This window comes from Kitasatospora sp. NPDC098652 (genome assembly GCF_044760155.1).
GTDB lineage: Bacteria > Actinomycetota > Actinomycetes > Streptomycetales > Streptomycetaceae > Kitasatospora.
Genome location: NZ_JBIWAQ010000005.1, coordinates 114,879 through 510,406 on the forward strand (window position 1 = coordinate 114,879; position 395,528 = coordinate 510,406).

Consider the following 395,528-nt stretch of genomic DNA (forward strand, 5'->3'; position numbering starts at 1 on the left):
ATCCCAGTCATCGGGACGGAAAAGTTTAGGCCACTGCAGCCGGAAGATGTCTCTCGTATTGATGGAATCTAATGTCCTCCTCCTTTTCGTTCGCAGTGCGCTGCAATGTCACCTCATCGATATTCATGCCGCGCCTTGGGCGACCGTCGAGGGCGTAGGGTCGGCGGCATGCGACTGAGTACGGTGATCCTCCCCATCCACCGGTGGAGCGAAGGACAGAAGATCTGGCGGCGGGCCGAGGAGTTGGGCTTCCACGCCGCGTACACCTACGACCACCTCTCCTGGCGGTCCTTCCGCGACGAGCCGTGGTTCGGGTCGGTGCCGACCCTGACGGCGGCGGCGTGCGCGACCGAGCGGATCCGGCTGGGGACGCTGGTCACCTCGGTCACGCCTCGTTCACCTGTCGCAGTCCGACCTGCGCAGTAGTCGTATTTTACGAGGAACATCTGCATTACGCGCATGCTATTGTGCGCTTGATGAAGATGTCGGCGCCCTCGCTACTACCGCTCTTCCGATCCCAGCTGCAGGGAGACCTGCTGGCACTCGTGCTGTTGCACCCGGATCGCAGTTGGACGCTCACCGACCTTGCCAGGGAGCTGAAGGCCTCGCACACTGCCGTCCTCCGAGAGGCGGACCGGCTGGTCGGCGCGGAGATCCTCTCAGAGGAACGGGTCGGGCGGACCCGAGTCATCACAGCCATGACCGGCACCGTCCTGTACAAGCCGCTGTGTGACCTGCTGCTTGTGACGTACGGGCCGATGCCTCGGCTGAGTGCGCTCCTGTCCGACCTGGACGGCATCGATGAGGCGTACATCTACGGCTCCTGGGCGGCCCGTTACAGCGGCGCACCGGGCCCGAGCCCGGCGGACATCGCCGTCTTGGTCATCGGGCGGCCCGCCCCGGACGATCTCTTCGACATCGCGGAGCGGGCCTCAAGGGAGCTGTACCGGGATGTCAACGTCCACCGTGTCACTCCGGAGGCATGGGCCTCGCCGAGCAATGAACCCTTCCTGACCTCGGTTCGCGGGAGGCCACGGGTTCGTCTGGCACTACGTGAGGAGAGCGGCGAATGAGTCGCTGGGAACAGGGCCGCACGGTCGTGGATGACCTGATCCAACGCCGGGAGGTCGAGAGGGTGCCGGCTTCGGCGGAGCATGCCGAAGCGGAACTGGCCCAGGCTCGGCAACACGTGGAATCCGCGAAGCTGGTTCTCGATGTCGACCCGGTCGGCGCCTACAGCCTTGCGTACGACGCTGCTCGCAAGGCACTTGCGGCGGTCTTGATGAACCAGGGGCTTCGCGCCACGAGTCGGGGCGGCCACGTCGCGGTCTACGAGGCGGTCAAGGCACAGCTGGACCCGCCACTCGGAGGCATCCTGCGACCGTTCAGCCGCATGCGTGTCCGCCGGAACGAGAGCGAATACCGGTCTGCCGAAGCACCGCCGGTCACCCCCGAGGAAGTCAGGGGAGATCTGCCGAAAGCACAGGCGATCATCGATCTGGCGGAGAAGGCGATGCCACACATGGGCCGTTACTGAAGGCCGATATCCGCTCCCGCCGTGTGGTCGGGCTGGCTCGGTACGCGCCGCGTCCTGGTGAACTTCTGCCGCTGGGCGCCGCGAGCGAGTTTGCTGAGGCGCTTGCCCATCACCGAGACGCCCGGACGGGGCTCCTGCTCGTAGTACCGGGGCTTGCGACGGCGCAGCAAGGCTTCTCCGTGCTCGCTCCAGGTGAATCCGGGTTTGCGCAGCAGCTTTCGGAACACCGTGTCGACGGTCTGCGGGTGGGCGGCGGCCAGTCGGCGGATCGGCAAGGGCGCGATCGACTCCTCGCGCAGGTACCTGGTGCTCCCTCCAGCCCGGGAAAGCCTGGGCGGTTAAGAGATTCCCTCCGCATCCCGTGGGGCGCGTAGCAAAGGCTATCTCGTCGACCTCGTCGTAGATGACGCCGACGGCGGCTGGCCGAAGGCCCTGCAGGGCCGGGGTCATGGTTGCTGGCACGGTTCGCGCCGCCGTCCATGCGGTCGGTTCTCGTAGCGTACAGAGTCAGATCTAGAGGCAGATCGATCAGAAATCAAATAAGTGCCGTCTTATTTTATCCCTATCAAGCAGTTGGTGGCCCTACTCGGAGGGCGAGGCTAGAATTTCCGACGGAAATTTCTCGCACCCTTTGCAGTGGAGTGATTTTTTGTCGACAGTAAAGCTCCCGCCGCTCCCCGATGGCCCGTCCTACATGATCATCACCCCTCACATGGCGGATCTCTGGCTCACTCACTGCAATCCGGAGCATAATCGCGTTCTATCCGACACGGTTTACGAACGCTACGCTCGAGCTATGGCAAGGGGTGAGTGGAGGACAACTCATCAAGGAATCGCGTTCGATACCACGGGCAAGCTGCTTGACGGGCAGCATCGACTGAAGGCGATCAAGCTCTCAAATGTCTCGGTTGAGATGCTTGTTATTCCAAACTGTCTCGTCGAGACGTTTGACGTTCTCGATGCAGGACATAGGCGCCAAGCGGCTCAGCTCCTGAAGATCCCGCACCGTGTGATCGTGGCGGCCGCAGCCCGAATTATCGGCCAGCTCTATAAGATGTGGGATCCGGTGACGCTGTTTGACGGCTTCTATGACACCAAGGCGACAACTTCCGACATTCTGAGGGCAGTGGCTGCCTGGCCGGAGCTGGTCAACCTGGCCCCTCTAGCCGCCGCTTCCTATAGGGCGGCAGGAATTAACCAGCCCACTCATCTGGTGGTTCTGGCCCAGGCGGCTCGCACGGAGTACGCCGATAGAATTGAAGACTGGGCCAACGGATTGATTTCTGGCGCCAACATGGATCAGAAGGATCCACGCCTTGTTCTGCGGAATCGATTTTTTCGCGACCGAGTACTCCTTGGGACCAGCGCCGGGCGCAAGAGCTCCTATAACCTGATTGCCAAATCATGGAACAGCTGGGCCCAGGGCAAACTCCTGGGGACACTCAAATCCCTGGATGGCGAAGGAGTGATCCCAGTCATCGGGACGGAAAAGTTTAGGCCACTGCAGCCGGAAGATGTCTCTCGTATTGATGGAATCTAATGTCCTCCTCCTTTTCGTTCGCAGTGCGCTGCAATGTCACCTCATCGATATTCATGCCGCGCCTTGGGCGACCGTCGAGGGCGTAGGGTCGGCGGCATGCGACTGAGTACGGTGATCCTCCCCATCCACCGGTGGAGCGAAGGACAGAAGATCTGGCGGCGGGCCGAGGACCTCGGATTCCACGCCGCGTACACCTACGACCACCTCTCCTGGCGGTCCTTCCGGGACGAGCCGTGGTTCGGGTCGGTGCCGACCCTGACAGCCGCCGCGACCGCCACCGAGCGCCTGCGGCTCGGCACGCTCGTAACCTCGCCGAACTTTCGCCACCCTGTGACGCTGGCGAAGGAGTTGATCACGCTGGACGACGTGTCCGGCGGACGGATCACGCTGGGGATCGGGGCCGGCGGGGTCGGGTTCGACGCGACGGCGATGGGGCAGGAGGCGTGGTCGCCGAAGGAGCGGGCGGACCGGTTCGGCGAGTTCCTGCCGCTGCTGGACGAGCTGCTGCGCGAGGACGCCACCACCCGCGAGGGCACGTACTACTCGGCGGTCGAGGCGCGGAACATCCCCGGCTGCGTGCAGACCCCGCGGGTCCCGTTCTACGTGGCCGCCGCCGGCCCGCGCGGGATGCGGCTGGCGGCCGAGTACGGACAGGGCTGGGTGACCTACGGGGACCCGAAGGGCCCGGCGGACGTGCCGGTCGAGCAGGCCCCCGCCGTGATCGCGCAGCAGATCGGAAAGCTGACGGCGGCCTGCGAGGCGACCGGCCGCGACGTCGCCACGCTGGAGAAGGTGCTGCTCCAGGGCTCAACCGCGGAGAAGCCGCTCCAGTCGCTGGACGCCTTCGTGGACTTCGCCGGCACCTACCAGGAGCTGGGCATCACCGAGCTGGTGATCCACTGGCCCGTCCCGGACTCGATCTTCGCCAACGACCTCGCCGTCTTCGAGAAGATCGCCACCGAGGGCCTCGCCCAGCTCCGCTGAGTAGGACCGCCCTCCCCGTGGTTCGCGCCGCCGACCCACGCGGAGCAATCCGTCCGCCAGTGGCCGACAGGTCACTGGCGGACCGGCATCGAGACCGCGCGCCGGTGGGAGGCGGTCAGGGGTGGGGGCGGGTGCGTTGGGCCGGGAAGGCCGGGGCCTGGTCCGGGGTGCGGCGGGCGAGTTCGGCGAGGGTGTGGAACAGCACCTCGCCGAGCAGCACCGGCTCGCGGGAGGCGGCGGGGGGATCCGGGGAAGGGAGGGTCGGGGGCGGCTCGTCACGGAGCTGGCGAGTGGGCATGGCTCTTCCTGCCGACGGGGTGACCAGGGGGTTCCTGCCCGTCGGCCCGCCGCGACACCCCGGGCGGGGGCGGATCGGCCGGAAAGCGGCGCAGGAAGGGCCGGAACCCGTCCTTACGGTCAGGGGCCACCGGGGCCGGCGACGGCGGCGCCGGGGCGGTGACCGGGCGGCGGCGATGGGCGAAGATGGACCGGTGACCTCACCCCGCACCGCTCCCCGCCTCATCGCCACCGACCTGGACGGCACCCTGCTGTGCTCCGGCGGTACCGTCAGCGATCGCACCGCCGCGGCCCTGGCGGCGGCCGAGGCGGCCGGGGTGCAGGTGGTGTTCGTGACCGGCCGGCCGCCGCGCTGGATGCAGCAGGTGAGCCCGCACATCGGCGGTCACGGGGTGGCGATCTGCTCCAACGGCGGCGCGATCGTGGACGTGCGGCGCGGCGGCGAGCTGATCGAGTACTTCCCGATGTCGGCGCCGACCTCGCTGGCCGTGGTCGAGGCGCTGCGGGCCAAGCTGCCCGGCACCGCCTTCGCCTTCGAGTACGCGGACGGCTGGGCCCGGGAGCCCGGGTACGAGGTGCTGATGTGGGGCGACGACGAGGTGCGGGCGGTCGGCCCGGCCGAGGAGCTGCTGGCGGACGGCGGCCCGGTGCGGGGCCTGTTCAAGCTGCTGGCCAAGCATCCGGACCTCGACCCGGACACCTTCCTCGCCGAGGCCCGGACGGCCGCCGGGCACCTGGCGGAGATCACCCGCTCCGCGCCGATCTCCCTGCTGGAGATCAGCGCGCCCGGCATCACCAAGGCCAGCACGCTGGCCCGTTGGTGCGCCGAGCACGGCATCGACCGGGCCGAGGTGGTGGCCTTCGGCGACATGCCGAACGACCTGGAGATGCTGGCCTGGGCCGGCACCGCGTACGCCGTCGCCAACGCGCACCCGCAGGTGCTGGCGGCGGTGCCGCTGCACACGGTGAGCAACGAGGAGGACGGCGTCGCGGCGGTGCTGGAGCGGCTGATCGCCGACTCCGGCCGGTAACACCGTTACCCGAAGCGGCCGTTGACGTAGTCGGAGGTCCGTTGGTCGCGCGGGCTGCCGAAGAGCTGCTCGGTCGGCCCCGCCTCGACGATCCGGCCCGGGGTGTCGTGGGTGGCGAGGAAGAACGCGCAGCGCTGGGAGACCCGCTGGGCCTGCTGCATGTTGTGGGTGACGATCACGATGGTGAGCCGCCCGCGCAGTTCGGCGATGGTCTCCTCGACCCGGCGGGTGGAGGTCGGGTCGAGCGCGGAGCACGGCTCGTCCATCAGCAGGATGTCCGGCGAGACGGCCAACGACCGTGCGATGCACAGGCGTTGCTGCTGGCCGCCGGAGAGGGAGCCGCCGGGGGCGTGCAGCCGGGTGGCCACCTCGTCCCACAGTCCGGCGCGGCGCAGGCTGGTCTCCACCAGGTCCCGGCGCTCCTCCTTGGAGACCTTGATCCCGGCCAGCTTGAGCCCGCTGGAGACGTTGTCCTGGATGGACATCGCCGGGAACGGGTTGGGCCGCTGGAACACCATGCCGATCCGGCGCCGCACCTCGGCGGGGCGCCGGCCGGGCCGGTAGACGTCGTCCCCGTCCAGCAGCACCTCGCCGGCCAGGGCGGCGCCGCGCACCATCTCGTGCATCCGGTTGAGGATCCGCAGATAGGTGGACTTGCCGCAGCCGGACGGGCCGATTAGCGCGGTGACCTCGCCGGCCGGCATCGCCAGGGAGACCCGCTCCAGCACCTTGCGGCTACCGAACCAGGCGGAGACGTCCCGGGTCTCCAGCCCGGCGAGCACCCCGCCGGGGCCCTCGGCCAGGGTGCCCTGAGGGGCCGGGGCCGGCGGGACCGGCGGAACCGGCGGGAGGGTGAGGGTGTCGGCGGCCGGGTCGACCGCCGCGTCGTGCGGCTGGTGCGTGCTGTCGGCGATGTCAGCGGTGTCGGCCGTGTCGGCGGTGTCGGTCATCGGTACGTCCTCCGGGCGCGCGTCAGTAGAGGTTGGGCAGCAGGGCGGCGGCGTTCTCGTAGACCGCCCAGAGCAGGGCGCCGACCACCGGCGCGGCGCTCAGGTAGGCGGTCGAGCGGCGCCAGTACCGGGCCAGCAGCAGCGCCCCGGTCACCGCGCAGAGCAGTGCGAGCGACCAGAGCTGGAGCGTGGCCAGCGCGCCCTTGTCCGCGGCCAGCGCCTTGTCGTAGGCGACGGTGGCGGGGCGGCCGCCGGGGTTCTGCTGCGGATCGCCCTCCAGCCGGGCGCCGACCATCACGGTGGAGCCGGGGATCCAGTCGGAGTCACCGGTGACCAGGACCAGCCGGTTGCGGGCCGGGTCGGTGATCGGGTGGTCGCCGTCGCCGTACACGTTGACCACGTAGGTGAACTTGCCCTGCCCGGTGGTGGTTTCGATCCGGTCGCCGACCCGCAGCCCGGTCAGCCGGGCGAACGGCGCGCCGAAGGTCGCGCCGCGCCCGAACAGCACCGCCACCCCGCTCTGGCCGGGCAGTGCGGTGTCCCGGCGGTGGCCGGGGCCGCGCATCAGGTCCCGGCCGGTGGTGCCCTCGACCACCACGGCCTGGTGCAGGCCGATCGCCGGGATGTCCACCAGCGCCACCGGGTCGCCGTCGGCGGCCGCGCCGGTCGGGGCGACCGCCCGGGCCAGCTGGTCCTGGAAGGTCTTGTACGCCGTCGACTGGTAGTGCCGCTCCTGGACGTGCGAGAGCGTGAACAGGAAGCCGACGAAGCCCAGCACCAGCGCGGCCGCCAGACTGGCCGCCCAGGCGCCCTGGAGGAAGCGGCGCCGGGCGGGGGTGACGGCGGCGGGCCGGGCCGGGGGCGCCCCGACCGCGGGCGGCGGCAGGACGAGCGGCTTCTCCAGGACCGGTGCCGTCACGAGGCACCGCCCGAGCCCTTGCGCCGACGCAGCAGCCGGCGGCCGAGCAGCGGCGGGACGAGGACGACGGCGAGCAGCTCGACGGCGGTCAGCGAGGACAGCGTCCAGTCCTCGGGCCGGCCGCTCACCTCGACCACGTTGGCCGCGACCTCGGTGGCGCCGCCCCGGCCGCGCGCGACCACCTGGCCGGTCTGCGGGTCGACCACGTCGGCGGAGCCGTCGCCCGCGGCGGGGTCGCCGGCCGCGGCGGCGTTCGGGTCGCCGCCCGCGGCCGCGGCGCCGCCGGTGCCGGCCGCGTCACCGCTGCCACCGGTGCCGCCGTTCCCGCCGGTGCCGTGGCCGGTGCCGCCCGTTCCACCGGAGCCGCCGGCCGCGCCGCCGGTGCCACCGGAACCGCCGGAACCACCGGAGCCGCCCGAACCGGCCTTGACCGCCTGGCCGTTCTGGACGGTGCAGTCCAGCGGGGCGCCCTGCTTGTCGCAGGGGCTCGGCTGCGGGGCGTTCTTGAGGACGGTCAGCTCACCGGCCGAGTTGAAGGTCGGGTTGGCGCAGTTGGCCAGGGTGTCCGGGTTGACCGGGCTGGCGTTGCCGGGGATCGACTTGGTCTGCAGCAGCCCGCCCTTGACCAGGCCGCGCGGGATCGGCGAGTAGCCGAGGCCGTCGGCCTCGCCCTGGCCCTCGCAGAGCACGTAGGCGAGGAAGCGGCTGAGCGCGGCGCCCTTGTCGTTGTTGAACCGGCCCGGCGGGGGCAGCGCGGCGCCGGCCCGCGGCACGATCACGTAGCTGTAGCTGGAGATCGGGTACGAGCGCGGGTCGTCCATGGTGTAGACGCCGTCGAGGTTCTGCTGGAGGTAGTTCGGGTCGGACGCCGGGGTGTCGTCGTCCACGCCGCGGATCTTGGCGGCGGTGAGCGCGATGGCCACGTTGGAGGCGGTCGGCAGCGAGTAGTAGCCGGCCTGGTTGAGCACCTTCACGACCGGCCAGTTGCTGCGCTTGGCGAAGGCGTACTCGTCGTAGCCGATGGTGCCCAGGCCGGCCGCGGCCTTGATGTAGCCGGCGACGACGTCGGAGCCGTTCTGGGCGACCATCCGGCCGGACGGCGGGAAGAACTCGGTGTAGTCACCGCAGGTGGTGCCGTTGACCGAGGAGCAGTAGGCGTCCCACTGGTCCTTGTGGGTGTGCTCCATCCAGCGGGTGAACTGCGCGGTGGCGCCGGAGCCGTCCGAGCGGACCACCGGGGTGATCGGCAGGTTGGGCAGCGGCTTGCCGTAGTCGGCGGTGATCTTCTGGTCGTTCCAGTTGGTGATCTTGTTGGTGAAGATGTCCACGATGGTCTGCGGGGACAGCCGGAGGTCGCGGACCTGCTTGCCACCGACCACCAGGTTGTACATGAAGGTCGTGCCGCCCGCGGTGATCGGTACGTAGGAGAAGCCGTAGACCGGGTTCTCCCTGGTGCCCTGACCGCTGGTGCGGGCACCGGAGTTGAGGCCGGTGTCCTCGGTGCTGCGGAACGGCACGTCCGAGGCGGTGAAGTCGTCCTGCCCGTTGCTCCAGGCGGTCCGGCCGGCCGCCGACCCCACCGGGTTGAAGCTGATCTGGATGCCCTGCGGCCCGACGTCCTGGCGCCACTGGTCGATGGCCGGGCCGGCCCAGCTGGAGCCGTCGGCGCTCAGCGCGACCGAGGCGGCGAAGGCCGGTGCGGCCTGCCCGAACAGCAGGGTGCCCGCGGCGAGCAGCAGCGCGGACAGGCACGCCAGGACACGGGCCACGGAGCGCCTTGCGGCCTCCCATGACATGAGAACTCCTCTGGTACGGAGGGTGGTCGGACGGTTCATCAGCTGTTCCCGGGCAGTGCGACGGGCGGGTGGGCAACGGGCGGTTGGACGGCAGGCGGTTGGGCGACGGGCGGTCGGGCCCCGGCCCGGGCGGCCCGGGCGGCGCTCTCGGCCCGCCGCGCCTCCCGGTCGATCCGGCGCCGCTGACCACGGGTCAGCTCACCGGGGCGACGGCCGCCGAGCACCCGCGCCGTGACGAAGAGGACCAGCACCAGCGCCATCAGGGTCAGCCCCGCCGCGAAGGCCCGGGCGACCATCTCGGGGTAGGGCTGCTTGACGTAGTTCCAGACGTACAGGGGCAGCGACACCTGGTGCTCGTGGAACGGGTCGGCGTTGAACTGCGGGGTGAAGCCCGAGGTCAGCAGCACCGGCGAGGTCTCCCCGATGCCGCGCGCCACCCCGAGCACGACCGCCGTGACCAGGCCGGGCCGGGCGGTCGGCAGGACGACGTTCCACACCGTCCGCCACTGGCTGCCGCCCAGCGCGTACGAGGCCTCGCGCAGGGTGCCGGGCACCAGCCGGATGACCACCTCGGCGGCCCGGGTGACGATCGGCATCATCATCACCGTGAGGGCGAGCGAGGCCGCGAAGCCGCTCTTGTCGAAGCCGAGCGTCAGGATCACGATGCCGAGCACGAACAGGCCGGCGACGATCGACGGCAGTGCCGTCATCGCCTCCACCAGGGTCCGCACCGGCTTGGCCATCCGGCCGCCGACCTCGGACATGAAGATCGCCGCGGCGATGCCCAGCGGTACGGCGAACAGGGTGGCCAGGCCGACCTGTTCGAGCGAGCCGACGATCGCGTTCAGCGCGCCGCCGGAGGTGATCGGGGAGAGCGCGGCGGTGCGCTCCATCGACTCGGTGAAGAAGTTGAGGTGCTGGGCGGCCTCGAAGCCGCGCACCGCCAGGTAGCCGACCTGGTCGACGATGAGCGCCAGCACCAGCAGGCCGGCGCTCCACGCCACCACGGAGACCAGGCGCTCGCGCACCAGCAGCGGGCCCCACTGGAGCCGGCCGAGCGTGAAGTAGGCGGCCAGGAAGAGCAGGTACCAGCAGACCAGGAAGCCGAAGGCGCCGCTGAACGGCAGCACCCGCTCGTACAGCGTCCAGTTCAGGGCCAGCGAGCCGATCGTCGAGCCGGCCACGGTGAACACGTCCTCGCGGGTGACGCCGCCGAGCTTCACCCGCTTCTCCGGACGCGGCTCCGCCGGACCGGCCGCGGGCGCGGCGGGCCCCGGGACGGCAGGCCCCGACGCGGCGGGCCCCGGCGCGGCGGCGGCCGGAGGCAGGTCGAGCGTGGTCATCGGGTCGTTCCCTTCGACAGGGTCTCGGCCGGGGGCCCGGCGGGGGTCGCGGCCCGGGGTGCGGCAGGCGTCGCCGCCTGGAGTGCGGCAGGGGTCTCAGCGGGACCGGTCATGTCCGTGCGCCGCCTCAGTCCGCGGTCGAGGCCCCGGAGCGGGACCGGTTGATCACGAAGCCGGCCGCCACGTTGACCAGCAGGGTCAGCGCGAACAGCACCAGGCCGGCCGCCATCAGCGCGGAGAGCGAGAGCGCGTCCGACTCGCCGAAGCGCAGCGCGATGAGCGCCGAGATCGAGTTGGCGCCGTTCTCCAGGATGTGGCTGATGGCCTTGAAGTTCGGGGAGATGATCAGCGCGACCGCGATCGTCTCGCCCATCGCCCGGCCGAAGCCCAGCATGACCGCGCCGATCACGCCGCCGCGGCCGAACGGCAGCACCACCGTGCGCACCATCCCCCACCGGGTCGAGCCGAGCGCGTAGGCGCCCTCCCGCTCGCCCTGCGGGGCCTGGGAGAAGACCTCCCGGCTGAGCGAGGTGACGATCGGGATGATCATCAGCGAGACGACGACGCCCGCGATGAACGTGGAGGAGGTGTAGGAGGTCCCGATGTCGCCGGTGCGCACCTTGAGGAAGGGGATCGCGTCCCCGAGGTGGTTGGAGAGCCAGCGGCTGAAACCGATGATCCGCGGCTGGAGGAAGAACAGCCCCCACAGGCCGTAGATGATGCTCGGGATCGCCGCCATCAGGTCGATCAGCGAGACCAGCGAGGCCCGCAGCCGGACCGGCGCGTACTCGGAGATGAAGATCGCCGTGGAGAGCGCCACCGGGACGGCGATGACCAGCGCGATCACGGCGATCAGCAGACCGTTCGGCAGCACGGCGGCGATGCCGAAGGTGTGCGCGGCGGTCTGCCACTTCTGCTCGGTCAGGAAGGACCAGCCCACGGCGCGCAGCGCGTCCGAGCCACGCAGCAGCAGGAAGAACGCGATCAGGCCCATGATCGCGAACACCGAGAGCCCGGCCACCCGCAGCACCCCGCGGAACACCCGGTCGCCGGGGGTCGCGGGGGCGGTGATGGTGCGCGGGACGTCGGTGTCGGCTCCGCGGTCGGCTCCGCGGTCAGGTCTGCCCGGGGCCCCGGCGGACGAGGCCGCGGGCTCGGCGGCGGCTGTCATGCTCTGCTCTCCGTGCTCGGATGCGGATGGCCGGGCGGCGCCCGGACTGGACGGTGGCGCGACGTGGCTGGGGTGGCCGTGGCGGCCGTGGCAGCGCTCGGCGGCGCGGTGTGTCGCGAAGTCGTTACGGGAACGGCGAGTTGGCGTCGGACCACGGTTCCGGTGCGTACCCATTCGGCCATCCGGAGGTGTCCACCCCGGGTCGGACGCGTGTACGAGACCCCAACGAGCCAGTTCAGTGCCGGAGTTGACCCCCCAGGGTGGCCGGATCCGTTCCGGCCACCCTGGGCGGCAACGATCAACGCGGGGCGCGACGGCAGCCGGCGCGACGGCAGCCGGCGCGACGGCAGCCGGTGGGACGGCGGCTGGAGCGCGCCCCGGCCGTCAGGGGCGACGGCGCAGCCGCGACCAGCCGCTCCGCAGCCCCGCCAGCGTCCGCTCCCCGGCCGGTGTCCCGCCCAGGATCAGCGCCGCCGGCCCGCCGACCAGCAGCACCAGGCCGCCGATCAGCGCGATCGGAAGCAGCAGGCGGGCGGTGCCGGAGCGGTCCGCGGCCGGCGTCCCGGCCGCGACGGGCGCGGCGCTCAACGACTTGCCGGGCGTGCTCGGCGAGGCGCCCGGGGTCTTGCCCCCGGCGGCGGCCGCGGCCGCGGCGGCGCCCCCGGTGGTCGCGGCACCCTCCCCGAGGCCACCGGTCGAGGCCCCACCGAGGCCGCCACCGCTCGTGCCGTTGTCGGTTCCGGCGCTGACCGGGGTGGTGCCGCCCGCCGAGCCCGAGCCCGGGCCCTCCGCCGGGGTTCCCCCACCGGTGCCCCCGTCGCCGGGGGTGACGGCCGGCGGGTTCGGCGGCGCGGCCTGGTTGCCGGGCAGCTTGGCGTCCTGCGCCTCCACGTGGGTGGCGGCGTCGGCCGCCTGGGCCCGCTGGGCGCTGGTGAGCGCCAGGAAGCCCGGCGCCAGGTGGCCCGGCTCGGTGCCGTAGACCTGGCCGCTGGTCGTGGTGGTCCGCAGGAAGGTGGTGATCGCGGCGGCCTTGGCGGCCGGGACGCCCTGGGTCGGCACCATCGCGTACTGCACGGTGGTCAGCGGGTAGGCCCGCTGGTCGCGGGAGTACGCCGTGTCGGCGGTCCCGTACGGCAGCGACTGCACGCCCGTCGAGGCGTCGACGGTCATGTCGGCGACGGCGGCCTGGAAGCCGGTGGTCCCCGGGGAGACGAAGGCGCCGGCCGGGTTGAGCAGCTGGGCCTCGGGGAGGGAGTAGGCCTTGGCCTGGCCGGTGTCCATGATCGCGATCAGCATCCGCTGCCCGACGTCCACCGGCGCGCACTGGTCGTGCCCGCCGGTGCCGTTGAGGCCCGGGTTGACGCAGGTCGCCTTGTTCTGGAGGAACCCTCGCGCGACCTGGCCGAGTCCGCTGGTGACCGGGTTCCACTCGTACTGCATCAGGTGCTGGTAGGCGTCGACCTTGCTGCCGACGATCCCGGAGGAGTCCTGCCGCGAGAAGGAGTCGACCGGGTAGCCGGAGAAGGCCGGCCGGAGGTAGTAGGTGTTCACGTGCATGCCCCACGGGTCGGACTCGCCGTCCAGGAAGCGGGCGGCGTCCGGGTCCGAGGCGATCCACGAGGTCAGCTGGTACGTCAGGTCGGTCGTCCCGCCCACCACGGTCGGACTGAAGTCGAACATGTCGCAGAACCTGGGCCACTTGAGCCCCGAGGTCGCCGGCAGCTGGTTCAGCTGGAGGAACTCGGGATCCGCGAACAGGCAGGTCGGATTGCCCTTCACCGAGGTGACCACGCCGCCGCGGGGCGCGTAGGACTGGGTGAGCAGCTTGGCCATCAGCCGCGCGTCGAGCTTCATGTCGCGGATCTGCCGTCCCGTGTCCTGGTCGTCCACCGAGAACACCACCGAGATGCCCGAGGTCGCCAGCGGCGCGTACACATAGGGCCGGGCCGGTGGTGAACCGTCCGCCCGGGCGGTCAGCGCCACGTCCGTCGACCCGCCGAGGAAGCGCGAACGGGCCTGCGGCTCACCGCCGGCCGACACGTACCGGACCGCCAGCGGCGAATCGCTCAGGCACAGGCCCGCGCGCCACTGCTGCATGGCCCGGTTGAACATCTCCAGGCCCTCCGCGTCGAACGAACCGTTCTGCGACGCACAGGCCTGGGCCACCGGCGCGAAGGACAGCGGGATCACGATGCCGTTCTCCCACGCGCACTGCTCACCGCTCGACATGCCGTTGGCCGCGTAGCTGAACAGCGCCGCGTCGCTCGCGAGCGAACTCGAGCTGTCCAGCGAGTGGTTCAGGCAGTCGACGGAGGCCGTCGGGGTGGTCCGGCCGAGGCTGTCGCCGCCGTAGTTCGCCTCCACCACGAGGGAGCACGGGTGGGTGTCGTCGCAGCCGAGCGTCGGGGCCTGGGCCTGGGTGTAGAGCTCGATGTTCGCGGCACCGGTGCCGTCCGCACCGGTCGGTGCGATCGCCATGTTGCTCGGGAAGTCGGGCGCGGTGCTCGACCCGGGCGGCAGGGTCTGTTGGAAGCCCGCCTTCGCGTCACCGCCGTACAGCGAGCTGTTGTAGCAGTCGGTCACCTTCGGAGTGGTGCCGCGGCACTCGTAGATCCGCACGGGGTAGAGGTACTTGGCCTCGCCGACCCGCGCCAGGGTGACCTGTTGGCCGCTGGTGGTCTTGGTCGGGGTGAAGCCGCTCCAGGAGACCTGCACCACCTGGTTGACCAGGTTCTTCGTCTGCGAGACCGTGATCTTCCCGGCCCTGCCGCGCGTCCCGGTCACCGGGTCGAGCACCTTGGGCCCCGGGACGGTCACGGTGGAGGACTCCGCCACCGCCTGCGGTCCGGCGCCCAGGCCGATCGGCACCACGCCCAGCGCCACCACCACCGACCACACCAGCGCGATCGCCGGAAGTCGGCGGCGCCATCTCCCCGGATCCCTCCGGTCGGGCAATCGGATTCTCATGGCGGGCACCTCCGTGCGGATCCGCGCCGCCCAGCACGCGGCGCAAGGTGGGATCGGGCATGCCGACGGCCGGGCACCCCCAGTACCCACCCATTCGGCCAGCCGGACGTGTCCGGATCCGGTCGACAGGATGTACGAGAACACAACGCGGCGCCCCTGGTACGGAGTTGGGCGCTCCCCTTGCACAGGAGCGGGCCCGCGCCGAGGAGCGGGCCCGCTGGGCACCCGGGATCACCGTGGACGTCCGAGATCACTGGCATCACCGAGATCGTCCGGCATCACCGGGGGCGTCCGGGAAGGAGCCGGATCAGCTGCCGGGGGTGTAGGTCAGCGCGAAGGAGCCGAGCGACTGGCCGCCCGTGAAGTACGTGGTGCCCAGCGCGCCGTCGAGGTACTGCGCGCCGGCCGCGTCCAGCTGCAGGTCGGACGCCGAGAGCGTCTGGGTGGTGCCGGTGCGGCCGACCTGGGTGTCGCCCAGCGGGTCCAGCAGGGCCACCGGCGCGGTGGCGCCGTTCGGGACCGCCGAGACGTTCCAGTCACGGACCTTGAAGCCGAGCTGCTTGAAGGTGACGGTCTTGCCGTTGGTCAGGTTGACGAAGAGCAGTCCGCCGCCGAGCTGCACCTGGCCGGAGAACGACGGGATGTTGGCGACGCCACCCGTCACCGGGAAGGTGCTGGTCACCACGTTGTTCGTGACGTCCGCCGTGGCCGGCGTCAACGGGACGACGGCGATGCCGCCGAGCAGGCTCTTGGCCAGGAACTGCTGGTCGACCGTGACCACGGCGCTGCCGGTGGGCGCGGTGGTGGTGGCCGTGGTGTCGGCCGCGGCCACACCGCAGAATCCGGTGATTGCGAGGACCACGGCGGTCCCGGTGGCGGCGAGACGGACGCCGGTTCTTGCCATGTCGAACTCCCTGGGAGAGGTGGGACGGTGCGGTGGTGACCGGTGGTCAAGGGGCGGCCACGCCGCCGGCTCCTGACGACCGACGGCCGACGGCCACGGGCGGCGGGCCCGTGGCCGTCGGATCGTGCGGGGAGTGATCAGGAGTGGATCAGGAGTGGATGGTGCTGCCGCAGGCACCGGCGTTGAGCGGCAGGAAGCCGAAGCTCTTGAGGTCCGCCTTCGCGGTGGCGTTGGTGCAGACCCAGCCGGTGGTGCCGAAGATGTTGCGCAGCGCGGCGCCGTGGGCGTCGGTCGCCTTCCACTCCGCGTCACGGACCACGTTGTAGACGGTGCGGGCGTAGGAGGTGGCGGCGAAGTCGCTGCTGATCACCTTGTTGGTGGTGTCGACCGGCGCGGTGTTGTCGATGCTGCGGATGGTCAGCGGGCCCTGGACGTCGGAGCCGCTGCCCCGGCCGTAGTACACCTGGCCGATGTAGTGGGCGACGGAGTAGGGGACCAGCGCGTCGGGGTCGGACAGGGCGGTGTCGCTGCCCTGGTTCTCCTGGACGCCCTCGGTGACGCACGGCTTGATGGTGGTGATGCCGAGCGCGGAGAGGAAGAACGACCGGGTGCCGGAGTTGGCCTGCGGCAGGTAGGGCTTGATGGTGTTGCTGGGCAGGCTGGGGTCGATCTGGTCCCAGGTGGTGATGTTGCAGTTGAAGATGTCCTTGAGGTTCTGCGTCGTCAGGTCGGCCGGCGCGTCACCGTTGTTCGGCGCGGCCCAGGACACCGCGTCCGTCGCGTAGGCGACGAAGTCGAAGGTGTTCGGGTCGGTCGACTGCGGGCCGCGCGAGGAACGGGCGAAGTCCACGGTCGCGCTGGTGTTGTTCTTGAGGGCCGAGATGCCGGCGCCGGAGCCGTTCGGGCGGGCGATCGAGGTCGCGCCGGTCTTGGTGGTGATCGGCGAGGAACCGGTCGCGTCCCAGCTGTACAGGTGCGGCTGGGTGGAGCCGGCGCCCAGGTAGGCGTTGTAGTCGGTGGAGAACTGGTTCAGCACGGCCTGGGTGGTGTCCGAGCCGACGCCGACGATGTCCTGGGCGGCCGGGGTGACGGTCGGGTCGGCCAGGGCCGAGCCGCTGACGACGGTGACCAGGGAGGTCGCCAGGGCGGCGACGGTGAGCAGCTTGGCAGCGGTCTTACGCATGTTCCTCTTCCTCCGAGGGAGAGACGTCCATCGCGTGAACCCGTGCTCCGGGGGGAGTCCGGGGCCGGGGGCCGTGTCTGCTGCGGCCGCTCCGGCAGTGCCGATCCTGTCCGTCCGGGAGGTTCCGTCGGAAGGGCCGTCGGGGCCGGGCGGGGAATGTCGACTCATCGGTTCGACGAGGTTTAGACACTGGTCAACCCGGATGTGACAGGGGCGGAACAGGGGCTGCGAAACCGGTCGACGTTCTTCTCCAGGAGGCGGCTCGGGGTGTTGCCGGAAACCTGCGCTTCACCGGGACAGCACGAAGCGGAACGGCCTAAAACGGAGCGGCCTGGAACGGACCGGCCTGGAACGGAGCGGACCGAGAGCTACAGCGGCCAGCGGCCGTCACGGCCGGACCGTCGCCACTCCTGCCCGACCCACTGGAGTCCGGCCAGGAAGCCCTCGACGCCCGCCTGGCACTGGTCGCGCCGCAGGTAGCCGCGGGCGCTCCGGGCGACCGGGACGGCGGGGGCCGCGCCCGGCCGGGTGGTGCGCACCGGCAGGTGGGCGGACCAGACCCACTGGCGGCCTTCCGCCTGGACGGTGGAGCAGCGCAGGGCGGCCCGTTCGATGATCAGTTCGCGCACCGCGTCGGCGAGTTCCTCCTCGCTGCGGTACGTCCGCACGCCGACGCCGAGCGGCCGCCCGTTGGCGGCGCGCAGCGCCCAGCCCACGCAGCGGTCGGCCGCGGGCACGATCAGCAGCCGCGGTCCGCGCCGCTCAGCTGCCATCGGGGCGTCTCAACGACACTGCTCTCCCGGGGAGTTCACGCGCGGACCCGTCACGGACAGGCGCGTCACGGACGGTTCCCTCGCGGCCGGACCCGTCACGGCCGGGCGCCTGGCGGACCGGCGGCTCGTGGACCGCCGGCTCGCGCGGCGGCTGCTTGGCGAGCAGCACCACGAAGCGACGGAAGGCGTTCTGGCACGTCGCATACCGTTCGTACGCGCGGCTGGAGCGCACCTCGGGCAGGCTGCGCGTGCCGGGGACGACCCAGATCCAGCCGAGTCCGTCGCGGACATGGGTGATCCGCGCGGTCAGTCCGTCGGCGCCGGCCCGCAGTCCGTCGAAGCCCCGCTCGGCCTCGCCGGGCGTCTCGAAGAGCGCGGCGGTGATCGCCACCACCCGGCCGTTGGGTGCCTTCAGCTGCCAGCGGTAGCGCCCGTCCGGTGCACGCTCGGTCCGGAACCCCCCTCGGCTCGCCCCTGCTGCGGTGTGACCGCGGCCGGAACCGTCCACTGCCCCCTCCGTCCAGTGGTTCTGATCGGCACCGTCCCCTCCGGGACGGTGCCAAGCTATGTGTGCACACGGAACCGCCGAAAGCCCAGAACGTTCACAACTTGCCCCGTTGGTCGGGAAGTTCTCCCTCGTTCAGCTTTCACCGGTCGGTGCCGGAACGGTCAGAGCCGGGCCGTCCAGCGGACCACGGCGCCTTTCCGGTAGGGGCCGCGCTCGTGCCAGGCGGCGCCGCCGAGGGCCTCGGCGCGCCGGGTGAGGTTGAGCAGTCCGCTGCGCCGGCCGCCCTGGGGGATGCCGACGCCGTCGTCGGTGACGGTCAGCAGCACGCCGGGCCGCCCGCCCCGGTCCAGCGACTCGGGGTCACCGCCGACGGGCCGTCCGGCGTCGTCCAGGTGGACGGTCGCGTCGACCTCGACGCCGACCCGGGAGGCACGGGCGTGCCGGGCCGTGTTGGAGAGCATCTCGCGCAGGGCCGCCAGGAGTTGACGGCCGGTGTTCTCCCCGACCAGGCTCTCGACCGGGCCGACGAAACTCACCGAGGGCTTGAAGCCGAGGGCGGCGGCGGCCTGGCTGGCCTCACGCAGGACCCGGGTGCGCAGGGTGTCGGGGGCGTCGCCGTGGTTGTCGTGCTGGAGCGCGTAGATGGTGGTGCGGACCTCCTGGATGGTGGCGTCCAGTTCGTCGACCGCCCTGCCGATGCCCACCTTGACCTCGGGGACGACGGACCGGCGGGCGGCGCTCTCCAGCATCATCCCGGTGGCGAACAGCCGTTGGATGACGAGGTCGTGGAGGTCGCGGGCGATCCGGTCGCGGTCCTGGAAGACGGCCAGCCGCTGCTGGTCGCGCTGGCCCTCGGCGAGCCGCAGGGCGAGCGCGGCCTGGGAGGCGAAGGTCTCGGCGAGCTGCTTCTCGGAGTCGGTGAAGGGCAGGGCGCCGCGCGAGCGCCAGACGCAGAGTCCGCCGAGCACCCGCCCGGCGGCGACCATGGGCACGGCCAGGGACGGGCCGAAGCTGCGGGCGAGCCGCATCACCACGGTGGGGTCGCTGGACATGTCGTCGAGGTGGACGCTGTCGCCCTCCAGCAGCTGGGCGGCGAAGCTGTCCTTGGGCAGCAGTTCGCCGCGGACGAACTCGGCGGCCTCGCCGGAGGCGTGGGCGACCCGCATCTGCCCGTCCCCGTCCGCCGAGGAGCCGGGCGGGCCGGCCGGACCGGTGGGCAGCAGGATCATGCCGAGCGCGGCGCCCGCCAACTCCCGTACCTGTTCGGCGGCAACGGTGAGCGCGCCCTCGGCCTGCTCGGTGGAGAGCAGCGCGGTGGTGACGGCCGCGGCACCGGCGATCCAGCGTTCCCGGCGGCGGCCCTCCTCGTACAGCCGGGAGTTCTCGATGGCGACCCCGGCGGCCGCGGCGAGCGCGTGCACGACCTGTTCGTCCTCGGGGGTGAAGGCGCCGCCGCCCTTCTTCTCGGTGAGGTAGAGGTTGCCGAAGACCTCCTCGCGGACCCGGATCGGCACGCCCAGGAAGGTCTTCATCTGCGGGTGGTGCGGCGGGAAGCCGGAGGAGCGCGGGTCGGCGCCGAGGTCGGCGAGCCGCAGCGGTTCGGGGCGGTCGATGAGCGCGCCGAGGATGCCTCGACCGGTGGGCAGTTCGCCGATCTCGGCGGCGGTGCCGTCGTCGATGCCGACGTGGATGAAGTCGGCCAGACCGTGCCCGCCGGGGGCGATCACGCCGAGGGCCGCGTACCGGGCGTCGACGAGTTCGGCGGCGCCGGTGGCGATCCGGTGCAGGGTGGCGTGCAGGTCGAGTCCGGCCCCGATGGAGACCACCGCCTCCAGCAGGCGCTGCATCCGGTCGGTGACGGCGGCGGCGGACTGCAGCCGTTCCGCGACCTCGGTGACCAGGGTGTCCAGCCCGAGCGAGGCGATCTCGGGCACCCGGTGGGGGGTGGGCTCGGGGGCGGCCTCGGGGAGATCCGGCGTGGGGTCCATGGAGAAAGCCTACTTTTGTACGGTTTTCAGCCGAGGGACGATGCGGCCATCAGTGCCCCACGGCCTCCAGCGGCGCCACCGTCTCCAGCGGCCCCACCACCTCCGACGGCGCCACGGCGTCCAGCGGCCCCACCGGCTCCAGCAGTCCGTCCGCCTCCCGCTCCCGACGCCGCAGCGCGTGCAGCCGCCCGTCCGGATCGGCGAGCAGCTCGGACCAGCGGCCGCGCTCGGCCACCCGGCCGGCCTCCAGCACCAGCACCTCGTCCACGGTGGTGTCGTCCAGTCCGGCCAGCCGGTGGGTGATCAGCACGGTGGTGCGGCCCGCGGTGGCGGCCAGCAGGTCGGCGGTGAGGGCGTCGGCGGTGGGCAGGTCGAGGTGCTCGGCGGGCTCGTCCAGAACCAGCACGGGGAAGTCGGCGAGCAGCGCCCGGGCGAGCGCGAGGCGCTGGCGCTGGCCGCCGGAGAGGCGGGCGCCGTGCTCGCCGACCATGGTGTCCAGGCCCTCCGGGAGGCCCTCGGTCCAGTCCAGCAGGCGGGCGGCGGCGAGGGCGGCGCGCAGCTCCGCCTCCTCCGCGTCGGGGCGGGCGAGCCGCAGGTTCTCGCGCAGCGAGCTGTCGAAGACGTGGGCGTCCTGGGCGCAGAGGCCGATCACCCGGCGGACGTCCTCGCCCGCGAGCGCGCGGCTGTCCACAGCCTGTGGACGACCGGCGGCGAAGGTGACGGACCCGGCACCGGGCTCCAGGAAGCGCAGCAGCGCCTGGGCGAGGGTGGTCTTGCCGGAGCCGGAGGGGCCGACCACGGCGATCCGGCGGCCGGGCGTGAGGTCGAGGTCGACGCCGGTGAGCGCGTCCACGGCCTGTCCGGGGTGGCGTACGGTCAGCCCGCGCACCGCGACGGGCAGCGGCTGCGCCGGCAGCGCGGCCGGTTCGGCGGGTTCCGTCACCACCGGCGGCGCGGTCAGCACCTCGTCCAGCCGGGCCCGGGCGGCGCGGCTGCGCTGGCGGGCCTGGACGGCGAGCGGCATCCCGGTGACGGCCTCGAAGGCGGCCAGCGGGGTGAGCACCACGACGGCCAGGCAGACCGGGGCCAGCGCGCCGTCGCGCACCCCCTGGATGCCGACGGCGGCCGCGGCGGCCACGGTCAGCCCGGTGAGCAGGGCGATCAGCCCGGTGCCGAGCGCGGTGGTGGCGGCGGAGCGGGCGGCGAGGCCGGTCAGGGCCGCGTCGGCGCTGCGGACGGCGGCCAGCCGGGCGGGCAGCGCGCCGGCCACGGTGAGTTCGGCGGTGCCGGTGAGGCCGTCCACCACGGCGGTGGCCAGGCGGCCGCGGGCAGGGGCCTGGCGCCGCTCGGCGCCGGCCGACCAGCGGGCGGTCAGCGCGGGCACCAGCACCCCGGCGAGCAGCAGTCCGAGGCCGAGCACCAGCCCGGCGGCGGGCAGGAAGGCGCCCATCGCGACGGCCGAGGCGAGCGCGACCACGGCCGCGACGGCGGCGGGCAGCCGCCAGCGCAGGTGGTGGTCCTGGATCGCGTCGACGTCGGCGACCAGCCGGGAGAGCAGGTCGCCGCGCCGGAAGGCGGGCAGCCCGGCGGGGGCGAGCACGGTCAGCCGGCGGTAGACGGCGGCCCGCAGGGTGCCGAGGGTGCGCAGCACCGCGTCGTGGGAGACCAGCCGTTCGGCGTAGCGGAAGACGCTGCGGCCGATGCCGAAGGCCCGGACGGAGGTGACGGCCATCATCAGGTGGAGCACCGGGGGCAGTTGGGAGGCCCGGGAGATGAGGTAGCCGGAGGTGGCCATCAGGGCGACGGCGCTGCCCAGGGCGAGCGCGCCGAGCAGCACGGACAGCGCCAGCCGGGGGGCGGCGGGCTCGGCCTCGGGCTCCTCGGGCACGGCGGGGGCGGGGGTGGGCCGGCCGGTGTGGGTGAGCGGCTCGACCGGGCCCGGGAGCTCGGCCTCGACGGCGGCGGGGCCGGCCAGCCGGATCCGCTGCTCGGCGACGGCCAGCAGCGCCGGCCGGTGGGCGACCACCAGCACGGTGCGCGCCGGGTCCTCGGCGAGGGTCCGGACGGCGGCCACGACGGCCGCCTCGGAGTCGCCGTCCAGGTGGGCGGTGGGCTCGTCGAGGAGCACCAGCGGCCGGTCGTCGGCGAGCAGCACCCGGGCGAGGGCGAGGCGCTGGCGCTGGCCGGCCGAGAGCCCGGCGCCGTCCTCCCCCAGTTCGGCGTCCAGGTCGGTGACGAAGTCGAGCGCGTGGGCGGCCCGCAGCGCCGTCCACAGCTGCTCGTCGGGGGCCTCGGGCCGGTGCAGCCGCAGGTTGTCGGCGATCGTCCCGGCGAACAGGTGGGGGCGTTGGGGCACCCAGGCGATCTGCCGCCGCCAGCTGTCCGGCTCCAGTTCGGCGAGGTCGTGGGTGCTGCCGTCGGCGGCGGTGATCAGGACGCGGCCGGCCTCGGGGGCGGTGAGGCCGAGCAGGACGGCCAGCAGGGTGGACTTGCCGGCTCCGCTGGGCCCGGTGAGGGCGGTGCTGGAGCCGGGGCGCAGGGTGAGTGCGGCGCCGTCCAGGGCGGGCCGGGCGCGGCCGGGGTGGCGTACGGTCAGGCCCTCGGCGGTGATCACGGCGCCGGTGAGGTCGGGGGCGGGGCGGGTGCCGGCGGCGGGCAGCGGGGTCTCCAGCACCCGGAAGATCTCGTCGGCGGCGGTGAGCCCCTCCACGCTGGAGTGGTAGAGCGCGCCGACCTGGCGGATCGGGAAGTACACCTCGGGGGCGAGGACCAGGATCAGCAGCCCGGTCTCCAGGTCCAGGGTGCCGTCGACCAGCCGGAAGCCGACGGTGACCGCGACCAGGGCGACGGACAGGGTGGAGAGCAGTTCCAGGGCGAAGGAGGAGATGAAGGCGATCCGCAGGGTGCGCAGGGTGGCCCTGCGGTAGTCGGCGGTGATCCGGGCGATGGTGGCGGCCTGGGTGCGGGCCCGGTTGAACACCTTGAGGGTGGGCAGGCCGGCGACCACGTCCAGGAAGTGGTGGGAGAGCCGGGCCAGGGTGTTCCACTGCCGGTCCATCCGGGACTGGGTGGCCATCCCGATCAGCACCATGAACAGCGGGATGAGCGGCAGTGTCCCGGCGATGATCGCGGCGGAGGTGAGGTCGGCGCCGACGATCCGCAGCAGCACGATCACCGGCACGACCACGGCGAGCGCGAGCTGCGGCAGGTAGCGGGCGAAGTAGTCGTCGAGGGCGTCGATGCCTCGGGTGGCGAGGGTGGTGAGTTCGCCGGTGCGCCGGCCCGCCAGGTAGGACGGGCCGAGCGCGGTGGCATGGTCGAGCAGCCGGCGCCGCAGGGTGGACTTCACCCGGGCGACGGTGCGGTGCGCGGTGAGTTCGGTGAGCCAGCCGACCAGCCCCCGGCCGACGGCGGTCAGGGCGAGCAGGACCAGCGGGGTGGTCAGTTCGCCCAGGCCGGCCCCGCGCTGGAAGGCACGGACCACGATCTCGGCGATCAGGCCCGCCTGGGCGACCACCAGGGCCGCGCCCGCCCCGCCGAGGAGCACGGATCCGGCGAGGAAGGCCCGGGTGGTACGGGCGTGCGCGAGCAGGCGCGGGTCGACCGGCTGCACGGCGTCAGGCCTGGTCGAGCGGGGCGGCGGGCTGCTGGCCGGCCTGGTGGCCGGGGATGTGCTGGACCCCGATCCGCTTGCGGAACACCCAGTAGGTCCAGCCCTGGTAGAGCAGCACCAGCGGGGTGAACACGGCGGCCACGACGGTCATCAGCTTGAGCGTGTACGGCGAGGAGGCCGCGTTGGTCACGGTCAGGCTCCAGTCCGGGTTGAGCGTGGACGGCATGACGTTCGGGAACAGCGCCAGGAAGAGCATCGCCACGGCGGCCACGACGGTCGCCCCGGAGAGGACGAACGCCCAGCCCTCACGGCCGAGTTGGTTGGCCGCCAGGGCGCCGACCAGGGCCAGCACGGCGACCACCAGGGCGGCGAGGCTGCGTCCGTTGCCGCTGTCCGCCTGGGTCCAGACCAGGAAGGCGAGGGCGAGGACGGCGGCGGCCAGGCCCGCGTACCGGGCGGCCCGGCGGGCCCGCTCGCGGATCTCGCCGACGGTCTTGAGCGCCGCGAACACCGCGCCGTGGAAGGTGAACAGGGTGAGCGTCACCAGCCCGCCGAGCAGCGCGTACGGGCTGAGCAGGTCGGCGAGGCCGCCGACGTAGTTCTTCTGCGCGTCGATGTCCACGCCGCGGACGATGTTGGCGAAGACCACGCCCCACAGGAAGGCGGGGAGGAGGGAGGTCCAGAAGATGGCCTCCTCCCAGTTGCGCTGCCACCGGGCGCCGTCGCGCTTGGCCCGGTACTCGAAGGCCACGCCGCGGACGATCAGGCAGACCAGGATGGCCAGCAGCGGGATGTAGAAGCCGCTGAACAGGGTCGCGTACCAGTCCGGGAAGGCGGCGAAGGTGGCGCCGCCGGCGGTCAGCAGCCAGACCTCGTTGCCGTCCCAGACCGGGCCGATGGTGTTGATCAGCACCCGCCGCTCGGCGGTGTCGCGGGCGAGCGGCTTGGTGAGGACGCCGATCCCGAAGTCGAAGCCCTCCAGGAAGAAGTAGCCGATCCACAGGACCGCGATCAGCACGAACCAGACGTCGTGGAGTTGCATGTCAGATCCTCAAATCCCCTGGGGTGCACGTCAGTACGCGAAGGCGAGCGGCTTGTCGGCGTCCTCGTCCGCGGACGGGCCGCGCAGCGTCGGGTCCTTGGCCGGGGGCTGCTCGGTCACCACCGGGCCGGCCTTGGCGTACTTGACCAGCAGCCGGACCTCGACGACGGCGAGGATCGCGTACAGCGTGGTGAAGGTGGCCAGCGCGCCGATCTGGGTGCCGACACTCACGTTCGGGGAGACGGCGCTCGCGGTGGTCATCAGGCCGAAGACGGCCCAGGGCTGGCGGCCCATCTCGGTGAAGATCCAGCCGAAGCTGTTGGCGATCAGCGGGAAGCCCATGGTCAGGATGCCGATCCGCCAGCTCCACCTGGTGAGCAGCGGGCCCATCTCCCGGGACGGCGTGAGCATCAGCCGGGGCACCTCGGTGTCGCCGGTGCGGAACTCGGGGCGCAGCAGGAACTTCCGGCGGGTGGTCCAGAGGCCGATCAGGGCGGCGACGAAGGAGGTCATCCCGAAGCCGATCATGAACCGGAAGCCCCAGTACGTCACGAAGACGCTCGGGATGTAGCTCTTGGGGTCGCCGCCGTGCGCGGCGGCCTCGGCGGCCGCGGTGTCGTTGATGCCGGGCACGGAGGAGCTGAAGTCGTTGTGGGCGAGGAAGGAGAGTATCCCGGGGACCTCCAGCTCGACCGAGTTGTGGCCCTTGCTGACGTCGCCGACCGCGAAGATCGAGAACGGCGCGGGCGACTGGGTGTCCCAGAGCGCCTCGGCGGCGGCCATCTTCATCGGCTGCTGCTCGAACATGACCTTGCCGAGGGTGTCGCCGCTGAGCGCGGTGCCGGCGCCGAAGACCACGGCGAGGACCAGGCCGAGCCGCAGCGAGGTGCGCATCACGGCGGTCTTCTTGGGGTCGACGCCCTCTGGCTTGCGCTTGGCCTTCCAGAGGTGGAAGGAGGAGATGCCGACCATGAAGGCGGCGCCGGTGAGGAAGGCGGCGGTCAGGGTGTGGAAGACGACGGTGAGGGTGGTGTTCTGGAACAGCACCTTGGCGATGTCGGTGAGCTGCGCCTTGCCGGTGACCGGGTCGATCGCGTAGCCGACCGGGTGCTGCATCCAGGAGTTGGCGGCCAGGATGAAGTAGGCGGAGAGCACGGTGCCCAGGGCGACCATCCACATGCAGGCGCAGTGGATCTTCTTCGGCAGCTTGTCCCAGCCGAAGATCCACAGGCCGATGAAGGTGGACTCGAAGAAGAAGGCGATCAGCGCCTCCATCGCGAGCGGGGCGCCGAAGACGTCACCGACGAAGCGGGAGTAGTCGGACCAGTTCATGCCGAACTGGAATTCCTGGACGATTCCGGTGACGACGCCCATCGCGATGTTGATGAGGAAGAGCTTTCCCCAGAACTTCGTCGCGTGGAAGTACTTCTCCTTGTTCGTACGCACCCAGGCGGTCTCCAGCCCGGCCACGATCGCGGCCAGGCTGATGGTGAGCGGTACGAAGAGGAAGTGGTAGACGGTGGTGACTCCGAATTGCCATCGCGCGATCGTCTCGTGAGCGATTGCCAGTTCCACGTCGCCCTCTCTCCCAACCGGCCCTTTTCCAGGGCGTGTTCCGGACAAACTTCATCTATAGCCGTAGACCGTCGCACACCCGTGCAAGCTTGTCCGCTTGTGAACGTGAACACGTTCACAAGCACAGTATCCACCATCCTTACGAGCGAACGGCAGGTGGGGTGGGGTTGACACTCCTGTGCGGTGCGTCACGGTGTGCGAAGGCGGTGCGCACAGTCTGCGGACCGGCCGGGGCCGGGGCAACGAACGAGTGGGCGGACGGCGCGTCGCTCTTGGCCGAACCGGCGCTTGACAGCGGTACGCCCCGCTCGCGGTCGCGAGCGGGGCGTGCTAGGGGCCGCCCTCTCGGCTACGGGCGGCCGAGGAGCTGGGCACCCGAGGTGGAGTCGGCCCGGGCGGTGAAGAACTCGGTGAAGCCCCCCACGAACTCCTCCACCGTGATCCGCCCGTCCCCGTCCGTGTCCAACTGGCGGAACCCGTGCGACAGCTCGGCCGGGTGCACCCGCGGGCCGCCGAACACCGCGCGGTACTCGTCGAACTCCAGGAAGCCACTGCCGTCGGTGTCGGCCGCGGTGAACACCGCCCGCAGGGCGGGCAGCAGTCCCCGCTCCAGGTAGGCCCCGTCCCGGTCGCAGCCCGCCAGGGTCGCCGCCACGAACTCCTCCCGGCTCACCTCGCCGTCCCCGTCGGCGTCCATCGCCGCCCGCAGCTGCTCCCACCACCCGTCGAAGGCCGCGTACACCCGGGCCTCCGCGGCCTCGTCCAACTCCAGCTGCCAGCACACGTTGTGGGCCATCGCCCGCAGGTCGTGCACGGTGATCACGCCGTCCCCGGTCTGATCGAGCACCTCGCGGAAGAACCGGTCCACCCGGGAGCCGCGCGCGTCCCGGCGCTGCGGCCGCAGTCGGCGCGGCGGGGCCACCCGCTCCTCCGGGGAGCGGTAGCGCATCCGCTCCGGGAGGCGCGGCACGACGATCCCGGCGCCACGGTGCAGCAGCACCGACAGCAGGGCACCCTGCCGGGTCCGGACCAGGCCGAGCCGCTCCCGCACGGTCGGCGGCAGGTCGGCCACCGTGAGCTCCCGGATCGCCGCGGCGACGACGACCCGCAGCACCCGCCACCCGGCGTCCCCGAGGAACCACAGCCGGCGCGGGCGGGGCGCCTCGCGCAGGACGTCCTCCAGGAGGTAGCGGGCGGCCTCGGTGAACTCCAGCTTCTCGGCGGTGTACCGGGCGAAGTAGCCGGGCAGGTCGGCGGCGGTCTTCGGGAGTTCCTCCTCCGGCAGCTCGAAGGCCGCGATCGCCTCCCCGAACTCCCGGTAGGCCAGCTCCAGTTGGTCGGCGTCGTACGGGTCGCCGCCGAGCCGCCGCATGGCGGCCACGCACTCGAACAGCGTCAGCAGCACCCACACCCTGGTCGCCGGGTCCCGGGCGTCGTACGCCCGGCCGTCCGGCATCTCGCCGCGGATCCGCTTGTGCGCCCGGTTCAGCCGGGCGACCTCGCGGCGCAGGGTGTCCGCGTCCTGGTAGAACAGCCGCCGCCCGCTCCCCAGGGTGTGCTCGATCCGCCGCCACGGGTGCGCCCGGTAGGTGGAGTGCTCGTGCATCCCCGCCCCCACCGCCGGATCCGCTGCCTGGAGGATCAGCAACCGCCAGGCGACGAGGGCGATCCGCCACTCGGAGAGGTCCCGCTTGAAGGAGACGGACGTCTGGTCAACCACGGGGCTCTCCGGTGATGTCGGGGCCGATCACGAAGCCCTTGGCGGGGCCCTCGGGGATCACGGCCTCCTTGCCGTACGGGACACGGACCGACGAGGCGTACTCCCGGCGGCCGGGGTCAGGGCTGGTCAGGACGGTCACGACGCCGCCCTCGTCGTAGTCGTCGATGATCACGTACACCGGAATACCGGCACGGGCGTACGCGCGACGTTTGAGGACGTGGTCGCGCTTGCGTGCCTCGGCGCCCGGCGAAACGGTCTCGACCACCATCGGCACACCCGAAGCCAGCACCCCCAAGCCCTCCGGATGCTCGATCTCGTCGACGTCCTCGGGCGCCACGAAGACGTCCGGGATGAACACCTTCAGATCGGCAATCACGTTGCCGTCCTGCGCCGGCCCGTAGCCGGTGCCGCTCAGAAAGTCGTGGAGAGCCCTGCCCAGCCGCCTGTTGACAGTGAAATGACGAGCTCCGCCAGTGGGTGACAAGGTGATCGTCCCCTCGATGATCTCCGCGCGGAAGCCCTCGGGCACATCCATGGACTTCCACGCTTGCCACAGCACCTGGTCCAGGTTCACGACGGCCACCTCGGTAACTAACGCGCTCACGAGACACCTCTTTTCCCGTCCAGTGTGATCAGCCCGTGCGAGCCCGCACAAGCGACGGCTGCACGGTCGCACACGACCGGAGGGCCGAGCGGGTGAACGCCTTCCGGTTCACCCGAACGGGGCGTTTGGGGTGCGGAAACGCGAAACCGCAGGGCGGGCCGGGAGGGGGCCTGCCCTGCGGTTCGGGGTGCGGCGGGTTCGCGGCCTCCTCCCGAGCGGGCGCGAACCGGGTGGGTCAGGAGGTGGGGCGGGTGCCCTTGCGGCGCGAGACGTAGAGGGCGGCGGCGCCGAGGCTGATGGCGGTGGCCGCGCCGAGGGCGAGGTACGGGGTGGCCGGGTTGGAGCCGGTCTCGGCGAGCTCGGTGGCCGAGCCGGTGATGGCGGCGGGCGTCGTACCGGTGTTGGCGGTCGTCGTCTGCGTGGCCGAAGTGGTCGAAGTGGTCGAAGTGGTCGAAGTGGTGGACGCCGCGGCCGACTTGTCGGTGGTCGAGGTGGTGTCGGTGACCGGGGTGACGGTACCGGGCTGCTGGGCGCCCTGGTCGGCGGGCTTCCCGGCGGGCTTCCCGGCGGGCTTGTCGGTCGGCTTCTCAGCCGGCTTGTCCGTCGGCTTGTCGGTCGGCTTGTCGGTCGGCTTCTCGGCCGCGGCCCTGGCGTCGGCGAGGGCCTTGTCGGCGTCGTTCTTCGCGGCGAGGGCGGCGTCGACCGCCTTGTTGGCCTCGTTGATCCTGCGGAAGAGGTCGACCCTGGCGTCGTCCGCGGCCGTGCCGGCGGCCGCGGCGGCAGTCTGGGCCTGCTGCTCGGCGGCGATGGCGGCGTTGGCCTTGTCCATCGCCTTCAGCAGGTCCTGCCGGGCCTTCTCGCGCTCGGCGTCCGAGGCCTTGTCGTAGACGGACATGGCCTTGTGGAGGTCGTCCTCGGCGGCGGTCCGGGCCTCGGTGGCCTTCTTGGCGGCGGCCTGCGCCTCGCGGTGCTTGGCGAGGTAGGGCGCCGGGTCGAAGGACTCGAGCTTGGCGGCGATGTCGGCCTGGGTCGCCTTGGCCTTCTGGTAGGCCTTGGCCGCGTCGGCGGCGGCCTTCTCCAGGGCCGCGATCGAACCGGTGTCGTTCTGGGCCTGCGCCGCCGGAGCCGACTCCGCGAACGCGGGTGCCGCGGAGAGCATGGCTGCGGGCGAGATCACGGCTGCTACGAGGGCGGCCGAAACCAGCGAACGGCGGAAATGCACAATGACCCCTTTCGGGTCGGAAAGGACGGCAAATGCCCTTGTCCGAGCGCCCTCTGACGCTCGGACAGCGCCGATCATAGGCATACGGATTCTTTACTCTCCATGCCGGTTTCCGGCAGTGAAGGGAACGCCGGAATTGCTGGGTTCGCAGCGGAATCGACGAGGCGACGACTCGACGACTCGACGAGGCGACGAGGCGACGGTGACTCAGGAAGCGCGGTCGCCGTCGGCGGGCAGTTCGACCCGGAAGGTGGCGCCCGCGCCCGGGGCGGTGTCCAGGGTGAGGGTGCCGCCGTGGGCGCGGGTGAGGGCGGTGGCGATGGCGAGGCCGAGTCCGCCGCCGCCGCCGTTGTCACGGCTTCGGGAGGCGTCGACCCGGTAGAAGCGGTCGAAGACCCGCTGGGCCTGCTCCTCGGTGAGGCCCGGCCCGGCGTCGGCGACCTCCAGCAGGCAGACCCCGTCGGCGCCGCCGCCGACCCCGATCCGCACCGGGGTGCCGGGCGGGGTGTGCTTGACGGCGTTGCCGACCAGGTTGGTGACCACCTGCCGCAGCCGCGCCTCGTCGCCGAGGACGGGCGCCGCGCCGGGCGCGCCGCTGCCGGCCGGGCCGGTGAGGGCGACCGGGCGGCTGGGGTCGAGCGCGGTGAGGTCGTGCAGGGCGTCGGCGGCGAGGGTGCGCAGGTCCATCGGGGCGAGGTCGAGCGGGCGTTCCTCGTCGAGCCGGGCGAGCACCAGCAGGTCCTCGACCAGGGTGCCCATCCGGACGGCCTCGCTCTCGATCCGGCTCATGGTCCGGGTGACGTCCGCCCCGGTGGGCAGCGCGCCCATCCGGTACAGCTCGGCGAAGCCACGGATGCCGGCCAGCGGGGTGCGCAGTTCGTGCGAGGCGTCGGCGACGAAGCGCCGCATCCGGGCCTCGGACTCGGCGCGGGCCGCGAAGGCCGCCTCGATCTGGGTGAGCATGCCGTTGAGCGCGACGGACAGCCGTCCGACCTCGGTGCCGGGGGAGAGTTCCGGCATCCGGTGCGACAGTTCGCCGGCCGCGATCCGGGCGGCGCCCTCCTCGATCCGCCGCAGCGGCCGCAGTCCGGCCCGGACGGCGAAGAAGCCGAGCGCGGCGATGAGCAGCAGGACGCCGCCGCCGATGGCCAGGAAGGAGGTGCCGAGGCGGGCGGTGGTGGCGTCGACGTCCTCGCGGGAGACGGCGACCATGACGTAGGTCGGGGTGCCGACCGGGGAGGCGAACACGCCGGGCCCGGGGGTCGGCGTGCGCGGGGCCTGGATCGGCAGCACCAGGACCCGCCAGCTGTGGTGGCCGCGCTGGTCGGGCAGGTCGAAGGGGGAGTCCGGAGCGGTCCGGGTCGGGTCCAGGCCGCCGAGTTGGGGAGCCGGGTCGCTGTCCGAGACGGGCTGGCGGAGCGAGTTCTGGACCTTGCCGTCCGCGGACAGCCACTGCACCAGGTACTGGCTGGGCAGGCTGATCCGGCGCCCCGAGAGGACCGGCTTGCTGCTGCCCGGGGTGCTCACCTGCATCGGCGCCTTGCGGGACAACGGCACGCCGTAGCGCTGGAGTTGCTCGTCCAGCTGCTCCACCAGCTGGGCCCGGACGGCGCCCAGCACGAAGGTGTCGCTGACCACGAGCCCGGTGGTCACCAGCACGAGGGCGAGGACCAGGAGCCGGGCGCGCAGGGACAACCGGGAGGTGAAGCGGGTGAACACGGCCGGGACCGGTCAGCCCTGCGGGGGGCGACGCAGCGCGTAGCCGATGCCGCGCACGGTGTGGATCAGCTTGGGGCCGTGCGCCGGGCCGGAGTCGAGCTTGCGGCGCAGGTAGGAGATGTACGACTCGACGATGGAGAGGTCGCCGCCGAAGTCGTAGGCCCAGACGTGGTCGAGGATCTGCGCCTTGGACACCACCCGGCCGACGTTGGCCATCAGGTAGTGCAGCAGCTTGAACTCGGTCGGGGAGAGCGCGACCGGGGTGCCGGCCCTGGTCACCTCGTGGGCGACCGGGTCGAGGCTGAGGTCGGCCACCAGCAGGCGCCCGTCCTCGGCGGGGCCGCCGGCCCGGCGCAGGATCGCCCGGATCCGGGCGATCAGCTCCTCCAGGCTGAACGGCTTGGTGACGTAGTCGTCGGCGCCCGCGGCCAGGCCCTGCACCTTGTCGCCGACGCCGTCCTTGGCGGTGAGGAACAGCACCGGCAGGTGGTCGCCCGGGTGTCCGTGCGCGGGCCCGGCTATCTGGCCCCGGTTGGTGCGCTCGCGCAGCTTCTCGACGACGGTGAAGCCGTCGAGGTCGGGCAGCATCACGTCGAGGACCACCAGGTCCGGACGTTCGACGGCGATCAGCTCCAGCGCTTCCGTCCCGCTCGCGGCGGAGGCGACCCGGAATCCGGAGAACCGCAGCGAGGCTGCGAGCAGTTCGCGGATGTTCGGCTCGTCGTCCACGACGAGGAGGAAGGCCTCGCCCTGGCCCCCGGCCACGGCGGGGCCGCCCGGTGTGGTGACAGTGCCTTGCACGGGGGTTTCGCCTCCCGGTCGGACGATGACGTTCAGCATGAGGCTAGCCCCCGGAGGCTACGCGGCATGGATGAATGTTGGATTAACACCTTAACGGTCGGTTTTGCGGCGACAAGCCCCCAGGGGCGGGGCTCGGTGGTGTGCGTACGGGCCGGTCACGCCCCCGCCCGCCCTCGCCCGCCCCCAGCGGCCCCGGCGACCCCAGAGGACGGCGGGCGGCCGGACGGAGTGCCGTCCGACCGCCCGCGCGGGCCCCGCTCAGTGCTGGCCGAACTGCCCCGGCCGGTAGTCGCCGGCGGGCTGGCGGATCATGACGTTGCCCCGGTTGAAGGCGTTGATCAGCGCGATGACGCAGACCAGCGCCGCGAGCTGCTCCTCGTCGTAGTGCTTCGCCGCGTTCTCCCACGCCTCGTCCGTCACCCCGCCCCCGTCGGCCAGCCGGCTGCCCTGCTCCGCCAGCTCCAGGGCGGCCCGCTCGGCGTCGGTGAAGACGGTGGCCTCGCGCCAGGCCGCCACCAGGTTCAGCCTGGTCGCCTCCTCCCCCGCGTGCACGGCGTCCTTGAAGTGCATGTCGACGCAGAACCCGCAGCCGTTGATCTGGCTGGCGCGCAGCCGCACCAACTCCTGGGTCGCGTACGGCAGCGACGAGTCGGCGAGCTGCTTGTTCGCGGCGATCAGGTGCTTGGAGAACTTGGTCATCACCGGGTTGGCGAAGGGGTTCAGTCGGGCTTCCACGGTGTGCTCCTCGGTTTCGGTGCTTCCTTGCTGTTGTCGTTCTCTAGGACCAGGTAGCCGGGCGCCGTGTGACACCCCCGGACGTGACCCGCGTCACCCCTGCCACGGGCGGAGCTTCTCCGGGTTGCGCACCACCCAGATGTGGGAGATCCGGTGCCCGGTGGTCCGGAAGGCGATCACCGTGTCGGTGACGCCGTCCTGCTCGGCGACCAGGCCCGGCAGGCCGTTGACGGTGCGCTCCCGCAGCGTCCGGCCGCCGACGAGCCCGGCGGAGCCGGCGTAGGCGCGGGCGATCCGCTCGCTGCCGACGAGCGGCTCCAACAGGGCGCCGGCCAGGCCCCCGCCGTCGGCGATCACGGTGGCCTCCGGGTCGAGCAGGTCCATCAGCGACCTGACGTCCTTCGCCTCCCAGGCCCGCTTGAACTCCCGGACGAGACCCGCCTGCACGCCCGTCGGCGCCACCGGCGCCTGCGCCGCGCGGATCCGGCGGCGGGCCGAGGCGGCCAGCTGTCGGCAGGCCGCCGCCGAGCGGCCGACGACGGCGGCCACCTCGGCGAACGGGTACTGGAAGACGTCGTGGAGGATGAACGCCACCCGCTCGGCGGGCGTCATGGTCTCCAGGACGACGAGGAAGGCCATGTTCACCGACTCGTCGAGGGTGATCCGGTCCGCCGGGTCCGCCGGGTTCGCCGGGTCCGCCGCCGCGCCGTCGGCCCCCTCCCGGTGTCCGGGCAGCGGCTCGGGCAGCCACTCGCCCACGTAGCGCTCCCGCCGGGCGCGGGCGGAGCCGAGCTGGGCGAGGCAGATCCGGCTGGCGACGGTGGTCAGCCAGCCGGCGGGCGAGGCGACGGCCTGCCGCCGCTCCGCCGGCATCGCGTACCAGCGGGCGCAGGTCTCCTGCACGACGTCCTCGGCGTCGGCGAGGGAGCCGAGCATCCGGTACGCCAGGTTGGTCAGCCGTCGCCGCTCGCTCATGATCACGCTCAGGTCGTCGTCGCCCATCTCCCCGCCCGCGTCCACGTTCACGTCCATCTCCCCGCCCGCGTCCCCGTCCACGTCCACGTCCCCGTTCACGTTCACGTCCATGGCCCCACCCGCCTCCGGTCCGTTCCGTCACTCCTACGACTGCACAGCGCAGCGGAATGTGACAGCCGCCCCGGCACCTCACGTTCCGGCGTGCCGTTCGGTCGTACCCGGCAGACGCAACCGAACGGTACGAAGGAGAACCACCGTGAACGACTTCCGGAGCACCACCGACCTGGTCGAGATCCAGGCCCCGCAAGCCGAGTTCACCGATGCGGTGACGATGCGCGACGGCCACCGACCGGGCGGGGGCGCGGCGGCGGGTGCGGGCTTCGACGCCCCCGCGGACGCGGAACGCCTGGAGCGGGCGGCCGCCGCCCTCGCGGCGCGGGGCTTCACCGTCGAGCTCCTGGACGACGCCGCCGCGGCCCGGGCCCGGGTCCGGGAACTGGTCCGGCCGGACGCCGCCGTCCTCACCGCGGCCAGCGAGACGCTCCGGCTGTCCGGCATCGACGAGGACCTCAACGACGGCAGTCGCTGCCGGTCCGTCAGGTCCCGGGTGACGGCGATGGACCGGAGCACCGAGGCGGACGGCATCCGGCACCTGCTCGCCGCCCCCGACGTCGCCGTCGGCAGCGTCGCCGCGCTCACCGAGACCGGCTCCCTGGTGATCGCCTCGGCCAGCGGCAGCCAGCTGCCCGGCAACGCCGGCGGCGCGGGGGAGGCGATCTGGGTCGTCGGCGCCCAGAAAGTGGTCCCCGACCTGCCGACCGCCCTGCGGCGGTTGGAGGAGCACGTGCTCCCACTGGAGGACACCCGCTCGCGGGCCGCCTACGGCCAACCGAGCGCCGTCAACCAGCTGCTGGTCCTCAACGCGCCGACCCTCTTCTCCCGGGGCACCGTGCTGTTGCTGCGCGAGGCCATCGGGTACTGAGGCCCGGGCCGGGGCCGCCGCTCACTCGGCGTTCTCCGCCGCCTCCCCGCCCAACGGCTTCGCGTGCAGCACCTCGCGACCCTGCTCGGCGGCACGGGCGATCGACTCGGAGACGAAGTCCAGGAAGCGGGCGATGTTCTCCAGCCGGTTGCCCGCCGGGGTCCCGCTGCCGAGGATGCCGACGCCCTCCCGGGCGGTGTCGACGAGTTGGGCGGTGGCCTGGGCGCTGACCATCATCGAGCGGTACCAGATGTCGTCGTCCACGAAGTAGCGCTCGCGGCGCCGCTCGTCGCGCACCCGGGTCACCATGCCCTGGCTCTCCAGGAAGGCGATCGACTTGGAGATGGTCGCCGGGCTGACCTGGAGGCGCTCGACCAGCTCGGCGGCGGTGAGGCTGCCCGCGTCGGTGATGTAGAGGCAGGCCAGCACCCGGGACGTCATCCGGGGCATGCCGGACTGCATCAGGACGGAGGTGAACACCTCCTCATAGGCGTGCACCGCCTCGGCGTCCCGGCCGTGCGGCTGCGGGGTGGTGCTCGGCCCCTGGGGCGCGGCCTGCCGCCGGCGCTGGGCGCGGTGCCCGGTGGCGCGGTGGGCGAGGTCGGCGCGGTAGGTGGCGGGGCCGCCGTTGCGCATCACCTCGCGGGTGACGGTCGAGGTCGGCCGGTCGAGCCGCCTGGCGATCTCCGCGTACGCGAGGCCGTCGGCCAGGCCCAGCGCGATCTGCTGGCGTTCCTGCTGGGTGAGCCTGCCGCCCGGCATCGCGGCCTCCTTCGGGGATCGGTGGTCTGCGCCCTCCGCCCAAGATAGCGCCCACAGTCAATCCATTGCAACGAAAGGCGGCCCAGCTCGTTGCATCCCCGGCGGGTCTATGGCGATGACCCTCGGCAATCTAGCTGCGAAAATAGGATTCTCCTGCCACGAGTCCGCGAGCAGAGGGATGAACGCAACGTAGCTTTTCCTATGTCAGAAACCAAGGGGCCAAGACTGGTCCTATGGCGCAGGCACCCGGCCGGCGGACCCAGCCGACGTGGCCCCATGAGTGATCACCAGCTGCGCGTGCCCCCTCAGCCCCGGCGACGGCCGAGGGTGGCGAGGCCGAACAGCAGCCCGCCGACCAGGAAGAAGGGCTCGTAGAGCAGCGTCGCGAACCGCCCCATCGCGTCGAAGTCGGCCGTCGTCCGGGAGCCGGTGGCGAGCGCCAGCCAGTCCGGCACGGACGGCAGCGAGTGCACCAGCAGGACGGCCGTGATGCCCCACAGCACGGCCCCGAGCAGCCGGGCCGACAGCCGCCCACCCCACGGCCGGACGATCGCCAACGCGACCACCGCCGCAACGGCACACCCCGGGATCGCGAGGATGTCGATGATCAGCAGCGGGGTGTTCCCCGTGACCGACAACCCGGAAGGCAGGCCGATCCGACCGCCGAACAGCCAGTAGAGGTGGACGAGGGAGAACGCGGCGGCCCAGACGGCGGCAGCGTAGGCGGCGGGGCGGAGGACGGTCGTCTTCATGCCTCCACGGTCCCGGCACGGGCGCGGCCGACACATCGTCCCCACGGCCCGGCCCCCTCCCCCTACCAGGGGAGGCGGCCGCACCCCGGCCGTCCGTCATGCCCGCCCGTCCTCGTGACGGACGATGCCGGTCACGCCGACCATGAACTCGAGTGCCAGAACCAGAACCTCCGCCACTGCATCGTCCCCTGATCACCCGCCAGAGCCTCGATGCGATCTCCTACATGAACTCACACTTCGTCCAGCGGGCCGGCCGCAGCGCGCGCGGCCGGCCCGTGAACCCCCTCATCCGCGAGCAGTCGGCCCGCCCGATCGGGGTCAGTGGAGGACGTTGCCCGGCTCGTCCAACCACGGGTGGTGTTCGCCGGACACGGTCACGGTCATACCCAGCCGGGTGAGGTCAGGCTTGCCGTGACCGACCCACCAGCCGTGCGCCGCCGTGACCTCGTCCCACAGGCTCCGTGGGCCGGACTGCGACACGGCGTGCGGGCCGGCCCAGTCGGCGAAGCGGCAGTGGGCATAGGAGGTGCCGTCCCAGACCTCTGCCCGGCCGGTGCCGAACCGGTCGTAGCCGGCCCATACGTCCTGGCGGAACAGGTCCGGCATCCGCAGCCCGATGGCGAACGCGGCATGGGTCTGCTCGGCCACGGCAGCCGGGTCGATCCCGGATGCGCCGCGCCGGATGTCCCCGATGTCGAACTCGCCGCTGTCGGGGCGCTGGTCACGTACCCACATGAACGAGACGTCCTCGACGAACGGGCCGCTCGCCGACTGCCCGTCCTCGGCCACGGTGAGGCGCAGCAGCGCGCCGTTGCAGAACGGCGTGCCGTACGGCACCAGGATGACCCCACCGGGGGCCGTCTGGTCGATGATCGCCGACGGAAGCCGCTGGACGGCCGCAGTGAAGTGCACCCGGTCGAACGGGGCGCCCTCGGGATGGCCGAGTGTGCCGTCACCGGCGATCACCGTGGACCGCAGGCCAGCGGCATGCAGCCGGTGCCGGGCCCGGCGTGCGAGGTCCGGATCCAGCTCGACGCTGGTCACGTTCTCCGCGCCGACCTGGCGGGACAGCAGGCCCGCTGTCCAGCCGGTACCGGTGTGGCTTCGACGGCTTGGGCAGATTCTTGGGCGGGGCGTCCCGCTGTCCGTCGTGCGGCGCGGTGTCCGGCTTGCCGGAGTGCCCGCCGCCGCTGCCCCCACCGGCCTTACCCGGGCCGTCCCCGCCCGATCCTCCGCCGTGCTTTCCCATCTGCATTCCCTCCAGCGAATGAATTCTCCGACCAGCAAGGAGCACGTTACGAGAATTCCGGGCAGCCGTTCACCAATATTCCCGATACTGACTAAAGATCTCTGGATTCCTCCCGATAACGCCCCGCCCATTCGCACAGCTGGACCCGGGCGGGGTCACCGAATAGCGCACAGGCCTCGAACGCCGCGAAGATCTCACGATAGTGCAGTAGGTCTCGCGAATCCCGGAACACCATCCGCCCAGTGAACGACTCCATGGTGACGAGGCGGTCGTCGTACATCGTGAAGGTGTTCATCGGACCACGGGCGAGAGGTGTTCCGTACGGGATCACGCCGATCCGAACCGCCCGAAGACGGGAAAGTGACACCAGGCGGTCTATTTGAACAGCCATTTCCAGGGGAGGAACCAGAGCCCAGTTCACCGCCTGTTCCGTCAGCAGGAAAGTGAACGACTTCGATTCGTCATGGAGCACCATTTGGCGCTCCAGCTTCCGGCTCGTGACGACCGCCCTGTCGCCCGGAGAATGACTCAGGCTCGCCCGGATGTACTCGGGCGTCGCCAGCAGGCCGGTGATCATCGCCGGCAGGAAGTACCGCAACTCTGTCGCGTCTCTCTCCAGCGACAGCAGTTCGGCCTGACGCTTCTCGACGCCTCGCCGCCAGGAAGCGCGCTTGCCCTGCCACTCGGTGTTCGCGGTTCGCGCCAGCGCGGAAACCTCCTGGAGGACGGCGACAGGCACGTCGAGCGCCCTGAGGATGAGCTCCACGTCGACCAGGCTCGGAGTCACCCTTCCGGTCTCGATCTTGCTGATCTTGCTCTGGGACATGCCACAACGCACCGAAAGCCGGTCTCCTGTGAGACCGGCCTCCAGGCGGAGCCTTCTCAGCGTTTCGGCCAGATCCGACTTCGATCTGCCGAGCTGGTCGGGATCGAGGATCACCCATGCTCTTTCAGGTACTCGGCGAAGGGCACGGAATGATCGAGGGCGATTCCCTTCCACTCCTGGTACTGTCGCATGTCGCCGGTGACCAGCTCCCGATTGATCTGGGTCCCGTCCGGGCGAAAATTGAGGTGGACCGCCGAGGACTCGTCGAACAGCCACCAGTCCCGGTCCGGCAGCCCGAAATCCCGGTCCGTCGCATCCAGGATTCGAATGTCCTCACCTGCCTCGATGTTCCCGGGGATCCCCCAAGCGAACTGGTACCGCTGGTAATCCGTCAGGGGCCGACGGACCACCCGGACCCGCCCGATCGCACGCCCCGAAGCGACGAAGCCACGCACGCGTTGGTGCCACGCGGTGTTGTGATCGACCGGCTTCGGCTCCCCGCGAAGGAAGCGGGAAAGGCTCTCGGCCTCCTTGGGCATCGTGTAGGTGGGCTGTACTTCGAGGCGGAACGCTTCACGCCGGTACCGGTCGAAGTGCGCCCTCCACTGCTCACCATCCAAGAGCACGGACGGCCTCCTCCAGGACCTGCCGCGGGATCTCGACGGCAGACTCCCCGGCCGGCACCTTCAGGCCCGCGAAGTGGTCACCCTGGACCACGAAGGTCTCACGGTCGGTGGCATACACATTGGGGCAGTCGTCGTCATCACAGGTCGGACCGTCGAACTTGCCGGTGAGCCTTGTCAGTTGCGGCTGCTCGGCCATGCTGACCCCTTCTCAGGTCGGGCACTTCCCCATCTGCTGCCGACGACGCTAGGGCGGCCCCCCGACCCCTGTCCACGCCGCACCGCAGATATTCCCGACCTGGAATTGAGGATCTTTCCCAGCGGTCGAAGCGTTCGAGCATCGAGCGAAGAGTCGACACAGGAATTCGGCCGGGCCGACTTCCAGTGCAAGGCGGCGGGTGGCGTCGCGAGACCACCGGAGCCCCTGCACGGCTGACCTGGTGACGCCCTCGATCCGACCGCCGGCCAGGGCGGGGGCGAGGACAACAACGGGGGCGCCTGGACGGACGAGGAGACCGCGGCCGTGCGCGAACTGCTCCGGGCCGGGCTGGACCTCTGGGAGCGGGCCGTTCGTGAGTCCGGCACCGGCGAGTCCTGATCGGAGCTCTGACACCCCGGGTTCGGATCAGCCGACGGGGCGTTGCATCAGGACGGTGTCGATCCAACGGCCGTGCTTGTGGCCTGCGTCGGTGAAACCGAAGCGGCGCTGGAAGGGCAGCCCCTGGGTGGTGAGCTCGTCCACCGAGGGGCAGCGGGGTCCCCGCGCGGGGCTCGGGGGTCACGGCTTGGGGAAGGCGGTGGCCATGGCCTTGGTGCGGGTGAGGAAGGCGATGGGCAGGACCGCCAGGGCGGAGAGGCCCTGGAGGACGGCGTACCAGGCCGGGCAGATCCCGGGGATGAGGTCGACGCCGAGGACGGCGAGCGGCATCACGGTGGAGATGGTCCGGATCCGGTCGAAGGCCTTGTAGTCGCCGCCGGCCGCGCGGGCGGTGATCCGCAGGAGCACCGGGGCGAGGGCGGGGAAGATGATCCCGCGGATCCACATGAACGGGGTGGTCGCGTGCCCGGTGGCCGCCATCACGGCAACGGTCGCGAGGGTGATCACACCGATCGCGCCGAAGAGCGTGAGGCACTTCTTCGCGGTCGAAAAGGCCTCGTCGGTACCGGAGTTGCCGAGGTTCGCGGTCGCCGTGGTCGCCATTGTTCTGTCCTCCGTGTCGTGGTGAGAACGAATCTACGGAGGCGGCGGAAGACGCGACACGGGTCTGGCCCCACACCTGGGGTGGGGCTGGACCCACCCCAGGCCCCAGGGCGAGGGCCTCGTGGGTGCTGCCTGCGGTTCAGGCCCGCGGCAGGGCTTCGCCCCGCTGGATGGGTCCAGCGGGGCGAAGCGGTCGTCCGACGGTTCCGGGTCAGCCGCCGGACGGGCTCTTGGGCGCGCCTCCACCGAAGCCGCCGCCACCGCCACCTCCACCACCACCGCCGCCGAAGCCGCCGGTAGCGGCGCCCTCGACGAGCTGGGTGGCGTTGTACCCGCCGCTGGAGTCGGGCGTCCCGACCACGGTCACGCTCTGGCCGGGCTGGAGGTCGGCGACCTTGCCCTGCTTGTTGAGCTGGACCTTGGTCGAGTCCCCCGTCGTCACCTTGATCGTGTTGCCGTTGGCGTCGGTCAGGTACACCGTCGAGCCGTCGACGGCCTTGACGGTGCCGCGCGCGAATCCGCCCTGACCACCGCCCTGACCGCCCTGACCCTGCCCCTGCCCGCCCCGGCGCCCGCCGCCCTGCCCGTAGCCGCCCTGCCCGTAACCGCCCGCCGCCGAGCCCGCCGCCGGCCCGGCCGCCGAAGCGGCCCGCGCCGAGGGCTTGGCACCGCTGGAACCGCCCTGCCCCTGCTGGTACCAGACCCCGCCCGCGAACGCCCCCGTGGCGATCACACCGCCCGCGAGGACGAGCGACAGCCACGGCAGCTTCCGCCTCGGCGGCGCCGCCAGCTCCGCGGAGACGTCCCGCGCGTCCGGCGGGGTGGCCAGCAGGGCGACCTGTTCGTCGTGCTCCATCGAAGAAGTGCTCCTACTCGTGCCGGAGGGCGTCGATCGGCCGCAGCGAGGCGGCCCGGTTGGCGGGGTAGCTGCCGAAGAACAGTCCGATGGCGACGGCGATGCCGAAGGCGCCCAGGACGGACTCGGGGATGACCACCGGCTTGATGCCGACGATGCTGAAGTGCGAGCCGACGATCCCCGCCGCCACGCCCAACCCGGCCCCGATCACCGACAGCAGCGTCGATTCGGTCAGGAACTGCCCGAGGATGACGGCCCGAGGGGCGCCGAGCGCCTTGCGGATGCCGATCTCCCTGGTCCGCTCGGTCACCGTCACCAGCATGATGTTGGTGATGCCGATCCCGCCGACCAGCAGCGAGATCGCCGCCACCGCGCCGAGCAGCACGGTGAAGGTCTTGGTCGTGCTCTCCCGCGCCGTCAGGAGCGACGCCTGGTTGGTGATCCGGAAGTCGGCCTTGGTCGGGTCGGTGATCGCGTGCGTCCCGAGCAGCACCCGGGTGATCTCCGACTGCGCCGCCGTCGTGGTGTCGGCGGACGCGGCCTGCACCAGGATCTGGTTGACCGCCCCGAATCCGGTGAACGCGTTCTGCACGGTCGGCAGCGGAGCGATCACCACGTCGTCCGGGTCGGTGAACCCGCTGCCGCCCTTGGCGGCCAGCACGCCCACCACCGTGAACGGCGTCCCGCCGAGCACGATCTTCTTCCCGACCGGGTCCTCGGTGTCGAAGAGCTGCTTGGCCGTCGTGGCGCCGAGCACCGCGACCTTGCGCGAGCCGAGCACGTCGTCGGCGGTGAAGTAGTCGCCGTGCGCGACCTTCTGGTTGGAGGTCTCGAAGTACGCGGGGTACGTGCCCACGACCGAGCCCGGGCTGTACGAGATGTTCCCGTACAGCGCCGTCGCGCTCGTCGTGACCACCGGAGCGACGGACTTGATCGCCGACGAGTCCGTGGCGCTCGCCAGCGCCTTGGCGTCGGCGACCGTCAGCTTCTTCACCGAGGAGGTGGCCCGCGACCCGCCGGCCGCCGAACCGGCGCTGACCGTCAGGGAGTTGGCGCCGAGCGAGGTGATCGAGTCCTTCACCGCCTGGGAGGAACCGTTGCCGACCGCGAGCAGCAGGATCACCGAGGCGACGCCGATCAGCACCCCGAGCATGGTGAGCGCGGAGCGCACCTTGTTGGCGGCCAGGCCGCCGACCGCGAAGCGGAGCGTTTGCCAGAGGATCACGCCGGCACTCCCGTCCGGCGCAGCGCGGGCGGGGGCCCGTCGACCGGCGCCTGCCGGACGTCGCTGACGATCTGCCCGTCGACCAGGCGCAGCACCCGCTTGGCGTGCTGGGCGACCTCGTCCTCGTGGGTGATCAGCACGACCGTACGGCCGGTGGCGTTGAGCCCGTCGATCAGGCCCAGCACCTCCTCCGTGGAGCGGCTGTCCAGGTTGCCGGTGGGTTCGTCGGCGAGCAGCATCGCGGGCGCCGTGACCAGCGCCCGGGCCACCGCGACGCGCTGCTGCTGGCCGCCGGAGAGCTGGTTGGGCTTGTGCCCGGCCCGCTCGCCGAGGCCGACCAGGGACAGCGCGGCCATCGCCCGTCGGCGGCGCTCCGCCGCCCGGACGCCCGCGTAGGCGAGCGGCAGCTCGACCTGGGCGAGGGCGGTGGTGCGCGGCACCAGGTTGAAGGACTGGAAGACGAAGCCGATCTTGCGGTTGCGGACCAGAGCGAGCTGCTGCTCGTCGAGGTGGCCGACGTCGGTGCCGTCCAGCAGGTAGCGGCCTGAGGTGGGGATGTCGAGGCAGCCGAGGATGTTCATCAGGGTGGACTTGCCGGAGCCCGAACTGCCCATCACGGCGACGTAGTCGCCCTGTTCGATGTCCAGGTCGACGCCGGCCGGTTCGTCCGTCCCGGGCCGGGACGGGCCGCGCAGGGCGTGCACGGTGGCGTCGCCGTGCCCGTACGACTTGGTGAGCCGGCTGATCCGGATCACCGGCACGGGTTTCGCGGGGACGCGCCTGTCGATGACGTGCTGCATGCTCAGCCCTTACCGCCGCGGCCGGCGCCGCCACCCGCACCGCCGGCACCGCCGCCGGTCCCGCCCGGGATGCCGACCGCGCCGCCGTTGCCGCCCCGGCCACCGCCGCCACCGCCGCCGCCCAGGCCCGGGAAGGAGCCGTTCGGGAAGCCGTTGTTGCCACTGGTGGTGGGGAGTTGGACCTTGTCGCCCTCCTTGAGCCCGGAGACCACCTGCACGGTGCTGTCCCCCTCGACGCCCACACCGACGTCGACCCGCTCGGTGGCCCCGCCCTCGTGCACCACCGTGGCGGTCCGCGAGCTGCCGGTGCCGGACAGCGCCGAGGTCGGCAGCGAGAGCGCGTTGTCCGCCTCGCCGGTGATCACCTGGACGGTCGCACTGAGACCGGTGCGCAGCGCGCTGGTGTCCCCGCTGAGCTGCAGGGTGGCCGCGTACTGGACGGCCGAGCCACCGGCCGCGCCCCCGGAGGAGGAGCTCGACGGCAGCGAACTGACCGACAGGACGGTCGCGTTGAGCTTGGTGTCGGACTGGGCGTTCAGCGTGACGGTGGCGGCCTCGCCCTTCTTCAACTTGAGCGAGTCCAGCTCGGAGAAGTTGGCGGTGACCTGCATCCCGGTCGGGTTGGTCAGCACGATGAAGCCGCTGGGCGATCCCGAACTCGCGCTGCTGCCGGTGGACTTGGCGGTGGAGGAGGAGGACGAGCCGGAGGCCGTGGCGCCCACCGTGTCCCCAACCTTCGCCGAGATCGAGGCGACCGTGCCGTCCACCGAGGCGGTGAGCGTCGTCCCGGCCAGCGCCGCCTGGGCGTTGGTGAGGGTGGTCTGCGCGGTGGCGACCTGCTGCTGGGCCTGGGCGACGGCCGCGTCGTCGACCTTGGTGGTGGTGATGGTGGTGGTCTGCGGGGCGGGCGTACTGCTCCCGCCCGCCCCGCGGCCCCCACCGGAACCGCTGCCGCCGCTCGCCGGGGGTGTGGCCCCGGGCAGCGGCTCGGTGGTCGTCGTGGTGACGCCTGCCTGGGCCTTGGTGAGGTTGGCGTTCGCCGTGGTGAGCGCGGCCCGGGCGGCGTCCACCTGCTGCTGGGCCGCCGTGGTGTCGACCGTCGCCAGCACCTGGCCCTTCTTGACGGCGTCGCCGACCGCGACCTTGACGGCGGTGAGCCGTCCGCCGGTGGCGAAGTCCTGGGCGGCGTCGGTCGGGGAGGCCAGGGTGCCGGTTCCGGACACCGTGGCCAGGACCGTTCCCTTGGTGACGGTCGCGGTACGGGCGACCGGCTTGGCGGCGGCCGTGCCGCCGCTGCCGTCGAGCGTGGCGTACACCAGGGCCACACCGCCCAGCAGAGCCACGCCGAGCGCGGAGTTGACGAGGACGGCACCGCGCCGCCGTGGGAGCACCTTCATGGCGGACAGCTTCGCCGGGCGCTCTTGCGCTGCCCTGGGCGGTGGCTGGGAGGAGACTGACCGGCCGGATCCGGACATATCTGCCATATCCCCCGGCCCGCGCGGACGGCTTGGCCGGGGCGTGGGCGATCGTTGGCCGAACTCCCAGCGCCCTCCCAGCAATCCCCGGCCATCCGGGAGGGCTTCCTCAGACAGCCCTCAGGCCGGCACCGCACCCGCCTCGCCCCGGGGACTCCCCCCCACAGACGCCGCGTGGGCGCACCCCGACCGGAGCGCGCCCCCGCGGACCGGAAGCGGGCCGGAAGCGGACCGGCAGAGGACCGGCAGAGGACCGGACGAGGACCGGAAGCGGACCGGAAGAACCGCAGCCCGACCTCGGCCGGGCCCCGACCCGCCCCGACCCGACCCGACCTCAGCCGTCGATCTCCTTGCGGAAGGCCTCCGCCACCGCCAGGAAGATCGAGTTGCCCTCGGTCTCGCCGATCGAGATCCGCACGCCCTCCGGGAACGGCCGGACGATCACCCCGGCCGCGGCGCAGGCCGCCGCGAAGTCCTGCGAGCGCTCACCGAGCCCGAGCCAGACGAAGTTGGCCTGCGAGTCCGGGACGTCCCAGCCCTGGGCGCGCAGCCCGGCGACGACCCGGGTGCGCTCGGCGACCAGCGCCTCGACCCGCTCCAACAGCGCCTCCTCGGCGCGCAGCGAGGCGACCGCGGCGTCCTGGGCGAGCTGGCTGACGCCGAACGGGACGGCGGTCTTGCGCAGCGCGTTGGCGACCGGCTCGTGGGCGATCGCGAAGCCGACCCGCAGGCCCGCCAGGCCGTACGCCTTGGAGAAGGTGCGCAGCACGCAGACGTTGGGGCGGTCGCGGTAGAGGTCGATGCCGTTGGGCACCTCGGCGTCGCGGATGAACTCGATGTACGCCTCGTCGACGACGACCAGGACGTCACCGGGGACGGCGTCCAGGAAGCGCTCCAGCTCGGCGCGGTGGATCACGTTGCCGGTGGGGTTGTTGGGGTTGCAGACGAAGACCAGCCGGGTGGCCGGGGTGACGGCGGCGAGCATCGCGTCCAGGTCGTGGTCGCCGTTGTCCTTGAGCGGGACCGGGACGGGCGTGGCGCCGGCGATCTGGGTGATGATCGGGTAGGCCTCGAAGGAGCGCCAGGCGAAGATCACCTCGTCGCCCGGGCCGGCCGTGGCGAGCACCAGCGACTGGGCGACGCCGACCGAGCCGGTGCCGAGGGCGAGGTGCTCGGCGGGCACGCCGAAGCGCTCGGCGAGGACGGCGGTCAGCTCGCTGACGCCCATGTCCGGGTAGCGGTTGAAGGAGCCGGCCGCCGCGACCGCCGCCTCCAGGACGCCGGGCAGCGGGTTGTTCGGGTTCTCGTTCGAGGACAGCTTGTAGGCGTCGGCGCCGGCCGGCTTGCCGGGCTTGTAGGTGGGGATGCCGTCCAGGCTCGGGCGCAGGCGCGGGCCCGGCGCTGAGGTACCACTGCTCACGGTCGTACTCCTTCGTCTTCTCTGCCGGTCCGCCCGCCCTCGCACGGTCGGGATCGCCGCCGTACCGCGGAACCTGGCCGCGCCCCCGGGAATCCCGGAGCGCGCCCGGACCAACCCCGGTCGGGTGCCTTGCACGATACCGACCGCCCTCACCCGTAGGAGTGAGATGCCCGGACGGGTTACAGGCGCAGATCAGCCATTCTGCCCGGTTCCTTTGGCACATGTCAGAGGTAAGACGGCTGGATTCGGGAGGGGATCGAAGGGGCGCACCCCGGCTCACTCATGGAGAAACGTATCTCCAAAGGCTCCCGATGCGCCGGTCACAGACCCTTGTCAGGAGCCATACGATCGGTCCGCCATGACAGCAGCAGCCAACCAGAGCGGTCGGCGTCCCACCACCTCACGGCGTCTGGAGCGGGCCGGCATCCGGGATGTGGCAGCAGCCGCCGGAGTGTCGATCACCACCGTCTCCGATGCGCTGAACGGAAAGGGCCGCCTGCCCGACGAGACCCGCAGCCGGGTGCGCGAGGTCGCCGAGCGCCTCGGCTACCGCCCCTCGGCCGCAGCCCGCACCCTGCGCACCGGACGGTCCGGCCTGATCGGGCTGACCGTCACGACGTACGGCGAAGAACCCTTCACCTTCACCGAGTTCGCCTACTTCGCCGAGATGGCCCGGGCCGCCACCAGCGCCGCCCTCGGCCGCGGCTACGCGCTGGTCGTGCTGCCCGCCTCCTCCCGCCACGACGTCTGGGGCAACATCGCCCTGGACGGCACCGTGGTGATCGACCCGCCCGACCAGGACCCGCTGGTCAGCGAGCTGTACCGGTCCGGCGTGCCGGTGGTCAGCGACGGCAAGCCGGGCAACTGCCCGGTCACCGCCTGGGTCGACAACGACCACGAGGCCGCCGTGCTCGGCATCCTCGACCACCTCTCCGAGGCCGGCGCCCGCCGGATCGGCCTGCTCACCGGCACCAGCACGGACACCTACACCCGGCTCTCCACCGAGGCCTACCTCGGCTGGTGCGCCAAGGTCGGCCAGGAGCCGGTGTACGAGGCCTACCCCGCGCACGACCCGGCCGCCGGCGCCGTCGCCGCCGACCGGCTGCTCGCCCGCCCGGACCGCCCGGACGCGGTGTACGGCCTGTTCGACCCCAACGGCACCGACCTGCTGGCCGCCGCCCGCCGGTACGGCCTGCGGGTGCCGGACGACCTGCTGCTGGTCACCTGCAGCGAGAGCGACGTCTACGCGGCCACCGAACCGCCGATCACCACCCTCTCGCTCAAGCCGCGCAAGATCGGCACCACCGTGGTCAACCTCCTCATCGACGCCATCGAAGGGGTCGACTCCGGGACGGGCGTGGACATCGCCCGGCTCTTCCCGCCGCGCTTCCGCACCGCCGGAAACGGCCCGCCCCCCGGCACCCTGATGCCGACCGAGCTGATCGTCCGCGCCTCCTCCCAGCGCCGGAGTCCGCGCACCACCGTCAGCCCGCCGCGCCCCCCGGGCGAGGTGTAGCGCAGTGGGCGGGAGGGCGACGAACAACCGCCGGTACGCCCACGAAAAGCCCACGAGACCCTACCGAGCCGGGGCAAAACGGACCCTGCGGGACCGCCCGGCTGACGCTCCGGAGGATTGGATACCCACCAGGTGACGACGGCGGGAGAGTGGTCTTCCTATGATGGGCGAATGACACCCGAGGACCGCTTCCCCGGACCTGAGCACCCCCACTCAGGCCCCCGCCACCAGCCGGACCTCGACGTGCTGCCGTACGGCACCTACTACGAACCCGAACCCGCCCCGGGCTACCAGGGCACCCCGTACGAAGCGGAGACCTACAGCGGCTACGGCGGGGCCCGCTACCTGGAACAGCACTGGCACGACGGCCAGGGGCACGGTCACACCGTGCACGCCCAGGGGCCCGGCCAGGAGCAGCACCACGACCAGGGCCGGCACCACGGCCAGGTCGGCTACGAAGGCGGCTACGACCAGCAGGACCGGACCGGCTACGAGCCCCAGGACCACGGCGGTTACGAGCCGCAGGACCACGGCGGCTACGAGCCCACCCTGCCCGACCAGCCCTCCCCGGCCCTCCAGCTCACGGACCAGCTCGGCGACCAACTCGGCGACCAACTCGGCGACCAACTCGGCGACCAGTTCGGCGACCAGCTCACCGACCGCGACGACCCGCCGACCATCGAGCTCGGCCCGCCGCTGCCCGACCCCGCCGCGCCGACCTACCCGTACCCGGCCCCCGGCCCCGGCGAGCCCCCCGGCCCGGTCTACGTCGTCGGCGACGTGCACGGCTACCTCGAGGAGCTGCGCGCCGAACTCCACCACCAGGGCCTGATCGACGACGGCGGCCACTGGTCCGCCGGCCGCGCCCGGATCTGGTTCCTCGGCGACTTCACCGACCGCGGCCCGGACGGCATCGGCGTCATCGACCTGGTCATGCAGCTCGCCGCGGAGGCCGCCGCGGCCGGCGGCTACTGCCGCGCCCTGATGGGCAATCACGAACTGCTCTTCCTCGGCGCCGCCAAGTACGGCGACGAGCCCGTCCAGTCCACCGCCGGCACCGCCTCCTTCCTCGCCGCCTGGCGGCTCAACGGCGGCCAGCAGAGCGACCTGGACCGGCTGGAGGCCCACCACATCAGCTGGCTCTCCCGGCTGCCCGCCATGGGCCTGGAGGACGGCCACCTGCTGCTGCACTCCGACACCACGGCGTACCTGGAGTACGGCGAGTCCATCCCGGACGTCAACGACGCGGTGCACAGCCTGCTCGCCGACGGCGGCGTGGACGAGTGGTGGGACTGCTTCCGCCGCTTCACCAAGCGGTTCGCCTTCCGCGGCGACGCCGGGCCGACGGCCGTCCACGAGCTGCTGGACACCTTCGGCGGCACCCGGGTCGTGCACGGGCACAGCCCGATCCCGTACCTCACCGGCGCGGTGCACGCGGACGACGGGCAGCCGCCGCACATCCCGGGGCCGTACGTGTACGCGGACGACCTGGCGGTGGCGATGGACGGCGGGGTCACCATGGAGGGCCGGCTGCTGGTCGCACGGCTGCCGATCTGACGACTCTGACGACTCTGACGACGTGACGCTCTGATGGCCCGAGGACCTGACGACCTGACGACCTGACAATCGTCGGCCCCACTGGAACAGTTGTTCCCGGCGCTCGCGCCCCCACGCGCGCGCGGGCCGGGGCGCGAAATTCCGGAAACCGACTGTCAGCACGGGCACACCCGCCCCTACCATGAGGCACACCACACCCGGCCGCCCGTCCGGCGGCCCGCCTCCGCGCCCGCCCCGGCGCCCTGAGGGTGTCCCGCGTCCTCGATGCGGTCCCGCGTCCTCGCCACCGGGCCGGGGGTCCGCATGAACGGGGTCCCCATGTCCAACCCCCCGCCGCTGCTAGCCGAGGACCGCCCGGAGTACGAGCGCCTCCTCGCCGAAGCCCTGCGCGACCGCACCGTCCTCACCGCCCTGCGCGCCCCCGGCGCACTCGGCACCGACCAGCTCCGCGTCCTCGCCCTGCGCGACGCCGACGCCATCAACACCGCCGCCGCCACCGAATACGCCCACTACACCGCGCTGCGCGAGACCCTGCGCGCCACGCCCCCGCCGCCGGCCGACGTCGAACCGTACGCACCCGGCCTGCTCAGCCAGCTGCGCTCCGGCGACGGCGGCGCCGGGCTGTTCCCCGTGCTCACCGTGCTCACCCCGATCCTCGCCTGGGCCGCCGCACTCGTCCTGCTGCTCGTCGGCTACCTGATGCGCGCCGCCGACTCCGGCCTCGCGCTCGCCCGCGCGATGGTCACCGCCGGCTGGGTCGCGCTCGCCGCCGGGGTCGCCGCCATGGCCGTCGGCATCATAGGCCTGCTGCTCACCGCCTTGCGGGACGGCGCCGCCGCCGTCCCGGCCGGCACCGACCCCGAGCTGGCCGCCGAACTCGGCGCCGCCCGCGCGGAGTGGCGCACCGCCCTGCGCGAACGCGGCCTGCTGCCCTACCTCCGCGACCACCTGCCCGCCGTCGCGGGCCGCCCGGCCCCCGGCTACACCAGCCCGGACTTCACCAGCCCCGATTTCACCGGCCCGGACTCCACCGGCCCCGACTCGACCGGCCGGGAACCCACCCGCCCCGACTTCACCAGCCCCGGCTACAGCCCGCCGGCCTTCACCAGCCCCGGCCCCGACGGCATCACCGACCCCCAGGGCCGGAGCCCCCGCCCGGCCGCCTTCACCCCGCCCGACTTCACCGGCCCGGGCTACACCCCGCCGGACTTCACCGGGCCGGACGAGGTCGGCTGACCACGCTCAGAAGCCGGTCGGCAGTCGCGGCGTGTACGAGCCCTCCAGCGCCGCGCGTTCGGCCGCGTCGAGCCGCACATCCAGCGCGGCCACCGCGTCGTCCAGGTGCCCCGGCCGGGTCGCGCCCACGACCGGGGCGGTGACCAGCGGATTGCCCAGCACCCAGGCCAGCGCGACCCGCGCCATCGGCACCCCGCGCGCGGCGGCCACCGACTCCACCGCGTCCACGATCGGCCGGTCCACGTCCCCGAAGAACCGCCCGGCCACCGCGTCCCCCGCCGAACGGGCCGTCGCCAGCCCGTACGGTCGGGCCAGCCGCCCCGAGGCCAGCGGGCACCACACCAGGCTGCCCACCCCCTGGTCGGCGAGCAGCGGGAACATCTCCCGCTCCTCCTCCCGCTGCACCAGGCTGTACTGGTGCTGCATCGACACGAAGGCCGGGCCGCCCGCCCGGGCCGCCGCGTGCTGGAGCTTCGCGAACCGCCACGCCCACATCGAGGAGGCGCCCACGTACCGGACCTTCCCCGCCGCCACCACCTCGGCCAGCGCCGCCACCGTCTCCTCCACCGGGGTCGCCGGATCGAAGCGGTGCAGCTGGAACAGGTCCAGGTGGTCGGTGCCCAGCCGGGCGAGCGAACCGTCGACCTGCTCCAGGATCGCCCGCCGGGACAGCCCCGAACCGCCCGGTCCGTCGTGCATCGGCAGCCCCGCCTTGGTCGCCAGGACGACGTCCTCGCGCCGGGTGTAGCGCCGCACCGCGCGGCCGACCAGCTCCTCCGAGGCGCCGCCGCCGTACACGTTGGCGGTGTCCCAGAGGGTGATGCCGAGCTCCACGGCCCGCCGGAAGACCGGCGCCGCCGCGTCCTCGTCCAGCGCCCAGGGGTTGTGGCCGCGGCCGCGGCCGCCGAAGCCCATGCAGCCGAGCGCGATCCGGCTGACCACCAGCTCGGTGCCGCCGAGCCTCCGGTACTCCATGCTGTCGTTCTCCATGCCCACCACCATCCGCCCGCCCGGCGGACCCAGCCAGGCCGTGCCCAGGCTGGCCCCCGCAGGGCCACCCTCCGCACCTCGCATGTCCGTAGGCTCGTCATATGGGCACACCACTGGGGGACTTCATCCGCGCCAAGCGCGACAGCATCCAACCGGAGACCTTCGGCCTGCCCGACCACGGCCGCCGCCGCTCACCCGGACTGCGCCGCTCCGACCTCGCCCTCCGCGCGGGCATCAGCGTCGAGTACCTGACCCGACTCGAACAGGGCCGGGACCGCAACCCCTCCACCGCCGTCGTCAACACCCTCGCCGACGCCCTCAGCCTCGACCCGGCCGAACGCACCCACCTGCGCTACCTCGCCAAGATCACCGGCGGAGCCTGCCGCGGCCACGTCCGCCCCGCGCCGCCCAGCCGCGAGGTCCGCCCCACCGTCCGCGAGACCCTCCGCCTCCTCGAACCGGGCATCGCCGCCGTCACCAACCGCCTCGGCGACATCCTCGCCCACACCCCCGGCTACGCCGCCGTCCTCGGCGCCGCCGGCCTCCTCGACCACCCCGCCCCCAACCTCACCCGCTACGTCTTCACCGACCCCCGCGCCCGCACCCTCTTCCCCGACTGGGACGACGTCGCCGACGAGCAGGCCTTCGACCTCTGGCTCGGCCCCACCGTCGAGAACTCCGAGTGGCTCAGCACCGAACTCGCCCCCGTCGCCGGCCCCGAGTTCACCCGCCGCCTCGGCAACCAGCTCGTCCCCCGTCGCGGCCCGCTCCGCCTCCAGCACCCGGCCGGCCCCGAACTCCGCCTCCACCGCGAGACCCTGGAGCTCCCCGCCGACGCCCAGCAGCTCCTCGTCCTCCACCCCGCCGACCCCGGGACCGCCGCCCACCTCCAGCAACTGACCCAGCCGGCCCCGGCCCGGCTCCGCGCGATCTCCTGACGCCGAGCGCCCTGCCTCCTGACACCGGGCGCCCGGCCTCCTGACGCCTGGCGCCCTAACTCCCGGCCGCGGCGGCCACCTCGGCCGTCGCCCGGATGAACTCACGGACGCGTTCGGTGGTGTTGGCCGGCAGCCAGACCGGTCCGCGCTCGATCGGCGGGGCGTCGTGGATCGGGACGTAGGCGAGGTCGGGGCGCGGGTAGTACTGGCGGCAGTACTGGCCGACCGGCAGGACGCCGCGGCCCATCGCGACCAGGCTGAGCATCTCGGAGAAGGTGCTGCCGGACGGGCCCTTGGGGACGGGGCGACCGGACGGGGTGCGGTCGGGGGTGCGGTCGCGCTTGAAGCCGACCGAGGTGACCGCCGGGTACTGCACCACCGGGTGGTCCCCGAGGACCTCCAGCGACACCGAGGCCTCGGTGGCCAGCGGGTGCCCGGCCGACACCGCCAGGACGCGCTGCTCCCTGAGCAGGACGGGCCCGAGCGACATGCCGTCGAAGGGGTAGGAGGCGACCAGGATGTCGATCGAGCCGTCGTCCAGGCTGGAACGGGAGTTGGAGAGCTGCACCTCCCGGACGTCGACCCAGCAGTCCGGGTGCCGCTCGCCGAACAGCGCGACCGCCCTGAGCAGCACCGGCGCCGTCGACTCCCCGAGGAACGCCACCCGCAGCTCGCCCGTCACCCCGCGCCCGGCGTCCACCGCCCGGCGCACCGCCTCCTCCATCGCGGCCACCACCGGCCCGAGGTCCGCGGCCAGTTGCCGCCCGACCGGGGTGAGCCGGACGGACCGGCTGGTCCGCTCGAACAGCGGCGCGCCGATCCGGCGTTCCAGCTTCCGCACCACCTGGCTGACCCGCCCGGTGGTCAGGCCCAGCAGCTCGCCGGTCCGGCCGAAGTGCAGTTCCTCCGCGAGGGCGAGGAAGACCTCGGTCTCCAGCCGCTCCAGCATGCCGCCCCGCCCCTCCGCACCCAGCATCGTTTAGTCCGACTCAACGATCGTACGGTGATCCGCCATTGATGATCACCCCCGGCCGGAGGATCGTTGGACCCGTCACCGAACGAGAACCCACACCACCGGAGCCGATCACCATGCGCGTCGTCGCCCTCGACCACCTGGTCCTCAACGTCGCCGACATCGAGCGGTCGCTCGCCTTCTACACCGGCCTGCTCGGCCTGGAGCCCGTCCGGGTCGACGAATGGCGGGCCGGCAAGGTCTCCTTCCCCTCCGTCCGGGTCAACAGCGCGACGATCATCGACCTCTTCCACCGCCCCCGCCACGAGTCCAACGTCGACCACATCTGCCTCACCGTCGAGCCCCTCGACTGGCAGGAGGTCGTCGACTCCGGCGTCTTCACCGTCCTCGACGGCCCCGGCCCCCGCTACGGCGCCCGCGGCACCGCCACCTCCCTCTACGTCCAGGACCCGGACGGCAACACCGTCGAACTCCGCTGGTACCCGCAGGACGCCACCAGCTGAAAGAGCTGGGTGCCGCCCCGGCCCCTCGGGGGAGGACCGGGTCGGCACCCGTGGGACCTTCTGCGACTACTGCCGACAACGAAGCGCCGCCCCGAGAAGCGGAAGCTCTCGGGACGGCGCTCAGGTGCCAGGCTCCCGCGTCCCGTCGCCGTGCTCGTCGCGGATCTTCTGGGCGATCTTCATCGAGCAGAACTCGGAAACAAGCACCACACGTCGAGCGATGCCTAGCGCGGAGCGTCGCGGACGTTGCGTTGAAGAACGTCGGTCAGCACCCCGGCAGCGGTGGCGAAGTCATTGTCGTCGTGCAGGACGATCAGCCCGTGGTGGGCCGCGGTGGCGCAGATCATCAGATCGACGGTGGACAGCGCCCGGACAGCTCCACCGCTCTGGGCGAGCCGGAACTGGGCGGACTCGATCCAGCCCCACATGTTCTTCGGCAGGGGCACGTCGGGGTACAGATCGGCGAACATCTCGCCCATCTGCTCGTAATGGACGAGGTTGCGGGCGGACCGCCGGAACTCGGTGCGCTGGGGAGCACACGACCCGATCACGCGCAGGTCGATGTCCTCTCCCCAGGCGTCGTTCAGGTCCTGCTCGCGAAGCAGGCGCCATACGGCAGTGGAGTCCGCGAGGTACCGGATCACTCCACTCCCCGCTTCTCGGCGTCATGGAGCTGCTGCCAGCCCTCGTAGTCCCACTCCTGGGCGGCCTGCGTGTGCCGAGCGCGCCGGGCAGCACGCTCGTGTCTCTCCGCGTACTCGCGGAGCGCAGCGTTCACCACGTCCTTCTTGGTCGCGCCTCCGGAGAACCGCAGAGCCTTCGCCAGGGCGTCATCGTCCAGGTCGATGGTTGTCACACTCATACATGCCTCCCATATATAAGACCAACAACGCCTTTGAATATATCAGTGCCCGACCAGGCCCGGGCAGGAAAAAGGCCGGACGCGGCTCCCGACGGTCAGCCTCCGGGAGCGGAGTCCGTCATGGCCGCGACGGACTTCTCGGCCATGCCGGCCAGCGCCTCGGCGTCGAAGTCGCTCTGCACCGCGCTGGAACCGTCGCCGTGCTCGTCGCGGATCTTCTGGGAGGTCTTCATCGAGCAGAGCTTCAACCCGGAACCAGCACATTCACGCCGGCCAACCACGCCGGCGGGGCCACCGGACCAGGCTGGACCGTCAGTACGGGAGCAGAACCGTGGTGTCGAGGGTGAAGCCGAACGGCTCGGGGATGTGGATGGCCTCCCCGAAATCGGCATCCTCCCTCATGCGATAGCGACCGGCCTCGGGCTCACTGAAGAGCGTGACGGTCTTCTGCGCGGCGTCCACCAACAGGTAGAGCGGAATCTGCATCAGCGGATAGTCACGGAGCTTGCCGACCCAATCGTTCTCCGGGTTCGACGGCGAGACGATCTCAACCGCGATCAGGGCCAGCTCGGCCGGAACCTTGTTCTCCGTGCTCGTCATGGCATCTTCGGGGAGATACGTGAGGTCGGGGTTTCGCAGCTTCGAGACCTGAGGCGAGGCCAGATCCATGTTCCCCGTGGAGATGTATCCGGCCGGAGCGTGCGCCTCGAACTGTCGGCGCACAACGGAGAGGTTCCGCTCGTGGATCGCCGAGGGCGACGCCTGCATGATGACGATGTCACCAGAGAACTCGATCTTGAAGTTCGCCGGAGCTGACCTGCGGAACTCCTCGATCAAGGCGAGGTGCTCGGGGTTCATCTGTCCTCCTGAGGTATGGCCCAGCACCACGCTACCGGCAGCTGACGAGACGCTGCCCCGCGACGGCCTCCTCGGCGTTGCGGGACAGCGTCGTCGTCAGTCCCGCGTCAGTCGGCCAGCGGGAGGTAGACCCGGTTGCCCTGGGCGGCGAACTCGGCGGACTTCTCGGCCATGCCGGCCAGCGCCTCGGCGTCGAAGTCGCTCTGCACCGCGCTGGAACCGTCGCCGTGCTCGTCGCGGATCTTCTGGGAGATCTTCATCGAGCAGAACTTCGGGCCGCACATGGAGCAGAAGTGCGCGGTCTTGGCCGGCTCGGCGGGGAGGGTCTCGTCGTGGAAGTCGCGGGCGGTCTCCGGGTCGAGGGCCAGGTTGAACTGGTCCTCCCAGCGGAACTCGAAGCGGGCGTCGGAGAGGGCGTCGTCCCAGGCCTGGGCGCCGGGGTGGCCCTTGGCGAGGTCGGCGGCGTGGGCGGCGATCTTGTAGGTGATCACGCCGGTCTTGACGTCGTCCCGGTTGGGCAGGCCCAGGTGCTCCTTGGGCGTGACGTAGCAGAGCATCGCGGTGCCCCACCAGGCGATCATGGCGGCGCCGATGCCCGAGGTGATGTGGTCGTAGCCGGGGGCGACGTCGGTGGTGAGGGGGCCGAGGGTGTAGAACGGCGCCTCGTCGCAGATCTCCTTCTGGAGATCCATGTTCTCCTTGATCTTGTTCATCGGGACGTGCCCCGGGCCCTCGATCATCACCTGGACGTCGCGCTCGCGGGCGATCCGGCCGAGCTCGCCGAGGGTCTGCAGTTCGGCGAACTGCGCCTCGTCGTTGGCGTCCGCGATGGAGCCGGGCCGCAGGCCGTCACCGAGCGAGAAGGTGACGTCGTAGGAGGCCAGGATGGAGCAGAGCTCCTCGAAGTTGGTGTAGAGGAAGTTCTCCTGGTGGTGCGCCAGGCACCAGGCCGCCATGATCGAGCCGCCGCGCGAGACGATGCCGGTCTTGCGGCGCGCGGTGAGCGGGACGTACCGCAGCAGCACGCCCGCGTGGACGGTCATGTAGTCGACGCCCTGCTCGCACTGCTCGATGACGGTGTCGCGGTAGACCTCCCAACTCAGCTCCTCGGCCCGGCCGTCGACCTTCTCCAGCGCCTGGTAGAGCGGCACGGTGCCGATCGGCACGGGGGAGTTGCGCAGGATCCACTCGCGGGTGGTGTGGATGTTGCGGCCGGTGGAGAGGTCCATGACGGTGTCGGCGCCCCAGCGGGTGGCCCAGGTCATCTTCTCCACCTCCTCCTCGATCGAGGAGGTGACGGCGGAGTTGCCGATGTTGGCGTTGATCTTCACCAGGAAGTTGGTGCCGATGATGGCCGGCTCCACCTCGGGGTGGTTCACGTTCACCGGGATGACGGCGCGGCCACGGGCCACCTCGTCCCGCACGAACTCCGGCTCCAGGCCCTCGCGCAGCGCCACGAACTCCATCTCCGGCGTCACCACGCCCCGCTTGGCGTAAGCGAGTTGGGTGACGGCGACACCGCCGCGGCCACGCAGCGGGCGGCGCGGGCGGCCGGGGAAGACCGCGTCCAGGTTGCGCAGGTCCCCGCCGCGCGGGGAGGTGTGCTTGATCCCGTCGTCCTCGGGGCGCGCCTCGCGGCCGTCGTACTCCTCGACGTCGCCGCGCTGGCGGATCCAGGCGTCGCGCAGGGCCGGCAGCCCGCGCCGCACGTCCGGCTCGTACGCCGGGTCGGTGTACGGGCCGGAGGTGTCGTACAGCGGCACGGTCCGGCCGTTGGTGAGCTGCACCTCGCGGTACGGGACCCGCAGGTCGGGGCGGGATCCGTCGCGGTAGGCCTTGCGCCAGGCCGGGGTGGGGTATCCGGTGCGCTCGCTGCTGGGGGTGCTGCGGGCAGGCTGCGGCTGTGCTTCGAACGTGGTCATCTGACCTCTACTCCCTACGCCGGCATTATCCGGTCCAGGTTCCTGCGGTCGACGCAGCCGTCGGTCCGTCCGTCGACGGTCCGGTCAGCGTCCTCTCAGCCCGGTGCTCCGAGCTCCCGCGTCGCAGGCGGTGTTGCCTGCACATGACGCCCAACACGGTAGCGAGCAGATCGCCGCAGGTCCAGACGGTCCCCGAAACGGATCGGCGCGGGAAAAGGCCGAGGCCCGGCCCCCGCGAACGGGGTACCGGGCCTCCGGAGGCGCTCCGCGCGGCGCGCGGAGCGAGGTCAGCTCTTCGCGGCCTTCTTGACCAGGATCACCACGGCGGCGGCGATGCCGACGACCACCAGCAGCTTGATGACGATGCTCAGCAGGGCACCGACCACGCCGAACACGAAGGCGATGATGTTCCAGGCCAGCACCAGGACCAGCACCGGGATGACGATGTTGCGCACCCAGGAGGGCAGCGACTTCCAGAGCTCAGCCATGTCGGTTCCTCTTCTCCCCTCGGGTCGGCCGCCGTCCGGTAACCGCATCCCGCTTGCTTTCGATGCTTCGATCGTACGGTGGTGGAAGCAGCGGAACGAGGGCCTGCGGCCCGGAGAGAACCCCTAGATCACCCCGATCCGACCCCCCGGGAGGACCCCCGAGAAACGGCGGGGGAGCCGGGTCAGACCGGCCAGCGCTCGCCGCGCCAGGCGGCGTCCCAGAACATCCACTCGTAGCGCGAGGTGGTCGTGAAGTGCTCGACCACCCGGCGGCGTTCGGCCGCCGAGAGCTCCTCGCCGAGCCGGTCGGTGAGCGCCAGCACCCGGCGGACCACCGACTGGAACGCCTCGTCGCCGTAGGTGGCGATCCACTTGGCGTACAGCGGGTCGGGGGAGCCCTGGGCGAGCAGCGCCTCGCCGACCCGGGCGTAGATCCAGTAGCAGGGCAGCACCGCGCCGAGCGCCTCGGCGAAGGACCCGCCGTACACGGTGGCCAGCAGGTAGCTGGTGTAGGCGCGGGTGGTCGGCAGCACCGGTTCGGCGGCGGCCTCCTCGGCGGTGCCGCCGAAGGCGGTCAGGAACTCGGCGTGCATGCCCTGCTCGGCGGCGAGCGCGCCGACCGCGTCGTCGGCGAAGGCCCGTACGTCGGCCTCGCCGGGGGCCTTGGCGGCGCAGACGGCGAGGGCGCGGGCGTAGTCGCGCAGGTAGTGCGAGTCCTGGACGACGAAGTGGCGGAAGGCCTCGCGCGGCAGGGTGCCGTCGGTGAGGCCGCCGATGAAGGGGTGGGCGAGGATCTCGGCGTAGATCGGCTCGATCGACGCCCAGAGCTCCTCGGTGAGGCTACGGGTCATGCGAACGACCCTACGACGGCGCCGCCCGGCCCCGCCCCCGGCCGTCGGCCCCGCCGCCGACCCCGTCCTTCGGCTTCGCCCCGTCCACCTCCGGGACCAGGGGCGTTCGGCACCAACTCGTCCGGCGGGAGCTTCCCCCGGAGCGGGCCGCCTGTCAGGCTTGGGCGGCATGAAGGGTTTCGTCATCAAGACACTGATCAACGCGGCGGCCATCTGGGTCGCCGCCTGGATCGTCAGCGGCATCCAACTCGCCGAGGGCAAGGCCGACTGGCAGCACAAGACGCTGACGGTGCTCGGCGTCGCCGTCGTCTTCGGGCTCATCAACTGGCTGATCAAGCCGGTGGTGAAGCTGTTCTCGTTCCCGTTGTTCATCCTCACACTGGGACTGATCACCTTCGTGATCAACGCCCTGATGCTGCTGCTCACCTCGTGGGCGTCCACCAAGCTGGAGTTGGACTTCCACGTGTCCACCTTCGGTTCCGCACTGGTCGGTTCACTGATCATCAGCCTGGTCTCCTGGGGCCTGCACCTGGCCCTGGACGACGACTGATCCGTCGTGCGCGGTGTCGCACCCGGCCTCGAGCAGGGGCCCGCGCCCGGGTGGGTGGTCCACCGGGGTACGGGCCCCTTCGTCGTTCCCAGGGGTAGTCGCCGGCCGTCGTCCCCGGGACCCCAGGGACCCCGGGGACCCCCGACGCGACCCGCTCGGTTCGCTCACCCCGCGTCGCACCCCCGCAGGATGTCCGCGAGCTCGGCGTCGAGCTCCTTCCCGATGGACTCCCGCCCCACCGGCACCAGCCGGTCGGCCCGCGCCAGGAAGGCGGCCAGCGCCGCCGCCCGGGCGTGCAGCACGGCGTGCCCGTTGGGGGAGCACAGGGCGATGCTGACCTCGGCGGGCTCGCCGCCGAGCGGCCCGATGCGCACGTCGCCCTCACCGGACGGGCCGCCGAGGCCGTCCAGCAGCAGCTCGCGCGCGAACACCCAGGTGACCGGGGCGTCCCCGGGCAGGTGGAAGGTGAACCGGACCGCGTACGGATCACCCGCCTCGTACCCCAGGTCCACCACGATCGGGAAGGACAGCTCGGGCGAGACCACGAGGTTCATCGCCAGGTGCCCCTGGACAGTGCTGTGCTGCATGGCGCCGGTACCTCTCTTCTGCTCTTCTGCCGGTGTTTCGACCCTTTCCCGGGGTTTCGACCGTTTCCCTCCGCGGGGAGACTCACGCACAACGCTCCAGCCCCGGAGGTCACCATGGGCCCCGACAACCGAACCCCGCCGCCGCGCCCGGTGGTCAAGCGGACCGCGCGGGCGATCCTGCTGGAGCTGGACCCGGACGACCCGCACGGCCCGGCCTCGATCGTGCTGATCCGGCGGGTCCGGCCCGGGGCGCCGCACCCGTACTGGATCACCCCGGGCGGCGGCGTCGAACGCGAGGACCGCACCGTGGTCGAGGCGCTGCACCGGGAGGTGGACGAGGAACTGGGCGGCAAGGTCGTGGACGTAGTGCCCGCCTTCGTCGACACCATCAGCCACACCCACCACGACGACGGCACCCTGCTGCACCCGCACGGGGTCAAGGTGCAGCACTTCTTCGTCTGCCGGCTGGCCTCGATGGACCTCAGCCGGCGGCACGGTCCCGAGGTGACGGACCCGAACGGCGAGTACGAGGTGGTCCGGCTGCCGTTCACCCGCGAGGGCGTGACCTCGGTGAACGTCGTCCCGCCCCGGCTCCGGGCGTACCTCGCGGCCAACATCGAGGGCATCCGCGCGCTCCTCGCACCCGACCTCGGCTGATCCCCTTGGACAATCCCCGCGGCTGATCACCGAGCCGGGCCACCTGGCCCGGCGCTAGCCGGCCGCCAGCTCGCCGACCAGGTCGTGCCGGATCCGCTCGGCCGGCAGCCCCGCGCGCAGCAGCACCCCGACCCCGCGCCGGACCATCGCGGGCGGACCGCTGAGCACCGCCTCCCGACCGTCCCACGGGCCGAACCGGCCCACCACCTCGGGCAGTTCACCGGTCAGCGCACCCTCGGCCGGGCCGGTGCCGGACAGCACCGGCCGGACGGTCAGCCAGGGCAGCCGCCCGGCCAGCTCGCGCAGCCCGTCCAGGTCGTACAACTCGGCGGCGGTGCGGGCCCCGTAGAACACCTCGACGCTGCGGCCGGAGGCGCCGTGCTCGGCCGCCTCCTCGACCAGCGCGCGGATCGGCGCGATGCCGGTGCCGCCGCCGAGGCAGAGCAGATCGGCACCGGAGGAGTGGTCGACGGTCATCCCGCCGGCCGCCGGGCCCAGCCGCAGCACGTCCCCGGGGGCGGCCCGGCGCACCAGCGCGTTGCTCACCCAGCCCGCCTGGACGGCCTTGACGTGGAAGACCAGCAGCCCGTCCGGGCGGGGGGCGGAGGCGAAGGAGTAGTGCCGCCAGACCCGCGGCCACCAGGGCGTCTCCAGGCTGCAGTACTGGCCGGCCCGGAACGGGTACGCCTGGTCGGGGCGGACGGTGAGCACCGCGACGTCCCGGGTGCGCTGCTCGTGCCGGACCACCTCGCCCTGCCACCACGGCGGCGAGGTGCGGGCGGCCTCCTCGGCGGCCTCGATCATGATCGTGGAGATCAGCCGGTAGGCGCGGCGCCAGGCCAGTTCCGTCGCCGCGTCCCAACGGCTGCCCGCGTACCGGGCCAGCGCCTGCACCAGGCACTCCCCCACCGGGGCGTAGTGGCCGGTCAGGGTGCCGTAGCGGCGGTGGCCGCGGCCCAGCTCGCTCAGCCGGGTGCGCAGCGCGGCCGGGTCCTCGGCGCCGCGGGCGGCGGCCAGCAGGGCGCGGAACAGCCGGTCGCGCTGGACGTCCATGGCGGCGGGGAAGAGTGGGCGGACCTCGGGGTGCTGCAGGAAGAGCAGGGCGTAGAAGTGCGCGGTGGCCCGGTCGGCGACCGGTTCGACGAGCGCGAGGCTGTCCCGGATCAGGCCGATGTCCTGGGCGGTGAGCGGGAGTTCGGTCGGGTCGACACCGGGCGCGGCGGCGGTCGGGGCCGGGACCGACGGCAGGGCGTGGGGTCGGGGCTGCGTCTGAGTGGCCCAGGCCTCGCTCCAACTGTCGCCAGGACCGGCCCAGTTGAGCCCGGGAGCGTCGACGAACAGGGGTTGGAAGGCGGGGGCGGTGCCGGTGGTCGACGGCGTCTCCGGGTAGCTCGGCGCGGGGACGACCGGCGGTGCGGGGACGATCGGCGGTGCGGGGACGATCGGCGGCTCGGCGGGCGGCGGCGGCACGACCGGCCCGGTCCGCACCGGGGCCGCCACCGACGCGGACTCCGCCGCCGACGCGGTCTCCGCCACGGCCACGGGCTCCGCCACCGGTACGGGCTCCGCCACCGGCGCGGGCGGCAGGTCGGGCGGGTCCAGCGGCATCGGCGGCCGCGCGGGCTCCGCCTCCGGCAGGCCCGGGACGGACGCGGCCCCGGCCGAGCCGAGCCCGGTGCGGATCAGAAGTGTTCTGCGGGACTTCACCGCTACGTTTCGAGTAACCAAGAGAATCGTTTCGCCTCCGGCCGGCCTGCGCCACCACCTGGCTTGTCTCTGCTGACGCCTAGGCAGCGTGGCACGCCCGAAGTGCTCATCCGACAAATCGCGGGAAGCCCGGACACCCGGCCGGAGAACGCGCTACTCTCACTCGATCGGTGGTCGCCCTGAGTGCCGAGCAGCACACCCAGGGCGACCCCGCCCTGCTCACAGCTGGCGCAGCAGCATCCCGGGCTGCTCGACGCAGTCCGCCACGAACCGCAGGAACCCGCCCGCCGTCCCGCCGTCGCAGACCCGGTGGTCGAAGGTGAAGGACAGCTGCGTCACCTCGCGCACCGCCAACTCCCCACCGTGGACCCAGGGTTTGGCCACGATCCGGCCGACCCCGAGCATCGCCGCCTCCGGGTGGTTGAGGATCGGGGTGGAACCGTCCACGCCGAACACCCCGTAGTTGTTCAACGTGAAGGTGCCGCCGGTCAGTTCGGCCGGAGTCAGCGATCCGGCGCGCGCCGCCTCGGTCAACCGGCCCAGTTCCTCGCCGAGTTGCTCGGTGCTACGGGCTTGTGCGTCCCGGACCACCGGGACGACCAGCCCGCGTTCACCCTGGGCGGCGAAGCCCAGGTGCACCGCCGAGTGCCGCACGATGCCCGAACCGTCCTCCGTCACACTGGAGTTGAGCTGGGGGAAACGCGCCAGCGCGACCGTGCAGATCCGGGCCAGCAGCGCCAGCACGCTCACCTTCGGGCCCGGAGTGGCGTTCAACTGCCGCCGCAGTGCCATCAGTTCGGTGGCGTCAACGTCCACCCAGCAGGTCGCGGCCGGGATCTCCCGGTGGCTGCGGCTGAGCTTCTCGGCCACCGCCTTGCGCAGCCCGCGCAGCGGGACGACCGGGTCCTGACCGGCCGGTACGGGCGCGGCGACCGCCGCAGCGGCCACCGGGCCGGCCACCTTGGCCGCGACCGCGCGTTCGACGTCCACCCGCATGATCAGCCCGTCCGGCCCGCTCCCGGCGAGCGCGGTCAGGTCGACCCCCTGCTCCCGGGCCAGCCGCCGCACCAACGGCGAGATCACCGGCACCACGACCGGAGCCGCCGGAGCCACCGGCGCCGCCGGAGCCGCCGGAGCCGGAGCGACAGCAACGGCACCCGGAACCGGAGCAGCAGGACCAGCAGCAGCCACCCCCACCCGACGCCGCCGCCCGCCCTTGCTCTCGACGACCCCGTACCCGACCAACGGCCGCTCGACCTCCGCCGACAGCGCGGCCGGAGCACCGGAAGCCCCCGAAGGGCCCTCCGGAGCGCCCCCCGACGCCACCGCGACCGTCACCAGCGGCGCGCCCACGGCGATCTCCTCGCCCTCCGCGCCGTACCGCGCGGTGACCACCCCGCCGTACGGGCAGGGCACCTCCACCACGGCCTTGGCCGTCTCCACCTCCACCACCGGCTGGTCAACGGCGATCACCTCGCCGACCTCGACCAGCCAGCGCACCACCTCCGCCCCGGTGAGTCCCTCACCGAGGTCGGGCAGCCGGAACTCCCGTACGACGGGCATCATCCTCGGTCCTCCCACTGCAGCCGGGCGACCGCGTCCAGGATCCGGTCCACCCCGGGCAGGTGGTGGTGCTCCAGCATCGGCGGCGGGTACGGGATGTCGAAGCCGGTGACCCGCAGCACGGGCGCGGCCAGGTGGTGGAAGCAGCGCTCGGTGACCCGGGCGGCGATCTCCGCGCCGGTGCCGCCGAAGCCGCTGGCCTCGTGCACCACCACGGCCCGGCCGATCGAGCGCACCACCCGGGTGACCGTCTCGTCGTCGAAGGGCACCAGGGTCCGCAGGTCGAGGACCGCGAGGTCCCAGCCCTCCGCCTGCGCGGCCTCGGCCGCCTCCAGACAGACCGGCAGCGACGGCCCGTAGGTGATCAGCACGGCGGAGGTGCCGGTGCGGCGCAGCGCGGCCCGGCCGATCGGCTCGACCGGCGCGGCCGGGTCGAACTCGGCCTTGCCCCAGTAGAGCCGCTTGGGCTCCAGGAAGACCACCGGGTCGTCGGAGGCGATCGAGGCGCGCAGCAGCCCGTACGCGTCGGCGACCGTCCCGGGGGTGACCACGTGCAGGCCGGGGGTGCTGGTGTAGTACGCCTCGGAGGCGTCGCTGTGGTGCTCGACGCCGCCGATGCCGCCGCCGTACGGGATGCGCACGGTGATCGGCAGCGGGAGCTTGCCGCCGGTGCGGTTGCGCATCTTGGCGACGTGCGAGAACAGCTGCTCCAGCGCCGGGTAGGCGAAGGCGTCGAACTGCATCTCGACCACCGGGCGCAGCCCGTACATCGCCATGCCGATCGCGGTGCCGAGGATGCCGGCCTCGGCGAGCGGGGTGTCCAGGCAGCGGTCGGGGCCGAACTCGGCGGTGAGCCCGTCGGTGATCCGGAAGACCCCGCCGAGCGCGCCGACGTCCTCGCCGAGCACATGGACGGTGGGGTCCTCGCGCAGGGCGTCCCGCAGCGCGGAGTTGAGCGCCTGTGCCATCGAGGCGGTGCGGGCGGTACCGGCGGTGCCGCCCGTTCGGGCGGAAACAGCGGTGGACATCAGTGCTGCACCTCGGCTTCGGCGGCCAGCTCGGCGGCCAACTGGGCTGCCTGCTCCCGCAGTTGCGGGGTCGGCTCGGCGTAGACGTGGGTGAACAGGGCCATCGGGTCGAGCTCCGGGTCGGCGTGGAACTCGGCCCGCATCCGGGCCGCCAGCGCCTCCGCCTCGTCGGCCGCGTCCTGCACCAGCTCGTCGTCCAGTACGCCGAGTCCGCGCAGGGCGCGGTCCATCAGCAGGATCGGGTCGTGCTCCCGCCAGGCCTCCACCTCGGGTTCGGTGCGGTAGCGGGTGGCGTCGTCGGCGTTGGTGTGGGCCTCGATCCGGTAGGTGAGGGCCTCGATCAGGGTCGGGCCCTCGCCGGCCCGGGCGCGCTCGACGGCCTCGGTGAGCACCGAGTGCACGGCGGGCGCGTCGTTGCCGTCGACCAGCCGGCCGGGCATGCCGTAGCCGACCGCCTTGTGGGCGAGGCTGGGTGCGGCGGACTGCGCGCTGAGCGGGACGGAGATCGCGTAGCCGTTGTTCTGCACCAGGAAGACCACCGGCGCCCGCAGCACGGCGGCGAAGTTCAGCGCCTCGTGGAAGTCGCCCTCGCTGGTGCCGCCGTCGCCGAGCATGGCCAGCGCGACCACCGGTTCGCCGCGCAGCCGGGCGGCGTGCGCCAGTCCGACGGCGTGCGGGGCCTGGGTGCCGAGCGGGGTGCAGAGCGGGGCGGTCCGGCTGGCGCGGGGGTCGTAGCCGGTGTGGGCGTTGCCGCGCAGCAGGGTCAGCGCCTCCAGCGGGTCGACCCCGCGGGAGACCACGGCGAGGGTGTCGCGGTAGCTGGGGAACAGCCAGTCGCGTTCGCCGAGCACCAGGGCGGCGGCGATCTGGCAGGCCTCCTGCCCGGTGGAGGCCGGGTAGACGGCGAGGCGGCCCTGTTTGGTCAGGGTGGTGGCCTGCTGGTTGTAGCGCCGGCCGACGACGAGTCGCCGGTAGAGCTCGCGCAGCAGCGCCGGGTCCTGCTTCTCCAACGCGGGGGTGCCGAGCACCCGGACGGGGGAGACGTCCGGGAGGAGGGGGGCCGGATCGGTGCGCGGAGCGGTGGCCCCGGGCATCCAGCCGGGCACGCCGGTGTGGTGTCTGTGGTCGAGAACGGTCATCTCGGGCACCTCCATGGGTGGCGGGGGCTCCCTACCGATTGTTCGGTCGTCTGTTCATCTTGACCAGAAGCGTGACAAGGTGGTGGACATTCGGCCCGAGCGGCGGTCGACTGGTGGCAGTGTGTCCAATCGGCGAGGGTGGGGGGTCATGTCGGCTGAACAGATGTCCAGACTCGACCGGGTCGACCGGGCGATCCTGCGGCTGCTGCAGCAGGACGGTCGAGCCTCGATCCGCTCGGTGGCCGAGCGGGTGCACGTGTCCCGGGCGAACGCGTACGCCCGGATCTCCAGGATGGTCGAGGACGGCATCATCCGCGGCTTCACCGCCCGGGTGGACCACGAACGGGCAGGTCAGGGCGCGTCCGCGTACATCACCCTGAAAATCGTCCAGAACTCCTGGCGCACCGTGCGCGAGCAGCTGCTGGCGCTGCCCGGGGTCGCCCACATCGCCCTGGTCGGCGGGGACTTCGACGTCCTGCTGCTGGTGCACACCGCCGACAACCACGCCCTGCGGGACCTGGTCCTCAACCGGATCCAGTCCATCCCGCAGGTGCTCGGTACACAAACCATGTTGGTGTTCGAGGAGACCGACCAGGTGCCCCCCGACTAGGCAACGCCCACCGGGCCCCCGCGGCTAGCCCCCCAGCCACCGGGCCCGCCCGCTACCGGCCCCCGCAGCTACCGGGCCCGCAGCCCGTCGAAGGCCAGGTGCACCACGGCGTCCGCGACCCCGTCGGCCGCCTTCAACCCCGGCCGGTACCACTCCACGATCGAGTTGATCATCCCGAACAGCAGCCGGGTGGCCAGCCGCGGCTCCACGTCCCCGCGCAGCGCACCGTCCGCGACGGCCGCCCGCACCAGCTCCGCCACCTGGTGGTCGAAGTCCCGCCGCCGCTCCAGCGCCCACAGCTCGGTGGCCGTGTTGCCGCGCACCCGCAGCAGCAGCGTCACGTACGGCAGCTCCGCCAGCAGCACCTCCGCCGTGCGCCGCACCACGTGCTCCAGCCGCTCCACCGCCGGGCCCGCCACCGCCTGCGGCTCGGCCAGGATCGCGAACAGCCCGTCCAGCGCCCGCCCGACGGCCAGCCGCAGCAGCTCCTCCTTGCCGCGGACGTGGTGGTAGATCGAGGACTTGGAGATCCCGGCGGCCCGGGAGAGGTCCTCCATCGACGTGCCGTCGTATCCGCGCTCGTTGAACACGTCGACGGTCACCGCGAGCAGTGACTCGACGGTGTAGGCGGTGCGCGTGGTGTGATCGGCCATCCTCCGAGTATCCCCGGCCGCCGAGCGGGGTACGCGATCGGGTCCGTCCGGTCCGCACCAACCGAAGCCGGTCCACACCAACCGGAACCGGGCGGGCACCAACCGGAGCCGGTCCACACCAGCCGAAGCTGGTCCACACCAACCGGAGGAGGGACCGCCTAGAATCTGCGGACGATCGTCCACGTCCAGCAGGCTGGGGTCCGCAGCTGATGAACGCAATACCGGCAGTCTCCTCCGACCTGCCCGATGGCGTGCCCGACCAGCGCGGCGAGGACCCGGCGGGCGCCGGCCACACCTGGCAGGACCGCGCCCGGGCGCTGGTGGTGCGGTTCGGACCGGCCGTGTGGTGCTACGCGGTGCTCAAGCTGGTCGGCTTCACCGTCTTCATGAAGCTGCTCTCCTTCTCCGGCGACTACGCGAAGAAGCCGGCCCGGTTCGGCGGCGGCACCAACCCCTGGGACGTGCTGGCCAGCTGGGACGGCTGGTGGTACCAGCAGGTCGCCCAGTTCGGCTACCACCCGGCGCTGATCCCGATCCCGGGCGGCCAGCCGGGCTTCACCATCGAGCAGAACTCGGCCGCCTTCTTCCCGCTCTACCCCGGCCTGATGCGGCTCACCTCGGACGTCACCGGCCTCGGCCTGTACGGCGCCGGGATGCTGGTCTCGGTGCTGGCCTCGCTGTTCGCGGCGGCCGGGATCTACGCCGTGGTGGAGAAGCTGTCCGGTCCCCGGGCGGGCGTGATCGCGGCCGGGATCTGGGCGATCGCCCCCGGCTCGGGTGCCGAGTGGGCCGTCTACTCGGACTCGCTGTTCGTCGCGCTGGCCGCCTGGGCCTGCTACTTCACGATGACCAAGCAGTGGGTCGCGGCCGGGGCGGTCACCCTGGTCGCCGGGCTCAACCGGCCGACCTCGGCGGCGCTGATCGGCGCCGTCGGCCTGGCCGCGCTGGTCGAGCTGTACCGCCGGGAGAGCGGGGTGCTGCGCCCGCTGGCGGCGATGCTGCTGGCCCCGCTGGGCCTGCTCGGCTACGTGGCCTGGGTGGGCTGGCGGACCGGTGAGTGGGGCGGCTACTTCCGGATCCAGCACGACGCCTGGCTGCACTACTTCGACGGCGGCCAGGGCACCTGGCAGGCGATCCGCGGGGTGCTGCTGGGCCGCAACGACTACCCCTTCGCGTTCCCGGTGCCGGACCTCCTGGCCACCCTGATCGTGTTCAGCCTGCCGGTGCTGATCGTGCTGCTGGTCCGGCTGCGCCCGCCGCTGGTGCTGACCGCGTACACCCTGGCCACGATCGTCTCGGTGCTCGGCAGCCTGGGCATCTTCGGCAACGTCTCGCGCTACCTGCTGCCGGCGTTCCCGCTGTTCATCGCGCTGGCGGTGGGGATGCGCAAACTCAGCTGGCCGGTGCTGGCGACGGTCCTGGGGACGGGTGCGATCGCCTCGGGCTGGTACGCCGGGTTCGTGATCTTCGAGCTGGGCGTGCCGTAGACCGGCCGACCCGAACCGACAGCATCGCCGAAGGGGCGCGTCCGACCGGGACGCGCCCCTTCGCGTTCCCGCCGGAATCCGTCCCCCACGCCCTCTTGAGCCGACCGATCGTTCGGTTACTCTGTGACGTGTCCCGTCCTCCCCTCTGAGGAGCGCACAGATGCCCGCAGCGGTCACCCACCCCCTCGTCGCCGAGCTGGTCGAGCGCCACCAGGCCACCCTGGACGCCGCGCTCGCCGCCGCCGCGAAGCGCGACTACTGGTCCGCCTACCCCGAGTTCCCGAAGGCCTACGGCGAGAGCGGCCCGGCCGACGGCAAGGCCGCCTTCGACGCCCTCCTCGGCCGGCCCTTCGTCCTCGACGGCCACCCCGGCGACGGCGACCAGGTCGGCGGCGAGGTCTCCCCGTACGGCATCGAGCTGGGCATCACCTACCCACACGCCGGCCCGGACGCCCTGATCGCCGCGCTGGAGACCGCCCGGCCCGGGTGGGCCGCCGCCTCCCCGCTGGAGCGCGCCGCCGTCTGCCTGGAGATCCTGCGACGGATCAACGCCCGCTCCCACGAGTTCGCCCAGGCCGTCATGCACACCACCGGCCAGGCCTACGGGATGGCCTTCCAGGCCGGCGGCCCGCACGCCCAGGACCGCGGCCTGGAGGCCGTCGCCTACGCGTACGCCGAGCAGACCCGGCTGCCCCAGCAGGCCGGCTGGACCAAGCCCCAGGGCAAGCGCGAGCCGCTGGTGATGACCAAGGAGTTCACCGTCGTCCCGCGCGGCCTGGCGCTGCTGATCGGCTGCAACACCTTCCCCACCTGGAACGGCTACCCCGGCCTGTTCGCCTCGCTGGCCACCGGCAACCCGGTGCTGGTCAAGCCGCACCCGCGGGCCGTGCTGCCGCTCGCGCTGACCGTCGCGATCGCCCGCGAGGTGCTCGCCGAGGCCGGCTTCGACGCCAACCTGGTCTGCCTGGCCGCCGAGCACGAGGGCGGCACCGTCGCCGCGACCCTCGCGGTCCGCCCCGAGATCAAGATGATCGACTACACCGGCTCCACCTCCTTCGGCGACTGGCTGGAGGAGCACGCCAAGCAGGCCCAGGTCTACACCGAGAAGGCCGGCGTCAACGCGGTCGTCATCGACTCCACCGACGACTACAAGGGCATGCTGGGCAACCTGGCCTTCGCGCTCTCGCTGTACAGCGGCCAGATGTGCACCACCCCGCAGAACGTGCTGATCCCGCGCGGCGGCATCGGCACCGACCAGGGCCACAAGTCCTACGACCAGGTCGTCACCGACCTCGCCGCCGCCATCGAGGGCCTGCTCTCCGACGACGCCCGCGCCGCCGCCATCCTCGGCGCCGTGGTCAACCCGGGCGTGCTCCAGCGCTCGGCCGCCGCGGCCGGCGGCGAGTACGGCGAACTCGCCCTCGCCCCGCGCGCGGTGGTCTCGCCCGACTTCCCCGGCGCGACCGTCCGCACCCCGGCGCTGGTCAAGCTGGACGCCGACAAGCCGGACGACCGCTCGGTCTTCCGCACCGAGTGCTTCGGCCCGGTCTCCTTCGCCGTCGCCGTCGAATCCACCCCCGCCGCCGTGGAGTTGCTGCGCACCACGGTCCGCGAGAAGGGCGCCATGACGGCCTCCGGCTACACCACCTCGCCCGAGGTGGAGGCCCTGCTGGTCGAGGCCGCGCTGGACTCCGGCGTCTCGCTCTCGCTCAACCTCACCGGCGGCGTCTACCCCAACCAGACCGCCGCCTTCTCCGACCTCCACGGCACCGGCGCCAACCCGGCCGCCAACTCCGCGTACTGCGACGGCGCCTTCGTGGCCAACCGGTTCCGCACCGTGGAGATCCGCCGCCACAGCTGAGCCGGCGGGGCCTTCCGCCCCCGCCCGAACCCCCGGTCCCCCGGTCGGCCACCCGCCACCGGGGGACCGGCGGTTCACAGCTCCACCGGCGCCCGCGATGATGGAGGCTGGGAGAGCGCCGGAAACGGCGTCCAACCGCCCTCCGAACAACGGGAGCTGATACATGACCGTGAAGCCGACCGAAACCGACGTCGTCATCGTCGGTGCCGGACCGACCGGACTGCTGCTGGCCGGCGACCTCGCCGCCGCCGGGGTCGGCGTCACCGTCCTGGAGAAGCGCGGCACGGAGTCCAACCTCACCCGGGCCTTCGCCGTGCACGCCCGCAGCCTGGAGCTGCTGGACGCCCGGGGCCTGGCCGACGAACTGATCGCCACCGGCCGCCCGCTCAGCGGGCTCCGGATGCTGAACAGGCTCGGCATCGACCTCAGCACGCTGCCCAGCCGCTTCCCGTTCGTCCTGATCACCCCGCAGTACAACGTCGAGCGGGTGCTCCAGGAGCGCGCCGAACGGGCCGGCGCCGTGATCCTGCGCGACGCCGAGGTCACCGGGCTGCGCCAGGACGCCGAGGGCGTCACCCTGGAGACCCGCGACGGGCGCAGCCACCGGGCCCGCTACGCGGTCGGCACCGACGGCGTCCGCTCCGCCGTCCGCGAGCTGCTCGGCATCGAGTTCCCCGGCGAGTCCGTGGTCGACTCCGTGATGCTCGCCGACGTCCGGCTGGAGCGCGAGCCCGCCGACGCGATCGCCGTCGGCGCCAACAAGGCCGGCTTCTCCTTCGTCGCCCCGTTCGGCGACGGCTGGTACCGGGTCATCGCCTGGGACCGCAACGAGCCGCAGGCCGACGGCGCCACCCCCACCCCCGAGCAGCTCACCGCGATCGTCCAGGCCACCCAGGGCGAGGACTACGGCCTGCACGACGTGCGCTGGAGCTCCACCTTCCACAGCGACGAGCGCCAGGCCCCCAACTACCGCTCCGGCCGGGTCTTCCTGGCCGGCGACGCCGCCCACTGCCACTCCCCGGCCGGCGGCCAGGGCATGAACACCGGCCTCCAGGACGCCGCCAACCTCTCCTGGAAGCTCGCCGCGGCCATCCGCGGCCACGCCACCGACGCACTGCTGGACACCTACCAGGCCGAGCGGCACCCGGTCGGCAGGACGGTGCTGCGCACCTCCGGCGCGCTGATCCGGATCGCCCTCGCCGAGTCCGCCCCCACCCGCGCCCTGCGCGGGGCGCTCACCGCGATCGGCGGCCACCTCGACCTGCTCACCGAGCGCGGCGCCCGGATGGTCTCCGGCATCGAGATCGCCTACCCCGCCCCCAAGGGCGCCCACCCCCAGGTCGGCAAGCGCGTCCCCGACCTCAGGCTGACCGCCCTCAGCAAGCCCGCCGAGGGTGAGCCGGCCGGGCCCGAGCGGCTCTACGAGGCGCTGCGCGCCGGGAAGTTCGTCCTGGTCAGCAATGACGAGCTGGCCGCCACCGCGCCCTGGGCGGACCGCCTGGTCTGCGCCGCCCCGGCCGACCCGCACGGCAAGCTGGCCGACACCGTGCTGCTGATCCGCCCGGACGGCTACGTCGCCTGGGGCGCCGTGGACCCGGGCCAGGGCGAGCTGCGCGAGGCCCTCACCGGCTGGCTGGGCGCCCCCGCCGAGGACTGACCCGGGCACCGCGACGAAGGGTCGGCGGGTGCGGCACGGACGCCGCACCCGCCGACCCTTCGTTCGGTCGTCGGTTAACCCCGCGCCCTCACGTAGTGCCGCGCCGCCTTCGCCCGGTTCCCGCAGACCGCCATCCGGCACCACCGCCGGCGCCCGTTCTGCGAGGCGTCGAAGAAATGCAGAATGCACGCCTCGTGTGCGCACTGCTTCACCCGGTGGGCGCCCTGCCCGAGCAGCGTGAGGAAGTCGTCGGCCGCCAGCCAGGGGGCCAGCCACTCCGGCCGGTCGGCCTCGACCCGCTCCTCGGCCCCGCCCGGCCCGGCCGTCCGCCGGATCCGTCCGTGCGCCAGCACCGCGTCCAGCCCGTCCCGCGCCCCCAGGCCCAACTCGCCCTGCTCGCGGGCGTCCTGGGCGGCGAGCAGGATCGCCTCGCGGGTCTGCCGGATCGCCGCCAGCCCGGCCGCGTCGGCCGTGCAGCGCTCGGCCAGCCCGTTGGAGGAGAGCCAGATCCCGTACTGCTCGACATCGGTGAGCGCGTCGTTGACGGGCGTTCCGGACCAGCGGGTGTTGAGCAGGTCGAGCGCGAGCGGCTCGCCGATCAGCGGTCGGTGGTCCCTCGGATCCGGCATCAGGTCAGTCATCGCTCTCCCTCGGCTCGCCCCGATTCTACGTCCGTTCCCCCAGCGGGAATTGGTATGGACCGTCGCCGGAATTCCGGCCATTCACTGTATGGAACGCCCGGCTTTCCGGCCCTCCACAGTTGACTGTTTTTTAGCAACCAATTGCCGGACCATGATCCACCGCACCGATCCGCTCTGACATGTTCTAGCCAGTGTTCCTGAACCCCTCGGGACACCTTGCCCCTTGCCGGCTCCCCACAGCCGGCCGGAGGAGGATCCGTTGCGCCACCGTTCCCTCGCCATCGCCGCGGCGATAGCCGTCCTGCCGCTGACCGCCGTCTCGCTCGGCGTCGCCACCGCACAGGCCGCCACCCCGCACGCCGCCCCGCGCGTCGCCCTGCCGAACACCGTGAACCCCGCGGTGGCCCACTCGGAGAAGAAGGGTGACGTCCCGGCCGAGCAGCAGCTCTCGGTGGCCGTCAGCCTCAAGCTGCGCGACTCCGCCGGGCTCGACCGCTTCCTCGCCGCGGTCGCCACCCCCGGCACCCCGGAGTACGGCAAGTACCTGACGCCGGAGCAGTTCAGCGCGCAGTACGCGCCCACCCAGCAGGCCGTCGACCAGGTCAAGGCCTACCTGACCGCCCAGGGCCTGACCGTCGGCGACGTCAGCGCCAACCGCCAGGTGGTCAACGCCCACGGCACCGCCGCGCAGGTCTCGCAGGCCTTCGGCACCCACGAGAGCTCCTACCTCGACCCGCAGCAGCAGCGCACCTTCTTCGCCAACGACGGCGCCGCCTCGATCCCCGCCGAACTGGCCTCCGTGGTCCAGGGCCTGAGCGGCCTGGACAACCACGCGGTGCGCAAGGGCCGGATCGCCCAGCCGCACTCGGTGACCCCGAACGCCGCCACCGCCACCCCGCGGGGCATGGCCCCGGCCCAGTACCGGGGCGCGTACAACCTGGACAGGACCGGCGCCGACGGCACCGGCACCACGGTCGCCCTCTGGGAGTTCGACGGCTACAAGTCCTCGGACCTGACCACCTACGACTCGCAGTACGGCCTGACCGGCCCGGCCGTCACCACCATCCCGGTGGACGGCGCGAACTACGACTCCTCGCCCGGCCAGGGCGAGGGCGAGGTCGAGCTGGACAGCGAGATCGTCCGCGGTGCGGCCCCCAAGGCCACCCAGCTGCTCTACGAGGCCCCGAACAGCGACCAGGGCGAGATCGACATGGCCAACAAGATCGTGGCCGACAACAAGGCCTCGGTCATCTCGATCTCCTGGGGCACCTGCGAGCCGGACACCACCGCCTCCTCGATGACCGCCGTCGACAACGCCTTCAAGCAGGCCGCCGCCCAGGGCATCTCGGTCTTCTCCGCCTCCGGCGACGACGGCTCCAAGGACTGCACCCGCTCGGCCAGCGGCGCTAGCGTCACCTCGGTCGACTTCCCGGCCTCCAGCCCGCACCAGACCGGCGTCGGCGGCACCAACCTCCAGGTCACCAGCGGCAACGGCTACTCCTCGGAGAGCGCCTGGAGCACCGCCGGCGGCGGCGTCTCCACCGTGTTCGGCAAGCCGAGCTGGCAGACCGGCACCGGCGTCGCCGGCACCATGCGCACCGTCCCGGACGTCGCCTCCAACGCCGACCCGCAGAGCGGCTTCGCGATCTACACCGGCGGCGGCTGGAACGTCTACGGCGGCACCAGCGCGGCCGCGCCGCTGTGGGCCGGCTACGCCGCCCAGGTCAACCAGAAGGCCAAGGCCGCCGGTCAGCCCGCCCTCGGCGAGGCCAACCCCAAGCTGTACGCGGTCGCCAACAGCGCCAACTACGGCACCACCTTCCACGACGTGACCACCGGCGCCAACCAGGACTTCGCCGCCAAGACCGGCTACGACCAGGTCACCGGCTGGGGCAGCCCGGTCGCCGACGCCCTGACCACCGCCCTGCTCGGCGGCGGCAGCACCACCCCGCCGACCGGCGGGGGCTGCACCGCCGCCCAGCTGATCGGCAACGGCGGTTTCGAGACCGGCACCGCCGCCCCGTGGACCACCTCCTCGGGCGTCGTCGACAACGGCACCTCCCAGCCCGCCCACTCCGGCAGCTGGAAGGCCTGGCTGGACGGCTACGGCAGCGCCCACACCGACACCCTGTCGCAGACCGTCACCGTCCCGACCGGCTGCACCTCGGCGACCCTCACCTTCGCGCTGCACATCGACACCGCGGAGACCGGCTCCACCCCGTACGACACCCTGACCCTCCAGGCGAACGGCACCACCGTGAAGACCTGGTCCAACGTGGACGCGGCCGCCGGCTACGTGCAGCAGACCGTGGACCTGACCTCCTTCGCCGGCCGGACCGTGACCCTCAAGTTCACCGGCACCGAGGACGGCTCCAACCAGACCAGCTTCGTGATCGACGACGTCGCCCTGAACGTCAAGTGATCACCGTCCGTTAGCAGCACGCAGACCCCCGCCGGGGCGGCGCCGTCAGGGCCCGCTCCGGCGGTGTCCGTTTGCGCCCGGTTCCCCACCGTTCCCGGCACAGCGTTCCAACCGTGTTTCCGGACTGTTTCAAGATCGCTAACCATCCGGTCCACCGGCTGTGACCACTGTCATCCGCACGACTGATGACGTAGCCTCTCGACCGTGCGTAGGGTTCCCCAAAGCTCGGTGAAGCCGCTCACAGCGCGCCCCGGCGCCGCCCCGGTGCCACCGAAGTCACCTGGTGGGGAGGTTCACCGCATGGCCGCACAGCAGCCTCAGGACGCCGCGCGGCTGCGGCTGGTCGGATCGCGTACGGAGCGCCCCGACCCGCCCCCCGTCCCGGCTCCCACCCCCAGCCCGGGCCCCCCGGCGCCGTCCGCCGGCCGCCCGGCCCCGGCCGGCGGCTTCGCGGACGCCCTGCACCTGGCCATCGAGGCCAGCGGCCTCAGCCTGGACCGGATCCGCGCCGCGCTCGCCCAACGCGGCGTCAGGGTCAGCGTCACGACGCTCAGTTACTGGCGCCGCGGCCGCAGCCAGCCCGAGCGGGCCAGCTCGCTGCGCGCCGTCCACCTGCTGGAGGAACTGCTCGGCCTGCCGCACAGCGCGCTCTCCTCCCTGCTCGGCCCGCCCCGCCCGCGCGGCCGCTGGGCCGCCGCAGCCAACACCCTCCACCTCGGGCTGGAGGACGTCTGGCCGGGGGAGCAGGAGATCTCCGAGATCTTCGCCGAACTGGACGCCCCGCCGGCCGGCGAGCTGGAGCGGCTCAGCATCCACGACTCGTACTACGTGGACGCCGAGCGCCGCGCCAACCTGCTGCGGATGCGCCAGGTGGTGCGCGCCACGGTCGGCGGCGTCGGCCGCTGCCTGGTCGTGCACAAGGCCGACGAGGAGGCCACCGGCTGCCCGGAGATCACCTCGGTGCGGCACGGCCGACTCGGCCGGGTCCGCCGCCGCCCGGAGGTCGGCCTGACCGTCGCCGAGCTGATGCTGGACCGCCCGCTCGGGCTCGGCGACAGCACGGTCTTCGAGTACGAGGTGGAGATCCCGCCCGGCGGCCCGACCATGGAGTACAGCCGCCGCTTCGCCACCACGGTGCGCGAGTACGTGCTCCAGGTGCACTTCGACCCGGCGGCCGTCCCGGTGCACTGCGAGCGCTACGACCGCGAGCCGGGCGCGGACATCGACCACCGCCGCGAGCAACTGTGGATCGGCGCCTCGGCGAGCGCCCACGTCCTGGCCCCGGACCAGCAGCCCGGCCACATCGGCATCCGCTGGGAATGGCCCTAACCGCATCGCCCCCCGAACGCCCCGTCGGACCGGATCCGACGGGGCTTTCGCATGCCACCCCCAAAACCTAACCCCTTCAAGCCAGCACACCGGTTGACGCCCCATCACCTAACCCATAACCTAACCAGTACCGGTTAGGCAGTCGCCCGCCGGAACCCACCCGGGAGGGACCAGGCATGTCCGGCACCACCGCACTCCGCACCCTGCAGACCGGCCACGTGGGCCTCAACGTCACCGACCTCGACCGCTCGGTCGCCTTCTACCGCGCCGTCCTCGGCCTCGACCTCACCCACCAGGGCACCGACCCCGAGCGCCGCTACGCCCTGCTCGGCCGCGACGGCCGCCTGGTGATCACCCTCTGGCAGCAGAGCACCGGCACCTTCCCCACCAGCGCCCCCGGCCTGCACCACCTCTCCTTCGAGGTGGCGGACCTCGACGAGGTCCGCGCCACCGAGGAACTGCTGCGCACCCTGGGCGCCGAGTTCGCCTACGACGGCGTCGTCCCGCACAACGAGGGCTCCGCCTCCGGCGGCATCTTCTTCACCGACCCGGACGGCATCCGGCTGGAGGTCTACACCCGCACCGGGCTGGCCGACACCGCCGCCGCGGCCCCCCACGACTCCGCCCCCACCTGCGGCTTCTTCTAAGCGATGACCGCCACCCCGTACCACCCCGGCGAGCGGCAGGCCCAGGCCCGCGCCGGAGTGACCGAGCGGGCCGACCACGCGGGCCGGTCGATCCGCGACACTGTCCCGGCCGTGGCCGCCCGCTTCCTCACCGAACGCCGGACGCTGGTGGTCGGCGCCGCCGACCCGGACGGCCGGGTCTGGGCCACCCAGCTGTCCGGCCCGGCCGGCTTCCTCCACGCCCCGGACGAGCGCACCGTGACGATCGCCGCCCACCCGTCCGAGGCCGACCCGCTGGCCGAGGCCCTGGCCCGCCCCACCCAGCTCGGCACCATCGCCCTGGACCCGGCCGGCCGCCGCCGGATGCGGCTCAACGGCCGTTCGGTGCCGGACGGCCGGGGCGGGCTGGTGGTCCGCGCCGAGGAGGTGGTGTCCAACTGCCCGAAGTACATCCAGCGCCGCAGCCCGCTGGACCGCCCGGGCGCGGGCACGCCCCGCACGGTCGCCGAGGGGCCGGTCCTGACCACGGCCCAGCGGCTGACCGCGGCCACCGCCGACACCTTCTTCATCGCCACCACCGGGCCCGACGGCCGGGTGGACGCCTCGCACCGCGGCGGCCTCCCCGGCTTCCTGGAGGCCGTGGCGCCGGACACCGTGCGCTGGCCCGAGTACCGCGGCAACAGCATGTTCCTGACCCTCGGGAACCTGGAGCTGGACCCGCGGGCCGGACTGCTGCTGCCCGACTGGGAGACCGGCGGGGCCCTGCTGATCACCGGCGAGGCCCGCACCGACTGGTCCTCGGAGGCCCGGCAGGCCGCCCCCGGCGCCGAGCGGATGGTCGAACTGACCGTCACCGGAGTCCGGGAGATCGCCGACGCCACCCCGCTGACCTGGACCGACCCCGAGTACTCGCCCGCCAACCCGCACTGACCACGGATCAGGTTCGTACGACGACCCTGGGGCACCTCCCGGCCGAAGGCCGGGAGAGGGTCCTCACCCGTCCGGCGGAACCCGCCGCGCCGCGCCCCGCCCGCTTTGGGACTTTGATCCCGACGGCACACGTTCGGAAAGAGGCGGAGCATGACCCGCACCGGCAGCCCCTCACCACTGATCGAGTTCACCGAGGTCGACCCCGAGGAGGACTGCATATGCGGGGGCTGCAGCGCCCGCCGCCGCGCCCGGCTGCACGCCGCCCCGGTCCACGAGGGCGGGCACGCCGCGGCCCGCAGCATCCGCCGCCGGGCCGCCGTCCTGGTGGCCGCCGTCGGCACCGCGATAGGCGGCGGCACCGCCGCCGCAGCCCCCGCACCCGGCCCCACCCCGGGCGGCAGCAGCACCGCCCAGCCCCCGCGGACCCCGCAGGGCGAGGTCAGCGGCCTCCACGGCCAGGACCCCGGCGCCCGCTCCGCCGCCCAGCCCGTCACCCGGGCCCAGATCGTCCAGCGCGCCCAGGCCTGGGTCGACCAGGCCGTGCCGTACAGCATGGGCAGCTACTGGTCCGACGGCTACCGCCAGGACTGCTCCGGCTTCGTCTCGATGGCCTGGGGCCTCGGCAGCAGCCAGACCACCTGGACCCTGCCGGACTTCGCCGAACGGATCGACCGGAACGACCTCCAGCCCGGCGACGTGCTGATCTACAACAACCCGGCCAACCCCCAGGCCGGCTCGCACGTGACGATCTTCGGCGGCTGGACGGACTCCTCCCGCACCCGCTACCTCGCCTACGAGCAGACCTCCCCGGGCACCAGGAAGCGCTCCACCCCGTACGCCTACTGGAACAACTCCGGCTCCTACCTCCCGTACCGCTACACCGGCCTGTCCAGCGGCAGCAACGACAGCACCACCGGTTTCCCCGGCGCGGACAAGTTCGGCCCCGGCGCGAACAACGACTACGTCACCAGGCTCGGCCGGATGCTGGTGCAGCGCGGCGGCTCCCGCTTCTACACCCAGGGCCCCGGCCCCCGCTGGACGGAGAGCGACCGCAGGGCCACCCAGGCCTTCCAACTCGCCCAGGGCTGGCGCGGCAGCGAGGCCGACGGCATCCCGGGCAAGGACACCTGGAACCTCCTGGTCAACCACAAGGGCCGCGACATCGACGCCGGCACCCCGCCGCCGTCCCCCTGACGCGCCTCAGCGCCTGCCCGACATCCAGTGGAACAGGCCCATCGCCACACTCGTCGCCAGGTTGAAGCTGGACACCCCCGCCTGCATCGGCACCGCCACCAGCCGGTCGGCCCGCTCCTTGAGCTCCGCCGACACCCCGTGCCGCTCGGTGCCGAAGGCGAGCAGCGCGTCGTCCGGGAACGGCAGGTCCCGGATGTCCGTGCCCTCCGGGTCCAGCACGTACAACGGCCCGGCCGGCAGCTCCGGCAGGTCCACCCGCTCCACCGCCGTGGCGAAGTGCAGCCCGGCGCTGCCCCGCAACACCGTCGGGTGCCATGGATCCAACTCTCCCGTGGTCACCACCCCGGTCGCCCCGAACCCGGCCGCCAGCCGGATCACCGCCCCGACGTTCCCCAGGTTCCGCGGATTCTCCAACACCACCACCGGAGCCCGCCGCGGCAACCGCCCCAACACCGCCCGGTTCACCGCCACCGACGGCCGCGCCGCCAACGCAACCACCCCGGTCGGATGCAACCGCGGCGCCAACCCCCGCAACCGCTCCTCCGCCACCTCCACCGCCAACCCGTCCAACGCCGCCACCACATCCGGCGCCAACTCCCCGGCCAACGCCAGCAAGGCCCCCCGGTCCACCGTCAACACCCGCCGGACATCCCCCCCGAACCGCAGCGCATGCTTCAACGGATGAAACCCGTCCAACAACACCGCCCCCGCCGCCACCGCCCGCCAATCCCGCACCACCTCGTCCACCATGCCCCCACTCTCCCACCCACCCCCACCCCCCGCACCAACCCACCCACCCCCACCACCCCCCTCCCCTCACCCGACCCAGGCGAGAGGGACGCGCTGCGGGAGGGGGCGGTGGAGGGGGTGGGTGCGGAAGGGGGCGTGACGGGTGATTTTCAGACCGCCAACGGCGCCCAACCCCCCACCCACAGAGTCGGCGGTCGGAAAATCATCCAGCCCCCGGAGCGCCCACCCCCGGAACCGCCCCCGGACCAACCCACCCTCCCGAAAGCCCACCCCCACACCCCAGCCCCGCGCAGCGGCCTTCACCGCGCTAGCCCCCAGTTAGCACCCTGCTTGCAATTGCAAGCACAATCCCGCACCCTGTCCCCATGGCCTCACTCAACGTCGCCTCCCTCGGCGAGTACATCCGCGAGCAGCGCCGCAACGCGCAGTTCTCGCTGCGCCAGCTGGCGGAGGCCGCCGGCGTGTCCAACCCGTACCTCAGCCAGATCGAGCGAGGGTTGCGCAAGCCGAGCGCGGAGATCCTGCAGCAGATCGCGAAGGCGCTGCGGATCTCGGCGGAGACGCTGTACGTCCAGGCCGGGATCCTGGAGGAGCGGCGGGGCGAGGGCCTGGAACTGCGGGCCTCGATCCTGGCCGATCCGCTGATCAACGAGCAGCAGAAGCAGGCGCTGCTCGCGGTCTACGACGCCTTCCTCAAGGAGAACGCCGCCTCGGCCTCCGTCCCGGCGACCGACGGCGCGGCCACCCAGCACACCCCCCGGGAGGACCGGTAAGCATGCCGATCACCGACGAGATCAAGAAGACCCTCACCGACCCGACCCCGCTGTACGCCCTCGCCGGCGCCGGGGACCTCGCGTACGAGAAGCTGCGCGAGGTGCCGGGCCGGGTCGAGGCCCTGGCGGCGGACCGTCAGGGTGCCCAGGAGAAGGCGACCGCCAGGCTCCACGAGGCGCAGGAGCTGCTGGCCGCCGCCCCGGCCAAGGTCACCGAGGCCGTCACGGCCTTCCCCGCCGACCTCAAGGTCCTCCAGGAGCGGGCCCAGGGCTTCGCCCTGCAGCAGGTGGCCCGCGCCCTCGAACTGGCGGTCCGGGCCAAGGAGACCTACGACGAGCTGGCCGAGCGCGGCAAGGTCGTCGTGGACAAGGCCCGCCCCCACACCGACCCCGACCCCGTCCTCGCCCCCACCGCTGAGACCGACCCCGCCCCCGTCGAAGCGGAGCAGCTGGACGCCCCCGCCGCCCCCGCCGCCCCCGCCCCCAAGAAGCCCGCCAAGCCCCGGAAGAACACCCCCACCGCCACGGAGTGACCGCCGCCCGCCGCCCGGGGCACCTCCGCGGACGGCGGGACGTTCACACCCTGCGGGCAGCCGCCGTGCCAGGATGGGCGGCGGCCGGGGCGCAGCAAGCCGAGAGACGTAGGAGACCGCGATGACCGGAGTGTTCCAGATCCTGGCCTTTTCCTACCTGAACCCGTTCTGGTGGATGGCCGTCGCGATCCTGGGCTACAAGTTCTTCGCGCTGATCGACGCGGCCACCCGCCGCGAGGACGCCTACCGGGCGGCCGACAAGAAGACCAAGGGCTTCTGGCTGGCGGTCCTCGGGATCAGCTTCGGGTGGGACCTGCTGTTCGGGGCGAACTTCCTCGGCAGCATCGGCACCCTGGCCGGCCTGGTCGCCTCGATCGTCTACGTGGTGGACGTCCGCCCCGCGATCCGGGCGCTGACCGGCGGCACCGGCCGGAGCAACACCGGCCCGTACGGCCCCTGGTAGGCCGGCCCCCCGCACAACGCCACGGCCCGGGAAGGCAGTTCACCTTCCCGGGCCGCAGCGCGTCCGCAACCATCCAGCAACCTCAGCAACCTCAGCAACCTCAGCAACCTCAGCAACCTCAGCCGAGGATCAGCTGCACCGGATTCCGCTCCAGCAGCAGCACCGCGACGTCATCCGTCAGCGCCCCGCCGTTCAGCTCCTCGACCTCGGCGATCGCACTGTCGACGAGCCGCCCCCGGGTGAGCCCGGCGGACTGGTGGTCGGCGATCAGGTCGGCCAGTCCGTCCTGGCCGAGGCGCCGCGACCCGGCCCCGACCCGGCCCTCGATCAGCCCGTCGGTGTAGAGCAACAGCCGCCAGCCGGGCTGGAGTTCGACCTCGTGGGCGGGCCAGGCGGCCCCGCCGTCGTGGCACGGCAGCAGGCCGAGGGCCGGCCCGGCGTGGTCGGAGGGCAGGGTGATCGGGGGGTGGTCGCGGCCCAGCAGCAGCGGCGCCGGGTGCCCGGCGAGGTAGAGCCGGGCGCGTTCGCCGGTGCCGAGCGAGTCGAGGTCGGTGGTGCCGCCGGGCTCGATCACGAGCATGCAGAGCGTCGCGAAGATCTCGTCGCTGCGCCGTTCGTGCTCCAGTACGTGCTGGAGGGTGGTGAGCAGGGCCTCGCCGGTGAGGCCGGCGAAGACCAGGGTGCGCCACGCTATCCGGAGGGCGACGCCGAGCGCGGCCTCGTCGGGGCCGTGGCCGCAGACGTCGCCGATCACGACGTGGACGGTGCCGTCGTCGGTGCGCACGGCGTCGTAGAAGTCGCCGCCGAGCAGGGCGCGGCGGCGGCCGGGGCGGTAGCGCCGGGTGAAGGAGAGCCCGGCGCCGTCGAGCAGCGGGGTGGGCAGCAGGTGGCGCTGCAGCCGGGCGTTCTCCTGGCCGCGCAACTCGGCCTCGACCAGGCGGCGCTGGGACTCGTCGGCGCGCTTGCGTTCGACCGCGTAGCGCAGTGCGCGGGCCAGCAGCGGACCGTCGGTCTCGTGCTTGATCAGGAAGTCCTGGGCGCCCGCGGCGACGGCGGCGGCGCCGAGTTCGGCCCCGGCGGCGTCGGTGAGCACCACGACGGGGATGTGCGGGGCGCGGCGCAGCAGTTCGTGCAGGCCTTCGAGGCCGTCCGAGGGGTCGGACGGGTGCGACAGGTCGGCGGGGGAGGCCAGGTCGAGGAGGACGCAGCCGAACCCGCCGCCGCGGGAGCGTCCGCGCCGGCTCGCGGGGGAGGACTGGGCGAGCAACTGGGTGGCCTGTTCGAGGCCGCGGGCCCAGTGGATCTCGATGGAGGTGCCGCTGTCGGCGACCGCCGCCTTGATCAACTGGGCGTCCGAGGCGTCGTCCTCGATGACCAGGAGCCGCAGGGGCGCGGCGGCGCCGTCGGCGGGTCCGTCCCCGGGCGCGGGGGCGTGGCCGGCCCCGGCGGGGTGGGCGGGGCGGCGGGTGCCGTGCGCGGTCCGGGCCGGCTGCGAGCGGGGGTGGGGTATCGGGGGAGCGGCCGTGGTCGGACCGGTGGTGGCCGGGCGGGTACGGGCATGGCCGACGGGGGCGCCGTCGTGGGCGCCCGGCAGGTCCGCGGCACCAGGTGCCCGCCCGTCTCCCGTTGCGGGCATCGGTGGTTCCTCCCTTTCCCCGACTGCGTAACGGCCGGCGTCCGTCCGCAGTGCCCGCCTGGCACCGTGCGTCGGGGAACTTCTCGCGACCATAACGTGATCTCCGGGGATTTCTCTGGCCGACCGGCGCCGTTGTGGTTATTGCCACGCCGGTGGCGGTGTGGTGATCGGATTCGGACGACGGCTCGGATCCCGGCCCGACGGCTGCCGGGCCGGTCCGGGGAAGGGGGTAGGTGGTGGTGACGCGGATCACCCTGGTCGAGGGTGACATCACGGCACAGGAGGTGGACGCGGTGGTGAACGCCGCCAACTCCTCGCTGCTGGGCGGCGGCGGGGTGGACGGCGCGATCCACCGCAGGGGCGGGCCGCAGATCCTGGAGGAGTGCCGCCGGCTGCGGGCCTCGCACTGGGGCAAGGGGCTGCCCACCGGGCAGGCGGTGGCGACCACGGCCGGGCGGCTGCCGGCCCGCTGGGTGGTGCACACCGTCGGGCCGGTGTACCTGGCGGAGGAGTACGAGGAGCGGGCTGGGCTGCTGGCCTCCTGCTATCGCGAGTCGCTGCGCACGGCGGCCGGGTTGGGCGCGCGCACGGTGGCCTTCCCGGCCGTGTCGGCGGGGATCTTCGGCTGGCCGCCGGCGGACGCGGCCCGGATCGCGCTCGGCACCGTCGCCGAGGTGCTGGGCGGCGGTGACGCGCTCGCGGGCGCGGAGCTGGCGGAGGTGCGGTTCGTGCTGTTCGGGGCGGAGATGTACGAGGTGTTCGAACGAGCCCGGGAGGAGCTGCTCGGGCCGGGTGGCTGACGGGCGCGGTGCGCGCCGGTGCACGCCGGGCGGCGTGTGGTGTCGCCGCCCGGCGGTCTCCATCGTGGCGTGACGAGGCGTCAACACGCCAGAGATATTCGATAACTCGTTCGAGTGAAAGCCGCAGCGGAGGCGCGCGCCGCCCGTCCGACCGGACGGTGCGCGGTCCTACGGGGCCGCGACCCAGCCCGGGAGGTTCGGGAGCACGGCCTCGGCGACCCGCTGCACGACCGCGTCCTCGACCGCCCCGCCGTCCGGGCGGAAGATGGCGATCTCGAAGGCCCGGCCGTCGCCGTCCTTGGGGTCCTTCGCGACGACGAGGTTCCGCGACCTGGGGCTCGTGCCGTTCTTCGGGCCGAAGAACGTCACCGTCATGCCCTCGGTGGTCGCCGCGGGGTGGCCGAGGACGGTGACCCGGGTGTTGCCGGGGTGCTCCGAGGAGCCCACCGACCAGGCCGATCGGGAGCTCTCCGAGAGGCTGACGACGGTGTCCCGGAGGCGCACCTCCGCCCTCGCGTCCTTCCGGTCGTCGTCCAGGACGACTCCCCGACCGGCCTCGGCCGCCTGGTCGCCGGGCGTGCCGAGCAGCTCCGGCAGGTCGCGGCGGTTGAGCGCGGCGCAGAACGCCGGGTCGCCCGCCGGATCGCCTGCTGCCGTCTGCGGGCACCTCGCCGGCGCCGGGTGGGGCTTGAGCGCGTCCACCTGGGTCAGGGCCACCACCAGGCCGATGGCCAGCGCCGTCATGGCCGCCGCGGCGGTGACCGCCTTGTTGTTCCGCCCGTCCGTCTCCACCGTGGACCGTCCCCCCGTACCGCCGGTCCTCGACCGTTCGAGCACCCCCAAGCGGAGATGATCTTACGGCGCCCGGTCGCTCCGGCCCGGGCCCGGTCGCCCGCTACGGGGCGAGCGCCGTCCAGGGCAGCGTGACCTCGCCCTGCCGCCACCGCCCGCGCGCGTCCACCAGCGGCCAGCTGCCCGCGAGCGCCGTGCAGGCCGCCACCCAGCGCTGCCGCGCCCCGAACGCCCCGTACGGCGCGGCCGCCGACCAGGCCCGGTCGAAGTCGGTCAGGAAGGCGTGCACCGGCCGCCCCGGCACGTTGTGGTGGATCAGCGCCTTCGGCAGCCGCTCGGCCAGGTCGGAGGGCCGGCCCAGGCCGCCCAGCCGGGCCGCGAAGGTCACCGTCCGGGGCCCCTCCGGCCCCAGCGCGACCCAGACGTGCCGCCGCCCGATCTCGTCGCAGGTGCCCTCGACCAGCAGCCCGCCCGGGGCCAGCCGGGCGCACAGCCGCTCCCACACCCCGGCCACCGCCGACTCGTCGTACTGCCGCAGCACGTTGGCCGCCCGGATCAGCTGGGCCGGCCGGCCGCCGTCCAGCGGCACCTCGAAGCCGCCGCGCCGGAAGGTGAGCAGCGGCGGCTCGGCGTACGGCAGCGCGGCCGCGACCCGTTCCGGCTCGATCTCGATCCCGACCACCCGGACGTCGGCCCGCACCGTGCGCAGCCGTCCGGCCAGCTCCACGGCCGTCCACGGCGCCGCGCCGTAGCCGAGGTCCACCGCCACCGGGGGCCGCTCGGCGGCGCGCAGCGCCCGGCCCAGGGTGTGGGCGATCCAGCGGTCCATCCGGCGCAGCCGGTTGGTGTTGGTGGTGCCCCGGGTGACCGTCCCGACCGGCCGTCCGGTCCGGCCGCGGGCGGGCGCGGCGGTCGCGGGGTCGAAGGAGGCAGCCATGCCCAGAAGGGTAGTCGGCGGTCGCGGGGCCGGGCGTCCCCGGCCTGAGCTGGGCGGATGCCGCTCCGGCGGACCGGTCGCCGGGACCGGGAATGCCGGGCGGCCGCCGAGTGGTTGGCACACTGGTGGTGATGTGTGCCCGGACGGGGCAGCGCACACCGGACATGCGGCGGGCCCGTTCACGCGGACCGCCGAGACGGGCCGCACACGAGGAGGCAGTAGCCAGGTGATCCAGCACCCCGTCCGTTCGGTACGCCGTGCCCAGTCCCCGACGCCCGCGCGCGGCCGGCTCCAGTCGCTCGTCCCGGGCCGTCGCCGCCCGCGCCGGATAGCCATGCTCAGCGTGCACACCTCGCCGCTGCACCAGCCCGGCACCGGCGACGCCGGCGGGATGAACGTCTACATCGTCGAGCTGGCCAAGCGCCTGGCCGAGCTGAACATCGAGGTCGAGGTGTTCACCCGGGCGATCTGCTCGGACGACGCGCCGACGGTCGAGCTGGCCCCCGGCGTGCTGGTCCGCCACGTCACCGCCGGTCCGTACGAGGGCCTGGTCAAGGAGGACCTGCCGGCCCAGCTGTGCGCCTTCACCCACGGCGTGCTGCGCACCGAGGCGGGCCACCGCCCCGGCCACTACGACCTGGTGCACTCGCACTACTGGCTCTCCGGGCAGGTCGGCTGGCTGGCCGCCCAGCGCTGGGGGGTGCCGCTGGTGCACACCATGCACACCATGGCGAAGGTCAAGAACGCCGCGCTGGCCGAGGGCGACACGCCCGAGCCCCCGGCCCGGGTGATCGGCGAGACCCAGGTGGTCGAGGCGGCCGACCGGCTGATCGCCAACACCACCGAGGAGGCCGCCGAGCTGGCGCTGCACTACGCCGCCCGGCCGGACCAGCTGGCCGTCGTCCACCCCGGGGTCAACCTGGACGTCTTCCGCCCCGGCGGCCCGCGCGCCGGGGCCGAGGCCCGGGCGAGGCTGGGCCTGCCGCAGGACGCGGCGGTGCTGCTGTTCGCCGGGCGGATCCAGCCGTTGAAGGCGCCGGACGTGCTGCTACGGGCGGTCGCCGCGCTGTTGGAGGCCCGTCCGGGGCTGCGCGAGCGCCTGGTGGTGCCGGTGGTCGGCGGGCCGTCCGGCACCGGGCTGGCCCGGCCGGAGAGCCTGCACAAGCTCGCCGCCCAGCTCGGCATCGGCGACGTGGTGCGGTTCCACCCGCCGGTCGGCCAGGACCGGCTGGCGGACTGGTACCGCGCCGCGACGGCCCTGGTGATGCCCTCGTACAGCGAGTCCTTCGGCCTGGTCGCGCTGGAGGCCCAGGCCTGCGGCACCCCCGTGGTGGCGGCCGCGGTCGGCGGCCTGCCGGTCGCGGTGCGGGACGGCGAGTCCGGCAGCCTGGTGCAGGGCCACGACCCGCTGGCTTGGGCACATGCGCTGGAGCCGTACGTCACCGACCCGGCGCTGGTCGCCCGGCGCGGGGCGGCGGCCGCCCGGCACGCGGCCGCCTTCGGCTGGGACACCGCCGCGGCCACCACCGCCGAGGTCTACGCCGGCAGTCTGGCCCGCCCGGCCGGCCGGCTGGCGGTGGCCCGGCGCCGGCTCGGGTAGGGCTGCGCCCCACCGGTACCGCCGAGTAACGTCACCCCCATGGCAATCCGCACCAAGGACGAGGCCCTCACCCTCCTGCGCACCGCCCTGGACGACGCCGGGGTGGCCTGGGAGCCGGCCGCCGCCGATCCGTACACCCTGGTGGCGACCCTCCCGGGCACCCGCAAGCTGAACACCGCCTGCGCGCTGCGGGTCGGCGACCACACCCTGTCGGTGAACGCCTTCGTGATCCGCCGCCCGGACGAGAACCACGAGGCCGTCTACCGCTGGCTGCTGGAGCGCAACACCCGCCTCTACGGCGTCGCGTACGCGGTGGACGCGCTCGGCGACGTCTACCTGGCCGGCCGGCTCCCGCTGGAGGCGCTCACCCCGGACACCGTCGACCGGCTGCTCGGGACGGTGCTGGAGAACGCGGACGAGCCCTTCAACACCCTGCTGGAGCTGGGCTTCGCCTCGGCGATCCGGCGCGAGTGGGAGTGGCGCACCAAGCGCGGGGAGTCCACCCGCAACCTGGCCGCCTTCGCCCACCTGGCCGCGCCGGCCGCCGACTGAACCGATTCACCCGACCGGCCCGGCGGGCGCTCAGGCGTCGGCCGGGGCCTTCGCCGGCTCCGCGGCAGGCGCCGCCACCTCCTCGATCGCGGCCTCGGTGCGTCGGCGCCCCGCCGCACCGGTCCGGCGGGCCAGCGCCACGTACCCGAGCGCGGCGACCGTCCCGATCGCCCCGCAGACCGTCCACAGCACCGCCGGCCCGGCGTACTGCAGCAGCAGCCCGCCGCCCGCGGGGCCGAGGAGCGAGGCGAACGACCAGGACAGCCCGTAGACGCCCTGGTAGCGGCCGCGCCCGTGGGTCGGCGCCAGCTCGGCGACCAGGCCCATCATCACCGGGGTGTGCAGGATCTCGCCGACCGTCCAGACCACCACCGAGAGCGCGAACAGCCAGGCCGAGGAGCCGGCCAGCGCGGCCAGCCCGAAGCCCCAGCCGGTGAGCAGGCAGCTGGCGATCAGCATCCCGGTCCGTGAGCGGCCCTCCATCCACCGGGTCAGCGGGATCTGCAGGACCACGATCAGCAGCCCGTTCAGGCCGACGACCAGCCCGTACTGGGTGGACGAGATGCCGGAGGCGCCCATGTCCACGGCCAGCGTGGTGCTGCCCTGCTGGAAGACCAGGGCGACCAGCAGGGTCAGCCCGACCAGCGCCATGAAGGGGGCGTCCCGGAGCACGGTGAGCAGGCTGACCCCCGGCTCGGCGGGGTCCCCGGCCTTGCCGGGTACGGCCTGCGGCCTGGTCTCCGGGATCCGTATGAAGATCACCACGGCGCAGACCAGCGTGGTCAGGGCGTCCAGCAGGAAGAGCGTGAGGTAGCCGTGGGTGGCGATCAGCCCGGCCGCGGCGGAGGACAGGCCGAAGCCGATGTTGATCGCCCAGTAGTTCAGCGAGTACGCCCGGACCCGGTCCTCGGCCGGGACGAGGTCGGCGATGATCGCCGAGGTGGGCGGCCGGGTGGCGTTGTTGCACAGGCCGACCACGAAGGCCACCACGGCGATCGCCACCTGGCCGTCCATGAAGCCGAGCACGGCGGTGGAGGCCGCGGTGCCGAGCTGGGCGGCGACCAGGGTGGGGCGGCGCCCGATCCGGTCGGTGAGCACGCCCGCGCCGATCGCCGAGATCGCCGAACCGGCGCCGAACAAGGAGGCCACCAGGCCCGCGTAGGAGGCCGAGTACCCCCGTTCGACGGTCAGGTAGAGGGCCAGGAACGTCACCACGAACGCACCGAGCCGGTTCACCAGCGTGCTCACCCAGAGCCACCAGAACTGCCGCGGCAACCCGCCCACCGTCTCGCGAACCAGTCTTCGGATCCGGGGATTGGCGGCCAGGGCGACGAGCATGTGGGGGCTCCCGAGGGCGGGCGTCCGCTGAGCGGCGCGGGCAGGCCCGGCCGGCCGACGCAGGTAAGCGGCAGATAGCAGCGGCACACATTACCCACGCGCCCAAGGTCCCCACCAGGGGTTTTTCGGGCTCCACTAAGCTGGGGGCCATGGCTGACACGACGTACCGACTCATCCTGCTCCGTCACGGCGAGAGCCAGTGGAACCAGAAGAACCTCTTCACCGGTTGGGTCGACGTCGACCTCAACGAGAAGGGCGAGAAGGAGGCCGCTCGCGGTGGCGAGCTCCTGGCCGCCGAGGGCCTGTTCCCCGACGTGGTGCACACCTCGCTGCTGCGCCGCGCCATCCGCACCTCGCAGATCGCCCTGGACAAGGCCGACCGCCACTGGATCCCGGTCAACCGCAGCTGGCGCCTGAACGAGCGCCACTACGGTGCGCTCCAGGGCAAGGACAAGGCCCAGACCCTGGCCGAGTTCGGCGAGGAGCAGTTCCAGCTGTGGCGCCGCTCCTACGACACCCCGCCGCCGGTGCTCGCCGACGACGCCGAGTACTCGCAGGCCGGCGACGCCCGTTACGCCGACATCCCCAGCGAGCTGCGCCCGCGCACCGAGTGCCTCAAGGACGTCGTCGAGCGGATGCTCCCGTACTGGTACGACGCCATCGTCCCGGACCTGGCCGCCGGCAGGACCGTCCTGGTCACCGCCCACGGCAACAGCCTGCGCGCGCTGGTCAAGCACCTCGACGGCATCTCCGACGCCGACATCGCCGGCCTCAACATCCCGACCGGCATCCCGCTGGTCTACGAGCTGGACGCCGACTTCAAGCCGGTCGCCAAGGGCGGCCGCTACCTCGACGCCGACGCCGCCGCGGCCGCCATCGAGGCGGTCAAGAACCAGGGCAAGAAGTAACCCGCCTGCCGACGAGGCCCCGCTCCCGGTTCGCCGGGAGCGGGGCCCGTTTCGTTCAACAGGCCGATGTGGGGCGGGAGTTGGGGTAGGTTCGAAAATGGTTCAGACCATTGACGGGCGGTGGCGCGGACTCCTACCGTGAGGGCACCGGGCTGGCGCAGGCATGCCAGGGATTCCCCCAGGTCCCGGCCGCCGCACTCCCAACGCGCGCGTCTGCGCCCCGGCGCACTCTCCATCCACCCCCACGGAGGAGCACCATGCGCACACGTCATCTGGTCGGGGCGGCCGTCGCCGCGCTCGCGATCCCGCTCACCCTGGCCCTCCCGGCCCAGTCGCACGGCTTCATCACCACGCCGCCCAGCCGCGCCGCGCTCTGCGACGAGAGCGCGAACGCCGTCCCGTGGGACTGCGGCGACATCCAGTGGGAGCCGCAGAGCGTCGAGGGGCCGAAGGGCTTCCCGGCCGGCGGACCCTCCGACGGCACCATCTGCGCCGGCGGCAACTCCCGCTTCGCCGAACTGGACGACCCGCACGGCGGCGCCTGGCCGACCACGCCGGTGTCCGCGGGCCAGCAGCTCACCTTCACCTGGAAGTTCACCGCCCGGCACGCCACCACCGACTTCCGGTACTACCTGACCAAGCCGGGCTACGACGCGAGCCGGCCGGTCACCCGGGCCGACCTCGAGCTGACGCCCTTCCTGACCGTCCCCTACGGCGGGCGGCAGGTGCCGGGCACGCTCAGCCACACCGCGACCGTTCCGAGCGGGCGCACCGGGCACCAGGTGGTCGTCGCGGTCTGGACGATCGCGGACACCGGGAACGCCTTCTACTCCTGCACCGACGTCCAGTTCTGACGTCCGGCTCCGACGGTTCCGGCCCGGCCGAGCAGGCGTCCCGGGGTGCACGACCGCGCACCCCGGGACGCCTCGGCAGCCGTTTCAGCAGTCGTGCCTCAGTGGCCGCCGCAGCAGCCGCCGTCGGCGCCGCCGCACTGGCAGGGCGCGCCGGACTGGCAGCCGCAGCCGCAGCCGGGGCCGCAGCCGCAACCGGCCGCGAGGACGGGCAGCAGCTTCGGGGCGGGTGGCTCGACGGTGTGGTGGGCGGGTGCCGGTCGGGTCGGGTTGGCCTTCATCGAGCTCGTCCCTCCTAGTGACGGGAACACTCCGGTGCCCCCACCGTCGAGTGAAGCGGCCGTTCGGAGGGAGCGTCAACAGGCGCGCAGTGGTGGGGCGTCCGGAAATCCGTGCGCCCGCACCACCCTCGCGGCAGGTTTACTCACCCCTGGAGCTGAGCGGCTGTCACTCCGCCCCGGCAGCCCCGGCCGCCTCGGTGGCGGCCACGAACTCGGCCACGTGCTCGCCGGTCACCAGGTACACGACGCGCTTGGCGACGGACACCGCGTGGTCCGCGAAGCGCTCGTAGTAGCGGCCGACCAGGGTGATGTCGACGGCGGTCTCGATGCCGTGGTGCCAGCGCTCGTCGATCAGATGCGACAGCAGCTCGCGGTGCAGGGCGTCGATCCGGTCGTCGTCCTGCTCCATCTCCAGGGCCTTGTCGACGTCCTTGGTGGCGATCACCAGGCCCGCCTTGGCGACCAGGCGCTGGGCGAGCTGGCCCATCTCCAGGACGGTGGAGTGCAGGTCGGCGGGCACCGCCGAGTCCGGGTAGCGCATCCGCGCGACCTTGGCGACGTGCCGGGCGAGGTCCCCGCAGCGCTCCAGGTCGGCGCTCATCCGCAGCGAGGTGACCACGATCCGCAGGTCGGTGGCGACCGGCTGCTGCCGGGCGAGCAGGTCGATGGCGCGGTTCTCGAGCTCGTGGTGGAGCTCGTTGATCTTCTCGTCGGCGGCGATCACGTTCTCCGCCAGCGCCAGGTCCGCGTCCAGGAGAGCGGTGGTGGCCCGGCCCAGGGCCGACCCGACCAGCCGGGCCATCTCGACCAGGCTGTCGCCGATCGCATCGAGTTCCTCGTGGTACGCGTCGCGCATGTTCTCTCCTCAGTAGCTGTGTCGGTGGCGGTGCCGACCGGTCAGCCCGTCCGACCATCGTTCCGGTGTCCGGGTGACCGCTGCTGGTGGCGCGAATGGTACGCGCACACCCGAGACCGTGGCCGATGTTCGGCACACCGATCTCTCCCACACGGGCTGCGTGGCCAACTCTGTGCCGTTCGGGCGACGGCGCACGGCCGGTGCGGTGAATCGGCAGCTACGTGGAGGTGAATTCTCGGCAACGCGTGGTCGATGCCTTGATCCAGCCCTTGGGGAGTGGCCAGGTCGTGCGCTTACGCTGGCCACATGGACGTGAACGTGGCCGCTGCCGCTGCCTGCGCCATAGCCGGGCTCGGTGTCGGCCTCACCGCCTCCATCGCCTTCCGCTGGAGCGAGCGCGAGCAGGCCAAGGGTAAATACACCAGCGGCAAGCAGTACGGCCGGTACCAGACGCTGGGCACCGGCACCCCGGAACCCCCGCTGCCGCCGGGGGTCGACACCGTGCTCTCGGTGCTCCGCTCCTGCGCGATCGTGCTGGGCGAGGGCGACGAGGTGGTCAAGGCCAGCTCGGCCGCGTACGCGATGGGTCTGGTGCGCGGCGGCGCGGTCGCCGTGGACCAGATGCTCGCGCTGGCCCGCGCCACCCGCCGGGACGGCGAGATCCGGCAGGTGGAGCTGGAGGTGCCCCGCCCCGGCGCGGCCCGCGCGGCCGAGCCGCTCGCGGTCTCCGTCCGGGTCGCCCCGCTGGGCTCCCGGCTGGTGCTGGTGCTGGTCGAGGACCAGACCGAGCGCCGCCGGGTGGAGGCCGTCCGCCGGGACTTCGTGGCCAACGTCAGCCATGAGCTCAAGACCCCGGTCGGCGCGCTGTCGCTGCTCTCCGAGGCGGTCGCCGACGCGTCCGACGACCCGGAGGCGGTGCAGCGCTTCGCCGGCCGGATGCAGGTCGAGGCGACCCGCCTGGCCAGCCTGGTGCAGGAGATCATCGATCTCTCCCGGGTCCAGGACGACCGGCTGATGGTCGATCCGGAGCCGGTCGCGGTGGACGAGCTGATCGCCGAGGCGATCGACCGCTGCCGCCAGCAGGCCGCAGCCAAGCAGATCCTGATCGCGGCCGGCGGGATCGCCGGGCTCTACCTGCACGGCAACCGCGGCCAGCTCGCCGCGGCGCTCGGCAACCTGGTGGAGAACGCCGTCAACTACAGTCCGCCCCGCACCCGGGTGGCCATCGCCACCCGCCGGATCTCCAGCGCCGCCGCGCTCGGCGAGGCGGACGGCGAGCTGATCGAGATCTCGGTCACCGACCAGGGCATCGGCATCTCCGAGAAGGACCGCGAGCGGGTCTTCGAACGCTTCTACCGGGTCGACCCGGCCCGCTCCCGGCAGACCGGCGGCACCGGCCTCGGCCTGTCCATCGTCAAGCACGTCGCCGCCTCGCACGGCGGCACCGTCTCGGTGTGGAGCGTCGAGGGCCAGGGTTCGACTTTCACCATCCGCCTGCCCGCCGGCCAGGCCCCCGAGGACGCCTCCGACGAGGACTTCGACGAGGACTTCGACGACGACCTGGACGAGGACCTCGGCGACGACCTCGGCGACGACCTCGACGCCGCCGACGCCGGGCCGGACCACGACGCACCCCGCAGCGCCCGCCGCGACGAGCCCGGTGCCGACACCGCCGGGCCCGCCACGGCACCCCGGACCCGCACCGCGGACCGCACCCACCGTGCGGCCCGTTCGCTCCCCGCCGGGGAGCGGGAACAACCCCTGTCAAAGACAACCCAGCTTGCCCCGGAGGCCTGATCGTGACCCGAGTACTGGTGGTCGAGGACGAGGAGTCGTTCAGCGACGCCCTCTCGTACATGCTCCGCAAGGAGGGCTTCGAGGTGGCCGTCGCCGCGACCGGCCCCGACGCCCTGGAGCAGTTCGAACGCAACGGTGCCGACCTCGTCCTGCTCGACCTGATGCTCCCGGGCCTGCCGGGCACCGAGGTCTGCCGCCAGCTCCGGGTGCGCTCCAACGTGCCGGTGATCATGGTGACCGCCAAGGACAGCGAGATCGACAAGGTCGTCGGGCTGGAGATAGGCGCTGACGACTACGTGACCAAGCCGTACTCCACCCGGGAGCTGGTCGCCCGGATCCGCGCGGTGCTGCGGCGCCGCGGCGAGGACGGCGGCGCGGGCGACAACGGCGGCGGCCCGGGCGCCCTGGAGGCGGGCCCGGTCCGGATGGACGTCGACCGGCACGTGGTGACGGTGGACGGCGCCAAGGTCGACCTGCCGCTCAAGGAGTTCGACCTGCTGGAGATGCTGCTGCGCAACGCGGGCCGGGTGCTCACCCGCATGCAGCTGATCGACCGGGTGTGGGGCGCGGACTACGTCGGCGACACCAAGACCCTGGACGTCCACGTGAAGCGCCTGCGGGCGAAGATCGAGCCCGACCCGGGCGCGCCGCGCTACCTGGTCACGGTCCGCGGCCTGGGCTACAAGTTCGAGCCGTAAACCGCGGGCCCGCGAGGACGCTGACGCGGAAGGCCCTCACCGGCGGTCGCCGGCGGGGGCCTTCCGCGTTCCCGCGCTGCCACCGGGACGTACGAAAGCCTCCCGCGGGCCCCGGTAGGGCCGACGGGAGGCTCTCGCGCACTGCGTCAGGGGTGCGCCCGGTCAGGAGCGCGCCGCGTCAGTGGGCGGCCGGCGCGGTGCTGCCGGCGACCGGGGCACCCGGGGTGGCCGGCGTGGTGGCGCCGGTGGCCGGGGTGGCCGGGGCGGTGGCGCCGGTGGCCGGCGTGGTGGCACCCGCGGCGGGGGTGGCCGGGGCGGTCGCGGCGGGGGAGCCGGTCTTGGCGGGCACGGCCGCCGGGGTCGGACCGAAGCCCTTGTAGAGGCCCTTGTCCGAGTCCGGGCTGACGCCGGCCTGGGCGTCGACCTTCTGGCCGTCCTTGAAGGCGAAGGTGGTGTTGGCGAAGCCGCCGATGTGGACGGCCGCCGCGCTCAGCGAGGCGGACGGGTTGCCCTGGCCGCCGATCGCCACCGAGCTGCCGGCCGGGATGACGATGCTGGACTGCGGGGCACCCGCGGCGTCCGCGAGGGTGGCGGAAGCGTTGCCGACGGTGATCGACTGCAGCTCGGCCGGGGTGGTCGCCGTGTTGGAGATGTTCACGACCACGTTGGCGGGGCCGGTGTAGTCACCCGAGGTGCCGACCCCGGTGACGATCACGATGTTGTTCAGTCGAAGGTTCGTCCCAAGGGTCGCCGCCGCGTTGTCCGGCTTGATCTGCAGGGTGTCCGGCGTGTTGCTGGCTGCGCAGGAGGACAGCGAGGCGATGGCGAGGGCGGCGATGGCGGCGATGCTGCCGCGTCGAAGGCTGCGGCTCATGCGGCGGCTACTCCTAGGTCACGTGTCGACAGGTCAGGTCTCAGATTATCGACCTCACTTATGCGCTCCTCACGGGGTGGTCCCCGTGTCGCACTCCCGGGGCCCCACGGGGGCCGTCCGGCCGTACTCGTGGCATGGACCGGTCACCAGTAGGACAAGCTTCGACCAAGATCGAATAACGATCGGGTCACGGCCCACGATGGGGCGAAAGCTCAAGATCCAATCATGCTTGCGGGGGTGTTGCGCAAGGGTTTCGCCGGACCTCGGAACCGCCTCCGACCTGCGGGAAGCCCCTCTCGAACATCGGTCGCAGCACGTCACGGGGGTCCTTGTCAAGCCCCGGTACCGGCCCTGACCTGCGAAAACGCCCTTCGGGTGGGCCGCAAGGCGTGTTATTCTGGAAAGCCACGGAAGGGGTCCTGTCACATGACGTTCAAGGTTGGCGACACGGTGGTCTACCCCCATCACGGGGCCGCGCTGATCGAGGCCATCGAAATTCGCCAGATCAAAGGTGTGGACAAGACCTACCTGGTGCTCAAGGTGCAGCAGGGAGACCTGACGCTCCGCGTGCCCGCCGAGAACGCGGAGTTCGTCGGCGTGCGCGATGTGGTCGGCCAGGAGGGTCTGGACCGGGTCTTCGAGGTGCTCCGCGCACCGTACACCGAAGAGCCGACCAACTGGTCCCGTCGCTACAAGGCGAACCTGGAGAAGCTCGCCTCGGGCGACGTTATCAAGGTCGCCGAGGTCGTGCGCGACCTCTGGCGTCGCGAGCGCGAGCGCGGCCTCTCGGCCGGCGAGAAGCGGATGCTCGCGAAGGCGCGCCAGATCCTCGTCAGCGAGCTCGCGCTGGCGGAGAACACCAACGAGGACAAGGCGGAGACGCTGCTCGACGAGGTTCTCGCCTCGTAGTGCGGTCGGGCTTCCGCCCATCGCCCACAGCGCCCGGTGCCGGCGTGCCGCTCCCAGGACGAACCGTCCGGGGGTGGTGCAGTGGCACTCCGGGCGCTGAGGCGTGTCCGGACGACGCCCCCACCCGAGCCGGTCCAGGCCTGCAAGACCGTTTCTGCGCAGTTGTGCGGCGGGCAGTGGACCAGTCGTTCTTCGGAAGGGGCCCCCGCGCCCGCCGGGCACGCCAAGGCCATACCCACTTCGCCGAAGGAGTGAAACCTGAACGCGTCAGCAGCAGTCGCAGCAGCAGTGGTGCCCGCCGCCGGACGCGGTGAACGGCTGGGGCCCGGGGCCCCGAAGGCCCTGCGGGAACTGGGCGGAGTGCCGCTCCTGGTGCACGCCGTACGGGCCCTCGCCCGCAGCCGGGCGGTCGGCCTGGTCGTGGTCGCCGCGCCCGCCGACGGGGTGGCCGAGGTGGTCGCCCTGCTGGACGGCCACGGGCTGGACGGCAAGAAGGACGTCCGGGTGGTGGCCGGCGGCGCGACCCGCCAGGAGTCGGTCCGGCTCGGCCTGGCGGCGATCCCCGAGGACGTCGAGATCGTGCTGGTGCACGACGCGGCCCGTCCGCTCGTCCCGGTCGAGGTGGTGGACGCCGTCGCGGCCGCCGTCCGGGCCGGGGCTCCGGCGGTGGTGCCCGCGGTGCCGCTGGCCGACACCGTGAAGCGGGTGGAGCCGAACCCGGGCCGCCCCGAGCCGGTGCTCGACACGCCCGAGCGGGCCACCCTGCGCGCGGTGCAGACCCCGCAGGGCTTCGACCGGGCCACCCTGGTCGAGGTGCACGCCAAGGCGCTGGCCGAGGAGGCCGCCGGCGGCGCCGACGCCGTGCCCGTCACCGACGACGCCGGACTGGTGGAGCGCTACGGCGGCACGGTCGTCGTGGTGCCCGGCCACGAAGAGGCGTTCAAGGTCACCCGCCCGTTGGACCTCGTGCTCGCCGAGGCCGTACTCGCCCGCCGGAGGGCCGCCGATGACTACTGAGCCCCTGATGACTACTGAGCCCCTGATCCCCCGGGTGGGGATCGGCACCGACGTGCACGCCTTCGAGGCCGGCCGCCCGCTGTGGGTCGCCGGACTGGAGTGGCCGGACGCCGGGGAGGGGCTGGCCGGGCACTCGGACGCCGACGTGGCCGCGCACGCCTCCTGCGACGCGCTGTTCTCGGCCGCCGGGATCGGCGACCTGGGCGCCCACTTCGGCACCGACCGCCCGGAGTGGTCCGGCGCCTCCGGGGTGAAGCTGCTCGGCGAGGCGGCCCGGCTGGTGCGCGAGGCCGGCTTCGAGATCGGCAACATCGCGGTCCAGGTGATCGGGGTCCGGCCGAAGATCGGCAAGCGGCGGGCCGAGGCGCAGGCCGCGCTGTCCGAGGCGGCCGGTGCGCCGGTCTCGGTCTCCGGCACCACCACCGACGGCCTGGGCCTGACCGGCCGGGCCGAGGGGCTGGCCGCGATCGCCACCGCCCTGGTGTACGAACGGCGTTGAGTCGTTCGCCGGTTGCCGGCCGGCCGCCCGGTCGGAAATAGCCGGCGGTTGACGGGTGTTCACCGGATGTCGCAGGGGCCCGGATCGGTAGGGTTCGGTCCGGGCCCGTGCGGAGCTCGCCCTCGGGCCGTACCGTCGCCGACGAGAAGAGGTTCCCGATGACTTCCCAACTCTCCGACCGTGCCAAGGCGTTGATCGACGGCAAGAGCTTCGCCGTGGTCTCCACGATCCAGCCGGACGGCAGCCCCCAGTCCTCGGTGGTCTGGGTCAAGCGGGACGGCGACGACATCCTGTTCTCCACGGTGGAGGGCCGCCGCAAGCACCTCAACCTGGTGAAGGACCCGCGGGCCTCGATCCTGATCAACCCGCCGGAGAGCCCGTACGAGTACCTGGAGGCCCGCGGTTCGGTGACGCTGACCACCGAGGGCGGCCGGGAGCTGATCAACGAGCTGGGCTTCAAGTACCGCGGTGAGCAGGAGTACGGGTTCGACGGTCCGGACGACGTCCGGGTGGTCGTCCGGCTCACCCCGCGCAAGGTGGTCGGCAACATCTGACCGGCCGGACGGGCCGCGATTCCCCGGGGCGGCCCCGCCGTTCCCCGGGGAATGCCCGGTCCGTTCCCGGTTAATGTCGCGGGGCACCCCCCGCCGCCCACTACGCTTGACGCTGTGAGCATTCGTCTGTACGACACCAGCACCCGCCAGGTACGCGACTTCGTCCCGCTTGTACCGGGTTGTGTCTCGATCTACCTGTGCGGCGCTACCGTCCAGTCGGCGCCACACATCGGGCACATCCGGTCCGGCCTCAACTTCGACATCATGCAGCGGTGGTTCGCCTACCGCGGCTACCAGGTGACCTTCGTCCGCAACGTCACCGACATCGACGACAAGATCATCGCCAAGGAGCGCGAGCTCGGCACGCCGTGGTGGCAGATCGGCTACGAGAACGAGCGCGCCTTCAACGACGGTTACAGCGCGCTCGGCTGCCTGCCGCCGACCGTCGAGCCGCGGGCCACCGGGCACGTGCCCGAGATGATCGAGATGATGCAGGGGCTCATCGAGAAGGGCCACGCCTACGCGGTCGACGGCAACGTCTACTTCGACGTGAAGTCGTACCCCGACTACCTCGCGCTCTCCAACCAGAAGCTCGCCGACCTGCGCCAGCCCGAGGGCGAGGGCGAGACCGGCAAGCGCGACCAGCGCGACTTCGCGATGTGGAAGGCCGCCAAGCCGGGCGAGCCGAGCTGGGAGACCCCGTGGGGCCGCGGCCGGCCCGGCTGGCACCTGGAGTGCTCGGCGATGGCGCACAAGTACCTGGGCCCGGCCTTCGACATCCACGGCGGCGGGCTGGACCTGATCTTCCCGCACCACGAGAACGAGATCGCCCAGTCCAAGGCCTACGGCGACGACTTCGCGGCCTTCTGGGTGCACAACGCCTGGGTCACCATGGCCGGCGAGAAGATGAGCAAGTCGCTCGGCAACTCGGTGCTGGTCTCCGAGATGGTCCGGGCGTGGCGGCCGATCGTGCTCCGCTACTACCTGGGCGCCGCGCACTACCGCTCGATGATCGAGTACAGCGAGGACGCGCTGCGCGAGGCCGAGGCCGGCTTCGGCCGGATCGAGGGCTTCATCCAGCGGGCCGTCGAGCGCTGCGGCAAGGTCGACGCGGCGCCCGAGGTGCCCTCGGCCTTCGCCGAGGCGATGGACGACGACTTCGGCGTCCCGCAGGCGCTGGCCGTCGTGCACACCGCCGTCCGCCAGGGCAACAGCGCCCTGAACGCGGACGACAAGGAGAGCGTGGTGGCGCGACTGGCCGAGGTCCGTGCGATGCTCGGTGTACTGGGTCTCGATCCGCTCGACCCGCAGTGGGCCGGGGCGGAGCGCGGCGAGGACCTCCACGGCGTGGTCGACTCGCTGGTCCGGCTGGTCCTGGACCAGCGGCAGGCGGCGCGCCAGCGCAAGGACTTCGCCACCGCGGACGCCATCCGCGACCAGCTCGGCCTGGCCGGGCTGGTGATCGAGGACACCCCGTCCGGCCCGCGCTGGACGATCAACAACCAGTAACCCCATCTGACGATCGGGGTGATGGGTGGGCCGTACCGGACCGGTGCGGCCCTCCCGCATGACGTAGCGCATGCCGTCGGCCGCCGCCGCACCGAGCGGAGCGGCCGGGCATGCCGGACAGACAGGAAGTACAGCCATGGCCGGCAACAGCCAGCGCAGGAACCGCCGCAACCCCGGATCGAAGAAGGGTGCGTCTGTCGGTACCGGCGGGCACAGCCGGAGGGCGCTGGAGGGCAAGGGCCCGACCCCGCCCGCTGAGGCGCGCAAGGGCCACCCCAAGCAGCGGGCCGCCAACGCCGCGATCAAGCGCGAGCGGGACGCCAAGGCCCGGGCCGGCATGCGCCGGGCCGGTGCCGGCGGCCGGGGCGGCCGCGGCGGCGCGGGCAGCGCCGAGCTGGTCTTCGGCCGCAACTCGGTGGTCGAGGCGCTCCAGGGCGACGTGCCGGCCAACGCGCTGTACGTCCAGCAGTTCATCGACACCGACGACCGGGTGCGCGACGCCTTCCAGGCCGCCAACGAGCGCGGCATCCCGCTGATGGAGGCCCCGCGCGCCCAGCTGGACCAGATGACCGGGGGGATGAACCACCAGGGCCTGGTGCTGCAGGTCCCGCCGTACGAGTACGCCCACCCCGAGGACCTGCTCGGCGAGGCCGCCGACGCCGGCCAGGACGCGCTGATCATCGCGCTGGACGGGGTCACCGACTCGCGCAACCTCGGCGCCGTGGTCCGCTCCGCCGCCGCCTTCGGCGCGCACGGCGTGGTCATCCCCGAGCGCCGCGCGGCCGGGATGACCGCCGGTGCCTGGAAGACCTCCTCCGGTGCCGCCGCCCGGCTGCCCGTCGCCCGGGCCACCAACATGACCCGCACCCTGGAGGCCTACCAGAAGGCCGGTCTGATGGTCGTCGGCCTGGCCGCCGACGGCGAGGCCGAGCTGGGCGACCTGGAGCTGCTGACCGGCCCCGTGGTGATCGTCGCGGGCAGCGAGGGCAAGGGGCTGTCCCGCCTGGTCTCCGAGACCTGCGACATGCGGGTCCGGATCCCGATGAGCGGCCTGACCGAGTCGCTGAACGCCGGTGTCGCGGCGGGCATCGTGCTGTACGAGGCCGCCCGTCTGCGCGCCAAGCGCTGATTCCGGCAAGCACGGACGGACCCCCGTCCGCAGGAGATCTTCTGAATTCTCCGCGATCCGAGTGAAAAGCGATCGGGCCCGACCGGGTCCGATCGCTTTTCTCATGATCACTTCAAGTATGCGCCGGACATCCACCCGGGAGAGTGTCCTAAGCGGCCGTCACCCGGTTAGACGGGCGTGGACGTGGACACCAGAACACCGCGGCGCCCCCTGTTCGGCGGGGGCAGCACCGGGATAGAGGCGGGCCCCGGGATCGACACCGTCAAGGTGCCGTCGGACCCCGCGCGCCTCAGCAGCACCCAGGCGAGCTTCCGACTCCGGCTCGGCACCCCGGTGGCGCCGCTGATCGACGCCCCGGCGGGACTGCTGTCCACCGGCGCCGCGTTCGGCGACCCGTACGCCAACCAGGGCCTGATCCGCCGTCCGCTGGTCACCCCGCAGGTCGTGGTACCGGCCTCCGCCGTCCCGGCGCTGGCCGGCGCCGGGGGCGGGGGCGGGGGCGCCGGCAGCGCGCAGCGCCGCAAGGGCCGGGTCACCGCCGTCACCTGGACCGGCCAGGCGGCCCCCGGCGACCTCGCGGCCACCCGGCTCCTGGAAGCGGTGCGGACGAACGGCACGCCCGGCGGCGCCGGCCCCGACGACGCGGACACCCAGGTGCTGCCCGCCTACGCGGGCGCCCGGACCGTCCCCCGCCAGCCGCGCGAGGGCAGCGGCACCGCCACCGACGCCGGCGTCGGCCCGGTCGGCGAGCCGCACGGCTGGACCCCCAGCGGCGAACTGCCGGAGGTCTCCGCCGCCGCGGCGGCCGACGGCAAGCAGCCCTGGTACCCCGGCCGCCGGGTCGACCTCGGCCTGGTGCTGCTGCCGCTGCGCGCGGTGCTCGGCTCGCTCTCCGTCTACGCCGGGTTCAGCAAGCTCTGCGACCCGGTGTACTTCGACGGCGGCGAGCGCGGCTCCATGATGCGCTGGCTCTCCTCGCTGCACCCGTGGAAGGTCGCCGAGCCGCTGCTCGCCTTCGCGATGGCGCACCCCGTCGGCGCCGGCCTGGTGGTGTCGTTCACCGAGATCGTGGTCGGCGTGCTGACCGTCCTCGGCCTGTGGCAGCGGCTCGCCGCCGGGGCGGCCATGCTGCTCTCCGCCGCGCTGCTGTTCACCGTCAGCTGGCGGGCCGTCCCGGTCTACGACACCCCCGACCTGATCTTCCTCGCGGCCTGGAGCCCGCTGCTGATCGCCGGGGCGCCGTTCGCCTCGCTCGACGGACGGCTCAACCTGGAGGCCTGGCGCCGGATCGGCACCGGCTCCCCCGGTGCGCTGCGCCGCCGGGTGCTGCGCCGCGGCGCGGTCGTCACCACCGTCGTGGTCGGCCTCACCCTGCTGCTCGGCTCGATGCTCGGCGCGGCCGTCCGCACCGGCGGGCGCCCGCACCAGGAGCCCGGCCGCCCGTCCGGCGACTACGGCACCCCGGTCTGGCCGTCCGGCAGCCCGTCCGGTGCGCCCGGCGGCCAGGGCACGTCCACTCAGCCCGCCGCTCCTCGCCCGGCCACCCCCACGCCGAGCGCCGGCACGCCGTCCACCGCCCCCACCCCCGCCAAGTCGGCCGGGGCGACGCCCAGCGGCAAGCACTCCGGCAAGCCCGAGACCGGCGGCTCCTCCCCGGCGCCCGCCGCCCCGTCCGCCGGGTCCGGCTCCGCGCCCGCCCAGCGGACCCCGACCCCCGGCGGCTCGGGCAACGCGCCCAAGCCCAGCCCGAGCAACGGCTCCGGGCTGCTCGGCGGGGTGCTGGGCAGCGGTCCGGTGCTGGGCAGCGGGCCGCTGGCCGGCCTGTCCGGCGGCGAGGGTGGTGGACAGGCCGGTGGGCAGTCCGGCGGGCAGTCCGGTGGACAGTCCTCCCGTCCGGGGACGCCGACCGCCACCTGAGGCCGCCGGACGCGCTACGGCCGGGTGCTCCGTGGGGGAGCACCCGGCCGTTGTGCTGCTGCTCGGCGGTTCCTCGGGCCTCGGGGCTCAGGACGGGGGACGGGGGACGGCCCGGTCGGTCGTCAGCGGGAGCTGTCGCGGTAGGCGGCGAGCTCCTTGGCCGCCTCGGTGAGGTCCTTCGCGGTGTCGATCGCCCGCCAGTACACGCCCTGCGGCAGCTGGTACCCGGCGAGCCGCTTGCTGCGGGCGAGTTGGGGGAAGGTGGTGCGCTCGTGGTCGCCCACGTCCGGCAGCAGCTCGGCGAACTCCGGGCTGAACACGTACAGGCCGGCGTTGATCAGGAAGGGCGAGGGCGGGGCCTCGATGAAGTCCAGCACGTTGCCGAACTGGTCGGTCTCCACGGCGCCCCACGGGATCCGCGGCCGGGCCAGCGCGAGGGTCGCGACGGCGTCCCGCTCGTGGTGGAAGGCGGCCATGTCGCGCAGGCTGAACCGGGTCCAGATGTCGCCGTTGGTGGCGTACCAGGGCTCGTCCGGGCGCGGCAGCGCCTTCGCCGCGTACTTGAGCCCGCCGCCGCGCCCCAGCGGCTCGGCCTCGACCACCGTGCGCACCCGCAGCGGCAGGTCGGCCTTGTCGAGCCACTCCTCCAGCACGTCGGCCAGGTGCCCGCAGGACACCACGACGTCGGTGACGCCCTCGGCGGCCAGCCAGGCCAGCTGGTGGCCGAGGATCGGCGTGCCCGTCCCCGGGATCTCGACCAGCGGCTTGGGGCGGTCGTCCGTGTAGGGGCGCAGCCGGGAACCCTGGCCGCCGGCCAGGATCACGGCCTGGGTGACGGGCGTCGTGGTCGGCCGGGGCTGCTGGGGCTGCGGGGACGTGAGGTCGGCGGTGGTGCCGGAGTCAGCGGTCATGGCTGAACAATAGGGCGCCCGAAGGGGGTTGGCGCCTCGGGCGGACCGCTCGCCCGACGACGCCCGCGGCCGACGACGCTGTCGGCCGACCTGGGAACCGTCAGCCGTCCAGGAAACCGTCAGCGCTCCGGGAACAGTCAGCCGACGACGCCGGCCGCGAAGGAGCCGTCGCAGACCGGGCGGGCGAAGGACCGGGCCCGCTGCACGTCGCCCTGGTACTTGCGGACCGCCGCCTTGCCCAACTCGGTGGCCAGCGAGGTGCAGTAGGGCGTCAGCGACGGCTGCTCGCGCATCGAGCGCTCCAGCAGGTCCAGCGCGGCGGACGGGTTCTTGGCGCGCAGCTCGTCCAGCAGCGCCACCCGCAGCGACTCCTGCGGGGCGAGCCCGTCCGTCTTGGTGGCGGCCGTGGACGACCGCCCGATGCCTGCGCCGTCGCCGCTGGAGGCCGCCACGACCTGCTGGTCGAGCGCGGTCGGCGGTGCCCACGGGACGCGGGTCACGGCGAGGGTGCCGGTGGTCACCAGGACGACCGGCAGGGTCAGGGCGACGGTCTGGCCGATACGGCGCACAAGCTGCTTCACCCTCAGGAGAGTAGCGGTGGGTAGGCCCAGGATCGCCCTCCGTCACGCCATCGAGTGACAGGGTGTCCGGGTTCGTCCCTGCACCGTGTTGACGTGGGGGTGTACGGACGGAGCCCGCCGGACCGCGATCGGTCCCGACGGGCTCCGCAGCTGCCCCGTGCGGGGGCCGGCCCTCAGGGCGTCAGCGGCCCAGGCGGGCGCCGGTGCTGGTGGAGAAGACGTGGGTCTCCTCGGCGGTCGGCACGACGTGGACGGTCTCGCCGCGGGCCGGGATCTGGCGGCCGGGCACGCGGACGACCAGGTCCTTGTCCACGCCGCCGATCTGGGTGGTGCCGTAGACGAAGCCGTCCGAGCCGAGCTCCTCGACCACGTTCACGGTCACGGCGACACCCTCGATGCCGCCCGCCGGGACGATCTGGAAGTGCTCGGGGCGGATGCCGACGGTCACCGTCTTGTCGGTCGCGGCGCCGGCCAGGTCCTCGCGGGAGATGTTGACCACCGAGCCGCCGAACTTCACGCCGCCGTCCACCAGCGGCACCTCGACCAGGTTCATGGCGGGCGAGCCGATGAAGCCGGCCACGAACAGGTTCGCGGGCTTGTCGTACATGTTGCGCGGGGTGTCGACCTGCTGGAGCAGACCGTCCTTGAGCACCGCGACCCGGTCGCCCATGGTGAGCGCCTCGGTCTGGTCGTGGGTGACGTACACCGTGGTGATGCCCAGGCGGCGCTGCAGGCCGGCGATCTGGGTGCGGGTCGAGACGCGGAGCTTGGCGTCCAGGTTCGACAGCGGCTCGTCCATCAGGAAGACCTGCGGCTGGCGGACGATCGCCCGGCCCATCGCGACGCGCTGGCGCTGACCGCCGGACAGCGCCTTCGGCTTGCGGTCCAGGTAGTCGGTCAGGTCGAGGATCTTCGCCGCCTCCTCGACCTTGGTGCGGATGTCCGCCTTGTTCACGCCGGCGATCTTGAGCGCGAAGCCCATGTTCTCGGCGACGGTCATGTGCGGGTAGAGCGCGTAGTTCTGGAACACCATCGCGATGTCCCGGTCCTTCGGCGGCAGGTGGGTGACGTCCCGGTCGCCGATCCGGATCGCGCCGCTGTTGACGTCCTCCAGACCGGCCAGCATGCGCAGGCTGGTCGACTTGCCGCAGCCCGAGGGGCCGACCAGCACGAGGAATTCGCCGTCCGCGATCTCCAGGTCCAGCGCGTCCACCGACGGCTTGGTCGCCCCGGGGTAGACGCGGGTCGCCTGGTCGTACGTGACAGAAGCCATGGTCGTTCTCTCCTTCACCGGCAGGAACGTGCCGGACGATCCGAGTAAAGGGGGGGGTTGGTTCGTCTCCGTCGGCCCGTCAGTGGTCTGAACCACCATCGCGCCGACTCCCGGCGACGCTACCTGCGCTTCCACCGCTTGTCAGCCCCCGCAGCCCGCTTTTCCGCATCGGTTCCATCACGCCCACCCACCCCGCCAACCCCGGGATATCCCCCCACCCCACCACCCCGGCCCGGTAGACTGCCCCCGGTGCCGCCGTGATCCATCGCGGACGGCCACCGTGCCTCCTTAGCTCAGCTGGCCAGAGCACCGCTCTTGTAAAGCGGGGGTCGTCGGTTCGAACCCGACAGGGGGCTCAGTAGCGGGAGCGTGGGAAGGGCCGGTCCGGGTGGGCCGGCCCTTCGGCGTTGGTGGGGGTGGGTCAGTCGGTGGGGAGGGTGAGGGTGGCGACGGCGCCGCCGGTGGGGTGGTTGGTGAAGGTGAGGGTCGCGCCGATGACGCGGGTGTGGCCGGTGGCGATGGTGAGGCCGAGGCCGTGGCCGCGGCCGCGTTCCGGGGCGTTGGTGCGGAAGCGCTGGGGGCCGTGGTGGAGGAGGTCGTCGGGGTAGCCGGGGCCGTGGTCGCGGACGGTGATGCGGCGGCCGTCGACGTGGAGTTCGACCGGGCCGGCGCCGTGGCGGTGGGCGTTGAGCAGCAGGTTGCCGAGGATGCGGTCGAGGCGGCGCAGGTCGGTGCGGACCTGCTGGTCGGCGGTGCCGGCGGTGATCCCGACGGTGACGTCGAGGCCGGTGAGGGTGACGGTGCGGCGGACGGCGCGTTCCAGCGGGACGGCGGAGAGGTCGGGGGATTCGACGTCGGCGTCCAGGCGGGAGACCTCCAGGAGGTCCTCGACCAGGGCGCGCAGGGCCTGGACCCGGTTCTGCACCAGTTGGGTGGGGCGGCCGGGCGGCAGCAGTTCGGCGGCGGTGACCAGACCGGTGAGCGGGGTGCGCAGTTCGTGGGCGACGTCGGCGGTGAAGCGCTGCTCGTCGGCGAGGCGGCGGTGCAGGGTGCGGGACATCAGGTCGACGGCGGCGGCGAGGTCGGCGACCTCGTCCTTGCCGTCGACGAGTTCGCCGATCCGGGTGTCGGTGCCGCCGGCCGCGATGCCGCGGGCGGCGGTGGCGGCGGTGCGCAGGCGGCGGCTGATCCGGTCGGCGACGAGCACACCGGCCAGCACGGTGGTGAACACCGCGGCGACCACGGTGATCAGGATGATCCGGTCCAGGTCGGCGATCGCGCGGCGGTCCTGGGTGAAGTCCACCCGGACGGAGAGCACCCCGCCCTGGACCGGGCCCGCCGCCCACATCGACTCGCCCTGCCGGTCGGCGGCCAGGAGCGAGCCCTGTCGGCCGGCGGCGGCGAGCTCGCGCAGCCGGGCGGGCAGGGCCGGGTCGTCGACGGCGGCGCCGGGGCCGGGGGTGCCGCGGCCGTAGTCGGCCAGCGCGGAGCCGAGGGCGGTGACGGCCGCGGTGCGGGCCTGGTCGACGTGCTGACGGATCATCGCCTGGTGGACCAGCAGGCCGACGGTGACCGCGACCAGGACGGAGATGGTGGCGACGGCGGTGGCGATCTGCCGGCGCAGGGTCATCCGCCGCAGGGCCATCCGGCGAAGGGTCAGACGGCGAAGGGTCGGACGGCGCAGGGTCGGACGGCGAAGGGCCAGGTCGCGCAAGGTCATGCCGGGCGCCGCAGCTTGTAGCCGAAGCCGCGGACGGTCTCGATCCGGCCGGAGCCGATCTTGGCGCGCAGGCGCTGCACGTGGACGTCCACCACCCGGGTGTCGGCGCCCCACTCGTAGTCCCAGACGCGCTCCAGCAGCGCGGAGCGTTCCAGCACGATGCCGGGCGCCGCGGTGAACTCCAGCAGCAGCCGCAGCTCGGTGGGGGTGAGCGGGACGAGGCGGCCGTCGACCCGTACCTCCATGCTGTCGGTGTCCACCTGCAGTCCGTCGACGGTGCGGAGGGAGGCGGCGGAGGGCGCGACGGGGTCGTCGGGGACCTCGGGGACCTCGGGGGCAGGGGCGACGGCGCCGGCCGGGCCGGGTTCGACGGCCGGGGCGACCCGGACGCGCCGCAGCACCGTACGGATCCGGGCCACCAGGACGGCGCTCTCGAACGGTTTCACCACGTAGTCGTCCGCGCCCGCCTCCAGGCCGGACACCACGTCGACCGGGTCGGTGCGGGCCGACATCATCAGGATCGGCAGCTGGCTCTCCTCCCGGATCCGCCGGCAGAGGCCGACCCCGTCGAGTAGCGGCAGCATGACGTCCAGCAGCAGCAGGTCGGGGCGGACGGCGTGGAAGGCCTCCAGCCCCTCCAGCCCGTCGGCGGCGGTGGTGACCGGGAAGCCGTAGCGCTCCAGGGCCATCCTGGTGGCCTCCCGGATCACCTCGTCGTCCTCGACGAGCAGGATGTGCGGCTGGACGGGGGCGGCTGCGGTGGTCATCGCTTCGCTTCCGGGACGACGGCGGGGCCGGACGGTTGGGAGGAGGGTCGGGGGGCGTACGGGGACGCGATCCCGGCGGCCGGGGGCTGCTTCGGTGCCGTGGACGGGCGCACCGGGCCGGGGACGGGCACGGGCACGCGGTCCGGGCCGGGGGTGGAGGTCGGCTCGGCGCCCGGGTCGGCGGGCGGGAGCAGGCCGACGCCGTCCACCCGCCGCTCGACCAGGGCGAGCCGGTGCCCGTCCCAGCGGTAGTGGCTGCTGGTGCGGGTGGTGTAGGTGGTCGGCTCGTACAGCCAGAGGTCGGAGTCGACGGTCGCCGCGCTGGACATCTGCTGGACCTGGGCCCGCAGGATCGGTACGACCCGGTCGTCGGCGAGCGTGTAGACGTGCAGCACGAGGGCCCCGGGGGTGGCGACGGCGGTGATCAGCTCGGGCCGGCCGTCCCCGGTGAGGTCGCGGAACTCGGGGGCCCGCACCTCGCACCCGGCGCAGGAGTCGAGCGCGCGGCGCTCCTCGGCGCTCACCGCCGGGTCCTTGGCGAGCAGGGCGCGGACGTCGACGGCGGTGAGGTCGTGCCCGGGCACGGTCAGCTCGGGTACGGGCTGCGGCGGGGCCTGGGGGGTGGAGTCGGTCGGGGACGTGGGCGGCGGCGGTGCGGTGGCCAGGTCGGGCCAGAGCGGCTTGGCCACCGCGGACGGGGTGGGCGGGGCGACGGCCGGGCGCGGACCGTCGTCCCGCAGGCCGCCGGGGGCGGCGCGGCCGAAGGCCAGGACCCCGAGGGCGGTCAGGGCGGCGAGGACGGCGAGGGCGGCCGCGGGGACGGCGCCGGGGCGGCGGCGGAGCGGGGTCGGTGCTGCCACGGTCGGTGCTCGTCCTCCTCGGTCGCGGTCGGGTGTCGGGCGTCGGGGTCACGGTCGGGTGTCCGGCGTGAGGGCGCCGGGCATCGGCCGTAGGGCGCCGGGCGGTCCCGGAGTGGGACGCGGTGGGCCGCGGGGTCGGTTCGTCGCTCCCCGTGGTCGTCCCGGTAGTTCTACCGGCCCCGGTTCCGGCCCGGTCAGGCCGGGTCGGCCAGCACGATGATGTTGTCCGTCCAGTGCCCGTCCGGGCCGATCCGTCCGCCGCAGGTGATCAGCCGGAGCGCGGGCCCGGGGGTGTCGCCGTAGACGGTGTCGGTGGGGAAGCGGTCCTTGGCGGCCTGGAGCAGGCTGCGGACGGTGAAGTCCACGGTGCGGCCGTCCGCCCGCCGGATCCCGATCCGGTCGCCCACGTGGAGCTCCGGCAGGCGCTTGAAGACCGCCGGGCCGTTCCTGGTGTCCAGGTGGCCGATCAGGACGGCGGGGCCGGCCTCGCCCGGGGTGGGGCCGTTGCGGTACCAGCCGACCTGGTCGGCGTGGTCGGCCGAGGGCACATGGACGGTGCCGTCGGGGTTCAGGCCGAGGTCGGTCACCGGGGCGTCCACGCCGATCGAGGGGATCAGCAGGCGGTTCGGCGGCGAGGGGGCGAGCGGCTGGTCACCGGCGGTCGGCGCACCCACCGGGGCGGGTGCGCCGGGGGTGGGGGCGGTGGCGGCCGGGGTGTGGCCGGAGGTCTCGATCCGCACCACCGGGGTGTCGCGGCCGGACAGGGCGAGGGTGCTGCCGAGGGCGATGCAGAGCAGGCCGGCCGTACCGAACACGCTCCGCCGCAGCAGGCTCGGGCCGGGCGGGGCGGCCCGCCGCCGCCCACGACCACGGCCGCCCCGCCGGTCGGTCCCCGCCGCCGGGGGCACCCCGGCGCCGCTTCCCCGCCCGGCCGGGTGCGGGGGAAGGGCGCCGGGGTGCCCGGCGGACCCGGGACGGGTGTCAGCCACGCGCACCGGAACGGCGGCGCAGGACGGCGAAGCCCAGCGCACCGGCGCCGACGGCGGCGACGGCGCCGCCACCGACCAGCATCAGCCCGTTGCCGTCGGTCGCGCCCGAGCCGTCACCGGCCTGGGCGGCGCCCTTCGGCACCTCGCGGACCTGCGGCTGGGAGCCGGCCGGGCCGTGCGACGGGGTCGCGGTGGCGACCGACGGGGCGACGCCCGCGGGCGCCGCCGGCTGGCCGGGCTTGGCGGGGGCGGCGCTCGGGCGGGGTCCGCCGACGACCGCGGCGCCCGGCGCGGCGTCGGAGGGGCTGGCGGTCGGCTTGGCGGGGGCCGGCTGCGGGGTGCCGTCGGCCCAGGCCTGGCCGCCGGTGACGACGGTCATCAGTGCGGCGCCGGTCAGTGCGCAGACGGCCAGCAGACGGCGGGCGGGCGAACGGTCGGTACGGCTCCTGGTCATGGCGGGGGTCTCCTTCGTGGCTCTGGTGGACGCGTCAGTGGCGAGACCGCGGTTCTCGCCGACGGCGCACCGGGCGGCGCGCTTCGTGGTGCTCGTACGGCTCGTACGGCCGGTGCGTCGTCAGTGACGGTAGGAGGGCCGTGTCGCGGTCCCCGCCCGGCCGCGTCACGGTCGCCCATCGGCTGCGTAACGGTCCCCGGGCCGGTCGGAACGGCGCCGTGACGTACGCCGGAACGACCCCGTGACGTACGCCGAACCGGGGGCCCGTGACGTACGCCGGAACGACCCCGTGACGTACGCCGAACCGGGGGCCCGTGACGTACGCCGGACCGGGCCCGCCGTGAACACCGCTGAGCATCCCCGCCCGCGCCTGCGTACCTCCCGGTGTGGGGGCGCAACCGAGAGAAAGGTGGCAGTGATGAGCATCCTCGCCAACCTCCTGCCGGCGATGCGGGAGTCCCGCAAGGACCGCGAGCACGACAAGGAGGACCGGAACACCAACCACACGACCAGTCGCGGTCGTCGTCACGGCCGCAAGAACAAGCACGGCCACTGACGACCGACGGACCGCTTACGGTCCCCTGGTCAGGACGAGCGAGTGTGGTCACTGCGGCGGTTGACGGCCGTCGACACCGGTGACGGCGACGGCCGGACCGATCCGGTCGTCGCCCCGGCGCCGGCCGTGTCGCTGCGGCGGGCCTTCCGACGGTTCTGGCCCTACACCCGAGGGGGACGGCGCTGGCTGACCCTGCTGGTGGTGGTCGTCCTGCTCGGCCCGGTGGTCGACGCGGCCATGGTCTGGTTGTTCAAGATCCTGGTCGACGACGTGCTGGTGCCACGCAGGTTCGGGCTGTTCCTGCCGGTCGCGCTCGGTTACGCCGGGCTGACCGTGCTGGCGGGGGCCCTGGGCTTCGCGGACCAGACGCTCTCCACCTGGGTCAGCGAGCGCTTCCTCCTGGCCCTGCGGGCGGACGTGTTCCGGCACCTGCAGGGCCTCTCGCTGGGCTTCTTCGAGCGGCGGCGGCTCGGTGACGTGCTGTCGCGGCTGACCTCGGACGTCGAGGCGGTCGAGACCTTCCTGCTCTCGGGCGTCCTGGACGCGGTCGCGTACGTCGCCGAGCTGGCCGTCTTCCTGGGGGTGCTGTTCTACCTGCGCTGGGAGCTCGCGCTGACCGCGCTGGTGGTCGCGCCGCTGTTCTGGCTCACCGCCCGGCGGTTCTCGACGAGGGTGAAGGACGCGTCCCGGGAGCGGCGCCGCCGCAGCGGTTCGGTCAGCGCCCTGGCGGAGGAGACGCTGGGCAACATCGCGCTGGTGCAGGCGTACAACCGGCAGGACTGGGAGCAGGAACGTTTCCTGCGGGAGAATCTGGCGCGGTTCCGGGCGACCATGGCGGCGACCCGGCTGCGCGCCCTGTTCGCGCCGATCGTGGAGCTGCTGGAGCTGGTCGGCGCGCTGATCGTGCTCGGCCTGGGCGCATGGGAGTTGGTCCACGGCCGACTCACCCTCGGTGAACTCCTCGTCTTCGTCGCTCTGTTGAGCCGGCTCTACAGCCCGATCCAGGGCATCGGGCGGCTCAGCAACGGCTTCTTCTCGGCCTCGGCCGCGGCCGAGCGGATCATCGAACTCCTCGACCAGCGACCGCAGGTGGCCGATCCGCCGCGCCCGCTGCGCGCCGCCCGGGTGCGCGGGGCGGTGGCCTTCGACGGGGTGTGGTTCCGCTACCCGGGCACGGCCCGCGCGGCGCTGTGCGACCTCTCGCTCCGCGCCGAGCCGGGCGAGACGGTGGCCCTGGTCGGGGCGAGCGGTGCGGGCAAGTCGACGGTCGCCAAACTGCTGCTGCGCTTCTACGACCCGGAGCACGGCGCCGTCCGGCTGGACGGCATCGACCTGCGCGACCTGGCGCTGAGCGACCTGCGCGAGCAGGTCGCGGTGCTGTGGCAGGAGACCCTGGTCATCCACGGCACCGTCCGGGAGAACATCGCCTACGGCCGGCCGGGCGCCACCGACGCCCAGATCACGGCCGCCGCCCGGGCCGCCGACGCCCACGAGTTCGTCAGCCGGCTGCCGGACGGCTACGACACGGTGGTGGGCCAGCACGGGCGGCTGCTGTCCGGCGGCCAGCGCCAGCGGATCGCGATCGCCCGGGCGATGGTCCGGGACGCGCCCGTCCTGCTGCTCGACGAACCGACCACCGGTCTCGACCCCGAGTCGGGGCGGCGGATCCTGGCACCGCTGGGGCGGCTGATGAACGGCCGGACGACGATCGTCATCTCGCACAACCTGCTGACCGTACGGAACGCCGACCGGATCGTCCTGCTGCGCGAAGGCCGCGTGGTGGCCTCCGGCAGCCACGCCCAGCTGCTCGCCCACGACGACGACTACGCCCGGCTCGCCCGGGCCGCGACCCCGACGGAGGCCGCGCGGTGAGCCCCCGGGAGCCGCTGCCCGCCGGGGCACCGATCGCCCCCGGCTACCGGGTGCTCGCCCACCTCTGCCGCACCGGCTGGCTGGACGTCTACGACGCCTGGAGCGAGGAGCGCGACTGCCGCTGCGTCGTCAAGGTGCTCCGGCCCGACCGCCGCCGCGACCGCGAACTGCGCGGGCGCCTGCTCCAGGAGGGCCGCTGGCTGACCGAGTTCACCCACCCGCACCTGGTGCGCGGCTACGGCACCGGCGAACGCCCGCAGCCGTACGCGGTGCTGGAGACGCTCAGCGGCGAGACCCTCGCCCACCTGCTGGAGCGCGGCGCACGCCGCCCGGCCGCCACCGACCTCACGCTGCTCGGCCTGCACCTCTGCTCGGCGGTGCGCTACCTGCACGGCCGGAACCTGCTGCACCTCGACCTCAAGCCCGCCAACGTGGTGATCGACTGCCGCCGCGCCAAGGTGCTCGACCTCAGCATCGCCCGCCCGCCGGGCCCGGGCCGTCCGGGGGCCGGTACGAACGGCTACCTCGCCCCCGAACAGCTCCTGGGCGGCGACCTCACGGCGGCCACCGACGTCTGGGGCATCGGCATCACCCTGTACGAGGCCGCCACCGGCGAACTCCCCTTCGACGGCGAGCCGTTGGACCCGCCACCGCCGGTCTCCCGGCGCCGCCGGCTGCCCGGCCCGCTCGCCGGGGCGGTCGACGCCTGTCTGCGCCTCGACCCGGCTGACCGGCCGTCCCCGGCCCAACTGTCGGCGGTGCTGGACGACTTGCTCCCGCAGGGCCGCCGCGCCGTCCTGCCACCGGAGACGTAGCCGAAGGCGCAGGAGCGCGGTCAGCGGCCCCCGGACCGGCCCGCGGGCCGCAGCTGCCGCAACGTCCAGCCGGCGCCCGGCGGTTCGGACAGCGGCCGGGTGTGGGCGGTGAAGAGCTCGGCCGCGCGACGGTAGGAGAGCCGGGCACGGCCGGTGTGCGGGCAGCGGTCGGCGGCGGGGGTGCCGGCCGGGGCGCGGCGGTCGGTGAGGAACAGCGGGCCGCCGGCGCGGCCGGCGACCAGCAGCGGGAGCAGCCGGGCGGTGCCGGTGCCCCAGCGGAGCCCGGGGCGGTCGGAGCGGGGGTGGGTGCGGCGGCCGGGGAGGTCCAACTGGTCGGTGTCCAGGGCCAGGACGGTCTCGATGGCGGCGCCGGACTCGTGCAGCAGGTGCCAGAGCGTCTGCTCGCGCAGCGGCGCCCGGCGGGCGAACAGGGCGCGCAGCTGGTCCTCGCCCAAGGGGGCACCCCCGGCCTGGGCCCCGCCGGCTCCACCTCCGGCCTCCACGGGTTCGGCGGGCAGCGGGCTGGGGCGCAGGGCGGTGCTCGGGTCGCCGTCGATCCAGCCCTGGGCGCGCCACCAGGCCACGGCCGCGCGCAGGGTGGAGAGTTCGCGGTTGAGCGTGCGCGGGTCGGTGGAGTCGGCGCGGTGGGCGACGGCGGCGTGCAGCCGCTCGGGGGCGTCCGGGTGGTCGAGCAGGGCGAGCGGCAGGACGGGCGGGCGGGCCCGCCGCCGTTCGGGGCCGGTGGGGGCGGGTCGGTCGGCGAGCGCCCAGGCCCAGGTGTTCAGGGCGATCCGGTAGATCCGCCGGGAGCCCTCGGCGAGCCCGGAGGCGGCCAGGTAGCGCTCGACGGCCAGGCCGTACTCGACTGGGGGGAGCTCCGTCACATCCGCCTTCTTCCGCAGTAAACAGCCGGGTTCCATCGCCTCCGAGGATATCGGCAATCCGCAGTAAACCGCAGTTCAATGCCCATGAGAAGGCCGATTTACTGCGGCAGTATCGGCCCTTCCAGAGATTGATGCGAAAAGGCTCAACTTTTCCCCCGGAAACCCTTGTACCCGGCTCTCCGGCGCACGCAGACTGACTGCCCATGGCAGTGGAAACCGAACGGATCCCGGCCCGCCCCCGGCGGCCGGGAGACCGGCTCGCCGTGTTGCGCGAGCGCGAATTCACCCGCTTCTTCATCGGGTACACGACCTCCCTCCTCGGCTCCTCGATGGCACCGGTCGCGGTCGCCTTCGCGGTCCTCGACGGCGACGGCGACGGCATCGGTGGTGGCACCGGTGGTGGCAGCGGCACCGACCTCGGCTGGGTGATGGCCGCCCGGATCCTCCCGGTGGTGCTGGTCCTGCTGGCCGGCGGGGTGATCGCCGACCGGCTGGGCAGCCGCCGGCTGATGCTGGGCACGGACGTCCTGCGCGGCCTCGTCCAGGCGCTGTTCGCCGCGCTGCTGGCGGCCGGACACGCGCCGGTCTGGGTGATGGTCGTGCTGGTGGCGGTGTGGGGGATCGGCGAGGGGCTGTTCATGCCCGCGTTCGGCGCGATCGTGCCCGACCTGGTGCGCCGCGAGGAGCTGCTGGCGGACGGCAACACCCTGCTGGGGCTGTCGCGTTCGGTGTCCACGGTGGCCGGGCCCGCCCTGGCCGGGCTGGTCACGGCGACCTGGGGCCCGGCCGCGGTGCTGCTGATCGACGCGCTGACGTACGGCGTCGGGGCCCTGGCGCTGGCCGGCCTCCGGCTGCCCGGGCGGGCACCGGCGGACGGCGGGGAGTCGATGCTGCGGGAACTGCGCTCCGGCTGGTCGGAGTTCACCGCCCGCCCGTGGCTGTGGATCACCACCGCGCAGATGGGCCTGTTCAACCTGCTGGTCTGGGCCCCGTTCCTGGTGCTCGGCCCGCTCACCGCGCAGCGGGAGCTGGGCGGCGCCCGGGCCTGGGGCCTGGTGATGGGCGTGTACGGGGCCGGTGCGGTGCTGGGCGGGCTGCTGCTGCTCGGCCGCCGCCCGGGGCGTCCGCTCGCGGTGGCGACCGTGGCCGGCCTGGCCTGGGCACTGCCGTCCGCGGCGCTGGCGGCGGGGGCGGCGCTGCCCTGGGTGGTCGCGGGGGCGCTGGTGGCGGGGGTCGGCTCGGCGGTCTGCGGAACGCTGTTCAGCACCACCACCCAGCGCTGGGTGCCGGTCGAACTGCTGGGCCGGCTGAGCTCCTTCGGGGCGCTGGGCGCCTTCGTCCTCGGCCCGCTGGGGCTGGCGGCGGCCGGTCCGCTGGCGGCCCGGTTCGGCACCGGTGACGTGTTGTTGCTCGGAGCGGTCTGGCAAGTGGCCGCCGGGGCCGTAGTGTTGGCCGTACCGGCCGTACGGAATCGACGTTGGGAGGAGGGCCCGGGCAGCTGACCCACCCCTCGGACGGCTCCGGGGTGCACCCTCGGCCACCACCGGTGCGGCCCACCGCGCACCGTGACCGGCCGGCCCCGGAGTGCCGCCGGTCGCTCCGCCCACGCGTGCGTGCCTCCGCGGCGGGCGGGGTGGCCGGGTCGGTCGTACGGTGGAGGGGCGGGGGTCACGGAGGAGGTTGACCATGCCCGGCTCGCTCACCATCGGCCACCACCAGGCCGCGGCCGTCCTGGACCACACGGACGCCGAGCGGCTGGCCACCGTGCTGGCCGAACTGGCCTACCTGCTGGAGATCCCGGGGCCGAACCGGATCAACGAGGCGCAGCTCGCCGTGCTGTGCGAGGGCCGGGCGCCGGACCGCGCCGAACTGTCGCACTGGGTGCGGGCGCTGTCCGCGGAGCTCAAGGGGCAGCACTGACCCAAGGGGCAGCACTGACCCAAGGGGCAGCACTGACCCAAGGGGCAGCACTGACCCAAGGCGCAGCACCGACCGGGGCCGCCCCCTTCCGGTACCCCGCCTTCCAGCACCCCGCCGGCCGCCCCGCGGCCCCGCCGTACGATGGCGAAGGGGGCGGATCAGCCCCTCGGACGCCGGTACGCCCGCCGTCCGACCCGGTGGAGGGCGGGGGCCCGAGCGTGCCGCAGTCGTCGTTGTCCTGGCTGACCGTGCCCACCCCGCTGCCTAGCGGCCCGATGCACATCGCGGTGACGCCGCTGGGCGTGGCGGCGGCCGGTTACGGCGGGCGGGACGGCGAGGTGCCGCCGTGCACCGACCCCTCGAAGATCGCCGCCGTGACCGAGCGGATCGGCGCCTACCTGGCGGGCCGCACCCGCGAGTTGGGCCTGCCGATCGACTGGAGCCTCAGCTCCGGGCCGCACCGCGCCGTGCTGCGCACGCTCTGGGAGCAGGTGCCGTACGGGCAGACCATCACCTACGGCGAACTGGCCGCCCGCAGCGGGGTGTTCGAGGACGTCACCGAGCCCGGCTTGGCCGCCCGGACGGTCGGGCAGATGATGGCCGCCAACCCGGTCCCGCTGCTGGTGCCCTGCCACCGGGTGGTGGCTGCGGACGGGATCGGCGGCTTCGGCGGCGGCCGGGTCGGGATCGACGTGAAGCGCTGGCTGCTCACCCTGGAGGGGGTGCTGGAGCCGACGCTGGACTGGAACGGCCCGCTCTAGCCGCGCCGAGCACGGCTTCGAACAGCAGGGTGGGCGCGTACCGGATCTGTCAAGGGGTGGCGCGGACGGGGCGGTCGATGGGGGAAGATGGCGGGTCGGGGGTTCCGGCGGTTTCGAATAAATAGTCGAACAAATATCGATCAGGTGATCTAGTCGTACTATTTGTTCGGTTATTTGGAACCACTCGAAAGAGTGATTGCGGGACGCCCCTGAACGGGCCCACCATGAAGCTGCAACATGAATGCGCAAGGCGACACTTCATCGGGCATGCGAAGGGCCTCCCTTATGTCGACCGAAACCAATGCCGGTATTCCTGCGCCGGGTGCGCAGCCGGAGATCCGGCAGCAGCAGTCCCTGAGCACGGCGGGCGCGCGGAACCTCGCCACCACGACCAAGTCCGCGCCCCAGATGCAGGGCATCAGCCCGCGCTGGCTGCTCAGGATGCTGCCCTGGGTGGAGGTCTCCGGCGGTACGTACCGGGTCAACCGCCGCCTGCGCCACAAGGTCGGCCGCGGCCGGGTGAGTTTCGTCAAGACCGGTTCCGAGGTGCGGATCGTCCCGCAGACGCTGGCCGAGGTGCCGGTGCTGCGCGGATACCAGGACGACGCGGTGCTGGAGGAGTTGGCCGGCCGTTTCGTGCAGCGGCAGTTCGCCCCGGGCGACGTCCTGGTCACGGCCGGCACGCCGATCACCGAGGTCTTCCTGATCGCGCACGGCAAGCTGGACCGCATCGGCGTCGGCAAGTACGGCGAGGAGACGGTGGTCGGCACCCTCGCCGACGGCGACCACCTCGGTGACGAGGCGCTCCAGGAGGAGGGCGGCGCCTGGCCGTACACCGTCCGCGCCGCCACCTCCGGCACGGTGATGGCGCTCGCCTGGCCCTCCTTCCAGGAGCTGCACGACCGCTCCGATTCGCTGCAGCTGCAGATCATGGAGTACCTGAACGGCTTCCAGCAGGCGCAGAACAAGCACGGCGAGGCGGCGATCGACCTCTCCGCCGGCCACCAGGGCGAGTACGACCTGCCCGGCGCCTTCGTGGACTACGAGCTCAAGCCGCGCGAGTACGAGCTGAGCGTCGCCCAGACCATCCTCAAGATCCACACCCGCGTCGCCGACCTCTACAACCAGCCGATGAACCAGACCGAGCACCAGCTCCGGCTGACCATCGAGGCCCTGCGCGAGCGCCAGGAGCACGAGATGATCAACAACCCGGAGTTCGGGCTGCTGGAGAACGCCGAGTACGACCAGCGGATCCAGACCCACTCCGGCCCGCCCACGCCGGACGACATGGACGAGCTGCTCAGCCGCCGCCGCAGCACCAAGATGTTCCTGGCCCACCCCAAGGCCATCGCCGCCTTCGGCCGGGAGTGCAACAAGCGCGGCCTCAACCCGGGCACCGTCGAGGTCGAGGGCAAGCACGTCAACGCCTGGCGCGGGGTGCCGATCTTCCCGTGCAACAAGATCCCGATCATCGGCGGGCACACCAGCTCGATCATCGCGATGCGCGTCGGCGAGCACAACCAAGGCGTCGTCGGCCTGCACCAGACCGGAATTCCGGACGAATACCAGCCCGGCCTTTCGGTGCGGTTCATGGGAATCGACGAGAAGGCCATCATCTCCTACCTGGTGAGCGCCTACTATTCGGCCGCGATCCTGGTCCCGGACGCCGTCGGCGTACTGGAGAACGTGGACGTCGCCCAGCGCTGACGACGGGCTCCCGGCTCGGCAACCGAGCCCGATCCGCGCCGCCCGGCCGGGGCACCACTCCCCGGCCGGGCGGCGCGCCGCGGTGTGCACGGCCACCGGCCCGCCGCCCCGGCGCAACCCGGCCGCCCGACGGGCCGGCCGTCCCACGACAGGCGCCCTACAGGGGGAGGAACCCATGACGAGCTCCACGCTGGAGCGGGACCACAAAGAGGGTCACGAGGCGGCGGACATCCTCGCCCGCACCCGCGGCCTGGTCGACCCGGTGCTGCGGGCCGCCGTCGACTCGCTGCCCGGCACGATGCGCAAGGTCGCCGGGTACCACTTCGGCTGGTGGGAGGCGGACGGCACACCCTCCGAGTCCTCCTCCGGCAAGGCGATCCGCCCGGCCCTGGTCCTCGCCGCCGCCCAGGCCCTCGGCGGCACCCCCGGGACGGCCGTCGCCGCGGCCGCCGCCGTGGAGCTGGTCCACAACTTCACCCTGCTCCACGACGACGTCATCGACCGGGACGACACCCGCCGCCACCGGCCCACCGCCTGGCGGGTGTTCGGCACCACCGAGGCCATCCTGGCCGGCGACGCGATGCACTCCCTGGCGCTGCGCCTGGTCGCCGAGGACGCCCACCCGGCCGCCCGCGGCTCGATCCGCCGGCTCGCCGACTGCGTGGTCGAGCTCTGCGAGGGCCAGCAGATCGACTGCGCCTTCGAGCAGCGCAACGACGTCTCGCTCACCGAGTGCCTGGCGATGGCCGAGGCCAAGACCGGCGCCCTGCTCGGCGCCGCCTGCGCCATGGGCGCGCTGTACGGCGGCGGCTCCGAGGACGCGGCCCGGGCGATGGACGGCTTCGGCCGCGAGATCGGCCTGGCCTTCCAGCTGATCGACGACCTGATCGGCATCTGGGGGGACCCTACGGTCACCGGCAAGCCGGTCGGCGCGGACCTGGTCGCCCGGAAGAAGTCGCTGCCGGTGGTCAAGGCGCTCCGCTCCGGCACCCCCGAGGGGGCCCGGCTCGCCGAGCTCTACGCACTCGAACGTCCGCTCAGTGCGGACGAGTTGGCGCAGTGCGCGGCCGCCGTCGACGAGGCCGGCGGGCGCGGCTGGGCGCAGGGCGAGTCCTGTGAGCGGATGGCCGCGGCGATGGCGCAGCTGGCCGTGGCCGTACCGGAGCCGTCCGCGGCGGACGAACTGCTGGTGCTGGCCGAGCTGGTGACCCGCCGCAGCCACTGAGCACGCCCCCGCCGGGGCGGGGGCCGCGCTCCCGCTCCCGGGCCTCCCGCCCCGGCCCGGCCCCTCCCTGGCTCCCGGCCGCGCCCCCCGGTGCCTCACCCGTGTGTCCCGCCCGGGCGCTTCACCCGTGCGCGGCCAACAGCCGCTGCTCCTTGGCCGGTTCGATGCCCTGGGTGAACGGCGCCCCCGGCACCAGCTTCCGCCCCTCGGCGTCGGTGTCCTCGGCCGGCCCCCGGCTGCGCAGCCACTCCCAGGTGTCCCGGGCGGTCTCCGCGAACGGGCGGCAGCGCAGCCCGGCCGCCTCGGCCCGGCTGCTGTCGACCTGCCAGATGTACTTCCACTCCGGCAGGTCCGGCGCCCAGAAGGGCAGTTCGAGCCAGGGGTCGACCTGGTCCGGCCCCTCGGCCAGCAGGGCGGCGTCCCCGACCGGGACCAGCTCGGTGCCGGCCGCGCCCGCGATCTCCCGGCAGGTCTCCAGCCACTGCCCGAAGGTGAGCCGCCCGGGCGGCGCCGTGGTGAGGAAGCGGCCGACCGTCCCGGCCGTCAGCAGGTCGAGCCCGAAGGCGGCGAAGTCCCGGACGTCGATCACCTGGATGGTCCGCTCCGGATCGCCGGGCGCGAGCACCCGCCCGCCGCGGGCCATCCGCTCCAGCCACCAGGGCAGCCGGCCGCCCAGCTCGTACGGGCCGACCAGTAGTCCGCTGCTGAGCACCAGGGTGCGTTCGACGCCGAAGCCCGCCAGCACCGCGCGCTCGCCGCCCGCCTTCAACTCGCGCCCGAAGGGCTGGTCGGGTGGGGTGTCGGCGGGGCAGGGGAGGAGCGGGGAGTCCTCGGTGATCACCTGGGTGGCCCAGTCGGCATAGGCGTGCACCGAGGAGACGAAGGTGTAGTGGTCCGCCCGTCCGCGCAGCAGCCGGGCGGAGAGCGCGGCCTGGGCGGGCTGCCGGGCGGAGGAGTCGACGACGGCGTCCCAGCGGCGGCCCTCGACCAGCCGGGCGAGGTCCTCGGCACTGTCGCGGTCGCCCCGGACGGCCTCGACCCCGGGCAGGTCGGGGGCACTGCGGCCGCGGTTGAAGGTGGTGACCTGGTGGCCGCGGGCGAGCGCCTCGGCGGCGTAGGCACGTCCCAGGAAGGACGAGCCCCCGAGCAGGAGGATCTTCATGCCGCTCAGCCTGTCCCCGCCGGCCCGCCGCCACGCCCGGATTAGCGCTGAGCAGAGCGCCGGACCGGATCCGCCCGCCGCGGGCGCCGTCCGACATGCCACCCCCACCCACCCGCCTTAGCATCCCAGGTGTACCGATCCGCCCTTGTTCACCCTTATATGCCCCGATCTGCCCTGATCTGCCTGACCCGGCCTGGGAGAGCGACAGCATGGTCAACCCGGCACTCGTCGATCCGGCCACCATCCGCGCGACCGCGGCCGAGGCCTGGATCCGCGCCCATCCCGTCCTGCGGAACTACCGGGCCCTGTACGCCCAGGCCCTGGACGAGGCCGACCCGGGCTACCTCGGCGGCTTCGGCGTCCTCCGCCACACCGCCCGCCCGGCCGGGCCCGCCGACACCGACGCCGTCACCCCCGACAACGACACCCTCCCCTCCCGCGCCTGGCTCGACCTGCGCGCCGAACCCTGGGTGCTCTCCGTCCCCGCCACGGATGACTACCGCGTCCTCGCGGTGCACGAACTCGACACCCTGCCCGCCGGTCTGATCGGCTCCCGGACCACCGGCCAGGGCGCCGGGGACTTCCTGGTGGCCGGCCCCGACTGGCGGGGCCAACCCCCGCCGGGCATCACCGGCGTGATCCGCACCGCCACCCGGCTGGTCGGCGTCGTCGGCCGCACCCGCCTGCCCGGGAACACTCCCGCCGACCTCGCCGCACTGCGGGCCGTCCAGGAGCAGTACCGGCTGCGCCCGCTGCACGAGTACGCGGGCACCCCGGCGCCCGCCCCGGCCCCCGAGCCGGTCTGGCCGGTCTGGCGCGACGAGGTCCCGGAGGGCGTCGAGTTCCTCACCTTCCTCGACTTCCTGCTCGGCTTCTTCCCGCCGACCGACGCACTCCCGCCCGCCGAGACCGCGTTGCGCGGCCGCCTCACCGACCTCGGCGTCGACGGCCGCGGCGAGTTCGAGCCCGCCGCCCTGCCGCTGGAGGTGCGGGCCGAACTCGGTCGCGGGATCGCCGACGGCCGGGCCCGGCTGACCCGGGCGGTCGCCGAACTCCGCGACTCCGCAGGCCTGTTCGGCACCCGCGAGGAAGTCGGCGGGGACTTCCTCCGGCTGGCCGTCGCCGCCGAGCTCGACCCGTACGGACTGCCCACCGAGGAGGTCTGGTACGGCCGTTGGGCGGCGGACAGCGAGGGCCACCGTCCGCCGAACGCCGCCGACCGCGACCACCTGATCCGCTTCGCCCCGGACGCCCTGCCGCCGGCCCGCTTCTTCTGGTCCGCGACGATGTACGCCCTCCCCGGGCACCGGCTGGTCGACAACACCCTGGACCGCTACTCGGTCGGCGGCGACACCCCCGGCCTGGTCCGCGACCCCGACGGCGGCCTGACCCTCTACGTCCAGCACAAGCGCCCCGCCAACGCCGAGCACTCCGCCAACTGGCTGCCCGCCCCGGACGGCCCGTTCGCCGTGGTGCTCCGGATCCACGGCCCGGAGGCCGCCGTACTGGACGGCCGCTGGCAGCCCCCGCCGCTCACCCCGCGCTGACCCCCGCCCCCAGCCCCACCGCCCGCCCGTCCCCTGCCCCACCGCCGCCGACCCGACGAAGGACCCCCGATGAACCTGCCCGAGCTGGAGGCCCTGGCCGCCGACGCCTACGTCTACGGCTACCCGCTCGTCGCCGGCCTCACCATGGTCGAGCGCTTCGCCAAGGGCGGCCTGGGCACCCTCCCGGCGGCGCCGTTCAACCACTTCAGCCACGCCACCCGGCTGGCCGGCCCGGGCGACCACTTCGTCTCGGTCAACAACGACACCATCTACTCCATCGCCCAACTGGACCTCTCCGAGGGCCCGCAGGTACTGCACGTCCCGGACACCGCCGGCGCCTACTACGTGCTGCAGTTCATCGGGGCCTGGACGGACAACGTCGCCTACCTCGGCAGCCGCGCCACCGGCACCGCGGCGCAGACCTGGCTGGTCGTCCCGCCGGACTGGCACGGCACCGCGCCGGACCCGGACCGGGTGATCGAACTGCCCACCACCGTCGGCACGATCGTCGGCCGGTTCGTCTGCGACGGCCCGGACGACCTGCCCCGGGTCAAGGCCCTCCAGGCCGCGCTCGCCCTGGAGCCGCTGGAGCCCGGCGGCCTGCCCGCCGGAGTCCCCGAGCCCGACCCGGACGTCCCCGAGCGGCTGGCCTTCTTCGAACGCCTGCGGGTGTGGATGCAGGCCTTCCCGCCGGCCACCCCCGACATCGAGTACCAGCGCCGCTTCGCCCCGCTCGGCCTGCTGGACGACGGCGCCTCGCCGTACCGCGCCGCCGCCGCCGAGTGGACCCTGGCGCTCGCCAAGGGCCTGGCCGCCGGGCGGGAGCGGGTCGAGGACGCGACCCGCCCGCCCGAGGACCACCCGCTCGGCGAGTGGCGCTCGGCGCTCCACCTCTTCGACTACAACCTCGACCACCTGGGCCCCGGCACCCTGGACGACCCCGAGTGGCGCATCCCCGACCGCCGCGCCGCCTACCTCAGCCGGGCCGCCGCCGCCCGGGCCGGCCTGTGGGGCAACCACGCCTACGAGGCCTCGTACGCGATGACCTACGACGACTCCGACGGCCGCCCGCTCACCGGCGCCAACAGCTACACCCTCCGCTTCGAGCAGCCCCCGCCGGCCGAGGCCTTCTGGTCCGTCACGATGTACTCGGTGCCGGACTACTACCTGGTGGAGAACCCGGTGGACCGCTACTCGATCGGCGACCGCACCCCCGGCCTGGTCTACGGCCCGGACGGCTCGCTGACCGTGACCCTCCAGCACGAGCAGCCCGAGGACCCGACGGCCGCCGCCAACTGGCTCCCCACCCCGCTCGGCGAGTTCCGCCCGATCATCCGGCTCTACCGGCCGAAGCCGTCGGTCCTGGACGGCACCTACCAGATCCCCCCGATCCACCGCCGCTGACATCCACCCCACCCCGACGCCCGGCTCGCCTGCTCCACGCGGCCCGGCGGCCCGCCTCCCTAGTGCCCCGCCGCAGCCCCCGTCGGGTGCGCTGAGGCACCGGCCGTCGGGGACGCCGTGGTCGCGGGCGGGCTGCTCGGCGGTCCGGAGGGGGACGGCGGGACCGTCCGGCTCGGCGTCGAAGTGGGCTGGGCCGTGGCCGTCGTCGAAGGGGACGCCGGCGAGGAGGCCGACGAAGGCCCCGAGGGCGAAGGCCCGGAGGAAGGCCCGGACGAGGGCTGCGCGGAGCTCCCCGACGAGGGCTGCGACGAGGGCTCCGCCGAGGAGGACGCGGAGCCGCCCCGGTTCTGCGGCCCGCCCTCCAGGGTGACCACCGCCTGGGAGGGCGGCAGCGCGATCCGGGCGGTCCAGTGGGTGGTCGGCGCGAGGTCCTCGTCCACGGTGACGATCACGGTGATCCGTTGCCCCGGCGCCAGCGTCCCCGAGTCGCGGCTGAGCCGGAGCCAGCCTGCGTCCGTCACCGCGTGCCAGCGGATCTCCGTGGTGCCGGAGTTGGTGAGGGTGAGCACCGTCCGGCTGCCGTACTCCCCGGCCTCGACGGTGAGCAGCCCGGCGGGCGCCGGGTCGACCGCGCCCGGCGCGGAGGCCCGTTCGACCGCGGGGGCCGGGGCGGCGACCAGGGTGGGGCTGCCGAGCGGGGTCGCGCCGTGGGCCGGCACCGGGACCAGCGGGCCCTGGAGGGTGAGCCGCGGAAAGCCGGGCAGCAACGTTTCTGCGCCCCTTCCGCCACCGGCGTCACCCGCCCCAGCACCGCCCGTACCCGCCAGCTCCAGCCCGGGCATCCCCGCGACCGCGCCCACCCCGGCCGACCACGGCGGCCGCTGCCCGGCGTCCGACCCGGCCCCGTCCACCCGCACCGCCGACACCGAGGCCGCCGCCCCCGCCCCGGCGCCGCCCCGGTGCCCGGCCCAGAGCGCCACCACCGGCGCCGCCAGGACGGCCGCGAGCACGCCGGTGGTCACCACCCGCCGACGGACCGCCAGGCTCCGGCCCGCGTCCGGCGCCCGGTGCCGGGGGAAGCCTCCGTGGTCGAAGCGCAGCCCCGGCTCGGCCGCCGCGGCACCCCGCCGCCCGGCCGCCCCGGCCGTCGGGGGCTGCGCCGCGCCGCCCGCCGGGGACAGGCCCGCCCCGCCCATCGGGGCCGGTGCCGTCAGCAGCGGCAGCCCCGACAGCCCGGAGGCGCCCTCCGCCGCTCCACCGGCGGCCACCCGCTCCGCCGTCCCCCGGCAGGTCGGGCAGTCCACCACGTGCTGCACCAGCTCCCGCCGCAGCGCCGGGCCGAGCACCCAGTCCCGCCAGGACTCGGCCCCGGCCCCGCCCAGCCGGTCCAGCTCGGGGCAGCTGCCCACCCCGAGCACCAGCAGCGCCGCCCTGGTCCGGGCCACCTCGGCCTCGGCGGCGGCGAGCAGGGCCCGGGTCCGCTCGAACGGCAGGCCCAGGACGGCCGCCACCTCCAGCGGGGTCAGCCGGTGCCGGACGGAGAGTTCCAGCGCCTCGCGCTGCTCCGGGTCCGTACCGGCCGCCTCCGGCCAGGCGAGCGAGGCCAGCTCGCGCCGCCGCCGGACCGCCTCGGCCCCGGTCGGCTCCGCCCCGGGCTCACTACCCGGGCCCGGGCAGGTCCCGTCCACCGGCCCGGTACCGTCCATCGGCCCGGTCGCGTCCTCCGGGCAGGCCCCGTCCGCCAGCCGCCGCAGGCAGCAGTACCGGGCCAGCGAGAAGAGCCAGGCCCGGACCAGTCCGGGCTCGGCCAGCCGGTTGCCGTGCCGCCGGGCCAGTTCGCGGACCTCGCGCAGGGCGCCGGCGGCCGCGTCGTGCTCGCACAGCACCGAGAGGCAGTAGGTGAACAGGCCGTCCACCTGCCGGTCGTACGCCGCGAGCACGGCGTCCGCAGCCCCGACGGGCCCAACAGTTCGCGTTGTCACCCGACCGACGGTAGGAGCAGCGGGCGGCCCGCCCCCGCCGTTCACCGCGTATGTACTTCTTTCGGGTAACAACATCGCCCATCTGTGTGGGTGCGCGCCCGGTCCGGCGGTGGTCCGCCGCTGTCACACCCAGCCGCTACCGTGGGCCGCATGCCTCCGCGTTCCAAGACCACCGCCAAGCCGCGCCCGGCCTACCGCTGCACCGAGTGCGGCAACCAGCTGCCCAAGTGGGTCGGCCGCTGCCCGGAGTGCAACGCCTGGGGCACGGTCGAGGAGTACGGCGCGGTGCCGATCCGCACCACCGCCGCGGGCCCGGTCAGCGCGCCCGCCCGGCCGATCGCCCAGGTGGACGGCCAGGTCGCGACGGCCCGCTCCACGGGCGTGCCGGAGCTCGACCGGGTGCTCGGCGGCGGCCTGGTGCCCGGCGCGGTGGTGCTGCTGGCCGGCGAGCCCGGCGTCGGCAAGTCCACCCTGCTGCTGGACGTCGCCGCCAAGGCGGCCACCGACCGGCACCGCACCCTCTACGTCACCGGCGAGGAGTCGGCCGGGCAGGTCCGACTGCGCGCCGACCGGATCAACGCCCTCTCCGAGCACCTCTACCTCGCCGCCGAGCAGGACCTCGGCGCGGTGCTGGGGCACATCGAGGCGGTCAACCCCGGCCTGCTGATCCTGGACTCCGTGCAGACCATCGCCTCCGCCGAGCTGGACGGCGCCCCCGGCGGCCCGGCCCAGGTCCGCGAGGTGGCGGGCGCGCTGATCCGGGCCTCCAAGGATCGGGGCATGGCCACCCTGCTGGTCGGCCACGTCACCAAGGACGGCCAGATCGCCGGCCCCCGCCTGCTGGAGCACCTGGTGGACGTGGTGCTGAGCTTCGAGGGCGACCGGCACGCCCGGCTGCGGCTCATCCGCGGGGTCAAGAACCGCTACGGCGCCACCGACGAGGTGGGCTGCTTCGAGCTGCACGACGAGGGCATCGTCGGCCTGGCCGACCCGTCCGGCCTCTTCCTGACCAGGCGTGACAAGCCCGTCCCGGGCACCTGCCTCACCGTCACCCTGGAGGGGAAGCGCCCGCTGGTCGCCGAGGTGCAGGCGCTGATGGTGGATTCGCAGATCCCCTCCCCGCGGCGCACCACCTCGGGCCTGGAGTCGCCCCGGATCGCGATGATCCTGGCCGTGGTCGAGCGGCACGGCGGGGTGAAGCTCGGCAAGCAGGACATCTACACCGCGACGGTCGGCGGGGTGAAGCTGACCGAGCCCTCCGCCGACCTCGCGGTCGCGCTCGCGGTGGCCAGCTCCTCCACCGACACCCCGCTGCCCAGCAACCTGGTGGCGATCGGTGAGGTCGGCCTGGCGGGCGAGGTGCGGCGGGTGACGGGTGTGCAGCGCCGGCTGGCCGAGGCGCACCGGCTGGGCTTCACCCACGCCCTGGTCCCGCCGGACCCGGGCAAGGTGCCGCCGGGCATGAAGGTGGTCGAGGTGGCCGACATCGGTGAGGCGCTGCGGGCCATCCCGGGCCGCCGCCGGGCGGCCGCCAAGCCGCGCTCCGAGGCCCGCGGGGAGGCCCGTACCGAGGCCCGTACCGAGGCGCGTGGTGAGGCTCCGTCGGCCCCGCCGGCGCCCCGCGCACCCCGGGTTCCGGCGTACCCGGAGGAGCTGATGGACGGCTGGGAGCCGCTCGACTCCGACGAACTGCGCTGACCCAAGCCCTGCCGAAGCCGCACGCAGTTAGACTTTCCCCAGTCTCATTGGCCAGTAGGCAGTACCGGAGCGGTACTGAGCGACAGAGCAACAGACCGCGGACCGGCGCACGGCGCGAGGCGCGCGGCACGGGGTCGACCGGAGGAGTCACGTGGCAGCCAGCGACCGGGGGGCGGACAAGGCCTCCCGTGAGGAGGCCCTGCTGCGGGCCTCCCTCACCGCCATCGCGCCCGGTACCGCGCTTCGTGACGGACTGGAACGGGTCCTGCGGGCCAACACCGGCGGCCTGATCGTGCTGGGCTTCGACCGTACCGTCGAGTCCCTGTGCACCGGCGGCTTCGTCCTGGACGTCGAGTTCAGCGCGACCCGCCTGCGCGAGCTGTGCAAGCTCGACGGCGCGGTGGTGCTGGACAAGGACATCACCAAGATCGTCCGGGCCGGCGTCCACCTGATGCCGGACTCCACCATCCCCACCGACGAGACCGGCACCCGCCACCGCACCGCCGAGCGGGTCAACCGGCAGACCGGCTACCCGGTGGTCGCGGTCTCGCACTCGATGCGGCTGATCGCCATGTACGTCAACGGCACCCGCCGGGTGCTGGAGGACTCCACCACCGTCCTCTCCCGCGCCAACCAGGCGCTGGCCACCCTGGAGCGCTACAAGCTGCGCCTGGACGAGGTGGCCGGCACGCTCTCCGCCCTGGAGATCGAGGACCTGGTGACGGTCCGGGACGTCACCGCCGTGGCCCAGCGCCTGGAGATGGTCCGGCTGATCGCCACCGAGATCGCCGGCTACGTGCTGGAGCTCGGCATCGACGGCCGCCTGCTCTCGCTCCAGCTGGACGAGCTGATCGCCGGTGTGGAGCCGGAGCGCGAACTGGTCGCCCGGGACTACTTCCCGGAGCGCGCCGCCAAGAAGGGCCGCACGGTCACCGAGGTGCTGGCCGACCTGGAGGCGCTCACCCACGCCGAGCTGCTGGACCTGCAGACGGTCGCCAAGGCGCTCGGCTACTCCGGCACGCCGGAGTCCCTGGACTCCGCCGTCTCCCCGCGCGGCTACCGCCTGCTGGCGAAGATCCCGCGCCTGCCCAACACGGTGATAGAGCGCCTGGTCGAGCACTTCGGCGGCCTGCAGAAGCTGCTCGCGGCCAGCATCGACGATCTGCAGACGGTCGAGGGCGTCGGCGAGACCCGGGCCCGCTCGGTCCGCGAGGGCCTGTCCCGCCTTGCCGAATCGTCCATCCTGGAGCGCTACGTCTGACCGGACGCGCAGCGGACCGCGAACGGCCCCCGGAGAAACGCTTCCCCGGGGGCCGTTCCGCGTCCCGGGCCCCCGGAACGCGGGCCCGGACGGGCGGACGGGCCGACGGGTCGACGGGTCGACGGGCCGACACGCGGAGCCCCCGACCGCTCGGCGGCCGGGGGCTCCGTAGGGACGTGACGGACGCTCAGTTGTCCAGTCGGATCGAGGTCCGGGCCGACACCTTGTCGCCGGAGAGCCCGGTGAGCTCCGCCAGCACCACGTACGTCCCGTTCGCCGGGGCGGTCTGGTCGGCGGTCGCGCACTGCGGCTTGCTGCGGCTGCGGTCCCAGGTGAAGGTCTCGGTCTGGCTGCCGTTCGCCGGGATCTGCACCCAGATGTTGCCCTTGTCGGGCGGGCAGTCGCCGGAGGACCAGACCCGGTCGTTGTTGCTGCCGCTGCTGACGGTGATCACGGAGGCGGTGCGGCCCAGGTCCACCCGGCAGTTGGCGCCGGAGGAGTTCTTGACCGTGAGCGCCAGCTTGGGCTTGTCCTTGGGCTGGTACGAGTTCTGGGTGCCGGCCAGCTCCAGGGCGACCTGCGAGGAGGAGCAGACCGGGAGCGCCATCACCTCGGCGGTGTTCACCGCCGGGGCGCCACCGCCCGAGCCGCCGGTCCCGCCGGGCGCCGGGCTGCCGCCGCCGGCACCGCCCGAGCCGCCGGTACCGCCGCCCCCGCCGGGCGCACCGGAACCGCCCGAGCCGGCACCGCCCGAGCCCGAGCCGCCCGAGCCGCCGGAGCCGCCACCCGTGGCGCCGCCGCTGAGGCCGACCTCGCTGCCGCCGCCGCTGGCCACCGGCCCGCCGCCGGAGCCGCCGCCGGCCGGGTGCGCCGCAGGGCCGCTCGGCGAGGCGCCGGGCGTGATCGCCTGAGCGGGTGTCTGGCTCTGGGACGGCACGGCCTGCGCGGCCTTGCTCGATGAGCCGCCGTCACCACCCCCGCCCTGATCGGTCATCAGCCAGGCGATCAGGGCGACGACCGCCGCGACGGCGACGAGCACGACGACACGCCGACGCCAGTAGATCGAGGCCGGCAGCGGTCCCACGGGTTGACGCAAAGAGGGCACGATCAAACTCTATGGGACTGCGTGTGGCGATTGACTCACCAACACCGCACAGTCGCCCCTTCTTTCACATGATCCGCCATTTGATCCGTTCGAGGGAGACCTTTCACCCGGATGCCCGGGCGGGAACCGAGGAGAGAGCGACGGAGAACGGCCCGTCCGGAGCCCCCGCATCCGCTTCGGCCCGGCTCCGCGGCCGTGGGAGGATCGAAGGGCCATGACTGCCATCACCGCCACCGAAGCCGCCCCCGCGCCGCCCCTGCCGCTGCCACTGCTGCACTCGACCGTCATCGACTGGTACGAGGCCAGCAAGCGCGACCTGCCCTGGCGGACCCCCGACGCGACGCCCTGGGCCGTCATGGTGAGCGAGTTCATGCTCCAGCAGACCCCGGTGAAGCGGGTGCTGCCCGCCTGGCAGGCCTGGATGACCCGCTGGCCCACCCCCGCCGACCTCGCCGCCGAGGCGCCCGGCGAGGCGGTCCGGATGTGGGGCCGGCTGGGCTACCCGCGCCGCGCGCTGCGCCTGCACGGGGCCGCCGTGGCGATCACCGAGGAGCACGGCGGCGAGGTCCCGGACGACCACGCCACGCTGCTCTCGCTGCCCGGGGTGGGGGAGTACACCGCCGCCGCCGTCGCCTCCTTCGCCTTCCGCCAGCGGCACGTGGTGCTGGACACCAACGTCCGCCGGGTCTTCGCCCGCGCGGTGACCGGCGTCGAGTACCCGGCCACCGCCACCACCGCCGCCGAGCGCCGCACCGCGACCGCGCTGCTGCCGGACGACGCCGCGACGGCCGCCACCTGGGCGGTCGGCGTGATGGAGCTGGGCGCCCTGGTCTGCACCGCCCGCGGCCCGGAGTGCGGGCAGTGCCCGCTGTTCACCGTCTGCGCCTGGCAGCGGGCCGGCCGCCCGCCGTACGAGGGCCCGGCCCGGCGCGGCCAGACCTACGAGGGCACCGACCGCCAGGTGCGCGGCAAGCTGCTCGCGGTGCTGCGCGAGGCGCACGGCACCGTCCCGCAGGCCCGGCTGGACGCGGTCTGGCCGGACGCGGTGCAGCGCGCCCGGGCCCTGGACGGCCTGGTCGCCGACGGCCTGGTCGAGCCGGTCGAGCAGGGCGTCTACCGACTGCCCCGGTAGGAACGGAACGGCGCCCCCGGGAGGTCCTCTCCCGGGGGCGCCGTCGTCCGTGCGGAGCGGGTCAGACCGCCGCGGCCTCCAGCGAGGCCTCGGCCGGCTTCTCGCCCTTGCCGGCGCCGCGCAGCGGCACCTCGCGCAGGAACACCGCCGCGGCGATGGAGATCACGGCCGCCCCGGCGCCCCACAGGAAGACGGTGTCGATGCCGTTGGACACCGCGTGGTGGAAGGCGTCCTGGACGGGCGGCGCCAGCTTGCGCAGCTCGGCCGGGCTCATCTCGCCCGGGTCCTTCGCCCCGCCGCCGCCCGCCTGGGTGCCCAGCCGCTCGGTCATGGTGTCCGTCACCCGGTTGTTGAACAGGGCGCCGAACAGCGCGACACCGAAGGAGCCGCCGATGGTGCGGAACAGGGTGGCGGTGGAGCTGGCCACGCCCATGTCCTTGAGCTCGACGCTGTTCTGGGCGACCAGCATGGTGATCTGCATCAGGAAGCCCATGCCGGCACCGAGCACGACCATCCAGCAGGCCGAGGTGAAGCTGCTGGTCCCGACGCCCATGGTGGAGAGCAGAAGCATGCCGCCGGTCATCACGATGGTGCCGATGATCGGGTAGATCCGGTACTTGCCGGTCTTGGTGACGGCCTGGCCGACCACCAGCGAGACGACCAGCATGCCGAACATCAGCGGCATCAGCAGCAGACCGGAGTTGGTCGCCGAGGCGCCCTGGACGATCTGCTGGTAGAAGGGCAGGAAGAAGGTCGAGCCGAACATCACGAAGCCGACGATGAAGCCGATGATCGAGACCAGGGTGAAGTTCAGGTTCTTGAACAGGCTCAGCGGCAGCATCGGCTCCTCGACCCGCTGCTCCACGTAGCAGAAGGCGATCAGCGAGGCGACGGCGAGCGCGCCCAGGCCCAGGATCTCCTTGGAGCCCCACGCGTACTGCTGGCCGCCCCAGGTGGTCAGCAGCACCAGCGAGGTGATGCCGGTGGTGAGCAGGATCGCGCCGGCGTAGTCGATCCGGGCGGTGCTGCGGACCTTCGGCAGCTTCAAGGTGACGATGACGACGGCGAGCGCGACCACGCCGAGCGGCAGGTTGATGTAGAAGGTCCAGTGCCAGCTCAGGTGGTCGGTGATGAAGCCGCCGACCAGCGGGCCGCCGACGGTGGCGAGCGCCATCACCGCGGCGAACATGCCCTGGTACTTGCCGCGGTCTCGCGGCGGGACGAGCGCGCCCATGATCGACATGACGCCGACCATCAGACCGCCGGCGCCCAGGCCCTGGACGGCGCGGAAGGCGATCAGCTCGGTCATGTTCTGGGACAGGCCGGACAGCGCCGAGCCCACCAGGAAGATCACGATCGAGGTGAGGAAGCTGCCCTTGCGGCCGTAGAGGTCGCCCAGCTTGCCCCAGATCGGGGTGGAGGCGGCGGTGGTCAGGGTGTACGCGGTGACCACCCAGGACCGGTGCTCGGCACCGCCGAGGTCACCGACGATGGTCGGCATCGCGGTGCCGACGATCAGGTTGTCGAGCATGGCGAGCAGCATCGTGACGACCAGGCCGACCATCACGAGGCGGATCTCGCGGGGCGACCGCGGCTGTTCCTCCTCGGTCGCCTTGTCCTCCGGTACCGGGCCGGCGGTCTTGGACTGTGACATGGGGTGGGGTCTCCCGAGGGTGTTTCGGACGGGCCTCGCGCCGCCTGTGCGGATCACTTACTTGACGCCCGGCTAGTTTATCGATCGTCGGCACGGTAGGCTTTTTGCTAGCCGGTCGTCAAGCCAGTTTTAAGACCGGGCGCCTGGGCAGGGACAATGGGCCCGGGGCGGACGCCACCCTGGGTCCGCAGCAGTCACCCCAGCAGTCACCCCAGTAGTCACCGACGCAGTCAACGAGGCAGGCCATGGGCACTCCGCACAGCCCCCGCAGCGACACCCGGGCTCGCATCATCGAGGTGTCGTTGGAGCTCTTCTCGGAGCAGGGCTACGAGCAGACCTCGCTGCGTGAGATCGCCGACCGACTGGGCGTCACCAAGGCCGCGCTGTACTACCACTTCAAGACCAAGGACGACATCGTCCTGGGCATCGTCGAGCGGATGGCCGCGCCGATCGACGAGATCATCGCCTGGGGCCGGGAGCAGCAGTCCTGGAGCCCGGAGATGCGCGACGAGATGATCCGGCGCTACGCGGACGGCATGAGCGAGCGGGCCCCGCTGCTGCGGTTCTTCCACGAGAACCAGCCCGCGCTGCGCGACTCCCCGGCCGGGCTGGCCTTCCGGGAGCGCGTGATCACCATGATGCAGCTGGTGCACGGGCCCGACGCCGGGTTCCGGGACCGCCTGCGGGCGGCGATGGCGCTGTTCACCGCCCACTCGGCGTTCTTCCTGCTCAAGCAGGACTCCTCCGACGGCGGCGACACCGAGAACGTGTGGGGCGAGAAGCTGCCGGCCGCGGACCTGGAGGAGGCGCTCGAAGCGGCCCGCGAGGTCTCGCTGGAGATCAGCGGCCGGATCGGGCAGCCCGCCCGGGGCTGAGCGGCGGTCCTCAGAACGCCGTGACGCCGTGCCCGGCGAGGTAGGCGATCGGGTCGACCACCGCGCCGTAGCGGTTGCTGGTGCGGATCTCGAAGTGAAGGTGCGGCCCGGTGGAGTTGCCGGTGTTCCCGGACAGCCCGACCCGCCGGCCCGCCGACACCCGGTCACCGGCCGACACCGAGACCGCGGACAGGTGCGCGTACTGCGCGAAGTGCCCGTCGGCCAGCCGCAGGACGACCTCCTTGCCGTAGGCGCCGTCCCAGCCGGCCGAGACCACGGTCGCGTCGCCGACGGCCAGCACCGGCGTGCCGGGGGAGACCGCGAAGTCCACCCCGGTGTGGTACCCGGCGGCGTAGCCGGAGTTGGCCACCCCGTACGGATTGCTGGTCGGCGCGTCCGGCACCGGAGCCGACCAGTCCGGCGCGGGCGCGGGGGCCGGTGCGGCCTCCGGCTGCGCACCGGGTTGCGCACCGGGCTGCTCGGCGGGCGCGGGCTCCGCGCCCGGCGGGTCGAGCGGCAGCAGGTTGGGCGCCACCGCCACGAAGGCCTGCGCCGAGGCGGCGTCCTCCGGCAGCTGGTACGGGCTCGGTCCGGCCACCTGCACCAGGCCCGGGTCGGGCACCTCCGCCCGCGGGGCGGTGAAGGCCGAGCTGCCCGGCGTGGTCGGCCGTACGGTCTGCGCCGAGGCGCTGCCGGGGGCGGCGACCAGCAGCACGCCCGCCAGCAGCGCGGCGGCCGCCCCGGCCGAGGCCACCGCGTGGTCGCGCTCGGTCCGCTGCCGGCTGCCCGGCAGGGTGGCATGCCGGGGGGTGGTGAGCAGGCGCAGCGGCGGTACGGCGCGGCTGCGGAGGGCCTGGGTGATCCGCGGCTGCCGGACGGCCGCCTGGGCCGTCGCGCGGACGGCGAGCCGGCGCAGGGCCGGTCCCACGGGCGGGACGTTGGACATCGCGGGTCGTACCTCACGGTCGTACGGGGGCAGCACGGAACGCCCGGTCGGGCGGTCGGCTGCGCGGGGGAGCACTCAGCTTTAACCGTCACCGAGCGCAGCCCCAAACCCGGCGATGTACTACCCCGCGTAGTCGGCGTGGCGCCGGGGATTCAAGCCGACGGAGTAATGATCATGAGATCGGATCGCCAAGGCCCGACCGGGTCCGCGCCGCGGTCCCGTCCCGCCGACTACTAGGCCCGGTCGTACCGCGCCGAACCGCTGTGACCAGCGCCACCCGGCGTCCTGGGCCCGGGCCGGGGCCGACCGCCGAAAAGCGTCCGGCCCGCCCCCGCGCGGTGGCGGGGGCGGGCCGGACGTGGAGAACTCAGTGCCGCGCGATCACGGCCTGGCCGTCAGGGACGATCAGTTGTCGACCGGGCGGACCCGGATCCAGGTCTCCAGGTAGTTCGCGGACTCGTTCTCGACCTCGATGCTGGTGCCGGTCTTCGGCACGTCCACACCGGCGTACGGGTTGTCCTTCGACCACCAGGACTTCAGGTCGGAGAACTCGTCGACGCCCTTGGACTTCGGGATGACGGTCTCGGCGTCGGCCTTGTGCAGGGTCAGCGCCGGGACGCGGCGCGAACCGAAGGTCGAGTCGAAGCCCTGCATGCGCGGACGCATCAGGGTGCCGTCGGACCACTTGAGCGGGGTCGGGTGCGAGTCGACCGGCAGGACCAGGCCGTGGCCCGGGTGGGCGCTGACGTTGTTGTCGGTCTGCGACTCGTCCCAGTACCAGATCAGCAGGCCGGGCTGGTACGAGTAGTGCTCGACCCAGTTGGGCTTGGCGGCCGAACCGAAGTTGTACGGGCCGGTCTTGAGGGTCTGGTCGAACGACACGTACTGCTTGTTCTCCGCGATGTAGTACTGCGCGTAGTCCTTGGTGTACGAGCCGCCGAAGCGGGTGAAGCCGGCGGCGGTCCAGCCGTTGTCGCCGTTCTCCACGTCGTCGCTGAACACGGTGGCGCCGTCGGCGACCACGGCGATGTTGTCCACCGCGAAGCCGCGGTAGTGCAGACCGCCGTCAGTGGTGTTGTGGTAGCGGAACTGGATCTTCTTGCCGGCGTAGGCGTCCAGGTTGAACGACAGGTCGCCCCAGGCGGCGGTGAGGCCGCTGAGGGCCGGGCGGCCGTTCTCCTTCGGGAGGGCGGCGCCGTTCCAGGTGCCGTCCACCACGGTCCAGGTCTTGCCACCGTCGGTGGAGACCTCGCCGAAGGCGTAGTCGAAGTCCGGCTCCAGCTCGTACCAGGCCTTGGCGTTGATGCTGGCCTTGGACTTACCGGTCAGGTCGATCTCGCGGGTCAGCGTGACGTTCAGGTTGTCGGCGCTGCCGCTCCACCACTCGCTGTTGCCGGCGAAGGGCTTGTTGATGTCGGTGGTGATGCTCTTCTTCGGCAGGTCGACGATGAGCGCCTGCGGAAGGTCGGTGTTGTACTCGACCGGGCCGATGTGGTGGGTCGACTCGGTGCCCGCCTTGGCGCGGTCGGCCTTGAGCCAGCCGAGCTGGTACTTGCTCCAGGCGTCGAGGTCGTTCGGCATGTCGCCGATGCTGTCCTTGCCCTCGCCGAGCCAGGAGCCGGAGGACATCAGGGACCAGAAGCCGACCGAGTTGTCGATGCCCTTGCCGGCGGTGTCGTAGAGGTCCGGCAGACCGAGGTCGTGGCCGTACTCGTGCGCGAAGACGCCGAGGCCGCCGTTCTCCGGCTGCATCGTGTAGTCGCCGATCCAGAGGCCGGTGTTGCCGACCTGGACGCCGCCGAGCTTGTTGTTGTCCGGGCCGGCCTGGCCGGTCAGGTTGCCGTAGACGTACGAGCGGTGCGCCCACAGGGCCTTGCTGCCCTGCTTGCCGCCACCGGCCGACTTGTCCTCACCGGCGTGCACGATCTGGAAGTGGTCGATGTACCCGTCGGGCTGGTTGAAGTTCCCGTCGTGGTGCGAACCGTAGCGGTCCCACTGGTCGTACTGGGCCAGCGTCGCCTTGATCTGGGCCTCGGTCTGACCCTTCGCCAGCTGGTCCTTGTACCAGATGTCGACGGCGTCGCGGATCAGGTCCTGGGCGCTCGCGCAGACGTTGGAGCCGCAGTAGTCGGAGCCGTACCGGGCCTCGTTCCACGGCACCCGGACCCAGTCCGAGACCACGCCGTCGACCGAGTAGCGGCCCGAGGACTGCTTCTCGTAGAAGGTCTTCAGCGAGGGCTTGTCCTTGGCGAAGTACAGGTCCTGGTAGTGCTGCTGGTTGTAGTCGGCCTGCCAGGCGGTCGAGTTGTTCGTGGCGCGGTCGGGCGCTGCGATCTCGTTGTGCTTGGGGCCCGGGTCGCCGCCGTACTTGACCTTGCCGTCGGCGGTCTTGGTGGTGTTGTCGACCTGGTCGCCGAAGTCGACCAGGATCGTGAAGATCTTGTCCGTGCGCTCACGGGCGAGCTCGACGTACTTGTCCTTGCCGAGCTTCACGCTGGTGCTGCCGTTGTGCTGCTCGACCTGGGCGGTGCCGTTGAGCAGCTGCTCGGTGGCGGCCTTCTTCTCCGCGTCGACCTTGGCGGTCAGCGGGCCCGGGATGTTGTGCTCGGTGTTCTGGACGGCCTCGGCCGGGTCCTTCGGAACCGGTGCCGAGCCGGCTGCGACGGCGCTGCTCGGGAACAGACCCGCGCCGAGCGTGACTATGACCGCCGCCGCGGTGGTGACCGCTGCGGCTCTCCTGGTGGTCTTCAACGTTGTGACGCCCTCCCCGACCGAGCTGACTCTTGGCCAAGGCCCGGTAAACCAATATGAAAGACAGGTGGACGTCATTTGACCGAAGTGGGGCTGGAAAAGATAGACCTTGACCCTGACATGGCCACGGCGCTATGCTCGCCGATTTCCTGTCAGCTGACGGCTGCTCAGAGAAGGCCTGGTCAGGGCCCCGCACGGGACCCCGGAACGCCACGAGCCCCCGGCGCGAACGCCGGGGGCTCGTGGCTGTGAAGTTGTCTGTTAAATGTTGGTCTACTTCGTCAGGTCCGGACCGGACGAGGCGACCGCGGCCGGGGTGTCCGCGACGGCCGACTTCTCCTCGCCGCGGAAGGTGAACTTGGCGTCCTTGCCCTCGCCGTCCACGTCCACGACCACGATGTGGCCGGCCCGCAGCTCGCCGAAGAGGATCTTCTCGGAGAGGTGGTCCTCGATCTCGCGCTGGATGGTGCGGCGCAGCGGACGGGCACCCAGGATGGGGTCGTAGCCGCGCTTGGCCAGCAGCTTCTTGGCCTCGACGCTGAGCTCCAGGCCCATGTCCTTGTCCTTGAGCCGCTCGTCCACCTTGTCGATCATCAGGTCGACGATCTGGATGATGTCGTCCTCGGACAGCTGGTGGAACACCACGATGTCGTCGACGCGGTTCAGGAACTCGGGGCGGAAGTGCTGCTTGAGCTCCTCGCCGACCTTCGCCTTCATCCGCTCGTACCCGGTCTGGGTGTCACCCGTGGCCGCGAAGCCCAGGTTGAAGCCCTTGGAGATGTCCCGGGTGCCGAGGTTGGTCGTCATGATGATGACGGTGTTCTTGAAGTCGACCACGCGGCCCTGGGAGTCGGTCAGACGACCGTCCTCCAGGATCTGCAGCAGCGAGTTGAAGATGTCCGGGTGGGCCTTCTCGACCTCGTCGAAGAGGACGACCGAGAACGGCTTGCGGCGGACCTTCTCGGTCAGCTGGCCGCCCTCCTCGTAGCCCACGTACCCGGGCGGGGAGCCGAACAGCCGGGAGACGGTGTGCTTCTCGGAGAACTCGGACATGTCGAGCGCGATCAGCGCGTCCTCGTCGCCGAAGAGGAACTCGGCGAGCGTCTTGGACAGCTCGGTCTTACCGACGCCGGACGGGCCGGCGAAGATGAACGAACCGCCGGGGCGCTTCGGGTCCTTGAGGCCCGCACGGGTGCGCCGGATGGCCTGGGAGAGCGCCTTGATGGCGTCCTTCTGGCCGATGACGCGCTTGTGCAGCTCGTCCTCCATGCGCAGCAGCCGGGAGGTCTCCTCCTCGGTCAGCTTGAAGACCGGGATGCCGGTGGCGGTGGCCAGGACCTCGGCGATGAGCTCCTCGTTGACCTCCGCGACGACGTCCATGTCGCCGGCCTTCCACTCCTTCTCGCGCTTGGCCTTGGCCTGCAGGAGCTGCTTCTCGTCGTCGCGCAGGGACGCGGCCTTCTCGAAGTCCTGCGCGTCGATCGCGCTCTCCTTCTCGCGGCGCACGTCGGCGATCTTCTCGTCGAACTCGCGCAGGTCCGGCGGCGCGGTCATCCGGCGGATGCGCATCCGGGAGCCGGCCTCGTCGATCAGGTCGATCGCCTTGTCCGGCAGGAAGCGGTCCGAGATGTACCGGTCGGCCAGGGTGGCGGCGGCGACCAGGGCGGCGTCCGTGATGGAGACCCGGTGGTGGGCCTCGTAGCGGTCGCGCAGACCCTTGAGGATCTCGATGGTGTGCGGCAGCGAGGGCTCGGCGACCTGGATCGGCTGGAAGCGGCGCTCCAGCGCGGCGTCCTTCTCCAGGTGCTTGCGGTACTCGTCCAGGGTGGTGGCACCGATGGTCTGCAGCTCGCCGCGGGCCAGCATCGGCTTGAGGATGCTGGCGGCGTCGATGGCGCCCTCGGCGGCGCCCGCGCCGACCAGGGTGTGCAGCTCGTCGATGAACAGGATGATGTCGCCGCGGGTGCGGATCTCCTTGAGCACCTTCTTGAGGCGCTCCTCGAAGTCACCGCGGTAGCGCGAGCCGGCCACCAGGGCGCCCAGGTCCAGCGTGTAGAGCTGCTTGTCCTTGAGCGTCTCCGGGACCTCGCCCTTGACGATCGCCTGCGCCAGGCCCTCGACCACGGCGGTCTTGCCGACGCCGGGCTCACCGATCAGGACCGGGTTGTTCTTGGTGCGGCGGGACAGCACCTGCATGACCCGCTCGATCTCCTTCTCGCGCCCGATGACCGGGTCGAGCTTGGCCTCGCGGGCGGCCTGGGTGAGGTTGCGCCCGAACTGGTCCAGGACCAGCGAGGTCGACGGGGTGCCCTCGGCGGGCCCGCCGGCCGTGGCCGACTCCTTGCCGCCGCTGGTCTGGTAACCGGAGAGCAGCTGGATGACCTGCTGGCGCACCCGGTTGAGGTCGGCACCCAGCTTCACCAGGACCTGGGCGGCGACGCCCTCGCCCTCGCGGATCAGGCCGAGCAGGATGTGCTCGGTGCCGATGTAGTTGTGGCCGAGCTGCAGGGCCTCCCGGAGCGACAGCTCCAGGACCTTCTTCGCCCGGGGGGTGAAGGGAATGTGACCGGACGGGGCCTGCTGGCCCTGGCCGATGATCTCCTCGACCTGCTGGCGCACGGCCTCAAGGGAAATCCCGAGGCTCTCCAGGGCCTTGGCGGCGACGCCCTCGCCCTCGTGGATCAGACCCAGGAGGATGTGCTCGGTGCCGATGTAGTTGTGGTTGAGCATCCGGGCTTCTTCCTGAGCCAGGACGACAACCCGCCGCGCGCGGTCGGTGAACCTCTCGAACATCGTTTATCGCTCCTCAGAGCGGTCGGGCAGTTCGGGGTCCGTCCCCGCCCTGTCCTTCCGCATGCTAGTCCCGCTCAGCGGCGCGGCCCACGGATTCACTCCCCGGTAGAGGAGCGAGATGCTGCGCGACCAGCCGACACCAATCCCAACCTGATGCTGGGAATCGGTGTTCCCACAGGTGGGCCGGATGCACCGGAAACCGCTACGCCATCGGCGAACAAGCGTCGCCGGGGCGGAGCCGGACCCTCTTCGGCCGGTCGCACATGCTGCCCCTGGACGGGTCGAAGAACCCGTCCACCTGCATTCATACCCGGTATCGGGGCGGTTCTCGCGCAGTTTCCGCGGTGGCGGTGTTCGCCTGGCGAGAAGTCCGGCCGCGGTGACGGTGGTTCGACGGCGGCCGGGGACGGTCGTACGCCGTCCCGGGGTGTCCGCGTTACCGCTTCGCCCCTACAGCGTTGCACAGCTCGTGATTGTTCCGCCGCCCGAGCCCGCGCTCCCGGCCGGCCGGGCCGGCCAGGACCCCGGGGCCGCCGGTGCGGCGGCCGGCCCGGTGCGCACCGCGGGGCGCGGAGGTGTCACCTCCGCGCCCCGCGCGTGTGCTGTCGGTGCCGTACGCGGCCGCCGGGGCCCCGCATCCGCTCCGGCGGGCCGGTGGTGGCGCCGGGGTCAGGCCGCGTTGGCCTTGTCGTAGGCCTCGCGGACCGTGCTCGGCACCCGGCCGCGGTCGTTGACCTCCATGCCCTGCTCCTTGGCCCACGCGCGGACCTTCGCGGTGTCGGGAGCGCTGCCGGACGGGCGCGCAGCGGCGGCGCGGCCCGGGCGACGGGCGCCGGCCAACCGGCCGCTCTGCTTGCGGCCCTTCTCCACGTACGGCGCCAGCAGACCGCGCAGCTTGTCCGCGTTGGCGCTCTTCAGGTCGATCTCGTAGGCAACGCCGTCGAGCGCGAACGTCACCGTCTCGTCCGCCGAACCGCCATCGAGATCGTCTTCAAGAATGACCTGCACCCTCTGTGCCACGGGCTTCCCTTTCCGCTAAACGACCCATTGCCTAAGGAAAGGAAAGCGCCTTTCTGCGGAAAACACAAACCCTTGACCGGCGCGGAGCCGCTCAGAGGTGCAGCAGCATGCGCGAGTTGCCCAGTGTGTTGGGCTTCACCCGCTCCAGGTCGAGGAACTCCGCGACACCTTCATCGTACGAGCGGAGGAGTTCTTCATAGACATCCGTAGCGATCGCCGCTGGGTCTGTCGTACCATCATCGGTTTCCTGGAGCTCCCCGATCTCGACGAAACCGTGTTTCGCGAAGAACGGAACCTCGAACGTCAAGCAGAAAATCCGACGGACGCCCAGCCAGCGGGCGGTCTGCACCAGCTTCTCCAACAGCAGGTGCCCGATCCCGAAGCCCCGGCAGGACGGATCGACCGCCAGCGTACGGACCTCGGCGAGGTCCTCCCACATCACGTGCAGGGCGCCGCAGGCCACCACCGCGCCGTTGTCGTCGCGTTCCGCGACCCAGAACTCCTGGACGGATTCGAACAGTGTGACTGTGGGCTTGTCGAGCAGAATGCCGTCGCGCGAGTAGGCGTCGATGAGCCCGCGTACGGCCCGTACGTCCGTGGTCCGCGCGCGGCGGATGGTGACCTCCATGGCGGGACGTTATCGTGTCGCGTCCGGCGGGGTCTCCCCGGTATCCGCTCCGCCGGTATCCGGGCCGTCCGCGGGGGAATCCGGGGCGGGCTGATCCGTCGCTGGATCGGGCGGGAACAAGGCCGCGACCCGCAAGGCGTCCCGGAGGGCCTCGCGCTGCTCCGGCGACATCAGGCCGAAGAAGTGGACCAGGGCCGCCGCGGGATTGTCGCCGGTGGCCCACGCGTCGTTCATCAGAGCCGCCGTGTACGCCTCACGCGAGGAGACCGGTTCATATCGATAGGCCCGGCCCACCCGCTCGCGGCGCAACCAGCCCTTTCTGTGCAGCTTGTCCAGGACGGTCATCACCGTGGTGTACGCGATTTCGCGTTCCGACCGCAGATCCAGGAGAACCTCGCGAACCGTCACCGGTCGGTTCCACCGCCACACCCGGGTCATGATGGCGTTCTCAAGTTCGCCGAGTTGCCGGACCATAGTGCGGCCAGGATAGGGAGTGAATGGGGCAAATCTTGTGAAGTGCGCCAAACCGGCGCGCCGCCACCCCCGGGAATCGGGAATGGCGGCGCGGGTGGTTCGCAGCGGCTGACGGCGTCAGTCGATCAGTCGATGTCTTCCTTGGCCTTCTGGGCCCCGCCCTGGCTGCGGAAGATGGCCCGCACCAGGAATCCGAAGCCGATCGCCATGACCAGCGGTGGCACGATCGCGCTGACGTAGTCCATCAGGTCACTCCTCCTCGGTCTTCTCCGCCGCGACGGCGGAAGCCTTCGGCTCCGGCTTCACCAGCGGGAAGAGCACGGTCTCCCGGATGTTCTTGCCGGTCAGCAGCATGATCAGGCGGTCCACGCCAAGGCCCAGGCCACCGGTCGGGGGCATCGCGTACTCCAGGGCGCGCAGGAAGTCCTCGTCCACCTGCATCGCCTCGACGTCGCCGCCGGCGGCGAGCAGGGACTGCGCGGTCAGGCGGGCGCGCTGCTCGACCGGGTCGACCAGCTCGGAGTAGGCGGTGCCGATCTCGGTGCCGAAGATCACCAGGTCCCACTTCTCGGCCACGCCCGCGATCGAGCGGTGCTGGCGGGTCAGCGGGGAGACCTCGGTCGGGTAGTCCTTGATGAAGGTCGGCCGGACGGCGTTCTCCTCCAGCAGGCGCTCCACCATCTCCAGCACGATCTGGCCGTGGCCCCAGTTCTTCTCGAACGGGATGCCGTGCTCGGTGGCCAGCGCGCGCAGCTCCTCGACGGAGGTCTCCGGGGTGACCTCGACGCCCAGGCGGGCGGAGATGCCCGGGTAGACGCTGACCTCCTCCCACGGCTCGGCCAGGTCGATCTCGTGCTCCACGCCGTGCGGGTCGACACCCTTGATCACCGTGGTGCCCAGGGCGTCCCGGGCGGCGTTGACGATCGTCGCGCGGATCAGCTCGGCCTGGGTGTCGTAGTCGCCGTAGGCCTCGTACGACTCCAGCGAGGTGAACTCCGGGTTGTGGGTGGAGTCCGCGCCCTCGTTGCGGAAGTTGCGGTTGATCTCGAAGACCTTCTCGGCGCCGCCGACCACCAGCCGCTTGAGGTACAGCTCGGGGGCGATGCGCATGTAGAGGTCGATGTCGTACGCGTTGATGTGCGTCTTGAACGGGCGGGCGTTGGCGCCGCCGTGCACCGGCTGCAGCATCGGGGTCTCGACCTCGATGTAGCCGCGGTCCTCGTAGGTGCGGCGGATCGAGCGGACGACCTTGCTGCGCAGGTGCAGGATCTCGCGCGCCTCGGGGTTCACGATCAGGTCGACGTAGCGCTGGCGGACCCGGGCCTCCGGGTCGGTCAGGCCCTTGTGCTTGTCCGGCAGCGGGCGCAGGCACTTGGCGGTGAGCTCCCAGCGGTCCACCATCACCGACAGCTCGCCGCGCTTGGAGGTGATCACCTCGCCCTCGACGCCGACCTGGTCGCCGAGGTCGATGTCGGACTTCCAGGCCGCCAGCCGCTCGGCGCCGAGCTTGTCCAGGGAGAGCATCACCTGGAGGTCGCCGGAGCCGTCGCGCAGGGTGGCGAAGCACAGCTTGCCGCCGGTGCGGGACAGGATCACCCGGCCGGTGATGCCGACGCGCTCGCCGGTCGCGGTGTCGGCTTCGAGGTCCGGGTGCTTGGCACGCAGGTCCGCGATGGTGCTGGTGCGGGGGAATCCGACCGGGTACGGGTCGACCCCGGCCGCCCGGAGCCGGTCCAGCTTCTCGCGCCGGACGCGCATCTGCTCGGGAAGGTCGTCGGTCGCGGGGACAAGGCTCTGATCGCTCACCCCACAAGGGTAGCCAGCCGTACGCCGTGCTCCGCGACCGGATGACGCCGGAGGGGAGGCCGTCGGATCGACGGCCTCCCCTCCGGGGCGGGTGCGGGCGGGCTCAGCCGGTGCCGGTGGCGAGTTCGACCTCCTCCTCGTCCCGCCCGGCCTCCGGGGCGGGCCGGGCCGGAGGCTTGGGGCGGCGGCCGAACAGTTCGGCCGGGGTGGGCATCCGGTGCGGGCGGGGCGGGGTCTGCGCGGCGGCGGGCTGCTCCGGGCGCGAGTCCCGGGAGTCGGTGCTGCTCATCGTGATCCGTCCTCCTACAGGGGTGGGGTGACTGCTGGGTGGTGCGGCGGGGTTCGGTACGGCCACCAGGTGGCGCGGGTGCCCGGTGGAGAGCGCCAGGCGCTCGCGGACGGCGGCCTCGGCCAGCGCGTGGCAGCGGCCGGCGAGCCGGGAGCGGCGGGCCCGCTCGCCGTGGCCGCAGGGCTGGCGGGTCAGCCCGCGCAGGGCGGTGAGGTCCTCGGGCCCGGGCAGGTAGCCGTCGGCCACCGCCTCCTCCAGGCGCTCCAGGTAGCCGGCGGCGCTGCCGGGCAGGGCGGCGCGGTAGCGGCCGAGGTCGGCCAGCAGGAAGGCGCGCAGCCGGCCGCCCTCCTGGACGGCCTCGTCGATCGCCTCGGTCAGGCGCAGGGCGTCCTGGACGTCCTCCGCCCACAGTTCGGCGCCCGGCCCGGCGAGCGCCGTCCGGTCGGGCCCCTGGAGGTGGACGGGAACGGCGGGGTGCAGGGCTTGGGCGAGGGCTCGGCGCAGCACGCGGACTTCGTCGGCGCTGAAGGCCATGCCGCCGCGCGATCCGTGTGGCGTAGGCATGGGTTGACACTACGTGAGGAATATCCGATTTGTCGGTAACGTCGCGCGGAATTCCGCTCGGTCGGCCCGCTGGAGAAACCTTTCGCCGCGCCTACGACGCTGCCCCGCGCCCACCGGGTCGGCCGAGTGGCCGGGGGGTGCGGGGCAGCGGGGCAGCGGGGAGACGGGCCGGGTCAGCTCGGCCGGTTGCGCTCGTACACCAGGCGCAGGCCGATCAGGGTCAGCCAGGGCTCGTGCTCGTCGATGGTGGTGGCCTCGCCGAGGACCAGGGGGGCGAGCCCGCCGGTGGCGATCACCTGGACGTCGTCCGGGTCCTTGGCCAGCTCCCGGGCCATCCGCTCGACCAGGCCGTCCACCTGCCCGGCGAAGCCGTAGAGGATGCCGGACTGCATGCCCTCGACGGTGTTCTTCCCGATCACGTTGCGCGGCCGGGCCAGCTCGATCTTGCGCAGCTGGGCGCCGCGGACGCCGAGCGCCTCGACCGAGATCTCGATGCCGGGGGCGATCGCGCCGCCGACGTAGTCGCCGCGCGCGTTGACGGCGTCGAAGGTGGTCGCGGTGCCGAAGTCGACCACGATGCACGGGCCGCCGTACAGGTGGTTGGCGGCCAGTGCGTTGACGATCCGGTCCGCGCCGACCTCCTTGGGGTTGTCCATCAGGACGTGCACCCCGGTCTTCACGCCGGGCTCCACGATCACCGCGGGGACGTCGCCGTAGTAGCGGCGGGTCACCTCACGGAGCTCGTGGAGCACGGCGGGGACGGAGGAGCAGATCGCCAGACCCTCCACCGCGGCCTCCCGGACCGCGGTGCGGTTGCCCGTCAACCCGTGCAGCAGTACCGCGAGTTCATCCGCCGTGCGGCGCGGATCGGTGGAGATCCGCCAGTGTTCCACCACTTCCTCGCCGTCGAACAGGCCGAGCGTGGTCTGGGTGTTGCCGACGTCGATGGTGAGGAGCACGGGAACGCTTTCTGCGAGTTGGGACGGGATCGGGGCAGGAACCGCTCTCGGTCTGACGGTCTGACGGTCAGGCGCGCAGGTCCAGGCCGATGTCCAGGATCGGCGAGGAGTGGGTCAGCGCGCCCACCGCCAGGTAGTCGACACCAGTCTGGGCGACCTCGCGCGCGTCGGCCAGGGTCAGCCCGCCGGAGGCCTCCAGCTTCGCCCGGCCGGCCACCAGCGCGACGGCCTCCTTCAACTGCTCGACGGTGAAGTTGTCCAGCAGGATCAGCTCCGCGCCGGCCTCCAGCACCGGGGGGATCTGCGCCAGCTCGTCCACCTCGACCTCGACCGGCAGCTCCGGGTACGCGGCCCGGACGGCCCGGAAGGCCTCGGCCACGCCGCCCGCGGCGACCACGTGGTTGTCCTTCACCAGGGCGGCGTCCGAGAGCGCCATCCGGTGGTTGGCGCCGCCGCCGCAGCGGACCGCGAACTTCTCCAGGGCGCGCAGGCCCGGGGTGGTCTTGCGGGTGTCCCGGACGACCGCGCCGGTGCCCTCCAGGGCGTCCGCCCAGGCCCGGGTCGCGGTGGCGATGCCGGACAGGTGGCAGAGCAGGTTGAGCGCGCTGCGCTCGGCGGTCAGCAGGTCGCGGGTGCGCGAACGGACCGACAGCAGCACCTGGCCGGCCTCCACCCGGTCGCCGTCCTGGACGTGCCGCTCGACCTCGAACTCCTCCTCGCAGACCAGCGAGACGACCGCCTCGGCGACCCGCAGGCCGGCGACCACACCGGCCTCACGGGCGGTGAAGTCGGCGGTGGCGACCGCGTCGGCGGGCACGGTGGCCACCGAGGTGACGTCCTCGCCGCCGGCCAGGTCCTCGGCCAGCGCCAGGGTGGCGATGTCCTCGACCTCGATCGGGTCCAGCCCGGCCTCCTCCAGCAGCTCGGCCAGCTGCGGGTCCAGGCCGGTCTCGTAGCCCTCGCCGTCCCCGCAGGCGCAGCCGTCGCCGCAGCCGCCCTGGTCGGCCAGGGGGAGTTCCTCGTGCGCGTGGGTCATGGTTCTACTGCTCCTCGGGGGTGCTGACGGGGTCGCCGGAGGCGGCGAGCGTGGTGATCAGGTGGCGCCGCCAGTGGGCGTCGTCGCGCTCGGGGAAGTCCTCGCGCCAGTGGCCGCCGCGGGTCTCCTCGCGCTGCGCGGCCGCCGCGACCAGGGCGGTGGCGACCAGCAGCAGGTTGGCGGCCTCCCAGGTCTCCACCCGGGGGTCGGCCGGCTTCTCCTCGGCCACGTGGGACCGCGCCTGCTCGGATAGCAGGGCCAGCCCGGCCGCGGCGTCGGCCAGCGAGGCGGCCGAGCGCAGCACACCCGCGCCGCGCGACATCAGCCGCTGGATCTCGGCGCGCGACTCCGAGGCCGGCAGCGGCACGGCCTTGGCGGCCTGCGCGGCGGCGACGTCCACGGTGCGCTCGGGCAGTTCGCCGGCCGCGTGCCGCTCGGCCAGGTCGGCGGCGATCCGTTCGGCGAAGACCAGGCCCTCCAGCAGGGAGTTGGAGGCCAGCCGGTTGGCGCCGTGCACGCCGGTGCAGGCGACCTCGCCGCAGGCGTACAGGCCGGGGACGGAGGTGCGGCCGTGCCGGTCGGTGCGGACGCCGCCGGCGGCGTGGTGCGAGGCCGGGGCGATCGGGATCGGTTCGGTGACCGGGTCGATGCCGTGGGAGCGGCAGGAGGCCAGGATGGTGGGGAAGCGGTGCTCCCACATCTCGGCGCCGAAGTGCCGCCCGTCCAGGTACATGTGGTCGGCGCCCTTCTCCTGCATGCGCCGGGTGATCGCCTTGGCGACGATGTCGCGCGGGGCGAGTTCGGCCAGCTCGTGCTGCCCGACCATGAAGCGCACGCCGTCGGCGTCCACCAGGTGGGCGCCCTCGCCGCGCACGGCCTCGGAGACCAGCGGCTGCTGGCCCGCGGCGTCCGCGCCGAGCCAGAGCACGGTCGGGTGGAACTGGACGAACTCCAGGTCGGCGGCGGCGGCGCCGGCCCGCAGGGCCAGGGCCACGCCGTCGCCGGTGGAGACGGCCGGGTTGGTGGTGGCGGAGAAGACCTGGCCCAGGCCTCCGGTGGCGAGCACCACCGCGCGGGCCCGGACGGCGCCGACGCCGTCGCGCTGGCCCTCGCCCATCACGTGCAGGGTCAGCCCCGCGGTGTGGCCCGCGGCGTCGGTCAGCAGGTCGAGGACGAGGGCGTGCTCGATCAGTTCGAGGTCCGGGTCGCTGCGGACGGCGGCGACCAGGGCGCGGGAGACCTCCGCGCCGGTGGCGTCCCCGCCCGCGTGCACGATCCGGTGGCGGTGATGGCCGCCCTCACGGGTGAGCAGGATCTCGCCGTCCTCGCCGCGGTCGAAGGCCGCGCCGACCGCGATCAGCCGGCGGACGGCGTCCGGACCCTCGGTGACCAGGGTGCGGACGGCCTCCTCGTCGCAGACGCCGGCGCCGGCCACCAGGGTGTCGTCCAGGTGCTGCTCGGGGGTGTCCCCCTCGCCCAGGGCCGCGGCTATGCCGCCCTGCGCCCAGCGGGTCGAGCCCTCGTCCAGGACGGCCTTGGTGACCACCAGGACCCGCAGGCCGGCCTTGCGGACGTTGAGGGCGACGGTGAGACCGGCCACCCCGGAGCCGACCACGACCACGTCGGTGGTGGCGGTCCACCCGGGGCTCGGGGCGGTGAGGCGATGCGTAACGGACATGGCTCAGTGGCTCCTTCAGCGCGTGGCCGCGGTGGCCGCGCCGTCCTCGTCACGGTACGCCGTGTCCCCGCGCAGCAGTCCACTGCCCTCCGGTGCCTCGGCGGGGTCGCCACCGAAGCCGGTGATCCGGTTGTGCTCGTCCACGAAGACGACCTTCGGCTCGTAGCCCTTGGCCTCGGCCGTGTCCATCTGCCCGTAGGCGATGAGTATGACGAGGTCGCCCGGGTGGACCAGGCGGGCGGCGGCGCCGTTGATGCCGATCACGCCGGTGCCGCGCGGGCCGGCGATGGTGTAGGTCTCCAGCCGGGCGCCGTTGTTGATGTCGACGATGTGGACCAGCTCGCCGGGGAGCAGGTCGGCGGCGTCGAGCAGGTCCTCGTCCACCGTGACCGAGCCGACGTAGTGCAGGTCGGCCTGGGTCACGGTGGCCCGGTGGATCTTGGACTTGAGCATGGTGCGGAGCATTGCGGGTCACGCCTCCTGTGAGTGCATGCCTGAGGGGTTCTGACTGCGGTACTACCGGACGATCCTGTGCTTGTCGGTCAGCTGCCTAGCGGCAGATCCTGTGCTTGTCGGTCAGCTGCCTAGCGGCAGATGACGTGGACGTTGTCGATCAGGCGGGTCGAGCCCACCTTCGCGGCGACGGCCAGCACCGCCTCGCCCTGGAAGTCGTCCGCCGCCTCCGAGAAGTCGTGCGGGTCGATCAGGGCGAGGTAGTCGGGGGTGACGCCCTCGGCGCCGTCCAGGACGGCCGAGGCGGCCTCGCGCACGGCCTTCGGGCCCTGCGCGGCGACGTCCCGGCCGGCGAACAGGGCCTTGGACAGGACGAGGGCGCGGGTGCGCTCCTCCTCGGAGAGGTAGCGGTTGCGCGAGGACAGCGCCAGGCCGTCCTCCTCGCGGACGGTCGGCACGCCGACGACCTCGACGTCGAAGTCCAGGTCGGCGACCATCCGCTGGATGAGCGCCAGCTGCTGGGCGTCCTTCTCGCCGAAGAACGCGAAGTCCGGGTCGGTGATGTGCAGCAGCTTGGCGACGACGGTCAGCACCCCGTCGAAGTGGCCGGGCCGGGTGGCGCCCTCGAAGCGCTCGCCCATCGGGCCGGCCGCCAGGCGCACCTGCGGCTCGCCGTTCGGGTAGACCTCCTCGACGGACGGCGCGAACACCACGTCGGCGCCGTTCTCCTCGGCCAGCCTCACGTCGGCGTCCAGGGTGCGCGGGTAGCGCTCCAGGTCCTCGGTCGGGCCGAACTGCAGCGGGTTGACGAAGACCGTGACCGCGACCCGGCCTTCCCGGCCGACCTGCTTGCGGGCGGCCCGGATCAGCGCGGCGTGGCCCTCGTGCAGGGCGCCCATGGTCATCACCACGGCGTTGTCCACCGGGCTCTCGTCCGGCCAGAACGCGGCCTCGAAGTCGTCCACGGTGTGGGTGACGACGGCCCGGTGGACCTTCGGCGCCCGCTGGGCCTTGCTCGGCTGCTTCCCGCGTGCCATCAGTGCTTCTCCTCGTTCAGTACGTCCAGCAGTGCCGCCGCCGACGCGTCGTCGATCGTCCCGTTGGCGAGCGCCCGCTGCGCGGTGGCGCGGGCCATCGCCCGGTAGGCCGCCGGGATGTCCGGGGACACCGTACTGAGCTGCGCCAGGTGGCGCCGTACGGTGCCCGCGTCGCCCCGGGCGACCGGGCCGGTGAGGGCCGCGTCGCCGGAGCGCAGGCTGTTGTCCAGGGCGGCGCCGAGCAGCGGGCCGAGCATCCGGCCGGGCTCGGCGACGCCGGCCGTACGCAGCAGGTCCATCGCCTGGGCGACCAGGGTGACCAGGTGGTTCGCGCCGTGGGCGAGGGCGGTGTGGTAGAGCGGGCGGACCTCCTCGGGCACCCACTCGGGCTCGCCGCCCATCTCCACCACCAGCGCCTCGGCGACCGGCCGGAGCTCCTCGGGGGCGGTCACCCCGAAGGGGCAGCCGGCCAGCCGGGCGAGGTCCACCGAGGTGCCGGTGAAGGTCATCGCGGGGTGCAGGGCCAGCGGCAGCGCTCCGGCCCGGGTGGCGGGCTCCAGGATGCCGACGCCGTGGGCGCCGGAGGTGTGCACCAGCAGCTGGCCGGGGCGGACCGCCCCGGTGGCGGCCAGTCCGGCGACCAGGTCGGCGAGCGCGTCGTCCGGGACGGTCAGCAGCACCAGGTCGGCGGCGGCCATCACCTGCGGCGGGGTGACGATCCGCACGCCCGGCAGCAGGGACTCGGCGCGGCGGCGGGAGGCGCTGGACACCCCGGAGGCGGCGACCACGGTGTGCCCGGCGAGCTGCAGGGCGGCGCCCAGCGCGGGGCCGACCCGGCCGGTGCCGACCACGCCGACGGCGAGCCGGGCCGGTCGGCTGCTGGGGTCGCCGAGGCCGTCGGCGAGCGGGGCGAACTCTCCGAAGTCGGCGAAGTCGGACGAATCCATGTCCACCCTTGTCCTGAATGACCGTTCCGGTCCGCGTCGGGTACCGGACGTACCGCCCCAGTGTACGGGCGGCCCCGGCGGGCGGACCTAGTCGGACGCCCCGGCCCGGATCAGCCCGGCCTCGTACGCCAGCACCACCGCCTGGACCCGGTCGCGCAGCCCCAGCTTGGCCAGGATCCGGCCGACGTGGGTCTTCACGGTGGCCTCGGAGAGCACCAGCCGGGCCGCGATCTCGCCGTTCGACAGGCCCTGGGCGACCAGCAGGAACACCTCCCGCTCGCGCTCGGTGAGCGGGTCCAGGACGTCCGAGCCGGGCGCGCTGTGCGGGGTCGGCAGCACCTCGGCGAAGCGGTCGATCATTCGCCGGGTGGTGGTCGGGGCGACCACGGCGTCCCCGCCGTGCACCGCGCGGATCGCGGCCACCAGCTCGGTCGGCGGGACGTCCTTGAGCAGGAAGCCGCTGGCCCCGGCCTTGAGCGCGGCGAAGGCGTACTCGTCCAGGTCGAAGGTGGTGAGGATGAGCACGTGCGGGGCGTTCGGCAGCGGACTGCCGTCCTCGGCCAGGCAGATCCGGCGGGTCGCCTGCACCCCGTCCAGGCGCGGCATCCGGACGTCCATCAGGATCACGTCCACCTGCGTGTGCCGCAGCAGGTCCAGGGCCTGGGCGCCGTCGCCCGCCTCGGCGGCGATCTCGATGTCGCCCTGCGACTGGAGGATCATCCGGAAGCCGGTGCGCAGCAGCTCCTGGTCGTCGACGAGCATCACGCGGATGGTCAAGATGGCTCCTAAGGGGGGCGGGGGGTTAGTGCGCCGCCTTGAGCGGGAGGACGGCGCGGATCCGGAAGCCGCCGCCGGGGCGGGGGCCCACGTCGAGGCTGCCGCTGACCATGCCGACCCGCTCGCGCATGCCGATCAGGCCGTGGCCCAGACCGTCCGTGCCGCCGGCGGCCAGTTGTTCGTCGGTGCTGCCGCGGCCGTCGTCCTCCACCAGGACGGCCAGCTCCCGTTCGCCGAAGTCGACCGCGACCCGGGCGTGCACGTCGGGGCCGCCGTGCTTGCGGACGTTGGTGAGCGCCTCCTGGACGATCCGGTAGACCGTCAGCTCGACCCCGCGGGGGAGTTCGCGCGGGTGCCCGGAGGTCGCGTAGTCGACCTCCAGCCCGGCCGTGCGGACCTGCTCCAGGAGGTCGGGCAGCTCCTCGACGCCCGGTTGCGGGACGTACTCCTCGGCGGTGTCGGCGGTGCGCAGCACGCCCAGCAGGCGGCGCATCTCGACCAGCGCCTGCCGTCCGGTGGAGGCGATCGTGCCGAGCGCCTCCTTCGCCTGCTGCGGGGAGTTGTCCAGCACGTAGGCGGCGCCGTCGGCCTGGACGATCATCACCGACACGTTGTGCGCGACCACGTCGTGCAGCTCGCGGGCGATCCGGGCCCGCTCGGCCGCGACCGCGACCTTGGCCTGGGCGTCCCGTTCGCGCTCCAGCCGGGCCGCGCGGTCCTCCAGCTCGGTCAGGTAGGCCCGCCGCACCCTGGTCAGCCGGCCCCAGGCCCAGCAGAGGATGAACGGGGTGCTCATCAGCACGGTGACCAGCGCCGCCTCGGCGAAGCCGTACGGGCGGGAGACGTACACCCCGGTGTGGTCGGTGGTGGACGTCTTCACCAGGTGCATCCGCCAGAAGGCCAGCGGACCGGCGGAGAGCCCGGCGAGCAGGGCGAGCCGGGAGGTCCACTTCTGGCCGAAGGCGGCGCCGGTGTAGGCGAACACCAGGTAGGCGATGGAGGAGCCGCCCGGGTCGATGTCGGCCGCGACCTGGCCGAGGCCGACGCCGGTGGCGGCGGCGACGGTGACGTCGGGGAAGCGCCGGCGGAAGACCATCAGCAGCGGCAGCAGCACCGCGATCAGGATCTGCGTGTTGAGGAGCCAGCCGCTGCCGGAGGAGCTGTCGGACACCAGGGCGAAGAAGAGCACGAACGACGCCCAGACGGCGTCGACCACCATGGGGTGACGGCGGAGCCAGGCGTTGAGTCGATGCACGTGTCCAGCCTAGGCAGTCGTACGAGGTGCCCAGGTCCGCCGGTAGGGCGATCCGTCCTACTCCGTAGGTCGGAGACGGCCCCGCTCCGGTTGGAAGGGGCCGCGCGCCGCCGGGTAGCGTCCCGGCCCATGACGTGGATGCGGTGGGCGCCCGCCATGGAACGGGCCCTGTACGACCGGGACGGCGGCTTCTACCGCAGGCCGGAGGGCCCGGCCGGGCACTTCCGGACCTCGGTGCACGCCTCGCCGAGGTTCGCCCGTGCGGTGGCCCGGCTGCTGCTGGAGGTTGACGAGGCCCTCGGCCGTCCGGAGGAGCTGGCCCTGGTCGACGTCGGGGCCGGGCGCGGCGAACTGCTGGCCGGGGTGCTGGCCGAACTGCCCGGGCCGGTGCTCGCGCGGCTGCGCCCGTACGGCGTGGAGCTCGCCGAGCGGCCCGCCGGGCTTCCGTCCACAGCCCTGTGGACGACGGAGCCGCCGCGCGGGGTGACCGGGCTGCTGTTCGCCAACGAGTGGCTGGACAACGTGCCGCTGGACGCCGGGGAGGTCGACGGGGACGGCGTGCTGCGCTACCGCGAGGTGGACACCGCGACCGGTGAGGAGCGCCTCGGCGAACCCGTCTCGGCGGCCGACGCGGCCTGGGCCGAGCGCTGGTGGCCGGCCGTCGAGCCCGGGGAGGTGGTGGAGTTCGGGGCGCCCCGGGACGCCGCCTGGGCCCGGGCGGTGGCCGGGCTGGAGCGCGGACTGGCCGTCGCCGTCGACTACGGGCACACGGCCGGGCGGCGGCCGCCGTTCGGGACCTTCGCCGGTTTCCGGGACGGCCGGGAGGTGGCCCCGGTGCCGGACGGCTCCTGCGACGTGACCGCGCACGTCGCGCTGGACGCCGTCGCCGTCCCCGGTCTCCACAGCCTGTGGACGACGCAGCGCGAGGCCCTGCGCGCGCTCGGGGTCAGCGGCGGACGCCCGCCGCTGGCGCTCGCCTCCACCGACCCGGCCGGCTACCTGCGAGCCCTGAGCGGCGCCGGGGAGGGGGCCGAACTCACCGACCCGGCCGGACTGGGCGGCTTCGGATGGGTCCTGCAAGCCGTCCGCATGCCGGTACCGGACAGCCTGGCGGCCCTGCCGGGATGGCAGACTCTGGGGTCATGAGGGAGACCACGGTCGGCATCGGGGCGGGAGCCGAGAACTTCACCGGCGAGGCGGGCACCACCGACATGGTGCTCAACATCGGCCCGCAGCACCCGGCCACCCACGGCGTGCTGCGGCTACGGCTGCTGCTCGACGGCGAGCGGATCGTCACCGCCGAGCCGGTGATCGGCTACATGCACCGCGGCGCGGAGAAGCTGTTCGAGGCCCGTGACTACCGGCAGATCATCATGCTGGCCAACCGGCACGACTGGCTCTCCGCCTTCTCCAACGAGCTCGGCGTGGTGCTCGGCGTCGAGCGGATGCTCGGCATGGAGGTCCCCGAGCGGGCGGTGTGGATCCGCACCCTGCTCGCCGAGCTCAACCGGGTGCTCAACCACCTGATGTTCCTCGGCTCCTACCCGCTGGAACTCGGCGGGATCACCCCGATCTTCCACGCCTTCACCGGCCGCGAGGACCTCCAGCACGTGCTGGAGGAGGCCTCCGGCGGCCGGATGCACTACATGTTCAACCGGGTCGGCGGCCTCAAGGAGGACCTCCCGGCCGGCTGGCTCGGCCGGGTCCGCGCCGCCGTCGCGACCGTCCGCTCCCAGCTGCCGGTCTTCGAGGACCTCGTCCTCGGCAACGAGATCTTCCGCGCCCGCACCGCCGGCGTCGGCGTGCTCACCGCGGCCCAGGCGCAGGCGTACGGGGTCAGCGGCCCGATCGCCCGGGCCAGCGGCCTCGACTTCGACCTGCGCCGCGACGAGCCCTACCTCGCGTACGGCTCCGAGGAACTGCGGCAGGTGCTCACCGTCGTCACCCGCGAGGAGGGCGACTGCCTCGCCCGCTTCGAATGCCTGCTGGAGCAGACCGGCAACTCGCTGGACCTCGCCGACGCCTGCCTCGACAAGCTCGCCACCCTCCCGCCCGGCCCGGTCAACCAGCGGCTGCCCAAGGTGCTCAAGGCGCCCGAGGGCAGCACCTACGCGTGGACCGAGAACCCGCTCGGGATCAACGGCTACTACCTGGTCTCGCGCGGTGACAAGACGCCGTGGCGGCTCAAGCTGCGCTCGGCGTCCTTCAACAACATCCAGGCGCTCACCGAGCTGCTGCCCGGGACGCTGGTCGCCGACATGGTGGCGATCCTCGGGTCGATGTTCTTCGTGGTCGGCGACATCGACAAGTAGGCCGGTACCCAGGGGGTGCGCCGGTACCGGGGGTGTGCCGGTACCGGCGGGCGGGGTCAGTCCTTCTTCGGCTTCCTGACCGGGTCCGCCGGGTGCGGGGCCACCCTGCGGTCGCCCTTGGTGGCGATCCGCTCCTCGCACAGCCGGGCCAGCACCTCGTACGCCTCGCGGCCCATCAGCTCGGTGAGCTCGGGGCGGTAGCTGACGTACACCGGCACCGCGCCCTGGTGCGCGGCCGGCGCCCCGGTGCACCACCAGTGCAGGTCGTGGCCGCCCGGGCCCCAGCCGCGGCGGTCGTACTCGCCGATCGTCACCTGGAGGTAGCGGGTGTCGTCGGGGCGGTCGATCCAGTCGTAGGTGCGGCGGACCGGCAGTTGCCAGCAGACGTCCGGCTTGGTCTCCAGCGGCTCGCGGCCCTCCTTGAGGGCCAGCGCGTGCAGGGCGCAGCCGGCGCCGCCCGCGAAGTCCGGGCTGTTCACGAAGATGCAGGCGCCGTTGACCCGGCGGGTCTGGCGGTCGCCGTCCTCGTCCAGCATGGTCACGCCGCCGTCGGAGCGGATCCGGCCCTTGGCGTCGGTGCCCTCGGCGAAGTTCTCCCACAGCTCGGGCGTCAGCCGGGCCGCGTGGCCGAGGACGCGCTTCTCGTCGTCCTCGTCCGAGTAGTGGGCGCCCAGCGTGCAGCAGCCGTCCGACTCGCCGCGGCCCTCGCGGATGCCGTGGCAGCCCTGGCCGAAGACGCAGGACCAGCGGGAGGTCAGCCAGGTCAGGTCGCAGCGGAAGACCTGCTCCTCGTCGGCGGGGTCGGCGAACTCGACCCAGGCGCGCGGGAAGTCGAGCGGGACCTCGTCGCGCGGGATCTCGCGGCGCAGGGTCGGCATCGCGAGGTCGACGGGAGCGGGGGCGGCCGGGGGCTTCGCCTTGGTCTTCTTCTTGGACGTTTCTGCTGGTGCCACCCGGCAAGGGTAGAGCTTCGCGGAGGCGTACGGGCCGGTGGACGACGCCCGGCGCGCGCCCGGGGCGCGGTGAAGGCGGGGTGAAGAGGTCCGGCCGTGGGCGCCTGCGGGGCCGGGCGCGTGCCTAGGGCGTGTCTTGTGGATCAGGCCAGGCCCGCGACGTCAGGGCACGCACCTCGCCGCGTTGTCGTCGGTCGCCGATGCTCCGCATGGACTCCCTCCTCCGCCTTGCGATGCACGCACCCTGACGCCGCGGTCTGGTCCGACCTGATCCACAAGACACGCCCTAGGATGGCGGCCGCGGTCCGCTACGGGGAGGTACGGGATGGCAGGCGGCAGCACCGGCAGGTCCGACGGTGACGGCACCGGGTTCGCCCTCAAGCCGTGGGAACTCCACGGTGAGGGGCGGGAGTTCGAGAAGCTCGGGCGCGAACTCGGCAAGGCCGTGGGCACCTTGGAGAAGGACCTGGCCGCACTCGGCACGCCCTGGGGCGCCGACCAGCCGGGCAGCGCCTTCGCCGCCGTCTACGGCCCGGCACACGGTGAACTCCTCGGCGGGCTCAAGGCCCTGGCCGGCCAACTGGGCAAGGTCGGGGCCGGACTGCACAGCATGGCCGAGCGGACCACCGACACCGACACCTCGACGGCGGACGGCTTCGGCGCGACCACCGGACCGGCCGGAGCCGCCCCGGGGGCGGTCGCCCGGCCCGCCGTGTACCAGGGCCCGCCGACGACTTCGGGCACCGGAGCAACCCCGGGGGCGGCACCGGCCGTCCCCCAGGACATGTCGGTCTGAACACGTCGGTCTGAACACGTCGGTCTGAACACGTCGGTCTGAACGGCCCGGCTCGAAGGGGGAAGAAGCGCGTGTCCCGGAAACTGCCCGAGGAACTGGTCCCGCTCCTGGCCAGGACCGGCCACCCGTGGCCGCAGGCTGACGAGGAGGCCCTGCGCTCGGCGGCCGCGCACTGGCGGGAGTTCGCCGCCGAGGCCGAACGGATCACCCGCCGGGGCGGCGAGTCCGTCCAGCGGGTGGCCGCCGACAACTCCGGCCACGCCGTCGACTCCTTCACCGCGTACTGGCGCACCTACAGCGACGGCGGCAAGGGCCGGCTGCCGGACGCCCACACCGCCGTCGGGCTGGTCGCCGCCGCCTTCGACACCGCCGCGAAGGACGTCGACGGCTGCAAGGCCGAGATCATCGCCACCCTGCGGAACCTGGCCGCCGAGCTCCAGCAGGCCCGGGAGCAGGCCGCCAAGGTCCAGCAGACCGCGGCCGAGGTCGCCCGCACCGCCGACCAGGCGGGCCAGGCGGGCCAGGCGGGGCAGACCGGGCGGACCGGGGTGTTCGGCGGGCTGGCGAAGTCCGTCGCCGGCTTCGCGGACGGCGTCAGGAACGCCGCCACCGGCCAGGTCGCGGCGGGCATCGAGGCCGTGGCGGTGGAGACCGCGGCCCTCAAGATCGCCGGACTGCTCGCCGAACTCGGCCGCAGCATGAAGGACGCCCTGGCCACCGCGCTCAAGGACCCCTCCGCCGTCGCCCTGCTGCGCCTCGGCACCACCGCCACGCCCGGCGTCACCACCGCCTCCTACCGCACCGCGGGCGGCTTCGACCCGCTCGCCGCCGGACTGCCCGCGGCCCTCCGCGAACCGGGCGTGCTCGGCAAGGACGGCACCGGACTGGTCGTGCTCTCCGGGAAGGACGGCAGGCCGCTGGTCGGCGTGCCCGGCCTCAGCGTCGCGCTCGACGCCCACGGGCAGCCCGTCCTCGGCGCGGACGGCAAGCCGGTCATCCTGCGCTCCGACGGCACACCGGTGGCCGACGCCGCCGGGCTGCTGGTGGTGACCGGAGCGGACGGCAAGCCGGTGGTCGGGGTGGCCGACCTGGCCGTCCGGCTCGACGAGCACGGGCAGCCGGTGCTCACCGACCAGGCGGGGAAGGACCTGCACGGGCTGCCGCTCGCCGACCTGACCGACCCGCGGGACCGGAAGGCCCCCGGCGGCGACCCGAAGGGGGCGGGGGTGCTGCCGACGGTGGACCAGGCCGTCGCGCCGGTGGTCCCGTCCGTGCTCGCCGTGGCGTCGCCCTCCGCGGACCCCACGGCCGTCCCGTCCTCGGCACCGACGGCCGACCCGGCCGCCGCGGCCACCGGCCCTTCGTACGGCGGCTCGCACCGGGCCGTGGCCGCGGCCGCCGACTGGTCGCCGCCCGCCCGGGACGACGGGCCGTCGGTCCGGGTGGCGGCCCCCGCCCACCAGGGCGGCTCGGCGGTGGCGGCGGGCTGGTCGGACGGGGACTACCCGCTCCAGGCGCCCACGCACACCGGGGGAGGCGGCGGTGGCGGCAGCGTGCCGGTGACCGTACGGACCGACTCCGTGGCCGCGCCGCCCGCGCCCGTCGCCGCGCCCTCCACCGGCGGACCCGGCTACAGCCCGGCGCCGGACGCGCCCCCGGTCGTCCGGCCGGTCGGTGTGGTCGGCGTGGTCAGTGCGCCCGGGCCGTTCGGGACACCGGCCTACCCGGGCGGCTACCCGGTGGCGGGCCCGATCGGCACCGTCGGGCCCGGCCCGCTCGCCGTGGGCGGCGGATACCCGGCGCACCCGGCCGCGCCCTTCGGCAGCGGCGTCGGGGCGGGTGCGCCCGGCGGCGTCGCGGCCGGCGCGCCGGTGGCCGGTACGCCCGTAGCCGGCGCGCCCGTGGCCGGGACGCCTGTCGTCGGCGCGCCCGTCGTCGGTGCCCCGGTGGCCGCCGGACCGCAGCCCGGCGCGCCCCGCACCCCGGCCGGAACCCACGGCCCGGCCACCGCACCCCCGCCGCCGGCCGAGCCGCCGATCGTCGGCACCACCCCGGTCATCGGCCGGCCCGAGCCCCACCACCCCGACGGCCGCCGCCGGGACACCGCCGCGGGCCTCGCCGACCCGACCCTCGCCTGGGGCGCCGTCCCGGTCGCCACCGCCCACGCGATGGCCCTCCAACTCGCCCTGCGCGCCCGCCGCGGCCCGCTCGCCGACGGCCCCGAGGAACCCCGACCGCGCACCATCGCCGACAGCCGCCCGTACGGACGGCCCGGCGGGCTCGGCCCGGTCGACCCCCAGCACCAGGCCGAACTCGAACGCCGGGTGCCCCGCGACCAGGACGACCTGCCCGCCCGCCACCCCGACCCGGCGGTCGGCGGCTGGGCCGAGGCCGTCAACGCGGGCGGCCACCGCGAACCCGGCCGGGCCAACAACAGCCTGGAGATCGCCCTCTCCGCCGTCGACACCTACACCGGCCGCCCCACCTGCGCGGCCCCGCGCATCCCCACCGAGGGCGACGCCGGCGAACGCGGCGGCCGCGACCGCGCCGAACGCGAACTCGGCGCCCCCTTCCGCGACCTCGGCGACGGCGGCCAGGCCTTCACCCGCCTCGCCGCCGAACTCCGCCGGGCCGGGCACGGCGCCCAGGCCGTGCTGCTCACCCTGGACGCCTACGGCCGCCCGCACGCCTGGAACGCCGTCAACCACCGGGACACCGTCACCTACCTCGACCACCAGCTCGCCCGTCGCGGCCCCGCCCCCCTCCACCCCGCCACCCAGGGCCTCTGGGCCATCGCCCTGAACCCGGAGGGCCGTCCCCTGGACCTGGTGGCGGCCTGAACTCCTTGCGGCACCCGTCCCTGGCACGCCATCGGGTTCGCGCGGGAAGTCGGTTCGGCCGACTTCCCGCGCCGACGGAGCGGCCGTGCCCGGGGATCCCGGTCGGGCGGTCCTCGTCAGGGGTGCTGCGCGCACCGTCCCTCCGAAGGCTCCGGTCGGGCGGGCGCGGTACCGGCGTCCTCCTTCGGCGGATTCCCCCGGTGGCCGATCGGGGCTGGATGATCGGGGCTGGACGATGATGGGGTCCGATTCGACGACGGGGGTGTACGGGTGATCGCACGGGCGCAGGCGGTGGAGGCGGGGCACCGGTGGATCAACGGGGATCTGCCGCAGGGGGCCGGGGTGGCGCGGCGGGTGTGCGCGCACGAGTTCGAGCTGGGGTGGGTGGTCTGGGCGGAGCCGCCGCGGGTGGAGGTGGACCCGCGGACGGGGGAGCGGCGGGCGCCCGAGGAGGTCGGGGCCGCGTGCGCCGTGGTGGACCGGGAGAGCGGGCGGTTCACGGTCTGGCCGTCGGTTCCGGTGGAGGAAGTGGTGGGGCTCTACCGGGACTTCGTCGGCGCGGGCGGCCACGACCCGACCCGGCCGCCGGCCACCGGCCGGGGCGCCCGGGCCGAGCTGACCTACCGGGACGGCACCGGCGCCACCCGCGCGCTGGCGCTGCGCTCGGCGGCCGGGCTGCCGCATCCGGCGCTGCGCGGCTGGTGGTGGCTGCGGGAGCGGGGCGTCGCGGCGGAGGACGTGCTGGCGGTGCGGACCGACCTGCGGATGTCGGCCCTGCCCGGCGGCTACTGGTCGTACGCGCTGGCGGCCGAACTGCCGCACGTCCGGCTGGACTTCGACCTGCCGTACGGCCCGCGCTTCGACCACCGGGCCGCCGCCGTACGGGAGTTGGCCGCCGGGCACGCCGGGCACGCCAGGCACGCCGGGCCGGACGCGCCGGACGCGCCGGACGGGCCCGGGCGCAACCGGGTGCCGTTCCCGCGGGCGGTGCCGCCGCTGCCGGCGGAGCCGGACGCCGCCCTGGCGCAGCGGCTGGCCGAGCGGTTCGGTCCGGCGGGCGTCCAGCGCTTCGATCCGGCGGACGTGGTGCGCGCCGAGCTGCCCGGGGAGGCGGCGGCGCTGCTGCTGGCGGTCGGGCTGCCGAAGGCGGTGGACGGCTTCTTCGCGCTGCACCACCCGGGCGCGGAGGCGATCGCGGACGGCTCCCGCCCGGGCACCGTGCTGCCCCCGCTCGCGCCGTACCTCGCCGCGCTCGGCCGCGGCACCCGGGCGGCCGAGCGGGAGCGGACGGCGGCGGCCGGGCAGCTGGTGCTGGGGACGGACGGCTGGGCGCTGATCACCCTCGACCCGGCGGACGGCGCCGTCCGGGCGGTGGACCCGGACTACGCGACGGCCCGTCACTGCAACGCCGACCTGCGGGCCTTCGTCCGCTGCCTGGAGCTGTTCGCCGGCTGGTGGCCGACCCTGCGCGGGCTGGACCCGGCCGCGGCGGGCACGGCGGTGGACGCCCTGCAGCGGGGGCTGGCGGAGCTGGACGGTACGGTCTACGGCGATCCGGAGAACTGGTGGGCCGTCATCGTGGAACAGTTGTGGGACGGCCTGCTCTGATCCGGCCGCGGGCCGTGGCGAACCGGCCGATCCCGGCGATCCCGGCGGACCGGGGAACCGGACGTCGGTGCGGGGCTGTCAGAAGGATCAAAGGATCAGATGACCGCGTATGACCCGTACCAGCCGACCCCGAGCGACCGAAACCGGAGCACCGAGCCGTGACCGCCCCGCCCCGCGCCGCCCAGACGGCCGTCCTCGCCGCGCTCGCGGTCCTGGCCGCCGGGTGCGCCTCCGCCGGTCCCGCGTTGCAGGCCCGCTCGCCCGCCGCGCCGCCGGTGTGCGCGTCCCCGGTGGTGATCGGGCACCGGGGTGCGCCGTTCAACGCGCCCGAGAACACCATGGCCTCCTTCGAGACCGCCCTCAAGCAGGGCGCGGACTGGCTGGAGACCGACGTGCAGACCACCCGGGACGGCGTCCCGGTGCTGATGCACGACCCGACCGTGGACCGCACCACCAACGGCAAGGGCGCCGTCGCGGACCTGACCGCCGCCCAGGTCGCCGCCCTGCGGGTGACCGTCGGCCCGGGCGGCGCCCAGCCCGTCCCGACCCTGGAGGAACTGCTCGCGCGGCTCTCCACCAGCAGCGCCACGCTGCTGATGGAGCTCAAGTGGCAGCGCCCCGAGGACGTCACCCGGATCGCCCGGATGGCGGCCGGCAGCCGGGCGCACATCGTGCTCTACTCCTTCTCGGTCGCCAACCTGCGCCAGGCCCACGCGGTGGCCCCCGCCCTGCCGGTGGTGCTGATCCAGAGCGGCGGGATCGCCGAGGACCCGGGGGACCTCAAACTGGACGGCATCGCCCTGGACGCGGGCCTGGCCACTGCCGCCCGGATCGCGGCCGAGCGCAAGGCCGGGCGCGAGGTCTACGTCTGGACGCTGGACGGTGACGAGGCCTGGCAACTGATGACCGCCCGGGACGCCGACGGGCTGATCACCGACACCCCGGGCCCGGCCCGCCGCTGGGTGGACGCCAACTGCCGCACCGAGCGCCGGGCCGGCCCGCGCGGCCACTGAGCGCACGGCGGTCGGGGAGCACCCACCGATCGCACCCGGAACGGTCGGGAACGACCTGGACCAGCGCGAATACGGTCACAACCGATCTCCTCCAGGGCCGGATCGCGTAGCGTGGAGAGTTATGCGACTCGGTGTGCTCGACGTAGGTTCCAACACGGTCCACTTCCTCGTGGTGGACGCCCATCCGGGTGCCGCCCCGCTGGCCGCGTACTCGCACAAGGCCGAACTGCGCCTGGCCGAACTGCTCGACGGTTCCGGCGCGATAAGCGAGGCCGGCGTCGACCGGCTGATCGGCCACATCGCCTCCTCGCTGCGGGTCGCCGAGGACAAGGGCGTGGTCGACATCCTGCCGTTCGCCACCTCGGCCGTCCGCGAGGCCGCCAACGGCGAGCAGGTGCTGCGCCGGGTCGCCGCCGAGACCGGGATCGAACTGCGGGTGCTCTCCGGGCAGGACGAGGCCCGGCTCACCTTCCTGGCCGTCCGGCGCTGGTTCGGCTGGTCCTCGGGCCGGCTGCTCAACCTGGACATCGGCGGCGGCTCGCTGGAGATCGCCTGCGGCCTGGACGAGCAGCCGGACGTCGCCTGCTCGCTGCCGCTCGGCGCCGGGCGGCTGACCGCCCGCTGGCTGCCCGGGGACGTCGCCGAACCGGACGCGCTGCGCGAGTTGAGACGGCACGTCCGCGCCGAGATCGCCAACGTGGTCGGCGAGATCTCCCGGCTCGGGGCGCCGCAGCACGCCGTCGCCACCTCCAAGACCTTCAAGCAGCTGGCCCGGATGACCGGCGCCGCCCCCGCCGACGCCGGCCCGTACGCCGAGCGCCGGCTCACCCGCAGCGGGCTCGCCGCCTGGCTGCCGCGGCTGTCCACGATGACCGTCGCCGAGCGCGCGCAGATCCCCGGGGTCTCCGAGGGCCGGGCCAAGCAACTGCTGGCCGGGGCCCTGGTCGCGGACGCCGCGATGGACCTGTTCGGCCTGGACGAGCTGGACGTCTGTCCGTGGGCCCTGCGCGAGGGCATCATCCTGCGCGAGCTGGACGCCATGGACAGCCCCGCCGACCGGCGCCGCCCCGCGCTCACCCAGTAGCGGGGGAGCGTGCCGGCGGTCACTCCGCCGGGCGTCCGCCCCCGTTCGGGGCGCGCTCCGCTTACGCTGTCTCCCGTGGTGCAACCAGCGGGCGAGGACGGAACGCAGGAGGGCCGCGCTCCCGGAGCGGACGGGCAGCCGCGGTCGGCCGGCCCGCGCGGCCGGCTCGGCAAGTCCGGTCTCGGCAAGGCGGTCAAGGGCGCCACCGCGGCACAGGCCGGCAAGGTGGCCAAGGTCGCCAAGGTCAAGGTTGCCAAGGCTGCCAAGAGCGCCAAGGCGGCCAAGGGGGCCGAGGCCGTCGAGGCGGGCCGACGCACCGCGAAGAAGGCCACGGCCGCCGCCACGGAGCAGAAGCAGAGCGAGCAGCCGACCGCCGCGAAGGCCGGGAAGACCGGGAAGACCGCGAAGACCCCGACCAAGCGGAGCACGGCCCGTAAGGCCGCCACCGGGACCGCCGGGCAGCCGCCCAAGGAGACCCGCACCGCCCGGGCCGCCGGCGCCGCCAAGGCCGCCGTCCAGTCCGTCCGCTCGGTGAAGGCCGCCAAGCGCGACGCCGCCCGCCCGCCGCTGCTGCGCACCACCGACCGGCTGGTGCTGCCCCAGCACCCGACCCTGCACATCCCGGACACCAAGGTCGCGCTGTCCACCGCCTCGGTGTACCCGGCGAGCACCGCCGTCGCCTTCGAGCTGGCCGCCAAGCTCGGCTACGACGGGGTCGAGGTGATGGTCTGGAACGACCCGGTCAGCCAGGACCTGGAGGCGCTGCGCCGCCTCTCCGACGCCCACCAGCTGCCGATCCTGGCCGTGCACGCCCCCTGCCTGCTGATCACCCAGCGGGTCTGGACCACCGACCCGTGGACCAAGCTGGTCCGGGCCCGGGCGGCGGCCGAGAAGCTCGGCGCCGGCGCCGTCGTGGTGCACCCGCCGTTCCGCTGGCAGCGGCAGTACGCCCGCGAGTTCGTCGAGGGCATCAACCGGATGGCGGGCGAGACCGACGTCCGCTTCGCCGTCGAGAACATGTACCCGTGGCGCTACCGCGACCGCGAGGTGCTGGCCTACGCCCCCGGCTGGGACGTCACCGAGGAGGAGTACCGGCACTTCACCATCGACCTCTCGCACGTCGCCACCTCCCGGATCGACGCCTTCGAGATGGTCGAGCGGATGGGCGACCGGCTCGCCCACGTCCACCTGGCCGACGGCAGCGGCTCCGGCAAGGACGAGCACCTGATCCCCGGCCGGGGCAAGCAGCCCTGCGCCGAACTGCTGGAGCACCTCGCCCGCACCGGCTTCGACGGCCATGTGGTGCTGGAGGTCAACACCCGCCGCTCCGCGTCCCCCGCCGAACGCGAGGCCGACCTGGCCGAGGCCCTCGCCTTCACCCGCTTGCACCTCGCCACCCCCTCGCGCGTACGCTGAGCACCGGGCCCGGCCGGGCCCTAACTTCCGCTCGGAGGGGGATACATGACGGAGGATCGGGAATACCGGGAACTCGCCATGAGCTTCGGCGCGGTCGCCGCCGAGTACGACCAGGGCCGCCCCGGCTACCCCGACGAGCTGTTCGACGCGGTGGAGCGGCTCTGGGGCCGCGGCCTCAAGGGCGCCCGGGTCCTGGACGTCGGCGCCGGGACGGGCATCGCCACCCGGCTGCTGGCCGCCCGGGGCGCCGAGGTCGTCGCGGTCGAGCCCAGCGACGGCATGGCCGCCCAGTTCCTGGCCTCCTCACCGGCCCTGCCGCTGGTCCGCGGGACGGGCGACGACCTGCCCTTCCACGACGCCTCCGCCGACCTGATCGGCTATGCCCAGGCCTTCCACTGGACCAGGCCCGAGCGGTCCATCCCGGAGGCGCTCCGGGTGCTGCGGCCGGGCGGCGCCCTGGCCACCTGGTGGAACCTGCACGACGAGACCGTGCCGTGGGTCCGGGCCCGGGCCGAGCGGCTGGCCGCCGCGCTGCCCGGCCGCTACCGCGGCTACGGCGGGATCAGCGGCCACACCCGGCACTTCGCCCCGGCCGGCCTGGTGGTCGAGCGGACGGTGCTGCACTGGGAGCGGCAGGTCACCGTCGAGCACGTGCTCACCGACCTGACCTCCCGCTCCTACCTGGCCTCGCTCAGCCCCGAGGAGCGCGCCCCGGTGCTGGCCGCCGAGCGGGAGGCGATGGCCGTCGAGTTCCCGGACGGCGTGGTCGCAGAACCGTTCAGCCTGGACCTCACCGTGGCCGTCAAGCCGGCCTGACCGCGAGCCGCCGGTCCGCCGGTCCGCCGCCCGGGGGCCCGTACGTCCGCCGTCCTGCCGCCGAGCCGGGGCCCCGCCCCGACTGCCCGCATCGCGGACGCGCCGTCCGCCGGCCGGACGGCGGGCGTAGGCTCGTAAGCCACAACGGCCCCCGCGCCCCCTCACCGGCGGGGCGCCGGCGAGAGCCCCGAAGGAGTGGAGCACAGTGCCCGAGCTGAGGTCCCGTACGGTCACCCACGGTCGCAACATGGCAGGCGCCCGGGCGCTTCTCCGGGCCGCCGGCGTAGCCCGCGAGGACTTCGGCAAGCCGATCATCGCGGTCGCCAACTCCTTCACCGAGTTCGTCCCCGGCCACACCCACCTCCAGCCGGTCGGCCGGATCGTCTCCGAGGCGATCAAGGAGGCCGGGGGCATCCCGCGCGAGTTCAACACCATCGCCGTCGACGACGGCATCGCGATGGGCCACGGCGGCATGCTCTACTCGCTGCCCTCGCGCGACCTGATCGCCGACTCGGTCGAGTACATGGTCAACGCGCACTGCGCCGACGCGCTGATTTGCATCTCCAACTGCGACAAGATCACCCCCGGCATGCTGATGGCCGCGCTGCGCCTCAACATCCCGACCGTGTTCGTCTCCGGCGGTCCGATGGAGGCCGGCAAGGCCACCCTGGTCGACGGCACCGTGCGCAAGCTGGACCTGGTCGACGCGATCTCCCAGGCGGTGAACGAGAACGTCTCCGACGAGGACATCGCGATCATCGAGGAGAACGCCTGCCCGACCTGCGGTTCCTGCTCGGGCATGTTCACCGCCAACTCGATGAACTGCCTCACCGAGGCGATCGGCCTCTCGCTGCCCGGCAACGGCTCGGTGCTCGCCACCCACACCGCCCGCCGGGCCCTCTACGAGAAGGCCGGGCGCACGGTCGTCGAGATCACCAACCGCCACTACGGCCAGGACGACGCCTCCGTCCTGCCGCGCGCGATCGCCACCCGCGCCGCCTTCGAGAACGCCATGGCCCTGGACATCGCCATGGGCGGCTCGACCAACACCATCCTGCACCTGCTCGCCGCCGCCCAGGAGGCCGAGCTGGACTTCGACCAGCGGGCCATCGACGCGATCTCCCGCAAGGTGCCCTGTCTGTCCAAGGTCGCGCCCAACGGCTCGTACTACATGGAGGACGTCCACCGGGCCGGTGGGATCCCCGCCATCCTCGGTGAGCTGTACCGGGGCGGGCTGCTCAACGAGGACGTCCACACCGTGCACTCGGACTCGCTCGCCGAGTGGCTCAAGACCTGGGACGTGCGCGGCGGTTCGCCCTCCGCCGAGGCCGTCGAGCTGTGGCACGCCGCCCCCGGCTGCAAGCGCTCCGCCGAGGCCTTCTCGCAGTCCGAGCGCTGGGAGTCGCTGGACACCGACGCCGCCGGCGGCTGCATCCGCAGCGTCGAGCACGCCTACTCGGTCGAGGGCGGCCTCGCCGTGCTGTACGGCAACCTCGCCGAGGACGGCTGCATCGTGAAGACGGCCGGCGTCGACGAGTCGATCTGGACGTTCAGCGGCCCGGCCGTCGTCGTCGAGTCCCAGGAGGACGCGGTCGAGGCGATCCTCGCCAAGCGGGTCAAGGAGGGCGACGTCGTCGTCATCCGCTACGAGGGCCCCAAGGGCGGCCCCGGCATGCAGGAGATGCTCTACCCGACCTCCTTCCTCAAGGGCCGCGGCCTCGGCAAGGCCTGCGCGCTCGTCACCGACGGCCGCTTCTCCGGCGGCACCTCGGGCCTGTCCATCGGCCACGCCTCCCCGGAGGCGGCCTCCGGCGGCACCATCGCGCTGGTCGAGGACGGCGACACCATCGCCATCGACATCCCGGCCCGGACGATCTCCCTGGAGGTCCCGGACGAGGTCCTCGCCGAGCGCCGCCGCGCGCTGGAGGCCGGGCACGGCTACCGGCCGCGGAACCGCGACCGCCAGGTCAGCCAGGCGCTGCGGGCCTACGCGGCGATGGCCACCTCGGCCGACAAGGGCGCGGTCCGGGACGTCAGCAAGCTCGGCTGAGCCCAGCCGGCCACGGCGGAGCCGTCCCGCGGTCCGGGACGGCTCCGCCGCCGTCGGCCACCGGGCGCGGTGCCACGGCCGGCACCCGGGTGATAATCGAGGACGTGAGCGAGCAGCCCCCCACCCCCGCCCCCAAGCCCGCCGGCGCCCCCGAGCCGGAGCCGATCCGCTTCTTCGGCACCTCCTGGCTCAACCGGGACAACGGCTACTGGCTGCGCCGGGTCGGCGTCTCGGTCGGCGCCCTGGCCGCCACCGCCGCCGCCGTGCTGGTGCTGCGCCTCGGCGTCGAGGGCGTCGCGCTCTCCGACAGCGGCGGCGGCTTCCTGAACGGGCTGCTGACCGCCGCCATCGCGGTCTGCTCGATGATGGCCGTCCGGCGCACCTGGAAGGTCCTCACCGTGGGCAGGGACCAGCTGACCGGCTGGATGGCCGAGGAGAAGTCGCTCGGCGCCGTCTGGCTGATCGGCGGGGCCGGCAGCCTGGCCGCCTACTTCGTCCGCAGCCTGGTCGAGGCCCCCGGCGAGGCGGTCCGGCGGGCCGCCCACCGCACGGCCGTCGAGCAGTACGAGAAGCGCCGGGCCGGCCGCGGCGGCCGACCCGGCGGCAAGCGCAGGCGCTGAACGTCAGGTGCGGCTGACCGTGCCGCACCCCTCGGTCTGCGGGATGTCCGGCTGCAGCAGCGCGAGCGCGGCGTCCGGCCGGCCGCCCGCGACCACCTTCGGGTCCAGGTTGCCGGCGGGGTGTGACGATCCGTTGATCGGGGGCACGGCCTGTGGTGGACCCGTGTGCCCGGCGGGAAGGTTCACCGCTCTTTGTCCGGAAACATGCCCCGAATCGGGGGGCGGCCGGGGGACGGCCGGGGGGACGGGCTCAGCCCTTGCGGCGGGCCTGCTTCACCGAGCCCACCACTCCGGCGATCACCAGCAGCAGGCCGGCCGGCAGCAGCGAGATGAAGAAGGAGCCGAACAGCCCGCTGTCGCCCAGGAAGTACTGCGCCAGGGTGTTCAGCACCAGCAGCCCGCCGGCCGCCGGGAGCGCCGACTGCCACGGGTGCGCGTCGGCCCAGCGGCGCAGCCGCCGGTCGGTGGTGTCGCGGCGCAGCTGACCGCCGACGGTGCCGACCAGGAAGAGGAAGAACAGGGCCCAGCCGGCCGGTCCGGCCAGCATGGCCAGTGACCAGTCCCCGGAGATCGCCTCGACCCCCAGGGCGGTCGCGCCCACCACCGCACCGACCCCCGCGGCCGTCCGCCACGGGCCCATCGTCGCCGAAGCGGCGGCGAGTTGCCGGTTCTCACGTCGGGACATCTCGTCGTGTGCCATGGCTCCACGGTGCGCCCGCCCGGGCCCGGAGGCCATAGGGGAAACCCCCGAGTTTTCTCCCTAGGGGCAGAGCACCCAGGCCCTTCCGGCCCCCTCCCGTCCACTGCCGGGCCCGCCGCCCACGGACCGGACGGTCCGGACGGGCGCCGCCGCACGGTGCGAGGATGGCCGCAGTACCGAGGTAAGGAGCGGACCATGGGCAGCAGCGCAGCACACGGACAGAAGATCGCCTTCCTGGGCACCGGCAAGATCGGCGAGGCCCTGCTCTCCGGTCTGCTGCGGGCCGGCACCGACCCGGCGGACGTCCTGGTGACCGCCCGCCGCCCCGAGCGCGCGGCCGAACTCGCCGACCGCTACGGCGTGGTGGCCGTCTCCAACGCCGAGGCCGCCAAGCTCGCCGACACCCTGATCCTCGCGGTCAAGCCGCAGGACATGGGCACCCTGCTGGAGGAGCTGGCCCCGCACATCAGCCCGGACCGGCTGGTGATCTCGGCGGCGGCCGGCGTCCCCACCGCCTGGTTCGAGGAGCGGCTCGCGGCCGGCACGCCGGTGGTCCGGGTGATGCCCAACACGCCGGTGCTGGTGGACGAGGGGATGAGCGTCATCTCCGGCGGCTCGCACGCCCGGGAGGAGCACCTGGCGCGCGCCGAGCAGATCTTCAGCTCGGTCGGCAAGGCGCTGCGGCTGCCGGAGGCCCAGCAGGACGCGGCCACCGCGCTGTCCGGCTCGGGCCCGGCCTACTTCTACTTCCTGGTCGAGGCGATGACTGACGCGGGCATCCTGCTCGGCCTGCCCCGGCAGGTGGCGCACGACCTGATCGTGCAGTCCGCGATCGGCGCCTCGGTGATGCTGCGCGACTCCGGCGAGCACCCGGTGAAGCTGCGCGAGGCGGTCACCTCCCCGGCCGGCACCACCATCGCGGCGATCCGCGAACTGGAGAACCACGGGGTGCGGGCCGCGCTGCTCGGCGCCCTGGAGGCGGCCCGGGACCGCTCCCGGGAGCTGGCCTCCGGCGGGAAGTGACCGCTGCACGACCCCTCCCGCAAAGGCGGCGCACCCCCTACGCTCTCGGCCAACATCGTTCTACCGGCCAGTAGCGAGGTCCCGCATGAGCGTCGTGTCCCCGACCGTCCCGCCCGGCCTGAGAGTCGGGCGGGCCGCGCTCGCCGTCAGCTTCCTGCTCCAGGGCACCACCTTCGCGCTGCTGGTCACCTGCATCCCGGAGATCCAGCACCGGTACGGGCTGAGCGACGGGCTGCTGCCGGTCTTCCTGGCCGCGGTGCCGATCCTGGCCGGGGCGGGCTCGATCCTCTCCGAGCAGCTGGTGAAGCGCACCGGCGCCCGGGCCGTGCTGCGGGTCGTCCAGCCGGCTGTCTGCCTCAGTCTGGCCGGTGCCGGGCTGGGCGACTCGCTGTGGCAACTCGCCCTCGCGCTGGGCGCGTTCGGGCTGCTGGTGGGGGCGTTGGACGCCAGTATGAACATGCTCGGGGTGGGCCTCCAGCACCGCTACGGCCGCTCGATCATGATCGGCTTCCATGCCGCGTTCAGCCTCGGCGGCATCCTCGGCGCCGCGATCGCCGGCCTCGGCTCGCACTACGACCTGGGGCTGCCGCTGCTGTTCGGCACGGCCGCGGCGGTGGTCGCCCCGCTCGCGGTGCTGACCGGCACGCGCTTCGCCGGGCCGGCCGAACTCGGCGACGCCGTCCGGGAGGCCGCCGAGGCCGCCGCCCGGACCATCCCCTGGCGCCCGCTGCTGCCGCTCTGCCTGGCGATGGCCTTCGCGTACATCGCGGACGCCTCGGTCTCCAACTACAGCGTCAAGTACCTCACCGACGGCCTGGGCAGCCGGGAGGACCTCGCCAAGCTCTCCTACCTCGGCTACATGGTCGCGATGCTGCTCGGCCGGGCCCTGGGCGACCGCGCGGTGCAGCGCTTCGGCGCCGTGCCGGTGGTGCGCGGCGGCGCCGCGCTGGCCGCGCTGGGCTTCGGGCTGGCCGCGCTGGCGCCCGCCGCCTGGGCGGGCATCGCCGCGTTCACCGTGCTCGGCTTCGGCATCTGCGCGATCATCCCGCAGGTGTTCGCCGCCGGCGGCCGGCTCTTCCCGGCCGACTCGGACGCCGCCGTGGCCCGGCTCAACCTCTTCAACTACGTGGGCTTCCTGATCGGTTCACCGCTGGTCGGGGCGGTCGCGGACGCGAGCTCCTACCGCTGGGCGCTGCTCGCCCCGATGCTGCTGGTGCTCGCCGTGCTGCCGCTGGCCGAGCGCTTCGCCCCCGCCCCGGTGGTAGAGCTGGCCTGACGGTGGGGGCGGGCGGGGCCCGCCGCCGCCACCCACTACGGTGGAGGCCATGCCCGAAGCCGAGCGTGACACCTCCTGCGGCCTGCACCTCTACTGGGACGAGGCCGTCACCGCCTACGACTTCGGCCCCGGCCACCCGATGGACCCGACCCGGCTCGCGCTGACCATGCGCCTGGTCGAGGCCCTCGGACTCGCCACCGGGCCCGGGGTGACCGTGCGGTCCGCGCCGGCCGCGGGGGAGTCCACCCTGCAGCTGGTGCACACCAAGGAGTACGTCGAGGCGGTCAAGCACGCCGCCGCCCACCCCGAGCAGTCGGACCCCCGGCACGGGCTCGGCACCGACGACAACTGGTCGTTCCCGGCCGTCCACTCGGCCGCCGCGCTGATCGCCGGCCAGTCGGTCGCCGCCGCCGAGGCGGTCTGGCACGGCGAGGCCCCGCACGCCGTCAACTTCGCCGGCGGGCTGCACCACGCGATGCCCGGCAAGGCCTCCGGCTTCTGCGTCTACAACGACCCGGCCCTCGCGATCGCCCGGCTGCTCGAACTCGGCGCCGAGCGGGTCGCCTACGTCGACGTGGACGTCCACCACGGCGACGGCGTCCAGGAGGCCTTCTGGAACGACCCCCGGGTGCTGACCGTCTCGCTGCACGAACACCCGGCCACGCTCTTCCCGCAGACCGGCTGGCCCACCGAGACCGGCGGCCCGGACGCCCCCGGCTCCGCCGCCAACCTGCCGCTGCCGGCCGGCACCGGGGACGCCGGCTGGCTGCGCGCCTTCCACGCCCTGGTGCCCGAACTGCTCACCGCCTTCCGGCCGCAGGTCCTGGTCACCCAGCACGGCGCGGACACCCACCTGGAGGACCCGCTCGCCCACCTCGCCGTCACGGTGGACGCCCAGCGGCTGATCGCCGAGGAACTGCACGGGCTGGCCCACCGGCTCACCGGTGGCCGCTGGGTGGCCACCGGCGGGGGCGGCTACGCCGTGGTGGACGTCGTCCCGCGCAGCTGGACCCACCTGGTCGCCACCGCCGCCGGCCGGCCCGTCGACCCGGCCACCGAGACCCCCGAGTCCTGGCGCGCCGAGGTCTACCGCCGCACCCACCGCCCGGCCCCGCTGCGGATGACCGACGGCGCCCGCCCGTCCTGGCGCGACTTCGACTCGGGTTACGATCCGGCCGACCGGCTCGATCAGGCCATCCTCGCGGCCCGCCGCGCGGTGTTCCCCCACCACGGTCTGCTGGCCTGAATCCGCCGCCCCGGCCCGTACCCCGGCCGCGCGCCGGAAGGGCCGTGCGTACGCCCCCTGGGGCGAACCGCCGAGTGACTACGTACTGCAACAGTCCTATCTCTCACCGTACGAGGACTGCACCTCCCCTCTTCCCACTGGTACCACCCATAACTACTCTGGGGATACACGTGTGCCGGTGGAGTCACCGGAGGGGAAGCCGGTGCCTTGCACACGGGTAAGGGTCGGGTGATGGTCATGAGTTCCGTCGAGCGTCCCCTGCAGGAAGTCGTCTTCCTGACCGTGGCCGAGGTGGCCGCGGTCATGCGGGTGTCCAAGATGACCGTGTACCGGTTGGTGCACAGCGGAGAGCTGCCGGCCATCCGGGTCGGACGGTCCTTCCGGGTGCCCCAGCAGGCGGTGCACGAGTACCTCAAGGAGTCGTACGTGCGGCTCGAGAGCGCGTAGCACCGGGGTCGGCCGGGGCGGGTCCACAGCCCGTGGATCCGTCCCCGTTCGCCCCGGATTTCCCGCGAGTTTCCTGCTTCGGGGGAGCGCGATTACGGCCCGGCCCACGCGGACGGTAGGCTAGGCCCTCACGTCAGTCGTATGGACTCCGTCTCTCACGGACGAGAGTCTCAGTGAGCGAGGGTTGTTCCGTGGGCTCTGTCATCAAGAAGCGTCGCAAGCGTATGGCCAAGAAGAAGCACCGCAAGCTTCTGAAGAGGACCCGCGTTCAGCGTCGCAACAAGAAGTAAGCGCCCCCGGCCGCGCCCAGCGCGCCCAGCGCTTCCACCGCCCGTCCAGGCCCTCGCGGCCTGGGCGGGCGGTGTCGTTTCACGGCCCGGTGGGGCGGCGCGGTACGGTGCACGCAGCCGCTCGGGCCGAGGGAATGGGGTGCAGCACCGTGGGCGTGGTCGTGCTCGTCACCGGCGTGGCACGCCATCTGGGTGCCCGCTTCGCCGCCGAGGTCCGTCGCCGTCCGGGGGTGGACCGGGTCGTCGGCGTGGACGTGCAGCCGCCGCGGCTGCCGGTCGAGGAGCCGGACGGACCGGCCGCCCCGTACACCTTCCACCAGCTCGACCTGCGCCGCCCCGCGGTCTCCCGGGTGATCGCCGAGCACCGGGTGGACACCGTGGTGCACCTGAGCGTCAGCGCCACCGGTCTGGGCTCCACCAACCGCTCCGCGGTGAAGGAGTCCAACGTCATCGGCACCATGCAGCTGCTCGGCGCCTGCCAGAAGGCGCCCGGGGTGCGCCGGCTGGTGGTGAAGTCCACCACCGGCGTCTACGGCTCCGCGCCCCGCGACCCGGCGGTGTTCAGCGAGCGGATCCAGCCGAAGGACCCGCCCGGCGGCGGCTTCGCCAAGGACGCGGCCGAGGTGGAGGGCTACGTCCGCGGCTTCGCCCGGCGCCGCCCGGACGTCGCGGTGACGGTGCTGCGCTTCGCCAACATCGTCGGCCCGGGCGCCGACACCCCGCTCAGCGAGTACTTCGCGCTGCCGGTGCTGCCGACCGTGCTCGGCTACGACCCCAGGCTGCAGTTCGTGCACGAGGACGACGCCGTCGCGGTGCTCTGCCGGGCCGTCGGCGAGCCCGAGCCCGGCACCGTCAACACCGGCACCTTCAACGTGGCGGGGGAGGGCGTGCTGCTGCTCTCCCAGTGCGCCCGCCGGCTCGGCCGCCCGACCCTGCCGCTGCTGCTGCCCGCGGTCAGCTGGATGGCCGTACTGGCCCGGCAGACCCGGCTGGTGGACGTCTCGCCGGAACAGCTGCGGCTGCTCACCCACGGCCGGGTGGTGGACACCACGCGGCTGCGGGAGACCTTCGGCTACCGTCCGGCGTTCAGCACGCCGGAGGCCTTCGCCGACTTCGCCGCCGCCCTGGGCCCCGGCCTGCTGCCGCCGGAGCGGCTGGCCGCCGTCACCGACCGGCTGACCGCCCTGCTCGGCCCCGAAGGGGCCACCGACGCCGTACCGACCCGCCGCCCGAGGAGCTGAACCCGCGATGAGTGCCGCAGCCGAGAACGCGCCGGGCGAGGCCAAGGTCATCCCGATCGAGTCCGCCCCCAGCTGGAGCTCGCCGGAGGGCCCCGGCCTGGCCGACCGGCTCGCCGGGGCCGTCGGCGGGGCGCTGTCCGGGCAGCTCGGCCCGGCGGCCACCCGGCTGTTCGGCAAGGGCTGGGAGGGCCGGGCCACCGAGCGACTGGCCTTCCTGCGCCGTCGGATCACCGGCGACTACGAGGTCGACGAGTTCGGCTTCGACCGGGAGCTCACCGAGGAGGTGCTGCTCTCGCTGCTGCGCCCGCTGGCCGAGAAGTACTTCCGGATCGACGTCCAGGGGATCGAGCACGTCCCGGCCGAGGGCGGCGCCCTGATCGTCGCCAACCACTCCGGCACCATCCCGCTGGACGCCCTGATGACCCAGGTGGCCATCCACGACCACCACCCGCACCGCCGGCACCTGCGGATGCTCGCGGCCGACCTGGTCTTCGTGCTGCCGGGCGTCAACGAGCTGGCCCGCAAGGCCGGCCACACCCTGGCCTGCAACGAGGACGCCCAGGCGCTGTTGGAGCGGGGCGAGTTGGTCGGGGTCTGGCCGGAGGGCTTCAAGGGCATCGGCAAGCCGTTCTCCGAGCGCTACAAGCTCCAGCGCTTCGGCCGCGGCGGCTTCGTCTCCTCGGCGCTGCGCGCGGGGGTACCGATCGTGCCCTGCTCGATCGTCGGGGCGGAGGAGACCTACCCGATGATCGGCAACGTGAAGACGCTGGCCCGGCTGCTCGGCCTGCCGTACGTGCCGGTCACGCCGACCTTCCCGTGGCTGGGGCCGCTCGGGATGCTGCCGCTGCCGACCAAGTGGACGATCCGCTTCGGCGAGCCGATCGCCACCGACGGCCACCCGCCGGAGGCGGCGGACGACCCGATGCTGGTCTTCGACCTGGCCGACGAGGTGCGGGAGACCATCCAGCACACCCTGTACCAGCTGCTGGTGCAGCGGCGATCGGTGTTCTTCTAGGCGCCGGCGTCTTCCGAGGCCGGTGTTCCTCTGAGGCCGGCGTTCTTCTGATCGTCTTTTCGCGGACCTGACGCGGTGAGGGCCCGGCGGAACGCGTTCCGCCGGGCCCTCACCGCCTCGCTCAGCTCCCGCCGAGGATCCGCAGCCCGGGCAGCAGGCCGGGGATCAGCGGAGGCACGTCCACGCCCTGCTGGGCGCCGCTCGGCGTGCTGGGCGCGCCGGACGGCGGCTGGGGCGCCTTCGGCGGGGCCGCGTCGGCGCTCGGCGAGGGCCGGTTGCCGGTGAGCCCGCTGGTGAGGTCGCCGACCAGACCGTTGACGGCGTCCGGGGCGCTGCTGGGCAGGGTGCTCGGCAGTCCGCCGCCCTTGGCCCCGCCGCCGGCCGTGCTGCCGTTGCCGGTGGTGTCCGGGGCGCGGTCGGTGCCGGGGCGGCTGCCCGTGCCGCCCTGGGGCTGCGCGGAGCCGGGTGCGGCGCCGGAGCCGTCGGGACCGGCACCGGCCGGGGAGCCGGTCGAGGAGGAGTCGCCGCCCGCTCCGGTGCCGCCCGGTCCACCGCTCTTGGCGGGGGGCTGGGCCAGGCGCAGGGGCGCGACGTCCTCGGTTATGTCGTCGAAGAGCTGGTTCACCAGGTGGGCCTGCTCGGTGAGTTGGACCGGCAGCCGGCCCTGCAGCTCGCTCCAGCGGCCGTCCTCGTCGTGGGCGAAGCCGGCCAGCGCGCGCATCGGGCCCAGCGAGCCGTTGCTGCGGTAGACCGAACGCAGCAGTTCGCGGCCCTTGAGGGCGTCGGCGTGCATGTCGTCCAGCGCGCGGCGGACCCGGTCGACCGTGCCGGGGCTGAGCCCGGTGGTCGATCCGGCCTGCCCGACCAGGGCGTTGGCCTCGCCGAGCCGGGTGGCGGCGTTGCCGAGCAGCAGTTCGCCGCGCTCCGAGTCGGAGTCCGCGAGGTCGAGCCGGAGCCCTTCGAGACCGCGCTTCATGCCGTACAGCGTGTCCCCGGGGAGGGCGTTGGTGCTTGCGGCGGCCGCGCCGGCCAGGCTGCCGACGGCGAGCCCGGCGACCAGTCCGCCGATCGCGAAGCGGCGGCTCCACCGGCCGCGCGGCGCCGTCCGGATCGCCCGGTGGCGGCGCTGGCGGGGCACCGCGGCGCCCGGCCCGCCCGCGAAGGCCTGCTCGAACGCGGCCATCAGCTGAGCGCGTTGGACCGTCCGGACCTCCCGGTCCAGGGCTGGTCCGGGCAGTGCCCCCAGCGCGTCGGCCAGACCCACCAGTTCGGCCATCGCCACCGAACCGGACTCGGCGGCAGTGGTGTTGGCCGATTCGGCGGTGGCCGCGCGGCGTTGCTCCGCCTGGTGGGCCTCCAGCGCCTCGGCGAAGGCCTTCGCCCGTCGGTGCTCCAGCACGTTTGCCGTCACGGGCCACACCTCCCTTCGTCGTTGTCGACACCCCGGCCTGCCGGACGGTTGCCCCGGCGGGCCAAAGCCACTCCATCGGGTGATAGGTCACAATTCGGCTTGACCGTATGCCTGGTGGGGGCTTGCACGCTGGCCAACGAGCGGTACGGGCGGTCGGTTACGCACGGCTGATCATCGGACCGACCGTTCACCCGGACGTGTCGGCCGGGTGGCAGTGGTGACGGGCCCTCGGGCCGGTGCCGGGTCGGGCCCCGCCGGGGCCCTATCGCTCCCTCGGTCACCGCCGCCTCACCGCGCGTCGGGCGGCAGGAGCCGGGCGAGGGTGCGCACGGCGCGGTACTGGAGGGTCTTGATCGCGCCCTCGTTCTTGCCCATGATCCGCGCCGTCTCGGCCACCGACAGCCCCTGGAGGAAGCGCAGCGTCACGCACTCCTGCTGCTGGGGGTTGAGCCGGCGCACCGCGTCCAGCAGGGCGGCGTTGGAGAGCGACTCCAGCACCGACTCCTCCGGGCTGCGCTCGCACTCGTTGGAGTCGAGCATCTCGCCGGTGGTGACCTCCAGCCGGAACCGGCTGGACTTGAAGTGGTCGGCGACCAGGTTGCGCGCGATGGTGACCAGCCAGGCGCCGAAGTCGCGGCCCTGCCAGGTGAAGGTGCCGATCCGGCGCAGCGCGCGCAGGAAGGTCTCGCTGGTGAGGTCCTCGGCGGTGGCCCGGCTGCCGACCCGGTAGTAGATGTAGCGGTAGACGGTGTCCGCGTAGTGGTCGTAGAGCCGGCCGAAGGCCTCGCTCTCGCCGGCCTGGGCCCGCTCGACCAGCTCCATGATCGGGTTGTGCTCGGTCTCGTAGCCGGGGCTCGGCGCGGTGCGGGTACGGCTGCGGCCGACGCCGGTGCTGCCGGTGCGGCCGCGCGAGCCGGTGCCGGTGGAGCCGGCGGCGGTGGTGCGCAGCGCGATGCCGGGGCCGTGCTGGTGGCCGAACGGCGCGCCGGCGGGCACGAGTTGGGGCGAGGCGGCGAGCTGGCTGCGGAGCAGGGTGCGCAGCAGGTCCAGGCCGGTGGAGATCTGCCGCTCGGCCGGGCGGCCGCGGAGGCCGGTGCGGGGGCGCAGGGGCGCGGACGACGGGCGGGAGGGTGCAGGCGCGTCGTTCCGGACGGGTGGGTACACGGGACTCCCAGAGGCAGAACTGTGGACGGATCACCTCCGCCTGCGCGGAGAGCACTCCCCATGGCATCCGTTCGAGCGGGACGCATGGGTGACGTGCATCCAGGAGAGAATAACGCTTTGTGCAATGACAGCTACACCGTGTGGTCGAAGTGGTCGTTTGGGATCCATTTGTTGCGCATATTCGGCTGACACTGACCGGAGGTGTCGGCGTTCATCCGGCTCAACGTGACCGTTCGGGCGCCCAGGGTGACCAATTCGGCGGTACTGCGGGCGGTTTCCCAGCCTTGGGGCTCCGCAACCCCTGACTTTCCCGGCCTGGCGAACGATCAGAACCGGTCACCGGGTGACAAGTTCGCACGACCGGCCCGGACGGCCGTGTCGGAGCCGGGAGTTCGCCCGTACGAGGGGCCAGGTCAGGCCGCTGATTGACGCCCTCTCACCCGCACGGGGGAGGGGCAGAAACGGTTCCGTGGGCGGCCGTCCGAGGCCGAACGGCGGGACGTTCAGCCGGAGTTCGGTCCGGGGCGGGAGAGGGGATGGGCGGAGTTCAGCCGCGCCGACGGCGGCGCCGCAGCGCCACCCCGGCCGCCGCCGCGCCGGCCAGCACCCCGAGCGCGGCCGCCGCCGGCAGGCCCACCCGGGCCGCCTTGCGCCCGGTCCGGAAGTCGCGCACCCGCCACCCCTGCGCCCGGGCGTGCCGCCGCAGCGCGCCGTCCGGGTTCACCACGTAGGGGTGGCCGACCAGCGAGAGCATCGGGATGTCGTTGGCCGAGTCGCTGTAGGCCGCGCAGCGGTCCAGGTCCAGCCGCTCGCGCCGGGCCAGCGCGTTCACCGCGGCGGCCTTGGCCGGGCCGTGCAGCAGGTCGCCGACCAGCCGGCCGGTGTAGTGGCCGTCCCGGGCCTCCGCGACGGTCCCCAGCGCGCCGGTCATGCCGAGCCGCCGGGCGATGATCCGGGCCACCTCCAGCGGGGCGGCGGTCACCAGCCAGACCCGCTGGCCGGCGTCCAGGTGCATCTGGACCAGGGCGCGGGTGCCCGGCCAGATCTTGTCGGCGACGACCTGCTCGAAGACCTCCTCGCAGATCACCTCCAGGTCGGCGGTGCGCTTGCCGGCCACGAGGCCCAGGGCGGTGTTGCGGGCGTCCGAGATGTGGTCCGGGTCCTCGGTGCCGTGCAGCCGGAAGAGCGCCTGCTGCCAGGCGAAGCGGGCGATGTCGCGGCGGGTGAGGAAGCCGTGGCGGTAGAGGCCGACGCCGAGGTAGAAGATCGCGGCGCCGCGCAGGATGGTGTTGTCGCAGTCGAAGAAGGCGGCGGCGCGCGGGTCGTCCCGGTCCGGGGTGTGGTTCCCGGCCGGGGCCTTGGGGGTCTTCCCCGGCCGGCCGGGTGCCGGGCTCCCCGCGGGGGCGGGGGCCGCCCCGGTCTCCTCCGCCCCGGGTTCCTGCGCCACCGGGGCGTCGGCCGCCGGGGCGTCCGTCGCGGGGGCGAGCAGCGGTTCGGCGAGCAGCGGTTCGGCGCGCAGCGCGGCCTCGGCCGCCGCTGCCGCGGCCTCGCCCGCCAGGGCGCTCCGCTCGGTGGTGGAGCGTCTCGCCTTGGTGAGCCTTCGGAGCACGGCCATGCCACCGAGCATAGCCAGCCGGGCGGGGAGCGGCCGTGACGGAGCCGTGCCCGTGCGGTGAACAGCTGCCGGGCGGCCACCGCCCCGGAGGCGGGCGGGCGGGTGGACGACAATGAGCAGGTGAGCCCACTGCTGCGACGCAAGAGCCCCGAGCCGGCGGCCCGTACCGTGACCCTGGTCGGCAAGCCCGGCTGCCACCTGTGCGACGAGGCCCGGGAGGTGATCGTCCGGGTGGCGGCGGAGCTGGGCGCGGCCTTCGAGGAGCAGGACATCACCCGGGACGAGGAGCTGTACCGCCGCTACTGGGAGCAGATCCCGGTCACCCTGGTCGACGGCCGCCAGCACGACTTCTGGCGGGTCGACGAGAAGCGCCTGCGCAAGGCCCTGGGCGGCTGAGGAAGGGTCCGTGCGTGCACCACCTCCCCCGCCGACCGGCGGGGGAGCTTCGCCGAATCGTTGCCGAAGACACTCCGTTCCGGCGTGGGGCCGGGCGCCTGGGTCGGCTTACGATCGAACGCGTTTGCGCCCGTGGGGGGCTGAGCACACGAGGAGTGCCGCCATGCTTCCCCGTCCGACCCCCGCGCTGCCCGCAGCCCCGGGCTTCGCCGTGGTGGACGTGGAGGCGACCGGCCGCAGTCCGTGGCGGCACCGGGTGGTCGAGGTCGCGGTGGTGCTGCTGGACGAGCGGCTCCGCCCCGAGGGCGAGTTCGCCACCCTGCTGGACCCGCTGGGCCCGGTCGGCCCGACCCATGTGCACCGGATACGCCAGGCCGACATCGAGGGTGCGCCCCGCTTCCGGGAGATCGCCCCCCGGCTGCTGGAGCTGCTGGCCGGCCGGGTGCTGGTCGGTCACCACGTCAGCTGCGACCACGCCTTCCTGGAGCGCGAGTTCGCCCGGATCGGGGTGCCGCTGCCGCCCGTCCCCCTGCTGTGCACGATGCGGCTGGCCGGCGCCCACCTGCCGGAGGCCCGCGGCCAGGGCCTGGCGGCCTGCGCGGAGGCGGCCGGTCTGGGCTGGTTCCCGGCGCACACCGCGCTGGGCGACGCCCGGGTGACGGCGGAGCTGCTGAGGCACTGCGCGGGCGTCCCGTCCTGTCCGCCGGACGACTGGACCGGGCCGCTGCGCGAGGCCGCCCGGGTGCCCTGGCCGCGGTTGGGCCGGGCCCGTTCCCGGCCGTCCGGCGGTACCGTGCCACTACTGCGCCGGGAGGCGCCGTACGGCCCCTGGCTGCCCGGCGCCCAGGCCCCGGAAGTGGTCCTGACGCAGGCCGGTGCTATGAGCTCATCGGCGTGATGCGTGTCACTGTGCCGGGACAAATCGGACACCATCTTTGTGCACACGTTCACAAACGCTTAGCCTGGCTGCCAAAGCCCAGCTTCACCCACAGGAGCACCGTGGCAATCGGCCGATCACCACAGAGCAGTTCGCAGACGCCCGACCAGGGCGCCGCGCGCCGACCCGCGCGTGCCCGGGGCATCCCGGAGGCGACCGTCGCCCGCCTCCCCCTCTACCTGCGGGCCCTCACCGCGCTCTCCGAGCGCTCGGTGCCGACCGTCTCCTCCGAGGAGCTGGCCGCCGCGGCCGGCGTGAACTCGGCCAAGCTGCGCAAGGACTTCTCCTACCTCGGCTCCTACGGCACCCGGGGCGTCGGCTACGACGTCGAGTACCTCGTCTACCAGATCTCCCGCGAGCTGGGCCTGACCCAGGACTGGCCGGTCGTCATCGTCGGCATCGGGAACCTCGGCCACGCCCTCGCCAACTACGGCGGGTTCGCCTCCCGCGGCTTCCGGGTCGCCGCCCTGTTGGACGCTGACCCGAACGTGGTCGGTTCCACCGCGGCCGGACTGCCGGTGCGCCACATGGACGAGCTGGAGTCGATCGTCGAGAGCCAGCACGTCTCGATCGGTGTGATCACCACCCCGCCCGGCGCCGCCCAGCAGGTCTGCGACCGACTGGTCGAGGCGGGCGTCACCAGCATCCTGAACTTCGCCCCGACCGTGCTGACCGTCCCGGACGGCGTGGACGTGCGCAAGGTGGACCTCTCCATCGAGCTGCAGATCCTCGCCTTCCACGAGCAGCGCAAGGCCGGCGAGGAGCCCGACCGCACCGAGTCGGTGCTGGACCGCGCCCCCGGCCCGGTCCGCGCGGCCGCGGCCAAGCTGCGCCGGGCGGCCGGCGGCAGCGGCAAGGGCCGCACCGGCACCGAGCCGGCGGCCAAGGAGCCGGCCGAGCCGTCGGCCAAGGGCAAGCCCGCCAAGGGCGGCGAGGGCGAGCTGTCCGCGGTGATGCCGGCGTGAACACCGAGAGCTGTGGGGGGCGGGCATGAGTCTTCTCGTCGTCGGACTGAGCCACCGGACGGCACCGGTCGGCGTGCTGGAGCGCGCCGCGCTGACCGGCGAGGTCCCGACCCGGCTGCTGCACGACGCGGCCGCGTCCTCGACCGTCGCCGAGGCCGCCCTGCTCAACACCTGCAACCGGATCGAGCTGTACGCGGACGTGGACAAGTTCCACGGCGGCGTCGCCGAGCTGTCGCTGCTGCTGGCCCACCACAGCGGGGTGGACCTGGAGGAGCTGACCTCCCACCTGTACGTCCACTACGAGGACCGTGCCGTCCACCACCTGTTCTCGGTGGCCTGCGGCCTGGACTCGATGGTGGTCGGCGAGGGCCAGATCCTCGGCCAGCTGCGCGACGCGCTGGCCAAGGCCCAGGAGGAGCACACCGCCGGGCGCGGCCTGAACGAGCTGTTCCAGCAGGCCCTGCGGGTCGGCAAGCGGGCGCACAGCGAGACCGGGATCGACAAGGCCGGCCAGTCGCTGGTCACCTTCGGCCTGGAGCAGGTCGCCGCGGGCGCGGGCGAGATCGCGGGCAAGCGCGCGCTGGTGGTCGGGGCCGGCTCGATGAGCTCGCTGGCCGCCGCCACCCTGGTCCGCTCCGGGGTCACCGACCTGCTGATCGCCAACCGCACGCCGGCCCGTGCCGAGCGCCTGGTGGAGATCCTCGGCCCGGACGTGGCCCGCACCCTGGACCTCGACAAGGTGCCGCAGGCGCTGGCCGACGTCGACCTGGTGATCTCCTGCACCGGCGCGGCCGGCGTGGTGGTCCGGGCCGAGGACGTCGCCGCCGCGGTCGCCGTGCGCACCGCTCCCGAGCCGCTGGCGCTGCTCGACCTCGCCATGCCGCGCGACGTCGACCACGCCGTGCACGAGCTGGACGGCGCCCTGCTGGTCGACCTGGAGAGCCTCTCCCACGCGCACGCCGCCAGCCCCGGCGCCGGCGACGTCGACGAGGTCACCCGGATCGTCTCCGACGAGGTGACGGCCTTCGGCGCCGCCCAGCGGGCCGCCCGGATCGCGCCGACCGTGGTCGCGCTGCGGGCGATGGCCTCCGAGGTGGTCGCCGCCGAGCTGGGCCGGCTGGACTCCCGGCTGCCCGACCTGGACGAGCGCTCCCGCGCCGAGATCACCCAGACCGTCCGCCGCGTCGTCGACAAGCTGCTGCACGCCCCGACCGTCCGGGTGAAGCAGCTGGCCGCCGAGCCCGGCGGCGCGTCCTACGCGGACGCCCTGCGCGAGCTGTTCGACCTCGACCCGGCGGCCGTGCACGCCGTTTCGGGTACGCCCGTCGGCGGCCGTTCCCAGCCTTCGGCCGGGGGCACCAGATGAACCGTCAGCCATCCCACGAGTACCACCGGGACGATCACCTCATGAATGGTCAACCGCTCACCGAGCAGGCTCCGGACGCCGCCCTGCGGCTCGGCACCCGGCGCAGCCCGCTCGCCATGGCCCAGTCGGGCATGGTCGCCCGCGAGGTGACCAGGCTCACCGGCCGCCCCGTCGAGCTGGTCGAGATCACCACCTACGGCGACACCTCGCGGGAGGCGCTCGCCCAGATCGGCGGCACCGGCGTGTTCGTCTCCGCACTGCGGGACGCCCTGCTGGAGGGCCGGATCGACTTCGCCGTGCACTCGCTCAAGGACCTGCCCACCGCCGCGCCCGAGGGCCTGGCGCTGGCCGCCGTCCCCGCCCGCGAGGACGTCCGGGACGCCCTGGTCGCGGCCGAGGGCCTGGCCCTGGACGAACTGGTGGAGAAGCTGGCCGGAGCCGGCCGCCCGGCCCGGATCGGCACCGGCTCGCCGCGCCGGATGGCCCAGCTGAACGCCTGGGCCCGGGCCCGCGGCGCCCAGCTGGAGACCGTCCCGATCCGCGGCAACGTGGACACCCGGATCGGTTACGTGACCGCCGGCGAGCTGGACGCCGTGGTGCTGGCCACGGCCGGCCTCAACCGGCTCGGCCGCAGCGCCGAGATCTCCCAGCACCTCGACCCCGAGCTGATGATCCCGGCCCCCGGCCAGGGCGCGCTCGCGATCGAGTGCGCCGCCGCCGACACGGAGCTGACCGCCGCGCTCGCCGCGCTGGACCACGCCCCCACCAGGGTCGCCGTGGCCGCCGAGCGCGCCCTGCTGGCCACCCTGGAGGCCGGCTGCTCGGCTCCGGTGGCCGCACTGGCCACCTGGGGCCGGGAGTACGAACTGCGGCTGGACGGTGTGGTCGGCGATCCCGACGGCACCGCCCTGCTGAAGATGTCCGCCAACGGTCCGATCGTCCTCGACGAGACCGCCGAGCAGCAGGCGCGGGCCCTCGGCCACGCCCTGGCCGCCCGGCTGCTCGACGCGGGCGCGGCCACCCTGATGGGGGAGCGAGCCCGATGAGTGAGCGAAGCGAGCGAATCATGACGAGGTGCGCGTTTCGCGAAGAGACCGCCGAGCGCAGCGAGGTGGGCGCATGAGCACCACCGCCGCCACCGACGCCCTCTTCCCGGCCGGCCGGCCCACCGGACGGTGCACCTTCCTGGGAGCCGGTCCCGGGGACCCGGGGCTGCTGACCCTGCGCGCGGTCGAGGTGCTGTCCTCGGCCGACGTCCTGGTCGCCGACCCGCTGACCGCGGCCGCCGTGCGCACCCACTGTCCGGCCGGCGTGCAGGTGCACGCCCCGGCCGCCGAGGGCGCCGACTTCGACCTGGCCAAGCTGGTCGCCGAGGCCGTCCGGGCCGGCAAGCACGTGGTCCGCACCGTCGACGGCGACCCGGGCCTGGACGGCTGCGCCGCCGAGGAGATGCTCAGCTGCGCGGGCGACGGGATCCCCTTCGAGGTGATCCCGGGCGTCGCCCAGTCGGTCGGCGTCCCGGCCTACGCGGGCGTCCCGCTGCGCGGCGCGGCCGGCACCGACGTCCGGTTCGTGGACGGCGGCCAGCTGCTGTCCGGCGCCCCGGTCGACCTGGGCGCGCCGGAGACCACCCTGGTGGTCCGCACCACCCTGGGCCAGCTGCCGGCCACCGCGAGCGCGCTGGTCTCCAACGGTCGCAAGCCGGACTCGGCGCTGAGCGCCACGCTGTCCGGCACCACCACCCGCCAGCGGACCTTCACCTCCACGCTGGCCACCATCGCGGCCGACCTCAAGGTCGCCCGGGTGCTGCCCTCGCCGGTCTCCGCCCCGGTGGACCCGGCGACCTCGGTGATAGCCGTGGTGGGCGAGCAGGTCGCCCACCGGGCCTCGCACTCCTGGTTCGAGACCAAGCCGCTGTTCGGCTGGAACGTCCTCGTGCCGCGCACCAAGGAGCAGGCCCACGGCCTGTCCGAGCAGCTGCGCTCGTACGGCGCGGTGCCGCAGGAGGTGCCGACCATCGCGGTCGAGCCGCCGCGCACCCCGCAGCAGATGGAGCGGGCCATCAAGGGCCTGGTCACCGGACGCTACGAGTGGATCGCCTTCACCTCGGTGAACGCCGTCCGCGCGGTCCGGGAGAAGTTCGAGGAGTACGGCCTGGACGCCCGGGCGTTCGCCGGGATCAAGGTCGCGGCGGTCGGCGAGACCACCGCGCAGGCCCTGGTGGACTTCGGCGTGAAGCCGGACCTGGTGCCCTCCGGGGAGCAGTCCGCGGCCGGGCTGCTGGAGGACTGGCCGCCGTACGACCCGGTCTTCGACCCGATCGACCGGGTGCTGCTGCCGCGCGCCGACATCGCCACCGAGACCCTGGTCGCCGGCCTGGTCGAGCTCGGCTGGGAGGTCGACGACGTGACGGCGTACCGGACGGTGCGCGCCTCGCCGCCGCCGGCCGAGACCCGCGAGGCGATCAAGGGCGGCGGCTTCGACGCGGTGCTGTTCACCTCGTCCTCGACCGTGCGGAACCTGGTCGGCATCGCCGGCAAGCCGCACAACGTCACGGTCATCGCCTGCATCGGCCCGGCCACCGCCAAGACCGCCGAGGAGCACGGCCTGCGGGTCGACGTGATGGCCCCGGCGCCGTCGGCGGCCGCGCTGGCCCAGGCGCTGGCAGACTTCGGGGCCAAGCGCCGGGACACCGCGACGGCCGCGGGCGAGCCGGTCTACCGGCCCAGCGAGCGCCGTCCGGGATCCCGCCGCAAGGCCCGCTGAGCCCTCAACCATGCTGCTGGGGGCGGCGGTTCGTCGCCCCCAGCGCTGCACAACCGTTCGGAGAGAGAAGCCGTGTCCGCTGAATTCCCGTACGTTCGCCCCCGTCGACTGCGGCAGAGCCCGGCGATGCGCCGGCTGGTCGCCGAGACCCGGCTGCACCCGGCGGAGCTGATCCTGCCGCTGTTCGTCCGCGAGGGCGTCAGCGAGCCCGTCCCGGTCACCTCGATGCCGGGCGTGGTCCAGCACACCCGCGACACCCTGCGCAAGGCCGTCGTCGAGGCGGCCGAGGCCGGGCTGGGCGGCGTCATGCTGTTCGGCGTCCCGCTCGTGCAGGACGCGACCGGCAGCGAGGGCACCAACCCGGACGGCATCCTCCAGCAGGCGATCCGGGACGTGGTCGCCGAGGTCGGCGACTCCCTGGTGGTCATGTCCGACCTCTGCCTGGACGAGTACACCGACCACGGCCACTGCGGCGTGCTGGCCGCCGACGGCAGCGTGGACAACGACGCCACCCTGGAGCGCTACGCCGAGATGGCCCGGGTGCAGGCCGACGCGGGCGTCCACCTGGTCGGCCCGTCCGGCATGATGGACGGTCAGATCGCCGTGGTCCGGCGGGCGTTGGACGAGGCCGGGCACCAGGACACCGGCATCCTCGCCTACACCGCCAAGTACGCCTCGGCCTTCTACGGCCCGTTCCGCGAGGCGGTCGGCTCCTCGCTCAAGGGCGACCGCAAGGCCTACCAGCAGGACCCGGCCAACGCCCGCGAGGCGCTGCGCGAGCTGGAGTTGGACCTCGCCGAGGGCGCGGACATGGTGATGGTCAAGCCGGCCATGGCCTACCTGGACATCCTGCGCCAGGTCGCCGACGCCTCCCCGGTGCCGGTCTCCGCGTACCAGGTGTCCGGCGAGTACGCGATGGTCGAGGCGGCCGCCGCGAACGGGTGGATCGACCGGGAGCGGATGATCATGGAGACGCTGACCTCGCTGCGCCGGGCCGGTGCCGAGCAGATCCTCACCTACTGGGCGGTCGAGGCCGCCGCGATGCTCGAGCAGGGCTGAGCCCGTACGGCGGAAGGCCGGGCCGTTCCCCCCGCGGGGAGCGGCCCGGCCTTCCTCGTCACTACTTCCAGCCGTTGATGTGCGCGAAGCCCTCGCCGCCGCCGACCAGGTCGGTCGCGGTGGCGGCGCCGCCGACGAAGCCGCCGGCGACGACGTTGGTGGTGTGGCCGACGCCGAAGCCCCCACCGGCCACGAACGGCTGCTCACCGGAGGCGACGATGCCGCCGCCGCCCACCAGGCCGACGTGGGCGAACGCCGGGGTGGCGGCACCGGCGAGCGCGAGCGCGGCGGTGGCGGTCAGGGCGGCCTTGGCCAGCGTGCTCTTCATGGATCTGCCCTCTCTGTGGGGGCGCCCCCGCGGGCGCCCGTCCTCTGACTGGTGCTGCGACTCTTGTCGATGAAGCCCGGAGGGCCCGGGGAGCTTCTCCTCCCCGGGCCCTCCGTCCGTGCCGTGCCCCTTGATCAGCCGATCAGGTGCGAGACACCCGCGTCGCCCGAGGACTGGGTGTTCTGGCCGACGTTGCAGATCTGCTTCGGGGTGCTGTTCAGGACGGGCACCTCGACCGGAACCGCGACGCCGATGACGGCGACGGCGATGTTGTGGACCTCCGGCAGGCAGACGTTCGCGTTGTCCAGGGTGTGGAAGTTCGGGCTGCCGTTGCCGTGGGTGCCGGTCTGGTTGGTGCCGCCGTTGCCCTGGACGGAGGTGGCGGCGCCGTCCGAGTCGACGATGGCGGAAGCCGAGCCGGCGGACATCGCGATGGCGGCGGCGGCCAGGCCGGCGGCGGCGAGGGACTTCTTGATCATTTCCGGTTTTCCTCTCAAGGGTGAATCGGGGAGCGATTCGAGGGTGGTTCAGGGGGGTGGTGCGGAGGTGGGCTGGGGGAGCGTCAGCCGACCAGGTGGGACACGCCCGCGTCGCCGTGGCTCTGGGTGCCCTGGCCCTGGGTGCAGTACTGCTTGCCACCGCTGTTGGCGATCGGGACCTCGACCGGGACGGCCACACCGAGAACACCGACGGCGATGTTGTGGACCTCGGGGAGGCAGATGTTCGCGTTGTCCAGGAAGTGGAAGTTCGGGCTGTTGTTCCCGACCGTCCCGGTGAAGTTGGTGCCGCCGTTGCCCTCGATGGAGGCGGCCGCGCCGTCCGCGTCACCGATGGCCGAAGCGGGAGCGGCGGCACCGGCGAGCGCGGCGACGGCCAGGCCGGCGGCGGCGAAGGACTTCTGGATCATGGGGAGATCCCTCTCTGAAATGCTTTCGGTTTCCGTGCGTAGCAACGCGTCGAACGCTCAGACCCGGTCTGCAGTCACTGACGTCCAGATCAAAGAATGACGGCACGGAAGGTTACGGGGATTTTTGAAAAGAGTCCGGGAGGCGCGTCCGGGGGTGGTTTCCGGTCGGATTATTAGGCCGAATCGGCTAACGCCCGCAATCCGAACTCCTGGTCACTCGTTGCGCAGATTGCTTTCCGGCTGCGGCCCCGCAGCCCTCCTCGAAGGAACGGTGAAAAGCATGAAGTTCTCCAAGCGGGCCGGCGCGATGCTGCTGGCGGTCGGTGCGGGCGTGCTCGCCTCCCAGGGAGCGGCCTCCGCCGCCCCGGTTGGCCCCGACCAGGTCGGAGCCCTGGAGGACAAGCTGGCCACCCAGCAGGTCCCGGCGGACGTGCCGCTCACCCCGCTGGGCAGCCACGTCACGGCCGGCATCCCCACCTCGCTGGTCATGCCGCCGGTGGCCGGCCGGACCACCGACAACGGGCTGCTCCCGGACCACCTGGTGCCCCAGCTGGCCACCGGCAAGGTCGGCCCGAGCGCCAAGGCCCAGCTGCCGTTGCCGCTGGTCGACCAGGGCGCCGACCTCGGCCAGGTGCTGCTGGAGGCCCCGGCCGCGCCGCTCCAGGCCAGGACCCCCGGCCTGGACGTGGGCAAGCCGCTCTCCCTGGTGCACGACGGCACCGGCCAGCTGGCCGACGGCCGGATCCGGGTGGACGAGGTGGACCCGCGGCTGGTGCCCGGCGCCGTGCAGACCGTCCCCGGGGCCACCGCGAGCCTGGGCAGCGACGAGCGCCGGCTCTCCGTCACCGACGAGGTGAACGACCTGGCCAACACCACCACGGCCACCGCCACCGGCGTCCTGCGGCAGACCGACGCGACCGGCACGGCGACCTCGACCGCCACCGGCCTCGTCCAGCAGAGCGGCCTGGCCGACCTCACCCAGCTCTGAGCAGGGCCCCGAGCCCAAGCGCTGAGGCCGGCTCCGAGCCCAGCACTGAGGCCGGCTCCGAGCCCAGCGCCGAGCAGGGCGGCGAGCTACCGCCCGACGCGCCGGAGCCCGGCACCCCTCCTGGTGGCCAGGGGTGCCGGGCTCCGGCGCGTCCGCGGTCAGCCCGGCAGCACGCCGGAGAGCCCGCCGACCAGCGGGAGGTCCTTGACCCCGCCGCCCGCGCTCAGCGGTCCGGTCAGCGTGCCGGTGCCCACCGGGGCCAGGCCCTGGTCCGGCTGGACGGTCGCACCGTTGTTGAGCACGTCGGCCGAGGAGTTGGCCCACGGGTCCAGGCGCAGGCTCTTGATCGGCGCGACGCCGTAGCCGAGGCCGGCCGTCGTCCCGTTCAGTGCCTGCCCGACGTCGGTCTTCGCCAGCGTGGCCGGGCCGGCGGCGGGCTGCTGCCCCGCGGCGGGAGCGGCCTGCGCAGAACCGGCGCCGAGCAGCACCGCGGCGCCCACGGCGGCGGCCAGCCCGGCCCCGCCCTTCTTCGAAACCATGCGGTTCACCCTTCGGTGGAGTGGGGCCCGGCCCGGCGAAACCCGAGGGACGGGCCCTGAGCTTCCGGACGTCCCGTCCGGAGAAAGCGAACTGCCCCCCGGCCGGCTGGTCGGGGGGCAGTACGGCCGAAACGCGTGCCGATCGGGGATCAGCAGTCGTCCGCGGGCTTCGGGTGCATGTCCACGTTGGCGCAGCTGTTGCCGAAGGCCGGGTTCAGCAGGCCGATCACGTTGATGGTGTTGCCGCACAGGTTGATCGGCACGTGCACCGGGACCTGGATCTGGTTGCCGGAGACGACACCGGGGGAACCGGCGGCCACGCCCTCGGCGCCCGAGCTGGCGGCGGCGGAGCCGGCCGCGCCGAGCACCAGGCCGGCAGCGGCGGCGGAGAGGACGGCGACCTTCTTCACGTTCTGCATGGGGGTTGATCTCCTCGATCACACACGGGTGGAGCGTGCCGTGCCCCGGCGCTGCGGGGCGCGGCACGGGCTCGGGTGAATCAGCTGTCGCCGGGTCGGCGACCGCGGGTTCAGCCGACGTTGGCGCAGGAGTTGCCGAACGCCGGGTTCAGCAGGCCGATCACGTTGATGCTGTTGCCGCAGACGTTGATCGGAACGTGCACCGGGATCTGGATCTGGTTGCCGGAGAGCACGCCGGGGGAGCCGGCGGCCACGCCCTCGGCGCCCGAGCTGGCGAACGCGCCGCCCGCGGCACCGAGCACCAGGCCGGTGGCGGCCAGCGACAGGGCGGCGGCCTTCTTGAGGTTACGCATGTCTGTTCCTCCGATTTCTGCCCCGACGGAAGGGAAATGTCGGGAAACGGGCGAGCACGAATACTCACCCGAAGGGTTCAGGGATTGCCGTGAATGTCACTCCGGCGGCGCACACCGGCGTGTTGCGCCCGTGGCTCGGGCGTCGACGCAGCCGCCGCGTTCTTCCGGCACCTCGCGAACATTTCCCGCACGGCCGGGAACTGTCCGGACAGAGGTGCGACCAGGAATTCCCGGTCAGGCGTTCAGGCGGTGTCGCCGAACGCCGGGCTCTGGGGGGCCCACCACGTCGACCGGCCCGCCGTGGGCCGCGGTGCCGACGTGGCCGTGGGCGAGCTGTGCATGGGCGGTACTCGATTCGTTGAGCAGGGCCTGATGGATCGTCTTCGTGAGGGAGAACGAGGCAACGCGCGCGGGGAAACGGTCCGGTCCGGTGATCACCCGAATGCCGCTCGGTGACCGGATTGGGCCAGACGGGTGACAGTGCGGGCACCCTCGCAACCGGTCCGGACGGGTCTCGTTCTAGATGTCGCACTCCCCGTGCATCTCTGTATGAACAGTCAGGAGGCTCACATGAGCATCAAGAAGACCGCCGCCGTCGGCGCGGCCGTGGTGGGCATCGTGGCCGCCGGCGCCGGCACCGCCATGGCCAGCTCCGGCGCCGAGGGTGTTGCCGCCGGTTCCCCCGGTGTCATCTCGGGCAACCAGATCCAGGTTCCGGTTCACATCCCGGTCAACCTGTGCGGCAACAGCGTCGACGTGATCGGCCTGCTGAACCCGGCGTTCGGCAACCACTGCGCCAACCTGGGCTGAACCCACCCCCGGTTCGGCCGGTGAGAGCCGCCGTTCCGCGCTTCCCTCCTGGGGCGCGGAACGGCGGCTCTTTTCGCGCGTCCGCTCGTGTTCTCCCGCGTCCGCGCGGGCCCGCCCGTGGGGCCACCGTTCCGGGGTCGGGTTCCCGGTGCTGTCACGAGCCTTGTTGCACTACTTGTCAGTACCTAGAATGTGAGACCTGCTCACCTTTTCGGCACCTCTCTTGCCCCGCACCGCCCGGCACCCCAGGCCGGGCGGCCCCCACCCCCGCAAGGAGTCGCGTGTGATCAGGTTCCGTACGTCCGCTGCGCGGCGAGCGCGAACGGGCTCGTCCCGGTCCGCCGCGCTGCTCGCCACCGGCGTCCTCGTCGCCGCCCTCGGCCTGGCCGGCGCCCCCGCCGCGCTCGCCGACAGCGCCCCGGCCCCCGCCCCGGCCCCCACCCGCCCGGCCGCCATCGTCGCCCTCGGCGACAGCGCCATCTCCGGGGAGGGCGCCGGCACCGACACCGGCGACGGCTACTTCCCGGAGACCGACACCCCCACCAACTACTGCCACCGGCACCCCAAGTCGGAGATCTTCGTCACCGACATCCCCGGGGTCACCCCGATCGACCTGGCCTGCTCCGGTGCCCAGACCGGCGACCTGGTCAGCGACCCAGAACTGGCCAAGATCACCGGTGGCGGCAGCGGCGACTACGGCGAGCCCAAACAGGACGTCAAACTCGCCGACACGGCGGCCAAGTACGACGTCAAGATGGTCGTCGTCACCATCGGCGCCAACGACGACTTCGACTTCAGCGGCATCATGATGCACTGCCTCGCGCAGTACTTCCCGATCCCCAAGGACCAGGGCTGCCGGGACACCATCGGCAGCGACGAGATCCGCCGCCGGGCCAAGGCGGTCCAGCCCAAGGTGGTCGCGGCGCTGCAGAACATCCGCCAGACCATGCGCCGGGCCGGCTACGCCGACTCCGCGTACCAGCTGGTCTACCAGTCGTACTTCAACCCGATCACCCCGGACATCCGGCGCAACGACTACCTCGGCAAGATCGCCGACGGCTGCCCGGCCTTCCCCGAGGACCTCGCCTGGGGCCACGACTGGGTGGTCCCCACGTTCAGCGACGCGCTTCGCGGCGCGGCCGAACAGGTTTCCGGCGTACGGTACTTGGACCAGCGGAGGGTCGCCTTCGGGCACGAGGTGTGCGCGGAGTGGACGAGTTCGCCGTACGAGTACAGCAACGGGGACGTCATCAACCTCTCCGAGTGGACCCGCAACGGCTGCGACTCGCAGATCGGCATCCCCGGGCTGTGCATGAACATGGTCCGCCAGTCGTACCACCTGCGGGTGGCCGGCTACCGCGGTGAGGGCGTCTGCCTCGGTCAGTTCTTCGCCCGGCCCGACCAGGCGGAGGCGTACTGCACGCTCAACCAGCAGAACACCACCTCGATCCAGCCGCTCACCCCCGGCAAGCCCTTCGGCGACACCCCCGAGGACGGCTCCTGGTACCAGCTCACCAACGCGGCCACCGGCAACGCCCTCGACCTCAGCGGCGGCGGCACCTACGGCGACTCCACCAACGGCCGGGCCGCCATCAGCTACCCGGCGACCGGCGGGCTGAACCAGTCCTTCGTCCTGGAGGCGAAGGCCGGCGGCAGCTACGAGGCGGACTTCAGCGGCAACCGCGGCATGTGCCTGGACGCCAACGCGGCCTCCACCGCGCCCGGTACCCGGATCCAGCAGTGGGGCTGCAACGGCGGCGCCAACCAGCACTGGGTGTTCACGCCGGCCGGCAACGGCAGCTACAAGATCGCCGACTCGGCGGACCCGACCAAGGTCCTGGCGGCCGGCGCCACCCTCGACGCCAAGGGCAACCCCTACGTCGAACTCGCCACCGACACCGGCGCCCCCGCCCAGCTCTGGCAGCTCACCAAGCTCGGCATCGTCTACCTCCACAGCTGAGCCCTGGCCGTCGCCCACCCCTGACCTCAGGCCGTCGCCGCCCCCAACCGGGCGGCGACGGCCGCACCCATCGGGTACGCCGTTTCCACCGGCAACAGCGCGGCATCGCGCTCCCGCCGCACCCGGTCCGCCAGTGCCGTGACGTCCGTGATCCCCCGGATCCACTCGTCCGCGTAGCGCCGCACCGCGTCGCCGCGCAGCCCGACCTGGATCGTCCGCCACTCCAGCGCCCGCAGGTCCGGCCCGCGCTCCGGATCCCACTGCACCCGCACCGGGCTCTGCCGCAGCTCCCGCTTCCATGCCGCCTGCGAGGCGTGCACCCGCCCGGTGTAGCCGCTCAGCACGGCGCGCTCCAGCGCCCAGTCGAAGCCCTCGCGGCTGATCTCCAGCGCCAGCACCCGCTCCTGTCCGGGGCTCCGGCCCCAGTCGCTGCGGTGCATCATCCAGAGGAACGAGGGCTTGATCCAGGTCATCCGGTCCCGCTGGAACGCCTCCGGGAACCGCCCTTCGGCCGCCGCCGGTTCGGCGATCGCGGGCGGGAAGGCCTGGTAGACGGTGAGGGTGTCGGCGGTGTGGAGCGCCCGGATCTCGTGCTTCGGCGGCTGGAGCGGCATGCGGGCATCGTCGGGGGCGGCGACGGTCGGGCGCCACGGGTTTTCCGGGCCGGGCGGGGGCGGGGCGGGGCGTGGGGGCGTGCCGTAGGCTCTCCGGAACGTCGTTGCGCCGGAGCCGCGCACACCATGAGCGGGGCGGGGAGTACCCACAGCAGATGAGCACGGCATCGAGCACCGAGTCGTCCAGCACCGAACCGTCCAGCGCCGAGCCGGTGGCCGGGCCGCGGGAGCCGGTCGAGGAGCGGGCGGGCCGTACGCCCGGCCGGTTCATGGCGCTGGTGGACCGCTTCGCGCCCGCGCTGGGCGCGTACGCGGTGGTCAAGGCGATCGGCCTGACCGTCTTCCTGATGCTGCTGGAGCACACCGGCGACTACCTGAAGAAGCAGCCCGGCCGGGGTGGCGGCGCCCACGCCTGGGACGTGCTGGGCACCTGGGACGGCATCTGGTACCAGCGGATCGCCGAGAACGGCTACGACCCGCAGCTGATCGAGCTGCACGGGTTCCCGCTGGCCACCTACTACGAGAACTCCGCCGCCTTCTTCCCGCTCTACCCGTGGCTGATGCGGCTGGTCGGCGCGGTCACCGGCCTCGGTCCGTACGGCTCCGGGATAGCGGTCTCGGTGCTCGCCTCGCTGGTCGCCGCGGCCGGGATCTTCGCGATCGCGGAGCGGCTCGGGGGCTTCCGGGCGGGTGTGATCGCCGCGGTGATCTGGGGTCTGTTCCCGGGCTCGGGCGTGGAGTGGGCGGTCTACTCGGACTCGCTGTTCGTCGCGCTGTCCGCCTGGGCCTGCTACTGCGTGATGACCCGCCGCTGGATCGCGGCCGGGCTGCTGGCCCTGGTCGCGGGCCTGAACCGGCCGACCGCGGCCGCGCTGATCGCCGCGGTGTCGATCGCCGCGCTGGTCGCCCTGGTGCGCCGCACCGACGGGGTGGCCCGCCCGCTGACCGCGATGCTGATCACCCCGTGGGGCCTGTTCGGCTTCGTCGCCTGGGTGGGCTGGCGGATGGGCGACTGGGGCGGCTACTTCAAGCTCCAGCGCGGCGCCTGGAACCGCTACTTCGACTTCGGCGCCTCCACGGTGCGCACGGTGATGGACGTGATCACCGGCCACTGGGACTTCTGGCAGTCCAATCCGGTGCCGGACCTGATCGCGATCGCCCTGCTGATCGCCCTGCCCGGCCTGCTGGTGCTGCTGGCGCGGGCCCGGCCGCCGCTGGTGCTGTGGGTCTTCACCGCACTGACCGTCTTCACCGCGTTGAGCAGCAACCAGATCTTCGGCAACATCTCCCGCTACCTGCTGCCGGCCTTCCCGCTGTTCATCGGTCTGGCGGTGGCGCTGCGCAAGGTGCGGACCTCCTCGCTGATCGGGCTGTTCGCGATGCCGGCCATCGCGGCGGGCTGGTACGCGGGCTATGCGCTGTTCGAGTTGGGTATCCCGTAACCCCGGTGTTGGTTGGCTACGGGATCATCCGGCAGCAGACGGGCCGTTGCTAATCTCGGACGTATGACGACGACCCCGCCCGTGCGCCGGATCCGCGACATCTCGGGCCTGCTGGACCACGCGAGCCACGTGCTGGCCACCCGGATGGCGGCCGCCTTCACCGAGCTCGGGATCACCCCGCGCGCGTACTGCGTGCTGTTCCACGCGCAGCAGGCCGAGCGCACCCAGATCCAGCTGGCCGAGCTCGCGGACCTGGACAAGACCACCATGGTGGTCACCGTCGACGAGCTGGAGAAGGCGGGCCTGGCCGAGCGCCGTCCGTCCGCCACCGACCGGCGGGCCCGGATCATCTCGGTCACCGAGGCGGGCGAGCGCGCCGTCGAGCGGGGCACCGCGATCGCCGACCGGGTCCACCGGGAGCTGCTGGAGGCGCTGCCGCAGCCCGAGCAGGAGGTCTTCGTCGCGGCCCTGGCCCGGCTGGTGGACGGGCACCTGGCGGAGCCGGTCGAGAGCGAACGCACCGTCCGCCGGGCCCGCCGCTCCCGCGGCTGACCCGCCCCGGGAGCCGGTCCCGGGGCGGACCGGATTGACGGACCGTCAACCGCCGTTGCCCCGAACGGCGTTCAGCGGCCAGTGGTCAGCGACCGGCGGTCAGCGGCACACTCACGGCCAGACCAGGCAGTACAGCTGGTGCCCGGCGTCGTGGAGGCGGTTGGCGAAGTCCTGCCACTCGTGCAGCATGCTGTAGATCACGAAGGCGTCCCGCGGCCCGCGGCGGTCCGGGACGGTGGACCAGATGAAGGCGGCCGCGCCGAGTTCGGTCTCGTCCGCCTTGCGCAGCGGTTCGACCACGTTGTGGGGGAGTTGGACGACGGCGTAGTCGGGGTGCAGGACGACGAGCTCCAGCGGCGGCACCTGGTGCAGCGGCACGCCCTGGATGCCGGTGAGGACCATCGCGCTCATGGTCTCCGGCTTGATCTTGGTGGAGAGGTGGCCGGTGGGGGAGCCGCTGGTCTCCATCAGGTCGCCGAGCCGCCCCAGCGCGCCGAGTTCGCCGGCGTCCAGGCCCAGTCCGCCCGGGCCGAGGGCGGTGGGGACTCTGGCGGCGGTGGCGCGGTCCGGTGCGCCGAAGTACTTGTACGTCACCCCCACGCGTCCCTCACCCCGCCTCTCGCCACCGCGACGACCACGACCCGTACCCGCTCCCGTACCCCCGCGTGCGGTCTCGGCGGGCCTGCGGGGGCCACCCGCTGCCTCGTCGAACCCGTCCTGCGCCTCGGACACTCGGACCATCCTCACCGGAATTCGCCGGAATCGACAGACCCCCGCACGACCGGCGTCCCGCCGGCCGTGCTCCTTACCGTCATTCGCCGCCGTGCCTACTCGCGGGCCGTACCCACCAGCGGCACACAGCAGTCCTCTCCACACCCCTGTACACAACCGGAGCGCTCGCGCACTCTGTGCACACAGTCTGACTGGTCCGTGTGACGGAACAACCAGCGGCCCCGCCCGTACACCACCGCCACGGGCGACCGTCAGGGACAACCGTACAGACAACGGTGCCCGGATCATCGTTCCAGATGATCGGGCCGGACATGCAGAGCTCAAGGACACGATTTGAGACCATGTCTCCCGTGAGCTACCCCTACGAAGCCCCCCAGTCCCAGTCGCTGTTCGATCGCGCCTCCGTGGTCACGCCCGGCGGCGTCAACTCCCCGGTGCGCGCCTTCCGCGCGGTCGGCGGCACGCCGCGCTTCATGGTGTCCGGCACCGGCCCCTACCTCACCGACGCCGACGGCCGCGAGTACGTCGACCTGGTGTGCTCGTGGGGTCCGATGATCCTCGGCCACGCGAACCCGGCCGTGGTCGACGCCGTCCAGCGGGCGGTCTCCCGCGGCACCTCCTTCGGTACGCCCGGTGAGGGCGAGGTCGAGCTGGCCGAGGAGATCGTCTCCCGGGTCGCCCCGGTCGAGCAGGTCCGCCTGGTCTCCTCCGGCACCGAGGCCACCATGTCCGCGATCCGGCTCGCCCGCGGCTTCACCGGCCGGGCGAAGGTGGTCAAGTTCGCCGGCTGCTACCACGGTCACGTGGACGCGCTGCTGGCCGCCGCCGGTTCCGGCGTGGCCACCTTCGGCCTGCCGGACACCCCGGGCGTCACCGGCGCCCAGGCCGGCGACACCATCGTGCTGCCCTACAACGACCTGGCCGCCGTCGAGCAGGCCTTCGCCGCCCACCCGGGCGAGATCGCCTGTGTGATCACCGAGGCCTCGCCCGGCAACATGGGCGTCGTCCCGCCGCTGCCCGGCTTCAACGCCGGCCTGGCCCGGCTCTGCCGGGACAACGGCGCGCTGTTCGTCTCCGACGAGGTGATGACCGGTTTCCGCGTCTCCAAGGCGGGCTGGTACGGCCTGGAGGCGGCGCACGAGGGCTGGGCGCCGGACCTGCTGACCTTCGGCAAGGTCATGGGCGGCGGCTTCCCGGCCGCGGCCTTCGGCGGCCGGGCCGACGTGATGGCCCACCTGGCCCCGGCCGGCCCGGTCTACCAGGCGGGCACCCTGTCCGGGAACCCGGTCGCCACCGCGGCCGGCCTGGCCCAGCTGCGCGGCTGCACCGACGAGGTGTACGCGACGGTGGACAAGGTCTCCGCCGAGATCTCCGGCCTGGTCTCCGAGGCGCTCACCAAGGAGGGTGTGGCGCACCGGCTGCAGACCGCCGGGAACATGTTCTCGGTGTTCTTCACCGAGGCCGCCGTCACCAACTACGACGAGGCGAAGACCCAGGAGGCGTTCCGCTTCACCGCCTTCTTCCACGCGATGCTGGCCGAGGGCGTCTACCTGCCGCCGTCCGCCTTCGAGTCCTGGTTCGTCTCGTCGACCCACGACGCCCGGGCGATCGAGCGGATCGCCGCCGCGCTGCCGGCCGCGGCCCGCGCCGCTGCCGCCGCCACGGCCTGAGCCCCCTCCCGACCACAGGAGCAGTTGAGAAGTGAGCGCCAAAGAGATCACCGTCGTCCACGTGATGCGCCACGGTGAGGTGCACAACCCGGAGGGCGTGCTGTACGGCCGCCTGCCGGGCTACCACCTGTCCGAGCTGGGCCGTCAGATGGCCGACCGGGTCGCCGAGGACCTCGCCGGGCGGGACGTCACCCACGTGGTGGCCTCCCCGCTGGAGCGGGCCCAGGAGACCGCCGAGCCGATCGCCAAGGCGCACGGTCTGGAGGTCGCGGCGGACCCGCGGCTGATCGAGGCGGAGAACGTCTTCGAGGGCAAGACCTTCGGCGTCGGCGACGGTTCGCTGCGCAACCCGGGCTACTGGAAGTACCTGACCAACCCGTTCAAGCCCTCCTGGGGTGAGCCGTACCTCGACCAGGTGGTGCGGATGATGGGTGCGCTCGGCGCCGCCCGGGACGCGGCCCGCGGGCACGAGGCGGTCTGCGTCAGCCACCAGCTGCCGATCTGGATCCTCCGCTCCTTCGTGGAGCGCCGCCGGCTCTGGCACGACCCGCGCAACCGGCAGTGCTCGCTGGCCTCGCTGACCAGCTTCACCTTCGAGGGCGACAGCATCGTCTCGGTCGGGTACCGCGAGCCGGCCCGTGACCTGCTGCCCGCGCACCTGGTCGGCAAGGGCCGCAAGGGCGACAAGCCGGTGGGCAAGAGCTTCGGCGCCTGAGGCCCGTAAGCGGTGCGTAAGTATGACTTCGGGTCACCCGGCGAGCGTCGGGTGGCCCGAAGTCTTCGCAGGTCAGAGGGTGTGCGACGCGCAAGGTAGGACCCCGGCGAACCCGCCCGGAACTCCATGCGAAACTTTTCACATGTCTGCCATGACGCGCCCCCGTCCCCGTGTCGCCGCAGCCGCCGCCACAGTCGCCGCCGCTGCGCTCGTCCTCACCGGCTGTTCCTCCTCGGGCTCGTCGAGCAGCAGCGAGGGGCAGGTCGGGTTCGTGACCGTCAAGGGGACCAACCTGTCGAAGGCGGACACCGGCAAGCGCGGGGACGCGCCCGACGTCTCCGGGGAGACCCTGGAGGGCAACCAGGTCAAGCTCTCCGACTACCGCGGCAAGGTCGTGGTGCTGAACGTTTGGGGCTCCTGGTGCGGGCCGTGCCGGGCCGAGGCGAAGAACCTCCAGGCCGTCGCGGACGAGTACAAGGACAAGGGCGTCCAGTTCCTGGGCATCAACACCCGGGACACCGACAGGACCAACGCCGTCCGCTTCGAGCAGGAGCAGGGCGTCTCCTTCCCGAGCATCTTCGACCCGGCCGGCACCCAGCTGCTCAAGTTCCCCAAGGGCAGCCTCAACCCGCAGTCCATCCCGACCACCCTGGTCGTCGACCGCGACGGCAAGCTGGCCGCCCGCGCCGTCGGCGGGACGACCCAGGAGGCGCTGGAGTCGATCGTCCAGCCGGTGGTCGCGGAGCAGCAGCAGTGAGTGCGCCGCCGAACGCCGCCGCACTCCCGCTGGCCGACACCTTCACCACGGTCCAGAGCGGGGCGCTGCTCGCCGCCGCGCCGGTCGCGCTCGCGGCCGGGCTGGTCTCGTTCTTCTCGCCCTGCGTGCTGCCGCTGGTGCCCGGCTACCTGTCGTACGTGACGGGCTTCTCCGCCGCCGACCTCGCGGACGCCCGCGGCGCCAGGCGCGGCCGGATGCTGCTCGGGGCGACCCTGTTCATCCTCGGCTTCACCGTGGTCTTCGTCTCCGGCGGGGCGCTGTTCGGCCAGTTCGGCAACACCCTGCTGGAGCACAAGCGGGCCATCTCGATCGTGCTCGGCTCGCTGACCGTGGTGATGGGCCTGGCCTTCATGGGCCTGGTGCCCGGTCTGAGCATGCGCGAGGTGCGCTCGCACCGCCGCCCGGCCGTCGGCCTGCTCGGCGCGCCGCTGCTGGGCATGGTGTTCGGCGTCGGCTGGACGCCCTGCATCGGCCCGACCCTGGCGGCCGTCCAGACGCTGTCGCTGAACCAGGCGGACGCGGCGCGCGGGGCCCTGCTGATGACCTTCTACTGCCTGGGCCTCGGCGTACCGTTCATCGTGGCCGCGCTGGCCTTCCGCCGGGCGCTGGGCGCCTTCGGGTGGGTCAAGCGGCACTACCCGCTCGTGATGCGGATCGGTGGCGGCATGCTCGTCGCGGTCGGTCTGCTGCTCGTCACCGGGATCTGGGATTCCTGGATGAGCGAACTGCAGTCCTGGACCGCCGACTCCCAGATCGGAATCTGACCGTGAGCAAGACCACGACCGATACCGAGCTGCCCCCGGCGCCGGACGACGACGCCGCAGCCGAACGGCTCAGCAGCGCGCCGGTCGAGTCCGAGGGGCCGACCGGCATAGGGGTGCTCGGCTGGGCGCGCTGGATGTGGCGCCAGCTGACCTCGATGCGGGTCGCCCTGATCCTGCTGTTCCTGCTGTCGCTGGCGGCCATCCCGGGCTCGCTGATCCCGCAGAACGGCCAGAACCAGTTCAAGGTGCAGACCTGGAAGGCGCAGCACACCACGGTCGCGCCGATCTACGAGAAGCTCCAGCTGTTCGACGTCTACAGCTCGGTCTGGTTCTCCGCGATCTACATCCTGCTGTTCGTCTCGCTGGCCGGCTGCATCATCCCGCGCACCTGGCAGTTCGTCGGCGTGCTGCGCTCCCAGCCCCCGGCCGCCCCGCGCAACCTGACCAGGATGCCGGTGCACGCGGTCTGGCGCACCGGGGCGGCGCCGGAGCAGGTGAACGCGGCCGCCCACCGGCTGCTGCGCAAGCGCGGCTTCCGGGCGAACGTGTCCGGCGACTCGGTGGCCGCCGAGAAGGGCTACCTGCGCGAGGTCGGCAACCTGCTGTTCCACCTGTCGCTGTTCGCGCTGCTCGGCGGCTTCGCCTGGGCCAGCCTGGCCTCCGGCACCGGCGGCAAGCTGATGGTCGAGGGCCAGGGCTACTCCAACACGATCACCCAGCTCGACGACTTCACCGGCACCCGGTTCTACGGCAACCAGGACCTCGACCCCTTCTACCTCAAGCTCGACGACTTCACCTCGAAGTTCCAGAACACCGGTGACCAGATGGGCGCCGCCCGTCAGTTCACCGCGAACGTGGAGTACTACGAGGGCAGCGACGAGTCGAAGATGAAGAAGGGCACGATCGAGGTCAACCACCCGCTGGAGATCGGCGGCAGCAAGGTCTACCTGATCGGCCACGGCTACGCCCCGGTGATCACCGTGAAGAACGGCAAGGGCGACGTGGTCTACCACGACGTCGTGCCGTTCCTGCCGCAGGACGCCAACCTGACCTCGACCGGCGTGGTGAAGGTCTCCGACTACGGCGCCGGCCCGGACGGCAACCGGACCCAGCTGGGCTTCTCCGGGTTCTTCCTGCCGACCGCCCCGCTGAGCTTCGCGGGCACCGGCCCGATCTCGCTGTTCCCCGGCGACGCCGCCCCCGAGCTGGTGCTGAACGCCTTCTCCGGCGACCTCGGCACCGACTCCGGCCTGCCGCAGAACATCTACCAGCTGAACACCTCCAAGCTCACCCAGCTGCAGCAGGACGGCCAGCCGGCCAAGGCGCTGCTCAAGCCCGGACAGGGCTGGACCCTGCCGGACGGCTACGGCACCGTCACCTTCGAGGGCTACAAGCAGTGGGCGAGCTTCAACGTCTCGCACCGCCCCGGCAACGAGATCGCGCTGACCGGCGCGGTGCTGGCGATCCTCGGCCTGATCGGCTCGCTGTTCATCCAGCGCCGCCGGATCTGGGTGCGGGCGGTGGCCCTGCCGGGCGGCGGCACCCAGGTGGAGCTGGCCGGCCTGGCGCGCAGCGAGTCGGCGAAGATCGCCGAGGAGCTGGCCGAACTCGCGGTGGACCTCCAGGACGACGCCCCGGCGTCGGAGGAGGACGACACCGTGGTACCGGAAGACCCCGCAGCAGAAGACCCCACAGCCCCTGCCGACCAGAACTCCAAGGAGTAGACGGTGCACCTCGCCTCGGGAGTCGACCCACAGCTGGCCGACCTCTCCAACAAGCTGATCTATTCGGCGATGGCGGTCTACACGCTCGCCATGTTCGCCCACATGATCGAGTGGACCTTCGGCAGCAAGGGTGCCGTCGCCGTCCGCTCGAAGGAGCAGGCGGGCAGTCTGGCCGAGACCGTCGCCGCGGCCGAGCAGACGGCCGCGAGCAAGGCGGTGAAGAAGGTCACCGTCACCGTGGCGGGCGCCGCCGGCGGTACCACCACGCTCACCCGCACCGCGGTGGCGGGCGAGGGCGCGACGGTCGTCACCAGCGGGCGCAGCGCGGACGAGGAGGACGGCCCGGGCGCGGCCGGCACCAGCGAGAAGGCCGACCTGGCGGGCCGGATCGCCGTCTCGCTCACCGTCCTGGCGGTGCTGCTGCACGGTGGCGGCATCGTCGCCCGCGGCCTGTCGGTGTCCCGCTGGCCGTGGGGCAACATGTACGAGTTCTCGTGCGCCTTCGCGTTCGCCATGACGGCGGCGTACCTGGTCCTGCTGGCCGCGCGGAAGAACGTCCGCTGGCTCGGCCTGCCGGTCGTCGTCGCGGTGCTGCTGACCCTCGGCATCGCCACCCAGGTGCTGTACACCGACTCGGAGCAGCTCGTCCCGGCGCTGCACTCGTACTGGCTGGCGATCCACGTCTCCACCGCGATCTTCTGCGGCGGCTCCTTCTACGCGGCGTTCATCGCCACGCTGCTGTACCTGTTCCAGGACTCGTTCCGGAAGAAGGCCGACGCCGGCTTCTACGAGTTCCTGCGGCCCGGCGCGGCGCGGTCGGCCGAGGTGAAGTACGGCAAGGCCCGGATCGCGCTGGCCCGGGTCCGGGTGTCGGTCTGCAACCGCCTGCCCGCCCCGGCCACCTTCGACAAGCTGTCGTACCGGATCAACGCCCTGGTCTTCCCGCTGTGGACGTTCACCATCATCGCGGGCGCGATCTGGGCCGAGGCCGCCTGGGGCAAGTACTGGGAGTGGGACCCGAAGGAGACCTGGTCGTTCATCACCTGGGTCGCCTACGCCTGCTACCTGCACGCCCGCGCCACGGCCGGCTGGAAGGGCCGCAAGGCCGCGTACCTGGCGCTGGCCGCCTTCGGCTGCTGGCTCTTCAACTACTACGGCGTGAACATCTTCGTCACCGGCAAGCACTCGTACGCGGGGATCTGACCGGAGGCACGCACCCACCGGCCCGGCTTTCCGCACGAGATCGCCGGGCCGAGGTGCACCAGGGGTAAGACGTGCCGGCCGTCCGTGCCGGTACGGGGAGGAACGAGGAGGAGATCGCGCAATGGAGTGCGACGAGGTCATGCTGACCGTCCGAATCACCGCCGCCGAGCGCATGTTGCTCCGACGGCTCGCCCAGGGACACCGGAGCGACGTGTCCGAAGTGGTGGCCGACGCTCTGCTGGACATCATCCCCACGCTCAGCGCACCGGGGGACGCCTACCGGCTGCTGGGCGCCCTCGCGACGCCGGCGCCGTGCGCGCTGACGGTCTGGCTGCCGACCGCACTGGCCGATCTGCTGGTGCCCGGCGCGGCCCGGATCGCCCAGATCACCGAGGTCCGGATCGAGTCGGCCAGCGCGGCCCTGGGCGCGGCGCTGCGGCTCTGGCTGACCCAGGACCCGGTCCGGCTGGCGGCCAACCTCAGCGTGATGCACGCCGGGCGCCGGCCCGCCGCACTGGTGGCCGCCTGAACCCGGACCCCGGCCCGCCGCGGCACCGGCCCGTCGGGCCTCAACTCGCCAGCGGCAGCAGGCCGGTCGCGGTGGGGCGCCCCTCGAAGGCGTCCCGCCGGACCGGCACCCGCGGACCGTCGACCGGCTCGGTGAGCAGCCGGCACTCGGCCGCCGTCCGCCCGTCCTGGAGCAGCCGCACCAGGACGGGGGTGCGGCGGCCGTCCGGTGTCCGCTCGCGGACGGCCCGTACGAAGCACGGCCGGTCCAGCTCGATGTAGTGGTCGAAGGCGGTCACCAGCTCGACCGGCACCACCGGCTCGGGGTGGTGCAGCCGCTGGGCGGCCTGCCGGGCGGCCTCCAGCACCAGCATCCCGGGCACGTGGTCGAGCTCGTGGTCGAACAGCACCGGGTGCCCGGCGTCGGCGCGCAGCAGCCAGGTGTCCGGCCGCAGGGTCGGGCTGAGCACCACGTCCGCGGCCTGGGCCCGGCCGACCAGCTCGGGTGCGGCCGGCTCCGGCGGGCGCGGCGGGGTGACGGTGCCGCGGCCGGGGCCGCGCAGCCGCCGGTACGAGGCGGGGGTGACCACCCGCAGCTGGCCGGCGCCGTGGCCGATCCGCAGGCCGTCCCGGGTGACCTCGGCGTGCACCCGCAGCGAGGCCAGCCGGCCGTGCCGCATCCGGACGTCCTGGCAGCCGACGGTGAGCATCAGCGAGGCCGGGTCGGCGGTCACCGCGAGGCCGGGCAGGCCGGGCTCGCCGAGCGCGTAGCCGAGCTCCTCCATGACGAAGTGGTGGTCGCGCGGCACCCCGAAGCCCGCGTGGCCGATCAGCAGCCCGGCCTGCCGGACGGTCTCGGCCATCAGCACCGGGTCGTGGTAGCGGTCCCCGGGCAGCCGGTAGAAGCCGTGCAGCCGGGGCCACTGGGCGCCGAGCAGGAAGTCGTACGGGCCGGTGGCCTGCCAGCCGGTGAGGAAGACCTCGGAGACCGAGGCGCGGTGCACCAGGTGCCGGGAGACGGTCCGGTCGTGGAAGTCGTAGCCGGTGCCGGAGGGGGTGCCGTAGCCGGTGCCGGGGTGGGCGTACGGGCCGTGGGCGTCCGGCTCTACGATCAATGGCATGACTGGCCCCAGCTCCAGGGTGTCGGTCGAGCGTCCGCCACGGACGCCCCACAGCAAAACATACATACCACCCGGTTTGTCTTCTGCGGCCGGGGGTGGCCCGTCGCAAGACCCGGACCGACCACGCTACCCGGCCTCTGGTCTGCGGGAATGCCCGATGCGAGGACGGCAGACCTTGGGCGGGGGGTGGTCCCCGCTGGACGGCGGGGTCGACACAGGCGCTAGATTAGATACCAACCATGCGGTTTCGGCCAGTGCCCTCCGCATGCGAGGCGTCGCCTCCGACCGAGGGCGCGCCGACAGCGGCCGGTGGGGCGGGGAACGCGTCCGGCGGAGTCCGGGGGGATCAGTGGTCAAGCAGGAACGCGCGGGGCGGACCAGGCAGGCCGTGCTGCTCGCCGCCGCGGACACCTTCGCGGGGGCCGGGTTCGAGGCCGCCAGCCTGGTCGACATCAGTCGCCGGGCCGGGGTGAGCAAGGGCGCCCTCTACTTCCACTTCGTCTCCAAGCAGGCCCTGGCCGACGGCGTGCGGGCCGCCGCCGGGCGGGAGATCGGCGCGGCCGCGCTGCGCGCCCTGCGCACCGAGGACCGGGCCGTCCAGGGGCTGATCGACTTCTCGTACGAACTGGCCCGGCTGTTGCGCGAGGACGTGGTGGTGCGGGCCGGCGTCCGGCTCGGCCGCCAGGGCCTGCGGCCGACGGACGGCTGCGTCGGACCGGGCGCCGCCTGGCGCAGCCTCGCCGCCGTCGTCCAGCGGCTGCTGGAGCGCGCCGAACGGGCCGGGGAGCTGCGCCCCGGGGCGGACCGGCGGGCCTGCGCCGAACTGCTCACCGCGGTGGCGGCCGGCCAGGTGCTGCTGGCCGCCGAGGAGCCGGGCCGACCGGCGCCGGAGGCCGTCCGGCGGCTCTGGGAGGCCGCCCTGCCGGCCCTGGTGGGGCCGGAGGCCTGCGCGGGCTACCGGGTCTGACCGGGATTCGACCAGGGCCCCGCACCCCGGCGCCGCTCAGCCGCGCTGGGCCGCGTTCGGCGCCGCCCAGCCGCGCTCAGCGGCGTTCGGCGACGCTCAGCCGGGCCAGGGCGTGCGGCTGGACGAGACCCGGGAGCAGCAGCGTCCACAGGTCGGCCATCCGCTTGATCAGGTCCTGCCGGTCGGCCAGCACCTGGGAGCTCAGCTGGATCCCGGTCACCGCGCCGGTGATCACGCCGGAGGCCGCCACCAGGTCGACCCCCGGGTGGAGGTCGCCGGCCTCCCGGGCGCGCTCCAGCAGCGCGCCCACCAGGTCCATCCAGCCCTGGTAGGCGGCGATCTGCGGCTGGGTGAAGCTGCCGTGCTCGATCGTCAGCCGGATGCTGCCGCGCACCAGCGGGTCCTCCTGGAGCGCGCGGGCGAACGCGTACCCGAGGTCGATCAGGGTCTGCACCGGGCTGTCCGAGGAGGGCTCCCAGGTGGCGATCCAGGCGCCCTGGCCCTCGATCACGGCGAGCGCCAGCTCCTCCTTGGAGTGGAAGTGGAAGTACAGCGCGCCCTTGGTGACACCGGCCCGCTCCAGGATCTCGGCCATCGTGGCGGCGGCGTAGCCCCGCTCGTCGAACACCTCGGCCGCCGCGAGGAGTACCGCCTGGCGGGTTGCCAGCGCGCGGGCCTGCCTGGCCATCGCAGCCTCCCTGGAAAGTTCTGTACCTCGGCAGCGGCCGATCCTATGGGGGCCGACGGGGCGACGGGCGTGAACCGTCCGGTAGGTATCCTACCGAGCCGCTCCGCGCCCGGTCGGACGGGAACGAACGGTGCGGGGGCGCCCGGGTGCCGGTGCCGCGGCGGCCGGCGGAGCACGGGCCGGACAGCCCGACGGCCGGTCACCCGATGGGGGTGACCGGCCGTCGAGGTCGGACTCTCGGGGCCCGGGGCCCGGAAGCGTCAGGCGGCCTGCTGCCAGCTGACCGGCGAGTAGTAGGCCGGACGGCGCTCCAGGCGCTGCCAGTTGGCGATCGGCTCCACCTGCGCGGCGGCCGAGGCCTGCTGCGCGACGGCGGCGCGGGCCATCAGGACGGCGGTCAGGGCGGCGAGCTCCTCGTCGGAGAGGCTGCCGCGGACGACGCGGACGAGTGGTTCGGCGGAAGCGGTCATGTCCTTGGTTTCTCCCCCGGTTGCTGTGGTGTGTGGCGGTGCTCGGTACGGCCTGCTGCTGCCAACCGCGCCGCTGCTACATCGGCGGGTTGCCGTGCTTGCGGCTGGGCAGGTCGGCGTGCTTGGTACGGAGCATCGCCAGGGCGGAGGCGATCACCTGGCGGGTCTCCGCCGGGTCGATGACGTCGTCCACGAGGCCGCGCTCGGCCGCGTAGTACGGGTGCATCAGCTCGCTCTTGTATTCCTTGATCTTCTCGGCGCGCATGGCGTCCGGGTCGTCGGCGCCGTTGATCTCGCGGCGGAAGATGACGTTGGCGGCGCCCTCGGCACCCATCACCGCGATCTCGTTGGTCGGCCAGGCGTAGGACAGGTCCGCACCGATGGAGCGGGAGTCCATGACGATGTAGGCGCCGCCGTAGGCCTTGCGCAGGATCAGCGAGATGCGCGGCACGGTGGCGTTGCAGTAGGCGTACAGCAGCTTGGCGCCGTGCCGGATGATGCCGCCGTGCTCCTGGTCGACGCCGGGCAGGAAGCCGGGCACGTCCAGCAGGGTGACCAGCGGGATGTTGAAGGCGTCGCACATCTGGACGAAGCGAGCGGCCTTCTCGCTGGCGTTGATGTCGAGCACGCCGGCCAGCGACTGCGGCTGGTTGGCGATGATGCCGGTGACGTGGCCGTCGACCCGGGCCAGCACGCAGAGCACGTTGGTGGCCCAGCGCTCGTGGACCTCCAGGAACTCGCCGTGGTCGACGATCTCCTCGATCACCTTGCGCATGTCGTACGGGCGGTTGCCGTCGACGGGCACCAGGTCCAGCAGGCTGTCGTTGCGGCGCTCGACCGGGTCCTCGCTGACCACGGACGGCGGCATCTCGCGGTTGTTCTGCGGCAGCAGCGACAGGAGGTAGCGGACCTCCTCGATGCAGGACTGCTCGTCGTCGTAGACGAAGTGCGAGACGCCCGAGACGCCGGCGTGCACGTCGGCGCCGCCCAGGCCGTTCTGGCTGATCTTCTCGCCGGTCACGGCCTGGACCACGTCCGGGCCGGTGATGAACATCTGGGAGGTCTCGCGGACCATGAAGACGAAGTCGGTCAGCGCGGGGGAGTACGCGGCGCCGCCGGCGCACGGGCCGAGCATCACCGAGATCTGCGGGATGACGCCGGAGGCCTTGGTGTTGCGCTGGAAGATGCCGCCGTAACCGGCCAGGGCGGTGACGCCCTCCTGGATGCGGGCGCCGGCTCCGTCGTTCAGCGAGACCAGCGGGGCGCCGGCCGCGATGGCCATGTCCATGATCTTGTGGATCTTCTGCGCGTGGGCCTCGCCCAGGGCGCCGCCGAAGATCCGGAAGTCGTGCGCGTAGGTGAACACGGTGCGCCCGTGCACGGTGCCCCAGCCGACGACCACGCCGTCGGTGTGCGGCTTCTTGGCCTCCAGGCCGAAGCCCTGGGCGCGGTGCCGGCGCAGCGGCTCGACCTCGCGGAAGGAGCCCTCGTCCAGCAGCAGGTCGATGCGCTCGCGGGCGGTCAGCTTGCCCTTCGCGTGCTGGGCCTCGGTGGCCTTGTCGCTCGGGCCGCGGCGCACCTGCTCGCGGAGCTCGTGGAGCTCGGCGACCCGCCCCTTGGCATCGGCCGGGACCTCGGGGACCTCGCCGCCGACCGGCGCCTCATGCACAACCGTCATCTCGAACCACTCCAAGGGTGAGGGAACTGTCCGACAGCCAGCGTCTGCTGTACCCCCAGCTGCGAATCAACTTCTTCACTTATGACTCTACGAGGGGCCGTGCGCAGGTTTCGGCGTCGATTCCGTACAAGGTCGAGTTCGTTTAGCTGTCAGGCCTGCACAGAAGCGGTCGACCCGAGGCCTGTGCGCTCGGTGGCCGTTCGAGTACCGGGGGTTGTCGGGCAGATGATGGTCCGATGATCTGAACATGAAGGAAAGCGCAGGTCAGGACCGTCCTCCAGCAGTGTGGGACGGCCGTCCGGAGTACCGCTCGAGGACGGCTGGACCGCGCCGCCGGGAGCGGGGCGATCGAGGCCGAAGGCCTCCCGGTCGTAGGGAAGCGCCAAAAAGGCCGCAGCCCACCCGCAGCTGGCCGGGTGGGCTGTCCGGGGGAGCTGCGGAACCGCTCCGATCAGCTCTTTCGCCCGTCCTCGGGCTCTTCCCCGCCGCGCAGTTCCTGCTCCCGGCGGCGCAGATCGGCCTCCCAGCGGCGGAGCATCTCCTCGTGGTCCTTGTCGTTCCCCTGCAAGGACCCGCCCTGCGGGGACCCGCTCCGCGGGGACTCGTCCTTCTTCGCGGACTCGTTCCCGAGGGAGGCCAGGAACTCCGGGTCGTCGTCCGGGGCCACCGGCCGTCCGCGGCGCGGGGCGGCGGAACCGCTCCGGCCGTCGGCCGCCGTCCGCCCGTCCGGCGCGCCCGTGCGCAGGAAGCCGCGCTGCTTCCCGGCCACCAGCCAGGCGATCGGGCCGAGCGGCGGGAAGAGCAGCACGATGATCAGCCAGATCGGCTTGGGCAGGTGCCTGACCTCCCCCTCGGGTGTGACCAGGCAGTCGATGAACGCCCACACCCACAGCGCGAGCGGCAGGACGATGGTCAGAAGAATCCTCAGCACGGCTGCGATCTCCCCCGTCGAGGGCGGTAGCGGCGGGCGCCTTCCCGGGCCCTTGACGCAAGCCAGGCTATCGGGTGGCGGATACTGACAGGCATGGCATACGACGATCTCCGCTCGTTTCTCCGGGCCCTCGACCGCGAGGGCGACCTCAAGCGCATCAAGGCGGAGGTGGACCCCCACCTGGAGATCGGCGAGATCGTCGATCGCGTGCAGAAGGCCAAGGGTCCGGCGCTGTTGTTCGAGAACGTCAAGGGCTCGTCGATGCCGCTCGCGATGAACGTCTTCGGCACCGAGCGGCGCCTCGCCAAGTCGCTCGGCCTCAAGGGCCCGGAGGACATCGCCGAGAAGATCGCCGGCCTGCTCAAGCCCGAACTGCCGCAGGGCTTCACCGGGTTCAGGGACGCCTTCGGCAAGCTCGCCTCGATGGCGCACGTCCCGCCGCGGCACGTGAAGGCCGGCGACGCCCCGGTCCAGGAGGTCGTGCTCACCGGCGACGACGTCAACCTGGACGAGCTGCCCGCGCTGTTCACCTGGCCGCTGGACGGCGGCTCCTTCTTCAACCTGGGCCTGACCCACACCAAGGACCCGGACACCGGCGTCCGCAACCTCGGCCTCTACCGGCTCCAGCGGCACGACCGCCGCACCATCGGGATGCACTGGCAGATCCACAAGGACAGCCGCAACCACTACGCCGTCGCGGCCAAGCGCGGCGAGCGCCTCCCGGTCGCGATCGCCTTCGGCTGCCCGCCGGCCGTCACCTACGCGGCCACCGCACCACTGCCCGGCGACATCGACGAGTACCTGTTCGCCGGCTTCGTCGCGGGCGAGCGGGTCCGGATGGTCGACTGCAAGACCGTCCCGCTGCAGGTCCCAGCCGACGCCGAGGTGGTCCTGGAGGGCTGGCTGGAGCCCGGCGAGATGCTCCCCGAGGGCCCGTTCGGCGACCACACCGGCTTCTACACCCCGCAGGAGCCGTTCCCGGCGCTGACGATCGACTGCGTGACCATGCGCCGCCGGCCGATCCTGCAGTCGATCGTGGTCGGCCGCCCGCCGACCGAGGACGGCCCGCTGGGCAAGTTCACCGAGCGGTTCTTCCTGCCGCTGCTCAAGATCATCATCCCGGACATCGTCGACTACGACCTGCCCGAGGCCGGCGGCTTCCACAACTGCGTGATCGTCTCGATCGACAAGAAGTACCCCAAACACGCCCAGAAGACGATGCACGCGATCTGGGGCGCCCACATGATGTCGCTCACCAAGCTGATCATCGTGGTGGACTCCGACTGCGACGTCCACGACTACCAGGAAGTCGCCTGGCGGGCCTTCGGGAACGTCGACTACAGCCGCGACCTCACCGTGGTCGAGGGCCCGGTCGACCACCTCGACCACGCCTCCTACCAGCAGTTCTGGGGCGGCAAGGCGGGCATCGACGCGACCCGCAAGCTCCCCGAGGAGGGCTACACCCGGGACGGCGGCTGGCCGGAGATGGTCTCCTCGGACCCGGCCACGGCCGCACTGGTGACCCGTCGCTGGAAGGAATACGGACTGTGAGTACGGCCGCCGTCGAGACCCCGGGGCGCACGCGGGCCTTCCTGCGCCTGGTGATGATCGAGCACTCGGTCTTCGCCCTGCCCTTCGCCTACATCGCCGCGCTGACCGCCATGTTCCTGGCGGACAAGCGGGTGCACTGGGGCGAACTGTTCATCGTCACCGTCTGCATGGTCGGCCTGCGCACCTTCGCGATGGCCGCCAACCGGATCATCGACCGCGAGATCGACGCCCGGAACCCGCGCACCGCCGGGCGCGAACTGGTCACCGGCGCCGTCTCGTTGAGGACCGCGTACGTCGGCTCGGCGGTCGCCCTGGTGGTGTTCCTCGGCGCGGCGGCCCTGCTCAACCCGCTCTGCCTGGCCCTCGCGCCGGTGGCCGTGGTGCCGATGGTCGTCTACCCGTACGGCAAGCGGTTCACCGACTTCCCGCAGGCGATCCTCGGCCTGGCCCAGGCGATGGGCCCGGTCGGCGCCTGGCTCGCGGTGACCGGCAGCTGGTCCTGGGAGGCCGTGGTCCTCGGGGTCGCGGTCGGTATCTGGATCGGCGGCTTCGACCTGATCTACGCCTGCCAGGACGTCGAGTCCGACCGGGAGCACGGCGTCGGTTCGCCGCCGGCCCGCTTCGGCGTCCCGGCCGCCATCCGCGGCGCCCGGGTCTGCCACGTCCTGACCACCCTGCTGCTGGGCTGGTTCGCGGTGCTCACCGACGCCGGCCCGGCGTTCTGGATCGGCCTGGCCGTCGTCGCGGGCGCCTTCGTCTACGAGCACACCATCGTGAAGCCGAACGACCTGTCGAGGCTCAACCGGGCCTTCTTCCAGACGAACAGCTTCGTCGGCATCTCGCTGTTCTTCTTCGCCCTGGTCGACCTGGTCATCCGCGGCCTCGGCATCTGACCCCTGCGGCCGGGGCCCTCCCGAACGGGTCGGCCCCGCCGCTCGGCTCAGTTGTGCAGGAAGGCCTCCATCGAGGTCGCCAGTGCCACCGGCGCCTCGTACATCGGGTAGTGCCCGCTGCCGCCGAGCTCCTCCAACTCGGCGTTGGGGTAGTGCTCCAGCCAGGTGCCGCGCATCACGTCGGCGGTCAGCGCGAGGTCGTGCTCGCCGACGATGACCTTGACCGGGACGGGGTTCCCGCTGATCCGGTGCTCCAGGTCGGCGGTGGTCCAGTCCTGGACGTAGCCGTCGAAGGCCTCGACGGTCGACAGCCGCAGCGACTGGTCGACCATCCGGTCCAGCCAGACCCGGCCCGCCCGTTGCCCGGTGACCAGGTCGAGGATCGCGTACCGCTTCTCGCGGTCCTCGGCGGCGCCGTAGAACAGCGCCTCGCCCGCCTCGTCCAGCGGGTACGCCCCGGCCGGCACCGGCGACAGGCCGACCAGCTTGCGCACCCGCAGCGGGGCCTCGGCCAGGACCTGCTGGGCCGCCTTGCCGCCCATCGAGTGGCCGACCAACGAGAAGCGGTCCCAGCCGAGTTGGTCGGCGAGGGCGAGCGCGTCGGCGGCGATCTCGGCCAGGGTGTAGGCGCCGGTCACGTCCTTGCGCTCGCCGTAGCCGCGGTAGTCGAGGAAGGCGTAGCTGAACGCCCTGCCGTCGAGGTAGTCGAGGAAGGGGCCCCAGCCCGCGCTGGTGCCGAACCAGTCGTGCAGGACGAGGACGGGGTGGGCGCCCGTGCCGGTCAGGCGGTGAGGGATCGTCATGCCGAGGGTCGTTCCCCGGAAACCGCCCGCCCGAACGGCCGGTCCGGGGCGGGCTGTTCGGGCGGGTGTGGGCGGGCCGGTGCACGGGCCGATGGTCGGGCCGGTGGTCGGGCCGGTGGTCGGGCGCCCGGTCAGGCGGACGGCCGGCGGGCGAAGGCCGGGGCGTGTTCGGGGCGCGGCCCGATGGCGATCAGCCGGGACAGGCCGGTCCGGAGGACGGGCACGCGGCGGGCGAGCGCGGCGAAGGCGGTCGGCGGCCCGGCGCGCCGGCCGGTGAGCACCGGGACGAACATGACGGCGTGCAGGACCCGCTGGAGGCGCTGCATGAGCACCGTCGGCCACCAGCGGCGCCGCTGGACCCGGGCCAGTGCGGCCACGGTCGGCCGGCCGCGGCGCAGCGGTTCGGCGAGCAGGGCGGCGGCCGCGACGGCGTCCTGGATGGCGAGGTTGATGCCGACGCCGCCGGCCGGGGACATCGCGTGGGCGGCGTCGCCGATCAGCAGCAGCCCGTCGACGTACCAGCGGTCCAGCCGGTTGAGCTTGACGTCGAGCAGGTGGACCTCGTCCAGGCCGGCCAACTGGTCGACCCGGTCGGCGAACTGCGGCAGGAGCCGGGCGATCCGGGCGCGGAAGTGGTCGATGCCCTCGGCGCGCAGCCGGGGGTCGGAGCCCTTGGACCTGAAGTAGGCGATCTGGAAGTAGTCGTCGCGGGTGAGGCTGATGACCATCTCGCGCTCGCCGAAGCCGGGGGTGAGGCTGGGCGGCGCGGCCTGCTCGTCGGCGTGCCGGGGGAGCCGGAACCACCAGACGTCGAAGGGCACCGGGTACTCCTCGGGCACCAGGCCGGCCTCCCGGCGCAGGGTGGAGTGCCGGCCGTCGGCGGCGACGGTGAGGTCGGCGCGGAGCTCGCCCTCCTCGCCGTCCCGGGTGCGGTAGCGGACGCCGACCACCCGGCCGTGCTCCCGGAGCAGTCCGGTGGCCTCGGTGTTCATCCGCACGGTGAAGGCGGGTTCCCGCTTCGCCTCCTCGACCAGGAAGTTGAGCAGGTCCCACTGCGGCATCATGGCGATGTAGTTGTACGGCGCGGGCAGCCGGTCGAACGCGCTCAGCGCGACCTCCCCGACGCCGGGCACCGGTACCACCAGGTTGCCGAGCCGGCTCTGCGGCAGGGCGGCGAACTTCCGGCCGAGGCCCAGTTCGTCCATGAGGCGCACGGTGGACGCGTGGACGGTGTCGCCGCGGAAGTCCCGCAGGAAGTCGGCGTGCTTCTCCAGCACGGTCACCTCGACGCCCGCCCGGGCCAGCATCAGGCCCAGCACCATTCCGGCCGGTCCGCCTCCGGAGATGACGACGCTCATGGCTCTCCCCCTTCGATCCCTTGCCGCTCCTGGGTGGAACTTGCATATAGAGCATCTCTGGAATCGTCTCAGGTGTCAAGTAGTACGATGTCTCACATGAACGATCTGGTGGCGGCCGCCCTGGCGGCGGCGAAGGAACGGGGGCAGGACGTCGCGGACGTCCCGCTGACGGCGATCGCCTCGGCGGCCGGGATGTCGCGCAGCACCCTGCTGCGCCGGCTCGGCGGTTCCCGGGCCCCCTTGGACGAGGCGGTCCGGCAGGCCGGCGTCGACCCGGGCGGACGGCCGCCGGTGCGGGAGCGGGCGATCGAGGCGGCGGGCCGGCTGGTCGCCGAACGCGGCCTCGCCGGGGTGACCCTGGACGCCGTGGCCGACCGGGCCGGCTGCTCACTGCCCAGCCTGCACACCGTCTTCGAGGGGCGGGACGGCCTGTTCGCGGCCGTCTTCCTCCAGTACGGCCCGCTGCCGGACCTGGAGACGCTGGCCGCGGACCCGCCGGAGAGCCTGGAGGACACCGTCCGGGCGATCCACCGCACCTTCGCCGCGGCCTTCGACGGCGAGCCGAGGGTCGTCCCGGCGGTCTTCGCCGACCTGTTCGGCCGCCCGGACGGCCCCGCCGCCCGGATGATGGCGGCCCACCTGCCGCGGCTGTTCGACGGCCTCTCCCGCCTGCTGCTGCCGCACGTCGAGGCGGGGCGGCTGCGCCCGTTGCCGCTCCCGGTGCTGGTCCAGCTGCTGCTCGGCCCGCTGGTCAACAACGTCCTGCTGAGACCGGTGCTGGAGCCCGCGCTCGGCGCCGGACTGCCGCCGCTGGACGAGGCGCTGGACCTGTTCGTCGAGGCCTACCTCCGGGCGGTGTCCCTGCCCGGGCCGGGCCACCGGAACCCCTGAACCGACCCCGAGGAGAACCCGTGATCGGCACCCTCCAGTGCCTGGTGCTCGACTGCCCGGCCCCGGGCCCGCTGGCCCGCTTCTACGCCGGACTGCTCGGCGGCGAGGTCGACCGCCCGGACCGCCGCTGGTCGCTCGGCGAGGCCTGGTCCACCCTGCACCTGGACGACGGCAGGGTGCTCTGCTTCCAGGCCGTCGCCGACCACCGCCCGCCCCGCTGGGGCAGCGCCGAACACCCGCAGCAGGCGCACCTGGACATCGACGTGCCGGACCTCGACGCCGCCGAGCCCGCGGTGCTCGCCCTGGGTGCGGTGCGGCTGCACGACGCCGGGGGCTGGCGGGTCTACGCCGACCCGGCCGGCCACCCGTTCTGCCTGGTCCGCGGCTGACGGGCGGCCGGAACGGCCGAGCCCCGGCCCCGGACGATGCCGGGAGCCGGGGCTCGGGTGCTGCTCGGAGCGGGGATCAGGCGTTGCGGCGGCGACGCGAGAAGAAGATCGCGCCGATGCCGCTGGCCAGCAGGCCGGCGGCGGCCGCGGCGGCCGCCAGCATGCCGTCCGAGCCGGTGTGGGCGAGCGAGCCGCCGGCCAGCTGGGTGTCGGCGGTGGCGGTGCCGCCGGTGCTGTCGGTGCTGTCGACCGTGCCGCCGGTGTCGGTGGTGCTGGTGAGACCGGCCTTGACGGCGGTGCCGGTGCCCTGGTCGGTGCCCTTGCCCGTGTACTCGGCCGGGGTGGCGGTCAGGTCGAGGGAGAAGCCCTGGGCGCTGACCCACGCGTCCGCGTACTGGCTGCCGGCCGGCTGCTCGGCGAGGATGACCGCCGGGGTGACGTAGACCCGGCCGATCGGGGCGTCGGCGGTGAAGGCCAGGCGCACGTGCTTGGTGAAGGAGGACTTGGCCGCGAGGTTCTTGTCCGTGGTGAGGTGGTACACCAGCGGACCGCCGGCCTGGCCGTTCGGCGTGCCGGTGATGTCCGCCCAGCTGCCGTCGGCCTGCTGCACCTGGAGCTTGCTGTTCCGGTCGGCGACCACCACGGGGGAGAGGTTGTCGTAGTCCGAGGCGCTCTGGTTGTCCACGGTGAAGTCGAACTCGACCGGGGCGCCGCCGATCGCGGCGGTGCTCGGCGCGTTCTTGACCGTCAGGCCGAGGCTCTTCATCTCGACGTCCTTGGTGCTCTCCGACACGACCGTGTTCGCGCCGTCCACGATCGCGGAGTGGAGCGAGACGGTCCCGTGCGCGTTGGGCCAGTCGTTGTTGACCGGGGCGGAGAGGCGCAGCTGGAGGGTCTTGGCGGTGCCGGCGGCGACCGACACGCCCGGGATCTCACCGCTGAAGTTGAAGGTCTTCTCGCCCTGGCTGAAGTTCAGCGTGACGGGCTTCCAGGTGCCGTCGGCGTCACGGTAGTCGACGGCGAAGCGGCCGGCGCTGCGCGCGGCCGGGTTGCTGACGTTCAGCTTCAGCGTGTACGTGGCGTCGGTGCTGCCCGGGTTGGTGACGGTCTCGATGAACTCGACCGGCTTGCCGGAGTTGCCGATGGACGACGGCGGCTGCACCGACAGGGTCGGGCCGGAGGTGACGTTGATCGCGACGAACTGCGGGCCGCAGACGACGGGCATGAACGCCCCGCCCTCGCCGAGCATGGCCCACGGGTGGATGTAGGTGGTGCCGGTCGGGGCGTCGGCGGTGAAGGAGAGGCGGACGTGCCGGGTGAAGGAGGCACCGGGGGCGAGGGTCTTGTCCGCGGTGAGGTGGTAGCGGACCCGGCCCGACTGGTCGGGGGCCGCGGTGACGGTCTCCCAGCTGCCGTCCGCGTTCTGCACCTGGAGCTTGCTGCGCTGGTCGGCCTCGATGACCTTGGCGACGTCGGTGTAGCGCGCGGCGCTGGGGTTGGTCACCGTGACGTCGAACTCGACCGGGGCGCCGCCGGCGACGGCGGTGGTCGGCGCGTTCCCGACCTGCACCGTGAGGGCCTTGGCCGTCACGGTCTTGGTGCTCTCGGCGAGAGCGGTGTGGCCGGAGGCGTCGAGGACGGTGGAGTCGAGCTTGATGGGCAGGTCGTGGCTGCCCCAGTTGTTGTTGACCGGGAGGCCGAGACGCAGCTGGACCGTCTTGGTGGCGCCGCCGGCGACGGTCAGAGCGGTCGGGATCCCGCCGGTGAAGTGGCCGCCGGAGTTGGTGAAGGCCAGGTCGACCGGCTTCCAGGCGCCATCCGCGTCGCGGTAGTCGACGGTGAGCTGGTTCCCGGACCGGGCCTCCGGGTTGCTCACGTCGAACCACAGCTTGTACGAGGCGTCGGCGGTGCCGGGGTTGGTGACGGTCTCGGAGAACTCGACCGGCTCCCCGCCGTTGCCGAACGACTCAGGGGTGTTGACCGTCAGCGACGGCTGGCCGGCCTCGGCCGCGGCCTGGGCGGTCGGCTCGGCGGAGGCGGTGGCGGCGGCCGGGGCGTCGGCGGCGTAGGCGGCCGGGGAGGAGACCACGGCGCCGGTGGCGAGCAGCACGCCGAGGGTGGCGGCGGTGACGACGGCGGAGCGGGAACGGCGTGCGCGCACGACGGACATTCGGGATACCCCCCAGGGTGTTTCACCGGCAGCTTTCCGCTGCTGGTCGATCAGCACGGTACGGATCGGACCTGAGGTCCGGGGTGGTGTCCCCGGTGTCGCCTGCGGTCCGCTCGGGCGGGTTCCCCCGCCGCTCACTCACATGGACGTGCAAGGGCCCGGGGGGTTGCAGGTGAGTTCAGAACTTTTTCGGAGAATCTTTGAAACCGCTCTGACCTGCGGTTTCACCGGCGCCGCGGCCAGGACTCAGTCCAGCACCAGCCGGTCGCCGAGCCGCAGCCGCCCGGGGGCGGCGACCTCGGCGAGGGCGTCGAGCCGGCCGTCGTGGGCGTGCACGATCGCCTTGAGGATCTCCGGCGCGTGCGGCAGGCCGGGCTGTGGGGCGCCGCTCATCGCGCAGCGCTCGCTGGCGGAGACGAAGGCGAGCCGGGCGCTGTCCGGGCCCCCGCCGCGGGCCTGCCGGCCGAGCCAGGCGTCCTCGACGAAGGGCGGGGTGCCCGGCGGGGTGCGCAGCACGATGTTGGGGCGGAACCGGCGTTCGTCGACCACGGCGAAGGGGACGGCCTCGCGGACCCAGTCCAGGGTGGCGGTGCTGAGCACGCTGACGGGCAGTCGGTCGAAGTGCGGGACGGCGTCCTCGCGGGCGAGTTCGACGTCCTCGCGCTGGAGGTAGGCGCGCAGGAAGGCGGTCGGGTGGTCGACCGGGCGGCCGAGCGGGTCGAACAGTTCGGGGCCGTCGATCCGGCGGCCGAGCCGGGCGGAGAGCCGCAGCAGCCCGTCCATCCGGCGGAAGCGGCGGGTGTTCTTGCCCGAGCCGAGCTTCCCGGAGGCGTCGCGGACGGCGTAGAGGCGGTCCCCGGCCAGGCCGCGCACGTCCACGTCGACGGAGTCGAGCCGCTCGCCGCCGGTGGACTTCACGGGGTAGCGCCAGAGTCGCTCGATCACTCCGATGATCTCAGCCATGGCCGGAAAGCCTAGTGGCGCCATCGGAGTTGGTCTAGACCAAGTGCGGCCCCGGTCGGGCCGGTCAGCCCAGCCGCGCCACCGCCCGCACCGGGGCCCCGTCCGCGGCGACCAGACGCAGCGGGAACAGCGACACCTCCACCGGCCGACCGGCCTCCTGCGCCGCCAGCAGCGCCCGCAGGTCGGTCAGGTTCTCGGCGATCACCCCGCCGCCGTCCGCACCCAGCAGCACCCGGTGGGCGGCCAGCGTCGGCTCCTCCACCGGGTCGGGCCCGTCGTGCTCGTCGGTGAGGTCGGCGAGCAGCGCGGCGACCGCCGGGTGCTCCGGCCCCGGGTCGGGGGTGGGGTCCACGCTCAGCGCGTCCACGCCGACCGTCCGCACCCCGGCGGCCACGATCGCCTCGGCGGCGGCCGCGGTCAGGCTGGGGTGGGCCAGGTAGGCGTCGGTGCCCCAGTGCCGGGCCCAGCCGGTGGCCAGCAGCAGGACGGTGCCCTCGGCGCAGCGCGCCAGCGCGGGCGCCAGCAGGTCGGGGGTGACGGCCGTCCGGGGCTCCAGCCCGCGCAGGTCGGCGACCACGGCCGGGCCGGTGAACCGCTCCAGCGGCAGCCCGTCCAGGGTCGGCCAGGTGACGTCCACGTGGTACGGCGCGTCCACGTGCGTCCCGGACTGCGAGCCGAGGTGCAGGGCCAGCACGTTCACCCCCGCCGTGGCGGTGGTGAGCGCGGGCTCCAGCAGGACGGCCGGGTCGCCGGGGTAGACCGGCATCGCGGTGGTCACCTGATGGGTGAGGTCGACGAGGGTCGCTGCCATGCGCCCATCCTCCCAGGGGGCGCGCCCGCGCGGGCCCGCTCCGCCGTGCCCGGGGCGGAGCCGCAGGTGGGGGCGGGACAGAATTGTCTCCATGGGAACTGCGAAGCGTCAGCCGTGGGTGGTCGGGGTCTCGGGAGCGTCGGGGACGCCGTACGCGGCCTCGGTGATCCGGGCGCTGCTCGCCGCCGGTGAGGCGGTGGACCTGATCGTCAGTCGGGCCGCCCGGCTCACCATCCTGGACGAGACCGGGATCTCCTTCCGGGACGCCCACTGGCGCGCCGACCTCGCCCGGTGGCTGGGGACGGACGAGGGCCTGGACGACGTCCGCTACTGGCCGGCCGGGGACTTCGCGGCCGGCCCGTCCAGCGGCTCCTACCCGGCCAAGGGGATGCTGGTGGTCCCCGCGACCACCGGCGCGGTGGCCGGGATCGCGCTCGGCCTGAGCAAGGACCTGCTCCAGCGGGTGGCCAGCGTCACCCTCAAGGAGCGCCGTCCGCTCGTCGTCTGCGTGCGTGAGGCACCACTCAACGGGGTGACGTTGAAGCACCTGGTGGAGCTGGACGCGCAGGGCGCCGTCGTGCTCCCCGCCTCGCCCGGTTTCTACGCCGGCGGCTCCACCGTGCGCGAACTGGTGGATTTCGTGGCCGGCCGGGTGCTGGACGCCGTCGGCGTGCCGCACTCCCTGTACCTGCGCTGGGAGGGCGAGTTGGGCGCTGCCGCCCGCAAGCCGGGCGACGGGGACGCCGCTCGACCTGAGGGGGAGTAAGGAGAGCGAGGGCGGGAGAGTATCTTCTCTGCGATATCCGGGTCGTTCAGCGCACGGCGCCTTTGAATCCGGATAATGATCTGTGGGTCTGGTGAGGTTCGGAAGGACGCGGACGGTATATGGACACGGTGGACAGACAGCTCATCCAGGCGCTCCGGGAGAACGGCCGTGCGTCCTACGCCGAGCTGGGCCGACTGGTCGGACTCTCCGGCCCGAGCGTCACGGACCGCATCAACCGCCTGGAGCAGGCCGGTGTGATCACCGGCTACCGGGCGACGGTGAACCCCGCCTCGCTCGGCTTCGGCGTCACGGCCCTGATCGGTCTCCAACTGACCGACGCGGCCGACCACGAGGACGTCGCGTTCCGGCTCAAGGACCTCAACGAGGTCGAGGACTGCTGGTTCATCGCGGGTGACGACTCCTACATGCTCAAGGTCCGGGTGGCCGACGTGGCCGGCCTGGAGTCGGTGGTCAAGCGGATCTCGGGCACAAAGGGCGTGGCCCGCACCCGCACCACCGTCGTACTCTCCACGAAGTGGGAGAACCGGGTGAGCGAGCTCCCCCCCGAAGGAGAGTGACGGCATGGCACTGGTCGGTCTGGAGGAGCTGCACGCCGCTCGGGAGCGGATCGCCGGGGTCGCGGTGCGCACCCCGCTGGTCCCCGCCCCCTGGGCGTCCGAGGACGGGCGACGGCTCTGGCTCAAGCCCGAGAACCTCCAGCCGACCGGGGCCTTCAAGACCCGCGGCGCCTACAACCGGCTGGCCGCGCTCACCCCGGAGGAGCGCGCCCGCGGGGTGGTCGCCCAGTCCAGCGGCAACCACGCGCAGGCGGTGGCCTACGCGGCGCAGCTGCTCGGCCTCAAGGCCGTGATCGTGATGCCGGACACCTCGCCCGCCGTGAAGGTCGAGGCCACCCGCGCGTTCGGCGCCGAGGTGATCCTCGTCCCACCGGGGGAGCGGGACACCCTGCCCGGCGAGCTGGCCGAGCGGCACGGCTTCGTCTGGGTGCCGCCGTACGACGACCCGTTCATCATCGCGGGCCAGGGCACGGTGGGCCTGGAGATCGCCGAGGACGCCCCGGCCGGGCTGGACACCGTGCTGGTGCCGGTCAGCGGCGGCGGCCTGATCAGCGGGACGGCCGCCGCGCTCAAGCTCACCCGCCCGGGCGTCCGGGTGATCGGGGTGGAGCCGGAGCTGGCCGCCGACGCCCGGGAGAGCCTGCGCTCCGGGCGCCGGGTGGAGTGGCCGGTCGCCGACACCTACCGGACGGTCGCGGACGGGCTGCGCACCCCCTCGGTGGGCGTGCTGCCGTACGAGCACCTCACCGCCTACGTCGACGACATCGTCACCGTCACCGAGGACGAGATCCGCGCCACCGTCGCCCTGCTGGCCCGCCGCGGCCGGCTGGTCGCCGAGCCCTCCGGCGCGGTCGCCCCGGCCGCGTACTTCCACCGCGCCGCCGAGACCGGCGGCCGGACGGTGGCCGCCGTGGTCAGCGGCGGCAACATCGACCCGGGCCTGCTCGCCGAGCTGCTCGCGGCCTAGGCGTAACCTCGTCTCCGGTAAGGAATCGAATGTCTGAGGAGGCGGGGCACCGCATGGACGCAGGGCTCAAGCGCGAGCTGGAGGCGAAGGTCTACGCGGGTGAGCGGCTGACCCGCGAGGACGGGATCGCGCTCTACGAGAGCGACGACCTGGCCTGGCTGGGCGGGCTGGCCCACCACGTGCGGACGCGGAAGAACGGCGACGTCGTCCACTTCAACGTCAACCGCCACCTCAACATGACGAACGTCTGCAGCGCGTCCTGCGCGTACTGCTCGTTCCAGCGCAAGCCGGGCGAGAAGGACGCCTACACGATGCGCATCGAGGAGGCCGTCCGCCTCGCCAAGGCGATGGAGAGCGAGTCCCTCACCGAGCTGCACATCGTCAACGGCCTGCACCCCACCCTGCCGTGGCGCTACTACCCGCGCTCGCTGCGGGAGCTCAAGGCGGCGCTGCCGAACGTCTCGTTGAAGGCCTTCACCGCCACCGAGATCCACTGGTTCGAGAAGATCAGCGGCCTGCCCGCCGACGAGATCCTGGACGAGCTGATCGACGCCGGTCTGGAGTCGCTGACCGGCGGCGGCGCGGAGATCTTCGACTGGGAGGTCCGCCAGCACATCGTCGACCACGACACCCATTGGGAGGACTGGTCGCGGATCCACCGCCTGGCGCACAGCAAGGGCCTCAAGACCCCGGCCACCATGCTGTACGGCCACATCGAGGAGCCCCGCCACCGGGTCGACCACGTGCTGCGGCTGCGCGAGCTCCAGGACGAGACCGGCGGCTTCCAGGTCTTCATCCCGCTGCGCTACCAGCACGACTTCCACGACTCCAAGGACGGCGTCGTGCGCAACAAGCTGATGGCCCGTACCGAGATGGCCACCGGCGCCGAGGCGTTGAAGACCTTCGCGGTCTCCCGGCTGCTCTTCGACAACGTCCCGCACGTCAAGGTCTTCTGGGTGATGCACGGGGTCACCACCGCCCAGCTGGCGCTCAGCCACGGCGCGGACGACATGGACGGCTCGGTGGTCGAGTACAAGATCACCCACGACGCGGACAACTTCGGCACCCCGAACAAGCTCGGCCGCGAGGACCTGCTCGGCCTGATCCGGGACGCCGGCTTCCGCCCGGTGGAGCGCAACACCCGCTACGAGGTCATCCGCGAGTACGACGGCCCCGACCTGACGCGTCGCGAGACCCCGCAGGCGATGCGCCTCTGACCTGCGCACTTCCGCCGCCCGGACCGCACCCGCGGCCCGGGCGGCGGCGTCTTCACCGCTCTCGCACGCGACCCGGGTTTACCAACGGGTACGGCGTTTGGCAGGATCGACGGCATGTCCGGTTCCCATCGCGCCACCGAGTACCCGCCGTACGAGCCGATGCCGGAGCCGGGGTACGGGGTGCCGCAGCAGTCGCACGGGGCGCCGTACCAGGCGTACGAGCCGTACCCGCAGGCCGTCCCGCAGCCCGCTCCGCAGGAGTACTACGGCGAGTACCAGCAGCCGGCCGACGGGTACTCCGGGGCGTACGAGCAGCCGTTCGAGCCCTTCCAGCCCTTCCAGCCGTACGTCGTCGAGCCGGAGCCCGCCCACCAGGAGCCGGCGTACCAGGAGCCGCTGTACGAGCAGCCGGCGTACGAGGAGTCGGCGTACGAGGAGTCGGCGTACCAGGAGCCGGCGTATCAGGAGCCGCTGTACGAGCAGCCGGTGTACGAGCAGCAGCCCGAACCGGTCGCGCCCCTCGCTCCCCCCGCGCCCCTCGCCTCCGTTACGCCCATCGTCGCCGCGGCCCCCGCGCCCGGTGGCCGCGCCGCCGCCCGGGGCCGGCGGCGCAAGGCGAAGCAGAAACGACACGGCAAGGCCGTGATGGCCGGCACCGCGCTGCTGGTCGCGGCCGCCGCCGGCTGGTACACCGTCGGCCAGGACGGCGCCAAGTCCGTCGCCGCGGCCGCCGACGGCCCCGGACCCGAGGGCGTCAGCAAGCCCGACCAGCCCGTCACGCCCGCCCCCGCGGCCGTCCAGGCCGCCGCCGACCGGCAGGCCGCCCCCGCGGCCGCCGGCCGCAGCGAGACCCGGCCGGACGGCTCGCTGGCCGCGATACCCGGCCTCGGGGCCGCCTTCACCGCGAAGATCCCCGCCGCGACCACCCAGGTCGTGGTCGCCACCGGCCAGGGCAAGGACACCGACAAGAACAGCGTCACCCTGTGGACCCGCACCCCCGAGGGCCGCTGGCTGGCCGGTGAGACCTGGCAGGGCCACAACGGCAAGAACGGCTGGACCACCGACCACAACGAGGGCGACCTGCGCAGCCCGATCGGCGTCTTCGACCTCACCGACGCCGGCGGCAAGAAGGACAACCCCGGCAGCAAGCTCCCGTACGACAAGGACGCGAGCTTCGTGGTCTCCGGGACGGGCTTCTTCGGCGACCAGCTGGCCGGCTCCTTCGACTACGTGGTCGCGATCAACTACAACCGGGTCGCCGGCAGCTCCCCGCTCGACATGCGCCGTCCGATGGGCAGCAAGAAGGGCGGCGGCATCTGGCTGCACGTCGACCACGACGGCCCGACCCACGGCTGCGTGTCGATACCCGAGGACAAGATGGCCCAGCTCATCCGCACCCTGGACCCGGCCGCCCACCCGGTGATCGTGATGGGCGACGCCACTTCGCTGGCCGCCTGACCTCGGCGTACACCCGGGCCCAGACGCCCCAAGGGCCTTGTGGACCCCCTACAGTTCCCCGGCGTGGATCCTGTAGCCGGTCGTGCCCGGCTGACCAGCGGGTAACCCGGTTCCATGGCAGCATGAGCGGTTCGCGCATTGTGGCACTCGGGCACTACCAGCCTCCCAAGGTGCTCTCCAACGACGATCTGGCGGCATTCGTCGACACCGACGACGAGTGGATCCGCACCCGGGTGGGGATCCGCACCCGGCACATCGCCGAGGGCGAGACCCTGGTCGACCTCGCCACCGAGGCCGCGCAGAAGGCGCTGGCCAACAGCGGCCGGACGGCGGCGGAGATCGACCTGGTCGTGGTCGCCACCTGCACCGCGATCGAGCGCAGCCCCAACACCGCCGCCGCGGTGGCTGCCCGGCTGGGCGTCCGCGCGCCCGCCGCGTACGACATCAACACGGTGTGCTCCGGCTTCTCCTACGCGCTGGCCACCGCCGACCACGCGATCCGGGCCGGTGCGGCGCGGCGCGCGCTGGTGATCGGTGCCGAACGGATGTCCGACACGCTCGACTGGACCGACCGCTCCACCTGCGTGATCTTCGGCGACGGTGCGGGCGCCGCGGTGGTCGAGGCCCAGGAGGAGGGCGCCGAGCCGGGCATCGGACCGGTGGTCTGGGGCTCCGAGCCGGAACGGGGCGACGCCGTGGTGATCACCGGGTGGGACCCGGTGATCAGCCAGCAGGGCCAGTCGGTGTTCCGCTGGGCCACCACCCAGCTCGCCCCGCTGGCCCGGCAGGCCTGCGAGCGGGCCGGGATCGACCCGTCGGAGCTCAAGGGGTTCGTCCCGCACCAGGCCAACCTGCGGATCATCGACGCGATCGCCGCCAAGCTGGGCCTCGCCGACGCGGTGGTGGCCCGGGACGTGGTCGACTCCGGCAACACCTCGGCCGCCTCGATCCCGCTCGCCTTCTCCAAGCTGGTCGAGCGCGGCGAGCTCTCCCCGGGCGACCCGGTCCTGCTCTTCGGCTTCGGCGGCGGCCTCGCCTACGCCGGCCAGGTGGTGCTCTGCCCGTAGCACCGCCCGGCCCGCCCGCCCCGAGCCGAAGGGGCGCGCCAGTGCCGAAAGGGTGGGCCCCTCCTGCCCGTCGGCGGGCAAGGAGGGCGAGCGAGGAGGCCCCGAGGAACGAGGGGCATCGGAGCGACGACCGTCGGCACCGGGTCAGAGCGCCCCGGAGGCGAGCGGGCGAATATCAGCACATGCCGGTGGGCGGGCACCCTGTGTGAGGGGTGCCCGCCCACCGGCATGTCTGGCGCGCGTGCGGTACGTCGGCGGACCTCCCCCGAGGACACGGCCGCCGTCCGTCGTTCCCCGGACAGGAGGCCGGGGCTGCGCGCGGAGCGGATGGTGGGTCGGAGGACGGTCCTACTTGGGCGCCTTCTTGCCGGTGACGCCCAGGTACACCAGGGGAGCGAGGTTGGGCTTGAGGTCCTTGACCTTGACGCCCCAGGAGGTGAAGGCCTTCTGGTGCTCGGCCGCCGAGGCGAGCAGCGAGACCAGGGCCCCGGCGACGGCGTTCGGGTCGAGCGTCTTGTCGGCCTGACCCTTCGCCTGGAGTTCCTTGACGGCTTCCGCGAGCGGCTTGGCGACCGAGTTGAGGACGGTCATGCGGATCTTGAAGAACCGCTTGTCCCCTTCCGCGGCACCGAGCGTGACCACTCGGAGAATGGCGTCGTTCTTGCGCCAGAAGGCGAGGAATCCGTCGACCAGTTCTTCCGAAGTGGTCGGTCCGGACTTCCCTGCCCAGGACTTTCCGGCCACCAGCTCTTTGAGGGTGTCGGAGTCCTTGGCCATTTCCTCGGCGATTTCGAGGACTGCGCCCTCGACATCCGGGAAGTACTGGTAGAAGGTCGCGGGGGAGGTACCCGCCATACGGGCGACGTCGATGACCTTGACGTCCCGATAGGGCGACGTGCTGAGCATCTCGCGGAGGCAGTCGAGCAGCTTCTGCCGCGTCTCCTGTCCGCGTCGCCCGGCGACGCGACCGTCGACGGTGCGAACTTGTCCTGTCATGCCGTCAGCTTACCGTGGCAAGATCTTGGCGCGATTCGGTGATGCGACTATTACTCCGCACGGGGGGCGCTATAGCGGCCTGAACCACTTCGGACGGATATTCACCGGGCTCCGAAGGCGCTCTTGAAGCCCCCCCGTGTGCTTTTGACCCCATAGCGTGACGGCGAGTCCGCTGAGGGGTGGTCGGGTGACAGAGCGTGACCGGTACGGGGGGTCGGACGGTGGACGGTCCGGACTCCGGGGCGCAAGCCGGTGACGGAACGGGCGTCAGGATCCGGCCGTTCCGTCACCGCTGACCAGCGGACCGACGGTCCGGGGCGGCGGCCGTCTCCCGGTGGGGGAGGTTGGAGTTGCGCCGGGCGGCATTGGAGAATCGGGTCCGGCACCACGCGGCGGGTGCGGACGACGGGGAGGTGGCTGCGGAGTGGACCAGCTGACGGCGCACGATCCGAGGAGGATCGGGCCCTTCGAGGTGCTGGGGCGGCTCGGCGCGGGTGGGATGGGGCTGGTCTACCTGGCGCGCTCCGCCTCAGGGCGCCGGGTGGCCATCAAGACCGTCCGGGGGGAGCTGGCCGAGGACGAGCTGTTCCGCGTCCGCTTCGCCCGGGAGATCGCGGCGGCCAAGACGGTCGGCGGCTTCTACACCGCGGCCGTGGTGGACGCCGACGCGGACGCCCGGGTGCCCTGGCTGGCCACCGCGTACATCCCGGCGCCCTCCCTGGAGGACCTGGTCGAGGAGTGCGGGCCGCTGCCGGTCGACGCCACCCGCTGGCTGGTCGCGGGCATCGCCGAGGCGCTGCAGTCCATCCACGCGGCCGGACTGATCCACCGCGACCTCAAGCCCTCCAACGTGCTGGTGGTCGAGGACGGCCCGAAGGTGATCGACTTCGGCATCGCCGCCGGGGTCTCCAGCACCCGGCTGACCATGACCAACGTCGCGGTCGGCACCCCCGCCTACATGTCCCCGGAGCAGGCCCGGGACAGCCGTACCGTCCGGGGTGCCAGCGACGTCTTCTCGCTCGGCTCGCTGATGGTCTTCTGCGCCACCGGGCACCCCCCGTTCCGCGGCTCCAACCCGGTCGAGACGGTGTTCCAGCTGCTGCGCGAGGAGCCGGACCTCACCGGGATGGCGCCCGAGCTGATGGACCTGGTCCGGGCCTGCATGCAGCAGGCGCCCGAGCGCCGGCCCACCCCCGCGCAGATCCAGGCCGAGCTGGCCCCGCACCTGTTCTCCCGGGACGACGCCGCCGGCGAGGTCGGCGACTGGCTGCCGCCCCACGCGCTGGAGCTGATCGAGCGCAAGCGCGGCCGCCGCCCGAGCGCCCAGCCCCGCTCGTACCCCGGTCCGGCCGAGCCGCCGCGGCCGCCGCACGCCCAGGGCCCGGCGCAGCAGTCGCCCGTGCCGCCGCAGCACCCCGGCCCGGACGACCCGCGCACCTACCCCGGGGCCGGGCACGCCCCGCCGACCGGGCCGGTGCACGCCGGGCCGCGCCCCGGCCAGGACGACGGGATCCCGACCGCGAAGATCCCCTCCAAGAACAAGCACCGCGCGCCCACCGGCGGCATGGCCGTCGAGGTGCAGCTGTCCGGCGCCTCGGTGCGGATAGGCCCGGGGCCGCGGGCCGAGCACGAGCAGCCCGGTCCGAGCACCGCCCCGGCCACCACCGACTGGGTCCGCCGGACGGCGCCGACCCCGCCGCCCGCTCCGACCCCGCCGCCCGCCGCGGCGGCCCGCTGGCGCCCCTGGCGGTTCCGGATGTCCAACGACGTCTGGGGCACCCCGGTGGTCGCCGACGGCACGCTCTTCGTCTCCAGCTTCGAGGTGCACGCGCTGGACATCGCCTCCGGCGAGCGCCGCTACAAGACCCGGGACGTCGCCTGGGCGCTCGCGGTGGACGCCGGCCGGGTGCACGCCGCGGACGGCCCGCACCTGTACACCGTGGACGTCGCGGACGGCACCGAGCGCTGGCGCACCTCGCTGGACGGCTGGGTCTACTCGCTCTCCGCGGCCGACGGCGTGCTCTGCTGCGGCGTGCGCGGCGGCGGCGTCCAGCTGCGCGCGGCCGCCACCGGCGCCGAGCTGTGGCGCGCCGACGACGCCCAGCAGGACTACGAGAACCCGCAGTCCGGTCCGGTCCTGGTGGGCGGCGCCGCCTACTACTTCGGCGCCGGACGGCTGCGCTGCGTGGATCCGCGCGGGGCCGGCCTGCGCTGGTCCTTCCAGGTCGGCGAGGACGTGCCCGCGCACCCGGTCGAGCGCGGCGGCGTGCTGTACGTGACGGCGGGCACCCGGGTGTACGCGCTGGACGCGGCCAGCGGCACCGAGCGCTGGCGCTTCGACGCCCCGGTGGTGCTGTTCACCCCGCCGGCGCTGGACGGCGACGCGGTCTACGTGGCCGACTACCTGGGCACCGTCTACGCGCTGGACGCGGCCACCGGCCGGGACCGCTGGCGCGGGGTCACCGGCAGCCGCCAGGGCGCCGAGCCGGTGGTGGTCGGGGACGGCATGGTGCTGGTCGGCAGCGGCGAGGTGCTGTACGCCTTCGAGGCGGCGACCGGCCGGGAGCGCTGGCGCTACACCACGCGCGGCGAGATCGTCGGCTCCCCGGCGGTGGCCGACGGCCTGGTGCACCTGGGCAGCCGGGACCACTCGCTGCACACCCTGGACCTGGCGACCGGTCAGCTGCGCTGGGAGCTCGGCACCAAGGGCGAGCTCACCGGCTCCCCGGTGGCGGTCGGCGGGCGGGTCTTCGTCGGTTCCAAGGACCGCTGCGTGTACGCGCTGGACGCCTACTACGGCACGGCGGTGCCCGCCCGCTGAGCGGGGCGGACACCGCCGTACGGTGCTGCTACCCGAGGGTCAGGCCTTGCGGGCCCCGGGGTGGCGGCTGCACCAGCCCTCCCACGCGGAGGAGACCATGTCCTCGACGTCGTGGCCGGCGCTCCAGCCCAGCTCGCGGTGGATCAGGTCGGCGGCGGCCACCACCCGGGCCGGGTCGCCGGGGCGGCGCGGGGTCACCTCGGCGGTGGTGTCGTAGCCGGTCACCTTGCCGATGACCTCGATCATCTCCTTGACGCTGACGCCCTCGCCGCGGCCGATGTTGAGCACCAGCGCGGTCTCGCCGGCCGGGTCGGCGGCCAGCCGCTTGGCGGCCGCCACGTGGGCCGAGGCGATGTCGGAGACGTGGATGTAGTCGCGGACGCAGCTGCCGTCCGGGGTCGCGTAGTCGTCGCCGAAGACCCGCGGGGCCTGGCCGGCGGTCAGCCGCTCGAAGACCATCGGGATCAGGTTGAACACCCCGGTGTCGGAGAGCTCGGGCGAGGCGGCGCCGGCCACGTTGAAGTAGCGCAGGGCCACGGTGGACATCCCGTGGGCCTTGCCCGCCGCGGCGACCAGCCACTCGCCGGCCAGCTTGGTCTCGCCGTACGGGCTCATCGGGGCGCACGGGGTGGACTCGGTGACCAGGTCGACGTCCGGCATGCCGTAGACGGCGGCGGAGGAGGAGAACAGGAAGCGCTTGACGCCGCCCTCGGCCGCGGCCTCCAGGACCGTCTGGAGGCCGATCATGTTCTCCCGGTAGTACAGGAACGGCTGCTCGACCGACTCGCCGACCTGCTTCTTGGCGGCGAAGTGCAGGACGCCCTCGATGCCGTGCTCGCGGATCGCGGCGTCCAGGACGGCGCGGTCCAGGGTGGAGCCCTCGATCAGCGGGACGCCGGCCGGCACCCGGGAGGCGTCGCCGGTGCTCAGGTCGTCCAGGACGGCGACGCGCTCACCGGCGTCGAGCAGCTGGCGGACGACGTGTCCGCCGATGTATCCGGCACCGCCGGTGATCAACCAAGTCATGCGGCAATCCTAGGGCCCGTCTTCAAACCCCCGTCGTTCGCCCGGAGGGCGGGCGGGGCGGCGTTGGGGTGCGTGCATCGCAAGGCGGAGGAGGGAGCCCAATGCAGCGCATTGGCGACCGACGACAACGCGGCGAGGTGCGTGCCCTGGGGGTACCTCCCGGCCGAAGGCTGGGGGAGCGTCGGCCCGCAGGCGGGGGTTTGAAGACGGGCCCTAGTTCGGTTTTGGTCACCGGCATCGGGCGAGTCGGGACGTCAAAACGGACAAATCGGTGAAATGCTGACAAAGATTTCCGTGCTCTCATGCCCCGCGCCCTCGCGCGGTGACGAATCGGAGGCAGCCAGGTGAGCCGAAAGAAGGAACACAACCGACCGCTCCCGGCCGGCCCCCGGCCGACCGGCCCCAAGGCGGCGCACCGGCGGCTGCTCGTGCCCGGCGGGGTCGCGGTCGTCGCGGCGCTCGCCCTGGCGCTGGCCGGGTGCAGCAGCTCGTCCTCCTCCTCCAAGGCCACCTCGTCCTCGACCGCCTCCTCCGCCGGCGCGAGCAAGCAGGCCTCCGCCGCGCCCGCCGCCCAGCCGGGCGGCGCCAACCAGCTGCAGGACGCGTACCAGAAGGTGATCGCCGACGTGCTGCCCTCGGTGGTCCAGATCACCACCGGCGACAGCCTCGGCTCCGGGATCGTCTACGACGACAAGGGCGACATCGTCACCAACGCCCACGTGGTCGGCTCGGCGACCACCTTCACCGTCACGCTGGCCAACTCCACCAAGGCGCTGGACGCCGCCCTGGTCGCCAGCTACCCGGACGCCGACCTCGCGGTGATCAAGCTCAGCAGCCCGCCCGGCGGCCTCAAGCCGGCCGCCTTCGGCGATTCGAGCAAGGTCCAGCTCGGCCAGATCACCCTGGCCATGGGCAGCCCGCTCGGGCTCTCCAGCAGCGTCACCCAGGGCATCGTCTCGGCCACCGGGCGGACCGTCTCCGAGCCCCGCGGCGGCGGCTCGCCGGGCGCCACCATCGGCAACATGGTGCAGACCTCGGCCGCGATCAACCCGGGCAACAGCGGCGGGGCGCTGGTCAACCTGGACAGCAAGGTGATCGGCATCAACACCCTCGCCGCGACCGAGCCGCAGACCAACGGCGCGGCGGCCCCCGGCATCGGCTTCGCCATCCCGGCGTCCACCATCACCAACATCACCGACCAGCTGATCAAGCAGGGCAAGGTCACCAACTCCGGGCGGGCCGCGCTCGGCATCACCGCCCGGACCAGCTTCAACCAGCAGTTCCAGCCGGCCGGCGCGGTCATCGTGGCGGTCAGCCAGGGCGGCCCGGCCGCCTCGGCGGGGCTCCAGGCCGGCGACGTCATCACCAGGATCGGCGACACCCCGGTCGACTCGCTGAACGCGCTCACCACCGCGCTCGCCTCGCTCACCCCGGGCACCAAGGTCACCGTCAGCTACACCAGGGACGGCAACAACGCGACCGCCGACGTCACCCTCGGCACGCTGGAGAGCAGCTCCTAGCCGCCCCCCGACCCCGGTACGCCGGCCGGCCCGTACACCGCGCAAGGGTTCCGCGGGGCGGCCTCCGCACCGGACCGGCGCCGGGACCCGTCCACTGCCTCGACGGGTCCCGGCGCCCCTTCGCGTTCCGGGGCCCGTTCGCGTTCCGGGCCCCTTCGCGTTCCCGGACCGGCTCCTAGCGGCGGGCGGTGCGGGTGCGCCAGGGCAGCTCGACGGTGACGGTGGTCGGGCCGCCCTCCGGGCTCTCCACCAGGAACACCCCGTCCACCGCCCGGATCCGCTCGGCCAGCCCGGCCAGGCCGCTGCCCGGGTAGGGGGCCGCCCCGCCCCGGCCGTCGTCCTGGACCAGCACCATCAGCTGGTCGTCCGAGCGCCAGACGTCCACCGAGGCGGTGGTGGCTCCGGCGTGCTTGGAGACGTTGGTCAGCAGCTCGCTGACGGTGAAGTACGCGATGCCCTCGACCGCCGAGTCCGGGCGCTCGGGCTCGCCGTCCGGCCCGGCCAGGTCGACGTTCACCTTCACCCCGCCCGGGACGGTGCAGCGGGCCGACACCGCGGACAGCGCCGCGTCCAGGCCGCGGTCGGTGAGCACCGCCGGGTGGATGCCGCGGGCCAGGTCGCGCAGCTCCTGGAGGGCCAGCTTCACCTCGCCGTGCGCGTTGTCGACCATCCGGGTGGCGACCGCCATGTCCTCCTGGGTCTCCACCTCCCGCAGCCGCTCCTTGGCCATGCCGAGGTCCATCGCCAGCGCGACCAGCCGGGCCTGGGCGCCGTCGTGCAGGTCGCGCTCGATCCGGCGCAGGTCGGCGGCGGCGGTCTCGACCACGGTGCCGCGGTCGTCCTCCAGCTCGCGCACCCGCTCGGCCAGCGCGCCGGGGAAGAGCAGCGACTCGATCAGGATCCGGTCGACCGCGGCCATCGCACGCACCATGAAGGGCAGTACCGGCCACAGCGTGACCACCGAGACCAGGGTCAGGGTGAAGCTCAGGATGCCCCAGGGCAGCATCAGCACGTTGTAGAGCGCCGAGCGCCAGTTCAGCAGGTCGGTGAGGTGGGCGATGGTGTAGCCGACCACGCCCGGGCGGCGCTGCTTCACCGGCTGCGGATCGTCGATCGCGGAACCGTACGCCGAGCGGGCCCGGCTGCGGCCCAGGGCGCCCAGGGCACGGGATCCAGCCAGACCTGCGGCCAGCACCGGCAGGCCGACCACCGTCACCGACAGGCCCAGGCCGACCGACAGCGCGGTCACCGAGAGCACGAAGCCGGCGATGCCCAGCGGGAGGTTGAGCATCAGGTGTCCGACCTGGCGCCACATCCGCGCGCCGTACAGCGGCGGACGCTCCATCCGAGCGTCCTGCTCCTTGATGGCGTCCACGGCGCGGTTCAGCGACTTCATCGGATCATCCGTCCCCTCGTTCGAGCTGGCGGCCCCCAGCATCCCTAACGGGGGAGGGGGTGTGCCATGGGGGTGATACATCTTCCCGGGCGGGGGTTATCCCCACCCCGGCGGGCTCCCGGGCGTTCACCGGGTTGTCCACCGGACGTCTTGCGGAGCGGGCAGGTTTCGGGGGGAGTGGAGCCCTCCCCTTAGACTCACGCATTGGCCATGGTTAAGACCGTGTGAGGAAAAGTCGTAGAACTGTCTTGAGGGCGGGTTCGCGGCCGAGGTGGAGGCGAAGGCATGGAGGGGCAGCAGGTGGCTGCCGTCGCGGCCGACCCGGCGGTCGGCGGCGGCTACTTCGACGCGTACGCCGCGATGGGCCTGCTGGCCGTCATCGGGGTGCTCTTCGTGACCGTGGCGTTCACCGCCAACCGGCTGCTCCGGCCGGTGGTGTACTCCCCCGAGAAGCTCCTCGCCTACGAGTGCGGGGTGGACCCGGTGGGCGAGGACTGGGCGCACACCCAGATCCGCTACTACGTGTACGCCTTCCTCTACGTGATCTTCGCGGTCGACGCGATCTACCTGTTCCCGTGGGCGACCGTCTTCGCGACCGCCGGGTACGGCGCCGGAACGCTGATCGAGATGTTCCTCTTCATCGGCTTCCTCGCGGTCGGACTGCTCTACGCCTGGAAGAAGGGCGTTCTGGAATGGACGTGACGCACACCCACTCGCACGGTGGCCAGGGCGGTCCCGTCCCGCTCGGACTGCCCGACCCGGCCCGCCCCGGCGCCGTCGAGCGCCGGAGCATCGGCCCGCTGGCCCGGCTCGCGCCGGACCCGGTCAAGGTCGTGCTCAACTGGGGCCGCCGCTACAGCCTGTGGTGCTTCAACTTCGGCCTGGCCTGCTGCGCGATCGAGTTCATCGCCGCGTCCATGGCCAAGCACGACTTCATCCGGATGGGTGTGATCCCGTTCGCGCCCGGCCCCCGGCAGGCGGACCTGATGATCGTCTCCGGGACGGTCACCGACAAGATGGCGCCCGCCGTCAAGCGGCTCTACGAGCAGATGCCCGAGCCGAAGTACGTCATCTCCTTCGGCGCCTGCTCCAACTCCGGCGGTCCGTACTGGGACTCCTACTCGGTCACCAAGGGCGTGGACCAGATCATCCCGGTCGACGTCTACGTGCCCGGCTGCCCGCCGCGGCCGGAGGCGCTGCTCCAGGGCATCCTCAAGCTCCAGGAGAAGATCGCCGCCGAGTCCCTGCCCGGCCGCTACACCGCGCCCGCCGCGGTGCTGCGCCGACCGCTGGTGGCGGGGCCCCCGACCGATGGAGGAGTGTCGTGAGCGAGCGCGGCGAGCGACCTGTCGAGACGCTCACGGCGGAGCAGTACGCGGCGTCGGTCGGGGAGTGGGCGACCGGCGCCGAGGCGTACGGGCTGATCACCGTCGACGTGCCGGCCGAGCGCTGGATCGAGGCGCTCACCACCGCCCGGGACGTGCTGGGCCTGGGCTTCTTCGACTGGCTGAGCGCCGTCGACGAGCTCGCCGAGGGCTTCTCCGTGGTCGCCCACCTGGCCGCCGTCGAGGCGCCGGGCGTGCGGCACCTCGCGCTGCGCACCCGGCTGCCGCGGGACGGCGCCGCACTGCCGAGCGCCGTCGCGGTGTACGCCGGGGCCGCCTGGCACGAGCGCGAGACCCACGAGATGTTCGGCATCGACTTCCCCGGGCACCCCCACCTGGCCACCCTGCTGCTGCCGGACGGCTTCGAGGGGCACCCGCTGCGCAAGGAGTTCGTGCTCGCGGCGCGGGTCGCCAAGGACTGGCCGGGCGCCAAGGAGCCGGGCGAGTCGGACCACGGCGGCGGCCCGGCTCGGCGCAAGATGCAGCCGGCCGGTGTGCCGGACCCGAACGAGTGGGGGCCGCTCAAGGGCACCCTGCCGCCGGTCGCCGAGCGGCCCGCGCGCGGTGCGCGGGCGGCCGGTGCGGCGGCGCGCACCCCGCGGGCGGGCGCGGCGGCGGCCGGGGCCGGGGCCGGGGCCGGCGCACCCGGCGCCGAGGGCGCTCCGGCGGTGCGGGCGGACCGGCCGCGGCGGACCAGGTCCGTCTCCGAGGGCTCGGCGAGCCAGGCGGGCGGCGAGGCCGAGGCGGCGCCGGGGACCTCGGCTGTTCCGGGCGCGCCTGCTCCGGACGCACCTGCTGTTCCGGGCGCACCCGCTGTTCCTGCCGCACCCGGTGCCGAAGGCGCTCCGCCGGTGCGGGCGGACCGGCCGCGGCGGACCCGGTCGGTGTCCGACGGTTCGGTCAGCCAGGCGGCCGATGCCGCCGCCGAGCCGACGGCCGAGCCCCAGACCCCGGCTCCGGCCCCGGCTCCGGCCCCGGCGCGGCCACGGTCCTCCGACGCGCCCTGGCACAACCCGGTGCCCGCCCACGAGGAGAAGCCGTCGGGCGAGGCCGGCGGGCAGGAGCCCGGTGGGGCGAAGGACGAGAACCCGGCCGGAGCGGCCGACCAGGACGGAGACGGCGCGTGAACCTGCTCGACACGGTGCTCCGCTGCGTCGCCACCCTGGTCGTCTTCCTGGTCTTCCCGCTGCTCATCGGCCAGACCGAGCACAAGGTGATGGCGCACATGCAGGGCCGGCTCGGCCCGATGTACGCGGGCGGCTTCCACGGCTGGGCCCAGCTCGTCGCGGACGGGGTGAAGTTCGCCCAGAAGGAGGACATCGTCCCGGCCGGCGCGGACCGCAGGGTCTTCCAGCTGGCGCCCGCCGTCTCGCTGCTGCCGTACCTGTTCGTGCTGCTGGCGATCCCGGTCGGCCCGAACGGCTTCGTCGGCCAGGCGGTCGACGCCGGGCTGTTCTTCGTGCTGGCCGTGATGGGCGTCGGCGTGATCGGCAAGCTGATGGCCGGCTGGGCCTCGGCGAACAAGTTCTCGCTGCTCGGCGGCCTGCGCACGGCCGCCCAGCTGATGTCCTACGAGCTGCCGATGGTGCTCGCGGCGGCCTCGGTGGCGATGGCCGCCGACACCCTGTCGCTGCCCGGCATCCTGGACGCCTGGCAGTGGTACTGGCTGCCCTGGCAGCTCATCGGCGCCTTCGTGTTCTTCACGGCCGGCCTGGCCGAGCTCCAGCGGCCGCCGTTCGACATGCCGGTCGCCGACTCGGAGATCATCTTCGGCGCCTACACCGAGTACACCGGGCTGCGCTTCGCGCTGTTCCTGCTGTCCGAGTACGCGGGCATCCTGGTGGTGTCGGCGCTGACGGCGGTGCTGTTCCTCGGCGGGTGGCACGGGCCGATGGCGGACCAGCTCGGCTGGCTCTGGATGCTCCTCAAGACCTTCGCGCTGGCCTTCCTGGTCATCTGGCTGCGGGTCACCTACCCGCGTCTGCGCGAGGACCAGCTGATGCGCTTCGCCTGGATCGTGCTGATCCCGCTCGCGCTCGTCCAGCTGGCCCTCACCGGCATCATCAAGGTGGCGATCGCATGAGTTTTCCCGGTGCCGGTCTCGCCAAGGGCCTGGCCGTGACGCTGCGGACGATGACGAAGAAGACCGTCACCGCGCAGTACCCCGAGGTCCAGCCGGTGCTGCCGCCGCGTTCGCGCGGCGTCATCGCGCTGCTGGAGGAGAACTGCACGGTGTGCATGCTCTGCGCACGCGAGTGCCCGGACTGGTGCATCTACATCGACTCCCACAAGGAGACGCTGCCGGCCGCCGAGCCGAACGCCCGGGCCCGTACCCGCAACGTGTTGGACCGCTTCGCCATCGACTTCTCGCTCTGCATGTACTGCGGGATCTGCATCGAGGTGTGCCCCTTCGACGCCCTGTTCTGGTCGCCGGAGTTCGAGTACGCGGAGACCGACATCCACGAGCTGACCCACGAGCGGGAGAAGCTCCGGGAGTGGATGTGGACCGTCCCGGCGCCGCCGGCGCTGGACCCGGCGGCCGAGGAGCCCAAGGAGATCGCCACCGCGCGCAAGGCGGCGGACAAGCTCGCCGCCGCCGCGGCGGCCGAGGCTGCCGCCGCCGTCGAGACCGCTGAGGCCGCTGAGGCCGTCGAGACCGCCGAGACCGCCGAGGCCGCCGAGGAGAAGGGTGACGACGCGTGAACGCCGCTGCCACGCTTCTCGCGGCGACCGGTTCCCTGGAGCCGGCCGCCCGTTCGTTCCTGTCCCCGACCGGGCAGGAGATCGTCTTCCTGCTGGTCGGCATCGCGGTGCTCGGCTCGGCGGTGGTCTCGGTGACCACCAAGCAGCTGGTGCACGCCGCGCTCTGGCTGGTGGTCGCGCTCGGCGGGCTGGCGGTGGAGTTCCTGCTGCTCACGGCCGAGTTCATCGCCTGGGTGCAGGTGCTGATCTACCTGGGCTCGGTGGTCGTCCTGGTGCTGTTCGGGCTGATGCTCACCAAGGCGCCGATCGGGCGCTCGCCGGACGCCGACTCCAAGAACCGCTGGGTCGCCCTGGTGGTGGCGCTGGCCGCGGCCGGGACCCTGGTGACCCTGGTGGTCGACGCCTTCCGGACCTCCTGGATCGACCTCGGCGCGGGCGGCGGTTCGGCCTCCGTGACCGGCGCCAGCCTGTTCCGCAACTGGGTGCTGCCCTTCGAGGCGCTGTCCGTGCTGCTGCTGGCGGCGCTGGTCGGCGCGATCGTGCTGTCGCGCGGGTCCGGGCGCCGGGTGCCGACGCCCCGGGCGGGCAAGCTGCGGGCCGGACGGCCGGTCGGGTCGAACGGGACGGTGGCCGCGACCACGCCCAAGCCCTCCGCACCCGCGTCGCCCGCGTCGCCCGCGTCGTCCGCGTCGTCCGCGTCGCCCGCGTCGTCCGCGTCGGAGGAGAGCTGATGCACCTCGTCTACCCCGTCGTCCTCGCCGCGCTGCTGTTCAGCGTCGGCGTGTACGGCGTGCTCGCCCGGCGCAACGCCGTCCTGGTACTGATGTCCGTCGAGCTGATGCTCAACGCCGTCAACCTCGACCTGGTCGCCTTCGACGCCTGGCTGCGCGACTCGCTGCACGCCGGGCAGGTGCTCACCCTGTTCACCATCACCGTCGCCGCCGCCGAGATCGGACTGGGGCTCGCCATCGTCCTGCTGCTGTTCCGGGCCCGGGGCACCGCGGACATCGACCGGGCCACCACGCTCGGCGACCCGGCCGAGCCGCACACCCCGGCCGAGGACGAGCCGGTCGCAGCCGAGGCACTGAAGGGCCGGGCCACCGCATGAACCTCGCCCTGCCCGTCCTCGTCCCCGCGCTGCCCGCGCTCGGCGCCGCCGCGACCCTGGCCGTCGGCAAGAAGGCGCCCGGGCTGGCCCGGCCGCTGGCGATCGTCCCGGTCGCCGTCTCGGCCGTGCTCGCCCTGGTGGTCGCCCTCCAGCTCGGCACCGGCCGGACCCTGGACGCCGCCACCCGGCTCACCCCGACCGGCGGCCCGGACATCGCGCTCTCCGTCCACCTGGACGGCTTCACCTCGCTGATCTCGGTGCTGGTCGGCCTGGTCGCCACCTGTGTCCAGGTCTACTCGACCGCGTACCTCAAGGAGGACCGGCGCTACCCCTCGTACGCGGCGCTGGTCTCGCTGTTCACCGCGGCGATGTTCCTGGTGGTCTACTCGGGCGACCTCGTCGTGCTGCTGGTCGGCTGGGAGGTCATGGGCGTCTGCTCGTACTTCCTGATCGGCCACCACTGGGAGAGCGCCGACGCCCGGTCGGCCTCGCTCAAGGCCTTCCTGGTCACCAAGCTCGGTGACGTGCCGTTCCTGTTCGGGATCTTCCTGCTCGGCGCGGACGCCGGCAGCTTCCGGATCACCGACGTGCTGTCGGCCGCGACCGAGGGCCGGCTGGGCCACCCGACGCTGGTCGCGCTGCTGCTGCTCGCCGGCGTGGCCGGCAAGAGCGCCCAGTTCCCGCTGCACACCTGGCTCCCGGACGCGATGGCCGGTCCGACGCCGGTCTCCGCCCTGATCCACGCCGCCACCATGGTCGCGGCCGGCATCTACCTGGTGGCCCGGCTGCTGCCGGTGTTCCTCCAGTCGGGGGCGGCACTGGTGGTGCTCGCGGTGATGGCCGCCGTGACGATGATCGGCTCGGCGCTCTGCGCGCTCGCCCAGGACGACCTCAAGCGGGTCCTCGCCTACTCCACCGTCGGCCAGCTGGGCTACATGGCCGGCGCGCTGGCCAGCGGTGACCGCGAGGCCTCGGTGTTCCACCTGGTCAGCCACGGCGCGTTCAAGGCGCTGCTGTTCCTGGCCGCCGGTGTGGTGATCCACGCCGCGCACACCAACTCGATCTCCGCGATGTCCCGGATCCCGGGCCTGCGCAGGACCGTCCCGGACGCCCACTGGACGATGGGCATCGCGCTGTTCGCGCTGGCCGGTCTGCCGCCGTTCTCCGGCTTCTTCAGCAAGGAAGCGGTGCTCACCGCGGCCGAGCACGCCGCCAACGGCGAGGCGCTGACCAACGGCCTCGGCCCGGCCTCGGCGGTGCCGCAGGCGGCCGGCTGGATCGTGCTGATCTCGGCCGCGCTCACCGCGCTGCTCACCGGTGCCTACGCGGCCAGGCTGTTCCTGGTCGCCTTCCACAGCCCGGCGGGCGCGGCCGCGCCCGCTCGGGCCGCCCAGGCGGCCCAGGCGGCCCAGGCGGCCCAGGCCGCCCAGGCCGCTCCGGCCGACCACGAGGCCGACGCGCCGTACTCGCCCGAGCCGGACGAGGCCGACCCGACCACCGCCGAGCCGCCCGCGATGCGCTGGCCGCTGTGGGTGCTGGCCGTCCCGACCATCGCCTTCGGCGTCGCCGGGCTGCGCTCGGACTGGCTGCCCGCGCTGCTGGACGGCGGCTCGCTGCGCCCCACCGGCGTCACCGCCGTGACCGGCACCGGGCTCGCCGTGGTCGGTGTGCTCGCCACGTACGGCGCCTGGCGCTCGGCCACCGCGCGGCTGACCACCGGCCGGCCCGCCCCGGCCGCCGCCGGCAGGGTGCCCGAGCAGGCCGGAGCCCCGGCCGCCGAGGTGGTCGTCGCCGACCCCGGGCGCACCCTGCTCGGCCCGCTGTTCGGTCCGGCCCGGCACGGCTTCGGCGTCGACCGGCTCTACCACCTGCTGTTCGTCCGGCCGGTGGTCGCGGCGGCCCGGCTGGTCCGCTTCCTCGACCGCGAGGTCGTCGAGGGCTATGTGCAGGGCAGCGGGATCGGCGCCAACCTGCTCGGCCGGGCCGTCCGGCTCGCGCAGACCGGCAACGCGCAGACCTACCTCAGCGCCCTGCTGGCCGGGGTCGTCCTGCTCGCCGTCCTGGTGGCGGTGTAGCCGGTGCCGTTCTCCCCCATCCCCGTCCTCTCCACCGCCGCCCCGAGGAGCCCCCGATGAACGCGGTCCTCATCGCCCTCCTGGTGCTGCCACTGCTCGGCGCCGCGCTCACCCTGGCGCCGGTGTTCGGCCCGGACCAGGCCGTCGCCGGCCGCCGGGCGCTGCGGCTGAACTCCGTCCTCACCGGCGCGGTGCTGCTGCTCTCCGTCGTCCTCGCGGCCGGTTTCGACCACGGCGCGCCGGCCCGGATGCAGGCCACCACCGACCTGGACTGGATCCCGGCCCTGCACGTGCGCTTCCACCTCGGGGTGGACGGCGTCTCGCTGCCGCTGATCGTGCTGACCGCGCTGCTCACCTTCCTCTGCGCGCTGTACTCGGAGAAGCGGCTGCCGGACGGGGAGGGCGTCCCCTCGGCGCAGGCCTTCGTCGGGCTGTTCCTGCTCCTCGAGGTCGGCATGCTCGCCACCTTCGCGGTGCTGGACCTGATCCTCTTCTTCCTGTCCTTCGAGATCGTGCTGATCCCGATGTACTTCCTGATCGCCCGCTGGGGCAGCGGTGCGAGGACCCCGGCGGCCAACCGGTTCATCCTCTACACGCTGCTCGGCTCGGCCGTGATGCTGCTCGGCTTCCTGCTGATCGGCAGCAAGGCCGGCACCTTCGACATGCAGGCGCTGGCCGCCGGGCACGGCAACGGCCTGAGCCACACCACCCAGGTGGTCGCCGCGCTGGCGATCATGGTCGGGCTCGCGGTCAAGGCCCCCGCCTGGCCGCTGCACAGCTGGCTCCCCGACGCCCACACCGCCGCCCCGACGGTCGGCTCGGTGCTGCTGGCCGGCGTGCTGCTCAAGATGGGCACCTACGGACTGGTCCGGGTGCTCCTCCCGGTCGTGCCGGACGGCACCGCGACGCTCGCCCCCTACCTGGGCGCCTTCGCCGCCGTCGGCATCGTCTACGGCTCGCTGGCCTGCCTGGCGCTCGCCCTCCCGTCACCCGCCACCACCCTTCTTTCGAAGCGCTCCGCGCCCTCTGGTTCCGGGGCCAAGGGCGACCTCAAGCGCCTGATCGCCTACTCCTCCGTCGGCCACATGGGCTTCGTACTGCTCGGCATCGCCTCCCTCACCCCGGTGGGCGTCAACGGCGCGCTGTTCGCCAACATCGCCCACGGTCTGATCACCGGCCTGCTGTTCTTCCTGGTCGGGGCGGTCAAGGACCGCTACGGCACGGCGGACCTGGACACCCTCTCCGGGGCCACCGGCGCGGCCCTGTACGGCCGGGCACCCCGGATCGGCGCGCTGCTCGCCTTCGCCGCCGTCGCCAGCCTCGGCCTGCCCGGCCTGGCCGGCTTCTGGGGCGAGCTGCTCGCCATGTTCGGCGCCTTCGACCCGGCCGCCGGGCTGTCCCGCCCGGCCTTCGTCACGTACATGGTCCTGGCCGGCCTCGGCACCCTGCTCACCGCCGCCTACCTGCTGATCGTGGTCAAGCGCGTCTGCATGGGCGACCCCGAGCAGCCCGCGCCGGTGGCCGAGGTGCCCGACCTGCGGCCGTACGAGGCCGTCAGCTGGACGCCGCTGGCCGCGCTCACCCTGGTGGCCGGACTCTGGCCCGCCCTCCTGCTCGGGCTCTCCGACCCGGCCGTCAAGCACCTCCTCGGGGGTGGCTGACCGTGCTCGCAGCCCACACCGCCGCACTCGGACCTCACTCCACGGGGCAGCACACTGTGACCTCCCTCGCCGTAGCCCACCCGGGCAGCCTGATCCAGTCCGTGGACTGGGTGGCGATCGCGCCCCCGCTGATCGCCGCCGTGGCCGCCCTCGCGGTGCTGGTCACCGACCTCTTCCTGCCCGAACGGCACAAGCGCTGGCTCGGCCGCCTCACCGCCGCCGGGCTCGCGCTCGCCCTGCTCGCCCTCCTTCCGCTCACCGGGGGATCACCCCGGGCCACCTTCTGCCTCCGGAACGTAGCAGGGGCCACTGACACCGGCGGTTGTTCGTACGTCGCCGACCACTTCGCGCTGGTCTTCCAGCTGCTGGCCCTCGGCGGCGCGCTGATCGCGGCGCTGCTGTCGATGCACACCGTCGAGGACCAGAAGCTGCCCCGCGGCGAGTACTGGTTCCTGCTGCTCTCCAGCGCCACCGGCGCCGCCCTGCTGCCCGCCTCCCGCGACCTCGCCACCATGGTGATCGCCCTGGAGGTCGCCTCGCTGCCCGCCTTCGCCCTGGTCGCGCTGCGCCGGGACGGGCGGGGCGCGGAGGCCGCGCTCAAGTTCTTCGTCTCCTCCGTCACCGCGACCGCCGTGATGCTGCTCGGCATCGGCTTCGTCTACGCGGCCGGCGGCAGCCTGCACCTCGGCGCCGTCGCCCAGGGGCTGGAGCACGCGCCCGCCCAGCTCAAGGCGCTGGCCGAGGCGGGGGCGGTGCTGACCCTGGTCGGCTTCGCCTTCAAGGTCGCCGCCGTCCCCTTCCACTTCTGGGTGCCCGACACCTACACCGGCGCCCCGCTGCCGGTGGCCGGCTACCTCTCGGTGGTCGGCAAGGCGGCCGGCCTGTCCGGGCTGGCGCTCGCCACCACCGTCGCGTTCCGCCCGTACGCCCACACCTGGGGCCTGGTGCTCGCCGTGCTGGCCGCCGTCACCATGACGGTCGGCAACGTCGGCGCGCTGCGGCAGCGCTTCGACACCCGGTACAGCGCGGTGCGGCTGCTGGCCTGGTCCTCGGTCGGCCAGGCCGGGTACCTGCTGGTGCCGCTCGCCGCGGCCGGCTACGCGCCCACCGGGGCCGATCCGCTGGGCGCGACCGCCGCGTACGCGCTGATCTACGGCGTGGTGAACCTCGGTGCCTTCGGGGTGGTCGCCGCCGTCGGCCGCCGGGCCGGGACCAGCGTGGACGACTTCCGCGGCCTGTTCGCCCGCAACCGCTGGACGGCGCTCGCGCTGGCCTTCTTCCTGCTCTGCCTGGCCGGGCTGCCGCCCGGCGTGATCGGCCTGTTCGGCAAGGTCGTGGTGTTCCGTGCGGCCGTGGACGCCGGGCTGGGGTGGCTGGCCGTGGTGATGGCCGTCAACGTGGTCGTCGCCCTGTACTACTACCTGCTGTGGACGGCCCGGCTGTTCACCCCGGCCGACGCGGCCGCGGAGGCGTCGGCCGGGGACGGCGCCGAGCGGCCGCTGCCGGTCAGCCTGACCGCCACGCTGGGGCTCACCGCCTCGGCGGCGGTGGTGCTCTCGGTCGCCCCGCAGCTGGTCCTCCAGGTGGCCGGCGGCTCGCTGTTCTGAGCCGCCGACCGGGTGTCGCGTCGGTCACAAGGGAACAAGGTCCCGGGGCCCGCCCGTTGAGCGGGCAAGAGGGACGAGGCAGAAAGGGCTTCCCCACCGCACCACTGGAGGGCCTGACGTGCACAGCCGGCACAACGGACTGAGGACCGCCGTCCTGCTCGGTGGCCTCTCGGCACTGATCCTGGTGATCGGCGGATTCTTCGGCCGGACCGGCTTCGTGATCGCCCTGCTGGTCGCCCTCGGGACCAACGCCTACGCCTACTGGAACAGCGACAAGCTCGCGCTGCGGGCCATGCGGGCCCGGCCGGTCAGCGAGTTCGAGGCGCCCGTGCTGTACCGGATCGTGCGGGAGCTCTCCACCTCGGCCCGGCAGCCGATGCCCCGGCTCTACATCTCCCCGACGCCGGCCCCCAACGCCTTCGCCACCGGCCGCAACCCGCGCAACGCGGCGGTCTGCTGCACCGAGGGCATCCTGCAGATCCTGGACGAGCGCGAGCTGCGCGGGGTGCTCGGGCACGAGCTCAGCCATGTCTACAACCGGGACATCCTGATCTCGTCGGTCGCCGGGGCGCTGGCCTCGGTGGTGATGTTCCTGGTGAACTTCGCCTGGCTGATCCCGTTCGGCCGGAACGAGGACGACGACGGCCCCGGGCTGTTCGGGATGCTCGCCATCATGATCCTCGGGCCGATCGCCGCCGGGCTGATCCAGCTGGCCGTCAGCCGCTCCCGCGAGTACCAGGCCGACGCCGACGGCGCCCGGATCACCGGCGACCCGCTCGCCCTCGCCAGTGCGCTGCGCAAGCTCGACGCCGGCACCCGCCAGCTGCCGCTCCCGCCGGAGCCCCAGTTGCAGACGGCGAGCCACATGATGATCGCCAGCCCGTTCCGGCCGGGGGAGGCGGGGGCGCGGCTGTTCTCGACGCATCCGCCGATGGCGGAGCGGATCGCGCGGTTGGAGCGGATGGCCGGGTACCGGTCGTAGCGGCCGCTGCGCGGGGCCGGGGCTGGGGGCGGCGCGGTCAGCCGGTCGACTCCTGGTAGGCCGTCCGCAGGCGGTGGATGCCCTCGGCGACCTGGGCGGGGCTGTCTGCGGCGGCGTAGCTCAGCCGCAGATGCGGGGCCGGGGGCTCGGCGGCGTGGTACGGCCGGCCGGGGGTGACCTGGACACCCCGGCGCCGGGCGGCGGCGACCAGGGCGCCGTCGTCGGTGCCGTCCGGCAGCCGCAGCCACAGGTGGTAGCCCCCGGGCCGGTGGGCGCCGAGCACCCCGGGCAGTTCGCGGTGCAGGGCGGCCACGGCGGCGGTGCGGCGGTCGCGCAGTTCGGCTCCGAGGGTGCGCAGGTGACGGGCCCAGGCCGGGTCGGAGACCAGCTCCAGGGTCGCCTCCTGGAGCGGCCGGGGCACGAAGAAGCTGTCCACCACCTGGGTGGCCCGCAGCCGGGCGAGCGCCGGGCCGCGCGCGGTGAGGGCGCCGACCCGCAGGTTGGGGGAGACGGCCTTGGTGAGCGAGCGCAGGTGCACCACCACCCCGTCCCGGTCGTCGGCGGCCAGCGGGCGCGGCAGCGCCGGGGCGTCCGCGTGGACCAGCAGCCGGGCGAAGTCGTCCTCGACCACGAACGCCCCGGCGGCCCGGGCGATCCGCAGCACCTCCGCCCGGCGCGCGGGCGAGAGCACCGCGCCGGTGGGGTTCTGGAACAGCGGCTGGCAGACGAACACCCGGGCCCGGGTGGCCTCGAAGGCGTCGGCCAGCAGCTCGGTGCGGACGCCGTCGGCGTCGACCGGGACGGGCACCGGTCGCAGCCCGGCCGCCCGCACCACCGCGAGGATGCCCGAGTAGGTCGGCGACTCGACCAGCACCGGGGAGCCGGGCGCGGCCAGCGAGCGCATCGCCACGGTCAGGCCGCCCTGCCCGCCGGCGGTGATCAGGACGTCCCCGGCGCTGATCGGCCCGGCGTGGCCGCCGATGTCGCGGGCGAACCAGCCGCGCAGTTCGGTGAGGCCGTCGGTGGGCGGCCGGTCCCAGGCGCCCGGGCGGCGGCCGGCCCGGGCGAGGGCGGCGGCGAGCAGCCGCTCGGGCAGCAGCGAGGAGTGGGGGTAGCCGCTGTTGAGGTCGATGACGTCCGGCGGGGGCACCTGGAGGGTGGCGAACACCGGTGCGGCCAGCAGGTCGCGCGGGCCGGAGTCGGCGCTGAGTGCGACCTCCTGCCAGGAGAGGTCGCCGGGCCGGGCGGCCGGGGCCGCCGGGGAGTCGGGGGCCGCGGCGAAGGCCGCCGCCCGGAACACCCCGGCACCCGGCCGGGAGACCACCAGTCCCTCGGCGACCAGCACCGCGATGGCGCGGGAGACCGTCACCGGGCTGACCTGGTGGCGCTCCGTCAGGGCCCGGCTGGACGGCAGCTTTCGCCCTTCCGGGTAGCGCTCGACCTCCCGCCGGAGGCTTTCGGCGAGTTCGGTCACGCTGCTACGCTCGTTCATGACGGCACAAGATAGCGCTACCCGGCCCGTGGCGATAGCACCCGGGACCGGTACCTCCGGCACCGCCCCCGGCACCGCTTCCGGAACGGCCCTCGCCGCCCTCGGGGTGGCCTCCTTCTCGCTCACCTTCCCGGCCACCGTGTGGTCCCTCGACGGGTTCGGCCCGTGGACCTCCACCGGGCTGCGCGGCGCCGTGGCCGGCCTGCTCGCCGGGCTCTACCTGCTGGCTTCCGGCGCCCCGCTGCCGAAGGCCCGGCAGTGGCCCGGCCTGCTGGTGGTCTCGGCCGGCTGCGTGGTCGGGTTCCCGCTGCTCACCACGCTCGCCCTGCGGACCTCCTCCACCGCCCACTCGGCGGTGGTCATCGGCCTGCTGCCGCTGGCCACCGCAGTGGCCTCGGCGCTGCGCACCGGCCGCCGGCCGTCCCGGTTGTTCTGGGCGGCGGCGCTGGCCGGGGCGGCGGCCGTGCTCGGCTTCACCCTGCTGCAGAGCCACGGCCGGCCGACCGTCGCCGACCTCTACCTGTTCGCCGGGGTGCTGGTCTGCGCGGCCGGGTACACGGAGGGCGGGCGGCTCTCCCGGGACCTCCCGGGCGCCCGGGTGATCGCCTGGGCGGTGGTGGCCGCGGCGCCGGTGATGCTGCTGACCGCCGCCCACGGGCTCTCCGCCGAGCCGGTCCGGCTCGGCGCGAAGGCGCTGGTCGGACTGGCGTACATCGCGGCGGTCTCCCAGCTCGGCGGGTTCGTGTTCTGGTACCGGGGGATGGCGGCCATCGGGGTGCCGCGGGCCAGCCAGCTGCAGCTCGCCCAGCCGCTGCTGACGCTGGTCTGGTCGGTGCTGCTGCTCGGCGAGGACCTGCCGGTGGCCGCGCCGCTGACGGCCGTGGTGGTGCTGGGCTGCATCGCGGTCACCCAGCGGGCCCGAGCGTAGTGCGGGCCCGAACCCTCGCACAGGGCCGTCCGGAGGAGCCGCCGGCTCGTTAGGATGACCCCGCGCCCCCGTCGGTCCGGGGAGCGGCATCCGGAGGGAGTGGGCCGTCATGGCAGACGAGAGGCACGCCCCGGCGTCCGGGGACGCGCCGACCCGACGGCGCGGGCAGGGCGAGCTGGAGGCGCAGGTGCTGGCGGTGCTCCAGCGGGCGCCCGGCCCGGCCACCGCGGGGTGGGTCCAGGAACGCATCGACGGCGACCTGGCGTACACCACGGTGATGACCATCCTGTCCCGGCTGCACGCCAAGAAGGCCGTCTCCCGGAGCCGCTCCGGCCGCTCCTACCTGTGGCAGGCCTCCGCCGACGCCGCCGGGCTGGCCGCGCTGCGGATGCGCCGGATGCTCGACGGTGAGGCGGACCGGGACGCCGTCCTCGCCAGCTTCGTCACCGCGCTGCTGCCGCACGACGAGGAACTGCTGCGGGCGCTGTTGGACGCCGCGTCCGCGGAGCCCCCAGCGGCCGACCGTGAGAGCTGACTCGTGGGCTTCTTCGTCTTCCTCCCGCTGATCCTGCCGCTGACGGCGGTGCCGATCGCCCGGCTGACCGAGCAGCACCTGCACCCGCGCGGGGCCGCCCGGCTGATGACCGTGATCAGCGCCGTGATGGCGGTGTGCAGCGTGCTCTGCCTCGGGCTGATCGGCGTGGTGGGCACGGCGCAGATCCCCGGCAACCCGCTGCCGGACAGCTGGTCCGACCCGGAGGTGCGGCACGCGCTGCCGTACCACGAGACGGTCGGCACCGCGGCGATGTGGCTGCTGGCGCTGGTCGGCTTCGCCTGCTCCCGGACGGTCGTGCGGCACCTGCGGGTCCGCTCCCGGGCCCGGCGGGCGCTGGCCGGACTGCCGGAGGCCCCGGCCGAGGCCGGTGACCTCGCGGTGCTGCCGGACCACAGCCCGTACGCCTACGCGCTGCCCGGCTCGCCGGGGCGGGTGGTGGTCTCCACCGGGATGCTGGCCGGGCTGGCCGAGGACGAGCGGGAGGCGCTGCTCGCGCACGAGCGGGCGCACCTGCGCCACCACCACCACCGCTACCTGCTGACCACCCAGCTCGCCGCCTGCGTCAATCCGTTCCTGCGGCCGTTGCAGGAGGCGGTGGCGTTCAGCGCCGAGCGGTGGGCGGACGAGGAGTCGGCCCAGGCGGTGGGCGACCGGCGGATCACCGCCCGGGCGGTGGCCCGGGCGGCGCTGGTCTCGCACGCCGCCCCGGTGCCCGGCTTCGCGGCCTTCGCCGCCCCGGCCCCGGCGCCCGGCCCGGTGCCGCGCCGGGTGGCCGCGCTGCTCGGCCCGGTGCCGACGGCCCGCAACTGGCCGCCGGCCAAGACCCCGGCGGGCCTGGCGGCGATGGTGGCCGCGGTCGGCACGGCGGCCTCGGCGCTGTGCGCGCTGAACGCGGCGGTGGCGCTGCTGGTGGTGTTGAAGGCCGTCACCCCGCTCTAGGGCGGCGCCCTCAGGCCCGCCCTGGGAGGGGTCAGATCCGGACGAGCATCTTGCCGGTGTTGGCGCCGCGCAGCATGCCCAGGAAGGCGTCCACCACGTGGTCGAAGCCGTCCACGACGGTCTCGTCCGGGACGAGGGCGCCGGAGCGCAGGTGCGGGACGGCGAAGTCGTACAGCTCGGGGCGGGCGTCCAGGTGGTTGCGGACCAGGAAGCCCTCCAGGCGCAGACTCCTGCCGACCACCTCGTAGAGGTTGCGCGGCGCGGGTGGCGGGTCCAGCGGGTTGTTGTACTGGGCGACGGCGCCGCACCAGGCGATCCGGCCGTGGTCGCGCATCGCGCTGATCGCGCCCTCCAGGTGGGCGCCGCCGACGTTGTCCAGGTAGACGTGCAGCCCGTCCGGGGCGGCCTCGCGCAGCCGGTCCGCGATCGGGCCGTCGTGGTAGTCGAAGGCGGCGTCGAAGCCGAGGTGCCCGGTGAGGTGGGCGACCTTCGCGGGCGAGCCGGCGCTGCCGATGATCCGGCCGGCGCCGAGCAGTCGGGCGATCCGGCCGGCGGCGGTGCCGACCCCGCCGGCCGCGGCCGAGACGAACAGGGTCTCGCCGGGCTGGAGCCGGGCGATCCTGGTCAGGCCGACCCAGGCGGACAGCCCGGTGCCGCCGAGGATCGAGAGGTGGGCACTGAGCGGGACCCCCGCGAAGTCGGGCAGCAGGTTGGCACGCTCGGCGGTCACCACCGAGTGGGTGCGCCAGGCCTGCCGGTGGAAGACCAGGGCGCCGACCGGCAGCGCGTCGGCCCGGGACTCCACCACCCGGCCGAGGGTGCGGCCCTCCAACGGGGCGTGCAGCTGCCAGCCGCCCTCGTCCATCTCCTCGCGCATGTACGGGTCGACGGACTGGTAGAGGTTCTCGACCAGGGCCTCGCCGGCGGTGAGCGCCGGGAGGGTCACGTCGACGAAGGCGAAGTTCTCGGCGCTCGGCGCGCCGGAGGGGCGGGAGACCAGGTGGACGGCGCGGGCGGTGGGGCGGGACATCGGCGGTGCTCCGTACGGGGGAGATCGGCGGGGACGTGATCACCGTAGGAAGCGGGGGAGCGGCCTGGCAGGGGTCGGCGGCGATGGATCGGCTCCTTCCATGAGCGGATTCGATGGACGGTAGGTTCGCCGTATGACCGAACTCGCCCCGCACGAGCTGCGCGTCCTGGTCGCCGTCGACGAGGAGCGGAGCTTCACGGCGGCCGCCGCGCGCCTGGAGACGACCCAGTCCGCCGTCTCGCACGCCGTGCGCGCCTGCGAACGGAAGCTCGGCGCGGTGCTCTTCGACCGCGGGCGCCACGGCGCACGCCCCACCGAGGCCGGCGCACGGGCGGTCGGCTACGCCCGCCGGATCCTACGGCTGCTGGCGGTGATGGGCCCCGAAGTGCGGGGCGCGGGCGCCGGCCCGGCGGGTCCGCTGACCGGCACGCTGCGGATCGCGGCCTTCCGCAGCGCCGCCGCCCACCTGCTGCCGCCCGTGCTGGCCCGGCTCGCCGCCGAGCACCCGGGGCTCACCCCGCGGGTGCGGATCGTCCGGGAGCTCGGCCGGGGCACCGCCGGGGAGGTCGCGGACGGGCGCGCCGACCTCGGGCTGGCCACCCTGGACGCGGGCGGTCCGCCGGCCGTGCCCGGGCTGGTCGCGGTGCGGCTGTACCAGGAGTCGTACGCCCTCGCCCACCCGCAGGGCCACCCGGAGCCCCGCCGGCTGCCGCTGGTGGACTGGGCGGAGAACTGCGGCTCGTACACCAGGGACTGGTGGCGGCGGCAGGACTGGCTGCCGCCCGCGACCGTCGACGCGGAGGACGACACGGTGGCGCTCTCGCTGGTCGCCCAGGGCCTCGGCATGGCGGTGATGCCCCGGACGGCACTGCTCGGCGCGCCGCCCGGGCTGGCCGTCACCGACCTCGGCCCGCAGCCGCCCAGCCGCTTCGTCGGGTACGTCACCACCCCCGAGCTGGCCGGTACGGCCGCCGTCCGGGCGCTGATCCGCGATCTGCGCGAGCTGCCGCTGCCGGCCGGGCTGACGGCGGCCTGATCAGCGCGGCCCGGCCCTGGCCCGTCAGCGGATCAGCCGATCAACCGATCAGCCGTCGAGGCTCTCCCGGAGCTTGCGGAACTCGGCCGCCAGCGCGTCCAGGGTGTAGTGGGCGTTGAGGCCGCTCGGGTTGGGCAGCACCCACACCTCGGTGTCGCCGATGCCCTCCGGCTGGCGCCCGATCACGGCCCGGCGCTGCCCGAAGGCCGTCCGGTAGGCGCCGATGCCGAGCACCGCGAGGACGCGCGGCCGCAGTCGCAGCACCCGCTCGCGCAGCGCCGCGCCACCCGCGCGCAGCTCCTCGGCGGTGAGCTCGTCCGCCTTGGCGGTGGTGCGCGGGGCGACGTTGGTGATGCCGAGGCCGAGGGCGGGCAGTTCGCCCTGCTCGTCCGGGCGGTACTGGCGCTCGGTGAAGCCGGAGCGGTGCAGGGCGGGCCAGAAGCGGTTGCCCGGGCGGGCGAAGTGGTGCCCGGTGGCCCCGGACCACAGGCCCGGGTTGATGCCGCAGAACAGCACCCGCAGCCCGGGCCCGGTGACGTCCGGGATGGTGGTGTCCTGGGCGGCCCGCAGCTGCTCGGGGGTCGGCTTCATCGGTGTCGGGGTCGGCTTCACGGAAGGGGAGTGCACCCGGCCGATTCTGCCCTGACCGTCGTCGCCCGTGCGGTGCGGCGGTCGCGCAGCCACCGCAGGCCGAACACCACCACGGCGGCGTACGTCCAGCCGGCCAGGATGTCGATGATGAAGTGCTCGGCGCCGTAGACCAGGGTGAACGCCATGGCGAGCGGATAGGCGACCAGCAGGGCGCGCAGCCAGGGCCGGGCGGTGGGCCAGAACAGGAACAGCAGCATCGCCGGGTAGGCGGAGTGCAGCGAGGGCATCGCGGCGACGTCGTTGGCGAACTGGCTGCCGTTCTCCAGCAGCGAGTCGGCCTGCGGCAGGCCCAGGTTCGAGATGGTCTCCCAGACCACCCGGTGCAGTTCGGGCAGGTTGCCCTGCTGGCCGACCAGCCACGGCGGGTCGGCCGGGTAGAGCAGGTAGGTGGCGAAGCCGGCGAAGGTCAGCGTGAAGTAGCAGGCGAGGAGTTGACGGAAGCGCTGGTGGGCCTGCCGCCACAGCACGGCGAGCAGGACGAAGACGACGAGGAAGTGCGAGAGGTAGACGGTCGTCGCCGCGTAGTCGTACCAGTGCGGCGAGCCGGGGGTGTAGAGCGCGTGCTGGAGCCGTACCGTCCAGGTCTCCCCGGCGCCGAGCACCTCGTCGAAGCGCAGCTGGGGCAGCCAGTGCGGGGCCCAGGGGGTGTGGGCGCCGTAGCCGCGCAGCAGCGAGTAGGCCCAGACCACGGCCATCACCGGGACCCAGTCGCGCAGCACCAGCAGGAAGCCGCGGGTGCCGTGTCCGCTGTGCACGGCGGCGGTGAGCAGGGCGCCGATCAGCCAGAGGAAGACCACGTCGTTGGCGAAGGCCATGCCCTGGGTGGCCAGGAACCAGACGAAGGCGGTGAGGTAGGCCGGCCAGGCCAGCAGCCGCAGTCTGGCCAGGCCGGTCCGGCGGTCGCGTTCGGTCGCGGGACGCAGACGTCCGGCCCGCACCGGGGTCGGCGGGGCCGGGCTCAGCAGCTTCGTCATGTTCAGCGAAACTAGCAACGCAAGCTTGGAGGACTCTGGGCGAACCATGACCGGCTCGTAAGAAAATCCCACGGTCGGGTCAAATCTCGTCGGACGAAAGTCCCGTGATCCGGGCGAAAGTTCGGCCGGAGCGGCCTCGCCGCCCCGGTCAGGCGACGGCACCGAGCTCATGCGGGGTGTTGTTGAAGCGTCGTCCGCCGTTGGCCGTCACCGTGACGATGTCCTCGATCCGCACCCCGAACCGGCCGGGCAGGTAGACGCCGGGCTCGATCGAGAAGCACATGCCGGGTACCAGCGGCTGTTCCTCGCCCTCGACCAGGTACGGCGGTTCGTGGGTCGTGATCCCGATGCCGTGGCCGGTGCGGTGGATGAAGTACTCGCCGTAGCCGCCCTCGGTGATCACCCGTCGGGCGATCCGGTCGATCTCCTGGCAGCTCACTCCGGGCCGGACCGCCTCGAAGGCGGTCTGCTGGGCGAGCCGGACCAGGTCGTGGACCTGCCGCACCTCGTCCGGGACGTCCGGGCCGACGTGCACGGTGCGGGTGGTGTCGGAGCCGTAGCCGTCCTTGAGGCCGCCGAAGTCCAGCACCACGGTGTCCCCGGTGCGGATGATCCGCTCCCCGGCCTCGTGATGCGGGTTGGCGCCGTTGGGGCCGGAGCCGACCACCGTGAAGTCGACCTGGCTGTGGCCGTACTGGATCAGCAGCGCACCGAGGTCGGCGGCGACGTCGGTCTCCCGGCGGCCGGCGAACTCGACCTCCAGGATGCCCCGGTAGGCGGCGTCCGCGGCGCCGCCGGCCGCGGCCAGGCGCTCCAGCTCCTCGCCGTCCTTGACCGCGCGCAGCATCGGCAGCACCTCGGTGAGCGAGCTGAAACCGGCGCCGGGCAGGGCGGATTGGAGGCCGAGGAGGTGCATCGCCCAGGCGTTGTCGGAGATGCCGTAGCGCCCGGCCGGCTCGAACAGCGGGCGGGCGGTGGCGTACGGGTCCTCGCCGTCGGACCAGTCGAGCAGCTCGACGGCCGGGGCGCCGAGCGCCTTCTCGGCGTCCGGGCGCTCCAGTCGGGGGACGATCAGCGCGGGGCGGCGGCCGGGGGTGAGGACGAGGGCGGTGAGCCGCTCGGTGACGGCGGTGGGACGGTAGCCGCACAGGTAGCTCAGGTCGGGGCCGGGGGCGACCACCAGGCCGGCCAGCCCGGCGGCCGTCGCCTCGGCGGTGGCCCGGGCCATCCGGGCGGCGTGGTCCTCGGTGGTGAACGGACGGGGCACGGTTGCTCCTCCTCGGGGCCGGGTGGGGCGGTTGGTCCGGGTCCTGCGGTGCGGAGTCCTTCGACGTCGGGCCTGCGGTGCGGGTTCTGCGGTGCCGGGTCCTGTGCCGGTCCTTCGATGCTGGCCGACGCCGCCCGACTGCGCCACGGTCAGCGGCTGTTGGCGAAGTACCGGAGGAACAGCGCCTCGACGTGGGCCATCCGCCGGATCTCCTCCGGGTCGACGCTCTCGTTCGGCGCGTGGATCAGGCAGCGCGGCTCCTCGACGCCCATCAGCACCAGCTCCGCCGCCGGGAAGGCGGTGGCCAGCACGTTGCACAGCGGGATCGAGCCGCCCTGGCCGAGGAAGGACAGCGGCCTGCCGTAGACCTCCTGCGCGGCCTTGTCGAGCGCGGCGTACGCGGGCCCGCCGGTGTCGGCCCGGAACGGCGCGCCCGCGCTCTCCCGCTCCGTCGTGACCCGGACACCCCAGGGCGCGGCCGCCTCCAGGTGGGCGACCAGGGCGTCCTGGGCGGCCCGGGCGTCGGTGCCGGGCGGCACCCGCAGGCTCACCCGGGCCCGGGCGGTGGCCGGGACGGCGGCCGCGGAGCCGACCACGGGCGGACAGTCGATGCCGAGGACGGTGACGGCGGGGCGGGCCCAGAGCCGGTCGGCGACGGTGCCGGAGCCGGTCAGCCGGACGCCGTCCAGCACCCCGGCGTCGGTCCGGAAGGTGCCCTCGTCGTAGCCGACGCCGCTCCAGGTGCCGGTGCAGTCCAGGCCCTCGATCCGGGTGCCGCCGTCGGCGTCGCGCAGCGAGTCCAGCATCCGGATCAGCGCGGCCAGGGCGTCCGGGGCGGGGCCGCCGAACATGCCGGAGTGCACGTCGCCGGTGAGCGCCTCGACGCCGACCACCACGTTCACCACCCCGCGCAGCGAGGTGGTGGCGGTGGGCACGCCGACGGCGGCGTTGCCGGTGTCGCAGATCAGCAGGGCGTCCGCGTGCAACTCCCCGGCGTGCGGGGGCACGTACTGCTCCAGGCCGCCGGTGCCCTGCTCCTCGGAGCCCTCGACCACCAATTTGAGGCCGACCGGGACGTCCTCGCCGAGCGCCCGCAGCGCGGTGAGGTGCATGACGATGTTGCCCTTGCAGTCGGCGGCGCCGCGCCCGTACCAGCGGCCGTCGCGCTCGGTGAGCCGGAACGGCGGGGAGGCCCAGGCGGCCTCGTCCAGCGGGGGCTGGACGTCGTAGTGGCTGTACAGCAGCACGGTCGGGGCGCCGGGCGGGGGCGGGCGGTGGCCGACCACGGCGTGGCTGCCGTCCGGGGTCTCCTCCAGGTGGACGTCGCGCAGGCCGGCCCCGGTGAACGCGGCGGCGACCCACTCGGCGGCCTCCCGGCACTTCTCCGGCGGGTACTGCCGGGGATCGGCGACGGACGGGATGGCCACCAGCTCGGCCAGGTCGGCCTTGGCCTGGGGCATCAACTCGTGGATCCGCCGGGCGAGTTCGTCGGTCATCTGGGGCTCCTACTTGCGGACGGTGTCGCGCAGGTCGAGGTCGTCGATGCTGTCCTGGACGGCGGCGAGCCGGTCCGGGCAGTACACCGAGAGCACGATCGCCTCGGCCTTGACGACCTCGCGGTCGGACAGCACCGGGCGCCGGCCCGGCCCGCCCGCGCCGTTGGACATCCCGTACGTCCACTGCGCCTGGTTGAGCGCGTTCGCCGGGTCGGCGCAGACCGCACCTCCGTCCTCGCCGAGGGTGTGGGTGATCTGGTCCTGGGTGGGCACCGGGTAGCCGGCCGAACCCAGCCTCGTGGCAAGCTCCTTGGCCTTCTCGTTCGCCAGGTCGGTGGCGTGCAGCTGGGTGAACGACAGCAGGCCGGTGACCAGCATCGCGACCAGCAGCACGATCGAGCCGAGGTAGATCCAGCGGTGCCGGGAGGCCATCAGGCCGGTGGTCATGACGTGGTACCTCCTTCGGTCCGGCGCAGCTCCTGCGCCTCCTGGGCGGCCAGCTCGGCCGCCGCCTCGGGCGAGCGCCAACTCGGCCTGCGCAGCCGCAGGAAGAGGAAGGGGATGACCAGCCCGAGGAGCAGCAGGCCGCCGCCGACGATCCCGATGTACGACCAGACGCTGCCGCTGCCGAACTGCGAGGACGGTACGAAGCCGATGCCCATCGCGGCGGCCGAGGCGAGCAGGCCGGTCACGCAGATCGGCACCAGGGCCGGGGCCCGGTAGCCGCGCGGGTGGTCCGGCTGGGTGCGGCGCAGCCGGATCGCGGCGCTGAACATCAGCAGGTAGACGATCAGGTACACCTGGGTGGTGATCACCGAGAAGATCCAGTAGGCGCTGGAGACGTTCGGGATCAGTGCGTACAGCAGGGCGATGGCGGTGGTGACCACGCCCTGGGTGACCAGCAGGTTCTGCTGGACGCCCTCGCGGTTGAGCTTCTGCAGGAACGGCGGCAGGTAGCCCTCCTGACGGGAGATCATCAGCAGTCCCTTGGAGGGCCCGGCCAGCCAGGTCAGCATGCCGCCGAGCGAGGCGGCGATCAGGGCCACCGCGATGACCGGGGTGAGCCAGCCGATGTGGAAGTACTGGAAGAAGGCGTCGAAGGCCTGCATCACCCCGGCGGTGAGGCTCAGTTCGCTGGACGGCACCACCCAACTGATTGCCAGCGCCGGCAGGATGAAGATCGCCAGCACCATCGCGGAGGCGGTGAACATCGACCGCGGGAACTCCCTGGCCGGGTCGCGCAGCGAGGAGACGTGCACCGCGTTCATCTCCATGCCGGAGTAGCTGAGGAAGTTGTTGACGATCAACACCAGGCTGGCCAGTCCGGTCCACTGCGGGAACAGGTGCGAGGCGTCCATCGGGGCGGCGGAGGCGTTGCCCTCGCCGAGGAAGACGAAGCCGAGCACGACCAGCAGGGTGCCGGGGATCAGGGTGCCGATCACCAGGCCCATCGAGGACAGCCCGGCGACCGCCTTCGTCCCGCGGGCGGAGACCCAGACGCCGGTCCAGTACAGCACCATGATCACGACCGCGGTGTACGGGCCGTTGCTGGCCAGCCGGGGGTTCACCACGTAGGCGATGGTCGAGGCCACGTAGGCCAGCAGCGACGGGTAGTAGAAGATCGTCATCGCGAACTGGCACCAGACGGCCAGGAAGCCCAGCGGCTTCGACAGCCCCTCCGAGACCCAGCGGTAGACGCCGCCCTCCCAGCCGGAGGCCAGTTCGGCGGAGACCAGCGCGGTCGGCAGCAGGAACACCACCGCGGGGACGAGGTAGAGGAAGACGCAGGCCAGCCCGTACACCGCCATGGTCGGGGCGGAGCGCAGGCTGGCGACCGAGCTGGTGGTCATCAGGGCGAGGGTGATCCAGGACATCCGCGGGGCGGTGGCCAGTCGGCTGGCCACCGCCCCGCCGCGCTCCCGGGTGGCGGGGCCGACCTCGCCCCCGGGGCCGGGCGGGGGCGCGTCCGTGGCACTCATCGAGACTCCTCCGGTACGGCCCCGTTCGGCTGCGCGGGGGCAGGGCGGGGGCAGGGCGCCGGGGAAGGGCCCCGGGGGCGGGCCGTACCCGGTCAGTTCACCCGGTTGCCGCGCCCGCCGCATGCGGCGGGCGGCCGTGCGGGTGACCCGTGCTCAGTCCAGCTGGGCCGCCACCGGCGCGGCGGTGGGCCAGGCGGCGCGGCGCAGGGTGCGGCTCGCGGTGGCGGGCAGCTGGGCGGCGGCGAGCAGGGCGGCGATCGCGACGAGCGTGACGGCGGGGGAGAAGCGGTCCAGCAGCAGGCCGGCGGCGAAGGAGCCGGCCGGCATCCCGGCGGTGAGCAGCGTCATGGTCGCGGCGATCACCCGGCCGCGGAGCCGGTCGGGCACCTGACGGAAGACCAGCAGGTCGAGCATCACCCGCAGGGCCGGGGTGCCCGCGCCGACCAGGAACAGCGCGGCGAACACGGTGACCGCCCCGCCGGGCAGCAGCGGTGCCAGCGGGACCGGCACGGCGATCCAGGCCACCGCGAGCAGCAGCACGCCGGGGCCGGCCAGCCGGTGCAGCCGGGAGACCAGGGTCGCCCCGGCCAGTGCCCCGACCGCCTCGCCGGCCAGTGCCAGGCCGATCCCGCCGCTGCTGGTGCCGTGTTCGCGCAGCAGCACCATGACGGGCAGCAGCAGCGCGGCCCCGGTCAGGTTGATCACCAGCAGTACGGCCAGCGCGGGGCGCAGCAGCGGGGAGGCGGCGAGGAGGCGGAAGCCGGCCAGTGCGCCGCCCTCCTCCTGCTCCTCCTGCTCCGCCCGGTCCTCCCGGCCCTGCTGCTCGGCTGCGGCTGCGGCCGCAGCCGCCGGTCCGGCCGGGAAGCGCACCAGCAGTGCGGTGGTCAGCGCGACCAGCGAGGCGAACGCGGCGCCGAGGAAGGGCACCGAGCGGCCGAGTCCGAACAGGAACCCGGCCAGTGGCGGGCCGGCCAGCGCGGCGCCGCTCATCCGGGCCTCGTCCTGGGCGAGCGCCTGCGACAGCTGCTCCGGCGCGACCACCGAGCGCAGGGCCAGCAGCCGGACCGGGCCGCTGTAGGCGATCGTCGCGCCCACCAGCGCGGCGACCACCAGCAGGTGGGTCAGGGTCAGCCGGTCGAGGGCCAGGGCCGCCGGGACGCTGGCCAGGGCCAGCAGCCGGACGGCGTCGGAGGCGACCAGCACCCGGCGGCGGTCCCACCGGTCGGCGACCGAGCCGCCGTGCACGCCGAGCAGCAGGGTGGCGGCCATCTGGACGGCGCCGAAGGCCCCGGCGGCGGTGGACGAGCCGGTGAGGGCGAGCACCAGCAGGGGGAAGGCGGTCTCGCCGATCATCAGGCCGAGGGTCGCGCAGGAGGTGCCGGCCCACAGGGCCTGGAACCGCAGGTTGCGCCGCAGCGGTACGGGCGGCTGCGAGTCCGCCGGTCCGGGCGCTGCCGCTCGTACGGGCGCTGCCGCCTGCCCGACCGCCGTCCGTTCGGCCGTCGCCGTGGTGTGCTCCGTCATGGACCGACCCCCATCGTTCGCGTTCTCCGACACCGTTCACGCTCACGTGAATGATGGCGTGCGTGTGAGCGATTGCGCAAGGGTGAGCGCTCACCGGGGCGTGATTGCATGCGGAGCGGCCGATCTGCGAGGGTGGGCCCGTGGCCGAGCACGAACGGGAACCCGCCGACGGGGACGAGCAGCAGCAGCCCACCACCTGGGTCAAGGAGCGCCAGGTGGGCGATGTCGCGGTGCTCAAGGCACTGGCCGACCCGCTGCGCCTCGCCATCCTCGGCGCGTTGAAGACCGCCGAGGACCGTCCGCTGACCGCCAAGGAGCTCGCCGCCGAGCTCGGCGAGCCGCAGACCAAGCTCTACCGGCACATCAAGCAGTTGGAGAAGGCCGGGCTGGTCCTGGTGGCGGGCACCCGGCTGGTCTCCGGCATCGTGGAGAGCCGCTACCGGGTCGCCCAGGACTCCATCCGGCTCGCCCCGGAGATGTTCACCGCCGACTCCCCGGCCCGCTCCGAGGCGTACGACGCCATGCTGGCCGCGATCGACCGGGTCCGCGGCGAGTTCCGCGCCCATGTGGCCGACGGCCGGCTGGATTTCAGCCTCCCGCAGGACGGTTCGGGTCCGTCGGCCGGGCTGTTCGCGCACTTCACCCTCCGGCTCGACCCGGACCGGCTGACCCGGCTCCGCGCCCAACTGGCCGAGATCTTCGACGGATTGTCCGAAGAAGGTCCGAGTACGGCCGACGACGCCGTGGACGTGACCCTCTTCACCCTGCTCTACGGTCTCCGCGCGGGCACGGAACGATAAATTCCGGGCCGACTGTCGGTGCGGTGGGACAGCATGGCCGGCATGTCGTATGAACTCCAAGCGCTGATCGGCATGTTGGAGCTGCTGACGGTGGCGGCGGCGGAGGTGCCGGAGGCCCGGGTGGTGCCGCTGGCCCAGGGGCTGGCGCTCATCCCGGTCACCCCCGCCGTGCTGTCCGCGCTCCAGGGCGACGCCGCGGTGGCCAGGTCCGCCGGTGGCTCGGGATTCGGCGGGCACTCCGACGGGTTCGAACTCCGGCTCGCCGCCTGGTCCAAGGCCGGTCCGATCGCCTGCGTCGAGGCCGAGTACTCCGGTGGCGGCGGGACTCAGCGCGCCGTCGTCTGGTTCGACGGCCGGGTCGTCCTGGGCCCGCTCGCCAGTGGCGAGTTCGAGCCCGCGCCGGCCGAGGGCACCCCGATCTCGCGCGCCCTGCGGTGGCTCGGCGGGCGCGTCGAAGCGGGGCGGGTGGACGAGTTCGACTCGGTCGGGCTGGGGGCGCACCGCAACACCGCGGGGTGGGCGGAGGGCTGAGCCGTCGTTCGGCGCGTCGTACCACGGCCCGTTCGGTGGACCGTCGTCCGGCGCGCCGCCGTTCGGCGTACCTGCGGTGGCCGGGTCCGGACGGCGACCGCACGGTGTGAGTCAGGCGATCTCGCCTGATCTCGCACCGAGAGGAAGCAGTACCCATGCGTGCCACCCGGATGGCCGCGGCGCTGACCGCAGCCCTCGCGCTGACCATGGTCGCCACGGCGTCCGCCACCGCCGCCGGCCACGGAGCCGCGGCCCCCCGCACCCCCGTTTCCGCCCCCGTCGTCCCGGTTGCCCCGGTGACCGTCCCGGCACCGCCGGCCACCCTCCCGGTCGTCGACCCGCCCACGGCCCCCGACACCCCCGCCGTGCCGGACACGCCCGCCGTGCCGGACACCCCGGCCGTGCCCGACACCCCGGCCGTGCCGGACACCCCCGCCGTGCCCGACACGCCGACGCTCCCGACGCTCCCCGCCGTCCCGGCCACGCCGGACCCGAGCGCGGCCCTCGGCGACGTCGTCAAGCTGGTCACCGGCCTGCTCTCGACGGTGACCTCGGCCGTCCCCGACGTCGGCGGCCTCGTCCAGCAGCTCCTCGCCGCGCTGCAGGCCCTGCTCGGCCAGGTCCCGAGCGTGCCGACGCTGCCCACCGTCCCGGGCACCGCCGCGAGCCCGTCCCGGCAGCACCAAGGTTCCGCCCCCGCGGGCCTCCAGGAGCAGCTCGACGCCCTGCGCGCCCAGGCGCGGGCGCTGAGCGCCGGCGCCGCCCACTCCCACCCCGCCACCGGCTGACCGTCATCAGCCGGTCGTGACCGGCCGGCCCCCGTCGGCCGCCGCGCAGGGCCCCGCTCCCCGGTCCGGGAGCGGGGCCTTGTCGTCGTCCCGGCACCTGCCAACAGATCTTCCTGTCGCAGCGTCAGATGGGAACAGATCTTCATGTCGGGGCAGGAAACGGATCTAGCTTTTCCGTTTCCGACGGGCTACGGTCGTGCCCATGCCGGGCTCCGAACAGCCCGGCCGGGGTGGCGATTTCCGAGGTTCACGGGGGAACTTCCATGGCGTCCGGCCGTACGGTGGGTTACTTCGCGCTGCGCTCGATCGGCTGGCTGGTCGACAACCTCCTGGTCTTCGGGATCCCCCTGCTCTGCTACCGGGTGACCGGCGGGCTCACCTGGTCGGGCCTGGCCGTGGTGCTGACCTGGACGCCCCGTCTGCTCTCGCTGGCCGGCGCGGGCTACCTGGTGGACCGGCTGTCGATCCGCCAGATCTTCCTGGTCAGCGACGCGGGGCGGCTCGCCCTGGCGGCCGTCTGCTGCCTGCTGATCCTGCTCCGGCCGAGCACCGCGGTGCCCGTGGTGCTGGTCTTCGGCATGCTGTCCGGCGCGTTCTTCGAGCAGACCTTCGTGGCCGGCGAGAAGGCCGGGCGGCTGCTCACCCCGCCGGAGCGGGCGGCCCGCACCCAGTCGGTGCTGACCGGCCTGGAGCAGGCCGCCATCATCGCCGGGCCCGCCCTCGGCGGACTGCTGCTGCTGTTCCCACCGGTGGTGTTCGTCGCCACCGCGGGAGCCGGCTACGCGGTCAGCCTGCTGCTGGCCCTCGCCCTGCCCGAGGGCAGGGCCGACCCGGACGCGGCGCCGTCCCCGCTGGCCGGCCTGCGCCGGACCGTACGGGATCCGGTGCTGCGCAGCGTGGTGCTGCTGACCATGGGGCTGAACTACCTGCTCAGCCTGCTGATCGGCAGCGCCCCGGCGCTGGTCGCCACCCGGTACGGCGTCTCGGAGAGCGCGCTCGGCTTCGTCTACTCGGCGGCCGGTGTCGCCTCGATCGCGGTGGTCGGCATCGCCCCCTGGCTGATCGGCCGGCTCGGACTGTGGCGCTACGGCATCGGCCTGGCCCTCGCCTCCGCGCTGGTCTGCCTGGGGCTGTCCGCGGCCCCGGACCTGGCGCTGTTCGGCGTCGCCCTCGGGGTGTTCCTGGCCCTGGACTCGCTGTTCAGCGTCTACCTGCGCACCACCAGGGCCGAGCGGGTGCCGACCGGGGAGTTCGGCAGCGCGGTCGCCGCCTTCGGCCTGCTGCTGGTGGCGCCGATGCCCGTCGCCGGGGCGACCCTCGCCCTGGCCGGCTCCTCGGTGGACCCGGCCACCCTGCTGCGGGTGGCCTCGGTCGGGGTGCTGGTCCTGACCCTCGCGCTGCTGCCCGGGCTGGCCCGGGCCGGCCGCCCGACCCCCGCCGACCGCCCGACCCCCGCCGACCGCCACCACCCTCACGACCCCCACCACCACGACGCCGGAGCGGCGCCCGTGGCCCACGAACGGGAAGACATAGCACGATGACCAAGCATTCCGACCGGCGCATCCTCGTGATCGAAGCCCTCTCGGGGGGTGTGCTGCTGGTGGAGGCCGCCCTCGACCTGGGGATCGGCGTCGTGGTCGCCAGCGCGGACACCGAGGACCGGGTGATGCCCGCGCACCTGCGCGACCGCATCGACGAACTGGTGACCGTCGAGACCAACGACCTGCCCGCCCTGCTCGCCGCGGTCCGCGAGCTGCACGAGCGCCTCCCGCTGTCCGCGGTCTTCCCCGGCTGCGACGTCTACGTCCCCAACGCCGCGCACCTCGCCGCCGAGCTGGGCCTGACCGGCCTGGACGTGCGGACGGTGGAGCAGGTCCGGGACAAGACCCGGATGCGCGAGGCGGTCGAGGCCGCCGGGCTGCGCAGCCCGCGCTTCCTGGAGGTGAGCTCCGACGAGCACCTCCCGAAGGCCGCCGAGCACACCGGCTTCCCGTGCGTGGTCAAGCCGGTGGACCAGTCCGGCAGCCTCCATGTCTCGGTGGTCCACGACCTGGAGCAGCTGACCGCCGCGTACCGCCGGCTCAGCACCGACGACTTCGTCGACCTCGGCCGCCCGATGATCGAGCGGGCCCTGGTCGAGGAGTACCTGGACGGGCCGGAGTACAGCGTCGAGGGCTACGTCCTCGACGGCACCACCACCGTCGTCGCGGTGACCGAGAAGCTCCTCGCGCCAGAGCCGTACTTCGCCGAGATCGGCCACCAGCTGCCCGCCGCCCTGTCGGCCGAGGCGTCGGCCGCGATCGAGGAGTACGTCCAGGGTGTCGTCCGGGCGGTCAACCTGACCGTCGGGCCGTTCCACTGCGAACTGCGGCTCACCGCCCAGGGCCCGGCCCTGGTCGAGATCGGCGCCCGAATGGGCGGCGACCGGATCGCCGAACTGGCCCAGCTCGCCACCGGCGTCAGCCTGCCCAGGGTCTGGCTGGCCGGGCTGCTCGGCCTCGACCCGCAGGAGACCGGTGCCTTCGGCGAGCCGGTCGCGGCGGTCGCCGGCATCCACTTCTTCACCGCCCCCGGCGAGACCCGCTTCGACCGGGCCACCGGCCTGGACACCGCGGCCGCCCTGCCGGGCGTGCGCGAGGTCCGGCTCGACCTCGCCCCGGGCGACCCGATCCACCCGCACCTGGACGACTTCCGCTGCCGGCTCGGCCAGGCGGTCTTCACCGCCGACTCCCCGGCCGCCGCCACCGCGCTGCGCGGCGCGGTCGACGCCGCCGTCCGGATCAACCCGCAAGCGGAGGAGGAACGGTGAGCGAGCTCCTCGACTACCTGGCGGTCGGCGCCGGCCCGGCCAACCTCAGCCTGGCCGCCCAGGCCGAAGCCCACCCGGGCACCACCGGACTGCACCTGGACCGCCGCGAACGGCCCGCCTGGCACCCGGGGCTGCTGCTCCCCGACGCCACCCTGCAGAACTCGCCGTTCAAGGACCTGGTCACCCCGGTCGACCCGACCAGCCGGTTCTCCTTCCTGGCCTTCCTCGCCGCCAAGGGCCGGTTCTACCAGTTCCTGACCGCCCGCTTCCCGGCCGTCCACCGCGCCGAGTTCAACCAGTACCTCGGCTGGGTGGCCGACCAGCTCGGCGACACCGTCCGCTACGACCACGACGTGACGGAGGTCCGGTTCCGCGGCGACCACTTCGAGACCGAGACCTCCCGGGGCAGCTTCCGCTCCCGGCACCTCGTCCTCGGCGCGGGCCCCCAGCCGTACCTGCCGCCGGTGCTGGAGGGCGCCACCGGGCCGGCCGTGTTCCACTCCAGCGAGTTCGTCCAACACGCCGAGGCCCTGGCCGGCCGCCGGGTCGCCGTGGTCGGCGGCGGGCAGAGCGGCGCCGAGATCGTCCGCCACCTGCTGGTCGGCCAGACCCGCCCGGAACGGCTCACCTGGGTCAGCCGGCGGCCCGGCTTCCTGCCGCTGGACGAGTCGGCCTTCACCAACGACCTGTACCTGCCGGAGGCCGCCCAGGAGTTCTTCGGACGGCCCAAGGAACAGCGCGCCGCCCTGCTGGCCGAGCAGAAGTACGCCAGCGACGGCGTCAACGAGGGTCTGCTGGCCGAGCTGTACCGGATCGTCTACCTGACCAGCCACGTCGAGGGGCGCCCGGAGCTGATCCGGCTGCTGCCCGGGCACGAGGTCGCCGGGCTCGCCGAGCAGGCCGACGGGCTGCGGCTGGAGCTCAAGTCCGCCGAGGGCGGGACCGCGGTGGACTGCGACGCCGTCGTGCTGGCGACCGGCTACGTCCAGCGACTGCCCCAGTGCCTGGGCGCCCTGGCCGGACGGCTGCGGCTGGAGGACGGGCTCCCGGTCGTCCGGGCGGACTACTCGGTGGAGTGGGACGGGCCGGACGACCACCGGATCTACCTGCAGAACGGTGCCCGGCACGCGTTCGGCATCACCGATCCCAACCTCGGCCTGCTCGCCTGGCGCAGCCGGGTGATCCTCGACAGCATCCGTACGAACGGGGGTTCCTGACGATGCATCAGCTGAATGAGAAGGTCGGCGCGGGCGCCGCGGCCGAGGGGCGGTCCGTCGAGGTCGGCTACCTCGCGCCCGACGTCGACGAGACCGGCACCTCCAGCCTGGAGGCCGACCTGGACGCGGCCGAGGTCCTCGCGGCCGTCGGCCGGCTGCCCGTCAACCTGGCGGTGTTCACCGTGCCCCCGCACTCGGCCACCATGGCCGACTGCCACGCCTCCCAGGAGCTGTGGCTGGTCCAGCGCGGCCACGGGGTGATCACCTGCGGCGGCCGCGAGCACCCGGCCCGCCCGGGCGGGCTGTACGCGCTCCCGGGCGGCGAGGAGCACCGGCTGCACACCGCCGACGAGGAGATGACGGTGCTCTCCATCTGGTGGCGGGGAGCCGACGCATGAGCGCGCGCGGGACGTACGACCTCGCGGTGATCGGCACCGGCATCGTCGGCGCCACCGCCGTAGGCCTGGCCACGCTGCGCCACCCCGGCGCCTCGGTGGTCGCGGTCTGCGCGGGCGCCGTGCACGACGGCTCGACCGTCCGCTCGCTCGCGGTGGACATCCCGGCCGGGCGGACCGAGGAGCAGCGGGCGCTGGCCCGCCGGAGCCTCGAACTCCGGGCCGAACTGGCCGCACTCGCACCGGCGTTGAACGCCCGGACGCGGCGTGCGTACTGGGTGCTGCCGGCCGGTGGCGCGGCCGGGGTCGACGGCCAGCTGGTCGGCGACGCGCTGGCGCCCTGCCGCTCCGAGCAGGAGGCGCGGCTGCGGGCCGTGTTCGGCGGACCGGTCGGCGGGGCGGGCACCGAGCTGCGCCGCTCCGCCGAGGCGACGTTCACCGAACCGGCCGAAGCCGTCGAGCAGTTGCTCCGGCCGCTCACCGGTGGGGACCCCGCCGACGGCCCGCGGCGCGACCTGGCCGAGGGCTTCGCGGTGCGCGCCGTCGAGCCCTGCGCGGACGGCTACCGGCTGATCGCCGAGGACGGCGGCGAACTGACCGCCCGCCGGGTGCTGGCCGCCCCCGGCGCCGCCGCCCTGACCGGCCCCTTCGCCGCGACGGCGAAGCGGTTCGGCGCCCGGACCAAGAAGATCGTCGCCTACCGGCTGCGCGGCGGAGAGCCCGGCGGGCACCGCCCGCTGCTGGTGCTGGACGAGCCGGACGCCTTTCTGCTGCCCGTCGGGGACGGCCGGGACTGGTGCTACAGCATCACCAGCAGCGACTGGGACTGCCCGCCCGAGCGCACCCGGCTGGCGCCGAACCCGGCCGACCGGGCCCTGGCCGAGGCCATCCTGGCCGAGCAACTCCCCGGCTTCCGGCCCGAGTTCACCGGCTGCCGGACCGGTGCCGACCTCTACCTGCCGGACTTCGCCCCGCTGATCACCCCGCTGGACGGCCTGGACGGCGTCGTCCTGGCGACCGGTGGCGCGGGCTCCGGCTTCCGGCTCGCCCCGGCCATGGCCGAGGGCGCGCTCGCCCTGCTGGGCCTCGACTGACCTCCCGACAGCCCCTGAGGACCACGATGCGAACCAACGCCACCCCCCGTCACTACCTGCTCGTCCCCCCGGAGCCCACCCCCAACGGGCACCTGCACCTGGGCCACATCGCCGGCCCCTTCCTGCGGGTCGACGCGCTCGCCCGCTTCCTGCGGATGCGCGGCGACCGTCCGGCGATCATGACCGGCACCGACGCCTACGAGCCCTGGGTCGCCATGAAGGCCCGGGTCGACGGCGTCGACCCGGGGGAGATCGTCGCCCACTACCACGAGGTCATGCAGGCCGACCTCGCCGCGCTGCGGATCGGCATGGACGAGTTCGTCAACCCCGCCGAGGAGCCCTGGCACGGCCTGTTCCAGCGCGAGATCGACGAGAGCGTCGCCCGGCTGGACGCCCGCGGCGCGGTGAGCACGCTGATCGAGAAGGTCCCGTACGAGCCGACCGCCGGCCGCTTCGTGGTCGGCCCGCTGCTGCTCGGCCGCTGCCCGGACTGCGGCACCGAGGTGGCCAGCTACTTCTGCGAGGGCTGCGGCGCGCACTTCCGCCCGGAGGAGGTGGTCGAGCCGCGCCCGCGGCTGGCCACGGACGCCGACTGGCAGTGGCGGCAGATCGCCACCCGCTTCCTGCGCACCGCCGGACTGGCCGAGCTGGAGCCCGAGTTCGACCGGCTGGACCTCGCCGAGCGGTACCGCTCGACCGTCCGGTCGCTGCTCGGCCGGGGCGGCGCCAGTATCCGGCTGAGCGTTCCCGAGACCTGGGGGATGACGCTGGCCGGCGGCGAGGACGGCGTCCCGTCCAGCCTGTTCTCGTACACCGGCGGATTCATGTTCGCCCGGCTGCTCGGCGAGATCCACCGGCAGCGGATCGGCGCCGAGGCCAACTCCTTCTCGCCCGACTCCGACGTGGTCACGGTGACCAGCCTCGGCTGCGACAACGTGGTGTCCGCGCTGATCTGCATCAACGCCGTCGCCCTGGTGCACGGGGACACCCGGCCGTACGACCGGGTGCTGATCAACGAGTTCTACCAGCTGGCCGGGGAGAAGTTCTCCACCAGCCGCCGGCACGCGATCACCGCCTCGGGCGTCGCGAAGGTCCGCGGGCTCACCCCGGACGCCGTCCGCTACCACCTCGCCCTGGTCAACCCGGAGACCTCGCAGACCAGTTTCGAGCCCAAGGAGTTCCTGGACACCGCCAACCACCGGCTGGCCGGCGTCCTGGAGGACCGGATCGCCGCCGCCTGGGAGCGGCTGCCGGCCGCACCGGCGGCGCTCCCCGCGTCGGAGCTGGCCGTGCTCGACGAGCACCTGGACCGGCTGGAGCGCGCCCTGGACGGCCCGACCGTGCGGATGGCCGAGGCCGGCGCGGTGCTGGACTCCTGGATCGACCGGATCGACGCCCTCCCCGGCGCCGACCGCACCCCCGACCAGGCCTACTGGTGGCTCAAGGGGCTGGCCCTGCTGGGCTTCCCGATCATGCCGGACTTCGCCGCCGAGCTCTGGCGACGGCTCGGCGGCACCGGCGACCCGGGCTTCGCCGCCTTCCCGGAGCGCCCGGCCCCGGCCACCGTCGCGCACCGGCGGTGGTTCACCCCGGTCACCGCGGCCGACTTCGCCGCCTGCCTGCCGGAAACCCTGAGCTGATCCCCACCACCCCTTCGGAGCCCCCGCGTGCCTGAACACCCGCACTACCTGGTCGTCAACCGGTACGACGACGAGGACGCCGAGTACCGGCGGTACTGCGCCGGCCACCCCTGCGACCTCTCGGTCGTCACCACGCCCGACGGCGTGCCCGCGCTCGGCCCGATCGAGCCCGGGCGCGTGGTCACCGTGCCCGACCTGGAGTTCGCCACCGTCCTGGCGGCCGCGCTGGAACTGCGGGAGCGGCACGGTGACTTCGACGGCGTGGTCGGCCTGTCGGAGTACGACGTGCTGACGGCCGCCCGGGTGCGCGAGGCGGTCGGCGCCCCCGGCCCCTCGGCCGACCTGGTGCGGGCGTTCAAGGACAAGGTGGTGATGAAGGAGCGGGTGGCCGCGGCCGGGCTGGCGGTGCCGCGGTTCGCCGCGCTGGCGGGCGGCGCGTCGGCCGCCGAGCTGGAGCGCGCGGTCGGCTTCCCGATGGTCCTCAAGCCGCGGGCCCGGGCCGGTTCGGCCGGCGTCCGGATCGTCCACGACTCCGCTGCCCTGACGGCGGCGCTCGCGGAGACCGACGCCGAGGAGTACGAGTGCGAGGAGTACGTCTCCTCGGAGATCTACCACGTCGACGGGGTGCTCGCGGACGGCCGCGAGCACTTCGTCAGCGTCTCCGGCTACGTCAACACCCCGCTGGAGTTCACCGAGGGCCGCCCGCTCGGCTCGGTGTTCCTGGACCCGGGCGCGCTGCGGGACGAGCTCGCCGCCTTCGCGCTCGCCTGCGTCCGGGCGCTCGGCCTGGAGACTGGCTGCTTCCACCTGGAGGTGATCCGCCGGCCGAGCGGCGAACCGGTCTTCCTGGAGGTCGGCATGCGCCCCGGCGGCGCCGAGGTCCCCTTCGTCCACCGGGAGGTGCACGGCATCGACCTGATGGCGGAGACCTTCCGCACGGTGCTCGGCCTCCCGCTGGAGTCGGCCGGCCGCGGCTTCGAGCACGCCAGCGCCGGCTGGGTCGTCATGCCCGAGCCCGCCGTCCGGCCCGCCCGGGTGCTGGACCGCACCCCGATGAAGGGCGTGGTGCCGCAGGTGTACGCCGAGGTGCTGCCCGAGCCCGGCGCCGTGTACGACGGCACCGGCGGCTACTTCCACGTCCCGGGCCGCTTCCGGCTGACCGGGCCGGACGAGCGGAGCGTGCGGGCCGCGGCCCGCCGGATCATGGCCGAGTACCGGCTCGACGTCGAACCGGCCCGGCCGTGACCACCGACCCCGTGACGACCGACCCCGCGACGACCAACCCGGTGACGACAGAGCCGGTGACGACAGAGCCGGTGACGACCAACCCCGTTCCGGCAACCCCGTTCCAGTGGAGGAACAGCACCCGATGACCCCGCAGCGACGACACGACCCCGAGCTCCGCGCCTTCGCCAGCGACAACTACGCGGGCGTCCACCCCGAGGTGTTGGCGGCGATCGCCGTCGCCAACGGCGGCCACCAGGTCAGCTACGGCGAGGACGTCTACACCGAGCACCTCCAGGAGGTGTTCCGCGGCCACTTCGGCCCGTCCGCCGAGGTGTTCCCGGTGTTCAACGGCACCGGCGCCAACGTGGTCGCGCTGCAGGCCATGATGGACCGCCGGGACGCCCTGGTCTGCGCCGAGAGCGCGCACGTCAACGTGGACGAGGGCGGTGCGCCGGAGGTGATGGCCGGCCTCAAGCTGCTCACCGTCCCGGCCTGGGACGGCAAGCTCACCCCCGAGCTGATCGACCGCCAGGCCTACGGCTTCGACAACGAGCACCGGGCCCGCCCCGCCGTCGTCTCGATAGCCCAGTCCACCGAGGTCGGCACCTGCTACACGCCCGAGGAGATCCGGGCGATCTGCGACCACGCGCACGGCCTGGGCATGAAGGTCTACCTCGACGGTGCCCGGCTGGCCAACGCCGCCGCCACCCTGGGCGTCCCGATGCGGGCCTTCACCACCGACGCCGGCGTGGACGCCTTCTCGCTCGGCGGCACCAAGAACGGCCTGCTGTTCGGCGAGGCGGTCGTGGTGCTGAACCCGGAGGCCGTCCAGGGCATGCGCTACCTGCGCAAGACCTCGATGCAGCTGGCCTCCAAGATGCGCTTCGTCTCGGTCCAGTTCGAGGCCCTCCTGGGCACCGACCTGTGGCTGCGCAGCGCCTCCCACGCCAACGCGATGACCCAGCGGCTGTTCTCGGCCGTCCGGGACCTGCCCGGCATCCGGATCGACCGCCCGGTGCAGGCCAACCAGATCTTCGCCGTGCTACCGCCGGCCGCCACCGAGGCCCTGCAGAAGCGCTTCCGCTTCTACACCTGGGACGTGCAGAGCGGCGAGGTGCGCTGGATGACCTCCTTCGACACCACCGAGGCCGACGTCGACGCCTTCGCCGCCGCGATCGCCGAGGAGCTCGCCGCGGCGCTCTGACCGCACGGCCGTCCGGCCGTCCCGCTGCCCTGCCACACCGGCCGCACCGGCCGCACCGACGCGAACGGCCCCGCCCCCGAACCCGGGAGCGGGGCCGTGCCGTCCTGCCGCCCACCCGCGCACGGGGGCGGGCCGACCGGGGGTCGACTAGCGGTAGTTCACGAACTGGATCGCGAAGTCGAGGTCCTTGCCCTTGAGCAGGGCCTGGACGGCCTGGAGGTCGTCGCGGCTCTTGGAGCTGACGCGCAGCTCGTCGCCCTGGACCTGGGCCTTGACGCCCTTCGGACCCTCGTCCCGGATGATCTTCGCGACCTTCTTGGCATCCTCCGTGGTGATGCCCTCCTTGATGTCCGCGAAGATCTTGTACTCCTTGCCGGACAGCTGCGGCTCACCGGCGTCCAGAGCCTTCAGCGACAGGCCGCGCTTGACGAACTTCGTCTGCAGCACGTCCAGGATGGCGAGCACGCGCTCCTCGCCGTTGGCCTTCATCTCGATCTTCTCGCCGGAGCGCTTGATCTCGCCGCCCACGCCCTTGAAGTCGAAGCGGGTGGCGATCTCGCGGGAGGTCTGGTTGATCGCGTTGTCGACCTCCTGCCACTCGACCTTCGAGACGATGTCGAAACTGGAGTCGGCCATGGGTGTTGGTCTCCTTGATGCTCTGGCTTCACTGACACGGCCCGCCCCACCGGGCGCCCGCCGCCCAAGCCTATCCAGCGCCACCCGGGCCCCGCCCGTGACCGCCGCGCGGCGGTCCTTGATCATCGCGTGATCTATCGAGTGGCGTAGCACCCCCCGGGATCAGGTATGGTTTACCACGTCGAACGGAGCCGAGAAGCCCCGCGAGACACCATCCTGGCTGGTTGCCCGAGCGGCCAAAGGGAGCAGACTGTAAATCTGTCGCGCAAGCTACGCAGGTTCGAACCCTGCACCAGCCACCGGATAGGAACAGCCCCCGATCTGCGGAAACGCGGATCGGGGGCTTTTTCGTGCTGTCGGGCGGAATCGAACGGCGGGCCGTCCGGCGGGGCCGACCAGCGGGTCCGTTCGGGGTGGCTGCCGGCACTTATTGCGCATTGCTTGCAATTACCTCGGCCAGGCAGCAGAGTGGGAGCCCGGGGGTGGGAGTCCTTCGACCGAGCTGATCGTCTTCCCAACCGGCGCCCGCCGGGACAACGGCTCACCCCACCCCCGCCAAGCACCCCTTCCGCCGTACGGCGGCGGCGTCAAGGCCGCGTCAAGGGCGCTGGTGACGGCGTCAGGAACGCGTAGGGGACGGGCTCGGCGCGGGCGCGCGAACCGCAGGATTCGGAGCAACTACCGACTGCGGAGGTCCGTCCGATGTCCAGCGCCATCTCCAGCCCGGCCGTCACGGCCGACGAACCGCCGGATACCGGGGCGGGCGACGAACGGCACCGGCTCAGCGCCCTCGGCGGCCTGGCGGCGCTGTCGTTGGACGCGATGGCCTCGGTGGCCTACGGCCCGGAGGCGGTCGTGCTGGTGCTGGCCTCGGCCGGTGCGTACGGGCTGGGCTTCACGGTGCCGGTCACGGTGGCGATCGCCGTCCTGCTCGCGGTGCTGGTCGCCTCCTACCGGCAGGTGATCGCGGCCTTCCCGGACGGCGGCGGCTCGTACGCGGTCGCCAAGGCCCACCTGGGGCGCCGGACGGCGCTGACCGCGGCCGCCTCGCTGGTGATCGACTACATCCTGAACGTCGCGGTCTCGGTGACCGCCGGAGTGGCGGCGCTGACCTCCGCGATCCCCGGCCTGTACCACGACCGGGTCTGGCTCTGCCTGGGCGTGCTCGCCCTGGTGACCGCCGTCAACCTGCGCGGCATCGCCGAGTCGGCCCGCCTGTTCCTGGTGCCGACCGCCGTCTTCGTGCTCTCCATCCTGGCGATCATCGTGGTCGGCCTGTTCCGGGACGCCCCGGCCAGCACCGCGGCCGCCGCCGGCCACGCCTCGGTGCTCGCCGAGAACGCCACCGCGGTCGGCGCGCTGCTGCTGCTCAAGGCCTTCGCGGCCGGCTGCTCGGCGCTGACCGGCGTGGAGGCGGTGGCCAACGCCGTCCCCTCCTTCCGGACCCCGCGGGTGAAGCGGGCCCAGCACACCGAGGTCGCGCTGGGCGCCCTGCTCGGCGTGATGCTGATCGGCCTGGCCGTGCTGATCGGCCGCTTCCACCTCCAGCCGGTCGACGGCGTCACCGTGCTCGCCCAGCTCGCGGACGCCTCGCTCGGCCACGGCGTCGGCTTCTTCGTCGTCCAGTTCGCCACCGTGGTCCTGCTCGGCCTCGCCGCCAACACCTCGTTCGGCGGCCTGCCGGTGCTGATGGACCTGCTCGCCCGGGACAACCACCTCCCGCACGTCTTCGCGCTGCGCGCCGACCGCCAGGTGTACCGGTACGGCGTGCTGTTCCTGGCCGCGGTGTCGGCCGCGCTGCTGGTCGGCTCCGGCGGCGACGTCAACGACCTGGTGCCGCTCTTCTCGATCGGCGTGTTCGTCGGCTTCACCATCTGCCAGGTCGGCATGGTCCGGCACTGGCACCTGAACCGTCCGGCCGGCTGGCGGTGGAAGGCCGCGCTGAACGGCTTCGGCGCGCTGCTGACCGGCGTCGCGACCCTCGTGGTGACCGGCACCAAGTTCACCGAGGGCGCCTGGGGCATCGTGGTGGCCCTGCCCCTGCTGGTGGTGCTGTTCGAGGCGATCCACCGCAGCTACGGGCGGATCGGCGAGCGGCTGGAGCTCGGCCGGGTGCCGGGCCCAGTGACCCGCCGGCGCAGCTTGGTGGTGGTCCCGGTGACGGCGATCACCCGGCTCACCCGGGACGGCCTGTCGGCGGCGCTCTCGCTGGGCGACGAGGTGTTCGCGGTGACCGTGGTGCACGATCCGGCGGACGCCGAGGCGCTGCGCCGGGACTGGGAGCTGTGGCAGCCCGGCGTGCCGCTGCTGGAGATCCCGGAGGACCACCGGCGGCTCGGCCAGCCGATAGCCGACTTCGTCAACCGGCTGGGCGAGGAGCACGCCTACGACCGGCTCACCGTGCTGATCCCCGAGGTCGAGCCCGCGCACTGGTGGCAGCGGGCGCTGCAGAACCGGCGCGGCGCCGTGATCGACCGCGCCCTGCGCCGGCACACCGACGCGGTGGTCTGCCGGCTGCGGATGCGGATGTGACCCGACCGCCCCGGTAGGCGCGACGGACGGGCCCCGGTACGACGCCGTGTCGTACCGGGGCCCGGCGCGTGCCCGCCCGGCGCGTGCCCACCCCGTACCGCGGCGCCCTACCCGAAGCACCCCAGGTCTCGGCCCGATCACGGTGGTCTCGGCCCGGTGAAGCGGGCGTCAAGGTCGCGTCAACGGACCGCTGTCACCCGTATGGAGGGCGTCAGGGCTCCCTAACGCGCCTTAGACGGCTGGTTTGCTTCCTCTGCCGGTCGTCCGCCGGCGCCGTACGGAAGCCATTCGGCCCGGTCGCGGCATCCCCCGAACCACGCTGGTGGAGCCCATGTCCGATCTCATCTACGTCGGTGTCACGGTCGCCGTGTTCGCCGTCATCGCCCTGATCGCGCGGGGGGTGGAGAAGCTGTGAGTGAGCGCAGTGAACGAACCATCCAGAGGCGCGTGTGGCGCGAAGCGGCTGCCGAGCGAAGCGAGGTGGACGCATGAGTGCCGAGAACATCGCTGGTCTGGTCGTGGCCGTCGCGCTCGTCGGCTACCTCGTCGTGGCGCTGATCTTCCCGGAGAAGTTCTGACATGGGATCCACTCTCGCGGGCTGGCTGCAGGCCCTCGCCCTCGTCGGCGCGCTGGCCCTGTGCTACCGCCCCCTTGGCGACTACATCGCCAAGCTCCTCACCTCCGCCAAGCACCTCAGAGTCGAGCGCGGCATCTACAAGGTGATCGGCGTCGACGGTGACGCCGACCAGCGCTGGCCGGTGTACCTGCGCTCGGTGCTGGCCTTCTCGGCCGTCTCGGTGCTCTTCCTCTACGGCCTGATCCGGCTCCAGGGCTACCTGCTGCTGAACCTGGGCGTCCAGCAGATGGAGGGCCACCAGGCCTGGAACACCGCGATCTCCTTCGTCACCAACACCAACTGGCAGTCCTACAGCGGCGAGTCCGCGATGGGCCACCTGGTGCAGATGGCGGGCCTGGCGGTGCAGAACTTCGTCTCCGCGGCCGTCGGCATCGCCGTCGTCGCCGCGCTGATCCGGGGCTTCACCCGCAACCGCACCGACCGGGTCGGCAACTTCTGGGTGGACCTCGTCCGGATCAACCTCCGTCTCCTGCTGCCGCTGGCGATCGTGTTCGCGCTGGTCCTGGCCGCCAACGGCCTGATCCAGAACTTCCACGGCTTCACCGAGGCGCACACCCTCACCGGTGAGATCCAGAAGATCCCGGGCGGCCCGGTGGCCTCCCAGGAGGTCATCAAGGAGCTGGGCACCAACGGTGGCGGCTTCTTCAACGCGAACTCCTCGCACCCGTTCGAGAACTCGACCGGGTTCACCAACTGGCTCGAGATCTTCCTCATCCTGCTGATCCCGTTCGCCCTGCCCCGGACCTTCGGCCGGATGGTCGGCGACAACCGCCAGGGCTACGCCATCGTCGCGGTGATGGGCCTCTTCTGGGTGGCCTCGACCGCCCTGATGACCCTCGCCGAGTCGCAGCACCACGGCACCGCCCTCCAGGCCGCGGGCAGTGCGATGGAAGGCAAGGAGCAGCGCTTCGGGATCGCGGCCAGTGCCCTGTTCGCCACGTCGACCACGCTGACCTCGACCGGTGCGGTGAACTCCTTCCACGACTCGTTCACGCCGTTCGGCGGCGGGATCACGATCTTCAACATGATGCTGGGCGAGATCGCGCCCGGCGGTGTGGGCTCCGGCCTGTACGGCATGCTGATCCTCGCCGTCGTGGCCGTGTTCGTCGCCGGTCTGATGGTCGGGCGCACCCCGGAGTACCTGGGCAAGAAGCTCGGCGGCCGCGAGATGAAGTTCGCCTCGCTGTACATCCTCACCACCCCGACCATCGTGCTGGTCGGCACGGGCGTGGCGATGGCGCTGCCGGGCGAGCGGGCCGGGATGCTCAACTCGGGCGCCCACGGCTTCTCCGAGGTGCTGTACGCCTTCACCTCGGCCGCCAACAACAACGGTTCGGCCTTCGCGGGCATCACCGTCAACACCGACTGGTACGACACGGCGCTCGGCCTGGCGATGGTCTTCGGCCGCTTCCTGCCGATCGTCTTCGTGCTGGCGTTGGCGGGTTCGCTCGCCCAGCAGCAGCCGGTGCCGGCCACCCCGGGCACCCTGCCCACCCACAAGCCGCTGTTCGTGGGCCTGCTGTCGGGCGTGATCCTGATCGTCGTCGGCCTCACCTACTTCCCGGCCCTGGCTCTCGGGCCGATCGCGGAAGGTCTCTCCTGATGTCCACCCCTACGCTCAACCCCGCACCGGCCGACAAGGCCGAGCCCGCCGCGCCGCACAGAGTGCAGAGCGGCCTCCTCGACCCGAAGCTGATCGTCGCCTCCCTGCCGGACGCGGTGAAGAAGCTCGACCCCCGGGTGATGGTCAAGAACCCGGTGATGTTCGTGGTCGAGGTGGGCTCGGTGGTCACCACCGTCTCCGCGATCGCCAACCCGTCGGTGTTCGCCTGGGCCATCACCGTCTGGCTCTGGTTGACCACGATCTTCGCCAACCTGGCGGAGGCCGTGGCCGAGGGCCGCGGCAAGGCCCAGGCCGACACCCTGCGCAAGACCAAGACCGAGTCCGTCGCCCGCCGCCTCACCAACTGGCCGGCCAGTGACGCCGAGGAGGAGGTCCCCGGAACCGCGCTCCAGCTCGGCGACCACGTGGTGGTCGAGGCCGGGCAGGTCATCCCCGGCGACGGCGACGTGGTCGAGGGCGTCGCGTCCGTCGACGAGTCGGCGATCACCGGCGAGTCCGCGCCCGTCATCCGCGAGTCCGGCGGCGACCGCAGCGCCGTCACCGGCGGCACCAAGGTGCTGTCCGACCGGATCGTGGTGAAGATCGCCTCGGAGCCCGGCAAGTCCTTCATCGACCGGATGATCGCCCTGGTCGAGGGCGCCGCCCGGCAGAAGACGCCGAACGAGATCGCGCTCAACATCCTGCTGGCCTCGCTGACCATCGTCTTCCTGGTCGCGGTTGTCACCCTCCAGCCGATGGCGACCTTCGCGGGCGCCCCGCAGTCGATGATCGTCCTGGTCGCCCTGATCGTGGCGCTCATCCCGACCACCATCGGCGCGCTGCTCTCCGCGATCGGCATCGCGGGCATGGACCGTCTCGTCCAGCGCAACGTGCTGGCGATGTCCGGCCGCGCCGTCGAGGCCGCCGGCGACGTCAACACCCTGCTGCTCGACAAGACCGGCACCATCACCCTGGGCAACCGCCAGGCCGCCGAGTTCCTGCCCGCCCCGGGCGTGTCCACGGACGAACTGGCCGGCGCCGCCCAGCTCTCCTCGCTCGCCGACGAGACCCCCGAGGGCCGCTCGATCGTGGTCCTGGCCAAGACCGAGTACGGCCTGCGGGCCCGCGCCCAGGGCGAGCTGAAGCACGCCACGTGGGTCCCGTTCACCGCCCAGACCCGGATGTCGGGCGTGGACCTGGACGAGGCCGACGGCGTCCACCAGGTCCGCAAGGGCGCGGCCGGCTCGGTCGCCAACTGGGTGACCGACAACGGCGGTTCGGTCGGCGACGAGGTCGCCACCCTGGTCGACGGCATCTCCGCCGCCGGTGGCACCCCGCTGGTGGTGGCCGCCAAGGTCGGTAGCAGGCCCGCCCGCGTCCTCGGGGTCATCCACCTCAAGGACGTGGTCAAGGAGGGCATGCGGGAGCGCTTCGACGAGCTGCGCCGGATGGGCATCAAGACCATCATGATCACGGGCGACAACCCGCTGACCGCCAAGGCGATCGCGGAGGAGGCCGGCGTGGACGACTTCCTCGCCGAGGCCACGCCCGAGGACAAGATGGCCCTGATCAAGAAGGAGCAGGAGGGCGGCAAGCTGGTCGCGATGACCGGCGACGGCACCAACGACGCCCCCGCGCTCGCCCAGGCCGACGTCGGCGTCGCGATGAACACCGGGACCATGGCGGCCAAGGAGGCCGGCAACATGGTCGACCTGGACTCCAACCCGACCAAGCTGATCGAGATCGTGGAGATCGGCAAGCAGCTGCTGATCACCCGCGGTGCGCTGACCACCTTCTCGATCGCCAACGACGTGGCCAAGTACTTCGCGATCATCCCCGCGATGTTCGCCGGGGTCTACCCGGGCCTGAGCCACCTCAACATCATGGGCCTGCACAGCCCGCAGTCCGCGATCACCTCGGCGATCATCTTCAACGCCCTGGTCATCGTCGGCCTGATCCCGCTCGCCCTGCGCGGCGTGAAGTACCGCCCGTCCGACGCCAGTTCGCTGCTGCGCCGCAACATCGGGGTCTACGGGTTCGGCGGCCTGGTGGTGCCGTTCGTCGGCATCAAGCTGATCGACCTGATCGTCCAGTTCATCCCCGGCCTCAGCTGACGCAGGGAAGGAGAGAAACGCCATGTCCAAGCCCCTGCCGACCACCGTCCGCACCCACTTCACCGCACTGCGCGTGCTGCTGGTGCTCACGGTGATCCTCGGAGTCGCCTACCCGCTGCTGGTCACCGGGATCAGCCAGGTCGCGTTCAGCGACAAGGCCAACGGCTCGCTGGTGAAGTCCGACGGGAAGGTGATCGGTTCCAGCCTGCTCGGCCAGAACTACAACCTCCCCAAGAAGAACCCGGACGACACCAAGGAGGAGCCGGTGCCGGACCCGAAGTGGTTCCAGCCCCGCCCCTCCGCCAACAACTACGCCGGCGACAGCTCCGGTGCCAGCAACCTCGGCCCGAACAGCGACGACCTGCTCAAGGCGGTCGACGACCGCCGCAAGGCCGTCGCCGAGTTCGACGGCGTCGACCCGGCGAGCGTCCCGGCCGACGCGCTGACCGCCTCCGGCTCCGGCCTCGACCCGCACATCTCGGTGGCCTACGCCAAGGAGCAGGTGAACCGGGTCGCCAAGGAGCGCAAGCTGCCGGTGGAGACGGTCGCCCGGCTGGTCGACAAGTACACCGAGAGCCGCTCGCTCGGCTTCCTCGGCCAGGAGGGCGTCAACGTCGTCCTGCTCAACACGGCCATCAGCGAAGCGAAGTGACCGGGCAGAAGTGACCGAGCAGAAGTGATCGGACAGTGACACCGCACGACATACCAGGATGACCGGGCCGGCCCGGGCGCGGGAGGATGCTCCCCGCGCCCGGGTCGGCCGCACCGTATCCGCAGACGCGTACCCGTCCTCCGCCGCCACCTCCTGATGGAAAGAAGCAGTGCCCATGGCCCGCGACCTCACCCCCGGCTCCGGCAGCCGCACCGGTCGGCTGAGGGTGTACCTCGGCTCCGCCCCGGGGGTCGGCAAGACGTACCGGATGCTGGACGAGGCCCGGCGCAGACAGGAGCGCGGGGCCGACGTCGTGATCGGGTACATCGAGTGCCACGGCCGCCGCCACACCGAGGCCATGATCGACGGGCTGGAGGTCCTGCCGCGCGCCCGCCGCTCCTACCGCGACGCCGAGTTCGAGGAGATGGACCTCGACGGGGTGCTCGCCCGCCGTCCGTCCGTCGTCCTGGTCGACGAACTGGCCCACACCAACATCCCCGGCGGCCGCCACGCCAAGCGCTGGCAGGACGTCGAGGAACTGCTCGCCGCCGGGATCGACGTCATCACCACCGTCAACATCCAGCACCTGGAATCGCTGAACGACGTCGTCCAGAAGATCACCGGGATCCCGCAGCGCGAGACCGTCCCGGACGAGGTGGTCCGCCGGGCCGACCAGCTCGAACTCGTCGACATGGCGCCCCAGGCGCTGCGCCGGCGGATGGCCCATGGCAACGTCTACAAGGCGGAGAAGGTGGACGCCGCGCTCTCCAACTACTTCCGGGTCGGCAATCTCACCGCCCTGCGCGAGCTCGCCCTGCTCTGGGTGGCCGGGCGGGTCGACGAGGGGCTGCGCGACTACCGGGCCAGCCACAACATCGACCGGGTCTGGGAGACCCGCGAGCGGGTGGTGGTCGCCCTCACCGGCGGCCCGGAGGGCGAGACCCTGGTCAGACGGGCCGCCCGGATCGCCGTCGCCGCGGGCGGCGAGCTGCTGGCCGTGCACGTGTCCCGCAGCGACGGCCTGGCCGGCGCCTCCTCCGGCGCACTCGCCCAGCAGCGGCAACTGGTCGAGAGCCTCGGCGGCAGCTACCACGTGGTGGTCGGCGACGACGTCCCCACCGCGCTGCTGGCCTTCGCCCGCGCCCACGACGCCACCCAGCTGGTGCTCGGCACCAGCCGTCGCGGCCGGATCAACCGCTTCCTCACCGGCCCGGGCACCGGGCAGACGACCGTGGACGCCTCCGAGGACATCGACGTCCACATGGTCACCCACGAGTTCACCGGCCGCGGCCGGCTGCCCTCGCTGGGCCGGCGCCACTCCCGGCGCCGTACCGTCGTCGGCTACCTGGCCGGCCTGGTGATCCCCTGGCTGCTCACCGCCGTGCTCTCCCAGGCGCACGACACCATCAACCTCACCACCGACGCGCTGATCTTCCAGCTCGGCGTGGTCGTCGTCGCCCTGCTCGGCGGTGCGATGTCGGCCCTGCTGGCCGCGTTCATCGCCTCGGTGCTGCTGAACTACTACTTCATCCCGCCGGTGCACAGCCTGACCATCGGCGAGACCAACAACATCGTCGCCCTGGTGGTCTTCGCCGCCATCGCGCTCGCCGTCTCCACCGTGGTGGACCACGCCGGCCGGCTCACCACCCGGGCCGCCCGGGCCACCGCCGAGGCCGAGACCCTCTCCACCCTGGCCGGCAGCGTGCTGCGCGGCGCCGACGCGCTGCCCGCCCTGCTGGAGAAGTCCCGGACGGCCTTCGGCATGCAGACCGTCGTGCTGCTCTCCCGCTCCGACGGCGAGGTGCTCGCCCACAGCGAGGCCGAGTACCCGGACGAGGACGAGGCGCAGCAGGAGACCACCGAGGTCCCGGTCGGCGCCGACGCCGTCCTGGTCCTCACCGGCCGCCGGCTGCCGGCCGCCGACCAGCGGGTGCTCACCGCCTTCGCCGCCCACGTCGGCGCCGCGCTGGAGCGCGACCGGCTGGCCGTGGTCGCCGCCGAGGTCGAACCGATCAAGGCCGCCGACCGGATGCGCACCGCACTGCTCGCCGCCGTCAGCCACGACCTGCGCACCCCGCTGGCCGCCGCCCGCGCCTCGGTCGGCTCGCTGCTCAGCCCGGACGTCGAGTTCTCGCCCGAGGACCAGACCGAACTCCTGGAAACCGCCGACGAATCGCTGGTCAAGCTCACCCGGCTGGTCGACAACCTGCTCGACATGAGCCGCCTCCAGGCTGGCGCGCTCACCCTGCACCTCACCGAGACCCACCTGGACGAGATCCTGCCGCGGGCGCTCGACAGCCTCCCCGACCCGTACGCGCCGGTCCAGCCGCTCGACCTGGACACCGCGCCGCCGGTGCTCGCCGACCCCCCGCTGCTGGAGCGGGTGCTCGCCAACGTGATCACCAACGCGCTGCGCTACAACGCCCCCGGGGCGCCCGTGCTGGTCACCGCCAGCCACCACGCCGACCAGGTCGAGATCCGGGTGATCGACCGCGGCCCCGGCATCGCCCCCGAGGACCGCGACCGGGTCTTCCTGCCCTTCCAGCGCCTCGGCGACACCGACAACACCACCGGGGTCGGCCTGGGCCTGGCCCTCTCCCGCGGCCTGGCCGAGGCCATGGGCGGCAGCCTGGAGGTGGAGGACACCCCGGGCGGCGGCACGACCATGCTGCTCACCCTGCCCGCCGCCGCTGAGCCCGCTGTCAACGAGCCCGCCACCGAGCACCGCGCCACCGAGCACCGCGCCACCGGGGAGGAGCCACCGCACCATGAGTGAGCACACCATCGAGAACTGCGAGATCCTCGTCGTCGACGACGAACCGGCCCTGCTGCGCACCCTGCGGATCAACCTCAGCGCCCGCAAGTACGCCGTCCGCACGGCCGCCAGCGGCAGCGAGGCGCTCGACCGGGCCGCCCACTCCGCCCCGGACGCCGTCCTGCTCGACCTCGGCCTGCCCGACCTCGACGGCATGGACGTGCTGCGCGGACTGCGCACCCACAGCGCGGCGCCGATCATCGTGCTCTCCGGCCGCGCCGACGCCGCCGACAAGATCGGCGCCCTGGACGCGGGCGCCGACGACTACCTCACCAAGCCCTTCCTGATGGACGAACTGCTGGCCCGGCTGCGGGCGGTGCTGCGCCGGCCGCTGGGCCCGGTGCCGCTGGGCCGGCCGGTGATCGGCGACCACACCGTCGACCTCGCGGCCACCACGGTGGTCGGGCCGGGCGGCCCGGTGCGACTGACCCCGACCGAGTGGCGGATCCTCGGCCTGCTGCTCGCCAACCCCGGCCGGCTGGTGCCCGGGCGGCAGATCCTGCGCGAGGTGTGGGGGCCGGCCCAGGAGGCGCGCGGCAACTACCTGCGGGTCTACCTGGCCGGACTGCGGCGGAAGTTGGAGCGCGACCCGGCCCGGCCGCGGCACCTGATCACCGAGCCGGGGATCGGCTACCGGTACGTGCCGTAACGCCGGTACGTGCCGTAGGTACCGGTAAGTGCCGGGGGCCGGTCCCGACCGGGACGGCGTCAACGAGCCGTCAAGAGACGGTCGGTGGGCGACAGGGGAGCGTCAAGGCCGGTCGGGGACGGTGTTCCGTGGTCGTAGTGTCAGTGCCGGAACGAGCGGTTCCGGCTCCTTGTGGGGGAGGCCGGGATCGCTCCAGCCGCCGGCCAAGGGCGGCCAGTAGTGGGGGAGGGGCGCGCGACCCAGGTCGCGCGCCCTTGGCTTTCCCGCCTCCCCGCGCGCTCAGCAGTCCATGCCGCCGGACTGCCGGGGCAGTGCCAGCGCCACGGTGTCCGCGAACTCCCGGACGGCGCTGGTCCGGCTGACCACCCGGCCGCTGTGCACCACCAGCCGGCTGTGCCCGCCCGCGAGCGCCCCGGCCAGGGAGTCCCCGCGCACCGCCAGCAGCTCCGCCGGGAACCCGGCGTCCACCCGCACCGGCGGCAGCCCGAGCGCCGCCCTGGCCTGGTTCGCCACCGCGTCGTACGCCGCGTCCGGGTCCAGCTCCCCGCTCGCCGCGAGCAGGTAGGCCGCCTCCAGCGGATCGGCCCGGCCGACCGGGTTGGACGGGTCCCGCAGGGCGCCGCTGCCCGCCGCCAACGGCACCCGGGCCGCGGCCAACTCCCGTACCAGGCCCGGCCGGAGGCCGGCGGGGCGGCCTTCGAGGCCGGTGCAGCCGCCGTTCTGCGGCAGCCAGACCACCCGGACCCCGCTGGTCGCCAGCACGGTGACCCCGCCGCGGGCCAGCGCCCCGCACGGCCCGAGCGCCACCCGTGGCCGCAGCGGCGCCAGGGCGCCTGCCAGCCGGGCGAGTTGGGTCGCGTCGGCGGCGGTGGTGTGCAGGTCCACCGGGCAGTCCGCCTCCCGGGCGGCCTCCAGCAGCAGCTGGACGTACCCGGCCGGGTCCGGGTCCAGCTCCGGGCAGCCGCCGGCCGCCGTGGCGCCCAGCTTGAGGGCCTCGCGCAGCTGGGCCCGCCCGTCCGCGCCGGCCCGGCCGGTGAGCAGTCGGGGCATCGCCACCGCCTGGAGCTCGGCCAGGCCGCGCAGCGCCTGGCGGGCGGTGAGCACCGCCTCCAGCTGGCGCAGCCCGTGCACGTCGCCGATCCGGACGTGGGTGCGCTGGGCGGTGGCGCCGTAGCCGAGCGAGGTGAGCGCGGCCTCGGTGATCCGACGGGTGAGGTCGGCGGGGGTGTCCGGGGGCGGGGCGGGCAGGGCGGCGGAGAAGGCGAAGTCGTAGTGGGCGTGCGCCTCGGCGGGGGCCGGGAGCAGCAGGTAGCCCTTGAGGTCGATCCGGGCGCCGGTGGTGACCGTGGGGGCGCCGGGCAGGGCGGGCAGCGGACCGAGGCTGCCGACGGTGCCGACCGCCTGGATCCGGTCGCCGCTGACCCGCACGTCCACCACCCGTCCGTCGGCCAGCCGGGCCCCGGTGAGCAGGAGGACCGGGCCGTGCCCGAGCGGGTTGGCCGCCGGGCCGGGGCCTGAGGGTGGCCCGTCGGCGGCTGCGCTGTCCATCGCCGGCTCCTTCTCGCGCTGGCCAGTGGGCCCGTGGGGGGATCGGCCGGGGCCCCGGCCAATGAGCGTCGAGCCTATGGCGCACGGTGGCGGGGCGCCGGGAGGCGGGCAATAGTCGTATCGGCTCGGGGCGCACGGCTCGTGGGTCGGGGCGCACGGCTCGTGGGCCGATCGAACGCCCGGCCTTGGATCGTCCGTCCGTGCACCGCGCCGACCTGCGGTCTTCGCCCCGGGATACGGATTTCACCTCTGGGCGCGGAACGTGTAATCTCTTCCTCGTTCGCCCCTATAGCTCAGTCGGTAGAGCGTCTCCATGGTAAGGAGAAGGTCTGCGGTTCGATTCCGCATGGGGGCTCTGGTGAAAGGCAGTTCGGTTTCGGCCGGGTCGCCGATCACTGTGGCGGTGTAGCTCAGTTGGTAGAGCAAGCGGCTCATAATCGCTGTGTCACCGGTTCAAGTCCGGTCACCGCTACCCCGCGTAGTCGGTCGGGAGATCGCACTCCCGGTCGGCTACTCTTGTTGTGTTCTTATTCGTTGTCCAAGGAAGGCACTCCCGTGGCTGCCACCGATGTCCGCCCGAAGATCACGCTGGCCTGCGTGGAGTGCAAGGAGCGGAACTACATCACCAAGAAGAACCGGCGTAACGACCCGGACCGTCTTGAGATGAAGAAGCACTGCCCCCGCTGCAACTCGCACACCGCGCACCGCGAGACCCGCTGACCCTGCTGCAGGGCGCCGGGCCTGTGTGAACCAGGTCTTCGACTCCGGGCCGTATCCCTCAACAGGGGATGCGGCCCGGAGTCTTTTTCGTACCCGTCCGCGTACCCACCCGCGTTTCCATCCGTGTTCCGAGGAGCTGCCGTGGCACTCGACCCCTCTTTCATCGGGCGTAGCTACCCGCCCACCGCGCCGTACGAGGTCGGCCGGGAGAAGATCCGCGAGTTCGCGGTCGCGATCGGGGACGCCAACCCGGCGTACACCGACGCGGAGGCCGCGAAGGCGCTGGGCCACCAGGACGTGATCGCCCCGCCGACCTTCCCGTTCGCGATCGCCTTCCGGGCGGCCGGCCAGGTCGTCGAGGACCCGGAACTGGGGCTGGACTACAGCCGGGTGGTGCACGGTGACCAGAAGTTCCAGTACACCCGCCCGGTGCGGGCCGGCGACCGGCTGACGGTCGCGGTGACCATCGACAACATCAAGTCGCTGGCGGGCAACGACGTACTCACCGTGCGCGGCGAGGTGGCGGACGAGACCGGCGAGCACGTGGTGACGGCGATCATGACGCTGGTGGCCCGCGCCGCCGGCGAGGCGGGGGAGTGAGCACGATGGCGATCGACTACGACGAGGTCGAGGTCGGCACCGAGCTGCCGGCGCAGTCCTTCCCGGTGACCCGCGCCACGCTGGTCCAGTACGCGGGCGCCTCCGGCGACTTCAACCCGATCCACTGGAACGAGAAGTTCGCGCGGGAGGTCGGCCTGCCGGACGTCATCGCGCACGGCATGTTCACCATGGCCGAGGCGATCCGGGTGGTCACCGACTGGGTCGGCGACCCGGCCGCGGTGGTCGAGTACGGCGTCCGCTTCACCCGGCCGGTGCCGGTGCCGAACGACGGGGTCGGCGCGGTGATCGAGGTCTCGGCCAAGGTCGCCAAGAAGCTGGAGGACCGCAAGGTCCAGATCGACCTGCTGGCCACCTCGGGCGGGCAGAAGGTGCTGGGGATGTCCCGGGCGATCGTCCGCCTCGGCTGAGGCTGAGGCCTTCGTCACTCCGACCTCGCTCACTCCGACGCCACCGCGGCGTCGCTCCGACCGCCCCGGGCCCGTTCGACGGGTGCCGGGGCGGTCGGGTCTCCTGGTCGGTTTCTCCGAGTCGGTTCCTCCGAGTCGGTTTCTCCGGGTGGCCGCCCCCTTGCAGAGATAGTGATTGGTCACTAACTTAGAACCCGTGGCGAAGACGAGCATGCGGATGAGTGCGGAGGAGCGGCGCGAGAGCGTCGTCCGGGCCGCGATGATCGAGTTCGCCAGGAACGGCTACCGCGGGACGTCCACCGAGTCGATCGCCCGCCGGGTGGGCGTCTCGCAGCCGTACCTGTTCCGGCTGTTCCCGGGCAAGCAGGCGATCTTCACGGCCGCCGCCGAGCGCTGCATCGAGGAGACCTGGAGGGTCTTCGACGAGGCGTCGGCCGGGCTGACCGGCGAGGAGGCCGCCGCGAAGATGTCCGAGGCGTACATGGGCCTGGTCGAGGACGGCGAGCAGCTGATGATGCAGATGCAGCTGTACGTCTCGGTGTTCGCCTCCCGGATGGCCGGCGAGGACGAGATCGGCGAGACGGCCCGGCGGCTGTGGGGGGAGCTGTTCGAGCGGGTGCGGGAGCGGGTCGGCGGCGACGTGCAGGGGACCACCGAGTTCTTCGCGTACGGGATGCTGATCAACACCCTGGTGGCGCTGGGCTTCCCCCGGGAGCACCGGATCTGGGACGGCTTCGGCGAGCGCGAGGAGGCCGGGTAGCGGGTCGCACGGCGGAGTCCGTGCGGCCTTTTCTCAGCCCTCGAAAGTTAGTGATCAATAACTATCCGAGAAATCCTGGGGGACGTCATGACGGAGCACACAGCAGGAAGCACCACCAGAACCGAGGTGGCCGCCGCGGAGCGGCCGGGCCTCGGCCGCACCGGCGTCTGGACCCTGGTGATCACCGCCCTCGCGGGCTTCATGGCCGCGCTGGACAACCTGGTCGTCACCACCGCGCTGCCCTCCATCCGCGAGGAGCTCGGCGGCGGGCTGTCCGACCTGGAGTGGACGGTCAGCGCCTACACCCTCTCCTTCGCCGTGCTGCTGATGTTCGGCGCGGCGCTCGGCGACCGCTTCGGCCGCCGCCGGATGTTCGTGATCGGGCTCACGCTCTTCACCGTCGGCTCGGCCGCGGCCGCGCTCTCGCCCGGCATCGGCGAGCTGATCGCCGCCCGCGCCCTCCAGGGCGTCGGAGCCGCGGTGTCGATGCCGCTCACCCTCACCCTGCTGACCGCGGCCATCCCGGCGGCCAAGCGCGGGATGGCCTTCGGCATCTGGGCCGGCGTCAACGGCCTCGCCATCGCCACCGGACCGCTGGTCGGCGGCACCCTGACCGAGAACTTCTCCTGGCAGTGGATCTTCTGGGTGAACGTCCCGGTCGGCGTGGTCCTGGTGCCGCTGGCCGCCCTCAAGCTGCGCGAGAGCCGGGGCGCCAACCCGGCCCTGGACGCGGTCGGCACGGTGCTGGTGAGCCTCGGCCTGTTCGGCGTCGTGCTCGGCCTGATCCGCGGCAACCCGGACGGCTGGACCAGTCCGCTGGTGCTGGGCGCGCTGGCCGGTGGCGTGCTGCTGCTGGTCGCCTTCGTCCGGTACGAGCAGCGCGGCGCGAAGCACCCGATGCTCCCGATGCGGCTGTTCCGCAACCGGACCTTCACCGCCGTCAACGCCTCCGGCCTGCTGATGTCGCTCGGGATGTTCGGCTCGATCTTCCTGATCAGCCAGCACCTGCAGACCGTGGGCGGCTACACCCCGGAGGAGGCCGGCGTCCGGATGCTGCCGTGGACCGGGGTGGGGCTGATCGTCGCGCCGCTCGCCGGCATCCTGGCGGACCGGCTCGGCGGCCGCCCGATCGTGGTGCTCGGGCTGGTGCTGCAGGGCGTCGGCCTGGCGCTGTACGCGGCGATCAACGCCGGACTCGGGCACTACGCGTACGGCCCGGTGGTGCCCGCCGTGGTGATGTGCGGGGTCGGCATGTCGATGTACTTCGCGCCGACCGCCGCCATGGTGATGGACAGCGTCCGGCCGGAGGAGCAGGGCATCGCCTCCGGCGCCAACAACGCGCTGCGCGAGGTCGGCGGCGCGCTCGGGGTGGCCGTGCTGGCGGCGGTCTTCTCGGAGCAGGGCGGGGACGGCTCGGCCGGGACCTTCGTCCACGCGATGGGGCCCGCGCTGTACGTCGGGGCCGCGGTGGTGCTGGCGGCCGGGGCCTGCGCGCTGCTGCTGCCGGGCCGGGCGGCGCGGGCCGGGGCGGTGGTCGACGGCGCGGTGGTTGCCGAGCAGCCCGCCGCCGAGCAGCCCGCCACGATCGAGCGGGTGGGGGACGCCGAGGACGTCGGGAGCGTCGAGGAGGCCGTCCCGGCCGAGGCCGCGCAGGCCTGAACGGTGGGGTGCGGGCCACGGGGGCGGCCGAGCGGCCGCCCCCGTCCCCGTACGCTGGTGGGCGTGCTGGTAGAAAACGACGCCCCCCTCGCCCCGCTCACCACGCTCCGGCTCGGCGGCCCGGCCCGTCGGCTGGTCACCGCCCACACCGACGACGAGGTGATCGCCGCCGTCCGCGAGGCCGACGCGGCCGGTGAGCCGCTGCTGGTCCTCGGCGGCGGCTCCAACCTGGTGATCGGCGACGCCGGCTTCCCCGGCACGGTGCTGCGGATCGCCACCACCGGCTTCGCCCTGGACGGCACCGTGCTGGAGCTGGCGGCCGGCGAGGTGTGGTCGGAGGCGGTCACCCGCGCGGTGCGCGAGCACGGCCTGGCCGGCATCGAGTTCCTGGCCGGCATCCCGGGCTCGGCCGGTGCCACCCCGGTGCAGAACGTCGGCGCGTACGGCCAGGAGGTGGCCCAGACCGTCACCGAGGTGGTCGCGTACGACCGCACGGCGGGCGAGGTGGTCACCCTCTCGAACGCCGAGTGCGAGTTCTCCTACCGGCACAGCCGCTTCAAGGCCCGGCCGGACCGCTACGTGGTGCTCCGGGTGCGGTTCGCCCTGGCGGACCACGCGGGCCTCTCCACCCCGGTCAAGTACGCCGAGGTGGCCCGGCACTTCGGTGTCGAGCAGGGCGAGCGGGTGCCGCTGGGCGAGGCGTACGACGCGGTGCTGGGGCTGCGCTCGGGCAAGGGCATGGTGCTGGACCCGGCGGACCACGACACCTGGTCGGCCGGCTCCTTCTTCACCAACCCGGTGCTCACGGCGGCGCAGTACGAGTCCTTCCGGACCCGCCCGGGCGCCGAGGACGCCCCCGCCTACCCGGCCCCGGAGGGCTGCACCAAGACCTCGGCCGCCTGGCTGATCGACCGGGCGGGCTTCCGCAAGGGCTACGGCGACGGCCCGGCCACGCTCTCCACCAAGCACACCCTGGCGCTCACCAACCGCGGCGCGGCCACCGCCGAGGACCTGCTGGCCCTGGCCCGGGAGATCCGGGACGGGGTCCGCGAGGTCTTCGGGGTGGAGCTGGTGAACGAGCCCGTGATGGTGGGCGTCAAGCTCTAGGGCGTGTCTGACAATTCCCGCCGGGCGCGCGACGCTCCCCCAGCCTTCGGCCGGGAGGTACCCCCAGGGCACAAGCGCACCTCGCCGCGTTGTCGTCAGTCGCCGATGCTCCGCATGGACTCCCTCCTCCGCCTTGCGATGCACGCACCCCAACGCCGCGCGCTGATCCGACGCGAATTGTCAGACACGCCCTAACCCGCCGGGTGCCCGTCGACCAGCCAGCCGTCGATGTCCGCCAGCAGCTCCTTGCGGACGGCCTCCGGGGCGCACGAGCCGCGCACCGACTGCCGTGCCAGTTCGGCGAGTTCGGCGTCGGTGAAGCCCAGGGCGTCGCGGGCCAGGTCGTACTGGGCGGCCAGCCGGCTGCCGAACAGCAGCGGGTCGTCCGCGCCGAGCGCCAGCGGCACCCCGGCGTCGAACAGCCGGCGCAGCGGTACCTCTTCCGGGTGTTCGTAGACGCCGAGCGAGACGTTGGAGGACGGGCAGACCTCGCAGGTGATCCCGCGGTCCGCGAGCCGGGCCATCAGCCGCGGGTCCTCGGCGGCCCGGACGCCGTGGCCGATCCGGCCGGCGCCCAGGTCGTCCAGGCAGTCCCGGACGGACTCCGGCCCGGCCAGCTCGCCGCCGTGCGGGGCGGCCAGCAGCCCGCCCTTGCGGGCGATCTCGAAGGCCCGGTCGAAGTCCCGGGCCAGGCCGCGGCGCTCGTCGTTGGAGAGGCCGAAGCCGACCACCCCGTGGTCGGCGTAGCGGACGGCGAGCCGGGCCAGCGTCCGGGCGTCCATCGGGGACTTCATCCGGTTCGCCGCGACAAGCACCCGGATGCCCACCCCGGTGGCCGCGGCGGCCTGCTCGACCGCGTCCAGGATCAGCTCCAGGGCGGGGATCAGCCCGCCCAGCCGGGGCGCGTAGGAGGTCGGGTCGACCTGGATCTCCAGCCAGCGGGAGCCGTCCCGCCGTTCGTCCTCGGCGGTCTCCAGGACCAGCCGGCGGATGTCCGACTCGTCCCGGAGCACCGAGCGGGCGGTGTCGTAGAGGCGCTGGAAGCGGAACCAGCCGCGCTCGTCGGTGGCGCGGAGCTTGGGCGGCTCGCCGGAGCTGAGCGCCTCCGGCAGGCGGACGCCGTGCTTGTCGGCCAGCTCCAGCAGGGTGGCGGGCCGCATCGAGCCGGTGAAGTGCAGGTGCAGGTGGGCCTTCGGGAGGCCCCTGACGTCTCGCGGGATCAACAGGCGTTCCATCTGCCGATACTGCCGTATGCGACCCCCGAACGGGAACCGCCCTCTTCCCGTCCCCCGAAGGGGTGAAAGAGGGCGGTGCGCCGGGTGAATCCCGAACGTCCGGTTGACGACGGACGTCAGTCGCGGGCCTCGCCGAGCAGCTTCTGGATCCGGCTGATGCCCTCGACCAGGTCCTCGTCGCCGAGCGCGTAGGAGAACCGCAGGTAACCGGGGGTGCCGAAGGCCTCGCCCGGGACGGCGGCGACCTCGACCTCGTCCAGGATCAGGCTCGCCAGCTCGGCGGAGGTCTGCGGGCGCTGACCTCGGATCTCCTTGCCCAGCAGGCCCTTGACCGACGGGTAGGCGTAGAAGGCACCCTCGGGCTCGGGGCAGATGACGCCGTCGATCTCGTTGAGCATCCGCACGATGGTCCTGCGGCGGCGGTCGAAGGCGGTGCGCATCTCGTGCACGGCGGACAGGTCGCCGGCGACGGCGGCGATCGCGGCGCGCTGGGCGACGTTGGAGACGTTGGAGGTGGCGTGCGACTGCAGGTTGGTCGCGGCCTTGATCACGTCCTTGGGGCCGATCACCCAGCCCACCCGCCAGCCGGTCATCGCGTAGGTCTTGGCCACGCCGTTGACCACGATGCACTTGTCGGCCAGCTCGGGCAGCAGGGCCGGCAGCGAGGTGAAGGTCGCGTCGCCGTAGACCAGGTGCTCGTAGATCTCGTCGGTGAGCACCCACAGGCCGTGCTCCAGCGCCCAGCGGCCGATCGCCTCGGCCTCGTCGCGGGTGTACACCGCGCCGGTCGGGTTCGACGGCGAGACGAACAGCAGCACCTTGGTGTTCTCGGTGCGGGCGGCCTCCAGCTGCTCGACCGAGACCTTGTAGCCGGTGGTCTCGTCGGCGACGACCTCCACCGGGACGCCGCCGGCCAGCTGGATCGACTCCGGGTAGGTGGTCCAGTACGGGGCCGGGACGATGACCTCGTCGCCCGGGTCCAGGATCGCGGCGAAGGCCTCGTAGATGGCCTGCTTGCCGCCGTTGGTGACCAGCACCTGGGAGGCGTCCACCTGGTAGCCGGAGTCGCGCAGCGTCTTGGCGGCGATCGCGGCCTTGAGCTCGGGCAGCCCACCCGCCGGGGTGTAGCGGTGGTTCTTCGGGTCGCGGCAGGCCTCGACGGCCGCCTCGACGATGTAGTCCGGGGTGGGGAAGTCGGGCTCACCGGCACCGAAGCCGATCACCGGGCGGCCGGCGGCCTTGAGGGCCTTGGCCTTGGCGTCCACGGCGAGGGTCGCGGACTCGGCGATCGCACCGATCCGGGCGGAGACCCGGCGGTCGGCGGGGCGGATGGACTGGTCGGGCTGCGGGGTGGAAGCGCTCATGCCTGCATCGTCGCAGAACCGGGACGGACCGGGCGTGGCGGTTCCAGCATCCGTACGGCTCCGTCCGCATCGCGACCCCCGGCGATCCGCCGGTGTCCGCCCCGCCGGGCCGGACATCCGCCGGGCGGACGGCGGTCCCGGAAGAAGAGGTTCGACCAAACACCCCTCGACCACGTACACTCGCTGCTCGACGGCCCACCGAAAAAGACCGGAGCTTTCACCGCCTGTACAGACAGCGGGGGGGAGATGCGGTAGGTTGGTCGCCACCAGGGGCCGCGAGGTTCCGTAGGGCAATAGCTCAATTGGTAGAGCACCGGTCTCCAAAACCGGCGGTTGGGGGTTCGAGTCCCTCTTGCCCTGCTGCTTGATCCGTATTCAGCCCGTTCGCTCCACAGAGCGAGCGGGCTTGATGCGGAAAGGGCACCGATCAGCACCGCTTAAGCCGACCGCTCGTGCCTGAAACGGGTACGCAGGTGATGTTCGGCCGGACCCGGATTCAGGTGAGGACGAGTGACGGAGACCACGGGCTCCACCGCAACGCCTGAGAGCGGCAACCCCGAGGGGACCGACGGCGCTGCCGAGACCGCTGCTGTCGAGGGCGACAAGACCTCCGGCAAGCAGAAGAAGTCCGGCAAGCGGGCCAAGAAGGGCCTCTTCGCGCGGATGGGCCTGTTCTACCGCCAGATCATCGCGGAGCTCCGCAAGGTCGTCTGGCCCACCCGGAGCGAACTCACCAACTACACCGCGGTCGTGGTGACCTTCGTCGTGGTCGTGATGGGCTTCGTCTACGGTCTCGACTACGGCTTCGCCAAGCTGAGCCTCTTGGTCTTCGGCTGATCGAGCCCCCACCTCCGAACCACCTCCCGACCCGGGCCGAATCATCGGTCCGGGTCGAGCTGTCGGCGGCGGACGTACGCGCGCGTACCGTGGACTCGGTACTGTTGAAGTCTCCGAGACCTCTCCTGGCGCCCGCGCGAGCGGCTGCGCGCCGGTCCGGTTCCGGAGCGCGCCACCTTCACCATCTCCAGGAAAGAAGCAGCCACCGTGTCTGAGTCCCCCCTGTACGACGCCGACGAGACCGTCCGCGAGGCGGATGTCGCCGCCGAGCTGGACGCGGCCGAGCTGGCTGTCGACGCAGAGTCCGCCGAGCAGGTCGTCGACGCCGTGGACAGCGACGAGGACGAGGTCGAGGCGTACGACGAGGCCGAGGCCGGCGAGCCCGCCGAGGAGGCCGCGCTGCACGTGGAGGTCGACGAGGAGCTCGCCGCCGAGGAGTCCGCCGACGAGGAGCCGGCCGAGGCCGAGGCCGTCGAGGACGAGCCCGCCGAGGCCGAGGCCGAGGCCGAGGTCGACCCGGTCGCCAAGTTCCGTGAGGACCTGCGCTTCATGCCGGGCGAGTGGTACGTGATCCACACCTACGCGGGCTACGAGAACCGGGTGAAGCAGAACCTGGAGCAGCGCGCCGTCTCGCTGAACGTCGAGGAGTACATCTTCCAGGCCGAGGTGCCGCAGGAGGAGGTCGTCCAGATCAAGAACGGCGACCGCAAGACCATCCGGCAGAACAAGCTCCCCGGCTACGTCCTGGTCCGCATGGACCTCACCCCGGAGTCCTGGGGCGTCGTGCGCAACACCCCCGGTGTCACCGGCTTCGTGGGCAACGCCTACGACCCGTACCCGCTGACCCTGGACGAGGTCGTCAAGATGCTCGCCCCGGACGTCGAGCGCCAGGCGGCCAAGGAGGCCGGCAAGCCCTCCCCGGTCAAGCCGAGCGAGATCCAGGTCCTGGACTTCGAGGTCGGCGACTCGGTCACCGTCACCGACGGCCCGTTCGCGACCCTCCAGGCGACCATCAACGAGATCAACCCCGACTCGAAGAAGGTCAAGGGCCTGGTCGAGATCTTCGGCCGGGAGACCCCGGTCGAGCTCTCCTTCGACCAGATCCAGAAGAACTAGTCACACGGTCTTCGGATCCGGGGCGGCGGCCGACGGCCTCCGCCCCGAATCCGTTTTGGTCCAGCGGCGCAGACGCGTTAGCCTGGCCTGATGTGTGTGCTGGCGACCGGGTGTCGCCCCGGTCCGCACGCACCAGCAATCACCTCTCGGAAGGACCCGGAGAGACATGCCTCCCAAGAAGAAGAAGGTCACGGGGCTTATCAAGCTCCAGATCAACGCCGGCGCGGCCAACCCGGCGCCGCCGGTCGGCCCCGCGCTGGGCCAGCACGGCGTCAACATCATGGAGTTCTGCAAGGCCTACAACGCTGCGACCGAGTCGCAGCGCGGCATGATCGTGCCGGTGGAGATCACGGTCTACGAGGACCGTTCCTTCACCTTCATCACGAAGACGCCGCCGGCCGCGCGCCTCATCCTGAAGGCCGCCGGTATCGACAAGGGCTCCAGCGAGCCGCACAAGACCAAGGTCGCCAAGCTCACCAGCGCCCAGGTCCGCGACATCGCCACCACCAAGATGCCCGACCTGAACGCCAACGACCTGGACGCGGCGGAGAAGATCATCGCCGGCACCGCCCGGTCGATGGGCATCACCGTCGAGGGCTGATCAAGCCCATCGTCCCGTCAGGGGCAAACCGGCTCAGCCGTCCCTGTGGTAGGGCCTGCGCAGGCCCGTCGAATACCACAACTCCAATCACCATTCAGGAGCAGCAGTGAAGCGCAGCAAGGCTCTGAAGGCCGCGGACGCCAAGGTCGACCGCGAGCGCCTTTACGCCCCCCTCGAGGCCGTCCGCCTCGCCAAGGCGACCAGCACCACCAAGTTCGACGGCACCGTCGAGGTCGCCATGCGTCTGGGCGTCGACCCGCGCAAGGCCGACCAGATGGTCCGCAGCACCGTGATCCTCCCGCACGGCACCGGTAAGACCGCTCGGGTCCTGGTCTTCGCGACCGGCGAGCGTGCCGAGGCCGCGCGTGCTGCGGGTGCCGACATCGTCGGTTCCGACGAGCTCATCGACGAGGTCGCCAAGGGCCGCCTCGACTTCGACGCCGTCGTCGCCACCCCGGACCTCATGGGCAAGGTCGGCCGCCTGGGCCGCGTGCTCGGTCCCCGTGGCCTGATGCCGAACCCGAAGACCGGCACCGTGACCCCGGACACCGCCAAGGCTGTGAACGAGATCAAGGGCGGCAAGATCGAGTTCCGCGTCGACAAGCACTCGAACCTGCACTTCATCATCGGTAAGGCCTCCTTCACCGACGAGCAGCTGGTCGAGAACTACGCCGCCGCGCTGGACGAGGTGCTCCGCGCCAAGCCGTCCGCCGCCAAGGGCCGCTACATCAAGAAGACCGCGTTCTCGACCACCATGGGCCCCGGCATCCAGGTGGACCCGAACCGCACCCGCAACCTCCTCGTCGAGGAGGACCCGGCCGCGGTCTGAGCCCCAGTGCTCTAGAGCTGTCCGTACGACGGGCCCGTACCCCCTTCACCGGGGGTGCGGGCCCGTCGTCGTTCCCCGGGGCGGCCCGGCGGGGGCGGCGGCGGAAACGGTTGCGGGATCGGAACACGGGGGAATGGGAACGGCTGATCGAGTCGTCGTACGCTCTGCCGGTCAGATCATGTGGAGAGCCTGTGACCGCCGGAGTGTGCCGTGCCGCCCGCCCTTCGCCCCGCCGCGCTCGCGGCGGCCCTGCTGCTGCTCGGCACCACCACCGCCTGCAGCCTGCTGGCCGCCCCGGGGACCCGCGTCCCCGGTGAGCCGGCGCCCATCCCGCCCAAGCAGGTGGTGCTCGCGGCCGCCCAGGCCCTGGACGACGCCGGCGGCGCCCGGATCGACCTGGTGCGGGAGGGCCCGGACGGTCGGCGCAGCGCGAGCGGCACCTTGGTCTGGGGCGACCGGGACGAGGCCGCGCTGACCGTCACCGACGAGCTGGGCACCGGGCGGCTGTCCCTCCGGGACGGCGCGCTCGACCTCACGTACCAGGGCGGCGCGGCCAAGCACGCCGAGCGCGCCACCGCGGAGTCGGTCGACCCGGCGGCCGGCGGCGGCTCCGGCGGCTACGCGGGCGGCTGGATGACCGCGCTGGTCACCAACCCGGGCAGCCGGGCGTACGCGATCGCCCAGACCGACCGGCTCGGCTCGCTCGGCGCCGAGCAACTCGCCGGGACGACCGTCGTGCACTACCAGGGCTCCGCCCCGGTGGCCGGCTACTTCGGCGCGGACCGGGAGTTGGACCCGCAGCAGCTCGCCGCGGTGGTCGGCTGGTACCGGCAGCGCGGGGTCGGCGAGATCGGGTACGACGTCTGGGTCGGGCCCGGCCCGCGGCTGATGAAGCTCCGTGAGACGGCCCGGGGGAGCGCCGGGACGACCGTGACCACGACGGACGTCACCGCCCCCGCGGCGGGGGAGACGACCCCGGCCGCGGCCGGCTGACGGGAGGGGATATCCGGTGCGGATCGGCCCCGGCCATCCGTTAGAGTCCGGCTGAGAAGAAGCCGATGATCGGCTCTTCCGAGGAACTCACGGGGGGTACACCCATGCGCGCTGTCCGTCTCGCGGCCACCGTCGCGACCGCCGCCGTCCTGCTGGCCGGCGCCACCGCCTGCGGCAGCAAGGGCGGCGACACCAAGAGCGCCGCCGACAGCAAGGGCGCCACCGACGGCAAGGACGCGGCCGCGGCCGCGGCCGGACTCGCCGCCGACCCGAAGGCCGCGCTCGCCGCCTCCGCCCTGGTGATGCAGAAGGCCGGCAACGGCAAGGTCGCCTTGACCTCCCCGGACCCCTCCAGCCCGAGCGGCAGCGGCAGCGCCGACTGGAAGGACCCGGGCAAGGTCTCCGTGGACGTGTCCAGCGACATGGACGGCAAGAAGCTCAGGATCCGGGCGATCGGGGCCGACACCTACATCGGCGGTGACGACACCACGGCCACCGCGCTCCAGGGGAAGCACTGGGTCAAGGTGCCCGCCTCGGAGGAGATGGGCAGCGCCTTCGTGGTGATGGGTCAGATGGTCAACCCGGTCTCCCAGCTCACCATCGCGGCCGCGAGCGGCAAGCTCAGCAAGGTCGGCCAGGAGGCCGTGGACGGCGTCCAGACCACCCACCTGCGGGCCGTCGAGGACACCGCCACCCTGGTGGCCGGGATGACCTCGCTCACCGCGGAGCAGCGCCAGGCCGTCCAGAAGACGCTGGAGGAGGACGGCAAGACCCTCACCATCGACTTCTGGCTGAACGACAAGCAGGAGCTGGTGAAGTACCAGGAGTACGGCGACACCAACGGCGCGTCCAAGGCCGTCACCGTCAAGTACTCCGACCTCGGCAAGGGCGACAAGATCGAGGCCCCCGCCGCCGGCGACCTGGGCTCCCAGGCCGACCTGCTCAAGCTGTTCGGCTGATCCGGCCGGACTCCCGCACCGAACTCCCGCACCGACCACCGGCTACCCCCCGGGCGCCTCGTGCGCCCGGGGGGCGCAGCTGACGCCGACCGCCGGTTCCGGCCCCCGGCCCGGCCGATCAGGTGGACGGGGCGGGGGTCGCCACCGGCCGGGCCCGGTCCGGGTGGCAAGGTGGGCCCGGTGAGAGAGGAACGGACGATGGCGCGACGGCAGCGGCTGGCGGCGGTGGCCGTGGTCGCCGTGCTCGCGAGCGGCCTGACCGGCTGCGGCGGCGGGGACGCGCCCGCCACGCCCTCGGCCGGCGCCAGCGCGAGCACCACCTCCGCCACCGCCGCCACCCCGACCTGGCCGGCCAAGCCGACCGACCGGTCCCCGCACGGCGTGCTGCTCTCCGCCCAGCTGACCATGCAGACCGCCCGCCGGGCCAAGGTCAGCTACCGGCTGGGCGCGGACGCCGGCTCCGGCTCGCTGTTCTGGGCCCCCAAGACGGCGGCCCAGCTCAAGCGCTCCACCCCGGGCGACGCCGAGCAGCTGATCGTCGTGGACACCGTCGGCTACCAGGGCGGCGACGCCGCCACCGCGGCCAGGAACGGCGGCAAGCACTGGGAGCGCTTCGCCGTCCCGCCCGACCCGGACGGGCACAAGGCGGTCCCGTACGCGGGGCTGCTGGACCTGCTGAACCCGGTCGAGGCGCTGGCCGCGGCCACCGCGGACGGGGCGGAGCCGGCCTTCGTCGGCGAGGAGAAGTTCGAGGACTCCACCGTCGAGCACTACCGGGTGACCACCACCGCCGAGAAGTACGCGGCGGCTCAGACCCAGCTGCCGCAGGCCCGTCGGGACGGCCTGCGGGCCGCACTGGCCCCCGGCGGCTCGCTGGAGCTCACCCTGGACCTCTGGCTGAACGACAAGGACCAGCTGGTCCGGCTGCAGCGCACCGGGAACGGGGACAGCGGCCGGGCGGACGACTCGGTGATCTACTCCGACCCGGCCGGCCCGCTGCTCTCGGCCCAGGCCCCGGCCGAGACGGACACCGTGGACACCGGCGTCCGGACGGTCTCCCCGCTGGCCCGCTGAGCCGGACGGGCCCCTCGGGGCCCGCTCGGGCCCCGTCCCGGTTCACCCGTCCGAGGGCGATTTGCGTCGTCCGGACGAGTCCGGTTACTGTTGCCGAAGCCAAAGACCGCTGGTTGTCGCCGCGCCCCCGTCAGGGAGCCGGTGGCCGAAGGATCTGCGCTTCGTCGCAGGCAGCCCGCGCAGGTGTGTCTGGAGCTTCGACTTCCGGGTCCCGCGTTCGCGCTGGTGTCCGTTGAGGTCGCTACGAGCCCCGTGCGCCTGCGCACCGGGGCTCATTGCATTTCTGCAGGAGCTTTCCTTCCGTCCGGCCGGTTCGAGGTGTGAATGGTCGACTTTCGCGGTCGGCCGGACTTCGACATCACGGAAGGAGGCGTAAGCCTATGGCCAGGCCCGACAAGGCTGCCGCCGTCGCCGAGATCACGGACAAGTTCCGCGGCTCCTCCGCGGCGCTGCTGACCGAGTACCGCGGTCTCTCGGTGAAGCAGGTCAAGACCCTGCGTCGCTCGCTCGGCGACAACGCCGAGTACGCCGTGGTGAAGAACACGCTGACCAAGATCGCGGCCAACGAGGCCGGGATCTCCGAGCTCGACGACCTGTTCAACGGTCCGACGGCTGTTGCCTTCGTCACCGGTGACCCGGTGGAGTCGGCGAAGGCTCTGCGTGACTTCGCCAAGGAGAACCCCGCTCTCATCATCAAGGGCGGTGTCCTTGACGGTAAGGCGCTGTCCGCCGATGAGATCAAGAAGCTCGCGGACCTCGAGTCCCGCGAGGTGCTGCTCGCCAAGCTGGCGGGTGCCCTGAAGGCCAAGCAGTCCCAGGCTGCCGCGCTCTTCCAGGCCCTGCCGTCGAAGCTCGTCCGCACTGTGGACGCGCTGCGCGACAAGGTCGAGCAGGGCGGTGCCGGTACGCCGGCTCCCGCCGCCGAGGACGCGGCCGCCGAGTAATTCGGCAGGCTCACGCCTCGCTGCGGGCCCGTACGCCCGCCATCCCGTACATCCGGCACCACCTGCCGATTTAGTGGAAGGACGCCAATCATGGCGAAGCTGTCCCAGGACGAGCTGCTCGCGCAGTTCGAGGAGCTCACCCTCATCGAGCTCGCTGCCTTCGTGAAGGCCTTCGAGGAGAAGTTCGACGTCACCGCTGCCGCCCCGGTCGCCGTTGCCGCCGTTGGTGGCGCCGCCGGTGGCGCCGAGGCCGCTGTCGAGGAGCAGGACGAGTTCGACGTCATCCTCGACGCCGCCGGTGACAAGAAGATCCAGGTCATCAAGGAGGTGCGCACCCTGACCTCCCTCGGCCTGAAGGAGGCCAAGGACCTCGTTGACACCGCTGGTGCCAAGGTCCTGGAGAAGGTTGCCAAGGACGTTGCCGAGAAGGCCAAGGCCGCCCTCGAGGGTGCCGGCGCCAAGGTCACCGTCAAGTGACTTTCCCCCAGCCGTAGCCGGCTGGGAGGTGCCCCCACGCCCCCTCTGAGGGGGCCTGAGGCCGGGCCGATCACCCTTGCGGGTGGTCGGCCCGGCCTTTTTGCGTTCCCGGGCCCGCCCGTCCTCCCCGCCCGCCCTCCCCGTCCTCCCCGCCCGCCCGCCCGCCGCCCCGGGCCGGACGACCACCGGTGTGGCCGATCGCGCACTCGGTAGTGTCGGCGGCGAGGAGTATGGTGATCACCGTCATCGGCGGTGGCCCCCACCACGGCTTCTGTAACGCCGGAGGGGTTCGGGCCGATGAACGGGTCGAGGTCCGCCCCGCCGGCGGGCCCTTGACGAACCCGGCGAGGCGCGCGATTCTCAAGGCGCGAGTCCGCCCGGTTGGTTCGCCGCTGGATGCATAACCAGCGGCTCGGGCGGGAAATGACTCCACGTGAGTTAGAGCAGTACCCGGTGGGCGCCCGCGCCCCCGGCTACCGGGAGGAGTCTCCGATTCGGTTTCCGAATCAGAGCTGGACAGCAGTGTCGCCTTTGGCTACACTGTCCCTTTGCGCTGCCTGTTAGCTGCTCCGTGACTCGTCGCCCGGAGTTTGCGTTGCCCTGAAGGGGTCTGGCACCGCCTCCGCAAAGCGGCTCTGACCTGGGGTTTCGACCCCGGCGGAGGCCGGCTGCGAGGGAGGCGGAATCCAGGCTCAAGCAGGCCCGGCTGGTACGCGCGTAGTGAGCTCCGAGCCCTCGGAAGGACCCCCCTCTTGGCCGCGCCGCGCAACGCCTCGAACAATTCCGCCGCATCCACCGCCCCGCTCCGCGTCTCGTTCGCGAAGATCAAGGAGCCCCTCGAGGTCCCGAACCTCCTGGCCCTGCAGACCGAGAGCTTTGACTGGCTGCTCGGCAACGCGGCCTGGAAGTCCCGGGTCGAGCAGGCGCTGGAGTCTGGTCAGGATGTCCCCACCAAGTCCGGTCTGGAGGAGATCTTCGAGGAGATCTCGCCGATCGAGGACTTCAGCGGGTCGATGTCCCTGACCTTCCGCGACCACCGTTTCGAGCCGCCGAAGAACTCCATTGACGAGTGCAAGGACCGCGACTTCACGTACGCGGCCCCGCTCTTCGTCACGGCCGAGTTCACCAACAACGAGACCGGTGAGATCAAGTCTCAGACGGTCTTCATGGGCGACTTCCCGCTCATGACCCACAAGGGCACGTTCGTGATCAACGGCACCGAGCGTGTCGTCGTGTCGCAGCTCGTCCGCTCCCCGGGCGTGTACTTCGACTCCACCCTGGACAAGGTGTCCGACAAGGACATCTACTCCTGCAAGGTCATCCCCTCGCGTGGTGCCTGGCTCGAGATGGAGATCGACAAGCGCGACATGGTCGGCGTCCGCATCGACCGCAAGCGCAAGCAGTCCGTCACCGTGCTGCTCAAGGCTCTCGGCTGGACCAACGAGATGATTCTCGAGGAGTTCGGCGAGTACGAGTCGATGCGCAACACCCTGGAGAAGGACCACACCCAGGGCCAGGACGACGCGCTGCTGGACATCTACCGCAAGCTGCGTCCGGGCGAGCCGCCGACGCGCGAGGCCGCGCAGACGCTGCTGGAGAACCTGTACTTCAACCCGAAGCGCTACGACCTGGCCAAGGTCGGTCGCTACAAGCTGAACCGGAAGCTGGGCAACGCTGAGTCGCTGGACTCCGGCGTGCTCACCGAGCCCGACATCATCGGTGCGATCAAGTACCTGGTGAAGCTGCACGCGGGTGAGACCGAGTGGCGTGACGAGACCGGCCGCGACATCGTGGTCGAGGTCGACGACATCGACCACTTCGGCAACCGCCGCCTGCGCAACGTCGGCGAGCTCATCCAGAACCAGGTCCGTACGGGTCTCGCCCGTATGGAGCGCGTCGTGCGCGAGCGCATGACCACCCAGGACGTCGAGGCGATCACGCCGCAGACCCTGATCAACATCCGGCCGGTCGTCGCCTCCATCAAGGAGTTCTTCGGCACCAGCCAGCTGTCGCAGTTCATGGACCAGACGAACCCGCTGTCGGGCCTGACCCACAAGCGTCGTCTGTCCGCCCTCGGCCCCGGCGGTCTCTCCCGTGAGCGCGCCGGCTTCGAGGTCCGTGACGTGCACCCCTCGCACTACGGCCGCATGTGTCCGATCGAGACCCCGGAAGGCCCGAACATCGGTCTGATCGGGTCGCTGGCCTCGTACGGCCGGGTCAACGCCTTCGGCTTCATCGAGACCCCGTACCGCAAGGTCGTCGACGGTGTCGTCACCGAGAAGGTGGACTACCTCACCGCCGACGAGGAGGACCGCTACGTCATCGCCCAGGCGAACGCCCCGCTGACCGCGGACCTGCACTTCGCCGAGCCCCGCGTCCTGGTCCGCCGCCGTGGCGGCGAGATCGACTACATCCCGGGCTCCGAGATCGACTACATGGACGTCTCGCCGCGCCAGATGGTGTCGGTCGCGACCGCCATGATCCCGTTCCTCGAGCACGACGACGCCAACCGCGCGCTCATGGGCTCGAACATGATGCGCCAGGCGGTGCCGCTGCTGAAGAGCGAGGCCCCGCTGGTCGGTACCGGCATGGAGTACCGCTGCGCCGTCGACGCCGCCGACGTCATCACCGCCGAGAAGTCCGGCGTGGTGCAGGAGGTCTCGGCCGACTACGTCACCGTGGCGAACGACGACGGCACGTACACCACGTACCGCGCCGCCAAGTTCACCCGCTCCAACCAGGGCACCGCCTTCAACCAGAAGGTGCTCGTGGACGAGGGCGCCCGGGTCGAGGTCAACCAGGTGCTGGCCGACGGCCCGTGCACCGACGAGGGCGAGATGGCCCTCGGCAAGAACCTGCTCGTGGCGTTCATGTCGTGGGAGGGTCACAACTACGAGGACGCGATCATCCTGTCGCAGCGCCTCGTGCAGGACGACGTCCTCTCCTCGATCCACATCGAGGAGCACGAGGTCGACGCCCGTGACACGAAGCTCGGCCCCGAGGAGATCACCCGGGACATCCCGAACGTCTCCGAGGAGGTCCTCGCGGACCTGGACGAGCGCGGCATCATCCGGATCGGCGCCGACGTCGTCACCGGTGACATCCTCGTCGGCAAGGTCACCCCGAAGGGTGAGACCGAGCTGACCCCCGAGGAGCGCCTGCTCCGCGCGATCTTCGGCGAGAAGGCCCGTGAGGTCCGCGACACCTCGCTCAAGGTCCCGCACGGTGAGTCCGGCAAGGTCATCGGCGTCCGCGTCTTCGACCGCGAAGAGGGCGACGAGCTGCCCCCGGGCGTCAACCAGCTGGTCCGCGTCTACGTGGCCCAGAAGCGCAAGATCACCAACGGTGACAAGCTCGCCGGCCGTCACGGCAACAAGGGTGTCATCTCCAAGATCCTTCCGGTCGAGGACATGCCCTTCCTCGAGGACGGCACCCCGGTCGACATCATCCTCAACCCGCTGGGTGTCCCGTCCCGAATGAACCCGGGACAGGTCCTGGAGATCCACCTCGGGTGGCTCGCCAAGCAGGGCTGGGACGTCTCCGGCCTCGCCGACGAGTGGGCCCAGCGCCTCCAGGCGATCGGCGCCGACCAGGTCGCCGGTGGCACCAACCTCGCCACCCCGGTCTTCGACGGCGCCCGCGAGGACGAGATCACCGGTCTGCTGGACAACACCACCCTCACCCGTGACGGTGAGCGCCTGGTGAACTCCACCGGCAAGGCCCGCCTGTTCGACGGCCGCTCCGGCGAGCCGTTCCCGATGCCGGTCTCGGTCGGCTACATGTACATCCTCAAGCTGCACCACCTGGTCGACGACAAGCTGCACGCCCGGTCGACCGGTCCGTACTCGATGATCACCCAGCAGCCGCTCGGTGGTAAGGCGCAGTTCGGTGGTCAGCGCTTCGGTGAGATGGAGGTGTGGGCCCTCGAGGCGTACGGCGCCGCGTACGCCCTGCAGGAGCTGCTCACCATCAAGTCCGACGACGTGCTCGGCCGCGTGAAGGTCTACGAGGCCATCGTCAAGGGCGAGAACATCCCCGAGCCCGGCATTCCCGAGTCCTTCAAGGTTCTCATCAAGGAAATGCAGTCGCTCTGCCTCAACGTGGAGGTGCTGTCCTCGGACGGCCAGTCCATCGAGATGCGGGACTCCGACGAGGACGTCTTCCGCGCCGCCGAAGAGCTCGGCATCGACCTGTCCCGGCGCGAGCCGAGCAGCGTCGAAGAGGTCTGACGGAGGTCGGGCCGGCTGCCCCGAGCAGCCGGCCCGCCCCCAGGCCCCCCTCAGACCACAGACAAACTCTCGAATCACGAAAGAGGGCTTGACGACCAGTGCTTGACGTCAACTTCTTCGACGAGCTCCGCATCGGCCTGGCCACCGCCGACGACATCCGCCAGTGGTCGCACGGCGAGGTCAAGAAGCCGGAGACCATCAACTACCGCACCCTTAAGCCCGAAAAGGACGGCCTCTTCTGCGAGAAGATCTTCGGCCCGACCCGGGACTGGGAGTGCTACTGCGGTAAGTACAAGCGCGTCCGCTTCAAGGGCATCATCTGTGAGCGCTGCGGCGTCGAGGTGACCCGCGCCAAGGTGCGCCGCGAGCGGATGGGCCACATCGAGCTGGCCGCCCCGGTCACCCACATCTGGTACTTCAAGGGCGTGCCGTCCCGCCTCGGCTACCTGCTCGACCTGGCGCCGAAGGACCTCGAGAAGGTCATCTACTTCGCCGCCTACATGATCACCTGGGTCGACGACGAGCGCCGCCAGCGCGACCTGCCGTCCCTGGAGGCGCACGTCTCGGTCGAGCGTCAGCAGATCGAGAACCGCCGCGACTCCGACCTCGAAGCCCGCGCCAAGAAGGCCGAGTCCGACCTGGCCGAGCTGGAGGCCGAGGGCGCCAAGGCCGACGTGCGCCGCAAGGTGCGCGAGGGCGCCGAGCGCGAGATGAAGCAGCTGCGCGACCGCGCGCAGCGCGAGCTCGACCGCCTCGACGAGGTGTGGGCCCGCTTCAAGAACCTCAAGGTCCAGGACCTGGAGGGCGACGAGCTGCTCTACCGCGAGCTGCGCGACCGCTTCGGCACCTACTTCTCCGGCTCGATGGGCGCCGCGGCCCTCAAGGACCGCCTGGAGACCTTCGACCTGGCGGAGGAGGCCGAGCGCCTCCGCGAGATCATCCGCACCGGCAAGGGCCAGAAGAAGACCCGTGCGCTCAAGCGCCTCAAGGTCGTCTCCGCGTTCCTGCAGACCAGCAACAAGCCCAACGGCATGGTGCTGGACTGCGTCCCGGTCATCCCGCCGGACCTGCGTCCGATGGTGCAGCTGGACGGTGGCCGCTTCGCGACCTCCGACCTGAACGACCTGTACCGCCGCGTGATCAACCGCAACAACCGCCTGAAGCGCCTGCTCGACCTCGGTGCCCCCGAGATCATCGTGAACAACGAGAAGCGCATGCTCCAGGAGGCCGTCGACGCGCTGTTCGACAACGGCCGCCGCGGCCGTCCGGTCACCGGCCCGGGCAACCGCCCGCTCAAGTCCCTGAGCGACATGCTCAAGGGCAAGCAGGGTCGTTTCCGTCAGAACCTGCTCGGCAAGCGAGTCGACTACTCGGCCCGTTCGGTCATCGTCGTCGGCCCGCAGCTCAAGCTGCACCAGTGCGGTCTGCCGAAGGCCATGGCGCTGGAGCTCTTCAAGCCGTTTGTGATGAAGCGCCTGGTCGACCTGAACCACGCGCAGAACATCAAGTCGGCCAAGCGCATGGTCGAGCGTGCCCGTCCGGTCGTGTGGGACGTGCTCGAAGAGGTCATCGCCGAGCACCCCGTGCTGCTGAACCGTGCGCCCACCCTGCACCGCCTCGGCATCCAGGCCTTCGAGCCGCAGCTGGTCGAGGGCAAGGCCATCCAGATCCACCCGCTCGTCTGCACCGCGTTCAACGCGGACTTCGACGGTGACCAGATGGCCGTCCACCTGCCGCTCTCCGCGGAGGCGCAGGCCGAGGCCCGCATCCTGATGCTGTCCTCGAACAACATCCTCAAGCCGGCCGACGGTCGCCCCGTCACCATGCCGACCCAGGACATGGTGCTCGGCCTGTTCTTCCTGACCTCGGACCGCGACAACGTGAAGGGCGCCGGCCGCACCTTCTCGTCGACCGCCGAGGCGATCATGGCCTTCGACGCCCGCGAGCTGGACGTCCAGGCCCCGATCGAGCTGCGCCTGGCCGCCGGCACCGTCCCGCCCCGTGGCTGGACCCCGCCGGTGGACGAGGAGGGCCAGTCGACCTGGTTCGAGGGCGAGCCCTTCCGCCTGAGCACCACCCTGGGCCGCGCGCTCTTCAACGAGCTGCTGCCCGAGGACTACCCGTTCGTCGACTACGAGGTGGGCAAGAAGCAGCTCTCCGCGATCGTCAACGACCTGGCCGAGCGCTACCCCAAGGTCGTCGTCGCGGCGACCCTGGACAACCTCAAGGCGGCCGGTTTCCACTGGTCGACCCGCTCGGGCGTCACCGTCTCGATCTCGGACGTCATCGTCCCGCCGAGCAAGCCCCAGATCCTCGAGGGCTTCGAGGCCAAGGCCGAGAAGGTCCAGAAGCAGTACGAGCGCGGTCTGATCACCAACGACGAGCGCAAGCAGGAGCTCGTCGGCATCTGGACCCAGGCGACCAACGAGGTCGCCGAGGCCATGGCCGCGAACTTCCCGAAGACGAACCCCATCTTCATGATGGTCGACTCGGGTGCTCGTGGAAACATGATGCAGATGCGTCAGATCGCCGGTATGCGTGGTCTGGTGTCCAACGCCAAGAACGAGACCATCCCGCGACCCATCAAGGCGTCGTTCCGTGAGGGTCTCACCGTGCTGGAGTACTTCATCTCCACCCACGGTGCCCGTAAGGGTCTGGCCGACACCGCCCTCCGTACCGCCGACTCCGGCTACCTCACCCGTCGTCTGGTCGACGTCTCCCAGGACGTCATCATTCGCGAGGAGGACTGCGGCACCGAGCGCGGTCTCAAGCTGTCGATCGGCAACGTGGGCGCCGACGGCGTGCTGCGCAAGGCCGACGACGTCGAGACCAGCGTGTACGCCCGCATGCTCGCCGAGGACATCACCGTCGACGGCAAGCTGCTCGCCACCGCCAACACCGACCTCGGTGACGTGCTGATGGACGAGCTGATCCGCCACGGCGTGTCCGAGGTCAAGGTCCGCTCGATCCTGACCTGTGAGTCGGCCGTCGGCACCTGTGCCTTCTGCTACGGCCGTTCGCTGGCCACCGGCAAGCTGGTCGACATCGGTGAGGCGGTCGGCATCATCGCCGCCCAGTCCATCGGTGAGCCCGGCACCCAGCTGACCATGCGTACCTTCCACACCGGTGGTGTGGCCGGTGACGACATCACCCAGGGTCTGCCGCGTGTCGTCGAGCTCTTCGAGGCCCGCACCCCCAAGGGTGTGGCCCCGATCTCCGAGGCCACCGGCCGCGCGCGGATCGAGGACACCGAGAAGACCCGCAAGATCGTCATCACGCCGGACGACGGCACCGACGAGATCGCCTACCCGGTCTCGAAGCGTGTGAAGCTGCTCGTCAGCGAGGGCGAGGCGGTCGAGGTCGGCCAGAAGCTGACCATGGGTGCCACCAACCCGCACGACGTCCTGCGCATCATGGGCCAGCGCGCCGTCCAGATCCACCTGGTCGCCGAGGTCCAGAAGGTCTACAACTCGCAGGGTGTGTCGATCCACGACAAGCACATCGAGATCATCATCCGGCAGATGCTCCGCCGCGTGACGATCATCGAGTCGGGCGACGCCGAGCTGCTCCCGGGCGAGCTCGTCGAGCGCGGCCGCTTCGAGACCGAGAACCGTCGTGTGGTCTCCGAGGGCGGTCACCCCGCCTCCGGCCGTCCGCAGCTGATGGGTATCACCAAGGCCTCGCTGGCCACCGAGTCCTGGCTGTCGGCCGCCTCCTTCCAGGAGACGACCCGGGTCCTCACCGACGCGGCGATCCACGCCAAGTCGGACCCGCTGCTGGGCCTCAAGGAGAACGTCATCCTCGGTAAGCTCATCCCGGCCGGTACGGGTCTGCCCCGCTACCGCAACATCCGGGTCGAGCCGACCGAGGAGGCCAAGGCCGCGATGTACTCGGCCGTCGGCTACGACGACTACGACCTGTCGCCCTTCGGCGCCGGCTCCGGCCAGGCGGTTCCGCTGGACGACTACGACTACGGCCCGTACACCGGCTGAGTCACGCGTCACTGATCGCAGGGCGGTCACCCCTCACGGGGTGGCCGCCCTGCGGCGTTTCGCGGCCGGTGTCTCCGGGCCTACCGGGCCGGGGTGGCCGCGGCCGCGCGCCAGTCCTCCAGCCGGCGGATCCGGGTGTGGGTGTCCGGATGGCTGGACAGCAGCCGCTGGCCCAGGCCCGGACGGACGGCGCGGCCCCCGTTCTCCCGCGCGGCCGCCGCCAGGGCCTCCTCCTCGTCCCGCAGGAAGCCGTGGAAGACCTCGATCATGGCGTCGGCGAAGCCGAGTTCGGCGGCCTGGACGTCCGCCCTCAGCTCGGAGCGGCGGCCGACCGCGGCCAGCAGGTACGGCGTGACCAGGACCAGCAGCAGCGGCGGGAAGGAGACGGCCACGGCCACCACCAGGACCACCGCGACCAGCCCGACCACGAGGGCGCCGAGCAGCGAGAACACCGAGGCGATCCGGAACGCGACGACCGCCGCGATCCGGAACACCACCCAGGCGATCCGGGCCGGCATCGAGTACCAGTAGCCGAGCAGGGTCGCCCAGGCGTGGCCGCCGCGGTGGTGACCGAGCTCGTGGGCGAGCACGGCGGCCAGCTGGGCGTCGGGGAGGGTCTCCAGCGCGTACCGGGTGACGCCGACGATGTGGCCGGCGGCCGCGGTGGCGTTGACGGCCTTGTGGTCCTCGATCCACAGGTCGTACGTCTCCGGGTTCACCCCCGCCTTGGCGGTCACCTGGTGCCAGATCGGCTCCAGCCTGGTCAGCTCGGAGTGCAGGGCCGGACGCATCCGGAACAGGTAGCGGGCGAGCACCTTCTCGGTCGGGCGGTGGAAGACCAGCGCGCCGGAGGCGAGCCAGAGGCCGATCAGCACCAGGTTGAGCGGCTCGGGGAGGAACACCGAGACCAGCGTGACGACCAGCAGACTGCACAGGAAGTGCGGCAGCTGGAGCAGCAGTTGGCCGATTGCGGTGGCGTCGGCGCCGCGCTGGCGGGCGGCCAGGTGGATCCGGCCGGTGTGCGGGTCGATGTCGACGGTGGGGTCGAGGACCGGCGGCCGGGGCGGGGCGGGGGGCGGGGCGAAGCCCTGGGCGGGGATGTGCGGGGGCTGCTGGGGGTGCCGGGGCTGGGACGGGGGCTGCTGGGGCTGGGGCTGGGGCTGGGGCGGAGGAGCGTACTGGGGCGGGACGGTGGTGGGGTACTGCGGCGGGGCGGGCGGCTGCGGGGCGGGCGCGGGGTACGGGGGCGGCGGCGGGGGAGTGGCGGCCGGGTACGCGGGCGGCGCTGTCGTCGGGTACTGCGGGGCGGCCGTCGGGTACTGCGGCGGGATGGTCGGGTGCTGTGGTGGGGCGGCTGTCGGGTACTGCGGCGGGACGGCCGTCGGGTACTGCGGCGGGGCGGCCGTCGGGTACTGCGGCGGGACGGCCGTCGGGTACTGCGGCGGGGCGCCGGGGTACTGCGGCGGTGTGGCGTCCGGGTAGGTCGGTTCGGTCATGGCGGGGTCCTCGGGGACGGGACGCGCGCACGGCGGCGTCCGTACGGTGACGGGCAAGGGCAGGACGGTGCTGAGCGGTGCTGGACGGTGCGGGACGGTGCTGGACGGTGCTGGACCGTGCCGGAGGGCGGTCAGCCCAGCAGCAGGGCGGTGACCAGCGGGAACAGGCCGGCGCCGAAGGCGAGGATGCCGACCCGGACCCAGGAGTGCTTCCGCGCGGCGATCAGGCTGTTCTCCGCGAGCGCGGCGCGGACGGCCTCGGCGGCCAACCGCTCGGTGTCGGCCAGGGCTTCGGTGAGCAGCCCCTGTTCGGCGGCCAGCCGGATGTCCCCGAAGTAGCCGAGCGGGCGGCCCGGGCGCCAGGTGCTGCGCCGGAAGCGGGGCAGCACCGCGAGCAGCAGCGAGACCAGGGAGACGGCGATGCCCAGGCCGCCCAGGGCCAGCAGCGCCTTCGCCGCGCCGGAGAGCTGCTGCGGCGCCCAGCCGGTGCTGGTGAGCAGGCCGCCGAGCACCCCGACGATCACACCGAGGGCGGCCACCAGGACGGCCGCCTTGCTGTCCGCGCGGGCGATCTCGGTGCGCAGCTCGGCGAGCAGGGCGGCACCGGGCAGTGGTGGAGACGCGGTGTTGGTGGGCGGGGTGGGCACGGTGGGTCTCCTCGGGTCACTGGGAGAGCGGAGGGTAGGGGCCCTTGCCGAGCCGGGGCGCACCCGGCCCCGGCGCATCAGACCCCGGCGCACCCGGGCCGGCGGGCCGCTGCCGCAGGATGGCTTCGAGCGCGGCCTTCGCCTCCTGGCGCGGGCCCTCCAGCTCGAACTCCTCCAGGCCGTTCTGGTCGAAGAGCCGCTGGATCACCTGGAGCTGGCCCTGGACCAGCTCCTGCTGTTCCTCCCGGAGGTAGCCGAGCGCCCGGGGCAGGTCCTCGGGGTGGGCGGCCACCTGGAGGGCCCAGGCGGTCACCCCGCCCTGCTCCAGGTGGTACTGGTAGAACTTCGCCTTCGCGGCGAGGATCTCGTTCGCCTCCTGGACCTGCCGGAGGGCGTGCGGGTGGGCCTGGGTGTCGAAGTGGTAGCCGCGCAGCCGCTCCTTCTGCTCGCGGGCGGCCTGGTCGATGTCCAACTGGACGGTGCAGCGCACCCGCAGGCCCTCGGCCTCGGCGACCGGGTGCCCGTCCAGCTCCTCCTGGACGGCGGCCTCGGCCTCGCCGCTCCGGTCGGTGGAGAGGTGCCGGGTGACGGCCCGCATCCGCTGCCGGATCCGCGGGACCAGTAGTGCCGGGACGTCGCGGATCCGGCTGGCCACCACCAGCTCCGCGGCCGACACCTGCCAGTCGATCTCCACCACGGCCTCGAAGGCGCCGACGTCGTCCCGGCCGGGCAGCCGCTCCTCGGCCCGCAGGTGGTGCAGGCCGAGGTCGACCTCGTACGCGGCCTGGTAGTTGCGGCCCACCAGGTCGCTGAACCCCGGGCGGTGCGGCGGGAGGTAGACCTGGTGCTCACCGGACGGGGTGGTCAGGACGAGGGCGGAGTCGGCCCGGGCGGCGGGGCGCTTGGGCAGGCCGAGCGCGCGGCCCAGCGGGTGGACCGTCAGGACCGGGTCTGTCAGGTCTCCGGTGGGGAGGTCGGGGCGGTGTCGTGCCGACATGCGCGGGTGCTCCAGGATCGGGACGGATCGGACGGTGCTGTTTCAGCTGCCGGGCAGCGCCGTGGTCGCCGGGCCGCCGGCGCGTACGGTGCGGACCAGGTGGTCGAGCCGCTGGCGGTCGCGCTCGGTGACGGCCAGGTCGTCGAAGAGTTCGGTGAGCCGGGCGGTGGTCGCGGGCTGGTCGGCGGCGCCGATCAGCCAGCCGCGCAGCACGCCCAGGGCGGCATCGCGGTAGTGCGGGTCCTCCAGGGCCGTGCGCCACAGGACGACCAGGAGCGCCCGGACCGGGGCGGGCTCCTCGGGCGCGGGCAGCACGGTGACGCTGTGCACGCTCCCCGGGTCGGGGCGCGGGCTCCGGGCGTACCAGTCGAGCAGCAGCGGCCGGCCCACGACGGTGTCCTCGGTGCGCTGCGCGGCGGTCAGGAAGGCGGCCAGGGCCAGCTGCCGCAGGGCGGCCGGGCCGGAGAGCCAGCGGACCAGGGTGCGCAGGGTCAGCTCGGCCTCGGCGGAGAGCAGCATCAGCTCGGCCGCTTCGAGCAGTCCGAGTGCCTGGTGGCGGTCGGGCTGCTCGGACGGGTGCGCACCGGGCCGGAACCCGGCGGCCAGCTGGTCGAGCTCGCCGGGGGTCAGCCGTTCGGCGGCCAGGGCGAAGGCCTCCAGGGCCTGGGCGGGCAGCAGCGGGCCGAGCAGGGCGTAGCAGCGGATGGCGGTCCAGCGGCGGCGGGCGTTGTCGTCCCCGGCCCAGCCGCGCAGGATGCGCGGGACGGCGCCGGTGCCCGCGTGGTAGGCGAGGGCGAGGCTGTTGGCGGCCTGGAGGCAGAGCCGGAAGTCCTTGGCGCCGGACCAGGGGCCGAGCAGCCCGCTCATGGTGGCGGAGAGGTCGACGGAGGCCAGCAGGGCGGTGGTGGAGGCCACCCGGGTGCGGACCAGGGCGCGGGAGTCGGTGGCCAGGGCGTTCAGCCAGCCGGTGATCGCGGGGCGGGCGGAGGGGTGGCCCGTCCAGACCTCGCGCAGCAGGGTGGGCGAGGTGCGGGGGTCCAGGAAGGAGGCCATCCGCTGGGGGACCGGGCCCCAGGGGGTCTGCTCGGTCTCCTCGGTGAGTTCGGCCCGGGCGAAAGCCATGCGGTCCTCGATCGAGCTGCCGAACGGCGGGATGCCGTCCGGCTCCCCGGCGGTCCGGATGGTCTCCAGGCGGCGGAACAGCGAGTCGGCGCACTCGGCGGCGAGGGTGTAGGGGGCGTGGTCGAAGACGGCCAGGGAGATCAGGAAGGCCTTGTCGTGGAGGGTGAGCTTGTTCTCCCCGAACCAGCGGCCGACCTTCTCCTGGACGGCGCCCTGACCGAAGTCGGCGAGGTCGGCGGGCCTGCCGGTCTGCGGCGAGTAGTCGGCCAACCTGACGGCGAACTCGGCGATCTCCCGGATCGGCGGGTACTTGGCCAGGAACCCCTCGACGGGCTCCAGGGCGAGTAGTTCCTCGACGGGGACGCCGTCGTTCCGCAGTGCCCGCAGATGGGCGCCGAGGACGAGCCCCGGGTCGGGCGGTAGCCAGCCGACGGTGGGGAGTTCACGGATCGTGTGGGCGTGGGTGGTGGTGATGACCAGGTAGCCGTCCTGCTTGGCGAGGGTCTCGCGCAGGCGGTCGAGGTCGGAGCGGAGCAGCGGGCGGGTGCGGGAGGCCGTGTAGTCGGTGAGTACGTACCCCTCGGCCCGTTCGACGCCGTTGAGCAGTGCGGTGGGCGTGACATCCGGGTCCAGGTTGCGGATCCGCTCGCTGCCCAGCTGCCGCAGCAGCATCAGCGCGGCGGAGCGACGGCCGGTGTCCGCCCGGCCGGTGAGGATCAGCACCCGGTGCTCGCGGAGGTGTGCGAGGGCCTGGTCGAAGGCCGGTCCGGGTTGGAAGACCTCGGCCAGGGCGGTGAGTTCAGCGGTCGGGACCAGCCCGGAGGCGTGCAGGGCGGCCCCGCCGAGCTGGTAGATCGTGGTCTTGTGGCCGGTGACGACGTCGCCGTGGACCTGGCCGCCGGAGACGGTGTGCTGGTCGCCGCCGATCAGGCTGCCGCCGAAGCCGGGATTGCCGCCGGCGAAGAGGTAGGTGCGGCCGGCGAAGGAGTCCGGGACGTGCTCCAGGAGTTCCTGGACGGCCTCCACGGCGTTCTGCGGGTCCTCGGGCGGGGTTTCCTGGAGGCCGTCCTCCTGCTCCGCGGCCTCCGCCTCGGGGGCGGCGGTCATCGGTCGCCGCCGATGGTGTTGCCGGTGTTGACGTCGCCGTGGACCTGGCCGCCGGAGACGGTGTGCTGGTCGCCGCCGATCAGGCTGCCGCCGAAGGTCGGGGTGCCGCCGAGGAACTGGAAGCTGGCGGCGCCCTGGGGAGCGGCGGCCGGGGCCGGGGCCTGGGCGGCCGCCGGCACCGGGGCCTGGGGCTGGGCCTGGGTCTGGGCGGCGGACGGGGCGCCCACCGGTCCGGGGTCCGGGGTGCCGGGGGCGGGTTCGCCGTGCAGCCAGGCCGGGAACTCGCCCTCCTTGCCCTGGACGGTGACCCGGTGGAACGCCTCCGGCGCCAGGCCGCCGTGGCCGTGCCGGACGATGCCCTGGTAGAGCGCGTCGGACACGGCGAGGACGCAGGGCCCGTCGCGGTGCCGGAGCGCCTCCCGGAGCGGGGCCGAGTCGAGCAGTCGGAAGGCCTGGTTGAGGTCCCAGCCGACGGCGCCGCCGAGGGCTCCGCCGAGTTCCTGGACGGCGACCTCGCCGGAGGCGAGCACGATCCGCAGCCGTACCCGGGCGCTGGCGGCCGCGAGGCGGTTGTTGGCGTGCAGCAGGGTGGGGGTCTCGTTGATCAGCGCGTGCAGCAGTCCGGTCTTGGGGACGGTGGCGCTGATCAGGGCCATCACCGAGTCGCCACGGTCCTCCAGGCGCTGTTCGGCGGGTTCGACCCCGGCGCTGCGCAGCGTCTCGTGCAGGACGGCGTAGAGCATGCGGCGCATGAAGGCCTGCTCGACGTCGTCGCGCCGGCCGAACTGTTCGATGTCCAGCAGCAGGATGGTGTGGTTCACCGGATCGGTCATGGTCGCCTCTCGATTCGTCATCGGCCTCAGCCTGCCCGTGCCGGGCAGGTCGGCGTGAGCGCCGTTGCGGTACTCGCTCTGTGACGGTGTGCACAGAACATCTGCGCGGGTCAACGGAGTTGGCCGGGCCTCCGGAGCAGGTCGGGGCGCGCGATGACCAGGGAGCGGCGGCTGGTGACGACGATGCCGCGGTCCCGCAGGGACTTGAGCAGACGGGCGACGGCCTCGCGGGAGGCGCCGACGGAGCCGGCGAGTTCCTGCTGGCTGAGCGGGACGGAGACCACGATGCCCTCGGCGGTGCGGCGGCCGTGGGTGCGGGCGAGTTCCAGCAGGAGGTCGGCGAGGCGCTCGCTGACGCTGAGCGAGGCGGACTTGAGCCGGTGGTGGTCGGCGGCGCGCAGCCGGTCGGTGGAGAGCGCCAGGAGCTGCATCGAGGCGGCGGGGGTGTTCCGCAGGTAGGCGGTGAAGGCGGCGCGGTCGACGGCGGTGGCCGAGACCTGCTCCAGCGCGGTGACGGTGGCGGCCCGGGGCCGGCCGCTGAGGGCGGCGGACTCGCCGACGATGTCGCCCGGTCCGCGCAGGGCGAGCAGGGCCTCGTAGCCGTTCTCGGCGAGGGCGGTCACCTTGAGCCAGCCGTGCAGGACGAGCAGGACGTGGTCGGAGGGTTCGCCCTCGCGCAGTGCGGTGGAGCGGGCCGGGTAGTCGAGCCGGTGGCCGAGGGCGAGCAGGGCGGTGCGGTCGGCGTGGTCGAGCCGGGCCAGGAAGGGCACGCGGTCGTCCAGGCCGTGCCCGGTCGCGGGACCTGGTCCGCCGGGCGGGGTGTTGGCCATTGCCTGATCAGCCCTCGTCGGTTTCGCCTTGGCGCGGTCGGGCTCCGGAACGCCGAGCGCGGGCAAACAAGCTACCGGCGGAGCGGCCGCGGCGCTGGTGAATCCGTGAAATCCCCGGCCCTCCGGCTCCCCTCCCCCGCGCGGGGGAGGGACGGGAACCGCTCCGGGGAGGGAGGTGCCGAGGGGGCGGGCCGATGGAGGGTTCTCGGTGTCGGGACGACGGGGCTTGCGAAGGGGGCCGGACATGAAGCGGGTGCTGGGCGCGGTGGCGATCACGGCGGCGGTGGTGCTGGGGATGCAGGCGTGCCTGCCGTTCCTGGAGTCGGACGAGCACCGGACGGTGACGTACGGGGTGGCCGAGGCGGTCAAGGAGCTGGTGGTCGAGGGGGAGAACGGCGGGGTCGTGGTGACCGGCACCGGTGACTCGGTGCACGTCGTCGAGAAGCAGAGCTACCGGGGGTCCGCGCCGAGGAGCACCCACGAGGTGAAGGACGGCGTGCTGCGGCTGGGGTACTCCTGCGAGTCCTGCGGGGTCGGGTACGAGGTGCAGGTGCCGACCGGCACCAAGGTGCGGATCAAGGTGGAGAACGGCGGGGTGCGGCTGACGGGGCTGTCCGCCGAGGTGACGGCCGCGGTGGAGAACGGCGGGGTCGAGGCCACCGGGCTGACCTCTCCCACGGCGCACCTGAGCGCGGCCAACGGCGGGGTGCGGGCCGACTTCGCGGCGGCGCCGTCGGCGCTGGAGGCCCGGGTCGGCAACGGTGGGGTGCGGCTGCGGGTGCCGTCCGGGGAGGCGTACGTGGTGGACGCGCAGGCGGGGTCGGGCGGGGCGGACATCGGCGTCCCCTCGCGGCCGGGCGCGGCGCACAGCATCACGGCGCGGTCGGAGTCCGGCGGCGTGTCGGTCAGCGGTGTCTGACGGGGCGGTGCCCGGCCGGGCGGTGCTGCCCGAGCCGGCGGTGCCCGGCCGTGCCGTGCCGGTGGTTCTGCCGGTAGGGCATGATCTTCTCCGCGGGGACGGCGTCCCCGGGTACGGGGGAGGTGCGACGGTGGAGCGCGCGGCGCGTTGGCGGAGCCGGACGGCCGGGCTGAGCCCGTACGTGCTGGACACCTTCCTGGCGGCCTGTTCGGCGGCGGTGTCGGTCTGGTCGGTCTACAACGACGACACCGACTGGCCCTGGTGGGTGTACCTGCTGGCGGTGTCCACCGCGCTGTTCCTGCCCTGGCGGCGCAAGGCCTCGCTGCCGGTCCTGATCGTGGGCGCCGCGCCCTCGCTGGTGGTGTCGGTGGTGGCGCACTCGGCGAACCCGCAGGTGCCGCTGTACGCGGTGATCGGGATGTACACGGTCGCGGAGCGCTTCCCCGACCGGCAGCGCTGGCCGGTGCTGGCGGTGGTGGTGGCCGCCAATGTGCTCGGCACCCATTCGCCGAACGGCGCGCTGTTCAGCGTGCTGACCTCGGGCGGGTCCTTCGTCTTCGGCGCCCTGGTGCGCACCCAGCGGGAGCTGGCCCGGATGCAGGCCGAGCGGGCGCGGGAGGCGGGGGTGCGGGCGGCCAGCGAGGCGGCCCGGGCGGTCGCCGAGGAGCGGGCCCGGATCGCCCGGGAGATGCACGACATCCTGGCGCACGCGGTGTCGCTGATGGTCATCCAGGCCGAGGCCGGGCCGCTGGTGGTGAGCCATGACCCGGACCGGGCGATCCGCGCCTTCGACACCATCGCCGACGCGGGCCGCGACGCGATGGTGCAACTGCGGCGGGTGCTCGGCGTGTTGAAGGACCCGGAGGCGGAGCGGGCGCTGGCGCCGCAGCCCCGGCTGGCCGAACTCGCCGACGTGGCCGAGCGGGTGCGCGGGGCCGGCCTGCGGGTGGACCTCGAACTCGCGGACGGGCTGGGCGGGTTGCCGGCCGACGTGGAGGCGGCCGGGTACCGGATCGTGCAGGAGGCGCTGACCAACACGGTCAAGCACTCCGGGGCGGACCGGGTCGCGATCCGGGTGGGGCGGGCCGACGGGGTGCTGGAGGTGGTGGTCTCCGACAACGGTCGCGGGGTGCCGCTGGCCGCCGACCGTACGGTGGCCGGCTGGTCCGGCGGGCGCGGGCTGGTCGGCATCCGGGAGCGGGCCGCGGCCTGCGGCGGCCGGGCCGAGGCCGGTCCGGGGCCGGAGGGCAGGGGTTTCCTGGTGAGTGCCCGGCTGCCGCTGGGGCCGGCGGGCGTGGTGGAGAGGGTGGGCGGATGACGCCGATACGGGTGGTGGTCGCGGACGACCAGGAGTTGGTGCGGGCCGGGTTCGGGATGATCCTGGACGCCCAGCCGGACATCGAGGTGGTCGCCGAGGCCTGCGACGGCGCCGAGGCGGTCGAGGCGGTGCGCGCGCACCACCCGGACGTACTGCTGCTGGACGTCCGGATGCCGGTGATGGACGGCCTGGAGGCGGCCCGCCGGGTGTGCGAGGAGTTCCCGGCCACCAAGGTGATCATGCTGACCACCTTCGACATCGACGACTACGTCTTCGACGCGCTGTACGCGGGCGCCAGCGGCTTCCTGTTGAAGGACGTCCGCCGGGACGACCTGGCGCACGGGGTGCGGATGGTGGCCTCGGGCGAGGCGCTGCTCGCGCCCTCGGTGACCAAGCGGCTGATCGGCGAGTTCGCGGCCCGCCGCCCGGGCTCGCCGGACCGGGCGGTGCGGCCGCCGTCCAGGCTGCTGGAGCAGTTGACCCTGCGCGAGCAGGAGACGCTGCGGCTGATCGCGCGCGGGCTGTCCAACGCGGAGATCGCGGCCGAGCTGGTGGTCAGCGAGCACACCGTGAAGACCCACGTCAGCAATGTGCTGAGCAAGCTCGGGCTGCGCGACCGGGTGCACGCGGTGGTGTTCGCGTACGAGGCCGGTGCGGTGGTGGCGGGGGAGTCCTGAGGGCCTCCCCCTCGCGGGGGAGGCGGGCAGTTCACCGGTGCGGGCGATCCGTGACGAGGGTGTCGGGGGAGAGGCTCTGCGGTGTCGGAACGGACCGACGGACACCTGACGGAGGGCTCGAAATGAACGCCGATCTGCACCCGCGCCGCACTACGTACGCCGTCGTCGGCGCGACCGCCCTGATGGCCCTGTACGGCGGCATCCGTCTGGTGCCCGGCTCCCGCGAGCCGGGCCCGGGCTGGACGGCCGGGCACACCGCGATGTTCGCGGGCCTGCTGCTGTTCGTCCCGATCCTCCTGGCCCTGCGCCGGGTGCTCGCTCCGCGCCGCACGGCGGCCGGGCGGCTGGCCGCGAACGCCGCGCTGGGGACGGCGTTCGCGGGCCTGGCCTGCTCACTGGTGCAGATCGGGATCGACCTGGTGGTCGGCCTGAGGGCGGCGGACAAGCCGGATCAGTCGCGGATGTTCGAGAGGATCCAGGACGTCCCGGGGGTGTCCGCGGCGGTGTACCAGGTGGGCCCGCTGCTGTTCTACGTCGGCCTGCTGGCGATGCTGATCGCGGCCTCGGTGGGCGCGGGACGGGCGCTGCGCTGGTGGAGCCCGGTGCTGATGCTGGTCGGGACGGTGGCCACGGCGGCCGACCTGGCCTTCATCCCGGTGGCCGCCGTCTGCTACCTCGCCGCCCTCGCCCCGCTGGTCCGCCAGGGCGTCGCGCGGACCCCGGCCGTCGCCTGAGAATCAGCTCATCCGGAAGACCGGCCCGCGCGGGGTGAACGGCAGTCCGGCCCCGCGCGGGACGAGGAAGGCGTGCTCCCGGCGCAGCCGCAGCACGTCGCACTCGCCGTCGGTGATCACCAGGACCGGCGCCCCGGCCGGGAAGTCCTCGGCCCGCTCCAGCAGGTCGACGCCCGGCTGGAGGACGGTGCCGCCGCGCCCGTGCACCCGCAGCCGTCCGGCGATCTCCTCGACCGGGAGGTACCCGGCGTCGTGCGGGGCGGCGTCGCAGTGCACCACCCGGGCGGCCGGGACGTCCCGGGCGGCGGCGTAGGAGGCGATCGCGCCGAGCGCCTTGCCGAGCAGTGTCCGGTCCATCGAGCCGGAGGTGTCCAGGACCACCCCGAAGGTGCAGCGCGGCACCTCCTCCTCGGGGTGGTAGCGGCCGGCCCGGGGGATGTCCGGGGTGGCGGACTGCCGGCGGGCCGGGCGGGAGTAGCTGCGCACCGGCTCCGGGCGCGGCACGAACTCGTCGAACCAGCGGGCCAGTTGCGCGTCCCAGGGGAGCGGCGGGTGGGCGAGTGCGCGGATCTCCTCGACCAGCCCGGCCGGGAGCAGCCCGCGCTCGCGGCCGTGCAGCTCGAAGCCCTGCTGGAGGCCGCGCCGGTAGAAGTCGTCCAGGTCGACGTAGTCCCGCGGCGGTCCCAGCGGTTCGCCGAGGATGTCCGGGCGGTTCTTCCCGGCGAGGGTGGCGAGCCGGCGGATCCGGCGCTGGTCGCGGGCGATCCGGTCGTACACCTCCTCGGCCGACAGGCCCTTCAACTGCGGGTCGTGCAGCAGCCCGTCGGGCATCTCGCCGACGTTCATCTCCAGCAGCCAGCCGTTGATGACGTAGTCGGCGGCGACGTTGAACAGGAACGGGTCCCGCCCGCCGCGGCGCTCGCCGTGCCGCAGGGCGGCGTGCAGGATCTCGTGGCCGAGGATGAACCGCCACTCCTCGTCGGAGTGGTGACGCAGCGGGTTGACGTAGACCTCAGCGGCCTCGGCGTTGACGGCGGCGACGGCGATGCCGTGCGCCCGGGCGAGTTCGGCGTCGGCGACGACGGTGAGGCCGGCCGCGATGGCGCCGAGCAGCGGGTACGAGGAGACGAACCAGTTGAGCGCCCGGTTCCAGGGCCGCTCGGGCAGGCGCTCGCCGGTCTCGGCGTCGATCCGGCCGCCGGCCCGGTCCATCGCGGCGGACATGGTGCGGGTGAGGGCGGCCGCGAAGGCCGTCGGCCAGTCCTCGCGGGCCCGGCCGTGCCCGCGCCACTCGACCAGCAGCTGGTCGCACTCGGCGGTGCCGGCCGTCCCGGCGGCTCCGGGCGCGGGCAGGCCGTCGCGGCGCCAGCGCTCGGCCAGCTCCTCCTCGTCCCCGCCCGGGTACTCCTGCGGGAGGGTGACCGGGGCGCGGCCGACCGGGAAGGTGGCGAGGAAGCGGTTGACCACGGCGCAGCGGGCGGCGCGCTGGTACGGGTCGGGCTGGCTGCGGGTGCCACGGTCGCCCGGGAGGTGGCCGAAGCCCAGGTGCAGCAGGCCGTGCGCCAGCACCCAGGCCCACTCCTCGGGTTCGGCCCGGCGGCGCGGGTTGACGTGCAGGGTGCCGTCGGAGTCGACCACCGCCCAGCCGTCGGGCGGGGCGGTGGTGCACTCCACGGAGCGGCAGACGTCGGCTCGCAGGGCGGCGAGGGCCGGGTTGCCGCGCAGCAGCCGGACGCCCTCGTCGAAGGCCTCGGCGCCCGGGTCGGGCTTCTTCGCGGCCGTCTTGGCGGACCGCTTCACCGGCGGGCCTCGACCAGTCGGGGCATGTCCCGGGCGGCCTCGATCAGGAACCAGGAGGGCAGCACCGGGTTGCCGTCCGCGCCGTCCGCGATCACCGTCTGGGCGACCTCCACCGAGATCTCGGCCAGCTGCACCAGCAGCGACTTGGCCCGGAAGGCGGTCTGCCGCTGCGCCCCGGAGGCGTGCTCCTTGCTGGCGGGCAGGTCCTTGACCAGCCGACCGCGGAAGGCGTCGGCCAGGTAGTAGAGCAGGTCGCGGTCCTCCAGCCGGTGCGGCCAGCGGGCGTCGCCCTTGAGGATCGCCTCCAGGCCGTAGGAGTTGCGGACGATCTTCGCGTAGCCGCAGAAGGCGATCGCGTGCTGCGGGGTGAGCAGCCCGTACGCGACCACCTTGAGGGTCGCCTCGTCCAGGGTGGGACCGAAGGAGTTCAGCGCGTCGGAGAGCATGTGCCAGGCGCGCGGGGTGGAGAACGGCTCCTCGGTCTTGGGTGGGGCGGACCACAGGTGGTCCGGCCGGTCGGTGAGGTGGTCGAGGATCCAGGGGTGGATCCCGGCGCCGGCCGCCCAGCGCAGCCAGTCCTCGGCGCTGGCCCGAAGGTGGACGTGGGCCATGCGGTTGACCAGCGCGGAGGCCATCGGGCGGGCCAGCGCGCCGTCGGTGGCGCGGTTTCCGGCGCCGATCACGATGGAGCCGGGCGGCAGCTCGTAGGAGCCGATCCGGCGGTCCAGGATCAGCGAGTAGAAGGCCTTCTGGACGTCCGGCGAGGCCGCGTTGAGCTCGTCCAGGAACAGGCAGTACGGCTCGTCGCGGGCGATCTGCTCGGGCGGGCAGAAGCGGGAGCGGCCCTCGGGGGTGAGCTGCGGGACGCCGATCAGGTCCTCCGGGGCGAGCTGGGTGCCGACCAGGCTCACGCACTCCAGCCCGAGCGACTCGGCGAACGCCCTGACCAGGGAGGACTTGCCGATCCCGGGGGCGCCCCAGAGGAACACCGGCCGGACGGTGGCCAGGCCGAGCAACAGCTCGGGGATCTGGGCGGGCGAGACGCTGACTGCTCCCTGCACGGGGCTCCTTCACGGAAACGGTGGGTGACCGGCCCAGTGTGCGGCGGGAGTTGGCCGGGCGCACCCGGATTTTCGGTGGCCGCCGTTCCCCGCCGCCCGTACCGTCCGGGGTATGAACCAGAAGCGCCCCCTGATCGCCGTGCTCACCGGCGCGGGCATCTCGACCGACTCCGGCATCCCCGACTACCGCGGCCCGCAGGGGTTGTGGCGCAAGGACCCGTCGGCCGAGGAACTGGTCACCATCGGCCCGTACCGGGACGACTCCACGGTGCGCGAGCGGGCCTGGCGGATGCGGCTGGAGACGGCCGAGCAGGCCGCCGAGCCCAACGCCGGGCACCGCGCGCTGGTCGACCTGGAGCGCTCCGGGCTGCCGCTGCGGGTGCTCACCCAGAACATCGACGGGCTGCACCAGCGGGCCGGCCTGACCGCCCGCAAGGTGCTCGAACTGCACGGCAACGTGCGAGAGACCCAGTGCCTGAGCTGCCGGGCGGTCGGGTCGATGCCTCAGGCGCTGGCCCGGGTCGAGGCGGGGGAGCCGGACCCGGACTGCCGGGAGTGCGGCGGCATCCTCAAGCCGCGGATCGTGATGTTCGGCGAGAACCTGGACCAGGAGGTGCTCGGCCAGGCCGACGCGATCGCCAAGGCCTGCGACATCTTCGTCGCGGTGGGCACCAGCCTCCAGGTCTACCCGGTGGCCGCGCTGCCGCAGATCGCGGTGGAGGGCGGCGCCCGGCTGATCGTCATGAACGGTGAGCCGACCCCCTTCGACGAGGCCGCGGCCGAGGTGATCCGGGGGCCGATCTCCCGGGCGCTGCCCGAGCTGGTGCGGCGGCTGGTGACGGAAGGGGCGTGAGAAGAGGGGCGGCCGGAAGGGTCTCCTCACGGACCCACCGCATGCATACGATGATCTTCCCGGCTTCCCCTCACGGCTCTGGAGTGATCGAGCGATGACGACGACGGCGAAGTTCGACCCCTGGTCGGCGGAGTTCGTGGCCCACCCGTACGACGCGTACGCCGAGCTGCGCGAGCACGCGCCGGTGACGTACCACGAGCCGACGAACCAGTGGCTGGTCTCCCGCCACGAGGACGTCAGCGCCCTGCTGCGCGACCGGCGGCTCGGCCGCACCTACACCCACCGGTTCAGCCACCAGGAGTTCGGCCGCCCCGAGCCCGACCCGGCACACGAGCCCTTCCACACCCTCAACGACCACGGGCTGCTCGACCTGGAGGCCCCCGACCACACCCGGATCCGCCGGCTGGTCTCCAAGGCCTTCACCCCGCGCATGGTCGAAGGGCTGCGGCCGACCGTCCGGCGGCTGGCCGGGGAGCTCGTCGACGACCTGCTCGCGGCCGGCGGCGGCGACCTGATCTCCGCCGTCGCCGAGCCGCTGCCGGTCGCCGTGATCGCCGAGATGCTCGGCGTGCCGGAGGGCGACCGGCACCTGCTGCGCCCCTGGTCCGCCGACATCACCGGGATGTTCGAGCTCAACCCGAGCGAGGAGGCCGCCCGCCGGGCCGTCACGGCGAGCATCGAGTTCTCCGACTACCTGCGCGCCCTGATCCGCGAGCGCCGGGGCAACCCGGGCACCGACCTGATCAGCGCGCTGATCCAGGCCCAGGAGGGCGCCGACGCGCTCAGCGAGCAGGAGATGGTCTCCACCTGCGTGCTGCTGCTCAACGCCGGCCACGAGGCGACCGTCAACACCACCGGCAACGGCTGGTGGGCGCTGTTCCGCCACCCCGAGGAGCTGGCCCGGCTGCGCGGCGACGTGGACGGGCTGCTGCCCACCGCCGTCGAGGAACTGATGCGCTGGGACACCCCGCTGCAGATGTTCGAACGCTGGGTGCTGGAGGACATCGAGGTCCGCGGGGTCACCGTGCCGCGCGGCGCCGAGATCGCCCTGCTCTTCGGCTCCGCCAACCGCGACCCGGAGCGCTTCGCCGACCCCGACCGCCTCGACCTCGGCCGCACCGACAACCCGCACGTCACCTTCGGCGCCGGAATCCACTTCTGCCTGGGCGCCCCCCTTGCCAGACTGGAGCTCACCGAGTCCTACGGCACGCTGCTGCGCCGGGCCCCGGGCCTGCGGCTGGTCCGCGAGCCCGAGTGGAACCCGGGCTACGTGATCCGCGGGCTCAAGGAGCTGTTGGTCGAGGTGTGACGGGAAGCGGGGGAGAAGGCCGTGGGCAAGGCGACGGGGGCACTGCTGGGGCTGGCGATCGGCGACGCGATGGGCCGGCTGACCGAGTTCCAGGACGTCGAGCGGATCGCCGCCGACCATCCGGACTGGCGGCGGCTCCCGCTGCCGGAGCAGGCGCTGGTCACCGACGACACCCAGATGACGCTCGCCCTCGCCCGCGGCCTGCGCACCGCCCTGGCGCGCGGGCCCCTCACCCCGCTGCACCTGGAGCGCCCGGTCCGCGCGGAGTTCGTCGACTGGTGGCGCTCCCCGGAGAACAACCGCGCCCCCGGCATGACCTGCCTGCGCGCCTGCGAGGGGCTCAGCCGCGACGAGTACCGCTGGCAGCAGGCCAGCGACGTGGGCTCCAAGGGCTGCGGCGCCAACATGCGGGTCGCCCCGATCGGGCTGATCCGCGACCTGGACGCCCGGCAGCTCTCCGGCGCCGCCCAGCTCCAGTCCGCGCTCACCCACGGCCACCCGACCGCGCTCGCCGCCAGTGACCTCACCGCGTACGCCGTCCGCAAGCTCGCCGAGGGCGTCCCGCCCGCCGGCCTGCCCGCCGTGCTGCGGGCGTACGCGCTGGCGAGCCGCGAGCGCTACGACGAGTTCTGGCTCGGCGACCTCGCCGACCGCTGGTACGGCGCCTCCCCGCAGGCCGTCCTCGCCCGCGGCTGGGAGGACTGCCTCAAGGTCCTCGACCAGGTGCAGGCCGCCCTCGCCGCCCCCGACGTGGAGGCCGACCCCTGCCTGGCCACCGGCGAGGGCTGGGTCGCCGAGGAGGCCTTCGGCACCGGCCTGCTCTGCTTCCTGCTGCTGCCCGACGACCCGGTGGCCGCCGTCCGCCGGGCCGCGTACAGCTCCGGCGACTCCGACTCGCTCGCCTGCCTGACCGGCGCCTTCGCCGGCGCGCACCACGGCGAGGCGGCCTGGCCCGCGGAGTGGGTGGAGCGGATCGAGCACCGGGACGAACTGCTGGAGTTCGGCGCGCTCTGGGACTGAGCGGGAACCGGCCGACGGGGCGCCGCGTCGAAGGGCCATGACGAACAGCAGCAGCGGAACCCGTCGTCGCCCGCCCCGCCGCCCCGCGGCACTGCTCCTCGCCGCCGCGCTCGCCGCACCGCTGGTCAGCGGCTGCGGCAGTACCGGCACCGCCGCCACCGGGGAGCAGCGGGCCTCCGCACCGGCCACCCGGCCCGCCGTCGACCAGGCCTCGGTGGCCGCCACCGCCAAGGCCACCGACGCCTTCGGCCTGGACCTCCTGCACGCCCTCACCGCATCGCCCGGCGGGGCCGGGCGCAACACGGTGGTCTCGCCCGTCGGGCTGGCCACCGTGCTCGGGATGCTGATGCCGGGCGCGCGCGGCGCGACCGCGCAGGAGCTGGCCAAGGCCCTGCACACCGAGCTCGACCCGAAGCAGTACGCGCTCGCCGTCGGCGCGTTGGACCAGCGGACGAAGAACGGCGACCAGCTCACTCTGCACCAGGCCGACGAGGTCTGGACCCAGCAGGGCTTCCCGGTGAACCCGGACTACCTGGCGACCCTCGCCACCGCCTTCGACGCCGGAGTGCACACCACCGACTTCAAGAAGGACCCGGAGGGCAGTCGAAAGGCGGTCGACTCGGCCGTGGAGAAGGCCACCGAGGGGCGGATCAAGGACCTCTTCGCGCCGGGCGCGATCAACGCCGACACCCGCGTGGTCCTCACCGACGCGCTCTACCTCAAGGCGAAGTGGGCCGCCGAGTTCAAGCCCGGGCAGACCGCAGACCGCCCCTTCCGCAAGCTGGACGGCACCGCCGCGAACGTCTCCACGATGAGTCAGACCGGCGAGTTCAGGTACGCGGAAGGCTCCGGCGGGATCGTCGGCGAGCCCTGGCAGGCCGTCGAACTCCCTTACGCGGGAGGCAACCTGGCGATGGATCTGATCGTCCCCGCGCAGGGCGGCTTCGCCGCCTTCACCAAGGGGCTGGACCAGCCCCAGCTGGACCGGATCCTCGGCGCCCTCAGCGCGCAGCCCGTCGACCTCCAGCTGCCGCGCTTCCACTTCGACACGTCCAACGAGCTCACCCCCGCGCTGCGTTCGCTCGGCGTCCACTCCGCCTTCGACAACGCCGACCTCACCGGGATCGCCGAGCAGCCGCCGCTCGCCGTCAGCACGGTGGTGCAGAAGGCCACCGTGCAGGTCGACGAGGAGGGCACGGTCGCAGCGGCCGGCAGCGGCGCCGTGGCCGGCGTCGCGGCGGCGCCCGCCCCGCGCCAGGCCGCCGAACTGCACATCGACCGGCCGTTCCTGTTCCTGGTCCGGGACACGTCGAACGGGCGGCCGCTGTTCCTGGGACAGGTCACCGACCCGCAGGCGAAGTAGCCGCCTACCAGGCCGGGTAGCGCCCGCCGAGCGCCGGGTGGCCCGGGTCACGGCTGCCGAACAGCACCAGCAGGTCGTCCGCGACCGTCAGCAGCTCGGCCCGCCCCTCGACGGCCCCGGCCCAGTCGGCGGGCAGCGCCGAGGCGCCGTACGCGGCCCCGACCAGGTTGCCGCAGACCGCGCCGGTGGAGTCGCTGTCCCCGGAGTGGTTCACCGACAGCAGCAGCGCGGTGCGCACCGGATCGGGGTCGAGGGTGGCCGCCAGCAGCGAGTACACCGCGATGGCCAGGCACTCCTCGGCGATCCAGCCGAGCCCGACCCGCTCCACCGTGTCCGCCGAGGGCTCGGCCTCCTGGGCCAGCCGGACCGCCCGGGCCAGCGCCTGCACGGTCTCCTTGGACCTCGGCAGCTCGCGGATCTGCTCGACCGTCTCCCCGACCGCAGCCCACGGCTCCGTCCCGGCCGCCAGCCGCTCGACCAGCGCCGCGAAGGCGCCCGCGGCGAGGTAGCCGGTCGGGTGCCCGTGGGTGAGCTGGGCGCACTGCACGGCCAGCCCGAAGGACTGCTCGACCCCGAGCCGGGCCAGCCCGAACGGCGCCGCGCGCATCACCGAACCGCAGCCCTTGGAGCCGGGGTTGATCGGCCCCGGGCTCCCGATCGGGGCCGGTGCCTCGAACACCGGGTGCTCGGACACCCCGCTCAGGCAGGCGTTGCCCGGTGCCCGCCGCGCGTACAGGAACGGCCGGCCGAGCAGCCAGCCGTCGTACGGGCGCGGCTGCGGTTCGGTGTCCGGGGCGCCCTGGTACTGGGTCCGCAGCCAGCGCCGGTAGGCGCCGTGCACGGCCTCCGGGACGGAGCCGCCGCCGCCGGACCAGCCGCGGACGAAGCCGCGGATCAGCCCCTCCGCGGTGAACAGCGTCATCTGGGTGTCGTCGGTGACCTCCACCGACCCGGCGCTCCCGGACGGCAGCGCCGTCACGCCCTGCGGGCCGAACCGCTCCTGGATCTGCTGGAGTTGCTGGAACTCCACCGGCCAGCCCAGCGCGTCGCCGATCGCGCCGCCGAGCAGCGCTCCGCGCACCCGGTCCCGGTATCCGGACTCCGCCGCCGACTCCGTCACGTCGAATCCCCCTTCGTTCGTGGCGGGTCGTTTCTATCAGGCGGGCCGTCAGGTGTGGATCTCGCCCCGCCCGTGCAGGGCGGCCCGGTCGGCCGCGGCCCGCCCGGCCGCCCAGCCCTCGCCGTCGCTGACCCGGACCCGCTGGGAGACCAGCTTCGGGAACAGCCGGCCGACCTCCTCGTCCACCGCCGCCGAGCGGGCGGCCAGCGCGGGCAGCAGCCGCTCGTCGGGCAGCAGCTGCTCCTCGGTGCCGTCCTCGCGCAGGTGGCGGCCGGCCGCGGCGGCGTCGGTGGCCCGCTCGGTGGCGGCGGTCAGCCGCTCGCGGATCCGGGCCGCGTACGCGACCAGGAAGGACTGCCGGAACGCCTTGCTGCGCGAGTCCTTGCCGGACCCGGCCTTGTTGAGCGCGTGGGTGGCCTGCACCAGCAGGGAGGTGTAGAGCAGTTCGACGCCGTCCAGGTCCCCGTCGAAGCCGATCACGGTGCAGAAGCCGAACTCCTTGGCCCACACCACCCGGCACCGGTTGGCCGCCGCGACCGCGTCCAGCAGCATCGTCTTGGGTCCCTCGTACGGGTTGTCCACGCCGATCCGCAGCGCCGCCGGGGTGTTCCGGTCGGCCCCGGCGGCGGCCAGCAGCGCGTCGTCGATGCTGTGCTGGGCCATCAGCTGCTGGGCCTTGGCGGTCAGCGCCTCGGCCTCCTCCGGGAACTCGGTGGACTCGGCCTTGGCCAGCAGGGCCCGGATCCGGGCCAGCATCCGCGGCTCGCCGGCCACCGGCCCGGCAGGGCGTCGGGCCGGCCCGGCCTGCCCCGGCTGCCCGGGGGCGGGGCCGACCGGGGCGATCGGGGGCAGCCGGCCCCAGCTACGCAGCAGCTCCAGCAGGGCGGTGGCGAGCGCGAAGCGGTCCAGCCGGTGGCGGTGGGCGAAGGCGCCGAGGTACTGCTCGTCGGCGGGCCACCAGACCTCGGCCTCCAGCTCGCGCAGCTGCTCCTGCCAGCGCCGGTCCAGGGCGGCGGCGGGGTGGCGGCGGGCCTCCGCGGCGATCAGGTCCACCGCGAGCGCCAGGTGGACGGGCTTGAGCCCGCGCCGCACCACCCGCACCAGGTCCGCCGGGCGCCAGCCCGCGGACCAGCAGCGGCCCACCGCGGAGTCCGCGTACCCGAGCACCGCCCGGCTGACCGCCGGCCACTGCCCGGCCGAGGCGGCCAGCAGCGAGGCCCCGGTGTCCAGGGCGAGGTCCAGCCCCTCGTCGGGGACGGTGAGCACCGAGCGCACCGCCTGCTCCAGCAGCGGCCCGGCGTTCCCGTCGCCCTGCTGCGCGCGCTTGCCCACGGTGTGTCCCTGCTCTCCTCGACGGCCCGGCCCCTCCGGCCCATGATGCCGGAGCGGCCGAGCCGACCGGGCTACCGCTCGATGGCCTTGGCCATGATCTCCGGCACACGCTCCAGCAGCCGGGGGGCCGCCAGCCGGATGCCCAGGGTGGCGACCAGGGCGCCGTAGGCCGGGCCGAGCAGCAGCAGCGGCCAGCTCGGCCCGTCCGAGAGCAGCGCCCAGAGGAGGTAGCCGCCGACCGGCAGGGAGAGCACCGTGACACCGAGCATCGAGCCGAACTGGTTGAGCAGGATCAGCCCGCCCTGCCCGGGGGCGGCGTTGCGCATCGGGTTGCTGTCGGCCGGCATGGTGTACGGCGCGAGCACGCTGAACACCGAGCCGAGCGCGATGCCGCCGCCGAGCACCGCCAGCGCGAGGCCGAGGGCGGACGGCAGTTCGCCCCACTCGCCGGTGACGGCGGCCAGCACCAGCCCGAGCACCACGGTGACCGGCACGGCGTACGACAGCACCGCGTACGCCCGGCCGCGCAGTTCGTCCCGGGCGTCGGCCGGGGTGCGCAGCGTGGCGGCGACCATCCAGAACGCCGAGCCGTCCATGCCGAACAGGTTGAGCATCTGGAGCCCGAGGAAGGTCCCGGTCATCGCCAGCAGGTAGACGCTCGACCAGCCCTGCACCACCGACAGCAGGCAGATCACCAGCGTCATCCCGACGCTGGTGAACAGCGCGGCCTTGGCCCGCGGCTCGCGCCATGCGTACCGCAGGTGGCGCTGCATCACCGCGCCGGTGCGGCCCTCGGGCAGGAAGCGCCAGCCCCGGGCGCTCTGCACCCCGCGGGCCACCTCCAGGGTGGAGGAGTCGGCGGTGACCATCAGCTCCTGGAGGCTGTTCCGCCACCAGCGCAGCAGCAGGAGGAGCAGCGCGCCGGCCGCGGCGAGCTGGAGCAGCGCCGCCCCGTACTCGCCCGCGCCGACGCTGCGGGGGGCGTCCGCGGCGCTGACCGGCGGGATCCAGCGCAGCACCGCGGCGATCGGCCTGAGCGGGCTGAGGTCGATGTCCCGGTCGTGCTGCCGGCCGAAGATGCTCTGCGAGCCGACGTTGGCGCCCTGGACGAGCAGGGCGAAGGCCAGTCCGCCGAAGATCGCGAAGTCCTTGCCGCGCCGGCTGGAGAGCATCCGGGCGTTCCCGGCCGCGACCGCCCGGGACAGCGTGACCAGGCAGAGCAGGGCGAGCGGCACGGCGACCACCGCGGTGGCGGCCGAGGCGCCGCCGGTGGCGCCGGACAGCACCGCGCCGGTCACCAGCACCAGGCTGATCAGCGGGCCGGGCCCGAGCAGCGAGGCCAGCAGCGAGCCGCGCAGCAGCGGGCCGGGCCGCAGCGGCAGCATGGTGAGCCGGGTCGGGTCGGCGCTCTCGTCGCTGGAGAACAGGAACAGCGGCAGCGCGGCCCAGCCCAGGGTGAGCACCCCGACCAGCATCACCCCGGTGTTGCCGGAGCCCTCGTAGCGCCCGTTGAGCATCGCCATGCCGAAGGCGATCAGGCCCGCGAAGGCCAGGCCGAGGACGCCGCCGACGACGTACACGGCCGCCCGGCCCCGGCTGCGGCGCAGCCCGTTGCGCAGCAGCCGCAGCTTGAGCGCGACCAGGCCGCGGACCACCGTCCGGTCGTCCGGCACGGCGGTGACGGGCGCGGTGACGGCGCTCACCGGGCGTCCTCGGTGCGGCCGCCACCGAGCCAGCCGAGGGCCTGGCCGTCGTCCTCGCGGACGCCGATCAGCTCCAGGAAGGCCGCGTGCAGGCTGCGTCCGCCGCGGACGGAGTCCAGCGGGCCCTGGGCGATCACCCGGCCCGCGTTGACCACGGCGACCCAGTCGCAGAGCTGCTCGACCAGCTCCATCACGTGGCTGGAGAAGACCACGGTGGAGCCGGCCGCCGCGTACCGCTTGAGCACGCCGCGGATGGTCTGGGCGGAGACCGGGTCGACGCCCTCGAAGGGCTCGTCCAGGAACAGCACGTCGGGGTTGTGCAGCAGCGCGGCGGCCAGCCCGATCTTCTTGCGCATGCCGGTGGAGTAGTCGGCGACCAGCTTGTCGGCGTCCCGGCCGAGGTCCAGGACGGCCAGCAGCTCCTCGGCGCGGCGGTCCACCTCGGCGCCGGGCAGGCCGCGCAGCCGGCCGGTGTACTGGAGCAGTTCGCGCCCGCTGAGCCGCTCGAACATCCGCAGGCCCTCGGGCAGGATGCCGATCCGGGCCTTGACCGAGACCGGGTCGGCCCAGACGTCGGTGCCGTGCACCAGCACGGTGCCCTGGTCGGGCCGGAGCAGGCCGGTGACCATGGACAGCGTGGTGGTCTTGCCGGCGCCGTTCGGCCCGACCAGGCCGATGAACGACCCGGCGGGGAGTTCCAGGCTGAGCCCGGCGACGGCGGCCTGGGTGCCGAAGTGCTTCCACAGCCCCTGGACGCTGACGGCGGACGGGGTGCCCGGTCCGGGCCGGTCGGCGGTGGTCGGTTCGGAGGGCGACGGTTCTGACGCCTGCATGGCGGCCTTCTGTCTCTGGTCGTGGGGGTGGACGTGCGGTGGTGCGGCGCTCCGGAGCCCAGCCTGGCACCGGCCCGACGGGCTGTCGCCTGCTTTGAGCATCCCCTGAGCCTGTCCGCCGAACGGGTGAGGCGCGCCGCTCGGCGGCGGTCTCCGGGAGCTGCCGGTCGGATTCGGCAACTACTCAGTTCCCCGGTTCGTCCTGCACTATGAGGACCAGTGAGCGCGCGGGGGTGCCGCGGCGCCCGGGAGGTGGCGGATGTCCGTTCAACCGTGGGGCGAGTCCCGCCCCGCCGACCGGTACGGCCGGCGGGCGGCCGGCTGGCAGGCCGCGCCGACCCAGCAGTCGGCGATGCGGGCCGGCCACGCCGACCGGGACCGGACGGTGGACGTGTTGAAGGCCGGGTTCGCGGAGGGCCGGCTGTCCGCCGAGGAGTACGGGCAGCGCCACGAGGCGGCCGCCCGGGCGGTGACCTACGGCGAGCTGGCCGCGCTGGTGGCCGACCTGCCGTCCGGGCCGATGGCGGCGCCGTTGCAGGCCGCGCAGCCCGTCCCGGCGGCCTTCCTGCTGCCGCCGCCGGTGCCGCAGGCCCGGCCCACCAGCGCGCTGGCGGTGATCTCGCTGGTGTGCGGCCTGACCGGCTTCCTGGCGCTGCCGGTGGTGCCCGCGCTGGTCACCGGCCACCTCGCCCGCCGGCAGATCCGCGAGCGCAACATGGACGGGGACTGGGCGGCGGTGCTCGGGCTGGTGCTCGGCTACCTGGGCGGCGCCTTCTGGCTGCTGGTGATCATGCTGGGCATCCTCTGACGGCCCCGGACGCCCCGTTGGCGGGTGCCCGCCGACTGTGGTAGAGCGGATGGAGGGCGGCCCGACACCGGCCGGTCGCGTACGGGACACCGGGGCGACACCGGGCCGAAGGCCGCGACCTGCGGCGTTGCATTTGTTTTGACCGAGCCCCATGCGCTAGGTACGCTCTGACCTTGTGCCTGGGGTGTCCCCGGGTCCTTGTGCGTGCATGCACACCGGTCGCCGCGCCGAGCCGGAGCGCCTCAAAGCGCGCCGCGCGTAGAGCGCCGTCGCTGTACATCAGCTCATGGGATTCCGTGTCGGAATAGCCCAACACACCCGACCGCGTGGGTCGACCACGGGGCCGTGTGCGAGGGAGACACCGCAGGTTAGTTCCACCAAGCCTTGGCACACAGAAAACGGAGAAACGGTGCCTACGATCCAGCAGCTGGTCCGAAAGGGCCGGCAGGACAAGGTCGAGAAGAACAAGACTCCCGCGCTGAAGGGCTCCCCGCAGCGTCGTGGGGTCTGCACGCGTGTGTACACGACCACCCCGAAGAAGCCGAACTCGGCTCTCCGCAAGGTCGCCCGTGTGCGCCTCACCAGCGGGATCGAGGTCACCGCTTACATCCCGGGCGAGGGCCACAACCTGCAGGAGCACTCCATCGTGCTGGTGCGCGGTGGTCGTGTGAAGGACCTTCCTGGTGTCCGCTACAAGATCATCCGCGGTTCGCTCGACACCCAGGGTGTCAAGAACCGCAAGCAGGCCCGCAGCCGCTACGGCGCCAAGAAGGAGAAGTAAGAATGCCTCGTAAGGGCCCCGCCCCGAAGCGCCCGGTCATCATCGACCCGGTCTACGGCTCCCCTGTCGTCACCCAGCTGGTCAACAAGATCCTGCTGCACGGCAAGCGCTCCACCGCCGAGCGGATCGTCTACGGCGCCCTCGAGGGCGTCCGTGAGAAGACCGGCTCGGACCCGGTCGTCACGCTCAAGCGTGCGCTGGAGAACGTCAAGCCGGCCCTCGAGGTCAAGTCCCGCCGTGTCGGTGGCGCGACCTACCAGGTTCCGGTCGAGGTCCGTCCGGGCCGCGCCAGCACCCTGGCGCTGCGCTGGATGGTCGGTTACTCCCGCGCCCGTCGCGAGAAGACCATGACCGAGCGCCTGATGAACGAGATCCTCGACGCCAGCAACGGCCTGGGCGCTTCCGTGAAGCGTCGCGAGGACACCCACAAGATGGCCGAGTCCAACAAGGCCTTCGCGCACTACCGCTGGTAGTCCGTACCCCGTCACTAGACAGAGAGAGAACGAGCCACCATGGCTGCAACCTCCCTTGACCTCGCCAAGGTCCGCAACATCGGGATCATGGCGCACATCGACGCGGGCAAGACCACCACCACCGAGCGGATCCTGTTCTACACCGGCGTGTCGTACAAGATCGGTGAGGTCCACGATGGCGCTGCCACCATGGACTGGATGGAGCAGGAGCAGGAGCGCGGCATCACGATCACGTCGGCCGCGACGACCTGTCACTGGACCGTCGACGATGCCGACCACACCATCAACATCATCGACACCCCGGGTCACGTCGACTTCACCGTCGAGGTGGAGCGTTCGCTGCGCGTCCTCGACGGTGCCGTCACGGTGTTCGACGGTGTCGCCGGTGTCGAGCCCCAGTCCGAGACCGTGTGGCGGCAGGCTGACCGCTACGGCGTTCCGCGCATCTGCTTCGTCAACAAGCTGGACCGCACGGGCGCGAACTTCTTCTTCTGCGTCGACACCATCGTGGAGCGCCTCGGCGCCACCCCGCTGGTGATGCAGCTGCCGATCGGTGCCGAGGCGGACTTCCAGGGCGTCGTCGACCTGGTCCGCATGAAGGCGCTGGTCTGGTCGGCCGAGGCCGCCAAGGGCGAGATGTACGACATCGTCGACATCCCGGCCGAGCTGCAGGAGCAGGCCGACGAGTACCGCGAGCAGCTGATCGACACCGTGTCGAACTTCAGCGACGCGGTCATGGAGCTCGCCCTGGAGGGCGAGGAGATCCCGGTCGAGCTGCTGCAGGACGCGATCCGCAAGGGCACCCTGAACTCGGACTTCACCCCGATCTTCTGCGGTACCGCCTTCAAGAACAAGGGCGTTCAGCCCCTGCTCGACGCGGTCGTCAAGTACCTGCCGTCGCCGCTGGACATCGAGTCCATCGAGGGCACCAAGCCGAACGACCCGGACACCAAGATCTCCCGCAAGGCCTCGGACGAGGAGCCCCTCGCCGCCCTTGCGTTCAAGATCATGTCCGACCCGCACCTCGGCAAGCTCACCTTCGTCCGGATCTACTCCGGTCGCCTGGAGTCCGGTACCTCGGTGCTGAACGCCGTCAAGGGCAAGAAGGAGCGCATCGGCAAGATCTACCGCATGCACGCGAACAAGCGTGAGGAGATCGAGTCGGTGGGCGCCGGCGACATCGTCGCCGTCATGGGCCTCAAGCAGACCACCACCGGTGAGACGCTGGCCGACGAGAAGAACCCGGTCATCCTGGAGTCCATGGACTTCCCGGCCCCGGTCATCCGCGTCGCCATCGAGCCCAAGTCCAAGGGTGACCAGGAGAAGCTGGGTGTCGCCATCCAGCGTCTCGCCGAGGAGGACCCGTCCTTCCAGGTCAACACGGACGAGGAGACCGGCCAGACCATCATCGCGGGTATGGGCGAGCTGCACCTCGAGGTGCTCGTCGACCGTATGCGCCGTGAGTTCAAGGTCGAGGCCAACGTCGGCAAGCCGCAGGTCGCGTACCGCGAGACGATCCGTCAGGCCGTCGAGCGCATCGACTACACCCACAAGAAGCAGACCGGTGGTTCCGGTCAGTTCGCCAAGGTGCAGATCGCGATCGAGCCGCTCGAGCAGGCCGAGGGCTACGAGTTCGTCAACCTGGTCACCGGTGGTCGCGTTCCGCGCGAGTACATCCCGTCGGTCGACGCCGGTTGCCAGGAGGCCATGGAGTTCGGTGTGCTCGCCGGCTACCCGCTCCAGGGTGTCCGCGTGAAGCTGCTGGACGGTGCGGCGCACGACGTCGACTCCTCCGAGCTCGCGTTCAAGATCGCCGGTTCGATGGCCTTCAAGGAAGGCGCCAAGAAGGCCAAGCCGGTCCTTCTTGAGCCGATGATGGCCGTCGAGGTCACCACGCCCGAGGACTACATGGGCGACGTGATCGGCGACATCAACTCTCGCCGTGGCCAGATCCGGTCCATGGACGAGCGTCACGGTGCCCGCGTCGTCACGGCGCTGGTGCCCCTCTCCGAGATGTTCGGCTACGTCGGTGACCTGCGCAGCAAGACCTCTGGTCGCGCGAGCTACTCGATGCAGTTCGACTCGTACGCCGAGGTCCCCAAGGCCGTGGCTGAGGAGATCATCGCCAAGTCCAAGGGCGAGTGACCTCCCGATTTTCGGGATGATTCACACCCCTTAGGCTGTTAGGAGGCGACCCGGGAGGATCCGTCCGGATCCTCCCGGGACCTCCGGCCCCCCACACCCACGGGGCGGCGCGAGGTGCCCAGGGCACCCGGGCCGGGCCCGAATCAAAGACCAACTGACGTCAGCACGGCGTACAGGAACTGTCCTCAGGAGGACTCAGTGGCCAAGGCGAAGTTCGAGCGGACGAAGCCCCACGTCAACATCGGCACCATCGGTCACATCGACCACGGCAAGACCACGCTGACCGCGGCCATCACCAAGGTGCTGCACGACGCGTACCCGGACCTGAACCCCTTCACGCCGTTCGACCAGATCGACAAGGCCCCGGAGGAGCGTCAGCGCGGTATCACCATCTCGATCGCGCACGTCGAGTACCAGACCGAGGACCGGCACTACGCGCACGTCGACTGCCCGGGTCACGCTGACTACATCAAGAACATGATCACCGGTGCCGCCCAGATGGACGGCGCCATCCTGGTGGTCGCCGCCACCGACGGCCCGATGCCGCAGACCAAGGAGCACGTCCTCCTGGCCCGCCAGGTCGGCGTTCCGTACATCGTCGTCGCCCTGAACAAGGCCGACATGGTGGACGACGAGGAGATCCTGGAGCTCGTCGAGCTCGAGGTCCGCGAGCTGCTCTCCGAGTACGAGTTCCCGGGCGACGACCTGCCGGTCGTCCGCGTCTCCGCGCTCAAGGCCCTCGAGGGCGACGCCGAGTGGGGCGAGAAGCTCCTCGGCCTGATGAAGGCCGTCGACGAGAACATCCCCACCCCGGCCCGCGCCGTGGACCAGCCGTTCCTGATGCCGATCGAGGACGTCTTCACGATCACCGGTCGTGGCACCGTCGTCACCGGTCGCATCGAGCGCGGCATCCTCAAGGTCAACGAGACCGTCGACATCATCGGCATCAAGACCGAGAAGACCACCACCACGGTCACCGGCATCGAGATGTTCCGCAAGCTGCTCGACGAGGGCCAGGCCGGTGAGAACGTCGGTCTGCTGCTCCGTGGCATCAAGCGCGAGGACGTCGAGCGCGGCCAGGTCATCATCAAGCCGGGTTCGGTCACCCCGCACACCGACTTCGAGGCCCAGTCCTACATCCTGTCGAAGGACGAGGGTGGCCGTCACACCCCGTTCTTCAACAACTACCGCCCGCAGTTCTACTTCCGTACCACGGACGTGACCGGCGTCGTGACCCTCCCCGAGGGCACCGAGATGGTCATGCCGGGCGACAACACCGCCATGACCGTCGCGCTGATCCAGCCGATCGCCATGGAGGAGGGCCTCAAGTTCGCCATCCGTGAGGGTGGCCGCACCGTCGGCGCCGGCCAGGTCACCAAGATCCTCAAGTAATCGAGGCTCTGACCTGCCTGCCCCGTCAGGCTCGTCCGAAGGGCCCCACGCACCGCACGGTGCGTGGGGCCCTTCGGCGTCTGACCCGGCGCTCACCTGGGCGCACTTCCTCTCACGGGCAGCTCATGGCCGACTGTTATGGTCGGCTCACCATCCAGCCCCGCCGTCGCGGAAAGTGGGATCCAACGCATGTCTACGGCACCGCTGTTGTCGGTCGTGATGCCGATCTACAACGAGCAGGAGGCGCTCCCGCTCACCGTCGAGCGACTGCGTCCGATCCTGGACGGGCTGGGGGTCGACTACGAGGTCGTCGGCGTGGACGACGGCAGCCGGGACGCCACCCCCGTGCTGATGCAGAAGATCCGGCAGGACTGGCCGGAGTTCCGCATCGTCCGCTTCGCCCGCAACTCCGGGCACCAGGCCGCGCTCACCGCGGGCATCCACCGGGCGCTCGGCGACTACGTGGTCAGCATCGACGCGGACCTCCAGGACCCGCCGGAGAAGATCCCGGAGATGCTCGAGCTGGCCCGCGAGCAGGGCCTCGACGTGGTCTACGGCGTGCGCGGGGACCGCGGCACCGACACCGCCTTCAAGCGCCGCAGCGCGGGCGCGTACTACTGGCTGATGCGCCGGCTGGTCGGCAAGCGGATGCCCAACCAGGCCGGCGACTTCCGGCTGCTCAGCCGGGCCGCCGTGGACGCCCTCAAGCACCTGCCCGAGCACCAGCCGGTCTACCGGCTGCTGGTGCCGTGGCTCGGCTTCCCCAGCGGCGAGGTCGTCTACGTCCGCGAGGAGCGGGTGGCCGGCGGCACCCACTACCCGCTGTCCAAGATGGTGCGGCTCGCGCTGGACAGCATCACCAACTTCTCCGCCGCCCCGCTGCGGCTGGCCACCTACCTCGGCCTGGTCAGCTTCGTGGTCTGCATCGCGCTGGGGATCCACGCCACCGTCGCGTACGCGCTCGGCTCGACGGTGCCCGGCTGGTCCTCGCTGTTCATCGGGATGCTCTTCCTCGGCGGGGTGCAGCTGATCTGCGTCGGGCTGCTGGGGGAGTACGTGGGCCGGATCTACTCGGCGGTGCAGAACCGCCCGACCTACTTCATCGGCTACGACTCGGCCGAGGACGCCGAGCGCGAGGCACGCGAGGCGCACGAGGCGAACGAGGCGCGCGGCTCACGCGACTCACGCGACTCACGCGAGGCGCGCGGCTCGGGCGACGAGCGGGGCCGGGGCCGGTGACGCCGACCGAGGAGCCCGCCGGGCCCACCCCCGGGGCCCGCCGCCAGCTGCCGTCCTTCCTGGTCATCGGCGTCCTCAGCACCGTCTTCTACCTGGGGCTGTTCGTCCTCGCGCGGTCGTTCGCCGACCCGCAGGCGGCCAACCTGATCGCCCTGGCGGTCAGCGCGGTGGCCAACACCGCGGCCAACCGGCGCTTCACCTTCGGGGTGGTCGGCTCGCGGGGGATGGTCCGCCACCAGCTGCAGGGCGCGGTCGCCTTCCTGATCGGGCTCGGCCTCAGCTCCGGGGTGCTCGCCCTGCTCCACGGGGTGGTGCCGGACGCCTCCCGGCCGGTGGAGGTCGGCGGGCTGGTCGTCGCCAACGGGCTGGCCACGGTCGCCCGGTTCGTCCTGTTGAAGGTCTGGGTCTTCCGCGGCGGGCAGTCGGACCGCTCCGGGGCCTGACCAGCGGATCCGCTCCACCGCCGATCCTCCGGCGGTCCGGGGCCGACGGGCCGTGTGCGCACCCGCTGGTTCGCAGGCGGCCGACAGGGCCCCTGGGAGGTCTGGACCAATGTGGCCCTCGCTATGCTGGGCGACTGCAGCCTGCCCGCAGACGGTGGCGGAAGTCCGGACCCGGTAGGGGGGAGACGGGCGGCAGGGACATGACCGGAAGGGCACGGCACCGTGTCGACCATACAGAGCTCACCCGACAGCGAGACCGGGCACAGAACCGTGCCGCCGGGACCGCCGTCCTCGCCCGCCGACGGCAGACGGCCGCGGCGCAACCCGCTCGTCCTGGCAGGCGGGCTCGCCCTGTCCTGGCTGGTGCCGGCCGGCCTGGTCGCGCTGCACCTGGGCGTCGTGCTGCTGCCGCTGCTGCTGCTCGCGGTCGCCGCCGTGATCCGGGTCGGCGGTGTGCTGCTCGACCGGCTGTTCGTCGCCGGGCTGATCCTGGCCGGCTCGGTGCTGACCTTCGGCCTGGCCTTCTCGCTCTGGCCCTGGGGCCTGTCGCCGACGGCCACCACCGGTGTGCTGTTCAGCGTGCTGACCACGGCCGCCTGGGCCGCCAGGCGCGCCCCCCGGCTGCCGCTGCGCTTCCGCTGGTCGGACCTGCTGGTGGTGGGCACCTTCGCCGGGATGTGGCACTACCTGTTCCACCCGGTCGCCGGCGCGTCGGCCGCGGAGCGGGTCGCCTTCTTCGCCACGGCGGAGGACCGGCTCTCGCACTTCTCCTTCTTCTCCAGCATCCAGGGTGTCGGGGGCTTCGCCTTCCTCCACCAGGATGCCGCCAGGTCCTACCTGATCCCGCCGTCCGAGGTGACCTACCCGCAGGGCTCGCACTTCCTGCTGGCCTGGATCGACGGGCTGGTCCACTCCGCCGCCGACCCCGGCGACATGGTCCACACCATGAACCGGTACTTCCTGTGCCTGCTGGTGGCGTACGCGCTGTTCTGCACCGCGCTGGTCTGGGCGGCCCGCTGGATCGGCGGCCCGCGGCTGCGCGGCTGGCGGGCGGCGGCGGTCTGCGCGACCGTCGGCGCGATCATGTTCGCCACCAACTACCTGGACCTGCTGGTCCACGGCTTCGACTCGACCTTCATCGGCCTGCTGCTGATCGCGCTCGCGCTCGCGGTGCTGATCCGGCCGGCGATGGGCCGCACCGAGTTCGTGCTGGTCGCCTCCGCCGGGCTGATCTCCGTCACCTACACGTACAACATCTACGGCGCGTTCGTCGCCGTGCCGCTGCTGGGCGCGCTGGTGGTGCACCGGCGCAGGTTCGCCGGGCGCTGGTGGTGGGTCCTCGGCGCGCTGGCGTGCGCGCTGGGCGTGGCCGCGCTGCCGAGCGTCCTCTCGGTGATGGGCGACCTGGACGTCGCCAGCGCCTCGAACATGAGCGGCCCGAGCGTCAGCGCCGACCGCTCGATCCTCATCGGCGGCGGGCTGCTCGGGCTGCTGGCGGCGGCCATGCCGCGCAACCGCCGCACCGCCACCGGCCAGGCGCACCTGGCGGTGCTGCTCGGCACGGGCGGCCTGCTCAGCGCCTTCGCCGTCTACCAGCTGCAGACCATCGACAAGTACTCGTACTACTTCCACAAGATGACGGCCGTGGGCGTCGTGGTCGCCCTGCTGTCGATCGGCGCGGTCGGGGCGGTCCTCCAGACGCCGCACCGGGGCACCGGCAACGCGCTGAGCCGGCGCCTGGGCGAGCTGGCGCTCTCCGGGCTGACCGTCGCCGCCGCGCTGAGCCTCTTCGCCAACGTGCAGTGGGGCTTCCTGGCCACCAAGGAGGCCCCGTCCGCGTGGTCCAACAACCCGCTGGTGGTCTGGAGCCGCGGCGAGGCCGAGACCGACATGGGCCCCAAGGGCATGGACGGGCTGAGGGTCCTGCGCGGCGACAAGCCGGTGATCGCGCTGGTCTCCAACGACGACGTCAAGAACCTCAAGGCCACCTGGCTCGCCTCGCTGATGAACCGGCGCGGCGGTGACATGAAGGCGCTGTACGACATCCACTGGGTGGGCATCGGCGGTCCGCAGGTGAAGGAGGAGGACTACCAGCGCTCCCTCGGCCGGTTGAAGGGCGCCATCGAGAAGCTCCCCGCCCCGCACCCGACGCCGACCATCCTGACCGCCGACCGAACGGTCGGGGAGCGGATCAAGCGGGACCTCGCCAAGAACGGCGTGATGGTCGACGTCGTGAGCGATCAGGGGATCCTCTGGACCCAGCCGTGGGGGCGTACATTCCCCGGGACCGTCTGAGATGACGTCCGAGGGAACGCCCGTGCGCACCGAGCAGTCACGGCCACCCGCTACTATTCACAGCAATCGCACGGCTTGGCCGGCCTCGTGCGGAGGTGTGCGGCACGGCCGGCCGGTGAATTCGGTGGTCATGTGATGAAGAACCCGATCGCCAAGCTGCTTGGGGCGCTTCCCCCGGGGGCGCGGCTCGTGGTCGGTGGCACGGTCGTGCTGGGAGCGTCGGCGTACGTCTACATGGCGCTCGTGGGCTACAGCCTGAGCGCCGTGGGCAAGGCCAATGTCACCATGCTCTGGACCATCGTGATGTCCGTGGGCTGGGGACTCTTCCAGCCGGTCGAACTCGAACTGACCCGGCTGGTGGCCGCCCGCAAGGTGGCCGGGCACGGGGCGTTGCCCGCGGTGCGCCGGATGCTGCTGCTCGCGATGGCGCTGCTGGCCGCGGTGTGCGCGCTGCTGGCCGCGGCCGCCGGCCCGGTCGCCGACCTGCTGTTCAGCGGCGACAAGGCACTGGTGGTCGCCCTGGCCGGTGGCCTGGCCGGTCTCGCGGTGAGCTCGGTGGCCCGCGGCGCCCTGGCCGGCCTCGGGCTGTTCGGCCCGTACGGCACCCAGCTGGCGGTCGACGGCGGACTGCGGATCGGCCTGGCCGCCGTGGCCGCGGCGGTCGGCCTGCACTCGGCGCTCGCCTTCGGCCTGATCCTCTTCGTCTCCCCGCTGGCCGCCTCGCTGATCGGCCTGCGGGGCACCCTCGCGGACCGCACCCCCGGCCCGGAGGTGCCCTGGAAGCAGCTGACCAGCGGCCTCGGCCTGCTGATCGCCTCGGTGATGCTCAGCCAGCTGGTGGTCAACGCGACCGTGGTCTGCGTGCGCCTGCTCTCGCCGAAGCACTCCGAGGCCTCCGACGCACTGGTCTTCGCGATCGGCCAGGCCGTGGTGATGGCCCGGGCGCCGCTGTTCGCCTACAGCGCCCTGCAGGCCTCGATGGTCTCCGCGCTCTCCGGCGCCGCCGCGGCCGGCGACCACGCCGAGTTCCGCAAGGTGCTGACCCGCACCACCGCGATCGTCGCCGCGATGTGCATCGGCGGTGGCCTGCCGGTGATCGTGCTCGGCTCGAAGCTCAACCCGCTGCTGTTCAACGCCAAGGACGTGCTCGGCCCGCTGGACTTCGTCTGGCTGGTGTTCGGAACGCTCTGCTACGTGCTCGCGACGGTCTTCGGCCAGGCGCTGATGTCGAGCGCCCAGCACCGTCGTCAGCTGGTGGGCTGGACCGCCGGTTCCGTAGCATTGGTGGCTGTCGCGCTCGCACCGGGCGACGTGGGTCTCCGGGCGGAGCTCGCGTACCTGGCGGGCTCACTGGTCAGTGCCGTTCTGATGTTGTGGTCGCTGTACCGCGCCTTCCCCTCCCGCCCCGCCGCCGTGTCGGCAGACCGGTCCGCGGCAGAGCCGCTGCGGACCTCCTGAGGTGGGCCCAGACACCATGACCAGCACCGATAGACAGACCCGAGGCACGGGCCGCCGTGCCGTTCGCCAAGCATGGAGCACCTGTGTCCGAGTATGACAACGTCTGGCTGGTGATCCCGGCCTACAACGAAGGCCAGGTGATCGCCGACGTCGTGGAGGGGGCACGCAAGACCTTCCCGAACATCGTGGTGATCGACGACGGCTGCACCGACGACACGGCCGAGCACGTCATGACGACCGGCGCCCACCTGGTGCGGCACCCGGTCAACCTGGGGCAGGGCGCCGCGCTCCAGACCGGTCTCAAGTACGCGCTCGCCCAGGAGGGCGCCGAGTACTTCGCGACCTTCGACGCGGACGGCCAGCACCAGACCGGCGACGTCGAGAAGATGGTGGCGCTGCTGCGCGAGGGCGAGGCCGACATCGTCCTCGGCTCCCGCTTCATCGAGCAGACCGGCCAGGTGCCGTGGATCAAGCGGGTGGTGCTCCGCACCGCCGCCGCGGTCAGCCCGACCGCCCGCAAGCTCAAGCTCACGGACGCCCACAACGGGCTGCGGGTGATGAACCGCGAGGCCGCCAGCCGGATCAAGATCACCATGAACGGCATGGCGCACGCGTCGGAGATCGTCTCCTTCCTCGCCGGCTCGGACCTGCGGGTCGCCGAGGTTCCGGTGGACATCCTGTACACCGACTACTCGCGCGCCAAGGGCCAGTCCCTGATCAACGGCGTGAACATCCTCTTTGACATCTCGCTGCGGGAGCGTAACGGCCGATGAACCACCTCTGGATCCAGCTCATCCTGGTCGTGGCCGCGGTGGCCATGGCGCTCGTCTTCGTCTGGCGTTGGGACAAGGCGAACACCCGGGCGTGGAAGCGCATCGCCTTCACGCTCTTCGTGATCGTCAACGTGGTCGCGATCCTGTGGCCGACCGGCGTGACCAAGCTGGCCACCGCCCTGGGCGTCGGCCGCGGCACCGACCTGGTGCTCTACCTGATGGTCATCGCCATGGGCTTCCTGACCCTCAACACCTACCTGCGCTTCCGCTCGCTGGAGAAGAAGATCACCGACCTGGCCCGGACCGTGGCCATCACCGAGGGCGTCCGGCACAACAACGACCGGCTCAACGCCCCGGTCGGCTCCGAGCGCTGATCCCGGGCGTTCGGACGGCGCGACGAACACCAGTGGCGGAGGGCCGGCCCCGTTGGGGGCCGGCCCTCCGCCACTGCCGACCCCGGCCGACGCGGTCGTTCGAAAAAGCTGGTTGACTTGACCCGCCCGGCGGCCGCGGCCGGGCGGCACCGAAGCGTGATCCAGGACCAGGAGGTGCGGCGCCGCCATGAGCGTCGATTTCGTCATCCCGTACTACGGAGACCCGGAGTACCTGTTCGCCACCATCGACAGCATCAGGGCGCAGCACCAGCAGGACTGGCGGCTGACCGTGGTGGACGACCAGTACCCGGGCAACCGGGCGCTGGAGTACATCGAGGGCCTGAACGACGAGCGGATCCGCTACGTCCGCAACGAGGAGCGGCTGGGCCCCAACGGCAACACCTACAAGGCGTCGACCCTGGCCGAGCGCGAGTTCGTCTCGATGATGGGCGCCGACGACCTGCTGGAGCCGAACTACCTGGACGTCGTCCTGGAGCGGATGAAGGCCGACCCGAAGGCGATCGCGGTCCAGCCGGGCGTCAAGGTGATGGACAGCGACGGGAACCTGGTGCCGGCGCTCGGCATCGGTGACAAGGTCAAGCGCCGGATCGCCGCCCCGGCCCGCAAGGCCGGCCTGATCAGCGGCGAGGACGCGGTGAAGAGCCTGCTGTCCGGGAACTGGCTGTACACCCCGTCGCTGCTGTACCGGCAGTCCGCGCTGTCGAAGATCCCGTACCGCCCGGACATCGACGCCGTGCACGACCTGGCGTTCATGGTCGACATGCTGATGGAGGGCGGCAACCTGCTGGTCGACGAGCGCGAGGTGTTCCGCTACCGCCGCCACCAGGCCAGCGACTCCTCGAACCGGGTCAAGGACGGCAAGCGCTTCGACGAGGAGCTGCAGTACTACGGGCTGATCGCCAAGGAGCTGCGCGCCAAGGGCTGGAACGCCGCGGCCCGCTCGGCCGACCTGCACCTCTCCTCCCGGCTGCACGCCCTGATGGTCGCCGCCGGGCGCCTCGGCGCGGGTGACTTCGCCCACGCCGGCGCCATGGTCGGCCGGGCCGTCCGCAGCAGCTGACCCGTTGCGCGACGGAGCGGGGCTGAACGTCGGGCCGTCGGTTCCGCGTTGTCCGGAAGGTAGGGCAGCGGGCCGGCGGCCGTTCCGCGGATGCGGGTCGGCCGGGCGACGGCGACTCGTACGCACCTGGTCCATCGGATGATCACGATGACTCCACACCGGGCCGCGTGGCAGACTTCCCGTGCGATCCAACGACTGGGGGTGCGTGTGGGCGACTCGCGGGCACCTGTGAAAAAGACATGACAAGTGCTGGTTCCAACAACGAGGGAAGTGTCCCGGTGCAGCCGCTGATCGATTCTGCCCATGCGACCGACGGGCGGACATTGAAGGAGGGCGGTGACGGGAACGGGACCGCCGGGCCGGCGGCTCCGCCGGCCGCGCTCGTGCGGCTCCGGGCCCTCGCCGCCCACCGCTGGTTCTGGCCGGTGGCCGTACTGGTCGGCTACCTCGCGCAGACGGCGTTCCGGCTGTCGCTCTCGATCCACAACTACTACCCGTCGGTGCACGCGGACGAGGACGGCTACCTCGCGATCGCGCGGGTGCTGGCCGGCAAGCCCGCCTCCGAGATGCCCACCGGCGTGATCATCCCCGGCGGCTACTCGCTGCTGATCTCGCCGGCCCTGCGGATAGCCGACAACCCGAACACCGCGTACCACCTGATCATGGTGATCAACGCGGTGCTCAACGCGCTGGTCTTCCCGCTGGCCTTCGCGGCGGCCCGCCGCCTCGGGCTGTCCCGGCCGCAGGCCTTCCTGGCCGGCTCCGCCGTCGCGCTGGTGCCGCCGGTGATCTTCTACTCCCAGTTCGTGATGACGGACACCGTCCTCCCGGTGCTCCTGCTGATCTGGCTGATCTCGATGCACGGCTGGCTCTCGCCCGGATCGGCCCGCCGCCGCGCGCTGTACGCGGCCGCGATGAGCCTGGCCGCCGGCTACTCGATGGCCACCCACGACCGCGGCGGCGTGGTCGTGGCGCTGACCGCGCTGGCGCTGCTGGTGGTGCTCGCCCTCGGCTGGGCGCCGCGGCTCACCTCGCTGGCCGGGCTCGGCGCGCTCGCGGTGGCCTACCTGGGCGCCAAGCTGCTGGACGGCTTCGTCACGGCCCAGTTCAAGGACGTGCCGGGGGCGGGCGTCGGCAACAAGGTCTTCGAGAACCTCGAGGATCGCAAGTACACCGGCACGATCATCGTCCGCACCCTCGGCGAGCTCTGGTACTTCTTCACGTCGTCCTACGGCCTCGGCGCGGTCGCGTTCGTGCTGTGCCTGGTGGCGGTGTTCCACCGCCGGTCCCCGGTGGCCGAGCGGGTGGCGTCCTTCTGCATGGTCGCCCTGCTGTGCGGCACCGCGCTGGCCTCCGCCGCGGGCCTGGCGGACAACGAGCGCGTCGACAACTGGGTGTACGCCCGGTACTGCGCCGTGCTGGTGCCGGTGTTCATGGTGGTCGGCCTGGCCGTGCTGTTCCGGGCCGGGAAGCGCCGGCTGCTGCAGCTGGCCGCGCTCGGCACGGTGGTCGTCGGGATCACCGGGTTCGCCGTCACCGAGTACGCCGGCCGCAAGCTCGGCGTCTGGATCATCCCGTGGACGGTGCCGGACGCCCAGTTCCTCGCCTCGACCTACGACGGCCTGCACATGGGCCGTACGACCTTCGGTGCGCTCGCCGTGCTCGCGGCCTGCCTGCTGCTGCGGGTGGCCGGCGGTCGCCGGATCGTCGCGGCCGTGGTGGCCTGCCTGGCGGTCTTCGCCGCCTACGCGACGGTCACCGTCACCAACAACATCGCCGAGTCGCACTCCAAGTTCCGCAAGTACGAGGCCGTCGGCCTGGCCAAGGAGGCCGGCCTGGGCAAGGGCGACAACGTGGTGCTGGACTGGGACCTCGAGTGGGGCAGCCGGATGTCGCTGGCCTTCGAGGTCTACTGGGGCCGGGTCTGGACCAGCAACGTGAAGAACGGCAACACCCCGCCGGAGTCGGCCAACGCGATTCTGCTGACCGTCTCCAAGGACCCGGGCACCAAGCCGGAGTCCAGCTGGCAGAAGCCGCTCCCGGGCTGGCACGTCGCGAAGTACAACATGGACCGCGGCTGGGTGCTCTGGCGCAAGGGCTGAGCTGCGGTTCCACCCCATCGGGGCCGGTGAGGTACGCCTCACCGGCCCCGATTGGCATCCGGGCTGCTCCATGTGGCAGTATGTCCAAGTTGCTCGGTTGAGTGCCGATGCTGCGCGCCTCCCGCCGGGAGGACCGGAAGCGAGTCCCATGTACTCGTCGTTCCCGTGATGGCCGTCAAGCGTGAGTTCTACGCCACGGCAGCTGCGGGGCGAAAGTACGGGAATCTTCCGGGAAGCGTGTGCGGGGCCTCGACCCGGCTACCCCTCACCCCGAAAGTTTGAAACCGACGAAGTACTTCGCCGGTTTTTTACAAGCGCGAGAGCGACACGCCCGAGCGCGGGGGTCGGAGGAGGGTCGTGCAGTGACTAAGGACAAAGGACTACTGAGTAGCCATGGCGGGACAGAAGATCCGCATCCGGCTCAAGGCCTACGACCACGAGGTCATCGACTCCTCGGCGAAGAAGATCGTCGAGACGGTGATCCGTACTGGTGCGCAGGTCGCAGGCCCGGTGCCGCTGCCCACTGAGAAGAACGTGTACTGCGTCATCCGCTCGCCGCACAAGTACAAGGACTCGCGCGAGCACTTCGAGATGCGTACTCACAAGCGTCTGATCGACATCCTCGACCCCACGCCGAAGACGGTTGACTCGCTCATGCGTCTCGACCTGCCGGCTGGCGTCGACATCGAGATCAAGCTCTGAGAGGCGCACCGAAGATGGCTAAGCAGATTAAGGGCATCCTGGGCGAGAAGCTCGGCATGACCCAGGTCTGGGACGAGAACAACCGGGTCGTCCCGGTGACCGTCGTCAAGGCTGGGCCCAATGTCGTGACCCAGGTCCACACCGCCGACAGCCCGGCCGGCTACAGCGCCGTGCAGCTCGGCTTCGGCGAGATCGACCCCCGCAAGGTGAACAAGCCCCTCGCGGGCCACTTCGCCAAGGCCGGTGTCACCCCGCGCCGCCACCTGGTCGAGATCCGTACCTCGGACGCGTCCGAGTACACCCTGGGCCAGGAGATCACCGCGGAGCTGTTCGAGGCGGGTGTCAAGGTCGACGTGACCGGCACCTCCAAGGGCAAGGGCTTCGCCGGTGTCATGAAGCGTCACAACTTCAAGGGTCTCGGCGCCGGTCACGGCACCCAGCGCAAGCACCGTTCGCCCGGTTCCATCGGTGGCTGCGCCACCCCGGGCCGTGTGTTCAAGGGCCTGCGCATGGCTGGTCGGATGGGCCACGAGCGTGTGACCACCCAGAACCTGACCGTGCACGCGGTCGACGCGGAGAAGGGTCTGCTGCTCATCAAGGGCGCCGTCCCGGGCCCGAACGGCGGCCTCGTCCTCGTCCGCACCGCGGCGAAGGGGCTGTGAGGAAATGAGCACCATTGACATCCTGTCGCCGGCTGGCGACAAGACCGGCAGCCTCGAGCTTCCGGCCGAGATCTTCGACGCGAAGGTCAGCGTTCCGCTGATGCACCAGGTCGTCGTGGCGCAGCTCGCTGCGGCCCGTCAGGGCACCCACAAGACCAAGACTCGTGGCGAGGTCCGCGGTGGCGGCAAGAAGCCGTACCGCCAGAAGGGCACCGGCCGCGCCCGTCAGGGCTCGACCCGTGCGCCGCAGTTCGCCGGCGGTGGCGTCGTGCACGGTCCCGTGCCGCGCGACTACTCGCAGCGGACCCCGAAGAAGATGATCGCCGCCGCCCTGCGCGGTGCGCTCACCGACCGGGCCCGCCACAACCGCATCCACGTCATCACCGACGTGACCGCGACCGAGGCGCCGTCGACCAAGGCCGCCAAGGGCCTGTTCGGCAAGATCACCGACCGCAAGAACGTCCTCCTGGTCGTCGAGCGCTCGGACGAGCTGGGCCTCAAGTCCGCTCGCAACCTGCCGAACGTGCACATCCTGGACGCCGGTCAGCTGAACACCTACGACGTGCTCGTCTCCGACGATGTGGTCTTCACCCAGGCCGCCTTCGAGCGTTTCGTGGCCGGTCCGGCCGCGTCCGCCAAGGCCGTTGCCGCTGAGGGCGAGCTCGAAGGGAGCGCCGCCTGATGAGCGACGTTACGAGCAAGACGTTCACGGACCCCCGTGACGTCCTGGTGAAGCCGGTCATCTCGGAGAAGAGCTACTCGCTCCTCGACGAGAACAAGTACACGTTCATCGTGTCGCCGGGCGCCAACAAGACCCAGATCAAGCAGGCCGTCGAGGCGGTCTTCTCGGTCAAGGTCGAGGCTGTCAACACGATCAACCGTCAGGGCAAGCGCAAGCGCTCCAAGACGGGCTTTGGCAAGCGCAAGGACACCAAGCGCGCCATCGTGACGCTGGCCGAGGGCAACCGCATCGACATCTTCGGTGGTCCGGTCTCCTGAAACAGGAGATCGTGATCGTCGATTAGGACGAGGACGAGAGAGCCAAATGGGCATCCGCAAGTACAAGCCGACTACGCCGGGCCGTCGTGGCTCCAGCGTGGCCGACTTCGTAGAAATCACGCGGTCCACCCCGGAGAAGTCGCTGGTTCGCCCGCTGCACAGCAAGGGCGGCCGCAACAACGCCGGTCGTGTCACCGCTCGCCACCAGGGTGGCGGTCACAAGCGCGCCTACCGCGTGATCGACTTCCGTCGTCACGACAAGGACGGCGTGCCGGCCAAGGTCGCGCACATCGAGTACGACCCGAACCGCACCGCGCGCATCGCGCTCCTGCACTACGCGGACGGCGAGAAGCGCTACATCATCGCGCCGCGCGGCATCACGCAGGGCGACCGGATCGAGAACGGCGCTGGCGCCGACATCAAGCCGGGCAACAACCTGCCGCTGCGCAACATCCCGGTCGGTACCACCATCCACGCGGTGGAGCTGCGTCCCGGTGGCGGTGCCAAGCTGGCCCGCTCCGCCGGTTCCGGCATCCAGCTGCTGGCGCGTGAGGGCAAGATGGCGCACCTGCGCATGCCCTCCGGTGAGATCCGCCTGGTGGACGCGCGCTGCCGCGCCACCGTCGGCGAGGTCGGCAACGCCGAGCAGTCGAACATCAACTGGGGCAAGGCCGGCCGTATGCGCTGGAAGGGCGTCCGCCCGACCGTGCGTGGTGTGGCCATGAACCCGATCGACCACCCGCACGGTGGTGGTGAGGGTAAGACCTCCGGTGGTCGCCACCCGGTCTCGCCGTGGGGTAAGCCCGAGGGCCGCACCCGTCGCCCGAACAAGGCGTCGGACAAGCTCATCGTGCGCCGCCGCAAGACCAACAAGAAGCGCTAGGAGCAGGTCAGATGCCGCGCAGTCTTAAGAAGGGCCCCTTCATCGACGGCCACCTCATCAAGAAGGTGGACGCTCAGAACGAGGCGGGTACTCAGAACGTCATCAAGACCTGGTCCCGTCGTTCCGTGATCTCCCCGAGCATGCTCGGCCACACGATCGCGGTTCACGATGGCCGTAAGCACGTCCCGGTGTTCGTCACCGAGTCGATGGTCGGCCACAAGCTCGGCGAGTTCGCTCCGACCCGCACCTTCCGTGGCCACGTGAAGGAAGACCGGAAGTCGAAGCGTCGCTAGAGAGCCCATCAGTGGCCTCTGGCCACGGGCTGAGCTTGCGCGCCAAAAAGACTCAATGACTTACTCCATTAAGGGGACAACCATGGAAGCCAGGGCACAGGCGCGGTACATCCGCGTGACGCCCATGAAGGCCCGCCGCGTGGTGGACCTCATCCGTGGCATGAATGCCACGGAGGCCCAGGCCGTCCTGCGTTTCGCTCCGCAGGCAGCCACCGTGCCGGTCGGCAAGGTGCTCGACAGCGCCATTGCCAACGCCGCGCACAACTACAACCACTCCAACGTGGACGACCTCTACATCTCCGAGGCGTACGTTGACGAGGGCCCGACCCTGAAGCGGTTCCGTCCGCGTGCCCAGGGCCGCGCCTACCGGATCCGCAAGCGGACCAGCCACATCACCGTGGTCGTCAGCAGCAAGGAAGGGACCCGGTAATGGGCCAGAAGGTTAACCCGCACGGGTTCCGCCTCGGCATCAGCACGGACTTCAAGTCCCGCTGGTACGCCGACAAGCTGTACAAGGACTACGTCAAGGAAGACGTTGCCATTCGTCGCATGATGACGAAGGGCATGGAGCGCGCCGGCATCTCGAAGGTTGAGATCGAGCGCACCCGCGACCGCGTCCGCGTCGACATCCACACCGCCCGCCCCGGCATCGTCATCGGTCGCCGTGGCACCGAGGCCGACCGCATCCGCGGCGACCTCGAGAAGCTGACCGGCAAGCAGGTCCAGCTGAACATCCTCGAGGTCAAGAACCCCGAGCTGGACGCCCAGCTCGTGGCTCAGGGCGTCGCGGAGCAGCTGTCCTCCCGCGTCTCCTTCCGTCGTGCCATGCGCAAGTCGATGCAGGGCACCATGAAGTCCGGCGCCAAGGGCATCAAGGTCCAGTGCTCCGGTCGTCTCGGCGGCGCCGAGATGAGCCGTTCGGAGTTCTACCGCGAGGGTCGCGTGCCGCTGCACACCCTGCGTGCGAACGTCGACTACGGCTTCTTCGAGGCCAAGACCACCTTCGGCCGCATCGGCGTGAAGGTCTGGATCTACAAGGGCGACGTCAAGAACATCGCCGAGGTCCGCGCTGAGAACGCCGCTGCCCGCTCGGGCAACCGCCCGGCCCGTCCCGAGGGTGGTCGTCCCGCCCGCGGTGGCGAGCGCCGTGGTGGCGAGCGCGGTGGCCGTGGCCGTCGTCCCGCCGCTGCCGAGGCCCCCGCGGCCGCGGCCGTCGAGGCTCCGGCTGCTGAGAACACCGGAACGGAGGCCTGACCCCAATGCTGATCCCCCGTCGGGTCAAGCACCGCAAGCAGCACCACCCCAAGCGTCGCGGCGCTGCCAAGGGTGGCACCGAGCTGGCGTTCGGCCAGTTCGGCATCCAGGCCGTGACCCCGGCCTACGTGACGAACCGTCAGATCGAGTCCGCTCGTATCGCGATCACCCGTCACATCCGTCGTGGCGGCAAGGTCTGGATCAACATCTACCCGGACCGCCCGCTCACCAAGAAGCCGGCCGAGACCCGCATGGGTTCCGGTAAGGGTTCGCCGGAGTGGTGGATCGCGAACGTGCACCCGGGTCGGGTCATGTTCGAGCTGTCGTACCCGAACGAGAAGGTTGCTCGCGAGGCGCTCACCCGCGCCGCGCACAAGCTGCCGATGAAGTGCCGGATCGTCCGGCGCGAGGACGGTGAGAGCTGATGTCGGCCGCTACCAAGGCTGCTGAGCTTCGCTCGCTGGACAACGAGGGTCTCGTTGCCAAGCTGCGCGAGGCCAAGGAGGAGCTGTTCAACCTCCGCTTCCAGGCGGCGACCGGGCAGCTCGACAACCACGGACGGCTCAAGCTCGTCCGTAAGGACATCGCGCGGATCTACACCCTGATGCGCGAGCGCGAGCTGGGCATCGAGACGGTGGAGAACGCCTGATGACTGAGAACACCAACGAGACGCGCGGTTTCCGCAAGACCCGTGAGGGTCTCGTCGTCAGCGACAAGATGGACAAGACCGTCGTCGTCGCCGTCGAGGACCGCGTCAAGCACGCTCTGTACGGCAAGGTCATCCGCCGTACGAACAAGCTGAAGGCGCACGACGAGCAGAACGCTTGCGGTGTCGGCGACCGGGTCCTCCTCGCGGAGACCCGCCCGCTGTCCGCGTCCAAGCGCTGGCGCGTCGTCGAGATCCTCGAGAAGGCCAAGTAACGAAGCCGATGAGGTACGGCCGTATGTGCACAGGGTCCCGCTGGGACGCCGGTGTGAGCAGCGGCCGGCCCGTCGACTCTCGTTGACGATCAGGAGAAAGCTGTGATCCAGCAGGAGTCGCGACTGCGTGTTGCCGACAACACTGGTGCCAAGGAGATCCTTTGCATCCGTGTTCTCGGTGGCTCCGGTCGCCGCTACGCCGGCATCGGGGACGTCATCGTCGCGACCGTCAAGGACGCGATCCCCGGTGGTTCGGTGAAGAAGGGTGACGTCGTCAAGTGCGTCGTCGTCCGCACCGTCAAGGAGCGCCGCCGTCCGGATGGCTCGTACATCCGTTTCGACGAGAACGCCGCTGTCGTGCTGAAGAACACCGATGGTGACCCCCGTGGCACCCGTATCTTCGGCCCGGTCGGCCGCGAGCTGCGCGACAAGAAGTTCATGAAGATCATCTCGCTGGCGCCGGAGGTGCTCTAACCCATGGCGAACAGCATGAAGATCAAGAAGGGTGACCTGGTCCAGGTCATCACCGGCAAGGACAAGGGCAAGCAGGGCAAGGTCATCCAGGCCATGCCGGCTGAGAACAAGGTCCTGGTCGAGGGTGTCAACCGGGTCAAGAAGCACACCAAGCCGGGTCCGGGTACCCAGGGTGGCATCGTGACCGTCGAGGCCCCGGTGCACGTCTCCAACGTCCAGCTGGTCGTGGAGAAGGACGGCAAGAAGGTCGTCACCCGCGTCGGTTACCGCTTCGACGACCAGGGCAACAAGATCCGCGTTGCCAAGCGGACCGGTGAGGACATCTGATGTCTGAGACGACTGTTGAGAAGGTGGCCCCCCGCCTCAAGGAGCGTTACAACTCCGAGATCAAGGGCCAGCTGCAGGAGCAGTTCTCGTACGAGAACGTCATGCTGATCCCCGGCCTGGTCAAGGTCGTGGTCAACATGGGTGTCGGCGAGGCCGCCCGTGACAGCAAGCTGATCGAGGGCGCGATCCGCGACCTGACCGCGATCACCGGTCAGAAGCCGGCCGTGACCAAGGCTCGCAAGTCCATCGCGCAGTTCAAGCTGCGCGAGGGCCAGCCGATCGGCACCCACGTCACCCTCCGTGGTGACCGCATGTGGGAGTTCCTGGACCGTCTGGTTTCGCTGGCCCTGCCGCGAATCCGTGACTTCCGTGGCCTCTCCCCGAAGCAGTTCGACGGCCGTGGCAACTACACGTTCGGTCTGACCGAGCAGGTTATGTTCCACGAGATCGACCAGGACAAGGTCGACCGTCAGCGCGGTATGGACATCACCGTCGTGACCACCGCTCAGACCGACGACGAGGGCCGGGCGCTCCTGCGCGCTCTGGGCTTCCCGTTCAAGGAGGCGTGAGCCAATGGCGAAGAAGTCCCTCATCGCGAAGTCCGAGCGTAAGCCGAAGTTCGGCGTCCGGGCCTACACCCGGTGCCAGCGCTGCGGCCGTCCGCACTCGGTGTACCGCAAGTTCGGCCTGTGCCGTGTCTGCCTCCGTGAGATGGCGCACCGCGGCGAGCTGCCGGGCGTGACCAAGAGCTCCTGGTAACCCCGGAGTTTCAGGTACCGCCAGCGACGCAGAGGTGCCCGACCCCACATCGGCCCGTTTTGGGCTCCCGTACGGATTCCCGTAAGGTTGTGGGGTCGGGCCCCCTGCCGCGGCTTCCCCATGGATGTCCGTGGCCCTTTCTGGAAGGGCTCGCACCCAGTCTTACTACGTCGTAGGTCCCCTGCGCTTGTGCCCCTGACGCACTCGTTCCGAGTGCGGCGGGGGGACCTGGTGCGGAGAAACCACGGCGAGAGAGGCCTGAGGCCATCATGACCATGACCGACCCCATCGCAGACATGCTCACGCGTCTGCGTAACGCGAACTCGGCGTACCACGACACCGTGGCGATGCCGGCCAGCAAGATCAAGGCGCACGTCGCCCAGATCCTGCAGCAGGAGGGGTACATCTCCTCCTACAAGGTTGAGGAGCCCGTCGAGGGCGAGGTCGGCAAGAAGCTGACCATCGAGCTCAAGTTCGGCCCCAACCGTGAGCGCTCCATCGCCGGCATCAAGCGCATCAGCAAGCCGGGTCTGCGCGTTTACGCAAAGTCCACCAACCTGCCGAAGGTTCTCGGCGGCCTGGGCGTGGCGATCATCTCCACGTCCTCCGGCCTCCTGACCGACAAGCAGGCCGCCAAGAAGGGCGTAGGCGGAGAAGTTCTCGCCTACGTCTGGTAATTCGGGAAACGGAGGTACAGCAATGTCGCGCATTGGACGGCTGCCCATCCAGGTCCCCGCTGGCGTGGACGTCACCATCGATGGCCAGACGGTCTCGGTGAAGGGCCCCAAGGGCTCCCTCACCCACGTCGTCGCTGAGCCGATCGAGATCGGCAAGGGTGAGGACGGCACCGTGCTCGTCACCCGCCCGAACGACGAGCGTCGCTCGAAGGCCCTGCACGGCCTGACCCGCACGCTGGTGGCGAACATGATCACCGGCGTGACCGCGGGCTACCGCAAGTCGCTGGAGATCAGCGGTGTCGGCTACCGAGTCACGGCGAAGGGCTCCGACATGGAGTTCGCGCTGGGCTACAGCCACCCGATCCTGATCACCGCGCCGGAGGGCATCTCCTTCGTCGTCGAGTCGGCCACCAAGTTCCACGTGGACGGCATCGACAAGCAGAAGGTCGGCGAGATCGCCGCGAACATCCGCAAGCTGCGCAAGCCGGACCCGTACAAGGCCAAGGGTGTCAAGTACGCGGGCGAGGTCATCCGCCGCAAGGTCGGAAAGAGTGGTAAGTAAGCGATGAGTGTCTCTGTCAAGATCGGCAAGGGCAACGCCTACAAGAGCGCCGCTCGCAAGCGCCGCGCGATCCGCGTTCGCAAGCGCGTCGTCGGCACCGAGGTGCGTCCGCGCCTCGTCGTGACGCGCTCGAACCGTCACATGGTCGCCCAGGTCATCGACGACGCCAAGGGTCACACCCTGGCGTCGGCGTCCACCCTCGACGTGTCCATCAAGGGCGCCGAGGGCGACAAGACCGAGCTGGCCAAGAAGGTCGGGAGCCTGGTCGCCGAGCGCGCCAAGGCCGCCGGCATCGAGTCGGTCGTCTTCGACCGCGCGGGCAACCGGTACGCCGGCCGCATCGCCGCCCTGGCGGACGCGGCCCGCGAGGCCGGGCTCGACTTCTAAGCCGCTCGTCGACTCTGTCGACGGACGTAAACGAGAGAGGTAATTCCAATGGCTGGACCCCAGCGCCGCGAAGGCGGCGCCGGTCGCGGCACGGGTGGCGAGCGGCGCGACCGTAAGCGTGACGGTCAGGGCAACGCCCAGGCCGTCGAGAAGACCGCTTACGTCGAGCGCGTCGTCGCGATCAACCGTGTCGCCAAGGTTGTCAAGGGTGGCCGTCGCTTCAGCTTCACCGCGCTCGTCGTGGTGGGCGATGGCGAGGGCACCGTGGGTGTCGGTTACGGCAAGGCGAAGGAGGTTCCGGCCGCCATCGCGAAGGGTGTCGAGGAGGCCAAGAAGAACTTCTTCAAGGTCCCCCGTATCCAGGGCACCATCCCGCACCCCATCCAGGGTGAGAAGGCCGCCGGCGTCGTGCTGCTCAAGCCCGCCGCCCCCGGTACCGGTGTTATCGCCGGTGGTCCGGTGCGCGCCGTCCTGGAGTGCGCCGGCATCCACGACATCCTGTCGAAGTCGCTCGGCTCGGACAACGCGATCAACATCGTGCACGCCACCGTGGCTGCTCTGAAGGGCCTCGTTCGCCCCGAGGAGATCGCCGCGCGCCGTGGCCTGCCGCTGGAGGACGTGGCCCCCGCCGCCCTGCTGCGGGCTCGTGCTGCTGGGGTGAGCGCCTGATGGCTCGCCTGAAGATCACGCAGACCAAGTCGTACATCGGCAGCAAGCAGAACCACCGTGACACCCTGCGTTCGCTTGGTCTCAAGCGCATGCACGACGTGGTGGTCAAGGAGGACCGTCCCGAGATCCGCGGGATGGCCCACACGGTCCGTCACCTGGTGACGGTTGAGGAGGTGGACTGATCATGGGCGACAACCCGATCAAGATCCACAACCTGCGTCCCGCCCCGGGTGCCAAGACCGACAAGATCCGTGTGGGTCGTGGTGAGGGCTCCAAGGGTAAGACCGCCGGTCGTGGTACCAAGGGCACCAAGGCCCGCTACCAGGTTCCGCAGCGCTTCGAGGGTGGCCAGATGCCGCTCCACATGCGTCTGCCGAAGCTGAAGGGCTTCAAGAACCCGTTCAAGATCACGTTCCAGGTCGTCAACCTCGACAAGCTGGCCGAGCTCTACCCGCAGGGTGGCGAGGTCACGGTCGAGGACCTGGTCGCGAAGGGCGCGGTTCGCAAGAACTCCCTCGTCAAGGTGCTCGGCACCGGCGAGGTCTCGGTTGCGCTGCAGGTGACGGTCGACGCCGTCTCCGGCTCGGCCGCCGAGAAGATCAAGGCCGCCGGCGGTACGGTCACCGAGCTCGTCTGAGCCCGCTGAACCCGCCGACAACCGGCTTCGAGCCCCGCACCTCCTTCGGGAGGTGCGGGGCTCGTGCTTTTACCCCGGCTTTCACTCCGGGGCCGAAATCAGCCGGTACCGACGGAAGTCCTGGTTCGGATCTTCATGGGCATGGCCAAATGTTTGATGCCTGTGGCCTCTGCCATTACTCGGCAGAGGCCACAGGCATCAGTGCGCGGCCGTGGAGCGGCCCGGACTAGTCGACCGGGCTGGTGTCAGTGTTCGGCTCAGCTCCAGAGCTGGTACGGGTTGCCATCGGTGCACACGTACGTGTACAGCGGCTGGCCGGGGTTGTTGGAGTCGAGGCAGAGGCCGGTGGCGTGGTTGACCAGTCGCCATCCGTTGTTGAAGTGCTGCTCGGACCACTGCTGGTACGCGTTGTTGTTGGTGCAGTTGCCGATGTAGACACTGCCGCTGCCGTCGCCGTGGTCGTTGCTGTCGAGACAGGCGTTCCTGCCGTTGGCCTTCTCCTGCCAGTATCCGTTCCCGAGATCGTTGTCGTTCCAGGTGATCCAGCCGCGGTGGGAGCCGCAGCCGTCGAGTCCCACCCAGTTCGGGATGTCGTTGATGTAGTTGACATCCCAGGTGAGGCACTGGCCGCCCTGCTTGACGCTTTGCCAGGTGACGGAGCCGGTTTCGACTGCCGAGGCAGTGGTCGCCGTACCGAGAAGCAGCATTGCAGTTGCCGCAATACTCATTCCCAACTTCATCGTCCGCTTCGTGTCCACTTCGATCCCCTCCCGGTTCTGACCTGCGAGAATGTGCCAAAGGAGCTGACTCAAGCAACTGATCAGCACCCCACTGGTCCGCTGAAAGATTTGCGAACGAAATGAACTCTAGCGGCCTTGACGTGCTCCGGCAAGGGATTTAAAGAGGGTGCTCATGTGCATTTTGGAGAAACTCAATCAATAGGCATGCATCCCTCGTCGATCGCTTTAATTAGTTCTTTGGTCAGAGATTTCGGAATGCGTGCGCATGGTCCGGATTGCCGCGACCGCTACCCTATGTATCGGTATGCCATCGCATTGTGACTGCTGGGGCGTGAGTGGCAAGGGTGGGCAAATCGTTCGCCTGAACGGCCGAGGCGGGCATCGACCCCTCTCCGGAGCCGCCTGGGCGGGTCTATCGGAGGGCTGCTCTGCTACTGGGAAGTGGCCACATGCTGTTAGAGTCCGTCGGGTCGACGTGTCGGCTCGGCATGTTGAAGTGGCAAACCACCCAGGGCCAGACCGGCCACCAGGACCGACCCTCCCGCCGACGACGTGCGGGAGGCGCAGGAGGCACCGTGCTCAGTGCGTTCGCGCGGGCGTTCCAGACGCCCGACCTGCGCAAGAAGCTGCTGTTCACGCTGGGCATCATGGTGCTGTTCCGGCTGGGCTCGCACATTCCGATTCCGGGCGTTGACTTCAAGGCCGTCAACGTCTGTGTGACTCAGACCAGCAAGACCGGGCTCTTCGGACTCGTCAACCTGTTCAGCGGTGGCGCGCTCCTCCAGCTGACGATCTTCGCGCTCGGCATCATGCCGTACATCACCGCGAGCATCATCCTCCAGCTCCTCACCGTCGTGATCCCGCGACTGGAGGCGTTGAAGAAGGAGGGCCAGGCCGGCACCGCGAAGATCACCCAGTACACCCGCTACCTGACCATCGCGCTCGCCGTGCTCCAGGGCACCGGCATCGTCGCGACGGCCTCCAGCGGTGCGCTGTTCTCCGGCTGCCCGGTGGCCAACCAGATCGTGCCGGACACCTCGGTGTTCCGGATCGCCGTCATGGTGCTCACGATGACGGCCGGCACCACGGTCATCATGTGGCTGGGCGAGCTGATCACGGACCGCGGCATCGGCAACGGCATGTCGCTGCTGATCTTCACCTCGATCGCCGCGCAGTTCCCGACCTCGATGTGGGCCATCAAGCAGTCGGGCACCATCGGCGGCGGCTGGGTCGAGTTCCTCTCCGTGGTCGCGGTCGGCATCATCGTTGTGATGCTGGTCATCTTCGTCGAGCAGGCGCAGCGCCGGATCCCGGTCCAGTACGCGAAGCGGATGATCGGCCGCCGGGCCTTCGGGGGCACCTCGACCTACATCCCGCTCAAGGTGAACCAGGCCGGTGTCATCCCGGTCATCTTCGCCTCGTCGCTGCTGTACATCCCGGCGCTGGTGGTCCAGCTGACCAACAGCCAGTCGGGCTGGGCGGCGTGGATCAAGCAGAACTTCGTCAAGGGTGACCACCCGATCTACATGGCCACCTACTTCCTGCTGATCGTCTTCTTCGCCTTCTTCTACGTCGCCATCTCCTTCAACCCCGAAGAAGTTGCCGACAATATGAAGAAGTATGGTGGCTTCATCCCGGGCATCCGGGCCGGCCGCCCGACGGCCGAGTACCTGAACTACGTGCTGACCCGAATCACGTGGCCGGGTTCGCTCTACCTGGGCCTGATCGCGTTGATCCCGATGATCGCCCTGGTCGCCTTCGGACAGCAGACCAACTTCCCGTTCGGCGGCACCAGCGTGCTCATCGTCGTCGGCGTCGGACTCGAAACTGTGAAGCAGATCGAGAGCCAGCTCCAGCAGCGCAATTACGAAGGGTTCCTCCGCTGATGCGTATCGTCCTCGTTGGTCCTCCCGGGGCCGGGAAGGGTACTCAGGCGCACCTGCTCGCCAAGACCCTGTCCATCCCCCACATCTCCACCGGAGACCTGTTCCGCGCCAACATCGGCCAGGGCACCCCGCTGGGGCTCGAGGCCAAGAGCTACATGGACGCGGGTCGCCTGGTGCCGGATGAGGTCACCATCGGGATGGCCAAGGACCGCATGCTGCAGGCCGACGCGGCCAACGGCTTCCTGCTCGACGGCTTCCCCCGCAACCTGGGCCAGGCCAAGGCGCTCGACGAGTTCCTCACCGAGCAGGGCATCAAGCTGGACGGCGTGCTGGACCTGGAGGTCCCCGAGGACGAGGTCGTCCGCCGGATCGCCGGCCGCCGCCTGTGCCGCAACGACGGGGGCCACGTGTTCCACGTGGACTACAACCCGCCGAAGGTCGAGGGCGTCTGCGACGAGTGCGGCGGCGAGCTGTACCAGCGCTCGGACGACACCGAGGAGAAGGTGCGCACGCGCCTGGAGGTCTACCACACGGAGACCGAGCCGATCATCGACTACTACGTCCAGCAGGGCCTGGTGGCGACGATCTCGGCCCTCGGCAAGGTGGACGAGGTCACCCAGCGCGCGATCGAGGCGTTGAAGCAGAACGGCTGAGGTCCCTCAGCGAGGTACGCGTGACGGCCGGGTCGCCCGTGGAGCGGGCGGCCCGGCCGTTTTCGACGTCGTACGGTGGTAGGCAGTGGTAATCCGGACTTGGAAGGCGTGACCTGATGGTGGAGATCAAGACCCCCGAGCAGATCGCGAAGATGCGGGCGGCCGGGCTGGTCGTCGCCGAGGCGCTCAAGGCCTGTCGCGAGGCGGTCGCTCCCGGGGTGACCACCCAGGAGCTCAACGACATCGCCGACAAGGTCATCACCGACCACGGCGCCACCTCGAACTTCCGGGCCCACCACGGCGGCCTGTGGTTCCCGGGCGTGATCTGCGCCTCGGTGAACAACGAGGTCGTGCACGGCATCCCGGGCGAGCGGGTGCTGCAGGAGGGCGACATCATCTCGATCGACTGCGGTGCCATCCTGGACGGCTGGCACGGCGACTCGGCGATCACGGTCGCCGTCGGCGAGGTCCGCCCCGAGGTCGAGATGCTCAGCCGGGTGACCGAGGGCTCGATGTGGGCCGGCATCGCCCAGATGAAGAAGAACAACCGCCTGGTGGACGTCTCCAAGGCGATCGAGGGCTACATCCGGCGCCAGCCGCTGCCGCCCAAGGGCAAGTGGGGCATCACCGAGGGCTACGGCGGCCACGGCATCGGCACCGCGATGCACATGGAGCCGCACGTGCTGAACTACGTCGAGCGCGGCCGCGGCAAGGGCCCGAAGCTGGTCCCGGGCACCGTGCTGGCGATCGAGCCGATGGTCTCGCTGGGCACCCCGCACACCGCGGTGCTGGAGGACGACTGGACGGTCGTCACCAACGACGGCACCTGGGCCGCGCACTGGGAGCACTCGGTGGCCGTCACCGAGGAGGGCCCGCTGGTGCTGACCGCCTTCGACGGCGGCAGGGCCGAGCTCGCCAAGCTGGGCATCACCGCAGCTCCGGACCCGCTGGCGTAGCGGCCGGGCGGTCAACTGCCGCTGCTGACAAGGGATCAGAGCCCTGGAGGTTTGGACCTCCAGGGCTTTTGTCCTATTTTTAACGGCTGGCAGTGGCAGTTTCTGGCCCAATGGCTTACGAGCGAGCAGGAGAGCGCAGTGCTCAAGGGATTCCGCGAATTCATGATGCGCGGCAACGTCGTCGACATGGCGGTCGGTGTGGTCATCGGTGCCGCGTTCACGGCGGTGGTGACCGGCTTCGTGTCCGCCTTCCTCACCCCGCTGGTCGGCGTGGTGGTCGGTGCGGCCGGCGACTTCAGCTCGTACACGGCGGAGATCGGCGGGGTGAAGTTCCCGTACGGCCAGTTCCTGAACGTGCTGATCGCGTTCCTGATGACCGCCGCGGTGCTGTACTTCTGCGTCGTGCTGCCGATCACCAAGGCCACCGAGCGTTACCTGCCGAAGAAGCCGAAGCCCGCGAAGCGCCCCTGCCCCGAGTGCCTGACCGAGATACCCGAGGCCGCCCGCCGCTGCTCGGCCTGCACCGCCCACGTCGAGCCGCTGACCTTCTCCACCGGGGCCTGACGGGGCCGGTGTGACGGCGGACTCCTTCCGGTACCCCCGTTTTGGCCCGCGGGACGCGCTGGCGTAGGATGGACCGTCGGCTCACTCGTAGCGTGCTTCAGCACGCCCTCTTCCCCTCGGGGGCGGGGTGAACCCAGGTTCGCACGAGCGTTCCGCATACGGTAGCCGGTCCCGGAAGGTGGATCTCGCAGTTCATGGCTAAGAAGCAAGGCGCCATTGAGATCGAGGGCACCGTGATCGAGTCTCTTCCGAACGCGATGTTCAAGGTCGAGCTGCAGAACGGTCACAAGGTCCTCGCGCACATCAGTGGCAAGATGCGCATGCACTACATCCGCATCCTGCCGGACGACCGGGTCGTCGTGGAGCTCAGCCCCTACGACCTCACGCGCGGCCGGATCGTCTACCGCTACAAGTAAGAACGTCAGATCTAGACCCGGAGAACCTGAACATGAAGGTCAAGCCGAGCGTCAAGAAGATCTGCGACAAGTGCAAGGTGATCCGCCGTCACGGCCGGGTCATGGTGATCTGCGACAACCTGCGCCACAAGCAGCGCCAGGGCTGATCTCCCTCCCGCATTTCTCGTAGTACTTCGCGCGACGCGAAAACGTCATACGCGGGTCACCCGATCCGTCCCCCGCGGACGGACTGCCGCCCCCGGTCAGAGGCCGGGGCTCCCTCACCGTGAGGTGTCGGAGTAGGTGGCTCGTCAGACCTCTGAAGAACAACAGGAGCCTTGAATGGCACGCCTCGCCGGCGTTGATCTCCCCCGTGAGAAGCGGATCGAGATCGCCCTTACGTACGTGTACGGCATCGGCCGTACCCGCGCCCAGCAGACCCTCGCCGAGACCGGCGTCAACCCGGATGTCCGCGTTCGCGACATCACCGAGGAAGACCTGGTCAAGCTGAGCCAGTACATCGACGCCAACTACACGGTCGAGGGTGACCTCCGCCGTGAGGTGGCCGCCGACATCCGCCGCAAGGTCGAGATCGGCTGCTACGAGGGTCTGCGTCACCGCCGTGGCCTGCCGGTCCGCGGCCAGCGCACCCACACCAACGCGCGTACCCGCAAGGGCCCGCGTCGCGCGATCGCCGGCAAGAAGAAGCCGGGCAAGAAGTAGTCCGTCCCGTAACCGGACATCCCTCCGGCCCGCGGGTCAGCGGACCGACCACCTCAGTAGGAGAACAGACTTATGCCCCCCAAGGGTCGTCAGGCTGCCGGCGCGAAGAAGATCCGCCGCAAGGAAAAGAAGAACGTCGCTCACGGCCACGCGCACATCAAGAGCACGTTCAACAACACCATCGTTTCGATCACCGACCCCGCGGGCAACGTGATCTCCTGGGCCTCCGCCGGCCACGTCGGCTTCAAGGGCTCGCGCAAGTCCACCCCGTTCGCCGCGCAGATGGCCGCCGAGGCCGCTGCCCGTCGCGCGCAGGAGCACGGCATGCGCAAGGTTGACGTCTTCGTGAAGGGTCCGGGCTCCGGCCGCGAGACCGCGATCCGTTCGCTCCAGGCCACCGGCCTGGAGGTCGGCTCGATCCAGGACGTCACCCCCACCCCGCACAACGGCTGCCGTCCGCCGAAGCGTCGCCGCGTCTGACGCAGCGCCTTCGGGCACGGTGGTAACGCTGTAAGCCACGTACGGGGTCCCGCGCAGGTGATTAGTCGCTCTGCGCGGGACCCCGTACGCTTGGTCCTGTCGGCATCAAATAGTGGGTGCCGAAGACAACTGGAGGAACATCCCCCATGCTTATCGCTCAGCGCCCCTCGCTGACCGAAGAGGTCGTCGACGAGTTCCGCTCGCGGTTCGTGATCGAGCCGCTGGAGCCGGGCTTCGGCTACACCCTCGGCAACTCCCTGCGCCGCACGCTCCTGTCGTCGATCCCGGGTGCCGCTGTCACCAGCATCCGCATCGACGGCGTCCTGCACGAGTTCACCACCGTGCCGGGCGTCAAGGAGGACGTGACCGACCTCATCCTCAACATCAAGCAGCTGGTCGTCTCCTCGGAGCACGACGAGCCGGTCGTGATGTACCTGCGCAAGCAGGGCCCGGGCGTCGTGACCGCCGCCGACATCGCCCCGCCGGCGGGTGTCGAGGTGCACAACCCCGAGCTGGTCCTCGCCACGCTGAACGGCAAGGGCAAGCTGGAGATGGAGCTGACCGTCGAGCGCGGTCGCGGCTACGTCTCCGCCGTCCAGAACAAGGCCTCCGGCCAGGAGATCGGCCGCATCCCGGTCGACTCGATCTACAGCCCCGTGCTGAAGGTCACCTACAAGGTCGAGGCCACCCGTGTCGAGCAGCGGACCGACTTCGACAAGCTGATCGTCGACGTCGAGACCAAGCCCGCCATGCGTCCGCGCGACGCCATGGCCTCGGCCGGCAAGACCCTGGTGGAGCTGTTCGGCCTCGCCCGCGAGCTGAACATCGACGCCGAGGGCATCGACATGGGCCCGTCCCCGACGGACGCCGCCCTGGCCGCCGACCTGGCGCTGCCGATCGAGGAGCTGGAGCTCACCGTTCGGTCGTACAACTGCCTCAAGCGCGAGGGCATCCACACCGTGGGTGAGCTCGTCGCCCGCTCCGAGGCCGACCTGCTCGACATCCGCAACTTCGGCGCGAAGTCGATCGACGAGGTCAAGGCGAAGCTGGCCGGCATGGGCCTGGCCCTCAAGGACAGCCCGCCCGGGTTCGACCCGACCGCCGCCGCCGACGCCTTCGGCGCCGACGACCTGGACGACGCGGGTTACGCGGAGACCGAGCAGTACTAAGAGATTTGGCCGCGGGGGCGGTTCCACGGAGCCGCCCCCGTCGTCATGGCAAGTCGTGCCGGCAACAGTGCCGGTACGCCCGCTGCGGTACCTGATACGGCCGTATTCGGAGATACAAGGAGTCACCATGCCGCGTCCCACCAAGGGTGCCCGCCTCGGCGGCGGCCCGCACCACGAGCCGCTGCTGCTCGCCGGTCTGTGCCGGGAGCTGTTCCAGTACGGCCGCATCACCACGACCGAGGCCAAGGCCCGTCGGATGCGCCCGCTGGCGGAGAAGCTGATCACCAAGGCGAAGAAGGGCGACATCCACAACCGTCGCCTGGTGCGCAAGACCATCACCGACGTCTCGGTGCTGCACACCCTCTTCACCGAGATCGCGCCGCGCTACGAGAACCGCCCGGGTGGTTACACCCGCATCACCAAGATCGGTCCCCGTCGTGGCGACAACGCCCCGATGGCCGTGATCGAGCTGGTCGAGGCGCTGACCGTCGCGCAGACCGCCGTCGGCGAGGCCGAGGCCGCCACCAAGCGTGCCGTCAAGGAGGCCGACGCCGCGGTCGAGGCCAAGGCCGACGAGGCCGAGGCCACCGAGCAGGCCTGACACCTCCAGGTGTGATGCGGGCCCGCTCTCCCAGCGATGGGGGAGCGGGCCCGTTCCTTATTCGTAGGAGCAGGAGCAAGTGGTCAACGATTGCGCCGAGCAGCCGCCGGTGAAGGACGGGCCGGCCGACGGTCATGTCCGGGTCCGGCTCGACCTCGCCTACCAGGGCGCCGAGTTCTCCGGCTGGGCCCGCCAGAAGGGCGGCCGCCGGACGGTCCAGGAGGAGATCGAGACGGCGCTGCAGATCGTCACCCGCAGCCCGGAGCTGTTCCCGCTCACCGTGGCCGGCCGGACCGACGCCGGCGTCCACGCCCGCGGCCAGGTCGCCCACGTCGACCTGCCGGCGGAGCTGTGGGAGGCGCACCGGGAGAAGCTGCTGCGCCGGCTGGCCGGCCGGCTGCCCGGGGACGTCCGGATCTACCGGGTCGGCGAGGCGCCGGCCGGGTTCGACGCCCGCTTCTCGGCCGTCTGGCGCCGCTACGCCTACCGGGTCGCCGACCACCCCGGCGGGGTCGACCCGCTGCTGCGCGGGCACGTGCTGTGGCACGACCGGCCGCTGGACGTCGAGAAGATGAACGAGGCCGCGAAGCTGCTGCTCGGCGAGCACGACTTCGCCGCGTACTGCAAGAAGCGCGAGGGCGCCACCACCATCCGGACCCTGCTGGAGCTGCACTGGGACCGCGTCCCGGTGGACGGCTACGCGAGCCAGGAGGGCAGCCTCGCGGTCGCCACCGTGCGGGCCGACGCCTTCTGCCACAACATGGTCCGGGCGCTGGTCGGCGCGATGCTGCTGGTCGGCGACGGGCACCGGCCGGTGGAGTTCCCCGGCGAGGTGCTGGCCGGCGGGGTGCGCAACTCGGCCGTCAACGTGATCCGGCCGTACGGGCTCACGCTGGAGGAGGTCGGCTACCCGCCGGACGACCAGCTCGCCGAGCGGAACCGGCAGGCGCGGCGGATGCGCACGCTGCCCGGGCAGCCGGCGGCCGCGTAATCCGTTTTGGCCCGGGGCGTCCGCTTGGGACAATCGCTCCCATGGGACACGTCGAGATTTCGCACCTGGAGTACTACCTGCCGGACGGGCGGGTGCTGTTCGACGACGCGTCCTTCCGGGTCGGCGAGGGGGCCGCGGTCGCGCTGGTCGGGGCCAACGGGGCCGGCAAGACCACCCTGCTGCGCATGATCGCGGGGGACATCCAGCCGCACGGCGGCACGGTGACGATCAGCGGCGGGCTCGGCGTGATGCGCCAGTTCGTCGGCACCACCGGCCGCGAGGACCAGAGCGCCACCCCGGGCGCCCTGCCGGCCGACGCCTCGGTGCGCGACCTGCTGGTCTCGGTCGCCCCGGAGCGGATCGCCACGGCCGCCCGCGCGGTGGACGCCGCCGAGCTGGCGATGATCGCCCAGGACGACGAGAAGACGCAGATGGCCTACGCCCAGGCGCTCTCCGACTGGGCCGACGTCGGCGGCTACGACTACGAGACCGACTGGGACGTCTGCACCATGGCGGCCCTCGGGATGCCCTTCGACAAGGCCCAGTGGCGCGGCCTGAACACCCTCTCCGGCGGCGAGCAGAAGCGCCTGGTGCTGGAGGCGCTGCTGCGCGGCCCGGAGGAGGTGCTGCTCCTCGACGAGCCGGACAACTACCTGGACGTGCCGGCCAAGCGCTGGCTGGAGGAGGCCATCAAGGCCACCTCGAAGACCGTCCTGTTCATCTCGCACGACCGCGAGCTGCTCTCCCGCACCGCTGACAAGATCATCAGCGTCGAGTCCGGCGGCGCCGGCAGCAGCGTCTGGGTGCACGGCGGCGGCTTCGACACCTTCCACGAGGCCCGCAAGGCCCGCTTCGAGCGCTTCGAGGAACTGCGCCGCCGCTGGGACGAGGAGCACGCCAAGCTCAAGAAGCTGGTCGTCACCCTGCGCCAGGCCGCCGCCGTCAGCCACGAGATGGCCTCCCGCTACTCGGCCGCCCAGACCAGGCTCAAGAAGTTCGAGGACGCCGGCCCGCCGGAGGCCCCGCCGCGCGAGCAGACCATCACCATGCGGCTCAAGGGCGGGCGCACCGGTGTGCGCGCCGTCACCCTGGAGCGGCTGGAGCTCACCGGCCTGATGCAGCCCTTCGACCTGGAGGTCTTCTACGGCGAGCGGGTCGCGGTGCTGGGCGCCAACGGGGCCGGCAAGTCGCACCTGCTGCGGCTGCTCGCGGGGGACACCACCGTCGCCCACAGTGGCGACTGGAAGCTCGGCGCCCGGGTCGTCCCCGGCCACTTCCGGCAGACCCACGCCCACCCGGAGCTGTTCGGCCGCACCGTGCGCTCGATCATCGAGGAGGAGCACGCGCTCAGCCGCGGCGCCGCGATGGGCGCGCTGCGCCGGTACGAGCTGGACCGTCAGGAGGAGCAGAAGTTCGAGTCGCTGTCCGGCGGACAGCAGGCCCGACTGATGATCCTCAAGCTCGAACTCTCCGGCGTGACGGCCCTGTTGCTCGACGAGCCGACCGACAACCTGGACCTGGAGAGCGCCGAGGCACTGCAGTCCGGGCTGGAGGCCTTCGACGGCACGGTGCTGTGCGTCACCCACGACCGCTGGTTCGCCAAGACCTTCGACCGCTTCCTGGTGTTCGGGGCGGACGGCAGGGTCTATGAGGCGCCGGAGCCGGTCTGGGACGTCACCCGGGTCGAGCGCGAACGCTGAGTGACGGCCGGGTGGGCGGGAGGCGATTTTTGACCCCTTCCCGCCCGCCCGGTAACCTGGACGCTTGATGTGCGTATTGGCTCGCTCTATCTCACGTGAGAGGTCGGTACGCCGGAGACATCAGGTCGACGACCAGCGGTCCCCCTTGAATTGCGTCCAAGGGTGATCAGGCTGCTCTTCCGTCCGGGTGCTCCTGTCAGGACTCACTCACTGAAAAGCGAAGGCTACGACCGTGCGTACGTACAGCCCCAAGCCCGGCGACGTCCAGCGTCAGTGGCACGTCATCGACGCGACCGACGTCGTGCTCGGCCGCCTGGCCTCCCAGGCCGCCAACCTCCTCCGGGGCAAGCACAAGGCGATCTACGCGCCGCACGTTGACACTGGTGACTTCGTCATCATCATCAACGCCGACAAGGTGCACCTGTCCGGTAACAAGAAGACCCAGAAGCTGGCCTACCGCCACTCGGGCTTCCCGGGCGGTCTGCGCTCGGTGCGCTACGACGACCTGCTGGCGAACAACCCGGAGAAGGCCGTCGAGAAGGCCATCAAGGGCATGATCCCCAAGAACAGCCTGGGCCGTCAGATGCTCTCGAAGCTGAAGGTCTACTCGGGCGACCAGCACCCCCACGCTGCCCAGCAGCCGGTGCCGTTCGAGATCACCCAGGTCGCGCAGTAATTCGGCCACCAAGCCCCCCAACACTGAAAAGAGCTGAGGAACATCGTGGCCGAGACCACTGAAACCCTTGAGGTCGACTTCGACGAGGCCGTTGAGGCCGTCGAGGGCGAGTACACCTCCGAGGAGAGCTACACCTCCGAGTCCCTGGCCGGCCGCTTCGGCGAGGCCACCCCGGGCGCCGGCCTCGGCCGTCGCAAGGAGGCGATCGCCCGCGTGCGCATCGTCCCCGGCACCGGCCAGTGGAAGATCAACGGTCGCACCCTCGAGGGTTACTTCCCGAACAAGGTGCACCAGCAGACCGTGAACGAGCCCTTCAAGCTCCTCGAGCTTGACGGCCGTTACGACGTCGTCGCCCGCATCAGCGGTGGCGGCGTCTCCGGCCAGGCCTACGCGCTGCGCCTCGGCGTCGCCCGTGCCCTGAACGAGGCCGACGTGGACAACAACCGCGGCGCCCTCAAGAAGGCCGGCTTCCTGACCCGTGACGCCCGCGCCGTCGAGCGCAAGAAGGCCGGTCTCAAGAAGGCCCGCAAGGCGCCGCAGTACAGCAAGCGCTAATCGCGTCCCCGGGGGTGCGGTCCGCCCTGGCGGCGCACCCCCTGGTTGCGCAAACCGTCGCCCCGGAGTACCTCGTGTACTCCGGGGCGACGTGTTCCCCGGCTAACGTGCGGCGGCCGGGATCAAGGTGGGTTCCGAGCATGGTGATGGAGGACGGGACAGTGGGACGACTCTTCGGTACGGACGGCGTACGCGGTGTGGCCAACGAGGGCCTGACGGCGGAGCTGGCGCTCGGCCTGTCGGTCGCGGCCTCCCACGTGCTCGGCGAGGCCGGCGCGTTCGACGGGCACCGGCCGGTCGCGGTGGTCGGCCGTGACCCCCGTGCCTCGGGCGAGTTCCTGGAGGCCGCGGTCATCGCCGGCCTGGCCAGCTCCGGCGTCGACGTGCTCCGGGTCGGTGTCCTCCCCACCCCCGCCGTGGCGTACCTCACCGGCGCGCTCGGCGCCGACTTCGGCGTGATGCTGTCCGCCAGCCACAACGCCATGCCGGACAACGGCATCAAGTTCCTCGCCCGCGGCGGCCACAAGCTGGACGACCGGATCGAGGACGCGATCGAGGCCCACTACCGCAAGCACACCGTCGACGGCGAGGACTGGAACCGCCCGACCGGTGCCGCCGTCGGCCGGGTCCGCGAGTACACCGAGGGCTTCGACAAGTACGTCGCCCACCTGATCGGCGTGCTGCCCAACCGCCTGGACGGCATCAAGGTCGTCATCGACGGCGCCCACGGCGCCGCCGCCTACGTCGCCCCCGAGGCCTTCGCCCGGGCCGGCGCCGAGGTCGTCCACACCCTGGGGGCCGAGCCCACCGGCCTCAACATCAACGACGGCGTCGGCTCCACCCACCTGGACCGGCTGCGCGCCGCGATGAAGGAGTACCGGGCCGACCTCGGCATCGCCCTGGACGGCGACGCGGACCGCTGCCTGGCCGCCGACGCCGAGGGCAACGAGGTGGACGGTGACCAGATCATCGCCATCCTCGCGATCGCCATGAAGGAGGCCGGCACCCTGCGCGGCAACACCGCGGTCGCCACCGTGATGTCCAACCTCGGCTTCAAGCTGGCGATGGAGCGCGAGGGCGTCGACCTGGTGGAGACCGCGGTCGGCGACCGCTACGTGCTGGAGGCGATGAAGGAGCACGGCTTCGCGCTGGGCGGCGAGCAGTCCGGCCACGTCATCCTCCTGGACCACGCCACCACCGGCGACGGCACCCTGACCGGCCTGATGCTGGGCGCCCGACTGGCCGCCACCAAGCAGCCGCTGGCCGACCTGGCCGCCGTGATGACCCGGCTGCCGCAGGTGCTGATCAACGTCAAGGGCGTCGACAAGAGCCGGGTGGGCACCAGCACCGAGCTGGCCGCCGCGGTCGCCGCCGCCGAGGCCGAGCTGGGCGCCACCGGCCGGGTGCTGCTGCGCCCCTCCGGCACCGAGCCGCTGGTCCGGGTCATGGTCGAGGCCGCCGACCCGGTGCAGGCCGAGGCCGTCGGCCAGCGCCTGGCCGAGGCGGTCCGCACCCACCTGGGCTGAGCCGCCCCGGACACGGCGAAGGGCCCCCGCCCGGTGCGGGGGCCCTTCGCCGTGCGCCGCGTCCGTTCAGAGCTTGCGCAGCAGCGCCCGGCGGACCTTGTGGTCGGCGCCCTTCTGCAGGACCAGGGTGGCCCGGCCGCGGGTCGGCAGTACGTTCTCCAGCAGGTTGGGCTTGTTGATGGTGCGCCAGACCTGCCGGCCGTACTCCATCGCCTCCTCCTCCGGCACCTCGGTGAAGCGGCGGAAGTAGGAGTTCGGGTCCTGGAAGGCCGTCTGCCGCAGCTTGCGGAAGCGGTCCAGGTACCAGTGCTCGATGTCGTCGGTGCGGGCGTCGACGTAGATCGAGAAGTCGAAGTAGTCCGCCACCGCGAGCCTGGTCCGGCCGTCGGTGCCCGGCAGGGCCGGCTGGAGCACGTTCAGGCCCTCGACGATCAGGATGTCCGGGCGCTCCACCGTCAGCCGCTGGTCCTGCACGATGTCGTACACCAGGTGCGAGTACACCGGCGCCGTCACCAGGTCCTTGCCCGCCTTCACGTCCGCGACGAAGCGCATCAGGGCCCGGCGGTCGTACGACTCCGGGAAGCCCTTGCGGGCCATCAGGCCGCGGCGGCGCAGCTCGGCGTTGGGCAGCAGGAAGCCGTCGGTGGTGACCAGCTCCACCCGCGGGTGCTCGGGCCAGCGGGCGAGCAGGGCCTGGAGCAGGCGGGCGGTGGTGGACTTGCCGACGGCGACCGAGCCGGCCACGCCGATGACGAACGGGGTACGGGTGCGCTCGGTGTCCGGGGTGTCCAGGAACGTGCCCACCGCGCCCCGCAGTTCGTGCGTGGCGTGGATGTAGAGGTTCAGCAGCCGGGACAGCGGCAGGTAGACGTCACGCACCTCGTCGAGGTCGAGTGCAGTGCCGAGGCCGCGCAGCTGCTCCACCTCCTCGGCGGTCAGCGGCAGTGGCGTACGCTCGCGCAGCGCGCTCCACTCGGCCCGGCTGAGGTCCACGTAGGGGGACGGGGACGGGCCGGGCGTGGCGGCGCCCCGCGTACAGAGTTCGGTCAGCACATGCTCCATTGTGAGCCGTCGCGGTGTTCACCGTGGTTGTGGTGTCGGTCACGCAGCGTTGGGGCGAGCCGGGAAAGACGGGAAAACGGCCACAGAACCGCCCTTATGCTGGCACGCATGTGCGGAATTGTTGGATACGTGGGCGCGCAGTCCGCCCTCGACGTAGTAATCGCGGGCCTGCAGCGACTGGAGTACCGGGGCTATGACTCGGCCGGTGTCGCGGTGCAGGCGCAGGACTCCCAGGGGCAGTGGAGTCTGGTCACCGACAAGCGGGCCGGAAAGCTCGGCAACCTGGAGAAGTCGCTCGCCGAGTCCCCCCTCCCCGGCGGCACCACCGGCATCGGCCACACCCGTTGGGCCACCCACGGCGGCCCGACGGACGCCAATGCCCACCCCCATCTGGACGACGACGGCCGGGTGGCCGTGGTCCACAACGGCATCATCGAGAACTTCGCCCAGCTGCGCGCCGAGATCGCCGAGCGCGGCCACACCCTCCGGTCCGAGACCGACACCGAGGTCGTCGCCCACCTGCTCGGCGAGGCCTACGAGGGTGACCTGGCCGAGGCCATGCGCGTGGTCTGCCGCCGGCTGGACGGCGCCTTCACCCTGGTCGCCGTCCACGCGGACGCGCCTGGCGTGGTGGTCGGCGCCCGTCGCAACTCCCCGCTCGTGGTGGGCCGTGGCGAGGGCGAGAACTTCCTCGCCTCCGACGTCGCCGCCTTCATCGCGCACACCCGTGAGGCGATCGAGCTGGGCCAGGACCAGGTCGTCGAGCTGCGCCGGGAGGGCGTGACCGTCACCAACTTCGACGGCACCCCGGCCGAGGTGCGCGAGTACCACGTCGACTGGGACGCCTCCGCCGCCGAGAAGGGCGGCTACGACTACTTCATGCTCAAGGAGATCGCCGAGCAGCCGAAGGCCGTCGCCGACACCCTCCTCGGCCGGATCGGCACCGACGGCCGGCTGACCCTCGACGAGCTGCGGATCTCCGACGCCGACCTGCGCTCGGTCGACAAGGTCGTCATCGTCGCCTGTGGCACGGCCTTCCACGCCGGCATGATCGCCAAGTACGCGATCGAGCACTGGACCCGCATCCCCTGCGAGGTCGAGGTCGCCTCGGAGTTCCGCTACCGCGACCCGATCATGGGCCCCGGCACGCTGGTCATCGCCATCTCGCAGTCCGGCGAGACCATGGACACCCTGATGGCCCTGCGGCACGCCCGCGAGCAGGGCGCCAAGGTCCTGGCGATCTGCAACACCAACGGCTCGACCATCCCGCGCGAGTCGGACGCGGTGCTGTACACCCACGCCGGACCGGAGGTCGCGGTCGCCTCCACCAAGGCGTTCCTGACCCAGCTGGTCGCCTGCTACCTGGTCGCCCTCTACCTGGGCCAGGTGCGCGGCACCAAGTGGGGCGACGAGATCTTCACCATCATCCGCGAGCTCGGCGACGCGCCGAAGCAGGTCGAGCAGGTGCTGGAGACCATGGAGCCGGTGCGCGAGCTGGCCCGCTCGCTGGCCGACGCCCGCTCGGTGCTGTTCCTCGGCCGTCACGTCGGCTTCCCGGTGGCCCTGGAGGGCGCGCTCAAGCTCAAGGAGCTCGCCTACATGCACGCCGAGGGCTTCGCGGCGGGCGAGCTCAAGCACGGCCCGATCGCGCTGATCGAGGAGGGGCTGCCGGTCGTGGTGGTCGTGCCCTCGCCGCGCGGGCGGTCGATCCTGCACGACAAGATCGTCTCCAACATCCAGGAGATCCGGGCCCGTGGCGCCCGCACGATCGTGATCGCCGAGGAGGGCGACGAGGCGGTCGTGCCGTACGCGGACCACCTGATCCGCATCCCGGCCACCCCGACCCTGCTCCAGCCGCTGGTCTCCACCGTTCCGCTCCAGGTCTTCGCCTGCGAGCTGGCCACGGCCAAGGGCCACGAGGTCGACCAGCCGCGCAACCTGGCGAAGTCGGTCACCGTCGAGTAGTAGCGGCGTGGCGCCCCTGCGGTGGCTGTGCCCTACCGCAGGGGCGCCGTGTCGAGCGTGAAGGAGAACGGGGCGGGCAGGTCGATCGACTTGCCGAACTCGACCTTGGTTTGAGTGATGTAGTCCTCGCCGTCGGGTTCGGTGAACAGCGTGACCATGCCGTCGGTGCGGTCGACCAGCAGGTAACAGGGGATTCCCGCAGCGGCGTAGCCCTTGCGCTTGGGCTCGCGGTCCTTGTACGGGTTGCTTGAGGTGATCTCGAAGACCAGCAGGACCCCTTCCGCGGGCGCCCAGGAGTCGGCGTGCTCGAAGTGGCCGACAGGGCTCAGGGTGCCGTCGGGGATGAAGCGCCCCCTGGGCGTGATCAGCCCCTTGTTGCCGGAGATGTCCAGCTCGGCCTCCACCTTGCGCATGAACTGCCGGTTGAGCAGTGAGAACGCGGTCTCGTGGGCCCCGTCCGGTGGCGGCGTCACGACGATCTCCCCTTCGATGAATTCAGCCTTGCTCCCCAGCGGGGTGTCCAGCTCCAGAAACGCCTGGAGAAGGCTGTCCTCGCCCAGCGGGTGCTCGACAGCAGGCATGGCGACCATGGCCCTTCTCCCTCCTGTGGGTCCGTGCCGAGCCACAAGGTAGGCGTACGGACCGACACCGGTGGGGCATCGAAGTGGTTGTCACTCGAAAGTGTGCCGCAGGCCCGGCTCCCGTGGGGCGGTGGCGCGGGCTAGCGTCGGCGGTAGCCGACCGCCGAAGGAGTTCTCCCCATGCGCCACGCACACCCTGTGGAAACCGTTCGGGCCGCTGAGGCCGCGCTGATGGCCAGGCTGCCCGAGGGCACGCTGATGCAGCGGGCGGCGGCCGGACTGGCGGCGACCTGTGCGCGGCTGCTGATCGGGCGTCGGGGGCGGGTGTACGGCGGCCGGGTGACGGTGCTGGCGGGCAGCGGGGACAACGGGGGTGACGCGCTGTACGCCGGGGCGGCGCTGGCCCGGCGCGGGGCGCGGGTGACGGCGGTGCTGCTCGCCCCGGCGAAGGCGCACCCGGGTGGGCTGGCCGCGCTGCGGGCGGCCGGCGGGCGGGTGACGGCGGAGCAGGAAGTCGGCCTGGCCGACTTCTCGTGCGCGGACCTGGTGCTGGACGGGATCGTCGGCATCGGCGGCCGGGGCGGGCTGCGCCCCGAGGCCGTGCCGTACGCGCGGGCCGAGCGGCGCGGGGTGGTGGTGGCGGTGGACCTGCCCAGCGGGGTGGACGCCGACACCGGCGAGGTGCCGGGGGAGGCGCTGCGCGCGGACGTCACGGTCTGCTTCGGCACCTACAAGCCCGGGCTGCTGATCGACCCCGGGGCCTCGTACGCGGGCGCCGTGCAGCTGGTGGACATCGGCCTGCAACCGCCCGGGCCGGAGGTGACGGCCCTGCAGCACGCGGACGTGGCGGCGCTGCTGCCGCTGCCGGGCGCGGAGAGCGACAAGTACCGGCGCGGTGTGGTCGGGGTGGCGGCCGGCTCGGCGCGGTACCCGGGGGCGGCCCTGCTGGCGGTCGCCGGGGCGCTGCACGGCGGTGCGGGTGCCGTCCGGTACATCGGCACGGCGGCCGAGGAGGTGGTGCGCCGCTTCCCGGAGACGCTGGTCACCGAGGGCGGCCCGGCCGGGGCCGGTCGGGTGCAGGCCTGGGTGGTCGGGCCGGGCGGCGGCGAGGGGGCGCGGCAGGCGCTGGCCGAGGCACTGGCGGCCGACGTCCCGGTGCTGGTGGACGCGGACGGGCTGACCGAGCTGGGCCGGCTCGGTCCGCGGGCCCTGGCCGGCCGTACCGCGCCCACCCTGCTGACCCCGCACACCGGCGAGGCCGCCCGGCTGCTGGCCGGCGCCGACGGCACCGCGCCGCCCGCCGCCGAGGCGTTGGCCGCCACCCGGCTGGCCACCGCCCGGCGGCTGGCCGCCGCCTACCGGGCCACCGTGCTGCTCAAGGGCTCCACCACGGTGGTCGCCGACCCGGGCGGGGCCGTCCGGGTGAACCCCACCGGCACCTCCTGGCTGGCCACCGCGGGCAGCGGGGACGTGCTGGCCGGGCTGGCCGGTTCGCTGCTGGCCGCGGGCCTGCCGCCGCTGGACGCCGCCTCGGTGGCCGCCTACCTGCACGGCCTGGCGGGCCGGGAGGCGGCGGGCGAGCCCGGGGCGCCGGTGACGGCGCTCGCGGTGGCCGATGCGCTGCCCGCGGTCTGGCGGGCCGTCCGGCAGCCGTGACCGCGGTCCGGCCCCGCCCCACGGCGGAACCGAGACCTCCGTGCAGCGCGTCCTGAACCGGGTGGATGAGCCGTCCGCCGCAGGTCGGCGGGGTGCCGGGGGCCGCGGTGCCGACCACCGCGCCGAAGGCCCGTTCGGCGAGGACTCCGGGACGTCTGGGAGACTGACCCTGATGACAACTGCGAACACGACCGGAACGGCCACCCTCACCGACGGCGTACGGGCCGAGGCGACCATCGATCTCGCCGCCCTGCGCGGCAACCTCGCCAGCCTGCGGGAACGCGTCGGGAGCACGGCGGTGATGCTCGCGGTCAAGGCGGACGCCTATGGCCACGGCGCGGTCGAGTGCGCCCGCGAGGCGGTCGCGAACGGGGTCGGCTGGCTCGGCTGCGCGACGCCGGACGAGGCGTTGGCGCTGCGGGCCGCGGGCATCCGCCCCGACCAGGCCCGCATCCTGTGCTGGCTGTGGACGCCGGGTGGGCCGTGGCGCGAGGCGCTGCGCGCGGACCTGGACATCTCGGTCAGCGGCCGGTGGGCGCTGGAGGAGTTGCTGACGGCCGTTCGGCAGACCGGCGTTCCGGCGCGCGTCCACCTCAAGGCCGACACCGGCCTCGGCCGCAACGGCTGCCAGCCGCACGACTGGCCGCAGCTGGTGGCCGAGACCCGGCGGGCCGAGGCGGAGGGCCTGCTGCGGGTGGTCGGCGTCTGGTCGCACTTCGCCGCCGCCGACGAGCCTGGCCACCCCTCGATCCAGGCCCAGTTGGACTCCTTCCGCACCGCGCTGGCGCAGGCCGAGGCCGCCGGGCTGCGCCCCGAGGTCCGGCACCTGGCCAACTCCCCAGCCACCCTGCTGCTGCCCGAGTCGCACTTCGACCTGGTCCGTACCGGCCTGGCCGCGTACGGGCTGTCGCCGGTGCCCGAGGTGGGCTCGCCGGCCGACTTCGGGCTGCGCCCGGTGATGGCGCTGACCGCCCGGCTGGCGCTGGTCAAGCACGTCCCCGGCGGGCACGGGGTCAGCTACGGCCACCACTACGTGACGCCCGGTCCGACCACGCTGGGCCTGGTCCCGGTCGGCTACGGCGACGGCGTCCCGCGGCACGGCAGCGGCACCGGCCCGGTGCAGATCGGCGGCAAGTGGCGCACGGTGGCCGGCCGGGTCGCGATGGACCAGTTCGTGGTGGACCTGGGCGGCGACACCCCCGAGACCGGCGACGAGGTGCTGGTGTTCGGCAACGGCGAGCGCGGTGAGCCGACCGCCGAGGACTGGGCCCGCGCCTGCGGCACCATCTCGTACGAGATCATCACCCGGATCGGCACCCGGGTGCCCCGCCGCTACCTGGACGGGAGCCACGGCGGCGGCCACGACGGGGGCCGTACGGCATGACCGACACGCCGGCCGACAGCAACCCGGTCGCGGCGGTGGCCAAGGCGGCCGGCGCGGCCACCGGGGTGAGCCGGGCCGGTGTGATCGGGATATCGGTCGGCGTGCTGGCGGCCGGTGCGGCCGCGGGCGTCGCGATCGAGCGGCTGACGGTCGGCCGGGCGATGCGCCGCCGGGCCCGGGCCGAGCTGGAGGCGGCAGCCCCGTACGGGTCGCTGCGCGGGCGCCCGCTGACGGTGGCCGCGCCGGACGGCACCGAGCTGTACGTCGAGCTGGACGGCACCGGCTGGGACGAGCCGGACGGCACCCCCTCTCAGCCGCTGACCGTGGTGTTCAGCCACGGCTACTGCCTCAACCAGGACAGCTGGCACTTCCAGCGGGCGGCGCTGCGCCAGGGCCTGCGGCTGGTCTTCTGGGACCAGCGCAGCCACGGCCGCTCCGAGCGCTCCCGCTCGTACCTGGCGGGCGAACCGGCCAGCATCGACCAGCTGGGCGGTGACCTCAAGGCGGTGATCGACGCCGTCGCGCCGACCGGGCCGCTGGTGCTGGTGGGCCATTCGATGGGCGGCATGACGGTGATGGCGCTGGCCGACCAGCACCCTGAGCTGTTCCGGACGAGAGTCGCCGGGGTCGCGCTGGTCGGCACCCTGGCGGGGGACTGGAACGAGGTGAGCCTCGGTCTGCCGAAGGCGGGGGCCAAGCTGTTCAAGAAGGTCGCGCCCGGGGTGGTGAAGCTGCTCGGCCGTCAGGTCGACCTGGTGGAGGCGAGCCGGCGGATCGGCTCGGACGTGGCCGCCGTGTTCTACCGGCGGTTCTCCTTCGGCGGCCGGGACGTCGACCCCGGCGTGGTGCGCTTCGCCGAGCAGCTGCTGGACGCCACCCCGATCGACGTGGTCGCCGAGTTCTACCCGGTGTTCGGCGCGCACGAGAAGTACGGGGCGCTGGCCGCCCTGCGCGGCCTGCCGGCCCTGGTGCTGGCCGGGACGAAGGACCTGCTGACGCCCTCGGCGCACAGCGAGGCGATGGCCGAGCGGCTGCCGGGGGCCGAACTGGTGCTGGCCGAGGGTGCCGGGCACCTGGTGCTGCTGGAGCGCCCGGAGCTGGTCGACCACGAGCTGGCGCGGCTGCTGCGCCGGGCCGCCGACTTCGCCGGCGCCGCGCCGCTGCCGCCGGCCGTCCTCGAACTCGCGGCCGAACCGCCCCGGGAGGAGCGTCCTCCGGCGGGCGCTGACCCGGACACGCACCCGAACACGCACCCGGACGCGGACCCGGATCCGGCCGTCGACCCCGCCTGAGACCGGCCCGGGCCCCCGCCGGGCCCGCCGGGCACCCGCACGCCACGGCAGGGTGCGGTGATGTGGCACGGTAGCGGTGGCGGCCGGTGGTCGGTGCGCCACTACGGACCGAAGGGCAAGACACGCGCATGGGCTCGCACGCCACTCTGACCGTCCCCACTCCGGAGCGGATGGGCCGGCTCGGCCGGGAGCTGGCCGCGCTGCTGCGGCCGGGGGACCTGGTGCTGCTCTCCGGTGAGCTGGGGGCGGGGAAGACCACGCTGACCCGGGGCCTGGGGGAGGGGCTGCAGGTCCGCGGGGCGGTGACCTCGCCGACCTTCGTGATCGCCCGGGTGCACCCCTCGCTGGTCGGCGGCCCGGCCCTGGTGCACGTGGACGCGTACCGGCTGGGCGGGGACCTCGACGAGATGGAGGACCTCGACCTGGACGTCTCGCTGCCGGAGTCGGTGATCGTGGTCGAGTGGGGCGAGGGCAAGGTCGAGCGGCTGTCCGAGGAGCGCCTGGAGGTCCGGATCGAGCGGGCGATCGGTGACACCGCCGGCGAGGACCACGACCCGCGCCGGGTGCTGCTCACCGGCATCGGGCCGCGCTGGGCGGGCGTCCCGCTGGCCGGGCTGGCTGACTAGGCGCCCCGGCACCGGTCGATCGGGTTCCACCGTTTTGCCGACAGGCCGTCGGCAAGGTGTTGCGGGCGGGGCGCCGGGCGTGGTGGGATGGGTGCTGCGGTTAGGTCTGCCTAACTAGGGAGGCGCCATGTCGAGCACCACCCCCGCCCCGGAGCGCGCCGTGCGCGACACCGGGGCCGGAGAGTCCGCCCGCCGCGCTCCGGGAGAGCCGATGCGGGCCCTGCTGGCCGCCTGCGCGGCCGCCGAGGCGGTGTCCAGGCCGCCCGAGCCGAAGGCCCGACAGGCCGACGAGGAACCCGAGACGGGCGCGCCCCGGGCCGCCGCCTAGCGCGGCCGGGCGCCCGTCCGCCCCGTCCGTCCTACGGGACCACGACCACCTTGGTGCCGGTCGGCGCGAAGTCCCAGAGCAGCTGCCCCTCGGGGCGGCCGCTGCGGATGCCGCCGGTCTTGGCCTTCGGGTCGGCGGTCGGCGTCGTGCCGTCCAGCGCCGCGCTGAATCCGAACACCACGCCGTTCTGCTGCGCGAAGCGCACCACGTGCTCGATCTGCTTGCCGTCCGTCCCGGTGGCGGTCTGGGTGCGGCTGTACACCGAGTAGCTGCCCGGGGTGGGCTCGACCGAGCCAGGGGTGACCGCGAAGGCGGCCGCGACCTGCGGGTTCTTCTTCGGGTCGACCAGCCAGACGAAGTGGCCGCCGGCCGAGTAGACGACCCGCGTGCCGCTGCCCGAGGTGGCCGGCAGCGGCGGGACGGTCGGGGTGGCGGAGGCGCTCGGCGTCGCGGAGGCGGCCGGGCCGGTGGACGTCGAGGCGACGGTCGGCCTGGCTCCGCCCGCGCGGTCCTGGGCGCCGTTGGCCTGGAAGGCCAGCAGGCTCACCACTGCCAGGGCCCCCAGGGTCAACCCCGTGACCACCACTCCAGGACCCATCTTCGCCACGTGCCCGCTCCCGCCGCCGTCCGCTGTACGTACCGCCCTTATCGTGCCAGGTCCCCCGGGCGGGTCGGCGGGTGGCCAGTACGTGTGTTCCGGAGGGGGACACCAGCTCGATCGGCCGGTCGGCCCAACGTCGGTCTAACCTTGACCCGTGCTGCTGCTCGCGTTCGACACCGCTACCCCCGCCGTCACCGCCGCCGTCCACGACGGCACGGCCGTCCTCGCCGAGACCCACCAGGTCGACGCCAGGCGCCACGGCGAACTGCTGCTGCCCGCGATCGACCAGGTCCTGCGGGCCGCCGGAGTGGACAAGAGCCGGCTCACCGGCATCGCGGTCGGCGTCGGCCCGGGCCCGTACACCGGCCTGCGGGTCGGTCTGGTGACCGCCGCCGCGCTCGGCCACGCGCTCGGCCTGCCCGTGCACGGCGTCTGCACCCTGGACGCGATCGCCTTCCAGGCCCGCGCCGAGGGCCTGGCCGGGCAGTCGTTCACGGTCGCCACCGACGCGCGCCGCAAGGAGGTCTACTGGGCCTCCTACGACGCCGAGGGCAACCGCACCGAGGGCCCCGGCGTGGACCGCCCGGCCGAGCTGACGCCCGCCGCCCGCTCGGTGGGCGCCGGCGCGCTGCTCTACCCCGAGGCCTTCCCGGGCGCCCACGGCCCCGAGCACGTCTCGGCCGGCGCCCTGGCCGGCTTCGCCGCCGCCGAGCTGGCCGCCGGGCGCGAGCTGCTGCCGAACGTGCCGCTGTACCTGCGCCGCCCGGACGCCCAGGTCCCGGCGGGCTACAAGAACGTTCTGGGGGGCAAGGCGGTGTTCCCGGCGTGAACCACGGCACCACCCTGCGCCCGATGCGCTGGTGGGACATCGAGCCGGTGCTGGACCTGGAGCTCAGGCTGTTCCCCGAGGACGCCTGGTCCGCCGGGATGTTCTGGTCCGAGCTCGCCGAGGCCCACCCCGGCGGCACCCGCCACTACTCGGTCGCCACCGCCGCGGACGGCACGATCGTCGGCTACGCCGGCCTGATGGCCGTCGCCGGTGACGGCGACGTCCAGACCATCGCCGTGGACGAGCGCCACCAGGGCGCCGGCCTCGGCACCGCTCTGCTCACCGACCTGATCCACGAGGCCGCCCGGCGCGGCTGCGCCGACCTGCTGCTGGAGGTGCGGGTGGACAACCAGCGCGCCCAGCGGCTCTACGAGCGCCACGGCTTCGAACCGGTGGGCATCCGGCGCGGCTACTACCAGCCCGCCGACGTCGACGCGCTGGTGATGCGCCTCGAGAACCCGAGCACTGACAGCACCGACCCGAAGGACATTGAGGACACCCCCCATGGCTGACGAACCGCTCGTCCTGGGCATCGAGACCTCCTGCGACGAGACCGGCGTCGGCATCGTGCGCGGCACCACGCTGCTGGCCGACGCGGTCGCCTCCAGCGTCAACGACCACGCCCGCTTCGGCGGCGTCGTCCCGGAGATCGCCAGCCGCGCCCACCTGGAGGCGATGGTCCCGACCATCCAGCGCGCCCTGGACACCGCCGGCATCAAGGCCGCCGACCTGGACGGCATCGCCGTCACCGCCGGCCCCGGCCTGGCGGGTGCGCTGCTGGTCGGCGTCAGCGCGGCGAAGGCGTACGCCTGGGCGCTCGACAAGCCGCTGTACGGGGTCAACCACCTCGCCTCGCACATCTGCGTCGACCAGCTGGAGCACGGCCGGCTGCCCTCGCCGACGATGGCCCTGCTGGTCTCCGGCGGGCACTCCTCGCTGCTGCTCAGCGAGGACATCACCACCGACGTCCGCCCGCTCGGCGCGACCATCGACGACGCGGCCGGCGAGGCCTTCGACAAGGTCGCCCGGGTGCTCGGCCTGGGCTTCCCCGGCGGCCCGATCGTCGACCGGACGGCCCGCGAGGGGGACCCGAAGGCGATCGCCTTCCCGCGCGGCCTGACCGGGAAGAACGACCCCGAGTACGACTTCTCCTTCTCCGGCCTCAAGACCGCCGTCGCCCGCTGGGTGGAGGCCAAGCGCCGGGCCGGCGAGGAGGTGCCGATCGCCGACGTCGCGGCCTCCTTCCAGGAGGCGGTCACCGACGTGCTCACCCGCAAGGCCGTCAAGGCCTGCAAGGACAGCGGCGTCGACCACCTGATGATCGGCGGCGGCGTCGCGGCCAACTCCCGGCTGCGCGAGATGGCCCAGCAGCGCTGCGACCGGGCCGGCATCCGGCTGCGGGTGCCCCGGCCGGGCCTGTGCACCGACAACGGCGCGATGGTGGCGGCGCTGGGCTCCGAGATGGTGTGGCGCGGCCGCACCCCCTCCGCCTTCGAGCTGTCCGCGGACTCCTCGCTGCCCGTCACCGACGTCCACGTCCCGGCCGGGGAAGTCGGGCACGGCGACGTCCACGGCCAGGCCTACCAGGCCCTCGGCGGCGGCGCCGCGTGACCGTCGCCGCGATGTGGGAGGCCCGCGCGGCGGACGGTCGCGGGGCCGAACTCGCCGCCTGGGTACGGGAGTTCGCGATTCCCGCGGTCCGCGGCGCGGCCGGGCTGGAGCGCCTCGAACTGCTCTCCGCCCCCGGCGAGAGGGTGCTGCTGATCACCTGGTGGAGCGGCGAGCCCGGGCCGGTCGCCGACCCGCCGGCCGAACTGCTGGGCCGTCCGGTGCACCGCTGGTCCTTCACCAGCGAGCACGTCGAGCAGGGCCCGGACGGGAACCGCCGCGGCGGCGCTACCGTGCATAGCTGAGAGAACGCTGGACGGGACCGGGAGCGCGGTGCGGTGAACAGGGACGGGCTGGGCAGGACCAGGACCAGGACGTACGCGGCGGGGGCGGTGGCCCTGCTGGCCTTCGCCACCGCGTGCGGCGACAACGGGGGCGGCGGCAGCGCCGCCCCGGCCGCGAGCACGGCCGGGACGGCGGCGGCGACCCAGCCGCCCGCCGGCGGCACACCCGGTGCGCCGGCCACCACGCCCGGCGCGGCCCCGGCCCAGGGCGACGCCGCGGCCTGGGCGAAGTGGAACCTCAAGCCGCTCGCCCCGGCCCCCGCGCCGCCCGCCGACAAGCCCGTCAAGCTCGAACGCACCGGCACCGTACCGGTGTTCAGCGATGTGAAGACCACCGACAAGGTCGTCTTCATCACCATCGACGACGGCGCCGAGAAGGACCCGAAGTTCGTCGAGATGCTGACCGAGCTCAAGGTGCCGATCTCGATGTTCCTGACCAAGGACATCGTCAAGAACGACTACGGCTACTTCAAGCCGCTCCAGGCGCTGGGCAACCACATCCAGAACCACACCGTCACCCACCCGGTGATGAGCAAGCTCTCGGCCGACAAGCAGAAGTCCGAGATCTGCGAGGACCAGGCCGCGCTCACCCAGCAGTACGGCACCGCCCCGCTGCTGTTCCGCCCGCCGTTCGGCGACGGCGCCAACACCCCGATGCTCAACACCTCGGTGCAGCAGTGCGGCCCGCGCGCCATCGTGCTGTGGCGCGAGTCGATGCAGATCCACGACATGCAGTACCAGGCGGGCGACAAGAAGTTGAAGCCCGGCGACATCATCCTGGCGCACTTCCGCGGCCCCAAGGAGCTCAAGGGCGCCACCATGACCCAGATGTTCGCGGACCTGCTGGCCCGGATCCAGGAGCAGGGCTTCTCGGTGGCCCGGCTGGAGGACTACATCCAGGCGCCGCCCTCGTAGCCGCTCAGACCGGCCGGCCCACCGGCCGGCCCAGCATCATCAGCGGCCCGTTGTCGGTGCGGCTGAGGATCACCGTGACGGAGTCCGGCCCGGAGGGCTTGAGCTGACGGCGCAGCTCCTCCGGGGTGATCGCCATCCCACGCTTCTTGATCACCACCGTGCCGACCCCGCGCTCGCGCAGCAGCGCCTTCAGCTTCTTGACGTTGTACGGGAGCACGTCGGTGAGCTCGAAGGCGTGCGCGTACGGGGTGGCGACCAGCCGGTCCGAGGTCACGTAGGCGATCTTCGGGTCGATCAGCCGGCCGTCGACCTGCCCGGCCACCTCGGCCACCAGGTGCGCCCGGATCACCGCGCCGTCCGGCTCGTACAGGTACCGCCCGACCGGGCCGGCCGGCGGGTCGGGCAGGTCGCCGCCGGTCAGGCTGTCGCCGTGCGGCAGCAGGGTCGCGCGGTGCGGGCGGACCGCCCCGGTGCCGAACCAGAGCACCGCCTCCTTGACGTCCCCGTGGTCGGAGACCCACTCGGCCTCGGCGTCCGCCGGGACGGCCTCGTGCGGGATGCCCGGGGCGACCTTCAACGCGCCGATCGGGGTCCGCCGGCCGGCCTCGATCGCCCAGGAGAGCGGCGGGGCGTACGCCTCCGGGTCGAACACCCGGCCGCGCGAGGTGCGCCGGGCCGGGTCAGTGAAGACCGCGTCGTAGCCGGTGACGTCCACCTCGGCGACGTCCGCGCAGCGCACCTCCACCAGCTCCGCCAGGCCCAGCGCGGCGGCGTTGGCGGCGGTGGCGGCGCAGGCCGCCGGGTCCTTGTCGACGGCCAGCACCCGGATCCCGGCCCGGGCCAGTGCCAGCACGTCCCCGCCGATGCCGCAGCACAGGTCCGCCAGGGTGCGCACGCCCAGCTCGGCGAAGCGGCGGGCCCGCCACTCGGCCACGCTCCGCCGGGTGGACTGCTCGACCCCGTTGGGCGTGAAGTACATCAGGTCGGCGTCCGCCCCGAACTTCGCCCGCGCCCGCTGCCGCAGCCGCGCCTGGCCGAACACCGCCGACACCAGCTCCGCCGGGTGCTCCCGCCGCAGCCGGGTGGCCAGCGCCAGCTCCTCCTCGGGGGCGAACTCGCGCAGCTCGGCGAGCAGGGCCTGACCCTCGGGGGTCAGCAGGGGCTGGAGGTTCTCGGTGTCCACGGGCTCATTCTGACCGGTCGGCCGCCGTGCGGGCGGACGGCCGGCCAGAGCCCGGACGGCCGGAGCGCCGGAGCGCCCAGCGTGACCCAGGGGGTGATCCGGTACCCGAGTGCCGGGAGCCGCGGGCGGTTACCGCCACAGGACGCCGGAGGAGAGCACCGCCGGCACGACGAACGGCGAGAGGGCGGCGGCGACCGGGAGGAGCTGGTAGCCGGAGCGCCAGGTGCGGACGGCCGTCAGGACGCCCGCGGCGAGGGCGGCGACCGGACCGGCCATCAGGCCGATGCCCAGGAAGGCCCAGCCGCTGCCGTCCCCGTCGTCCCAGCTGCCGGAGCCGCTGCCGACGGCGACGGTGACGCAGAGGACGACGAACGGGAGCACGCCGCCCAGCAGGGGCAGGGCGAGGAGGGCGAGGGTCGCGTCCTTGAGCCGGCCCGGCCCGACGCGCAGCGGGATCGAGGTCATGGCAGGAGTCTGGCCGCCCGGTCGGGCCCCGCACATGAGTACGGCTACTCATCCGCCGGCTGAGCCCGCAGTGCGCGTCGTTGGCACTCTGGTTGACTGAGTGCTAACGGCGGCCTATGGTCGTCCTTGGCACTCCCCAGTGGGGGAGTGCTAACGCGAAGACGCGCTTCTGACCCCCGCGACGGCAGATGCGCAGGTTCGCCCCTACCCGTTAGAAAGCCCCGTAATCTCCGAAGGGGAGCTCGGACGTGACCACCAGCAGCAAGGTTGCCATCAAGCCGCTCGAGGACCGCATCGTGGTCCAGCCGCTCGACGCCGAGACCACCACGGCCTCCGGCCTGGTTATCCCGGACACGGCCAAGGAGAAGCCCCAGGAGGGTGTCGTCCTGGCTGTCGGCCCGGGCCGCTTCGAGGACGGCCAGCGGCTGCCGCTCGATGTCGCCGTCGGTGACATCGTCCTGTACTCGAAGTACGGCGGCACCGAGGTGAAGTACCAGGGCGAGGAGTACCTCGTCCTCTCCGCCCGCGACGTTCTCGCCATCATCGAGAAGTAAGTCGTTCCGACCCGCCCCGGATCCGTGTCCCTAGTGACAGGGGCCCGGGGCGTGGTTGTTGGTTCAGGTAGTTCGGAGGCCGGTCGGCCGGCCGCAGCCCCGAGGGAATAGGGAACATGGCGAAGATCCTGCAGTTCGACGAGGACGCCCGCCGCTCGCTGGAGCGCGGTGTCAACAAGCTGGCCGACACCGTCAAGGTGACCATCGGCCCCAAGGGCCGCAACGTCGTCATCGACAAGAAGTTCGGTGCCCCGACCATCACCAACGACGGCGTCACCATCGCCCGTGAGGTCGAGCTGGACGACCCGTACGAGAACCTTGGCGCGCAGCTCGTCAAGGAGGTCGCCACCAAGACCAACGACGTCGCGGGTGACGGCACCACCACCGCCACCGTGCTGGCCCAGGCCCTGGTCAACGAGGGTCTGCGCAACGTCGCCGCGGGCGCCGGCCCGGCCGCCCTCAAGAAGGGCATCGACAAGGCCGTCGCCGCCGTCTCCGAGCACCTGCTGTCCATCGCCCGTGAGATCGAGGGCAAGGACGACGTCGCCGCCGTCGCCTCCCTCTCCGCGCAGGACACCCAGGTCGGCGAGCTGATCGCCGAGGCGATCGACAAGGTCGGCAAGGACGGTGTCATCACCGTCGAGGAGTCGAACGCCTTCGGCGTGGAGCTGGACTTCACCGAGGGCATGCAGTTCGACAAGGGCTACCTGTCGCCGTACTTCGTCACCGACGCGGAGCGTCAGGAGGCGGTTCTCGAGGAGCCGTACATCCTGATCCACCAGGGCAAGATCTCCTCGATCCAGGAGATCCTCCCGCTGCTGGAGAAGATCCTGCAGAGCGGCACCTCCAAGCCGCTGCTGATCATCGCCGAGGACGTCGACGGCGAGGCGCTGTCCACCCTCGTGCTGAACAAGATCCGTGGCCTGTTCAACGCCGTCGCCGTCAAGGCCCCGGGCTTCGGCGACCGCCGCAAGGCGATCCTCGGCGACCTGGCCGTCCTGACCGGCGGCACGGTCATCTCCGAGGAGGTCGGCCTCAAGCTTGACCAGGCCGGTCTGGACGTGCTGGGCACCGCCCGCCGCGTGACCATCACCAAGGACGAGACCACCGTCGTCGACGGCGCCGGTGACTCCGAGGCCGTGGCCGGCCGCGTCGCCCAGATCAAGGGCGAGATCGCCGCGACCGACTCCGACTGGGACCGCGAGAAGCTGCAGGAGCGCCTGGCCAAGCTGGCCGGCGGCGTCTGCGTCATCAAGGTCGGCGCCGCCACCGAGGTGGAGCTCAAGGAGCGCAAGCACCGCCTGGAGGACGCCATCTCGGCGACCCGCGCCGCGGTCGAGGAGGGCATCGTCGCCGGCGGTGGCGCCTCGCTGGTGCACGCCGCCAAGGTGCTGGACGGCGGCCTGGGCCTGTCGGGTGACGAGGCCACCGGTGTCGCGGTCGTCCGCAAGGCGCTGCACGAGCCGCTGCGCTGGATCGCCCAGAACGCCGGCCTGGAGGGCTACGTCATCACCTCCAAGGTCGCCGAGCTGGAGGCCGGCCAGGGCTACAACGCCGCCACCGGCGAGTACGGCGACCTGGTGAAGGCCGGCGTCATCGACCCGGTCAAGGTCACCCGCTCCGCGCTGGAGAACGCCGCCTCGATCGCCTCCCTGCTCCTCACCACCGAGACCCTCGTGGTGGAGAAGAAGGAGGAGGCCGAGGCCGGTCACGCGCACGGCGGTCACGGCCACTCGCACTGAGGCACCGACGCCTGACCGGAGGCCCGGTCCGACCCCCGCGGGGGACGGGCCGGGCCTCCGGTGTTGGGGAGCCCGGGTGGCGGAAGCCCGTTTGAGGCTTCAACTATCAGTAGAATTTTGCAGAATGCAAAGATTGCCTTATAACTGAGGCATGATCGAGGCCCGCCATCTGCGCGTCCTGCGTGCCGTCGCCCGCACCGGCTCCTTCTCCGCCGCCGCCCGCGAGCTGGGGTGCACCCAGCCCGCCATCAGCCAGCAGATGAAGGCCCTGGAGAAGTCGGTGGACACCCCGCTGGTGGTCCGCTCGGGCCGCGGGATGCAGCTCAGCGAGGCCGGGCGGGTGCTGCTCAAGCATGCCACCGGGATCCTGGCCGGGCTCTCCGCCGCCGAGGAGGAGGTGGCCGCGATCGCCGGACTGCGGGCCGGACGGGTGCGGCTGGTCTCCTTCCCGACCGCGAGTTCCACCCTGGTGCCGCCCGCGGTCGCCCGCCTGCGGGACAGCCATCCGGGGGTGCGCGTGTCGCTGGTCGAGGCCGAACCGCCGGAGTCGCTGGCGATGCTGCGCGGCGGCGAGTGCGAGATCGCGCTGGCCTTCCGCTACCCGCAGTCCGACGGCGCACCCGCGGCGCCCGCCCCCGGGCACGGTTCGCCGCGCGAGGCCCGGGCCGAGGCGAACCTGGAGGCCCAGCAGCTGTCGGCCGGCACCGACTGGTCCGACCTGGTGGTCACCCCGCTGCTGGACGACCCGCTGGTGGGCCTGCTGCCGGCCGCCCACCCGCTGGCCGGGCGGGGCGGTCCGGTGGAGCTGGCGGAGCTGGCGGGGGAGCAGTGGATCGCCGGCTGCCCGCAGTGCCGGGGGCACCTGGTGGAGCTGTGCGCGGGAGCGGGCTTCGAGCCCCGGATCGACTTCGCGACCGACGACTACCCCGCGGTGGTCGGCCTGGTGGCGGCCGGGCTCGGGGTGGCGGTGCTGCCCCGGCTGGCCCTCCAGTCGGTGCGTCCTGACGGCGTGTCGACGGTTCCGGTGCGGACGGCCTCGGGGGCGCCGGCCGTGCGGCGGGTGGTGGCGCTCACCCTGCCGGACCTGGCCGAGGTGCCGGCCGTCGCGCTGATGCGGGAGCGGCTGGCGGGTGCGGCCGCCGATCGCTGACGGTCGGTGACCGGGGTCCCCGATCGGGGACGGAGCGGCCTGAGGCGCCGCGAAGAAACGTTTCTTCACGGCGCGCCGCGGACGCGGGTCTAACGCTGCGCGACCGCCGGCGGGGTCAGCGGGACCTCCACCAGGCGGTGCCGCGAGCGGCCCAGGATCTCCTCGCGCTCGTCCTCGGTCATCCCGCCCCAGACCCCGTACGGCTCGCGGACCGCCAGGGCGTGCGCCGCGCACTCGGCGATCACCGGGCAGCGCATGCAGACCTCCTTGGCGCTGGTCTCGCGCGAACTGCGGGCCGCCCCGCGCTCGCCCTCCGGGTGGAAGAAGAGCGAGCTGTCCACGCCGCGGCAGGCTGCCGAGAGCTGCCAGTCCCAGAGGTCCGCGTTGGGACCGGGGAGGCGGGAGAAATCTGCCATGGCTCATTCCCTTCAGAGGCGGTCGGCGGTGGCCGGGCGTTTCGGCGGGCTGCTGCCGAACGGTGCCCGGCGGGGCGCCCCGCGCTGGTGTGGACACCTGGAAATATGACTTAAGGCAACTCCATGGACAAGTCACCCACACACTGGCACAACAGTCAATGACCATACGAAAGCTATAAAAACGGGCAAAGTGGGCAAGGGGTTCGGCGGGCGCGGGATGTGGCAATCGGGTGGCTCACGGGCGCGCGACGACCCGCACCGGCGTGCGGGTCGTGCGCCCACCGCGCGCGAGCTGCGCAAAAGTGCGGCGTGTGCACCGCGATGCGGCTGATCGGTAATGGGTTGGCCACGTACAGTGGTGGAGATGGCCCGAAGGCCGTAACTCATTCGAGTGACGGTCGTTGGTAGTGCGGAGGCGGTTAGCGGGCGCCGGACGTCGGGAACGATCGCGGGCAAGTCGGGGCGATCAGGACGAAGTCCGTCGCCGATCGGCCGTGTCGGAGAGGTTCGTACCAGCCAGGAGGCTCAACGTGACGCGGATCAGCTGCGGAGGACGACGGTCATGACTTCCGTTCTCGTTTGCGACGATTCCCCGCTCGCCCGCGAGGCGCTTCGCCGCGCCGTCGCGACCGTACCCGGTGTGGACCGGGTCACCACCGCGACGAACGGGGAGGAGGTCCTCCGCCGCTGGGTGGCCGACCGCTCCGATCTCGTCCTGATGGACGTCCGGATGCCCGGCCTCGGCGGGGTCGAGACCGTCCGGCGGCTGCTGTCCGCCGACCCGGGCGCGCGGATCATCATGCTCACCGTCGCCGAGGACCTCGACGGGGTCGCGCTCGCGGTGGCCGCGGGCGCCCGCGGGTACCTGCACAAGGACGCCTCGCGCGCCGAGCTGCGGGCCACCGTCACCCAGGCCCTCGCCGACCCGACCTGGCGGCTCGCCCCGCGCCGGCTGCGCAGCCCCGACATGGGCGCGGCGCCGACCTTGACGGCGCGTGAGATCCAGGTGCTGGAGGGCATGAGCCACGGACGCAGCAACGCCGAGATCGGGCGCGAGCTGTTCCTGTCCGAGGACACCGTCAAGACCCACGCCCGACGGCTGTTCAAGAAGCTCGGGGCCTCCGACCGGGCGCACGCGGTGGCGCTGGGCTTCCGCTGGGGACTGGTCCGCTGACCGGTCGGCGGCGCCGCCGGTCGCGGCGCGCCGCCCTCGAATTCCGGAGCGGGCGCCGCACGGGCGTGTGACGTTACGGTCCCGAGGTTGCACCATGGAGGAGTGGAGCACCTCGGGGACCAGCGGACAGGCACTGCGGCGAACCACGCAGCCGCAGGACACTCGGCGGACGGCGCGACGGACAGGACCACCCACGGCGGCGCGGCGGGAGGCGGCACGGTGCAGGAGGGGCCGGTGGTGCGCGGCACGCCGCACGGTGCCGCAGCGCATAACGTTCCGGTGCACAACTCCGGACGCGGTGCCGCGTTTTCCCGCTCGACCAGGCACCATGGACCGATGCGCGACGATGTCGCCGGTGCGGCCGGCCAGGCGGACCCGGGTGAGGCCGAGCCCTCCGACCCGGGCCCCGACGCGTACGCGGAATCCGGCGACCTGGTGACCGACGCCGTGGCCGACGCCGTGACCGACGCCGTGACCGGGGACGGTCCGGGCCGCCCGCCGGTGCTCGGCACGGGCGGCTCCCCCCTCGTCGGCGAACTGGTCGCGGCCGCCGTGCGCGGCGAGGGCCCCGCGATCGACGCGCTGCTCGCCTACGTCCACCCGCTGGCGCTGCGGTACTGCCGCGCCCGGCTGGTCCGGCTGCCCGGCGGGGCCCGGCACCACGTGGACGACGTGGCCCAGGAGGTCTGTGTCGCGGTGCTGTGCGCGCTGCCCCGGTACAAGGACCAGGGGCGGCCGTTCGAGGCGTTCGTCTACGGCATCGCCGCGCACAAGATCGCCGATCTGCAGCGGGCCGCGATGCGCGGGCCCGGCTCGACCGTGGTGCCGCAGGACGACCTGCCGGAGGTGCCGGACGAGGCGCTCGGCCCGGAGGAGCAGGCGCTGCTGAGCAGTGACGCGGCCTGGGCCAAGGAGCTGCTCTCCAACCTGCCGGCCCGTCAGCGCGAGCTGGTGCTGCTGCGGGTGGCCGCCGGGCTGTCGGCGGAGGAGACCGGTGAGGTGCTCGGGATGTCGCCGGGGGCCGTCCGGGTCGCCCAGCACCGTGCGCTCAGCCGGCTGCGGGCGCTCGCGGAGGAGTCCTCCTGACCGGAGGCGCAGGCCACGGGGGGTCCGGCCGGGCGGAATGAGCCCGCAGGGGCACGTGTTGTCAAGGGCACACGAGGGCACATTCGCGGTGCCAGTACCATGGGGTATCGGCGCCTGGGCAGGTTGCCAAAGTTTTGCGGGTGCACACGGGGTTCCGTTGGAGCTTCCTCCAAGCCACCCGGCTTTCGGCGGTCTGCGCGAGTGAGCGATCAACGCGCCCCCTCCCTCTGGGCGCGAGCGGATAAGGCCGGCCACGGAAGGTACCCCCAAATGTCTTACAACGCCGCAGGCGTACCCGAGAAGTTCGCCATGCTCGGGCTCACGTTCGATGACGTCCTGCTGCTGCCCGGGGCCTCCGCGGTGCTGCCGAACCAGGTCGACACCTCCTCGCGGGTCTCCCGGAACGTCCGCGTCAACATCCCGCTGCTGTCCGCGGCGATGGACAAGGTCACCGAGGCGCGGATGGCCATCGCCATGGCCCGCCAGGGCGGCGTCGGCGTGCTGCACCGCAACCTGTCGGTCGAGGACCAGGCCAACCAGGTCGACCTGGTGAAGCGCTCCGAGTCCGGCATGGTCACCGACCCGATCACGGTCGGCCCGGACACCACGCTCGGCGAGGCCGACGCGCTGTGCGCCAAGTTCCGGATCTCCGGCGTCCCGATCGCCGACGAGTCCGGCAAGCTGCTCGGCATCGTCACCAACCGCGACATGGCCTTCGAGTCGGACCGCAGCCGCCAGGTCCGCGAGATCATGACCCCGATGCCGCTGATCACCGGCAAGGTCGGCATCTCCGGTGAGGACGCGATGGCGCTGCTGCGCCGCCACAAGATCGAGAAGCTCCCGCTGGTCGACGACGAGGGCCGGATCAAGGGCCTGATCACGGTCAAGGACTTCGTCAAGGCCGAGCAGTACCCGAACGCCGCCAAGGACGCCGAGGGCCGTCTGCTGGTCGGCGCCGCCGTCGGCGCCAGCGCCGAGGCCTTCGACCGGGCCCAGGCCCTGGTCGAGGCGGGCGTGGACTTCCTGGTCGTCGACACCTCGCACGGCCACAGCCACAACGCGCTGGCCTGGATCGAGAAGATCAAGTCCGCCGTCAAGGTCGACGTGGTCGGCGGCAACGTCGCCACCCGCGACGGCGCCCAGGCGCTGATCGACGCCGGCGTGGACGGCGTCAAGGTCGGCGTCGGCCCCGGCTCCATCTGCACCACCCGCGTCGTCGCCGGCATCGGCGTCCCGCAGATCACCGCCATCTACGAGGCCGCACTGGCCTGCCAGGCGGCCGGCGTGCCGGTCATCGGCGACGGCGGCCTGCAGTACTCGGGCGACATCGGCAAGGCGCTCGCCGCCGGTGCCGACACCGTGATGCTGGGCTCGCTGCTGGCCGGCTGCGAGGAGTCCCCGGGCGAGCTGCTGTTCATCAACGGCAAGCAGTTCAAGTCCTACCGCGGCATGGGCTCGCTGGGCGCCATGCAGTCCCGCGGCCAGGGCCGCTCCTACTCCAAGGACCGCTACTTCCAGGCCGAGGTCGCCTCGGACGACAAGCTCGTCCCCGAGGGCATCGAGGGCCAGGTCCAGTACCGCGGCCCGCTGTCGGCCGTGCTGCACCAGCTGGTCGGCGGCCTGCGCCAGACCATGGGCTACGTAGGTGCCGCCACCATCGCCGAGATGGAGAGCAAGGGCCGCTTCGTCCGGATCACCGCGGCCGGCCTCAAGGAGAGCCACCCGCACGACATCCAGATGACCGTCGAGGCGCCGAACTACTCGGCCCGCTGACCCGCTCGACCCCGGAAGGGCCCGCCACGGCGGGCCCTTCCGCGCGTCCGGGGGTCGGGCCGTCGGGGCGCCACCAGCGGTAGTACGGGATACTGGGGGCGGCCGGGGTGACCCGGCGGGCATGAGCAACAAACCAGAAGGGCTCGAAGTGACTGAGATCGAGATCGGGCGAGGCAAGCGCGGCCGCCGGGCGTACGCCTTCGACGACATCGCCGTCGTCCCCAGCCGGCGTACGCGTGACCCGAAGGAGGTCTCGATCGCCTGGCAGATCGACGCCTACCGCTTCGAGCTGCCGTTCCTGGCCGCCCCCATGGACAGCGTGGTCTCGCCGCAGCAGGCCATCGCCATCGGTCGCCTCGGCGGGCTCGGCGTGCTGAACCTCGAAGGCCTCTGGACCCGCTACGAGGACCCGCAGCCGCTGCTGGACGAGATCGCCGCGATCACCGACGAGGCCACTGCGACCCGGCGCCTCCAGGAGATCTACTCCGCGCCGATCCGCGCCGAGCTGATCAAGCAGCGGATCCAGGAGGTCCGCGAATCCGGCGTCGTCACCGCCGCTGCGCTCTCGCCGCAGCGGACCGCCGAGTTCTCCAAGGCCGTCGTGGACGCCGGGGTCGACGTCTTCGTCATCCGCGGAACCACCGTCTCGGCCGAGCACGTGTCCAGCGCTGCCGAGCCGCTGAACCTCAAGCAGTTCATCTACGAGCTGGACGTTCCGGTGATTGTCGGGGGCTGCGCCACGTATACCGCTGCGCTGCACCTGATGCGGACCGGCGCGGCCGGCGTGCTGGTGGGCTTCGGTGGGGGGGCTGCGCACACCACCCGGAACGTGCTGGGGATCCAGGTGCCGATGGCGACCGCGGTGGCGGACGTCGCGGCTGCGCGGCGGGACTACATGGACGAGTCCGGCGGGCGCTACGTGCACGTGATCGCGGATGGCGGGGTGGGGTACAGCGGGGACATTCCGAAGGCTGTCGCCTGTGGTGCCGACGCGGTGATGATCGGGGCGGCGCTGGCGCGGGCGACGGACGCGCCGGGTAAGGGGTTCCACTGGGGGATGGAGGCGGTTCACGAGGAGCTGCCGCGGGGGAAGCGGGTCGACCTCGGGACGGTCGGCAGCACCGAGGAGATCCTGACCGGGCCCTCGCACACTCCGGACGGGACCATGAACCTGTTCGGGGCGCTGCGGCGGGCGATGGCGACGACGGGGTACACGGAGTTGAAGGAGTTCCAGCGGGTTGAGGTGACGGTGAACCCGGCGCTGGATCATCGCTGATGGTTTGAGCTTGGCTTGGCTGACGGCCCGTTTTCCCTTCGGGGGAGCGGGTCGTTGGTGTTTTTTTGGGGTGGGGGCATTCCGGGGGTGTGTGGGGGCCGCTGCGCGGGGCTGGGGGGGTTGGGGGGCTTTCGGGAGGGTGGGTTGGTCCGGGGGCGGTTCCGGGGGTGGGCGCTCCGGGGGCTGGGTGATTTTCGGACCGCCGACTCTGTGGGTGGGG

Annotated in this window: 376 protein-coding genes, 5 tRNA genes, 1 pseudogene and 1 riboswitch (1 of these 383 only partly in view); of the genes and pseudogenes, 235 read left to right on the forward strand and 147 right to left on the reverse strand. The window is 72.6% G+C overall.

Going from position 1 to position 395,528, the window contains the following annotated elements; genetic code table 11:
* From ACIQWA_RS13510 to ACIQWA_RS13525, 4 genes and pseudogenes are all read left to right on the forward strand, one after another.
* A protein-coding gene (locus ACIQWA_RS13510; RefSeq protein WP_402481820.1) for a hypothetical protein crosses the window boundary here: on the forward strand, positions 1–72 show its end. The gene continues 774 nt to the left of window position 1, outside the view; the window shows 72 of its 846 coding nt (coding positions 775–846); its start codon lies beyond the left edge, outside the window; its stop codon occupies positions 70–72.
* A 96-nt stretch (positions 73–168) separates the two neighbouring features.
* Positions 169–411 (forward strand): annotated as a pseudogene (locus ACIQWA_RS13515) (LLM class flavin-dependent oxidoreductase); the annotation flags it as partial.
* 65 nt (positions 412–476) lie between these two features.
* Entirely contained in the window at positions 477–1,073 is a 597-nt protein-coding gene (locus ACIQWA_RS13520) for an ArsR family transcriptional regulator (RefSeq protein ID WP_402481823.1), read from the forward strand.
* Positions 1,070–1,537 carry a hypothetical protein gene (locus ACIQWA_RS13525; protein WP_402481815.1) on the forward strand — a complete coding sequence of 156 codons (468 nt, stop codon included), beginning with the start codon at positions 1,070–1,072 and terminating at the stop codon, positions 1,535–1,537. The genes ACIQWA_RS13520 and ACIQWA_RS13525 overlap by 4 nt, the downstream gene beginning before the upstream one ends.
* Here ACIQWA_RS13525 and ACIQWA_RS13530 read toward each other — a convergent pair.
* A complete protein-coding gene (locus ACIQWA_RS13530) occupies positions 1,531–1,812 on the reverse strand; it encodes a hypothetical protein (RefSeq protein WP_402481818.1) in 282 nt (93 codons plus the stop codon). The genes ACIQWA_RS13525 and ACIQWA_RS13530 overlap by 7 nt on opposite strands.
* A 419-nt stretch (positions 1,813–2,231) precedes the next feature.
* Between ACIQWA_RS13530 and ACIQWA_RS13535 the strand changes: the two genes are divergently transcribed.
* Together ACIQWA_RS13535 and ACIQWA_RS13540 are read left to right on the forward strand one after the other, a co-directional pair.
* Complete coding sequence (locus tag ACIQWA_RS13535) at positions 2,232–3,077, forward strand: hypothetical protein (protein ID WP_402481820.1); 846 nt, start codon at positions 2,232–2,234, stop codon at positions 3,075–3,077.
* 96 nt (positions 3,078–3,173) lie between these two features.
* Complete coding sequence (locus ACIQWA_RS13540) at positions 3,174–4,061, forward strand: LLM class flavin-dependent oxidoreductase (RefSeq protein WP_402481824.1); 888 nt, start codon at positions 3,174–3,176, stop codon at positions 4,059–4,061.
* A 115-nt stretch (positions 4,062–4,176) separates the two neighbouring features.
* On the opposite strand, the gene ACIQWA_RS13545 is transcribed toward ACIQWA_RS13540, so the two are convergent.
* Positions 4,177–4,359 carry a hypothetical protein gene (locus ACIQWA_RS13545; RefSeq protein WP_360239464.1) on the reverse strand — a complete coding sequence of 61 codons (183 nt, stop codon included), beginning with the start codon at positions 4,357–4,359 and terminating at the stop codon, positions 4,177–4,179.
* A 175-nt stretch (positions 4,360–4,534) separates the two neighbouring features.
* On the opposite strand from ACIQWA_RS13545, the gene ACIQWA_RS13550 reads away from it, so the two are divergent.
* Complete coding sequence (locus ACIQWA_RS13550) at positions 4,535–5,389, forward strand: HAD family hydrolase (RefSeq protein ID WP_402481827.1); 855 nt, start codon at positions 4,535–4,537, stop codon at positions 5,387–5,389.
* Between the two features lie 5 nt (positions 5,390–5,394).
* On the opposite strand, the gene ACIQWA_RS13555 is transcribed toward ACIQWA_RS13550, so the two are convergent.
* The 21 genes from ACIQWA_RS13555 to sigJ form a co-directional block, all read right to left on the reverse strand.
* The gene (locus ACIQWA_RS13555) at positions 5,395–6,171 is read right to left on the reverse strand and encodes a phosphate ABC transporter ATP-binding protein (RefSeq protein WP_360239629.1); all 777 of its coding nucleotides are present in this window, start codon (positions 6,169–6,171) and stop codon (positions 5,395–5,397) included.
* Positions 6,172–6,361: 190 nt separating this feature from the next.
* Positions 6,362–7,258: a sortase gene (locus ACIQWA_RS13560; RefSeq protein ID WP_402481830.1), complete on the reverse strand. Its 897-nt coding sequence runs from the start codon at positions 7,256–7,258 to the stop codon at positions 6,362–6,364.
* The gene (locus tag ACIQWA_RS13565; protein WP_402481832.1) at positions 7,255–9,027 is read right to left on the reverse strand and encodes a substrate-binding domain-containing protein; all 1,773 of its coding nucleotides are present in this window, start codon (positions 9,025–9,027) and stop codon (positions 7,255–7,257) included. Before ACIQWA_RS13565 ends, ACIQWA_RS13560 begins: the two co-directional genes overlap by 4 nt.
* 65 nt (positions 9,028–9,092) lie before the next feature.
* Complete coding sequence (pstA, locus tag ACIQWA_RS13570; protein ID WP_402481835.1) at positions 9,093–10,397, reverse strand: phosphate ABC transporter permease PstA; 1,305 nt, start codon at positions 10,395–10,397, stop codon at positions 9,093–9,095.
* A 127-nt stretch (positions 10,398–10,524) separates the two neighbouring features.
* The gene (gene pstC / locus ACIQWA_RS13575; RefSeq protein ID WP_402481837.1) at positions 10,525–11,568 is read right to left on the reverse strand and encodes a phosphate ABC transporter permease subunit PstC; all 1,044 of its coding nucleotides are present in this window, start codon (positions 11,566–11,568) and stop codon (positions 10,525–10,527) included.
* A 384-nt stretch (positions 11,569–11,952) separates the two neighbouring features.
* Entirely contained in the window at positions 11,953–14,535 is a 2,583-nt protein-coding gene (locus tag ACIQWA_RS13580) for a hypothetical protein (protein ID WP_402481839.1), read from the reverse strand.
* Between the two features lie 307 nt (positions 14,536–14,842).
* The gene (locus tag ACIQWA_RS13585; protein ID WP_402481841.1) at positions 14,843–15,439 is read right to left on the reverse strand and encodes a hypothetical protein; all 597 of its coding nucleotides are present in this window, start codon (positions 15,437–15,439) and stop codon (positions 14,843–14,845) included.
* 148 nt (positions 15,440–15,587) lie between these two features.
* Entirely contained in the window at positions 15,588–16,622 is a 1,035-nt protein-coding gene (locus ACIQWA_RS13590) for a PstS family phosphate ABC transporter substrate-binding protein (RefSeq protein ID WP_402481844.1), read from the reverse strand.
* A gap of 368 nt (positions 16,623–16,990) precedes the next feature.
* The gene (locus tag ACIQWA_RS13595; protein ID WP_402481845.1) at positions 16,991–17,395 is read right to left on the reverse strand and encodes a hypothetical protein; all 405 of its coding nucleotides are present in this window, start codon (positions 17,393–17,395) and stop codon (positions 16,991–16,993) included.
* On the reverse strand, positions 17,385–17,786 hold the full coding sequence (locus tag ACIQWA_RS13600; protein ID WP_402481848.1) for a hypothetical protein: 402 nt from the start codon (positions 17,784–17,786) through the stop codon (positions 17,385–17,387). The genes ACIQWA_RS13595 and ACIQWA_RS13600 overlap by 11 nt, the downstream gene beginning before the upstream one ends.
* Before the next feature lie 278 nt (positions 17,787–18,064).
* Complete coding sequence (locus ACIQWA_RS13605) at positions 18,065–19,891, reverse strand: GAF domain-containing protein (protein ID WP_402481851.1); 1,827 nt, start codon at positions 19,889–19,891, stop codon at positions 18,065–18,067.
* Positions 19,892–19,940: 49 nt separating this feature from the next.
* On the reverse strand, positions 19,941–23,504 hold the full coding sequence (cydD, locus tag ACIQWA_RS13610) for a thiol reductant ABC exporter subunit CydD (RefSeq protein WP_402481853.1): 3,564 nt from the start codon (positions 23,502–23,504) through the stop codon (positions 19,941–19,943).
* Between the two features lie 4 nt (positions 23,505–23,508).
* Complete coding sequence (gene cydB / locus ACIQWA_RS13615) at positions 23,509–24,546, reverse strand: cytochrome d ubiquinol oxidase subunit II (protein WP_402481855.1); 1,038 nt, start codon at positions 24,544–24,546, stop codon at positions 23,509–23,511.
* A gap of 30 nt (positions 24,547–24,576) precedes the next feature.
* Positions 24,577–26,121, reverse strand: coding sequence for a cytochrome ubiquinol oxidase subunit I (locus ACIQWA_RS13620; RefSeq protein ID WP_402481858.1), 1,545 nt, complete (start codon positions 26,119–26,121; stop codon positions 24,577–24,579).
* Between the two features lie 349 nt (positions 26,122–26,470).
* The gene (locus ACIQWA_RS13625) at positions 26,471–27,841 is read right to left on the reverse strand and encodes an oxygenase MpaB family protein (protein WP_402481861.1); all 1,371 of its coding nucleotides are present in this window, start codon (positions 27,839–27,841) and stop codon (positions 26,471–26,473) included.
* The gene (locus ACIQWA_RS13630; protein WP_360239420.1) at positions 27,834–28,415 is read right to left on the reverse strand and encodes a Uma2 family endonuclease; all 582 of its coding nucleotides are present in this window, start codon (positions 28,413–28,415) and stop codon (positions 27,834–27,836) included. The genes ACIQWA_RS13625 and ACIQWA_RS13630 overlap by 8 nt, the downstream gene beginning before the upstream one ends.
* Before the next feature lie 265 nt (positions 28,416–28,680).
* Positions 28,681–29,622 carry an LAETG motif-containing sortase-dependent surface protein gene (locus tag ACIQWA_RS13635; protein WP_402481863.1) on the reverse strand — a complete coding sequence of 314 codons (942 nt, stop codon included), beginning with the start codon at positions 29,620–29,622 and terminating at the stop codon, positions 28,681–28,683.
* A 252-nt stretch (positions 29,623–29,874) separates the two neighbouring features.
* Complete coding sequence (locus tag ACIQWA_RS13640) at positions 29,875–31,386, reverse strand: sensor histidine kinase (protein ID WP_402481864.1); 1,512 nt, start codon at positions 31,384–31,386, stop codon at positions 29,875–29,877.
* 12 nt (positions 31,387–31,398) lie between these two features.
* Positions 31,399–32,187 (reverse strand): response regulator transcription factor, encoded by a 789-nt coding sequence (locus tag ACIQWA_RS13645; protein ID WP_375895337.1) that lies wholly within the window; start codon positions 32,185–32,187, stop codon positions 31,399–31,401.
* A gap of 258 nt (positions 32,188–32,445) precedes the next feature.
* Positions 32,446–32,922 (reverse strand): carboxymuconolactone decarboxylase family protein, encoded by a 477-nt coding sequence (locus ACIQWA_RS13650; protein WP_360239411.1) that lies wholly within the window; start codon positions 32,920–32,922, stop codon positions 32,446–32,448.
* Between the two features lie 93 nt (positions 32,923–33,015).
* Positions 33,016–33,954, reverse strand: coding sequence for an RNA polymerase sigma factor SigJ (gene sigJ, locus ACIQWA_RS13655; RefSeq protein ID WP_402482426.1), 939 nt, complete (start codon positions 33,952–33,954; stop codon positions 33,016–33,018).
* A gap of 199 nt (positions 33,955–34,153) precedes the next feature.
* On the opposite strand from sigJ, the gene ACIQWA_RS13660 reads away from it, so the two are divergent.
* A complete protein-coding gene (locus ACIQWA_RS13660) occupies positions 34,154–34,879 on the forward strand; it encodes an LUD domain-containing protein (RefSeq protein ID WP_402481867.1) in 726 nt (241 codons plus the stop codon).
* A 21-nt stretch (positions 34,880–34,900) separates the two neighbouring features.
* Here ACIQWA_RS13660 and ACIQWA_RS13665 read toward each other — a convergent pair whose 3' ends face one another.
* The 12 genes from ACIQWA_RS13665 to hisC form a co-directional block, all read right to left on the reverse strand.
* Entirely contained in the window at positions 34,901–35,641 is a 741-nt protein-coding gene (locus ACIQWA_RS13665) for a helix-turn-helix domain-containing protein (protein WP_402481869.1), read from the reverse strand.
* A gap of 305 nt (positions 35,642–35,946) precedes the next feature.
* On the reverse strand, positions 35,947–36,393 hold the full coding sequence (locus ACIQWA_RS13670) for a DUF3995 domain-containing protein (RefSeq protein WP_402481871.1): 447 nt from the start codon (positions 36,391–36,393) through the stop codon (positions 35,947–35,949).
* Positions 36,394–36,711: 318 nt separating this feature from the next.
* A complete protein-coding gene (locus ACIQWA_RS13675) occupies positions 36,712–37,773 on the reverse strand; it encodes a protein-L-isoaspartate O-methyltransferase (RefSeq protein WP_402481873.1) in 1,062 nt (353 codons plus the stop codon).
* Complete coding sequence (locus ACIQWA_RS13680; protein ID WP_402481875.1) at positions 37,734–38,582, reverse strand: Scr1 family TA system antitoxin-like transcriptional regulator; 849 nt, start codon at positions 38,580–38,582, stop codon at positions 37,734–37,736. The genes ACIQWA_RS13675 and ACIQWA_RS13680 overlap by 40 nt, the downstream gene beginning before the upstream one ends.
* Positions 38,579–39,094, reverse strand: coding sequence for a DUF6879 family protein (locus tag ACIQWA_RS13685; protein WP_402481877.1), 516 nt, complete (start codon positions 39,092–39,094; stop codon positions 38,579–38,581). Before ACIQWA_RS13685 ends, ACIQWA_RS13680 begins: the two co-directional genes overlap by 4 nt.
* Complete coding sequence (locus ACIQWA_RS13690; protein WP_402481878.1) at positions 39,078–39,290, reverse strand: hypothetical protein; 213 nt, start codon at positions 39,288–39,290, stop codon at positions 39,078–39,080. Before ACIQWA_RS13690 ends, ACIQWA_RS13685 begins: the two co-directional genes overlap by 17 nt.
* Positions 39,291–39,869: 579 nt before the next feature.
* Positions 39,870–40,292, reverse strand: coding sequence for a hypothetical protein (locus ACIQWA_RS13695; RefSeq protein WP_402481881.1), 423 nt, complete (start codon positions 40,290–40,292; stop codon positions 39,870–39,872).
* A 211-nt stretch (positions 40,293–40,503) separates the two neighbouring features.
* The gene (locus ACIQWA_RS13700) at positions 40,504–41,148 is read right to left on the reverse strand and encodes a hypothetical protein (RefSeq protein WP_402481884.1); all 645 of its coding nucleotides are present in this window, start codon (positions 41,146–41,148) and stop codon (positions 40,504–40,506) included.
* A 13-nt stretch (positions 41,149–41,161) separates the two neighbouring features.
* Positions 41,162–42,373, reverse strand: a complete 1,212-nt coding sequence (locus ACIQWA_RS13705) for an ABC transporter permease (protein WP_402481886.1) — start codon at positions 42,371–42,373, stop codon at positions 41,162–41,164.
* Positions 42,370–43,173, reverse strand: a complete 804-nt coding sequence (locus ACIQWA_RS13710; protein ID WP_360243026.1) for an ABC transporter ATP-binding protein — start codon at positions 43,171–43,173, stop codon at positions 42,370–42,372. Before ACIQWA_RS13710 ends, ACIQWA_RS13705 begins: the two co-directional genes overlap by 4 nt.
* Positions 43,174–43,175: 2 nt before the next feature.
* The gene (locus ACIQWA_RS13715) at positions 43,176–44,570 is read right to left on the reverse strand and encodes an efflux RND transporter periplasmic adaptor subunit (RefSeq protein WP_402481889.1); all 1,395 of its coding nucleotides are present in this window, start codon (positions 44,568–44,570) and stop codon (positions 43,176–43,178) included.
* Positions 44,571–44,982: 412 nt separating this feature from the next.
* On the reverse strand, positions 44,983–46,068 hold the full coding sequence (hisC, locus tag ACIQWA_RS13720; protein WP_402481891.1) for a histidinol-phosphate transaminase: 1,086 nt from the start codon (positions 46,066–46,068) through the stop codon (positions 44,983–44,985).
* Positions 46,069–46,426: 358 nt separating this feature from the next.
* Between hisC and ACIQWA_RS13725 the strand changes: the two genes are divergently transcribed.
* The 3 genes from ACIQWA_RS13725 (at position 46,427) to ACIQWA_RS13735 (ending at position 50,377) form a co-directional block, all read left to right on the forward strand.
* Positions 46,427–47,584: a LacI family DNA-binding transcriptional regulator gene (locus ACIQWA_RS13725; RefSeq protein ID WP_360243017.1), complete on the forward strand. Its 1,158-nt coding sequence runs from the start codon at positions 46,427–46,429 to the stop codon at positions 47,582–47,584.
* 171 nt (positions 47,585–47,755) lie between these two features.
* Positions 47,756–49,141: a metallophosphoesterase gene (locus ACIQWA_RS13730; protein ID WP_402481893.1), complete on the forward strand. Its 1,386-nt coding sequence runs from the start codon at positions 47,756–47,758 to the stop codon at positions 49,139–49,141.
* 318 nt (positions 49,142–49,459) lie between these two features.
* Positions 49,460–50,377: a hypothetical protein gene (locus ACIQWA_RS13735; protein WP_402481895.1), complete on the forward strand. Its 918-nt coding sequence runs from the start codon at positions 49,460–49,462 to the stop codon at positions 50,375–50,377.
* 6 nt (positions 50,378–50,383) lie between these two features.
* On the opposite strand, the gene ACIQWA_RS13740 is transcribed toward ACIQWA_RS13735, so the two are convergent.
* Entirely contained in the window at positions 50,384–51,352 is a 969-nt protein-coding gene (locus ACIQWA_RS13740) for an aldo/keto reductase (protein ID WP_402482429.1), read from the reverse strand.
* 116 nt (positions 51,353–51,468) lie between these two features.
* On the opposite strand from ACIQWA_RS13740, the gene ACIQWA_RS13745 reads away from it, so the two are divergent.
* Positions 51,469–52,305, forward strand: a complete 837-nt coding sequence (locus ACIQWA_RS13745) for a helix-turn-helix domain-containing protein (RefSeq protein WP_402481897.1) — start codon at positions 51,469–51,471, stop codon at positions 52,303–52,305.
* Positions 52,306–52,360: 55 nt separating this feature from the next.
* Here ACIQWA_RS13745 and ACIQWA_RS13750 read toward each other — a convergent pair whose 3' ends face one another.
* Positions 52,361–53,281, reverse strand: a complete 921-nt coding sequence (locus tag ACIQWA_RS13750) for a LysR family transcriptional regulator (protein WP_402481900.1) — start codon at positions 53,279–53,281, stop codon at positions 52,361–52,363.
* Positions 53,282–53,394: 113 nt separating this feature from the next.
* On the opposite strand from ACIQWA_RS13750, the gene ACIQWA_RS13755 reads away from it, so the two are divergent.
* Positions 53,395–53,781, forward strand: a complete 387-nt coding sequence (locus ACIQWA_RS13755; protein WP_402481903.1) for a VOC family protein — start codon at positions 53,395–53,397, stop codon at positions 53,779–53,781.
* 224 nt (positions 53,782–54,005) lie between these two features.
* Here the strand turns inward: ACIQWA_RS13755 and ACIQWA_RS13760 are convergent, their stop codons facing one another.
* The 7 genes from ACIQWA_RS13760 to tenA form a co-directional block, all read right to left on the reverse strand.
* On the reverse strand, positions 54,006–54,425 hold the full coding sequence (locus ACIQWA_RS13760) for a PIN domain-containing protein (protein WP_402481905.1): 420 nt from the start codon (positions 54,423–54,425) through the stop codon (positions 54,006–54,008).
* Complete coding sequence (locus tag ACIQWA_RS13765) at positions 54,422–54,643, reverse strand: type II toxin-antitoxin system VapB family antitoxin (RefSeq protein WP_402481907.1); 222 nt, start codon at positions 54,641–54,643, stop codon at positions 54,422–54,424. The genes ACIQWA_RS13760 and ACIQWA_RS13765 overlap by 4 nt, the downstream gene beginning before the upstream one ends.
* A 95-nt stretch (positions 54,644–54,738) precedes the next feature.
* Positions 54,739–54,876 (reverse strand): hypothetical protein, encoded by a 138-nt coding sequence (locus tag ACIQWA_RS13770; RefSeq protein ID WP_402481910.1) that lies wholly within the window; start codon positions 54,874–54,876, stop codon positions 54,739–54,741.
* 79 nt (positions 54,877–54,955) lie between these two features.
* Positions 54,956–55,501: a Uma2 family endonuclease gene (locus ACIQWA_RS13775; RefSeq protein WP_402481913.1), complete on the reverse strand. Its 546-nt coding sequence runs from the start codon at positions 55,499–55,501 to the stop codon at positions 54,956–54,958.
* Positions 55,502–55,608: 107 nt separating this feature from the next.
* The gene (gene thiC / locus ACIQWA_RS13780) at positions 55,609–57,423 is read right to left on the reverse strand and encodes a phosphomethylpyrimidine synthase ThiC (protein ID WP_402481916.1); all 1,815 of its coding nucleotides are present in this window, start codon (positions 57,421–57,423) and stop codon (positions 55,609–55,611) included.
* Positions 57,418–57,553: riboswitch (TPP riboswitch) on the reverse strand. Its footprint overlaps the gene before it by 6 nt.
* 157 nt (positions 57,554–57,710) lie before the next feature.
* A complete protein-coding gene (locus ACIQWA_RS13785; protein WP_188305823.1) occupies positions 57,711–57,911 on the reverse strand; it encodes a DUF5326 family protein in 201 nt (66 codons plus the stop codon).
* A gap of 182 nt (positions 57,912–58,093) precedes the next feature.
* Positions 58,094–58,762 carry a thiaminase II gene (gene tenA, locus ACIQWA_RS13790; protein ID WP_360242974.1) on the reverse strand — a complete coding sequence of 223 codons (669 nt, stop codon included), beginning with the start codon at positions 58,760–58,762 and terminating at the stop codon, positions 58,094–58,096.
* A 169-nt stretch (positions 58,763–58,931) separates the two neighbouring features.
* Between tenA and ACIQWA_RS13795 the strand changes: the two genes are divergently transcribed.
* On the forward strand, positions 58,932–59,312 hold the full coding sequence (locus ACIQWA_RS13795) for a phage holin family protein (protein ID WP_360242972.1): 381 nt from the start codon (positions 58,932–58,934) through the stop codon (positions 59,310–59,312).
* Between the two features lie 164 nt (positions 59,313–59,476).
* Here the strand turns inward: ACIQWA_RS13795 and ACIQWA_RS13800 are convergent, their stop codons facing one another.
* Positions 59,477–59,899: an SsgA family sporulation/cell division regulator gene (locus tag ACIQWA_RS13800; protein ID WP_402481919.1), complete on the reverse strand. Its 423-nt coding sequence runs from the start codon at positions 59,897–59,899 to the stop codon at positions 59,477–59,479.
* 114 nt (positions 59,900–60,013) lie between these two features.
* On the opposite strand from ACIQWA_RS13800, the gene ACIQWA_RS13805 reads away from it, so the two are divergent.
* Positions 60,014–60,556, forward strand: a complete 543-nt coding sequence (locus ACIQWA_RS13805; RefSeq protein ID WP_360242966.1) for an NUDIX domain-containing protein — start codon at positions 60,014–60,016, stop codon at positions 60,554–60,556.
* Positions 60,557–60,610: 54 nt separating this feature from the next.
* Here the strand turns inward: ACIQWA_RS13805 and ACIQWA_RS13810 are convergent, their stop codons facing one another.
* From ACIQWA_RS13810 to pdhA, 4 genes are all read right to left on the reverse strand, one after another.
* Entirely contained in the window at positions 60,611–62,263 is a 1,653-nt protein-coding gene (locus tag ACIQWA_RS13810) for a globin domain-containing protein (RefSeq protein WP_402481922.1), read from the reverse strand.
* A gap of 219 nt (positions 62,264–62,482) precedes the next feature.
* Positions 62,483–63,826 (reverse strand): dihydrolipoamide acetyltransferase family protein, encoded by a 1,344-nt coding sequence (locus ACIQWA_RS13815; protein ID WP_402482431.1) that lies wholly within the window; start codon positions 63,824–63,826, stop codon positions 62,483–62,485.
* The gene (locus tag ACIQWA_RS13820; RefSeq protein ID WP_360242960.1) at positions 63,826–64,854 is read right to left on the reverse strand and encodes an alpha-ketoacid dehydrogenase subunit beta; all 1,029 of its coding nucleotides are present in this window, start codon (positions 64,852–64,854) and stop codon (positions 63,826–63,828) included. Before ACIQWA_RS13820 ends, ACIQWA_RS13815 begins: the two co-directional genes overlap by 1 nt.
* Positions 64,854–65,993: a pyruvate dehydrogenase (acetyl-transferring) E1 component subunit alpha gene (gene pdhA / locus ACIQWA_RS13825; RefSeq protein WP_402481925.1), complete on the reverse strand. Its 1,140-nt coding sequence runs from the start codon at positions 65,991–65,993 to the stop codon at positions 64,854–64,856. The genes ACIQWA_RS13820 and pdhA overlap by 1 nt, the downstream gene beginning before the upstream one ends.
* Positions 65,994–66,156: 163 nt before the next feature.
* Here pdhA and ACIQWA_RS13830 point away from each other — a divergent pair, with 163 nt between their 5' ends.
* Positions 66,157–66,603, forward strand: coding sequence for an Lrp/AsnC family transcriptional regulator (locus tag ACIQWA_RS13830; protein ID WP_350507326.1), 447 nt, complete (start codon positions 66,157–66,159; stop codon positions 66,601–66,603).
* 68 nt (positions 66,604–66,671) lie between these two features.
* On the opposite strand, the gene ACIQWA_RS13835 is transcribed toward ACIQWA_RS13830, so the two are convergent.
* Positions 66,672–67,256, reverse strand: coding sequence for a TetR/AcrR family transcriptional regulator (locus ACIQWA_RS13835; protein WP_360242957.1), 585 nt, complete (start codon positions 67,254–67,256; stop codon positions 66,672–66,674).
* A gap of 209 nt (positions 67,257–67,465) precedes the next feature.
* Between ACIQWA_RS13835 and ACIQWA_RS13840 the strand changes: the two genes are divergently transcribed.
* From ACIQWA_RS13840 to ACIQWA_RS13850, 3 genes are all read left to right on the forward strand, one after another.
* A complete protein-coding gene (locus ACIQWA_RS13840) occupies positions 67,466–68,743 on the forward strand; it encodes a glycosyltransferase family 39 protein (protein WP_402481928.1) in 1,278 nt (425 codons plus the stop codon).
* Positions 68,744–68,903: 160 nt separating this feature from the next.
* A complete protein-coding gene (gene paaN, locus ACIQWA_RS13845; protein WP_360242951.1) occupies positions 68,904–70,604 on the forward strand; it encodes a phenylacetic acid degradation protein PaaN in 1,701 nt (566 codons plus the stop codon).
* Between the two features lie 163 nt (positions 70,605–70,767).
* A complete protein-coding gene (locus tag ACIQWA_RS13850) occupies positions 70,768–72,261 on the forward strand; it encodes an FAD-dependent monooxygenase (protein ID WP_402481930.1) in 1,494 nt (497 codons plus the stop codon).
* Between the two features lie 74 nt (positions 72,262–72,335).
* Here the strand turns inward: ACIQWA_RS13850 and ACIQWA_RS13855 are convergent, their stop codons facing one another.
* Entirely contained in the window at positions 72,336–72,902 is a 567-nt protein-coding gene (locus tag ACIQWA_RS13855) for a CGNR zinc finger domain-containing protein (RefSeq protein WP_402481932.1), read from the reverse strand.
* Positions 72,903–73,161: 259 nt separating this feature from the next.
* Between ACIQWA_RS13855 and ACIQWA_RS13860 the strand changes: the two genes are divergently transcribed.
* From ACIQWA_RS13860 to ACIQWA_RS13880, 5 genes are all read left to right on the forward strand, one after another.
* Positions 73,162–75,324, forward strand: coding sequence for a protease pro-enzyme activation domain-containing protein (locus ACIQWA_RS13860; protein ID WP_402481933.1), 2,163 nt, complete (start codon positions 73,162–73,164; stop codon positions 75,322–75,324).
* Positions 75,325–75,624: 300 nt separating this feature from the next.
* A complete protein-coding gene (locus tag ACIQWA_RS13865; RefSeq protein WP_402481935.1) occupies positions 75,625–76,653 on the forward strand; it encodes an XRE family transcriptional regulator in 1,029 nt (342 codons plus the stop codon).
* A gap of 176 nt (positions 76,654–76,829) precedes the next feature.
* Positions 76,830–77,300: a VOC family protein gene (locus ACIQWA_RS13870; RefSeq protein ID WP_402481937.1), complete on the forward strand. Its 471-nt coding sequence runs from the start codon at positions 76,830–76,832 to the stop codon at positions 77,298–77,300.
* A gap of 3 nt (positions 77,301–77,303) precedes the next feature.
* Positions 77,304–78,209 carry a pyridoxamine 5'-phosphate oxidase family protein gene (locus ACIQWA_RS13875; RefSeq protein ID WP_402481939.1) on the forward strand — a complete coding sequence of 302 codons (906 nt, stop codon included), beginning with the start codon at positions 77,304–77,306 and terminating at the stop codon, positions 78,207–78,209.
* Positions 78,210–78,359: 150 nt separating this feature from the next.
* A complete protein-coding gene (locus ACIQWA_RS13880) occupies positions 78,360–79,403 on the forward strand; it encodes a peptidoglycan-binding protein (RefSeq protein ID WP_402481941.1) in 1,044 nt (347 codons plus the stop codon).
* Positions 79,404–79,409: 6 nt separating this feature from the next.
* On the opposite strand, the gene ACIQWA_RS13885 is transcribed toward ACIQWA_RS13880, so the two are convergent.
* Complete coding sequence (locus ACIQWA_RS13885; RefSeq protein WP_402481943.1) at positions 79,410–80,153, reverse strand: TrmH family RNA methyltransferase; 744 nt, start codon at positions 80,151–80,153, stop codon at positions 79,410–79,412.
* A gap of 365 nt (positions 80,154–80,518) precedes the next feature.
* Here ACIQWA_RS13885 and ACIQWA_RS13890 point away from each other — a divergent pair, with 365 nt between their 5' ends.
* From ACIQWA_RS13890 to ACIQWA_RS13900, 3 genes are all read left to right on the forward strand, one after another.
* Positions 80,519–80,926 carry a helix-turn-helix transcriptional regulator gene (locus ACIQWA_RS13890; RefSeq protein ID WP_360225638.1) on the forward strand — a complete coding sequence of 136 codons (408 nt, stop codon included), beginning with the start codon at positions 80,519–80,521 and terminating at the stop codon, positions 80,924–80,926.
* Positions 80,927–80,928: 2 nt separating this feature from the next.
* Positions 80,929–81,459, forward strand: coding sequence for a hypothetical protein (locus tag ACIQWA_RS13895; protein ID WP_402481947.1), 531 nt, complete (start codon positions 80,929–80,931; stop codon positions 81,457–81,459).
* Positions 81,460–81,580: 121 nt separating this feature from the next.
* The gene (locus ACIQWA_RS13900) at positions 81,581–81,922 is read left to right on the forward strand and encodes a DUF2516 family protein (protein ID WP_360225644.1); all 342 of its coding nucleotides are present in this window, start codon (positions 81,581–81,583) and stop codon (positions 81,920–81,922) included.
* A gap of 118 nt (positions 81,923–82,040) precedes the next feature.
* Here ACIQWA_RS13900 and ACIQWA_RS13905 read toward each other — a convergent pair whose 3' ends face one another.
* Positions 82,041–83,558, reverse strand: coding sequence for a SpoIIE family protein phosphatase (locus ACIQWA_RS13905; RefSeq protein ID WP_402481948.1), 1,518 nt, complete (start codon positions 83,556–83,558; stop codon positions 82,041–82,043).
* A 239-nt stretch (positions 83,559–83,797) separates the two neighbouring features.
* Here ACIQWA_RS13905 and ACIQWA_RS13910 point away from each other — a divergent pair, with 239 nt between their 5' ends.
* Positions 83,798–84,358 carry an O-acetyl-ADP-ribose deacetylase gene (locus ACIQWA_RS13910; RefSeq protein WP_360225650.1) on the forward strand — a complete coding sequence of 187 codons (561 nt, stop codon included), beginning with the start codon at positions 83,798–83,800 and terminating at the stop codon, positions 84,356–84,358.
* A 168-nt stretch (positions 84,359–84,526) separates the two neighbouring features.
* Here the strand turns inward: ACIQWA_RS13910 and ACIQWA_RS13915 are convergent, their stop codons facing one another.
* Positions 84,527–85,150 carry a DUF6215 domain-containing protein gene (locus tag ACIQWA_RS13915; protein ID WP_402481952.1) on the reverse strand — a complete coding sequence of 208 codons (624 nt, stop codon included), beginning with the start codon at positions 85,148–85,150 and terminating at the stop codon, positions 84,527–84,529.
* 103 nt (positions 85,151–85,253) lie between these two features.
* Positions 85,254–86,087 carry a class I SAM-dependent methyltransferase gene (locus tag ACIQWA_RS13920; RefSeq protein ID WP_402481955.1) on the reverse strand — a complete coding sequence of 278 codons (834 nt, stop codon included), beginning with the start codon at positions 86,085–86,087 and terminating at the stop codon, positions 85,254–85,256.
* Between the two features lie 226 nt (positions 86,088–86,313).
* On the opposite strand from ACIQWA_RS13920, the gene mshA reads away from it, so the two are divergent.
* Positions 86,314–87,687 carry a D-inositol-3-phosphate glycosyltransferase gene (gene mshA, locus ACIQWA_RS13925; RefSeq protein ID WP_402481958.1) on the forward strand — a complete coding sequence of 458 codons (1,374 nt, stop codon included), beginning with the start codon at positions 86,314–86,316 and terminating at the stop codon, positions 87,685–87,687.
* A 39-nt stretch (positions 87,688–87,726) separates the two neighbouring features.
* Positions 87,727–88,239, forward strand: a complete 513-nt coding sequence (locus ACIQWA_RS13930) for a YbjN domain-containing protein (RefSeq protein WP_360225662.1) — start codon at positions 87,727–87,729, stop codon at positions 88,237–88,239.
* 30 nt (positions 88,240–88,269) lie between these two features.
* On the opposite strand, the gene ACIQWA_RS13935 is transcribed toward ACIQWA_RS13930, so the two are convergent.
* Positions 88,270–89,577, reverse strand: a complete 1,308-nt coding sequence (locus ACIQWA_RS13935) for an MDR family MFS transporter (RefSeq protein WP_402481961.1) — start codon at positions 89,575–89,577, stop codon at positions 88,270–88,272.
* A gap of 149 nt (positions 89,578–89,726) precedes the next feature.
* Here ACIQWA_RS13935 and ACIQWA_RS13940 point away from each other — a divergent pair, with 149 nt between their 5' ends.
* Positions 89,727–90,485: a phosphoglyceromutase gene (locus tag ACIQWA_RS13940; protein WP_402481963.1), complete on the forward strand. Its 759-nt coding sequence runs from the start codon at positions 89,727–89,729 to the stop codon at positions 90,483–90,485.
* 257 nt (positions 90,486–90,742) lie between these two features.
* Positions 90,743–91,339: a lytic polysaccharide monooxygenase gene (locus tag ACIQWA_RS13945; protein ID WP_360225671.1), complete on the forward strand. Its 597-nt coding sequence runs from the start codon at positions 90,743–90,745 to the stop codon at positions 91,337–91,339.
* Positions 91,340–91,437: 98 nt separating this feature from the next.
* Here the strand turns inward: ACIQWA_RS13945 and ACIQWA_RS13950 are convergent, their stop codons facing one another.
* Positions 91,438–91,617 (reverse strand): hypothetical protein, encoded by a 180-nt coding sequence (locus ACIQWA_RS13950; protein WP_360225674.1) that lies wholly within the window; start codon positions 91,615–91,617, stop codon positions 91,438–91,440.
* A 166-nt stretch (positions 91,618–91,783) separates the two neighbouring features.
* The gene (gene phoU, locus ACIQWA_RS13955; protein ID WP_360225677.1) at positions 91,784–92,473 is read right to left on the reverse strand and encodes a phosphate signaling complex protein PhoU; all 690 of its coding nucleotides are present in this window, start codon (positions 92,471–92,473) and stop codon (positions 91,784–91,786) included.
* Between the two features lie 306 nt (positions 92,474–92,779).
* On the opposite strand from phoU, the gene ACIQWA_RS13960 reads away from it, so the two are divergent.
* Positions 92,780–94,270, forward strand: a complete 1,491-nt coding sequence (locus ACIQWA_RS13960; RefSeq protein WP_402481967.1) for a sensor histidine kinase — start codon at positions 92,780–92,782, stop codon at positions 94,268–94,270.
* A 2-nt stretch (positions 94,271–94,272) separates the two neighbouring features.
* Positions 94,273–94,968 (forward strand): response regulator transcription factor, encoded by a 696-nt coding sequence (locus ACIQWA_RS13965; RefSeq protein WP_031069385.1) that lies wholly within the window; start codon positions 94,273–94,275, stop codon positions 94,966–94,968.
* 178 nt (positions 94,969–95,146) lie between these two features.
* Here the strand turns inward: ACIQWA_RS13965 and ACIQWA_RS13970 are convergent, their stop codons facing one another.
* On the reverse strand, positions 95,147–95,842 hold the full coding sequence (locus ACIQWA_RS13970) for a DUF461 domain-containing protein (protein ID WP_402481970.1): 696 nt from the start codon (positions 95,840–95,842) through the stop codon (positions 95,147–95,149).
* Between the two features lie 426 nt (positions 95,843–96,268).
* On the opposite strand from ACIQWA_RS13970, the gene ACIQWA_RS13975 reads away from it, so the two are divergent.
* The 7 genes from ACIQWA_RS13975 (at position 96,269) to ACIQWA_RS14005 (ending at position 103,376) form a co-directional block, all read left to right on the forward strand.
* Entirely contained in the window at positions 96,269–96,751 is a 483-nt protein-coding gene (locus ACIQWA_RS13975; protein WP_030244332.1) for a CarD family transcriptional regulator, read from the forward strand.
* Between the two features lie 288 nt (positions 96,752–97,039).
* Positions 97,040–97,768 (forward strand): 2-C-methyl-D-erythritol 4-phosphate cytidylyltransferase, encoded by a 729-nt coding sequence (gene ispD / locus ACIQWA_RS13980; RefSeq protein WP_402481973.1) that lies wholly within the window; start codon positions 97,040–97,042, stop codon positions 97,766–97,768.
* 7 nt (positions 97,769–97,775) lie between these two features.
* Entirely contained in the window at positions 97,776–98,267 is a 492-nt protein-coding gene (ispF, locus tag ACIQWA_RS13985) for a 2-C-methyl-D-erythritol 2,4-cyclodiphosphate synthase (protein ID WP_402481976.1), read from the forward strand.
* A 158-nt stretch (positions 98,268–98,425) separates the two neighbouring features.
* Entirely contained in the window at positions 98,426–98,821 is a 396-nt protein-coding gene (locus ACIQWA_RS13990; protein ID WP_360225689.1) for a PPOX class F420-dependent oxidoreductase, read from the forward strand.
* Positions 98,822–98,935: 114 nt separating this feature from the next.
* A complete protein-coding gene (gene cysS / locus ACIQWA_RS13995; RefSeq protein ID WP_360225692.1) occupies positions 98,936–100,330 on the forward strand; it encodes a cysteine--tRNA ligase in 1,395 nt (464 codons plus the stop codon).
* Positions 100,331–100,466: 136 nt separating this feature from the next.
* Positions 100,467–101,459: a 23S rRNA (guanosine(2251)-2'-O)-methyltransferase RlmB gene (rlmB, locus tag ACIQWA_RS14000; RefSeq protein WP_360225695.1), complete on the forward strand. Its 993-nt coding sequence runs from the start codon at positions 100,467–100,469 to the stop codon at positions 101,457–101,459.
* Positions 101,460–101,642: 183 nt separating this feature from the next.
* Positions 101,643–103,376, forward strand: coding sequence for a DoxX family membrane protein (locus ACIQWA_RS14005; RefSeq protein ID WP_402481981.1), 1,734 nt, complete (start codon positions 101,643–101,645; stop codon positions 103,374–103,376).
* A 122-nt stretch (positions 103,377–103,498) separates the two neighbouring features.
* Here ACIQWA_RS14005 and ACIQWA_RS14010 read toward each other — a convergent pair whose 3' ends face one another.
* From ACIQWA_RS14010 to ACIQWA_RS14020, 3 genes are all read right to left on the reverse strand, one after another.
* Complete coding sequence (locus ACIQWA_RS14010; RefSeq protein ID WP_402481984.1) at positions 103,499–104,287, reverse strand: NDP-sugar synthase; 789 nt, start codon at positions 104,285–104,287, stop codon at positions 103,499–103,501.
* 137 nt (positions 104,288–104,424) lie between these two features.
* A complete protein-coding gene (locus ACIQWA_RS14015) occupies positions 104,425–104,868 on the reverse strand; it encodes a hypothetical protein (protein ID WP_360225704.1) in 444 nt (147 codons plus the stop codon).
* A gap of 181 nt (positions 104,869–105,049) precedes the next feature.
* A complete protein-coding gene (locus tag ACIQWA_RS14020) occupies positions 105,050–106,141 on the reverse strand; it encodes a sn-glycerol-3-phosphate ABC transporter ATP-binding protein UgpC (RefSeq protein WP_360225707.1) in 1,092 nt (363 codons plus the stop codon).
* Between the two features lie 282 nt (positions 106,142–106,423).
* Between ACIQWA_RS14020 and ACIQWA_RS14025 the strand changes: the two genes are divergently transcribed.
* A tRNA-Thr gene (locus ACIQWA_RS14025) sits at positions 106,424–106,497 on the forward strand.
* A gap of 65 nt (positions 106,498–106,562) precedes the next feature.
* On the opposite strand, the gene ACIQWA_RS14030 is transcribed toward ACIQWA_RS14025, so the two are convergent.
* From ACIQWA_RS14030 to ACIQWA_RS14050, 5 genes are all read right to left on the reverse strand, one after another.
* On the reverse strand, positions 106,563–107,861 hold the full coding sequence (locus tag ACIQWA_RS14030; protein WP_402481989.1) for an ATP-binding protein: 1,299 nt from the start codon (positions 107,859–107,861) through the stop codon (positions 106,563–106,565).
* Positions 107,858–108,628 carry a two-component system response regulator CseB gene (gene cseB / locus ACIQWA_RS14035; RefSeq protein WP_402481992.1) on the reverse strand — a complete coding sequence of 257 codons (771 nt, stop codon included), beginning with the start codon at positions 108,626–108,628 and terminating at the stop codon, positions 107,858–107,860. The genes ACIQWA_RS14030 and cseB overlap by 4 nt, the downstream gene beginning before the upstream one ends.
* The gene (locus ACIQWA_RS14040; RefSeq protein ID WP_402481994.1) at positions 108,625–109,488 is read right to left on the reverse strand and encodes a hypothetical protein; all 864 of its coding nucleotides are present in this window, start codon (positions 109,486–109,488) and stop codon (positions 108,625–108,627) included. The genes cseB and ACIQWA_RS14040 overlap by 4 nt, the downstream gene beginning before the upstream one ends.
* A 194-nt stretch (positions 109,489–109,682) precedes the next feature.
* On the reverse strand, positions 109,683–110,303 hold the full coding sequence (locus tag ACIQWA_RS14045) for a class F sortase (RefSeq protein WP_402481997.1): 621 nt from the start codon (positions 110,301–110,303) through the stop codon (positions 109,683–109,685).
* Between the two features lie 166 nt (positions 110,304–110,469).
* A complete protein-coding gene (locus ACIQWA_RS14050) occupies positions 110,470–110,931 on the reverse strand; it encodes a hypothetical protein (protein ID WP_402482000.1) in 462 nt (153 codons plus the stop codon).
* Positions 110,932–111,349: 418 nt separating this feature from the next.
* Here ACIQWA_RS14050 and ACIQWA_RS14055 point away from each other — a divergent pair, with 418 nt between their 5' ends.
* From ACIQWA_RS14055 to ACIQWA_RS14065, 3 genes are read left to right on the forward strand one after another with little or no spacing between them, the layout of a single operon-like run.
* Positions 111,350–111,487 (forward strand): hypothetical protein, encoded by a 138-nt coding sequence (locus tag ACIQWA_RS14055; RefSeq protein WP_360225725.1) that lies wholly within the window; start codon positions 111,350–111,352, stop codon positions 111,485–111,487.
* A 60-nt stretch (positions 111,488–111,547) separates the two neighbouring features.
* Positions 111,548–113,359 (forward strand): ABC transporter ATP-binding protein, encoded by a 1,812-nt coding sequence (locus ACIQWA_RS14060; protein ID WP_402482004.1) that lies wholly within the window; start codon positions 111,548–111,550, stop codon positions 113,357–113,359.
* Positions 113,356–114,174: a serine/threonine-protein kinase gene (locus ACIQWA_RS14065; RefSeq protein WP_402482007.1), complete on the forward strand. Its 819-nt coding sequence runs from the start codon at positions 113,356–113,358 to the stop codon at positions 114,172–114,174. The genes ACIQWA_RS14060 and ACIQWA_RS14065 overlap by 4 nt, the downstream gene beginning before the upstream one ends.
* A 20-nt stretch (positions 114,175–114,194) precedes the next feature.
* Here ACIQWA_RS14065 and ACIQWA_RS14070 read toward each other — a convergent pair whose 3' ends face one another.
* Positions 114,195–115,058 (reverse strand): hypothetical protein, encoded by an 864-nt coding sequence (locus tag ACIQWA_RS14070; protein WP_402482009.1) that lies wholly within the window; start codon positions 115,056–115,058, stop codon positions 114,195–114,197.
* Positions 115,059–115,261: 203 nt separating this feature from the next.
* On the opposite strand from ACIQWA_RS14070, the gene ACIQWA_RS14075 reads away from it, so the two are divergent.
* The 5 genes from ACIQWA_RS14075 to ACIQWA_RS14095 all read left to right on the forward strand — a co-directional run bounded on the left by ACIQWA_RS14075 (position 115,262) and on the right by ACIQWA_RS14095 (position 120,671).
* The gene (locus ACIQWA_RS14075; protein WP_402482012.1) at positions 115,262–116,560 is read left to right on the forward strand and encodes an MFS transporter; all 1,299 of its coding nucleotides are present in this window, start codon (positions 115,262–115,264) and stop codon (positions 116,558–116,560) included.
* A 184-nt stretch (positions 116,561–116,744) separates the two neighbouring features.
* Positions 116,745–116,978 carry a hypothetical protein gene (locus ACIQWA_RS14080; RefSeq protein WP_360225740.1) on the forward strand — a complete coding sequence of 78 codons (234 nt, stop codon included), beginning with the start codon at positions 116,745–116,747 and terminating at the stop codon, positions 116,976–116,978.
* Between the two features lie 218 nt (positions 116,979–117,196).
* The gene (locus ACIQWA_RS14085; protein ID WP_402482015.1) at positions 117,197–117,739 is read left to right on the forward strand and encodes a methylated-DNA--[protein]-cysteine S-methyltransferase; all 543 of its coding nucleotides are present in this window, start codon (positions 117,197–117,199) and stop codon (positions 117,737–117,739) included.
* Positions 117,740–118,024: 285 nt separating this feature from the next.
* Positions 118,025–119,446: a family 2B encapsulin nanocompartment shell protein gene (locus ACIQWA_RS14090; protein WP_402482017.1), complete on the forward strand. Its 1,422-nt coding sequence runs from the start codon at positions 118,025–118,027 to the stop codon at positions 119,444–119,446.
* A gap of 175 nt (positions 119,447–119,621) precedes the next feature.
* Positions 119,622–120,671, forward strand: coding sequence for a family 2 encapsulin nanocompartment cargo protein polyprenyl transferase (locus ACIQWA_RS14095; RefSeq protein ID WP_360225749.1), 1,050 nt, complete (start codon positions 119,622–119,624; stop codon positions 120,669–120,671).
* A 121-nt stretch (positions 120,672–120,792) separates the two neighbouring features.
* Here ACIQWA_RS14095 and ACIQWA_RS14100 read toward each other — a convergent pair whose 3' ends face one another.
* Entirely contained in the window at positions 120,793–121,833 is a 1,041-nt protein-coding gene (locus ACIQWA_RS14100) for an NAD-dependent epimerase/dehydratase family protein (RefSeq protein WP_402482021.1), read from the reverse strand.
* A gap of 209 nt (positions 121,834–122,042) precedes the next feature.
* Here ACIQWA_RS14100 and ACIQWA_RS14105 point away from each other — a divergent pair, with 209 nt between their 5' ends.
* A complete protein-coding gene (locus ACIQWA_RS14105) occupies positions 122,043–123,380 on the forward strand; it encodes a DUF1254 domain-containing protein (RefSeq protein WP_402482023.1) in 1,338 nt (445 codons plus the stop codon).
* Positions 123,381–123,449: 69 nt separating this feature from the next.
* Positions 123,450–124,784, forward strand: a complete 1,335-nt coding sequence (locus ACIQWA_RS14110) for a DUF1254 domain-containing protein (RefSeq protein ID WP_402482026.1) — start codon at positions 123,450–123,452, stop codon at positions 124,782–124,784.
* A gap of 59 nt (positions 124,785–124,843) precedes the next feature.
* Here the strand turns inward: ACIQWA_RS14110 and ACIQWA_RS14115 are convergent, their stop codons facing one another.
* Positions 124,844–126,766, reverse strand: a complete 1,923-nt coding sequence (locus ACIQWA_RS14115) for a sigma-70 family RNA polymerase sigma factor (protein WP_402482029.1) — start codon at positions 126,764–126,766, stop codon at positions 124,844–124,846.
* A 150-nt stretch (positions 126,767–126,916) separates the two neighbouring features.
* Between ACIQWA_RS14115 and radA the strand changes: the two genes are divergently transcribed.
* Positions 126,917–128,464 (forward strand): DNA repair protein RadA, encoded by a 1,548-nt coding sequence (gene radA, locus ACIQWA_RS14120; protein WP_402482032.1) that lies wholly within the window; start codon positions 126,917–126,919, stop codon positions 128,462–128,464.
* A 202-nt stretch (positions 128,465–128,666) separates the two neighbouring features.
* Positions 128,667–129,725: a DNA integrity scanning diadenylate cyclase DisA gene (gene disA / locus ACIQWA_RS14125; RefSeq protein ID WP_350745866.1), complete on the forward strand. Its 1,059-nt coding sequence runs from the start codon at positions 128,667–128,669 to the stop codon at positions 129,723–129,725.
* A gap of 187 nt (positions 129,726–129,912) precedes the next feature.
* Here disA and ACIQWA_RS14130 read toward each other — a convergent pair whose 3' ends face one another.
* The gene (locus ACIQWA_RS14130; RefSeq protein WP_402482035.1) at positions 129,913–130,809 is read right to left on the reverse strand and encodes a hypothetical protein; all 897 of its coding nucleotides are present in this window, start codon (positions 130,807–130,809) and stop codon (positions 129,913–129,915) included.
* 235 nt (positions 130,810–131,044) lie between these two features.
* Here ACIQWA_RS14130 and ACIQWA_RS14135 point away from each other — a divergent pair, with 235 nt between their 5' ends.
* Positions 131,045–131,962, forward strand: a complete 918-nt coding sequence (locus ACIQWA_RS14135) for an A/G-specific adenine glycosylase (RefSeq protein ID WP_402482036.1) — start codon at positions 131,045–131,047, stop codon at positions 131,960–131,962.
* Between the two features lie 61 nt (positions 131,963–132,023).
* Here the strand turns inward: ACIQWA_RS14135 and ACIQWA_RS14140 are convergent, their stop codons facing one another.
* Complete coding sequence (locus ACIQWA_RS14140; RefSeq protein ID WP_402482039.1) at positions 132,024–133,616, reverse strand: MDR family MFS transporter; 1,593 nt, start codon at positions 133,614–133,616, stop codon at positions 132,024–132,026.
* Between the two features lie 245 nt (positions 133,617–133,861).
* Here ACIQWA_RS14140 and ACIQWA_RS14145 point away from each other — a divergent pair, with 245 nt between their 5' ends.
* On the forward strand, positions 133,862–134,491 hold the full coding sequence (locus ACIQWA_RS14145) for a TetR/AcrR family transcriptional regulator (RefSeq protein ID WP_402482042.1): 630 nt from the start codon (positions 133,862–133,864) through the stop codon (positions 134,489–134,491).
* 10 nt (positions 134,492–134,501) lie between these two features.
* Here ACIQWA_RS14145 and ACIQWA_RS14150 read toward each other — a convergent pair whose 3' ends face one another.
* From ACIQWA_RS14150 to ACIQWA_RS14225, 16 genes are all read right to left on the reverse strand, one after another.
* Positions 134,502–135,437, reverse strand: a complete 936-nt coding sequence (locus ACIQWA_RS14150) for a M23 family metallopeptidase (RefSeq protein ID WP_402482044.1) — start codon at positions 135,435–135,437, stop codon at positions 134,502–134,504.
* Between the two features lie 405 nt (positions 135,438–135,842).
* Positions 135,843–138,188 (reverse strand): immune inhibitor A domain-containing protein, encoded by a 2,346-nt coding sequence (locus ACIQWA_RS14155; RefSeq protein WP_402482047.1) that lies wholly within the window; start codon positions 138,186–138,188, stop codon positions 135,843–135,845.
* Positions 138,189–138,461: 273 nt separating this feature from the next.
* Positions 138,462–140,981, reverse strand: coding sequence for an ATP-dependent Clp protease ATP-binding subunit (locus tag ACIQWA_RS14160; protein WP_360225785.1), 2,520 nt, complete (start codon positions 140,979–140,981; stop codon positions 138,462–138,464).
* Between the two features lie 669 nt (positions 140,982–141,650).
* Entirely contained in the window at positions 141,651–142,001 is a 351-nt protein-coding gene (locus tag ACIQWA_RS14165; RefSeq protein ID WP_360225788.1) for an Lsr2 family protein, read from the reverse strand.
* Positions 142,002–142,092: 91 nt separating this feature from the next.
* Positions 142,093–142,629 (reverse strand): amino-acid N-acetyltransferase, encoded by a 537-nt coding sequence (locus ACIQWA_RS14170; protein WP_387618514.1) that lies wholly within the window; start codon positions 142,627–142,629, stop codon positions 142,093–142,095.
* A 9-nt stretch (positions 142,630–142,638) separates the two neighbouring features.
* Positions 142,639–143,103 (reverse strand): BlaI/MecI/CopY family transcriptional regulator, encoded by a 465-nt coding sequence (locus ACIQWA_RS14175; protein WP_402482051.1) that lies wholly within the window; start codon positions 143,101–143,103, stop codon positions 142,639–142,641.
* A gap of 249 nt (positions 143,104–143,352) precedes the next feature.
* Positions 143,353–144,909: a bifunctional lysylphosphatidylglycerol synthetase/lysine--tRNA ligase LysX gene (lysX, locus tag ACIQWA_RS14180; RefSeq protein WP_360225797.1), complete on the reverse strand. Its 1,557-nt coding sequence runs from the start codon at positions 144,907–144,909 to the stop codon at positions 143,353–143,355.
* 103 nt (positions 144,910–145,012) lie between these two features.
* Positions 145,013–145,762, reverse strand: a complete 750-nt coding sequence (locus tag ACIQWA_RS14185; RefSeq protein ID WP_360225800.1) for a hypothetical protein — start codon at positions 145,760–145,762, stop codon at positions 145,013–145,015.
* Between the two features lie 173 nt (positions 145,763–145,935).
* The gene (locus tag ACIQWA_RS14190; protein WP_360225803.1) at positions 145,936–146,721 is read right to left on the reverse strand and encodes a type III pantothenate kinase; all 786 of its coding nucleotides are present in this window, start codon (positions 146,719–146,721) and stop codon (positions 145,936–145,938) included.
* A gap of 67 nt (positions 146,722–146,788) precedes the next feature.
* Positions 146,789–147,757, reverse strand: a complete 969-nt coding sequence (nadC, locus tag ACIQWA_RS14195) for a carboxylating nicotinate-nucleotide diphosphorylase (RefSeq protein ID WP_402482055.1) — start codon at positions 147,755–147,757, stop codon at positions 146,789–146,791.
* A 4-nt stretch (positions 147,758–147,761) separates the two neighbouring features.
* The gene (locus ACIQWA_RS14200; protein WP_402482057.1) at positions 147,762–149,435 is read right to left on the reverse strand and encodes an L-aspartate oxidase; all 1,674 of its coding nucleotides are present in this window, start codon (positions 149,433–149,435) and stop codon (positions 147,762–147,764) included.
* Between the two features lie 15 nt (positions 149,436–149,450).
* Positions 149,451–149,900, reverse strand: coding sequence for an aspartate 1-decarboxylase (gene panD, locus ACIQWA_RS14205; protein WP_360225811.1), 450 nt, complete (start codon positions 149,898–149,900; stop codon positions 149,451–149,453).
* A 119-nt stretch (positions 149,901–150,019) separates the two neighbouring features.
* The gene (gene panC, locus ACIQWA_RS14210) at positions 150,020–150,925 is read right to left on the reverse strand and encodes a pantoate--beta-alanine ligase (protein WP_402482059.1); all 906 of its coding nucleotides are present in this window, start codon (positions 150,923–150,925) and stop codon (positions 150,020–150,022) included.
* The gene (locus tag ACIQWA_RS14215; RefSeq protein WP_360225817.1) at positions 150,925–151,872 is read right to left on the reverse strand and encodes a DUF2520 domain-containing protein; all 948 of its coding nucleotides are present in this window, start codon (positions 151,870–151,872) and stop codon (positions 150,925–150,927) included. The genes panC and ACIQWA_RS14215 overlap by 1 nt, the downstream gene beginning before the upstream one ends.
* Positions 151,873–151,959: 87 nt before the next feature.
* On the reverse strand, positions 151,960–152,649 hold the full coding sequence (locus ACIQWA_RS14220; protein ID WP_402482062.1) for a response regulator: 690 nt from the start codon (positions 152,647–152,649) through the stop codon (positions 151,960–151,962).
* 25 nt (positions 152,650–152,674) lie between these two features.
* Complete coding sequence (locus ACIQWA_RS14225; RefSeq protein WP_402482434.1) at positions 152,675–153,868, reverse strand: sensor histidine kinase; 1,194 nt, start codon at positions 153,866–153,868, stop codon at positions 152,675–152,677.
* 165 nt (positions 153,869–154,033) lie between these two features.
* Between ACIQWA_RS14225 and ACIQWA_RS14230 the strand changes: the two genes are divergently transcribed.
* Together ACIQWA_RS14230 and ACIQWA_RS14235 are read left to right on the forward strand one after the other, a co-directional pair.
* Complete coding sequence (locus ACIQWA_RS14230; RefSeq protein ID WP_402482065.1) at positions 154,034–155,050, forward strand: SAM-dependent methyltransferase; 1,017 nt, start codon at positions 154,034–154,036, stop codon at positions 155,048–155,050.
* Positions 155,047–156,216 carry an NADH-quinone oxidoreductase subunit D gene (locus tag ACIQWA_RS14235; RefSeq protein WP_360225829.1) on the forward strand — a complete coding sequence of 390 codons (1,170 nt, stop codon included), beginning with the start codon at positions 155,047–155,049 and terminating at the stop codon, positions 156,214–156,216. Before ACIQWA_RS14230 ends, ACIQWA_RS14235 begins: the two co-directional genes overlap by 4 nt.
* A 56-nt stretch (positions 156,217–156,272) precedes the next feature.
* Here the strand turns inward: ACIQWA_RS14235 and ACIQWA_RS14240 are convergent, their stop codons facing one another.
* Entirely contained in the window at positions 156,273–157,094 is an 822-nt protein-coding gene (locus tag ACIQWA_RS14240; protein WP_402482437.1) for a hypothetical protein, read from the reverse strand.
* 400 nt (positions 157,095–157,494) lie between these two features.
* On the opposite strand from ACIQWA_RS14240, the gene ACIQWA_RS14245 reads away from it, so the two are divergent.
* The 9 genes from ACIQWA_RS14245 to ACIQWA_RS14285 all read left to right on the forward strand — a co-directional run bounded on the left by ACIQWA_RS14245 (position 157,495) and on the right by ACIQWA_RS14285 (position 169,412).
* Positions 157,495–157,965: a hypothetical protein gene (locus tag ACIQWA_RS14245; RefSeq protein WP_360225831.1), complete on the forward strand. Its 471-nt coding sequence runs from the start codon at positions 157,495–157,497 to the stop codon at positions 157,963–157,965.
* A 71-nt stretch (positions 157,966–158,036) separates the two neighbouring features.
* Entirely contained in the window at positions 158,037–160,805 is a 2,769-nt protein-coding gene (locus tag ACIQWA_RS14250) for a toxin glutamine deamidase domain-containing protein (RefSeq protein ID WP_402482070.1), read from the forward strand.
* Positions 160,806–161,075: 270 nt separating this feature from the next.
* On the forward strand, positions 161,076–162,413 hold the full coding sequence (locus ACIQWA_RS14255) for an SUKH-4 family immunity protein (protein WP_402482072.1): 1,338 nt from the start codon (positions 161,076–161,078) through the stop codon (positions 162,411–162,413).
* A 158-nt stretch (positions 162,414–162,571) separates the two neighbouring features.
* Complete coding sequence (locus ACIQWA_RS14260; protein WP_360225840.1) at positions 162,572–163,426, forward strand: glycerophosphodiester phosphodiesterase; 855 nt, start codon at positions 162,572–162,574, stop codon at positions 163,424–163,426.
* Positions 163,427–163,547: 121 nt separating this feature from the next.
* Entirely contained in the window at positions 163,548–164,510 is a 963-nt protein-coding gene (locus ACIQWA_RS14265) for a Ppx/GppA family phosphatase (protein WP_402482073.1), read from the forward strand.
* A gap of 612 nt (positions 164,511–165,122) precedes the next feature.
* On the forward strand, positions 165,123–165,926 hold the full coding sequence (locus tag ACIQWA_RS14270; protein ID WP_360227625.1) for a sugar phosphate isomerase/epimerase: 804 nt from the start codon (positions 165,123–165,125) through the stop codon (positions 165,924–165,926).
* Positions 165,927–165,971: 45 nt separating this feature from the next.
* On the forward strand, positions 165,972–166,742 hold the full coding sequence (locus ACIQWA_RS14275) for a methyltransferase domain-containing protein (protein ID WP_360225846.1): 771 nt from the start codon (positions 165,972–165,974) through the stop codon (positions 166,740–166,742).
* Between the two features lie 205 nt (positions 166,743–166,947).
* Complete coding sequence (gene ilvD, locus ACIQWA_RS14280; RefSeq protein WP_360225849.1) at positions 166,948–168,792, forward strand: dihydroxy-acid dehydratase; 1,845 nt, start codon at positions 166,948–166,950, stop codon at positions 168,790–168,792.
* A 104-nt stretch (positions 168,793–168,896) separates the two neighbouring features.
* On the forward strand, positions 168,897–169,412 hold the full coding sequence (locus tag ACIQWA_RS14285; protein ID WP_402482076.1) for a hypothetical protein: 516 nt from the start codon (positions 168,897–168,899) through the stop codon (positions 169,410–169,412).
* 3 nt (positions 169,413–169,415) lie between these two features.
* On the opposite strand, the gene ACIQWA_RS14290 is transcribed toward ACIQWA_RS14285, so the two are convergent.
* Both ACIQWA_RS14290 and ACIQWA_RS14295 read right to left on the reverse strand, forming a co-directional pair.
* A complete protein-coding gene (locus ACIQWA_RS14290) occupies positions 169,416–169,559 on the reverse strand; it encodes a hypothetical protein (protein WP_402482079.1) in 144 nt (47 codons plus the stop codon).
* A 103-nt stretch (positions 169,560–169,662) separates the two neighbouring features.
* Complete coding sequence (locus tag ACIQWA_RS14295) at positions 169,663–170,112, reverse strand: hypothetical protein (RefSeq protein ID WP_360225858.1); 450 nt, start codon at positions 170,110–170,112, stop codon at positions 169,663–169,665.
* Positions 170,113–170,307: 195 nt separating this feature from the next.
* Between ACIQWA_RS14295 and proC the strand changes: the two genes are divergently transcribed.
* The 7 genes from proC to ACIQWA_RS14330 all read left to right on the forward strand — a co-directional run bounded on the left by proC (position 170,308) and on the right by ACIQWA_RS14330 (position 176,650).
* Complete coding sequence (proC, locus tag ACIQWA_RS14300; RefSeq protein ID WP_360225861.1) at positions 170,308–171,135, forward strand: pyrroline-5-carboxylate reductase; 828 nt, start codon at positions 170,308–170,310, stop codon at positions 171,133–171,135.
* 85 nt (positions 171,136–171,220) lie between these two features.
* Positions 171,221–172,411 carry an MFS transporter gene (locus ACIQWA_RS14305; protein ID WP_402482082.1) on the forward strand — a complete coding sequence of 397 codons (1,191 nt, stop codon included), beginning with the start codon at positions 171,221–171,223 and terminating at the stop codon, positions 172,409–172,411.
* Between the two features lie 49 nt (positions 172,412–172,460).
* Positions 172,461–173,657 carry an acetoin utilization protein AcuC gene (locus ACIQWA_RS14310; protein ID WP_402482085.1) on the forward strand — a complete coding sequence of 399 codons (1,197 nt, stop codon included), beginning with the start codon at positions 172,461–172,463 and terminating at the stop codon, positions 173,655–173,657.
* 237 nt (positions 173,658–173,894) lie between these two features.
* A complete protein-coding gene (locus ACIQWA_RS14315; RefSeq protein ID WP_045699258.1) occupies positions 173,895–174,104 on the forward strand; it encodes a helix-turn-helix domain-containing protein in 210 nt (69 codons plus the stop codon).
* A gap of 191 nt (positions 174,105–174,295) precedes the next feature.
* Positions 174,296–174,394, forward strand: a complete 99-nt coding sequence (locus ACIQWA_RS14320; RefSeq protein WP_003948845.1) for a 30S ribosomal protein bS22 — start codon at positions 174,296–174,298, stop codon at positions 174,392–174,394.
* Positions 174,395–174,543: 149 nt separating this feature from the next.
* Entirely contained in the window at positions 174,544–175,635 is a 1,092-nt protein-coding gene (locus tag ACIQWA_RS14325; protein WP_402482087.1) for an NAD-dependent epimerase/dehydratase family protein, read from the forward strand.
* Between the two features lie 7 nt (positions 175,636–175,642).
* Entirely contained in the window at positions 175,643–176,650 is a 1,008-nt protein-coding gene (locus ACIQWA_RS14330; RefSeq protein WP_402482090.1) for a lysophospholipid acyltransferase family protein, read from the forward strand.
* Positions 176,651–176,771: 121 nt separating this feature from the next.
* Here ACIQWA_RS14330 and ACIQWA_RS14335 read toward each other — a convergent pair whose 3' ends face one another.
* From ACIQWA_RS14335 to ACIQWA_RS14345, 3 genes are all read right to left on the reverse strand, one after another.
* Positions 176,772–178,061, reverse strand: coding sequence for a DUF5667 domain-containing protein (locus ACIQWA_RS14335; protein WP_402482092.1), 1,290 nt, complete (start codon positions 178,059–178,061; stop codon positions 176,772–176,774).
* A 288-nt stretch (positions 178,062–178,349) separates the two neighbouring features.
* The gene (locus tag ACIQWA_RS14340; RefSeq protein WP_402482440.1) at positions 178,350–179,168 is read right to left on the reverse strand and encodes an ECF subfamily RNA polymerase sigma factor, BldN family; all 819 of its coding nucleotides are present in this window, start codon (positions 179,166–179,168) and stop codon (positions 178,350–178,352) included.
* Positions 179,169–179,772: 604 nt separating this feature from the next.
* Complete coding sequence (locus ACIQWA_RS14345; protein WP_402482095.1) at positions 179,773–180,840, reverse strand: HAD family hydrolase; 1,068 nt, start codon at positions 180,838–180,840, stop codon at positions 179,773–179,775.
* A 120-nt stretch (positions 180,841–180,960) separates the two neighbouring features.
* On the opposite strand from ACIQWA_RS14345, the gene ACIQWA_RS14350 reads away from it, so the two are divergent.
* The 7 genes from ACIQWA_RS14350 to hemB all read left to right on the forward strand — a co-directional run bounded on the left by ACIQWA_RS14350 (position 180,961) and on the right by hemB (position 188,329).
* Complete coding sequence (locus tag ACIQWA_RS14350; protein WP_360225881.1) at positions 180,961–181,236, forward strand: glutaredoxin family protein; 276 nt, start codon at positions 180,961–180,963, stop codon at positions 181,234–181,236.
* 163 nt (positions 181,237–181,399) lie between these two features.
* Positions 181,400–182,134 carry a 3'-5' exonuclease gene (locus ACIQWA_RS14355; protein WP_360225884.1) on the forward strand — a complete coding sequence of 245 codons (735 nt, stop codon included), beginning with the start codon at positions 181,400–181,402 and terminating at the stop codon, positions 182,132–182,134.
* A gap of 107 nt (positions 182,135–182,241) precedes the next feature.
* On the forward strand, positions 182,242–183,138 hold the full coding sequence (locus tag ACIQWA_RS14360) for a redox-sensing transcriptional repressor Rex (RefSeq protein WP_360227631.1): 897 nt from the start codon (positions 182,242–182,244) through the stop codon (positions 183,136–183,138).
* Positions 183,139–183,163: 25 nt separating this feature from the next.
* Positions 183,164–184,504, forward strand: a complete 1,341-nt coding sequence (locus tag ACIQWA_RS14365; RefSeq protein ID WP_402482098.1) for a glutamyl-tRNA reductase — start codon at positions 183,164–183,166, stop codon at positions 184,502–184,504.
* 41 nt (positions 184,505–184,545) lie between these two features.
* Positions 184,546–185,550, forward strand: coding sequence for a hydroxymethylbilane synthase (hemC, locus tag ACIQWA_RS14370; RefSeq protein WP_360225890.1), 1,005 nt, complete (start codon positions 184,546–184,548; stop codon positions 185,548–185,550).
* Positions 185,551–185,623: 73 nt separating this feature from the next.
* On the forward strand, positions 185,624–187,270 hold the full coding sequence (locus ACIQWA_RS14375; protein ID WP_402482102.1) for a uroporphyrinogen-III synthase: 1,647 nt from the start codon (positions 185,624–185,626) through the stop codon (positions 187,268–187,270).
* Between the two features lie 72 nt (positions 187,271–187,342).
* The gene (gene hemB / locus ACIQWA_RS14380; protein WP_402482104.1) at positions 187,343–188,329 is read left to right on the forward strand and encodes a porphobilinogen synthase; all 987 of its coding nucleotides are present in this window, start codon (positions 187,343–187,345) and stop codon (positions 188,327–188,329) included.
* Between the two features lie 61 nt (positions 188,330–188,390).
* Here the strand turns inward: hemB and ACIQWA_RS14385 are convergent, their stop codons facing one another.
* The 3 genes from ACIQWA_RS14385 to ACIQWA_RS14395 all read right to left on the reverse strand — a co-directional run bounded on the left by ACIQWA_RS14385 (position 188,391) and on the right by ACIQWA_RS14395 (position 189,564).
* Positions 188,391–188,657, reverse strand: a complete 267-nt coding sequence (locus ACIQWA_RS14385; RefSeq protein ID WP_360225899.1) for a hypothetical protein — start codon at positions 188,655–188,657, stop codon at positions 188,391–188,393.
* A 134-nt stretch (positions 188,658–188,791) separates the two neighbouring features.
* Positions 188,792–189,136: a rodlet layer protein gene (locus ACIQWA_RS14390; RefSeq protein ID WP_329929037.1), complete on the reverse strand. Its 345-nt coding sequence runs from the start codon at positions 189,134–189,136 to the stop codon at positions 188,792–188,794.
* Positions 189,137–189,219: 83 nt separating this feature from the next.
* Complete coding sequence (locus ACIQWA_RS14395; RefSeq protein ID WP_360225902.1) at positions 189,220–189,564, reverse strand: rodlet layer protein; 345 nt, start codon at positions 189,562–189,564, stop codon at positions 189,220–189,222.
* 280 nt (positions 189,565–189,844) lie between these two features.
* On the opposite strand from ACIQWA_RS14395, the gene ACIQWA_RS14400 reads away from it, so the two are divergent.
* Positions 189,845–190,552, forward strand: coding sequence for a hypothetical protein (locus ACIQWA_RS14400; RefSeq protein WP_402482107.1), 708 nt, complete (start codon positions 189,845–189,847; stop codon positions 190,550–190,552).
* Positions 190,553–190,710: 158 nt separating this feature from the next.
* Here the strand turns inward: ACIQWA_RS14400 and ACIQWA_RS14405 are convergent, their stop codons facing one another.
* The 3 genes from ACIQWA_RS14405 to ACIQWA_RS14415 all read right to left on the reverse strand — a co-directional run bounded on the left by ACIQWA_RS14405 (position 190,711) and on the right by ACIQWA_RS14415 (position 191,863).
* Entirely contained in the window at positions 190,711–191,091 is a 381-nt protein-coding gene (locus ACIQWA_RS14405) for a hypothetical protein (RefSeq protein WP_360225908.1), read from the reverse strand.
* 149 nt (positions 191,092–191,240) lie between these two features.
* Entirely contained in the window at positions 191,241–191,510 is a 270-nt protein-coding gene (locus ACIQWA_RS14410) for a chaplin (protein ID WP_360225911.1), read from the reverse strand.
* A gap of 110 nt (positions 191,511–191,620) precedes the next feature.
* Positions 191,621–191,863, reverse strand: a complete 243-nt coding sequence (locus ACIQWA_RS14415) for a chaplin (protein ID WP_402482112.1) — start codon at positions 191,861–191,863, stop codon at positions 191,621–191,623.
* Positions 191,864–192,433: 570 nt separating this feature from the next.
* On the opposite strand from ACIQWA_RS14415, the gene ACIQWA_RS14420 reads away from it, so the two are divergent.
* The gene (locus tag ACIQWA_RS14420; RefSeq protein WP_360225917.1) at positions 192,434–192,673 is read left to right on the forward strand and encodes a chaplin; all 240 of its coding nucleotides are present in this window, start codon (positions 192,434–192,436) and stop codon (positions 192,671–192,673) included.
* A 283-nt stretch (positions 192,674–192,956) separates the two neighbouring features.
* Complete coding sequence (locus ACIQWA_RS14425; RefSeq protein WP_402482115.1) at positions 192,957–194,633, forward strand: RICIN domain-containing protein; 1,677 nt, start codon at positions 192,957–192,959, stop codon at positions 194,631–194,633.
* Positions 194,634–194,659: 26 nt separating this feature from the next.
* Here the strand turns inward: ACIQWA_RS14425 and ACIQWA_RS14430 are convergent, their stop codons facing one another.
* A complete protein-coding gene (locus ACIQWA_RS14430) occupies positions 194,660–195,247 on the reverse strand; it encodes a DUF4291 domain-containing protein (RefSeq protein WP_402482117.1) in 588 nt (195 codons plus the stop codon).
* 155 nt (positions 195,248–195,402) lie between these two features.
* On the opposite strand from ACIQWA_RS14430, the gene ACIQWA_RS14435 reads away from it, so the two are divergent.
* Positions 195,403–196,689, forward strand: coding sequence for a hypothetical protein (locus tag ACIQWA_RS14435; protein ID WP_402482120.1), 1,287 nt, complete (start codon positions 195,403–195,405; stop codon positions 196,687–196,689).
* 63 nt (positions 196,690–196,752) lie between these two features.
* On the forward strand, positions 196,753–197,241 hold the full coding sequence (locus ACIQWA_RS14440; protein WP_360225926.1) for a MarR family transcriptional regulator: 489 nt from the start codon (positions 196,753–196,755) through the stop codon (positions 197,239–197,241).
* 111 nt (positions 197,242–197,352) lie between these two features.
* Here the strand turns inward: ACIQWA_RS14440 and ACIQWA_RS14445 are convergent, their stop codons facing one another.
* Positions 197,353–197,835, reverse strand: a complete 483-nt coding sequence (locus tag ACIQWA_RS14445) for a hypothetical protein (protein WP_350507657.1) — start codon at positions 197,833–197,835, stop codon at positions 197,353–197,355.
* Positions 197,836–198,314: 479 nt separating this feature from the next.
* Here ACIQWA_RS14445 and hemL point away from each other — a divergent pair, with 479 nt between their 5' ends.
* The 7 genes from hemL to ACIQWA_RS14480 all read left to right on the forward strand — a co-directional run bounded on the left by hemL (position 198,315) and on the right by ACIQWA_RS14480 (position 205,356).
* Complete coding sequence (gene hemL, locus ACIQWA_RS14450) at positions 198,315–199,643, forward strand: glutamate-1-semialdehyde 2,1-aminomutase (RefSeq protein ID WP_402482123.1); 1,329 nt, start codon at positions 198,315–198,317, stop codon at positions 199,641–199,643.
* Positions 199,644–199,707: 64 nt separating this feature from the next.
* Entirely contained in the window at positions 199,708–200,358 is a 651-nt protein-coding gene (locus ACIQWA_RS14455) for a histidine phosphatase family protein (protein WP_360227634.1), read from the forward strand.
* 151 nt (positions 200,359–200,509) lie between these two features.
* Positions 200,510–201,115: a TlpA disulfide reductase family protein gene (locus ACIQWA_RS14460; protein ID WP_360225932.1), complete on the forward strand. Its 606-nt coding sequence runs from the start codon at positions 200,510–200,512 to the stop codon at positions 201,113–201,115.
* Positions 201,112–201,900 carry a cytochrome c biogenesis protein CcdA gene (locus ACIQWA_RS14465; RefSeq protein WP_360225935.1) on the forward strand — a complete coding sequence of 263 codons (789 nt, stop codon included), beginning with the start codon at positions 201,112–201,114 and terminating at the stop codon, positions 201,898–201,900. The genes ACIQWA_RS14460 and ACIQWA_RS14465 overlap by 4 nt, the downstream gene beginning before the upstream one ends.
* Positions 201,901–201,902: 2 nt before the next feature.
* Positions 201,903–203,624: a cytochrome c biogenesis protein ResB gene (locus ACIQWA_RS14470; RefSeq protein WP_402482128.1), complete on the forward strand. Its 1,722-nt coding sequence runs from the start codon at positions 201,903–201,905 to the stop codon at positions 203,622–203,624.
* A 3-nt stretch (positions 203,625–203,627) separates the two neighbouring features.
* Entirely contained in the window at positions 203,628–204,827 is a 1,200-nt protein-coding gene (gene ccsB, locus ACIQWA_RS14475; RefSeq protein ID WP_402482130.1) for a c-type cytochrome biogenesis protein CcsB, read from the forward strand.
* Between the two features lie 121 nt (positions 204,828–204,948).
* The gene (locus ACIQWA_RS14480; protein WP_402482133.1) at positions 204,949–205,356 is read left to right on the forward strand and encodes a hypothetical protein; all 408 of its coding nucleotides are present in this window, start codon (positions 204,949–204,951) and stop codon (positions 205,354–205,356) included.
* 40 nt (positions 205,357–205,396) lie between these two features.
* Here the strand turns inward: ACIQWA_RS14480 and ACIQWA_RS14485 are convergent, their stop codons facing one another.
* A complete protein-coding gene (locus ACIQWA_RS14485; RefSeq protein ID WP_402482135.1) occupies positions 205,397–206,455 on the reverse strand; it encodes a ScbA/BarX family gamma-butyrolactone biosynthesis protein in 1,059 nt (352 codons plus the stop codon).
* A 349-nt stretch (positions 206,456–206,804) separates the two neighbouring features.
* Between ACIQWA_RS14485 and ACIQWA_RS14490 the strand changes: the two genes are divergently transcribed.
* The gene (locus ACIQWA_RS14490; RefSeq protein ID WP_402482138.1) at positions 206,805–207,422 is read left to right on the forward strand and encodes a ScbR family autoregulator-binding transcription factor; all 618 of its coding nucleotides are present in this window, start codon (positions 206,805–206,807) and stop codon (positions 207,420–207,422) included.
* A gap of 76 nt (positions 207,423–207,498) precedes the next feature.
* Here ACIQWA_RS14490 and ACIQWA_RS14495 read toward each other — a convergent pair whose 3' ends face one another.
* From ACIQWA_RS14495 to ACIQWA_RS14510, 4 genes are all read right to left on the reverse strand, one after another.
* Positions 207,499–208,110 (reverse strand): ScbR family autoregulator-binding transcription factor, encoded by a 612-nt coding sequence (locus ACIQWA_RS14495; RefSeq protein WP_360225953.1) that lies wholly within the window; start codon positions 208,108–208,110, stop codon positions 207,499–207,501.
* Positions 208,111–208,370: 260 nt separating this feature from the next.
* Positions 208,371–208,580: an acyl-CoA carboxylase subunit epsilon gene (locus ACIQWA_RS14500; protein ID WP_360225956.1), complete on the reverse strand. Its 210-nt coding sequence runs from the start codon at positions 208,578–208,580 to the stop codon at positions 208,371–208,373.
* A 76-nt stretch (positions 208,581–208,656) separates the two neighbouring features.
* The gene (locus ACIQWA_RS14505) at positions 208,657–210,258 is read right to left on the reverse strand and encodes an acyl-CoA carboxylase subunit beta (RefSeq protein ID WP_360225959.1); all 1,602 of its coding nucleotides are present in this window, start codon (positions 210,256–210,258) and stop codon (positions 208,657–208,659) included.
* Positions 210,259–210,709: 451 nt separating this feature from the next.
* Positions 210,710–211,189 carry a PLD nuclease N-terminal domain-containing protein gene (locus ACIQWA_RS14510; protein ID WP_402482142.1) on the reverse strand — a complete coding sequence of 160 codons (480 nt, stop codon included), beginning with the start codon at positions 211,187–211,189 and terminating at the stop codon, positions 210,710–210,712.
* 93 nt (positions 211,190–211,282) lie between these two features.
* Here ACIQWA_RS14510 and ACIQWA_RS14515 point away from each other — a divergent pair, with 93 nt between their 5' ends.
* Both ACIQWA_RS14515 and mqnP read left to right on the forward strand, forming a co-directional pair.
* Positions 211,283–212,740, forward strand: a complete 1,458-nt coding sequence (locus ACIQWA_RS14515; RefSeq protein WP_360225965.1) for a menaquinone biosynthesis decarboxylase — start codon at positions 211,283–211,285, stop codon at positions 212,738–212,740.
* Positions 212,728–213,633, forward strand: coding sequence for a menaquinone biosynthesis prenyltransferase MqnP (mqnP, locus tag ACIQWA_RS14520; protein WP_402482443.1), 906 nt, complete (start codon positions 212,728–212,730; stop codon positions 213,631–213,633). Before ACIQWA_RS14515 ends, mqnP begins: the two co-directional genes overlap by 13 nt.
* Positions 213,634–213,680: 47 nt before the next feature.
* Here mqnP and ACIQWA_RS14525 read toward each other — a convergent pair whose 3' ends face one another.
* Both ACIQWA_RS14525 and ACIQWA_RS14530 read right to left on the reverse strand, forming a co-directional pair.
* Positions 213,681–214,436, reverse strand: a complete 756-nt coding sequence (locus ACIQWA_RS14525) for an alpha/beta hydrolase (protein WP_360225971.1) — start codon at positions 214,434–214,436, stop codon at positions 213,681–213,683.
* A 131-nt stretch (positions 214,437–214,567) separates the two neighbouring features.
* Entirely contained in the window at positions 214,568–215,794 is a 1,227-nt protein-coding gene (locus ACIQWA_RS14530) for an FAD-dependent oxidoreductase (RefSeq protein ID WP_402482145.1), read from the reverse strand.
* A 96-nt stretch (positions 215,795–215,890) separates the two neighbouring features.
* Between ACIQWA_RS14530 and ACIQWA_RS14535 the strand changes: the two genes are divergently transcribed.
* Positions 215,891–216,685 carry a TetR/AcrR family transcriptional regulator gene (locus ACIQWA_RS14535; RefSeq protein WP_402482148.1) on the forward strand — a complete coding sequence of 265 codons (795 nt, stop codon included), beginning with the start codon at positions 215,891–215,893 and terminating at the stop codon, positions 216,683–216,685.
* Positions 216,686–216,705: 20 nt separating this feature from the next.
* Positions 216,706–217,074 carry a VOC family protein gene (locus tag ACIQWA_RS14540; protein ID WP_402482151.1) on the forward strand — a complete coding sequence of 123 codons (369 nt, stop codon included), beginning with the start codon at positions 216,706–216,708 and terminating at the stop codon, positions 217,072–217,074.
* A 76-nt stretch (positions 217,075–217,150) separates the two neighbouring features.
* Here ACIQWA_RS14540 and ACIQWA_RS14545 read toward each other — a convergent pair whose 3' ends face one another.
* The 3 genes from ACIQWA_RS14545 to ACIQWA_RS14555 all read right to left on the reverse strand — a co-directional run bounded on the left by ACIQWA_RS14545 (position 217,151) and on the right by ACIQWA_RS14555 (position 221,018).
* Positions 217,151–219,235, reverse strand: coding sequence for an LPXTG cell wall anchor domain-containing protein (locus tag ACIQWA_RS14545; protein ID WP_402482154.1), 2,085 nt, complete (start codon positions 219,233–219,235; stop codon positions 217,151–217,153).
* Positions 219,236–219,490: 255 nt separating this feature from the next.
* Positions 219,491–220,207: an MOSC domain-containing protein gene (locus ACIQWA_RS14550; protein WP_402482156.1), complete on the reverse strand. Its 717-nt coding sequence runs from the start codon at positions 220,205–220,207 to the stop codon at positions 219,491–219,493.
* Between the two features lie 64 nt (positions 220,208–220,271).
* On the reverse strand, positions 220,272–221,018 hold the full coding sequence (locus ACIQWA_RS14555) for a cyclase family protein (RefSeq protein ID WP_360225989.1): 747 nt from the start codon (positions 221,016–221,018) through the stop codon (positions 220,272–220,274).
* Positions 221,019–221,109: 91 nt separating this feature from the next.
* On the opposite strand from ACIQWA_RS14555, the gene ACIQWA_RS14560 reads away from it, so the two are divergent.
* The 6 genes from ACIQWA_RS14560 (at position 221,110) to ACIQWA_RS14585 (ending at position 227,071) form a co-directional block, all read left to right on the forward strand.
* Positions 221,110–221,784, forward strand: coding sequence for a UbiX family flavin prenyltransferase (locus tag ACIQWA_RS14560; protein ID WP_360225992.1), 675 nt, complete (start codon positions 221,110–221,112; stop codon positions 221,782–221,784).
* A 119-nt stretch (positions 221,785–221,903) separates the two neighbouring features.
* Positions 221,904–222,362, forward strand: a complete 459-nt coding sequence (locus ACIQWA_RS14565) for an Lrp/AsnC family transcriptional regulator (RefSeq protein ID WP_030232219.1) — start codon at positions 221,904–221,906, stop codon at positions 222,360–222,362.
* Between the two features lie 4 nt (positions 222,363–222,366).
* Positions 222,367–223,329, forward strand: a complete 963-nt coding sequence (locus tag ACIQWA_RS14570) for a threonine/serine dehydratase (RefSeq protein ID WP_402482161.1) — start codon at positions 222,367–222,369, stop codon at positions 223,327–223,329.
* Between the two features lie 53 nt (positions 223,330–223,382).
* Positions 223,383–224,546, forward strand: coding sequence for an aminofutalosine synthase MqnE (gene mqnE / locus ACIQWA_RS14575; RefSeq protein WP_402482164.1), 1,164 nt, complete (start codon positions 223,383–223,385; stop codon positions 224,544–224,546).
* Between the two features lie 114 nt (positions 224,547–224,660).
* Positions 224,661–226,004, forward strand: a complete 1,344-nt coding sequence (locus ACIQWA_RS14580; protein ID WP_402482167.1) for a L,D-transpeptidase family protein — start codon at positions 224,661–224,663, stop codon at positions 226,002–226,004.
* A gap of 122 nt (positions 226,005–226,126) precedes the next feature.
* A complete protein-coding gene (locus ACIQWA_RS14585) occupies positions 226,127–227,071 on the forward strand; it encodes a beta-ketoacyl-ACP synthase III (RefSeq protein ID WP_402482170.1) in 945 nt (314 codons plus the stop codon).
* A gap of 348 nt (positions 227,072–227,419) precedes the next feature.
* Here ACIQWA_RS14585 and ACIQWA_RS14590 read toward each other — a convergent pair whose 3' ends face one another.
* Complete coding sequence (locus tag ACIQWA_RS14590) at positions 227,420–228,067, reverse strand: TetR family transcriptional regulator (protein WP_360226007.1); 648 nt, start codon at positions 228,065–228,067, stop codon at positions 227,420–227,422.
* A gap of 424 nt (positions 228,068–228,491) precedes the next feature.
* Between ACIQWA_RS14590 and ACIQWA_RS14595 the strand changes: the two genes are divergently transcribed.
* Positions 228,492–230,888, forward strand: coding sequence for a PQQ-binding-like beta-propeller repeat protein (locus ACIQWA_RS14595; protein ID WP_402482173.1), 2,397 nt, complete (start codon positions 228,492–228,494; stop codon positions 230,886–230,888).
* A 39-nt stretch (positions 230,889–230,927) separates the two neighbouring features.
* Here the strand turns inward: ACIQWA_RS14595 and galE are convergent, their stop codons facing one another.
* The gene (gene galE / locus ACIQWA_RS14600) at positions 230,928–231,914 is read right to left on the reverse strand and encodes a UDP-glucose 4-epimerase GalE (RefSeq protein ID WP_402482176.1); all 987 of its coding nucleotides are present in this window, start codon (positions 231,912–231,914) and stop codon (positions 230,928–230,930) included.
* A gap of 422 nt (positions 231,915–232,336) precedes the next feature.
* Between galE and ACIQWA_RS14605 the strand changes: the two genes are divergently transcribed.
* Complete coding sequence (locus tag ACIQWA_RS14605) at positions 232,337–233,434, forward strand: S1C family serine protease (RefSeq protein WP_402482445.1); 1,098 nt, start codon at positions 232,337–232,339, stop codon at positions 233,432–233,434.
* A 175-nt stretch (positions 233,435–233,609) separates the two neighbouring features.
* Here ACIQWA_RS14605 and ACIQWA_RS14610 read toward each other — a convergent pair whose 3' ends face one another.
* Positions 233,610–234,830, reverse strand: a complete 1,221-nt coding sequence (locus tag ACIQWA_RS14610) for a sensor histidine kinase (protein ID WP_402482179.1) — start codon at positions 234,828–234,830, stop codon at positions 233,610–233,612.
* 285 nt (positions 234,831–235,115) lie between these two features.
* Here ACIQWA_RS14610 and ACIQWA_RS14615 point away from each other — a divergent pair, with 285 nt between their 5' ends.
* The 11 genes from ACIQWA_RS14615 to htpX all read left to right on the forward strand — a co-directional run bounded on the left by ACIQWA_RS14615 (position 235,116) and on the right by htpX (position 246,351).
* Complete coding sequence (locus tag ACIQWA_RS14615) at positions 235,116–235,532, forward strand: NADH-quinone oxidoreductase subunit A (RefSeq protein WP_360226015.1); 417 nt, start codon at positions 235,116–235,118, stop codon at positions 235,530–235,532.
* Complete coding sequence (locus ACIQWA_RS14620; protein WP_360226018.1) at positions 235,523–236,158, forward strand: NADH-quinone oxidoreductase subunit B family protein; 636 nt, start codon at positions 235,523–235,525, stop codon at positions 236,156–236,158. Before ACIQWA_RS14615 ends, ACIQWA_RS14620 begins: the two co-directional genes overlap by 10 nt.
* Positions 236,155–237,342 carry an NADH-quinone oxidoreductase subunit C gene (locus ACIQWA_RS14625; RefSeq protein ID WP_402482183.1) on the forward strand — a complete coding sequence of 396 codons (1,188 nt, stop codon included), beginning with the start codon at positions 236,155–236,157 and terminating at the stop codon, positions 237,340–237,342. The genes ACIQWA_RS14620 and ACIQWA_RS14625 overlap by 4 nt, the downstream gene beginning before the upstream one ends.
* Complete coding sequence (nuoH, locus tag ACIQWA_RS14630) at positions 237,339–238,298, forward strand: NADH-quinone oxidoreductase subunit NuoH (RefSeq protein WP_402482184.1); 960 nt, start codon at positions 237,339–237,341, stop codon at positions 238,296–238,298. The genes ACIQWA_RS14625 and nuoH overlap by 4 nt, the downstream gene beginning before the upstream one ends.
* Positions 238,295–238,918, forward strand: coding sequence for a NuoI/complex I 23 kDa subunit family protein (locus ACIQWA_RS14635; protein ID WP_402482186.1), 624 nt, complete (start codon positions 238,295–238,297; stop codon positions 238,916–238,918). Before nuoH ends, ACIQWA_RS14635 begins: the two co-directional genes overlap by 4 nt.
* The gene (locus tag ACIQWA_RS14640) at positions 238,915–239,649 is read left to right on the forward strand and encodes an NADH-quinone oxidoreductase subunit J (protein ID WP_402482189.1); all 735 of its coding nucleotides are present in this window, start codon (positions 238,915–238,917) and stop codon (positions 239,647–239,649) included. Before ACIQWA_RS14635 ends, ACIQWA_RS14640 begins: the two co-directional genes overlap by 4 nt.
* Positions 239,649–240,026 (forward strand): NADH-quinone oxidoreductase subunit NuoK, encoded by a 378-nt coding sequence (gene nuoK / locus ACIQWA_RS14645; protein WP_402482192.1) that lies wholly within the window; start codon positions 239,649–239,651, stop codon positions 240,024–240,026. The genes ACIQWA_RS14640 and nuoK overlap by 1 nt, the downstream gene beginning before the upstream one ends.
* Positions 240,023–242,101: an NADH-quinone oxidoreductase subunit L gene (locus ACIQWA_RS14650; RefSeq protein ID WP_402482195.1), complete on the forward strand. Its 2,079-nt coding sequence runs from the start codon at positions 240,023–240,025 to the stop codon at positions 242,099–242,101. Before nuoK ends, ACIQWA_RS14650 begins: the two co-directional genes overlap by 4 nt.
* A 56-nt stretch (positions 242,102–242,157) precedes the next feature.
* On the forward strand, positions 242,158–243,762 hold the full coding sequence (locus tag ACIQWA_RS14655; protein WP_402482198.1) for a NuoM family protein: 1,605 nt from the start codon (positions 242,158–242,160) through the stop codon (positions 243,760–243,762).
* A gap of 56 nt (positions 243,763–243,818) precedes the next feature.
* Positions 243,819–245,369 carry an NADH-quinone oxidoreductase subunit N gene (locus ACIQWA_RS14660; RefSeq protein ID WP_402482200.1) on the forward strand — a complete coding sequence of 517 codons (1,551 nt, stop codon included), beginning with the start codon at positions 243,819–243,821 and terminating at the stop codon, positions 245,367–245,369.
* Between the two features lie 118 nt (positions 245,370–245,487).
* Entirely contained in the window at positions 245,488–246,351 is an 864-nt protein-coding gene (gene htpX, locus ACIQWA_RS14665) for a zinc metalloprotease HtpX (RefSeq protein WP_360226042.1), read from the forward strand.
* A gap of 37 nt (positions 246,352–246,388) precedes the next feature.
* Here htpX and ACIQWA_RS14670 read toward each other — a convergent pair whose 3' ends face one another.
* Positions 246,389–247,843 (reverse strand): PLP-dependent aminotransferase family protein, encoded by a 1,455-nt coding sequence (locus tag ACIQWA_RS14670; protein ID WP_402482203.1) that lies wholly within the window; start codon positions 247,841–247,843, stop codon positions 246,389–246,391.
* Between ACIQWA_RS14670 and ACIQWA_RS14675 the strand changes: the two genes are divergently transcribed.
* The 3 genes from ACIQWA_RS14675 (at position 247,842) to ACIQWA_RS14685 (ending at position 250,266) form a co-directional block, all read left to right on the forward strand.
* Complete coding sequence (locus ACIQWA_RS14675) at positions 247,842–248,771, forward strand: DMT family transporter (RefSeq protein WP_402482205.1); 930 nt, start codon at positions 247,842–247,844, stop codon at positions 248,769–248,771. The genes ACIQWA_RS14670 and ACIQWA_RS14675 overlap by 2 nt on opposite strands.
* 109 nt (positions 248,772–248,880) lie before the next feature.
* On the forward strand, positions 248,881–249,306 hold the full coding sequence (locus ACIQWA_RS14680) for a BlaI/MecI/CopY family transcriptional regulator (RefSeq protein WP_360226051.1): 426 nt from the start codon (positions 248,881–248,883) through the stop codon (positions 249,304–249,306).
* A gap of 3 nt (positions 249,307–249,309) precedes the next feature.
* The gene (locus ACIQWA_RS14685) at positions 249,310–250,266 is read left to right on the forward strand and encodes a M48 family metalloprotease (protein ID WP_360226054.1); all 957 of its coding nucleotides are present in this window, start codon (positions 249,310–249,312) and stop codon (positions 250,264–250,266) included.
* Between the two features lie 31 nt (positions 250,267–250,297).
* On the opposite strand, the gene ACIQWA_RS14690 is transcribed toward ACIQWA_RS14685, so the two are convergent.
* Positions 250,298–251,296 carry an NADP-dependent oxidoreductase gene (locus tag ACIQWA_RS14690; protein WP_402482208.1) on the reverse strand — a complete coding sequence of 333 codons (999 nt, stop codon included), beginning with the start codon at positions 251,294–251,296 and terminating at the stop codon, positions 250,298–250,300.
* 133 nt (positions 251,297–251,429) lie between these two features.
* On the opposite strand from ACIQWA_RS14690, the gene ACIQWA_RS14695 reads away from it, so the two are divergent.
* Positions 251,430–252,332, forward strand: a complete 903-nt coding sequence (locus tag ACIQWA_RS14695; RefSeq protein ID WP_402482211.1) for a LysR family transcriptional regulator — start codon at positions 251,430–251,432, stop codon at positions 252,330–252,332.
* A gap of 48 nt (positions 252,333–252,380) precedes the next feature.
* On the opposite strand, the gene mug is transcribed toward ACIQWA_RS14695, so the two are convergent.
* The 7 genes from mug to ACIQWA_RS14730 all read right to left on the reverse strand — a co-directional run bounded on the left by mug (position 252,381) and on the right by ACIQWA_RS14730 (position 260,223).
* The gene (gene mug, locus ACIQWA_RS14700; RefSeq protein WP_402482213.1) at positions 252,381–252,923 is read right to left on the reverse strand and encodes a G/U mismatch-specific DNA glycosylase; all 543 of its coding nucleotides are present in this window, start codon (positions 252,921–252,923) and stop codon (positions 252,381–252,383) included.
* A gap of 17 nt (positions 252,924–252,940) precedes the next feature.
* Complete coding sequence (locus ACIQWA_RS14705) at positions 252,941–253,957, reverse strand: phosphatase PAP2 family protein (RefSeq protein ID WP_402482216.1); 1,017 nt, start codon at positions 253,955–253,957, stop codon at positions 252,941–252,943.
* A 148-nt stretch (positions 253,958–254,105) separates the two neighbouring features.
* On the reverse strand, positions 254,106–255,185 hold the full coding sequence (locus ACIQWA_RS14710) for an aminopeptidase P family protein (RefSeq protein ID WP_402482448.1): 1,080 nt from the start codon (positions 255,183–255,185) through the stop codon (positions 254,106–254,108).
* 188 nt (positions 255,186–255,373) lie between these two features.
* A complete protein-coding gene (locus ACIQWA_RS14715; RefSeq protein ID WP_402482220.1) occupies positions 255,374–256,720 on the reverse strand; it encodes a dipeptidase in 1,347 nt (448 codons plus the stop codon).
* Positions 256,721–256,729: 9 nt separating this feature from the next.
* The gene (locus ACIQWA_RS14720; protein WP_402482223.1) at positions 256,730–257,167 is read right to left on the reverse strand and encodes a hypothetical protein; all 438 of its coding nucleotides are present in this window, start codon (positions 257,165–257,167) and stop codon (positions 256,730–256,732) included.
* On the reverse strand, positions 257,164–258,699 hold the full coding sequence (locus ACIQWA_RS14725) for an APC family permease (protein WP_402482225.1): 1,536 nt from the start codon (positions 258,697–258,699) through the stop codon (positions 257,164–257,166). The genes ACIQWA_RS14720 and ACIQWA_RS14725 overlap by 4 nt, the downstream gene beginning before the upstream one ends.
* Before the next feature lie 153 nt (positions 258,700–258,852).
* Positions 258,853–260,223 (reverse strand): MFS transporter, encoded by a 1,371-nt coding sequence (locus tag ACIQWA_RS14730; RefSeq protein ID WP_402482228.1) that lies wholly within the window; start codon positions 260,221–260,223, stop codon positions 258,853–258,855.
* A 140-nt stretch (positions 260,224–260,363) separates the two neighbouring features.
* Between ACIQWA_RS14730 and ACIQWA_RS14735 the strand changes: the two genes are divergently transcribed.
* From ACIQWA_RS14735 to ACIQWA_RS14785, 11 genes are all read left to right on the forward strand, one after another.
* Positions 260,364–261,023, forward strand: coding sequence for an ArsR/SmtB family transcription factor (locus ACIQWA_RS14735; protein WP_402482231.1), 660 nt, complete (start codon positions 260,364–260,366; stop codon positions 261,021–261,023).
* A 42-nt stretch (positions 261,024–261,065) separates the two neighbouring features.
* Positions 261,066–261,554 (forward strand): hypothetical protein, encoded by a 489-nt coding sequence (locus ACIQWA_RS14740; RefSeq protein WP_402482234.1) that lies wholly within the window; start codon positions 261,066–261,068, stop codon positions 261,552–261,554.
* Positions 261,555–261,709: 155 nt separating this feature from the next.
* Positions 261,710–262,342: a hypothetical protein gene (locus tag ACIQWA_RS14745; protein ID WP_402482237.1), complete on the forward strand. Its 633-nt coding sequence runs from the start codon at positions 261,710–261,712 to the stop codon at positions 262,340–262,342.
* 263 nt (positions 262,343–262,605) lie between these two features.
* Positions 262,606–263,883, forward strand: coding sequence for an MFS transporter (locus ACIQWA_RS14750; protein ID WP_402482240.1), 1,278 nt, complete (start codon positions 262,606–262,608; stop codon positions 263,881–263,883).
* Positions 263,880–265,151, forward strand: coding sequence for an ATP-grasp domain-containing protein (locus ACIQWA_RS14755; protein WP_402482243.1), 1,272 nt, complete (start codon positions 263,880–263,882; stop codon positions 265,149–265,151). The genes ACIQWA_RS14750 and ACIQWA_RS14755 overlap by 4 nt, the downstream gene beginning before the upstream one ends.
* Positions 265,148–266,368, forward strand: a complete 1,221-nt coding sequence (locus tag ACIQWA_RS14760; protein WP_402482246.1) for a lysine N(6)-hydroxylase/L-ornithine N(5)-oxygenase family protein — start codon at positions 265,148–265,150, stop codon at positions 266,366–266,368. The genes ACIQWA_RS14755 and ACIQWA_RS14760 overlap by 4 nt, the downstream gene beginning before the upstream one ends.
* 2 nt (positions 266,369–266,370) lie before the next feature.
* Entirely contained in the window at positions 266,371–266,766 is a 396-nt protein-coding gene (locus ACIQWA_RS14765) for a cupin domain-containing protein (protein WP_402482249.1), read from the forward strand.
* Positions 266,763–267,857: an FAD-dependent oxidoreductase gene (locus ACIQWA_RS14770; RefSeq protein ID WP_402482252.1), complete on the forward strand. Its 1,095-nt coding sequence runs from the start codon at positions 266,763–266,765 to the stop codon at positions 267,855–267,857. Before ACIQWA_RS14765 ends, ACIQWA_RS14770 begins: the two co-directional genes overlap by 4 nt.
* Before the next feature lie 26 nt (positions 267,858–267,883).
* A complete protein-coding gene (locus ACIQWA_RS14775) occupies positions 267,884–269,497 on the forward strand; it encodes a class I tRNA ligase family protein (RefSeq protein WP_402482255.1) in 1,614 nt (537 codons plus the stop codon).
* A gap of 27 nt (positions 269,498–269,524) precedes the next feature.
* A complete protein-coding gene (locus ACIQWA_RS14780) occupies positions 269,525–270,742 on the forward strand; it encodes an acetyl-CoA carboxylase biotin carboxylase subunit family protein (protein ID WP_402482258.1) in 1,218 nt (405 codons plus the stop codon).
* Between the two features lie 124 nt (positions 270,743–270,866).
* A complete protein-coding gene (locus ACIQWA_RS14785; protein ID WP_402482261.1) occupies positions 270,867–271,928 on the forward strand; it encodes a threonine aldolase family protein in 1,062 nt (353 codons plus the stop codon).
* Between the two features lie 147 nt (positions 271,929–272,075).
* On the opposite strand, the gene ACIQWA_RS14790 is transcribed toward ACIQWA_RS14785, so the two are convergent.
* Positions 272,076–272,564: a YajQ family cyclic di-GMP-binding protein gene (locus tag ACIQWA_RS14790; protein WP_360226108.1), complete on the reverse strand. Its 489-nt coding sequence runs from the start codon at positions 272,562–272,564 to the stop codon at positions 272,076–272,078.
* A 218-nt stretch (positions 272,565–272,782) separates the two neighbouring features.
* Here ACIQWA_RS14790 and ACIQWA_RS14795 point away from each other — a divergent pair.
* From ACIQWA_RS14795 to ACIQWA_RS14830, 8 genes are all read left to right on the forward strand, one after another.
* Positions 272,783–272,863: transfer RNA gene (locus ACIQWA_RS14795), tRNA-Tyr, on the forward strand.
* 403 nt (positions 272,864–273,266) lie between these two features.
* Positions 273,267–275,096, forward strand: a complete 1,830-nt coding sequence (locus ACIQWA_RS14800; protein ID WP_402482264.1) for an APC family permease — start codon at positions 273,267–273,269, stop codon at positions 275,094–275,096.
* 488 nt (positions 275,097–275,584) lie between these two features.
* The gene (gene kdpF, locus ACIQWA_RS14805; RefSeq protein ID WP_045693083.1) at positions 275,585–275,674 is read left to right on the forward strand and encodes a K(+)-transporting ATPase subunit F; all 90 of its coding nucleotides are present in this window, start codon (positions 275,585–275,587) and stop codon (positions 275,672–275,674) included.
* Between the two features lies 1 nt (position 275,675).
* On the forward strand, positions 275,676–277,337 hold the full coding sequence (gene kdpA, locus ACIQWA_RS14810) for a potassium-transporting ATPase subunit KdpA (RefSeq protein WP_402482266.1): 1,662 nt from the start codon (positions 275,676–275,678) through the stop codon (positions 277,335–277,337).
* Complete coding sequence (gene kdpB, locus ACIQWA_RS14815) at positions 277,337–279,451, forward strand: potassium-transporting ATPase subunit KdpB (protein WP_402482269.1); 2,115 nt, start codon at positions 277,337–277,339, stop codon at positions 279,449–279,451. The genes kdpA and kdpB overlap by 1 nt, the downstream gene beginning before the upstream one ends.
* A gap of 22 nt (positions 279,452–279,473) precedes the next feature.
* On the forward strand, positions 279,474–280,103 hold the full coding sequence (gene kdpC, locus ACIQWA_RS14820; protein WP_402482272.1) for a potassium-transporting ATPase subunit KdpC: 630 nt from the start codon (positions 279,474–279,476) through the stop codon (positions 280,101–280,103).
* A gap of 175 nt (positions 280,104–280,278) precedes the next feature.
* On the forward strand, positions 280,279–282,879 hold the full coding sequence (locus tag ACIQWA_RS14825; RefSeq protein ID WP_402482277.1) for an ATP-binding protein: 2,601 nt from the start codon (positions 280,279–280,281) through the stop codon (positions 282,877–282,879).
* Entirely contained in the window at positions 282,872–283,567 is a 696-nt protein-coding gene (locus ACIQWA_RS14830) for a response regulator (RefSeq protein ID WP_360226129.1), read from the forward strand. Before ACIQWA_RS14825 ends, ACIQWA_RS14830 begins: the two co-directional genes overlap by 8 nt.
* Before the next feature lie 279 nt (positions 283,568–283,846).
* On the opposite strand, the gene ACIQWA_RS14835 is transcribed toward ACIQWA_RS14830, so the two are convergent.
* Complete coding sequence (locus ACIQWA_RS14835; protein ID WP_360226132.1) at positions 283,847–285,115, reverse strand: hydrolase; 1,269 nt, start codon at positions 285,113–285,115, stop codon at positions 283,847–283,849.
* A gap of 282 nt (positions 285,116–285,397) precedes the next feature.
* Here ACIQWA_RS14835 and ACIQWA_RS14840 point away from each other — a divergent pair.
* From ACIQWA_RS14840 to ACIQWA_RS14875, 8 genes are all read left to right on the forward strand, one after another.
* A tRNA-Thr gene (locus ACIQWA_RS14840) sits at positions 285,398–285,470 on the forward strand.
* 44 nt (positions 285,471–285,514) lie between these two features.
* Positions 285,515–285,587 (forward strand) — tRNA-Met (locus ACIQWA_RS14845).
* A gap of 83 nt (positions 285,588–285,670) precedes the next feature.
* Complete coding sequence (gene rpmG / locus ACIQWA_RS14850; RefSeq protein WP_006604855.1) at positions 285,671–285,835, forward strand: 50S ribosomal protein L33; 165 nt, start codon at positions 285,671–285,673, stop codon at positions 285,833–285,835.
* Between the two features lie 141 nt (positions 285,836–285,976).
* Complete coding sequence (locus ACIQWA_RS14855) at positions 285,977–286,435, forward strand: MaoC family dehydratase N-terminal domain-containing protein (protein WP_360226135.1); 459 nt, start codon at positions 285,977–285,979, stop codon at positions 286,433–286,435.
* A 5-nt stretch (positions 286,436–286,440) separates the two neighbouring features.
* Complete coding sequence (locus tag ACIQWA_RS14860) at positions 286,441–286,863, forward strand: MaoC family dehydratase (RefSeq protein ID WP_402482282.1); 423 nt, start codon at positions 286,441–286,443, stop codon at positions 286,861–286,863.
* A gap of 217 nt (positions 286,864–287,080) precedes the next feature.
* Entirely contained in the window at positions 287,081–287,623 is a 543-nt protein-coding gene (locus tag ACIQWA_RS14865; RefSeq protein ID WP_402482451.1) for a TetR/AcrR family transcriptional regulator, read from the forward strand.
* 87 nt (positions 287,624–287,710) lie between these two features.
* Positions 287,711–289,282: an MFS transporter gene (locus ACIQWA_RS14870; protein WP_402482285.1), complete on the forward strand. Its 1,572-nt coding sequence runs from the start codon at positions 287,711–287,713 to the stop codon at positions 289,280–289,282.
* Positions 289,283–289,345: 63 nt separating this feature from the next.
* Positions 289,346–290,389 carry a UDP-N-acetylmuramate dehydrogenase gene (locus tag ACIQWA_RS14875; RefSeq protein WP_402482288.1) on the forward strand — a complete coding sequence of 348 codons (1,044 nt, stop codon included), beginning with the start codon at positions 289,346–289,348 and terminating at the stop codon, positions 290,387–290,389.
* 191 nt (positions 290,390–290,580) lie between these two features.
* Here the strand turns inward: ACIQWA_RS14875 and ACIQWA_RS14880 are convergent, their stop codons facing one another.
* Both ACIQWA_RS14880 and ACIQWA_RS14885 read right to left on the reverse strand, forming a co-directional pair.
* Positions 290,581–291,624: an adenosine deaminase gene (locus ACIQWA_RS14880; RefSeq protein WP_402482291.1), complete on the reverse strand. Its 1,044-nt coding sequence runs from the start codon at positions 291,622–291,624 to the stop codon at positions 290,581–290,583.
* A 116-nt stretch (positions 291,625–291,740) separates the two neighbouring features.
* Positions 291,741–292,988, reverse strand: a complete 1,248-nt coding sequence (locus ACIQWA_RS14885) for a pyridoxal phosphate-dependent aminotransferase (protein WP_402482294.1) — start codon at positions 292,986–292,988, stop codon at positions 291,741–291,743.
* A 287-nt stretch (positions 292,989–293,275) separates the two neighbouring features.
* On the opposite strand from ACIQWA_RS14885, the gene ACIQWA_RS14890 reads away from it, so the two are divergent.
* From ACIQWA_RS14890 to ACIQWA_RS14945, 12 genes are all read left to right on the forward strand, one after another.
* A tRNA-Trp gene (locus tag ACIQWA_RS14890) sits at positions 293,276–293,348 on the forward strand.
* 150 nt (positions 293,349–293,498) lie between these two features.
* Entirely contained in the window at positions 293,499–293,825 is a 327-nt protein-coding gene (secE, locus tag ACIQWA_RS14895; protein WP_360226154.1) for a preprotein translocase subunit SecE, read from the forward strand.
* Positions 293,826–294,032: 207 nt separating this feature from the next.
* On the forward strand, positions 294,033–294,941 hold the full coding sequence (gene nusG, locus ACIQWA_RS14900; protein WP_402482297.1) for a transcription termination/antitermination protein NusG: 909 nt from the start codon (positions 294,033–294,035) through the stop codon (positions 294,939–294,941).
* 166 nt (positions 294,942–295,107) lie between these two features.
* Positions 295,108–295,542, forward strand: a complete 435-nt coding sequence (gene rplK / locus ACIQWA_RS14905; RefSeq protein WP_360226157.1) for a 50S ribosomal protein L11 — start codon at positions 295,108–295,110, stop codon at positions 295,540–295,542.
* A gap of 106 nt (positions 295,543–295,648) precedes the next feature.
* A complete protein-coding gene (gene rplA, locus ACIQWA_RS14910; RefSeq protein WP_355669608.1) occupies positions 295,649–296,371 on the forward strand; it encodes a 50S ribosomal protein L1 in 723 nt (240 codons plus the stop codon).
* A 210-nt stretch (positions 296,372–296,581) separates the two neighbouring features.
* On the forward strand, positions 296,582–297,364 hold the full coding sequence (locus tag ACIQWA_RS14915) for a hypothetical protein (protein WP_402482301.1): 783 nt from the start codon (positions 296,582–296,584) through the stop codon (positions 297,362–297,364).
* A 104-nt stretch (positions 297,365–297,468) separates the two neighbouring features.
* Positions 297,469–298,323: a hypothetical protein gene (locus ACIQWA_RS14920; protein ID WP_402482304.1), complete on the forward strand. Its 855-nt coding sequence runs from the start codon at positions 297,469–297,471 to the stop codon at positions 298,321–298,323.
* Between the two features lie 198 nt (positions 298,324–298,521).
* Positions 298,522–299,397 carry a hypothetical protein gene (locus ACIQWA_RS14925; protein WP_402482306.1) on the forward strand — a complete coding sequence of 292 codons (876 nt, stop codon included), beginning with the start codon at positions 298,522–298,524 and terminating at the stop codon, positions 299,395–299,397.
* Between the two features lie 380 nt (positions 299,398–299,777).
* Positions 299,778–300,341 carry a 50S ribosomal protein L10 gene (gene rplJ, locus ACIQWA_RS14930; RefSeq protein ID WP_350503606.1) on the forward strand — a complete coding sequence of 188 codons (564 nt, stop codon included), beginning with the start codon at positions 299,778–299,780 and terminating at the stop codon, positions 300,339–300,341.
* Between the two features lie 90 nt (positions 300,342–300,431).
* Positions 300,432–300,818: a 50S ribosomal protein L7/L12 gene (gene rplL / locus ACIQWA_RS14935; protein ID WP_360226169.1), complete on the forward strand. Its 387-nt coding sequence runs from the start codon at positions 300,432–300,434 to the stop codon at positions 300,816–300,818.
* 752 nt (positions 300,819–301,570) lie between these two features.
* Positions 301,571–305,047, forward strand: a complete 3,477-nt coding sequence (rpoB, locus tag ACIQWA_RS14940) for a DNA-directed RNA polymerase subunit beta (protein ID WP_350503604.1) — start codon at positions 301,571–301,573, stop codon at positions 305,045–305,047.
* A 98-nt stretch (positions 305,048–305,145) separates the two neighbouring features.
* Positions 305,146–309,039, forward strand: a complete 3,894-nt coding sequence (locus ACIQWA_RS14945; protein WP_360226172.1) for a DNA-directed RNA polymerase subunit beta' — start codon at positions 305,146–305,148, stop codon at positions 309,037–309,039.
* An 80-nt stretch (positions 309,040–309,119) separates the two neighbouring features.
* Here ACIQWA_RS14945 and ACIQWA_RS14950 read toward each other — a convergent pair whose 3' ends face one another.
* The 6 genes from ACIQWA_RS14950 to ACIQWA_RS14975 form a co-directional block, all read right to left on the reverse strand.
* Entirely contained in the window at positions 309,120–310,535 is a 1,416-nt protein-coding gene (locus ACIQWA_RS14950; RefSeq protein WP_402482311.1) for a M48 family metalloprotease, read from the reverse strand.
* Between the two features lie 131 nt (positions 310,536–310,666).
* Complete coding sequence (locus ACIQWA_RS14955) at positions 310,667–311,182, reverse strand: Pycsar system effector family protein (RefSeq protein ID WP_402482313.1); 516 nt, start codon at positions 311,180–311,182, stop codon at positions 310,667–310,669.
* Positions 311,183–311,198: 16 nt separating this feature from the next.
* Positions 311,199–312,179: a hypothetical protein gene (locus tag ACIQWA_RS14960; RefSeq protein ID WP_402482315.1), complete on the reverse strand. Its 981-nt coding sequence runs from the start codon at positions 312,177–312,179 to the stop codon at positions 311,199–311,201.
* A gap of 42 nt (positions 312,180–312,221) precedes the next feature.
* A complete protein-coding gene (locus tag ACIQWA_RS14965) occupies positions 312,222–314,408 on the reverse strand; it encodes a hypothetical protein (protein ID WP_402482318.1) in 2,187 nt (728 codons plus the stop codon).
* On the reverse strand, positions 314,405–315,262 hold the full coding sequence (locus tag ACIQWA_RS14970; protein WP_402482321.1) for a hypothetical protein: 858 nt from the start codon (positions 315,260–315,262) through the stop codon (positions 314,405–314,407). Before ACIQWA_RS14970 ends, ACIQWA_RS14965 begins: the two co-directional genes overlap by 4 nt.
* Before the next feature lie 89 nt (positions 315,263–315,351).
* Positions 315,352–316,071 carry a Crp/Fnr family transcriptional regulator gene (locus tag ACIQWA_RS14975; protein ID WP_360226190.1) on the reverse strand — a complete coding sequence of 240 codons (720 nt, stop codon included), beginning with the start codon at positions 316,069–316,071 and terminating at the stop codon, positions 315,352–315,354.
* A gap of 244 nt (positions 316,072–316,315) precedes the next feature.
* Here ACIQWA_RS14975 and ACIQWA_RS14980 point away from each other — a divergent pair, with 244 nt between their 5' ends.
* From ACIQWA_RS14980 to ACIQWA_RS14995, 4 genes are all read left to right on the forward strand, one after another.
* Positions 316,316–316,990: a DUF4097 family beta strand repeat-containing protein gene (locus ACIQWA_RS14980; RefSeq protein ID WP_402482324.1), complete on the forward strand. Its 675-nt coding sequence runs from the start codon at positions 316,316–316,318 to the stop codon at positions 316,988–316,990.
* A 130-nt stretch (positions 316,991–317,120) separates the two neighbouring features.
* On the forward strand, positions 317,121–318,308 hold the full coding sequence (locus tag ACIQWA_RS14985; protein WP_402482328.1) for a sensor histidine kinase: 1,188 nt from the start codon (positions 317,121–317,123) through the stop codon (positions 318,306–318,308).
* Positions 318,305–318,985, forward strand: coding sequence for a response regulator (locus ACIQWA_RS14990; protein WP_402482329.1), 681 nt, complete (start codon positions 318,305–318,307; stop codon positions 318,983–318,985). Before ACIQWA_RS14985 ends, ACIQWA_RS14990 begins: the two co-directional genes overlap by 4 nt.
* A 122-nt stretch (positions 318,986–319,107) precedes the next feature.
* Complete coding sequence (locus tag ACIQWA_RS14995) at positions 319,108–319,719, forward strand: hypothetical protein (RefSeq protein WP_402482332.1); 612 nt, start codon at positions 319,108–319,110, stop codon at positions 319,717–319,719.
* 3 nt (positions 319,720–319,722) lie between these two features.
* Here the strand turns inward: ACIQWA_RS14995 and ACIQWA_RS15000 are convergent, their stop codons facing one another.
* Both ACIQWA_RS15000 and ACIQWA_RS15005 read right to left on the reverse strand, forming a co-directional pair.
* Entirely contained in the window at positions 319,723–321,519 is a 1,797-nt protein-coding gene (locus ACIQWA_RS15000) for a hypothetical protein (RefSeq protein WP_402482334.1), read from the reverse strand.
* On the reverse strand, positions 321,516–322,580 hold the full coding sequence (locus tag ACIQWA_RS15005; RefSeq protein WP_402482336.1) for an ATP-binding protein: 1,065 nt from the start codon (positions 322,578–322,580) through the stop codon (positions 321,516–321,518). The genes ACIQWA_RS15000 and ACIQWA_RS15005 overlap by 4 nt, the downstream gene beginning before the upstream one ends.
* Before the next feature lie 112 nt (positions 322,581–322,692).
* On the opposite strand from ACIQWA_RS15005, the gene ACIQWA_RS15010 reads away from it, so the two are divergent.
* The 4 genes from ACIQWA_RS15010 (at position 322,693) to ACIQWA_RS15025 (ending at position 327,125) form a co-directional block, all read left to right on the forward strand.
* A complete protein-coding gene (locus ACIQWA_RS15010; RefSeq protein ID WP_402482338.1) occupies positions 322,693–323,433 on the forward strand; it encodes an SIR2 family NAD-dependent protein deacylase in 741 nt (246 codons plus the stop codon).
* Positions 323,434–323,527: 94 nt separating this feature from the next.
* Entirely contained in the window at positions 323,528–324,742 is a 1,215-nt protein-coding gene (locus ACIQWA_RS15015) for a cytochrome P450 (protein WP_402482341.1), read from the forward strand.
* A gap of 21 nt (positions 324,743–324,763) precedes the next feature.
* The gene (locus ACIQWA_RS15020; protein ID WP_402482344.1) at positions 324,764–325,762 is read left to right on the forward strand and encodes an ADP-ribosylglycohydrolase family protein; all 999 of its coding nucleotides are present in this window, start codon (positions 324,764–324,766) and stop codon (positions 325,760–325,762) included.
* A gap of 37 nt (positions 325,763–325,799) precedes the next feature.
* The gene (locus ACIQWA_RS15025) at positions 325,800–327,125 is read left to right on the forward strand and encodes a serpin family protein (RefSeq protein WP_402482346.1); all 1,326 of its coding nucleotides are present in this window, start codon (positions 325,800–325,802) and stop codon (positions 327,123–327,125) included.
* 4 nt (positions 327,126–327,129) lie between these two features.
* Here the strand turns inward: ACIQWA_RS15025 and ACIQWA_RS15030 are convergent, their stop codons facing one another.
* From ACIQWA_RS15030 to ACIQWA_RS15045, 4 genes are all read right to left on the reverse strand, one after another.
* The gene (locus ACIQWA_RS15030) at positions 327,130–328,245 is read right to left on the reverse strand and encodes an ADP-ribosylglycohydrolase family protein (protein ID WP_402482349.1); all 1,116 of its coding nucleotides are present in this window, start codon (positions 328,243–328,245) and stop codon (positions 327,130–327,132) included.
* A gap of 48 nt (positions 328,246–328,293) precedes the next feature.
* Positions 328,294–329,577, reverse strand: a complete 1,284-nt coding sequence (locus tag ACIQWA_RS15035; protein ID WP_402482351.1) for a DUF2786 domain-containing protein — start codon at positions 329,575–329,577, stop codon at positions 328,294–328,296.
* A gap of 71 nt (positions 329,578–329,648) precedes the next feature.
* Entirely contained in the window at positions 329,649–331,280 is a 1,632-nt protein-coding gene (locus ACIQWA_RS15040; RefSeq protein ID WP_402482352.1) for a transporter, read from the reverse strand.
* Positions 331,277–332,113, reverse strand: coding sequence for an ABC transporter ATP-binding protein (locus ACIQWA_RS15045; protein ID WP_402482354.1), 837 nt, complete (start codon positions 332,111–332,113; stop codon positions 331,277–331,279). The genes ACIQWA_RS15040 and ACIQWA_RS15045 overlap by 4 nt, the downstream gene beginning before the upstream one ends.
* A gap of 259 nt (positions 332,114–332,372) precedes the next feature.
* Between ACIQWA_RS15045 and ACIQWA_RS15050 the strand changes: the two genes are divergently transcribed.
* From ACIQWA_RS15050 to rplO, 34 genes are all read left to right on the forward strand, one after another.
* Positions 332,373–332,921, forward strand: coding sequence for a DUF1707 and DUF4190 domain-containing protein (locus ACIQWA_RS15050; RefSeq protein ID WP_402482357.1), 549 nt, complete (start codon positions 332,373–332,375; stop codon positions 332,919–332,921).
* A 409-nt stretch (positions 332,922–333,330) separates the two neighbouring features.
* Positions 333,331–333,702 (forward strand): 30S ribosomal protein S12, encoded by a 372-nt coding sequence (rpsL, locus tag ACIQWA_RS15055; protein WP_014144289.1) that lies wholly within the window; start codon positions 333,331–333,333, stop codon positions 333,700–333,702.
* A gap of 2 nt (positions 333,703–333,704) precedes the next feature.
* Positions 333,705–334,175 carry a 30S ribosomal protein S7 gene (rpsG, locus tag ACIQWA_RS15060; protein WP_030055803.1) on the forward strand — a complete coding sequence of 157 codons (471 nt, stop codon included), beginning with the start codon at positions 333,705–333,707 and terminating at the stop codon, positions 334,173–334,175.
* A gap of 39 nt (positions 334,176–334,214) precedes the next feature.
* Positions 334,215–336,320: an elongation factor G gene (gene fusA, locus ACIQWA_RS15065; RefSeq protein WP_360226229.1), complete on the forward strand. Its 2,106-nt coding sequence runs from the start codon at positions 334,215–334,217 to the stop codon at positions 336,318–336,320.
* A 198-nt stretch (positions 336,321–336,518) separates the two neighbouring features.
* Complete coding sequence (gene tuf / locus ACIQWA_RS15070) at positions 336,519–337,712, forward strand: elongation factor Tu (RefSeq protein WP_360226232.1); 1,194 nt, start codon at positions 336,519–336,521, stop codon at positions 337,710–337,712.
* Positions 337,713–337,901: 189 nt separating this feature from the next.
* A complete protein-coding gene (locus tag ACIQWA_RS15075; protein ID WP_402482361.1) occupies positions 337,902–338,951 on the forward strand; it encodes a glycosyltransferase family 2 protein in 1,050 nt (349 codons plus the stop codon).
* A complete protein-coding gene (locus ACIQWA_RS15080; protein WP_402482364.1) occupies positions 338,948–339,394 on the forward strand; it encodes a GtrA family protein in 447 nt (148 codons plus the stop codon). The genes ACIQWA_RS15075 and ACIQWA_RS15080 overlap by 4 nt, the downstream gene beginning before the upstream one ends.
* Before the next feature lie 222 nt (positions 339,395–339,616).
* Complete coding sequence (locus ACIQWA_RS15085) at positions 339,617–341,689, forward strand: hypothetical protein (RefSeq protein WP_402482366.1); 2,073 nt, start codon at positions 339,617–339,619, stop codon at positions 341,687–341,689.
* A gap of 135 nt (positions 341,690–341,824) precedes the next feature.
* Positions 341,825–343,147 (forward strand): hypothetical protein, encoded by a 1,323-nt coding sequence (locus ACIQWA_RS15090; protein WP_402482368.1) that lies wholly within the window; start codon positions 341,825–341,827, stop codon positions 343,145–343,147.
* Positions 343,148–343,230: 83 nt separating this feature from the next.
* Positions 343,231–343,920: a glycosyltransferase family 2 protein gene (locus ACIQWA_RS15095; RefSeq protein WP_360226247.1), complete on the forward strand. Its 690-nt coding sequence runs from the start codon at positions 343,231–343,233 to the stop codon at positions 343,918–343,920.
* Positions 343,917–344,294, forward strand: coding sequence for a DUF2304 domain-containing protein (locus ACIQWA_RS15100; protein WP_360226250.1), 378 nt, complete (start codon positions 343,917–343,919; stop codon positions 344,292–344,294). The genes ACIQWA_RS15095 and ACIQWA_RS15100 overlap by 4 nt, the downstream gene beginning before the upstream one ends.
* A 187-nt stretch (positions 344,295–344,481) precedes the next feature.
* Positions 344,482–345,375, forward strand: coding sequence for a glycosyltransferase (locus ACIQWA_RS15105; protein ID WP_360226253.1), 894 nt, complete (start codon positions 344,482–344,484; stop codon positions 345,373–345,375).
* Between the two features lie 278 nt (positions 345,376–345,653).
* Positions 345,654–347,477, forward strand: coding sequence for a hypothetical protein (locus ACIQWA_RS15110; protein ID WP_402482372.1), 1,824 nt, complete (start codon positions 345,654–345,656; stop codon positions 347,475–347,477).
* A gap of 393 nt (positions 347,478–347,870) precedes the next feature.
* Positions 347,871–348,179, forward strand: coding sequence for a 30S ribosomal protein S10 (gene rpsJ / locus ACIQWA_RS15115; protein ID WP_012785157.1), 309 nt, complete (start codon positions 347,871–347,873; stop codon positions 348,177–348,179).
* 14 nt (positions 348,180–348,193) lie between these two features.
* Positions 348,194–348,841: a 50S ribosomal protein L3 gene (gene rplC, locus ACIQWA_RS15120; protein ID WP_207810335.1), complete on the forward strand. Its 648-nt coding sequence runs from the start codon at positions 348,194–348,196 to the stop codon at positions 348,839–348,841.
* Between the two features lie 4 nt (positions 348,842–348,845).
* Positions 348,846–349,523: a 50S ribosomal protein L4 gene (gene rplD, locus ACIQWA_RS15125; protein ID WP_360226259.1), complete on the forward strand. Its 678-nt coding sequence runs from the start codon at positions 348,846–348,848 to the stop codon at positions 349,521–349,523.
* Positions 349,523–349,840: a 50S ribosomal protein L23 gene (gene rplW / locus ACIQWA_RS15130; RefSeq protein WP_030280768.1), complete on the forward strand. Its 318-nt coding sequence runs from the start codon at positions 349,523–349,525 to the stop codon at positions 349,838–349,840. The genes rplD and rplW overlap by 1 nt, the downstream gene beginning before the upstream one ends.
* A gap of 46 nt (positions 349,841–349,886) precedes the next feature.
* Complete coding sequence (rplB, locus tag ACIQWA_RS15135; protein WP_207810337.1) at positions 349,887–350,723, forward strand: 50S ribosomal protein L2; 837 nt, start codon at positions 349,887–349,889, stop codon at positions 350,721–350,723.
* 11 nt (positions 350,724–350,734) lie between these two features.
* Positions 350,735–351,016, forward strand: coding sequence for a 30S ribosomal protein S19 (rpsS, locus tag ACIQWA_RS15140; protein ID WP_030280772.1), 282 nt, complete (start codon positions 350,735–350,737; stop codon positions 351,014–351,016).
* 82 nt (positions 351,017–351,098) lie between these two features.
* Positions 351,099–351,446, forward strand: a complete 348-nt coding sequence (gene rplV, locus ACIQWA_RS15145; protein WP_030280773.1) for a 50S ribosomal protein L22 — start codon at positions 351,099–351,101, stop codon at positions 351,444–351,446.
* Positions 351,446–352,270 carry a 30S ribosomal protein S3 gene (gene rpsC / locus ACIQWA_RS15150; protein WP_030280775.1) on the forward strand — a complete coding sequence of 275 codons (825 nt, stop codon included), beginning with the start codon at positions 351,446–351,448 and terminating at the stop codon, positions 352,268–352,270. The genes rplV and rpsC overlap by 1 nt, the downstream gene beginning before the upstream one ends.
* Before the next feature lie 5 nt (positions 352,271–352,275).
* Positions 352,276–352,695 carry a 50S ribosomal protein L16 gene (gene rplP, locus ACIQWA_RS15155; protein WP_030232476.1) on the forward strand — a complete coding sequence of 140 codons (420 nt, stop codon included), beginning with the start codon at positions 352,276–352,278 and terminating at the stop codon, positions 352,693–352,695.
* Positions 352,695–352,919 carry a 50S ribosomal protein L29 gene (gene rpmC, locus ACIQWA_RS15160; protein WP_030232478.1) on the forward strand — a complete coding sequence of 75 codons (225 nt, stop codon included), beginning with the start codon at positions 352,695–352,697 and terminating at the stop codon, positions 352,917–352,919. The genes rplP and rpmC overlap by 1 nt, the downstream gene beginning before the upstream one ends.
* Positions 352,919–353,191: a 30S ribosomal protein S17 gene (gene rpsQ / locus ACIQWA_RS15165; RefSeq protein ID WP_153460991.1), complete on the forward strand. Its 273-nt coding sequence runs from the start codon at positions 352,919–352,921 to the stop codon at positions 353,189–353,191. Before rpmC ends, rpsQ begins: the two co-directional genes overlap by 1 nt.
* Positions 353,192–353,293: 102 nt before the next feature.
* Positions 353,294–353,665, forward strand: a complete 372-nt coding sequence (gene rplN, locus ACIQWA_RS15170) for a 50S ribosomal protein L14 (RefSeq protein ID WP_030300391.1) — start codon at positions 353,294–353,296, stop codon at positions 353,663–353,665.
* 15 nt (positions 353,666–353,680) lie between these two features.
* The gene (rplX, locus tag ACIQWA_RS15175) at positions 353,681–353,992 is read left to right on the forward strand and encodes a 50S ribosomal protein L24 (protein WP_030263484.1); all 312 of its coding nucleotides are present in this window, start codon (positions 353,681–353,683) and stop codon (positions 353,990–353,992) included.
* Positions 353,992–354,561: a 50S ribosomal protein L5 gene (rplE, locus tag ACIQWA_RS15180; protein WP_030280779.1), complete on the forward strand. Its 570-nt coding sequence runs from the start codon at positions 353,992–353,994 to the stop codon at positions 354,559–354,561. The genes rplX and rplE overlap by 1 nt, the downstream gene beginning before the upstream one ends.
* Before the next feature lie 4 nt (positions 354,562–354,565).
* A complete protein-coding gene (locus tag ACIQWA_RS15185) occupies positions 354,566–354,751 on the forward strand; it encodes a type Z 30S ribosomal protein S14 (RefSeq protein ID WP_030055830.1) in 186 nt (61 codons plus the stop codon).
* Positions 354,752–355,020: 269 nt separating this feature from the next.
* On the forward strand, positions 355,021–355,428 hold the full coding sequence (gene rpsH, locus ACIQWA_RS15190; RefSeq protein ID WP_030232489.1) for a 30S ribosomal protein S8: 408 nt from the start codon (positions 355,021–355,023) through the stop codon (positions 355,426–355,428).
* Between the two features lie 22 nt (positions 355,429–355,450).
* Positions 355,451–355,990 carry a 50S ribosomal protein L6 gene (gene rplF, locus ACIQWA_RS15195; RefSeq protein WP_360226263.1) on the forward strand — a complete coding sequence of 180 codons (540 nt, stop codon included), beginning with the start codon at positions 355,451–355,453 and terminating at the stop codon, positions 355,988–355,990.
* Positions 355,991–355,993: 3 nt separating this feature from the next.
* Positions 355,994–356,377, forward strand: a complete 384-nt coding sequence (gene rplR / locus ACIQWA_RS15200) for a 50S ribosomal protein L18 (protein ID WP_030280785.1) — start codon at positions 355,994–355,996, stop codon at positions 356,375–356,377.
* Positions 356,378–356,425: 48 nt separating this feature from the next.
* Positions 356,426–357,046: a 30S ribosomal protein S5 gene (gene rpsE, locus ACIQWA_RS15205; protein WP_350503564.1), complete on the forward strand. Its 621-nt coding sequence runs from the start codon at positions 356,426–356,428 to the stop codon at positions 357,044–357,046.
* Entirely contained in the window at positions 357,046–357,228 is a 183-nt protein-coding gene (gene rpmD / locus ACIQWA_RS15210) for a 50S ribosomal protein L30 (protein WP_030055835.1), read from the forward strand. Before rpsE ends, rpmD begins: the two co-directional genes overlap by 1 nt.
* A gap of 2 nt (positions 357,229–357,230) precedes the next feature.
* Positions 357,231–357,683 (forward strand): 50S ribosomal protein L15, encoded by a 453-nt coding sequence (rplO, locus tag ACIQWA_RS15215; RefSeq protein WP_030280790.1) that lies wholly within the window; start codon positions 357,231–357,233, stop codon positions 357,681–357,683.
* Between the two features lie 257 nt (positions 357,684–357,940).
* Here the strand turns inward: rplO and ACIQWA_RS15220 are convergent, their stop codons facing one another.
* Positions 357,941–358,390 carry a ricin-type beta-trefoil lectin domain protein gene (locus tag ACIQWA_RS15220; RefSeq protein ID WP_402482377.1) on the reverse strand — a complete coding sequence of 150 codons (450 nt, stop codon included), beginning with the start codon at positions 358,388–358,390 and terminating at the stop codon, positions 357,941–357,943.
* 608 nt (positions 358,391–358,998) lie between these two features.
* On the opposite strand from ACIQWA_RS15220, the gene secY reads away from it, so the two are divergent.
* The 15 genes from secY (at position 358,999) to glmM (ending at position 371,298) form a co-directional block, all read left to right on the forward strand.
* Positions 358,999–360,309: a preprotein translocase subunit SecY gene (gene secY / locus ACIQWA_RS15225; protein ID WP_402482379.1), complete on the forward strand. Its 1,311-nt coding sequence runs from the start codon at positions 358,999–359,001 to the stop codon at positions 360,307–360,309.
* Positions 360,309–360,962: an adenylate kinase gene (locus ACIQWA_RS15230; RefSeq protein WP_360226270.1), complete on the forward strand. Its 654-nt coding sequence runs from the start codon at positions 360,309–360,311 to the stop codon at positions 360,960–360,962. The genes secY and ACIQWA_RS15230 overlap by 1 nt, the downstream gene beginning before the upstream one ends.
* A 116-nt stretch (positions 360,963–361,078) precedes the next feature.
* A complete protein-coding gene (gene map, locus ACIQWA_RS15235; protein WP_360226273.1) occupies positions 361,079–361,918 on the forward strand; it encodes a type I methionyl aminopeptidase in 840 nt (279 codons plus the stop codon).
* Between the two features lie 138 nt (positions 361,919–362,056).
* Positions 362,057–362,482 (forward strand): large conductance mechanosensitive channel protein MscL, encoded by a 426-nt coding sequence (mscL, locus tag ACIQWA_RS15240; protein ID WP_402482382.1) that lies wholly within the window; start codon positions 362,057–362,059, stop codon positions 362,480–362,482.
* Positions 362,483–362,676: 194 nt separating this feature from the next.
* The gene (infA, locus tag ACIQWA_RS15245; protein ID WP_003956442.1) at positions 362,677–362,898 is read left to right on the forward strand and encodes a translation initiation factor IF-1; all 222 of its coding nucleotides are present in this window, start codon (positions 362,677–362,679) and stop codon (positions 362,896–362,898) included.
* A 32-nt stretch (positions 362,899–362,930) separates the two neighbouring features.
* Complete coding sequence (gene rpmJ / locus ACIQWA_RS15250) at positions 362,931–363,044, forward strand: 50S ribosomal protein L36 (RefSeq protein WP_003956441.1); 114 nt, start codon at positions 362,931–362,933, stop codon at positions 363,042–363,044.
* A 175-nt stretch (positions 363,045–363,219) separates the two neighbouring features.
* Positions 363,220–363,600, forward strand: a complete 381-nt coding sequence (rpsM, locus tag ACIQWA_RS15255) for a 30S ribosomal protein S13 (protein ID WP_030259703.1) — start codon at positions 363,220–363,222, stop codon at positions 363,598–363,600.
* 72 nt (positions 363,601–363,672) lie between these two features.
* On the forward strand, positions 363,673–364,080 hold the full coding sequence (gene rpsK / locus ACIQWA_RS15260; protein WP_030232513.1) for a 30S ribosomal protein S11: 408 nt from the start codon (positions 363,673–363,675) through the stop codon (positions 364,078–364,080).
* Positions 364,081–364,226: 146 nt separating this feature from the next.
* Positions 364,227–365,249, forward strand: a complete 1,023-nt coding sequence (locus ACIQWA_RS15265; protein WP_030055844.1) for a DNA-directed RNA polymerase subunit alpha — start codon at positions 364,227–364,229, stop codon at positions 365,247–365,249.
* Between the two features lie 127 nt (positions 365,250–365,376).
* Positions 365,377–365,850, forward strand: a complete 474-nt coding sequence (rplQ, locus tag ACIQWA_RS15270; RefSeq protein WP_360226279.1) for a 50S ribosomal protein L17 — start codon at positions 365,377–365,379, stop codon at positions 365,848–365,850.
* Between the two features lie 79 nt (positions 365,851–365,929).
* The gene (gene truA / locus ACIQWA_RS15275; protein WP_402482385.1) at positions 365,930–366,841 is read left to right on the forward strand and encodes a tRNA pseudouridine(38-40) synthase TruA; all 912 of its coding nucleotides are present in this window, start codon (positions 365,930–365,932) and stop codon (positions 366,839–366,841) included.
* Positions 366,842–366,882: 41 nt separating this feature from the next.
* Positions 366,883–368,541 (forward strand): ATP-binding cassette domain-containing protein, encoded by a 1,659-nt coding sequence (locus ACIQWA_RS15280; RefSeq protein ID WP_360226285.1) that lies wholly within the window; start codon positions 366,883–366,885, stop codon positions 368,539–368,541.
* A gap of 232 nt (positions 368,542–368,773) precedes the next feature.
* Positions 368,774–369,217 carry a 50S ribosomal protein L13 gene (gene rplM / locus ACIQWA_RS15285; RefSeq protein WP_030055846.1) on the forward strand — a complete coding sequence of 148 codons (444 nt, stop codon included), beginning with the start codon at positions 368,774–368,776 and terminating at the stop codon, positions 369,215–369,217.
* A 45-nt stretch (positions 369,218–369,262) separates the two neighbouring features.
* On the forward strand, positions 369,263–369,772 hold the full coding sequence (gene rpsI, locus ACIQWA_RS15290) for a 30S ribosomal protein S9 (protein ID WP_229928575.1): 510 nt from the start codon (positions 369,263–369,265) through the stop codon (positions 369,770–369,772).
* 161 nt (positions 369,773–369,933) lie between these two features.
* Positions 369,934–371,298 (forward strand): phosphoglucosamine mutase, encoded by a 1,365-nt coding sequence (glmM, locus tag ACIQWA_RS15295; RefSeq protein WP_402482389.1) that lies wholly within the window; start codon positions 369,934–369,936, stop codon positions 371,296–371,298.
* Positions 371,299–371,364: 66 nt separating this feature from the next.
* Here the strand turns inward: glmM and coaA are convergent, their stop codons facing one another.
* Entirely contained in the window at positions 371,365–372,360 is a 996-nt protein-coding gene (gene coaA / locus ACIQWA_RS15300; RefSeq protein WP_402482392.1) for a type I pantothenate kinase, read from the reverse strand.
* 108 nt (positions 372,361–372,468) lie between these two features.
* On the opposite strand from coaA, the gene glmS reads away from it, so the two are divergent.
* Positions 372,469–374,325 (forward strand): glutamine--fructose-6-phosphate transaminase (isomerizing), encoded by a 1,857-nt coding sequence (gene glmS / locus ACIQWA_RS15305; RefSeq protein WP_360226295.1) that lies wholly within the window; start codon positions 372,469–372,471, stop codon positions 374,323–374,325.
* 32 nt (positions 374,326–374,357) lie between these two features.
* Here glmS and ACIQWA_RS15310 read toward each other — a convergent pair whose 3' ends face one another.
* The gene (locus tag ACIQWA_RS15310) at positions 374,358–374,906 is read right to left on the reverse strand and encodes a Uma2 family endonuclease (protein ID WP_402482453.1); all 549 of its coding nucleotides are present in this window, start codon (positions 374,904–374,906) and stop codon (positions 374,358–374,360) included.
* Positions 374,907–375,086: 180 nt separating this feature from the next.
* On the opposite strand from ACIQWA_RS15310, the gene ACIQWA_RS15315 reads away from it, so the two are divergent.
* From ACIQWA_RS15315 to ACIQWA_RS15335, 5 genes are all read left to right on the forward strand, one after another.
* Entirely contained in the window at positions 375,087–376,562 is a 1,476-nt protein-coding gene (locus ACIQWA_RS15315; RefSeq protein ID WP_402482396.1) for an NAD(P)H-hydrate dehydratase, read from the forward strand.
* A 172-nt stretch (positions 376,563–376,734) separates the two neighbouring features.
* The gene (alr, locus tag ACIQWA_RS15320) at positions 376,735–377,946 is read left to right on the forward strand and encodes an alanine racemase (RefSeq protein WP_360226304.1); all 1,212 of its coding nucleotides are present in this window, start codon (positions 376,735–376,737) and stop codon (positions 377,944–377,946) included.
* Complete coding sequence (locus ACIQWA_RS15325) at positions 377,943–379,238, forward strand: alpha/beta fold hydrolase (protein ID WP_402482398.1); 1,296 nt, start codon at positions 377,943–377,945, stop codon at positions 379,236–379,238. The genes alr and ACIQWA_RS15325 overlap by 4 nt, the downstream gene beginning before the upstream one ends.
* A 128-nt stretch (positions 379,239–379,366) precedes the next feature.
* Positions 379,367–379,864 (forward strand): tRNA (adenosine(37)-N6)-threonylcarbamoyltransferase complex ATPase subunit type 1 TsaE, encoded by a 498-nt coding sequence (gene tsaE / locus ACIQWA_RS15330; RefSeq protein ID WP_360226310.1) that lies wholly within the window; start codon positions 379,367–379,369, stop codon positions 379,862–379,864.
* Positions 379,865–379,991: 127 nt separating this feature from the next.
* The gene (locus tag ACIQWA_RS15335; protein ID WP_360226313.1) at positions 379,992–380,192 is read left to right on the forward strand and encodes a hypothetical protein; all 201 of its coding nucleotides are present in this window, start codon (positions 379,992–379,994) and stop codon (positions 380,190–380,192) included.
* A 31-nt stretch (positions 380,193–380,223) separates the two neighbouring features.
* On the opposite strand, the gene ACIQWA_RS15340 is transcribed toward ACIQWA_RS15335, so the two are convergent.
* Positions 380,224–380,790 carry a hypothetical protein gene (locus ACIQWA_RS15340; RefSeq protein ID WP_402482456.1) on the reverse strand — a complete coding sequence of 189 codons (567 nt, stop codon included), beginning with the start codon at positions 380,788–380,790 and terminating at the stop codon, positions 380,224–380,226.
* Between the two features lie 157 nt (positions 380,791–380,947).
* Here ACIQWA_RS15340 and tsaB point away from each other — a divergent pair, with 157 nt between their 5' ends.
* Genes tsaB through ACIQWA_RS15365 form a run of 5 tightly spaced genes read left to right on the forward strand, consistent with a single transcriptional unit; the run spans position 380,948 to position 384,489 of the window.
* Positions 380,948–381,622 (forward strand): tRNA (adenosine(37)-N6)-threonylcarbamoyltransferase complex dimerization subunit type 1 TsaB, encoded by a 675-nt coding sequence (gene tsaB / locus ACIQWA_RS15345; protein ID WP_402482401.1) that lies wholly within the window; start codon positions 380,948–380,950, stop codon positions 381,620–381,622.
* A gap of 23 nt (positions 381,623–381,645) precedes the next feature.
* Entirely contained in the window at positions 381,646–382,134 is a 489-nt protein-coding gene (gene rimI, locus ACIQWA_RS15350; RefSeq protein WP_360227664.1) for a ribosomal protein S18-alanine N-acetyltransferase, read from the forward strand.
* Positions 382,127–383,233, forward strand: a complete 1,107-nt coding sequence (tsaD, locus tag ACIQWA_RS15355; protein WP_402482403.1) for a tRNA (adenosine(37)-N6)-threonylcarbamoyltransferase complex transferase subunit TsaD — start codon at positions 382,127–382,129, stop codon at positions 383,231–383,233. Before rimI ends, tsaD begins: the two co-directional genes overlap by 8 nt.
* Complete coding sequence (locus ACIQWA_RS15360) at positions 383,230–383,535, forward strand: hypothetical protein (RefSeq protein ID WP_402482405.1); 306 nt, start codon at positions 383,230–383,232, stop codon at positions 383,533–383,535. The genes tsaD and ACIQWA_RS15360 overlap by 4 nt, the downstream gene beginning before the upstream one ends.
* 33 nt (positions 383,536–383,568) lie before the next feature.
* Entirely contained in the window at positions 383,569–384,489 is a 921-nt protein-coding gene (locus tag ACIQWA_RS15365) for a polysaccharide deacetylase family protein (RefSeq protein ID WP_402482407.1), read from the forward strand.
* 4 nt (positions 384,490–384,493) lie between these two features.
* Here the strand turns inward: ACIQWA_RS15365 and ACIQWA_RS15370 are convergent, their stop codons facing one another.
* Positions 384,494–385,672 (reverse strand): SAM-dependent methyltransferase, encoded by a 1,179-nt coding sequence (locus ACIQWA_RS15370; RefSeq protein WP_402482409.1) that lies wholly within the window; start codon positions 385,670–385,672, stop codon positions 384,494–384,496.
* A 129-nt stretch (positions 385,673–385,801) separates the two neighbouring features.
* Entirely contained in the window at positions 385,802–386,137 is a 336-nt protein-coding gene (locus ACIQWA_RS15375) for a hypothetical protein (protein WP_402482413.1), read from the reverse strand.
* Between the two features lie 248 nt (positions 386,138–386,385).
* Between ACIQWA_RS15375 and groES the strand changes: the two genes are divergently transcribed.
* The 3 genes from groES (at position 386,386) to ACIQWA_RS15390 (ending at position 389,583) form a co-directional block, all read left to right on the forward strand.
* Entirely contained in the window at positions 386,386–386,691 is a 306-nt protein-coding gene (groES, locus tag ACIQWA_RS15380; protein WP_014136232.1) for a co-chaperone GroES, read from the forward strand.
* Positions 386,692–386,807: 116 nt separating this feature from the next.
* The gene (gene groL / locus ACIQWA_RS15385) at positions 386,808–388,433 is read left to right on the forward strand and encodes a chaperonin GroEL (protein WP_360226331.1); all 1,626 of its coding nucleotides are present in this window, start codon (positions 386,808–386,810) and stop codon (positions 388,431–388,433) included.
* Between the two features lie 151 nt (positions 388,434–388,584).
* Positions 388,585–389,583, forward strand: coding sequence for a LysR family transcriptional regulator (locus ACIQWA_RS15390; protein ID WP_360226334.1), 999 nt, complete (start codon positions 388,585–388,587; stop codon positions 389,581–389,583).
* 89 nt (positions 389,584–389,672) lie between these two features.
* On the opposite strand, the gene ACIQWA_RS15395 is transcribed toward ACIQWA_RS15390, so the two are convergent.
* Positions 389,673–389,999 (reverse strand): WhiB family transcriptional regulator, encoded by a 327-nt coding sequence (locus tag ACIQWA_RS15395; RefSeq protein WP_360226337.1) that lies wholly within the window; start codon positions 389,997–389,999, stop codon positions 389,673–389,675.
* A 562-nt stretch (positions 390,000–390,561) separates the two neighbouring features.
* On the opposite strand from ACIQWA_RS15395, the gene ACIQWA_RS15400 reads away from it, so the two are divergent.
* From ACIQWA_RS15400 to ACIQWA_RS15415, 4 genes are all read left to right on the forward strand, one after another.
* Entirely contained in the window at positions 390,562–391,173 is a 612-nt protein-coding gene (locus tag ACIQWA_RS15400; protein ID WP_014136228.1) for a response regulator transcription factor, read from the forward strand.
* A 336-nt stretch (positions 391,174–391,509) separates the two neighbouring features.
* A complete protein-coding gene (gene shbA, locus ACIQWA_RS15405) occupies positions 391,510–392,259 on the forward strand; it encodes an RNA polymerase sigma factor ShbA (RefSeq protein ID WP_402482416.1) in 750 nt (249 codons plus the stop codon).
* A gap of 270 nt (positions 392,260–392,529) precedes the next feature.
* Positions 392,530–394,032 (forward strand): IMP dehydrogenase, encoded by a 1,503-nt coding sequence (gene guaB / locus ACIQWA_RS15410; protein ID WP_360226340.1) that lies wholly within the window; start codon positions 392,530–392,532, stop codon positions 394,030–394,032.
* Between the two features lie 148 nt (positions 394,033–394,180).
* On the forward strand, positions 394,181–395,308 hold the full coding sequence (locus ACIQWA_RS15415; RefSeq protein ID WP_402482419.1) for a GuaB3 family IMP dehydrogenase-related protein: 1,128 nt from the start codon (positions 394,181–394,183) through the stop codon (positions 395,306–395,308).
* The last annotated feature ends 220 nt before the right edge of the window (positions 395,309–395,528 follow it).

Bases quoted from the DNA above. Each gene is read 5' to 3' on its own strand.
- ACIQWA_RS14460 (WP_360225932.1), top strand. From the start codon at position 200,510: ATGACGCGCCCCCGTCCCCGTGTCGCCGCAGCCGCCGCCACAGTCGCC.
- pdhA (WP_402481925.1), bottom strand. From the start codon at position 65,993: ATGACCGTTCTCGACCACAGACACCACACCGGCGTGCCCGGCTGGATG.
- ACIQWA_RS15340 (WP_402482456.1), bottom strand. From the start codon at position 380,790: ATGGGTCCTGGAGTGGTGGTCACGGGGTTGACCCTGGGGGCCCTGGCA.
- ACIQWA_RS13745 (WP_402481897.1), top strand. From the start codon at position 51,469: ATGGGCACACCACTGGGGGACTTCATCCGCGCCAAGCGCGACAGCATC.
- mug (WP_402482213.1), bottom strand. From the start codon at position 252,923: ATGAAGCCGACCCCCGAGCAGCTGCGGGCCGCCCAGGACACCACCATC.
- rplP (WP_030232476.1), top strand. From the start codon at position 352,276: ATGCTGATCCCCCGTCGGGTCAAGCACCGCAAGCAGCACCACCCCAAG.
- ACIQWA_RS13675 (WP_402481873.1), bottom strand. From the start codon at position 37,773: ATGGGCGGGGCGTTATCGGGAGGAATCCAGAGATCTTTAGTCAGTATC.
- panC (WP_402482059.1), bottom strand. From the start codon at position 150,925: ATGGCACGCGGGAAGCAGCCGAGCAAGGCCCAGCGGGCGCCGAAGGTC.
- ACIQWA_RS13775 (WP_402481913.1), bottom strand. From the start codon at position 55,501: ATGAACCCCGAGCACCTCGCCTTGATCGAGGAGTTCCGCAGGTCAGCT.
- ACIQWA_RS14080 (WP_360225740.1), top strand. From the start codon at position 116,745: ATGCCCGGCTCGCTCACCATCGGCCACCACCAGGCCGCGGCCGTCCTG.
- ACIQWA_RS14200 (WP_402482057.1), bottom strand. From the start codon at position 149,435: ATGTCCGTTACGCATCGCCTCACCGCCCCGAGCCCCGGGTGGACCGCC.
- ACIQWA_RS13815 (WP_402482431.1), bottom strand. From the start codon at position 63,826: ATGCCCGTCGTACGGGAGTTCCGGCTGCCCGACCTCGGTGAGGGACTC.
- ACIQWA_RS14885 (WP_402482294.1), bottom strand. From the start codon at position 292,988: ATGAGCGCTTCCACCCCGCAGCCCGACCAGTCCATCCGCCCCGCCGAC.
- ACIQWA_RS14145 (WP_402482042.1), top strand. From the start codon at position 133,862: ATGGGCACTCCGCACAGCCCCCGCAGCGACACCCGGGCTCGCATCATC.
- rplD (WP_360226259.1), top strand. From the start codon at position 348,846: ATGAGCACCATTGACATCCTGTCGCCGGCTGGCGACAAGACCGGCAGC.
- ACIQWA_RS14525 (WP_360225971.1), bottom strand. From the start codon at position 214,436: ATGACGATCCCTCACCGCCTGACCGGCACGGGCGCCCACCCCGTCCTC.
- ACIQWA_RS13895 (WP_402481947.1), top strand. From the start codon at position 80,929: ATGCCGATCACCGACGAGATCAAGAAGACCCTCACCGACCCGACCCCG.
- ACIQWA_RS14310 (WP_402482085.1), top strand. From the start codon at position 172,461: ATGCCCGAAGCCGAGCGTGACACCTCCTGCGGCCTGCACCTCTACTGG.
- rplJ (WP_350503606.1), top strand. From the start codon at position 299,778: ATGGCCAGGCCCGACAAGGCTGCCGCCGTCGCCGAGATCACGGACAAG.
- ACIQWA_RS13550 (WP_402481827.1), top strand. From the start codon at position 4,535: ATGGGCGAAGATGGACCGGTGACCTCACCCCGCACCGCTCCCCGCCTC.
- ACIQWA_RS14095 (WP_360225749.1), top strand. From the start codon at position 119,622: ATGACGAGCTCCACGCTGGAGCGGGACCACAAAGAGGGTCACGAGGCG.
- ACIQWA_RS13990 (WP_360225689.1), top strand. From the start codon at position 98,426: ATGACTTCCCAACTCTCCGACCGTGCCAAGGCGTTGATCGACGGCAAG.
- ACIQWA_RS14295 (WP_360225858.1), bottom strand. From the start codon at position 170,112: ATGGCACACGACGAGATGTCCCGACGTGAGAACCGGCAACTCGCCGCC.
- ACIQWA_RS14245 (WP_360225831.1), top strand. From the start codon at position 157,495: ATGGCAGGCGGCAGCACCGGCAGGTCCGACGGTGACGGCACCGGGTTC.
- ACIQWA_RS14100 (WP_402482021.1), bottom strand. From the start codon at position 121,833: ATGAAGATCCTCCTGCTCGGGGGCTCGTCCTTCCTGGGACGTGCCTAC.
- pstC (WP_402481837.1), bottom strand. From the start codon at position 11,568: ATGACAGCCGCCGCCGAGCCCGCGGCCTCGTCCGCCGGGGCCCCGGGC.
- tsaD (WP_402482403.1), top strand. From the start codon at position 382,127: ATGGCTGACGAACCGCTCGTCCTGGGCATCGAGACCTCCTGCGACGAG.
- rplL (WP_360226169.1), top strand. From the start codon at position 300,432: ATGGCGAAGCTGTCCCAGGACGAGCTGCTCGCGCAGTTCGAGGAGCTC.
- ACIQWA_RS13765 (WP_402481907.1), bottom strand. From the start codon at position 54,643: ATGAGTGTGACAACCATCGACCTGGACGATGACGCCCTGGCGAAGGCT.
- ACIQWA_RS13805 (WP_360242966.1), top strand. From the start codon at position 60,014: ATGGGCCCCGACAACCGAACCCCGCCGCCGCGCCCGGTGGTCAAGCGG.
- ACIQWA_RS14705 (WP_402482216.1), bottom strand. From the start codon at position 253,957: ATGACGAAGCTGCTGAGCCCGGCCCCGCCGACCCCGGTGCGGGCCGGA.
- ACIQWA_RS15390 (WP_360226334.1), top strand. From the start codon at position 388,585: ATGATCGAGGCCCGCCATCTGCGCGTCCTGCGTGCCGTCGCCCGCACC.
- ACIQWA_RS14965 (WP_402482318.1), bottom strand. From the start codon at position 314,408: ATGACCGCCGCCCCCGAGGCGGAGGCCGCGGAGCAGGAGGACGGCCTC.
- ACIQWA_RS14530 (WP_402482145.1), bottom strand. From the start codon at position 215,794: ATGAGCGTCGTCATCTCCGGAGGCGGACCGGCCGGAATGGTGCTGGGC.
- ACIQWA_RS14825 (WP_402482277.1), top strand. From the start codon at position 280,279: ATGGCCCGCGACCTCACCCCCGGCTCCGGCAGCCGCACCGGTCGGCTG.
- ACIQWA_RS14755 (WP_402482243.1), top strand. From the start codon at position 263,880: ATGACCAAGCATTCCGACCGGCGCATCCTCGTGATCGAAGCCCTCTCG.
- phoU (WP_360225677.1), bottom strand. From the start codon at position 92,473: ATGCGCGACGCGTACCACGAGGAACTCGATGCGATCGGCGACAGCCTG.
- ACIQWA_RS14800 (WP_402482264.1), top strand. From the start codon at position 273,267: ATGTCCAGCGCCATCTCCAGCCCGGCCGTCACGGCCGACGAACCGCCG.
- ACIQWA_RS15265 (WP_030055844.1), top strand. From the start codon at position 364,227: ATGCTTATCGCTCAGCGCCCCTCGCTGACCGAAGAGGTCGTCGACGAG.
- ACIQWA_RS13950 (WP_360225674.1), bottom strand. From the start codon at position 91,617: ATGAAGGCCAACCCGACCCGACCGGCACCCGCCCACCACACCGTCGAG.
- ACIQWA_RS14400 (WP_402482107.1), top strand. From the start codon at position 189,845: ATGAAGTTCTCCAAGCGGGCCGGCGCGATGCTGCTGGCGGTCGGTGCG.
- rimI (WP_360227664.1), top strand. From the start codon at position 381,646: ATGCGCTGGTGGGACATCGAGCCGGTGCTGGACCTGGAGCTCAGGCTG.
- glmS (WP_360226295.1), top strand. From the start codon at position 372,469: ATGTGCGGAATTGTTGGATACGTGGGCGCGCAGTCCGCCCTCGACGTA.
- ACIQWA_RS13890 (WP_360225638.1), top strand. From the start codon at position 80,519: ATGGCCTCACTCAACGTCGCCTCCCTCGGCGAGTACATCCGCGAGCAG.
- ACIQWA_RS14435 (WP_402482120.1), top strand. From the start codon at position 195,403: ATGAGCACGGCATCGAGCACCGAGTCGTCCAGCACCGAACCGTCCAGC.
- ACIQWA_RS13820 (WP_360242960.1), bottom strand. From the start codon at position 64,854: ATGTCCACCGCTGTTTCCGCCCGAACGGGCGGCACCGCCGGTACCGCC.
- groL (WP_360226331.1), top strand. From the start codon at position 386,808: ATGGCGAAGATCCTGCAGTTCGACGAGGACGCCCGCCGCTCGCTGGAG.
- ACIQWA_RS14430 (WP_402482117.1), bottom strand. From the start codon at position 195,247: ATGCCGCTCCAGCCGCCGAAGCACGAGATCCGGGCGCTCCACACCGCC.
- infA (WP_003956442.1), top strand. From the start codon at position 362,677: ATGGCTAAGAAGCAAGGCGCCATTGAGATCGAGGGCACCGTGATCGAG.
- ACIQWA_RS14135 (WP_402482036.1), top strand. From the start codon at position 131,045: ATGACTGCCATCACCGCCACCGAAGCCGCCCCCGCGCCGCCCCTGCCG.
- ACIQWA_RS13585 (WP_402481841.1), bottom strand. From the start codon at position 15,439: ATGGCAAGAACCGGCGTCCGTCTCGCCGCCACCGGGACCGCCGTGGTC.
- ACIQWA_RS14160 (WP_360225785.1), bottom strand. From the start codon at position 140,981: ATGTTCGAGAGGTTCACCGACCGCGCGCGGCGGGTTGTCGTCCTGGCT.
- ACIQWA_RS14485 (WP_402482135.1), bottom strand. From the start codon at position 206,455: ATGCCATTGATCGTAGAGCCGGACGCCCACGGCCCGTACGCCCACCCC.
- rplB (WP_207810337.1), top strand. From the start codon at position 349,887: ATGGGCATCCGCAAGTACAAGCCGACTACGCCGGGCCGTCGTGGCTCC.
- ACIQWA_RS14455 (WP_360227634.1), top strand. From the start codon at position 199,708: ATGCGCCACGGTGAGGTGCACAACCCGGAGGGCGTGCTGTACGGCCGC.
- rpsG (WP_030055803.1), top strand. From the start codon at position 333,705: ATGCCTCGTAAGGGCCCCGCCCCGAAGCGCCCGGTCATCATCGACCCG.
- ACIQWA_RS15045 (WP_402482354.1), bottom strand. From the start codon at position 332,113: ATGCAGGCGTCAGAACCGTCGCCCTCCGAACCGACCACCGCCGACCGG.
- map (WP_360226273.1), top strand. From the start codon at position 361,079: ATGGTGGAGATCAAGACCCCCGAGCAGATCGCGAAGATGCGGGCGGCC.
- ACIQWA_RS15105 (WP_360226253.1), top strand. From the start codon at position 344,482: ATGAGCGTCGATTTCGTCATCCCGTACTACGGAGACCCGGAGTACCTG.
- galE (WP_402482176.1), bottom strand. From the start codon at position 231,914: ATGACTTGGTTGATCACCGGCGGTGCCGGATACATCGGCGGACACGTC.
- ACIQWA_RS14105 (WP_402482023.1), top strand. From the start codon at position 122,043: ATGGTCAACCCGGCACTCGTCGATCCGGCCACCATCCGCGCGACCGCG.
- alr (WP_360226304.1), top strand. From the start codon at position 376,735: ATGACAACTGCGAACACGACCGGAACGGCCACCCTCACCGACGGCGTA.
- ACIQWA_RS13795 (WP_360242972.1), top strand. From the start codon at position 58,932: ATGAAGGGTTTCGTCATCAAGACACTGATCAACGCGGCGGCCATCTGG.
- ACIQWA_RS15050 (WP_402482357.1), top strand. From the start codon at position 332,373: ATGTCCGTTCAACCGTGGGGCGAGTCCCGCCCCGCCGACCGGTACGGC.
- ACIQWA_RS14385 (WP_360225899.1), bottom strand. From the start codon at position 188,657: ATGAAGAGCACGCTGGCCAAGGCCGCCCTGACCGCCACCGCCGCGCTC.
- ACIQWA_RS15025 (WP_402482346.1), top strand. From the start codon at position 325,800: ATGACGAACAGCAGCAGCGGAACCCGTCGTCGCCCGCCCCGCCGCCCC.
- ACIQWA_RS15100 (WP_360226250.1), top strand. From the start codon at position 343,917: ATGAACCACCTCTGGATCCAGCTCATCCTGGTCGTGGCCGCGGTGGCC.
- ACIQWA_RS14650 (WP_402482195.1), top strand. From the start codon at position 240,023: ATGAACCTCGCCCTGCCCGTCCTCGTCCCCGCGCTGCCCGCGCTCGGC.
- ACIQWA_RS15400 (WP_014136228.1), top strand. From the start codon at position 390,562: ATGACTTCCGTTCTCGTTTGCGACGATTCCCCGCTCGCCCGCGAGGCG.
- ACIQWA_RS14835 (WP_360226132.1), bottom strand. From the start codon at position 285,115: ATGGACAGCGCAGCCGCCGACGGGCCACCCTCAGGCCCCGGCCCGGCG.
- ACIQWA_RS14500 (WP_360225956.1), bottom strand. From the start codon at position 208,580: ATGACCGCTTCCGCCGAACCACTCGTCCGCGTCGTCCGCGGCAGCCTC.
- ACIQWA_RS14365 (WP_402482098.1), top strand. From the start codon at position 183,164: ATGAGTCTTCTCGTCGTCGGACTGAGCCACCGGACGGCACCGGTCGGC.
- ACIQWA_RS14480 (WP_402482133.1), top strand. From the start codon at position 204,949: ATGGAGTGCGACGAGGTCATGCTGACCGTCCGAATCACCGCCGCCGAG.
- ACIQWA_RS13930 (WP_360225662.1), top strand. From the start codon at position 87,727: ATGGCAATCCGCACCAAGGACGAGGCCCTCACCCTCCTGCGCACCGCC.
- rpmJ (WP_003956441.1), top strand. From the start codon at position 362,931: ATGAAGGTCAAGCCGAGCGTCAAGAAGATCTGCGACAAGTGCAAGGTG.
- ACIQWA_RS15220 (WP_402482377.1), bottom strand. From the start codon at position 358,390: ATGCTGCTTCTCGGTACGGCGACCACTGCCTCGGCAGTCGAAACCGGC.
- pstA (WP_402481835.1), bottom strand. From the start codon at position 10,397: ATGACCACGCTCGACCTGCCTCCGGCCGCCGCCGCGCCGGGGCCCGCC.
- ACIQWA_RS13800 (WP_402481919.1), bottom strand. From the start codon at position 59,899: ATGCAGCACAGCACTGTCCAGGGGCACCTGGCGATGAACCTCGTGGTC.
- kdpB (WP_402482269.1), top strand. From the start codon at position 277,337: ATGTCCACCCCTACGCTCAACCCCGCACCGGCCGACAAGGCCGAGCCC.
- ACIQWA_RS14410 (WP_360225911.1), bottom strand. From the start codon at position 191,510: ATGCAGAACGTGAAGAAGGTCGCCGTCCTCTCCGCCGCCGCTGCCGGC.
- shbA (WP_402482416.1), top strand. From the start codon at position 391,510: ATGCGCGACGATGTCGCCGGTGCGGCCGGCCAGGCGGACCCGGGTGAG.
- ACIQWA_RS14695 (WP_402482211.1), top strand. From the start codon at position 251,430: ATGACCGAACTCGCCCCGCACGAGCTGCGCGTCCTGGTCGCCGTCGAC.
- ACIQWA_RS14610 (WP_402482179.1), bottom strand. From the start codon at position 234,830: ATGAAGTCGCTGAACCGCGCCGTGGACGCCATCAAGGAGCAGGACGCT.
- rplC (WP_207810335.1), top strand. From the start codon at position 348,194: ATGGCTAAGCAGATTAAGGGCATCCTGGGCGAGAAGCTCGGCATGACC.
- ACIQWA_RS14585 (WP_402482170.1), top strand. From the start codon at position 226,127: ATGAGCGGTTCGCGCATTGTGGCACTCGGGCACTACCAGCCTCCCAAG.
- ACIQWA_RS13975 (WP_030244332.1), top strand. From the start codon at position 96,269: ATGACGTTCAAGGTTGGCGACACGGTGGTCTACCCCCATCACGGGGCC.
- ACIQWA_RS14495 (WP_360225953.1), bottom strand. From the start codon at position 208,110: ATGGCCAGGCAGGCCCGCGCGCTGGCAACCCGCCAGGCGGTACTCCTC.
- ACIQWA_RS13750 (WP_402481900.1), bottom strand. From the start codon at position 53,281: ATGCTGGGTGCGGAGGGGCGGGGCGGCATGCTGGAGCGGCTGGAGACC.
- ACIQWA_RS13785 (WP_188305823.1), bottom strand. From the start codon at position 57,911: ATGGCTGAGCTCTGGAAGTCGCTGCCCTCCTGGGTGCGCAACATCGTC.
- nadC (WP_402482055.1), bottom strand. From the start codon at position 147,757: ATGACCCACGCGCACGAGGAACTCCCCCTGGCCGACCAGGGCGGCTGC.
- ACIQWA_RS13700 (WP_402481884.1), bottom strand. From the start codon at position 41,148: ATGGAGCACGACGAACAGGTCGCCCTGCTGGCCACCCCGCCGGACGCG.
- rplK (WP_360226157.1), top strand. From the start codon at position 295,108: ATGCCTCCCAAGAAGAAGAAGGTCACGGGGCTTATCAAGCTCCAGATC.
- ACIQWA_RS14375 (WP_402482102.1), top strand. From the start codon at position 185,624: ATGAGCACCACCGCCGCCACCGACGCCCTCTTCCCGGCCGGCCGGCCC.
- ACIQWA_RS14330 (WP_402482090.1), top strand. From the start codon at position 175,643: ATGAGTGCCGCAGCCGAGAACGCGCCGGGCGAGGCCAAGGTCATCCCG.
- ACIQWA_RS14870 (WP_402482285.1), top strand. From the start codon at position 287,711: ATGACGGAGCACACAGCAGGAAGCACCACCAGAACCGAGGTGGCCGCC.
- ACIQWA_RS14550 (WP_402482156.1), bottom strand. From the start codon at position 220,207: ATGGCTGAGATCATCGGAGTGATCGAGCGACTCTGGCGCTACCCCGTG.
- ACIQWA_RS14620 (WP_360226018.1), top strand. From the start codon at position 235,523: ATGGACGTGACGCACACCCACTCGCACGGTGGCCAGGGCGGTCCCGTC.
- ACIQWA_RS14175 (WP_402482051.1), bottom strand. From the start codon at position 143,103: ATGGTCCGGCAACTCGGCGAACTTGAGAACGCCATCATGACCCGGGTG.
- ACIQWA_RS13945 (WP_360225671.1), top strand. From the start codon at position 90,743: ATGCGCACACGTCATCTGGTCGGGGCGGCCGTCGCCGCGCTCGCGATC.
- ACIQWA_RS15010 (WP_402482338.1), top strand. From the start codon at position 322,693: ATGAACCAGAAGCGCCCCCTGATCGCCGTGCTCACCGGCGCGGGCATC.
- ACIQWA_RS13665 (WP_402481869.1), bottom strand. From the start codon at position 35,641: ATGCCGGGCGGCAGGCTCACCCAGCAGGAACGCCAGCAGATCGCGCTG.
- ACIQWA_RS13875 (WP_402481939.1), top strand. From the start codon at position 77,304: ATGACCGCCACCCCGTACCACCCCGGCGAGCGGCAGGCCCAGGCCCGC.
- ACIQWA_RS15335 (WP_360226313.1), top strand. From the start codon at position 379,992: ATGTCGAGCACCACCCCCGCCCCGGAGCGCGCCGTGCGCGACACCGGG.
- ACIQWA_RS13735 (WP_402481895.1), top strand. From the start codon at position 49,460: ATGTCCAACCCCCCGCCGCTGCTAGCCGAGGACCGCCCGGAGTACGAG.
- nuoK (WP_402482192.1), top strand. From the start codon at position 239,649: ATGCACCTCGTCTACCCCGTCGTCCTCGCCGCGCTGCTGTTCAGCGTC.
- ACIQWA_RS14740 (WP_402482234.1), top strand. From the start codon at position 261,066: ATGTCGTATGAACTCCAAGCGCTGATCGGCATGTTGGAGCTGCTGACG.
- ACIQWA_RS14860 (WP_402482282.1), top strand. From the start codon at position 286,441: ATGGCGATCGACTACGACGAGGTCGAGGTCGGCACCGAGCTGCCGGCG.
- ACIQWA_RS14880 (WP_402482291.1), bottom strand. From the start codon at position 291,624: ATGGAACGCCTGTTGATCCCGCGAGACGTCAGGGGCCTCCCGAAGGCC.
- ACIQWA_RS14395 (WP_360225902.1), bottom strand. From the start codon at position 189,564: ATGATCCAGAAGTCCTTCGCCGCCGCCGGCCTGGCCGTCGCCGCGCTC.
- ACIQWA_RS15185 (WP_030055830.1), top strand. From the start codon at position 354,566: ATGGCGAAGAAGTCCCTCATCGCGAAGTCCGAGCGTAAGCCGAAGTTC.
- ACIQWA_RS13905 (WP_402481948.1), bottom strand. From the start codon at position 83,558: ATGCCCGCAACGGGAGACGGGCGGGCACCTGGTGCCGCGGACCTGCCG.
- ACIQWA_RS13840 (WP_402481928.1), top strand. From the start codon at position 67,466: ATGAACGCAATACCGGCAGTCTCCTCCGACCTGCCCGATGGCGTGCCC.
- ACIQWA_RS13695 (WP_402481881.1), bottom strand. From the start codon at position 40,292: ATGGCGACCACGGCGACCGCGAACCTCGGCAACTCCGGTACCGACGAG.
- ACIQWA_RS14570 (WP_402482161.1), top strand. From the start codon at position 222,367: ATGGCACTGGTCGGTCTGGAGGAGCTGCACGCCGCTCGGGAGCGGATC.
- ACIQWA_RS13870 (WP_402481937.1), top strand. From the start codon at position 76,830: ATGTCCGGCACCACCGCACTCCGCACCCTGCAGACCGGCCACGTGGGC.
- ACIQWA_RS14345 (WP_402482095.1), bottom strand. From the start codon at position 180,840: ATGGCCGTGCTCCGAAGGCTCACCAAGGCGAGACGCTCCACCACCGAG.
- ACIQWA_RS14170 (WP_387618514.1), bottom strand. From the start codon at position 142,629: ATGGAGGTCACCATCCGCCGCGCGCGGACCACGGACGTACGGGCCGTA.
- ACIQWA_RS15015 (WP_402482341.1), top strand. From the start codon at position 323,528: ATGACGACGACGGCGAAGTTCGACCCCTGGTCGGCGGAGTTCGTGGCC.
- coaA (WP_402482392.1), bottom strand. From the start codon at position 372,360: ATGGAGCATGTGCTGACCGAACTCTGTACGCGGGGCGCCGCCACGCCC.
- ACIQWA_RS14535 (WP_402482148.1), top strand. From the start codon at position 215,891: ATGAACGATCTGGTGGCGGCCGCCCTGGCGGCGGCGAAGGAACGGGGG.
- ACIQWA_RS15315 (WP_402482396.1), top strand. From the start codon at position 375,087: ATGCGCCACGCACACCCTGTGGAAACCGTTCGGGCCGCTGAGGCCGCG.
- ACIQWA_RS14560 (WP_360225992.1), top strand. From the start codon at position 221,110: ATGGGAACTGCGAAGCGTCAGCCGTGGGTGGTCGGGGTCTCGGGAGCG.
- ACIQWA_RS13715 (WP_402481889.1), bottom strand. From the start codon at position 44,570: ATGAAGGTGCTCCCACGGCGGCGCGGTGCCGTCCTCGTCAACTCCGCG.
- tenA (WP_360242974.1), bottom strand. From the start codon at position 58,762: ATGACCCGTAGCCTCACCGAGGAGCTCTGGGCGTCGATCGAGCCGATC.
- hemL (WP_402482123.1), top strand. From the start codon at position 198,315: ATGTCTCCCGTGAGCTACCCCTACGAAGCCCCCCAGTCCCAGTCGCTG.
- ACIQWA_RS13535 (WP_402481820.1), top strand. From the start codon at position 2,232: ATGATCATCACCCCTCACATGGCGGATCTCTGGCTCACTCACTGCAAT.
- ACIQWA_RS13740 (WP_402482429.1), bottom strand. From the start codon at position 51,352: ATGGAGTACCGGAGGCTCGGCGGCACCGAGCTGGTGGTCAGCCGGATC.
- ACIQWA_RS13670 (WP_402481871.1), bottom strand. From the start codon at position 36,393: ATGAAGACGACCGTCCTCCGCCCCGCCGCCTACGCTGCCGCCGTCTGG.
- ACIQWA_RS13710 (WP_360243026.1), bottom strand. From the start codon at position 43,173: ATGCAGCACGTCATCGACAGGCGCGTCCCCGCGAAACCCGTGCCGGTG.
- ACIQWA_RS14675 (WP_402482205.1), top strand. From the start codon at position 247,842: ATGACGGCACAAGATAGCGCTACCCGGCCCGTGGCGATAGCACCCGGG.
- ACIQWA_RS13850 (WP_402481930.1), top strand. From the start codon at position 70,768: ATGACCGTGAAGCCGACCGAAACCGACGTCGTCATCGTCGGTGCCGGA.
- ACIQWA_RS14995 (WP_402482332.1), top strand. From the start codon at position 319,108: ATGAACGCCGATCTGCACCCGCGCCGCACTACGTACGCCGTCGTCGGC.
- ACIQWA_RS14990 (WP_402482329.1), top strand. From the start codon at position 318,305: ATGACGCCGATACGGGTGGTGGTCGCGGACGACCAGGAGTTGGTGCGG.
- ACIQWA_RS14865 (WP_402482451.1), top strand. From the start codon at position 287,081: ATGAGTGCGGAGGAGCGGCGCGAGAGCGTCGTCCGGGCCGCGATGATC.
- ACIQWA_RS14580 (WP_402482167.1), top strand. From the start codon at position 224,661: ATGTCCGGTTCCCATCGCGCCACCGAGTACCCGCCGTACGAGCCGATG.
- ACIQWA_RS14590 (WP_360226007.1), bottom strand. From the start codon at position 228,067: ATGACAGGACAAGTTCGCACCGTCGACGGTCGCGTCGCCGGGCGACGC.
- ACIQWA_RS14515 (WP_360225965.1), top strand. From the start codon at position 211,283: ATGGCATACGACGATCTCCGCTCGTTTCTCCGGGCCCTCGACCGCGAG.
- ACIQWA_RS14770 (WP_402482252.1), top strand. From the start codon at position 266,763: ATGAGCGCGCGCGGGACGTACGACCTCGCGGTGATCGGCACCGGCATC.
- ACIQWA_RS14235 (WP_360225829.1), top strand. From the start codon at position 155,047: ATGAGGGAGACCACGGTCGGCATCGGGGCGGGAGCCGAGAACTTCACC.
- ACIQWA_RS15090 (WP_402482368.1), top strand. From the start codon at position 341,825: ATGAAGAACCCGATCGCCAAGCTGCTTGGGGCGCTTCCCCCGGGGGCG.
- ACIQWA_RS14975 (WP_360226190.1), bottom strand. From the start codon at position 316,071: ATGGCCAACACCCCGCCCGGCGGACCAGGTCCCGCGACCGGGCACGGC.
- ACIQWA_RS14030 (WP_402481989.1), bottom strand. From the start codon at position 107,861: ATGACCTTGCGCGACCTGGCCCTTCGCCGTCCGACCCTGCGCCGTCCG.
- ACIQWA_RS13545 (WP_360239464.1), bottom strand. From the start codon at position 4,359: ATGCCCACTCGCCAGCTCCGTGACGAGCCGCCCCCGACCCTCCCTTCC.
- ACIQWA_RS13725 (WP_360243017.1), top strand. From the start codon at position 46,427: ATGACAGCAGCAGCCAACCAGAGCGGTCGGCGTCCCACCACCTCACGG.
- ACIQWA_RS14750 (WP_402482240.1), top strand. From the start codon at position 262,606: ATGGCGTCCGGCCGTACGGTGGGTTACTTCGCGCTGCGCTCGATCGGC.
- ACIQWA_RS14315 (WP_045699258.1), top strand. From the start codon at position 173,895: ATGAGTTCCGTCGAGCGTCCCCTGCAGGAAGTCGTCTTCCTGACCGTG.
- radA (WP_402482032.1), top strand. From the start codon at position 126,917: ATGCCTCCGCGTTCCAAGACCACCGCCAAGCCGCGCCCGGCCTACCGC.
- rpsH (WP_030232489.1), top strand. From the start codon at position 355,021: ATGACCATGACCGACCCCATCGCAGACATGCTCACGCGTCTGCGTAAC.
- ACIQWA_RS14720 (WP_402482223.1), bottom strand. From the start codon at position 257,167: ATGACCACCGGCCTGATGGCCTCCCGGCACCGCTGGATCTACCTCGGC.
- cydB (WP_402481855.1), bottom strand. From the start codon at position 24,546: ATGCAACTCCACGACGTCTGGTTCGTGCTGATCGCGGTCCTGTGGATC.
- ACIQWA_RS13940 (WP_402481963.1), top strand. From the start codon at position 89,727: ATGGCTGACACGACGTACCGACTCATCCTGCTCCGTCACGGCGAGAGC.
- ACIQWA_RS15375 (WP_402482413.1), bottom strand. From the start codon at position 386,137: ATGACCTCGATCCCGCTGCGCGTCGGGCCGGGCCGGCTCAAGGACGCG.
- ACIQWA_RS13690 (WP_402481878.1), bottom strand. From the start codon at position 39,290: ATGGCCGAGCAGCCGCAACTGACAAGGCTCACCGGCAAGTTCGACGGT.
- kdpA (WP_402482266.1), top strand. From the start codon at position 275,676: ATGGGATCCACTCTCGCGGGCTGGCTGCAGGCCCTCGCCCTCGTCGGC.
- rpsJ (WP_012785157.1), top strand. From the start codon at position 347,871: ATGGCGGGACAGAAGATCCGCATCCGGCTCAAGGCCTACGACCACGAG.
- ACIQWA_RS14185 (WP_360225800.1), bottom strand. From the start codon at position 145,762: ATGCCTACGCCACACGGATCGCGCGGCGGCATGGCCTTCAGCGCCGAC.
- ACIQWA_RS14830 (WP_360226129.1), top strand. From the start codon at position 282,872: ATGAGTGAGCACACCATCGAGAACTGCGAGATCCTCGTCGTCGACGAC.
- ACIQWA_RS14765 (WP_402482249.1), top strand. From the start codon at position 266,371: ATGCATCAGCTGAATGAGAAGGTCGGCGCGGGCGCCGCGGCCGAGGGG.
- rpsK (WP_030232513.1), top strand. From the start codon at position 363,673: ATGCCCCCCAAGGGTCGTCAGGCTGCCGGCGCGAAGAAGATCCGCCGC.
- ACIQWA_RS14690 (WP_402482208.1), bottom strand. From the start codon at position 251,296: ATGTCCCGCCCCACCGCCCGCGCCGTCCACCTGGTCTCCCGCCCCTCC.
- rpsE (WP_350503564.1), top strand. From the start codon at position 356,426: ATGGCTGGACCCCAGCGCCGCGAAGGCGGCGCCGGTCGCGGCACGGGT.
- ACIQWA_RS13830 (WP_350507326.1), top strand. From the start codon at position 66,157: ATGTCCAGACTCGACCGGGTCGACCGGGCGATCCTGCGGCTGCTGCAG.
- ACIQWA_RS14710 (WP_402482448.1), bottom strand. From the start codon at position 255,185: ATGGCCCGGGCCACCGCCGAGGCGACGGCCGCCGGGCTGGCCGGCCTG.
- ACIQWA_RS13880 (WP_402481941.1), top strand. From the start codon at position 78,360: ATGACCCGCACCGGCAGCCCCTCACCACTGATCGAGTTCACCGAGGTC.
- ACIQWA_RS13865 (WP_402481935.1), top strand. From the start codon at position 75,625: ATGGCCGCACAGCAGCCTCAGGACGCCGCGCGGCTGCGGCTGGTCGGA.
- ACIQWA_RS13960 (WP_402481967.1), top strand. From the start codon at position 92,780: ATGGACGTGAACGTGGCCGCTGCCGCTGCCTGCGCCATAGCCGGGCTC.
- ACIQWA_RS14655 (WP_402482198.1), top strand. From the start codon at position 242,158: ATGAACGCGGTCCTCATCGCCCTCCTGGTGCTGCCACTGCTCGGCGCC.
- ACIQWA_RS14390 (WP_329929037.1), bottom strand. From the start codon at position 189,136: ATGATCAAGAAGTCCCTCGCCGCCGCCGGCCTGGCCGCCGCCGCCATC.
- ACIQWA_RS14405 (WP_360225908.1), bottom strand. From the start codon at position 191,091: ATGGTTTCGAAGAAGGGCGGGGCCGGGCTGGCCGCCGCCGTGGGCGCC.
- ACIQWA_RS14730 (WP_402482228.1), bottom strand. From the start codon at position 260,223: ATGACGGAGCACACCACGGCGACGGCCGAACGGACGGCGGTCGGGCAG.
- rplV (WP_030280773.1), top strand. From the start codon at position 351,099: ATGGAAGCCAGGGCACAGGCGCGGTACATCCGCGTGACGCCCATGAAG.
- tsaE (WP_360226310.1), top strand. From the start codon at position 379,367: ATGGGCTCGCACGCCACTCTGACCGTCCCCACTCCGGAGCGGATGGGC.
- ACIQWA_RS13590 (WP_402481844.1), bottom strand. From the start codon at position 16,622: ATGCGTAAGACCGCTGCCAAGCTGCTCACCGTCGCCGCCCTGGCGACC.
- ACIQWA_RS14920 (WP_402482304.1), top strand. From the start codon at position 297,469: ATGCGCGCTGTCCGTCTCGCGGCCACCGTCGCGACCGCCGCCGTCCTG.
- ACIQWA_RS13900 (WP_360225644.1), top strand. From the start codon at position 81,581: ATGACCGGAGTGTTCCAGATCCTGGCCTTTTCCTACCTGAACCCGTTC.
- rpsM (WP_030259703.1), top strand. From the start codon at position 363,220: ATGGCACGCCTCGCCGGCGTTGATCTCCCCCGTGAGAAGCGGATCGAG.
- ACIQWA_RS14775 (WP_402482255.1), top strand. From the start codon at position 267,884: ATGCGAACCAACGCCACCCCCCGTCACTACCTGCTCGTCCCCCCGGAG.
- ACIQWA_RS14790 (WP_360226108.1), bottom strand. From the start codon at position 272,564: ATGGCCGACTCCAGTTTCGACATCGTCTCGAAGGTCGAGTGGCAGGAG.
- guaB (WP_360226340.1), top strand. From the start codon at position 392,530: ATGTCTTACAACGCCGCAGGCGTACCCGAGAAGTTCGCCATGCTCGGG.
- ACIQWA_RS15310 (WP_402482453.1), bottom strand. From the start codon at position 374,906: ATGCCTGCTGTCGAGCACCCGCTGGGCGAGGACAGCCTTCTCCAGGCG.
- rpsC (WP_030280775.1), top strand. From the start codon at position 351,446: ATGGGCCAGAAGGTTAACCCGCACGGGTTCCGCCTCGGCATCAGCACG.
- cseB (WP_402481992.1), bottom strand. From the start codon at position 108,628: ATGACCACCGCAGCCGCCCCCGTCCAGCCGCACATCCTGCTCGTCGAG.
- ACIQWA_RS14010 (WP_402481984.1), bottom strand. From the start codon at position 104,287: ATGACCGCTGACTCCGGCACCACCGCCGACCTCACGTCCCCGCAGCCC.
- ACIQWA_RS15075 (WP_402482361.1), top strand. From the start codon at position 337,902: ATGTCTACGGCACCGCTGTTGTCGGTCGTGATGCCGATCTACAACGAG.
- rplR (WP_030280785.1), top strand. From the start codon at position 355,994: ATGAGTGTCTCTGTCAAGATCGGCAAGGGCAACGCCTACAAGAGCGCC.
- rlmB (WP_360225695.1), top strand. From the start codon at position 100,467: ATGGCCGGCAACAGCCAGCGCAGGAACCGCCGCAACCCCGGATCGAAG.
- ACIQWA_RS13920 (WP_402481955.1), bottom strand. From the start codon at position 86,087: ATGGCTGCCTCCTTCGACCCCGCGACCGCCGCGCCCGCCCGCGGCCGG.
- ACIQWA_RS14265 (WP_402482073.1), top strand. From the start codon at position 163,548: ATGCGACTCGGTGTGCTCGACGTAGGTTCCAACACGGTCCACTTCCTC.
- rplE (WP_030280779.1), top strand. From the start codon at position 353,992: ATGTCTGAGACGACTGTTGAGAAGGTGGCCCCCCGCCTCAAGGAGCGT.
- ACIQWA_RS13540 (WP_402481824.1), top strand. From the start codon at position 3,174: ATGCGACTGAGTACGGTGATCCTCCCCATCCACCGGTGGAGCGAAGGA.
- ACIQWA_RS13835 (WP_360242957.1), bottom strand. From the start codon at position 67,256: ATGGCCGATCACACCACGCGCACCGCCTACACCGTCGAGTCACTGCTC.
- ACIQWA_RS14110 (WP_402482026.1), top strand. From the start codon at position 123,450: ATGAACCTGCCCGAGCTGGAGGCCCTGGCCGCCGACGCCTACGTCTAC.
- ACIQWA_RS14970 (WP_402482321.1), bottom strand. From the start codon at position 315,262: ATGACGAATCGAGAGGCGACCATGACCGATCCGGTGAACCACACCATC.
- fusA (WP_360226229.1), top strand. From the start codon at position 334,215: ATGGCTGCAACCTCCCTTGACCTCGCCAAGGTCCGCAACATCGGGATC.
- ACIQWA_RS14950 (WP_402482311.1), bottom strand. From the start codon at position 310,535: ATGACCGAACCGACCTACCCGGACGCCACACCGCCGCAGTACCCCGGC.
- ACIQWA_RS15280 (WP_360226285.1), top strand. From the start codon at position 366,883: ATGGGACACGTCGAGATTTCGCACCTGGAGTACTACCTGCCGGACGGG.
- ACIQWA_RS14240 (WP_402482437.1), bottom strand. From the start codon at position 157,094: ATGCCGACCCTGCGCCGCGAGATCCCGCGCGACGAGGTCCCGCTCGAC.
- ACIQWA_RS14275 (WP_360225846.1), top strand. From the start codon at position 165,972: ATGACGGAGGATCGGGAATACCGGGAACTCGCCATGAGCTTCGGCGCG.
- ACIQWA_RS15325 (WP_402482398.1), top strand. From the start codon at position 377,943: ATGACCGACACGCCGGCCGACAGCAACCCGGTCGCGGCGGTGGCCAAG.
- rpsQ (WP_153460991.1), top strand. From the start codon at position 352,919: ATGACTGAGAACACCAACGAGACGCGCGGTTTCCGCAAGACCCGTGAG.
- hemC (WP_360225890.1), top strand. From the start codon at position 184,546: ATGAATGGTCAACCGCTCACCGAGCAGGCTCCGGACGCCGCCCTGCGG.
- ACIQWA_RS14055 (WP_360225725.1), top strand. From the start codon at position 111,350: ATGAGCATCCTCGCCAACCTCCTGCCGGCGATGCGGGAGTCCCGCAAG.
- ACIQWA_RS13525 (WP_402481815.1), top strand. From the start codon at position 1,070: ATGAGTCGCTGGGAACAGGGCCGCACGGTCGTGGATGACCTGATCCAA.
- ACIQWA_RS13605 (WP_402481851.1), bottom strand. From the start codon at position 19,891: ATGGACCCCACGCCGGATCTCCCCGAGGCCGCCCCCGAGCCCACCCCC.
- rplW (WP_030280768.1), top strand. From the start codon at position 349,523: ATGAGCGACGTTACGAGCAAGACGTTCACGGACCCCCGTGACGTCCTG.
- rpmC (WP_030232478.1), top strand. From the start codon at position 352,695: ATGTCGGCCGCTACCAAGGCTGCTGAGCTTCGCTCGCTGGACAACGAG.
- kdpF (WP_045693083.1), top strand. From the start codon at position 275,585: ATGAGTGCCGAGAACATCGCTGGTCTGGTCGTGGCCGTCGCGCTCGTC.
- ACIQWA_RS14555 (WP_360225989.1), bottom strand. From the start codon at position 221,018: ATGGCAGCGACCCTCGTCGACCTCACCCATCAGGTGACCACCGCGATG.
- ACIQWA_RS14440 (WP_360225926.1), top strand. From the start codon at position 196,753: ATGACGACGACCCCGCCCGTGCGCCGGATCCGCGACATCTCGGGCCTG.
- ACIQWA_RS14635 (WP_402482186.1), top strand. From the start codon at position 238,295: ATGAGTTTTCCCGGTGCCGGTCTCGCCAAGGGCCTGGCCGTGACGCTG.
- ACIQWA_RS14355 (WP_360225884.1), top strand. From the start codon at position 181,400: ATGCTTCCCCGTCCGACCCCCGCGCTGCCCGCAGCCCCGGGCTTCGCC.
- mqnE (WP_402482164.1), top strand. From the start codon at position 223,383: ATGGACGCAGGGCTCAAGCGCGAGCTGGAGGCGAAGGTCTACGCGGGT.
- ACIQWA_RS13730 (WP_402481893.1), top strand. From the start codon at position 47,756: ATGACACCCGAGGACCGCTTCCCCGGACCTGAGCACCCCCACTCAGGC.
- ACIQWA_RS14615 (WP_360226015.1), top strand. From the start codon at position 235,116: ATGGAGGGGCAGCAGGTGGCTGCCGTCGCGGCCGACCCGGCGGTCGGC.
- ACIQWA_RS14090 (WP_402482017.1), top strand. From the start codon at position 118,025: ATGTCGACCGAAACCAATGCCGGTATTCCTGCGCCGGGTGCGCAGCCG.
- thiC (WP_402481916.1), bottom strand. From the start codon at position 57,423: ATGACCACGTTCGAAGCACAGCCGCAGCCTGCCCGCAGCACCCCCAGC.
- ACIQWA_RS13595 (WP_402481845.1), bottom strand. From the start codon at position 17,395: ATGGCAGCTGAGCGGCGCGGACCGCGGCTGCTGATCGTGCCCGCGGCC.
- ACIQWA_RS14050 (WP_402482000.1), bottom strand. From the start codon at position 110,931: ATGACCAGGAGCCGTACCGACCGTTCGCCCGCCCGCCGTCTGCTGGCC.
- ACIQWA_RS14680 (WP_360226051.1), top strand. From the start codon at position 248,881: ATGGCAGACGAGAGGCACGCCCCGGCGTCCGGGGACGCGCCGACCCGA.
- ACIQWA_RS14980 (WP_402482324.1), top strand. From the start codon at position 316,316: ATGAAGCGGGTGCTGGGCGCGGTGGCGATCACGGCGGCGGTGGTGCTG.
- ACIQWA_RS14230 (WP_402482065.1), top strand. From the start codon at position 154,034: ATGACGTGGATGCGGTGGGCGCCCGCCATGGAACGGGCCCTGTACGAC.
- ACIQWA_RS15395 (WP_360226337.1), bottom strand. From the start codon at position 389,999: ATGGCAGATTTCTCCCGCCTCCCCGGTCCCAACGCGGACCTCTGGGAC.
- ACIQWA_RS13935 (WP_402481961.1), bottom strand. From the start codon at position 89,577: ATGCTCGTCGCCCTGGCCGCCAATCCCCGGATCCGAAGACTGGTTCGC.
- ACIQWA_RS14565 (WP_030232219.1), top strand. From the start codon at position 221,904: ATGGACACGGTGGACAGACAGCTCATCCAGGCGCTCCGGGAGAACGGC.
- ispF (WP_402481976.1), top strand. From the start codon at position 97,776: ATGACTACTGAGCCCCTGATCCCCCGGGTGGGGATCGGCACCGACGTG.
- ACIQWA_RS13580 (WP_402481839.1), bottom strand. From the start codon at position 14,535: ATGAGAATCCGATTGCCCGACCGGAGGGATCCGGGGAGATGGCGCCGC.
- proC (WP_360225861.1), top strand. From the start codon at position 170,308: ATGGGCAGCAGCGCAGCACACGGACAGAAGATCGCCTTCCTGGGCACC.
- sigJ (WP_402482426.1), bottom strand. From the start codon at position 33,954: ATGGACGTGAACGTGGACGCGGGCGGGGAGATGGGCGACGACGACCTG.
- ACIQWA_RS14305 (WP_402482082.1), top strand. From the start codon at position 171,221: ATGAGCGTCGTGTCCCCGACCGTCCCGCCCGGCCTGAGAGTCGGGCGG.
- ACIQWA_RS14225 (WP_402482434.1), bottom strand. From the start codon at position 153,868: ATGGTGGTCGACGCCGTCTGGGCGTCGTTCGTGCTCTTCTTCGCCCTG.
- ACIQWA_RS14415 (WP_402482112.1), bottom strand. From the start codon at position 191,863: ATGCGTAACCTCAAGAAGGCCGCCGCCCTGTCGCTGGCCGCCACCGGC.
- kdpC (WP_402482272.1), top strand. From the start codon at position 279,474: ATGTCCAAGCCCCTGCCGACCACCGTCCGCACCCACTTCACCGCACTG.
- ACIQWA_RS14140 (WP_402482039.1), bottom strand. From the start codon at position 133,616: ATGTCACAGTCCAAGACCGCCGGCCCGGTACCGGAGGACAAGGCGACC.
- rpsS (WP_030280772.1), top strand. From the start codon at position 350,735: ATGCCGCGCAGTCTTAAGAAGGGCCCCTTCATCGACGGCCACCTCATC.
- ACIQWA_RS13970 (WP_402481970.1), bottom strand. From the start codon at position 95,842: ATGAGCCGCAGCCTTCGACGCGGCAGCATCGCCGCCATCGCCGCCCTC.
- ACIQWA_RS14020 (WP_360225707.1), bottom strand. From the start codon at position 106,141: ATGGCTTCTGTCACGTACGACCAGGCGACCCGCGTCTACCCCGGGGCG.
- rplQ (WP_360226279.1), top strand. From the start codon at position 365,377: ATGCCGCGTCCCACCAAGGGTGCCCGCCTCGGCGGCGGCCCGCACCAC.
- ACIQWA_RS13770 (WP_402481910.1), bottom strand. From the start codon at position 54,876: ATGAAGACCTCCCAGAAGATCCGCGACGAGCACGGCGACGGTTCCAGC.
- ACIQWA_RS13855 (WP_402481932.1), bottom strand. From the start codon at position 72,902: ATGACTGACCTGATGCCGGATCCGAGGGACCACCGACCGCTGATCGGC.
- ACIQWA_RS14960 (WP_402482315.1), bottom strand. From the start codon at position 312,179: ATGTCGGCACGACACCGCCCCGACCTCCCCACCGGAGACCTGACAGAC.
- ACIQWA_RS14420 (WP_360225917.1), top strand. From the start codon at position 192,434: ATGAGCATCAAGAAGACCGCCGCCGTCGGCGCGGCCGTGGTGGGCATC.
- ACIQWA_RS14725 (WP_402482225.1), bottom strand. From the start codon at position 258,699: ATGAGTGCCACGGACGCGCCCCCGCCCGGCCCCGGGGGCGAGGTCGGC.
- ACIQWA_RS14075 (WP_402482012.1), top strand. From the start codon at position 115,262: ATGGCAGTGGAAACCGAACGGATCCCGGCCCGCCCCCGGCGGCCGGGA.
- rplX (WP_030263484.1), top strand. From the start codon at position 353,681: ATGAAGATCAAGAAGGGTGACCTGGTCCAGGTCATCACCGGCAAGGAC.
- ACIQWA_RS14505 (WP_360225959.1), bottom strand. From the start codon at position 210,258: ATGACGGTTGTGCATGAGGCGCCGGTCGGCGGCGAGGTCCCCGAGGTC.
- ACIQWA_RS14670 (WP_402482203.1), bottom strand. From the start codon at position 247,843: ATGAACGAGCGTAGCAGCGTGACCGAACTCGCCGAAAGCCTCCGGCGG.
- ACIQWA_RS14715 (WP_402482220.1), bottom strand. From the start codon at position 256,720: ATGACCGACGAACTCGCCCGGCGGATCCACGAGTTGATGCCCCAGGCC.
- ACIQWA_RS14745 (WP_402482237.1), top strand. From the start codon at position 261,710: ATGCGTGCCACCCGGATGGCCGCGGCGCTGACCGCAGCCCTCGCGCTG.
- paaN (WP_360242951.1), top strand. From the start codon at position 68,904: ATGCCCGCAGCGGTCACCCACCCCCTCGTCGCCGAGCTGGTCGAGCGC.
- panD (WP_360225811.1), bottom strand. From the start codon at position 149,900: ATGCTCCGCACCATGCTCAAGTCCAAGATCCACCGGGCCACCGTGACC.
- rpmD (WP_030055835.1), top strand. From the start codon at position 357,046: ATGGCTCGCCTGAAGATCACGCAGACCAAGTCGTACATCGGCAGCAAG.
- rplF (WP_360226263.1), top strand. From the start codon at position 355,451: ATGTCGCGCATTGGACGGCTGCCCATCCAGGTCCCCGCTGGCGTGGAC.
- ACIQWA_RS14150 (WP_402482044.1), bottom strand. From the start codon at position 135,437: ATGTCCAACGTCCCGCCCGTGGGACCGGCCCTGCGCCGGCTCGCCGTC.
- ACIQWA_RS13885 (WP_402481943.1), bottom strand. From the start codon at position 80,153: ATGGTGGACGAGGTGGTGCGGGATTGGCGGGCGGTGGCGGCGGGGGCG.
- ACIQWA_RS14215 (WP_360225817.1), bottom strand. From the start codon at position 151,872: ATGGATTCGTCCGACTTCGCCGACTTCGGAGAGTTCGCCCCGCTCGCC.
- rplO (WP_030280790.1), top strand. From the start codon at position 357,231: ATGGGCGACAACCCGATCAAGATCCACAACCTGCGTCCCGCCCCGGGT.
- ACIQWA_RS14925 (WP_402482306.1), top strand. From the start codon at position 298,522: ATGGCGCGACGGCAGCGGCTGGCGGCGGTGGCCGTGGTCGCCGTGCTC.
- ACIQWA_RS13520 (WP_402481823.1), top strand. From the start codon at position 477: ATGAAGATGTCGGCGCCCTCGCTACTACCGCTCTTCCGATCCCAGCTG.
- ACIQWA_RS15230 (WP_360226270.1), top strand. From the start codon at position 360,309: ATGCGTATCGTCCTCGTTGGTCCTCCCGGGGCCGGGAAGGGTACTCAG.
- ACIQWA_RS14785 (WP_402482261.1), top strand. From the start codon at position 270,867: ATGACCCCGCAGCGACGACACGACCCCGAGCTCCGCGCCTTCGCCAGC.
- ACIQWA_RS13755 (WP_402481903.1), top strand. From the start codon at position 53,395: ATGCGCGTCGTCGCCCTCGACCACCTGGTCCTCAACGTCGCCGACATC.